Origin of the sequence: Roseateles noduli (assembly GCF_050626985.1) — a bacterium.
Lineage (GTDB): Bacteria > Pseudomonadota > Gammaproteobacteria > Burkholderiales > Burkholderiaceae_C > Roseateles > Roseateles noduli_A.
In genome coordinates this window covers 5480889-5938030 of sequence record NZ_CP192463.1, presented here as the reverse complement: position 1 = coordinate 5938030, position 457142 = coordinate 5480889, and the positions used below count along the sequence as shown (strand labels likewise).

At 67.9% G+C, this 457142-nt stretch carries 397 protein-coding genes, 6 tRNA genes, 2 pseudogenes and 1 riboswitch (2 of these 406 cut by a window edge); of the genes and pseudogenes, 153 read left to right on the top strand and 252 right to left on the bottom strand.

Annotated elements, in window-relative coordinates:
• On the bottom strand, window positions 1-1038 hold the start of the coding sequence (locus ACQ4L4_RS25905) for an FdhF/YdeP family oxidoreductase (protein ID WP_431101654.1). 1320 nt of this gene lie to the left of the window's left edge; 1038 of the gene's 2358 nt are visible here — the first part of the coding sequence; its start codon is at window positions 1036-1038; its stop codon lies off the left edge, out of view.
• A 179-nt stretch (window positions 1039-1217) separates the two neighbouring features.
• Window positions 1218-2888 carry an OFA family MFS transporter gene (locus ACQ4L4_RS25900; RefSeq protein ID WP_431101653.1) on the bottom strand — a complete coding sequence of 557 codons (1671 nt, stop codon included), beginning with the start codon at window positions 2886-2888 and terminating at the stop codon, window positions 1218-1220.
• Window positions 2889-3620: 732 nt separating this feature from the next.
• Here ACQ4L4_RS25900 and ACQ4L4_RS25895 point away from each other — a divergent pair.
• The 3 genes from ACQ4L4_RS25895 to ACQ4L4_RS25885 are packed head-to-tail and all read left to right on the top strand — an operon-like array spanning window position 3621 to window position 7918.
• Window positions 3621-3983: a hypothetical protein gene (locus tag ACQ4L4_RS25895; protein WP_431101652.1), complete on the top strand. Its 363-nt coding sequence runs from the start codon at window positions 3621-3623 to the stop codon at window positions 3981-3983.
• Between the two features lie 55 nt (window positions 3984-4038).
• Window positions 4039-4896, top strand: a complete 858-nt coding sequence (locus ACQ4L4_RS25890; RefSeq protein WP_431101651.1) for a hypothetical protein — start codon at window positions 4039-4041, stop codon at window positions 4894-4896.
• A 10-nt stretch (window positions 4897-4906) separates the two neighbouring features.
• On the top strand, window positions 4907-7918 hold the full coding sequence (locus ACQ4L4_RS25885; RefSeq protein ID WP_431101650.1) for a TonB-dependent receptor: 3012 nt from the start codon (window positions 4907-4909) through the stop codon (window positions 7916-7918).
• A 106-nt stretch (window positions 7919-8024) separates the two neighbouring features.
• Here ACQ4L4_RS25885 and ACQ4L4_RS25880 read toward each other — a convergent pair whose 3' ends face one another.
• Window positions 8025-9350, bottom strand: coding sequence for an epoxide hydrolase family protein (locus ACQ4L4_RS25880; protein WP_431101649.1), 1326 nt, complete (start codon window positions 9348-9350; stop codon window positions 8025-8027).
• A gap of 264 nt (window positions 9351-9614) precedes the next feature.
• Between ACQ4L4_RS25880 and ACQ4L4_RS25875 the strand changes: the two genes are divergently transcribed.
• Window positions 9615-10160, top strand: coding sequence for a cysteine hydrolase family protein (locus ACQ4L4_RS25875; protein WP_431101648.1), 546 nt, complete (start codon window positions 9615-9617; stop codon window positions 10158-10160).
• A gap of 15 nt (window positions 10161-10175) precedes the next feature.
• Here ACQ4L4_RS25875 and ACQ4L4_RS25870 read toward each other — a convergent pair whose 3' ends face one another.
• The 8 genes from ACQ4L4_RS25870 to dmeF all read right to left on the bottom strand — a co-directional run bounded on the left by ACQ4L4_RS25870 (window position 10176) and on the right by dmeF (window position 15106).
• Window positions 10176-10946 (bottom strand): Crp/Fnr family transcriptional regulator, encoded by a 771-nt coding sequence (locus ACQ4L4_RS25870; protein ID WP_431101647.1) that lies wholly within the window; start codon window positions 10944-10946, stop codon window positions 10176-10178.
• 178 nt (window positions 10947-11124) lie between these two features.
• A complete protein-coding gene (locus ACQ4L4_RS25865; RefSeq protein WP_431101646.1) occupies window positions 11125-11898 on the bottom strand; it encodes a flagellar basal body L-ring protein FlgH in 774 nt (257 codons plus the stop codon).
• 14 nt (window positions 11899-11912) lie between these two features.
• Window positions 11913-12488 (bottom strand): cell division protein FtsI, encoded by a 576-nt coding sequence (locus ACQ4L4_RS25860; RefSeq protein WP_431101645.1) that lies wholly within the window; start codon window positions 12486-12488, stop codon window positions 11913-11915.
• 10 nt (window positions 12489-12498) lie between these two features.
• Entirely contained in the window at window positions 12499-12846 is a 348-nt protein-coding gene (locus ACQ4L4_RS25855; RefSeq protein WP_431101644.1) for a hypothetical protein, read from the bottom strand.
• A 19-nt stretch (window positions 12847-12865) separates the two neighbouring features.
• A complete protein-coding gene (locus ACQ4L4_RS25850; protein WP_431101643.1) occupies window positions 12866-13114 on the bottom strand; it encodes a hypothetical protein in 249 nt (82 codons plus the stop codon).
• Between the two features lie 338 nt (window positions 13115-13452).
• Complete coding sequence (locus ACQ4L4_RS25845) at window positions 13453-13677, bottom strand: hypothetical protein (protein ID WP_377157715.1); 225 nt, start codon at window positions 13675-13677, stop codon at window positions 13453-13455.
• 234 nt (window positions 13678-13911) lie between these two features.
• Entirely contained in the window at window positions 13912-14052 is a 141-nt protein-coding gene (locus ACQ4L4_RS25840; RefSeq protein WP_157522617.1) for a hypothetical protein, read from the bottom strand.
• A 55-nt stretch (window positions 14053-14107) separates the two neighbouring features.
• Window positions 14108-15106: a CDF family Co(II)/Ni(II) efflux transporter DmeF gene (dmeF, locus tag ACQ4L4_RS25835; RefSeq protein ID WP_431101642.1), complete on the bottom strand. Its 999-nt coding sequence runs from the start codon at window positions 15104-15106 to the stop codon at window positions 14108-14110.
• Window positions 15107-15272: 166 nt separating this feature from the next.
• Here dmeF and ACQ4L4_RS25830 point away from each other — a divergent pair, with 166 nt between their 5' ends.
• Entirely contained in the window at window positions 15273-18980 is a 3708-nt protein-coding gene (locus ACQ4L4_RS25830; protein ID WP_431101641.1) for a CheR family methyltransferase, read from the top strand.
• A gap of 30 nt (window positions 18981-19010) precedes the next feature.
• Here ACQ4L4_RS25830 and ACQ4L4_RS25825 read toward each other — a convergent pair whose 3' ends face one another.
• Complete coding sequence (locus tag ACQ4L4_RS25825; RefSeq protein WP_377161582.1) at window positions 19011-20087, bottom strand: GGDEF domain-containing protein; 1077 nt, start codon at window positions 20085-20087, stop codon at window positions 19011-19013.
• 193 nt (window positions 20088-20280) lie between these two features.
• Here ACQ4L4_RS25825 and ACQ4L4_RS25820 point away from each other — a divergent pair, with 193 nt between their 5' ends.
• Window positions 20281-20715 carry a hypothetical protein gene (locus tag ACQ4L4_RS25820; RefSeq protein WP_431101640.1) on the top strand — a complete coding sequence of 145 codons (435 nt, stop codon included), beginning with the start codon at window positions 20281-20283 and terminating at the stop codon, window positions 20713-20715.
• Between the two features lie 145 nt (window positions 20716-20860).
• Here the strand turns inward: ACQ4L4_RS25820 and ACQ4L4_RS25815 are convergent, their stop codons facing one another.
• The 5 genes from ACQ4L4_RS25815 to rtcR form a co-directional block, all read right to left on the bottom strand.
• Window positions 20861-23602, bottom strand: coding sequence for a thiamine pyrophosphate-dependent enzyme (locus tag ACQ4L4_RS25815; RefSeq protein ID WP_431101639.1), 2742 nt, complete (start codon window positions 23600-23602; stop codon window positions 20861-20863).
• Window positions 23603-23725: 123 nt separating this feature from the next.
• A complete protein-coding gene (locus tag ACQ4L4_RS25810; protein WP_431101638.1) occupies window positions 23726-25270 on the bottom strand; it encodes a methyl-accepting chemotaxis protein in 1545 nt (514 codons plus the stop codon).
• Window positions 25271-25475: 205 nt separating this feature from the next.
• Entirely contained in the window at window positions 25476-25712 is a 237-nt protein-coding gene (locus tag ACQ4L4_RS25805; RefSeq protein WP_431101637.1) for a hypothetical protein, read from the bottom strand.
• Window positions 25713-25954: 242 nt separating this feature from the next.
• The gene (locus tag ACQ4L4_RS25800; RefSeq protein ID WP_431101636.1) at window positions 25955-28852 is read right to left on the bottom strand and encodes a ligand-binding sensor domain-containing diguanylate cyclase; all 2898 of its coding nucleotides are present in this window, start codon (window positions 28850-28852) and stop codon (window positions 25955-25957) included.
• Window positions 28853-29209: 357 nt separating this feature from the next.
• Window positions 29210-30838: an RNA repair transcriptional activator RtcR gene (rtcR, locus tag ACQ4L4_RS25795; RefSeq protein ID WP_431101635.1), complete on the bottom strand. Its 1629-nt coding sequence runs from the start codon at window positions 30836-30838 to the stop codon at window positions 29210-29212.
• 267 nt (window positions 30839-31105) lie between these two features.
• Here rtcR and ACQ4L4_RS25790 point away from each other — a divergent pair, with 267 nt between their 5' ends.
• The 4 genes from ACQ4L4_RS25790 (at window position 31106) to ACQ4L4_RS25775 (ending at window position 36578) form a co-directional block, all read left to right on the top strand.
• Window positions 31106-32692 (top strand): vWA domain-containing protein, encoded by a 1587-nt coding sequence (locus ACQ4L4_RS25790; protein ID WP_431101634.1) that lies wholly within the window; start codon window positions 31106-31108, stop codon window positions 32690-32692.
• A 368-nt stretch (window positions 32693-33060) separates the two neighbouring features.
• A complete protein-coding gene (locus tag ACQ4L4_RS25785; protein WP_431101633.1) occupies window positions 33061-34275 on the top strand; it encodes an RtcB family protein in 1215 nt (404 codons plus the stop codon).
• A 101-nt stretch (window positions 34276-34376) separates the two neighbouring features.
• Window positions 34377-35450: an RNA 3'-terminal phosphate cyclase gene (gene rtcA / locus ACQ4L4_RS25780; protein WP_431101632.1), complete on the top strand. Its 1074-nt coding sequence runs from the start codon at window positions 34377-34379 to the stop codon at window positions 35448-35450.
• A 150-nt stretch (window positions 35451-35600) separates the two neighbouring features.
• Window positions 35601-36578, top strand: a complete 978-nt coding sequence (locus ACQ4L4_RS25775) for an aldo/keto reductase (RefSeq protein WP_431101631.1) — start codon at window positions 35601-35603, stop codon at window positions 36576-36578.
• A gap of 285 nt (window positions 36579-36863) precedes the next feature.
• Here the strand turns inward: ACQ4L4_RS25775 and ACQ4L4_RS25770 are convergent, their stop codons facing one another.
• Together ACQ4L4_RS25770 and ACQ4L4_RS25765 are read right to left on the bottom strand one after the other, a co-directional pair.
• Complete coding sequence (locus ACQ4L4_RS25770; protein WP_431101630.1) at window positions 36864-37919, bottom strand: NAD(P)H-dependent flavin oxidoreductase; 1056 nt, start codon at window positions 37917-37919, stop codon at window positions 36864-36866.
• Between the two features lie 142 nt (window positions 37920-38061).
• Window positions 38062-38277, bottom strand: a complete 216-nt coding sequence (locus ACQ4L4_RS25765; RefSeq protein WP_431101629.1) for a hypothetical protein — start codon at window positions 38275-38277, stop codon at window positions 38062-38064.
• A gap of 285 nt (window positions 38278-38562) precedes the next feature.
• Here ACQ4L4_RS25765 and ACQ4L4_RS25760 point away from each other — a divergent pair, with 285 nt between their 5' ends.
• From ACQ4L4_RS25760 to gloA2, 3 genes are all read left to right on the top strand, one after another.
• Window positions 38563-39015: a hypothetical protein gene (locus ACQ4L4_RS25760; protein ID WP_431101628.1), complete on the top strand. Its 453-nt coding sequence runs from the start codon at window positions 38563-38565 to the stop codon at window positions 39013-39015.
• A gap of 67 nt (window positions 39016-39082) precedes the next feature.
• Window positions 39083-41620: an ATP-binding protein gene (locus tag ACQ4L4_RS25755; RefSeq protein WP_431101627.1), complete on the top strand. Its 2538-nt coding sequence runs from the start codon at window positions 39083-39085 to the stop codon at window positions 41618-41620.
• 29 nt (window positions 41621-41649) lie between these two features.
• On the top strand, window positions 41650-42033 hold the full coding sequence (gene gloA2 / locus ACQ4L4_RS25750; protein WP_431101626.1) for an SMU1112c/YaeR family gloxylase I-like metalloprotein: 384 nt from the start codon (window positions 41650-41652) through the stop codon (window positions 42031-42033).
• Between the two features lie 111 nt (window positions 42034-42144).
• On the opposite strand, the gene ACQ4L4_RS25745 is transcribed toward gloA2, so the two are convergent.
• Window positions 42145-43173: a SphA family protein gene (locus tag ACQ4L4_RS25745; RefSeq protein WP_431101625.1), complete on the bottom strand. Its 1029-nt coding sequence runs from the start codon at window positions 43171-43173 to the stop codon at window positions 42145-42147.
• A gap of 297 nt (window positions 43174-43470) precedes the next feature.
• On the opposite strand from ACQ4L4_RS25745, the gene ACQ4L4_RS25740 reads away from it, so the two are divergent.
• A complete protein-coding gene (locus tag ACQ4L4_RS25740) occupies window positions 43471-44091 on the top strand; it encodes a chalcone isomerase family protein (RefSeq protein WP_431101624.1) in 621 nt (206 codons plus the stop codon).
• Between the two features lie 127 nt (window positions 44092-44218).
• Here the strand turns inward: ACQ4L4_RS25740 and ACQ4L4_RS25735 are convergent, their stop codons facing one another.
• A complete protein-coding gene (locus ACQ4L4_RS25735) occupies window positions 44219-44461 on the bottom strand; it encodes a glutaredoxin family protein (RefSeq protein WP_377157746.1) in 243 nt (80 codons plus the stop codon).
• Window positions 44462-44574: 113 nt separating this feature from the next.
• On the opposite strand from ACQ4L4_RS25735, the gene ACQ4L4_RS25730 reads away from it, so the two are divergent.
• On the top strand, window positions 44575-45852 hold the full coding sequence (locus ACQ4L4_RS25730) for a helix-turn-helix domain-containing protein (RefSeq protein WP_431101623.1): 1278 nt from the start codon (window positions 44575-44577) through the stop codon (window positions 45850-45852).
• Window positions 45853-45953: 101 nt separating this feature from the next.
• Window positions 45954-46616, top strand: coding sequence for a hypothetical protein (locus tag ACQ4L4_RS25725; protein ID WP_431105016.1), 663 nt, complete (start codon window positions 45954-45956; stop codon window positions 46614-46616).
• 13 nt (window positions 46617-46629) lie between these two features.
• On the opposite strand, the gene ACQ4L4_RS25720 is transcribed toward ACQ4L4_RS25725, so the two are convergent.
• The gene (locus ACQ4L4_RS25720; protein WP_431101622.1) at window positions 46630-47577 is read right to left on the bottom strand and encodes a GlxA family transcriptional regulator; all 948 of its coding nucleotides are present in this window, start codon (window positions 47575-47577) and stop codon (window positions 46630-46632) included.
• A 106-nt stretch (window positions 47578-47683) separates the two neighbouring features.
• On the opposite strand from ACQ4L4_RS25720, the gene ACQ4L4_RS25715 reads away from it, so the two are divergent.
• Entirely contained in the window at window positions 47684-48520 is an 837-nt protein-coding gene (locus ACQ4L4_RS25715) for an SDR family NAD(P)-dependent oxidoreductase (RefSeq protein ID WP_431105015.1), read from the top strand.
• 127 nt (window positions 48521-48647) lie between these two features.
• On the opposite strand, the gene ACQ4L4_RS25710 is transcribed toward ACQ4L4_RS25715, so the two are convergent.
• Window positions 48648-49292: a CAP domain-containing protein gene (locus ACQ4L4_RS25710; RefSeq protein WP_431101621.1), complete on the bottom strand. Its 645-nt coding sequence runs from the start codon at window positions 49290-49292 to the stop codon at window positions 48648-48650.
• Window positions 49293-49473: 181 nt separating this feature from the next.
• Window positions 49474-51669, bottom strand: a complete 2196-nt coding sequence (gene katG, locus ACQ4L4_RS25705) for a catalase/peroxidase HPI (RefSeq protein ID WP_431101620.1) — start codon at window positions 51667-51669, stop codon at window positions 49474-49476.
• A gap of 411 nt (window positions 51670-52080) precedes the next feature.
• Here katG and ACQ4L4_RS25700 point away from each other — a divergent pair, with 411 nt between their 5' ends.
• From ACQ4L4_RS25700 to ACQ4L4_RS25685, 4 genes are all read left to right on the top strand, one after another.
• Complete coding sequence (locus ACQ4L4_RS25700; protein WP_431101619.1) at window positions 52081-52752, top strand: hypothetical protein; 672 nt, start codon at window positions 52081-52083, stop codon at window positions 52750-52752.
• A gap of 193 nt (window positions 52753-52945) precedes the next feature.
• Entirely contained in the window at window positions 52946-53605 is a 660-nt protein-coding gene (locus ACQ4L4_RS25695; RefSeq protein ID WP_431101618.1) for a peroxiredoxin, read from the top strand.
• A 162-nt stretch (window positions 53606-53767) separates the two neighbouring features.
• Entirely contained in the window at window positions 53768-54649 is an 882-nt protein-coding gene (locus ACQ4L4_RS25690; RefSeq protein WP_431101617.1) for a hypothetical protein, read from the top strand.
• A 45-nt stretch (window positions 54650-54694) separates the two neighbouring features.
• Window positions 54695-55213 carry a hypothetical protein gene (locus ACQ4L4_RS25685; protein ID WP_431101616.1) on the top strand — a complete coding sequence of 173 codons (519 nt, stop codon included), beginning with the start codon at window positions 54695-54697 and terminating at the stop codon, window positions 55211-55213.
• A gap of 40 nt (window positions 55214-55253) precedes the next feature.
• On the opposite strand, the gene ACQ4L4_RS25680 is transcribed toward ACQ4L4_RS25685, so the two are convergent.
• Window positions 55254-56159, bottom strand: coding sequence for an SDR family oxidoreductase (locus ACQ4L4_RS25680; protein WP_431101615.1), 906 nt, complete (start codon window positions 56157-56159; stop codon window positions 55254-55256).
• Window positions 56160-56363: 204 nt separating this feature from the next.
• Between ACQ4L4_RS25680 and ACQ4L4_RS25675 the strand changes: the two genes are divergently transcribed.
• Window positions 56364-57203: a helix-turn-helix transcriptional regulator gene (locus ACQ4L4_RS25675; RefSeq protein WP_431101614.1), complete on the top strand. Its 840-nt coding sequence runs from the start codon at window positions 56364-56366 to the stop codon at window positions 57201-57203.
• A 48-nt stretch (window positions 57204-57251) separates the two neighbouring features.
• Here ACQ4L4_RS25675 and ACQ4L4_RS25670 read toward each other — a convergent pair whose 3' ends face one another.
• A complete protein-coding gene (locus ACQ4L4_RS25670) occupies window positions 57252-58166 on the bottom strand; it encodes a LysR family transcriptional regulator (protein WP_431101613.1) in 915 nt (304 codons plus the stop codon).
• Window positions 58167-58299: 133 nt separating this feature from the next.
• Here ACQ4L4_RS25670 and ACQ4L4_RS25665 point away from each other — a divergent pair, with 133 nt between their 5' ends.
• Window positions 58300-59025, top strand: a complete 726-nt coding sequence (locus tag ACQ4L4_RS25665) for an SDR family NAD(P)-dependent oxidoreductase (RefSeq protein ID WP_431101612.1) — start codon at window positions 58300-58302, stop codon at window positions 59023-59025.
• A gap of 63 nt (window positions 59026-59088) precedes the next feature.
• A complete protein-coding gene (locus ACQ4L4_RS25660) occupies window positions 59089-59325 on the top strand; it encodes a tautomerase family protein (protein WP_431101611.1) in 237 nt (78 codons plus the stop codon).
• 46 nt (window positions 59326-59371) lie between these two features.
• On the opposite strand, the gene ACQ4L4_RS25655 is transcribed toward ACQ4L4_RS25660, so the two are convergent.
• Complete coding sequence (locus ACQ4L4_RS25655; RefSeq protein WP_431101610.1) at window positions 59372-59911, bottom strand: hypothetical protein; 540 nt, start codon at window positions 59909-59911, stop codon at window positions 59372-59374.
• A gap of 168 nt (window positions 59912-60079) precedes the next feature.
• On the opposite strand from ACQ4L4_RS25655, the gene ACQ4L4_RS25650 reads away from it, so the two are divergent.
• From ACQ4L4_RS25650 to ACQ4L4_RS25640, 3 genes are all read left to right on the top strand, one after another.
• Complete coding sequence (locus tag ACQ4L4_RS25650) at window positions 60080-63430, top strand: hypothetical protein (protein WP_431101609.1); 3351 nt, start codon at window positions 60080-60082, stop codon at window positions 63428-63430.
• Between the two features lie 5 nt (window positions 63431-63435).
• Window positions 63436-65184: an SWIM zinc finger family protein gene (locus tag ACQ4L4_RS25645; RefSeq protein ID WP_431101608.1), complete on the top strand. Its 1749-nt coding sequence runs from the start codon at window positions 63436-63438 to the stop codon at window positions 65182-65184.
• A gap of 316 nt (window positions 65185-65500) precedes the next feature.
• Window positions 65501-67441 (top strand): reverse transcriptase domain-containing protein, encoded by a 1941-nt coding sequence (locus tag ACQ4L4_RS25640; RefSeq protein ID WP_431101607.1) that lies wholly within the window; start codon window positions 65501-65503, stop codon window positions 67439-67441.
• Here ACQ4L4_RS25640 and ACQ4L4_RS25635 read toward each other — a convergent pair.
• The 3 genes from ACQ4L4_RS25635 to ACQ4L4_RS25625 all read right to left on the bottom strand — a co-directional run bounded on the left by ACQ4L4_RS25635 (window position 67426) and on the right by ACQ4L4_RS25625 (window position 70419).
• Window positions 67426-68091 carry a YitT family protein gene (locus ACQ4L4_RS25635; protein WP_431101606.1) on the bottom strand — a complete coding sequence of 222 codons (666 nt, stop codon included), beginning with the start codon at window positions 68089-68091 and terminating at the stop codon, window positions 67426-67428. The two genes, ACQ4L4_RS25640 and ACQ4L4_RS25635, sit on opposite strands and share 16 nt — an antisense overlap.
• Before the next feature lie 101 nt (window positions 68092-68192).
• Window positions 68193-69221 carry an amidohydrolase family protein gene (locus tag ACQ4L4_RS25630; RefSeq protein ID WP_431101605.1) on the bottom strand — a complete coding sequence of 343 codons (1029 nt, stop codon included), beginning with the start codon at window positions 69219-69221 and terminating at the stop codon, window positions 68193-68195.
• Window positions 69222-69513: 292 nt separating this feature from the next.
• Complete coding sequence (locus tag ACQ4L4_RS25625; RefSeq protein ID WP_431101604.1) at window positions 69514-70419, bottom strand: LysR family transcriptional regulator; 906 nt, start codon at window positions 70417-70419, stop codon at window positions 69514-69516.
• Window positions 70420-70626: 207 nt separating this feature from the next.
• On the opposite strand from ACQ4L4_RS25625, the gene ACQ4L4_RS25620 reads away from it, so the two are divergent.
• From ACQ4L4_RS25620 to ACQ4L4_RS25595, 6 genes are all read left to right on the top strand, one after another.
• Window positions 70627-72327, top strand: coding sequence for a tannase/feruloyl esterase family alpha/beta hydrolase (locus ACQ4L4_RS25620; protein ID WP_431101603.1), 1701 nt, complete (start codon window positions 70627-70629; stop codon window positions 72325-72327).
• A gap of 38 nt (window positions 72328-72365) precedes the next feature.
• Window positions 72366-73697: a gallate dioxygenase gene (locus tag ACQ4L4_RS25615; protein ID WP_431101602.1), complete on the top strand. Its 1332-nt coding sequence runs from the start codon at window positions 72366-72368 to the stop codon at window positions 73695-73697.
• Window positions 73698-73729: 32 nt separating this feature from the next.
• A complete protein-coding gene (locus ACQ4L4_RS25610; RefSeq protein WP_431105014.1) occupies window positions 73730-74836 on the top strand; it encodes a porin in 1107 nt (368 codons plus the stop codon).
• Window positions 74837-74855: 19 nt separating this feature from the next.
• The gene (locus ACQ4L4_RS25605; protein ID WP_431101601.1) at window positions 74856-76175 is read left to right on the top strand and encodes an MFS transporter; all 1320 of its coding nucleotides are present in this window, start codon (window positions 74856-74858) and stop codon (window positions 76173-76175) included.
• An 86-nt stretch (window positions 76176-76261) separates the two neighbouring features.
• Entirely contained in the window at window positions 76262-76702 is a 441-nt protein-coding gene (locus ACQ4L4_RS25600; RefSeq protein WP_431101600.1) for a DUF4085 family protein, read from the top strand.
• Window positions 76699-77097, top strand: coding sequence for a hypothetical protein (locus ACQ4L4_RS25595; RefSeq protein WP_431101599.1), 399 nt, complete (start codon window positions 76699-76701; stop codon window positions 77095-77097). Before ACQ4L4_RS25600 ends, ACQ4L4_RS25595 begins: the two co-directional genes overlap by 4 nt.
• Window positions 77098-77110: 13 nt before the next feature.
• On the opposite strand, the gene ACQ4L4_RS25590 is transcribed toward ACQ4L4_RS25595, so the two are convergent.
• The gene (locus tag ACQ4L4_RS25590; RefSeq protein ID WP_431101598.1) at window positions 77111-78505 is read right to left on the bottom strand and encodes an RtcB family protein; all 1395 of its coding nucleotides are present in this window, start codon (window positions 78503-78505) and stop codon (window positions 77111-77113) included.
• A gap of 267 nt (window positions 78506-78772) precedes the next feature.
• On the opposite strand from ACQ4L4_RS25590, the gene ACQ4L4_RS25585 reads away from it, so the two are divergent.
• The gene (locus tag ACQ4L4_RS25585) at window positions 78773-79951 is read left to right on the top strand and encodes an NAD(P)/FAD-dependent oxidoreductase (RefSeq protein WP_431101597.1); all 1179 of its coding nucleotides are present in this window, start codon (window positions 78773-78775) and stop codon (window positions 79949-79951) included.
• On the opposite strand, the gene ACQ4L4_RS25580 is transcribed toward ACQ4L4_RS25585, so the two are convergent.
• On the bottom strand, window positions 79899-80930 hold the full coding sequence (locus tag ACQ4L4_RS25580; protein WP_431101596.1) for a WD40 repeat domain-containing protein: 1032 nt from the start codon (window positions 80928-80930) through the stop codon (window positions 79899-79901). The genes ACQ4L4_RS25585 and ACQ4L4_RS25580 overlap by 53 nt on opposite strands.
• Before the next feature lie 200 nt (window positions 80931-81130).
• Here ACQ4L4_RS25580 and ACQ4L4_RS25575 point away from each other — a divergent pair, with 200 nt between their 5' ends.
• From ACQ4L4_RS25575 to ACQ4L4_RS25565, 3 genes are all read left to right on the top strand, one after another.
• Window positions 81131-81772 (top strand): hypothetical protein, encoded by a 642-nt coding sequence (locus ACQ4L4_RS25575; protein WP_431101595.1) that lies wholly within the window; start codon window positions 81131-81133, stop codon window positions 81770-81772.
• A 280-nt stretch (window positions 81773-82052) separates the two neighbouring features.
• Window positions 82053-82481 (top strand): hypothetical protein, encoded by a 429-nt coding sequence (locus ACQ4L4_RS25570; protein WP_431101594.1) that lies wholly within the window; start codon window positions 82053-82055, stop codon window positions 82479-82481.
• A gap of 85 nt (window positions 82482-82566) precedes the next feature.
• On the top strand, window positions 82567-84435 hold the full coding sequence (locus ACQ4L4_RS25565) for a DUF885 domain-containing protein (protein WP_431101593.1): 1869 nt from the start codon (window positions 82567-82569) through the stop codon (window positions 84433-84435).
• Between the two features lie 4 nt (window positions 84436-84439).
• Here ACQ4L4_RS25565 and ACQ4L4_RS25560 read toward each other — a convergent pair whose 3' ends face one another.
• Complete coding sequence (locus tag ACQ4L4_RS25560; RefSeq protein WP_431101592.1) at window positions 84440-85363, bottom strand: LysR substrate-binding domain-containing protein; 924 nt, start codon at window positions 85361-85363, stop codon at window positions 84440-84442.
• Between the two features lie 84 nt (window positions 85364-85447).
• Here ACQ4L4_RS25560 and ACQ4L4_RS25555 point away from each other — a divergent pair, with 84 nt between their 5' ends.
• The 7 genes from ACQ4L4_RS25555 to ACQ4L4_RS25525 all read left to right on the top strand — a co-directional run bounded on the left by ACQ4L4_RS25555 (window position 85448) and on the right by ACQ4L4_RS25525 (window position 90808).
• Window positions 85448-85600 carry a hypothetical protein gene (locus ACQ4L4_RS25555; RefSeq protein WP_431101591.1) on the top strand — a complete coding sequence of 51 codons (153 nt, stop codon included), beginning with the start codon at window positions 85448-85450 and terminating at the stop codon, window positions 85598-85600.
• 135 nt (window positions 85601-85735) lie between these two features.
• Window positions 85736-86242, top strand: coding sequence for a DUF6265 family protein (locus ACQ4L4_RS25550; protein WP_431101590.1), 507 nt, complete (start codon window positions 85736-85738; stop codon window positions 86240-86242).
• Between the two features lie 19 nt (window positions 86243-86261).
• Window positions 86262-86657, top strand: coding sequence for a GFA family protein (locus tag ACQ4L4_RS25545; RefSeq protein ID WP_431101589.1), 396 nt, complete (start codon window positions 86262-86264; stop codon window positions 86655-86657).
• Between the two features lie 160 nt (window positions 86658-86817).
• The gene (locus tag ACQ4L4_RS25540) at window positions 86818-87030 is read left to right on the top strand and encodes a peptidoglycan-binding domain-containing protein (RefSeq protein ID WP_431101588.1); all 213 of its coding nucleotides are present in this window, start codon (window positions 86818-86820) and stop codon (window positions 87028-87030) included.
• A 183-nt stretch (window positions 87031-87213) separates the two neighbouring features.
• A complete protein-coding gene (locus tag ACQ4L4_RS25535; RefSeq protein ID WP_431101587.1) occupies window positions 87214-88131 on the top strand; it encodes an extracellular catalytic domain type 1 short-chain-length polyhydroxyalkanoate depolymerase in 918 nt (305 codons plus the stop codon).
• Window positions 88128-89564, top strand: coding sequence for an ATP-dependent RNA helicase DbpA (dbpA, locus tag ACQ4L4_RS25530; protein WP_431101586.1), 1437 nt, complete (start codon window positions 88128-88130; stop codon window positions 89562-89564). The genes ACQ4L4_RS25535 and dbpA overlap by 4 nt, the downstream gene beginning before the upstream one ends.
• A complete protein-coding gene (locus ACQ4L4_RS25525; protein ID WP_431101585.1) occupies window positions 89561-90808 on the top strand; it encodes a DEAD/DEAH box helicase in 1248 nt (415 codons plus the stop codon). The genes dbpA and ACQ4L4_RS25525 overlap by 4 nt, the downstream gene beginning before the upstream one ends.
• A gap of 28 nt (window positions 90809-90836) precedes the next feature.
• Here the strand turns inward: ACQ4L4_RS25525 and ACQ4L4_RS25520 are convergent, their stop codons facing one another.
• Complete coding sequence (locus ACQ4L4_RS25520) at window positions 90837-91190, bottom strand: DUF1428 domain-containing protein (protein ID WP_431101584.1); 354 nt, start codon at window positions 91188-91190, stop codon at window positions 90837-90839.
• A 306-nt stretch (window positions 91191-91496) separates the two neighbouring features.
• Here ACQ4L4_RS25520 and ACQ4L4_RS25515 point away from each other — a divergent pair, with 306 nt between their 5' ends.
• Window positions 91497-93086 carry a chitinase gene (locus ACQ4L4_RS25515; protein WP_431101583.1) on the top strand — a complete coding sequence of 530 codons (1590 nt, stop codon included), beginning with the start codon at window positions 91497-91499 and terminating at the stop codon, window positions 93084-93086.
• Between the two features lie 54 nt (window positions 93087-93140).
• Here the strand turns inward: ACQ4L4_RS25515 and ACQ4L4_RS25510 are convergent, their stop codons facing one another.
• Window positions 93141-93740: a flavin reductase family protein gene (locus ACQ4L4_RS25510; RefSeq protein WP_431101582.1), complete on the bottom strand. Its 600-nt coding sequence runs from the start codon at window positions 93738-93740 to the stop codon at window positions 93141-93143.
• Between the two features lie 197 nt (window positions 93741-93937).
• On the opposite strand from ACQ4L4_RS25510, the gene ACQ4L4_RS25505 reads away from it, so the two are divergent.
• From ACQ4L4_RS25505 to ACQ4L4_RS25495, 3 genes are all read left to right on the top strand, one after another.
• Entirely contained in the window at window positions 93938-94378 is a 441-nt protein-coding gene (locus ACQ4L4_RS25505; RefSeq protein WP_431101581.1) for a hypothetical protein, read from the top strand.
• A 95-nt stretch (window positions 94379-94473) separates the two neighbouring features.
• Complete coding sequence (locus ACQ4L4_RS25500; RefSeq protein WP_431101580.1) at window positions 94474-94770, top strand: hypothetical protein; 297 nt, start codon at window positions 94474-94476, stop codon at window positions 94768-94770.
• 110 nt (window positions 94771-94880) lie between these two features.
• Window positions 94881-95363, top strand: a complete 483-nt coding sequence (locus tag ACQ4L4_RS25495; protein WP_431101579.1) for a hypothetical protein — start codon at window positions 94881-94883, stop codon at window positions 95361-95363.
• Here the strand turns inward: ACQ4L4_RS25495 and ACQ4L4_RS25490 are convergent.
• From ACQ4L4_RS25490 to ACQ4L4_RS25470, 5 genes are all read right to left on the bottom strand, one after another.
• Complete coding sequence (locus tag ACQ4L4_RS25490; RefSeq protein WP_377157822.1) at window positions 95360-95971, bottom strand: DUF2939 domain-containing protein; 612 nt, start codon at window positions 95969-95971, stop codon at window positions 95360-95362. The two genes, ACQ4L4_RS25495 and ACQ4L4_RS25490, sit on opposite strands and share 4 nt — an antisense overlap.
• A 131-nt stretch (window positions 95972-96102) precedes the next feature.
• Window positions 96103-98856 carry a TonB-dependent receptor gene (locus tag ACQ4L4_RS25485; RefSeq protein ID WP_431101578.1) on the bottom strand — a complete coding sequence of 918 codons (2754 nt, stop codon included), beginning with the start codon at window positions 98854-98856 and terminating at the stop codon, window positions 96103-96105.
• A 99-nt stretch (window positions 98857-98955) separates the two neighbouring features.
• Window positions 98956-100185 (bottom strand): MFS transporter, encoded by a 1230-nt coding sequence (locus ACQ4L4_RS25480; RefSeq protein ID WP_431101577.1) that lies wholly within the window; start codon window positions 100183-100185, stop codon window positions 98956-98958.
• A 9-nt stretch (window positions 100186-100194) separates the two neighbouring features.
• A complete protein-coding gene (locus tag ACQ4L4_RS25475; protein WP_431101576.1) occupies window positions 100195-101169 on the bottom strand; it encodes a carbohydrate kinase family protein in 975 nt (324 codons plus the stop codon).
• Between the two features lie 161 nt (window positions 101170-101330).
• Window positions 101331-102581, bottom strand: coding sequence for an ROK family transcriptional regulator (locus ACQ4L4_RS25470; RefSeq protein ID WP_377157826.1), 1251 nt, complete (start codon window positions 102579-102581; stop codon window positions 101331-101333).
• A 272-nt stretch (window positions 102582-102853) separates the two neighbouring features.
• Here ACQ4L4_RS25470 and ACQ4L4_RS25465 point away from each other — a divergent pair, with 272 nt between their 5' ends.
• The 3 genes from ACQ4L4_RS25465 to ACQ4L4_RS25455 all read left to right on the top strand — a co-directional run bounded on the left by ACQ4L4_RS25465 (window position 102854) and on the right by ACQ4L4_RS25455 (window position 108464).
• Window positions 102854-104005 (top strand): hypothetical protein, encoded by a 1152-nt coding sequence (locus ACQ4L4_RS25465; protein WP_431101575.1) that lies wholly within the window; start codon window positions 102854-102856, stop codon window positions 104003-104005.
• 90 nt (window positions 104006-104095) lie between these two features.
• The gene (locus ACQ4L4_RS25460; RefSeq protein WP_431101574.1) at window positions 104096-105964 is read left to right on the top strand and encodes a glycoside hydrolase family 9 protein; all 1869 of its coding nucleotides are present in this window, start codon (window positions 104096-104098) and stop codon (window positions 105962-105964) included.
• A 211-nt stretch (window positions 105965-106175) separates the two neighbouring features.
• Window positions 106176-108464 carry a GAF domain-containing protein gene (locus tag ACQ4L4_RS25455; RefSeq protein WP_431101573.1) on the top strand — a complete coding sequence of 763 codons (2289 nt, stop codon included), beginning with the start codon at window positions 106176-106178 and terminating at the stop codon, window positions 108462-108464.
• Here ACQ4L4_RS25455 and ACQ4L4_RS25450 read toward each other — a convergent pair.
• Window positions 108451-109374: a LysR substrate-binding domain-containing protein gene (locus tag ACQ4L4_RS25450; protein ID WP_431101572.1), complete on the bottom strand. Its 924-nt coding sequence runs from the start codon at window positions 109372-109374 to the stop codon at window positions 108451-108453. The two genes, ACQ4L4_RS25455 and ACQ4L4_RS25450, sit on opposite strands and share 14 nt — an antisense overlap.
• Window positions 109375-109521: 147 nt before the next feature.
• Here ACQ4L4_RS25450 and ACQ4L4_RS25445 point away from each other — a divergent pair, with 147 nt between their 5' ends.
• Complete coding sequence (locus ACQ4L4_RS25445; RefSeq protein ID WP_431101571.1) at window positions 109522-110568, top strand: hypothetical protein; 1047 nt, start codon at window positions 109522-109524, stop codon at window positions 110566-110568.
• Here the strand turns inward: ACQ4L4_RS25445 and mmsB are convergent.
• Genes mmsB through ACQ4L4_RS25420 form a run of 5 tightly spaced genes read right to left on the bottom strand, consistent with a single transcriptional unit; the run spans window position 110501 to window position 116182 of the window.
• The gene (mmsB, locus tag ACQ4L4_RS25440) at window positions 110501-111406 is read right to left on the bottom strand and encodes a 3-hydroxyisobutyrate dehydrogenase (RefSeq protein WP_431101570.1); all 906 of its coding nucleotides are present in this window, start codon (window positions 111404-111406) and stop codon (window positions 110501-110503) included. The two genes, ACQ4L4_RS25445 and mmsB, sit on opposite strands and share 68 nt — an antisense overlap.
• Before the next feature lie 36 nt (window positions 111407-111442).
• Window positions 111443-112651: an enoyl-CoA hydratase/isomerase family protein gene (locus tag ACQ4L4_RS25435; RefSeq protein ID WP_431101569.1), complete on the bottom strand. Its 1209-nt coding sequence runs from the start codon at window positions 112649-112651 to the stop codon at window positions 111443-111445.
• Between the two features lie 9 nt (window positions 112652-112660).
• Window positions 112661-113464: an enoyl-CoA hydratase gene (locus ACQ4L4_RS25430; protein WP_431101568.1), complete on the bottom strand. Its 804-nt coding sequence runs from the start codon at window positions 113462-113464 to the stop codon at window positions 112661-112663.
• A 33-nt stretch (window positions 113465-113497) separates the two neighbouring features.
• Window positions 113498-114658: an acyl-CoA dehydrogenase family protein gene (locus tag ACQ4L4_RS25425; protein WP_431101567.1), complete on the bottom strand. Its 1161-nt coding sequence runs from the start codon at window positions 114656-114658 to the stop codon at window positions 113498-113500.
• Window positions 114659-114673: 15 nt separating this feature from the next.
• Window positions 114674-116182 (bottom strand): CoA-acylating methylmalonate-semialdehyde dehydrogenase, encoded by a 1509-nt coding sequence (locus ACQ4L4_RS25420; protein ID WP_431101566.1) that lies wholly within the window; start codon window positions 116180-116182, stop codon window positions 114674-114676.
• Window positions 116183-116367: 185 nt separating this feature from the next.
• Between ACQ4L4_RS25420 and ACQ4L4_RS25415 the strand changes: the two genes are divergently transcribed.
• The 6 genes from ACQ4L4_RS25415 (at window position 116368) to ACQ4L4_RS25390 (ending at window position 123291) form a co-directional block, all read left to right on the top strand.
• Window positions 116368-117873, top strand: coding sequence for a helix-turn-helix domain-containing protein (locus tag ACQ4L4_RS25415; RefSeq protein ID WP_431101565.1), 1506 nt, complete (start codon window positions 116368-116370; stop codon window positions 117871-117873).
• 124 nt (window positions 117874-117997) lie between these two features.
• Entirely contained in the window at window positions 117998-118516 is a 519-nt protein-coding gene (locus ACQ4L4_RS25410) for a hypothetical protein (RefSeq protein ID WP_431101564.1), read from the top strand.
• Window positions 118517-118959: 443 nt separating this feature from the next.
• A complete protein-coding gene (locus ACQ4L4_RS25405; RefSeq protein WP_377157847.1) occupies window positions 118960-119262 on the top strand; it encodes a CrpP-related protein in 303 nt (100 codons plus the stop codon).
• A 173-nt stretch (window positions 119263-119435) separates the two neighbouring features.
• Window positions 119436-119858 carry a hypothetical protein gene (locus tag ACQ4L4_RS25400; RefSeq protein WP_431101563.1) on the top strand — a complete coding sequence of 141 codons (423 nt, stop codon included), beginning with the start codon at window positions 119436-119438 and terminating at the stop codon, window positions 119856-119858.
• Between the two features lie 153 nt (window positions 119859-120011).
• A complete protein-coding gene (locus ACQ4L4_RS25395; protein WP_431101562.1) occupies window positions 120012-122450 on the top strand; it encodes a mechanosensitive ion channel family protein in 2439 nt (812 codons plus the stop codon).
• 133 nt (window positions 122451-122583) lie between these two features.
• Window positions 122584-123291, top strand: a complete 708-nt coding sequence (locus ACQ4L4_RS25390; RefSeq protein ID WP_431101561.1) for a GNAT family N-acetyltransferase — start codon at window positions 122584-122586, stop codon at window positions 123289-123291.
• Here ACQ4L4_RS25390 and ACQ4L4_RS25385 read toward each other — a convergent pair.
• A complete protein-coding gene (locus ACQ4L4_RS25385) occupies window positions 123251-123514 on the bottom strand; it encodes a VF530 family DNA-binding protein (RefSeq protein ID WP_067278335.1) in 264 nt (87 codons plus the stop codon). The genes ACQ4L4_RS25390 and ACQ4L4_RS25385 overlap by 41 nt on opposite strands.
• Before the next feature lie 108 nt (window positions 123515-123622).
• Here ACQ4L4_RS25385 and ACQ4L4_RS25380 point away from each other — a divergent pair, with 108 nt between their 5' ends.
• The gene (locus tag ACQ4L4_RS25380) at window positions 123623-124108 is read left to right on the top strand and encodes a hypothetical protein (protein ID WP_377157865.1); all 486 of its coding nucleotides are present in this window, start codon (window positions 123623-123625) and stop codon (window positions 124106-124108) included.
• Between the two features lie 68 nt (window positions 124109-124176).
• On the opposite strand, the gene metE is transcribed toward ACQ4L4_RS25380, so the two are convergent.
• From metE to ACQ4L4_RS25345, 7 genes and pseudogenes are all read right to left on the bottom strand, one after another.
• Entirely contained in the window at window positions 124177-126468 is a 2292-nt protein-coding gene (gene metE, locus ACQ4L4_RS25375; protein WP_431101560.1) for a 5-methyltetrahydropteroyltriglutamate--homocysteine S-methyltransferase, read from the bottom strand.
• 247 nt (window positions 126469-126715) lie between these two features.
• Window positions 126716-127579 (bottom strand): isocitrate lyase/PEP mutase family protein, encoded by an 864-nt coding sequence (locus ACQ4L4_RS25370; RefSeq protein ID WP_431101559.1) that lies wholly within the window; start codon window positions 127577-127579, stop codon window positions 126716-126718.
• A 108-nt stretch (window positions 127580-127687) separates the two neighbouring features.
• A complete protein-coding gene (gene prpF, locus ACQ4L4_RS25365; RefSeq protein ID WP_431101558.1) occupies window positions 127688-128908 on the bottom strand; it encodes a 2-methylaconitate cis-trans isomerase PrpF in 1221 nt (406 codons plus the stop codon).
• A 36-nt stretch (window positions 128909-128944) separates the two neighbouring features.
• Entirely contained in the window at window positions 128945-131593 is a 2649-nt protein-coding gene (gene acnD, locus ACQ4L4_RS25360) for a Fe/S-dependent 2-methylisocitrate dehydratase AcnD (RefSeq protein WP_377157873.1), read from the bottom strand.
• A gap of 60 nt (window positions 131594-131653) precedes the next feature.
• Entirely contained in the window at window positions 131654-132826 is a 1173-nt protein-coding gene (gene prpC / locus ACQ4L4_RS25355) for a bifunctional 2-methylcitrate synthase/citrate synthase (protein WP_431101557.1), read from the bottom strand.
• A 49-nt stretch (window positions 132827-132875) separates the two neighbouring features.
• Window positions 132876-133310 (bottom strand): acyl-CoA thioesterase, encoded by a 435-nt coding sequence (locus ACQ4L4_RS25350; protein ID WP_431101556.1) that lies wholly within the window; start codon window positions 133308-133310, stop codon window positions 132876-132878.
• 994 nt (window positions 133311-134304) lie between these two features.
• A pseudogene (locus ACQ4L4_RS25345) lies at window positions 134305-134883 on the bottom strand (TRAP transporter large permease subunit); the annotation flags it as partial.
• Here ACQ4L4_RS25345 and ACQ4L4_RS25340 point away from each other — a divergent pair.
• On the top strand, window positions 134842-135513 hold the full coding sequence (locus ACQ4L4_RS25340; RefSeq protein ID WP_431101555.1) for a cupredoxin domain-containing protein: 672 nt from the start codon (window positions 134842-134844) through the stop codon (window positions 135511-135513). The pseudogene ACQ4L4_RS25345 and the gene ACQ4L4_RS25340 sit on opposite strands and share 42 nt — an antisense overlap.
• 11 nt (window positions 135514-135524) lie before the next feature.
• Here ACQ4L4_RS25340 and ACQ4L4_RS25335 read toward each other — a convergent pair whose 3' ends face one another.
• The 8 genes from ACQ4L4_RS25335 to ACQ4L4_RS25300 all read right to left on the bottom strand — a co-directional run bounded on the left by ACQ4L4_RS25335 (window position 135525) and on the right by ACQ4L4_RS25300 (window position 144482).
• Entirely contained in the window at window positions 135525-136334 is an 810-nt protein-coding gene (locus ACQ4L4_RS25335; protein ID WP_431101554.1) for a DNA-binding domain-containing protein, read from the bottom strand.
• Complete coding sequence (gene bufB, locus ACQ4L4_RS25330) at window positions 136331-137200, bottom strand: MNIO family bufferin maturase (RefSeq protein ID WP_431101553.1); 870 nt, start codon at window positions 137198-137200, stop codon at window positions 136331-136333. Before bufB ends, ACQ4L4_RS25335 begins: the two co-directional genes overlap by 4 nt.
• 4 nt (window positions 137201-137204) lie before the next feature.
• On the bottom strand, window positions 137205-137489 hold the full coding sequence (gene bufA2, locus ACQ4L4_RS25325; RefSeq protein WP_431101552.1) for a BufA2 family periplasmic bufferin-type metallophore: 285 nt from the start codon (window positions 137487-137489) through the stop codon (window positions 137205-137207).
• Between the two features lie 278 nt (window positions 137490-137767).
• Window positions 137768-139549, bottom strand: coding sequence for a glycoside hydrolase family 16 protein (locus tag ACQ4L4_RS25320; protein ID WP_431101551.1), 1782 nt, complete (start codon window positions 139547-139549; stop codon window positions 137768-137770).
• 290 nt (window positions 139550-139839) lie between these two features.
• On the bottom strand, window positions 139840-141471 hold the full coding sequence (locus tag ACQ4L4_RS25315) for a GMC family oxidoreductase (RefSeq protein ID WP_431101550.1): 1632 nt from the start codon (window positions 141469-141471) through the stop codon (window positions 139840-139842).
• Entirely contained in the window at window positions 141468-142058 is a 591-nt protein-coding gene (locus ACQ4L4_RS25310; protein WP_431101549.1) for a sugar dehydrogenase complex small subunit, read from the bottom strand. Before ACQ4L4_RS25310 ends, ACQ4L4_RS25315 begins: the two co-directional genes overlap by 4 nt.
• Window positions 142059-142070: 12 nt before the next feature.
• Window positions 142071-143522 (bottom strand): c-type cytochrome, encoded by a 1452-nt coding sequence (locus tag ACQ4L4_RS25305; RefSeq protein WP_431101548.1) that lies wholly within the window; start codon window positions 143520-143522, stop codon window positions 142071-142073.
• A gap of 279 nt (window positions 143523-143801) precedes the next feature.
• Window positions 143802-144482: a helix-turn-helix domain-containing protein gene (locus tag ACQ4L4_RS25300; protein ID WP_431101547.1), complete on the bottom strand. Its 681-nt coding sequence runs from the start codon at window positions 144480-144482 to the stop codon at window positions 143802-143804.
• 271 nt (window positions 144483-144753) lie between these two features.
• On the opposite strand from ACQ4L4_RS25300, the gene ACQ4L4_RS25295 reads away from it, so the two are divergent.
• A complete protein-coding gene (locus ACQ4L4_RS25295) occupies window positions 144754-145641 on the top strand; it encodes a LysR family transcriptional regulator (RefSeq protein WP_431101546.1) in 888 nt (295 codons plus the stop codon).
• 210 nt (window positions 145642-145851) lie between these two features.
• Here the strand turns inward: ACQ4L4_RS25295 and ACQ4L4_RS25290 are convergent, their stop codons facing one another.
• From ACQ4L4_RS25290 to ACQ4L4_RS25280, 3 genes are all read right to left on the bottom strand, one after another.
• Complete coding sequence (locus tag ACQ4L4_RS25290) at window positions 145852-146517, bottom strand: hydrolase (protein ID WP_431101545.1); 666 nt, start codon at window positions 146515-146517, stop codon at window positions 145852-145854.
• Window positions 146518-146543: 26 nt separating this feature from the next.
• Complete coding sequence (locus ACQ4L4_RS25285) at window positions 146544-146867, bottom strand: hypothetical protein (RefSeq protein WP_431101544.1); 324 nt, start codon at window positions 146865-146867, stop codon at window positions 146544-146546.
• Between the two features lie 74 nt (window positions 146868-146941).
• Window positions 146942-148756: an amidohydrolase gene (locus ACQ4L4_RS25280; protein ID WP_431101543.1), complete on the bottom strand. Its 1815-nt coding sequence runs from the start codon at window positions 148754-148756 to the stop codon at window positions 146942-146944.
• 346 nt (window positions 148757-149102) lie between these two features.
• On the opposite strand from ACQ4L4_RS25280, the gene ACQ4L4_RS25275 reads away from it, so the two are divergent.
• Entirely contained in the window at window positions 149103-150473 is a 1371-nt protein-coding gene (locus tag ACQ4L4_RS25275; protein WP_431101542.1) for a cyanophycinase, read from the top strand.
• Between the two features lie 92 nt (window positions 150474-150565).
• On the opposite strand, the gene ACQ4L4_RS25270 is transcribed toward ACQ4L4_RS25275, so the two are convergent.
• From ACQ4L4_RS25270 to ACQ4L4_RS25245, 6 genes are all read right to left on the bottom strand, one after another.
• Window positions 150566-151318: an arginine N-succinyltransferase gene (locus ACQ4L4_RS25270; protein WP_431101541.1), complete on the bottom strand. Its 753-nt coding sequence runs from the start codon at window positions 151316-151318 to the stop codon at window positions 150566-150568.
• Window positions 151308-152429 (bottom strand): arginine N-succinyltransferase, encoded by a 1122-nt coding sequence (locus tag ACQ4L4_RS25265; RefSeq protein WP_431101540.1) that lies wholly within the window; start codon window positions 152427-152429, stop codon window positions 151308-151310. The genes ACQ4L4_RS25270 and ACQ4L4_RS25265 overlap by 11 nt, the downstream gene beginning before the upstream one ends.
• Window positions 152426-153703, bottom strand: a complete 1278-nt coding sequence (locus ACQ4L4_RS25260) for a GlxA family transcriptional regulator (protein WP_431101539.1) — start codon at window positions 153701-153703, stop codon at window positions 152426-152428. The genes ACQ4L4_RS25265 and ACQ4L4_RS25260 overlap by 4 nt, the downstream gene beginning before the upstream one ends.
• Window positions 153704-153775: 72 nt before the next feature.
• Complete coding sequence (locus ACQ4L4_RS25255) at window positions 153776-155176, bottom strand: YfcC family protein (protein ID WP_431101538.1); 1401 nt, start codon at window positions 155174-155176, stop codon at window positions 153776-153778.
• Window positions 155177-155184: 8 nt separating this feature from the next.
• Window positions 155185-156303, bottom strand: coding sequence for a succinylglutamate desuccinylase/aspartoacylase family protein (locus ACQ4L4_RS25250; RefSeq protein ID WP_431101537.1), 1119 nt, complete (start codon window positions 156301-156303; stop codon window positions 155185-155187).
• Window positions 156304-156305: 2 nt separating this feature from the next.
• On the bottom strand, window positions 156306-157715 hold the full coding sequence (locus ACQ4L4_RS25245) for a cyanophycinase (protein WP_431101536.1): 1410 nt from the start codon (window positions 157713-157715) through the stop codon (window positions 156306-156308).
• 274 nt (window positions 157716-157989) lie between these two features.
• On the opposite strand from ACQ4L4_RS25245, the gene ACQ4L4_RS25240 reads away from it, so the two are divergent.
• The 5 genes from ACQ4L4_RS25240 (at window position 157990) to ACQ4L4_RS25220 (ending at window position 166594) form a co-directional block, all read left to right on the top strand.
• Window positions 157990-160689 carry a TonB-dependent receptor gene (locus ACQ4L4_RS25240; RefSeq protein ID WP_431101535.1) on the top strand — a complete coding sequence of 900 codons (2700 nt, stop codon included), beginning with the start codon at window positions 157990-157992 and terminating at the stop codon, window positions 160687-160689.
• Between the two features lie 326 nt (window positions 160690-161015).
• The gene (locus tag ACQ4L4_RS25235) at window positions 161016-162587 is read left to right on the top strand and encodes a cryptochrome/photolyase family protein (protein ID WP_431101534.1); all 1572 of its coding nucleotides are present in this window, start codon (window positions 161016-161018) and stop codon (window positions 162585-162587) included.
• A complete protein-coding gene (locus tag ACQ4L4_RS25230) occupies window positions 162584-163159 on the top strand; it encodes a DUF2878 domain-containing protein (protein WP_431101533.1) in 576 nt (191 codons plus the stop codon). Before ACQ4L4_RS25235 ends, ACQ4L4_RS25230 begins: the two co-directional genes overlap by 4 nt.
• Window positions 163160-163297: 138 nt before the next feature.
• Window positions 163298-164428, top strand: a complete 1131-nt coding sequence (locus ACQ4L4_RS25225) for a sensor histidine kinase (protein WP_431101532.1) — start codon at window positions 163298-163300, stop codon at window positions 164426-164428.
• 192 nt (window positions 164429-164620) lie between these two features.
• A complete protein-coding gene (locus ACQ4L4_RS25220) occupies window positions 164621-166594 on the top strand; it encodes an ATP-binding protein (protein WP_431101531.1) in 1974 nt (657 codons plus the stop codon).
• 213 nt (window positions 166595-166807) lie between these two features.
• Here ACQ4L4_RS25220 and ACQ4L4_RS25215 read toward each other — a convergent pair.
• Window positions 166808-166957 (bottom strand): annotated as a pseudogene (locus tag ACQ4L4_RS25215) (IS5/IS1182 family transposase); the annotation flags it as partial.
• Window positions 166958-167210: 253 nt separating this feature from the next.
• On the opposite strand from ACQ4L4_RS25215, the gene ACQ4L4_RS25210 reads away from it, so the two are divergent.
• From ACQ4L4_RS25210 to ACQ4L4_RS25195, 4 genes are all read left to right on the top strand, one after another.
• Window positions 167211-167594, top strand: coding sequence for a helix-turn-helix domain-containing protein (locus ACQ4L4_RS25210; RefSeq protein WP_431101530.1), 384 nt, complete (start codon window positions 167211-167213; stop codon window positions 167592-167594).
• A gap of 42 nt (window positions 167595-167636) precedes the next feature.
• The gene (locus ACQ4L4_RS25205) at window positions 167637-169562 is read left to right on the top strand and encodes a type I restriction-modification system subunit M (protein WP_431101529.1); all 1926 of its coding nucleotides are present in this window, start codon (window positions 167637-167639) and stop codon (window positions 169560-169562) included.
• On the top strand, window positions 169484-171583 hold the full coding sequence (locus ACQ4L4_RS25200; protein ID WP_431105013.1) for a P-loop NTPase fold protein: 2100 nt from the start codon (window positions 169484-169486) through the stop codon (window positions 171581-171583). The genes ACQ4L4_RS25205 and ACQ4L4_RS25200 overlap by 79 nt, the downstream gene beginning before the upstream one ends.
• Window positions 171584-172536: 953 nt before the next feature.
• Window positions 172537-173295 carry a hypothetical protein gene (locus ACQ4L4_RS25195; protein ID WP_431101528.1) on the top strand — a complete coding sequence of 253 codons (759 nt, stop codon included), beginning with the start codon at window positions 172537-172539 and terminating at the stop codon, window positions 173293-173295.
• Window positions 173296-173438: 143 nt separating this feature from the next.
• Here ACQ4L4_RS25195 and ACQ4L4_RS25190 read toward each other — a convergent pair whose 3' ends face one another.
• The 7 genes from ACQ4L4_RS25190 to ACQ4L4_RS25160 all read right to left on the bottom strand — a co-directional run bounded on the left by ACQ4L4_RS25190 (window position 173439) and on the right by ACQ4L4_RS25160 (window position 185876).
• Entirely contained in the window at window positions 173439-176117 is a 2679-nt protein-coding gene (locus ACQ4L4_RS25190) for a hypothetical protein (protein WP_431101527.1), read from the bottom strand.
• Between the two features lie 5 nt (window positions 176118-176122).
• Window positions 176123-176935: a hypothetical protein gene (locus ACQ4L4_RS25185; protein ID WP_431101526.1), complete on the bottom strand. Its 813-nt coding sequence runs from the start codon at window positions 176933-176935 to the stop codon at window positions 176123-176125.
• Complete coding sequence (locus tag ACQ4L4_RS25180) at window positions 176932-178638, bottom strand: TniQ family protein (RefSeq protein WP_431101525.1); 1707 nt, start codon at window positions 178636-178638, stop codon at window positions 176932-176934. Before ACQ4L4_RS25180 ends, ACQ4L4_RS25185 begins: the two co-directional genes overlap by 4 nt.
• Window positions 178628-179845 (bottom strand): TnsD family Tn7-like transposition protein, encoded by a 1218-nt coding sequence (locus ACQ4L4_RS25175; protein ID WP_431101524.1) that lies wholly within the window; start codon window positions 179843-179845, stop codon window positions 178628-178630. Before ACQ4L4_RS25175 ends, ACQ4L4_RS25180 begins: the two co-directional genes overlap by 11 nt.
• Window positions 179846-180416: 571 nt before the next feature.
• The gene (locus tag ACQ4L4_RS25170; RefSeq protein WP_431101523.1) at window positions 180417-182072 is read right to left on the bottom strand and encodes an AAA family ATPase; all 1656 of its coding nucleotides are present in this window, start codon (window positions 182070-182072) and stop codon (window positions 180417-180419) included.
• 682 nt (window positions 182073-182754) lie between these two features.
• Window positions 182755-184380, bottom strand: coding sequence for a TniQ family protein (locus tag ACQ4L4_RS25165; RefSeq protein ID WP_431101522.1), 1626 nt, complete (start codon window positions 184378-184380; stop codon window positions 182755-182757).
• Window positions 184381-185651: 1271 nt separating this feature from the next.
• The gene (locus tag ACQ4L4_RS25160; RefSeq protein WP_431101521.1) at window positions 185652-185876 is read right to left on the bottom strand and encodes a hypothetical protein; all 225 of its coding nucleotides are present in this window, start codon (window positions 185874-185876) and stop codon (window positions 185652-185654) included.
• Between the two features lie 229 nt (window positions 185877-186105).
• On the opposite strand from ACQ4L4_RS25160, the gene ACQ4L4_RS25155 reads away from it, so the two are divergent.
• The 3 genes from ACQ4L4_RS25155 (at window position 186106) to ACQ4L4_RS25145 (ending at window position 187917) form a co-directional block, all read left to right on the top strand.
• Complete coding sequence (locus ACQ4L4_RS25155; protein WP_431101520.1) at window positions 186106-186651, top strand: HAD domain-containing protein; 546 nt, start codon at window positions 186106-186108, stop codon at window positions 186649-186651.
• Complete coding sequence (locus ACQ4L4_RS25150; protein ID WP_431101519.1) at window positions 186651-187235, top strand: HAD domain-containing protein; 585 nt, start codon at window positions 186651-186653, stop codon at window positions 187233-187235. The genes ACQ4L4_RS25155 and ACQ4L4_RS25150 overlap by 1 nt, the downstream gene beginning before the upstream one ends.
• A gap of 157 nt (window positions 187236-187392) precedes the next feature.
• Window positions 187393-187917 carry an H-NS family nucleoid-associated regulatory protein gene (locus ACQ4L4_RS25145; protein WP_431101518.1) on the top strand — a complete coding sequence of 175 codons (525 nt, stop codon included), beginning with the start codon at window positions 187393-187395 and terminating at the stop codon, window positions 187915-187917.
• A 36-nt stretch (window positions 187918-187953) separates the two neighbouring features.
• Here ACQ4L4_RS25145 and ACQ4L4_RS25140 read toward each other — a convergent pair whose 3' ends face one another.
• From ACQ4L4_RS25140 to ACQ4L4_RS25130, 3 genes are all read right to left on the bottom strand, one after another.
• Window positions 187954-188184 carry a hypothetical protein gene (locus ACQ4L4_RS25140; RefSeq protein WP_431101517.1) on the bottom strand — a complete coding sequence of 77 codons (231 nt, stop codon included), beginning with the start codon at window positions 188182-188184 and terminating at the stop codon, window positions 187954-187956.
• A gap of 76 nt (window positions 188185-188260) precedes the next feature.
• Entirely contained in the window at window positions 188261-188692 is a 432-nt protein-coding gene (locus ACQ4L4_RS25135; RefSeq protein WP_431101516.1) for a hypothetical protein, read from the bottom strand.
• A gap of 1 nt (window position 188693) precedes the next feature.
• Complete coding sequence (locus ACQ4L4_RS25130; protein WP_431101515.1) at window positions 188694-188963, bottom strand: hypothetical protein; 270 nt, start codon at window positions 188961-188963, stop codon at window positions 188694-188696.
• Between the two features lie 557 nt (window positions 188964-189520).
• Here ACQ4L4_RS25130 and ACQ4L4_RS25125 point away from each other — a divergent pair.
• Window positions 189521-190480 (top strand): toll/interleukin-1 receptor domain-containing protein, encoded by a 960-nt coding sequence (locus ACQ4L4_RS25125; protein ID WP_431101514.1) that lies wholly within the window; start codon window positions 189521-189523, stop codon window positions 190478-190480.
• Between the two features lie 58 nt (window positions 190481-190538).
• Here ACQ4L4_RS25125 and ACQ4L4_RS25120 read toward each other — a convergent pair whose 3' ends face one another.
• The 5 genes from ACQ4L4_RS25120 to ACQ4L4_RS25100 form a co-directional block, all read right to left on the bottom strand.
• Window positions 190539-191117: a hypothetical protein gene (locus ACQ4L4_RS25120; RefSeq protein ID WP_431101513.1), complete on the bottom strand. Its 579-nt coding sequence runs from the start codon at window positions 191115-191117 to the stop codon at window positions 190539-190541.
• A gap of 17 nt (window positions 191118-191134) precedes the next feature.
• Window positions 191135-191395, bottom strand: a complete 261-nt coding sequence (locus ACQ4L4_RS25115) for a hypothetical protein (RefSeq protein ID WP_431101512.1) — start codon at window positions 191393-191395, stop codon at window positions 191135-191137.
• Between the two features lie 78 nt (window positions 191396-191473).
• Window positions 191474-193516 carry an ATP-binding protein gene (locus ACQ4L4_RS25110; protein ID WP_431101511.1) on the bottom strand — a complete coding sequence of 681 codons (2043 nt, stop codon included), beginning with the start codon at window positions 193514-193516 and terminating at the stop codon, window positions 191474-191476.
• A 259-nt stretch (window positions 193517-193775) separates the two neighbouring features.
• Window positions 193776-194501 carry a hypothetical protein gene (locus ACQ4L4_RS25105; RefSeq protein WP_431101510.1) on the bottom strand — a complete coding sequence of 242 codons (726 nt, stop codon included), beginning with the start codon at window positions 194499-194501 and terminating at the stop codon, window positions 193776-193778.
• Window positions 194491-196185, bottom strand: a complete 1695-nt coding sequence (locus tag ACQ4L4_RS25100; protein WP_431101509.1) for an RNA-directed DNA polymerase — start codon at window positions 196183-196185, stop codon at window positions 194491-194493. The genes ACQ4L4_RS25105 and ACQ4L4_RS25100 overlap by 11 nt, the downstream gene beginning before the upstream one ends.
• 226 nt (window positions 196186-196411) lie before the next feature.
• On the opposite strand from ACQ4L4_RS25100, the gene ACQ4L4_RS25095 reads away from it, so the two are divergent.
• Complete coding sequence (locus tag ACQ4L4_RS25095) at window positions 196412-196600, top strand: hypothetical protein (RefSeq protein WP_431101508.1); 189 nt, start codon at window positions 196412-196414, stop codon at window positions 196598-196600.
• Window positions 196601-196653: 53 nt separating this feature from the next.
• Here ACQ4L4_RS25095 and ACQ4L4_RS25090 read toward each other — a convergent pair whose 3' ends face one another.
• Together ACQ4L4_RS25090 and ACQ4L4_RS25085 are read right to left on the bottom strand one after the other, a co-directional pair.
• A complete protein-coding gene (locus ACQ4L4_RS25090) occupies window positions 196654-197313 on the bottom strand; it encodes a hypothetical protein (RefSeq protein WP_431101507.1) in 660 nt (219 codons plus the stop codon).
• 262 nt (window positions 197314-197575) lie between these two features.
• Window positions 197576-198289 carry a hypothetical protein gene (locus ACQ4L4_RS25085; protein WP_431101506.1) on the bottom strand — a complete coding sequence of 238 codons (714 nt, stop codon included), beginning with the start codon at window positions 198287-198289 and terminating at the stop codon, window positions 197576-197578.
• A gap of 206 nt (window positions 198290-198495) precedes the next feature.
• Between ACQ4L4_RS25085 and ACQ4L4_RS25080 the strand changes: the two genes are divergently transcribed.
• The 5 genes from ACQ4L4_RS25080 to ACQ4L4_RS25060 all read left to right on the top strand — a co-directional run bounded on the left by ACQ4L4_RS25080 (window position 198496) and on the right by ACQ4L4_RS25060 (window position 206683).
• Window positions 198496-198882, top strand: coding sequence for a hypothetical protein (locus tag ACQ4L4_RS25080; protein ID WP_431101505.1), 387 nt, complete (start codon window positions 198496-198498; stop codon window positions 198880-198882).
• A gap of 666 nt (window positions 198883-199548) precedes the next feature.
• Window positions 199549-200775, top strand: coding sequence for an SIR2 family anti-phage-associated protein (locus ACQ4L4_RS25075; protein ID WP_431101504.1), 1227 nt, complete (start codon window positions 199549-199551; stop codon window positions 200773-200775).
• Window positions 200772-202508 carry an anti-phage-associated helicase HerA gene (gene herA / locus ACQ4L4_RS25070; protein ID WP_431101503.1) on the top strand — a complete coding sequence of 579 codons (1737 nt, stop codon included), beginning with the start codon at window positions 200772-200774 and terminating at the stop codon, window positions 202506-202508. The genes ACQ4L4_RS25075 and herA overlap by 4 nt, the downstream gene beginning before the upstream one ends.
• Window positions 202509-202985: 477 nt before the next feature.
• Entirely contained in the window at window positions 202986-204050 is a 1065-nt protein-coding gene (locus ACQ4L4_RS25065; RefSeq protein WP_431101502.1) for a HamA C-terminal domain-containing protein, read from the top strand.
• Window positions 204047-206683: a DEAD/DEAH box helicase gene (locus tag ACQ4L4_RS25060; RefSeq protein WP_431101501.1), complete on the top strand. Its 2637-nt coding sequence runs from the start codon at window positions 204047-204049 to the stop codon at window positions 206681-206683. The genes ACQ4L4_RS25065 and ACQ4L4_RS25060 overlap by 4 nt, the downstream gene beginning before the upstream one ends.
• Window positions 206684-206956: 273 nt before the next feature.
• Here ACQ4L4_RS25060 and ACQ4L4_RS25055 read toward each other — a convergent pair whose 3' ends face one another.
• The 3 genes from ACQ4L4_RS25055 to glmS all read right to left on the bottom strand — a co-directional run bounded on the left by ACQ4L4_RS25055 (window position 206957) and on the right by glmS (window position 211219).
• Window positions 206957-208414, bottom strand: coding sequence for a hypothetical protein (locus ACQ4L4_RS25055; protein ID WP_431101500.1), 1458 nt, complete (start codon window positions 208412-208414; stop codon window positions 206957-206959).
• Between the two features lie 226 nt (window positions 208415-208640).
• A complete protein-coding gene (locus ACQ4L4_RS25050; protein WP_431101499.1) occupies window positions 208641-208892 on the bottom strand; it encodes a hypothetical protein in 252 nt (83 codons plus the stop codon).
• 452 nt (window positions 208893-209344) lie between these two features.
• Window positions 209345-211219 (bottom strand): glutamine--fructose-6-phosphate transaminase (isomerizing), encoded by a 1875-nt coding sequence (gene glmS, locus ACQ4L4_RS25045; protein ID WP_431101498.1) that lies wholly within the window; start codon window positions 211217-211219, stop codon window positions 209345-209347.
• 149 nt (window positions 211220-211368) lie between these two features.
• Between glmS and ACQ4L4_RS25040 the strand changes: the two genes are divergently transcribed.
• Window positions 211369-211854, top strand: a complete 486-nt coding sequence (locus ACQ4L4_RS25040) for an Lrp/AsnC family transcriptional regulator (protein ID WP_431101497.1) — start codon at window positions 211369-211371, stop codon at window positions 211852-211854.
• On the opposite strand, the gene ACQ4L4_RS25035 is transcribed toward ACQ4L4_RS25040, so the two are convergent.
• From ACQ4L4_RS25035 to ACQ4L4_RS25010, 6 genes are all read right to left on the bottom strand, one after another.
• On the bottom strand, window positions 211855-213036 hold the full coding sequence (locus ACQ4L4_RS25035; protein WP_431101496.1) for a class I SAM-dependent rRNA methyltransferase: 1182 nt from the start codon (window positions 213034-213036) through the stop codon (window positions 211855-211857).
• Between the two features lie 135 nt (window positions 213037-213171).
• Window positions 213172-214767 carry a hypothetical protein gene (locus ACQ4L4_RS25030; RefSeq protein ID WP_431101495.1) on the bottom strand — a complete coding sequence of 532 codons (1596 nt, stop codon included), beginning with the start codon at window positions 214765-214767 and terminating at the stop codon, window positions 213172-213174.
• 13 nt (window positions 214768-214780) lie between these two features.
• Complete coding sequence (locus tag ACQ4L4_RS25025; protein ID WP_431101494.1) at window positions 214781-215710, bottom strand: tyrosine recombinase XerC; 930 nt, start codon at window positions 215708-215710, stop codon at window positions 214781-214783.
• Window positions 215688-216410 carry a DUF484 family protein gene (locus ACQ4L4_RS25020; RefSeq protein ID WP_377157947.1) on the bottom strand — a complete coding sequence of 241 codons (723 nt, stop codon included), beginning with the start codon at window positions 216408-216410 and terminating at the stop codon, window positions 215688-215690. Before ACQ4L4_RS25020 ends, ACQ4L4_RS25025 begins: the two co-directional genes overlap by 23 nt.
• Window positions 216407-217282 (bottom strand): diaminopimelate epimerase, encoded by an 876-nt coding sequence (dapF, locus tag ACQ4L4_RS25015; RefSeq protein ID WP_377157948.1) that lies wholly within the window; start codon window positions 217280-217282, stop codon window positions 216407-216409. The genes ACQ4L4_RS25020 and dapF overlap by 4 nt, the downstream gene beginning before the upstream one ends.
• A 9-nt stretch (window positions 217283-217291) precedes the next feature.
• The gene (locus ACQ4L4_RS25010; protein WP_377157949.1) at window positions 217292-218182 is read right to left on the bottom strand and encodes a lipid A biosynthesis acyltransferase; all 891 of its coding nucleotides are present in this window, start codon (window positions 218180-218182) and stop codon (window positions 217292-217294) included.
• Between the two features lie 178 nt (window positions 218183-218360).
• Here ACQ4L4_RS25010 and metK point away from each other — a divergent pair, with 178 nt between their 5' ends.
• The 4 genes from metK (at window position 218361) to ACQ4L4_RS24990 (ending at window position 223118) form a co-directional block, all read left to right on the top strand.
• Entirely contained in the window at window positions 218361-219539 is a 1179-nt protein-coding gene (metK, locus tag ACQ4L4_RS25005) for a methionine adenosyltransferase (RefSeq protein ID WP_431101493.1), read from the top strand.
• Window positions 219540-219735: 196 nt separating this feature from the next.
• Window positions 219736-220791, top strand: coding sequence for a GGDEF domain-containing response regulator (locus ACQ4L4_RS25000; RefSeq protein ID WP_377157953.1), 1056 nt, complete (start codon window positions 219736-219738; stop codon window positions 220789-220791).
• An 86-nt stretch (window positions 220792-220877) separates the two neighbouring features.
• Window positions 220878-221894 carry a GGDEF domain-containing response regulator gene (locus tag ACQ4L4_RS24995; RefSeq protein ID WP_431101492.1) on the top strand — a complete coding sequence of 339 codons (1017 nt, stop codon included), beginning with the start codon at window positions 220878-220880 and terminating at the stop codon, window positions 221892-221894.
• Between the two features lie 126 nt (window positions 221895-222020).
• Window positions 222021-223118, top strand: a complete 1098-nt coding sequence (locus ACQ4L4_RS24990; RefSeq protein ID WP_431101491.1) for a DNA glycosylase AlkZ-like family protein — start codon at window positions 222021-222023, stop codon at window positions 223116-223118.
• Between the two features lie 6 nt (window positions 223119-223124).
• Here ACQ4L4_RS24990 and ACQ4L4_RS24985 read toward each other — a convergent pair whose 3' ends face one another.
• Window positions 223125-224153: an aldo/keto reductase gene (locus tag ACQ4L4_RS24985; RefSeq protein ID WP_431101490.1), complete on the bottom strand. Its 1029-nt coding sequence runs from the start codon at window positions 224151-224153 to the stop codon at window positions 223125-223127.
• 189 nt (window positions 224154-224342) lie between these two features.
• Here ACQ4L4_RS24985 and ACQ4L4_RS24980 point away from each other — a divergent pair, with 189 nt between their 5' ends.
• Both ACQ4L4_RS24980 and ACQ4L4_RS24975 read left to right on the top strand, forming a co-directional pair.
• A complete protein-coding gene (locus ACQ4L4_RS24980) occupies window positions 224343-225284 on the top strand; it encodes an AraC family transcriptional regulator (RefSeq protein WP_297531928.1) in 942 nt (313 codons plus the stop codon).
• Between the two features lie 8 nt (window positions 225285-225292).
• The gene (locus ACQ4L4_RS24975; protein WP_431101489.1) at window positions 225293-226258 is read left to right on the top strand and encodes an AraC family transcriptional regulator N-terminal domain-containing protein; all 966 of its coding nucleotides are present in this window, start codon (window positions 225293-225295) and stop codon (window positions 226256-226258) included.
• Between the two features lie 59 nt (window positions 226259-226317).
• Here ACQ4L4_RS24975 and ACQ4L4_RS24970 read toward each other — a convergent pair whose 3' ends face one another.
• Both ACQ4L4_RS24970 and ACQ4L4_RS24965 read right to left on the bottom strand, forming a co-directional pair.
• A complete protein-coding gene (locus ACQ4L4_RS24970; protein WP_431101488.1) occupies window positions 226318-226995 on the bottom strand; it encodes a hypothetical protein in 678 nt (225 codons plus the stop codon).
• A 108-nt stretch (window positions 226996-227103) separates the two neighbouring features.
• Window positions 227104-227943: an SDR family NAD(P)-dependent oxidoreductase gene (locus ACQ4L4_RS24965; protein WP_431101487.1), complete on the bottom strand. Its 840-nt coding sequence runs from the start codon at window positions 227941-227943 to the stop codon at window positions 227104-227106.
• Between the two features lie 489 nt (window positions 227944-228432).
• Here ACQ4L4_RS24965 and ACQ4L4_RS24960 point away from each other — a divergent pair, with 489 nt between their 5' ends.
• The 4 genes from ACQ4L4_RS24960 to ACQ4L4_RS24945 all read left to right on the top strand — a co-directional run bounded on the left by ACQ4L4_RS24960 (window position 228433) and on the right by ACQ4L4_RS24945 (window position 229957).
• Window positions 228433-228648, top strand: coding sequence for a hypothetical protein (locus ACQ4L4_RS24960; protein WP_431101486.1), 216 nt, complete (start codon window positions 228433-228435; stop codon window positions 228646-228648).
• 85 nt (window positions 228649-228733) lie between these two features.
• A complete protein-coding gene (infA, locus tag ACQ4L4_RS24955) occupies window positions 228734-228991 on the top strand; it encodes a translation initiation factor IF-1 (protein ID WP_067278543.1) in 258 nt (85 codons plus the stop codon).
• A 50-nt stretch (window positions 228992-229041) separates the two neighbouring features.
• Window positions 229042-229251 (top strand): oxidoreductase-like domain-containing protein, encoded by a 210-nt coding sequence (locus tag ACQ4L4_RS24950; RefSeq protein ID WP_431101485.1) that lies wholly within the window; start codon window positions 229042-229044, stop codon window positions 229249-229251.
• A gap of 223 nt (window positions 229252-229474) precedes the next feature.
• Window positions 229475-229957 (top strand): hypothetical protein, encoded by a 483-nt coding sequence (locus ACQ4L4_RS24945; protein ID WP_377157966.1) that lies wholly within the window; start codon window positions 229475-229477, stop codon window positions 229955-229957.
• On the opposite strand, the gene ACQ4L4_RS24940 is transcribed toward ACQ4L4_RS24945, so the two are convergent.
• Window positions 229885-230676, bottom strand: coding sequence for an HAD family hydrolase (locus ACQ4L4_RS24940; RefSeq protein WP_431101484.1), 792 nt, complete (start codon window positions 230674-230676; stop codon window positions 229885-229887). The genes ACQ4L4_RS24945 and ACQ4L4_RS24940 overlap by 73 nt on opposite strands.
• 71 nt (window positions 230677-230747) lie before the next feature.
• Window positions 230748-230846: riboswitch (S-adenosyl-L-homocysteine riboswitch) on the top strand.
• A gap of 102 nt (window positions 230847-230948) precedes the next feature.
• On the opposite strand from ACQ4L4_RS24940, the gene ahcY reads away from it, so the two are divergent.
• The 4 genes from ahcY (at window position 230949) to ACQ4L4_RS24920 (ending at window position 234752) form a co-directional block, all read left to right on the top strand.
• Window positions 230949-232382 (top strand): adenosylhomocysteinase, encoded by a 1434-nt coding sequence (ahcY, locus tag ACQ4L4_RS24935; protein WP_377157968.1) that lies wholly within the window; start codon window positions 230949-230951, stop codon window positions 232380-232382.
• Between the two features lie 34 nt (window positions 232383-232416).
• Complete coding sequence (locus tag ACQ4L4_RS24930) at window positions 232417-233148, top strand: TlyA family RNA methyltransferase (RefSeq protein WP_377157970.1); 732 nt, start codon at window positions 232417-232419, stop codon at window positions 233146-233148.
• Entirely contained in the window at window positions 233145-233984 is an 840-nt protein-coding gene (gene metF / locus ACQ4L4_RS24925) for a methylenetetrahydrofolate reductase [NAD(P)H] (RefSeq protein ID WP_431101483.1), read from the top strand. Before ACQ4L4_RS24930 ends, metF begins: the two co-directional genes overlap by 4 nt.
• A 129-nt stretch (window positions 233985-234113) precedes the next feature.
• Window positions 234114-234752: an OmpW/AlkL family protein gene (locus tag ACQ4L4_RS24920; RefSeq protein ID WP_431101482.1), complete on the top strand. Its 639-nt coding sequence runs from the start codon at window positions 234114-234116 to the stop codon at window positions 234750-234752.
• 232 nt (window positions 234753-234984) lie between these two features.
• On the opposite strand, the gene ACQ4L4_RS24915 is transcribed toward ACQ4L4_RS24920, so the two are convergent.
• The 3 genes from ACQ4L4_RS24915 to ACQ4L4_RS24905 all read right to left on the bottom strand — a co-directional run bounded on the left by ACQ4L4_RS24915 (window position 234985) and on the right by ACQ4L4_RS24905 (window position 237700).
• Complete coding sequence (locus ACQ4L4_RS24915) at window positions 234985-235524, bottom strand: hypothetical protein (protein ID WP_431101481.1); 540 nt, start codon at window positions 235522-235524, stop codon at window positions 234985-234987.
• A gap of 215 nt (window positions 235525-235739) precedes the next feature.
• Window positions 235740-237074, bottom strand: coding sequence for a Xaa-Pro dipeptidase (gene pepQ / locus ACQ4L4_RS24910; RefSeq protein ID WP_431101480.1), 1335 nt, complete (start codon window positions 237072-237074; stop codon window positions 235740-235742).
• A gap of 32 nt (window positions 237075-237106) precedes the next feature.
• Window positions 237107-237700, bottom strand: coding sequence for a 5-formyltetrahydrofolate cyclo-ligase (locus tag ACQ4L4_RS24905; protein ID WP_431101479.1), 594 nt, complete (start codon window positions 237698-237700; stop codon window positions 237107-237109).
• Between the two features lie 100 nt (window positions 237701-237800).
• Between ACQ4L4_RS24905 and ACQ4L4_RS24900 the strand changes: the two genes are divergently transcribed.
• Window positions 237801-238358: a TfoX/Sxy family protein gene (locus ACQ4L4_RS24900; protein WP_431101478.1), complete on the top strand. Its 558-nt coding sequence runs from the start codon at window positions 237801-237803 to the stop codon at window positions 238356-238358.
• Here ACQ4L4_RS24900 and ACQ4L4_RS24895 read toward each other — a convergent pair.
• A complete protein-coding gene (locus ACQ4L4_RS24895) occupies window positions 238303-238665 on the bottom strand; it encodes a DUF2917 domain-containing protein (RefSeq protein ID WP_431101477.1) in 363 nt (120 codons plus the stop codon). The two genes, ACQ4L4_RS24900 and ACQ4L4_RS24895, sit on opposite strands and share 56 nt — an antisense overlap.
• 126 nt (window positions 238666-238791) lie before the next feature.
• Between ACQ4L4_RS24895 and ACQ4L4_RS24890 the strand changes: the two genes are divergently transcribed.
• Complete coding sequence (locus tag ACQ4L4_RS24890; protein ID WP_377157978.1) at window positions 238792-239775, top strand: LysR family transcriptional regulator; 984 nt, start codon at window positions 238792-238794, stop codon at window positions 239773-239775.
• A gap of 168 nt (window positions 239776-239943) precedes the next feature.
• Here the strand turns inward: ACQ4L4_RS24890 and ACQ4L4_RS24885 are convergent, their stop codons facing one another.
• Window positions 239944-240561: a 5-formyltetrahydrofolate cyclo-ligase gene (locus ACQ4L4_RS24885; RefSeq protein ID WP_377157979.1), complete on the bottom strand. Its 618-nt coding sequence runs from the start codon at window positions 240559-240561 to the stop codon at window positions 239944-239946.
• Window positions 240562-240572: 11 nt separating this feature from the next.
• On the opposite strand from ACQ4L4_RS24885, the gene ACQ4L4_RS24880 reads away from it, so the two are divergent.
• Window positions 240573-242672, top strand: a complete 2100-nt coding sequence (locus ACQ4L4_RS24880) for a transglycosylase SLT domain-containing protein (RefSeq protein ID WP_431101476.1) — start codon at window positions 240573-240575, stop codon at window positions 242670-242672.
• Window positions 242673-242722: 50 nt separating this feature from the next.
• Window positions 242723-243424: a glutathione S-transferase family protein gene (locus ACQ4L4_RS24875; RefSeq protein ID WP_431101475.1), complete on the top strand. Its 702-nt coding sequence runs from the start codon at window positions 242723-242725 to the stop codon at window positions 243422-243424.
• Window positions 243425-243556: 132 nt separating this feature from the next.
• Here the strand turns inward: ACQ4L4_RS24875 and ACQ4L4_RS24870 are convergent, their stop codons facing one another.
• On the bottom strand, window positions 243557-243832 hold the full coding sequence (locus ACQ4L4_RS24870; RefSeq protein WP_377157982.1) for a hypothetical protein: 276 nt from the start codon (window positions 243830-243832) through the stop codon (window positions 243557-243559).
• Between the two features lie 172 nt (window positions 243833-244004).
• Between ACQ4L4_RS24870 and ACQ4L4_RS24865 the strand changes: the two genes are divergently transcribed.
• The gene (locus tag ACQ4L4_RS24865; RefSeq protein ID WP_431101474.1) at window positions 244005-245234 is read left to right on the top strand and encodes a multifunctional CCA addition/repair protein; all 1230 of its coding nucleotides are present in this window, start codon (window positions 244005-244007) and stop codon (window positions 245232-245234) included.
• Here ACQ4L4_RS24865 and ACQ4L4_RS24860 read toward each other — a convergent pair.
• The 11 genes from ACQ4L4_RS24860 to purE all read right to left on the bottom strand — a co-directional run bounded on the left by ACQ4L4_RS24860 (window position 245203) and on the right by purE (window position 257053).
• The gene (locus ACQ4L4_RS24860) at window positions 245203-246312 is read right to left on the bottom strand and encodes a class I SAM-dependent methyltransferase (RefSeq protein WP_431105012.1); all 1110 of its coding nucleotides are present in this window, start codon (window positions 246310-246312) and stop codon (window positions 245203-245205) included. The two genes, ACQ4L4_RS24865 and ACQ4L4_RS24860, sit on opposite strands and share 32 nt — an antisense overlap.
• Window positions 246313-246449: 137 nt before the next feature.
• The gene (locus tag ACQ4L4_RS24855) at window positions 246450-248555 is read right to left on the bottom strand and encodes a putative bifunctional diguanylate cyclase/phosphodiesterase (protein ID WP_431101473.1); all 2106 of its coding nucleotides are present in this window, start codon (window positions 248553-248555) and stop codon (window positions 246450-246452) included.
• The gene (locus tag ACQ4L4_RS24850; protein ID WP_431101472.1) at window positions 248556-249572 is read right to left on the bottom strand and encodes a uracil-DNA glycosylase; all 1017 of its coding nucleotides are present in this window, start codon (window positions 249570-249572) and stop codon (window positions 248556-248558) included.
• A complete protein-coding gene (gene rimI / locus ACQ4L4_RS24845) occupies window positions 249569-250066 on the bottom strand; it encodes a ribosomal protein S18-alanine N-acetyltransferase (RefSeq protein ID WP_431101471.1) in 498 nt (165 codons plus the stop codon). The genes ACQ4L4_RS24850 and rimI overlap by 4 nt, the downstream gene beginning before the upstream one ends.
• Window positions 250063-250914, bottom strand: coding sequence for a tRNA (adenosine(37)-N6)-threonylcarbamoyltransferase complex dimerization subunit type 1 TsaB (tsaB, locus tag ACQ4L4_RS24840; RefSeq protein WP_431101470.1), 852 nt, complete (start codon window positions 250912-250914; stop codon window positions 250063-250065). The genes rimI and tsaB overlap by 4 nt, the downstream gene beginning before the upstream one ends.
• Before the next feature lie 94 nt (window positions 250915-251008).
• A complete protein-coding gene (locus ACQ4L4_RS24835; protein WP_431101469.1) occupies window positions 251009-251707 on the bottom strand; it encodes an OmpW/AlkL family protein in 699 nt (232 codons plus the stop codon).
• 30 nt (window positions 251708-251737) lie between these two features.
• Window positions 251738-253135, bottom strand: coding sequence for an alpha/beta hydrolase family protein (locus ACQ4L4_RS24830; protein ID WP_431101468.1), 1398 nt, complete (start codon window positions 253133-253135; stop codon window positions 251738-251740).
• 255 nt (window positions 253136-253390) lie between these two features.
• Window positions 253391-254329, bottom strand: a complete 939-nt coding sequence (locus tag ACQ4L4_RS24825) for an SGNH/GDSL hydrolase family protein (protein ID WP_431101467.1) — start codon at window positions 254327-254329, stop codon at window positions 253391-253393.
• A gap of 22 nt (window positions 254330-254351) precedes the next feature.
• Window positions 254352-255356, bottom strand: a complete 1005-nt coding sequence (locus ACQ4L4_RS24820; protein WP_431101466.1) for an L-threonylcarbamoyladenylate synthase — start codon at window positions 255354-255356, stop codon at window positions 254352-254354.
• A 72-nt stretch (window positions 255357-255428) separates the two neighbouring features.
• On the bottom strand, window positions 255429-256589 hold the full coding sequence (locus tag ACQ4L4_RS24815) for a 5-(carboxyamino)imidazole ribonucleotide synthase (protein ID WP_431101465.1): 1161 nt from the start codon (window positions 256587-256589) through the stop codon (window positions 255429-255431).
• A complete protein-coding gene (purE, locus tag ACQ4L4_RS24810; protein WP_431053118.1) occupies window positions 256589-257053 on the bottom strand; it encodes a 5-(carboxyamino)imidazole ribonucleotide mutase in 465 nt (154 codons plus the stop codon). The genes ACQ4L4_RS24815 and purE overlap by 1 nt, the downstream gene beginning before the upstream one ends.
• A 170-nt stretch (window positions 257054-257223) precedes the next feature.
• On the opposite strand from purE, the gene ACQ4L4_RS24805 reads away from it, so the two are divergent.
• Complete coding sequence (locus ACQ4L4_RS24805) at window positions 257224-258183, top strand: tetratricopeptide repeat protein (protein ID WP_431101464.1); 960 nt, start codon at window positions 257224-257226, stop codon at window positions 258181-258183.
• 161 nt (window positions 258184-258344) lie between these two features.
• Here the strand turns inward: ACQ4L4_RS24805 and ACQ4L4_RS24800 are convergent, their stop codons facing one another.
• A complete protein-coding gene (locus ACQ4L4_RS24800; RefSeq protein WP_431101463.1) occupies window positions 258345-259103 on the bottom strand; it encodes a DeoR/GlpR family DNA-binding transcription regulator in 759 nt (252 codons plus the stop codon).
• Between the two features lie 286 nt (window positions 259104-259389).
• Here ACQ4L4_RS24800 and ACQ4L4_RS24795 point away from each other — a divergent pair, with 286 nt between their 5' ends.
• The 7 genes from ACQ4L4_RS24795 (at window position 259390) to ACQ4L4_RS24765 (ending at window position 267781) form a co-directional block, all read left to right on the top strand.
• Window positions 259390-261654, top strand: coding sequence for a TonB-dependent receptor (locus ACQ4L4_RS24795; protein ID WP_431101462.1), 2265 nt, complete (start codon window positions 259390-259392; stop codon window positions 261652-261654).
• Window positions 261655-261658: 4 nt separating this feature from the next.
• Window positions 261659-262879, top strand: a complete 1221-nt coding sequence (locus ACQ4L4_RS24790) for an alkaline phosphatase D family protein (protein WP_431101461.1) — start codon at window positions 261659-261661, stop codon at window positions 262877-262879.
• Window positions 262876-264006 carry an ABC transporter substrate-binding protein gene (locus ACQ4L4_RS24785; protein WP_431101460.1) on the top strand — a complete coding sequence of 377 codons (1131 nt, stop codon included), beginning with the start codon at window positions 262876-262878 and terminating at the stop codon, window positions 264004-264006. Before ACQ4L4_RS24790 ends, ACQ4L4_RS24785 begins: the two co-directional genes overlap by 4 nt.
• Window positions 264003-264995 carry an alkaline phosphatase family protein gene (locus ACQ4L4_RS24780; RefSeq protein WP_431101459.1) on the top strand — a complete coding sequence of 331 codons (993 nt, stop codon included), beginning with the start codon at window positions 264003-264005 and terminating at the stop codon, window positions 264993-264995. The genes ACQ4L4_RS24785 and ACQ4L4_RS24780 overlap by 4 nt, the downstream gene beginning before the upstream one ends.
• On the top strand, window positions 264992-265825 hold the full coding sequence (locus ACQ4L4_RS24775) for a hypothetical protein (protein WP_431101458.1): 834 nt from the start codon (window positions 264992-264994) through the stop codon (window positions 265823-265825). The genes ACQ4L4_RS24780 and ACQ4L4_RS24775 overlap by 4 nt, the downstream gene beginning before the upstream one ends.
• Complete coding sequence (locus ACQ4L4_RS24770) at window positions 265822-266658, top strand: ABC transporter permease subunit (RefSeq protein ID WP_431101457.1); 837 nt, start codon at window positions 265822-265824, stop codon at window positions 266656-266658. Before ACQ4L4_RS24775 ends, ACQ4L4_RS24770 begins: the two co-directional genes overlap by 4 nt.
• Before the next feature lie 64 nt (window positions 266659-266722).
• Window positions 266723-267781 carry an ABC transporter ATP-binding protein gene (locus tag ACQ4L4_RS24765; RefSeq protein WP_431101456.1) on the top strand — a complete coding sequence of 353 codons (1059 nt, stop codon included), beginning with the start codon at window positions 266723-266725 and terminating at the stop codon, window positions 267779-267781.
• 68 nt (window positions 267782-267849) lie between these two features.
• Here ACQ4L4_RS24765 and ACQ4L4_RS24760 read toward each other — a convergent pair whose 3' ends face one another.
• Window positions 267850-268533 (bottom strand): glutathione S-transferase family protein, encoded by a 684-nt coding sequence (locus ACQ4L4_RS24760; protein WP_431101455.1) that lies wholly within the window; start codon window positions 268531-268533, stop codon window positions 267850-267852.
• A 248-nt stretch (window positions 268534-268781) separates the two neighbouring features.
• Between ACQ4L4_RS24760 and ACQ4L4_RS24755 the strand changes: the two genes are divergently transcribed.
• The 3 genes from ACQ4L4_RS24755 (at window position 268782) to ACQ4L4_RS24745 (ending at window position 271759) form a co-directional block, all read left to right on the top strand.
• On the top strand, window positions 268782-269228 hold the full coding sequence (locus tag ACQ4L4_RS24755) for an Ohr family peroxiredoxin (RefSeq protein ID WP_431101454.1): 447 nt from the start codon (window positions 268782-268784) through the stop codon (window positions 269226-269228).
• Between the two features lie 128 nt (window positions 269229-269356).
• Window positions 269357-269827: a MarR family winged helix-turn-helix transcriptional regulator gene (locus ACQ4L4_RS24750; RefSeq protein WP_431101453.1), complete on the top strand. Its 471-nt coding sequence runs from the start codon at window positions 269357-269359 to the stop codon at window positions 269825-269827.
• 138 nt (window positions 269828-269965) lie between these two features.
• Window positions 269966-271759, top strand: a complete 1794-nt coding sequence (locus ACQ4L4_RS24745) for a glycoside hydrolase family 15 protein (RefSeq protein ID WP_431101452.1) — start codon at window positions 269966-269968, stop codon at window positions 271757-271759.
• A 72-nt stretch (window positions 271760-271831) separates the two neighbouring features.
• On the opposite strand, the gene ACQ4L4_RS24740 is transcribed toward ACQ4L4_RS24745, so the two are convergent.
• Window positions 271832-272596 carry an SDR family NAD(P)-dependent oxidoreductase gene (locus ACQ4L4_RS24740; protein WP_431101451.1) on the bottom strand — a complete coding sequence of 255 codons (765 nt, stop codon included), beginning with the start codon at window positions 272594-272596 and terminating at the stop codon, window positions 271832-271834.
• 171 nt (window positions 272597-272767) lie between these two features.
• Here ACQ4L4_RS24740 and ACQ4L4_RS24735 point away from each other — a divergent pair, with 171 nt between their 5' ends.
• Window positions 272768-273712 carry a LysR substrate-binding domain-containing protein gene (locus tag ACQ4L4_RS24735; protein WP_431101450.1) on the top strand — a complete coding sequence of 315 codons (945 nt, stop codon included), beginning with the start codon at window positions 272768-272770 and terminating at the stop codon, window positions 273710-273712.
• A 30-nt stretch (window positions 273713-273742) separates the two neighbouring features.
• On the opposite strand, the gene tehA is transcribed toward ACQ4L4_RS24735, so the two are convergent.
• The 3 genes from tehA to ACQ4L4_RS24720 all read right to left on the bottom strand — a co-directional run bounded on the left by tehA (window position 273743) and on the right by ACQ4L4_RS24720 (window position 277298).
• Entirely contained in the window at window positions 273743-274729 is a 987-nt protein-coding gene (gene tehA / locus ACQ4L4_RS24730) for a dicarboxylate transporter/tellurite-resistance protein TehA (RefSeq protein WP_431101449.1), read from the bottom strand.
• 232 nt (window positions 274730-274961) lie between these two features.
• Window positions 274962-276638 carry a 2Fe-2S iron-sulfur cluster-binding protein gene (locus ACQ4L4_RS24725; RefSeq protein ID WP_431101448.1) on the bottom strand — a complete coding sequence of 559 codons (1677 nt, stop codon included), beginning with the start codon at window positions 276636-276638 and terminating at the stop codon, window positions 274962-274964.
• 108 nt (window positions 276639-276746) lie between these two features.
• On the bottom strand, window positions 276747-277298 hold the full coding sequence (locus tag ACQ4L4_RS24720; RefSeq protein ID WP_431101447.1) for a carboxymuconolactone decarboxylase family protein: 552 nt from the start codon (window positions 277296-277298) through the stop codon (window positions 276747-276749).
• A gap of 102 nt (window positions 277299-277400) precedes the next feature.
• Here ACQ4L4_RS24720 and ACQ4L4_RS24715 point away from each other — a divergent pair, with 102 nt between their 5' ends.
• The gene (locus ACQ4L4_RS24715) at window positions 277401-278297 is read left to right on the top strand and encodes a LysR family transcriptional regulator (protein ID WP_431101446.1); all 897 of its coding nucleotides are present in this window, start codon (window positions 277401-277403) and stop codon (window positions 278295-278297) included.
• A gap of 142 nt (window positions 278298-278439) precedes the next feature.
• Here the strand turns inward: ACQ4L4_RS24715 and ACQ4L4_RS24710 are convergent, their stop codons facing one another.
• A complete protein-coding gene (locus ACQ4L4_RS24710; protein WP_431101445.1) occupies window positions 278440-279267 on the bottom strand; it encodes a ferritin-like domain-containing protein in 828 nt (275 codons plus the stop codon).
• Window positions 279268-279428: 161 nt separating this feature from the next.
• On the opposite strand from ACQ4L4_RS24710, the gene ACQ4L4_RS24705 reads away from it, so the two are divergent.
• The gene (locus ACQ4L4_RS24705) at window positions 279429-280442 is read left to right on the top strand and encodes an extracellular catalytic domain type 1 short-chain-length polyhydroxyalkanoate depolymerase (RefSeq protein ID WP_431101444.1); all 1014 of its coding nucleotides are present in this window, start codon (window positions 279429-279431) and stop codon (window positions 280440-280442) included.
• Window positions 280443-280461: 19 nt separating this feature from the next.
• Here ACQ4L4_RS24705 and ACQ4L4_RS24700 read toward each other — a convergent pair whose 3' ends face one another.
• The 4 genes from ACQ4L4_RS24700 to fba form a co-directional block, all read right to left on the bottom strand.
• Entirely contained in the window at window positions 280462-281607 is a 1146-nt protein-coding gene (locus ACQ4L4_RS24700; protein ID WP_431101443.1) for a hypothetical protein, read from the bottom strand.
• Between the two features lie 7 nt (window positions 281608-281614).
• Window positions 281615-282511: a phosphoribosylaminoimidazolesuccinocarboxamide synthase gene (locus ACQ4L4_RS24695; RefSeq protein WP_431101442.1), complete on the bottom strand. Its 897-nt coding sequence runs from the start codon at window positions 282509-282511 to the stop codon at window positions 281615-281617.
• Between the two features lie 98 nt (window positions 282512-282609).
• Complete coding sequence (locus ACQ4L4_RS24690; RefSeq protein ID WP_431101441.1) at window positions 282610-283035, bottom strand: gamma-glutamylcyclotransferase family protein; 426 nt, start codon at window positions 283033-283035, stop codon at window positions 282610-282612.
• A gap of 89 nt (window positions 283036-283124) precedes the next feature.
• The gene (fba, locus tag ACQ4L4_RS24685; protein WP_377158039.1) at window positions 283125-284189 is read right to left on the bottom strand and encodes a class II fructose-bisphosphate aldolase; all 1065 of its coding nucleotides are present in this window, start codon (window positions 284187-284189) and stop codon (window positions 283125-283127) included.
• Between the two features lie 374 nt (window positions 284190-284563).
• On the opposite strand from fba, the gene ACQ4L4_RS24680 reads away from it, so the two are divergent.
• Entirely contained in the window at window positions 284564-285583 is a 1020-nt protein-coding gene (locus ACQ4L4_RS24680) for an STAS-like domain-containing protein (RefSeq protein ID WP_431101440.1), read from the top strand.
• Window positions 285584-285692: 109 nt separating this feature from the next.
• Here the strand turns inward: ACQ4L4_RS24680 and ACQ4L4_RS24675 are convergent, their stop codons facing one another.
• From ACQ4L4_RS24675 to ACQ4L4_RS24665, 3 genes are all read right to left on the bottom strand, one after another.
• Window positions 285693-286487: a substrate-binding periplasmic protein gene (locus ACQ4L4_RS24675; protein ID WP_431101439.1), complete on the bottom strand. Its 795-nt coding sequence runs from the start codon at window positions 286485-286487 to the stop codon at window positions 285693-285695.
• A gap of 28 nt (window positions 286488-286515) precedes the next feature.
• Window positions 286516-287946 carry a pyruvate kinase gene (gene pyk / locus ACQ4L4_RS24670; RefSeq protein ID WP_431101438.1) on the bottom strand — a complete coding sequence of 477 codons (1431 nt, stop codon included), beginning with the start codon at window positions 287944-287946 and terminating at the stop codon, window positions 286516-286518.
• Between the two features lie 342 nt (window positions 287947-288288).
• Entirely contained in the window at window positions 288289-290607 is a 2319-nt protein-coding gene (locus ACQ4L4_RS24665) for an NADP-dependent malic enzyme (RefSeq protein WP_431101437.1), read from the bottom strand.
• Between the two features lie 402 nt (window positions 290608-291009).
• Between ACQ4L4_RS24665 and pstS the strand changes: the two genes are divergently transcribed.
• Window positions 291010-292062: a phosphate ABC transporter substrate-binding protein PstS gene (gene pstS / locus ACQ4L4_RS24660; RefSeq protein WP_431101436.1), complete on the top strand. Its 1053-nt coding sequence runs from the start codon at window positions 291010-291012 to the stop codon at window positions 292060-292062.
• A 4-nt stretch (window positions 292063-292066) separates the two neighbouring features.
• Here pstS and ACQ4L4_RS24655 read toward each other — a convergent pair whose 3' ends face one another.
• The 9 genes from ACQ4L4_RS24655 to def all read right to left on the bottom strand — a co-directional run bounded on the left by ACQ4L4_RS24655 (window position 292067) and on the right by def (window position 300350).
• Entirely contained in the window at window positions 292067-293629 is a 1563-nt protein-coding gene (locus tag ACQ4L4_RS24655; RefSeq protein ID WP_431101435.1) for a M48 family metallopeptidase, read from the bottom strand.
• Between the two features lie 93 nt (window positions 293630-293722).
• Complete coding sequence (locus ACQ4L4_RS24650) at window positions 293723-294916, bottom strand: phosphoglycerate kinase (RefSeq protein ID WP_431101434.1); 1194 nt, start codon at window positions 294914-294916, stop codon at window positions 293723-293725.
• Between the two features lie 201 nt (window positions 294917-295117).
• Window positions 295118-295447 carry an AzlD domain-containing protein gene (locus tag ACQ4L4_RS24645; protein WP_431101433.1) on the bottom strand — a complete coding sequence of 110 codons (330 nt, stop codon included), beginning with the start codon at window positions 295445-295447 and terminating at the stop codon, window positions 295118-295120.
• Entirely contained in the window at window positions 295444-296229 is a 786-nt protein-coding gene (locus tag ACQ4L4_RS24640; RefSeq protein ID WP_431101432.1) for an AzlC family ABC transporter permease, read from the bottom strand. The genes ACQ4L4_RS24645 and ACQ4L4_RS24640 overlap by 4 nt, the downstream gene beginning before the upstream one ends.
• Window positions 296230-296331: 102 nt before the next feature.
• The gene (locus ACQ4L4_RS24635; RefSeq protein WP_431101431.1) at window positions 296332-297111 is read right to left on the bottom strand and encodes a head GIN domain-containing protein; all 780 of its coding nucleotides are present in this window, start codon (window positions 297109-297111) and stop codon (window positions 296332-296334) included.
• 135 nt (window positions 297112-297246) lie between these two features.
• On the bottom strand, window positions 297247-297699 hold the full coding sequence (locus ACQ4L4_RS24630; protein WP_431101430.1) for a hypothetical protein: 453 nt from the start codon (window positions 297697-297699) through the stop codon (window positions 297247-297249).
• Between the two features lie 182 nt (window positions 297700-297881).
• Window positions 297882-298727: a zinc metalloprotease HtpX gene (gene htpX, locus ACQ4L4_RS24625; protein ID WP_377158055.1), complete on the bottom strand. Its 846-nt coding sequence runs from the start codon at window positions 298725-298727 to the stop codon at window positions 297882-297884.
• Window positions 298728-298869: 142 nt separating this feature from the next.
• The gene (fmt, locus tag ACQ4L4_RS24620; RefSeq protein WP_431105011.1) at window positions 298870-299826 is read right to left on the bottom strand and encodes a methionyl-tRNA formyltransferase; all 957 of its coding nucleotides are present in this window, start codon (window positions 299824-299826) and stop codon (window positions 298870-298872) included.
• An 11-nt stretch (window positions 299827-299837) separates the two neighbouring features.
• On the bottom strand, window positions 299838-300350 hold the full coding sequence (def, locus tag ACQ4L4_RS24615; RefSeq protein ID WP_431101429.1) for a peptide deformylase: 513 nt from the start codon (window positions 300348-300350) through the stop codon (window positions 299838-299840).
• A gap of 227 nt (window positions 300351-300577) precedes the next feature.
• Between def and ACQ4L4_RS24610 the strand changes: the two genes are divergently transcribed.
• The 3 genes from ACQ4L4_RS24610 (at window position 300578) to ACQ4L4_RS24600 (ending at window position 303476) form a co-directional block, all read left to right on the top strand.
• Complete coding sequence (locus ACQ4L4_RS24610) at window positions 300578-301738, top strand: LysM peptidoglycan-binding domain-containing protein (RefSeq protein WP_431101428.1); 1161 nt, start codon at window positions 300578-300580, stop codon at window positions 301736-301738.
• A 55-nt stretch (window positions 301739-301793) separates the two neighbouring features.
• A complete protein-coding gene (gene dprA, locus ACQ4L4_RS24605; RefSeq protein ID WP_431101427.1) occupies window positions 301794-302912 on the top strand; it encodes a DNA-processing protein DprA in 1119 nt (372 codons plus the stop codon).
• 111 nt (window positions 302913-303023) lie between these two features.
• Window positions 303024-303476, top strand: coding sequence for a DUF494 family protein (locus ACQ4L4_RS24600; RefSeq protein ID WP_067278738.1), 453 nt, complete (start codon window positions 303024-303026; stop codon window positions 303474-303476).
• Window positions 303477-303565: 89 nt separating this feature from the next.
• Here ACQ4L4_RS24600 and ACQ4L4_RS24595 read toward each other — a convergent pair whose 3' ends face one another.
• From ACQ4L4_RS24595 to yajC, 4 genes are all read right to left on the bottom strand, one after another.
• Window positions 303566-305968: a DUF1631 family protein gene (locus ACQ4L4_RS24595; RefSeq protein WP_431101426.1), complete on the bottom strand. Its 2403-nt coding sequence runs from the start codon at window positions 305966-305968 to the stop codon at window positions 303566-303568.
• A 33-nt stretch (window positions 305969-306001) separates the two neighbouring features.
• A complete protein-coding gene (gene secF, locus ACQ4L4_RS24590) occupies window positions 306002-307036 on the bottom strand; it encodes a protein translocase subunit SecF (RefSeq protein ID WP_431101425.1) in 1035 nt (344 codons plus the stop codon).
• 36 nt (window positions 307037-307072) lie between these two features.
• A complete protein-coding gene (gene secD, locus ACQ4L4_RS24585) occupies window positions 307073-308980 on the bottom strand; it encodes a protein translocase subunit SecD (RefSeq protein ID WP_431101424.1) in 1908 nt (635 codons plus the stop codon).
• A 155-nt stretch (window positions 308981-309135) separates the two neighbouring features.
• The gene (yajC, locus tag ACQ4L4_RS24580; protein WP_431101423.1) at window positions 309136-309465 is read right to left on the bottom strand and encodes a preprotein translocase subunit YajC; all 330 of its coding nucleotides are present in this window, start codon (window positions 309463-309465) and stop codon (window positions 309136-309138) included.
• 218 nt (window positions 309466-309683) lie between these two features.
• On the opposite strand from yajC, the gene ACQ4L4_RS24575 reads away from it, so the two are divergent.
• Window positions 309684-310349 (top strand): GntR family transcriptional regulator, encoded by a 666-nt coding sequence (locus tag ACQ4L4_RS24575; protein WP_431101422.1) that lies wholly within the window; start codon window positions 309684-309686, stop codon window positions 310347-310349.
• 176 nt (window positions 310350-310525) lie between these two features.
• Here ACQ4L4_RS24575 and ACQ4L4_RS24570 read toward each other — a convergent pair whose 3' ends face one another.
• Window positions 310526-311113 (bottom strand): hypothetical protein, encoded by a 588-nt coding sequence (locus ACQ4L4_RS24570; protein ID WP_431101421.1) that lies wholly within the window; start codon window positions 311111-311113, stop codon window positions 310526-310528.
• Between the two features lie 122 nt (window positions 311114-311235).
• A complete protein-coding gene (locus tag ACQ4L4_RS24565; RefSeq protein ID WP_431101420.1) occupies window positions 311236-312195 on the bottom strand; it encodes a DMT family transporter in 960 nt (319 codons plus the stop codon).
• A gap of 99 nt (window positions 312196-312294) precedes the next feature.
• Between ACQ4L4_RS24565 and ACQ4L4_RS24560 the strand changes: the two genes are divergently transcribed.
• Together ACQ4L4_RS24560 and ACQ4L4_RS24555 are read left to right on the top strand one after the other, a co-directional pair.
• Complete coding sequence (locus ACQ4L4_RS24560) at window positions 312295-313191, top strand: LysR family transcriptional regulator (RefSeq protein ID WP_431101419.1); 897 nt, start codon at window positions 312295-312297, stop codon at window positions 313189-313191.
• Window positions 313188-314804: a glycine betaine ABC transporter substrate-binding protein gene (locus ACQ4L4_RS24555; protein WP_431101418.1), complete on the top strand. Its 1617-nt coding sequence runs from the start codon at window positions 313188-313190 to the stop codon at window positions 314802-314804. Before ACQ4L4_RS24560 ends, ACQ4L4_RS24555 begins: the two co-directional genes overlap by 4 nt.
• 34 nt (window positions 314805-314838) lie before the next feature.
• Here the strand turns inward: ACQ4L4_RS24555 and ACQ4L4_RS24550 are convergent, their stop codons facing one another.
• From ACQ4L4_RS24550 to ACQ4L4_RS24530, 5 genes are all read right to left on the bottom strand, one after another.
• The gene (locus ACQ4L4_RS24550; protein ID WP_431101417.1) at window positions 314839-315957 is read right to left on the bottom strand and encodes an HDOD domain-containing protein; all 1119 of its coding nucleotides are present in this window, start codon (window positions 315955-315957) and stop codon (window positions 314839-314841) included.
• 123 nt (window positions 315958-316080) lie between these two features.
• A complete protein-coding gene (locus ACQ4L4_RS24545; protein ID WP_431101416.1) occupies window positions 316081-316812 on the bottom strand; it encodes an ABC transporter ATP-binding protein in 732 nt (243 codons plus the stop codon).
• Window position 316813: 1 nt separating this feature from the next.
• Window positions 316814-318640, bottom strand: a complete 1827-nt coding sequence (locus ACQ4L4_RS24540) for an ABC transporter permease subunit (RefSeq protein ID WP_431105010.1) — start codon at window positions 318638-318640, stop codon at window positions 316814-316816.
• A 25-nt stretch (window positions 318641-318665) separates the two neighbouring features.
• The gene (locus ACQ4L4_RS24535; protein WP_431101415.1) at window positions 318666-319700 is read right to left on the bottom strand and encodes a branched-chain amino acid ABC transporter permease; all 1035 of its coding nucleotides are present in this window, start codon (window positions 319698-319700) and stop codon (window positions 318666-318668) included.
• Window positions 319701-319946: 246 nt separating this feature from the next.
• Complete coding sequence (locus ACQ4L4_RS24530; RefSeq protein WP_431101414.1) at window positions 319947-320504, bottom strand: GAF domain-containing protein; 558 nt, start codon at window positions 320502-320504, stop codon at window positions 319947-319949.
• A 314-nt stretch (window positions 320505-320818) separates the two neighbouring features.
• Between ACQ4L4_RS24530 and ACQ4L4_RS24525 the strand changes: the two genes are divergently transcribed.
• Window positions 320819-321055, top strand: coding sequence for a hypothetical protein (locus ACQ4L4_RS24525; protein ID WP_067278790.1), 237 nt, complete (start codon window positions 320819-320821; stop codon window positions 321053-321055).
• A 21-nt stretch (window positions 321056-321076) separates the two neighbouring features.
• On the opposite strand, the gene ACQ4L4_RS24520 is transcribed toward ACQ4L4_RS24525, so the two are convergent.
• Complete coding sequence (locus tag ACQ4L4_RS24520; RefSeq protein ID WP_431101413.1) at window positions 321077-321637, bottom strand: thymidine kinase; 561 nt, start codon at window positions 321635-321637, stop codon at window positions 321077-321079.
• A 534-nt stretch (window positions 321638-322171) separates the two neighbouring features.
• On the opposite strand from ACQ4L4_RS24520, the gene ACQ4L4_RS24515 reads away from it, so the two are divergent.
• Genes ACQ4L4_RS24515 through selD form a run of 3 tightly spaced genes read left to right on the top strand, consistent with a single transcriptional unit; the run spans window position 322172 to window position 324791 of the window.
• Window positions 322172-323056, top strand: coding sequence for a ProQ/FINO family protein (locus ACQ4L4_RS24515; RefSeq protein WP_431101412.1), 885 nt, complete (start codon window positions 322172-322174; stop codon window positions 323054-323056).
• 8 nt (window positions 323057-323064) lie between these two features.
• Window positions 323065-323688 carry a tRNA-uridine aminocarboxypropyltransferase gene (locus ACQ4L4_RS24510; protein ID WP_431101411.1) on the top strand — a complete coding sequence of 208 codons (624 nt, stop codon included), beginning with the start codon at window positions 323065-323067 and terminating at the stop codon, window positions 323686-323688.
• A 26-nt stretch (window positions 323689-323714) separates the two neighbouring features.
• Window positions 323715-324791 (top strand): selenide, water dikinase SelD, encoded by a 1077-nt coding sequence (gene selD / locus ACQ4L4_RS24505; protein WP_431101410.1) that lies wholly within the window; start codon window positions 323715-323717, stop codon window positions 324789-324791.
• An 86-nt stretch (window positions 324792-324877) separates the two neighbouring features.
• On the opposite strand, the gene ACQ4L4_RS24500 is transcribed toward selD, so the two are convergent.
• The 37 genes from ACQ4L4_RS24500 to rpsL all read right to left on the bottom strand — a co-directional run bounded on the left by ACQ4L4_RS24500 (window position 324878) and on the right by rpsL (window position 347536).
• A tRNA-Met gene (locus ACQ4L4_RS24500) sits at window positions 324878-324954 on the bottom strand.
• A gap of 119 nt (window positions 324955-325073) precedes the next feature.
• A tRNA-Met gene (locus ACQ4L4_RS24495) sits at window positions 325074-325150 on the bottom strand.
• A 67-nt stretch (window positions 325151-325217) separates the two neighbouring features.
• On the bottom strand, window positions 325218-327095 hold the full coding sequence (gene dsbD / locus ACQ4L4_RS24490; RefSeq protein ID WP_431101409.1) for a protein-disulfide reductase DsbD: 1878 nt from the start codon (window positions 327093-327095) through the stop codon (window positions 325218-325220).
• Between the two features lie 211 nt (window positions 327096-327306).
• Entirely contained in the window at window positions 327307-327696 is a 390-nt protein-coding gene (gene rplQ, locus ACQ4L4_RS24485) for a 50S ribosomal protein L17 (protein WP_377158088.1), read from the bottom strand.
• A gap of 92 nt (window positions 327697-327788) precedes the next feature.
• A complete protein-coding gene (locus ACQ4L4_RS24480; RefSeq protein WP_067278809.1) occupies window positions 327789-328781 on the bottom strand; it encodes a DNA-directed RNA polymerase subunit alpha in 993 nt (330 codons plus the stop codon).
• A 141-nt stretch (window positions 328782-328922) separates the two neighbouring features.
• Window positions 328923-329546, bottom strand: coding sequence for a 30S ribosomal protein S4 (rpsD, locus tag ACQ4L4_RS24475; protein WP_377158090.1), 624 nt, complete (start codon window positions 329544-329546; stop codon window positions 328923-328925).
• Between the two features lie 260 nt (window positions 329547-329806).
• A complete protein-coding gene (rpsK, locus tag ACQ4L4_RS24470) occupies window positions 329807-330211 on the bottom strand; it encodes a 30S ribosomal protein S11 (RefSeq protein ID WP_056194196.1) in 405 nt (134 codons plus the stop codon).
• A 26-nt stretch (window positions 330212-330237) separates the two neighbouring features.
• Entirely contained in the window at window positions 330238-330603 is a 366-nt protein-coding gene (gene rpsM / locus ACQ4L4_RS24465; protein WP_088404620.1) for a 30S ribosomal protein S13, read from the bottom strand.
• Between the two features lie 36 nt (window positions 330604-330639).
• A complete protein-coding gene (rpmJ, locus tag ACQ4L4_RS24460) occupies window positions 330640-330753 on the bottom strand; it encodes a 50S ribosomal protein L36 (RefSeq protein ID WP_058933616.1) in 114 nt (37 codons plus the stop codon).
• A gap of 62 nt (window positions 330754-330815) precedes the next feature.
• A complete protein-coding gene (infA, locus tag ACQ4L4_RS24455) occupies window positions 330816-331034 on the bottom strand; it encodes a translation initiation factor IF-1 (protein ID WP_088404619.1) in 219 nt (72 codons plus the stop codon).
• 51 nt (window positions 331035-331085) lie between these two features.
• Entirely contained in the window at window positions 331086-332396 is a 1311-nt protein-coding gene (gene secY, locus ACQ4L4_RS24450) for a preprotein translocase subunit SecY (RefSeq protein ID WP_088404618.1), read from the bottom strand.
• A 26-nt stretch (window positions 332397-332422) separates the two neighbouring features.
• Window positions 332423-332854, bottom strand: coding sequence for a 50S ribosomal protein L15 (gene rplO / locus ACQ4L4_RS24445; protein ID WP_297524281.1), 432 nt, complete (start codon window positions 332852-332854; stop codon window positions 332423-332425).
• 25 nt (window positions 332855-332879) lie between these two features.
• Window positions 332880-333062 carry a 50S ribosomal protein L30 gene (gene rpmD, locus ACQ4L4_RS24440; RefSeq protein WP_088385516.1) on the bottom strand — a complete coding sequence of 61 codons (183 nt, stop codon included), beginning with the start codon at window positions 333060-333062 and terminating at the stop codon, window positions 332880-332882.
• Between the two features lie 16 nt (window positions 333063-333078).
• A complete protein-coding gene (rpsE, locus tag ACQ4L4_RS24435; protein WP_067278825.1) occupies window positions 333079-333597 on the bottom strand; it encodes a 30S ribosomal protein S5 in 519 nt (172 codons plus the stop codon).
• An 18-nt stretch (window positions 333598-333615) separates the two neighbouring features.
• Entirely contained in the window at window positions 333616-333975 is a 360-nt protein-coding gene (gene rplR, locus ACQ4L4_RS24430; protein ID WP_377158095.1) for a 50S ribosomal protein L18, read from the bottom strand.
• 11 nt (window positions 333976-333986) lie between these two features.
• Window positions 333987-334520, bottom strand: coding sequence for a 50S ribosomal protein L6 (rplF, locus tag ACQ4L4_RS24425; protein ID WP_431101408.1), 534 nt, complete (start codon window positions 334518-334520; stop codon window positions 333987-333989).
• Window positions 334521-334538: 18 nt separating this feature from the next.
• Window positions 334539-334934 carry a 30S ribosomal protein S8 gene (gene rpsH, locus ACQ4L4_RS24420; RefSeq protein ID WP_058933609.1) on the bottom strand — a complete coding sequence of 132 codons (396 nt, stop codon included), beginning with the start codon at window positions 334932-334934 and terminating at the stop codon, window positions 334539-334541.
• Window positions 334935-334957: 23 nt separating this feature from the next.
• On the bottom strand, window positions 334958-335263 hold the full coding sequence (gene rpsN, locus ACQ4L4_RS24415) for a 30S ribosomal protein S14 (RefSeq protein ID WP_067065192.1): 306 nt from the start codon (window positions 335261-335263) through the stop codon (window positions 334958-334960).
• Between the two features lie 8 nt (window positions 335264-335271).
• Window positions 335272-335811, bottom strand: coding sequence for a 50S ribosomal protein L5 (gene rplE / locus ACQ4L4_RS24410; RefSeq protein ID WP_067278833.1), 540 nt, complete (start codon window positions 335809-335811; stop codon window positions 335272-335274).
• Between the two features lie 10 nt (window positions 335812-335821).
• Entirely contained in the window at window positions 335822-336139 is a 318-nt protein-coding gene (gene rplX, locus ACQ4L4_RS24405) for a 50S ribosomal protein L24 (RefSeq protein WP_067278835.1), read from the bottom strand.
• 25 nt (window positions 336140-336164) lie between these two features.
• Window positions 336165-336533 (bottom strand): 50S ribosomal protein L14, encoded by a 369-nt coding sequence (gene rplN, locus ACQ4L4_RS24400; protein WP_058933605.1) that lies wholly within the window; start codon window positions 336531-336533, stop codon window positions 336165-336167.
• A gap of 258 nt (window positions 336534-336791) precedes the next feature.
• The gene (locus ACQ4L4_RS24395; protein ID WP_431101407.1) at window positions 336792-337301 is read right to left on the bottom strand and encodes a peroxiredoxin; all 510 of its coding nucleotides are present in this window, start codon (window positions 337299-337301) and stop codon (window positions 336792-336794) included.
• Between the two features lie 161 nt (window positions 337302-337462).
• On the bottom strand, window positions 337463-337732 hold the full coding sequence (gene rpsQ, locus ACQ4L4_RS24390) for a 30S ribosomal protein S17 (RefSeq protein ID WP_067278841.1): 270 nt from the start codon (window positions 337730-337732) through the stop codon (window positions 337463-337465).
• Window positions 337729-337926 (bottom strand): 50S ribosomal protein L29, encoded by a 198-nt coding sequence (gene rpmC / locus ACQ4L4_RS24385; protein ID WP_088404614.1) that lies wholly within the window; start codon window positions 337924-337926, stop codon window positions 337729-337731. Before rpmC ends, rpsQ begins: the two co-directional genes overlap by 4 nt.
• Window positions 337927-337940: 14 nt before the next feature.
• A complete protein-coding gene (gene rplP / locus ACQ4L4_RS24380) occupies window positions 337941-338357 on the bottom strand; it encodes a 50S ribosomal protein L16 (protein WP_297524278.1) in 417 nt (138 codons plus the stop codon).
• 12 nt (window positions 338358-338369) lie between these two features.
• Entirely contained in the window at window positions 338370-339179 is an 810-nt protein-coding gene (gene rpsC / locus ACQ4L4_RS24375; RefSeq protein WP_377158101.1) for a 30S ribosomal protein S3, read from the bottom strand.
• Between the two features lie 15 nt (window positions 339180-339194).
• Window positions 339195-339524: a 50S ribosomal protein L22 gene (gene rplV / locus ACQ4L4_RS24370; RefSeq protein ID WP_067283213.1), complete on the bottom strand. Its 330-nt coding sequence runs from the start codon at window positions 339522-339524 to the stop codon at window positions 339195-339197.
• Between the two features lie 11 nt (window positions 339525-339535).
• Window positions 339536-339814, bottom strand: a complete 279-nt coding sequence (rpsS, locus tag ACQ4L4_RS24365) for a 30S ribosomal protein S19 (protein ID WP_058933599.1) — start codon at window positions 339812-339814, stop codon at window positions 339536-339538.
• 13 nt (window positions 339815-339827) lie between these two features.
• Window positions 339828-340652, bottom strand: a complete 825-nt coding sequence (rplB, locus tag ACQ4L4_RS24360; RefSeq protein WP_377158102.1) for a 50S ribosomal protein L2 — start codon at window positions 340650-340652, stop codon at window positions 339828-339830.
• Window positions 340652-340966, bottom strand: a complete 315-nt coding sequence (gene rplW / locus ACQ4L4_RS24355) for a 50S ribosomal protein L23 (RefSeq protein ID WP_377158104.1) — start codon at window positions 340964-340966, stop codon at window positions 340652-340654. The genes rplB and rplW overlap by 1 nt, the downstream gene beginning before the upstream one ends.
• The gene (rplD, locus tag ACQ4L4_RS24350) at window positions 340963-341583 is read right to left on the bottom strand and encodes a 50S ribosomal protein L4 (RefSeq protein ID WP_431101406.1); all 621 of its coding nucleotides are present in this window, start codon (window positions 341581-341583) and stop codon (window positions 340963-340965) included. The genes rplW and rplD overlap by 4 nt, the downstream gene beginning before the upstream one ends.
• On the bottom strand, window positions 341583-342254 hold the full coding sequence (rplC, locus tag ACQ4L4_RS24345) for a 50S ribosomal protein L3 (protein ID WP_377158107.1): 672 nt from the start codon (window positions 342252-342254) through the stop codon (window positions 341583-341585). Before rplC ends, rplD begins: the two co-directional genes overlap by 1 nt.
• Before the next feature lie 306 nt (window positions 342255-342560).
• Window positions 342561-342875 (bottom strand): 30S ribosomal protein S10, encoded by a 315-nt coding sequence (rpsJ, locus tag ACQ4L4_RS24340; RefSeq protein WP_067278868.1) that lies wholly within the window; start codon window positions 342873-342875, stop codon window positions 342561-342563.
• Window positions 342876-343009: 134 nt separating this feature from the next.
• On the bottom strand, window positions 343010-344200 hold the full coding sequence (gene tuf / locus ACQ4L4_RS24335; protein WP_377158110.1) for an elongation factor Tu: 1191 nt from the start codon (window positions 344198-344200) through the stop codon (window positions 343010-343012).
• 158 nt (window positions 344201-344358) lie between these two features.
• Window positions 344359-346461, bottom strand: coding sequence for an elongation factor G (fusA, locus tag ACQ4L4_RS24330; protein WP_431101405.1), 2103 nt, complete (start codon window positions 346459-346461; stop codon window positions 344359-344361).
• Window positions 346462-346530: 69 nt separating this feature from the next.
• Window positions 346531-347001 (bottom strand): 30S ribosomal protein S7, encoded by a 471-nt coding sequence (gene rpsG / locus ACQ4L4_RS24325; protein WP_067070490.1) that lies wholly within the window; start codon window positions 346999-347001, stop codon window positions 346531-346533.
• Window positions 347002-347161: 160 nt separating this feature from the next.
• Window positions 347162-347536, bottom strand: coding sequence for a 30S ribosomal protein S12 (gene rpsL, locus ACQ4L4_RS24320; RefSeq protein ID WP_067278874.1), 375 nt, complete (start codon window positions 347534-347536; stop codon window positions 347162-347164).
• Window positions 347537-347769: 233 nt separating this feature from the next.
• On the opposite strand from rpsL, the gene ACQ4L4_RS24315 reads away from it, so the two are divergent.
• The gene (locus tag ACQ4L4_RS24315) at window positions 347770-348273 is read left to right on the top strand and encodes a PIN domain-containing protein (RefSeq protein ID WP_431101404.1); all 504 of its coding nucleotides are present in this window, start codon (window positions 347770-347772) and stop codon (window positions 348271-348273) included.
• Window positions 348274-348361: 88 nt separating this feature from the next.
• On the opposite strand, the gene rpoC is transcribed toward ACQ4L4_RS24315, so the two are convergent.
• From rpoC to ACQ4L4_RS24250, 13 genes are all read right to left on the bottom strand, one after another.
• On the bottom strand, window positions 348362-352579 hold the full coding sequence (gene rpoC, locus ACQ4L4_RS24310) for a DNA-directed RNA polymerase subunit beta' (RefSeq protein ID WP_431101403.1): 4218 nt from the start codon (window positions 352577-352579) through the stop codon (window positions 348362-348364).
• An 18-nt stretch (window positions 352580-352597) separates the two neighbouring features.
• Complete coding sequence (rpoB, locus tag ACQ4L4_RS24305) at window positions 352598-356719, bottom strand: DNA-directed RNA polymerase subunit beta (RefSeq protein ID WP_431101402.1); 4122 nt, start codon at window positions 356717-356719, stop codon at window positions 352598-352600.
• A 380-nt stretch (window positions 356720-357099) separates the two neighbouring features.
• On the bottom strand, window positions 357100-357480 hold the full coding sequence (gene rplL / locus ACQ4L4_RS24300; protein ID WP_067278882.1) for a 50S ribosomal protein L7/L12: 381 nt from the start codon (window positions 357478-357480) through the stop codon (window positions 357100-357102).
• A gap of 49 nt (window positions 357481-357529) precedes the next feature.
• On the bottom strand, window positions 357530-358057 hold the full coding sequence (gene rplJ, locus ACQ4L4_RS24295; protein ID WP_377158119.1) for a 50S ribosomal protein L10: 528 nt from the start codon (window positions 358055-358057) through the stop codon (window positions 357530-357532).
• Window positions 358058-358345: 288 nt separating this feature from the next.
• Window positions 358346-359053 carry a 50S ribosomal protein L1 gene (gene rplA, locus ACQ4L4_RS24290; RefSeq protein WP_377158121.1) on the bottom strand — a complete coding sequence of 236 codons (708 nt, stop codon included), beginning with the start codon at window positions 359051-359053 and terminating at the stop codon, window positions 358346-358348.
• 1 nt (window position 359054) lies between these two features.
• The gene (rplK, locus tag ACQ4L4_RS24285) at window positions 359055-359486 is read right to left on the bottom strand and encodes a 50S ribosomal protein L11 (RefSeq protein WP_067278896.1); all 432 of its coding nucleotides are present in this window, start codon (window positions 359484-359486) and stop codon (window positions 359055-359057) included.
• A gap of 212 nt (window positions 359487-359698) precedes the next feature.
• Complete coding sequence (gene nusG / locus ACQ4L4_RS24280) at window positions 359699-360283, bottom strand: transcription termination/antitermination protein NusG (protein ID WP_377158123.1); 585 nt, start codon at window positions 360281-360283, stop codon at window positions 359699-359701.
• Window positions 360284-360305: 22 nt separating this feature from the next.
• Window positions 360306-360689 carry a preprotein translocase subunit SecE gene (secE, locus tag ACQ4L4_RS24275; RefSeq protein WP_431101401.1) on the bottom strand — a complete coding sequence of 128 codons (384 nt, stop codon included), beginning with the start codon at window positions 360687-360689 and terminating at the stop codon, window positions 360306-360308.
• A gap of 146 nt (window positions 360690-360835) precedes the next feature.
• Window positions 360836-360911 (bottom strand) — tRNA-Trp (locus ACQ4L4_RS24270).
• Between the two features lie 17 nt (window positions 360912-360928).
• Window positions 360929-362119, bottom strand: coding sequence for an elongation factor Tu (gene tuf, locus ACQ4L4_RS24265; RefSeq protein WP_377158110.1), 1191 nt, complete (start codon window positions 362117-362119; stop codon window positions 360929-360931).
• 49 nt (window positions 362120-362168) lie between these two features.
• Window positions 362169-362243: transfer RNA gene (locus tag ACQ4L4_RS24260), tRNA-Thr, on the bottom strand.
• A gap of 71 nt (window positions 362244-362314) precedes the next feature.
• Window positions 362315-362388, bottom strand: a tRNA-Gly gene (locus ACQ4L4_RS24255).
• Between the two features lie 82 nt (window positions 362389-362470).
• Window positions 362471-362556 (bottom strand) — tRNA-Tyr (locus tag ACQ4L4_RS24250).
• A 486-nt stretch (window positions 362557-363042) separates the two neighbouring features.
• Here ACQ4L4_RS24250 and ACQ4L4_RS24245 point away from each other — a divergent pair.
• Complete coding sequence (locus tag ACQ4L4_RS24245) at window positions 363043-365688, top strand: TonB-dependent receptor (protein ID WP_431101400.1); 2646 nt, start codon at window positions 363043-363045, stop codon at window positions 365686-365688.
• Window positions 365689-365759: 71 nt separating this feature from the next.
• On the opposite strand, the gene ACQ4L4_RS24240 is transcribed toward ACQ4L4_RS24245, so the two are convergent.
• From ACQ4L4_RS24240 to trpE, 15 genes are all read right to left on the bottom strand, one after another.
• Window positions 365760-366461, bottom strand: coding sequence for a DUF6445 family protein (locus tag ACQ4L4_RS24240; protein WP_431101399.1), 702 nt, complete (start codon window positions 366459-366461; stop codon window positions 365760-365762).
• Window positions 366462-366502: 41 nt separating this feature from the next.
• Complete coding sequence (locus tag ACQ4L4_RS24235) at window positions 366503-367576, bottom strand: acyltransferase family protein (protein WP_431101398.1); 1074 nt, start codon at window positions 367574-367576, stop codon at window positions 366503-366505.
• Between the two features lie 19 nt (window positions 367577-367595).
• Window positions 367596-368390, bottom strand: coding sequence for a glycoside hydrolase family 16 protein (locus ACQ4L4_RS24230; RefSeq protein WP_431101397.1), 795 nt, complete (start codon window positions 368388-368390; stop codon window positions 367596-367598).
• A 224-nt stretch (window positions 368391-368614) separates the two neighbouring features.
• Window positions 368615-369952: an MFS transporter gene (locus ACQ4L4_RS24225; RefSeq protein ID WP_431101396.1), complete on the bottom strand. Its 1338-nt coding sequence runs from the start codon at window positions 369950-369952 to the stop codon at window positions 368615-368617.
• A 52-nt stretch (window positions 369953-370004) separates the two neighbouring features.
• Window positions 370005-371486, bottom strand: coding sequence for a beta-N-acetylhexosaminidase (nagZ, locus tag ACQ4L4_RS24220; RefSeq protein ID WP_431101395.1), 1482 nt, complete (start codon window positions 371484-371486; stop codon window positions 370005-370007).
• A gap of 94 nt (window positions 371487-371580) precedes the next feature.
• Window positions 371581-372591 (bottom strand): SIS domain-containing protein, encoded by a 1011-nt coding sequence (locus tag ACQ4L4_RS24215; protein ID WP_431105009.1) that lies wholly within the window; start codon window positions 372589-372591, stop codon window positions 371581-371583.
• Window positions 372581-373801, bottom strand: coding sequence for an N-acetylglucosamine-6-phosphate deacetylase (nagA, locus tag ACQ4L4_RS24210; RefSeq protein WP_431101394.1), 1221 nt, complete (start codon window positions 373799-373801; stop codon window positions 372581-372583). Before nagA ends, ACQ4L4_RS24215 begins: the two co-directional genes overlap by 11 nt.
• Window positions 373798-374541, bottom strand: a complete 744-nt coding sequence (locus ACQ4L4_RS24205) for a GntR family transcriptional regulator (RefSeq protein WP_431101393.1) — start codon at window positions 374539-374541, stop codon at window positions 373798-373800. The genes nagA and ACQ4L4_RS24205 overlap by 4 nt, the downstream gene beginning before the upstream one ends.
• A gap of 14 nt (window positions 374542-374555) precedes the next feature.
• Window positions 374556-375500 (bottom strand): BadF/BadG/BcrA/BcrD ATPase family protein, encoded by a 945-nt coding sequence (locus ACQ4L4_RS24200; protein ID WP_431101392.1) that lies wholly within the window; start codon window positions 375498-375500, stop codon window positions 374556-374558.
• 216 nt (window positions 375501-375716) lie between these two features.
• Window positions 375717-376418, bottom strand: a complete 702-nt coding sequence (locus ACQ4L4_RS24195; protein WP_431101391.1) for a uracil-DNA glycosylase — start codon at window positions 376416-376418, stop codon at window positions 375717-375719.
• A 40-nt stretch (window positions 376419-376458) separates the two neighbouring features.
• Complete coding sequence (gene trpC, locus ACQ4L4_RS24190; protein ID WP_431101390.1) at window positions 376459-377250, bottom strand: indole-3-glycerol phosphate synthase TrpC; 792 nt, start codon at window positions 377248-377250, stop codon at window positions 376459-376461.
• 79 nt (window positions 377251-377329) lie between these two features.
• Complete coding sequence (gene trpD / locus ACQ4L4_RS24185; protein ID WP_431101389.1) at window positions 377330-378370, bottom strand: anthranilate phosphoribosyltransferase; 1041 nt, start codon at window positions 378368-378370, stop codon at window positions 377330-377332.
• A 13-nt stretch (window positions 378371-378383) separates the two neighbouring features.
• A complete protein-coding gene (ltaE, locus tag ACQ4L4_RS24180) occupies window positions 378384-379457 on the bottom strand; it encodes a low-specificity L-threonine aldolase (RefSeq protein WP_431101388.1) in 1074 nt (357 codons plus the stop codon).
• On the bottom strand, window positions 379454-380038 hold the full coding sequence (locus ACQ4L4_RS24175) for an anthranilate synthase component II (protein WP_431101387.1): 585 nt from the start codon (window positions 380036-380038) through the stop codon (window positions 379454-379456). Before ACQ4L4_RS24175 ends, ltaE begins: the two co-directional genes overlap by 4 nt.
• Before the next feature lie 27 nt (window positions 380039-380065).
• A complete protein-coding gene (trpE, locus tag ACQ4L4_RS24170) occupies window positions 380066-381550 on the bottom strand; it encodes an anthranilate synthase component I (RefSeq protein WP_431101386.1) in 1485 nt (494 codons plus the stop codon).
• Between the two features lie 391 nt (window positions 381551-381941).
• On the opposite strand from trpE, the gene ACQ4L4_RS24165 reads away from it, so the two are divergent.
• Window positions 381942-382625: a chalcone isomerase family protein gene (locus ACQ4L4_RS24165; protein ID WP_431101385.1), complete on the top strand. Its 684-nt coding sequence runs from the start codon at window positions 381942-381944 to the stop codon at window positions 382623-382625.
• A gap of 36 nt (window positions 382626-382661) precedes the next feature.
• On the opposite strand, the gene ACQ4L4_RS24160 is transcribed toward ACQ4L4_RS24165, so the two are convergent.
• From ACQ4L4_RS24160 to ACQ4L4_RS24145, 4 genes are read right to left on the bottom strand one after another with little or no spacing between them, the layout of a single operon-like run.
• Window positions 382662-383183 carry a hypothetical protein gene (locus tag ACQ4L4_RS24160; protein WP_431101384.1) on the bottom strand — a complete coding sequence of 174 codons (522 nt, stop codon included), beginning with the start codon at window positions 383181-383183 and terminating at the stop codon, window positions 382662-382664.
• Window positions 383180-384907, bottom strand: coding sequence for a hypothetical protein (locus ACQ4L4_RS24155; protein WP_431101383.1), 1728 nt, complete (start codon window positions 384905-384907; stop codon window positions 383180-383182). Before ACQ4L4_RS24155 ends, ACQ4L4_RS24160 begins: the two co-directional genes overlap by 4 nt.
• Window positions 384908-384922: 15 nt before the next feature.
• Window positions 384923-385957 carry a hypothetical protein gene (locus ACQ4L4_RS24150; protein WP_431101382.1) on the bottom strand — a complete coding sequence of 345 codons (1035 nt, stop codon included), beginning with the start codon at window positions 385955-385957 and terminating at the stop codon, window positions 384923-384925.
• 27 nt (window positions 385958-385984) lie between these two features.
• The gene (locus ACQ4L4_RS24145) at window positions 385985-386716 is read right to left on the bottom strand and encodes a matrixin family metalloprotease (protein WP_431101381.1); all 732 of its coding nucleotides are present in this window, start codon (window positions 386714-386716) and stop codon (window positions 385985-385987) included.
• Window positions 386717-386875: 159 nt separating this feature from the next.
• Here ACQ4L4_RS24145 and ACQ4L4_RS24140 point away from each other — a divergent pair, with 159 nt between their 5' ends.
• A complete protein-coding gene (locus ACQ4L4_RS24140; RefSeq protein WP_431101380.1) occupies window positions 386876-388111 on the top strand; it encodes a hypothetical protein in 1236 nt (411 codons plus the stop codon).
• A 62-nt stretch (window positions 388112-388173) separates the two neighbouring features.
• Here ACQ4L4_RS24140 and gph read toward each other — a convergent pair whose 3' ends face one another.
• Window positions 388174-388833, bottom strand: a complete 660-nt coding sequence (gph, locus tag ACQ4L4_RS24135; protein WP_431101379.1) for a phosphoglycolate phosphatase — start codon at window positions 388831-388833, stop codon at window positions 388174-388176.
• Window positions 388834-388853: 20 nt separating this feature from the next.
• Window positions 388854-389786: a LysR family transcriptional regulator gene (locus ACQ4L4_RS24130; protein WP_431101378.1), complete on the bottom strand. Its 933-nt coding sequence runs from the start codon at window positions 389784-389786 to the stop codon at window positions 388854-388856.
• A 156-nt stretch (window positions 389787-389942) separates the two neighbouring features.
• Here ACQ4L4_RS24130 and ACQ4L4_RS24125 point away from each other — a divergent pair, with 156 nt between their 5' ends.
• A complete protein-coding gene (locus ACQ4L4_RS24125) occupies window positions 389943-391052 on the top strand; it encodes an alkene reductase (RefSeq protein ID WP_431101377.1) in 1110 nt (369 codons plus the stop codon).
• A 166-nt stretch (window positions 391053-391218) separates the two neighbouring features.
• Here ACQ4L4_RS24125 and ACQ4L4_RS24120 read toward each other — a convergent pair whose 3' ends face one another.
• From ACQ4L4_RS24120 to ACQ4L4_RS24105, 4 genes are all read right to left on the bottom strand, one after another.
• Window positions 391219-392736 (bottom strand): methyl-accepting chemotaxis protein, encoded by a 1518-nt coding sequence (locus tag ACQ4L4_RS24120; protein WP_431101376.1) that lies wholly within the window; start codon window positions 392734-392736, stop codon window positions 391219-391221.
• Between the two features lie 105 nt (window positions 392737-392841).
• Window positions 392842-394299 carry a heavy metal sensor histidine kinase gene (locus ACQ4L4_RS24115; RefSeq protein ID WP_431101375.1) on the bottom strand — a complete coding sequence of 486 codons (1458 nt, stop codon included), beginning with the start codon at window positions 394297-394299 and terminating at the stop codon, window positions 392842-392844.
• 76 nt (window positions 394300-394375) lie between these two features.
• Window positions 394376-395077, bottom strand: coding sequence for a heavy metal response regulator transcription factor (locus ACQ4L4_RS24110; RefSeq protein WP_377158160.1), 702 nt, complete (start codon window positions 395075-395077; stop codon window positions 394376-394378).
• A gap of 70 nt (window positions 395078-395147) precedes the next feature.
• On the bottom strand, window positions 395148-395966 hold the full coding sequence (locus ACQ4L4_RS24105; RefSeq protein WP_431101374.1) for an alpha/beta fold hydrolase: 819 nt from the start codon (window positions 395964-395966) through the stop codon (window positions 395148-395150).
• 328 nt (window positions 395967-396294) lie between these two features.
• On the opposite strand from ACQ4L4_RS24105, the gene ACQ4L4_RS24100 reads away from it, so the two are divergent.
• Together ACQ4L4_RS24100 and ACQ4L4_RS24095 are read left to right on the top strand one after the other, a co-directional pair.
• Window positions 396295-397422, top strand: a complete 1128-nt coding sequence (locus tag ACQ4L4_RS24100; RefSeq protein WP_431101373.1) for a patatin-like phospholipase family protein — start codon at window positions 396295-396297, stop codon at window positions 397420-397422.
• 23 nt (window positions 397423-397445) lie between these two features.
• Window positions 397446-398615: a hypothetical protein gene (locus ACQ4L4_RS24095; RefSeq protein WP_431101372.1), complete on the top strand. Its 1170-nt coding sequence runs from the start codon at window positions 397446-397448 to the stop codon at window positions 398613-398615.
• Here ACQ4L4_RS24095 and ACQ4L4_RS24090 read toward each other — a convergent pair.
• The gene (locus ACQ4L4_RS24090; RefSeq protein WP_431101371.1) at window positions 398593-400188 is read right to left on the bottom strand and encodes a CHAT domain-containing protein; all 1596 of its coding nucleotides are present in this window, start codon (window positions 400186-400188) and stop codon (window positions 398593-398595) included. The two genes, ACQ4L4_RS24095 and ACQ4L4_RS24090, sit on opposite strands and share 23 nt — an antisense overlap.
• Window positions 400181-402679, bottom strand: a complete 2499-nt coding sequence (locus ACQ4L4_RS24085) for a GAF domain-containing protein (RefSeq protein WP_431101370.1) — start codon at window positions 402677-402679, stop codon at window positions 400181-400183. The genes ACQ4L4_RS24090 and ACQ4L4_RS24085 overlap by 8 nt, the downstream gene beginning before the upstream one ends.
• Window positions 402680-403011: 332 nt before the next feature.
• Here ACQ4L4_RS24085 and ACQ4L4_RS24080 point away from each other — a divergent pair, with 332 nt between their 5' ends.
• Window positions 403012-405375, top strand: coding sequence for an FdhF/YdeP family oxidoreductase (locus ACQ4L4_RS24080; RefSeq protein ID WP_431105008.1), 2364 nt, complete (start codon window positions 403012-403014; stop codon window positions 405373-405375).
• Window positions 405376-405406: 31 nt separating this feature from the next.
• Here ACQ4L4_RS24080 and ACQ4L4_RS24075 read toward each other — a convergent pair whose 3' ends face one another.
• Window positions 405407-406834, bottom strand: a complete 1428-nt coding sequence (locus ACQ4L4_RS24075; protein WP_431101369.1) for a PLP-dependent aminotransferase family protein — start codon at window positions 406832-406834, stop codon at window positions 405407-405409.
• A gap of 301 nt (window positions 406835-407135) precedes the next feature.
• Between ACQ4L4_RS24075 and ACQ4L4_RS24070 the strand changes: the two genes are divergently transcribed.
• Both ACQ4L4_RS24070 and ACQ4L4_RS24065 read left to right on the top strand, forming a co-directional pair.
• On the top strand, window positions 407136-407996 hold the full coding sequence (locus ACQ4L4_RS24070) for an endonuclease/exonuclease/phosphatase family protein (RefSeq protein ID WP_431101368.1): 861 nt from the start codon (window positions 407136-407138) through the stop codon (window positions 407994-407996).
• A complete protein-coding gene (locus tag ACQ4L4_RS24065; RefSeq protein ID WP_431101367.1) occupies window positions 407993-408403 on the top strand; it encodes a hypothetical protein in 411 nt (136 codons plus the stop codon). Before ACQ4L4_RS24070 ends, ACQ4L4_RS24065 begins: the two co-directional genes overlap by 4 nt.
• Before the next feature lie 232 nt (window positions 408404-408635).
• On the opposite strand, the gene ACQ4L4_RS24060 is transcribed toward ACQ4L4_RS24065, so the two are convergent.
• Complete coding sequence (locus ACQ4L4_RS24060; RefSeq protein WP_431101366.1) at window positions 408636-410747, bottom strand: sigma-54-dependent Fis family transcriptional regulator; 2112 nt, start codon at window positions 410745-410747, stop codon at window positions 408636-408638.
• A 271-nt stretch (window positions 410748-411018) separates the two neighbouring features.
• On the opposite strand from ACQ4L4_RS24060, the gene adh reads away from it, so the two are divergent.
• Complete coding sequence (gene adh / locus ACQ4L4_RS24055) at window positions 411019-412539, top strand: aldehyde dehydrogenase (RefSeq protein WP_431101365.1); 1521 nt, start codon at window positions 411019-411021, stop codon at window positions 412537-412539.
• Between the two features lie 129 nt (window positions 412540-412668).
• Here the strand turns inward: adh and ACQ4L4_RS24050 are convergent, their stop codons facing one another.
• Entirely contained in the window at window positions 412669-414219 is a 1551-nt protein-coding gene (locus tag ACQ4L4_RS24050) for a methyl-accepting chemotaxis protein (protein WP_431101364.1), read from the bottom strand.
• Between the two features lie 188 nt (window positions 414220-414407).
• Between ACQ4L4_RS24050 and ACQ4L4_RS24045 the strand changes: the two genes are divergently transcribed.
• The 5 genes from ACQ4L4_RS24045 (at window position 414408) to ACQ4L4_RS24025 (ending at window position 422072) form a co-directional block, all read left to right on the top strand.
• Entirely contained in the window at window positions 414408-415508 is a 1101-nt protein-coding gene (locus ACQ4L4_RS24045) for a carbohydrate kinase (protein WP_431101363.1), read from the top strand.
• Between the two features lie 89 nt (window positions 415509-415597).
• Complete coding sequence (locus ACQ4L4_RS24040) at window positions 415598-416527, top strand: pseudouridine-5'-phosphate glycosidase (protein ID WP_431101362.1); 930 nt, start codon at window positions 415598-415600, stop codon at window positions 416525-416527.
• 244 nt (window positions 416528-416771) lie between these two features.
• Window positions 416772-418082 (top strand): efflux RND transporter periplasmic adaptor subunit, encoded by a 1311-nt coding sequence (locus ACQ4L4_RS24035; RefSeq protein WP_431101361.1) that lies wholly within the window; start codon window positions 416772-416774, stop codon window positions 418080-418082.
• Window positions 418083-418160: 78 nt separating this feature from the next.
• The gene (locus tag ACQ4L4_RS24030) at window positions 418161-421301 is read left to right on the top strand and encodes an efflux RND transporter permease subunit (RefSeq protein WP_431101360.1); all 3141 of its coding nucleotides are present in this window, start codon (window positions 418161-418163) and stop codon (window positions 421299-421301) included.
• Window positions 421302-421364: 63 nt separating this feature from the next.
• The gene (locus ACQ4L4_RS24025; RefSeq protein ID WP_431101359.1) at window positions 421365-422072 is read left to right on the top strand and encodes a hypothetical protein; all 708 of its coding nucleotides are present in this window, start codon (window positions 421365-421367) and stop codon (window positions 422070-422072) included.
• Between the two features lie 26 nt (window positions 422073-422098).
• Here the strand turns inward: ACQ4L4_RS24025 and ACQ4L4_RS24020 are convergent, their stop codons facing one another.
• A complete protein-coding gene (locus tag ACQ4L4_RS24020; protein ID WP_431101358.1) occupies window positions 422099-422707 on the bottom strand; it encodes a DNA-3-methyladenine glycosylase I in 609 nt (202 codons plus the stop codon).
• Window positions 422708-422812: 105 nt separating this feature from the next.
• Between ACQ4L4_RS24020 and ACQ4L4_RS24015 the strand changes: the two genes are divergently transcribed.
• Together ACQ4L4_RS24015 and ACQ4L4_RS24010 are read left to right on the top strand one after the other, a co-directional pair.
• Window positions 422813-425074 carry a hypothetical protein gene (locus tag ACQ4L4_RS24015; protein WP_431101357.1) on the top strand — a complete coding sequence of 754 codons (2262 nt, stop codon included), beginning with the start codon at window positions 422813-422815 and terminating at the stop codon, window positions 425072-425074.
• A 112-nt stretch (window positions 425075-425186) separates the two neighbouring features.
• The gene (locus ACQ4L4_RS24010) at window positions 425187-427958 is read left to right on the top strand and encodes a hypothetical protein (protein WP_431101356.1); all 2772 of its coding nucleotides are present in this window, start codon (window positions 425187-425189) and stop codon (window positions 427956-427958) included.
• On the opposite strand, the gene ACQ4L4_RS24005 is transcribed toward ACQ4L4_RS24010, so the two are convergent.
• From ACQ4L4_RS24005 to ACQ4L4_RS23995, 3 genes are all read right to left on the bottom strand, one after another.
• Window positions 427955-428431, bottom strand: coding sequence for a low molecular weight protein-tyrosine-phosphatase (locus ACQ4L4_RS24005; RefSeq protein ID WP_431101355.1), 477 nt, complete (start codon window positions 428429-428431; stop codon window positions 427955-427957). The genes ACQ4L4_RS24010 and ACQ4L4_RS24005 overlap by 4 nt on opposite strands.
• Before the next feature lie 19 nt (window positions 428432-428450).
• Window positions 428451-429137, bottom strand: a complete 687-nt coding sequence (gene rpe, locus ACQ4L4_RS24000) for a ribulose-phosphate 3-epimerase (protein WP_431101354.1) — start codon at window positions 429135-429137, stop codon at window positions 428451-428453.
• A gap of 113 nt (window positions 429138-429250) precedes the next feature.
• Window positions 429251-430072 carry a substrate-binding periplasmic protein gene (locus ACQ4L4_RS23995; RefSeq protein ID WP_431101353.1) on the bottom strand — a complete coding sequence of 274 codons (822 nt, stop codon included), beginning with the start codon at window positions 430070-430072 and terminating at the stop codon, window positions 429251-429253.
• Between the two features lie 168 nt (window positions 430073-430240).
• Here ACQ4L4_RS23995 and apaG point away from each other — a divergent pair, with 168 nt between their 5' ends.
• The 3 genes from apaG (at window position 430241) to mltA (ending at window position 434136) form a co-directional block, all read left to right on the top strand.
• Window positions 430241-430615 carry a Co2+/Mg2+ efflux protein ApaG gene (gene apaG, locus ACQ4L4_RS23990; protein ID WP_431101352.1) on the top strand — a complete coding sequence of 125 codons (375 nt, stop codon included), beginning with the start codon at window positions 430241-430243 and terminating at the stop codon, window positions 430613-430615.
• A complete protein-coding gene (locus ACQ4L4_RS23985) occupies window positions 430615-432699 on the top strand; it encodes a site-specific recombinase (protein ID WP_431101351.1) in 2085 nt (694 codons plus the stop codon). Before apaG ends, ACQ4L4_RS23985 begins: the two co-directional genes overlap by 1 nt.
• Before the next feature lie 165 nt (window positions 432700-432864).
• Window positions 432865-434136 (top strand): murein transglycosylase A, encoded by a 1272-nt coding sequence (gene mltA / locus ACQ4L4_RS23980; protein ID WP_431101350.1) that lies wholly within the window; start codon window positions 432865-432867, stop codon window positions 434134-434136.
• On the opposite strand, the gene ACQ4L4_RS23975 is transcribed toward mltA, so the two are convergent.
• Window positions 434126-434407: a DUF427 domain-containing protein gene (locus tag ACQ4L4_RS23975; protein ID WP_067279015.1), complete on the bottom strand. Its 282-nt coding sequence runs from the start codon at window positions 434405-434407 to the stop codon at window positions 434126-434128. The two genes, mltA and ACQ4L4_RS23975, sit on opposite strands and share 11 nt — an antisense overlap.
• Window positions 434408-434418: 11 nt before the next feature.
• Here ACQ4L4_RS23975 and ACQ4L4_RS23970 point away from each other — a divergent pair, with 11 nt between their 5' ends.
• Both ACQ4L4_RS23970 and ACQ4L4_RS23965 read left to right on the top strand, forming a co-directional pair.
• A complete protein-coding gene (locus tag ACQ4L4_RS23970) occupies window positions 434419-434688 on the top strand; it encodes a hypothetical protein (protein ID WP_431101349.1) in 270 nt (89 codons plus the stop codon).
• A gap of 118 nt (window positions 434689-434806) precedes the next feature.
• Window positions 434807-435946, top strand: a complete 1140-nt coding sequence (locus tag ACQ4L4_RS23965; RefSeq protein ID WP_431101348.1) for a Fic family protein — start codon at window positions 434807-434809, stop codon at window positions 435944-435946.
• Window positions 435947-435949: 3 nt separating this feature from the next.
• Here the strand turns inward: ACQ4L4_RS23965 and ACQ4L4_RS23960 are convergent, their stop codons facing one another.
• Window positions 435950-437611 (bottom strand): GDYXXLXY domain-containing protein, encoded by a 1662-nt coding sequence (locus tag ACQ4L4_RS23960; protein WP_431101347.1) that lies wholly within the window; start codon window positions 437609-437611, stop codon window positions 435950-435952.
• Window positions 437608-438558 (bottom strand): DUF2157 domain-containing protein, encoded by a 951-nt coding sequence (locus ACQ4L4_RS23955; protein WP_431101346.1) that lies wholly within the window; start codon window positions 438556-438558, stop codon window positions 437608-437610. The genes ACQ4L4_RS23960 and ACQ4L4_RS23955 overlap by 4 nt, the downstream gene beginning before the upstream one ends.
• A 112-nt stretch (window positions 438559-438670) precedes the next feature.
• Here ACQ4L4_RS23955 and ACQ4L4_RS23950 point away from each other — a divergent pair, with 112 nt between their 5' ends.
• On the top strand, window positions 438671-439342 hold the full coding sequence (locus ACQ4L4_RS23950) for a dienelactone hydrolase family protein (RefSeq protein WP_431101345.1): 672 nt from the start codon (window positions 438671-438673) through the stop codon (window positions 439340-439342).
• 12 nt (window positions 439343-439354) lie between these two features.
• Complete coding sequence (locus ACQ4L4_RS23945; protein ID WP_431101344.1) at window positions 439355-440848, top strand: M28 family metallopeptidase; 1494 nt, start codon at window positions 439355-439357, stop codon at window positions 440846-440848.
• Window positions 440849-440979: 131 nt separating this feature from the next.
• On the opposite strand, the gene ACQ4L4_RS23940 is transcribed toward ACQ4L4_RS23945, so the two are convergent.
• The 7 genes from ACQ4L4_RS23940 to ACQ4L4_RS23910 all read right to left on the bottom strand — a co-directional run bounded on the left by ACQ4L4_RS23940 (window position 440980) and on the right by ACQ4L4_RS23910 (window position 446906).
• Complete coding sequence (locus tag ACQ4L4_RS23940; protein ID WP_431101343.1) at window positions 440980-441666, bottom strand: YciI family protein; 687 nt, start codon at window positions 441664-441666, stop codon at window positions 440980-440982.
• 60 nt (window positions 441667-441726) lie between these two features.
• Window positions 441727-442170: a methylglyoxal synthase gene (locus ACQ4L4_RS23935; protein ID WP_377158226.1), complete on the bottom strand. Its 444-nt coding sequence runs from the start codon at window positions 442168-442170 to the stop codon at window positions 441727-441729.
• Window positions 442171-442206: 36 nt separating this feature from the next.
• Complete coding sequence (locus ACQ4L4_RS23930) at window positions 442207-443565, bottom strand: glycoside hydrolase family 18 protein (RefSeq protein ID WP_431101342.1); 1359 nt, start codon at window positions 443563-443565, stop codon at window positions 442207-442209.
• 98 nt (window positions 443566-443663) lie between these two features.
• Complete coding sequence (locus ACQ4L4_RS23925) at window positions 443664-444416, bottom strand: hypothetical protein (protein ID WP_431101341.1); 753 nt, start codon at window positions 444414-444416, stop codon at window positions 443664-443666.
• 28 nt (window positions 444417-444444) lie between these two features.
• Window positions 444445-445212 (bottom strand): hypothetical protein, encoded by a 768-nt coding sequence (locus ACQ4L4_RS23920; RefSeq protein ID WP_431101340.1) that lies wholly within the window; start codon window positions 445210-445212, stop codon window positions 444445-444447.
• Window positions 445209-446099: an EamA family transporter gene (locus tag ACQ4L4_RS23915; RefSeq protein ID WP_431101339.1), complete on the bottom strand. Its 891-nt coding sequence runs from the start codon at window positions 446097-446099 to the stop codon at window positions 445209-445211. The genes ACQ4L4_RS23920 and ACQ4L4_RS23915 overlap by 4 nt, the downstream gene beginning before the upstream one ends.
• Before the next feature lie 219 nt (window positions 446100-446318).
• Window positions 446319-446906, bottom strand: coding sequence for an Lrp/AsnC family transcriptional regulator (locus ACQ4L4_RS23910; protein ID WP_431101338.1), 588 nt, complete (start codon window positions 446904-446906; stop codon window positions 446319-446321).
• A gap of 240 nt (window positions 446907-447146) precedes the next feature.
• Here ACQ4L4_RS23910 and ACQ4L4_RS23905 point away from each other — a divergent pair, with 240 nt between their 5' ends.
• A complete protein-coding gene (locus ACQ4L4_RS23905) occupies window positions 447147-450707 on the top strand; it encodes an indolepyruvate ferredoxin oxidoreductase family protein (protein WP_431101337.1) in 3561 nt (1186 codons plus the stop codon).
• Between the two features lie 171 nt (window positions 450708-450878).
• Here ACQ4L4_RS23905 and ACQ4L4_RS23900 read toward each other — a convergent pair whose 3' ends face one another.
• From ACQ4L4_RS23900 to ACQ4L4_RS23885, 4 genes are all read right to left on the bottom strand, one after another.
• A complete protein-coding gene (locus ACQ4L4_RS23900; RefSeq protein ID WP_431101336.1) occupies window positions 450879-451394 on the bottom strand; it encodes a hypothetical protein in 516 nt (171 codons plus the stop codon).
• Between the two features lie 97 nt (window positions 451395-451491).
• On the bottom strand, window positions 451492-453108 hold the full coding sequence (locus tag ACQ4L4_RS23895; RefSeq protein WP_431101335.1) for an inorganic triphosphatase: 1617 nt from the start codon (window positions 453106-453108) through the stop codon (window positions 451492-451494).
• Entirely contained in the window at window positions 453108-454844 is a 1737-nt protein-coding gene (locus ACQ4L4_RS23890; RefSeq protein WP_431101334.1) for an alkaline phosphatase D family protein, read from the bottom strand. Before ACQ4L4_RS23890 ends, ACQ4L4_RS23895 begins: the two co-directional genes overlap by 1 nt.
• A protein-coding gene (locus ACQ4L4_RS23885; protein WP_431101333.1) for an alpha/beta fold hydrolase crosses the window boundary here: on the bottom strand, window positions 454841-457142 show its 3' portion. Its footprint extends 1868 nt past the window's final position; only the last 2302 of its 4170 coding nucleotides appear in the window; its start codon lies off the right edge, out of view; it ends in the stop codon at window positions 454841-454843. The genes ACQ4L4_RS23890 and ACQ4L4_RS23885 overlap by 4 nt, the downstream gene beginning before the upstream one ends.

Here is a 457142-nt window from a genome sequence, read left to right as displayed (position 1 = left end):
CTGCGACAGGCCGGATTCGGCCTCCAGCGCTTCCCAGCTTTCGGCCCGGATGCTGGCCTCGAATTCCTCGATGCCGTTGGTGTGCTCGGCGATGAAGCCCAGGTCCAGCACGCGTTCGCCGCCGGCGGCGACCGCCGCGTCGTCGAGCTCGAAGACGCGCTTGCACAGCGCCTTCATGACGGCCATGTCGCCGCCGATGCGCAGCTGGAAATAGTTGGTCGAGATCGGCGTGCTGCCCAGCGTCGCCATCTCCATCTTGTCCTGCGGATCGGCGAAGCGCTCCAGGCCGCGCTCGCGCAGCGGGTTGAAGCTGACGATCTTGCAGCCGCGCTTGGACGCCTCGCGCAGCTCGCCCAGCATGCGCGGGTGGTTCGTGCCGGGGTTCTGGCCGAAGATGAAGATCGCGTCCGCCTGCTCGAAGTCGTGCAGCGTCACCGTGCCCTTGCCGATGCCGATCGTCGGCTTCAGGCCCTGGCCGCTGGGCTCGTGGCACATGTTCGAGCAGTCGGGGAAGTTGTTGGTGCCGAACTCGCGCACGAACAGCTGGTAGAGGAACGCGGCCTCGTTGCTGGCGCGGCCCGAGGTATAGAACATCGCCTCGTTGGGGCTCTGCAGCGCGTTCAGGCGCGCGGCGATCAGCTCGAAGGCGTCGTCCCAGGCGATCGGCGTGTAGCGGTCCGTGGCGCGGTCGTAGACCAGCGGTTCGGTGATGCGGCCGAGGTTCTCGAGGTCGTAGTCGGACCACTCGGCCAGCTCGCTGACGGTGTGTCCGCCCAGCACGGTGGCCGTGGCGCGATGCGCGGTCGCCTCGGCGGCGATGGCCTTGGCCCCGTTCTCGCAGAACTCGAAGGTCGAGCGGTGATCCCGGTCGGGCCACGCGCAGCCGGGGCAGTCGAAGCCGTCCGGCTGGTTGGCCGACAGCAGCGTCTTGGCGCCCTTCATCGCGACGCCCTGCTGTTGCAGGTGCTTGGCGACGCTGCGCAACGCGCCCCAACCGCCGGCCGGTCCCTTGTAGAAATGGATCTTCTGGTCGCTCATGTGTACCCCCGGTTTGATCGGGCCACGGCCCGTTCAAACCACCCCCCGTGGGGGTGGCGGGCCGGCTCGGGGCGGCCCGGCGCTCGGCCCGCCCCTCGCTAAAAAGGAGGAATGGCAGACCGAGGTCTGCCATCGTGTTCACAGTATCGGCGCTGGCAGTCAGCGCCGTGCAGTGAGGGTCAAGAGAAGAACTTCGCGGCGCTCAGCAGCGTGCGATAGATGCCCCAGGCCAGCGGGATGCCCACGGCCAGCCAGGCCAGCGCGACCAGCGCGGTCGGCGTGGCGCGGCCGGCGCCCGGGCCGCTGCCCACTTCGGCGGCGGCGGCCTTCTCGTGCGCCAGCTTCTTCTCGACGGCCAGTTCGGCGTCGGTCATGAAGTGCTTGTCGGCGACCGGACGGATGGCCAGGTTGGCCAGCAGGCCGATGACCAGCATGCCCACCAGGATGTACATCGTCTGGTTGTAGACCTGCTCGCGCGGGATGCCCAGGCCCAGCTGGTAGTCGCGCATGTAGTTCACGACGATCGGGCCGAGGATGCCGGCGGTGGCCCACGCGGTCAGCAGGCGGCCGTGGATCGCGCCCACCATCTGCGTGCCGAACAGGTCACCCAGGTAGGCCGGCACGGTGGCGAAGCCGCCGCCGTACATCGACAGGATGATGCAGACCGCGCCGACGAAGGCCAGCTTGTGACCCGCGGCCGCGCTGCTCGGCAGGCTGGCGTACAGCAGGCCGCCCAGCACGAAGAACACGGTGTAGGTGAGCTTGCGGCCCAGCTTGTCCGACAGCGAGGCCCACACGAAGCGGCCGCCGATGTTGAACAGGCTCAGCAGGGCGGTGAAGCCGCCGGCGATCGCGGCGATCGCGGCCAGCTGCGTCTTGTCGAGCTCGGCGAACTTGGCTTCCACGCCGATCAGCGCGCCGCCGAAGATCTCCTGCAGCATCGGGCTGGCCATGCCGATCACGCCGATGCCGGCGGACACGTTCATGCACAACACGATCCAGACCAGCCAGAACTGCGGGATGCCCCACACCTTCTTCACGTGCACGTGGCGCTGCGTGATCATGGTGTTGGCGGCCTGCGCCGCCGGCGGGGTCCAGCCCGCGGGCTTCCAGCCGGTGGGCGGCACGCGGTAACCCAGCGCGCCGGCGACCATGAACAGGAAGTACACGACGGCCATGACGACGAAGGTCTGCATCACGCCCGCGTCGGTCGGGGTGGCGAAATGCTTCATCAGCTCGACGGCCAGCGGCGAACCGATCATCGCGCCGCCGCCGAAGCCCATGATGGCCATGCCGGTCGCCATGCCGCGGCGGTCCGGGAACCACTTGATCAGCGTCGACACGGGCGAGATGTAGCCCAGGCCCAGGCCGATGCCGCCGATCACGCCGGAGCCCAGGATCATCATCCAGAACTGGTGGGTGTGGATGCCGATCGCGGAGATCAGCATGCCGCCGCACCAGCACACGGCCGAGACCAGGCCGGCCTTGCGGGGACCGGCGCGTTCGAGCCAGCCGCCCCAGATCGCGGCGGCGCAACCCAGGAACACGAAGAACAGCGTGTACATCCAGCCCAGGGTGGCGACGCTCCAGTCGCACTCGGTGGTGAACAGCTGGGCGAAGAAGCCCACATCCTTGCCGCACGCGGCGCCGGTGCCGGCGGTCTGCAGCATCTTGGAGAGCGGCAGCCAGAACACCGAGAAGCCGTAGGCCATCCCGATGCACAGGTGGATGGCGAGCGCGCTCGGCGGCACCAGCCAGCGGTTGAAACCAGGAGCGGCGATGGTGCGCTCCTTGTCCAGCCAGCTCGAGCCGGCGGATCCGCCGCCCTGATCGGTCAGCACAGTAGACATGGGTCCTCCTCAAACAATGAAAGGCGGCCGCGACGCGGCCCGCTGAACACGAACGGCGCCGAACCCTCAAACGGCGCCGATCGACCGCGTCCCGTGTTCCGGCGTCCCCGTCCCTTTCGGCATCAAGAAACCGTTAGGGCAACGGTATCTGGTGACACGCTGAAAAAGTTGGGGCAGAACGCTCGCGGCGGTCGCGATCTTGACGCATGTCAGTGACATCCCTTGACAACCACACATAGCGAGCGGACATCTATCGCACGAAACCGACAGCCGGCGTCTATGAAACGCCCGGCGGTAACCGAATGTGCTTTGGTGAATTTGGGCGATCAACGCACACCACCCCCTGGAGCGGGTGTCCACCCCAGGTGGCTCGGGGGACGTCCAGGCACCAGGGCGATTGTTGAGGTCCCCACAACGGTGCGTTGCGCTATGGATCATTTATGCGATCGGGGTGAATGCCTATTGTTCATAGGTTTCCCGTCTCCGAAGGCGTCCATCAGCGCCTTCTTCACCGGACCGCCCTTCACGGGCCGTCCGGTTTTTCTTTGGGCGTCCGGCGGCGCGGGGATCGCCGCTTGCCCCGATGAACACGCGGATGTATCGGGGTGCAACTTGCCGTTTGTCCTACAAATCCTCGCGCCATCAGACGACGTCGGACGCCCCGACCACCGTCCAAAGTAGGTCCTAACCGATCTCCACCGATCGGCCCCTCAAGCCCAAAGGAGAGACCACATGAACGCGACCAAATCCCTCGTCACCGGTGCCGTTGCCCTGACCGCCTTTGCCAGCGTGCTGGGCCTGGCCTATGCGCAGGTCGAGAACTCGACCGAGTCGACCCCGACGCAAGCGACGCAGGAACAGTACCCCGCGACCCAGACCGAGCAGCAGGCGCCTGCCGACCAGAGCATGACGCCGGCCGACCAATCGAACGCCGCGACCACGCAGCAGAACCAGACCACGCCTGAAGCGCAGTCGCAGCAGACCCAGCCCTCGTCCACGGACCAATGGCAGAACCAGCAGCCGGCCACGCAAGACCCGCTGCCGGCCGATCCGACCAGCGCCGGCACGCCGGCTCCCCGCGCCGACCGCAACTGATCGGTGGGTTCGCACCGCCGCCACGCCCGGACCTGACCTTTCCTGAAAGCCCCCCATGCTGCGCGCCTCCAGCGGGTACTTCTTCAGCGATCCGCCGCCACCGAAGCCCCTCCGGCCGGTTGCGGGCTGGATCCCGGAGCACCTGCGGGAACGCGCGGGATGGGCGGCACAGGGACTGGCGCTGGGCCTGGCCGGCGCGCTGCTGGCCTGGCCGGCGGCCACCTTCCTGATGAAGCAGCTGCGACCGGTTCCGCCCGTCGTGGCCCGTCACACCACCCCCACACCGGTCCAGCCGGTCGTCCACGCCCCCGCGCCAGTGTTGCGGACCGGCAAGGCCGACTTCGGCAAGACCAAGGTTTCCAAACAGGCCCGCCAGCTCGCCCAATGGGTGATGGCAGGCTGGGATCACAACGGACGACCGTTCGCGATCCTCGACAAGCGCCAGGCCCAGGTGCTGGTGTTCAACCCCGACGGCAAGCTCCAGGCGACCACGCCGGTGCTGCTGGGTTACGCCGCCGGCGACGACAGCGTCGCGGGCATCGGCCTGCGGCCCATCGCCGAGGTGCGCCCCAGCGAACGCACCACGCCGGCCGGACGCTTCGTCGCGCAGCCCGGCAAGAACGCCGGGCACGAGGACGTGCTCTGGGTCGACTACGAGGCCGCCGTGTCCATGCACCGCGTGCGCCCGATCAATCCCGCGGAGCGTCGCCTGGAACGTCTGGCCTCGCCCACGCCCAAGGACAACCGCATCAGCTTCGGCTGCATCAACATGCCGGTGAAATTCTTCGAGCAGACGCTGTGGCCGACGTTCGGCAAGCGAGGGGGCATCGTGTACGTGCTGCCCGAGAAGAAGGCGATGGAACAGGTCTTCGCCGAGCAGATGCGCCGCGCCAAGGCCGGACCGTCCACGTGACGCGCGGTCGATGACCGCCCCGCGTCCGCGGCTCGACACCGCGCCTCATCTCCCGCTCTCCCCGTTCTCGACCCGGTCCGCGCTTGCGCTGGCAATCGCCATCGCGCTCGCCGCCGGCCTCGCGGCGCCCACGCAGGCCCAGGTGAGCCGCGCGACCGTGCGCGGCCTCGTGACCGCGCCGGCCGGCGTTCCGCCCGGCGGGCTGTCGATCATCGCCACCAACAGCGCCAACGGCGCCCGCTACCGGACCAGCACGCGGGCCGACGGGCGTTATGCACTGATCGGGCTGGCGCCGGGCGAGTACGTCGTCAGCGTCGCCGCCGCCGACGGCGCGCCGATCAGGACCGAACGCATCACGCTGTCCGTCGGCGAGAGCGCGTCGCTCGACCTCGGCGCCGCGCCCGCGCCGAACACGCCGGACGCGATCCAGCTCGGCACGGTGACCGTCGAGGGCAACGCCAGCCGGCAGGGCGTCAAGGACTCGCAGCTCGGCACGGTCGTGTCGCAGCGCATGATCGAGGCGCTGCCGCAGAACACGCGCAACTTCCTCAGCGCGGCGGACCTCGCGCCGGGCGTCGCGTTCTCGACCGACTCCAGCGGCCTGAGCCGCGTGCAATCGGGCGCGCAGGACTTCGACCACCTGAACGTCTTCATCGACGGCGTGGGCCAGAAGAACAACATCCTGCGCGGCGGCGTCAGCGGCCAGTCGGACACGCGCGGCAATCCGTTCCCGCAATCGGCGATCGCCGAATACAAGGTGCTGACGCAGAACTACAAGGCCGAGTTCGACCAGGTCAGCAGCGCGGCGATCACGGCGGTGACGAAGTCCGGCACCAATGAATTCCACGGCGAGATCTACAGCGACCGCACCGGCACCAACTGGCGGGCGAAGAACTCGCTGGAGAAGGAGCGCGAGGCCCAGGGCATCGCGCGCCCGTCGTCCGAGAAGTACGAATACGGCGGCAGCGTCGGCGGTCCGATCGTCAAGGACAAGCTGCATTTCTTCGTCGCCTACGACGCGAAGCGGATCGAGGACTCGCGCCAGATCGCCGGCCAGAACTTCGAGAAGCTGCCCAACGCCGGCATCGTGCCGGAGCTGCTGGCGCGACGCGGCAGCCAGGTCGACCCGTTCCACGAGGACCTGTTCTTCGGCAAGCTCGACGCGCAGCTCGACGACGAGCATCGCCTGACCCTCAGCGCGCGGCTGCGGCGCGAGACCGACCGCATCGCCGAGGACCGCAACCTCTCGCTGCCCGGCAACGACAAGGAGCGCCGCAACGACGAGACGCGCATCGACCTGAAGCACGAGTGGTCGCGCGACGACTGGCTCAGCGAGGCCCGCATCGGTTACGAGGACTACCTCTGGAATCCGAAGTCGGCATCCGAGACGGCGCTGGTCCGCTACAAGGTGTCGACGGCGTCGCCGCAGGTGCTGACGGCCTCGCAGGACGTGATCCTGGACGGCGGCTCGCCGGACGCGCAGCGGCGCAAGCAGCGCGGCACCTTCGTCTCCGAGGAGTTGACCTACACCGGCATCGACGGCCACGTGATCAAGGGCGGCGTGAAGCTCAAGGACATGCGCTACGACCTCAGCGGCACGGCCAACTCGGTCGACGGCGTCGACGTGCTGATCGACAACGTCACCGGCCTGCCCTACTGGGACGGCACGAACTGCACCGGCACCAACGTCTCCAACAACGGCAGCACCAGCGACCAGTGCAACATCCGGCGCGCGGCGGCGCCGTCGGTGGCCAGCTTCAAGAACAAGCAGTGGGGGCTTTACCTGCAGGACGACTGGAGCCTCACACCCAAGCTCGAGCTCAACCTCGGCGTCCGCTGGGACTACGAGGACAACATGCTCAACAACGCGTATGCGACGCCGGCCGACCGCATCGCGGCGCTGATGGCGCCGGACGTGACGCGTTACGGCATCGTCCCGACGACGGGCCAGACCTATGCGCAGTCGCTGGCCAAGGGCGGCATCGACGTGTCGCAGTACATCAGCAGCGGCAACTCCCGCAAGGCGTTCAAGAACGCGATCGCGCCGCGCGTGGGGTTCTCCTACGACGTCTTCGGCAACCGGGACACGGTGGTCTTCGGCGGCTACGGCCGCAGCTACGACCGCACGATGGCCAATCACGCGCTCGACGAACTGCAGAAGAACCAGTCGCCCGGCGGCGAGATCTGGCTGATCCGCAACGATCTGAAGATGCCTTACGCGGACCAGTTCAGCATCGGGCTGCGACAGGCGCTCACCAAGACCTGGAACGGCGAGATCGCGCTCAGCCGCGTCGAGGCGAAGAACCAGTTCGTCTGGTTCAGCGGCAACCGCGACGCCACCGGCGGCTTCGCGCAGCAGTCGGCGATCGATCCGCTGTGGGGCGGGCCGGACGGCTACGGGCAGGTGGTGCTGGGCGACTCGATCGGCCGCACGCGCACCGACGCCGTGTTCGTGAAGGCGGAGAAGCCGTACTCGGAATCCTCCGGCTGGACGGCGACGCTGGCCTACACCTACAGCGACGCGAAGACGACCAACCTCCAGTGGAGCAACGATACCTTCGACTGGACCTACGGCCGCGCGGGTCGCGGCTGGAATCCCAGCACGCTGGTCGACAGGCACCGCCTGGTCGGCGCGTTCATGACGGACAAGCTGCTGCCGTGGGGACTGACCTTCTCCGCCAAGGGCACGTATGCGAGCGGCTTCCCGCGCCGCATGACGAATTGCATCGGCGGCACGCCGCAGTGCTTCCTCGTCGAAGGCGAGTCGCCGAGCTTCCGTCAGGTCGACATCAGCATCGGCAAGGCCTTCAAGTACGGCATCCACCAGGTCGCGCTGCGGCTGGACGTGCTGAACGTGCTCGGCGCCGACAACTACGGCGGCTTCGACGACTGGATCGGCAGTGCGCCGCAGCCGGGGGCGACGCCCAACCGGCTCGGCGGCGACAACCTCAACCTCGACAAGCCCAACAACATCCGCGGAGACAACCGCGCGATGCGGGTGGTGCTGAACTACAAGTTCTGAGGGCTTCGCTTCGGTCGTCCGCCACCGCGTTTCATCGGCGGCGGACGAGTTGCATGACGCCGCGTGGCATCGCGCCGCGCCGCCCTCGTGGCGCGTCGGCTCGTGATCAGCGCAGCGGCCGGAAGGCCGCGCGCAGTTCCTCGGCGAAAAGCTGCGGCTCTTCCCACGCCGCGAAGTGGCCGCCCTTCTTCACCTCGTTGAAGTAGCTCAGCGTCGGATACGCCTTCTGCGCCCAGGACTTCGGCGCCTGGTAGATCTCGCCGGGGAACACGGTCACCGCGACGGGCACCTTGATCTCCCGCGTGCGCTGCTCGACGACGTTGAAGTTGTTGTTGTTGTTTTCCCAGTACAGCTGCGAGCCCGAGGTCCCGGTGTTGGTCAGCCAGTACAGCGTGATGTCGTCGAGCATCTCGTCCCTCGACAGCGAACGCTCCGGCACGCCGCCGCTGAAGGTCCAGTCGGCGAACTTGTCGTAGATCCACGCGGCCTGGCCGGACGGCGAGTCCGACAGGCTGTAGCCCAGCGTCTGCGGCCGCGTGACCATCATCCCGGCGTAGCCGCCGCCGCGCGTGTACAGGCGGTTCATCGATTCGTAGGCGGCCTTCTCCTTCGCGGAGAGGCTGGCCGGCGCGGGCTTGCCGCTCTTGATCGAGGCGGCGATGTCCGCGGGCACGGTGGCCGGCATGTTCACGTGGATGCCGAGCAGCCCTTGCGGCGCCAGACGGCCCTGCGCCTGCGCGACGACCGAGCCCCAGTCACCGCCCTGCGACACGTACTGCGTGTAGCCGAGGCGCTTCATCAGCACGTCCCACGCACGCGCCATGCGCTCGGGGCCCCAGCCGGTGCCGGTCGGCTTGCCGGAGAAGCCGTAGCCCGGCATCGACGGGATGACGATGTCGAAGGCGTCCGAGGCCTGGCCGCCGTGCGCGGTCGGGTCGGTCAGCGGATCGATGATCTTCAGCTGCTCGAAGACCGAGCCCGGCCAACCATGCGTGACGATGAGCGGCAAGGCGCCGGGATGCTTCGAGCGCACGTGGATGAAGTGGATGTCCAGCCCGTCGATGCGGGTCACGAATTGCGGATAGGCATTCAGCCTGGCTTCGGCCTTGCGCCAGTCGTAGTCCGTGCCCCAGTAACGCACGAGGTCCTGGAAGCCCGCGAGCTGCACGCCTTGCGAGCGGTCGTCGACCGTCTCGCGATCGGGGAAACGCGTCGCCGCGATGCGCTGGCGCAGGTCGACCAGCGCGGCCTCGGGAATGGCGGTCTGGAAGGGGCGGATCGTGGTGTCTTCGGCGGCATCGCGCGGCGCGGAGACGGCGGTCGGCGCCTGGGTCTGCGCGCTGCTGGCGACGGGGAACAGGGCGAGGCTGAAGGCGCCCGCGATGGCGGCAGCGGTCGCGGTGACAGCCAGGAGGTGGTGCTTGGCGTTCATGGGACTCCGTGGAGAAGATTCGGCGTGCCGGGATTCGGCACGGGACGAATTTCAGCGGTCGCTGGTATCTCCGACGTGTCCTCGAGCAGGCCTTTTCGTCAGGCCGCGTATGCGGGTCGTTCGCAGATACAAGCGCATACGATTCACTCGCATGCGATCAATATGAAGACTGCCGAAATGACGTTCCGATCGGGGCATGGCGAATGGATGACGCTCGTCGCGCGGCGTATGCTGGGCCGCATCGCAACTCCGTGGTCCGGTGCCATGACGACTGCCCTGCTCATCATCGATCTGCAACGCGCGCTCTGCGTCGGCGAATACGCCTGCCACGACGTCGAGGCCGTGATCGGTCGCATCAACGGCCTGATCGCACAGGCGCGTGACAGCGGCACGCCCGTGGTCTTCGTCCAGCACGAGGAAGAGGGTTACGAGCCGCTGCGTCACGGCAGCGAGGGTTGGCAGATCGACGATCGTCTGCACGTGCGACCGGACGACCGACGCGTGTTCAAGACCTCGCCGGACTCGTTCCACAAGACCGATCTGGACGCAGTGCTGAAGGGCTTGGGCGTGACGCACCTGGTCGTCTGCGGCGCGCAGAGCGACTTCTGCGTCGACACCTCGACGCGCCGCGCGCTGAGCTCGGGCTACGACGTCACGCTGGTCGAGGACGGCCACACGACGATCGCCTACGGCGACCTCACGGCGCCGCAGATCATCGACCACCACACGCTGATCCTGCGCAATCTCAACAGCTTCGGGCCGACGATGGAGGCGAAGAAGGCTGCGGAGATCAGGTTCGAAGCGGCCTGACGCGCGACCCTCGGATCACTTGAGCATCGTTCGGGAGCTGGCAAGCTGCGACAAGGTCATGTCGCACTGATCCACCGTCCCGATGCAGTCGAGCCCGCGGGACTCGACTTCGTTCATCAGGCTCAGCCATGCGTTCAGGCCTTCGAGCGTGACCTTCGTGCGCGAGGTCCGGCTCCAGCCGCGCTCGGCCAGTTGGCCCAGGTAGATCCACGTCTGCCGGCGCGACAGCCCCGACAGCTGCCCGATGCACGCCTGCGACACCGGCAACGCCAGGCTGTTGCCCGCCGTGCCCGCCCGCTGCGAACTGCTCAGCGCCGCCGCCAGGGTCGCCAGCACGCTGATCAGCCGCTGGAAGCCGTTGCCGGCCAGCCGCATCGTGATCTGGTCCTGCAACCGCGACGCGGTCGCCGCGTACAGCTCGCCCGTCGCCGCGTCGCGCTCCGGCGCGTTCGCGTCCTTCATGCGCGGCATCGGGATGTGGATCGTCGTCACGTCGACCAGCGCCGTCACGTCGTAACGCGCCGCCAGCTTGCCCAGCGGCGAGTCCGCCCCGATCACGTCGCCCAGCCACAGCGCCGCCACGGCCACGCGCGTGTCCGCCGCGACCTTCGCCGCCAGGAACGCCGCCCCGCCGCTGATCGCGATCCACTCGGCCAGCGGCGTGCCGGCCTCGATGATCTTCTGGCCGCGCCGATACGTCCGGATCTGGCCGTCGGCCAGCCAGTCGTCGCTCGTCGTGTCCGGTGCGCCGTCGTGCGGCGGCGTCCGCGTCCCTCTCGTGCTCATGATGTGTTCTGCATAAGGTCCGCCGGACAAGGCTCCGCCCTCCGCTGCTCATGCGGAACTTTCGCGAAAGCCATTGCGGCGAATCGTGGGTTATAGAAGCGGACCGCGGACACCGATCGGTGGATAAGCCCCGTGGCGCCGGCCCGGTTTGCGGGTTGACCGCGCGGCGGTCGGCGGATCACCAGATGGACAGACTCCTTGCCAGCACGCGCTGGAGCCAGCTGCGCGACGAGGACTCCGACACGTCGCCCTGCGCGACGCTCTCGAGACTCGCGTTCACCACGTCGCGCGACGACACGAGGTTGCCCGGGCGGATGTCGCGCGGATTCACGATCCCCGAGAAACGCAGCGTGTTCACGCCCTGGTTCAGGCCCACGTTGCGTTCGCCCGCGACCAGCAGGTTGCCGTTGGGCAGCACGTTGATGACGCTCACCGCCACCGTCGTGACGAAGCTGTTGTCCGTCTCCGTCGTGCCCGAGCCCTTGAACGAATCGCTGCCCGCGGCCGTCGCGTCGATGTTGAGCAGCCGCTCCACCACGCCGATCTTGCTCTGGCCGCCCGGCCCGCGCACCGCCAGCTTGTTGTCGCGGTTGGTGTCGGTCGTCTGCTTCTGGCTGGCCTTCAGCGTCTCCTGGATGTCCACCTTCATCGTGTCGCCGATCGCGCTCGGGCGCTTGTCGCCCGAGAACAGCGAGGTCGGCGACATGCCCGGCTGGTAGATCGCGCCGTTGTTGGGCCGCTCGATGTACATCGGCGCCTGTGGCGGCGTGACCATCATCGGACCGGCCACCGTCGGCGACGTGCCGGCACACCCGCCCAGCGCGCCGAAGGCGGCGAACGCGAGGATCGCCAGCGCCGGCGCGATGGCGGGAGCAACCGCCGGAGCAACCGCCGGAGCAACCGCCGGAACAATCGCCGGCGCGGTCGCGCGGCGGGATTCATTCGTCGACATCACATCCCTCTCCCTCAGCTCTGGAAGCCGGTGATCAGCGCCTTCACGACGGGCGCGATCTTGTTGCGCGTCCCGGCCCAACGGGCCAGGCCGAAGTTCTCCTCGGCGACGTAGCTGCTGCTCGACAGCAAGGTCCCGTCCGCCCGGTGCAGGCTCAGCGACGCGGCGCTGAGATTGGCGCGATAGCCGCTGGCCATCGGCGGCACGCCCCATTCGATCGTCGCGACGTAGCGCAGCCACACGCCGCATTGCTGCAGGCCGGTGCCGGGCTCGTACACGCGGCTGTCCACGCCCTGCCCCTTCAGTTCCGCCTGCATCGCCGGGACCAGGTCCTCCAGCGGCGCGTTGCGGTTGAACTCGATGCACAGCGTGCGCACCGGCGCATCGCCGTGATGGACGGTATTGCTGGCCTTGGCCGGCGCGGCGGTCGCGAGGGCCGTCGAGGTCGCGGTGCCGGCGCCCTTGAGCAGTTCCCAGGCGGGCACCGGACTCAGCGCGCTGCAACCCCCGAGGCCCGTCAGCGCAATGAGCGCCAGGCCGGCAACGGGTCGGACGAAGCGGCGCGACGACGGTTCCGGTCGAATGGGCATGACCCGACCCTCACACCAGTTCATCGAGCACGGCGCCGCCGCCGAGCGCGGCCATCACGCCGTAGCCGACGACATTGCCGAGCACGTTGCCGACGCCGCCGGCGACATCGCCGACCGTGTCGGTGACGACATCGGCGACCGTCTCGACGGCATCCACCGCGTCGTTCGCCAGCGCCTGCAGGCCCTTGGCGCTGATGGTCGCCGTCACGCCGAGCACGGGCCCGAGCGTCACGCTGGGGCCGCCGCCTCGCGACGATCCCGACGACCCGCCGGACGCGGCGGCGCGGCCGCTCTCGTGCGAGCCGTCGGAGGACGTTGCCAGGGCGACCAGGCTGGACAGGAGGGGCACGCTGCTCAAGAGAGGCTCCCGGCGACGATCAGCCGCGCGCGGCCAGCGAGGCCGTGTCCAGCGACAGCGTGGCGGGAGCGGCGGTCGACGTGGCGGCAGTAGCCGGTGCGACCGCCATCGGTGCTGTCGCCGCGGAAGCCGGCGCACCCGCCTTCGCGTCATTCAGCATCTTGGTGAAATCGGGCGCGCCGGACTTGGCGCCCTTGGCCGGGCCTGCGGACGCCGGGGCGCCGACGTGGGCTGCGGGCGACGGGGAAGCGTTGGGCTTGACGTGCATGGCGAAGCGCTCTCGTTCGTTGGGGTGAACGGATTCTTCGCCGCGACCACCTCCCGGCATGCCGCAATGAGCGCGACGAACTCAGCGGTCGTCGCGGACTCGGTGAACTGCGTCACCGAGGGATATCAACTGGGAGGTGTCTTCGCCGTTTTGCCGGCTCAAGTCCGCGCGAAAGCGGCACCGGCCTGGGCGATCAACGCGCGGGATGGGCGAAAAGCCCGATGCGACGCCGATGCGACGCCGATGAGATGGGCGATGGAACGGGCGATGGAACGGGCGATGAGGACGTCAACGCGGTCGACGCGGAGACGGCGGCACGGACCGCCGGGAGGGTCAGGTCACGCGCCGCGGCTTTGATGCGCCATCGCCTCGGTCCATTCGTCCCAGGTGGACTCGGTGACCTCCAGGCCTTCCAGCGCGGGCGGTTCCTCGATGGGCCAGCCGGACGGGCTGAAGGGGATGCGCCGCTGCAGCAGCACCTCGGTCTGCCGCAGGATGCGCTGCATGGCCGAGGTGAAGGGATGGCCGGGTTCTCCGGCGGGTGGCGCGAAGCGTTGTCGCATGGTCCTCTCCTGACGAGTTCCCACTATCAGCGGGGGTCGGCCCAAGTGCCATCCCACCATAGGGTGGACTCGGGGGGATGCCGGAGGGGGTGTGACGAAAGGCAGCGGGGGACGGCCAGGCGGTCGGCCGGCCCGAGGAGCCCATCAACGGCGCGTGAAGCGGCTTCGCTACCTCATCAGATCGATCATTTCGATCTGATGGAACTGATCGGAATTGATCGTCAGCGCGGGCCGTCAGATCACCTGCCGGAGCAGCGCATACAGCGCGATCGCGCCGGAGACCACCGCGCAGGCGGTCTTCATCGAACGGTTGGCCACGAAGGCGCCAATCAGGCTGCTGACCAGGATGGCGGCGAGGAGGTAGTTGGTTTTCATGGGCCGCGATTGTGGCGGCGCGCCGGCGGGTGTCCGGCGAGCGCCGCGGCGCGGATCAGACAGTCGCCCGATCGGGGCGGTTGATCTCGACGGTGACGTGAACAAGTTCCTCGTGGACGGACAGCAGCCGGCGCACCTCGTCCGGCCGCGCCTCGGGGCTGTCGGTGACCAGCGAGACGATGCAGGCGTACTGCGCGCGACCGACGCGCCAGACATGCAGGTCGGCGATGGCCGCCGGCCACGGCGCGGCGGCGATGACCTGGCGGATCTCGTCGACGACCGGCGCGTCCATCTCGGCGTCCAGCAGCACGCGGCCGGTGTCGCGCAGCAGCCCGCGCGCCCAGACCGCCACCAGCACCGCGCCCGCGATGCCCATCACCGGATCGAGCCAGTCCGCGCCCCACAGCCGGCCGCCCAGCAGGGCCACGATCGCCAGCACCGAGGTCGCCGCGTCGGCCAGCACATGCATGTAGGCGGCGCGGAGGTTGAGGTCGTCGTGGCCCTGCCCCGGCGCGTGGTCGTGCGGTTCGCCGTGCCCATGGCCGTGCCCGTGTCCGTGCGCATGACCATGACCGTGGTCATGCCCGTGGTCGTGCCCGTGATGGTGGTGCTCGCCGCGCAGCAGCCAGGCGCAGGCAAGGTTCACCACCAGGCCGACCGCCGCGACCGCGATCGCCTCGTCGTAGTGGATGGGCGTCGGCGCGATCAGCCGCTCGACCGATTGCCACAGCATCAGCCCCGCGACGCCGACCAGCAGCAGCGCGCTGCTGTAGCCGCCGAGGATCTCGATCTTCCAGGTGCCGAAGGCGAAGCGCCCGTCCCTGGCCCAGCGCCGCGCGGCGCCGTAGGCCAGCAGCGACACGCCCAGCGCCACCGCGTGCGAGCTCATGTGCCAGCCGTCGGCCAGCAGCGCCATCGAGTTGAAGACGTAGCCGCCGGCGATCTCCGCGACCATCATCAGGACCGTCAGCAGCACCGCCCAGCGCGTGTTGCGGGCGGCAAGCGGATTGCCCTCGTCGAAGACATGCGTGTGTTGCCAGGGCGTGGTGGACATCGACGGAGACATGGCGGCGGCGGCGAAGTGGACGGCGGGTGGAGGCGCAAGCGCCGCAGTATCCCCTTCACACCGCGCCCCCGGCGCCAGAGTCCCCGCGCCGGGACGGTCATCGGGCGGGGGTAGACTGCGGCGCAGCTTTTCAATCACGACAACGGGACCCTGGGTGGACACAGAGGAGCGACAACCCTTGCGGGTGGTGGTGCTCGGCGGATCGGCGGGCAGCATCGATGCGCTCGGCACCGTGCTCGGTGCGCTACCGAACGAACCGGGCTTCGCGGTGCTGGTCATCACGCACCTGGACCCCAACGAGGAGACCCGGCTGCCCGAGGTCCTGCGCGACCGCAGCACGCTCCCGGTGGAGCGCCTCGAGCACTTCACCAAGGTCGAGCACGGCCGCGTCTACGTGATGCCGGAGAACGTCGGCGTCATGGCGCTGGACGGCCACTTCCGCCTCACCCGCCGCACGCCCGGGCTGCACCTGCCGATCGACGCCTTCCTGGCCTCGCTGGCGCAGGACCCGGACCTGGACGGCGCGGTCGTCATCCTGTCGGGCACCGGCCAGGACGGCGCGGCCGGCATCGTCGACCTGAAGGCCACCGGCGGCTTCGTGGTCGCGCAGGCGCCCAACACCGCGGCACACGAGGGCATGCCGGTCGCCGCGATCGACACCGGGCTGGTGGACGAGGTCCTGCCCCCGGAGGACATCCCCGCCGCGCTGATGCGCCGCTTCGGCCAGCCGCACCACGAGAGCGACCTGCCCGGCTCCGCCGGCGTCGCGCAGGACGTCGACGCGCTGGAGACCGCGCTGGCGATCGTCCAGCAGAAGGCCGGCGTCAACCTCGGCTACGTCAAGGACGTCAACCTGCGCCGCCGTTTCCTGCGGCGCGTGCTGCTGCAGAAAGACCGCGACGTCGGCGCCTACCTGCAGTTCCTGCGCACCGACCCCTACGAGGCCGCCGCGCTGCGCGACGACGTGCTGATCGGCGTGACCGCGTTCTTCCGCGACGCGGAGTTCGTCAACGTGCTGCGCCAGGTCGTGCTGCCCAAGCTGCTGGCGCTGCGCCACGACCCGATCCGCATCTGGGTGCCCGCCTGCTCGACCGGCGAGGAGGTCTACACGATCGCCATGCTGCTCAAGGAGGCGATGATCTCCGAGGGCATCCACCGCCGCGTGCAGATCTTCGGCACCGACCTGAACGAGGCCTCGATCGAGACCGCCCGCGGCGGCCGCTACACCGCCGCCGCGCTGGAGAACGTGCCGCAGCCCTTCCGCGACACCGCCTTCGTGCCGACCTCCGGCGGTTACCTCGTGGCCAAGGACCTGCGCGAGATGTGCGTCTTCGCGCGGCACAACCTGCTCACGCATGCGCCGTTCTCCGGCATGGGCCTGATCAGCTGCCGCAACATGCTGATCTACCTGCGCAAGGAAGCGCAGCAGCATGTCTTCGAGGTGCTGCACTACGCCTGCCGCAACGACGGCTTCATGCTGCTGGGCCGGGCCGAGGCGGCCTCGGTCGCCGACGGCTTCGAGCACGCCGGCGCGCCGCACCTGTACCGCAAGCTGCCGAACTCGCGCCGCCACCGGCCGCTGTTCCCGATCGATGCGTTGCGCCCCTGGGCCAGCGACGGCAACGCGCCGCGCGTGCCGCAGGCGCCGCCGCCGGACCTGGTCAGCGAGGCCGCCAACCGTGTCGCCCTCGCGCGCTACGTGCCGCCGGGCTTCGTCGTCAGCCAGGGCGGCGACGTGGTGCAGTTCCGCGGCGACGTCTCCGCCTTCATCGCGCCCGCGAGCGGCGAGGCCACGCTCGCGCTGCCGCGCCTGCTGGACGCTTCGCTCAACGTGCCCGTGCGCACGGCGCTGGTCGAGGCCAAGCGCACCGGGCAGCCGGTCCGGCGCGAGCGTGTCGCCTTCAACGATCGCCGCTACGTGCTCGAGGTCCTGCCGCTCGAAGCGGGAGAGGCCTCGCAGCATTTCCTGGTCACCTTGGCGCCCCAGCCGGACGAACCCGTCGCCGACACCACGTCGGCGCTGTCCACGCCGCCGTTCTCGCCCAGCGGCGCCCGCGCGCGCGTCGACGAGCTCGAGCGCACCGTGACGACGCTGTCCGACGAACTCGAGGCGACCCAGGCGCAGCTGCGCACGCTGGTCGTCGAATTCGAATCGGCCAACGAGGAGCTGCGCACCGCCAACGAGGAGATGCTCAGCACCAACGAGGAACTGCAGAGCGCCAACGAGGAGCTGCAGAGCGCGAAGCAGGAACTCGAATCGGCCAACCAGGAGCTGCTCTCGCTGAACGAGGAACTCAAGTCGCGCAACGACGAGCTGGATCTCGCCAACGACGACCTGAGCAACCTCGTCGAGGGCATCCCGCTGCCGGTCGTGGTGCTGGACCGGCAGTTGCGGTTGCGGCACGCCTCGCCGCAGGTGGCGCAGCTGTTCGGGCTCGATCCCGCGGCGCTGGGCCAGTCGATCGGGCAGCCGGTCGTCAACGTCACCTCGCGCTTCGCCGTCGGCCAGTTGGAGCAGCTGGTGCAGGCCGCCGTGCAAGGCCTGGCACCGGTCGAACACGAACACCAGGACACCGAGGGCCGCTGGTGGCTGATCAACGTGCGGGCCTACCGCACCGCCGACGAGCGCATCGACGGCGCGGTGATCGCCTTCCAGGACATCCACGAACTGCGCTGCGCGCTGGAATCGGCGCAGCATGCGCGCGACGACGCGGAGCGCGCCAACACCGCCAAGGACGACTTCCTCGGCATGGTCTCGCACGAACTGCGCGCGCCGCTGAACGTGATCTCCGGCTGGGCCTCGGTGCTGAAGCAGTCGCAGGAACGCGGCACGCTCGGCGAGGCGACCGCGACACGCGCGATCGCCACCATCCTCAAGCATTGCCAGGCGCAGGCGCAGCTGATCGACGACCTGCTCGACGTGTCGCGCATCGCGTCCGGCCACCTGACGCTGGAGATGCGCCCGCTCGACCTCTCGGCCTGCGTGCGCGCGGTCGTCGACGGGCTGCAGCCGGCGGCCGAGGTCAAGGGCCTGACGCTGAGCGGCACCGGCCTGCAGCAGCCGCATCGCATCCAGGGCGACCAGCGCCGGATGCAGCAGATCGTGGCCAACCTCGTCGGCAACGCGTTGAAATTCACGCCGCGCGACGGACGGATCACCGTGTCGCTGAGCCGCATCGGGCCGACGATTGAGCTGGCCGTCGTCGACACGGGCATCGGCGTCGCGGTCGAATTGCTGCCACGGCTGTTCGACCGCTTCACGCAGGCCGACATCAGCCGCACGCGCGAGTACGGCGGCCTCGGCCTGGGACTGTCCATCGTGCGCCACCTGGTGCTGGCGCACGGCGGCACGGTGACGGCGCACAGCGACGGCGAAGGCCGCGGCACGCGCCTGACGGTGCGCTTCCCGGCGGTGGAGCTGGTCTCGGACACGCCCGAGACGACGCCGCGCGAGAGCGTCGACGCCGACCTCGGCGGCCTGCGCGTGCTGCTGGTCGACGACGATCCGCATGCGCTGGACGCGCTGCGGCATCTGCTGGAGCTGGCCGGCGCCGAAGTGCGCGCGGCGGGCTCGGTCGAGCAGGGATGGGAGCAGGTCGCGGCGGCGTCCGAGCATCCGCCGCACGTGCTGATCAGCGACGTGGCCATGCCCGGCGCGGACGGCTATTCGCTGGTGCGCCGGCTGCGGGCGCGGGAGCGTGCGCTCGGCACCGCGTCGCCGCTGTTTGCCGTGGCGCTGACGGGACTGGCCACGCTGCAGGATCGCGACGCGGCCATCGCCGCGGGCTTCGACGACCACCTGGCCAAGCCGGTGGACGTGGACCTGCTCATCGAGAAGGTGCTGCTCGCGCGCCCGCGCTGATCGCGGCCGTCGCGAAGGCACCGCGGCGGATCAGTCCGCCGCCTGCATGACCGCCGGCAGGTCGATGGTCCGGCGGCGCGCGCGCTTGACGTCGTACATGCGCTGGTCGGCCAGGTGCAGCGCCTGCTCGACGCTGAGCCCCGCCGGATCGAGCGCCACGACGCCGACGCTGGCGCCCGCGTACTGCAGCGCGTGGCCGTCGAGGTCGAAGCGGCCCACGCTCGCGAGCGCGGCGCGCTGCTCCAGCGTGCGCGCGGCCTGCGCCGGCTCGCCGCGATCCACGAGCGGTCCTTGCGAACGCGGCAGGCCGCCCAGGCTCACGCCGGGACCGACGACGATGAATTCGTCCCCGCCCACCCGCGCCAGCATGTCGGAGCCGCGCAGCTCCAGCGACAGGCGCTGGGCGATCTCGCGCAGGAACAGGTCGCCGCGATGGTGGCCGAGCTGGTCGTTGACCGACTTGAAGCCGTCCAGGTCGATGCAACCCAGCAGCACGCAGGTACCGTCGCGGGTGGCGCGCTGCAGCTCGCGCTGCAGTTCGTCGAACAGCGCGCGGCGGTTGGGCAGTCCGGTCAGCACATCGGTCAGGGCGTAGGTCGCCAGCTGCTCGTTGGCCGCGCGCAGGTCGGCCACCAGCCGCTCACGCTGCAGGAACTGGCTCACCAGCGACGAGAACAGCCGCAGCAGCGACTGCGCCTCGGGACCGATGGTGCGACGGTCCGCGCTGGCCGCGCACAGCGTGCCGAGCAGCTCGCCGCCGTCGTCGCGGATCGGCGCGCTCACGTAAGTCTGGATGCCGAGCTGGCGCGCGGCGTCGGAGTCGCCCCAGCACGCCGCCACGTCGCTCGTGGCCATGCGGCCGGCGTCGAGGGCGCGCTTGCACAAGGTGTCCGACCAGGGGACGGTCAGTCCCTCCGGGATGGTCATCGTGCCGGCGTTGCGGGCCAGCAGCACGTGCTGCTCCCCGGCACGCAGGTCGATCGTGGTGAGGTAGGTCGACTCCAGGCCGGTGACCGTGCCCAGCATGTCCAGCAGCGGGCGGGTCAGCTGTTCCAGGTTGCGGGCGACGGGGACGGTCGACGTCAGGCGGGCGAGCAGGGCATCCAAGATCGGCGGTCGAAATCAGGACTGAAGTCGTGGATGTTGTCACAACTGCGGAGCGCCGCCGGACGCCGTCCGTCATGACACGGGTGCCGTCCGCCGGATCGCGGACGCGTCCTTCATGACCGCGACATAGTGCCGCTCCGCCGGGCGTGGGAATTGCCGCTTTCGCAACATCGCAGACCAGGGGAGAACCCGCATGCAGCGCGACGGACAGTACCGCGGCGTCACTTACCGCGTCGAATCGACACCCGCCCCCGGCGGGGCCTTCGTCGGCCACTACCAACTGCTGAATACCGGGCGGCGTCGGAGCGACGCGCCCGAGCCCGGCCTGGCGGATCGAGGCCCGCCCGATCCCGGCCCGCCAGATCAAGGCCTGCCCGATACCGCGGCGGCCAACGACGCCTTCGGAGACAGACTCGAGGCCCGGGACGATCAAACGACGTCCGCCGCCGGCGTGGACGACGTCGTCCATCCGGCGACCGACTCCGCCTGGGCGACCGAGAACGAGGCGCTCAACTACGCCACCGAGGCGGCCTGCCATGCGATCGAGATCATCCAGCTCGGGCGGCCGCAGGCTCAAGGACGAGGAAGCTCGTCGAGCCGGAGGCGGACGGACTCGCTGGGGCAGTAAGGGAGACCGCCCGACGCCGTCAGGCCTGGCGCGGGCACTCCACGACGCAGGGGGCATCCCTCCGGGAACCCCCAGCGTCATTCCGGCCCCACCCGCACTCGCTGACCATGGGCCTTGGGACTTTCTGACTGCGGGAGACGACCGGTCAGGCTTCGCCGAGCGCGCGCGCGATCAGCTCCACCTGCTCCAGCTGGTGGATCGTGTGGGAAGAGGTGGCGCCGGAGCCGTTCGCACGGCGCGCCACGCAGCGCAGCTGCACATGCTGCGGCAAGACCGCATCCATCTGCTCGCGGATGAAGCTCCACGCGCCCTGCTGGCGATGCTCCTCCTGTACCCAGGTGATCTCGACGAGTGCGGGATAACGCGCGAAGAGCGCCGTCAGCTCATCCGCCGGGAACGGATAGAACTGTTCGATGCGGGCCAGCGCCAGGTCCGCGCGCGCCACCGACCGACGGCCACGATCCAGGTCGTAATGCACCTTGCCGCTGCACAGCAGCAGGCGCTCGACCTGCTCGGCGCGCTCGACCGTCGCATCGTCGATGACCGGCTGGAAGCTGCCGCCCGTCAGGTCCGCGATCTCCGCGTGCGACGCCTTCTCGTGATACAGCGTGCCCTTGGGCGACATCACGATCAGCGGCTTGCGCAGCGTGTCGAACGCCTGCCGGCGCAGCAGGTGGAACCATTGCGCGGCCGTCGACGGGCAGGCCACGCGCAGGTTGTCCTCGCCGCAGAGCTGGAGGAAGCGGCTCAGGTAGCCGCTCGAGTGATCGGGGCCGATGCCCTCGTTGCCGTGCGGCAGCAGGATGGCCAGCGAGGAGGTCTCGCCCCACTTCTCCTCGCCCGAGCTGATGTACTGGTCGACAAAGACCTGCGCGCCGTTGACGAAGTCGCCGAACTGCGCCTCCCACACGGTCAGCGTGCGTGTCGCCCCGACGCTGTAGCCGTACTCGAAACCGAGCACCGCCTCCTCGGACAGCGGTGAGTTGAAGATGTCGAAGCGCCCCCGCGACGGGTCGCCCGGACCCGCGCCGGGCCGTTCGCCATGCCGCGCGTCGTGTGCGTCGCCATGACCGTTGCCGTGACCGTCGTCGTGACCGTTGTCGTGACCGTTGCCGGCACTGATCTGTCTCAGCGGCACGAACTCCGTCGGAACGTCCTCGCCCGTCGAACCCGTCTGCACGGTCGTCTGCGAGGTCCACACCGCCTGTCGATGCAGGAAGGTGCCGCGCCGCACGTCCATGCCGGAGATGCGCACGTTGAGGCCGCCTTGCAGGATCGTCGCGTAGGCGAGGTTCTCGGCGAAGCACCAGTCCGCGCGCAGCGGCGGCTCGGTGAGCCCCGCCATCCGGCGCCAGTGGTCCGTCAGCGTGCGCACCATCGCGTGCGGCTCGAAGCCGTCGGGCAGCCGCGTCATCGGATCGACCAGCGCCTGCAGCCCGGCCAGGTCCAATCGGGGCACCTCGCCCGGGCGGCGCAGCGGGGACGGCGATTCGTCCTGCGCCGGGATCACCGGATCGGAGAACGCCTGGTGCGCGCGCACGCGGCTGTGCGTGACGTGCGAGGCCATGTCGGTGTCCGGCGGCAGGACGCAGTCGGCACGCAGCGCGGCGGCGTAGCGCTCGACGATCGTCGGATGCGTCTGCGTCAGCGCGTGGATGCGCGGCCGCGTCAGCGACGGGACGTCGCTCTCCGAGTGGCCGAGGCGGCGGTAGCCGATCAGGTCGATGACGATGTCGGAGCCGAAACGCGCCCGCCAGGCCAGCGCGATCGCCGCGGCACGCAGGGCCTGCTCGGGCTCGTCGGCGTTCACGCGCAGGACCGGCGCGTCGACCATGCGCGTGACGTCGGTGCAGTACTGCGCCGGCCAGGCGCTCATCGGGTTGGGCTCGGTGAAGCCGACCTGGTTGTTGATGATCACGTGCACCGTGCCGCCGACGGTGTAGCCCGGCTTGCCGCCCAGCATCAGCGTCTCCATCACGACGCCCTGCCCCGCGAAGGCCGCGTCGCCGTGCAGCATCAGCGGCAGCACGAGCCGGCGGCCGTCCCGGTCCGCGCGCTCGCGGCCGAGCGCGTCCTGGCACGCGCGGGCCAGGCCCGTGAGCACCGGATGCACGCTCTGCAGATGCGACGGGTTGTGCGCCAGCGTGAGCGTCAGCCGGCCCTGCGGCGTGTCGAGCTCGCGTTCGCCGCCGAGGTGGTAGATGAGATCGGTGTGCAGCTCGGGATGCGGCGACTTCGGGTCGAAGAAGTCCAGCACGCGCGCCGGCGGGAAGCCCATCAGGTTGACCAGCACGTTGACGCGGCCCCGATGCGGCATGCCGAGGAAGATGCGCCGCACGCCGTGGCCCGCGGCCTGCTCGCAGAGCGCGTCCAGCAACGGGATCAGCGTCTCGTTGCCTTCCAGCGAGAAGCGCTTCGCGTGCGGGAAGGCCTGCGCGACGTGCTCTTCCCAGCCCTGCGCGCGGATCAGCCGGTCCAGCAGTGCCAGGCGCTCCGCGGCGCCGCCCGCCCCCGGGGGCGCGGACTCCATCGCGTGATGGAGCCAGTCGCGCCGCGACGCGTCGCGCACCGCGCTGGCATCGAGCGCCAGTCCGCCGCAGTAGATCGCCTTCAGCGCGCGGTCGAGATCGCCGACGGTGCGGGCGCTCCACAGCGGCGTGCCGGCCGGCGACAGCCAGTCGCCGGGCTGCAGCCCGAAACGCTGCGGGTCGAGCAGCGTCGGATCGGCGGGACGCGAAACGCCCAGCGGATCCAGTCGCGCGCTGCGATGACCGTCGCAACGATGCGCGTCGATGAAGGCGAGCACCTCGGGCCGCCAGCGCGCGCTGGAGGGGTCGGGCGAAGCGGACGTCGGCGCTGCCGCGCCCGGCTGGATCCTGTCGTTCATGAGTCGCTCCCTGGTGATGCGACGGATACAAACGCGGCGATGACAGTGCCGCGGACGAAAACGGCGATGTGGGCGATGACGGCGTCGCAGGCGGTTCTCCGCCGCCTGTCGACCTGGGCCGCGCTACAACACGAAAGCCCGCACCGCGTTGTTCAGATGCGTGGCCTCGTCCTGCAGCGCCTTGGCGGAGGCGGTGCTCTGCTCGACCATCGCGGCGTTCTTCTGCGTCGTGTCGTCCATCTGCATGATGGCCGCATTGACCTGCTCGATGCCCATGCTCTGCTCGCGACTGGAGGCGCTGATCTCGGCCACGACGCCGCTGACCTGCCGGATGCCCGAGACGACCTGGGTCATCGTTTCGCCGGCCTGTTCGACCAGCCGGCCGCCGGCCCCGACCTGCTCGGTCGATTCGACGATCAGCGACTTGATCTCCTTGGCCGCGCTGGCCGAGCGCTGCGCCAGCGCCCGCACCTCCGAGGCCACCACGGCGAAACCGCGGCCGTGCTCGCCGGCACGCGCCGCCTCGACGGCCGCGTTCAGCGCCAGGATGTTGGTCTGGAAGGCGATGCCGTCGATCGTGCCGATGATCTCGCCGATGCGATGCGAGGACGCGGAGATGGCGCTCATCGTCGCGACCACCTCGCCGACCGCCTTGCCGCCGGCACTGGCGACCTCCGACGCCGTCGCGGCGCGGGCGTTGGCCTGGTCGGCGTTGTCGGCGCTCATGCGGATCGCCGCGGTCAGCTGTTCCATCGCGGAGGCGGTCTGCTGCAGCGCGCTGGCCTGCGCCTCGGTGCGCGCCGACAGATCGGCGTTGCCCTGCGCGACCTCCTTCGCCGCGGCGGAGATGGTGTCGGCGCCCTGCCGGACCTCCGAGACGATGCGATGCAGGCTGCGCACCATGTGCTGCAGCGCGCCGATGAGCCGGCCGATCTCGTCCGTGCTCTGCGGCATCGGACGCAGCGTGAGGTCGCCCTTGGCGACGTCCTCGGCCAGCTGGATGGCGCCGTGGATGCGATGCGTGATCGAACGCGTGATGCTGATCGCGGTCAGCACGCCCAGCACCACCGCGACCGCGGCGACCAGCGTCATCCACAGCTTGGAACGGCGCGCGTCCTCCTTGGCCTTGACCACGTCGTCGGCCATGGCCTTGGTCTGGTAGTCGACCATCTTGTCGATCAGCGCGTAGTAGCGCACCTGCGACTGCGCCATGTCGCCCTGGTAGATGGCCATGGCCTGGTCGCGCTCGCCGGCGGCGATCAGGTCGAAGAGCTTGCGTACCGCGGCACCGTAGACCTTCCGGGCCTCCGACTGCTCGGCGAAGATGGCCTTCGCCTCGTCGGTGTTGAGCATCTTCTCGAACTTCGCGAAGTTCTCGGTGTTGGCCGCGCGCACGGCGGCGTAATCGTCCATGTAGCGCTTGGCCTGGGCGGGATCGGTGGCCATCAGCAGGCGCCCGATCACGATCACGCCCTGGTCGCCGACATTCTTGATGTCGTCGCTCAGGGCGATCTGCCCATAGCGGTCCTCGACCACCCGGTCCATCGTCCCGCTGGTGCGGTTGAGCACCGAGACGGCGACGGCCAGCACCAAAAGCAGCAAGGCGATGACAACGGCAAATGCGGCGGCCAGCCGCGTGCCGATATTGAAGTTGGACAACGTTGGCATGTTTTTTCTCCCTGAAAGCCGACGGTCGAACCAAATCGGGGCAAAACACAGTCCGCCCCCGATGGACGCGGTGCGCGCCCCGCGTCAGGCATGACTCCCCGTGGCCCCGATTTGGGATGCACCGCTAGGCGCAAACCGCAGCCATAGCCCAGCTATGGCGAGGATTTGCAACGACGCGGTGCGCCCAAAGCGGGGCCACGGGGAGTCATGCCTGCTGGGCGAAAGTGGCGATGTATTGGCAGGCGACGCGATCAGCGTGCGCGACGGCCTCGTCGGCGGACGGGAATTCGTCGTCCAGCTCGTGCCAGGCGGTGACGCCGGGGCGGCCGTCCTCCTCGCCCTTGACGACGAATCGCCCTCGCCAGGGACCGGAGCCCGGCCCGTGGGTATCGAGGACGTAGGTACGGCCCTTGTGCTGGCGGACGGTCTGTGAGGTCGTCATGGTCGGCAACGGTCGGACGGACGCTGGAGTGCCGCGTCGACGGGCGCGAAGGGGGGCGCGCTCGGACGCGGGTATCGCGGAGCCCGTGTTGTACACCTCCGCCCGCTTCACGGGAATGAAATCCTTGCGAGCGTCCCTGCTCGTGCCGGAGCCGGGCATGCCGGCCCCCCCGGGAGCGAATTCCGAGCGGCGAGGAGGAGATTGAGCGGACGGGGGGGCCGGCATGCCCGGCGACCGCTCGGTCAACGCACCTGATTGCGTCCTTCGCGCTTGGCGACGTAAAGCGCCTCGTCGGCCTGCGAGATGAGGCTTTCCAACGTGCACTCGTCGCTGGGGATGCACGCGGCCACGCCCAGGCTGATGGTCACCACAGGACCGACCGGCGAGTTCGGATGCGGCATCGCGAGCGACTCGATGCCGGAACGGACGGACTCCGCCACCTTGAGCGCGGCGTCGCGGTCGGCGCCGGGCAGCAGCACGACGAATTCCTCGCCGCCGTAGCGGGCCGCCAGATCGCCGGCGCGCCCGATCGACGCGCCCAGCACCGCGCCCACGGCGCCCAGGCACTCGTCGCCCTTCAGGTGGCCCATCTGGTCGTTGTAGCGCTTGAACGCGTCGACGTCGGCGATCACCAACGCCAGCGAGCTGCCGGTGCGACGCGCGCGGCGCCATTCCTCGTCCGCCGCCTCGTTGAAGCGCCGGCGGTTGGGCAGGCCCGTCACCGCGTCGAGGAAGGAGAGCTGCTTCAGATGCTCGTTGGCCTGCCGGAGTTCCTCCGTGCGCTGGGCCACCAGACGTTCCATCTCGATGTGGCGGGCGCGCAGCTGGCGCATCCGGAACATCACGGCGCCGGCGAAGAAGCCGATCGCCCCCACCGCGACGAGCAGGTGGAACCAGCCGGTCTCATGGAAGCGCGGCCGCACGGTGACCGGCAGCGGCATGTCCGATTCGCGCCAGCGCTGACCGTCGCCGGACACCGCCAGGCGCAGCTTGTACTGACCGTGGGACAGCGCGGGGAAGGTCAGCTCGCGGTCGTTGCCGACGTCGGTCCAGCCGCGCGACAGCCCCTCCATCCAGAAGCGGAAGCGCACGCGATCGGCTTCGCGCAGCGTCGACGCGGCCAGGCTGACCGACAGCGCCACCGGCCCCGGCGGGAGCACCAGCGGCTGGCCGTCGAGCGCGAGCGTTTCGCCGTCGACCTTGATCTGCTCGATGCGCACCGTCGGCGGCTCGCCGCCGCCGGGCAGCCGCTCGGGATCGACCACCACAAGCCCCGCCGACGACGGCAGCCAGACGCGGCCGCGGGCGTCGACGGCACCGGCCGCCTGCAGGTTGCCGGCGAAGCTGGTGGCGCGCAGCGTGTCGCCCGGCCCGAAGCCGACCGAGCGCACCTGCTTGAGCCGGCCCTCGAGGAAGGCGTCGAGGTCGTCGCGAGCGACGCGGTAGAAGCCGCGGTTGCAGGTGATCCAGAAATGCCCCGCGCGGTCTTCGAGGAAGACCTGCGACAGCCCGTCCCACAGCCCGTCCGCCGGCTTGATCGCGCCGATGCGGCCATCCTTCAGGCGGTTGATGCCTTCGCCGTTCGTGCCGATCCAGAGTTCGCCGCGCGCGTCCTCCTTGAGCGCCATGATCCAGTCGGACAGCAGGCCGTCGGCCGTCGTGAACTGGCGCGCCTGGCCGTCGAGCCAGCGCACCAGCCCCTGGCCGGTGGTGCCGAACCAGAGCGTGCCCGCGCGGTCCTGCAGGATCGCCGCGACGCCTTCCTTGGGCAGGCCGGGCGCGGTGACGACGTCGAAGCCGTGGCCGTTGAAACGCGCCAGCGCCGAGCGCGTGCCGACCCACAGCGTGCCGGCGCGATCCTCGAAGATCGAGCGCACCTCGATGCCGGGCAGGCCGCTGTCGGCGCCGAAGGTGTCGATGCGGCCGTCAGGCCGACGGCGCGCGATGCCCGCGGTGTAGGTGCCGATCCAGAGGGTGCCGTCGCGCGCCTCGTGCAGCGTCGAGACCTCGTCGGTCGGCAGGCCGTCGGCCTGGCGCACCGTGGTGATGCGCCCGTCCTTCATCCGGTTGAGTCCGCCGCCGGAGGTCGCGGCCCAGACCGCGCCGTCGCGGGCGGCGAGCACCGACCGGACGTTGTCATGGCTGAGGCCCTCGGGCGTGCCGAGCACGGTGAAGGCGCGGTTGCGCAACCGGTTCAGGCCGTCGACCCAGGTGCCCACCCAGATGCTGCCTTCGCGGTCGGCCATCAGCGACCAGATCTGGCCGCCGGCCAGGCCGCTGCCCGGACCGCTGCCGCTGGAGATCGTGCTGAAGCGCCCCTCGCGGAAACGGCTGACGCCCGCGCCCCAGCTGCCGACCCACAGGTCGCCGCGGGCGTCGCGGGCCAGCGCGGTCAGGTGATCGCTGGGCAGGCCGTCGGCGGTCGTGTAGACGCGCATCGCCGACGGGTCGAGACCCGGCATGCGCACGAGTCCGCCGCCCGCCGTCGCCGCCCAGATGCCGCCGGCCGGATCGGCGATCACGAAGCGCACCTGCGCATGCGGGAAACCGCCCGCCGGATCGAAGACCTTGAACTTGCCGTCCGGTGTCATCGCGAACAGGCCGGCACCGGTGGTGCCGATCCAGAGCGTGCCGGCCGTGTCGAACACGGCGCTGCGCAGCCGCGCGGCGGGCAGTCCGTCCGCGGCGCCGAAGACCTTGACCGCGCCGTCCTGCCAGCGGACCAGTCCGCCGTCGCCGGCCGCCCAGATCGCGCCGGTCTTGTCCTCGACCAGCGACCAGATCCGGCGGCCGCCCGCCTGCGCCTTGGTGACGGCCGGCGAGAAGCGGCCGTGCTCATAGACGGTCACGCCGTTGGGATGGCCGATCCACAGCCGGCCGCGCCGGTCCTCCAGCAGCGCGAACACCGGCTGCGAGGCGACGTCGGGCGCCCGCGCGGCGTCGAAGCTCACGAACCGCTTGCCGTCGAAACGCGCCAGCCCGCCGCCGGTGCCGATCCACAGGCCGCCGTCGCGGGACTGGAGCAGCGCCTGGACGGTGTTGAGCGGCAGCCCTTGTTCGGTCTGCCAGAGATCGATCTTGTACTGGCTGACGGCGCGGACCGGATCGGACAGGTCGCCGATGGCGCTGAGGTCGGGCACCGGCGCGGACGCTGCCGGTCTTGCCGCTGCTGATGCCGGTGCCGGTGCCGGTGCGGCAGTGGATGCGACCTGTGCGGCCGTCGCCGCCTTCGTCACCACGGGACCTGACGCGGGTGCCGACGCCGTAGTCGCCGCCACGCTCCCCGGTGCCGCCAACGCCACACAGAACGCGGCGAGCAGCCACGCCACCCCGCGACGGCACATCGGCATCGCGGGCAAGGGATCGTCGGAGGAGAGGGAGGGCGACCGGTCGAAAGTCATAGGCGAGGACGGCGATTGTGACCGGTCCTGAAGAAGCATCCGGGCTGCCGTACGGGAGACGGCGGCGGATCGCGTGGAGGCGCGTCGGGTCATCGATCACCGCGCCGCGGCGATGCGGTCCCAGGACAGGCCGAACTTCAGCAGATATTTCCGCAGCCGGTCCGCATCGTTGACGACGCTGCGCGCCTGCCGGCTGGCATGGAAGAGCTGCCGTCCCGCCTCCGACAGCGACGACGCCGCCGCGCACACGCGCAGCACGGCCGCGAGCTGGAGGCGATCGAAGAGGTCTATCGCCTCCAGGGCCGGCGCGTCGAGGAGCGCCGCGAGCAGCGCCTCGCCCGCCCCCTCGCCGGCGCCCGCGTTGCCCGGGCCGGCTGTGTCGCGTTCCCACAGCCACTCGAGCCGCGCGATCTCGGCCTCCACGAGCGGCAGGCCGATGCGACCGCCTTCCGCCAGCGTCACCAGCCGCATCACCGAGGCCGACAGGTCGCGGAAGTTGCCGCTCCACGGCGCCCGCGGCGATTGCGCGAAGCCGAGGTAACGCGCCTTCGCCTCGGCGTTGAAGCGCACCGCGCGGCCGCTTTCGCGCCCGACCTGCTGCACCAGGTGATCGACGTTGGGCTCGATGTCCTCGGGCCGGTCGCGCAGCCCGGGCAGGCTGTAGGTCCAGAGGTTGATCCGCGCGAACAGGTCGTCGCGGAAGCGCCCCGCGGCGACCTCGGCGCGCAGGTCGCGGTTGGTGCCGACGATCAGCTGGAAGTCGCTGGCGACCTCGCGGTCCGCGCCCACGGGCAGGAAGCGCTTCTCCTCGATCGCCTTCAGCAGCATGGCCTGCTCGTCCAGGCCCAGTTCGCCGATCTCGTCCAGGAACAGCAGGCCGCCGTCGGCGGTGCGCAGCAGCCCGGCCCGATCGGCCATCGCCCCGGTGAACGAGCCCTTCTTGTGCCCGAACAGCGTCGACGCCGCGCCGTCGCCGCGCAGCGTCGCGCAGTTGACCTCGACGAAGGCGCCGGCCAGTTGGTGGCGCGTCTGCTTCAGCTCGTACATGCGGCGCGCGAGGAAGGACTTGCCCGCGCCGGTCGGCCCGGCCAGCAGGATGGGCGCGCGGGAGTGCACGGCCACGCGCTCGATCTCCTCGATCAGCGCGTTGAAGCGGCGGTTGCGCGTGGCGATGCCGCTCTTCAGGAAGGCGACCGCGTCGTGCTGCTCGGCCCGGAAGCGCTGCGCGATGCCGTCGTAGCGCGACAGGTCCAGGTCGATCAGCGTCATCGAGCCCGGGTCACCCGCGCGCTGCTTGCGCGGCGGCGATGTCTGCAGCAGCACGCCTGGGATGAAGCGCGCCTCCACCATCAGGAACATGCAGATCTGCGCGACGTGCGTGCCGGTGGTGATGTGGGCCCAGTACTGCTCGTGCGCGGGATCGAAGCGGTAGCCGCGCACCCAGTCGTAGAGCGTCGCGTAGACCTCGCCGAAGTCCCACGGATCCTCGTGCGGCATCGGGACGAGGTGGACCTCGGTCTCCGGCGAGACCGTGGCGATGTCGGTCCGCAGCAGCTGCGCGAGGGTCAGGTGTTGCGGCGCATGGAACAGCTCCAGCCGATGCACGACCACGTCCGGCTGCGACACCAGCGAGATGGTCGGCCGCCACTTCTCCCAGCGGCCGGCGCCCAGGCCGCCGTCCAGCTGCGACCCCAGATAGCCGATCACCACGTTCTTCTTCGACATGGGGCCGCAGTTTATCCGCAGCGCCCGGGCCATCTATCTTTTTCGCTAGTTATCTAGCCAATCATCCAGTTCCGGCAATGGCTGCGGATGAATGGCGGAGGCTCATCTTTCAGTTCATCAAGAATTTTTCCCTTGTGGATCAATGGGTTGATCGATTTCAGCCCCGGCTAGGCAAGACCTGGCACGGGCGTTGCAATGAAGAAGGCAAGACAACACGGCGAAGCAGCAGAACGGCAACGCCGAACAACATCCGACAGGGAGGACCACATGGTCAACACGCAACTCTTCAAGACGACGCCCGGCAAGCTGGCGCCCGCCGCGGACGCGGTGAACCAGTCCGGCGCCCGTGCCTACGGCTACAAGACCCGGCACCACCTGGCGCAACTGGCGGCCACCGGCTGCATGACGTCGACCTTCCACGCCGACGCGTCATCCCAGCTGGAGGACGCATTGGCGCTGGCACAGGACGTCGACACCGCCTTCCTGGCCAAGACTGCGGTCTACGCCCGCCAGGCCGGCCACATGAAGGACATGCCGGCGCTGCTGGCGGCCGTGCTGGCGCAACGCGACATCGCGCTGCTGCAGCCCGTGTTCGGCCGCGTGATCGACAACGGCAAGATGCTGCGCAACTTCGTTCAGATCCTGCGATCGGGTCAGACCGGCCGCAAGTCGCTGGGATCGCGTCCGAAGAAGCTGGTCCAGCAATGGCTGGTGACCGCGAGCGAACAGCGCCTGCTGCAGGCGTCCATCGGGAACGAGCCGACGCTGGCCGACGTGGTCCGCATGGTCCACCCGAAGCCGGCGGAAGCCTGGCGCGCGGCGTGGTTCGCGTGGCTGATCGGCCGTCCGTACGATGAAGCGGCGCTGCCGCCCGCGACCTTGGCTTACGAGCGCTTCAAGCGCGCGCTGCTGTCCGGCACGACGGAAGGCGCGACGGCGGACGATCTACCGCCGGTGCCCTTCCAGATGCTGACGGCCCTGCCGCTGAACGACTCGCACTGGGCGCGCATCGCGGCGCAGGGCTCCTGGCAGATGGTGCGCCAGAACCTGAACGCGTTCGCGCGTCATGGCGTGTTCGACCAGCCCGGCATGACTGAGCAACTGGCGGCGCTGCTGCGCGATCCGCAGGCCGTCGCCTCGGCTCGCGTGCTGCCATACCAGCTGATGACGGCGTTCAACGCGGCGTCGGACGTGCCGGCGGCGATCCGTGACGCGCTGCAGGACGCGATGGACGCCGCGCTGGTCAACGTGCCGGCGATCGAGGGCCGCGTCGTGGTCTGCCCGGACGTGTCGGGGTCGATGTCCTCGTCGGTGACCGGCTGGCGCGGTTCGGCGACCTCGGCGGTGCGATGCATCGACGTGGCCGCCCTGGTGGCTGCGGCGCTGGTCCGCAAGAACCCGCGTTGCCGCGTGATGCCGTTCGAGCAGCGCGTCGTGCCGGTCAAGCTGAATCCCCGCGATTCGGTGATGACCAACGCGGCGAAGCTGGCGGCGGTCGGCGGTGGCGGGACCTCGGTCAGCGCGCCGCTGCGTCTGCTCAATGAGGAACGCGCAAAGGTGGATCTGGTCGTGATCGTGTCCGACAACGAGTCATGGATCGACGCGCGCCGTCACGGCGCGACCGAGACCATGACACAGTGGGAGGCGATCAAGGTCCGATGCCCGACGGCGAAGCTGGTGTGCATCGACATCCAGCCCGGCGCCTCGACGCAGGCGGTGGAGCGCAAGGACGTGATGAACGTCGGCGGCTTCTCGGATGCGGTGTTCCGCATGGTCGGCGACTTCGCCGCCGGCGCGACCGAGGTCGGCCACTGGGTCCGCGAGATCGAGCGCGTGGCGCTCGATCCGCAGTGAATGATTGAATGAAGGCTGTCGACGGCACCGGATGCGGTTGCCGCGGCGAGCGATGAATGCCGGTGGAACTACAGCATTGTCACTGCCCAGGTCGCGGGTTCGAATCCCGCCGGTCTCCCCCGGGAGGCCGTAGCTCAGCGGTAGAGCAGGAACACGTTTCACCACCCCTTGTCATCGCTCACCGCGGCAACTGCCCGGTCGAGTCCCAGCACCGTGTTTTTGCGATGAATGCTGGCAGGACTACAGGTAGAGCACCCGTCCCCTCGGGGACGCGGACGTCGCGGGTCCGAATCCCGCCCGGCGCAAGCCGGTAGCTCAGGAAACGTCTTGCCGATCCCTTGTCATCGCGCTTTTGAATGGAACGAGTCATGAAGCACTACAACGAGATGGAAGTCGCCGGCGGCGTGCCGGTGAAGATGTGGACGCAGGGCGTGCCCGTCGAGGACGAAGCCCGCAAGCAGCTGATGAATGCGGCGAAGCTGCCGGTCGTGTTCAAGCACATCGCGGCGATGCCCGACGTTCATCTGGGCATCGGCGCGACGGTAGGCTCGGTGATCCCGACGCTGAAGGCGATCATCCCGGCCGCGGTCGGCGTCGACATCGGCTGCGGGATGATGGCCTGCAAGACCACGCTGCGCGCCGAGGACCTGCCCGACAACCTGGGCCCGCTGCGTTCCGCGATCGAGGCCGCCGTGCCGCACGGCCGCACGCCCAAGGGCCGCGACGTGGGCGCGTGGGAGAACCCGCCCGAGATGGTCGACGCGGCCTGGGCGGAACTCCAGCCCGACTTCGCCGAGATCTGCCGCGACTACCCGAAGCTGAAGAACACCAACAACCACAAGCACCTGGGCACGCTCGGGACGGGCAACCACTTCATCGAGGTCTGCCTGGATGAAGTGGGTTTCGTGTGGTTCATGCTGCACTCGGGTTCGCGCGGCGTGGGCAACGCGATCGGCACCATGTTCATCGAACTGGCGAAGAAGGACGCGATGCAGCACCAGGCCAACCTGCCTGACACGAACCTCGCCTACTTCGAGGAAGGCGCGAAGTACTTCGGCGACTACGTCCGCGCGGTGGGCTGGGCGCAGAAGTTCGCGGAGACCAACCGCGAGGTGATGATGCGCCGCGTGATCAGCGCGGCGAGGAAGGTCATCGGCAAGAAGTTCGAGAGCCACATCGAGGCGGTCAACTGCCACCACAACTACGTGCAGAAGGAGACCCATTTCGGCCAGGACGTGTTCGTGACCCGCAAGGGCGCGGTGAGCGCGAAGAAGGGCCAGATGGGGATCATCCCCGGCAGCATGGGCGCGCGCAGCTACATCGTGCGCGGCAAGGGCAACCCGGAGAGCTTCGAGAGCTGCTCGCACGGGGCAGGACGCACGATGAGCCGCACGGAAGCCAAGCGCCGCTTCACGCTGATGGACCAGCGCGCCGCGACCGAAGGCGTCGAGTGCCGCAAGGACAAGGACGTCATCGACGAGATCCCGATGGCCTACAAGGACATCGACGCGGTCATGGCGGCCCAGCAGGACCTGGTGGAAGTGGTGCACACGCTCAAGCAGGTGGTGTGCGTGAAGGGATGAGGCACGGCCGGATCCCGCATGACGACGACAAGAACGAGAAAGCGGCGACCGACGCCGCGCGGAAGAGGAAACCGCGCGGCGGACGATCGCGGGAGGGAACCATGGACAACAACAACAAGCTCATTGAGCTCGACGGCTCGCACGGCGAAGGCGGCGGGCAGATCCTGCGCACGGCGCTGGCGCTGGCCATGTGCACGGGCACGCCGCTGCGCATCGAGCGCATCCGCGCGAAGCGCCCCAAGCCGGGCCTGATGCGCCAGCACCTGACCTGCGTGCTCGCCGCGCAGGAGGTGTGCGGTGCGACGGTGGTGGGTGCGGAACTCGGCGCGCAGACGCTGGAGTTCCGTCCCGGCCGGGTGCATGCCGGTGACTACCGATTCGCGGTAGGCACCGCCGGCAGCTGCACGCTGGTGCTGCAGACCGTGCTGCCGCCGCTGATGCTGGCGGACGCGCCCAGCCGCCTGCACCTGTCCGGCGGCACGCACAACCCGATGGCGCCGCCCTTCCATTTCCTGCAGCGCAGCTTCGCGCCGCTGATGCGTCGCGCAGGGGCGAAGCTGGACCTGACGCTGCGTCGTCACGGCTTCTACCCCGCCGGCGGCGGCGAGATCGAGGCCGTGATCACGCCGGCCGACGGCGGCCTGCGCCCGTTCGACCTGCTCGAGCGCGGCGAGCCTGTGGAGGCCTTCGCGGAAGCGGTGGCGCCGGCACTGCCGCGCGGCGTGGCCGAGCGCGAACTCGAGGCCCTCGAACGCCTGACCGGTTGGGACAAGCATCAACTGCGCATCGGCACGGCACGTCAGAACGAAGGCCCCGGGAACGCGTTGATGACGACGCTCGCGTACGAGCACCTGTCCGAGGTGTTCATCGCCTTCGGCGAGCGCGGGCTGTCGGCGGAGGAAGTCGCACGGAAGGTCTTCACGGAGATGCGCGCCTATGAGATCTCCGCCGGCGCGGCGGGCCCGCACCTGGCGGATCAGCTGGCGCTGCCGCTCGCACTGGCGGTGGCGGGTTCCGGCCGGCCGGCCGCGTACACATGCACCGAGTTGACGGAACACAGCCGCACCAACTTCGGCGTCATCGAGCGCTTCCTGGACGTGCGCTTCGACTCGCACCTGGAGGTCTCGCGGGCGGGCAACGCCTGGCGCGTGGACATCCTGCCCGGCGCGGCGTGACCGCTGGGCAGCCGGGATGATCGCGCGATGAGATGACGATGACACCGCGATGAAACCACGCTGAAACGCGGCGCCCGCGCGCCGCGTCACAATCCCGCACCGCGCGCCCTTCGGGGCGCGTTCCCCATTCCAGAACGCGCACGCCCCGCCATGAGCCACGCCCTTCCGCTGCAGCAACACCTCCCGACCGTCAGCCCGCTCGCCTATGGCTGCATGGGCCTGGGCGGCCACTGGGACGACTCCCCGTGGACCGACGCCCATGTCGACCATGCGCAGGCGGCCGTCGAGGCCGCGCTCGACATCGGCGTGACGCTGTTCGACCATGCCGACATCTACACCCGCGGCAAAGCCGAGTCGGTCTTCGGCGAACTGTTCCGCCGCCAGCCCTCGCTGCGCGACCGCATCGTGCTGCAGAGCAAGTGCGGCATCCGCTTCGCCGACGACCAGGGCCCGGGCCGCTACGACCTGTCCGGCGGCTACATCGTCGCGGCGGTCGAGGCCAGCCTGAAGCGCCTCGGCACCGAGCGCCTGGACATCCTGCTGCTGCATCGCCCGGATCCGCTGATGCAACCCGAGGAGATCGCCGAGGCCTTCCAGCGCCTGCGCGCGGCGGGCAAGGTGGGCCACTTCGGCGTGTCCAACATGAACGTGGGCCAGATGGCCTGGCTCGGCCACGCGCTGGATCAGCCGCTGGCCGTGAACCAGCTGGAACTCGGCCTCGGCCATCTGGAGCCGTTGGACGCCGGCACCTGCTTCAACGACCGCCAGGCCGCGATCCGTCCCGGAGCGTTGGCCTGGACCGGCACGCTGGAACACTGCCAGCAGCACGGCATCCAGCTCCAGGCCTGGGCCGCGCTGGCCCGCGGCCGCTTCAGCGGCGAGACCGCGCAGGACCCCGCCGATGAGGCCGCGCGCGCGCTCGTTCACCAGCTGGCGCAGCAGCACGGCGTCAGCACGGAAGGCATCCTGCTCGCGTGGCTGATGAAGCACCCGGCACGCATCCAGCCCGTCATCGGCTCTGCCAACCCGGATCGCATCCGCGCCTGCGGCGATGCGCTCCGTGTTCAGCTCAGTCGCAATGAGTGGTACGCGCTGTACGTGGCAGCGCGGGGTGCGCCGCTGCCTTGAATTCGCCCGTGGCCGTGGCCGTGGCCGTTGGGCGTGGGCGTGGCGAAGCCCTCTTACTCCCTCTCCCGCTTGCGGGAGAGGGTAGGGGTGAGGGCCAGCGGCGGTGGCAGTGCCGAAGCCCTTTGGGGCCCCTCTCCTGCTCAGGCTGCGGCGTTGGCCGCGAGGTCGCAGGGCCTTGGCGGCAAGCGCCAAAACCCTGCGACCTCCCGTCCCCAACCAGTACCGTCCTTCAACGGTTTTGCTACCGAGGACTTCGAGGGAGCGGCGACTGAGCGTCGCTGAGCGTCAGAACGCAGCGCTGAGCTCTGCAACGAGCGCGGCCGCGCCGATCTCACGCACCGCCGCGAAATTCTGACCCGACCACAGCGGCGAGAAGTCGCCGCTGCCCTGCGCTTCGGCCTTCGCCCGCAGCAGCGCAATGCTGGAAGTCGCCAGCGGGAATTGCGGGGCCGCGTCGTTCAGCGGACCGACCTCGCGCATGTAGCGGTTCACGATGCCGCGCGCCGGACGACCAGTGAAGAGATTCGTCACCGCCGTGTGGTGATTCGCCGGATCGCGCAGCGCCGCCCGATGCGGCGCGCTCGTCGTCGCTTCCTCGCACAGCAGGAACGCCGTGCCCAGTTGCACCGCCGACGCGCCCAGCGCCAGCGCCGCTCGGATGCCGCGCACATCCGCAATGCCACCGGCCGCGATGACCGGCACCTTCACCGCACGCACGATCTGCGGCAGCAGTGCCATCGTGCCTGGCTGGCGCGTCAGGTCGTCGCTGAGGAAGTGACCGCGATGCCCGCCCGCTTCCCAGCCCTGGGCGATCACACCGTCGGCGCCGTGTTCGTCCAGCCAGCGGGCCTCGTCGACCGTGGTCGCACTGCCCAGCACCAGGCTGCCCCACCCCTTCACGCGGGCGATGAGTTCCGGCGACGGCAGTCCGAAATGGAAGCTCACGACCGGCGGCTTGAACGGCTCGACGACGTCGGCGATCTCCGCGGTGAAGGGGGCGCGTCCGGGGCCGGCCTTGATCTGCGCCGGATCGATGCCGAACTCGGCGTAGTACGGGCCGAGGCGGTCGCGCCAGCGGGCCTCGCGGACCTCGTCGGGCGTCGGCGGCGTGTGGGCGAAGAAGTTGACGTTGAACGGCTTGTCCGTGCCGTCGCGCAGCGCCTGCAGCTCCTTCTGGAGCAGCTCCGGCGTCAGCATCGCCGCGGGCAGCGAGCCCAGCCCGCCCGCGTTGCTCACCGCGATCGCGAGCCGCGCATCCTGCACGCCGGCCATCGGCGCCTGGATCAGCGGCAGCCGGGTGCCGAGGAAGAACGGAGCGAAAGGCGCGCTGGAGGTAGGCATGGCGACAGATCCTGGACTCGACAAGACGAACCGTGATGATCGCCCAAGGCCAAAGGCCCTGTCATGACCGGTCCATCTCGAAGGGCCGAATGCGACGGCCGTCGTCCTGCGCCGTGGCGCCCGCCAGCGATCCCGCGGCGGACTACTTGCAGCTGAAGCTCTTGGCGTTGACTTCCTTGACGTTGCCGGCGCCACAGGTAGTGGTGGCCTGCTCGCTCATCTTGCGGACGTCTTCCATGCGCTGGGTGGTGGCCTCGGCGGTGTTGGGCGCGATCACGCAGCCGGTGGACAGGACGGCGGCGGCACCGCCGAGCAGCAGCGCCTTCAGACGGGCGGCGGGGATGGAGCGGATGGTCATGATGAAGTTCCCTCGAAGGTTGAAATCGAGGGGAGTCTAGGCAGCCGCGCCTGCGCCGGATGCCTCTCCGACAGACCGCGCGCTTGCCGGGACGAGCTGCACGACGGCGCGACACGCCGGGGAACCGCTGCGGCCAGCGGACGACCCAGCGTCATGAGGCCGATGTCCCCAGGATCAGTGGCGGTGCGCATCGCGCCCGGATATCCCCATTCACACGCGCTTGACGAAGCCCGGCTACGCTTCATGCCTCGTCCTGCGGTCCAGCGGGACGATCCAGGAGTTGCCGTGACTGACCTTCGATCGATCCAGCGCCCTGCGACCGCGGTCCGCGCCGCGATCGCGGCGGTCCTGTGCGCCCTGCTGGGCGCCTGCGGGTCGGATTCGGCCGGCCGCAAGCCGGAAATGACTGCTTACGAAACCACCCAGCACGACCGCTGCGTCGCCCTGTTGCGCCCGATGCTGCACGGCCAGCCGGTGCGCTCGACGGCGGTCGAACGTGGCGCCCAAGGCCTGGACTACGTCTGGGTGAACGCCGAGGTCCATGACGACGAGGACGACCTGGACCGCCGCCTGGCCAAGGGCACGAGCTTCGGCGGCCATTGCCAGTTCGAGGCCGGCGGACAGGGCGTGCACCTGCATGTCTATGCGCTGGACGACGACGCCTCGCCGATGCCGGCGGGCGATTACCGCTTCGTCGCCGGCCCGCGCGACGTGGTCGTGAGCGCCGGCAGGCACTGACGGCCCCACGCGGCCGGCATCGCGGTTCGGCGGATACTTCCCCCTCCCTCGACTCGCGGGAGCGTTCTTGGCTGCCCCCTCCGACCCGCCCGTTTCCGCCGATCTCCCCGCGTTGCCGCCCTTCCTGTCCGGTGGCGGCGCAGTCGCGCCCTTGATCGCCGCCTTCGATTGGGGCACGACCGCACTGGGGCCGCTGGACGCCTGGCCCGATCACGTCCGCCACGCGACGGCGCTGATGCTGCGCTCGCGCACGCCGATCGTGATGCTCTGGGGCGAACCCGGCGTGATGATCTACAACGATGCCTACGGCGTGTTCGCCGGCGCGCGGCATCCCCAATTGCTCGGCAGCAACGTGCGCGAGGGCTGGCCCGAGGTGGCCGATTTCAACGACCACGTCATGCGCGTCGGCCTGGCCGGCGGCACGCTGAACTACGAGGACCAGGAACTCGTCCTGCATCGCCACGGTCGCGCGGAAAGCGCCTGGATGAACCTCGACTACTCGCCGCTGCTGGACGACAAGGGGCGGCCGGCCGGGGTGATGGCGATCGTCGTCGAGACCACGGCCAAGGTGATGGCCGAGCGCCGCGTCCACGGCGAGCGCCAGCGGCTGGCCCAGCTCTTCGAACAGGCGCCGAGCTTCATGGCCGTGCTGGCCGGTCCCGAGCATCGGTTCGAGAGCATCAACCCCGCCTACCAGCGGCTGATCGGCGACCGCGACGTGATCGGCCGCAGCGTCGCCGAGGCGCTCCCCGACGCGGCCGCGCAGGGCTACGTGACGCTGCTGGACGCGGTCTACGAGACCGGGCGCGCCTACACGGCGCAGAGCGCGCTGTTCACCGCCGATACGCCCGACGGTCAGACGCGCGAGCACTTCCTGGACTTCGTCTACCAGCCGATCCGCGATGAGCGCGGCGCGGTCACGCACATCTTCGTCGAGGGGGTCGACGTCACCGCCCGCCTGCGCAGCGAGCAGCGCGGCGCGGCGCTCGCCGGCCTGAGCGAACGGCTGCGCGAGGTCGGATCGCCGGCCGACATCGGCTTCGCCTCGGCGCAGATGCTGGGGATGATGCTGACCGCGTCGCGGGCCGGGTACTGCACCGTCGATCACGAGACGGAGACCGTCCGCATCGAACGCGACTGGCGGCGGGGCGGCTTCGACAGCCTGGCCGGCCTGCGCCGTTTCCGCGACTACGGCAGCTTCGTGGAGCAGCTCAAGCGCGACGAGGTCGTCGAGATCGCCGACGTCCTCGACGATCCGCGCACGCGCGACCATCGCGCGTCGTTCGACGCCATGCGGGTGCGATCCATCGTGAACGTCCCGGTGCTGGAACAGGGCCGGCTCGTGGCGCTGCTCTTCGTGCACGACGAGGCGCCGCGCGCCTGGAGCGCCGACGACGTGTCGCTGATCCGCGAGGTGGCCAACCGCACGCGCGTCGCGGTGGAGCGCGCGCGCAACCAGGCGATCGCGCAGGACCGCGAAGAGCGGCTGCTGCGCTCGGACCGGCGCAAGGACGAGTTCCTCGCGACGCTGGCGCATGAGCTGCGCAACCCGCTCGCGCCGATCCGCAACGCGGTGCACCTGCTCGAGGCGGCCGACCGCGAGGGCCGCTTCACCGGCATCCGCGAGCTGCTCGAACGCCAGGTCAATCACATGGTGCGGCTGGTCGACGATCTGCTGGAGGTCTCGCGCATCAGTCGCGGGCTGATCACGCTGCGGCACGAGCCGGTGAGCCTGGGCGCCGTGATCGACGCGGCGGTCGAGAGCAGCCGCCCGCTGATCGACCGCGAGGGTCATCGCCTGACCCTGCGCTTCGACGGTCCGCCGCCGTGGGTGCAAGGCGATCTGGTGCGGCTCACGCAGCTGCTGGTGAACCTGCTGAACAACGCGGCGCGCTACACCGATCCCGGCGGTCGCATCGACGTGCATGTCGCGCGCGACGGCGCCGACGCCGTCCTGACCGTCACGGACAACGGCATCGGCATCGCGCCGGAACAACTGCCGCAGCTGTTCGAGCTGTTCTCGCAGCTGGATCGCTCGCACAGCCGATCGCAGGGCGGGCTCGGCATCGGGCTGAGCCTGTCGCAGACGCTCGCGCGGCTGCACGGCGGCCAGTTGACGGCGACGAGCGACGGCCCGGGACAGGGCAGCAGTTTCCAGCTGCGGCTGCCGGAGATCCCCGCCGCGGCGGCGGGCGCTCCGGCGGCGTCGGACAACGATGCGCCGCTGACCGCCAGGCTGCTCCTGGTCGACGACAACCGCGACGCCGCCGACACCACCGCGGAACTGCTGCGGCTGATGGGCGCGGAGGTGGCGGTCGCGTACGACGGCGCGTCGGCGCTGAAGGCCGTCCGCGCGCTGCGACCCGACGCGGTCCTGCTGGACATCGGCATGCCCGACATGGACGGTCACGAGGTCGCGCGCCGGCTGCGCGCGATGGGGGAGGATATCGGCCATCCGCGTCTGATCGCGTTGACCGGCTGGGGCCAGGAACAGGACCGCGAGAAGACACGCGAGGCCGGCTTCGACGACCACATGGTCAAGCCGGTCGACGTCGACGTGCTGAAGGCGGCCCTGAGGGCCGCGCAGCGGCCGACGATGAACTGAATGGATTGAATCGACGGGACGGACCGACCATGCTGCTGCGCATCCACCACGCCGCGATCATCTGCGCCGACTACGAGCGCTCGCGCCATTTCTACACCGAGGTCCTGGGCCTGCGCGTGATCGCGGAGACCTACCGCGAAGCGCGGCGCTCTTACAAGCTGGACCTGGCGCTGCCGGACGGCGCGCAGATCGAGCTCTTCAGCTTTCCCGACGCACCGCCGCGGCCCTCGTACCCGGAGGCGCAGGGACTGCGCCACCTGGCCTTCGAGGTCGACGACGTCGAGCAAGGCAAGCGCGAGCTCGAGGCCAAGGGCGTCGCCGTCGAGCCGGTGCGCGCCGACGAACTCACCGGCCGGCGCTTCACCTTCTTCGCCGATCCCGACGGGCTGCCGCTGGAGCTTTACGAGCGCTGATCGTCGCGGAAGCCGCGGAGCCCGCAGAAGCAACAGAGGCCCCAGAAGCGGCAAGGGCGCGCCCAAGCTGGTCGCGCCCTCGCGTGCGGTGTCGACGGGTCGCCGCGGCGATCAGTTCAAGCGATAGTTCAGACGCAGCCAGGTGATCGTGCCCTCGGGGCGGTTGCGCACCGAGAACTCCTTCATCACCTTGAAGTCGACGCCCCACTCGCCGCTCTCCGCCAGATAGGCGATCAGCGGGCCGGCCGACAGCGCCTGCACCTTGTTGGCGCCGGCATCGCCGCCGCGATCGGCGGTGAACTGCTTGAGCACGTAGCCCTGCACGCCGACCTTCCACTGGTCGTTCAGCTGGTAGGTGCCGGACCAGTCCGCATGCAGGTACTGGCCGGAGCGCACGCCGGTGTCGTCGTTGCGCGTGTTGAAGGAGTAGGTCGCGCGCAGGCCGACGGCCAAGCCGTTCTCCCACACGCGCGAGGCCACCAGCAGCGGCTTGAAGGTCCAGTACTTGCCGGCGCCCGGATTGACCGGACGGTCCGCGTCGTACGAGCCCATCGGCGGATTGAACGCGACGCCCAGCGCGACGCGCGATTCGTCCTGCTGCCAGTCGATGTAGGCGGCCAGTTCCGGATCGGCCAGACCGCTGCGCGTGCCCGACAGCGCGCCGCCGGCGGCAGCCAGCTGCTGGTTGATCTGCGCCACCGCGGTCGGCGGCAGGCCGGCGGGGAGCACGGTGCTCAGCGTGAAGTCGTTGGTCTGCTTGACCAGCGGGAACGCGGCGGAGAAGCCCAGGCGGCCGTCCATCACGATCTTCTCGGTGACCCAGGTGATGCGCGGGACGAAGACATCCGCCTTGATCGAACCGTTCACCGTCAGCGGCAGCGTGCCGACACCGGGGATGGTCAGCGAGCGCGTCGGCGTGTTGCCGTCGGCGTCGCGCAGCTTGTCGGCCTCGTAGTGCTGGTACCAGGTCTGCAGGTAGACGCCAGGGAACTGCGGCGTCGAGATCTCATAGGACGGCGCGCCGAGCAGGGCGCGCACCTGGCTGTTCTCGGTGGCGTGCGCGGTGCCGGTGACGGCGACCAGCGAAACGAAGGCGGCGGCGAGCGCGGACGGGCGCGCGCGGAGAAGGTCGATGGACACGGGGATCCCTCCGGGGAGTTCTGGATTTTCGAATCGGGGCGCATCGTGCCAGCGGAACAGGCCGGGGCTTGTGCCATTCGTCACATCGGGCATCGGATTAGAGGCACGGCCCCAGTTTCCGGGGCTGACGCGCCACACCCCGCCGCGCTTTAATCCGGTCCGCAACGCGCCCGCGATCGCCGTCACCATCGGCCCGAACTCGCGACGCCCCGAGCCACGACCACACTCGCCACCGCATCCGGTCGGCTCGCGGTTCCCTCTCACAACATGACGCGTCACGCCTCGAGGAGACAATCCATGCACCGTTCCGCCCCTGCCCGTTCCAGCCTGGTCCGTTCCTTCCGGAACACCCTGTTCATCGGCCTGGCCGCGATGTCCTCGTTCGCCTTCGCGGCGGAGGTGGAAGTCGAGGGCTTCAAGTTCCAGGACACCGCGCTGCTGCACAACCAGACGCTGCAGCTGAACGGCGCCGCGACATCGAGCATCCTGTCGACGCGCTCGACGGCGGTGGCCTTCTACCTGCCGAAGAAGCAGACGACGATGGAAACGGCCGTCGCCGAGAAGGGCGCGAAGCGCATCACCTTCTACATGATGCGCGACGTGTCCTCGCGCGACCTGGCCAACGCGATGCTGGACCGAATCCGCCAGAACGCGGCCGAGGAGTTCTCGAAGAACATCATCCAGACCTCGCAGCTGGGCGTGGTCTTCGGCAACCGCGCGAAGCTGCTCAAGGGCGACCTGGTCACGATCGACTACGACCCCGCGAAGCAGACGACGGAGTTCAGCGTCAACGGCCAGAAGGTCGGCGACACGATCCAGGGCGAGAGCTTCTTCCCGATGATGATGAAGGTCTGGATCGGCCCCAAGGTCCGCGGCAGCACGCGCGACGGCCTGCTGGGGGTCGCGCCGGCGAAGTGATCGCCGGTCGCCGACACACGCCGTGATGGGGCGCCGGGATGGCGCACGGGCTCAGCGCTCGATCGGCATGGCGTGGCGTGGCGTCTCAGGCCACGCCCGCGCATGACGTCGCGAGATGGGTTCGCGCTCAGCGGCCCAGTTGCTTCAACGCGGCCTGCAGGCCGGTGACACCACCGACGCGCTGGTCGTTGATAAAGACCTGCGGCATCTGGCGCACGGACGGACCGCACTTCTCGTAGAAGGCCAGGCGCTCGGCCTCGTCGTCGATCAGGATCTCCTGATACTCGATCCCGCGGGACTTGAGCAGACTCTTCGCCGTGTCGCATTGCGGGCAGGCGGACTTCGAATAGACGACGATCTTCAGTTCCATGGGGCACGAGTGTATTCGTGGCCCCTGGCACCTGCCGACGAGGGGTCTCCCTGACCCCGGACCCTGGGGGACGCGACGGAGGCCGCTATTGCCGGCGCTTAAGCTCCGTCCCCATGGACGCCCTGATCACCGCCGCCGCCCGCTTCCTCGCCGCCGGGGATGCGTTGAGCGCGCTGCAACGGGTGGCCCTGCGCGACGATGCGCCGGCGCTCGCGCTGCGCGGCATCGCGATGGCGCAGCTCGGCGAGCATCCACGCGCCCGCGAGCTGTTGCGCCAGGCCGCCAAGGCCTTCGGCCCGAAGGAGGCCGTCGCCCGCGCGCGCTGTGTCGTGGCGGAGGCCGAGGTCGCGCTGGCGATGCGCGATCTCGGGGATCCGACGCGCCCGCTGCTGCAGGCCGCCGCGACGCTCGACGCGCACGACGACCGCGCCAACGCGCTGCAGGCCCGCCTGATCGCCGCGCGCCGCCTGCTGCTGCTCGGCCGGCTCGACGACGCCACCCAGGCGCTGCCGGCCGCGGATCTGAGCGGCCTTCCCCCGATGCTGACGGCCATGGCGGCGCTCGCGGCGGCGGAACTCGCGATGCGCTCGTTGCGCAGCCGGGACGCGCTGCAGGCGGTCGAACGCGCCCTCGCGGCCGCTCGACGGTCCGGCGTCCCGGCGCTGATCACGGAGGCCGTCGAGCTGCGCGCCGCGCTCGACCAGCCGGTCGCCCGCCGCATCGATGCGGGCGAGGGTCGGGCGTTGACACTCGACGAGGTCGAAGACCTGCTCCGATCGCCGGCCCTGGTGGTCGATGCCTGCCGCCGCGCGATCCGCGGCGCGGGCCTGGCCATCGACCTTGCCCGGCGGCCGATGCTGTTCACGCTCGCTCGCGCGCTGGCCGAAGCCTGGCCCGGGGACGTCGGGCGGGAGACGCTGATCCTGCGGGCCTTCCGGACGAAGTATCCGGACGAGACGCATCGTGCGCGACTGCGCGTCGAGCTCGGCCGGCTGCGCGCGCTGGTGGCCTCGGTCGCACGCATCGAGGCGACGCCGGCGGGCTTCGCGCTTCGCCTGGACGGCGCCAGGGGCGTCGCGGTCGAGGTCGAGGTCGGCGGCGTCGCGGACAAGCGTTCGGAAAATCGCTCCGCCGTGGTCCTCGTCCCCCCGATCGAAGGCGAGCTCGCGTCCTTGCAGGCCCTGCTGGCCGATGGCGCGCCGTGGTCGACCTCGGCGCTAGCCTTGGCGCTTGGCGCGAGCCAGCGGACCGTGCAGCGCGCGCTGGCGGAACTCGAAGCCGCGGGGCGCGTGCGCGCGCTTGGTCAGGCCCGCGCGAAGCGATGGCTGGCGCCGCCGATGACGGGAATCGCGACGATCTTGTTACTCCCCGCTCTGCCGCCCGCTGGATAGATTGAGGTCCATGCGGCGACGGTTTCGCCGTACAGGAGAACACCATGACTTCCACGACTGCCTCCACTGCCACCGCCTGCGATCCTCATGCGGAGGCTTGCATGGCGTCCAACGCGCACTTGCCCGCGGCCAGGGCGGCCGAGATCGTCCGCGAGTTCGGCCCCTACCCCGGCGCGCCCGCCGTGCATGGCGTGAGCCACGACGGCGATCGCGTCTGGGCCGCCACGGCGCTCGGTCTGCTGGCGATCGATCCGGCCAGCGGCGAGGTCCAGCGCACGCTGCCCTGCGCGGCCGATGCGGGCACGGCCTTCGACGGCAGACACCTCTATCAGATCGCCGATGCCCAGATCCAGAAGATCGATCCGGCAAGCGGGCGTGTCGTCGGGACCATCCCGGCGCCGTCGGGTCAAGGCAGCGATTCGGGGCTGACCTGGGCGGAAGGCAGCCTGTGGGTCGGCCAGTACCGGGATCGCAAGATCGTGCAGATCGACCCGGACACCGGCGCCGTGCGCCGCACCATCGACTCCAACCGTTTCGTCACCGGCGTCACGTGGGTGGACGGCGAGCTCTGGCACGGCACCTGGGAAGGCGACGAGAGCGAACTGCGCCGCGTGAATCCGGCGGACGGCGCCGTGATCGAGCGTCTGGTGATGCCGGCCAACGTCGGCGTCAGCGGATTGGAGTCGGACGGCGCCGGGCTGTTCTATTGCGGCGGCGGGAACAGCGGCAAGCTGCGCGCCGTGCGGCGACCGGCGCGCAGCTGAGACACGCGCGGCTTCAGTCGGTCGCTCGAGCGCTCCGTCGCACCGCCTGCGGCGGCACGCCGAAGTGCCGGACGTAGACCTCGCGGAGGTGGCGTCGATCGCGGAAGCCGGACTCGCGCGCGACGACGTCGAGCGAATGCCGGCTCTGCTCGATCATCAGTCGCGCCGCCTCGAGCCGCAGCCCTTCGACGGCCTTGGCTGGCGGCATCCCGGTCTCCGCCGTGAACACGCGGCTGAACTGGCGCGGGCTGAGGGCGGCCACCTCGGCCAGTTCCTCGACCGACAGCGTCTTCGCCAGATTGGAGCGCGCATAGCTGAGTGCGTGCTGGATGCGGTCCGACTTGGGCGCGAGGTCCAGCATCTCCGAATGCTGGGACTGCCCGCCGCTGCGGCGCTGCTGCATCACCAGCTTGTGCGCGACGGAGCGCGCGAGCTCGTCGCCGAGGTCCTTCTCGACCATCGCCAGCGCCAGGTCCAGTCCCGCCGTCATGCCGGCCGAGGTCCACACCGGGCCGTCGACGATGAAGATGCGGTCGCTGTCGACGTCGATGTCGGGATGGCGCTCCTGCATGGCCCGCGCGAAATGCCAGTGCGTCGTGGCGCGCCGGCCGTCGAGCAACCCGGCCTCCGCGAGCACGAAGGCCCCCGTGCAGACCGCGGCGATGCGGCGCGCGTGACGATCCGCGCGCTGGAGGAAGCGCAGCACCTCCTCGGGCGGCCCCACTTCGATGGGATCCGACACGCCGGCCACGATCCAGGTGTCCGCGCGCGTCGCCGAGGTCAACGGCCGCGTCGACACGGTCACGCCCATCGATGAGCGCACCTCGCCACCGCCTGGCGAATAGCAGGCCATCTCGTAGAACGGGGGGCCGGCCACGAGGTTGGCGTACTCGAACACGGCCTGCGTGCCCAGCGCCAACAGCTGGAAGCCTTCGTTGAGGATATAACCGATGCGATGCATGGCACGAATCATACCCTTCTACGTCATTTACGCCATGCGACCTGATTCCTACCATGGACGTACTTTCAGCCAATCACGGCATCCATCGAAGGAGTTCCTCATGACCATGTCCACCCCCTCGTCCTCGTCCTCTTCGGCGTCCTCTTCCACCGCCACGCCGCTGGGCACCGCGCTCATCACCGGCGCCTCGACCGGCATCGGCGCCGTCTACGCCGACCGCCTCGCGCAGCGCGGCTACGACCTGATCCTCGTCGCCCGCCAGCGTGACCGCCTGAGCGCGCTCGCCGACACGCTCGCGACGAAGCATGGCCGCGTCGTCGAGGTGCTCGATGCCGACCTCGGAGATCCGGCGCAGCGCCGCCGCGTCGAGGACCGGCTGCGCGAGGACGCGCGCATCACGCTGCTCGTCAACAACGCCGGGATCGGCACGCACACGCCGCTGCTGGAGAGCGACGTCGAGCGCATGACGCAGATGGTGGAGCTCAACGTCACGGCGCTGACGCGGCTCACGTACGCGGCGGTTCCTGGTTTCGTGGCGCGCGGCCGTGGCGCGGTGATCAACATCGCCAGCATCGCGGCGATCGCGCCGGAGATCCTCAACGGCGTCTACGGCGGCAGCAAGGCTTTCGTCGTGGCATTCAGCCAATCGCTGCAGCATGAGCTCGGCGCCAAGGGCCTGCGCGTGCAGGCGGTGCTCCCGGGCGCGACGGCGACGGACTTCTGGGCCATCGGCGGCCGGCCGGTGGAGCACCTGCCGCAGGAGATCGTGATGAGCGCCGAGGACATGGTGGATGCGTCGCTGGTCGGCTTCGACCGCGGCGAGCTGATCACGATCCCGGCGCTGCACGACGCGTCGCAATGGCAGGCTTACGAGGGCGCACGCCAGGCGATGTTCGGCGGCCTGTCGACCAGCGTGCCGGCGCCGCGTTACGCGAAGGCCTGAACCTGTCTTGCTCCCTTTCCCGCTCGCGGGAGAGGGTGAGGGCCAGCGGCGGTAGAAGTAATGAAGCCTTCCAACGCCCTCCCCCGCTTATGGGAGCGGTGGTGCTGCGCGTACTGCGAGGCGACGATTACCGAGGTTTGCCCAGGTCCATGACCCAGTACTTGCTGTACGTGTTGGCCGACGAAGCCGCCGGCCGGCAGGCGACACCGACGTCGACGAAGTTCGCCGACATCAGGTTGGCGCAATGGCCCGCGCTGTTGCGCCACGAGTTCATGACCGACTCGACGGTCTGCTGTCCGGCGGCGATGTTCTCGCCGGCGGCGGCCCAGGTGTAGCCCGCGTTGGTGATGCGGGTGGAGAAGCTGCGTCCGTCCTGGCTGTCGTGGCTGAAGTAGTTCTTCGTCGCCATGTCCAGCGCGTGGGCGTCCGCGGCCGCGGTCAGCTTGTCGTTCCAGACCACCGGCGCCACGGCGGGGAAGTTCCCCGAGGTTCCGCAGCTCGCGCCCGACGCGCGCAGCGCGTTGATGCGGGTGAGCAGGTCCTGCTTGAAATTGGGCAGGTCGCAGGTACCGGCGACGAGGGGCGGATCCGTCGGCCCCGGGCCGGTCGGGTTCGTGGGATTGGTCGGGCTGGTGGGCGTCGTGACGGGGTCGGGGGCCGGCGCATCGCTGCCGCCACCGCCGCACGCACCCAGACCCAACGCCAGGAGGGCGGCAACGATCATCGAAGTGGGGAACTGCCGGTGGCCCGGCTTGTTGGAAGGGACGTCCATCCCACCATCTTAGGAAACGATTGGAAAGAATTCTGGAACCAAACGTTCCAAAGGGTCAGCGGGCGAGGCCGCCGAGCCCGAGGTGTAGCCAATTTGCCTACACCGTAGCCAGATTGCCTACAGCCGCCCACCCGGGAAGCTGGGGCCGCCGACCCTCCCGGGTGGGCGGCCCCGCGTCCGCTCAGATCAGGTCGTAGCGGTCCAGGTTCATCACCCGGGTCCAGGCCTTGACGAAGTCATTGACCAGCACCTTCTCGCCGTCCTTGGACGCGTAGACCTCGGCCAGCGCGCGCAGCTGCGAGTTCGAACCGAACACCAGATCCGCCGTCGTGGCGGTCCACTTCGCGGCGCCGGACGTGCGGTCCCGGCCCTCAAGCACGCCGTCGTCGCTCGTCGACTTCTGCCACCGCGTCCGCATGTCCAGCAGGTTGACGAAGAAGTCGTTGCTCAGGGTCCCGGGCCGCGTCGTGAGGACGCCGTGCTTCGTGTGGCCGACGTTGGTGTCCAGCACCCGCATGCCGCCGACCAGCGCGGTCAGTTCCGGCGCGCTCAGCGACAGCAGCTGGGCCTTGTCGATCAGCAGCTCCGCCGTGTGCTTGACCAGGTCCTTGCGCACGTAGTTCCGGAAACCGTCGGCCGCGGGCTCCAGGTAGGCCATGGATTCGACGTCGGTCTGGTCCTGCGACGCATCGGTGCGGCCCGCCGTGAACGGCACGACGACGTCATGCCCGCCCTGCTTCGCCGCCGCCTCGATGCCGGCGGAGCCGCCCAGCACGATCAGGTCGGCCAGCGAGATCTTCTTGCCGCCGGCCGCGGACGCGTTGAACTCCTTGCGCACCGTTTCCAGCTTGCTCAAGACCTTCTCGAGCTCGCTGGGCTGGTTCACCAGCCATTCCTTCTGCGGGGCCAGGCGGATCCGCGCGCCGTTGGCACCGCCGCGCTTGTCACCGCTGCGGAAGGTCGCGGCCGAGGCCCACGCCGTCGACACCAGCTGCTGCACGGTCAGGCCGCTCGCCAGCAGCTTGGCCTTCAGGGCGGTGACGTCCTGGTCGTCGACCAGCGGGTGATCGACCTTCGGTACCGGGTCTTGCCAGATCAGCTCTTCCTTGGGCACCAGCTTGCCGAGGTAGCGCGACAGCGGGCCCATGTCGCGGTGCGTCAGCTTGTACCAGGCGCGCGCGAACGCATCGGCCAGCTCGGCCGGGTTGTCCTTGTAGCGGCGGGAGACCTTCTCGTAGGCCGGGTCGACGCGCAGCGCGAGGTCGGCCGTCGTCATCATCGGCGCGTGCTTGCGGTTCTTGTCGTGCGCGTCGGGCACCGTGCCCGCTCCCGCGCCGCCCTTGGGCGTCCACTGGTGCGCGCCGGCGGGGCTCTTGGTCAGTTCCCACTCGAAGCCGAACAGCGTCTCGAAGAAGCTGTTGTCCCACTTCGTCGGCGTCGGCGTCCAGGCGCCCTCGATGCCGCTGGTGATCGTGTAGACGCCCATGCCTTCGCCGAGCTTGTTCTTCCAGCCCAGGCCCTGGTCCTCGATGTCCCCGCCCTCGGGCATCGCGCCGACGTGGTGGACCTCGCCCGCCCCGTGCGCCTTGCCGAAGGTGTGACCGCCGGCGACCAGCGCGACGGTCTCCTCGTCGTTCATCGCCATGCGCTTGAAGGTCTCGCGGATGTCGCGCGCCGACGCGGCCGGATCGGGATTGCCGTTCGGGCCTTCCGGGTTCACGTAGATGAGGCCCATCTGCACGGCCGCCAGCGGGTTCGCGAGGTCGCGATCGCCCGCATAGCGTTCATCGCCGAGCCACGTGGTCTCCGGGCCCCAGAAGACGTCGGTCTCGGGTTCCCAGACGTCGGTGCGCCCGCCGGCGAAGCCGAAGGTCTTGAAGCCCATCGACTCCAGCGCGACGTTGCCCGCCAGGATCATCAGGTCGGCCCACGACAGCTTGCGGCCGTACTTCTGCTTGATCGGCCAGAGCAGGCGGCGGGCCTTGTCGAGGTTGCCGTTGTCGGGCCAGCTGTTGAGCGGCGCGAAGCGCTGGGCGCCGGTGCCGGCGCCGCCGCGGCCGTCCTGCACGCGGTAGGTGCCGGCGGAGTGCCAGGCCATGCGGATGAAGAACGGCCCGTAGTGGCCGTAGTCGGCGGGCCACCAGTCCTGGGAGTCCGTCATCAGCGCGGTCAGGTCCTTGACGACGGCGTCGAGGTCGAGGGTCTGGAACTCATGCGCGTACTTGAAGTCCTCGCCCATCGGATTCGTCTTGGACGAGTGCAGCGAGAGGATGGAGAGGTTGAGCTGTTCGGGCCACCAGTCCCGGTTGCCTTTGGTGCCTGCCACCGCATGGTGGTGGGTTCCGCCCGAGAACGGGCACTTCGATTCGCCTGACATGTCTTCCTCCTGAGTTGAACCTTGGGGATCAGTCCGCTAGTCCGCCTGCAGCGTGCGAGCGCGGTCGAGTCTAGAACTCGCTCAGTGGGAGCGGCAACAGTCCGGGTCAATCGGAGCGATAGTTTTTTTGACCGGTGCCACAATCCAGTCTTTTCATCCCTTGGAGCCCCTCGTGGACAGTGCCCCCAGTCCCATCGCGACGCGAGCCGGAACGGCCGCCGCACGACTGACGCGCTGACCCGGCTCCGGTGGCGCGCAGCGTCGCGCCGACCTTCTTCTCCTGTCGCATCGATCGCCTTTCCGAGGCAACCGTCGCCAATGCGCGACGACTCACCCGATCCGATCCATCTTGAACCGCGCCGTCATCACACCTCAACGGGTGTGACGGACAGTGCGCGCAGGAGTCTTTCCATGCCCTTCTTCCTGCTGGCCCTGCTGGCCGGCCTGCTGCTGCCTGCCCCCACCTTCGCCGCCGGCGGACACCACGCCGTCGACGACGCCGCGATCGTCGAATCCGGCCAGTGCAATCTCGAACTCTGGGCCGAGCGCTCAAACCTCGACCGCCGCCAGCTTCAACACGGCGGCCTCGGCTGCAACCTGTTCGGCGCGGAAGCCGAACTCAACGTCGACCGCGAGACCGCCCGGTCGGCCTCGTCGCTCCACCTGCATGGCGTACAGCTCAAGTGGGCGACCGGGCTGACGCCCCAACTGGCGATCGGCCTGGTCACGGCGCTGGGGTGGCAAGACCAGACCCCGCGCTCGCAACAATCCTTGCTGGTGCCGCTGACCTGGACGCCGCGCGAGGACCTGGCCTTCCATGTGAACGTGGGACGCACCCTGCGCAAGGGCGCGGACGATCTCACCCAACGCGGCATCGCCGCCGAGTGGCAGGTGACGCCGGACTGGCAGGCGCTGGCCGAGCACTTCCACGACGGCCAGCGCCCGCTGACGCGACTCGGCCTGCGCCGCACGCTGAGCGACCGGCTGACGCTGGACCTGAGCTTCGCGCGGACCACCGCCACGGCGCACGCGCCGAAGGAAGGCTGGTGGACGGTCGGCGCGAACTGGACCTTCGGCCAGTGAGCAGTCGTTCCGCGCATGAGTAAAGTCGCTGGTCGAGTAAGGCCATTGGGCAGACTCTGCCCGTCGTCAATCTGGAGGACAAGAATGTCGCTCCCCCCTGCCGGACGCCCCCGACAGTTGGATTGACGACGAGAATCGCCCGGCCTGTCCGATCGCCGCGAGGGCGACGGCACCTTCAACCTTGGAGCCCACCATGTCTCTGCGCATCAACGACATCGCCCCGAACTTCACCGCCAAGACCACGCAGGGGGAGATCGACTTCCACAACTGGATCGGCGACAGCTGGGCCGTCCTGTTCTCGCATCCGAAGGACTTCACGCCGGTGTGCACGACCGAGCTGGGCTACATGGCCAAGATCGAGCCCGAGTTCACCAAGCGCAACGCCAAGCTGATCGGCCTGTCGATCGACCCGGTCGAGAACCACGCGAAGTGGGCCGCGGACATCGAGGAGACGCAGGGCGCCGCGGTGAACTACCCGATGATCGGCGACACCGACCTGGCGGTGGCCAAGCTCTACAACATGCTGCCGGCCGAGGAGCCGGGCACGTCGGAAGGCCGCACGGCGGCGACGAACGCGACGGTGCGTTCGGTGTTCATCGTCGGTCCGGACAAGAAGATCAAGCTGACGCTGACCTATCCGATGACCACGGGCCGCAACTTCGACGAGATCCTGCGCGTGCTGGACTCCATCCAGCTGACCGCCAAGCACCGCGTCGCCACGCCGGTGAACTGGAAACAGGGCGACGACGTGATCATCGCGGGCTCGGTGTCCGACGACGAAGCCAAGACGATCTACCCGGAAGGCTGGAAGGCGCCGAAGCCTTACCTGCGGATCGTCAAGCAGCCGAAGTGATGGGGAGCGTCCTGCGCGTGTTCCTGCGCGCATGACCCGACCCCCGATGCACCGCAAGGCCAACGTTCCCTCCGATGGGGGGCGTCGGCCTTTCTGCTTCCTGCGTCGATAACATCCACGGCGTCAATGCGGCGGACGACCGCATCGCAGGGAGTCAGGAAGATGAATCACCCACGCCGCTGGATCGTGGCAAGCGGGCTGCTGCTGACCGGCGCAGCGATTGCCGTGCAGCTCTGGCCTGAATCGCCGAAGGACGAGCACCTCGCGACGGCGGCCACGCCGGCCTTCGTTCAGCCCCCGGCCTTCGTTCAGCCCCCGGCCTCCGTACCCCAGCGCGCCTTCGAGCCTGACGCCGCGAAGCCCGCGCAACAGGCCTCCTCCAGCGCCCTTCCGAGGTCTGGCATCGGCGCCTCTGCCGCCATGCAGGACTACGGTCAGATCGTGCTGGCCGCCCTCCACGGCGGGACGCCGAAACAAGCGGGGGAAGCCGCCAAACTCATCGCCGATTGCCAGTTCGCGGCCCATGGCCGCGACTTCGTAGAACGACTGAAATCTCGTGGGGACGTCACCGGTGAAACCGCCGTCTCAATGACTGCGCGCGCCGAGCAGCGCCTTCGGCGCTGCCAATCAATCACACCAGACATGACCGCCCGGATCGCGGAACTTGCTCAACGCGGCATCCTCAGCGGGATGAAGGGGCTCGGAGACATCTACGGTCGCGCCGTCGACTATGCACCGCCCCCGGCCATGCGACAGCCGCTGATCAATGCCTTGAGGGCCGACTTCCTGGACGGCCGCTCGTTCCCTGCGTACATGCTGGGAACCCATGGAGAGTCCTTCGGACTGTCAAGGATCGAGGCGCGAGCCTACGCGTTGGCGGCGCGGATGGTGGAAGAGCAATGGCACAGGTCGATCGGTGTTCCGGTTCCATCGCAGTGGCGGGAGTTCGACAACACGCTGTCCGCCGAGGATCTCCAACGGGCCGAAGCCTTGGCTACGGAATGGTTCAAGAGCGTGAAGGTGTCTCCCGACCGTGTCGGCTGAGCCAAAATCCCGCCCTCAACCAAAACACCGATCCAGGGAGGATCCATGACCGACAAGAGAGCCATCCGCCGGCAGATGGACGCGATGCTCGCCGAGGGCACGGGCAAGACCGAGGTATTCCGGCAGCTGTCCGGACAGGGGGTCAAGGACCGTCATCTCGCCGCCTGGCTGGCCAGCAAGCCGGACATGCAGGCCTTCGCCGAGATGAAACTGCACGTCAACATCCTTACGGCGTTCATGGTCCTGCAGGCGCTGATCATCCTCGCGATCACGGCCGCCGTCTCCGTCTTCCTCGGACTGGCGCTGATGCTCATCCCGCTGCTGTTCGCCTGGGGCTTCCGCCAGCCGCGGGCCGGCGCCTACGCCGGCTACCTGTTCCTCTCGATCGTCACGCTGGGCCGCAACTTCGCCGGCATGTTCCCGCTGACGGCCGGCAGCATCGCCGGCTTCGCGATCTCGGTCAGCTTGATCGGGTACGTGTTCTGGGTCCAGCGCCGCATCTATCCCGACATGAGCTTCATCGGCCCCAACCGCAAGGGCCGGCAATTCGTGTTCACGACCTGAAGCCGTGGCGCCCACCGCAAAGGCGCGCGCCACCTGACCATCAGGCCTTCACGTCGAAGTAGCCCGCCTCGTCGAGATCCTGCGCCAGCGTCGGATGCTTCGGCGCCCAGCCGAGCGCCTCGCGCGTGACGGTGCTGGTCGCCGCGAGGTTCAGCCCGGCGAACTTCGTGAACCAACCGAAGTGCGCCTGGGCCTCGTCCTGCGAAAGGCTCACGACCGGCAAGCCCAGACGCTCGCCGATGGCGGTCGCGATGTCCTTGAACGCGAGCCGCTCCTCCGCGATCGCATGCCAGCGCGCACCTGCGCGGGGCGCTTCGATCGCGCGCCGGAACACCACCGCCGCGTCGCGTCGATGCACGGCGCTCCACGCGTTCTGGCCATCGCCGATGTAGGCCGACCGGCCCGTGCGCCGCGCGAGGTCGATGAGGATCGGCACGAAGCCGTGATCGCCCGCGCCGTGCACCGTCGGCGAGAGACGCACCGTGGCGGCGTTGACGCCGCGCGCCGCGAGCGCCAACGCAGTCGGTTCGGACGCACGCGGGTAGCCGTCGGACACGGGCAGGCACGGATCCCCTTCGTGACCCAGTCGCCCCGACACCGCCATCGCCATCGCCAGCCCCGACGTCACCAGCAGCGGGCGCTGCGATCCGACCAGTGCCTCGCCGAGCGCCTCGATGGCGACGCTGTCGCGCCGGCAGCTCTCGGCGAAGCGGGAGAAGTCGTGGTCGAACGCGGTGTGGATGACCGCATCGGTCGACGCCGCGCCCGAGCGCAGGCTGTCCAGATCGTCGATCGTGCCGCGATGCACGTCGGCGCCGGCTCGGACCAGCGCCTCCGCGGACGCCTCCGATCGCGCCAGCCCGAGCACCTGATGGCCGGCCTCGATCAATTCTTCGACCACCGCCGACCCGACGAAGCCCGTGGCTCCAGTGACGAAAACGCGCATGAGAGAAACCCTCGACAGTTGATGCCACGCATCGTCAACGCAGAATCCATCCCGGTGTAGTAGTGACCTTATCCAGGTATGGCGGCTAACAGGATGAACAGCGTCTTTCCCCTTCCCTCCGTGTTTCGTCCCGAGTCCCCCGAGCTGTCCGAGCCTCGCGCGGACACGCCCTCGGCGTTGCCCGCGGCTGCCGCGCAGACCCACATGCACGCGCCGAAGGACAACCCGCTCGGCGCCTACCTGCGCGATCGCCGCGAGCGACTCGACCCCGCCGCGCTCGGCCTGCCGATGACGCGTCGGCGCACGCCGGGCCTGCGCCGCGAGGAGGTGGCCCAACGCGCCCACGTGAGCCCGACCTGGTACACGTGGTTGGAGCAGGGACGTGGCGGTGCGCCGTCGGAGGTCGTGCTCGAGCGCATCGCCACCGCGCTGCTGCTGACGGACGTCGAGCGCGAGCATCTCTTCCTGCTCGCCTTCGGACGCGCGCCCGAGATCCGCGCGCCGGAAGCCGTCGGCGTCACGCCGCGGCTGCAGCGCGTGCTGGACGCGCTCACGCTGAGCCCGGCGATCGTGAAGACGCCGCTGTGGGACGTCGTCGGTTGGAATCGCGCGGCAAGCGCCGTGCTCACCGACTACAGCACGCTGCCGCCGGAGCAGCGCAACATCGTGAAGCTGATCTTCTGCAACCCGAGCGTGCGGGCGGCACAGGACGATTGGGAAAGCGTCGCGCGTTTCGTGGTGGCGGCGTTCCGCGCGGACTCCGCGCGAGTCGGCGACACGGCCAGGGTCGAGGCACTGGTGCGCGAAGTCAGCGCGCGCAGCCCCGAGTTCGAGAAGTTCTGGCGCGAGCACGACGTGAAGGCCTTCGGCGAGGGCGTGAAGCGGCTGCGGCATCCGACCGTCGGGCTGATCGCCTTCGAGTACTCGGCGTTCTCCGTCGATCAGCGGCCCGACCTCGGCATGGTGGTCTACCAGCCGGCGACGCGCGAGGACGAAGACAGCGTGCGCCGGCTGTTGAATCTCCAGGAACTCGCGTCGACCTGAGGATCCGCGAATCGCGGCGGTTCACCGCATCACGGGATCACCAAGGCATCACGGCAGAAACAGCGCCTTCTCTTCTTCGAACACCTGTTGCAGGTGATCTGCCACCGTGCGGATCGCCCGGTCCTTCCGGTCCTGCCCGCGGATCAGCAGCCACATCTCGCGCGGATCGCGCACCGGTTCCAGCGCGCAAGCACGCAGCCCCGGCACCTGCCGCCCGATGTAATGCGGCAGCACGGCGAGCCCCGCGCCGGTCCTTGCCGCGATCGCCTGCGACATGTGGTTGTTGGCGCGGAACGCGACCCTGGCGCGCGGGAAGCGCTGCGCCAGCCACGTCGCGTCGGGCATGTCGGCGTTCTCTTCGTCGAAGCCGACGAACACCGGCGCCGCACCGGCCTCCACCGCCTCGCAGACCGACGGCGTGCCGTAGAAACCGAAGCCCATCGTGCCCAGCGGTTTCGCGATGAAGTCACCGTCGCGCGGCCGCGTGAGGCGCACCGCGATGTCCGCCTGGTGCCGGTCGAGGCTCACCGCCCGCAGGTCCGTCGCGAGATTGATATCCAGCCCCGGATGCAGCACCGCGAGCCGCGCCAGCCGGTCGATCAGGAATCCCTGCGACAGCGCCGGCGGCGCGTTCACCCGCACCAGTCCACGCACCGCGTCGTCGCCTCCGTTTCCGCCACCGCCTTCGCGCGCGAGCGACTGGGCCGCGGACTCCATGTCGCTGGCCGCCGCCAGCGCGCGCCGTCCCGCCGCCGTCAGCACGTAGCCGTCGGGTCGGCGATCGACGAGCTTTTCGCCGAGGCTGTCCTCCAGCGCCTGGATGCGCCGCGAGATCGTCGCGTGATTGACCGTCAGCGCCCGCGCCGCCGCCGACAGGCTGCCGTGCCGCCCCAGCGCGAGGAACACGCGCAGGTCCTCCCAGTCGACGCCCCCACGGAACCCTGTGCGTTTTTGATCAGCCATTGAGACAGGATAGCGGCTACCGCCCGGAAGGCCCGGCTCCTAACCTTCTGTCCAACGCCGAACGATCTCCCGACCGCCACGGCGTCCCGACCCACCCGGATCCTCCGTATCCCGCATGAACAGGAGCCTTTCCATGTCCACCGCTTCCAGCACCACCGCTCAGAAGGTCGCCATCGTCACCGGCGCCTCGCAAGGCATCGGCGCCGCGCTCGTCGCCGCCTATCGCGCACAGGGCTACGCCGTCGTCGCCAACTCGCGCCACATCCAGCAGGGCGACGACGCCGGCGTGATCGCCGTGCCCGGCCACATCGGCGACCGCCTCGTCGCGCAGCGCGTCGTGCAGACCGCGCTCGACCGCTTCGGCCGCATCGACACGCTGATCAACAACGCCGGCGTCTTCATCGCCAAGCCGTTCGTCGAGTACACGCCGCAGGACTTCCAGGACGCGATCGCCGTCAACGTCGCGGGCTTCTTCCACGTCACGCAGCTGGCGCTGCCGCAGATGCTGCAGCAGAAGAGCGGCCACGTCGTGACGATCACGACCACGCTGGTCGACCAGCCCATCGCCGCGGTGCCTACCGGTCTGGCCGGCCTGACCAAGGGCGGCCTGGATGCGGTGACGCGTTCGCTGGCGATCGAGTACGCCAAGACCGGCGTGCGCGTGAACGCGGTGCGTCCCGGCGTGATCAAGACGCCGATGCATGCGCCGGAGACGCACGACTTCCTCGCCGCCCTGCACCCGATGGGCCGCATGGGCGAGATCAGCGACATCGTCGACGCGGTGCTGTATCTGGAGCGCGCCGGCTTCGTCACCGGCGAGCTGCTCAACGTCGACGGCGGCCAGCACGCCGGCCGCTGAGCCTCTCCCGTCCCCGAGCAATCCCCACGAGCCGACCCCCCGTCGGCAGACCAAGGAGCCACCATGCCCTACGTCAACATCAAGGTGACCCGCGAAGGCACCGCCCCCGGCGCCAGCGCCACCACGCCCGAGCAGAAGGCAGCCCTGATCCAGGGTGTCAGCGATCTGCTGTTCGAGGTGATGGGCAAGCCCCATCACATGACCTTCGTCGTCATCGACGAGGTCGAGCTCGAGAACTGGGGCGTCGGCGGCCTGCCGACAGCGGAGTTCCGCCGCCGGCAGGCCGGGACGCCGGGCTAGGGAGGCCCTGGAGACCGGTTCCCTTCACGGTGCGTGTCGAGCGGCGTCATCCGCCCTTGATCCTCACCGTGAACGTGAGCTTGTAGGTGCCGCCGTCGCCGCTGAAGTTCAGCGGCGTGAGCGGCGTTTCCGTCGTCACCGTCGGCACGACGAAGCTGTGCCAGCCGAGGTACTCATCGTTGGACAAGGAGCTGGACACGATGCTCGACAGCTTGGGGCCGACGACCGACCGCAACTGGGCCGGCGTCAGGTTGCTCCAGCCGCTCTGTCCGTAGACGTTCCAGATGCTCTGCATCATCACCTGCAGGATCCCGCCGCCGCCCAGGTCCGCATCCCAGTCCTCCTCGAGCATGAACACGAAGACGAAGGCACCGCCGGCTTCCGATTCGTCGATGATGCGCCGCGTGTTGTCGACCGAGCCGACATTGAATTCCTCGTCCCAATCGGAATCGCGCAGCCGGTGCAGCTTGCCGCCAGGCACGTTGCGATGCGCCATGAAGACCAGCACATAGGGCGAGTCGTCGCCGCCCTCGCTCGTGTCGTCGACGCACTTGAGCTGGGTGAGCATCAGCTGACGTGTGGGCATGGGGCGTCTCCTGCAATGAACGCTTCGTTGTCACGCCCGGGGTCGGGCTGTGAAGAAGCCGTGAGCCAGACTAGGCAGTCCCCGGGAAGGGGCACATCCCTAGGTCCACCACCTCCCCCTAGGTCCGCACCACCCCCCTAGAATCGCCCGTCCCAGGGGGAGAAGAGCTTGAGGAAGATCGCATCCGCGACGCTGTCACGCGTTCATCCGCGCGAGCGCCGCTGCACGGTGGAGCTGGTCGAACTGGACGTGCCCGCGGGCCGCGACGGCGGCGCGCGCTACGTCGTCACCGTCCGCCAGGAAAGCGGCGAATCGTCGCTGACCGCCACGCCCTGCCCGCTCGCCGACGCCGAGCGCCGCGCGCTGGACTTCATCCGCCGCCGCCTCGCGGCCGGCGAGACGCTGGTCCGCCGGCAAGGCTTCGACGCACTGGCCGAGCACGACGCCGCGGGCGGCTCCTCGGCCAACGCCAACGGGGCGGTGGGCACCACGCGATCGGCATCGTCGGGCTCTTCAACCTCGTCGACCACGTCGGCGTCCGCCGGACCCGTGCCGCCGCGCATCGCCGCGCTGGTCGCGCGTTTCGAACCCGCGCGCTGGAAGCTCGAATCCGCCGACCGTCAGACCCGCTCCGCCTGGCGCGTCGCCGAATGCAGCGATCGCACCGAGGCCGATCCCGCCGCGCAACGCGCGCTGCGTGGCTTGGTGCCTCGCCTCGTCGACCTGCTGGGGAGCGGCAGCGACCTGCTGGACCTGTGCCTCGCCGCCGCGATCGGTCGTCTCGGCGATCCGGGGGCGGCCGAGGCGATGCGGATCCTGGCCGAGCGCGGCCGCAGTCCCGCGACGAAGCGATTCGCCCACCAGGCGCGGCTGATGCTGCTGTCGCCGGAGGACCTGGCCGCGCACGCCGAGCTGCTGGCGAGCCAATGGTCGGCGGAGCTCGCGCTGGAACTCGACGGCCCCGAGCTGGTCGTCGCGCTGCTGGAGCCGCTCGACGCGCACCGCCTCGACTGGCCCGAGCTGATGCAGGACTGGTACGACATCGCGCTCGCCCGCCCCGCCGTGCGCGAGCGGGTGCTGTCGCTGCTGCGCGCGCTGCCGGTGCAGGTCGAAGCCTTCCAGGCGATGCGCTACGTCTACAAGGCCGCCGAACTGCGCCGCGATGCGCAGGTCGTCGCCGTGCTGCATGCGCGTTTCGAAAACACACGCCAGCGTCACGGCGCGCAGACGCTGCGCAACTACGTGAACCCGATGACCGGCGAGACCATCGTCCGGGTCAACGGCAGCAAACGCAAGCCGGCCCGCGCCTATGGGCGCCTGAGCCGCGAGTACCTCCGGCTGCGCGGGTTGCGGAACGTGCGCCGGCTCGCCACGATCGGGCATCCGCATGCGCCCGGACTCGCCGTCGAGCTGCTGCTCGGCCTGCGTGACGACGAAATCCCCGCTGCCGCCGTCGAGCACCGTTCCGAGTACGTCGACCGTCGCTGGGCGACGGTCATGCGTCACTACCCGGCCGGCGCGAACTGGTTGCTGGTCACGCGACTGCTGCTGGCACAAGCGCCGAACCGGGGCGACCGGGACGACGGCCGCAACAACATCCATGCCGCCGGCGGCGGCAATCGCGGACGGGCGAAGCGGGTCTGGACCCGCGAGCCCATCGACGTCACGCGCGCGCTGCCCGAGCGCGCCGAAGGCCTGCGCGAGATGTGGGACGCCCATCCCGAGGCGCTGCTGCGCCTGGCGATGGAAAGCCGCAGCGCGCTGGTCCACGCCGTGGTCGCTCGCGCGCTGCAGGACCACGCCGACTTCCTGGGTCGACAGACGCCCGCGGTGCTGGAACGGCTGCTGCGCAGCCCGTATGCGCCGACGGCCGAGACCGGTTTCGCCGTCGCCCGCGCCCACGTGGACCGCGGCACGCCGGCCGAGCAGATCCAGTGGCTCAAGCTGATGGCTTCGAGCGCCCATCCCCCCGCGCGGGACTTCGCGCTGCTGCACATCGCCGGCGACCCGGGCGCCTTTGCGGGCTTCCCGGACCTGATCGTGGCGCTGCTGCTCAGCGGCCAGGAACGCGCGCGCAAGCAGGGCCACGGCCTCGCGCTGCTGGCGACGCCGCAGGCGCTGCTCGACGAGCTCCGGCCCGCGCTGCTGGCCGCCGACGCGGCCGATCCAGGTCTTGCCGAGGGCGTCGCGCTGATCGAGCAACTGCTGACCGGTCCGCTCGCCGCGCCGGCCGGGGAGGCCGTGCTGCGCCAGCTCGGCGCGCTGCTGCCGCTGCTGCACCATCCGGCGGTGCCGGTCGTGCAGGTCGGCGTCACCTGGCTGCTGCTGCATCCGACCGGCGTCACGCTGCTGCCGCCGGCGTTGATGAAGCACCTGATCGGCGCCGACGATCCCGACCGCCGCGCCTGCGGCGTGCGTCTGCTCGCCGCGCTGCCCGACGAGGTGCTGCGCGGCCAGGTCGAATTGATCGGCGATCTCGCCACCCACGCGCACGCAGGCATCCGCAGTGCCGTCGGTCCGGCGCTGCTGCGCGTCGCGCGCGGCGATGCCGAATTCACTCGCCTGATCGCCGACCGCCTGCACCGCTCGCTGTTCCAAACGGAGTCTGGCGATGGCGCCCACACCGATGCGCTGCGCTGGCTGACGCAAGACCTGGCCCCCGCAGCGCCCGCGCGCGATGCGTCCGGGGCCTGGCGCGCGCTGCAGGCGCGCAGCGCTGGCGCCCAGCGTTACGGCGCGTGGGCGCTGATGTCGCTGACGCCGGCGGACTTCTCGCTGCGGCAGCTCGCCACGCTCGCACGCCATCCCGACACGAGCGTTCGCCACTGGTCGATGCGGGCGCTCGACCTCTCGCTGCCCGCGCCGCCGTCAGTGCCGACGCCCGACCAGGCCGAGCAGCTGCTTCCGCTCGCCGAGGCCGACTTCGACGACGCCGTCGACTACACCCGCACGCTCTTCGGCGAGCGGCTGCCGGACGAGTCGCTCGCCGTCGAGCTGCTCATCGCCTGGGTCGATCATCCGAAGGCCTGGGTGCAAGCGCTGGGCCGCGCCCGCCTCGTGCGTCGCATGAGCGCGGCCGACGCCTCGCTCTGCCTCACGCGACTGAGCCAGCACCCGGGCACGCAGGTGCAGCTCTTCGTCACGCAATGGCTGCTGGAGCTGCCGACCGACGACAAGCCTCAGCTCGCGCAGCGGCTGCGCGCGCTCACGCCCTACTTCCTGACAGTGTTGAGCCAGGTCCATCGCGGCCGCGCCGCCAAGTCGCGCATCACCGCCTTCCTGCGCGCGCAGACAGACGACGCCGGCACGGCGGCGGTCGTCGCCGAGATCTTCGCCCGCCAGGTCGTCACCGCCAGCCTGACCGACAAGCCGCAGTACATCGCCGGTCTGCGCGACATCGCCGCCAGGCACCCCGGCATCGCGCTGCCCTTCCTGAACTGGAAGCAGCCCGCTGTGCCTGCTGCTTCGGCTTCATCGGGTTCCTCGACCTCCTCGACCTCTTCGGCCTCCCCCGCCTGACGACGATGCAGTTCCGCTACAAGTACTACGGCAGCACCACCGTCGACGACACCGCGGCGTCGCAGGCCTTCAACTTCGCGCCCGACACGCTGCGTCCGCCGGTCGCCTTCGAAGGCCTGCTGCGGCGCGACTCGCATGCGCACCTCGCCTTCCGCGAGGCGCTGTCCGCGCTGCACTCGGTCGTCGTCAGCGACCTCCGCTACCGCGGCCGCGACAAGTCCGCCTACCGCGCCTGGCTGGCCGAGAACGAACAATCGATGCTCGCGCGCTTCATGGCGCAGGCGGTCGACCTGAAGCAGCGCTCGGACGGGATCTACACCGAACTGCGCTCGCTGCGCCAGCGCAAGATCAAGCTGCTGGAGCCTTTCTACAAGGCGCAGAACGCCTACTTCAAGTGGCTGTTCTGGAACAACCGCGACGCCTGGTACGTGCTCGACCCGGTGATCACGGTGCATCCGGAGCGGTTGCTGTTCGAGGCCTTCAGCCAGGACGAGTCGACCTACTGCGCCGTCAGCGTGCGGCACGACGTCTTCGACCGCACCGGCGACATGGCCTGCGGCACGACCAACATCGACTACTCGGCCAGCCTGTACGACGAGTTCCAGAAGATCCGCGACTACAAGGCCACGCGGCTGCAGGTCGATCCGGCCGGCTTCACCGTCGCCACCGGCGACGACCCCGCCTTCCGCGAGGAGAAGATCGACCTGCCCGACAGCTGGGTGCGCGGCTTCCTGCAGGTGTCCAGCGCGATGACGCTGCCGGCCACCGTGGTCGAGCTGCATCCGATGGACCTGCACAACCTCTGCGCCGTGCTGCGCCAGCACAAGGAACGCGCTGGTCCGCGGTCGTTGCGCTTCGAGTTGGCGCCCGGCGGTCCGGCGCGGATGGTGCTGGAGCCGTGGAACATCGAACTCACCGCGCGCCGCAGCGCGATCGTCGGCGCGCCGTTGACTGAACCGCGCACGATCCGCGTCTGGGGCCGACGTCGCCTGCTGACGCTGGAGCGGCTGATCGCGCTCGCGACGCGGGTGCGCGTCCACCTGCTGGGCAGCGGCATGCCGAGCTTCTGGGTCGTGGACATCGGCGACATCACCGTCACGCTCGGTCTCTCCGGCTGGACCGCCAACGACTGGTCCGACGCCGGCCGCTTCGACCTGCTGCAGCCGCGCCACGAGGTCAGCGACGCGACCAAGCTCTCCGTCGCCGGCGCGCTGCAGCGCGACTGGATCGCCTCGTCCGCCGATCTGGCCACGCGCACAGGCCTGCCGAAAGCGGATGTCGACGCGGCGCTCAGCCTCTGGGTGCAGGCCGGTCGGGCGGTCTTCGATCTGCCAACGAACCGCTACGCCTGGCGCGAGCTCGCCCGCGAGCCGCTGCCGATGGAGACACTGCGCTTCGCCAGTCCCGAGGAGGCGGGCGCGCTCTCGCTGATCCACGAGAAACGCGCGAAGCTGGGCGACATCATGTCGCACGGCGCGCGCATCGTCGTCGACGGCGAGGTCAGGCTCAAGGAGCAGGTCCTCACGCCCCGCCTGATCCTCAATGCGGATCAGCAGCTCGTCGACTGCAGCTGCCAGTGCAATTTCTTCCGCCAGAACCGGCTGCGCCGCGGCCCCTGCGCCCACATGCTGGCCCTGCGCCAGCTGGCGCAGCCGCGGCTGGCCGAGTTGCCGCCGCCGGTCGCGTCGCCTTCGACGGCCACCTCGGCGACGGCAGCAGCCGCAACGCCTGGCACCGACACGGAGGCCGCATGACGACCGCCGCGGTTAAACTGTTCTCGAGTGCAGCGCGCAGGCTCTTGCAACCCGGGCGGTGTTTCGCCGTCCTTGCCACCTGCCGTTCCATGCGTCACGGGCGCCGTCTTCACTGTGCCGCGCAGCCTACCCGTCGCAGATTCCGATTTGGCTTCCCTGAAGCGAATCGTGCGACGGGTAGGCGCGCGGCGTCGAGTGGACAGCGCCCGTCCCTCAAGCCTTCCAGGCTCTTCGACGAGAAGCGCGCTGCACTCCTTCTCTTCTCCCCTGCCCCGCTGACGCGATCCGCCTCGGCGCTCCTCGACGGAGGCGCCGCATGAGCGACCGTGTCCTGACCCGCGCCGAGATCATCGAGCGCATCCGCGCGTCGTCCAAGGACGCCGTCGTGCTCGAAGAGATGCAGCGCCTGGGCTTCTGGCCCGCCGGCGACGGGAAACCCAGCATTGAAGCCGCGCTCATCGAGCGCGAAGTCGAGCTGATGCGGGCGCTCGACGAGGTGCAGGCCACCCTGCGCACCCACAGCGATCCCGAAGCCGCGATGAAGGCCATGCGCGAGCAGCGCATGGCGGAGTCGCGCGCACGCCGCGAGGCGACCGCGCAAGCCCGCGAGCAGCGCCGCCATGAGCGCGCACTGCGCTGGCACGCGGCGCGCAAGACGGATGCCGGCTATCTCGGCGCCGGCGTATCCGGCGGCCTGCAGGCGCCAGCAACCGATGCGGGCGGGCCCCCCCGCGTGTCGGCACGTCCGCTGCTCGACGGCCTGCCCGCGCTCGCGACGCCGCTGGACCTCGCCGGCGCGATGGGCCTGACGCTGCCCGAACTCAAGTTCCTCTGCTTCCACCGCGAGGTCGCCCGCACCACCCACTACCGCCGCTTCCTGCTGCCGAAGAAGACCGGCGGCCAGCGCACCATCTCCGCCCCGATGCCGCGGCTCAAGCGCGCGCAGTACTGGGTGCTGGACCAGCTGCTCGCGAAGGTGCCCTGCCATGCGGCGGCGCACGGTTTCCTGCCGGGGCGCGGCATCGTCTCCAACGCCGCGCCGCACACCGGCCGCGCGGTGGTGATCAACCTCGACATCAAGGACTTCTTCCCGACCGTCACCTTCCCGCGGATCAAGGGCGTGTTCCGCGGGCTGGGCTACGACGAGCGCGTCGCGACGATGCTCGCGCTGCTCTGCAGCGAGAACCCGTGCGACGAGCTGGAGGTCGACGGCGAACGATTCTTCGTCGGCGGCAAGGGCCGCGATCGCGTGCTGCCGCAGGGCGCGCCGACCAGTCCGATGCTGACCAACGTGCTGTGCCGCAAGATGGACCGGCGGCTGCAGGGACTGGCCGACAAGCTGGGCTTCACCTACACGCGCTACGCGGACGACCTGACCTTCTCCGCCTCCGGCGAAGGGGCGGCCAAGGTCGGCACGCTGCTGCGCCAGGCGCGTCATGTCCTCCTCGATGAAGGCTTCACGCCGCATCCGGACAAGCAGCGCGTGATGCGCGCGGGCTCGCGCCAGGAGGTCACGGGCGTCGTCGTCAACGAGAAGCCGTCCGTGTCCCGCGAGGAGCGCCGCAAGCTGCGCGCTGCGCTGCACAAGGCGACGCGCGACGGCCTCGAGGCGGCGACCTGGCACGGCTATCCGGCGACGCGCGAGGTGCTGGTCGGTTATGGCCGCTTCGTCGCGATGGTCGACCGGCAGCAAGGCGCGCCGCTGCTGAAGCAGGCGCTGGCGCTGCCGGGCGGCTCTGCGAAGAAGCGCTCGGCATTCGGCGCACTGTTCCGCAGGAAGGCGGCGGAGGGCGAAGCACCGACGCTCGCACGCGGCGCCTGGTGGAAGCCGGCGGACCGGCCCGAGCCGGTACTGCAGCAGACCGCCGGCCAGATCAAGGCCGCGCGTCAGGAGCGGATCAACGCGGCCCGCGCCGAACGGCGCGGCGGCGCGGCGTCCAAGCCGGACCAGTACCAGCAGCGACGTCAGGAGCAGTCGAATCGCGCCGCCGAGAACGCGGCACGGTGGTCCGCGGCCACGTCGGTGCGTCCGTCGACGCCCGCCGCCGCCCCGCTCAACTGGGGGCTCTACGCCCGGCAGTTCGGCGTCATGGCGCTGGCCGCGACCCTGATCGCCTCATGGCTTGTGTTCTTCGGCGGCCTCGCCCACCTGGCCCTGCGCATCAAGACACGCAGCACGGGCTGGGGCGAGTTCTGGATCGGCCTGATCCTGCTGATCGCCGTGGCGGTGAAGTTCTTCCCTCACAGCACCGCGTAGCGTCCCGGCTTGTGGTTGACGGCGATGAAGAGATTCATCACCACCGCGGCGAGCACCGAGTACGCGACCCGCTCCGGATCCACGACCGTGAGCGCGAGCAGCACGATCGCGCAGTCCATCGCCATCTGCACCTTGCCGGCGCGCCAGCCCTTGGCCTTCTGCAGGTAGAGCGACACGATGGTGGCGCCGCCGAGGCTGGCGCGATGCCGCGCCAGGAACAGGCAGCCCGAGCCCAGCAGCGCTCCGCCGAGGATCGCGGCGTAGGCCGGATGGATGCGGTCGATGGCGAAGAGCTTGGGCGAGAACTCGGTCAGCACCGACAGCAAGGCGATCGAGATGAAGGTCTTCACCGTGAATTCGCGTCCCATGCGCGTCCACGCGAACCAGTAGAACGGCAGGTTGATCAGGAAGAACAGCTTGCCCAGGCTGACGCCGGTCGCGTAGTGCAGCACGAAGGCCGCGCCCGCGGTGCCGCCGGTCAACAGCCCGACCTGTGCGAACAGGATCAGCGCCAGCGACACGAACAGCGTCCCGGTGAAGATCGCCTGCGCGTCCTCGAAGGCCGTGTGGGAGCGGATCGCCAGGTCGGCGAGCGGCTCGGCGATCGAGGGGGAAGGCGGCGGTGTGGTGTCGTCAGGTGTGGCGCTCATCCCGGGCACGAAGCAGAAAGCGTGCCCAGGAGTGTCGCAGCACCGGCGTGCGGCGTCAGCGCGAATCCTTGTGCACTTCGCGCCGCCGCATGCCTCGACGCTCAGCGGCCCTGCGCCTTCAACCGTGCGTCCAGCCGCGAGAACACGCGCCGCGCGTTGCCCTCGTAGACCAGGTGGCGCTCCTCGTCGTTGAGGTGCGGCGTGGCGGCGATGTAGCGCTTGGTGTCGTCGAAGTAGTGGCCGGTCTCCGGATCGATGCCGCGCACCGCGCCGATCATCTCGGACGCGAACAGCACGTTCTTCACCGGGATCACGGTCGTCAGCAGGTCGATGCCCGGCTGGTGATAGACGCAGGTGTCGAAGAAGATGTTGTTCAGCAGATGCTCGTCCAGCAAAGGCTTCTTGAGCTCCTGCGCCAGCCCGCGGAAGCGGCCCCAGTGGTACGGCACCGCGCCGCCGCCGTGCGGGATCAGGAACTTCAGCGTCGGGAAGTCCTTGAACAGGTCGCCGGTCAGGCACTGCATGAAGGCCGTCGTGTCCGCGTTCAGGTAATGCGCGCCGGTGGTGTGGAAACACGCGTTGCAGCTGGTGCTGACGTGGATCATCGCGGGGATGTCCAGCTCGACCATCTTCTCGTAGAGCGGGTACCAGTGGCGGTCGGTCAGCGGCGGGCTCGTCCAATGGCCGCCGGACGGATCGGGGTTCAGGTTGATGCCGACGAAGCCGTAGTCCTTGACGCACTTCTCGAGCTCCGGGATGCAGCTCGCGGGATCGACGCCGGGGCTCTGCGGGAGCATGGCCGCGCCGACGAAGTGCTCGGGGAAGAGCTCGGCGACGCGCGCGCAGAGCTCGTTGCAGATCGCCGCCCAGGTGGCGGAGGTCTGGAAGTCGCCGATGTGATGCGCCATGAAGCTGGCGCGCGGGCTGAAGATCGTCAGGTCGGAGCCGCGCTCCTTCATCTTCTTCAGCTGGTTGGTCTCGATCGACTCGCGCAGCTCGTCGTCGGAGATCTTCAGGTCGCTGGCCTTCGGCGCCCGCGACGGGTCCTTCAGGCCGGCGATCTGCAGGTCGCGCCAGGCGCCGAGCGCGGCGGGAGCGGTGGTGTAGTGACCGTGGACGTCGATGATCATGGGGCTCTCTGGTTCGCTGGGAACGACCGCGGCATGGCGTTGCCCTGCCGGGCCGACTGCGGTGCATTGTGGAGAGCCGCGCCACGTCGTCCAAGTTATGGCCTGGACTAGCTGCTATTCAGTTCCGGCATGGCGATAGTGCCTCACTGCCACGACCGCGACCCTCACCCCTGCCCTCTCCCGCAAGCGGGAGAGGGGGAAAGAGGAACCGTCGCTGCGAGTGGCGCCGGTCGGACTCCCTCTCCCGCTTGCGGGAGAGGGTGGGGGTGAGGGCCAGCGGCGGTGGAAGTACTCAAGCGCGACCGTGTGTGATGACGTAGGCCGCGCGGTGCAGGTGCGCCATGAAGTGCCGCACCGCCGGCTTCACGGCCGCGTCGTTGCGCGCCATCGCGCCGAGCGTCAGGCGCAGCGGCGCTTCCTTCACGGGCACCACCTGCAGGAACTGCGCGGCGAACGGATGCGCCGCGATCTGCCGCGGCAGCAGGCCGACGCAGTTGCCGCTCGCGATCACGGACAGCAGCCCCAGCGTCGAATTGACCACCGCCCCGGCGGGCGGCGGCGGCAGGCCGTGGGTCTCGAAGAGCGTGCGCGCCAGCCCCGTCGCTTCGGTCGCACCGGTGTAAACCCAGCGCGCCTCGGCCAGGTCGGCGAGCTGCTTCGATCGCGCCAGCGCATTGCCCTTGCGCACGACGACCACCATGTCGATCGGCATCAGCGATTCGACCGTGCATTCGCCGCGCGGCAGCTGATCGGGCAAGGGGCCGAGCGCGATGTCCACCTCGCCCTTGCGCACGCGCGTGAGCTGCGCGATGTAGAGCTCCTCCACGATGCGCAGCTGGATGTCGGGGAACTCGGCGCCGAAGGTGCGCAGCGCCTCGGGCACCAGCAGCATCACCGCCAGCGGCACCGCGCCGATGGTCAGCGAACCCGTCATGCGGCCGCTCAGCTGCTGGATCTGATCGCGGGCATGGGAGAGCTCGCGGTCCGCGGCCAGCGCGCGCTCGTACAGGACCATGCCCTGCGCCGTCGCCAGCACGCCGGTCGTCGAGCGCAGCAGCAGCGTCGTCTCCAGCTCGCGTTCGAGCTCCCGGACCATCTTCGTCAGCGCCGGCTGCGACACCCCGACGCGACGCGCCGCCGATCGCAGGCTGCCTTCCTCCACCGCGGCGACGAGCGCCCTCAAGTTCGTGAGCTTCATGCGCCGGGATGATAACGATGGGTTATCGCGCCACGCTTCGCGGCATCTGCCAGATGCCGGCACCGATTCCTAGACTCCGCCCCGCATCGACTTGATCCGGATCAAGACCGATGGCCGAGAACACCGATGAAGCCGCGACAAAGCGGCGATGCGCGCGCTGAGACAGGGAACCAATCCCCTTCCCCACAGCAACGACAGGAGACAAGCGTGACACAACCTAGGGTTATCACCAGGGCGCTCGGGCTGATGCTCGCCGCGGCCCTTGGCGGGCTGGGCGGCTGCAACGGCAGCGAGGCCTCGCCCGCGGACACGACCACGCCGCCGGCGTCGGTCGAGCTGGCCGTCGTCAAGCCGACCGCCACCTGCGCCAGCCTGAGTTCGACCAACCTGGTCGACATCGGCGGCGTCGGCAGCACCATCACCTCCGCGACGGAAGGCAGCGTCGCGATCAACGGCAAGGACACGAAGTTCTGCACCGTCGAGGGCACGCTCGCGCCGGCCGTCGGCTTCCGCGTGCGGCTGCCGTTGGAGACCTGGACGCAGCGCACGCTGGACATCGGCTCCGGCGGCCTCTGCGGCTCGATCAGCGCGGCGGTCGATCCCGGCCAGGCCTACGGCTGCCCGCTGGTGCAGTCGGGCGGCTTCGTGCTCGCCTCGACCAACATGGGCCACACGAACGCCGAAACCACCTGGTCGCTGGATGCGCAGCGCCGCGTGGACTTCGCCTACCGCGCCGTCCACATCACCAATCTCGCCGCGAAGAAGCTGACCCTGGCCTTCTACGGCCAGGCGCCGAAGTACGCCTACTTCGTGGGCTGCTCCGACGGCGGGCGCGAAGGGCTGATGGCCGCGCAACGTTATCCGACGGACTACAACGGCATCGTCGTCGGCGCGCCGGCCTTCCTGTTCCAGACGCAGAACTCGCTGCTGCACGGCTGGGGATCTCGGGCCAACCGCGACAGCGGCCTGACCACCGGCAACATCGTGATGTACCCGGCCAAGGCGGCGGTGCTGCACAAGGCGGTCGTCGCCGCCTGCGACGCGCAGGACGGGCAGACCGACGGCCTGCTGAGCGATCCGCGCCTGTGCAGCTACGACCCGGCGACCCTCCAGTGCGCGGACGGCGCGACCGACACCAGCGCCTGCCTGACCGCGACCGAAGTGGCGTCGGCCCGCAAGTTCTACGCCGGACCGCGCGACGCCTCGACCAACCGGCGCGTGCTGGTGGGAACCTCGCAATACGGTTCGGAGCTGAACTGGTCCGGCGTCTTCGTGCCGGCCAACGACACGCCGACGACGCGCCTCGGGAGCGACAACTTTGTCAACGGCGCCCGCTCCGTGATCTTCACCGACGCGACGCCGCCGACGATCGACGAGCTCGACTTCAGCGAGGCCTTCTACGCCAAGCTGCGGCCCCGGCATCCGCTCAACGACGCGACCAACCCGGACCTCACCGCGTTCAAGGCCGCTGGCGGCAAGCTGATCCTGTGGCACGGCTGGGCGGATCAGCACATCTCGCCCCTCGGCACGATCGCGTACTACGAGGCGATGCAGAAGGTGCTCGGCCAGTCGACGATGGACGCGTTCATGCGCATGTACCTGGTGCCAGGTGTTGCGCACTGCGGCAACGGCGAGGGCCACGACAAGATGGACCTGGTCACCGCCGCGGTGAACTGGGTCGAGAAGGGCACCGCCCCCGACGGCATCACGACGAACCGCACCGACGCCGCCGGCGCCGCGACCGCGTCGCGCCCCGTGTACCCGTACCCCGCGCTGGCCAAGCTCAACAGCGGCGCCGACGCGACGCAGGCCGGGAACTACACCAAGGGTCCGGCGCTCTACACCTCGCAGGTCCCCGACTGGGCCGGCAGCGAGTTCTTCAATCCCTACGCGGCCGCGCCCCTCTGACCGTCCGGTCGCGCGCCACGCCCCCTCTCGGAAGTTCCATGGCCCGGATCATCGGCGGCATCGCCGCCTCGCACACCCCGACGATCGGTTTCGCGTTCGACCGCGACAAGCGCTCCGACCCGGCCTGGGCGCCGATCTTCGACGCCTTCGCGCCGGTCCAGGACTGGCTCGCGGCGCGCAAACCCGACGTGCTGCTGATGGTCTACAACGACCATGTCACCTCGTTCTTTTTCGACCATTACTCGGCGTTCTCGCTGGGGGTCGGAGAGCGCTGGACCGTGGCCGACGAGGGCGGCGGCGCGCGCGACCTGCCGCCGGTGGACGGGCATCCCGGACTGGCGGCGCACATCGGCCAGTCGCTGATGGCGGACGAGTTCGACATGTCCTTCTTCCAGGACAAGGCGCTCGACCACGGCTGCTTCTCTCCGCTGTCGGTGATGTGCCCGCACGAGCCGGCGTGGCCGGTGAAGCTGGTGCCGCTGCAGATGGGCGTGCTGCAATTTCCGATTCCGAGCGCGCGACGCTGCTACCGGCTCGGCCAGGCGTTGCGCCGCGCGATCGAGAGCTACCCCGAGGACTTGCGCGTCGCGATCGTCGCGACCGGCGGCCTGTCGCACCAGGTGCACGGCGAGCGCGCGGGCTTCAACAACCCCGCGTGGGACGCCCGGTTCCTGGACCTGCTCGAACAGGACCCCGAGGCGCTCGCAGATATGACCCACGCCGAGTACGCGACGCTGGGCGGCTTCGAAGGCTCGGAAGTGATCATGTGGCTGGTGATGCGCGGCGCGCTGGCGGCGCAGGTGACCTGCCTGCACCGCGCATACACGCTGCCGTCGATGACCGGCATCGCGACGGCGATCTTCGAGCCGGCGCAACAGGCCCGGCAGGCGCTGCCCGAGGGGATGCTCGATCGGCATCGCGCGCACATGGCGCGTCAGCTCGACGGCGTCGCCGCCCTGCCCGGCACCTATCCGTTCACCCTCGAACGCAGCGTCACCGCCTACCGGCTCAACCGTTTCCTGCATGCGCTGGTCGATCCCGCCGTGCGCCGCGACTTCCTCGCCGACGAGGAGACGTCGTTCGAACGCGCCGCGCTCAGCGACGAGGAACGCGACCTCGTGCGCCACCGCGACTGGATCGGGCTGATCCGGTACGGCGTCATCTTTTTCCTGCTCGAGAAGCTGGGCGCCGTGATCGGCGTCTCCAACCTGCACATCTACGCCGCGATGCGCGGCGAGACGCTCGACGCGTTCCAGGCGACCCGCAACGCACGGGTCCTCTATTCGGTCGCATCGGTGGCCTCCGCATCCGATGCCGCCGCTCCGCACCCATCCCCTTCCCCCAACCCAAGAGACGAGGAGACATCGTGAAGACAACAAGAAGACTTTCCGCGACGACGCTGATGGCCGCCGGCGCGCTGTGCGGCCTGGCGCACGCGCCGGTCCAGGCGCAGTCGCAGAGCTCGACCAACGTGCAGATCTACGGACTGCTCGACGTGCCGGTCGAGTACTTGAACAAGGTCGGCGCCAGTGGCGCCAGCCTCACGCGCATGCCGGGCCTGAGCGGCGGCTATGCACCGTCCCGACTGGGATTCCGCGGCACCGAGGATCTTGGCGACGGGCTCAAGGCCGTGTTCACGCTGGAGATGGGCATCGGCGCCGACAGCGGCACGCTCAACCAGGGCGGGCGCGCATGGGGCCGTCAGGCCTACGTCGGCTTGCAAGGCGGCTGGGGAACGATCAGCCTCGGGCGCCAGTACTCGATGCTGTTCTGGTCGCAGACCGATGCGGACATCCTCGGCCCGGCGATGTTCGGCTCCGGCTCGCTGGACAGCTACCTGCCGAATGCGCGCGTGGACAACGCGATCGCCTATCGCGGCCAGTTCAGCGGCTTCACCGTCGGCGCGACCTGGAGCCCCGGCCGCGACGCGGTCAACGCAGGTCCGAGCCCGTCGGGCACCAACTGCGCCGGCGAGAACGCCGCCGACAAGAACGCCTGCCGACAGTGGTCGGCCATGGTCAAGTACGACACGCCCGTGTGGGGCGCCTCAGCCGCGATCGACGAGATCCGCGGCGGCGCAGGCGCCTTCGCGGGTCTGACGAGCAGCGCGATGAAGGACCGCCGCAGCACGGTGGCGGGCTGGTTCAAGACCGGCGACTGGAAGCTCGCGGCGGGGCTGATCGCCCGCCGCAACGACGCCAGCGCCACGACGCCGAAGAGCAACCTCTGGTACGCCGGCGCGACCTGGTCACTGACCCCGAGTTGGGGACTCGACGCGCAGGTGTTCAAGCTGGACTACAAGAACAGCGCCAACGAGGCGACCTTGTGGGCCCTGCGCGGCACCTACTTCCTGTCCAAGCGCACGTCGGTCTACGCGACGGCGGGCCGCATCGACAACGACGGCACGCTCGCGCTGGGGGTGAGCAACGCCGCCGCGGCGGCGGGCAGCACGCCGGTGGCGGGCGGCTCGCAGACGGGGCTGGGCGTGGGCATCCGCCACGCCTTCTGAGGTCGATGGGAGACACGTGGTGAATACGACTTCGGTAGTGGACGTTCGCGCGTTCATCGACGGACGCGGGATGTCCTCGCGTCAATGGCTGACGCTGGCCCTGTGCTTCCTGGTGGTGGCGGCGGACGGCATGGACATGGCGATCATGGGCTTCCTAGCGCCCTCCATCCTGCAGGAGTGGGGCATCTCGAAGGCCGCCTTCGGCATGGTGATGAGCGCCGCGCCGATCGGCCTGGTGTTGGGCGCGATCTTCGCCGGGCCGACCTCCGATCGGATCGGCCGCAAGAAGGTGCTGGTGATCTCGGTGCTGGTCTTCGCGATCTTCACGCTGCTGGCGTCCCGGGCGCAGGGGCTGACGGAGCTGGTCGTGCTGCGCTTCCTCACCGGCATCGGCCTGGGCGCGGCGATGCCCAACACGACGACGCTGCTGTCGGAGTACGTGCCGGAGCGTTCCCGCTCGTTGATGGTGACGTTGATGTTCACCGGCTTCAACCTGGGCTCGGCGCTGGTCGGCTTCGTGGCGGCCGGGATGATCCCGCACTGGGGATGGCGCTCGGTGCTGGCCGTCGGCGGCGCGCTGCCGCTCGTGCTGGTGCCGCTGCTGATGGCGTGGCTGCCGGAGTCGTGCCGATTCATGGCGGTGCGCGGCGTCGCGGGCGCGCGCATCGCGGCGACGCTCGGCCGCGTCTGCGGCGAGCGCTTCGCGGCGCACACGCAGTTCGTCTCCAAGGAGCCCGAGGTGGCGGCCCGTACGCCGGTGCGGCTGCTGTTCTCGGCGGGCTACGGACGTCAGACGCTGGCGCTGTGGACCACCTACTTCATGGGCCTGCTCGTGATCTACCTGCTGACCGGCTGGCTGCCGACGCTGTTCAAGGAACAGGGGTTGAGCATCTCCCAGGCGGCGATGGTGACGGCGATGTTCCAGATCGGCGGCACAGCGGGCGGTGTCGTGGTCGGCTGGCTGATGGACCGGATGGGACCGACGCGGGTGATCAGCATCGCCTATGCGGGCGGCGCGCTGAGCGTGCTGCTGCTGGCGGCGATGGGGGCCGGCGTGAACGGCCTGGGGCTGCTGTCCGCGCTGGTGGGCTTCTGCATGAGCGGCGCGCAGACAGGGCTCAACGCCTACGCGCCCTCGTGCTATCCGACGATGGCGCGCGCGACCGGCGTGAGCTGGATGCTCGGCGTGGGTCGCTTCGGCAGCATCCTGGGATCGATGGTCGGCGGCGTGCTGCTGGGACTGGGGTGGAGCTTCGCAGGGATCCTCGCGCTGCTGGCGGTGCCGGCAGTGCTGGCCGCGGTGGCGGTGCGGGGCAGTGTGCTGCGCGAAACGGCGTGAGCATCGCGGATTGACGTCACGCCATCGCCGGCGTCATGCGAAGGGCCGTAGGATGCTGCATCCAAGATCCCTGGGCCCTTCAACCGATGAAGTTCTTCACCCCAGCGTGGCGGGATGCCGCCGGCGATCCCGACCTCGCTGTTTTCCGCCAGTACGAGAGCTACCTCGCGTCCGTCCGTCATCGGCTTCCCGCCGACCTCCTGCGCTTGTGGGACGACTACACACTGCACGACGCTCGAGTCGTGGCGGTCGACACGGACGTCCCAGGACAAAGGCTCTCGCTCGTGCTGAACGGTTGGGATCAACCGTTGCAACATCCGATGCGCTACGCGATGACGTTCATCGGCATCACTGCGGGCGGCACCCTGCCTGAAGGCGTCTCCATCGAAGAGCTGGAAGATCTCGGCTACGTCGAGATGGAGGCTCTCGATGTCGGCGTCGAGTTCCGCATGCTCTTCGTGTCGGGCATCGAATGGACCATTCGGTGCCAGGATGTCGCTGTCGAAACGATGACGCGTACGCGATGAATTCCTCCGCGCTCTCACCTCCGCGCCTTACCCTGGTGATGCTGATTGCTGCGCATCCGATCGCGGCTCACGCGCATGGCGATGCCCAGCTGTTGACGTTCGTCGTGGCCGCGGGGATGGTCGCCGGCATGCTGTCCGGGTGCTTGGCGGCTCTGGTGCGCCGGATCTCACGCGTGCCATGGCCGCTGTGGTTCCTGGTATATCTGGCGATCGGCGCATTGGCTGCTGCCCTCGCTGTCCAGGACATCGGCGGCGCGACGTTGTTCTTGGCCTTTGGAGGTCTTGGCGGTGTGCTGCCGTTCGTGGCCGCCTTCTACCTCGTGAAGGCGGTGTGCGACGCCACACGCAGACGGCTGAAGGCGCGCTCGCGAGCGCGCCGCGACTCGCGCGCATGAAGGCCAGATTCGCTCACGCCTTGAACGTCACCCACGGCCTGAGCTTCGCGACGCCTTCGATGAGCCCCGCGCTCGTCTGCGCATCGATGACGGGCCCGATCGGCTTGTAGGCCTCGGGCGCTTCCTCGATGCGGCGTTCCTCGCGCAGGGTCACGCATTGCCAGTCCGCATCACTGCGGTCGACGGCCTGCAGGCGTCGCGTCTCCTGGCGACGCATCCGCCGACCCGCGCCGTGGCTGCAGGACCAGAGCCAGTCTGGATGACCAAGCCCGCGCGCGACGTACGAACCGTCGCCCATCGAACCCGGAATCAGTGCGAGCTGCCCCTCGTGCGCCGGCGTCGATCCCTTGCGATGGATGTTCAGGCCGTGCTCGGCGAGCACGACGTTGTGGGGCACGTCCACGACCAGCCGCGAGCTGTCCGCACCGAACAGATCGGCCAGCTCCCGCCGCACCATCTCCGCCAGCACGACCCGGTTGGCCCACGCGTACCGGGCGGCGACGCCCATGGCCTCGAGGTACTCGCCGGCCAGCGGGCCCTCGAGGGCGTAGAGCTTGCTCTCCGGATGACGGACGCCGACGGGCCACGCGTCGCGAGCGCGATCCATCCAACGGGCGCCGACGTGGAAGCCCATGTCGCGCGAGCCGCTGTGGATCATGACGACGACGTCGCCCGCGCGCAGACCGTGCTCATACGCCGCGTGCCGATCGAGGATGCGATCGACGACCTGGAGCTCGACGAAGTGGTTGCCGCCGCCTGGCGTGCCGAGACAGGGATCCCGGAAGCGATCGCGCCCATCGACGAACGCATGGGGCGCGTGGCGCGAGTGCCCGCCGAGCCGGTCGAGTCCGACGCAGCGATCGACCTCCGCCACGAGCCGGTCGCGGTCGACGCCGGCCCACAGGCCTTCCGGCGCGATGCGGTCGAGGAAGGCCAGCGGCCCGTCATCGAACAGCGCCTTGAAGGCCTGCGTCGGCGTCGGGACGTTGCGGGCGTTCTCGAGCAGCACGGCCTTCAGCCGCGCGATGAGCGCGGACTGGCGAGGCGCCGCCTGCGCGAGCGAGAGCCCGGTCGTCACCAGCCGCATGCCGCAGTTGATGTCGGTGCCGATGGCGGCGGGGATGACGACGTCTTCCGGCGTCGCGACCACGGCGCCGACCGGCGCGATCGAACCGGGGTGGAAGTCGGGCGTCGCGCACGCGGCGCAGACGGCGGCATCGCCGCCGGGCGTCTTCACCGAGGCGAAGGCGAGCAGCTGCTTGACGGCCTTTTCCTCGAGCGGCAACGCGGCCGGCAGCAGGATGGTGGCTTGTGCGCTGTCGTTGCGGACGGTGTAGATGCCGTCCTCGAAGCGCAGGTCGATGTGCGAGCGCGCGAAGGCTCGCTGGAGTCGAAGGGAGTGAGACATGGTGCTGTGCTCTCCGGGGGCCGGAAGGCGCCCGAGGCCTGGAAGCCCAGGCGAAAAGGGACAACCGCCGGCGAGAAGCCGCGGCTGAGGACCTTTTCTGCAGCAGCAGTCAGGAAAGAGGGCGCGAGTCTAGCCGTCGACAGCGAGGCCCGCAAGGCCCGCGCGAGCGTTTGCGTTAAAGTCCCGCGCCCGTCGCCCGCAGCGTTCCGCTGGGCGCGAAGCGGGTTCAAGCAGGTTGTTCAGGGTCGAAGGGAAGCAGTTGTGGACGTGCAGGACACCGATGTCGTGATCATTGGCGCGGGCGCCGCGGGGCTGATGTGCGCCGCGCTGGCGGGCCAGCGCGGCCGCCGCGTGCTGCTGGTGGACCATGCCAACAAGGCCGGCAAGAAGATCCTCATGTCCGGCGGAGGCAACTGCAACTTCACCAACCTGTACACCGAGCCGGCCAACTTCCTCTCGGAGAACAAGCACTTCTGCAAGTCGGCGCTGGCGCGCTACACGCAGTGGGACTTCATCGCGCTGGTCAACAAGCATCAGATCCCGCACCACGAGAAGAAGCTCGGCCAGCTGTTCTGCGACAACAAGTCCATCGACATCCTGCGCATGCTGCTCGCCGAATGCGCCGAGGTCGGCGTCACGCCGATGCTCGACACCACCGTCGAGACGATCGAGAAGACCGAGTCGGGTTATGCGCTCACCACCACCGCAGGGCCGATGCGCTGCCAGTCGCTGGTGATCGCCACCGGCGGACTGTCGATTCCGACGATGGGCGCGACCGGCTTCGGCTACCAGGTCGCGAAGCAGTTCGGCCACACGCTGCTGCCGACGCGCGCCGGGCTGGTGCCGTTCACGATCACGGACCAGCTCAAGGACCTGTGCAACGAACTCAGCGGGACCTCGGTCGATTGCCTGGTCAGCTGCAACGGCAAGAGCTTCCGCGAGAACATCCTGTTCACGCACCGCGGCCTCAGCGGGCCGGCGATCCTGCAGATCTCGTCGTACTGGCTGCCGGGTCAGGCGGTGGAGATCAACCTGCTGCCCGACCTCGACGTGCCCGGCTGGCTCGCGCAGCAGCGCAACGATCGGCCCAATGCGGAGCTCAAGACGCTGCTGGCGGAGCTGTTCACGAAGAAGATGGCCACGCTGATCGGCGAGCAGTGGTTCGTGTCCAAGCCGATCAAGCAGTACACGCACGCGGAGCTGGAGCAAATCGCCCAGCGCCTGTCCGCATGGCAGGTCGTGCCTGCGGGCACCGAGGGCTACCGCACGGCGGAGGTCACGCTGGGCGGCATCGACACCAAGGAGGTGTCGTCCAAGACGATGGAATCGCTGAAGTCGCCGGGGCTGTACTTCATCGGCGAGGTGCTCGACGTCACCGGTCACCTGGGAGGCTTCAACTTCCAGTGGGCGTGGGCGTCGGCGAATGCGGCGGCGCAGTTCGTGTGAGGCTTGTGCGGTCCATCGCAATGACCTCTTGAGGTATTGCTTCGATCTGGTCGGTTCCCAAGATCGTCCCCTTCTCCCATGAACCTATGGCGATTTTTCCGCCGTCGGAAGAGAACTCCACTGAGCAGGGGTATGGGTCAATGTATCGGCCCACCAGCCTCAGGGACGAGCTATCAAAGACGGACAGCTGGCCTCGTTCGACACAGCAGAGGCGAGTGCCGTCGGGCGACCACCCGAGCGACCACGCGGTTCCACCGAACAGGATCGATCGCCGGCCGCAGCACCTGCCAGTGGATAGGTCGACGACTTGAAGCGACATTTCCGATGCGGTGTTCATCTGAATGACCGCCAGGCGACTTCCGTCGGGACTTGGCGTCGCCGCATTCACGTAGCCTGCGCCGACAGGCAGTTCAAGCTCCGAGTGGTCTTCGAACGGCCATCTGCGCAACATGATCTGGCTGAAGGGCAACGCGCTGTCGCGGTCCTTGCACTTGCGCTGTTTGACATAGGAATACAAGCTGCGCCGCGCATCACAAGCAAGAGCGTTGATCATCACGCCGGCGGACAGCTCCTGATGGACGACTTCCCCCGTCTCACCGTCGAGAACTCGAAGAGCCCCATCCCCCGAACCGTCGACGATGCGCGTTCCGCAAGGGGAGAACAAGGGCTGACAGCCCTCGCTCGTCTGGTCTGCTGGAAAGAGCGCGATGAGCTCGAGGTGAGCAGCGGACAGAATGGCTAGCCGACCGGCCGTGTTCTTGACAACAACCCGGTCGCCGCAAGGCGAGATGTCCAAATACGCTGGGTGCGCGAACGGGCGGATCGACCCAACGCGCTGTCTCTCCCGAAGGCTCCACACGACGATGTCGCGACCCACCGCAATGACGTGATCCCCGTCTGCCGTGAAGCGGAGCTGGAAGCTTTTGCCGACGCGAATGAGTCTCGATGGTGGTGTTGAGTCAGACATGGCGGCAAGCATATCCGCCCGCATGACAACGACTGCGAACCTCCATACAGATTCCAGTTGTCGCCACTCGCAAACCTACACGTATGGGGTCGCAGGCTCGCCACGAATCACTCACGTTTTGCTTGATCAACGTCGCCCTTGATTGATCGCAAGAACCGCATCGAACTTCCCAAGAAACATGTCCGCCCTGCTGCTCCAAGGGCCGACCCATCATGCTCAGTTCGACTGCGGAGGAAGAACCGCGTTCCTCCTGCGACGCCATCGACTTCACTCAGGTGCCCATCACCGAACACCTCGAAGTCGTTCGCCCCCACCATCAGTTCAAAGGCGTATCCTGCCGCGGTCGCCCTTGGGACCTCTCACATCTCGATCCCTTCGCATTCCGCGTCGATCCGGGCCTCGGTTTCGAGGTCACCGTCGTCGTGGTCTTCTCGTCCCATTGCTTCACACACTCGCTCTCGCGTGACGGCCGCGCGCGACACGAGATTCCATTGGACGAACTGTTCGACGATGGCCGCGAGGTGCGCGTGCTTTGCGAAGAACGCTTCGAGCTTTCGCAACGCCGTCTTCCCGCATTGATCCGGGAACTTCGAAGCCGTGCCATCCAGATCGCACGAGAAGACCCTCAGAACTTCACGACGTCAGAGGAGCTCGAAGCTGCTGGCAACCAGCCGCGCCACTACGTCGTTTTCTTCGAGGTCTTCCGGGACAAGAAGCGCAAGCGGCGCCTGCTTCTCCACGTTCAGTCGGCGTACGCGAAGGAACTATTCGACCATCGCCGGCGTGAACGACGCAGGGTCTCCATTCTCACAATCCTGAAGGCGACTGGATTGGGTCGAAAGGTCAAAGCCTGACGCTGGCAACAAGGGCCAGAAAGACAGACGGCCCCCGAAGGGGCCGCCGCGCTGCGGGGTTCTCTATCGCGGAGACCGCGAACTCCCATTCCAGCTGGGACCCGATGACTCGGGCGGCACTACCTTTTTCACCCCACCACAATGTAGATCTTGAGCTCCGAAGTTTATCGGCACCGACACTCACTCGCAAGATTTCCACACGACAACCGTCAAGGTGCCACGTGTTGCCTTGTCACACGGCCCGGCGAAGATCTCCGGCTTTCACGCATCGAGGCTCGCCATGCGAACGACCGCCCTGCTGCTCGCCATCTGCGCGTTCTGCGCGACGTCCGCCCACGCGCAAACGCCCGCCCACGCAACACCCGGCACCTCGCTCAAGGCGGCCGCCTGCGTCGAAACCGACCGCATGATGGACTGGCGCGAGATCACCTGCACCCTCCCCGCCGGCGCGGCGCCCAAGCGCTTCAGCTTCCGCGCGATGTTCACCGGCGGGCATGACGACACCTCGGCCAGCATCGCGCCGGAGCTCGACGGTCAGCCGTTCGCGTGCGGCGAGGGCAGCAAGCTCAGCCTGTTCGGCGAAGACGGCAACGTCAGCCTGTTCTGCCAGTTCGACCGATCCGCCCTCCCCGCCGCCGCCGCGCGGCTCAAGGTGCTGATCAAGTGGAGCCACGCCGAGTTCGCCGACTACGAGTTCAGCGGCGAGTGACCCCGTCCCGCTCGCCCGGGAGTGACGAATAGCCGGGTACCCTGCCTCCCGTTCCAATCGACGCATCGTCGACCAGGGAGAGTTCATGACGAAGACGACCCGATTTACCGGCGCGCTGCCCCTCCGGCGCCGGACCTTGATCTCTGCCGGCGTGGCCGGCTGGATGACCACCGCGCCGGTCCTCAATGTCGCCGTTGCAGCGACCGCGACCGCGACAGCCTCTTTCGGCGCCGCCGATTTCGACGCCTGGGCCGAGCGCATCGCCGCCGCCCGCATGAAGCGCCTGCCCGAACATGCCACCCGCATGCAGTACTTCGAGGGCCCGACGCAGGACCGGCTCGACGGCCAGTGGAACGACCTCTCGCGCGCCTCCGAGCTGGCCGACGTCGCCCGCGACCGGCAGGCGCTGGCGGAGCTCGCCCGCTTCCCGCGCGAGGCGTTGACGCCGACGCAGCGCACCTCCGCCGCGCTCATGGCGTGGACGATGCAGCAGGACGTGGCCGGCGCGGCCTTCCTCGATCATCACTACGTCTTCGAGCACATGGACGGCGTGCACGTCGGCCCGATCACCTTCCTCGTGCAGGAGCACCCGATGCGCCACGCGCGGGACGTGCGCAGCTACCTGACACGGATGGCAGGCCTGGCCGCGCTGATGGACCAGGGCATCGCCCGCGCCCGCGCGTCGCAGGCCAAGGGCGTGCTGATGCCGCGCTTCATCACGGCGACGACGATCGGCCAGATCGAGCAGTTCGTGGCCGCGCCCCCCGCGGCCAATCCGCTGGTGATCTCGCTGACCGAGCGCATGGCCGGCCTGGCCGACATGAGCGACGACGCCCGCAAGCGCGCTCGCGCGCAGGCCGAGGCCATCATCGCGAAGTCGGTCGTCCCGGCGTGGAAGCGCGGCCTGGCGCTGATGCGCGCGCAACTGCCGCTGACCACCGACGATGCCGGCGTCTGGCGCCTGCCCGACGGCGACAAGTTCTATGCCGCCCGCCTGCGCGAGAACACGACGACCGCACTCACGCCGGCCGAGATCCACGCGATCGGCCTGAAGCAGGTCGCCCGCATCGAGGGCGAGATGGACGGCCTGCTGCGGCAGCTCGGCTACGCGGACGGCTCGATCGAGCAGCGCTATCGCAAGATGGACGCCGACCGCCAGCCCAAGGACGCCGCGCCGCAGGGCCAGCTGCTGGACCGCTACACCACCTACCTGCGCGACGCCGAGGCGCGCGCCCGCCTGATCTTCGACGTGATGCCGAAGGCGCCCGTCGAGGTCCGCCGCGAGCCCGCGCTGACCGAGCCCACCGCCGCCGCGCACTACACGACGCCGGCGCCGGACGGCTCGCAGCCGGGCGTGTTCTGGGCGCCGCTCGCAGGGCCGACCTACGAGATCGCCGACATGCGGACGCTGGTCCACCACGAAGCGATCCCGGGACACCACTTCCAGCTCGCGATCCAGATGGAGGCGAAGGACCTGCCCTACTTCCGTCGCCGCGCCGCATTCACGGCGGGCTCGGCCTACGTGGAGGGCTGGGCGCTCTACTCGGAGCAGCTGGCCGTCGAGAACGGCTGGTACGAGGGCGACCCGGTCGGACACCTCGGCCAGCTCTACGGCGCGCTGTTCCGCGCGCGGCGCCTGGTCGTCGACACCGGCCTGCATGCGATGAAGTGGACCCGCCAGCAGGCGATCGACTACGGCATCACGCCGCAGGAGGTCGACCGCTACGTCACGTGGCCAGGGCAGGCCTGCGCGTACATGCTGGGCCGTCTGCGCATCGAGGCGCTGCGCGAGAAGGCCCGCCAGCAGTTGGGCGACCGCTTCGAGATCAAGCAGTTCCACAACGTCGTGCTGCTGACCGGCGACGTGCCGTTGACGGTGCTGGAACAGGTGGTCGACGCATGGGTCGACAGCCGCCGCAGCGCGGGCTCGGGGTCGGCCAACGCGGCGCCCTGAGCGATCACGCCCGCCCCGTCGCCAGGGGTGCGTGGCGGGCCATCAAGGTCTCGATCCAGTCCATGAACACGCGCAGCTTCGCGCTGACGTGGCGGTTGGGGGGATAGGCAAGGTACATCGGCATCGGGTCCATCGCCCAGTCGGTGAGCAGCGGCACGAGCTCGCCGCGCGCCGCGTGCGGATCGGCCATGTAGCGCGGCAACCAGAGCACGCCCATGCCGGCGAGCCCCGCCGCCAGGTAGGCGTTGCCGTCGTCGGCGGCCACCACGTAGCGACCGCGCACCTCGACGACCTCGTCGCCGCGCCGCATCTCCATCGATCCCACCGTGCCCTTGCTGGCCCGCAGGAACCCGACGATGCGGTGGTGGGGTTCCTCGATCTCGCGCGGATGCGCGGGCGTCCCCGCGACCGCCAGGTAGCCGGGCGATGCGAAGACGCCCAGCTGCAGATCGCCGACCCGTCGCGCGATCAACGACGGCACGGTGACCTCGCCGCCGCGCAGCACGGCATCGACGTTGTCGCCGATCACATCGACGATGCGGTCGCTGACGCCCATGTCGAGCTGGATCTCCGGATGGCGCGCGTGGAAGTCCGGCAGCGCCGGCATCAGCACCATGCGCGCGAACGGGGTCGGCACGTCGACGCGCAGCCGGCCGCGCGGCGAGCTGGTCGCATCGGACAAGGCCGTGTCCGCGTCATCGAGCTCGGCCAGCACGCGCACCACGCGCTCGTAGTACGCGGCGCCGTCGGGCGTCACGCGGACCTGCCGCGTCGTGCGATGCAGCAGCTTCACGCGCAGCCGCGCTTCCAGCTGCTGCACCAGCTGCGTCACGGTGGTCTTGCTCATGTGCAGCGTCTGGGCCGCCTTGGTGAAGCTGCCCGCCTCCACCACGCGGGCGAAGGCCTGCAGCGCGTCGAATCGGTCCATGTCGCCGGAGGGTCTGGTGTTGTCGAGCGGTCATTGTGCGGCTTGCCTGCACGAAGGCCGGCGCTTCCAGCGCTCCACAACGCGATGCGCATCACACCGTCGGGCGACGGCTGCGCGGTCGCCTTCGTCCTGCTGCGCATGCCGGGTGTGACCGACGAGGCCTTCGAGAACGACGCGGCGCATGTGGCGCGCGATCTGGGGACGCTCAAGGCGTTGGTGGAGAAACGGAAGACTTGATGGCCCCCGTGATCGACTGTTCCAAGGTCGGGCCTCGCGCCAGGCGTCGCGTGAGCCGCATCCGGCACCGGCCCGGATGGCGGCGACGGGCCGCCGGCGTTAGATTCATGCATCCAGTGCCCGGAGACCACCGCCATGCGTCCATCCCTCGCTGCCGCCATCGGCGCGCTGATCGTCGTCTCGCTGTCGCCGCTCGGATCCTTGCCGGCGCGCGCCGAGGACGCCCAGCTGGAACGTCTGAACTGGCTCGCCGGCTGCTGGGCCGCGGAGAAGGGCGAGCCCGGCTCCGTCGAGCACTGGCTGCCGCTGGCCGGCGGCACGATGCTGGGCATCGGCCGCACGGTGAAGAACGGCCGCACCGTCGAGCACGAGTTCCTGCAGATCCGGCTGAACGCCGACGGCAAGGTCGTCTACGTCGCGCTGCCGTCGCGGCAGAAGGAAGCCACCTTCGTCGCGACGTCGATCGGCGATCGCGCGGTCACCTTCGAGAACCCCGAGCACGACTTCCCGCAGCGCATCCTCTACAAGGCCGTCGGCGAGACGGGCCTCGCCGCGCGCATCGAAGGGCAGCGCAACGGCGCCACGCGGGGCATCGACTTCCCGATGAAGCGCGTGGCCTGCGACGCAGCGAAGTCGCCGTGAGGCGGAAGGAGCCCCCGTCATGGACCAATTCACCGGCGGCTGTCTCTGCGGCGATGTCCGCCTCGTCGCGACCGGCCGTCCCTACCGGGTCGGCCTGTGCCACTGCCTCGACTGCCGCAAGCATCACGGGGCGCTCTTCGGCGCCTCCGCGATCTTTGCGCAGGACGCCGTCACGGTCACCGGCGAGACCCGCGATTTCCGTGGCCGGCACTTCTGCCCCCGCTGCGGATCGTCGGTGTACTCCCGGACCGGCGACGAGGTCGAAGTGCATCTCGGCGCGCTCGACGCGCCGGACCAGCTGACGCCGACCTACGAGCTCTGGACCGTCCGGCGCGAGGCCTGGCTGCCGCCCTTCCCGTTCATCCGTCACTACGAGCGCGACCGCGAATCGGAGAGCCGTTCCGAGGACCCGTGAACAGGCCTCACGCGGCCGGGGCATCCTCCCGCATGGAGGATTCAACCCACCATCGATCGCCCAGATACCCCATCCAGCGGGCGCCGCGCCCGCACCGGGGACGGGAGGGCGTCGTGAACATCCAAACACAGCCGCGCCCACGGCTCGTGGGATCGTCTGCGTGGCGGCCACCTCGCCGCTGACGCGCGGGCTGGACGTGCGCCTGCTGCAGCTGGCGCTCTCCGACGCCGGCGAGCCGGTGAAGGCCGACGGCGTGTTCGGGGACCAGTCCGCGAAGTCGCTGGCACGGGTCCAGTCGGCCCGTGGGAAACCGGCCAGCGGTGCCGCCGATCCGGCGCTGGTCGTGGAACTGGTGCAGCCGGTCTTCGGCTGAAGGCAACGCAAGTGCCGGAGGCGCTGGAGACAACGCCAATGGCGCCGATGGCGTCGGAACTCCCCGTTCCGAACGTCCGGCCGGCTGCCTGCCCGGGCGGACATCGCAAACACTCATGAAGCCGATCCGGGATCCGTGCTTCAATCGGGCACTGCCACACGCGCCCCCAGCCCTCGAATGCTCATGGACCTGCCGCTCGAATCGAAGAGCGGAACGCTCGCCGACCAGTTCCTCCGCAGCACTTTCGTGCAAGGCCGCGCTTCCATCGACTATCAGCTCTACGTCCCACCGGGTGACAGCGCCGAACCACGCCCGTTGCTGGTGATGCTGCACGGGTGCGGACAGGACCCGGACGACTTCGCCGTCGGCACGCGCATGAACGAGATGGCGCGTCGCAACGGCTGGCTGGTGCTGTACCCGGCGCAGTCGGCGCAGGCCAATCCGCAAGGCTGCTGGAACTGGTTCAAGTCCAATCACCAGGAGCGCGGACGCGGTGAGCCCGCCCTGATCGCCGCCCTGACGCAGGAGGTCATGGCCAGCCACAGCGTCGACGCGAAGCGCGTCTACATCGCGGGCCTCTCGGCCGGCGGCGCGATGGCCGTCATCCTCGGGCGCGCCTATCCCGAACTCTTCGCCGCCGTCGGCGTGCATTCCGGCCTGCCGCATGGCGCCGTCGACGACGCCAGCGGCGCGATGGCGATGATGCGCAGCGGACAGCCCACGCGCCTGCCCGCGGACGGCGTGACGGCCGAGGCGACGGGCAACGCCGATCGCCCCACGCCGACCATCGTCTTCCACGGCACGCGCGACATGACCGTCCACCCGCTCAACGGCGAGCAGGTCTACGCCGACGCCACGTCCGGCGTGGCCGGCGTCCAGCGCGTCGAGAACGGCCGTGAAGGCACGCGGGCCTACACCCGCCGCACGCATGTGACGCCACAGGGGCGCGTGCACGCCGAACTCTGGTTGATCGAGGGCGGCGGACACGGCTGGTCCGGCGGCGACCAGAGCGGCTCCTACACCGACTGGCTGGGCCCCGACGCGAGCGACCAGATGCTGTGTTTCTTCATGGCACACCCGCTGGGCGACAATCGTGCATGACCCGCACCGATCCCACCGGCGCTGCTGCACCCGCGCAGCCGCCGGCGGCGCCTAGCGCCACTTCCTTCGACAGCCTGCCCCTGCCGCCCGCGATGCGGGCGAACCTGCAGCAGCTCGGCTACCTCTCGATGACGCCCATCCAGGCCGCCAGCCTGCCGCTCGCGCTGGCCGGCAAGGACCTGATCGCGCAGGCGAAGACGGGCAGCGGCAAGACCGCCGCGTTCTCGCTGCCGCTGCTGGCCAACCTGAATCCGCGCCGCTTCGCCGTGCAGGCGCTGGTGCTGTGCCCGACGCGCGAGCTCGCCGAACAGGTGACGCAGGAGATCCGCCGCCTGGCGCGCGCCGAGGACAACATCAAGATCCTGACGCTGTGCGGCGGCGCGCCGATCCGCAACCAGCTCGCGAGCCTGTCGCACGGCGCGCACATCGTCGTCGGCACGCCGGGCCGCATCCTGGACCACCTGCAGCGCGAGACGCTCACGCTGGAGGCGCTGAACACGCTGGTGCTGGACGAGGCCGATCGCATGCTCGACATGGGCTTCGCCGAGGACATCGCGCAGGTGATCGCGAACTGCCCGAAGACGCGCCAGACGCTGCTGTTCTCCGCCACCTATCCGGACGGCGTGAAGTCCATCGCGACGCGCTTCATGCGCACGCCGCAGGAAGTGACGCTCACCGAGAAGCACGCCGCCGGCAAGATCCGCCAGCGCTTCTACGAGGTGAAGGAGAACGAGCGCCTGCATGCCGTCGGCCTGCTGCTCAACCACTTCCGCCCGGCCAGCACGCTGGCCTTCTGCAACACCAAGCAGCAGTGCCGCGACCTCGTCGCCGTGCTGCAGGCCGAGGGCATCGTCGCGCTGGAGCTGCACGGCGACCTCGACCAGCGCGACCGCGACCAGGTGCTGGTGCAATTCGCCAACCGCAGCTGCAGCGTGCTCGTGGCGACCGACGTGGCGGCGCGCGGACTGGACATCGCGCAGCTGGAAGCGGTCATCAACGTCGACATCACACCTGACCCTGAAGTGCACGTGCATCGCGTCGGTCGCACCGGCCGCGCGGACGAGGCGGGCTGGGCGTTCAGCCTCGCCAGCCTCGACGAGATGGGTCGCGTCGGCCGCATCGACCAGATGCAGGGCAGCGTCACGCCGTGGCATCCGCTGACCGAGCTCACCACCGAGCCCGGCGCCGAGCCGCTGCATCCGCCGATGGTCACGCTGCAGATCCTGGGCGGCCGCAAGGAGAAGATCCGTCCGGGCGACGTGCTGGGCGCGCTGACCAAGGACCTCGGATTCGACGGCGCGCAGATCGGCAAGATCAACGTCAACGAGTTCTCGACCTACGTCGCCGTCGAGCGCGGCATCGCCGACCAGGCGCTGCGCAAGCTCAACGCCGGCAAGGTGAAGGGCAAGTCGGTGAAGGTGCGCCTGCTGTGAGCACGGAGAACACCTTCGCCGCGCTGGGCCTGGCGCCGCGCCTCGTGCGCGCCGCCGACGAGCTCGGCTTCGAAGTGCCGACCCCGATCCAGGTGGCCGCGATGCCGCCGATCATCGAAGGCCGCGACCTGCTGGGCTCGGCGGCGACGGGCTCCGGCAAGACGGCGGCCTTCGTCTTCCCGATGCTGCATCGCATCGATGCCCGCGTCCGGCCCGCGCTGCGTCGCACGCAGGCGCTGGTGCTGGTGCCCACGCGCGAACTCGCTGCCCAGGTCGGCGAGACGGTGATCCAGGTCGGACGTTTCCTCGACGAGCCGCTGAAGGTCTCGGTGCTGTACGGCGGCGTGTCGATCAATCCGCAGATGATGGCGCTGCGTGGCGGCGCGGACATCGTCGTCGCGACGCCGGGTCGGCTGCTGGACATCGTCGAGAAGAATGCGCTCAAGCTCTCCGACGTGGAGTGCCTGGTGCTGGACGAGGCCGATCGGCTGCTCGACGCCGGCTTCGCCGACGAGCTGGCGCGGGTGCTGGCGCTGCTGCCGAAGCGTCGACAGAACCTGCTGTTCTCCGCCACCTTCCCGGCGGCGGTGCAGACGCTGGCGGACCAGCTGCTGCACGACCCGGTGCGCATCGAGGTCAGCGGCGAGCCGGCCACCGAAGGCCAGATCGAGGAACACGCGGTCGAGGTCGACGCCGCAAAGCGCACGCCGCTGCTGCGTCACATGATCGAGCAGGGCGAGTGGTCGCGCGTGCTCGTCTTCGTCGCGACGCGCTACGCCTGCGATCACGTGGCCGACAAGCTGCGCCGGAACGGCCTGGAGGCCGCGGCCTTCCACGGCGATGCGAGCCAAGGGGCGCGCACGCGCACGCTGGCGGACTTCAAGGCCGGTCGGATCCGGGTGCTCGTCGCCACCGACCTCGGCGCGCGCGGCATCGACATCGCGCGGCTGCCGGTGGTGGTGAACTACGACCTGCCGCGCTCCGCGGACGACTACACGCACCGCATCGGCCGCACCGCGCGCGCCGGCGCGAGCGGACTCGCGGTGAGCTTCATCAGCGCGGCCACGGAAGCGCACTTCCGCCTGATCGAGAAGCGCCAGGGCCGCCGCGTCGAGCGCGAGCGGATCGCTGGCTTCGAGCCGACCGAGATCGCCACGCCCGAGGCCGCCACCGGCGGCGTCAAGGGCAGGCGGCCGAGCAAGAAGGACAAGCTGCGCGCAGCGGCTGCCGCAGCGGGCAAGTGACGGTCGAGCCTCCTGGACGGAGGCTCGCTCAAGCTTCGACGATGACCTCGAAGCCCCCGAAGATCATGCGCTGGCCGTCGAAGGGCATGTCCTTCGGATCATGGTTCATGCGCGGGTCTTCCATCGCCTTCTTCATCCCTTCATCGCGCACCTGGCGCGACGGCCAGACGATCCACGAGAACACCACCGTCTCGTCCGGCTTGCGCTGCACGGCCATCGGGAACGAGGTCACCTTGCCCTCGGGGACGTCGTCGCCCCAGCACTCGATGACGCTGAGCGCGCCGTGGTCCTTGAACACCGCCGAGGCGTCCTGCGCCAGCTGGCGATAGGCCTCGCGCTTGGCGGTCGGCACGGCGAGCACGAATCCATCCACGTAGTCCATTGCGGTTCTCCGGTTGTTGACGCGGCCCAATGCCGCCCCCTTGCACGACGAATGGCGACGAGCGGGATCGACAGGATAGGGGGATCTGGCTACACGCCTTGTCACCATGATCCGGGTTTTCCCGCTGCGCCAGATCGTCCAGATTTCGGAAAGTGGTATCCAAGCGGTGGCAATAAAACTGGATTCTTCTAATACCAGTGAAGAGCCACCGACGACGCAATCCGCCGACTGGCCCCAACGCTGAGGCCTCCGGCGGCTTTGGTGCGGGCTCGGGACCCGCTTCGGTCTTACCTTGGAACCACTGCCATGACCGTCTCCGTCCGACGCCCCTCCTCCGCCACGTCCGCCCCGCTGCGGCTGATCGTCGCCCTCGGCGCCGCCGCACTCACCTTGCAGGCGGTCGCGCAGACCGCCGCGGCTTGGAAGCCCGACACCTACTACACCGCCGGCACCGTCGTCAGCTACAACGGCCAGCTCTACCGGGCCACGGTCAACCAGACCGACTACGCCAGCACCGGCTGGAACCCGACCAACGCATCGCTGTGGACCTTGGTCGGCCCCGCGAGCGGCCCGGCACCTTCGCCCGCTCCGTCGCCGGCGCCCACGCCGAGCCCGTCGCCCAGTCCCGCGCCCGCTCCCACGCCAGCCCCGTCCCCCGCCCCTGCGCCGCAGGGTGCATGGAATGCGGCAACGGCCTATTCGGGCGGCGCGATCGTCAGCTACCAGGGCGTGATCTACCGCGCCAACTGGTGGACGCAGGGCGACAACCCCGCGACGCGCAACGGCCCGGTCGGCACGGGCCAGCCGTGGACGATCTACAGCGGCACCACGCCGCCCGCCCCGTCACCGGCGCCGACGCCCGCGCCCTCTCCTGCACCGACGCCGGCACCCGGTCCCGCGCCCACGCCGGCCCCGTCGCCCGGCCCGGCGCCCGCGCCCGGCAAGCACCAGCTGATCGGCTACTGGCACAACTTCACCAACCCGGCCGGGCCGACCTTCCCGATCAGCGAGGTCTCCGCCGACTACGACGTGATCGTCGTCGCCTTCGCGGACGATGCGGGCAACGGCAGCATCGCCTTCAACCTCGACCCGAGCGCCGGCGGTGAGGCGCGCTTCATCGCGGACGTGGCGGCCGCGCGGTCCAAGGGCAAGAAGGTCGTGTTGTCATTCGGCGGCCAGAACGGCACGGTGACGCTCAACAACGCGGCGCAGGTGACCAACTTCGTCAACAGCGTCGAGGCCATCATGCGGCGCTACGGCTTCGACGGCATCGACATCGACCTGGAGAGCGGCGCCGGCGTCACCTCGGGCGCGCCGGTGCAGGCCAACCTGGTCAGCGCGGTCAAGCAATTGAAGGCGCGCATCGGCAGCGGCTTCTACCTGTCGATGGCGCCGGAGCATCCGTACGTCCAGGGAGGCTACGTCGCCTACAGCGGCATCTGGGGCGCCTACCTGCCGATCATCGACGGCCTGCGCGACGAGCTGAACGTGCTCCACGTCCAGTACTACAACAACGGCGCCGTCTACACGCCGTACGCGACGCAGGGCCTGGCCGAGGGCAGCGCCGACATGCTGGTGGCCACCAGCCGGATGCTGATCGAGGGATTCACGACCAACAACGGCACCGGGCCGTTCGTGTTCCGCGGGCTGCGGCCGGACCAGGTCGCGTTCGGGTTGCCGTCGGGTCCGTCGTCGGCCAACAGCGGCCAGGCGAGCGTCGCGACGATCACGGCGGCGCTCAACTGCCTGACGAAGCTGTCGCAATGCGGCGCGATCAAGCCGCCTCAGGCGTATCCGACGCTGCGCGGCGTGATGACGTGGTCGATCAACTGGGACCGCCACGACGGGCTGGGCTTCTCGCGCGGCGTGAGGTCGTCGCTCAACGCGCTGCCCTGAGCGCGGTCGACAGGAACGGGGCCGACCGGGAGGTCGGCCCTTCCGCCGCGTCGCTCAGTCCGGCCTCGCCATGAAGAACTTGTCGCCCAGTTCGAAGTAGTCGCCCGGCCCGCCGCCTCGCAGGATCAGCCCCGCGGCGGCGGTGTCGAACACCCCGTCCTTCAACAGGGCCGGCGAGATGTGCATCAGCAAGACCTGACCCAGGATCATCCAGGTGTCCACGGGCTCAGCGTCCATGGAGCTCAGCTGGATGATCTGCGACACCTTGCATTCGAAGGCGACGGGGCTCTCTCCGACACGTGGCGGCCCCACCTTCACGGACGCGACCTCGGTCAGTTTCCCCAGCTCGAATTCATTGACGCCGCGAGGGACCCGCGCACACGTCGCGTTCATGGCCTCGGCCAACTCGCGCGTGGCGAGATTCCAGACGAACTCGCCGGTCTCCTCGATGTTGCGCAACGAGTCCTTCCGGCCAATGCTGGAGAAGCCAATGATCGGCGGCGTGTAGTTCAACGCCGTGAAGAAGCTGTAGGGCGCCAGGTTCACGACACCAGCCTTGCTCTTCGTGGACATCCACCCGATGGGTCGAGGTCCGACGATGGCGTTGAACGGGTTGTGGGGAAGGTTCGGCGCGGTGGGGTCGTAGGTGTGCATGCGGTGAATGGACGGCGTTCGGACGGATGTCCATGCTCCATTCTGGCAAGGGCGATGTCGCGGGTCTGTGAAGGCGACCACCGCGACCCAAGCCTTTCACGATGACGCACCGGACCCCAAGGCAGAATCCAGACATACGGGGCGAGGCCGGCGTCAGGCCTGCCGGGAAGCCCATCTTGAGGAATGGAGCAGCATCAATGGCACTGACGAAGAAGGGCGAGTTCTGGTACGGGACCACGTCCGGCGACACCCAAGCCGAACTGCGCAGCTACAGCGTTGCGAATCGCCATGAGGCCGTCAGGTTTGCCTCGTCCAAATGCGATTGCGGATGCCGGACCTTCGCGCTGCAGACTGATGAAGAGGCCGGTGTGGCAATCCGCACCTGCACCGACTGCGGACAGGAACACCTGATGGGCGACAGTGAGGACTACGTTGAAGAAGCCTCGCCTGAGGCGCACGAGTGCGTGTGCGAGAACGAGGTGTTCGAGTTGGTGTCCGGCGTCTCCGTGTACGAAGGCACACATGACGTGCGCTGGTACTACATTGCTTGCCGCTGCGTGGAATGCAACCTGGTCGGTGTCTTCGCAGACTGGAAGTGCGAAGCAGGTGACGCAGCGGCATTCCTCGCCAAGGTCTGAGATGACGTCATCGATGGACTTGACTGCATCAATGCCCCCATGTCGCCTTCAACGTCGGAGCCGGTGGTGTCCAACATTGACCGGGGTACGACGACATGGGAAGTTTCCAACAAGCACGCATCGACGAGTCCGACAAGCCGCTGCGCTCGCGCCACCCGCTCGCGGGCTGCGATCAGCAGACGCTGATCCACCTGCAACACGACTGGGGCATGACCGAGCCGCAGATCTTCGGACCGCGACTCGGCTCCGATGCGATCTGCCTGCGCGCGGATCTGACGATGGGCTCGGCGCTGGCCAATCTGCGCGCACTGCTGGTGAGCGGCGCGTCGATGCTGTCCATGCTCGCCGACAACTGCGCGGAGGGCGATCCGGCCACCTGTGCTGCAAGTTGATGAGTAATGAACGCGGGGGGCAACTGCGACGGAATGCTGGCCTTCAAGGCAGCCCTCCCGATGAGGGTGACTTTGTTGACGCTGGCCACGGTAGAAAAACGTGTGAGTGCATGCGCCAATCGTACGACCATGAGCGCGATCTACCTGTGGATAAGGCAGTGGAGATTCGTTGGATAGCTGTGTATATGTCTTGCGCTTCAATCCTGTTTCTTAGATATCAATTGCTGTGGATAACTTGGCGTACGGGCGAGCATGGTGCCGTTGCCGGCTTAGTTTCCGATGTAGATCAGCCTTCGCCCAAGTCCATGCGCCACTGGCTGCTTTCCGGCCGCTCGATCGAACGCCCCGACGGCGGCACTCGACTTCCAGTTCAGGCGGAAAGGAAGCGGTCGCTGAACGCCGACCCGGAGCTGAGAGCGCTACGGCTGCAGCACCTCATTGAGCAGCCCTTCGAGTTGACGCTTGGCGTCCGGCCTCAATGGCTGCTTGACGGCGGACAGTGTGAGTACAGCGGGCGGAATCGATGGTCAGCAATCGCTGCAATGCCGCCGCAGCTTCAAACTGAAACGATGCCATCGTCGAACATGCGCTAGGACAACGCCGGCAACCGGATCTCCGTCAGCACCCACGACGCGAATCCCCGTCGCTGGAAGACCAGCCCGGTCCGGCGGTCCTCGGCCTGTCCCGCGCGGCGGGCGTAGAGGATGAAGGTATCGACGCCGGGGCGTTCCGTCGTCCAGATGGGTTCGCGCTTCGAGGGCGCCTTGCTGCCGTCGGGCTCACCCTCCTCGTCGACGGGCGTGTCGCCAGGCGTCTTCGCGCGCGACTCGCGCCGGGGCATCAGCTTGCCCTCCTGCATGATCCGCATGACGGCTTCCGGGCGCACGAACGCCTCCACCATGCGGTCGACCATCGCCGTCGCGAACAGCGAGCCCAGCGCCGCGCCGGCCTTGGCGATGTCGCTGCCAGATTCGGACCGCTCGGTCGCGCGAGCGCCGATAGCCGCCGACAACTGGCCCTTCAGGTTCTCACGCAGCAGCGGATAGTCGACGCGTTCGTTGAACGCCGTCGCATCGCCGGCCTTCGCGGCATTCCGCATCTGGTGGATGGCCAGCCACGGCGACCAGTACCAGTAGGCGGCGAGCGCCAGGACCGCCGCGATCAGCGCGGCCTTCGAAAACTTCCGAGCGGTGGGGGTCATCCCTTGCCTTGCGTTTGATGCACCGGAGCGGAGTGTAGAAAACTCGCGCCGGTGGCCGCGATTCTCGCGGCCACCTCGGCATCACGGCGTGGCAATGCCATCGCAGCAAGAGCCCCGTCACGATCTCCCGATCAGTAATCGATCCCCACCCGGATCCCGAAGGTCCGCGGATCGTTCCAGTAGCCGCGCACGAAACCGCCGCCGTCCTGCGCGGCGTTCTTCGTCATCTTGTTGGTCGCGTTCAGCACGTAGACCTCCGCATGCCAGTCCTTGGGCGCCTGCAGCCGCAGGCTCGCATCGACCTTGGCGAAGGCCTTCTGCCCGTCGGAGATGTGCGCGTTGTCCAGGTTGCGCAGCGTGAAGTACATCTTGTCCTGCCACTTCACGTTGACCCACGGCGTCAGCTCCCAACCCTCGCCGAAACGGAAGCTCTGCGAGAAGTTGATGCCGAAGCTGTACTTCGGCGACAACGGCAGGTGGTTGCCGGTGATGTCGTAGATCTGCCGGCCGGCGTTCTCGCGGATCGGACCGGTGTAGGGGTCAGGACATGCCGGCGCGCCCATCTCGACGCGCGTGCCGCAGTTCCAGCTGTCGCTGAAGGACGGGTAGTCCTTCATCCTGCTGTTGATGTAGCTGAAGAAGGCGCCGAGTCGCGCACCCGCCCACGGCTTGTAGTCGACCTCCAGCTCCAGCCCGGGGATGTCGACGACGCCGACGTTCACCGTCTGCCATTTGGTGACGATGTCGCAGGTCGGGTTCTCGTCGGGGCACGGCCCCACCTGCTTGACCCTCGAGGCGAAGAAGTCGCCCGTGACCTGCATGTCCTTGTAGCGGCTGTAGAAGAAGGTCGCCGACAGGCTCAGCCGCTTGTCCAGCATCAGGCCCTTGTAGCCGAGCTCGAAGTTGGTGACGGTCTCCGGCCTGTACGGGAAGAAGGTGTACTGCGGACCCGCCGGTCCGTCGATGCACTCCTTGCCGCCGCACTTGTCGTCCTTGTCGCCGAAGCCGCCCGCCTTGTAGCCCGACGACAGCGAGGTGTAGACCATGTCCAGCGGCGTCAGCTGCTTGCGCAGGCCGAGGCGGTAGGTGAATTTCTTCCAGCTCTCGCTGTGGTCGTTGCCCGCGGGCTCGCCCCACAGGCCGTAGGCGCCGGGACCGGCGAAGGGGCCCATCTGCTCGGTCAGGTCGCGGCCGTTGTGCGGGCGGAAGCCCGGCGTGCCGGGCGTGCCCGGATCGAAGAGGCCGTTGTAGTACGCCGGCGTCGAGCCGTCCCAGCCGCCGTAGACGCGGCCGCCCTTGTCGGTCTTCTTGTCGAAGCTGATGCGGCCGCCCACCGTCGCCGTCCAGGTCGGCATGAAGGTCCAGTCGGCCTGCGCGAACAGCGCCTTCGCGTCGATCTGGCGATCGGGCTGCTGGTAGTACTGGCTGGTCGGGAAGCCGTACGGCGCGGTGATCAGCTGCTCCTGCGCATAGTCGATCGCGTTCTTCTCATGCATCCAGAACAGGCCGGTGACCAGCTGCACGTTGTCGGTGTGATGCTTGAACTGCAGCTCGTGCACCTGCGACTTGTACGTGGAGCCCAGCGTCAGCGAGGTGTCGTCACGCAGCGGCCAGGTGCCCCAGTCACCGTCCGGTCCGACCGGCCAGGTCGCCGTGACCTGCCGCGACAGCGGGTAGTAGCCGCCGTCGTCGTCCGACTGCTGCGAGCGCTTCTGCGTCGCGTAGGCGAAGCCGTACTCGATGCTCGACTGGTCGTTGAGCCGCCAGTTCAGGTTGGAGCGCACGGTGTCGATGGACATGTCCGTCTTGCCGGGCACGTTGACCTTCACGTCCCACTTGCCGCCGGGGCAGGCGAAGTCGGTGCCCGCGGCCATGTCGCAGTCCTTCATCGCGATCTCGCCGGCGCCCTTGTTCTGGAACTTCTCGTAGGCCACCAGCCATTCGAGGTCGCTGGAGAGCTTCACGCGGCCGGCGATGCGGGCCGCCCACTCGTCGCGGTTGTAGTAGTACTTGCTGCGCGGCACCTTGACGTTGCGGCGCTGGTCGACGTCGGGGATGCCGTCGGCGACGAAGCCGTGCTCGGGCATGTCGATGTCGGTGAAATCCTGCTGCTGGTTGATCCAGCCGTCGCGCTTGATCTTGCTGACGGTGGCGCGCAGCGCGATCGTGTCGTTGACGGCGATGTTCTGCACCAGGTTGAGCTGGCGCTTGCGGTAGTTGCCGAGGTCCAGCTCCGCCGTGCCGTAGGTCGCGCCGAACTCGGGCTTGGCCGGGATGATGTTGATGCTGCCGCCGGTGGAGTTGCGACCGAACAGCGTGCCCTGCGGGCCGCGCAGCACTTCCACCTGTTCCAGGTCGAACATCAGCGCCAGCGCGCCCTGCGGCCGCGGCGAGTACAGGCCGCCCACGTGCAGGCCCACGGCCGGGTCGCCGACCTCGGTGAAGTTGGTCGAGCCCACGCCGCGGATGTTGATCTGCACGCCCGAATCGGCGCCCTGCGAGATCTGCAGGTTCGGCACCTTGCCGGAGAGGCCGCGCACGTCGTGGATGCCTTCGCGGGTCAGCGCGTCCTGGGAGAGCGCCGTCACCGCCACGGGCGTCTGCAGCAGGCTGGATTTCACGCGCGTGGCGTTGACGGTGATCACCGGCAGCTCGTTCCTCTCCTTGTCCTTGATCTCGCGGCTGTCCGCCTTGCTCTCGGCCTTGCTGTCGGCCGTCGGCTCGGCGGACGGGGACGTCTGCGCCTGCGCGAAGGCCGTGGCGGCCAGCAGGCTCACGGCGGCGGCCGTGGCGGTGGTGGGGAATGCCGCGCGGACTGCGGCTCGGAGTGCGGGGCGGAAGGCGGGGCGGAAGGCGGGACGGAAGGCGGCTCGATCGGGTCTCATCACTGGGATCTCCATGGGTCTGGCAGGCAGCCGTCGCCCCGGCGACGGGGCCGTGACGCGGGCTGGATGGGGGGCAGAGGGAGGAAGCGGCAGTCGGCGTCAGCGTTCGGGGCTGGGCTTGAACCGGGACAGCAGGCGGGACAGCGGAACGACGTCGTTGGTCACGAGCGGCCGCGCCCAGGCGCTCACCCCCAGGATGTAGAGGAGCGTGAGGAAAACGGTGGACATCGCGGCGCGCAGGCCGATGGCGTCGCCGAGCCCGCCGACCAGCAGCGGCACGACCGCGCCGCCGAGGATGCCGGTGCAGAGCACGCCGGAGAACGCGCCATGGTGGTGGGGCACCGAGTTCAGGCCCAGCGAGAACACCACCGAGAACATCACGGACAGGAAGAAGCCCGAGGCCGGGAAGGCGATCTGCGCGACGTGGGCGGAACCGAAGAGCGCAAGCGCCACGCTGCCGATGGCCAGCATCGTGAAGCCGGCCAGTACGACGCGGGAGTCGAGCAGCTTCAACAGGCCGAGGCCCAGCAGGCAACCCAGCGACATCAGCCCCCAGAAGCCAGCGACCGCGTCGGCGCCGTCGGTGGTGGCGGACACGCCGTGATAGGTCGAGAGGAACTGCGACATCCAGTTGGCCAGCGTCTGCTCGGTGCCGACGTAGGCCATGATGCCCAGGAAGAAGAGGCGGACATCGCGCCGCGCGAGCAGCTCGCGATAGGCGGCCCAGCCGCCGGCGCGTTCGTCGTCCTTGAGCTGGACCTCGGGCAGCGGCAGCGTCTGGTTCGCGACGATCAGCGCGATGAAGCCGACGACGAAGATCCAGTAGAACGGCACCCACGCGAGGCCCTTGGCGGCATCGGGACGCTCCATCAGCAGCTGGAAAGCCATCGGGCTCAGGAACGAGGCCAGGCCGAAGACGAGTTGCCCCATCACCGAGAAGAAGGCGAAGTGGGACTCGCCGCCGGCCGTGCGCATCAGCGGATTGATCACGACCTGCAGCAGCGCCATGCCGAGGCCGATCACGAAGAGCCCGCCGATCGCGGTCGCATAGCTCGGCCACAGCGCGATCGCCAGCGATCCGCCCGCGTTCAGCACGAAGGCCGCGAGGAGGGTGAAGCGCGAGCCGCGGCGCTCCACCAGCAGACCGCCCGGGATCGACACCAGGCCGTAGGCGAGGAAGAACGAGAACGGCAGGAAGCCCGCCAGGCCCAGGCTCAGGTGGAAGTCCTGGATGATGATCGGCATCAAGGGCCCGATCAGGTTGGTGACGAAGGAGATCACGAACCAGATGACCAGGATGTAGCCGACGATCAGCGCGCGGTGCTTCATGGCGGGTCCTCAGGCGAGAACTTGGGAGGGAACGCAGCCGGCGAACTCGCCGGCGCGGATGGTCGTGCGCGGGAAGCGCGACAGGATGGCCCCGGCGGTGCGGCAGCCCGCGGCCAGGCCCTCGGCGACGTCGCCGCCCCGCAGGCGCGCGGCCAGGTAGCCGGCGTTGAACGCATCGCCGGCGCCGATGGTGTCGAAGATGTCGGCGGGCTCGGTGATGCGCTGGACGCGCTGGCCGCCCTCGACGCCCAGCGCGCCGCGGGCGCCGACCTTGACGATCAGGCTCGCGCCGGGCTTCAGCGCGCGGCCGATCAAGGTCAGCGCCTCATCGAGGTCCGCGGTTCCGGCGATGCTCTGCGCCTCGAGCTCGTTGATGAGCAGGTGATCGCAGTGCGGCAGCCAGGTCATCACCTCGTCCCGGTCCCAGCCTTCGGGCGGCCAGCCGGTGTCCAGCGCGACGCGGTAGCCGCGGCGTGCGGCCTCGGCCATCAGGCCGGCGTAGCGGGGCCGCAGGCCGGTGAGCAGGAAGGGCGCGGTGAACAGCGCGATCGCCGGCGCCGTCTCCGGCATCTCCGGCGTCTCCGTCGGCTGCAGGTGCCCGAGCACATGCTCGGCCGACAGGCGCTGCAGGTGACCGTGGGTGGTGAAGAAGTTGCGCTCGCCGCAGGTGTGCATCAGGCCGACCGAGACGGTGGTCCCGATGTCGCAGATCTCCAGGCTGGTCTCGATGCCGGCGAGCTGCTCCGCCAGCCATTGACCGAAGTGGTCGTTGCCGACGGCGGAAATCAGGTGCGCGCGCTGTCCGATGTGACGCGCGGCCAGCGCGGCATTGGCGCCGGAGCCGCCGGGGCGCAGCTCGCTGCGCGGCATCAGGAGTTCGGTCCCGACTTGCGGCCACCCGGTCAGGCTGCCCAGCACCAGGTCGACGCCGACGTCGCCGACGATGCTGAGCGGGGGATGCGAAAGAGGTCGTGCCGTGTCCATGGGCGCCGACTGTAGGAGCACTCAGAACACAGCGTCAATAATTAAATCCATTGGATTTAAGTAATCAAGGGAATCCCCCAACGGGCTTTACCCTGTCCCTGCACCGCGCGTCCTGCTCCGCGCGTCACCCCCATCGGTGCCCTGATCTCCCCCCGCGCGTCCTACCCACGCTTGGGCATCGGTGCCCGGTGCCCCAGCAGTTCGGCCACGTCGGCCTCGCCGCGGCGGTCCTGCTGCAAGGTCTCCAGGCGCGGCGACAGCATCTCGTAGATCGGCAGCACGGCGGCGCCGAGGATGGAACTGTCGTCCTGCCGGTCCGACAGCAGCAGGCGGTTCTCCGGCGTCGCGACGCCGCCGCGCACCGAGCGGTGCCAGGGCTGCGCCAGGCCGACCAGATGCTCCACCAGCACCTTGGGCGCCGAGCCGCCGATGACGATCGAGTGCGGGTCCAGCATGTTCTCGATCATGCAGACCGCGTCGCGCAGCCGGTCCGCGGCCTGGCGGCACCACTGGTGCAGCGCCTTGTCCTTCGGATCCTTCAGCCGCTTGGCCAGATCGAGCGTCCAGACGTCGTGGTCGGACACCTTCAGCGCCTCCGCCAGCGAGTGCATGGAGACGTATCGCTCCAGGCAGCCGCGGTTGCCGCAATAGCACGGCGTGCCGCCGGGCACGATGGGCACGTGGCCGATCTCGGTGGCGTTGCCGTTCGAACCGGGATACGCGGCGCGGCCGATCACCAGTGCGCCGCCCAGGCCCAAGCCCAGGTGCAGATAGAAGAAGTTGTCCAGGTTGCGGGCGACGCCGAAGAGCGTCTCGCCCAGCGCGCCGGCCACGCTGTCGATCCGGTAGAAGACGGAGAGGCCGGTGACCTCGCCGAGTTCGTCCAGCACGGACAGGTCGTTCCACCCCTCCAGCGCCGTCGGACCGACGAAGCTGATGTCGGTGTGGCCCAGCGGCCCCGGCAGCGCGACGCCGATGCCCCAGAGCGGCTCGGTCGATTCGCGCCGCAGCTGCGCGACCAGCTGCAGCATCGCGGCCAGCATCTGGCGGCGATCGCTGGTGTCCATGTCCACCTCGCAGCGGCTGCGGATGTCGCCGACCAGGTTCACCAGCGCGGCCGAGGCGCGGCCCGGCTCCAGGCTGATCCCGATCGCGTTGCCCGCCTGCGGGTTCAGCTCGAACGCGATCGGCGGCTGGCCGCGCGACTTGTCGACCTTCTGCCGCCTCGAGACGATCAGGCCGATGGCCTCCAGGTCGTTGGTGATGTTGGCCACCGTCTGGGGGCTCAGCGACACCATGTCGGCGATGTCCTTGCGCGACGCCGCGCCGTGCTGCCGGATGAAGTCCAGCACGACACGGCGGTTGTAGGGCGCGCTCGACTGTTGGGTGGCACCTCGACTGGTGGTTCTCATGCTGGCGGGTGGTCCTTCGGGTATCCCCCATTCTGACCCAGCTTCACGACGGCGGCAGGCGCCTGGTCGACAAATGAATTTACACATCCAGTGGTTTTATTTATTGCGCACAAGAAATGTTCCGCCTACATTCGCCGCCCATGGGCTGCAGCGACCCACGCCCCCGAGCGCAGGACCGGCTTGGCGAGAGTGGTGGGCAGCAGTCCTCGGGATCCCTTGTCCCGTGGCGCAGGCCACGCCCCCCTACCCCCGTGTTTTCGGAGGCAACCACCATGCAATCTCGTTCCCCCAGCGTCCGCCGCATCGGCGTGCAAGCGGTGCTCACCGTCCTGGCTCTCGTCTGCGGCGCCTCGGCGGCCGTCGCAGCCGGCAAGCCCAAGGCAGCGGCCCAGACGAACGGCCAACCCAGCGTCTACGTGCAGGACGGCTGGGTCTACACCAACACCTTCACGGCCACCGGCCAGCCGCTGGTGACGGCCACCAAGGCCGCGGCGGCGGCGGGCGTCATCCCCGTCGGCGATTCGCGCGTCTACGGCAAGGTCTTCGACAAGGGCCGCAAGCTGACGGTCAACCAGTGGCAGGCCGTGCTCAGCATGGACGCCTATCCGGAGAACGGCACCACCAACTATCAAGACCCGGAACCCTGGCGCTACTGCGAGGTCGACTACGAGGCCTCCGAAGGCATCTCCGACTACCGCGGCGACACGCTCGGCCCGGTGGGCGTGACGACGGTCGGCGACTTCCCGGACTACTTCAAGAACGCCTACGCGCCCTATGTGCTGGGCAAGACCGGCGCGACCAACACGGACATGAAGAACTGGGGCGTCCAGGTCACCGGCATCGCGGCCGCGGACATGAAGGCGGACGACTCGCGCCTGGATCCGTATCCGAACCTGGCCCGCTCCAACTCGAAGAAGCGGGCGGCGCTGACCAAGATCTGCCAGGCGCTGCAGTCGGACTTCGACAACCGCCAGGACAAGTACGTGATGAGCCATTACGCCCACATCGACAGCGACAAGCTGCTGCCGGTGCTGGACGCGCTGAAGAAGCTGGGCTTCACCAGCTTCGGCCAGTACAACCTGGTCGGCCTGGCCTTCCAGGTGCAGGTGAACACGGGATCCATCGGCAGCATCTCGGCGTTCTCCTCGGTGAAGTCGGCCGGCAACTGCGGCAGCATGTCCAACGAGACCTGCTTCGCCACCTACCTGACGGACCAGTACATCCGCTGGCTGAAGTCCTCGAGCCTGGGCGACGATGCGGGCAACTGCTGGCGCGCCAGCATGGCGCTGGACATCTACAAGCAGGACCCGACGATGGGCAACGTCAACGTGGTGACCAGCATCATCAACAGCAAGTACCCGAACAACTCGGGCAAGTGCCCGACCTCGGGCGTGAAGTGGTCCAAGAACATGGCCTGGAACTGATCTTCCGCGCTTGAGTCGAAGCGGCGGCGCGTCCCGGTGGCGCGCCGTCGCTGTCGCCACCCCCTCCCCTCTCTCTCGACCATCGACCTCATGAAGACAGTCACCACTGGCCGCAGGATCTCCTCGACCCGACGTTCCGCCCTCGCGCTGGGCGCGGCCCTCGCGACCCTGTCGGTCGTGCCGGCCGTCCTTCATGCGCAGCCGGAGGAACGCAAGACCACCGTCTCGGTCACGCTGCCGGCCGATCCGCTGCTGGTGCAGCTGAACCAGGTCGCGCTGGAACGGACCGGCCCCAAGCGCGGGGTCGTCGAGTCGACCGGCGCGGCGCAGACGGGCCGCTACCGCGTGCTCTCCGGCGGCAAGACCGTCGCCGAGGGCGAGCTCAAGCCGCTGCCGGATTTCTCCGCCTGGGGCGCGGGCAGGCGCTACTTCGAGGCGGACTTCTCCGCCGTGCAGACGCCAGGCGTCTACCGCATCGAGGCGACGCTCGACGGCAAGCGCGTGACGTCCGCGCCGGTGCGGGTGCGCGATCAGGCGCTGTTCTCGATCACCGCGGACAAGCTGCTCGACTACTTCCACCGCAGCCGTCACACCGGCAAGGGCGACCGACGCATCCGCATCTTCGAGACCGATCGCTTCGTCGACGTCCGCGGCGGATGGAAGGATGCCGGCGGCGATACCGGCAAGTACCTGTCGCACCTCGGCTACGCGAATTTCTTCAACCCGCAGCAGACGTCGATGGCGGCCTGGGCGCTGGCCTACACGGCGGATTCGTCGGCGGACCTGTACCGCCGCGCGGGGCTGCTCAAACGCGCGCAGGACGAAGCCTTCTGGGGCGCGGACTACCTGCACCGCATCCTCGATGCCGAGGGCTATTTCTACACGACGGTCTTCGACAAATGGGGCGCGGCAGGCGCCGAGCGCATGGTCGTCGGCTACGAAGGCGATGACGGGCGCTACACCAAGCTCTACCGCTCGGCCTACCGCGCCGGCGGCGGCATGGCGATCGCCGCGCTGGCGCGGGCCTCGCTGCTGGCGACGCGGTCGGGCCGCCACGGCAGCTTCGACGGGAAGACCTACCTCGCCGACGCGGTGAAGGCCTTCGACCACCTGCAGCAGTTCAACGCGCAGTACACCGCCAACGGCGTCGAGAACATCATCGACGACTACACCGCGTTGATGGCCGCGGTGGAGTTGTTCAACGCGACGAAGGAAGCGCGCTTCCTCGACGCGGCACGCACGCGCGCCGACAGCCTGATGCGACGCCAGGCGGTCGACGGCAGTTTCATCAGCGATGGCGGCACGCGGCCCTACTACCACGCGGTCGAAGCCGGCCTGCCGGCGCTGAGCCTGGGCCACTACCTCGACATCGAGACCGACGACGCCCGACGCACCCGCGCCACCACGACGATCAAGTCAGCGCTGCAGCACGAGGTCGACATCACGCGGCGCGTGTCCAATCCCTTCGGCTATGCGCGGCAGTCGTTCCAGCTCGCGAAGGACGGCAAGGCGGAAGGCCCGGTGCTGGAAGGCTTCTTCATCCCGCACAGGAACGAGACCGGCTACTGGTGGCAGGGCGAGAGCGCGCGACTGCTGTCGTTGAGCACCGCGATGGCGGTGGCGGGTCGCAAGGTCTCCCCGGCCCTGCCCGCCGACTGGGCCGCCTTCGCGCAGGACCAGGTCGACTGGACGCTGGGCCGCAACCCCTACGGCATCTCGATGCTCTACGGCTTCGGCAAGCGCAACCCGCCGACGGTGGCGTCGAGCGCGGGCGACATGTTCGCCGGCGGCATCTCCAATGGCATCACCGGCGCGGTCGGCAGCGACACCGGCGAAGGCATCGCCTTCGGCCCCGGTCCCGACGACGAGCAATGGCGCTGGGTGGAGCAGTGGATTCCGCATACGACGTGGATGCTGCTGGCGGCGACATCGATGGCGCGCCAACCTGGGTCGCCCTAGGTCCCCAGGTCCGTCCTGGCCCTCCGCACTCCGCACTCCGCACTCCGCACTCCGCACTCCGCACTCCGCGCTCCGTAGCCCGCGCTTCGCAGCTCGTGCGCCTCAAACCGCGATGGCCGACGCGCGGCGAGCCGTCGCCATCGGCCCTCTCCGTGCTAACCCCTGCGGCCCTGCTCGCGAGCGAATCAGGCGACGGCGCTAACATCCGCCGATGGGCACGGAACAGCAGTACATCGACGCGATCGGCCGCATGGCCGTCGTGCCGACCATCCTCGACGCCATGGCGCGTCTCACCGGGATGCGTTTCACCGCCGTCGCCCGCGTGACCGACACCACCTGGACGGCGTGCGCCGTACGCGACGAGATCGCCTTCGGGCTCAAGCCCGGGGACGAGCTCCAGCTCGTCACGACGATCTGCAACGAGATCCGCCAGCACGGACGCCCCGTCGTCTTCGGCAGCGCCAGCACGGACGATCGCTTCCGCGAGCACCCGACGCCCCGGATGTACGGCTTCGAGAGCTACGTCTCGATCCCGATCTTCCGCGCCGACGATTCGTTCTTCGGCACGCTCTGCGCCATCGACCCGCAGCCGGCCAAGCTCGACGATCCCGCGCTGCATCAGACGCTGGAGCTGTTCGCCAAGCTCATCGGCACGCAGCTCGACGCGCAGGACCTGGACGAGCAGCGCCGGACAGCCCTCGCCGCCGCCGCCGATGCGCGCGAACTGCTCGAATGGGAGAACCAGCGCATCACCGCGCTGTTGAATGAACGCGACCAGGTGGAACGCGTCATCACGCGCGAGCTGAACGACACGCGGCGGCTCCGGGACGTCGCCGCGCGCCTGATCGGCACCGACGGCGGCTCGGCCCTGTATGGCGAGATCCTCGAAGCGGCCATCGAGATCCTCGATGGCGATGCCGGCACCATCCAGCTGCTGGACGAGCGCTCCCAGACCCTGAGCTTCCTGGCCACCCGCGGCTTTCCGCCGACGATGGTGGCGCACTTCGCCGAGGTCGATGCGTCGTCGGGCTCGCCGTGCGGCATCGCGCTCGCGACCGGCGCGCGGTCGTTCGTGCGCTTCGACGATCCGGCCTTGCCGGACCCGGATGGCTCCAACCGGCTGCATCTGTCGGCCGGCGTGCGAAGCGCGCAATCCACGCCGCTCGTCAGCCGGTCGGGTCGTCCGATCGGCATGTTCTCCACGCACTGGAGCGAGCCGCGCGAGCTCACCGAACGCGAGCTCCGTTTCCTCGACCTGCTGGGCCGTCAGGCCGCCGACCTGATCGAGCGCAACCAGGTGCAGGAAGCCCTGCTGGCAAGCGAGCGGGAGCTGCGCGAGGAAGCCCGCCGCAAGGACGAGTTCATCGCGGTGCTGGCGCACGAACTGCGCAATCCGCTGGCGCCGATCCGCAGCGGCATCGAGGTGCTCAAGCGCGCCAACGGCGACGCCCGGCTGATCGATCGCGTCCGGCCGATGATGGAGCGGCAGATCGTCCAGGTGGTCCACCTCATCGACGACCTGCTGGACGTCTCGCGGATCCGGTCCGGCAAGGTGCAGCTCAAGCGCGAATGGGTGAGCCTGCGATCGCTGGTGGAGAGCGCGCTCGAGGCGCATCGCGGCCAGATCACGGCAGGCGGCATCGAGCTGTTGGTGGACCTGGATGATCCGGAACGCCAGCTCGACGTCGATCCGACGCGGCTGTCGCAGGTCATCTCGAACGTGCTCCACAACGCGGTGAAGTTCACCGCCGCGGGCGGCCGGATCGCGATCCGCGCCAGCTTGCAGCCGGCCGCGTCCGGACCCGGCATGGAGCAGGTGCTCCGCATCCAGGACTCCGGGGTCGGCATCGCCGCGGAGATGCTGCCCAACATCTTCGACCTGTTCACGCAGGCGCGTTCCGACAGCTCGCGACATGGCGGGATGGGCATCGGGCTCGCGCTGTCGCGCAGCCTGATGGAACTGCACGGCGGTGCCATCGAGGCCAGCAGCACGGGCGCCGGCCACGGCAGCGAATTCGTCATCCGCCTGCCCGTGAGTACGCCCGCCGCGCCGCCGCCGGCTCCGGGACGCGAGGACGAGGACCTCGACCTGGCCGGCCTCCGCGTGCTGGTGGTCGACGACAACCAGGATGCCGCCGACGGTGTCGCGATGCTGCTGACGATGAGCGGCGGCGAGGTCCGCGTGGCCTACGACGCCACCCGCATCGTGGACGACGTGCGGGCGTTCGATCCGGGGCTGGTGCTGCTGGACATCGGCCTGCCGGGCGTCGACGGCTATCAGGCCTGCCGGCACGTCCGCGAGAAGATCGGCCCCGCCGTGCACATCGTGGCCCTGACCGGGTGGGGGCAGGAAGAGGACCAGCGCCGCGCGAAGGCCGCGGGCTTCGATGCGCACCTCACCAAACCCGTGGACCTGGCGAGCCTGGCGCTGATTGCCTCCAGGGCCTCGAAGGCGTCGAGCGCTTCGAGGGCCTCGACCACGGCGCTCAGAGCAGACTGACCCCCGGCAGCGTCAGCAGCGAGGTCTCGCGCATGATGCTCACGAAGTCGCCCAGGTAGGGCTTGCTGGCCAGCGAGGTGGTGCTCACCGCATAGAGCCGGCCGGTCAGGCCCGCCTCGCCGATGCGCTGCTGCACGACGTAGCCGCGGGCGAGGTAGCTCTCGACGGCCCACAGCGGCAGCGCGGCCAGCCCGCGGCCGCTGGCCACCAGTTGCAGCATCGCGACCGTCAGCTCGCTGGTGCGACGCGGCGGCGTCACGCCGGCGGGCTTCAGCACGCGGCGCACGAGGTCCAGCATCTCGTCCGGCACCGGGTAGGTGATCAGCGTGTGGTCGGCGAAGTCCGCCGCCTCCAGCCACGGCTTGCCGAGCAAGACATGACCCTTGGGCAGCAGGGCGACGATCTCGAACTCGAAGAGCGGGTGCACGACCACCGCCGCCTCGTCCGCATCCACCTCCGACACGATGGCCACTTCCGCGCGGTCCTGATGCAGCAGCCCCACGGGGTCCGCGTGGAAGCCGGACACGATGTCCAGTTCCACCTCCGGCCAGCGGCTGCGGAAGGCGTCCATCGCCGGCATCAGCCAGTCGAAGCAGGTGTGGCACTCCACCGCGATCCGCAGCTGGCCCGCGGCACCGGCGGCCAGGCGGCGCAGGTCGCGGTCGGCCTCCTCCACCTGCGGCAGCACCAGCTCGGCCAGGCGCAGCAGGCGTTGGCCCGCCACGCTGAACTGCACGGGCTGGCTCTTGCGCTCGAACAGCACTGCCTCGTAGTGGTCCTCCAGCCCCTTGAGCTGATGCGACAGCGCCGACTGCGTGAGGTTGAGCAACTGCGCAGCGCGCGACACGTTCCCGGCCTCCCGCACCGCCAGCAGCGTGCGGAGGTGTCTCAGTTCCAAGGGCAGGTTCATGAATGAAATTGTTGATCGACTGAAAAACGTTTCGTTTGAATCATAACGAGCGAGCCGGGATCATCTGCAGCGAGATTCAACCCAGTGACGCTTCAGATGATCAGGATTCATGACCCCGTGCGGTGGCCTCGTCAGGCGACACAGGCCGTGCCCACCACCGCGGCCGCAGCCCTACCCACCATCGCAGCCGCAGCCGTCGAGCAGGCTCCCCCAGCGCCTGCGTCGCGCGCTGCCGTGTGGCGGGCGCAGCAGGCCAAGGGCCGGGACTTCGTGACGGTGGGCGCGCGGCCTGGCGTCGATGCGGTGACGCAGATGCTGTCGCTGGTCGGCGCCCCCTCTGCGGAGTTCGACGGCGGCACGACTTTCCAACTGGACGCCAGCGCGCTGCTGGCCGAGATCGACGAAGCCATCGCACTCCCCGCGAGCCCCTGCGTGGCGCTGCTCGGGCCGGTGAGCCTGCTGTTCCTCGGGACGAACGGGGAAGACGGATTCGACCGCCTCGGCCTCCTGGACCGACTGCTCCCTGTCTATGAAGCGCTGCTGACGAAGCTCGCGGCGCGCGGCGTGACCTGGGTGCAGATCGACGAGCCGATGCTCGCTGAAGCGCTTCAACCGGCGTGGCAGGACGCGCTGCGGCGCGCCTACGCGCGGCTGCTCGGCGTCGATCAGCATCTGATGCTCACGACGGGCGCCGCGCTGCTGCCGGGCAACCTGGCGCTTGCCTGCGAACTGCCGGTGGCCGGTTTGCACATCAACGCACCGATCGATTCCGATGAGTTGAAGGAAGCAGCGCAGCGACTGCCGCGCGAGCGGGAGCTGTCCGTGAGCATCGCCCGCTCGGGCCGGGCGAGCGTGGTCGCGAGCGCGGACAAGAACGCGACCGCTGGCAAGGGCGCGGACGCGCTCGCCAGCAGAAGTGCCGATGCCGATGCCGATGCCGACGCCAATGCTGATGCCGACGTCAGCGCGCGCACGCTCGCCTCATTGCGCGCCTTGCGTCAGCTGCGCGGCGGCCGGGTCTGGCTGGCCGGCGAGCTGGAGTGGAACGCCCGCGAGGGCGCTGGCGCCCCCGATGAACTGGTCGCCCTGCAGCGCGCGCTGTGGCGCGACGATGCGGCGCTGGCGCTCACGGCGCCGTCAGCAGCTGCTGCACGCTCGAGAAGTCCAGGCCTCCCCGCCCAGCGCGGCTGTTGAGCGCATAGAGATTGCGCGCGAGCTCGCCGAGCGGCACGGCCGCGCCGACCTGCAGCGCGGCCTCGACCGCCAGGCCGAGGTCCTTGAGCATCAGGTCGCTGCCGAAGCCGCCGCTGTAGCCGCGCGACGCGGGCGCATCGGGCTTCACGCCGGGCCAGGGGTTGCAGACCTCGGTGGCCCAGCTGCGTCCGGTGCTGACGGCCATCATCGCGGACAGCGCCTGCGGATCCAGTCCGTGGGACACGCCGAGCGCCAGCGCCTCGCCGGTCACCGCCATGATCACGCCGAGCGCCATGTTGTTGCACAGCTTGGCCACCTGGCCGGCGCCCGAGGCGCCCATGTGAAAGATGTTCCGCCCCATCGCGGCGAGCACCGGTCGAGCGCGTTCCAGCGCGGCCGCCTCGCCGCCGACGATGAAGGTCAGCGTGCCCGCCGCCGCGCCCGCGGTCCCGCCGGACACCGGCGCATCGATCATGGCCAGGCCACGCGCCCGCGCGGCTTCGGCGACGCGCTGCGCGCTCGCCGGGGCGATGGTGCTGCAGTCGATCACCAAGGCGCCGGTGGCGATGCGGGCGATCAGGCCGTCGTCGCCGAGGAACAGCGACTCGACGTGCCTGCTGGCCGGCAGCATCGAGATCACCACCGACGCGCCCTCCACGGCCGCGGCCGCCGAAGGGGCGACGGCGACACCCGCTGCGCGCGCGGCGGTCAGGGCGACTTCGCTCAGATCGAAAGCCGCGACCGGGTAGCCGTTCTTCACGAGGTTCGCCGCCATCGGTCCGCCCATGTGGCCGAGGCCGATGAAGGCGATGCGTTCAGCGGTCGTCGCGTTGCTCATGGTCTTGTCTCCTTTGTCGTTGAATGACCGGATCGTTCAGCGCAGATCGGCGAGCGGGTGGGGGCCGGTGAAGCGCGGCGCGAGCAACGCGTCCAGATGCGCCTCGCCACCGTCGTCCTGCGAGCTACCTTGCCAACGCGGCGTCTTGTCCTTGTCGATCAGCAGCGCGCGCACGCCTTCGGCGAAGTCGGGGAATACGCAGCAACCGACCGAGGCCTGGTACTCCAGCCGGAACACTTCCGCCAACGACGCTTGCCGCAGGCGGCGCTGCAAGGCGATGGCCAGCGCGGCGGATGTCGGAGATCCTTTCTGGAACGTCGCCCCGGCGGTCGCCAGCCACGCGTCGCCATCACAGGCGAGCGAGCGCAGTCGCGGCGCGATCGTCGCCAGCGTGTCGTGCGGACCGATCAACGCATCGATGCGATCGCGATGCGGCGCCAGCTGGCTCGGCGCCAGCTCAGCGGCAGGCAGCGCGCGCAGCAGGTCGTCGAGCCGCTCGTCATCAGCTGCGCGTTCACCGTCCCAGCGCGCATGCGCGATGGATTCGAGCAACGCGCCATGGTCCTCCACGCGCGCGGCACGATCGGCCAGGCCGGCCCACAACGCGTCCGCCGCATTGAGCGGCGCCCCGGTGAGCGCGAGGAACAGGCCCGTGCGCCCCGGCAGCCGCGACAGGAACCAACTTCCGCCCACATCCGGATAGAGGCCCAGCGTGATCTCCGGCATGGCCAGCCTGCTGCGCGGCGTCACCACGCGATGCGAGGTGCCCGCCATCAGACCGATGCCGCCGCCCATGACGATGCCGTGTCCCCAGACGAGCAGCGGCTTCGGATAGCGATGGATCGTATGGTCGAGGCGGTACTCGCGCTCGAAGAACTCGGCGGCATCGCGCGGCACCTTGCCGGGTCCGGCCGCGCGCATCGCGCGGTAGAGACTGACCACGTCGCCGCCGGCGCAGAAGGCCTTCTCGCTGTTGCCGTCGAGGATCACGCCGGCCACCTGCGGGTCGTCGGCCCACGCGCTCAGCTGCGCTTGGAGCAGGTCGACCATCGGCAAGGTCAGCGCGTTGAGGCTGCCCGGTGCGTTCAGCGTCGCGTGGCCGAAACGATGGCCCGACGCAGTCACCACCGCGCGGAACAGCACCGGCGCCTCGCTGTGTTCGCCCGGACGCTGGCGCGGGTCCTGGATGGCGTCCTGGTGTCGGTCCCGGCCGGCGTTCTTGACAGTGTTCTCGGAGACGGTCATCGGGCCTCCTCAGGCATTGCGCCACTGAGGGCTGCGCTTGCCCAGGAAAGCCTGCACGCCTTCGCGCTGGTCGTCGGTCTCGAAGAGGCCGATGAAGGCCTCGCGCTCGGCCGCGAGTTGCGATTGCGGCGGCGCGGTGCGCGCGCCCTGGATCAGTCGCTTGCACGCGGTCACGCTGGTGGGGCTCTGCGCCTGCACGCGTTCGGCCCACTGGAGCGCCTTCGCCAGCGCCCCGCCCTTCGGCGCGAGCTCGTCCGCCAGGCCGATGCGCAACGCGGTCTCCGCGTCGACACGCTCGCCCAGCAGCACCATGCGCTTGGCCCAGCTTTCGCCGATGGTCCAGCTCAGCCATTGGGTGCCGCCGGCGCAGGGCAGCAGGCCGACGGTCGCCTCGGGCAGCGCCATCACCGCATGCGACTCGACGATGCGCAGGTCGCAGGCCAACGCGCACTCCAGGCCGCCGCCCATCGCGTAGCCGTTGATCGCCGCGATGCTGACGCCGCGGAATCCGGACAACGCTTCGAAGGCCTCGCCGAAGCGGCGCGCCATCGTCGCGGCGACGGCCTTGTCGCCGTCGGCGAACAGCTTCAGGTCGGCGCCGGCGCTGAAGAACTTCTCGCCGTCGCCGGTGATGACCAGCGCGTAGATCTCGCGGTCGCGGTTGAGCTCGCCGACCAGCCGCGTCAGCGCGGCGAGGCTGTCCGCCGTCCACGTGTGGGCGGGCGGATTCGTCAGCGTGACGATGGCCGTGTGGCCGCGGCGCTCCAGGCGCAGGCCGGCGTAGGCGGCGTTGATGTCGAGGGATTCAGTCATCGTGGTCTCCGGTTTCGGGTTGTCTGTTCTGCTTCAGCGGATCGCTTCCGGCGCCTGGTCCTGTAACATCCGGCGCGCGACGATGACGCGCATGATTTCGTTGGTGCCTTCGAGGATCTGATGCACGCGCGCATCGCGCAGGTAGCGCTCCAGCGGGTACTCGCGGATGTAGCCGTAGCCGCCGTGGATCTGCAGCGCCTCGTTGCAGACGCTGAAGCCGATATCCGTCGCCAGCCGCTTGGCCATCGCGCAGTACACCTGCGCATCGGGCGATTTCGCATCGAGCTTGGATGCAGCGAGCCGCACCATCTGCCGCGCGGACACGAGCTCCGTCGCCATGTCGGCGAGCTTGAACTGCAGCACCTGCATGTCCGCGAGCGCGCGGCCGAACTGGTGTCGCTCGTGCATGTAGCGCTGCGCCGCGGCCAGTGCGCCCTGCGCCGCGCCGACCGAGCAGGTCGCGATGTTGATGCGCCCGCCGTCCAGCCCCTGCATCGCGATGCGGAAGCCTTGCCCTTCCTCGCCCAGCAGATGCTCCGCCGGCACGCGCACGCCGTCGAACGCGATGGCGCGGGTGGGCTGGCTGTTCCAGCCCATCTTCTCTTCCTTGCGGCCGTACTGGATCCCGGGCGAATCGCCTTCCACCAGGAACGCGGAGATGCCATCCGCACCCGCACCACCGGTGCGCGCCATCACCACCAGCACGTCGGTCGCGCCGGCGCCGGAGATGAAGGCCTTGTTGCCGTCGATCACGTAGGCATCGCCATCGCGGCGCGCGGTCGTGCGCAGCGACGCCGCGTCGGAGCCCGATCCCGGTTCGGTCAGGCAGTACGACGCGAGCTTCACGCCGCTGCACAACGCGGGACCGAATCGACGCACGATCGCTTCCGCCGCATAAGTGCTCACCATCCACGCCGCCATGTTGTGGATGCTGAGGAAGGCCGTCGTCGATGGGCAGGCGGCGGCCAGCTCTTCCAGCACGATCGTCGCGTCCAGCCGCGGCAGCCCGAGTCCGCCGCTCGCCACCGGCGCATACAACCCGCAGAAGCCGAGTTCGCCCGCATGGCGCAGCGTGTCGCGCGGGAAGAACGACTGCGCGTCCCAGCCGGCCGCATGCGGCGCCATCTCGTCGCGGGCGAAGTCGCGCGCCGCCTGCTGGAAGGCGCGTTGCTGCTCGTCGAGCTCGAAGTCCATCAGGCGCTCACCGGCTCACTGGAGGCTGATCGTCGTGTTGACGCCGCCGGTGGAGGCGTCGTCGAACCAGCGCGCGGTGACGGTCTTCGTCTGCGTGTAGAAGAGGACGACCTGCTTGCCATAAGGCCCGAGGTCGCCGAGCTTGGACGCGCGCGATCCGGTGAACGAGAACAGCGGCACCGGCACGGGGATGGGCACGTTGATGCCGACCTGGCCGATGTCGATCTCGTCCTCGAAGCGGCGCGCCGCCGCGCCCGACTGCGTGAACAGCGCGGTGCCGTTGCCGTTGGGATTCGCGTTGATCATCGCGATCGCGTCGTCGAGCGTCGCGGCTTCGGCGACGCACAGCACCGGGCCGAAGACCTCCTGCTCGTAGATCGTCATGCCGGGCTTCACGCCGCTGAAGATCGTCGGGCCGACGAAGTTGCCTTCCTTCAACTGGCCGCTGAGCGGCGGCAGGCGGCCGTCGAGCGCCAGCGTCGCGCCGTCCTCGATGCCGCGGGCGATGAGGCTTTCCACCCGATCACGCGCCGCGCAGGAGATCAGCGGCCCGACATCGGTCGTCGCCGAATCACCGGCGCCGACACTCAGCCCCTGGGCCTTGGCGATGAGGTCCGGCAGCCACTCGCGCGCGGCGCCGACCAGCACCGCGACCGACACGGCCATGCACCGCTGCCCCGCCGCGCCGAAGGCGGCGCCCACCAGTGCGTTGAGCGTCTGCTCCTTGTGCGCATCGGGCAGCACGACGGCGTGGTTCTTCGCGCCCATCATGCATTGCACGCGCTTGCCGGCCTTCGTCGCGCGGTCGTGGACCAGCGTGCCGACGCGCGTCGACCCGACGAAGGAGATGGCGCGGATGTCGGCGTGATCGCACAGCGCGTTGACGACGTCCTCGCCGCCATGCACGACGTTGAGCACGCCCTTGGGGATGCCGGCCTCGAGCGCCAGTTCCACGAGCCGCATCGTGACCATCGGGTCCTGCTCGGACGGCTTCAGCACGAAGGTGTTGCCGCAGGCGATCGCCATCGGGAACATCCACAGCGGGATCATCGCGGGGAAGTTGAACGGCGTGATGCCGGCGCACACGCCCAGCGGCTGCAGCAGGGTGTAGGTGTCGACGCCGCCGGCGACGTTGTGGGCGCGCTCGCCCATCTGCAGCGAGCCGATGTTGGCCGCGTGCTCGACGACCTCCAGCCCGCGGAACACGTCGCCTTCGGCATCGGCGAGGGTCTTGCCCTGCTCGGCGGTCAGCGTCGCGGCCAGCGACTTGATGTTGTCGCGGATCAGTTGCTGGTACTTCAGGAAGATGCGTGCGCGCTGCCCGATGGGCACCTTGCGCCAGGTCTTGAAGGCGTCCTGCGCGGCGGCGATGGCGGCCTCGACTTCATCGGGTGTGGCCATCGGCACGCGGGCCAGGCGTTGCTGCGTCGCGGGGTTGATCACGTCGCGCCACTCGGTGCTGCGCGACTGGACGAATTCGCCGTTGATCAACAACGGAATACGGGGCAAGTCTTCGCGGCTCATGCACGGTTTCCAAGCGTTCGATGCCATCGTGGCGACCCGTTCTGCGGCGCACTCGACGGTGGGTTGAATTTCACAGAGAATCTATCCACACACTTTGCAAGACGCCAGTTCTTCCTCTTGTGATGCGGTGACCAGGCAAAACACTCCACACAAATTCTGTGAAATCAGCGAATGCTGTGAAACGCATGGCCAGCCCCACCGGTACCCCGTCGAGTTCGTCCCGCAAGCTGTTCATCGGGCCGCGGATCCGCCGCCTGCGCGAGCAGCTGCAGTGGAACCAGGCCGAGCTGGCGAGCCGCCTGGCGCTGTCGCTCAGCTACGTGTCGCAGATCGAGACCAACCAGCGGCCGGTCACGGCGAGTGTGCTGATCAAGCTCGCGGAGGTCTTCGGCGGTGGCATCGGGCAGTTCTCGGAGGAGCAGGACCAGCAGCTGCTCGCGGACCTGGACGCGGCGCTGCGCGACCGCTCGTTGACCACGACGGCGATGGCGCCGGCACAGGTCGCGCGGCTGGTGGAACAGGCCCCGGAACTGGCGGAGTCCTACGTCGCGCTGCATCAGCGCTACCTGCGGCTGCAGGACGAGCACTCGCAGATGATCGATCGCTTCTACGGCGAGCAGGGTCGCGAGGCGGCGGGCGCGCCGCCCTCGTTCCGCGGCGAGCCGCTGCCGCACGAGGCCGTCCGCGATCACCTGAATCGCCGCAACAACCATCTCGACGACCTGGACCTGCGCGGCGAGCAGCTGGCGCAATCGCTCGGCCTGGTCCCTGGCCATCGCGCGCAGCCGCTGCGCGAGCTGCTGCTGCAACGCCACGGGATCAAGACCGAAGTGGCCGACGACCCGCAGACGCGGGAAGAGATGTCAGACGCCTTCCTGCGTCACTACGACGCGCGTCGACGGCTGCTGCGCATGCCGCGTTTCCTCAGCGATGCGCAGCAGGCGTTCCAGCTCGCCACGCAGTACGCATTGATCGCCGAGGCCGATGCCATCGAGGCGGAACTCGGCGCCGGCGCCTTCGTCGACGAAGCGACGCGCGCGCTGGCGCGGCAGGGCTTCGCCCACTACTTCGCCGGCGCCACGCTGCTGCCGTATGGCGAGTTCCTCACCGCGGCGCGCAACGCGCGCTACGACGTCGAGCTGCTGCAACAGCGATTCCAGGTCAGCGTGGAGACGATCTGCCATCGCCTCTCGACGCTGCAGCGCAACGGCAACCGCGGCGTGCCGTTCTACTTCGTGCGCGTGGACCAGGCGGGCAACATCTCGAAGCGGCAGAGCGCGACGAGCTTCCACTTCGCGCGGCACGGCGGCGCCTGCCCGCTGTGGCATGTGCACGAGGCCTTCGCGCAGCCGGGTCGCTTCCTCACGCAGATCGCGGAGATGCCCGACGGCAGCCGCTTCTTCGGCATCGCGCGGACCATCGAGCGACACGGCGGCGGCGGCTACCTGGCGCGGCGCAAGCTGTTCGCGATCGGGCTCGGCTGCGACATCTCGCATGCGCGGGAGCTGGTCTACGCCGAGGGCTTGAACTTCGACGAGAGCACGGTGTCCAAGCAGGCCATCCCCATCGGCCCCGGCTGCCGCGTGTGCCCGCGCGAGCACTGCGTCCAGCGCGCGTTCCCGCCCGCGGGCAAGGCGCTGGTGGCGGACAGCGACAGTGAGTCGCTGGTGTCGTATCGGTTCACGGGTTGAAGGATGCTTCGGTCGACCACTTCACGCTGACCACACCATCGGCCTCTACGCTGCGCGGATGTCTCCTCCAGCGCAGCCAATGAGTCTTGTTGAAAACGCCCGCAGGTGCCTCTCGTTCGCCCCAGTGGCGATCTTCATCGTCGGCGTTTTCGCCCTGTCGTTCTACGAGCTCGAGATCAATCCGTTTCTCGGCATGCCCCTCACGCTGATGGTCTTCATCAGCGGGCTCGTGGCGCTCCTCAGCACCGCCATCGGAGCTTGGCGAGGCGAGCATCGCGTGCGCTGCCTCCGAGCATGCGTTGTCACCCTCGTGGTGTGGGCGGCCTGGATGTCCGGCGGCGTGAACGTCGTCGCCAAGCAGGCTTGGTTCTGGACCGAACGCGCCTACTTCGAGCAAGCGGTCCGCGAAGCCGCGCACGGAGAGGTGCCGTCATGTGTGGCTACGAAACGGTGTATCCATGAGCCAGGGCGCGACGCGGATCTGGCCTTTCCCATGGGCGGAATGCTGGACAACTGGTACGGCGTGATCCACGCGCCTGCCTGGCAGGATCCTTCGGTCGATCGCGATCGGACCAGCTTCGACGGCGACCTGGTGGGATGCGAGCACCTGACCGGGCCGTATTTCATCTGCAGCTTCACCTAGCGTCGATCTAACATCCCCACATGCCCTCCTACGCTTGGTCCTGCCTGTCCTGCGGCCGCTCGAACGCGCCCGCATGCGAGCGCTGCAGCGAATGCGCTTGCCCGGCAACGCCGCGGTCGAGCGAAATCGAAGAAGCTCGACGCCAGTACACGCAGCGCGGCGGCACGCTCGAGAACGACGCCAGAGTGGCGGCGATGCAGGACCTTGACACCTTCGATGTGCTGATCAGACTGCCACTCCTGGTCTTGCTGGGTCATCGGTCTCGGCGATGAGAACACTCGTCGGCTGACGCCTGTCGCTGACACGCGGACACGGCGCTGGTGGCGGACAGCGACAGCGAGTCGCTGGTGTCGTATCGCTTCACGGGTTGAAGAATTCCACATCGCCCCCTGCGCTTCGCGACAAGCGCCTAATGGGGCTCACGATCAAGGCTGGAGAGGACGATGAAGCGCAGTACCAAACCCCACCCGGACAAGCGACCACGACCCGGCGCCGAACGCGGCCTGCCCACCGCGGAGCGGGCGGAGCTGCAGCGGCAAGGCGCCAAGGCCGCGGCACGCGGCGACGGGTCTTCCGGGAATCCGATGGACGAGACGTCCAACCTGCCCACCAGCACCGGGGAATGCTCCGACCTGTGGAAGGAACGCAAGGACGCGTGGCAGAGCGGCCACGAGGCCCAGTCGAGGACCGACGACAAGGCCGCCACCGAGCGCGGCGACACCTACCGCACGAAGGACGATCACTGAACGGCCCCGCACCAGGCCCGGCCTCCAGGCCCGCATGTTCTCTCCGCGTTTCCTCGTTATCGGCCCGGATTACCGGGCGGCCTCGTCGCGCGGGTCCGGACTCATCGCCGCGGGACGACACCGCTGGCGCATGACGCCAAGCGACGCCGTCTTTACGTCGGGGCGAACAGGTCATGGCCTCGAACTTGCCTCCAGTCGTTGAGCCGGTCTCTCGGCACAACGAAGGTCTCATCATGAACAGCAGTACCTCGCCTGGCGGCACGCAAGCCCCGAAAACGTCGCGTCCCGAGAACGAAGACGACGACCCGGTCGGGGACAACCGCCCCGTGGGTGAGTCGACCGGCGCCGATGTCCCTGAAGACGAGGAAGAGGACGCGTCGAACTCCGGCGCCGTTCGCACCGGCAACGACAAGGCGGAACCGGCCCGGCAGTCGTCCGATGTTGCAGGTGCCGCGCCGCCCGAAGAATTGCCCGAGGGCAGCGATGTGCCACCCAGCGATCGCCTCAACGACCATCACCCGGAGGAATTCCCGTCGCGCCGCTCCGGGCGCCAGCCCTCCCCCGACAGCAAGCTGCCGCAGTCCAGCCGCGGCTGAAGGCAGGCCGGCTGTTCATGAACGGCGGCGCGCGGGCCGACGCGCCATGAGGATGTCGGCGGGGACACGGGGCGCGCATGCACAATCCCTTGCCAAATGCGCGGATTGCCCACCCCCTTCCTTCGACGCGTCCAACGGCTCCTGGTCGCAGGATTGCTGGCCCCACTGCTGACGCTCGCGACGGCCAGTCCGGAGCCGCCTCCCGCCACCGCGTCGGGGACCGTCACGGTCAGCCCCGTCGCCACGCCCGACATCCTGACGCGCGCCGACGAGGACCTGCAACGCGTCGATCGGGTCAAACGGCTGCTTCAGGCGCCGGACCCGTCCGAACGTCTCGCCCGGGAGCTCGACGACATCGCGCGCCCGGTCAACGCCAAGCTCAATGCCGCGGCGGGCAGCGCCTTGCGCACGCTGACGGTCATGCGCCTCGAAAGCCTGGCGCGACATTGGGACTTCGACGAACGCCGCTTCGCTCGATGGGAAGAGCGCTCCACCCGGGCGCTGGCGCCGTACGCGGACACCGCGGTCCAGCTGGCCCAGCGTCGCGCCGCGTGGTCGGCCACGCGCGCCGCGGGCCTGCTCGACGGACTTCCCCCGGCGCTCTCGGCACGCGTGGACACGATGCTCGCGCAGTTCGATGCGTCCGAAGCGTCCCTGAGCCTCGTGCTGGCCAAGCAGTTCGACCTGACGCAGCGCGCCAGCGAGTTGAAGGCCCGCATCGACGCCGGTCACGACGAGGTCGACGCGGCCATCGATGAGATCGACCGCCAGCTGTTGCGGACGGACGTGCCGCCGCTGTGGAGCGAGTTCTGGCCCAGCACCGGCACGGCGGGAGCGCTCGCCGCGATGGAACGCGGCTTCGAGATCGAGCGCCAGTTCGCGGTGGACTATCACGCCGCGGACGGCGGGAACCAGCAGGCGCTGCGCATGATCCAGATCCTGCTGCTGCCGCTCATCCTGTGGCTGGCCGTGCGCAGCCGACGCGCGCCCGATGACAGCGAGCCGAGCCACGTGACGCGCGCCCTGCGTCGCCCCGTCTCGTCGTGGTTGCTGCTGGCGATGCTGGGCGTGCTGGTGCTGGAGCCTGACGCTCCCCTGCTCGTCCAGGAACTCGCCCTGGTGCTGGCGCTCATCCCCGTGCTGCGCCTGTTGCCGTCCGGCACGGTGCGCGCGCTGGGCGTCTGGCCCTACGTCGCGGTGGCGCTCTACATCGTCGACCGCCTGGGCGTGGCGGTGCCGGCCGACGTCGGCCTGTACCGGCTCTACACGCTGGGCGTGAGCCTCCTGGCCATGGGACTCACCGTGTGGCTGCTCCGCCGCGCGCCTGCCGACCGCGCCACCGGCGAGAGCCGTCTCCGGACGGTGGTCCGCCGGATCAGCTGGGCCGTGCTGGCCGTGCTCACGGTCTCCGTCGCGTCCAACATCGGCGGGAACATCTCCCTGGCGGAAACCTTGACCAGCGGCGTGATCGACAGCGGCTACATGGCCCTGCTGCTCTACGCGGGCGTGGCGGCTGTGCGCGGCATCCTGCACGCGCTCGGACGGCAGCCCGAGCTGGCGCAGCGCAAGCTCGTCCGGCAGCACGGACCGACGCTGGAGGTGATGGCCACCCGGCTGCTGGTGCTCGCCGCGTGGCTGGGCTGGCTCCTCTACAGCATGGACCGGTTCCGCGTGCTCCGGCCCCTGCGCGCCGTCGGCGCCGACGTGCTCGATCTCGGCGTCGACGTGGGAGAGGTCTCGATCCACCTGGGCGACGTCCTGGTGTTCTTCCTGTCCACCTGGCTCGCCCTGTGGGTGGCCCGCGCGGTCCGTCGACTGCTGCGCGACGAGCTGCCCCACCATGCGGCCTTGCCGCGGGGTGTCGGCAACAGCATCGCCTCGTTGAGCTATTACGGCGTCCTGCTGCTCGGCCTGCTGGTGGCGTTGTCCGCCGCGGGCTTCAAGGTCAGCCAGCTCGCCCTGGTGTTCGGAGCGCTGGGCGTGGGCATCGGATTCGGACTGCAAGGCGTCGTCAACAACTTCGTCTCCGGCCTGGTGCTGATGTTCGAGCGTCCGATCCAGCCGGGGGACATGGTCGACGCCGCGGGCACGTCGGGCACCGTGCGTGAGATCGGTCTGCGCGCCACCATCCTGCGCACCTTCGACGGCGCCGACGTGGTGGTGCCCAACGGCCTGCTGCTGAGCGGGAACCTGACGAACTGGACCATGTTCGACCGCAGCCGCCGCATCGAGATCGCGGTGAATGTCGCTTACGGGTCGGACCCGGCGCAGGTGCTGGCGGTGCTGGGCGCGGCGGCGCGCGAGACGCCCGGCGTGTCCGTCACTCCGCCGCCCGTGGTGCTGATGACCAGCTACGCGGACAGCTCGCTCAACTTCGTGGTCCGCGTCTGGACGCAGGACATCGGCGGATGGATGGCCCTTCGCGGCGACCTGCTGGCCCGCGTGCTCGCGGCGCTCCGCCAGGCCGGCATCGACATTCCGTATCCGCAGATGGACGTGCACCTGCGGAGCATGCCGGAGGACGTCGAGGGCGCCGCCAGGAGCATTGCTCGCGGCGACATGGACCGTCCAGAAGACAAGCCTCGCGCCTGACCTTCAGCGCTCGATCATGGCGGGATATGACCTTCCGCGCTCCGGCGGCGCACGGAAGAAGATGGCGCTCGCGCCGCGGCGTTCCCGGACACGCGAGGCGTCACGGCCTGTCTCTTCGCCACTCCAGCCACGCATGAACTCAGCCACCTCGAATTCAATGGGCCAGCCCGAATCCGGCGCGCTCGATCCATCGATCGCCGCCAGCGCCTGGGCGCGTGGCTGGGCGATTTCCCGCAGCACGCCGGCGCCGGTCGAACGCACCGGCTACTTCCAGATCCTTGTCGGCAAGCCCGAGCAGCTCACCCGCTACGTCTTTCCTCGCTTCGATCCCGACGTCCTTCGACAGCTCGTCGCCACCGAAGGCGGGCCCGGCATCTGGCTGAAGGTCTGCGCGCCGTCTCAGGACGTGTCGCCCCTGCTCTCCGACGACTGGACCGTTCACGCCCCTGAGTTCCTGATGAGCGTCCCGCTGACCGCGAGCGCGGGCCCGGTCATCGCGGGCTACCGCGTCGAGACCGAACGGGTGGGCGCCCTGGTGCTGGCGAAGATCGTTGCCGATTCGGGAGAACTGGCCGCGAGCGGTCAGGCCGCCATCGACGGCGCGTTTGCGACCTTCGATCAGATCGTCACGTCAGAGGCCCACAGGAGGAAGGGCCTCGGGCGGTGCGTCATGGCCGCGCTGTCGATGGCCTGCATCGATCTCGGCGCCACGCACGGCGTGCTGGTGGCGACCGAGGCCGGCGCCGCGTTGTATCAGGCGCTCGGATGGGCCATGGTCTCGCCGGTCACGGCCGCGTCGGTCACGGTCGCGTCGTGTTCCGCCGCCGCTCCCGCAGCATGAACAGGTAGAGCCCTTCGACCTTCTCGCGCGCCCACGGCGTCTTGCGCAGGAACTTCAGGCTGGACTTGACGCTCGGCTCGAAGGCGAAGCAGCGCAGCGGGATGCGCTCATCGAGGCCGTCCCAGCCGTACTCGGCGGCCAGCTCGGTCACGATGGTTTCCAGCGTCAGGCCGTGCAACGGGTTGCGCGGTTGCTCTTGCGGCGGCGGGGCGGACTCGGTCATGAATGGATTGTCGCCGGTCGCGCCGGGCCATGGCCGCGCCGCGACGGTCGACGCGAAGCGCGCCCCGGCACGCTTCGGCGCTCCCGCCCGCGTGGTACCTTCATCGGCATGAGCACGAATTCCCCCGACGAAGAACGCCCCATCATTCAAGAGCCGCGCACGTGGCAGGACGAGCGCTGGACCGCGCAGGTCATCAAGAACGAGGACGACGAAGGCTGGGCTGTCGCCATGACCCTGATCGGCGAGTCCGAGCCTGCGCTGGTCGGCCCCTGGACCATGGGCCGCGACAAGAAGAACCCGAAGCCGCTCGATGCGGCTGCCTTCCACACGCTGGTGAAGACGGCGTCGGAGGTGCTGCGCCGTCACGAGCAGCAGCTGCACGCCCGGTTGCACAAGAGCGTCAAGCTGGACACGGACAACGGCCGCATCCAGGTGCTGCTCGACATCGTTCCCGACGAGGACAACCCGTACGCGACGCTGACCGCACTGAACGACGACGGCGAGCAGCTCGCGCAGGTGCGCGTGGCGGCCGGCTTCAAGTTCAACGAGGCGAGCGCCGCGGCCTGGGTCGAGAACGACTTCCTGAAGCCCTGACGTCAGTTCGTGCGTGAGGCTGCTGGCCCTCACCCCTGCCCTCTCCCGCAAGCGGGAGAGGGAGAAGCTCAGACCGACTGCCGCAGCGTCCTCGCCGCCGCGACCATGTTGGTCAGCGCCGGGATCACCTCCGCCCACTGACGGGTCTTGAGCCCGCAGTCCGGGTTCACCCAGAGACGCTCGGCGGGGATGCGCTCCGCCGCCTTCTTCATCAGCTGCACGATGTGCTCCTGCGTCGGGATGTTGGGCGAGTGGATGTCGTAGACGCCCGGACCGATCTCGTTCGGGTACTTGAAGTCGTCGAACGCATCGAGCAGCTCCATGTCCGAGCGCGAGGTCTCGATCGTGATCACGTCCGCGTCCATGTCGGCGATGGACGCGATGATGTCGTTGAACTCCGAGTAGCACATGTGCGTGTGGATCTGCGTCTCGTCCGCCACGCCGTTGGCGGTGATGCGGAAGGACTCGACGGCCCAGTCCAGGTACTCGCCCCACTGCGACTTGCGCAGCGGCAGGCCTTCGCGCAGCGCGGCCTCGTCGATCTGGATCACGCGCACGCCGGCCCGCTCCAGGTCTAGCACCTCCTGCCGGATCGCCAGCGCGAGCTGCTTGCACGACACCGAACGCGGCTGGTCGTCCCGCACGAAGGACCAGTTCAGGATGGTCACCGGACCGGTCAGCATGCCCTTCATCGGCTTGTCGGTCAGCGATTGCGCGTAGCGGGTCCACGCGACCGTCATCGCCTTCGGGCGGCTGATGTCGCCGAACAGCACCGGCGGCTTCACGCAGCGCGAGCCGTAGCTCTGCACCCAGCCGAACTGCGTGAACGCGTAGCCCTCGAGCTGCTCGCCGAAGTACTCGACCATGTCGTTGCGCTCGGCCTCGCCGTGCACGAAGACGTCAAGCCCCAGCGCTTCCTGCTCGTTGACGCTGCGCTCGATCTCGGCGCGCATCGCCGCCTGGTAGCCGGCCTCGTCGAGGCGGCCGGCCTTGTACTCGCTGCGCGCGTGGCGGATCTCGCCGGTTTGCGGGAACGAGCCGATGGTCGTCGTCGGGAAGGCCGGCAGCTTCAGCAGCGCGGCCTGCTTCGCGGCACGTTGCGCGTAGGCGGCCTGGCGTTGACCGAGCCTGGCATCGATCGCGGCGACCGCGGCTTTCACGGCGGGGTTGTTGACGCGCGGCGAGCGGCGGCGCGCTTCGACGGCGTTGCGGTTGGCGTCGAGCTCGGCCTGCACCGAAGCGCGGCCGCCCTTGAGCGCGCGGCCGAGCAGGTCCAGCTCCGCCAGCTTCTGCAGCGCGAAGGCGAGCCAGGACTTCACCTCGGCATCGAGCTTCTGCTCGCTCGCGAGGTCGACCGGCACGTGCAGCAGCGAGCACGACGGCGCGATCCACAGGCGCTCGCCGAGCGTCGCGGCCACCGGCTCCAGCCAGTCGAGCACGGCATGGAGATCGCTCTTCCAGATGTTGCGGCCGTTGATCACGCCCAGCGACACCACGCGGTCCGCGGGCAGCGCCGCCGTCAGCGCGGAGACTTCGTCGCGCGCATTGACGGCGTCCAGGTGGATGCCCTGCACCGGCAGGCCGGCGGTCAGCGCCAGGTTGTCCTTGAGCTGGCCGAAGTAGGTGGCGAGCAGCAGCTTCACACCTGACCCCGCCAGCGCCGCGTAGGCGGTCTTGAACGCCTGCGCCCAACCGGCTTCGAGGTCGGTGACGAGGATCGGTTCGTCGATCTGCACCCAGGCCACGCCTTGCGCGGCGAGCGTCTTCAGCAGCTCCGCGTAGACCGGCAGCAGCTTGGGCAGCAGCGCGAGGCGGTCGGAGTCGTCCTTCGCCTTGCCCAGCGCCAGATAGGTCATCGGCCCGACGATCACCGGCTTGGCCTTCACGCCTTTCACCCTCGCCTCGAACAGCTGCGCCAGCAGGCGCGAGGCGTCGAGCTTGAAGGTCGTGGACGCATCGAACTCCGGCACGATGAAGTGGTAGTTGGTGTCGAACCACTTGGTCATCTCGCCGGCGGCGACACCGCCGCAGCAGCGCGCATGCGCCTCGGCGCTGTCGGCGGAGCGGCCGCGGGCGACGCGGAAGTAGTTGTCCAGCGTGTCGCCGTGGAAGTCGCGCACGCGCTGCGGCAGGTTGCCGAGCGTGAAGCTCATGTCCAGCACCTGGTCGTAGAACGAGAAGTCGCCGACAGGCACCAGGTCCATCGCCTGCTGGTCGGCCCAGTGCTTCGCACGCAGTTGGGCGCCCAGGGCGAGGAGTTCATCGCGCGTGGACTGGCCCTTCCAGTAGGCCTCCTGGCCGAACTTCAGTTCGCGCCTGGCGCCGATGCGGGGAAAGCCGAGGTTGTGGATCGTGGTCATGGCGAGGCTCCCTCCCGGGAGATCAACTGCTGAAAGGTCCCGAAGCGTAGGGACCGTTCTCCATGACGTAAAACGATATTAATTCAAGAGAACTTGAATGGCATTCATTGCGGTGTGAGCGAGAAGGCCTGAGCACTTCCACCGCCGCTGGCCCTCACCCCTGCCCTCCGGCCAGCGGGGTGCATTCTCACTCCCTCTCCCGCTTGCGGGAGAGGGTGGGGGTGAGGGCTGAGGGCCGTCGAAGTACTCAGGTGTACTTCTTCTCCAGCGCATCCCACTCCGGCTTTCCCACCAGGCGTTGGCGCTCGGCGAAGGGCACGACCAGGTTGGGATCCTCATCGATGCGGCGCTGCGTCTTGAGCACGCCCAGCGCCTTCTGCATCCCGGCCACCGCGCCCTGCAGCGCGGCATTGGCGTACAGCACGACGCCGTAGCCCATCTGCTGCAGCTCGCTCGCATCGGTGATCGGGGTCTTGCCGCCGATGACCATGTTCATCAGCTGCGGCGTCGACAGGCGCTGCGGCAGCGCGCGGATCTCCTCCGCCTTCGTGACCGCCTCGACGAAGAGGATGTCGGCGCCCGCCTCGGCGAAGCGCTGGGCGCGCTCGATCGCGGCCTCGAAGCCCTGCGTCGCGCAGGCGTCGGTGCGAGCCATGATCAGGAAGTCCGGGTCACGGCGCGCATCCACCGCCGCCTTGATCTTGCTCACCGCCTCCTCGGTCGAGATGACCTCCTTGCCGGTGAAGTGGCCGCAGCGCTTGGGCGCCACCTGGTCCTCGAGCTGGATGCAGTCCGCGCCGGCGCGTTCGAGCACGCGCACGGTGTGGCGCACGTTCAGCGCGTTGCCGAAACCGGTGTCGGCGTCGACGATCAGCGGCAGGTTCACCGCATCGCGGATGCGCGCGGTGTGGTCGGCGATCTCGGACAGGCCCATGAAGCCCTGGTCCGGCAGGCCGAACCACATGTTGGTCACGCCGGCGCCGGTCACGTAGATCGCCTCGAAGCCGAGGTCCTCGATCACCTTGGCCGACAGCGCGTTGAAGGCGCCCGGCACCAGCACGCCACGGCGTTCGTTCACCAGCGCGCGCAGCGTCTTGCGGGTCGATGTCATGTCAGTTCTCTTCGTTTGTCTGAATTCATTGGAGGCCGTTGATCCACGTCGATCGGCGTCGCTCAAGGTCGGGACGGCGGACGTCGTGCGTCGATCCACGGGAGGCGGTCACAGCGCCTCGGCGGGCACGCGCACGGTGCCTTCCATCAGGATGCGCGCGCTGCGGCTCATCACCGCCTGCGTCACGCGCCATGGGCCGCCCGGGCCGCCTTCCTGGACCGCTTCCGCGCCGACGCGCAGCTTGCCCGACGGATGGCCGAAGCGCACCGCCGGCAGCGCCTTGCCGCCCGCGGCCTCGCACACCAGCGTGCCGGGGATCGCGGCCGCGGTGCCGATGGCCACCGCCGCCGTGCCCATCATCGCGTGGTGCAGCTTGCCCATCGACATCGCGCGCACCAGCACGTCGATGCTGCCGGCCTCGACGGTCTTGCCGCTCGACGAGCGGTAGGTCGACGGCGGCGCGACGAAGGCCAGCTTCGGCGTGTGCTGACGGGTCTTCGCTTCGTCCAGCGTCTTGATCAGGCCCATGTGCAGCGCGGCGTGCGCGCGGATCGCCTCGAGCCGCTTCAGCGCCGCGGCATCGCCGTTGATCGCATCCTGCAGCTCGGTGCCCGAGTAGCCCAGATCCTTCGCATCGACGAAGACCGTCGGGATGCCCGCGTTGATCAGCGTCGCGCGCAGCTGGCCGCCGGGGACGAGATCCTCGGGCATCGTCAGCACGTCGACGACGTTCCCGGTCGGGAACAATGCGCCGCCGGCATCGTCGCCATCGGCGTCGTCATTGCCCGGATCGAGGAAGGCCAGTTCCACCTCCGCAGCCGGGAAGGTCACGCCGTCGAGCTCGAAGTCGCCGCTCTCCTGCACCTGCCCGTCGCGCATCGGCACCTTGGCGACGATGGTCTTGCCGATGTTGGCCTGCCAGATGCGCACGGTGGCGATGCCGTCGCGCGGCAGCGTCGAGGCATCGATGAAGCCCGCCTGGATCGCGAACGGACCGACCGCCGCGGACAGGTTGCCGCAGTTGCCGGACCAGTCGACCAGCGCGGTGTCGATCGCCACCTGTCCGAACAGGTAGTCGACGTCGTGACCGGGCCGCGTGCTGCGCGAGATGATCACCGTCTTGCTGGTGCTCGACGTGGCGCCGCCCATGCCGTCGATCTGCTTGCCGTAGGGATCGGGACTGCCGATGACGCGCATCAGCAGCCGGTCGCGCGCGGCGCCGGGCACGCGCGCGGCCTCGGGCAGGTCGTCCAGGCGGAAGAACACGCCCTTGCTGGTACCGCCCCGCAGGTAGGTCGCGGGGATCTTCACTTGAGGGAGAAAGCTCATTGCTGTGTCCGTCGTTGTTGCAGGCCTGAGCGGCGCTCAGGCCGCTTCGGCCGCCGCCAGGAAGTCCTGCGCGAAACGCTGGAGCACGCCGCCGGCCTGGTAGACCTCGACCTCCTCGGCGGTGTCGAGGCGGCAGCGCACCGGCACTTCGATGCGCTCGCCGTTGCGGCGATGGACGATGACCGTCAGCGTCGCGCGCGGCGACAGCGCGCCCGACACGTCGTAGGTCTCCGAGCCGTCCAGGCCGAGCGTCAACCGCGTCGTTCCGGCGAGGAACTCCAGCGGCAGCACGCCCATGCCGATCAGGTTGGTGCGGTGGATGCGCTCGAAGCCTTCGGCCACGATCGCTTCCACACCGGCCAGGCGCACGCCCTTGGCCGCCCAGTCACGCGACGAGCCCTGCCCGTAGTCCGCGCCGGCGATGATGATCAGCGGCTGGCGGCGGTCCATGTAGGTCTCGATGGCTTCCCACATGCGCACGACCTGACCCTCCGGCTCGATCCGCGCGAGCGAGCCGGCGATCACGTTGCCATCGGCATCGCGGACCATCTCGTTCTTCAGCGTCGGATTGGCGAAGGTGGCGCGCTGCGCAGTCAGATGGTCGCCGCGGTGGGTGGCGTAGGAGTTGAAGTCCTCCTCCGGCAGGCCCATCTTGGCGAGGTACTCGCCGGCGGCCGAGTCCAGCATGATCGCGTTGGACGGCGACAGGTGGTCGGTGGTGATGTTGTCCGGCAGCACGGCCAGCGCGCGCATGCCGCGCAGCGTGCGTTCACCGGCCAGCGCGCCTTCCCAGTAGGGCGGGCGGCGGATGTAGGTCGACTGCGCGCGCCAGTCATACAGCGGCTCGGTCTTCGTCGTCGACGCCGCGGTGATCGCGAACATCGGCTCGTAGACTTTGCGGAACTGCTCCGGCTTCACGCTGGAGCGCACCAGCGCGTCGATCTCGTCGTCCTCGGGCCAGAGGTCCTTCAGACGGATCTCGCGGCCCTCGACGACGCCGAGCACGTCGCGTTCGATGTCGAAGCGGATCGTGCCCGCGATCGCGTAGGCGACCACCAGCGGCGGCGAGGCCAGGAAGGCCTGCTTGGCGCGCGGGTGGATGCGGCCGTCGAAGTTGCGGTTGCCCGAGAGCACGGCGGTGGCGTAGAGGTCGCGCTCGACGATCTCGCGATCGATGGCGGGATCCAGCGCGCCGGACATGCCGTTGCACGAGGTGCAGGCATAGGCGACGACGCCGAAGCCCAGCGCCTCCAGGTCGCCGAGCAGGCCGGCTTCCTCAAGGTACAGCGTGACCGCGCGCGAGCCGGGCGCGAGCGAGGTCTTCACCCACGGCTTGCGCGTCAGGCCCAGGCGACGCGCATTGCGCGCGAGCAGCGCCGCGGCGATGACGTTGCGCGGGTTGCTCGTGTTCGTGCAGCTGGTGATGGCCGCGATGATCACGGCGCCGTCGGGCATGCGGCCCGGCTCTTCGGTCCACGGGCCGGCGATGCCGCGCTCCGTCAGCGCGGAGGTCGGCAGGCGGCGGTGCGGATTCGACGGACCGGCCATGTTGCGCACGACGCTGGCCAGGTCGAACTTCAGCACGCGCGGGTAGACGACGCCGGACAGCGTGTTGCCCTCGCCCGACCACAGGCCGGCGGCCTTCGCGTAGGTCTCGACGAGCTGGACCTGCGACTCCTCGCGCCCGGTCAGGCGCAGGTAGGTGAGCGTCTGCTCGTCGATCGCGAACAGCGCGGCGGTGGCGCCGTATTCGGGCGCCATGTTGGAGATCGTGGCGCGGTCGCCGAGCGTGAGGCTGGAGACGCCTTCGCCGTAGAACTCCAGGTAGGCGCCGACGACCTTCTCCTTGCGCAGGAACTCGGTCAGCGCGAGCACCAGATCGGTCGCGGTGATGCCGGGCTGGCGATGGCCGCTGAGCTCGACGCCGACGATGTCGGGCAGCCGCATCCACGAGGCGCGGCCGAGCATCACGTTCTCCGCTTCCAGCCCGCCGACGCCGACGGCGATCACGCCGAGCGCGTCGACGTGGGGCGTGTGGCTGTCGGTGCCGACGCAGGTATCGGGATAGGCCACGCCGCGATCGACGTGCACGACCGGCGACATCCGCTCCAGATTGATCTGATGCATGATCCCGTTCCCCGGCGGGATCACGTCGACGTTGCGGAACGCCGTGCGGCACCACTCGATGAAGTGGAAGCGGTCCTCGTTGCGGCGGTCCTCGATCGCGCGGTTCTTCTCGAACGCCTGCGGGTCATAACCGCCGCACTCGACGGCCAGCGAGTGGTCGACGATCAGCTGCACCGGCACGACCGGGTTCACCTTGGCGGGATCGCCGCCCTGATCGGCGATCGCGTCGCGCAGGCCGGCCAGGTCCACGAGCGCGGTCTGGCCCAGGATGTCGTGGCAGACCACGCGCGCCGGGTACCAGGGGAAGTCGCGATCGGCCTTGCCGTCGGCGAGCTGCAGCAGGCTCTCGTCCAGCGTGGCGGGATCGCAGCGGCGCACCAGGTTCTCGGCGTGGACGCGGGCGGTGTAGGACATCCGTTCCCACGCGCCGGGGCGCAGCGCCTCGACGGCGGCGCGCGCGTCGAACCAGTCGAGCGCGGTGCCGGCCAGCGGCTTGCGCCAGGTCTCGTTGAGCGGGATTGCGGAGGCGATGGTGGATGCGGGCGTCGTGGCTGGCATTTCTGAAACTTCTCTCATGCGGTCATCGCTGTCGTGGCGTCGACTGGGCGGCTCGTGTCCTCAGGGACGCTGCGCGATCGGGACGAAGACCTGATCTTCCGGGCCGGTGTAGACGGCGCTGGGGCGGATGATCTTGTTGTCCTGGCGTTGCTCGATCACGTGGGCGGACCAGCCGCTGGTGCGGGCGATGACGAACAGCGGGGTGAACATGGCGGTGGGCACGCCCATCATGTGATAGCTGACGGCGCTGAACCAGTCCAGGTTGGGGAACATCTTCTTGGCGTCCCACATGGTCTTCTCGAGGCGTTCGGCGATGTCGTACATCTTGGTCGAGCCGGCGTCCTTGGACAGCTGGTGGGCGACCTTCTTGATGACCTCGTTGCGGGGGTCGCTGACGGTGTAGACGGGGTGGCCGAAGCCGATGACGACTTCCTTGGCCTCGACGCGGCGGCGGATGTCGGCCTCGGCCTCGTCGGGGGTGTCGTAGCGCTTCTGGATCTCGAAGGCGACCTCGTTCGCGCCGCCATGCTTCGGACCGCGCAGGGCGCCGATGGCGCCGGCGATGGCCGAGTGCATGTCGGAGCCGGTGCCGGCGATGACGCGGGCGGTGAAGGTGGAGGCGTTGAACTCGTGCTCCGCGTAGAGGATCAGCGAGGTGTGCATCGCGCGTTCCCAGCCCTTGGACGGCGGCATGCCGTGGAGCAGGTGCAGGAAGTGGGCGCCGATGGAGTCGTCGTCGGTTTCGACCTCGATGGAGCGGCCGTTGTGGCTGTAGTGGTACCAGTACAGCAGCATGGAGCCGAAGGAGGCCATCAGCTTGTCAGCGATGTCGCGGGCGCCGGGCAGGTTGTGGTCGTCCTTCTCGGGGAGCGAGCAGCCGAGGGCGGAGACGCCGGTGCGCATCACGTCCATGGGATGGGCGTTGGCCGGGAGGGTCTCGAGCGCGTCCATGACGGCGGCGGGCAGGCCGCGGAGGGACTTCAGCTTGGCCTTGTAGCCGCGCAGCTCGGCGGCATTGGGGAGCTTGCCGTGGACGAGCAGATGGGCGATCTCTTCGAACTCGCAGCGTTCGGCGAGCTCGAGGATGTCGTAGCCGCGGTAGTGCAGGTCGTTGCCGGTGCGGCCGACGGTGCACAGGGCGGTGGTGCCGGCGGCGACGCCGGACAGGGCGACGGACTTCTTGGGCTTGAAGGCGGGGGCGGCTGCCGCGTTCGCGGTCGTGGTGTCGCTCATGGGGATGTCTCCTGGAAGTGGAATCTGGGGAAAAGCTGGACGGGCAGGCTCAGGCCTGGCCCGATGGGATCGAGGGTAGCGGCTGCCCGGCGGGGGCGGTGCGAGGGGTGATTCGGCAGGGCTTGCCGCCGTCGACGGCGACCATCTCGAAGGTGGCGCGGAGGACGTCGGAAGGGGCCGCATTGTCGATGCGGGCGTGGACCTCGACGGTCATCGACGTGCCGCCGACGCGGGAGACGCGGGAATGGATGTGGAGGACCGAGCCTACCGGGACCGGGGCGAGGAATTGCACGTCCTTCACGGCCACCATGACGATGTCCTGGTGGCAGAAGCGCGCGGCAACCATGTGGGCGTTCTGGCCGAGCCAGGACAAGGCCTCAGGGCCGAACAAGGTTCCGTAGTGGTTCGCGTGACGCGGCAGCACCAGCTCGCTGCGAAGCATCTCCGTCGAAGAAGCGCTCGACAGCGCAGTAGGCCAGTCCATTGCAGGTTGTGAAATTGGGAAGTTCACAATGTTCGCAGCGGATGGGCCAAGGGGCAACGATGAAGTTGCGATGGGTTGCGAAGGGATGTGGTGGCGTTTGCGAAGGTTGTGAAGTTCGAGACGGTAGCCAGTTCAGAGGACCTACGCGGGCGGTTGGCGGCCCACTAGGGTTGGCTACGATTTTTTCTGGCACGGAACCACGCGGAGGCTAGAGGAAAACGTCCATCTTGCCCCCCTGGTACGGGCGAGAGCCATGTCGTACGCTCAGGGACAATACGCAAAGACACTCCAGTTCGCCTTGCTGACTGGGCACTGAGCCGATCGCATTGGCCTCAGAGACTACGCTGTCTTGTGGTATGCGTTGACCCACAGCCACTGGGCAGCTGTAGCCGAGCGCTGGAATTACATAGTCCACCTTATAGCCACCGTCGTGGTGCGCTGATGCGCAGAAGGCGGCGCATGGCGTGCGTGCTAGCTTGATCAGCCGAATAAGGCAGGCTTCGACGGAGACGTCGTATTCCTTGCGAATGTCCATTACCTTCTGAATGGACAGGCGTTGGTCTGCGAGCTGCGTGAAGCTACCAGATGGCATTAGCAGTTCAGATGATCGCAAAGGCGGCGCGACAGCGCGGCCAGTTCCAGTAGCGGCGCCTCACTCAGCCACCGCCGCCTCGCCTCAGTTGCCCTCCCGGGCGTATCACGCTTGCTTGAATGTCCATCCAAGAAGTTCTTGGACCTCATTCTTTCTCGGTCTTTTCAACGGATAGCTCTGCGGCCGCGAGCGCTGCCACGCGGGGGCGGGTCTTGTGGTGAGTGGTGTGAGACTTCCACTCCAGGCGATGGATCGCAAGCGGAGACAGCAGGGTCAGCAATCAGCGACAAAGGCGGCACCATCGCCGTCCTCCTCCATTTACCATTCCCTAAGTGTCGAGCCATCTCTGTGGGAGCGAGAGGCAACTTAAGTTCCGGTGTCGACACGTTCATCAAAGACTGCTCAGTGCGGCGCCACCACCTTCCCCATCACCAAATCCGGCAACCCCGTCGCGATGCTCGGGAAGATGCAAATCAACAGCACCGCCAGCAGCATCAACACGACGAACGGCAGCACTCCCCAAATAATGATGTCCCTCAGGTCGATATCCGGCGCGATGTTCTTGATCACGAAGATGTTCAGCCCCACCGGCGGGTGAATCAGCCCCGTCTCCATCACGATCGTCATCAGGATCCCGAACCAGATCAGATCGAACTCCGCCGCCTTCAACGGCGGCAGGATGATGGGCGCCGTCATCAGGATGATGCTCACTGGCGGCAGGAAGAAGCCCAGCAGGATGACCATCAGCAGCACTGCCGCCAGCAGCACCCACTTGGACAGGTGCATGCCGACGATCCACTCCGCCACCGCCTGGCTGATGTGCAGGTAGTTCATCACGTAGGAGAACAGCAGCGACATGCCGATGCTGAACATCAGCATGGTCGACTCCTTCAAGGTCGATGTGAGGATGGGCGCCACGTCCCGCGGCCGCCACACGCCATGGATCGCCGCGATCAGGCCCGGCGCCACCATGACGGAAATCAACAGCAGCACGGAGCGGCTCGAGCGCACGTCTCGCTTGACCTTGCCACAGTGGCAAGGTTCAGCATCCTCGCAAGCTCGCTCACGGCCATCTCGGTGCCGGCGACGAGCTTCCTGTCGGATGAAAAGGAGAACCCCTTGAAGCCATCACCTCTGTTGACGCTGGCCGCGTTGATCGCCGCCACCCCCGTCGCTTTCGCCCACGGCAACGAAGACCACGCCACGCCGCGCAAGTTCGATCCCGCTCAGTTGGAGGTCACCGACTTCGGCCAGGAGGGCAATCCGCAGCGGGTCACGCGCACCATCCAGGTCGACATGGCCGACACCATGCGCTTCACGCCGGAGAGTCTCACCGTCAAGCGCGGCGAGACCGTCCGGTTCGTGGTCCGCAACAGGGGTCAGGTGTTGCACGAGATGGTCCTCGGCACCCGGCAGGCCCTGGCCGAGCACGCTGCGCTGATGCGCAGGTTCCCGGGCATGGAGCACGCCGACGCCAACATGGCTCACGTCAAACCCGGCACGGCCGGCGAGATCGTCTGGCAGTTCACCCAGGCCGGCGAGTTCCAGTTCGCGTGCCTCCTGCCGGGTCACTTCGAAGCGGGCATGGTCGGCCAGTTGGTCGTGAAATGAGCCGACACGGCTCAGCGGACGAGGAACTCCTCGTCCACCCAGCGACGGAGCAGCGTGCCCAGCTCGGCCACGACGTTCAGTTCAGGTTGGGCCTCGGCCAGGTCCGCACACGTTTCGGCGAAGGTGCGACCCGAGGCTAGCGCGTCCAGCGCCTGAGCCTCGAGCGGCCCCAGGCTTCTGAAGTGCGGTGAATGGCCGCGCCGCCAGATCAGCAGGTCCAGCGGCGCCGTCAGCGGCTGCGCGGCCGGCGGCGTCTCGTCGCCGTCGAGCGCCTGCCACAGCGCCAGCGTGTTGAAGGACTGCTTCAGGCGCGCGTAGCTGGACGGCAGCTGAAGTCGCAGGTCCGCCCAGTCCTCGGGCGCCAGCGCTGCCAGATCGGCCATCGTGAGCGTCGGCGCATCGGCGGCATCGAAGGCGCTGCGCAGCGACCAGTCCAACGCGGCCAGTTCGGCGATCTCTCCGTCATCCGGCCATCGTTGCCGGAGCCAGTCGGCGAAGTCCGCGCCATACCAGCGCAGACTGAAGTGCTGCGAGCCGTGGACCTCGACGAAGGCCAGCGCCTCGCGCTCGAACCAGTCGTCGCCGAGGTATCGCAGCGTATGCCCGTGGCTGTCCGCCAGCGTGTCGTGCAGCCGCGCGCGATAGGCATGGTGGTAGATGGACAGGCGTCGCTCCGCGGCGATGCCGGGACCACGACGCAGCTGGTTGTCGATCTGGCTGGGTTGCCCGATCAGGTAGGCCTGCAGCGACTGCTGCAGGTCCAGGAGCTGAAGGGGATGAAGCGGTTGAAGCGGCTGAAGCGACGGCTCGATGGTGTTCATGCGGCCTTCCTTGCGGCGTCGCCGGGCCAGGTGGTCGCGGTGATCACGCGGGCCTGATCGAGTTCCTCCAGCAGTTCCGACAGCGGCGGAATGTGCTCGTCCCGTTCGATCATCGTCGCCACCGGGCCGAAGCGTCGGAGCGCCTCGGCGTACAGCTGCCAGACCGGCTCGGCCACCGGCTGGTCGTGCGTGTCGATCAGATGATCGCCGTGGTCGCTGTGGCCGGCGACGTGGATCTGCTGCACGCGCTCCGCGGGCAACGCATCGAGGTAGGCGAGCGCATCGAATCCGTGGTTCACGGCGCTCACATGGATGTTGTTCACATCGACCAGCAGCAGGCAGTCGGCCCGTCGCGCGACCTCGGCCACGAACTGCGCTTCGCTCAGGCTGGAGTCCGCGTAGTCCAGATAGCTGGAGACGTTCTCGACCACCAGCCGGCGGCCCAGCGCGTCCTGCGCCTGACCGATGTTGCGCACCACCACCCGCAGCGCCTCGTCCGTGTAGGGCAATGGCAGCAGGTCGTGCAGATGGCGACCGTGAACGCCGGTCCAGCACAGGTGATCGGAGACCCAGAGCGGCTCCACGCGACGGGCCAGCGACGCCAGCTGCCGCAGGTAGTCCGCGTCCAGACCCGCCACGGCGCCCAGGTTCATCGAGACCCCATGCATCACCATCGGATACTTCGCGCGGATGCCGTCCAGCATGGCCAGGGGCTTGCCGCCGGGCACGAGGTAGTTTTCCGAGATCACCTCCAGCCAGTCGACCGGCTGGGGCCGCTCGAGGAACTCTCGATAGTGCGTGCTGCGCAGCCCCAGGCCGAAGCCCGGGCTCGGCTGCGCGACGCGCGATGCGGGGCCGGGCCTCATGGGCTTACTTCGCGGCCAGATCGCCGATCGTGCCGCCTGCGCTCAGGCACGACGCCGCGCTCATGCCCTTGAAGCTGTGCCCCTTGCAGGCGTTCTGGCCCTTGCAGGCGTTCTCCGTGGTCTTGCAGTCCGCGTTGCCCTTGCACTCGTGCACGCCGTAGCAATGCACCTTGTCGCTGGCGGCCACGGCCAGGCCGCTGCTGCCCTTGGGGGCAGGTGCCGCCTGGACGGACAGCGCGAACAGGGCGGCGGCAGCGGCCAGGGCGGCGGATTGGGTCTTGCTGATCATGGGATGCACTCCGTAAGAAGGTTCAGGTTGAAGAAGCGGAGCGCTCCTGCACGTTCCGCACCCTTCTATTCGGAGTAGCCGCCGCGGAGGTTACAGCGCCCGGAAAATTTTCTTCGCCGCGCCGTTCCCACGACCGATCGCCGTCGACCGTGGCCGCTGAAGCAGGTCGACATCCAGGCGTCGCAGGCCCAATGACAAAGCCGCCCGAAGGCGGCTTTGCGACAGACCTCTGTTGAAGGGAACGCCCCGGAGAGTTCCGAGGCGCCCCGTTCAAACGTTCACTTCAGCGTGTAGCTCTGCTGCGCCGTGTCATACGCGCCGTTGCGCGCCGGGTCCCAGTACGTGAAGTTGAAGCGCACGATGTCGCCCTTCTTCAGACCGGACACCGTGTACGCATTGCCGCTGCCTTCCTTGAGCATCCGCACGTTCAACTGGCCACCGCCGTTGACCGTGTAATGCACGTCGGCCCAGGTGCCCGTCGCCTGCGAGAACTTCACCGTGGTCGCCGTCGGCTGCGTGATGCCATCGGGCGTCGTGGGCGTGGTGGGCGTCGTCGGATCCGTCGGCGTCGTCGTTCCCGTATCCCAATACACGTCGTCGATCGCGAACTGGAACGCCTGCGTCGGCAGCTTGGTGTTGTCGCCCGAGAACATGAAGATGTCCGCGATCGACTGCAGCGCGACCTTCGGTCCGATCAGCGTCGAGATCGGCACCGTCGCCGTCGCCCATTCCCCATTGCGCACCAGGCCGAAGGCCGTCGTGTTCGCCGGGAAGTTCACCCAGTTCTGGTTGGTGTAGGTATCGCCGATGCCGATGTTGAACGACACGTTCGCCGGGATCTTGATGCGGAACTTCAGGTTCCCGTTGCGGTAGTTCGTCAGGTCACGCAGCTGGCGCGCCTGGATGCCGCCGCCGAACCACTGCCCCGGCGTGTTGTAGCTCCACGCGATGACGTTGACGCCCTCGGCCGGCTGGATGTTGCCTGCGCCGGTCGACGCGCCGTTCCACAGGAAGATGTCGGACGTGCTGCCCGCCTCCAGCTTGTTGGTGATCGTCGTGTTGTCCGTGAACACGCCGAACTTGCCCGCCGCCTCCGGCACGGTCTGGTTGCCCAGCTTCACCTCGCCCTTGCCGTCGAGCTCGTACACGCGGACGTAGTCCACGTACATCGTGCCCGGCAGCGGCGCCGTCACCTGCGAGGGATTCGCCGCGTCGGTGAAGTTGCCGCCCACCGCCAGGTTCAGCAGGAAGTAGTACGGCGCGCGCAAGGCCTCGGTGTTCACCGGCAGCGGCTGGTCGTACATGTCGTGCTCGCCGTCGTTGTCGACGACGGTGAACCGCATCTGGCTTTCCGTCCAATAGAAGCGGTACTTGACGAAGCGGTTCGCGAACGAGACCGTCGGCTTGTACCAGTTCTTGGTCTGCCACGCCGTCGACGCCGCGCACGATTCATTGCCCGGCACGCAGGCCGCCTGCGCCCAGGTGATCACGTTGGCGCCGACGAAGTAGTCCGGCCCCGGCGCACCCGCGGCGGCCCAGGCCGAGGACTTGTGGCCCAGCTCGGCGATGTCGATCTCGCCCTTGCGCGGCCAGACCTGCGGGCTGGTGCCCAGCAGCCACGCCGCCGGCCACAGACCCGTCTGCAGCTGCGGCGTCGCCATGCGGATCTCGATCATCCCGTACTTGACCTGCACCTTGTTGAAGGAATCGATCTTCCCCGAGGTGAACTCGTTGCTGCCGACGGTCTGCCGCAGCGCCCGGATCGCCAGCGCCCGCGTGCCGGCTTCAAACGGCACGTCGGCGATGGAGAGGTTGTTCGGGCTGTAGTACTCGAGCTCCGCATTGCCGTAGCCGCAGAGATTGATCTGGCAGCCGTTGCCGTCGTACGCCGTCCAGAGCCCGGTGTTCAACGAGGCGCCGTTGAACTCCTCGGACCACAACAGGCGACCGATGGTCGGGTTGGTGACGCTGGCGTCGGCCTGCGCGGCGGCAGTGACCAACAAGCCCAAGGCGGTAGCGCGCAGGATCCCCTGCGCGTCGAAGCGGTTCTGCAATCCCATTCATGTCTCCAAGAGGTGTCGATGGTGTGCGGGAGGGCACCGATCGGCACGGCCCGGCCAGCGCTCTGCGACGCTGGTCCGGGTCCGCGACTTCTCTCCTGCGCCAACCATCCTAGGCAAGAAACCCGGATTCTGAAAGCGCTTTCATGATTGTGGGGTTTTGGATTGCAACGGCTTGAAAGCGCCGGTCGAGCGCCGCGCCCCGCATCCCGCCTCTGCCAGAGGCCCGAAATGATCAGGGGCGCACGCTCACCGGCTGCCTCGGTCGTCGACGGACGTCACGCCGCCGATCAGATCTCCTTCAGCAGCGTGTCCGCGATGCGCAGGCTCAAGGCCGCACCGGTCAGCGTCGGGTTCATGCACGAGGCCGACGGCATCACGCCCGTCCCCGCGATGAAGAAGTTGGGATGGTCGTGCGTGCGGCAATCGCGGTCCACCACCGAATCCTTCGGATCGTCGCCCATCAGCGTCGTGCCCATGATGTGCTGGCGGTCCTGATGCTTGGTGTCCATCTTCAGGACGTCCGCCTCCATCAGCTTGGCCATCCGCTCCAGGTCCTTGACCGCGAAGTCGCGGCCCGCGTTCCAGTAGTCGTTGACGCTGTAGTAGATCTCCGGCACCGGGATGCCGATCGCATCGGTGTGCGTCTTGCTCGGCACGATGCGGTTCTGCGGCTGCGCCTCGGTCTCGAAGTCCACCGCCACGTTCAGCGAGCGCGCCGAGCGCTTGCGGATCTCCTCGTCCAGCTTGGCGCCCATCACGCCCTTGGCCAGCAGCTCCGACGCGATCTGCTGCGTCGTGACCGTGTTGCGGAACTTGGTCTTGTAGCTGGGGATGTCCTTGCGGAACGGTCCGTCACGGTAGTTCAGATAGACCAGCAACTCCGTCGGGCCCTGCCCCGGCCACACGTCCTCGTTCATCATGATGTTCATGCTGATGCCGGTGTGGCCCATCAGGTTGCGGCCCACCTGGTCGGAGGAATTGGCGATGCCGTTCGGGTACTTCTCCGAGGTCGACATCAGCAGCAGCTTCGGCCCTTCGATCGCGTAGGCGGCCAGCACGAAGTGACGCGCCGTCAGTGCGTGCGAGCTGCCGTCCGGCTTCTTGTAATGGACGCGCGTGATCTTGCCGTCGGGGCCTGCCTCGATGCGATAGGCCACCGCGTTGTCGAGCAGCTTCGCGCCCGCGCGTTCCGCGACGTCGATGTGCATCGAGCCGTCGTACTTCGCGCCGATCGGGCAGACCGGGTTGCAATTGTTGTTCCCCGCGCAGACCGGCCGGTTGCCGTAGGGACGCGACGCGCGGCCGTGAGGCTCGATCACCGGGTGGTAGCCGCCGGGCTTGAGCATCTCCGCCACCCGCTTCATGAAGTAGGGCTCGTTGAGCGGCTTCATCGGGAAGGGCTGCGAGCGCGGCGGGCTGGCCTCCCCGCCGTGGCCGCTCTCGTCCTGGCCGTCGACGCCGGACACGCCCAGCTCCGCTTCCGCCTGGCAGTAGTAGGGCTCGAGCTCGTCGTAGCCGATGGGCCAGTCGCGGCCGCGGCCGTAGAGCGTCTTGAGCTTGAAGTCGTTCGGGATCATCCGCCACAGCGCGGAGCCGAAGTGCCAGGTCGTGCCCCCGACCACGCGCAGGTACTTGGTCGGATAGGAGACCGGCCCGGTCTGGCGCAGGTAGTCGCCATAGGTCGACGGGATGTGCGGCGGATTCGGGAACGGGGACCCCGCGCCCTGCAGCTTCATGTTGGCCAGCGAGAGCTTCACCGGCGAGTTGCGGAAGGTCTCCACGATGTCGGCACGGCGCACGCGCGGACCGGCTTCGAGAATGATGACGGACTTGCCCGCCTTGGCGACGCGGCTGGCGATCAGCCCGCCCATCACTCCGGACCCGATGACGATCAGGTCGGCGTCGTACTGTGTGCTCATGCGGTCTTGCGTTCGTTGGTGGCGGCCGGGGTCACAGGCGAGGTCACGCCCGGCTTGTCGCCCCAGGAGTCGGGGCCGGCGCCGTAGGTCGGTACCACGAGGACGTCCTGGGTCGGGCGGTACATCAGCGCCTCGGCGTAGCTGATCAGCTCGGCGTCGGCGTCCTGGCCGACGATGCCCAGGTACCAGGCGGAGACGATGCGCGTGGTCAGCGCGCGCAGCGTGTCCTTGAGCTCCGGCGCGTCGAGCAGTTGCTCGACGCTCGCGGCCTGGCTCGTCGACATCACCGCGAGGAGCGCCCGGGCGCTGTCGTCGAACTGCGGATCGCGCCTGGCCAGCGCCGCCTGGTAGCGGCCGGCCAGCGTCGCGTCGAGCGGCTTTCCGCCGGTCAGGAAGACGGAGAGCCGCAGGAAGTCGGGGGCCGGCAGCGCGGCGGGCGCCGCGCCGGCGGCGAGGCCTTCCTGCGCGGCCAGCAGGCCCGCGCCGCCCAGGGCCAGCGCGGTGCCGGCCAGCGAGGCCATTTCCAGCAGGCTGCGCCGCGAGAGTGACCGGTTCAGCGCCTGCGAGGGATCGTGGTCATGGGTCATGGAGGACTCCGTTCAAAAGGCGCCGCGCAGTCGCCGGGCGCGTTGCACACGGCGTCGGCGACGCAGCACGAGGGCGATCAGCACCAGCAGCACCAGCACGCCGCCCGGCACCATGAAGGGCTGCGCCTTCGCGAGGAAAGGCTTGGGGCCGCCGGCGCGGGCGACACGGACGTCCTCGACGCCGACCTTCACCGCGGCATTGCCGTAGCGGCTCAGCACGTAGTTGGCGAGGTCGGCGATCTCCTGATCGCCGAGCCGATCGGTGAAGGACGCGGCATCGCCGAAGGCCGGCATGAAATGCGGCTTGCCGGCGACGGTGCGGTCCACGCCGTGCAGGATGGTGGCGATGAGGTTGTCGGCGCGATCGCCGCCCGTGGCGCTGTTGTGGAACAGCGAGGGGTACTCCCCGTTCGCGGTCCCCGTCCCGTTCTCCTGATGACAGTGCGCGCAGCTGGCGCTGAAGACCCGCCAGCCGGGATCGACCTGCTGGAGACCGCGCAGCGCGACTTCATCGCGGGACGCCTCGCCGAACGCGTGGCGCGCCTTGCCGCCCGCCTGCGCGGCGGCGCCGGCCACTGCCGGCGTCTGCTTCAGATAGGCCACGATGGCGCGCAGGTCCGATTCGGACAGGTGCTGCAGGCTGTGCTCGATCGCCTCGGCCATCGGGCCGGCCGCTTGCGCCTTGCCGTGGACCTGACCGGTCCGCAGGTACTGCACCAGCTCGTCCTCGCTCCATCCGCCGATGCCGTGCACCGGGTCCGAGGTGATGTTCGGCGCGAACCAGGGGCCGACGTTGGCGCCGGACAGGAAGGGCTTGCCCAGCTCCTCGGCCATCAGCGTGTTGCGCGGCGTGTGACAGGTGCTGCAGTGCGCGAGCGCGTTGGCCAGATAGGCGCCACGATTCACCGGCTCCGACTTCGCGGGGTCAGGCGTGAAGCGCTCGTCCTTCAGGAACAGCGCGTTCCACACCGCCATCGAGGCCCGCACGCTGAACGGGAACGGCAGCTCTGTCTCGGCCACCGGCTGGTCCACCGGCTTCACCTCGTGCATGAAGTACGCGTAGAGCGCGGCGGTGTCGGCATCGGACAGCTGCGTGTACGCGGTGTAGGGCATCGCCGGGTAGAGATGGCCGCCGTCGCGACGCACGCCCTGGCGCAGCGCGCGCTGGAACTCGAGCAGCGTGTACCCGCCGATGCCGTGCGTCGTCGACGGCGTGATGTTGGTCGCCACGATGGCGCCCATCGGCGACTCGATCCGATAGCCGCCGGCGAAGGGCGCGCCGCCCTTGGGCGTGGTGTGGCAGGCCGCGCAATCGGCCGCGATGGCCAGCTGCCTGCCGCGCGCAATGAGCGCCGCGTCGACCGCCGGCTGCGCCGCCAGCGCCAACCCCGGGCAGGCGCACAAGGCCAGCATCGAGAGCGAGAGCGCCGCTGCGCCACGCGGTATCCACCTCGTGAAAATCATCCGTCCGACCCCTGTCCGTTGTTCGTGCGGGGGCGAGCGATGCCTCATCGATGCCCCATGTCCACAGGATTGGTACCGGTACCAATCCGGATCGACGGATTTTGCATACGAATGAGTTCACCCAAGCGAAGAGCACGAGCGGCAGTCGCACCGGCGAGTCGGCACGAGCCTCTGCTCGCACGGATTTTCCATTTCGGGGCGCGTCGTTCCGGGCCCGTGCCAGCACGGTGCCAGGTCGTGCCTCGCGGGAGCATCGTGTCGACGACGACGCCCGCCAGGCTAGGTCAGCCGATCCAGGCGCCAGGCCGCCGGTGTCGATCCGGTCACCTTGCGGAACACCCGACCGAAGTGCACGGCATCGGCAAAGCCCGTGGCCTCGGCCACGTGGTCCAGCGACCGGGAGGTGTTCATCAACAGATCCTTCGCCCGCTCGATCCGTGCGCGCAACTGCCATTGGTAGGGGGCCACGCCCGTCGACGCCTTGAAGGCGCGGCTGTAGTGCGACTGGGACAGGTCCGCCAACGCCGACAGGGTCGCCAGATCCACTCGCGCCGGGAGTTGCGCATCCAGGAACATGATCGCGTCCCTCAGCTGCCTCGGAGACAGGCCCGCCGCCGGCTTGTCGGCGGTCTTGGGCGGCTCCAGCAGCCGAGCCGCGATCGCCGCGATCAGCGAGTCCCCGTACAGCTGCGTGCCAGGATCGGGATCCTGCACCGCCTCGGCCAGCAGCTTCGCCAGCGACCACACCCGGTCATCGGTGAATCGCAGTCTCGGGACGTCGAGCAGACCTGTGCCTGACGGGATCTGCAGACGCTCGCACAAGGTCGGCATGTCGAAGCTGAGGCTGACATCCTTGACGAAACGCGCATCCGCCGTGTACCCCCAGAGCTCGATGTCCGCCGGCGCGAAGTGCATGTGACGCGGCCTGTAGTCGACCGGACATGGGGTGTTCGCGCTCAAGCGAGGCTCGCAACGGCCGCGGCCGACTTCCTCCAGGATCACGCCCAGCCGGGTCTCGGGTCCGTGCCGCATCTGATGCAAGACCCGACCCCCGCAGGTGAACTCCGTCACCTCCACCAGGACCCCGTTCCAGCGGCGGCCTGAGGTCTCCCGTTTCAACAGATTTTCGGGAAGCTCAGGAGGGCTCGTCATGAAACCATGTTCGCATTCCCCTACGTGGTACGGTAGTCCCGCTGCGCGTGCAGCTGTGTTGCCAGAACAGGAACGCGACGTGGATATCGACGAGCTGAAGACCTTCGTTGAAGTGGCGGACGCGGGAGGCATCTCCCCCGCCGCGCTCCGGCTGGGGGTCGCCAAATCCATCGTGAGCCGGCGTCTCGCGCGGCTGGAAGCCGACCTCGGCGTGCAGCTGCTGGCGCGCACGACGCGGGGCGCGGCGCTCACGGAAGCCGGGATGACCTTCCGGGACTACGCCGCCCGGATCTGCGCGGAGCTCGACATCGCGCGGGAGACGGTCCTGCCGGCGGGCGACCTGCGTGGGCGCCTGCGCGTCGCCGCGCCGCTGTCCTTCGGTCCGACGCACTTCGCCCCCGTGCTGGCGGAGATGGCGCGCCGTCACCCGCAACTGCACCTCCAGACCTGCTACAGCGACCACTTCGTCGATCTCGTCACGCAAGGTTTCGACTGCGCGATCCGGGTCGGCTACCTGCCCGATTCGAACCTCGTCGCCGCGCGCGTCGGCGAGATCCACGCGAAGCTGGTGGCCAGCCCCGCCTACATCGCGACCCAGGGCGCGCCCGAGACCCCCGCGGAGCTCCTGGCGCATGAGGCGCTGATGCAGGGCACCGAGAGCTGGCAGCTGATGGATGGCGACGAGGTCATCACGGTGCGTCCGCAGGGGCGCTTCAAGGCGGACAACGGGTCGGCGCTGGTGGCCGCGGCCGTCGCGGGGTTGGGCATCGGCTATCTGCCCGACGGCCTCACCCACAGCCATGTGGCGTCCGGCGCCCTGGTGCCCGTCATGACCCGCCATCCCGTCCGGACGGCGGGCGCCTATGTCGTGCGTCCACCCGGCCCGCACCCCTCACGGAAGATCCGTGTGCTGATCGAGTTGCTGCGCGAGTACTTCGACCAGACACCGAATCTCGTGGCGGCTTAGGGATCGCCTGCCCGGCGGTCACCTACTCGCCGCTCGCCTTGCCGCTGAACACCGGGATCGATCCAAGGATGACATGCGCGGGGCCGGTCGTCGGCACGCATCCATTCAAAGCCGCCGAAGCCGATGTGCCCGGTGCCATCCGCCGGATCATCGAAGCGCAGATCGCCGTCCACGCTTCATGGGGTTCTCCTCCGCGGCATGACCTGACCCTCAGCCGGCGATCTTGGGGATGTTGGACCCCTTGGTCGCCGACTCCAGCAGCTGGACTTCCCAGGCGTAGGCGATGCCGCTGGCGCCGCCATGATCGCGGACGACTTCCGTCAGCGCAACGGCAGTCTCCACGCGCGCCCAGTCGCGCTGCCATTCGGAGATCACCGCCATCCAGGTGATGGGCACGGCGCCCGCCTGCACCAGCCGGCGCACGGCCATGTCGTGGGACTCCGCCGACACGCCGCCGGAGGCATCGGTGACGACGAACACGTCGTAGCCTTCGCCCAACGCCTGGATGGCCGGCATCGCCAGGCAGATCTCCGTCCACAGCGCCGCGAGGATCAGCTGCTTGCGGCCGCTCTTCTTCACGATGTCGGTGACCGCCGGATCCTCCCAGGTGTTGATGAAGGTGCGGTTGATCGGCTTCTGGTCGGGGAACACGTCCTGCAATCCCTTGATCAGGTAGCCGCCGCGCTCCTCGATCACCGTGGTCAGGATGGTCGGCACGTCGAAGACCTTCGCGCCCTTCGCGAGCCCGATGACGTTGTTCGTGATCATCGTCGGCTCGTGGCTGTGGAGGTTCGCGAACTGGTAGGGCTGATGGTCGATCAGGACAAGGATGCTGTCTTCGGGACGAAGCAATGCGGGAAGACCGGTCTTGGGCATGGATAAGTCCTTGAATGATCTGGCGCTCACGCGCCGTCGGTGGGATTGAGCAGGCTCCGCCGCGGCGATGCGCGGCGGGGGGTCGCCTGCGGGTGAGAAGGGATGTTGCCGACGCCGCCGCGAGAGGTCACTGTCCGATCTTGCGCACGACAGTCGGAATCGATCGCCGACGAGTACCGCCCCTCGTCGACCAGATCGCGGCGCATGGCTTGGATGACGGCCTGCACGAGCAGGCGCGGACCGACCGGCCCCGTCCGGAGGGGCACGGTGGCGCCGCCGACGTCGCAGGCCGGCAGGGTCGGAGAGAGGGCCGCAGCGATGCCGGCCCGCATGAGCGGATGGCGATGCACGACGACGACATCCGCGAACCTCACCCCGCCTGACCGCCACCACCGCCCCCGCGCATTGACGGGTGCGGCGCCCCTCATCGAGCTTGGTAATAGCCGCCGAAGTACTTGATCGGTGACCAGGCGGGCAAGATCTCGGGCAGCACCGGCGACAGCGATTGGTAGTCCTGCGCGCCGTACACCACCCGGCCATCCATGACGGTCAGGACCGAGCCGACGGACTTGATCTGGGACTCCGCGACGGTGAAGTAGTCCTTGTCCAGCAGCACGAAGTCGGCGAGGTAGCCCGGGGCGATCATGCCCACCTCCGCGTCGGCATGCATGAACCACGCGGCATTGCGGGTAAACAGCCTCAGCGCTTCGACGCGCGACAGCCGGTTGTCCTTGGCGAGCACCTCGGTGCCGGCGACCGACTTGCCCGACACCATCCAGCTGATGCCGACCCACGGATTGAACGAGGCCGCGCGGAAGGCGTCGGTGGTCATGGCCAGGGGGATGCCACTGTCCACGAGCTGGCGCAGGCGGGGGGTCTGCAGCGCCTTCTCGAGGCCATGCGTCTTGATGAAGCCGTCGCCGTGCAGCGCCATCTTGGTGTCAAGTGCGATGCCGCCGCCCAGCGCCTTCACGCGGGCGATGTTGGCGGGGCTGATGGTCTCGGCGTGTTCGAGGCTCCACCGCAGGCCGTCGATCGGCGTCTTCTGGTTCAGCGTCTCGAGCGCATCGAGGAAGGGCGTGATGTTCTCGTCGTAGCTGATGTGCTCGCGGAAAGGGATGCGACGCTGGATCAGCTTGGCGATGTCGCGCTCCACCAGGTCACGCCACTTCTCCGGCGGGATGACGATCGCGGGACGGTCGAAGTTCTCGTGGTCGTGCACCTCCGCCGACAGCAGCTCGCCGGCGCCGCGGTAGACGTGGCCGTGCGCCAGTTGCGGGTGCAGGTTCTGCCCGGGACTGATGGGCGCGGTCTTCGTGATCGCCTGGATCTGCGCGTCCACCATGTTGAAGTCGGCCCCCTCGCCGAACTGGATGTCCACGAAAGGCATGCGGAGGTTGAGCCGGTTCTCGCGGGCGAGGACGTCCACGGTGCGCTGCGCCTTGGGATAGCCGCGGAAGCCCGTGCCGGCGTCGACGATGGACGTGATCCCGACGCGGTTGAGGCTGTGGACCGTCTGGATCAGCGAGCTCAGTTCCTCCTCCGCGCTGAGCTGGGGAACCATGGCCTCGATGGCGATGAACATGAAGGTGTTGCCATGGACCACGCCGGTGTACCGGCCCTGCTCGTCCTTCTCCAGCACGGTATCCGGCAGCTGGGGGAACTTGTCGGTGCCCACGCCGAGGGCGTCCATCGCCTGCTGGTTCAGGTAGGCGCGGTTGTAGGCGTACTGCACGATGAGCGGGCGGTTGGGGACGGCCTGCCGGATCTCCTCGATGGTGGGGAAGCGCTTCTCCTCGAACTGGTAGGGCGACCAGCCGCCGACCACCTTCACCCACTGCCCCTCCGGGGTCCGCCCGGCCTGCTCGCGCAGCATCGCCAGGGCGCGACGCAGCGTCGGCACGCCGTCCCAACGCAGGGTGTAGTTGTAGCCGCCCTCGTTGAGCACGTGGGTGTGCGCGTCGATGAGGCCCGGGATGAGCCGGCGGCCGCGGGAGTCGATGACCCGGGTGTTGGCGCTCTTCAAGGCCAGCACCTCGGCTTCGGAGCCGACCGCGTAGATGCGCCCGCTCTTGACGGCCAGGGCGGAGGCGGCGGGTTGCGCGGCATTGCCAGTGAAGATTCTGGCGTTGTGAACGATCAGGTCCGCGCCTGTCGCCTCCTGCTTGACCTGTGCATGGACGTGGGTCAAGCCGATCATCACCAGACCTGCGATCAGTCGCTTCAGCTTCACTGTCATTTCCCTCTCGATGGAGATGAAAGAACGCCGCGCTGTTCCGATCTCGTTCCACGAGCCGGACACCGCATGCGTCGAATGACGGAAATGGTGCCGAGGCGGTACCGCGCCGTCACTGATCGTTCCTGCTGCCGGCAGCACGATCCGCTCATGGGGACTGGCGTTCCGCCGGAGGGCCCCGTTGATCCGGGCGAGTGCGGATAGGACATTCCCGGACGCGGCACGGCGACGCAAGCACAGGTCGCAATCGTGCAAGCGCGGCTATGGCCGGCGAGCACCTCGCTGACTACCGTTGCCGCGGGGTGTGAGGCGCGACCCCTTCGCGTCGCCCCGAGCGAAAGAGCAACTCATGCGACATCTCTCCGACAAGGCCGATCGGCTCGCCTTGGTCCTGGGCATCCTCGCCGTGCTGTCCACGCCGGCGCAGGCCGGCAAGCTCCTGCTGTCCGGCGGCGCGTACGACGACGCCAACACCGATCTCTTCGTCAACGGCCTTCGGAAGGCCACGGGTCGCGATCCCAACTTCACGCCCAACATCAACAGCACCAGCAACTGCGGCACCGACTGGACCACGACGGTCTGTCCCCGCATCGCCGTCATCACGGCCGCCAAGGACAGCTACGCGACCGGGCTGGACGCGTTCCAGAACGACATCCCGGCGTCCGGGTCCTCGCCGCTCAAGCGCGGCTACTACAACCTGTTCCAGACCCACGGCTTCTCGCCGAAGTTCATCACCGCGCACGTCGACAACTACGGCGTGCACAGCAGCGCCGCGACACCGCAGGGGCAGGCCAACATCGCGCTGATCCAGCAGGCGGACGCCGTGTGGTTCGCCGGCGGGGACCAGGCCAAGATCATCCGCAGCTTCCTGACCGACACCGGGGCCGACTCGGGCCTGGCCGCCGCGTTGCGCTCGCGGTGGAGCAACGGCAACGGCAACATCGTCATCGCCGGGGACTCGGCGGGCAACCACGCGCTCAACGCCACCATGCACGCGTCCGGCGTCAGCTACGGCTACCTCTACTTCGGCGCCGACCTGCAGGACAAGCCGGTGACGCAGTGGCAAAGCCTCATGGACACGCGCGACGGCGCGACCGCGTTGCGCGCGCTGGAGAACGGCGCCACGATGAAGGCGCTCGGCTTCCTGCCCTCCAGCCTCCTGAGCGACACCCACTTCGATTCGCGCTCCGGGCGACTCGGACGCCTGGCCGCCGCGCTGCGCGATCTGAGCGTGCAGCAAGGATTCGGCGTGGACGAGAACACCGGCGTGCTCGTCGACACGGCCGCGCAGACCGCGACGGTCTATGGCGCCAGTTCGCTCATCGTGATCGACACCGCCGCCGCCAGCGTGCAGGCGGGCACGTACTACAAGGTCAACGGCCTGCGCGTCAGCCTGCTCACCGCCGGTGACCGCTACAACTACGCCAGCAAGAGCGTGACCAGCACCAAGGCGGCCATCGGCAGTCCGTACTACTCGAGCTACTTCGACGCCACCGACGTCTTCGCGGCGCTGCAGACCTCCAAGTCGCTGACGCGGCTCGTGGACCAGTCGCCGACGACCAACATCGGCACGGCGCCCGTGCCCTCGTACAGCTCCGGACCGAATTACCCGTCGGGATCCCCCGCCATCAAGCTGCGCTTCACGCGTGACGCCTCGACCAAGGGCTATTACGGCAGCGGCCGCTACACGGTGGACAAGGCCAAGGTCGACATCTACTGAAGCGCCGCCGGCGCGCGCAGAGGCCTTGGACCAGGCCCCTGCGTGCGCAGGTCGTCAGCGCGGGTCGCCAGCGCAGGTCGCGCGGCCGACGCTCAGCGCTGCCAGGTCGGTCCGGCGTCGTCGATCTTGACGTGCGCACCGGGCTGGAAGCCGGCCGCCTGCAGCGCTTCCTGGGCGACGCGCGCGGCGGGGCCGATCTGGCCGATGCACGCGCGCGACGCGTCGTCCATCAGCGAGGCGTACAGCGGCAACGCCGGCAGCAGGTCCGCGAAGTCCCTTCGCCATTGGGGACCGACGCCCGGGGTGTCGCCCTGCTCCGGCAGGAAACGGGCCCCCAGGCCTTGCCAGAACGGCGACAGCCCCCGCGCGTCACGATGGCCCTGCAGATCCACGGACAGGCGGCCCTGCCCCTCGCGGGCCTGCACGATGCTCTTGAGCAGGAGGGCGAGCTTGAGCGCGCCCTCCTGCGCCCCCGGGTCGACGGCCAGATCGGTGATCTCGGCGGCGTCGCACAGGTCATTGCCCAACAGCAGGATCTGCTGCGGATTGAAGAGGTCCAGTTCCTCGCTCAGATGCACGAGCCTGCCCACGCGGAAATGGAATCGCAGCGCCTTGCTGGCCCCCACCGTGTCAGCGGGAGCGCCGGCATCGGCGGATAGGGCGGACAGGGCGGGCACCAGCCGGGCGCAGGCCTGCACGCGGTCGTCCTGCATCAGCAGGAACAGCGACTGTCCGGTCGCCAACGACGTCGGGACCGGCTCGCCGAGTTGATTCACCCACCCCGCCATCGTGTCGCGCCATGCGGCCGCCAGCACGCCCGGAGCATCGACGCGTTCAACCCTCATGGCGGCTCTCCTGCGCGGCGTCGGCGAGTTGCAGCGGCGCGATGTCGACCTGATCGCCTGCCGCGAGTCCCAGGCGGTGCATCGCGTCCGCCCCCAGGTTCGCCCCGGCGCCCTCGCCGTCTAACTGGCCCAGCGTCGCGCGGAAGGCCTGCCGGTCGCCGGCGGCCATCAGGTACCAGGCCCCCGACAACGAAGAGGAAGAGGAAGAAGACGAGGAAGAAGACACGGCGCCATGGACCGCACGCGACGCGCGTGCGTTCAGCGCCGGCGCGGTCAAGGTCCGCGCGGAACGCACCGTCTGCAGCTGGTCCAGGTGGGCCGAGACCGTCGGTCCCGCGTCGAACACATCGACGTAGGTGTCGGTCTCGAAGCCCTCGCGGAACAGGATCTGGAACGGCAGCTCGCCCACGGGATGCAACTGGCCGATGCTCATCTGCGCCACCGGCGGCAGCAGGCCGACGTAGACGGGCGTGCGCGGCATGAGGTCGGCGATGAGGGATTTGCTGCGGCCTTCGCTCACGCGTTCCGCCTCGGGATAACTCATCTTGAAGAAGCGCTCGCCGACCGCCGACCAGAACGGCGAGTGCCCGTGTTCATCGGACACGCCGGGCATCTCCGCGGCGATGCGCGAGCCCGCGAAGCGATCGGCGAAGCGGCGGATGAACAGCAGCCGCGCGCGCGACAGCAGCTCGGGCGCGACCGTGGTCTCGAACTCGGGCTCGATGTAGAACGAGGTGAGCAGCGTCGAGCCGGTGAGGTCATGGCACAGGTGCAGCGTGTGCATGCGCCGGGTCACGCGCAGACCGCGGGACGCATGAACCATGAACTCGTTGCGGTAGCTGTAGAAGCGCTCGTGGAAACCGGCGCTGGCGGCGATGCCGCTGCAGCCGATGACGCGCCCCTGGTGCTCCAGCAGGAAGAGATAGGACTCCTCGCCGCTGGCGACGTCCTCGGACTGGAAGGACTGCTCGGCGTGTTCGAGGCGACGGCGCAGCTTGACGGGGTCCTGGGGCAGCGAGCCGATGCCGTGGACGCTGGACGCGGCGATGCGCTCCAGCGCCGGCAGGTCGGCGCACGAGGCCGGACGCAGCAGGAGATCGTGTGGGTTCAAGCGCCCGCTCCTCGATCGTGGGGGCAAGAGGGATTCTCACCGGGTGAAGAAACGGAGTCCGTCGGCAGCGGGTCGTCGACGGCCGGGGGGGCGGTGGCCGCGGTGACCGCGGTGGGTGCGATGGCTGCGGCGGATGCGATGGCTGCGGCGGGTGCGGCGAGTGCGGTGGGTGCGGCGGGTGCGATGGCCAAGGTGGCGCCCGGCGCGCGTTCGTCGCGAGGCGTGCGGCCGAATCGGGCCTTGTAGGCGTTCGAGAAGTGCGGCCCCGACGAGAAGCCGCAGCTCAGTCCCACCTGCAGGATGGATTGCCCGCTCTGCAGCAGCAGGCGCCGCGCGCGCTGCAACCGGAGCTCCAGGTAATGCCTGGACGGCAGCGTGTCGAGGTGGCGCTTGAAGAGCCGCTCGAGCTGACGGCGGGACACGCCGCACAGACGGGCGACGTCTTCGGTCGGCAGCGGTTCGCCCAGGTTGGCCTCCATCAGCGCGAGCGCGTCGCGCAGCTTGGGGCTGGCCGTCTGGCTCAGGCGTCCCGGCTTGGGTTGCGGCTCCGCCGCGGCCCGGCCGCGTTCCAGTCCGAGCAGCGGCGCGAGGTCCGGCAACAGGTGCTCACCATGTCGCGCGCCCAGCCACGCGACCAACGCATCCACGAGCGCGGCGCCGCTCGTGGCGGTGAGGATGCCGCCCGCCCGTTCCGCTGACGGGCCTGTTGACGGGGCTGTTGACGGACCTGCGGACAGCCCCGCTGACGACCCCGCCCATGGTCCCGCCGTCAGGCCGCCCGCGGCGCTCGCCCAGAGCTGCGTGGTCCACAACACGGCGGGGAACTCGGCCTGCAGCGCATCGGCGCTGCTCCACGGGCACGCCGCGCGCCGCCCGTCGAGCAGCCCGGCCTGCGCCATCAGGCTGATCGCGCTGCCGCTCGCGCAGAGCGCGCAGCCGGTGCTAGCCAGCTCGCGCAAGGCGAGCACGAGACGCTGGGTCTCGCCCTGGTCCAGGTCGGCCCCATCGAAGCCGATGTCGACATGCGCGTCCTGCCCCACGACCACGACCAGGCCCCAGGGCTGGTGCGTGCGCAGCGGCTCCGAGCCCGCGCGCAGCCCGGCGCTGCCCGCCACCAGACCGCCCGTCAACGACAGCACGCGCGGGCCGAGCAGATACGGCTGGTCGAGCAGATCGGCCGCGGCCTGCAAGGTCGACAGCGCGGCGCCCAGCGCCAGCGCCGAGAACCCGGGCAGCACCAGGGCGGCGGTCGGCGCGTAGCGGGAGTCACTCATGGGCGCGCGGGAGCATGACGCCACTGTAGCGTCGGCGCGCGCCGGCCGTCCGGGCGCGCTCGGCTGCGGACATCACCACCCCACCCACTGCGGCGCCAGGCTCGGAATCGCCAGCATCGTCAACGCGAGCGCGACGAAGATCAGCTGCAAGGGCAGCATCCATCGGACCCATCGCCCGAAGGGGATGCGCGCAAGGCTCAGCACCCCGACGGTGATGCCGGAGGTCGGAATGATGGGCGTCGTGAGCTCGCCGAACTGGAACGCCAGGATCGCGCTCTGTCGGCTGACCTGCACCAGGTCGCTCAGGGGCGCCATGACGGGCATCGTCAGCGCGGCCTGTCCCGTGCCGCTGTGGATGAAGAAGTTGATGACCGTCTGGATGCCGAACATCTTGTGCAGCGAGAAGACCGCGTGCTCCGAGGCGACCCAGGGCGCGAGGCCGTGCAGCATCGCGTCGATGATCTGCGCGTCGCGCATGAGCACCACCGTGCCCTTGGCCAGCGCGATGACCAGCGCGGTCCCCGCCAGGTCCTTCGCGCCGGTCAGGAAGTGGCGCACCCATTCGTCCTGCCCTATGCGGGCGATGAGACCCACGACGATGGCCATGGCCAGGAACACGGCGGCGATCTCCTCGATGTACCAGCCGAAGCGCACGACGCCCACGATCATCGCGACCAGCGTGGCCGCGAAGCTCAGCAGCACCAGGCGCTGCGCCGGCTGGATGCCCGGGAAGGACGCGATCGCCTGCAGGTCCAGCGCGGCGCGCTTGTCCTGGTCGTCGGCGAAGCAGGGACTCGTCTCAGGCCGCTGGCGGATCCTGCGCGCGTACAGCATCAGGAAAGCGATGGTCACGCCGGTGAACACCACCCAGCACACGAAGCGGTAGCCCAGCCCCGAGAACAGCGGGACGCCCGCCAGACCTTGCGCGACGCCCACGTTGAACGGATTGAGGAAGGCCGTCGCGAAGCCCACCTGCGAGCCCACGAACGGGATCGCCACGCCGATGAAGGTGTCGTAGCGCAGCGCCAGCGCCAGCGGCACGAAGATCAGCACGAAGGGGATTGCCTCCTCGGCCATGCCGAAGGTCGCGCCGCCCAGCGAGAACATCGTGACGAACCCGGGGATGAGCATCGCCCGCACGAAGGCGGAGTCCTGATGCGCCCGGGCCACCGCCTTGATGAGCGCGTCGATCGCCTGCGTGGCCTGCAGCACCGAGAAGGCGCCGCCGACGATGAGCACGAAACCGATGATCAGGCCGGCTTCGACGAAGCCCTTGATCGGCGCCATCAGCACGGCGGCCACGCCTTGCGGCTGGCTGGCCACCGCCTGATAACTCGTCGGGTCGATGACCGGCTTGCCGTCCACCAGCACCGTCGCGTACTTGCCGCCGGGGACGAACCAGGTGGCCGCCGCGATCAGGACCAGCAGCGCGAAGATCAGGACGAAGGTGTTGGGCAGCTTGCGGAACGTCATGGGTGGGCTCAGAGGGAGAGCAGCTTGCCGCTGCGGTACGGCGTGGGACCGGCGATCTTGGCCAGGCGCATGCCCCGCGTGACCCAGCGCCGCGAGAGGCGCGCGAACAGCGTGCCGCCGACTTCCGCGATCACCGGCACGCGGGCGCTGGACGCGGGATCGACGATGTCGGCGACGCAGTCGCCGACATTCACGCGGTCCCCGATGGCGCGGTGGAACACCAGGATCCCGCTGTCCGGCGCGACCATCGGCTGCACGCCTTCGAGCGGCGTCGCCTCGCAACGCGCCGCGGGCATCGCGGGGGGTTGGCCCAGCACGTGGCCGGTGTCCTGCAGGAACTCCACCAGCGCGCTGGCGTCCTGGATCGCCAGCGCGTCGTCCACGTCGGTCTCGCCGCGGAGTTCGACCGTGGCGGCGAAGCAGCCCGGCGGGATGGGATGCGCGGCGCCGAAGCGCTCCGCCAGTTCCCACCAGTGGCGCGACAGCGACTCGTCGAACGGATCGTCGCCCGAGCAGGCGCAGAGCAGCAGCGCCTCGGCGCGCAATCGCCGGGCCAGCAGGCCGGCGGTGTCCGCCTGCGACGAGCCCGCGTAGACATGCATCGCGGCCTGGTGGTCGCAGTGCAGGTCCAGCACGATGTCGGCGTCGATCGCCAGGGTCTGGAGCAGCAGCTTCAGCGACTCCGCTTCCGACTGCGCCTGGTGCTCGTCGAGCGCCTGCCGGGCGGACTCGCGGATGAGGCTGAGATTGGTGGCGGCGTCGCCGGTCAACAGCCCCTCGACGCGCGCCGCGATGCGCTCGGTCAGATGCTGGAACTGCCGGTTGAAGTTGACGCCCGAGGCCATGTCGAACCGGCCGTGATGCGCGCCTTGCAGCGACTGCGACAGGCCGATCGGATTGGCCATGGGCACGAGCACGATCTCGCCCAGGAGGGCGCCCGCGTCGTCCAGTTCCTCCAGCAGCGTGCGCAGGTGATGGGCCACCAGCATCGCGGGCACTTCGTCCGCATGCAGCGAGGCTTGCAGGTAGACCTTGCGGCCGGTGAGGCGCCGCCCGAAGTGCAGGCTGCACAGGGCGCGGCGCGTGCCTTGCGAGGCGCCAGGCAATTCGTGTTGACGGACCTCCATGCTCAAGGCCTCGTCGTGGCGCCGACGGCAGGCGCGCCGTGCGTCGTCGGGGCCGGCAACGCCCGATACAGCGGCAACGCGACCCGCACCGGACGCACGTCCAGATGCACGTTCACGACGGTGTAGTCCTCGCCGCCGAACGCGCCGGTGAACCAGCCCACCGTGTCCGGCCCCTTGTACAGGCGGAACTCGAAGCCGAGCGGCTCGCCGCGGTCGGCCTTCGCGCCCGCACCCGCGCCCGCGCCCGCGCCCGCGCCCGCGCCCGCACCCGTGCTCGTGCTCGTGCTCGTGCTCGTGCTCGTGCTCGTGCTCGTGCTCGTGCTCGTGCTCGTGCTCGCGTCGAGTCGGGCGGCCAGGCCTCGCAACTCCTTGGCCGGGCTGTCCAGCAACTGCGCCATGGCCTGCACGATCGTGTTGTCGCCCAGGATGTCGGGATAGAAGGGCTCGGTCTTGAAGTACGGCTTGAAGTCGGACGCCGCCGGATCCAGGACGCTGCTGCCGCGCTTCTGGGCCGACGCGGTGACCGCGCCCGTCTTGAGATCGATCCGGTCGCCACGTTCCAGGTAGGTGAGGCGCGCGTTCTCGACGTTGAACGCGGGCAGGCGGGCGTCCGTCTTCGCGTCCCGCAGATCGACGAAGAGTGCGCCGCGCGCGCCGATCACCTCGGCCTGGTGGGCGGTGATGACGGCGGCGCTGTTCTCCTCGACGCCCAGGCCCGAGCGATATCCCTTGGCCAGCATCAGCGGCAGCATGCGTCCGATGCGACCGCGCTTGAGGAAGTGCTGGTCGATGAAGAGGTCCTCGCCGACGAAGCCCAGGCCCCGGTCAATCTCGACGCCGTCGCGCAGCTGCCCGTGCATCACCTGCAGCACGTCCTGCGCGTCGCGGAACATCACCCGGCTCATGATCGCCGCGCCGGCGCTGGTGCCGGCGATCACGCCGCCGTGGCGGTAGACATCCCAGATGGCATCGAGCATCGGCGTGGGGCGGCCCTGCGGCTGCAGGGTGTCGACGATCAGTTCCTGCGCGCCGCCGGAGAAGAAGACGCCGCGGGCGCCACGCACCTTCGCCAGCAGCGCCGGATCACGCAGGGCCGATTGCAGCGCGTCGGGCGACAGCTTGGGCGTGACGGGAATGGCCTGCGCGTCGGCGCCGCGTTGGCGCAGCGCATCCACGATCTGCGCGGCGGAGCGCTCCGGGTTGGCGGCCGCGGTGGCGAAGACGACGAACCGGGCCTGGCGCCCGCCGGCCTCGTCGACGATGCGTTGCCACACGGCGTCGTTGTCGAACTTGAGCGCACCGCCGATGACGATCGCGGTCTGCGCCTGCGCGGCGATGGCCGACACGACCAGCGACGCGCCGACGGCGGCGCGCCGGCCGAGGCGGACGAGGCGGGATGAACTGCGGGACATGTGCATGCCGCCATGGTGCGGGCCGGTCTCGCCGATCGCGACAGGGTTGCACCTCAGAGGTGCCCTGCATGCAAGCCGGTGTCGCAATGCTGCAAGGTGTTGGGGCCTGCGAGGCGCGGCCTCGTGGCACGGCTTGCGGCGAAGCGACGCGGTCTTGCATCGGCGCGACCGCCCCGCCAAAACCCCATGTCGACCGGTGGACACCGACTTCTAGAGTGCGCCGCAAGGACGGCCTGGCGCCGACCTGAGCTCCCCCAACTCTTCGAGGCCCCCCATGGTCACCACACAGGTTTCGCGCCCGCACGCCATCGCCCACGCCGCCGCCCTGCTGCTCCTCATCACCACTGCCGCCGCCCACGCGCAGGAGGCCGGCAGCCAGACCCTGGAGCGCGTGGAGATCACCGGCTCCAGCATCAAGCGCCTGGCGGGCGAGACCGCCCTGCCCGTGCAGACGATCAAGCGCGAGGACATCGCCAAGACCGGCGCCACCACCGCCGCCGAGCTGATGCGCAACATCAGCGGCAACGCCGCGGGCCTGACCGACGGCGCCAGCATCAGCGACAACAACGGCGGCCAGCGCGGCTTCAACGGCGCGAACCTGCGCGGCATCGGCGTGTCCAGCACGCTGGTGCTGCTCAACGGCCGGCGCCTGGCCAACTTCGCCTCGCCCGGCGACAGCGCCGGCGTGGACCTGAACAACATCCCTGCCGGTGCCATCGAGCGCGTGGAGATCCTCAAGGACGGCGCCTCCGCCATCTACGGCACCGATGCGATCGGTGGCGTCATCAACTTCATCACCCGCAAGGACTACCGCGGCGTGGACCTCAACGCCTATGCGTCGGGCACGCAGGAGGGCGGCGCGGGCAAGCGCGCGGCCTCGGTGGCCGCCGGCTACGGCGACCTGGGCGAGCAGGGCTTCAACGTCTTCGGCGTGCTGGACGTGCAGAAGCTCGACGCCCTGCGTTCCACGCAGCGGGACTTCCTCAAGGAGCGGCCGCTGTCCGAGCTGCTGCCGTACTACATGTCCAGCCGCCCGTATCCGGCCAACCTGCGCCTGTCGGGCTCCGCATCGACGCGCGCCGCGCAACTCGCCGCCATCAACGCCGCCGGCTACACGATCGGCGGCCAGCCCTTCACCGATCGCACGGTCAACCTCTTCGCGCCGGACTGCCAACCTCCCGCGAGTGTCTTCACGCCCGGCACCCAGACCTGCGGCTACGACTACATGGCCGACACCGAGATCTATCCCGACGCGAGCAAGACCAGCTTCCTCGGCCGCGGCGTGCTCAAGATCAACGATCGCAGCCAAGCCTTCCTGGAGATACTCCGCAGCCGCGCCGAGACGACCTACGTGCTGTCGCCCAACCCGACCAACTTCACCGGCGTGAGCGTGGCCGCGCTCAACAGGAACCTGCCGCGCCCGATCAACTACAGCGGCACGGTGGAGGTGCGGATGCGGGCCACCGAACTGGGCAACCGCTCCAACGAAGTCACCAGCGACGCAGAGCGCTATGTGGCCGGCCTCACCGGCAGCTTCGGCAACGACTGGGACTACTCGCTCGCCGCGAGCTATGCGAAGAACAAGTCGCAGGACAAGTACGTCAACGGCTACTTCCTCTTCGACCAGCTCGATGCCGGCGTGAAGTCGGGCGACATCAATCCCTTCGGGCCGTCGTCGGCCGCGGGCAAGGCGCTGATCGAGTCGATCCGCGTCAACGACGTCGCGCGCAGGTCCAGCGGCACGACGCAGGGCGTGGACGCCAAGCTGACGGGCTCGCTGATGGAGCTGGCCGGCGGCTCGCTCGGCATCGCGGTGGGCGCCGAGCTGCGCCGCGAAGGCCAGAAGTTCACGCCGTCCGCGCTGCTCGTGTCCAACAACATCGGCGGCGACCGCGACGGCTCGCTGGACCCGGGCGTGCCGGACACCTCGCTCAAGGCCACGAGCAACAGCCGCAACATCGCGTCGGCGTACACGGAGCTCAGCGCGCCGTTGCTCAAGGAACTCGAGGTCCAGGCCGCCGTGCGCTTCGACCACTACCAGGGCGTGGGCAGCACCACCAATCCCAAGCTCGGCCTGCGTTACCAGCCCAGCCGCCAGCTGCTGCTGCGCGCCTCGGCCGGGACCGGTTTCCGCGCGCCGTCGTTCAGCGAGCTCTACCGGCCCACGAGCTACGGCTCCAGCCCGGCCTTCATCTACGACAAGGTGCTCGACAGCTTCGACCAATGGGCCACCCGCAAGGAAGCCAACCCCAACCTGAAGCCGGAGCGCTCGCAGCAGTTCTCGGCCGGCATCGTCGTCGAGCCGGCACGCGATGTGAGCGTGAGCCTGGACTACTGGCTGATCAAGAAGCGCGACGTCATCAGCGACCTGTACGAGAAGACGATCCTCGAGAACCCCGATCGCTACGCGCAATACATCGAACGCAACGAATTCGACGAGCCCACCATCGTGCTGCGCAAGGAGAACCAGGGCCGGCTCAAGACCTCCGGCCTGGACCTGGAGGCCACCCTGCGCAGCAGCCCGAGCGCCTGGGGTCGCTTCGGCCTGAACCTCAGCGGCACCTACATCCTGGCGTACAAGCGCCAGTTCGGCCCGCTGGAGCCGTATGTCAGCAACGTCGGCCGCTTCCTCAACGACCAGGTCATCCAGCGCTGGCGCCATCGCGCCTCGGTGGACTGGGAGTTCGGCGACTTCAACGTGACGCTGGGCAACACGTTCTACTCGAGCTACCAGGACGACAGCTACCTGCCGGACACGGCGCCGCGCCGCGTCAAGGCGTACTCGCTGTGGGATGTGTCGGGCGCCTGGAAGGTCAACAAGATGCTGCGCGTGCGCGCCGGCATCCAGAACCTGGCCGACACGGCGCCGCCGTTCTCCAACCAGAGCTACTACTTCCTGTCGACCTACGACCCGACCTACACGGATCCGCGCGGGCGCACCTTCTACGCGAGCGTGAACCTGTCGTTCAAGTAGAGCGACGGCCGGGTGAAGTCCGGGCGAGGACCTGGTGAGGTCCGGGCGAGGACCTGGTGAGGTCCGGGCGAGTTCCCGGTGAGGTCCCTGTGATCTGAAACGGCGCGGCGCACGTACAGACGATCCATCCACAGGGCTTCACCGGCGTGAGCGGTCAACCACCGTGCACGCCCGTCGCGTATGTCGTCGCTTCCCTCCCCGACCGCCGGACCTCTCTCCCTCGGCTGGCGTCACCGCGTGCGACGGCTGGCCGTGACCGCCTGCCTGGCCCCCGCGATGGTGCTGCTGCCGCGGGGTCCGGCGCCGGGCCGGCCGGGATGAGCACGATGAGGAGCGCCGTGCGTTCCCTCGTCGTCGTGCTCGGCGACCAACTCGATGCGCAGTCCTCCGCGTTCGACGACTTCGATCCGCGCGTCGACAAGGTGTGGATGGCGGAAGTCCGCGAAGAGTCGACGCACGTGTGGTCCAGCCGGATCCGCATTGCGCTGTTTCTCGCGGCCATGCGTCATCACGCCGATGTCCTGCGCCGCCTGGGTCGGGACGTCGACTACGTGAGGCTGGACGACGCCGGAAACACCGGGACGCTCGGCACCGAGTTGTCGCGCGCGCTGCAGCGCTGGCAGCCGCTGCGCGTGCTGATGACCGCGCCGGGCGACTGGCGTGTGCTGAAGGCGCTCCGCGGCGCTGCCGCGCAGTCGGGTGGGACGATCGAGCTGCGGGACGACCGCCACTTCTTCTGCACCGTGCGGGAGTTCTCGGCCTTCGCCGGCGATCGGCGGAGCCTGCGGATGGAGACCTTCTACCGGCACATGCGGCGCCGGCACGGCGTCCTGATGGTCGGCGACGAACCCGCCGGCGATCGCTGGAACTTCGACGCGGAGAACCAGCAGCCCTTCCCGCGCGGCGGACCGGGCTTCGTGCCGGAGCGAGTGGGCTTCGCGCCCGACGCCGTGACGCGGGAGGTGATCGCGCTTGTGGCGCGGGAGTTCCCCGATCACCCCGGATCGCTGGAGAACTTCGACTGGGCCGTGACGCGGGAGCAGGCGCTGCAGACGCTGGACCGCTTCATCGCGGAGCGTCTGCCGGAGTTCGGCCGTTGGCAGGATGCCCTGTGGCCGGACACGCCCTGGCTGTGGCATGCGCAGCTGTCGGCCGCCATGAACCTGAAACTGATCGGCCCGCGGGAGGTGGTGTCGCGCGTCGAACAGGCCTGGCGCGCGGGCCAGGTGCCGCTGGCCAGCGCGGAGGGCTTCATCCGACAGGTGCTGGGCTGGCGGGAGTACGTGCGTGGTCTCTACTGGACCCGCATGCCGGCGCTGGCGCAGGCCAATGCGCTGGACGCCGACGAGCCGCTGCCGCGCTTCTTCTGGACCGGGGAGACGGACCTGGTCTGCCTGGCGGATGCGCTGCGGCAGACGCTGACGCTGGGCTACGCCCATCACATCCAGCGGCTGATGGTCACCGGGCTGTTCGCGCTGCTGCTGGGCGTGCAGCCGGATCGGGTGCACGAGTGGTACCTCGCCGTCTATGTGGATGCGGTGGAGTGGGTCGAGCTGCCCAACACGCTGGGCATGAGCCAGTTCGCCGATGGCGGCTTGATGACCAGCAAGCCCTACATCGCCAGCGGCAAGTACATCGAGCGCATGAGCAGCGGTCAGTATTGCGCGCGCTGCCCCTATCGACCGGAACTCAAGGTCGGTCCTCGGGCCTGCCCGTTCACCACGCTCTACTGGGATTTCATGCGCCAGCACCGGGCGCGATTCGCTCGCCATCCACGACTCGGTGCTCAGATTCGACAGCTCGATCGCCTCTCTGAAGCGGACATGCACGCGATCAGCGCGCAGGCGCGACAGCTGCGCGAGCGCTTCGCGGCTGACATGACCCAGGAAGAAAAATGAAGATTCCCACCCGACCTGTCTTGAAGCGACTCCTGATCGGCATCGTCCAGTTCTGCCTCTTTCAGGGCGCGTGGTTCGCGTGCGTGTACGGCGCGGCGCAGGCGCAGGCCGGGTGGGGCGTCCTGGCCGTGGCCGCCGTGGTGCTCGTCAGCTGGCGCATGAGCGACCGGCCCGTTGCGGACATCACCCTGGCAGCGCAGGCGGTCCTGATGGGGCTGGCCTGGGATACCTGGATGCTCAGAGGCGACTGGGTGCATTACGCGTCGCCGGGACCGCTTGAAGGCTGGGCGCCGGTCTGGATCCTCGCGCTGTGGGCGCTGTTCGCGACGCTGCTTCGCGGGCCGCTGTCCTGGCTGCATGGACGGCCGCTCCTTGCCGCCGCACTGGGCGCCGTGGGCGGCCCGCTGTCCTATCTCGCGGCGGTGCGGCTGGGCGCCGGGAGCTTTCCGGCGCCCGGGCCGGCGCTGGCCGTTCTGGCCGCGGGATGGGGCGTCATGACGCCGGTGCTGACCGAATCCGCGAGATGGTTCTCCAGGGCGCCCGGGAACTTGCAGGCGCCATCGCCCAGGTAACCACGTCGCGATCGGTGCAAGTTCGGGGGTGACGCCTGTCCGATGGCGCATACTCCTCAAAGATCAAGGCGAAGCGAGTCATTTCCGCCACCACCCGCTGCGACCGGCGCGACGCCGCAGCCCGCCAGGGCCATCGACATGCGTGGTTTCCTCCTGAACAACCGCGACGAGCTCATCCAACGATGCAAGGACAAGGTCGCCCTGCGGCCATCGCGCGGCGCCACGCGCGAGCAACTTGTACACGGCGTGCCGCTCTTCCTCGACCAACTGACGCGCACGCTCGAAGCGGAAGGTGACGGTGACGTTGCCGGCGGGCTGCGAATCTCCGGCCCGGCAGGCGGCGATGCCACCGCGTTGTCCGAGATGGGCGTCTCGGCGACTGTCCACGGCGGCGAGTTGCTCGGACTCGGCTACACGGTCGACCAGGTCGTCCATGACTATGGGGATCTCTGCCAGGCGATCACCGACCTTGCCGTCGAGCGCGACGCCCCGTTTTCCGTCGACGAGTTCCGGACCCTGAACCGCTGCCTGGACAACGCCATCGCCGACGCCGTGACCGAGTTCGCCACCCAGCGCGAGCTTGAACTGGCCCGGCGGCAGTCCGCGGAAGAGAACGAGCGCCTCGGCTTCCTCACGCATGAGCTGCGGAACCATCTTCACATCGCCAAGCTCGCGTTCGCGGCCTTGGACTCCGGAAGGCTTCCGGTCGGCGGCTCGACCGGCGCGGTGCTCAAACGCAGTCTCGGCTCGCTGGAGAGCTTGATCGACCGCTCACTCGCCACCATCCGCGATGCGGCGGCGGCCTCCTCGCAGCCGCGAGTCTTCTCCCTCGCGAAATTCCTGGCCGACGCCGGGCGCGTGGCGGAGCTCTACGCGGCAGACACCGGCTGCACACTCCGGATCGCCGACGTCGACCCGCATCTGGCGATCAGAGGCAATCGCGAACTTCTCTCCGCGGCGCTCGGAAACCTGTTGCAGAACGCCTTCAAGTTCACCCATCCGTGCAGCGAAGTCTCGCTGCAGGCCCGCACCTCCGACGCCTGGATCCTGGTGGACGTCGAGGACCGTTGCGGTGGCCTTCCGGTCGGTGGCGCGGAGACGATGTTCGAGCCGTTCAAGCAGGGCTTCGACGACCAGCGAGGGCTCGGGCTGGGGTTGTCGATCGCCAGGCGCAGCGTCGAGGCGGACGGCGGACGATTGACGGTCCAGGACATGCCGGGAAAGGGCTGCGTCTTCACCCTTGCAGTACCGCTGCACCGGCTGGAATAACGCGGCACGGCGAACTGGCCTCACGAAGGCGGAGACGGACAAGACCGCCTTCGGTCGCGTGAGGCGCCACGGTGCGCAGGCTTCTCCAGTCTCACTTGCCGGAACGCGCGGACGCGAAACGAGTCGACGGCCCAGGGGATGACGCGCGCGAGGGACAATCGCCCGCCGTCAAGACAAGGCCGGAGCACTGTGATGCCGTTCAGGGAGGTCGTTCAGGAAATCGCGAGCACCGCGCAGCGCCGTGCCGCGCTGACGCTTTCCGTGGCGCTTCTGGTGGGCATCGCGTCGGTCCTTCCCTACGCCTCCGAGCCGCTCGTCCCGCTGCCCCACATCAGCGGCATGTATGGCGCGGCGGCGGCGATGATCAACCTGGCCACGTTCTGGCTCCTCATCTCCGCGCCCAGCCAGCCTCGATCGCATTCGGTCATCGCTGCCGCGTACCTCTACGCGGGCCTGATGGCGGTGCTGCATGTACTGACCTTCCCCGGGGCCGTGCTTCCCGACAGGCCCCTGCTCGGTTCACCGCACGCGGTCAGCTGGCTGTTCATCACGTGGCGCGCGGGGTTTGCGTGCTTCATCATCTGGGCGGCGCTCTCCGCGATGCAACCGAGCAAGGAGCCCCGGACCTTCACCTACTGGCCGCCCCTGGTCGCCACGGCGGCGGCGGTCATGGCCGGCTTTGCCTCCCAGTGGACCGATGCCGCGGCCACGCTCGACCAAGGGGGGCGGCAGTTCTTCAGCCTTTTCAGCGTCTACGGCTCCTACAGCGCGGCGGTCCTGGCAGTCCTGGCCATCGTCCTCATCGGGCTCCGCGGGCTCCATCGGCGCTCCATCTTCATCTGGCTGGTCGTCGTGCTCACCGCGGAGGCTGGCGGCGTATGGCTGAGCACCTACAGCGGTTCGCGATACACCTTGGCGTGGTACTCGGTCCGCGTCGAAGGCCTGATCGCGAGTTCGATCGTCCTGGTCCTGCTGGCCCATCATTTCCGCCGCGTCCAGCGCGGCCTCGCGGACACGGTGGCGAAACTGCTCCGACGCACCGAGGAACTTCAAGCCGCCGTGCATCAACGGGAGCGCGCGGAGCAGAAGCTCGCCCAGGCCGAGAAGCTGAGGATGGTCGGTCAACTGGGCGCGGGTCTCGCCCACGACCTCAACAACATCCTGCAGGTGGTCACAGGCCGCCTGAGCATCCTCCAACGGCGTGTCGGCGCAGCCGCCGATGCCGATGTGGCGGTGATCAGGCGCAGCGTCACCAAGGCGGAGGCGCTCACGCGCCAGCTCTCCTTGTTGTCGGCCCGTCGGGCGCTGGTGGCTCGCCCTCTGGACACCAGGATCGAACTCGAGCGCATCGCGGACAACGTTCAGCAACTGCTCGACGCCCGGCACACGGTTGAACTGCGCGCCGCGCCGAATCTGGGGCGGGTCGCCGTGGACGGCCTGGAACTGGAAATCGCGTTGACCAACCTGGTGACCAATGCGAGAGATGCGATGCCCGCGGGCGGCGTGATCCGGATGTCGGCGGAGGCGGGGGAGGACCAGCGGCTCGGCGCTGTCTGCGTCCTGCGCGTGGCCGACGACGGCGAGGGCATGACCGCTGAGGTCATCGAAAGAATCTTCGAGCCCTTCTTCACGACGAAACCGCAGGGCAAGGGCAGCGGGCTGGGCATGCCGCAGGTCGCGGCCTTCATCGAAGCCTCGGGCGGCGCGATCCGCGTGGACAGCGTCCCCGGTGCGGGCACCACCATCTGCCTGATGATTCCCTCGCGGCCAGTGGAAGACGCCGCGGAAGCGAATGCGCCCGAGGGGGACACGGTCGTCACGGCCGGCCGGGTGATCCTGCTGGTCGACGACAACCACGACGTCAGGGAAGCCACACAGCAGCTGCTGGAGTCCAGCGGATTCGTGGTGAAGGCGGTGGACAGCGGGGAGGAGGCTTTGCAGCTGCTCAGCCGCGGATTCGATCCCGACATCCTAGTGAGCGACATCGTGATGCCCCAAGGCATGAACGGGGTCAAGCTGGTCCGCGAGGTGCGTCGCGTGCGCCCCAGGATCAGGCCGGTGCTGGTGACGGGGCACAGCGACGTCGCACAGGTGGCGACGGATGAGGGGTTTCCGGTGATTGCGAAGCCGTATGACTTGCCGACGCTGCTGCAGGCGTTGTGTTGAGTTGAGGCGGTGGGGCGTGCTGCTTCAGGATGGGTCTCCGATGATCACGTTTCTAGGGACAGTCTGTAAAACCCGCTTCGCCGGACAGGTTGACACCAAGTGTTTGGCCAAGCCTGGTGCGCTGTCTGCGCAAGTGCTGGTCGGGTGAGATTCAGGCGAGTCTTGACGCGATTCTGCCCGCCGCAGCGCTCGTCTTGCGCGTGGCAGACGCATTCATCCCCGCGCTTCCAACAACCGTCGGCGCGCCATCCATAGATTGCCCAACGCGCAAAGCATCGTCAGTCGCGCCGTGTTTCTGGCGAGGCCCCGATAGCGCACCTCGGCATAGCCGAACTGATGCTTGATCAGCCGGAACGGATGCTCTCCTCCATGCGGACTCAGTACCAGATTCCTAGGTGACCACGCGCAACTTCGATACCCACTTGGATCGGGCATCAGGGCATCTCATCATCAAGTGAAGCCTTCTTGATTTCCTGCGACACCCTCGTCGTAGAACTTTTTCTTGGTAGCTTCCAGAGTCTCTGGTGAGAGCGACATTGCCTTCACTTTGATCAAATTTGAGTGAACTTAAGTATTGACGGTAAATAGTCAATATTTCTATACTTCCTTGCAAAATATGAGAAACGCCGAAGTCCGTCAAGAAATCGGAGGTCGCCTGCTGGAAGAGCGCGCCCGGCTGGGACTCACCCAGCAAGGAATGGCGGACTCCATCGGTGGCTCGCGGCTGAGCGTCATCCAATACGAAAGCGGGCGCAGCTCACCCTCGGCGGAAACCCTGGCAGCCATGGAAGCTGTCGGCGTGGACATCCGCTACGTCCTGACCGGCATGCATCAGGCGCCGTCTGGCATCGACAGGGAGCGGTTTCGCCAAGCGTTCTCGGAGGTTCAGCGTCAGGCGAAAGTGAAGCGCGAGAAGCTGACCACGGACGCGTCGCTAGACCTGGCTTGGCGCATCTACGACGCCCTCGGAGCGCTCCGACCAAATACTCGACGGGCATGAGCTTGACCACGTCGATAAAGCAAGACAGAACGAAAACAACACATGGCCGTCAAGAAGTCTGACCTCTATTCAAAACTCTGGGCATCCTGCGACGAGTTGCGCGGCGGCATGGACGCCAGCCAGTACAAGGACTACGTGCTAGTGCTGCTGTTCATCAAATACATCAGCGACAAGTACGCCGGCCAGCCATTCGCGCCCATCCAGATTCCTGAGGGCGCCAGCTTCGCCGACATGGTGGCGCTCAAGGGCATGAGCGACATCGGCGACCAGATTAATAAGAAGATCGTCCGCCCGCTGGAAGAGGCCAACCGCCTGCGCATCAAGGCCGATTTCAACGACGACGCGCTGCTGGGCCAGGGCAAGGAGAAGGTCGACAAGCTGACCAACCTGATCGGCATCTTCGAGTCCAAGGACCTGGACTTTTCGAAGCACCGTGCCGATGGCGACGACATCCTGGGCGACGCCTACGAGTACCTGATGCGGCACTTCGCCACCGAGAGTGGCAAGAGCAAGGGCCAGTTCTACACGCCGGCCGAGGTCAGCCGCGTGATGGCCCAGGTTCTGGGCATCGCCAAGGCCAAGACCAGCCCCGACACCACCGTGTACGACCCGACCTGCGGTTCGGGATCCCTGCTGCTGAAGGTGGCCGAGGCTGCAACGACCGAGGTCACCGTCTATGGCCAGGAGAAGGAAGAAGCCACCAGCGGCCTGGCCCGCATGAACATGATCCTGCACCACAACCCCGGTGCGGTGATCGAGCAGGGCAACACGCTGGCCGACCCCAAGTTCCTGGACGGCGACCAGCTCAAGACCTTCGACTACGTGGTGGCCAACCCGCCGTTCTCCGACAAGCGCTGGAGCAACGGCCTGGTGGGCGACGCCTACGGTCGCTTCGACGGCTTCGGCACCCCGCCCGACAAGCAGGGCGACTACGCCTACCTGCTGCACATCATCCGCTCGCTCAAGAGCGCCGGCCGGGCGGCCTGCATCCTGCCGCACGGCGTGCTGTTCCGCGGCAATGCCGAGGCTGAGATTCGCAAGAGCCTGGTTCGGCGCGGCCTCATCCAGGCCATCATCGGCCTGCCGGCCAACCTGTTCTACGGCACCGGCATCCCGGCCTGCATCCTGGTCATCGACAAGGCCGGCGCGGCGGCCCGCAAGGGCATCTTCTTGATCGACGCCGCCCAGGGCTTCATGAAGGACGGCCCCAAGAACCGGCTGCGCGAGCGCGACATCCACCGCATCGTCGACACCTTCAACACTCTGGACGGCAGCGACCCGCGCTACGCCCGCATGGTGGGGCTGGACGAGATCGAGAAGAACGACTTCAACCTCAACCTACCGCGCTACATCGACAGCAGCACGCCCGAAGACCAGCAGGACATCGATGCCCACCTGAACGGCGGCATCCCCGAGGCCGACATGGAGGCGCTTAGCCGTTACTGGGCGGTGTGCCCGCAGCTGCGTGCCGCGCTGTTCAAGCCCCGGCGGCCTAGGTATCTGGACCTGGCCGTGGCGCCCACCGCCATCAAGCCGACCATCCACCAGCACCCGGAGTTCCAGGCCTTCATCGTGGCCATGAACGCGCACTTCGACCAATGGCGCTCGGCGGCGGTGAAGCGCCTCAAGGCGCTGGACAAGGGCGGCTTCCACCCCAAAGACCTGATCCGCGGTGCCGAAGGCCTGCTGTCGCACTACGAACACCAGCCCACCACCGAGAAGCTGATCGACCCCTACGCCGTCTATCAGCACCTGATGGACTACTGGGCCGAGACTCTGCAGGACGACGCCTACCTCATTGCCGAAGACGGCTGGAAGGCTACGCCCTACCGCGTGCTGGAGACCAAGAAGAACACGGACGGCTCACCCGGCAAGACGGTGGACAAAGGCTGGAGCCCTCGAATGAGACTGTCGATGAATTACTCGAGGACATTGAGGCCGTCCTTCGACGTGTGGGCCGCAGGCTGATCGTGATCAGCGAGGATCTTGACCGACTGGACGCCAAGCTTGTCAACAATGTCCTGTTCACGGTCAGACGAACATTCAACCTGACCCAGGCGACATACATCCTTTGCTATGACACAGAAATGCTCGTAGCGGGGAAGGACGAAGGCACTCGTGCCCGCGAGTTCCTTGAGAAGTTCATCACTGTCAAATTCAGCCTGTTCCTGGAAGGAAAGTCGATTGCAAAGTTCCTGAGGTTGGAGTGGGGTCCGAAGTCTGCAGGCTCTCAGCTTGTTCCGTCTGGGTCGAAGCACTTCTTGTCTTTGATGCTGGAAGAGGTCGCGAAGATCTTGGAAGGCCCAGAGACGAAGCACTACATGCCGCTATTGGGCGACATGCGAAAGATCAAGCGTTTCGTCAACGCCATGGTCATGATGCGCCTGCCTGACCTAGATATCGAGCGAAGCGACTTTCACTACCGCGACCTCATCAATCTGGTTCTGATTCACCTGTTCTACCCCGGCTTGTTCAGGAGAATCTATGCGGAGGAAAGCGAGGGGCACGTTGGTATCTTCTCGCTGCAGCGAGGGGGCGATGAAAACACCGCGAATCTGGCGAACTCGGACGAATTTGGGGAGATCCTAAAGGGGCTTGAAGCGCACGCAGCCTACCTATTGCGGCAGCTCTTCGATGTCAAGACGCTAGGTTTCACCAGCTATCAGCGTCCGACCACAGGCGACTTCCGGACTCGTGCGTGCTTCAACACTGGAACCAAGAACCTCGAGAACTACCTCGCCCTGATCGTGCGGCTGGTCGTGCCGGCACCGGAGGCCACTTATCGCCTATACATCGACGCCGTGCAGGCGATCATCCGCGGCGACAAGCAGGTTGATGCGGTTCTGCAGGACGGTGAGTTTTCCTTGAGCCGGGGCGACAAGACCCATGCGCAGTTCTGGGAGGTCCTTCTGAACGAGGCACATCAGCTCAGCAGGAGTGCTGCGGGTCAAGTCATCTCGACGCTGGTGGCCTACTTGCCGCGCTACTCCAGTCATGACAAAGCAGACTACAGCCTTCGGCAGCAGTCGGTGTCATCGCTTGCTCGACTACTGGACCGCGCGGGTTTTAGCGAACCTCGTAATGGGCGGCCTCGCGATCCGGCGGAGGCGGGGGAGATTGGTCAACGAATCTTTGGACATGTGAGCGCCCATCCGAAGGCGATCATCGATCAGTTGGTAGCCGGTGATCGCGGCCCGTTAGGTTGGAATGACTTGATGCTATTGCGCCTACGCTGCAGCATCGACCGCGGCGGAAATCTCCACAGCCTCTATTCGGGGCTGCTGCGGTACGAAGATGCGAACGCGGTTGTCACTGGCCTAGTGAGTGTGCTCGCGACCAACTCCATGCGACGGCTTTCGCAGGAGATATTCAAGCGCTTCCGGGCAGCCTTCATTGACGGAAAGCTAAGCTTCTTTGCCGCGGTAAACGAAGTTTCCGACCAGGCGATTTTTGGAGATGCCGGTCCACCGGATGGCATGGACACTGAACAGCTCGCAGAGTCTGCCGCCGTTGCTCGATCGATCGTCAAAGACTTTGTAATCTACCAGCTGACCAATTCGAACGCATCGAATCAGACTGGGATCGGTTGTGGCTTCTACGATGAGGCAGGGAGCGGTGACGGCGCTGGCATTGGAAAGCTGATGAAGAGGTACCTGCTGTACTTCTGCTTCAATCCCTTGGTCCACGATTCAAACGCATTGGAGTTCGGAGATTTCTGCCTCCGGAACATGCGGCAGTCTCTGTTCGAAAGCATGGGTGAACGAACGGCTGACGTTGCGGAGGCCGCATTGACAAAGTTCTGGACGCCCGACGAACTGGCGAAGTACTGGTCGACATTTGGCCCAACTATGAAAAAGAAGTTGGGAAATCTCGACCGGAGCGTGATCTCGTCGAACTACAAGACCACATATTCGGAGTCCATGCCGTTCTTCTTTGCTGCACTGGATCGACTGGTGACGGCGGCAGCCGCCATCGACACGAAGGACTGAAGCCCAGAGCCGGCGACGAGACTCCCTGATGTATCTTCATTGGGCGCTTCTCAAAGGAGGGGGGAGGAACGCAGCGCTTTTCTCGAAGGCTGACCGTCTTTGTTTATACGGTCAACACTGCGGGGGTGGATTAGAAGTGGAAATTCCACATCGAACGGTTGCCGCAGAACACGGCTAAGCGCCTGATTTAACAGCACTTTCCGCCAGACCTCGCCGCAGGCCAGCCGGCGACACCCCCTCCCCCTCAAGACGAAATTTTGCACGCGTTTCCTGCCAAATGGCGGTACAGGACTAGGCCCGCGATACCAAACGTGCTTGATTCCAAACCGGTTCCGACGAAACATCCAATACTCGCGATTCCAGGCCGCGTTCGAGATTTATCCGTTTCGCTTCGAGCAAGCTAATACTCGACCGCCGCGTGGTGCAACCGGGGTTGAAACAAGAGAGGGCTCGGTAGCTCGTCAAACCGCTCTGCCGGGGATGCTCCAAGCGCGTGGGTGCTGCGCCCCGCTTAACGCTTTGACCAGAGCCGCATCGGCCCGCCCGAAAGCCTGTGTCCCGGACCTCGCCGCCTCATCAAGACGTCTAGAGAGACATGCTGCTGCGTCGCGCTGCTACGACCCGCACACATCAAGAAGCATTGCAGGCGCAAAACAGTATGCGTGCACTCACATCCTGAGTTCACATGGAGAGTTAGGACTGCGCTCAATAATTATTGAACCGTTCTATAACTTTTCCTAAGTTCCCGCAGACCTCGTTTCCGCATTGGCCACAACTGTCCGGAACGCCTGCCCGTCCTGACCGCCAGCGGGCCTTGAACCGGAAGGCAGCTCCGCAACGAAAGCGGACCTCTTGCATGGCAGACTTTCAGCCTTCTCTAACGCGAAGAACGCTGGCGAGATGTCGCGCGCAAGCTGCCGCTCGAGCGCGGTGAAGCCTGCATCTCCCCTTTGATGACCTACGACCTAAAGCTGCCGAAGCCGGAGGAAAACCGAGCGACGCTCGCCCTGTTTTGGGAGACGGCTCAGCCGTTGAAGCATGTTGTCGCGGAGTTACCCGACATCTCGAACGGGCACAAGATGAACATCAAGCCAGTCTTTCCCCGTTCGGCGCTAGTTCCCGGAGCCTCGCCGGTCGACTTGCTGAATGCGTCGGTCAGTTCAGAGCTGGAGCTTGTGTTTCCCAACCTCCCAGAGCCTCTCTTCGAAAGACTCGCGCTTCGGTTCCGGCCGTTCTACGCCAACGACGAAGAGGTCAATTTCCTGAAGCTACTGAACTTTGTCTCCCAGCTGAACTCGGACCTCCATCCATGGAAGAAGGAGCGGAAGGCCTCTTGGGACCGCGCTGTGTTCTGGGGCGCCATGGGCATGCCCGAACAAAAGCCGGCAGTCAAAGCGGAGGACGTCATCAAGGCCGGCCTGTATTCCCGGTACTTCCATGTGAACAAGGTTCATCGCGAGAAGGCGCTTGCCTATGAGAAGTCACTGGGTGTGGGGATGTACCGCATCGCACTGGTCTCATCGGTATGGCAGCGGTCCAACGTCGTGCTGCAGGTCGCGAACGAAATGGAACAGCTGCTGGTGAACCTGGGCATCGTGACAGCGGAAGCTGTGGAGGCGGCCAAAACGCCAGCAGTGCAACCAGAAGAGGTTTCGTTCAAGATAAAAGGCGGGCCTGGTGCCTTCCAAGCCGAAGTGATAGAGAAGCCGTAGACCAGTTGGCCTGATTTGGCCCACGGGCCGCTCGAACAATCAGTGAACGACGTTCATTCTTGACTTCGACCCGTACTCAGCGCGCGCACCCTTTTTGCCTCCAAGCTGCGGACCGCAAGCCGCATCACGCCCGTTCCGGTGCTTCAAGGCTTCTTCTTGCTATCAGCGAACCGCTGGAGGAAGCGCTCCGCCGCGCTCATAGGTTTGGACATCCCAGGCGCTGGTGCTGGCGCTGACGGCGGCGAATTCGCAGGTCCTGGTCCGGCCGCTGCTGCTGGCGAAGGTGCAGTCTTGCCGACCGGCCCTCTCCCTGCTGCGGCAGGAGCAGCGCTCCCAACGCGGGCCTCCGCGTGCTGCGCCGCCAGGAGGTCAGCAAACATCTGCGCCTCTTCGGCCGGCGTTTTTGCCGCGGGCGTCACCTCCGCAACATCCGGGGAGCCGGCGGCCTCTCGCCCCAACGCCACACCCTGCACACCCGGCACACCCTCCCGGACCGCAGCGACCGGCAGCACCGTAGCGGCCGGCGCACTTGTAGCCGCAGCCGGCGCATTGGCCGGCGGAGCGGCAGCAACATCAGGCGCAGCGGCCACCGGAGCGACAGCCGAAGCAGCGCGCTGAGCCTCCTCTGCAGCTTCCGCCCGCGCCTTCCTCTGCGCCTCCTTCCGGTTCTTCATCAGAAGCGCAATCGGGTCCTGGTCCATCGGCCTCTTCGACTTGGCAATGGCATTGGCGACCTGGCGGAACCCCTTGATGTTGGCCGTCGGCTTCTTCCTTCGGACTCCGTTTACCCGATGCAAGCGCGCAGTCATGAGTTCGAACATCGCCTGCGACACCGCTCCCGTCTTCCTCGCCTTCTCGTCGGCAATCTTGGCCCTGGCTCGAGTCACCTGCGACTCAAATCTCAGTTCCTCAAAGGTCATGCGACCGTTGCGTTTCCTACTGGTCTTGTTCGGCAGCAGCGCGTCCATCTGACCGTCATCAGTGACCCAATAGGCCACCTCCGGCCTGCTCGGGGTGTAGTAGATTTTTGTCGCGAAAGAGTCACCGAGTCGTCTGCGCTTCCGACTCATTGCCTCCGAGTTGTACACATTGCGCTCGATGGTGACTCCATCCACAGTGACAGTGCGCGTCTCATGGCTCAAGAGCTCAGTGAAGATTTCAACATCGGTTCGAACCCGATGGCGCACACCTCCCATCTTCTGAAGTGACCAGCTAAAGATGGCGTTCGAGCTGGGCTCCACGCGGTGCTTCGCGCTCTTCATCTCTGCGGTGAGCAGGTGCTCTCTGTTTCGCGCAGCATTTTTCCGAATGATGAACCGCACCAGCTTCTGCTCCAGCTGATACACGTCTTCGGATGCAAGAAGCTTCGCGAGTCGCCTCTTCTGACGCTCGTGCGTTTGATTGGTGCGCTGGTAGCCACCAGGGTCACCCGCCTGGTCCTTCTGAGCTTGGCCGATGCCCCCCTCGACGTCGCCCTTGCCTTCAGGCACCGCCGGACCTGGCATCACAAAGTCAATGTGCAGGCGGTCGTAGGAAGCTCGTGCCGCCTCAGCGGAGGCCGGCCCACCGTCGGAGTAAATCGCACGACAGATGATGTTCTCATCGTCTGGAAAGGCGTCCGGCTCGTCGATTTCGAGGTACTTCAGATGCTCGGTCTTCGACGTGAATGCGCAGTAGAGCGCGAGTCGATATCCCTCGGCCCAGTTCTCGGGTTCAAGATTGACGTGCCAACCAACAATCTTCTTGCTTCTTCGGTCGATGACAAGAATGACGGTCGCCTTCCCTACGTTGACTTTGACACCCTTCGCACCGAGAGAATCGATGAGTTCCTTATTGAACTCCGTCGCGTCCGTGTCGTACATGTCGCCCGCCTCTGGGGCTAGGTCCCAGCTCACGCCTCTCGACTCAAACACCCCCTCCTTGTCGGAATGGTGAGTTCTCAACTTCTCGAGTTCTAGCGAAATGATGAGCTTGCGTGCGTGATAGCGAAACTGCTCGTAGCTTGGCACCTTCTTCGGTCGGTTCTGGAAGAGGCCGTACTGGTTCTCCGTGTAGTACAGGACTTGCAAGTCCTCGTAGCACTCCGTCAGGTTGCGCCACTTCTTGACGTAGGACGCTCGAAGCACCAACTCGACGCGCTTGATGTCTTCCCCGTTGACGGGGCGTGTCGCGTAGTGGTCCCCGAGCAGCTTCTGCGCATCGCTCTTCGCGCCCCGCGTTCTGCCAGACAAGCGCGTTCCGCCCGTTGCGCCTTTGGATGGACGAAGCTCAAGAAGAGCGTTCCTGTCCAATCCGAACCAGGCGAACTTGTGAAGGATGCGCCTCAGGGACTGCAGATTCACTCCGACCAGAACGCAGTGCTCAAGCAGAACCTCACGGGAGGCTACCGGCGAGTAGGTGGCGGCGATGGCATCGGCTGTGACCAAGCCGGCAATCAGCTCGTACAGGTTGTCTCTCTCGGCGAGCCATACCGCTGCACTTTCGTCCGCAGCGCGCTTCTGCTCGTCCTCTGAGTTCCCGTTGACCTGCCGCGCCACAGAGCGCTCTTTCAACTCCCGGTCACTGAGGTTCATGAAGGCAGGTCTGATGGTGTCAGGGACCTGCCGAATGGCCCCGGTGCGCAAAAGCGAAAGCCCGTTGTCAAGGTCCATCTCCTCGGCTTCTCGAACGTCCCTTCGCCACTTCTTAGCGACGACCTTGAAGAGCAACTTCTTGCGCTTCACGTCCTCGCAGATGAGCCGCATGAGCTTGCTTTCACGGCCCGAGGTCTCGTAGACGGCGCCCACAAGGAAGTTGAGCTTCTCGAGGCTTTCGTCAACCATGGCTGCTAGCCCGGACGCTTCCAGCGCGGCGACGGCGCGAGCGACAAGGGCAGATATGGGTCAAGGGGCTTTCTATGGTCAAGACCCAGGTACCCCAAGTAGTAGGCCGCTGCGAAGACGAAGCCCTGGTCGTTCTCGGAGATTCCGAGCCGCCTGCCGACCATCGCGAGAAGCCGCTTGAGCGGCTTGGTGCTTGACGTGCAGTACAGCTGCGTCGCCAGTTCGCGAGCGTCGTCGTTCGCGTCGTCGATGGTCCAAGACACGGGGATGACCCATCGCCGAAGGGTGCGATGGTTCTCTACCGCCTGTTCCGGCGGTGGGTCCAGCCGGCGCCAGCCCCAGCCGCGCGGTGCGCAGTACGCCTGCTCTCTGTCGTGCTTCAGAACGACCGCCGGCTTATCCCACTGCGATATGGGCTTAGACGAGAGTGCCTCATATCTAAGGCGACGGTCGGGCGGCGTCGGTGCCCTGGTAGTCACGAAGTCCAACGTCGCCACGTTGACCCTGTTTGGCCGTTCGCCCGCCAGTACCGTCTCCTCCGCCCCTCGGTTGGAGTACCAGTAGCCCTCTCTGACGCTCAGGATGTTCCAATCGCCCTCCATCACCCAGAACGCATGCTCCTCCTCTCCAGAGGCTAGCGACAGCTTCCGACCGCACCAGACGGACTGCGATTCCTCGCGAGTGTTCAGCTTCGCCCGCAGCTCCTTGATAGTCAGAATGGTGCGGTACTCCGGACCGTCTATCTCACCATTAATGTCAGGCGGCAGCTCCGCGATTCCATGGGCCAGGAGGCGCAGTCTCGATGCAGGATGGCTCACCTTCTGCCTCTCCGCTGGTTTCGCCGGCCGCCGTTGTCACGCTTGGCACCAGCGTTAGGACCGTCGTTGGGGCCGTCGTTGGAGCCTTCGCCGGTTCCTTCCAGACTCTTCCTCCCGGCCGCGTCCACCTCTTCGGCGAGCACCTTTGCGTTGAGCTGGTTTACGTGTGTCCTCCTTAGTCCGGTACGAACCTGCGCTCGGCCCAGCGTGTGCGGGTCGCCTCTGCTCAACCGGAGGATGGATAGGGCGAACCGCTCCTTGTACTGCGCAGTGGTCTCCTCCGCCTCTTCGATGGCGGCGCGAGTCTTGGGCAATGATTTGAGGAGCTCCTCCGAGATTTCGTTGCCTCGTACCGCACGCTTCAGAAGTGCTGTCTTGGTAATCATCTTGGGGTCACGCCCGCGGTCGGATAGCAGGTCAGCAAGCCGCTTCTTCACGTGCGCCGCAGTCCGCTTGTCGAGCATCTGCAAATAAGACGCGCGCTCCTCCTCCGTGCTTGCCGCCCGACCTGCCGCCTTGGGACGACAGACGGTCTGATACCACTCCGGGTCTTGGTTTCTGACGCGCGTCACCACGCGACCAAGGTTGCGAAGGAGCTCCGAGCGACCCGCCAACGGATGGGCGTTGATGTATTCCAGGATGAGCCGCTTGTCGGAAGGCTGCATCGGCGCCTCCTTCTGCCCGCGGGGTTCACCCTTCTTGGCTGGGCGCCAGACCGCCATGTAGTCGCTGCTCGGCTGGAGCTGCTCCGGCCCCGGGAGCTTGCCCGCGCCAAAGAAGTCCAGCAGCAGGAGGTTGCGCCCTAGGACTGGCGACGTTCCGTTCATTCCGAAGACGAGCGGAAGCCAGTTCCTATTGAGCGTCAGGTCTGCGTTGAGCCGCTGCAGGACCGCCGGCGAATAGCGGCGTCTCAACTCATCGACCAAGGCTACCGTTTTGAAGCGTCCGCCGAAGGCATATCCGAACTCCTTCGCCTTCAGGTGGTAGTAGCCCGTCACTTCCCGAGCGGACCAATCTTTCATGGCACCGTTCAGCAACTGGTAGCCGAGCTGCGCCATCCGCGTCAGCACCTTTCCATCGTCTTCCGATACGGCCGGATGGCTCAGGGCTCGCTTCTGGCCGCATTTGCAACGCAGATGCGGCAGCTGCATCTGCCGACTACCTCGCTGCGAAAAGTGACAGTTACCGCAACCGACCAGGAGCGGGCAGCCGTGATGCGGACAGTATCCAAGACCGGCGAGCTGGTGCTCCCTCCGCCAGGCGCCCGCTCCTTCCTTCTGGTCCTCCTTCAGGCATTCAGGGCAGAGCGCGAACTCCGGTTTGCTCTCGATGCCTCGCCCGCCGAGCCCCAGAAGGCTGGCTACGCCCATCTGTTTTTCGCCGTCCAGCACATGACTCAGGACAATCTCTTTCGATTCAAGGGACACGAACGGCAGGTGCGCGGGAAGGCAGGTGTGCTCTTCGAGAATCTGTTCAGCCGAAGCGAACACGGGCTCGAGCTTCTCGCAGATGCCGCGCAAGTTCGTGGGCACCGTCCAGGGTGGCTGGATGACCTGCCTATCGACAAGGTCGGTCGCGAGGTCCTTCATCCGCACCCAGCCGCTCAGGTGAGTGCACTCGAAGATGTACCCAAGGAGAGAGTCGGTCTTCCTCACTGGGCGGAGTTGGGGCAGCCGCATGGAGATGGGTGAATCAAGCTTCATGGAGCAGCTCCTGCATCCTGAGAACCTCGGCCCGCGCGACGACCTCGGACACCTGAACGCCCGCAGCGTCGATGATTTCTGCGCGGAGCCTGGACTCCTTCTTCACCTGCCAGTCAGGTGCCCAGCGGCCCTCATGCCGCAGACGGCGGACCGTCCAAAGCAAGCGGCGGAACACATAGGTGCGAAGTGACTCGGTGGCCGCAGAGAGTGCGGCGGCTGTCTTTGGCATTCCGCCCGTTGGCACGTGAGCGAAGGTACGGCCAGCGTTGTGCATCACAGCGGTCACGGTTTGCTTCGGCGCTGGCGCGTACTTGGTTTGAGCCGAGGCACGCGACACCTTCTCGGCCAGAGCATCGTCCGCCCCCTGCGGCGCCCGAGAGCGCGGGGGCTTGCTCTTTCCCCGCGCAATCGGTGCGGGCATCAGCTCCTTCAGCCAGTCTCGGTCCACGCGGTAGAGGTATGCGTAGTCGGCCGGCGCCAAACCTCTCAGGTCCTTCGCCCCCATCTCCGGATGCCCTTGCACCAAGGCCGCAAAGCGTTCACGACGGAAGGTGAGCTCATCGCCGAAACGCTGAGACAGTCGCGACGTCCACGCCACTTTGAGCTCAGTAGAGGCGGAGAGGATGCGATAGACCGTCGACTGCGAGAGGCCTGTCGAACGGGCTACGGCGCCAACCGCCAGTCCGGCCCTGAGCTGCGATTTGACCTGTTTGGTGAGTTCTGACGTCAGCACCTTGGGTCGCCGGCCGACGGGGATTCCAAGCTCCATCGCGCGTTGGATGGCCGATTGGACTGAGATGCCGAACGAGCCCGCGGCCTGAGTGGGTCGCTGACCGTTGGCCAGAGCGGCGTCGAGCTCGGGGGAGCGGATGTCTCGCCTAGGCTCCCAAAGAGACGGCTGAGACGTGGGCTCGAGCGCTTCCAGTGCGCTGATGAGGATTGCTGCGACCGATGGGTGAAGCGTCCCGCGCCCGTTCCACAGCGGTGCAAGCAGCGCCTCTGCCTTCGCATGAGTGCTGAGGAGGTTATCCAGCTCAGGATGCTCAAAGCGGCCCTGGCTGAACTGCACCAGGTGTGTGACCAGCGCCTTCCTGCGGATGCTGCCCTTCGACGTCACCAGCCCGCGAGACTGAAGGAGCGCGCCTAACTCGTTGAGCAAGTTCCGTCCACCGAACAGCAGACTCTCGGCGGAAGCGGTGAGCTGCAAGCTCCCCTCTTGTCGGCATGGTATCAGCGGTCTGTTCACCAGATTCCGAGCGCTTACTGGGGTCCAGTGACCGCACCTCTGGAGCGGCTCCCCATGGTCGGAGCAGCGTGTTGCGAACGGAAGCAACCAGTGGCGCAACACCACCGAATGACCGAGCGTCCGCTGGAAATGAGCCTCACACTCTGCGCAGATGAGCGGAGGGGCGGCCAGCCACTCGTCGACTGCGACCGGCAACAGTGGCCGCCGCGGTCCGCAGTTCGCTTCCAGCAAGCGGTCCCGGAAGGCAGAGCGCCGCTCCATCGTGAGCGTCGACGCAAAGTAGGGAGCCAACGTGTGAGAGGTGAGCCAGTACGCAGGGTCGCCGCGGCCCAGAGGCTCGCCGAATCTGACTGAGAAGGCGCCAAGTCCGGTCGGCAGCGTCCAGTCCACACTCGACCATCTCGCCTTCCCCAGGCCGAGTTCGGACGCTCCGCGTGCGGTGATTCCGTTGACTCGCTGCAGCCGGAGCGAGTAGCTCGGCAAAGCCTCCTGCGGTACGACGGGAAGGTGGTTCATCGCCGTCGCACCTTGTTCAATCGAGAGCGCCGGCTACGTCCGGCGCCGGCGTCGGGTCGTCGAACTTAGTCGTGGCCTTGACGACCCGGTCCATGTTGTTCTGCGCCTTCTTGTCCCGCTTGACCTGGTTCTTCTTGCCGTACTCGTAGGACGTCATCGGCTTCTTCGCTGCGGCCCTCGTACGCTTGGCTTGCGCCTCGTCTTTGTCTGCGAAACGGAGGCCATCGGCGGAGAGCCGCGCCTTATAAATCAGGTACTCCTCGGCGGTAAGCATCCCTTCGTCGTCAAGGTGTTCCTGAAGCCACTCAAGATGGGCAGCCTCCTCGGCCGGAGTCGGCTTGGGCCTGTCCGCCGTCCAATAGAAGTGTTCGTACGCATCTTGGTCGGCCAATGGCACCTCAAAACCTAGGTCGGCCTTGCGAAGGAGGGACAGCGCCAACTGCCATGAGGCCATCTCCTTCGCTGCGATGGCCTCTAGGAGGGATTTGTCGGCAATGACTCTCTCGTCCTTCGCGTGGCGCTTGAGAACTGCCTTCATGGTTATCCTCATGAAGCGTCGAACACCCATGGTGTGAGCCATGAACCAGTAGTTGAAGTCATCGGAGTAGACGACCGGCGTCTTGGACACAGCGAACTCTTTGAACATCTGCATCAGCACCTCGGTGTCCTTGTCGTCGAGGTTCATCAGCGGCATGTCAAATCGTCCGGCGCCGGCGAACTTGCTCATCTCCATGGCGTGGCGCTCGAAGAGAGCTCCGACAGCCACTGTTCCGACAACCACGACCGGAATACCGCCGTACTCCATAATCTCAAGGAGGCCGGCCATAATTGTTTCGGCCGCCGCCTTCGTCAGCCGGCCTAAGCACTGAAATTCATCGAGGATGAGGATTGGAGCGAACTGGCCGCAGAGGGCCAGCTTGACCGCGAGAAGAAGTTTGGCTGTGCTCGTGTTGTTGTTGAAGCCGCGCATCACGCCTCGGCCAGTCTGACGGTCAATCTCCGCAAGTATCTCGAGTAGCGTCCCCTTCCATGTCTCTTGGACCTTCACGACAACTGCAGTCAGCTGCATCCATCTGCAGGGCTTACCGTTCACAGACAGGTGGACATGGGGTTCATAGCCAAAGAGCTCTTTGACTCGCTCGATGAGCGATGACTTCCCTATCCCGCTACTTCCGATGAGAACAATCCCCAAGCCACCACCACCGCCGGTCCTGGTGGTTCGCTTGACAATCAACTCTTTCCCGTCAGCTGCGGCCAAAATCACCTTCATCACTTCAGGGTTCTTTGGGTGCCGTCCGCGCATACCCTCTCGAGCCAAAGCCACAATCTCAAGGACGACGTCGATGTCGAAGTCGCGCGGCACGTAGAACTTGTCCATCGTCTGCAGGTACCCAATGCGCAACCCACGAGAACGCTCGAAGAAGTCAGGCGCACGCTCTACCGGGAATACGGACAGGATTGATTCGACGTCGTCATCGTCCTCCAGCATCGGCAGCACCAAGGCCATCTCGTTGTCCGCCAGCTCCGGTTCCACCTCTTCCCGATATTGCCGCCAGACCCTGAACCCGTCGATGAGGTCGTACTGGCCCTTCTTGCGCAGGACCTTCTGCGTCGACGGGTAATCGTCGGCAGACGACTCCACGCCCGCTTCGGTTTTAGGGGTGTCGCTCATGATTGGACCCTCTGCACGCTCATCGACCCATGGTCCATGCGGCCCGTGGGCCCCGGGTGTGTCAAAACCCCGAAGCATCGGATGCACCTCGTCACCGGTAGCGGTTTGAGCCCCCCGCCGCGCACGGCCCCCGACGCGTCCGCGAAGAGGTCAATGCCTCGACTCGTTACGACAAGACTCTCGATAGCGTTCTTCACAACAGTCACGAGCACTCTCCTTAATGTCTTTGTCACTACCAAATGATTAGCAGGCGCAAAGTCAATTAACTCGAAGCGGGCGGATGATAGGCATGCACGAATGCGAGATGGCAAGCGCGCTCGGCACTTGATTCAACGTCGCGACTCATTCGCCAGAGGAAGACGCATTGAGTGACGCCCCCAACATCAGTGACACGATTGAGCGCGGAGTTTGAGGGGATTCTCGCGGGGTCATCCGGCAAAACTGAATCAGCTCTGGGAGTTCACATGCTTAGCCGCGACGCGAAGGTCTTGTATCCACAAGACTCACTGAAGCTTGGGGCAATCGAGCTACACCGACTGTTCATCCCGAACAGCGAGACAAGACTAGTTTCTTGTTGATTGGTTCAGTACTTCGCCGTACAGCCGTCGGCATCTCGATTGGGCCAAGACACGCAGACAGGTTGCGGCCATTCATCAAGGCCCTGCGACTTCGTCGCAGCGGGCTATGTGGGCTTCCGGCTACGCGTGCGCCTCCGGGCCAGCAGGCCGAGCTCCCTCCCAATCTCGTCGAGCACGTCGGGCCCCAACTTGGCTCGGCGGTAGGCGCTTGAGTAGCGCTGGCGCGCGTCACCTTCTCCGTACTTAAGGATGCACGTCGCAAGGCGCCTCCTGAACACTGCGCGCGTTTCCGTACATTCTTCGAGCGCCAACCTGGTTAACGGAAGCTCCGTCAGCGCTGCGGTCGTGATGTTCTGCGCCACCGGAACACCTCTCAATAACACCTGCTTGGTCATCTGCTTCGGTGCATCACCTTCATAGGCCAAGAGCTCAACATGCCGCTTCCTGATGTGTGCGGCCGTTCGGGTATCACGCGCGGCGAGGGCCTCAGACTGCTGTTCCTCGCTGCGCGGCTGGATGATGTGCCGGCGACTGGGAGAAACTTGCTCGAGCCAGTCAGCGTCGCGCGAGCGAGCCCGTGCCACTGTTCGATGCAGAACGCTGTTGAGTTCGCTACGGCTGGCGCCAGGGTTCCGCTCCAGATGCTCTTCAATTGCCGCCCGGTCTTCTTCGATGGAGTGCTTCCCGAACCCAGCCGTGTAGGACCGAGTGCCCGCACGTCCGGTGGCGGAGGTCTCCCTGGCCATCCGTAGGTCCTCATCGTCCGGCAGACTCCCACCGAAGATGTCGAACATCAGCAGGTTTCGGCCAACGACGCAGGGGGCCACCCCCCGCGCGAGTGTCTGGTGCATCCACTTTGGGCCGCGGTCTCCTCCCGCTGAGTTCAACCTGCTCAGAACCTGGTCGGAATAGGGAACGAGCGCATCCATCGCTAGGTCTCTGCTGCGAAGGTAGACGCCTGCGTCGTAGCCGAGCTCGCGAGCCTTCATTTGATAGTAGATGCCGACGCTGTTCGCATCCCACCCCTCCAGGGCACCTTCAAGAACGCTCTTCGCATTGACGGCCAACCGCGTGAGAACCTCACCATCCTCCTCCGACATCTGGTTTACCGTGAACTCGTGAGGCTGCCCGCACCAGCAACGCAACTGAGGAAGGCGCAGCCTGGTTGCGGTCGGCTGTGAGTAGTGGCACCCCCCACATCCAGAGACAAGCGGACAGCCGTGGGTCGCGCAGTAGCCCAGTCCTATGCACTGATGCTCGCGATGCCAGTACGAAAATCCCAGGCGTTCGACGTCCTCCTCAACGCATTGCGTGCACAGGCTCAGGCGGAACTTCGCCGTCAGCCCCCTTTGGCTCAATCCGAGGGATGAGTGCAATGCACGGGCGGTCCCGCCCTGGAGAGCAAAGTCAAGGACGGCTGGAACGTTCTCGACGGTGGCGAACGGAAGATGAAGCGGCAGCATCGTGTGCCCCGCCAGAATCTCGTAGCCGCTGCCGAACACGGGACTGAGCCACTCCGCCATCGCATCCAACCTCGTTAGAAGCACGCCGGAGCTGAGGAGGACGGGATGCCCAGGGACCAACCACGGCGCACCCTCTTGATGGATATCGATGCCCAGCAGGTAGCATCGTGCAAGGTATCCCAGAACGGTTTCCCCTGGCTGAACAGGCGGGGCCGAAGCCATGTTCAACTTTGCATTCGGCACCGTGCACGCCTCCTTGCTGAGCAAGTGATACCTGCGTCACCGATGGCCCAAACTGCGTCTCGCGTGTACATCACCGCGGAGCCCCTCCGACGACCGTCTTTCGCCGAGAAGGGGCCAGCTCTGAGGCGCCGACTCGCACCGAGGCAGCTCCCTCCGTGGCTCTGTCCTCGCCACCTCCGAACGATTTCACGTCGAGCGCCTCTTAGGGGGCCGGGACGTCTGCTGCGCAAGGCAGGAGCGCTTGTTCTCGGATGAGCGGCCAGTCTCTCGTCATCATCCTTGTAGGCCGGGTGGGCGGGCGGTGCGTGTTCTATCGAGATGCCGCGGCGAGTCAATGCTTGGTCGGCCCGACGGGTATTCGATAGCGCCCTATCTCTGACCACGACGTTCGGCTTGCCGGTGGGCTTGAGATTTTTATCCTTCATTGCCGACCTCCACCTCAGTAATTTTCACAAGACTCCAAGACCTTCTCATTCAGACAAGACTTTTCATTTCAAATCTCCAGTCATATTGAGAGTCAACACGATTCCGAGATTGAATTCCAACGGAGCGGATGATAGGAACCGGACTCGCGTTTCTCAACCAAGCCCAAGAACTTCCCGTTCGACTTCACCTCTCGTCACTAGAGACGCATTCGATTCATGAACCACACAGTTGGTACAAAGGCATCGACGCCGAGTGGATGGTTTATTGAGGCAATGGGGTCGTTCTCAGTGCAGTCGGCGACTGCTATCACTCGCGCCACATCGTTCCGCCTGGTTGGCCTGCATCTATAGAGTCTTGGATTTATTCGGCCCGGCACAGGCGGGTGAACTGCACAGCTACAGCAACTGTTCACGTTGGAGTTGGATTGCGACGACCTCTCTGGTGTCCTTCTGTCAGTTCCTTGATGTGGGAGGACGCTCAGATAAATCTTGGGGCTACACCCCTGACCATCGGAGGAGGGGGCTAGATACACCGCGGCCGATGGAAGCATGCGCAAGCGGGATGTGGGGCGCGACACCGGTGAACAGTACTGCGGAGCACAGGGGCGAGTGAACTTCGCCATGTCAGTACATCTTTGGTCCAATCACGGAGCCAAAGCCCAGAGTCTTGACTCCGGAAAGTCACGCTCGGCAGCGACTGTTCGCGGTCTTAGGGGTGACTTTGCCCAGAGTTCTCCATGGATGGAGTTCTTAAAAAACTCCTACCTAAGGCAAAGCTCTATGTACTACTACCAGCGCGCGCGCGGAGAAGGAAGGGGTGAGCTGGTCGCAGGGAGTGCGCCGTAACAGAAGTTCGCCCATGGCCGTCGGCTACCTACCCAGCAGCCAGGCCTTCACGCGTTGGATGAGCGACCGCTCCGGCGCTCTGGCTTGAGGTTGGTTCACCTGGCCGGCTGCTTCGACGGCCGCCTCAGCCTGCATGCGACGCACCAGTTCGTCCGGAACTGGACGGCCAAAGGCAGCATTCAGACGCGCCCGTTCCTGCGCTTCACGGATGAGCTTCTGCTGCGCGTCAGAAGGGACAAAGTCGGGCATGCGTACACCTTAGCCTTCACGTCGCGCCGCAGCAAGACCACCCGGCTTCGTCGCGTCTTCTGCGTTGGCGAGGCCCACCAAGGTAGGCACATGAACAGTTGCTGCATACAGGCGTTCCTGTGTGTACACACGTGGCTTGGCCCCACACAGAGCCGATGTGCACGACACTTATGCAGTCCGCAGCCGCTGCTCCTATCAGCATCGCTGGACGTCACACCGAGGGTTGAACATGAAGCCACTCAGCATCGACGAAGCAGCGCCGGCTCCAACGCCAGGGGCCGCGCCTCTTCCGCCCACGTGCTTCTTGAACGCCGACGGCGTCGTCCATCCGGTAGGCACGAGCTACTTCCATGGCGACCTCGCCGGCCCGGCTAGGCCACCGTTCTGCTGGGTCGCGGGCCTTGAGGACCTGGCGCGCCGCTGGGACCTGAGGTTCGTGCTTTGGACGTCCGCCACAGCCGCTCTTGGTTTCGAACGAGTCCGAGCGCTCGCCCCACCGTGGCTGCAGGCCCGCATCGATGGCGAGACCCCACCAAAGCTTCGGTTCATCAGCTTGTCGGAGGTACGCAAGTTGCGCAGCAGCTTCGCATCGCTGTCCTACCACCTGACCCTGCACCCCTCGAGCAACTGGGTTGCCGTATCGGACGACCTGGACGGATGGCCCGCGGAGACAGAGCTTCGGAAGCGGCTAGTGGTTTGTGATGGCAGCCAAGGCTTGTCCGACCCGGCCGTGGTCGAACGGATGGAGGCTGTTCTACGGATGGGACCCGGCTGATGCCCAGTCGACGCCACGAGAAACAGCAGGGCTCGGAGCACGCGCCTCTGCTGTTTCTCGACATCGATGACGTCCTGTGCGTCAGCCACCATCACGGGGGCCGGGAGGCCGCGCGGGCGCTCGGCGCCCGCCGGGAAGCAGGCGCCGAACCATTCCCGTGGGAAACGATGTTCGAGGAAGAAGCGCGGCTCACGTTGGACCTGCTGATGCAACGGGCGAGACCGCGCATCATCGTGACGTCCACGTGGCTTGGGCTGTTCAACCGGGCGGCCATGGCTGAGGTGTTTAGGCTCACCGGCCTGGCGAGCGTTGCCGATGCCATGCACGAGCAATGGGACGCTCCCCAGAACCGCTTTGAAACACGCCTGGCGGCCATCGAGCGTTGGCTCTCGACCAACCACTGCGGCGAATCGTTCGCCGTTCTCGATGACTTCGTGAGTGGAACCGGCCTCACCGGCTCGTCCTTGGAGCGAGAAGGTCGCGTAGTTCTGTGCGAAGTCGGCCGAGGTCTTCACCTCTGGCTCCTACCTGCCCTGGAGGCGGCCTTGAAGCTGCCTGTTAAGGGCAGAAACCTCGGGCTCTGAGCTGCCGGCATCCGGTGAAATCCATCGAACTCACTTTCGATGGACTTGGCGAATTCATCTCTCGTTGAACTTCCGAAGCGCTGAAAGGCGGCTGCTTCCTGCTTTAATGCGCACCACGGTGCACTCCTCCGCGCCGTCTAACCAATCGGAGTCCGAGATGCCCAAATCGCTGCAACAGGTCCTGAGCCAAATCGACAAGCTTCAGAAGGAAGCAAGCTCAATTCGCGCCAAGGAAGTTGCCGGTGTGATTGGCCGAATCAAGGAAGCTATTCAGCACTACAACCTGACGCCAGAAGACCTGTTCGGCTCAGCCACGAAGAAGCCTTCTGCAGCTCCAAAGGGCAAGCGCGGCGGCTTTGCCAAGTACCAATCTGCTGATGGCCAAACGTGGTCCGGTGTGGGCAAGCGCCCCCGCTGGTTTGTGGCCGCTATTGAATCTGGGAAGACGCCTGAGGACCTTCTAGTCTCGGGCGGCGCGAGCAAGTCCGCTGGCGAATCCAAGGCTACGCGTGCCGCGGCCACGAAGCGCAAACCCGCGGCCAAGGTGAAGCGTGTCGGCGTGCCGAAGTATCACAACGGGGAAGGCAAGACCTGGACTGGCAAGGGGGCACGTCCGGGATGGTTCGTTGCGGCCCTGGCCGCCGGAAGAGCTGCCGAGGACATGCCCATCAGCAAAACCTGAGCTTCGCTGAAACTGAAGCTTGGCTGCCGGGGTCCGTCAGTTGGCAAACCCTTGCGGACGCCTCCCGCCCGTCGCTCTCGCTCGCACCATACCTGCAAGCATCTCCAGCGCATCGGCGAGCTTGAGTCGGTAGTCGGGGGTGTCGTTCATCGGGTGGACTGCGAACGAGCAGCCTGAGCCTCGGAGGCTACTCACCACGATAACTGCGGCGGCCTCTGCGCCTGAGACGCGCATCAGGTCCTCGGCTTCCGCGTTGAACTTGTTCATCTGACTATCTTCAGTTGCACCAGTTGTCACTGTGAGCCTCGTACTTGGAAACCTCGACCTCGAGCAGCGATGCAACTCAGCAGGTCGTTGTGGGAGTGTCGGGGGCCGGGATAATCTTCACCAGGCGCGCGGACGGGAAAGCCTTCTTCACCGCATCGGTGGCACTCACCAGCGCTTGCTCAGCTGAGGCAGCCTCCCGCACAAACTGCAGTTCCAACTGCCCCTTGATGTCTGCGCCCAGCAGGGTGTCAGCGCAGCCTGCGCGCTCTAGCCGACATATGGCCAAGTCGAGAAGCGCGTCGTGCTCATCGAGTTCATACCGCAGACTGAACTCGAACTGCAGTGTTCGAGGCCCTGCCTGGCCTAGCCAGAATCGCTTCTGCGAAGCTTCGCCGAGCTCACTGAGCTCCGACCCACCATTCCCCAATCCGAAGGCCTCAGTGGCGGTCAACGGACGCTTGGCGGCGCCACCGGAGCTCTGACGCGGGCCTCCAAATGCCTCGTTCATCTCAGTGCTCCGTCCGCTCGGCCGCCAACTCGTCGTGGGAAGGAACCACGTCGTCCGTGGAGAGCAGCTGCTCAACTACGGGGTCCCGCTGAGCTAGTTGCAGCAAGGCCCGTTTCTCCGGGTCGGCATTGATGAGACGACGAGCATCCGCGATGGCCGCGCGGTGCTCCGGCCGCCGACGAGCCCAATCGGAGAGAAGCGCGCCATGCCTGGACGGGTAGACCGCCCAACATTGCACGATGCTCAGAGAGTCGTTCAGGTCCAGAAGCATGGCCGTTCCTTCCTAGGTGTCGGTCGAACTATACTGTATGCCCATACAGTATTTCAATGCCATGCTTGTCCGCGCCCTGCTCCTTCGCCACCGCGGCGCTCGGGTGGCTACTGAGCAGCTACGTTGTCGTGAGCCCATGACAGGGCGGCTGCAGCTGCGCATGAGCCACTATGAAGGGCGTGATGGCCGCGGCCGGCAAGTTTGCTTGCTCATGCCGCCAAACGTCAGCTCTTGCCAGCCTATCGTGGAGCTGTTTAGCGCTCGACTCTTGCGCATAGAGGACAGAGGAATTCTCATCGGCGGACTGGAGAAGTTTTGGGACCGCAAGCGCAAGACTGAGTACCCGCAGGTGCTATGGGCCTGCCCGATTCCACCTGAGGCGGAGGGGCGGCCTCGGATGGAATCCCGCAGCCCGGATGTTGTACGGCTGTTGGAAGCGATTGAAGCGATTTCCTAGCTGGAACGCAGAGAAGCTTGCGTGAACGTCCTCCTCGGCGTTGTGAGCCGAAGTCATTCATCTACGCGAGAATCAAGCGACTCACACTTGAAGGCAAGAAATGGCCAGCGTCTTCTTCTCGTACAGCCACAAGGATGAAGCCCTGCGGGACCAGCTTGAGACCCATCTGGCCCTGCTGAAGAACCAGGGGCTAATAGACGCCTGGCACGACCGCCGCATCCTTGCGGGAAGTGAGGTCGACGACTCCATCTTCGACAAGCTCAATTCAGCCGACGTCATTCTGCTTCTCGTGAGCGCAGACTTTCTGAGTTCCTCGTACTGCTACTCGCGAGAGATGCAGAGAGCGATGGAGCGCCACGCAGCGCGCGAGGCCCGGGTCATCCCGGTCATCTTGCGCCACTGCGACTGGCACGGCGCTCCCTTCGGCAAGCTCATGGCTGCTCCACAGGACGGCAAACCTATCACGTCCTGGCCCGACCGCGATGAAGCGATGGCCGACGTCGCAAAGCAGATTCGAAAGGCGGTCGAGGCAGCAGGCGCCAGCAGCTCAGCCTCCAGGCCTATCGCGACTCCGGCGGCCATCGAGCGTGCACCATCGTCGGGGCCTCTTGGCTCCCTGCCTCGCTCGAGCAATCTGCGCTTGAAGAAGGAGTTCAGCGAGCAAGACCAGGACGAGTTTCTCCGCTCGACCTTTGAGTTCGTCTGCAAGTTTTTTGACGGCTCGCTTCAGGCAGTTGGAGAGCGCAACCCAGATGTCACCGGGCGATTTGAGCGTATCGACTCACGCCACATGGCAGCGTTGCTTTACCGCGGTGGCAAGAAGATTGCTGAATGCTCCGTTCGCCTGGATGGCTTTGGCCGCGACAACGGCATCGCGTTCTCGCACGACGCTTCGTCTCGGCAAGGCTCTTTCAACGAGCTCCTGAACGCGCGAGCGGATGACCAGTCGCAGTTCCTGACGACGATGGGGATGTCGTTTGGTGGCGGTCGCGAGAAGCGGCTCTCAGAAGAGGGAGCGGCCGAGCTTCTCTGGGAACTCTTTATCAAGAACGCTCGATAAGCGCTATAGGCGGCCCGTTGAGAATCGACAGCGCGCAGCACCGACATTGTTTTGGGGCTCATCGCTGCAGTACCTGCACGATGAAGCTCTCGTAGTCGGCAAGGCTTTGAACGTTGCGATTCAAGCGAGCGCTCAAGTTCGGGTCTTCGGCCTTGCAGAAGGAGCTGCGGCCGAATCCGCTGTAGCCAATCTCCGATTCGGCCGCTTCGCTCAGCAGCTCACTCCATCGACGAAGGTCCGCAACGAAGGCAAACAACTCCGTACGGCTCAAGGCCCCCACCGTGAGCTGCCCATGGAAGAGCTTGTTGCGATGCCCCGAAGCTTCGTCCAATCGAGCCTTCAGAGAACTGAATTCAGCGCCAACGAGTTGCTCAAGTGGTCGCGGGTACAGAGTATCGAATCCGACCAGGAAGCCTTTGAAGTAGACCCTGCTGTTTTCGGCAAGCAGCTTGCGAAGTGCCGGCACGTCGTGCCGGCCAAAGCACGGGTACTGGAAGACCAAGTACGTCACTAGTCGGCGCGCCTGGCGTTCAACCTTGAGCAGAGACAGGGCGAAGGCATCGACGCCGGCAGTGGCTACGCCGGAATCAAGGACCGCATCTACGCTGCGAAACTCCTCAACATGGGCCGGGTGCATTCATGCCTCCCTAGGAGTCACTTCCTCAGGTTGCTGCGCACTTCTCGTTGGAACCCGCTTGGTCCTGGGACCGGATTGAACCCCGGCTGGGTGAGCCCGTTGGCATCGACTTGGGTGCTCTCGACCTCTACTCCATCGCTGATTCGGCGCGCATTAAAGCTATCGATGAACCGCAGGGTGGCCCAACGCTGGGACTCAACAAATCGGTCCGAACCGATGTCGTACATGGCGAAGCGGAACACCCGCACCTTGTCACCGTCTGTCGCGAGAACTGGCATAGCGTTGCTCCCAATGATTCACATGTTGGTTGTTGAAGCCCTCGGACCGCCTACAGACGGCTGACACGGTTGCTTCCTTCAGTCGGTCGCCGCTCCGTCCGCCACATCGCCGGCCGCGAAACTCTCGGGCAAGTACTGGGCGTACTTCCGATGAAGCAGGGCAACCCCCTGGTCCTTCGTGGCGGTGTAGTCAAGTTTGGTTCGGAACAGTTCAAGGCGAGCGCGAGACGCATTGAGTACTTCGGCCCATGTAGCTAGACCAACTCGGATGTTCCTCTCATGGTGGAAGAAGCCCACTGGCTTGCCCTCCTGTCGAATGGTGCGCTGCGCATCGGGAGTCATCTCGTTCGACACCGCAAGGAACGTCCAGTAGGTGTTCTCAGCATCGAAGCGTTCGTCGCCGGCCACCGCCATGGCATAGCCCAAGATTTGCCGCTGGACGTCCAAGTCGATTTTCTGAGATGGCCGCTTGAGCTCCACAACCAGAAACTCTCGACGCGTCTTCGCATACGCGGGGACCTCCCGCGCCAACATCAGGTCGATGATGCCTTCCGTACCATCATCTCTCAGCACTGCCTTCTGCTTGCCCTTCTTCTTCGCCAACTCTGGACGCAGCGTGGCAAGGTGCTTGCGAAGCACTGTGTTCAGGTTCTCGTCACTGCTGGTGAGCAGGTACTCTTCTCCAAAAATCCAAGTCTCGTTCTCAAGCATTCGATGCAACTGAGTCCGCTCACGCAGGTCACGCTTCGACTCAGCGCGGAACAGGAGTTCTTGGAGTCCGGCCAAGAACTGGAGTCGGTCCGCCACCAGCTTCCCAGCCTCGATGATTGAAGATAGCGTCGTGTACTGCAGCAGGTCTGCGAGTTCGTTCTGCTTCTCTTTTGGCAACCCTAGAACCTCAGAGAGGATGCGCTTCAACGCCTCGGGGTTCTCATCCAACGCAGTCTTCAACATCCGCAACGTGAACTGTCGGTCTTTGACCTGTCCCTCACGGAATGAATCCAAATACTGATGCACGCTGAGCGCGCAGATGTCGAACACCTCTCGGCGCGCTGCCTCAAGCGGGCCAGTCGCGTCTCCGGCGAACGGGTAGACCCCCTCGTCCTTCCACTGCTTTACCAGCTCCGATGCAGACTCGGCCTTTCGGCGCCGGAAGTGTCCGCGCAGCGCCGCCCGCGCGTCGTCCACTATGCGCCGCAGCCCGGGCTCCAGTCCGTCCATGGATAGGACATTTTCTTGATGCAGCTTCGCGACGTACTCGGACCGCAGATAGGCCGTGAAGTTGAACTCGCTGCCAGGACGAATGCCTGCCTCTACCTCATGAAGAACGAACCCATCAGCGTCGCACAAGCAGATTCGACGCTCCTTCTTGGAGAACGACCACTCCACGACATCGAGCTGCGCTAGGACTTTCACGCCCTCATCGGTCACGAAAGCAGGAAGCTGATGCGTTTCGTGGGCGAGTTGAACCATCTTGGGGTCGATGCGTTCTCCACGGAAGATGATGTCCGTTGCCGGGTAGGTACGCAGATACAGCGCGAACTCCTCTGCTAGCTGCCGGGCGGCCGAACCGTCGCGAGAGAGGACCCCCAACGGTTCTTGAATTCCGGAGATTCGAACATTGGTGCCGCGACCACGCCCAGACGGGGCCGGCGAAAGGGCGCCTATCTCGAACTCTTGTAGGCGGCTCCCATTGCCTCTGATGATGAAGTTCTGCGGCTGGTCTTCATCGTTGAGGAATACCGTGTCCCACTCGGCCTGATGTCCGAGGGCGAAGGCTTTGAACCGACCCTTTCCGTTGCGGCCGTGCATCTTCTTCTGCGACCGCTTTGTGACGCGCTGTTCCCTCTTCCATGAACCACCAAGATTTCCGAACGCGCGTTCCGCCTCGCCAAGGCTGATGCCATTCCCGTTGTCGGAAATCTCAATGACCGCCGGGTTTCCGATTTCGTTGTCCGTAATTCCAATCCTGATTCGGTCAGCATCGGCATCAAGTGCGTTCCACACCAGCTCGGCAAGCGAGCTAATTGGCTTGCCTCGCGCCAGCGACTCAAGATGGTCCGGTTGCGCTTCAACGTGGATAACCCGAGCGGTATGCTCGGTGGCAGCCTGTACGGTCATCGTTCCCCCCAAGAAATTCTCTCGTTCTACCCTGAGTATCCGGTGCTCCGCTACTCCTTTCAACAGTGCGTGAAGTTAGCTGCAGGTTGAGGTGCCAAGCTCTGCCCCGCAGACGCCTGCTTCAACGCCGCATGAGGCTCGATGCAAGCCCTCACGTTACTCAGTCGACTTCATGAGTTAAGCGCACACTTATCGCGGCGGGACTTCCGCTCAGCCTATAGGTCTCACCGCACCAAGTCTGGGGCCTGCGGGGTCATTCTCAACGAGTTAGGCGAGACCCGACCAGCGAGAGAAAAAGCTGCAAGATGTCCACTTTCGTTCGGCCGCTGCTGATGATGGACAGGAACGAGTCGAACGTCATCGAGACCACCTCGCCGCTGCGCGGATTCAGTAGCGCGAACTTGCGCCACTCCTCTCCGTTGTGCTCAATGGCAGCTGAAAAGCTAAGCAGCCAATAGATGGCGACTTGTCGGTAGTCAGCCGATGAGAAGCGTTTTACGGTGCACTTCACCTCAACGAGTGTGTCGCCCAGCGAAAAATCCCCGTAGCCGCTGGAAATCCACTCGAGGCCGGGAATCCGCGGGCGATGGACGATTGGCTGAGAGGTCGATGCGCTTAGTGACCTCATGGTCGCATTAAGGTTTCGCCCTACAGTCTCTGCGAGATTCTGGTCAACCGCTGTTAGCTGGTCGGGAAGTCTCGCGTCGAAGAAGGCTCGCTGTCTACGCAACGTCTCTGCGAAGCATGTTGGCCAGTCAATCTCGTCATAGCCTTCAAGCAGGCGCTCTCCCACCGTGTACCCCAGCTCAAAGAGCATCGCCCGCTGCAACTGTGAGCGCAGAAGATAGTCCGAGCGCAGTGGCTCGACCGGCAAAGTCCTTGCCGTCGCATTGAGGTGGGCAACGATTCCTGGCGTCAGCTGAGGGAACACCTCATCGAAGATTCCCGGAATCTCGCGAGCGACCGTACGTGGGTCAAACTGCATCGCCTGCCCCCTTCGCCCAATTTTGGAACACGTTGGCGAACCTTGGCTCTGCGCCGCGAGGATGCTTCGCCAGCTTCGACTTGTCCCGCTCCTCATCTAGGTCGACTTCAACCCCTAGCTGCCAGTACTGCGCCACCGCTCGCCTCGCTTGAAGGCGCGCCATGTTTCCTTCGTCCCCAAAGCGGTGCGAACTCAACCAGTACAGACGCTGACATTCTGGACTTAGCTGTTGCCACCGGTTCCTCAGATGATTGAACGCGACGGCATCGTTCCAACCGCGCCAGCAGTCCAGACACGCTCGCCGAACGGCGTCGACTTGAACCTTGTCGAAGAGCTCGCTCACAAAAGTGGCTCGCGCGGGGGTCTTCTTAAGCCGCAGGCAGCGCAGGTAATGCAGGAGGCTGGTCTCAGCCTTCAGGAGGTGCGCGGAGTGGTTGGGCAACGCGTCGAGCAGCCGGTCCACGGCGTCGTGGATGGCTGCAAACCGCTCATCCCCTCGCAGATTTGCGATGCCGCGCATGATGGTTGAGAACGACGAGCGGAAGGCATGAAGGTTTTGCTGCTTCAACAGCGTGGCGGCAATCTCAAGCGCCACAGCCGGCTCGTGAAGCCGGATTGTTCGCCCAATCTGGGTTACGAGGAAGGTATCCGGAAGGGCCTTCTCGAGCTCGCGATTGAGTAGTTTTCGCACCTCTAGCGTCTCGACCGTCTCTACGAGCGAGTCGTAGTCCTGTTCAGGACTATCCGAGTAGGGGTCAAACTTTAGGTCAATCTTTCGTAGCTTCGCGGCCTCTGCATCATCTCCGCCTAGCTGCGACGCCACATAGTCGCAGTAGTGCTTAGCCGAGAGGAGAACAGTCTTCGATTTGTTAAGACTCAGCCCGTAATCCATCAGGCACTGAGCGAGTACGCCGAGCTTCTGGTAGGCATCAGCCGTGTTGTCAGCAATCAAGACGTAGTCATCGACATAGCGGCAACCGTGGAAGCCCTTCGCTCGGAGCGCCATGTCGACTTGATGAAGGAATAGCTCCGCAAGAATTCGCGCACCCTGACCGCCGACGGGAAGACCGAACGAGCGTCCCGCGAAAAGCTTGCTCAGCAACGCGTTGACCTGCTTCGAGACGACCGGCCCGTCGCCATCCAGGCCGTTGATGATGTTCTCGATGTAGTGATGTGAAACGTGCTCGTAGAAGCTAGAGATGTCGGTCTGTACCACGACAGCGTGCTCGGGGAGCGGCGCAGCCTGCTTCGCAGTCTCCTCCTTGAAGGCGCGCCAGGTGAACGCGCTATCGAAAAGGTCCTTGTCACCACCGAGAAGAAATCGATACGAGCGCGCAGCGTTGGAACGTTCGGGCTCAAGCGTTTCCGCGATGGCGATAGCCAAGCCGTTTAGATAGATGTTCCAGAACAGGTGCATCTTGGTGATGACCCGAAAGCCGCTAGGCCCAGACGGTGCCAGAAGCCGTTCGCTGTATACGTGAAGCGCCGCGATGCGTTCGTGGTTCTCCTTCACCGACTTGCTGTCGCGAAGCTCCGAGTAAAACCCGTACGCGATTTGAGCGAGCGCCGCCCCTTCGTCCCTACAGAACCGGGTGTCGACGTCAAACGGCAGCGTGTCGTTGTCGCCGTGCTCTGCAATCTCGAGCGCGGAGCGCTCGAAGTGGCGCAGTTCTGGTTTCAGCAAAGTTACCCTCCTTGCGGCGCTGGCCCGTGCCTGCGGCCGGGCGTCACCGTTGTGATGTGTTGCTCTTCTTGCTACGGCCTAAGGGAGGCCACCGCCCCACCGTACCTAGCCAATTTACACCGCCGCCCCCGAGAACCTTGCCCTCCGTGCGCCCACCGCTCTGGACTTGCGCGGCGCTGCAGCCGAGACTGCGGGGAGCCTCACCTACCTGCAGAGATACCGGGAGATGGCAATGATGGAAATTCGGGTCGCGTGGCTTTTCGGCCTTCACGAGACCGACGGTGGGGAAGCAACGAGCGGCGGCAACTGGTTTCCGGACAACGAGTCGAACCGCCGCGAGCTGGAAATCATCGTAGAGGCTGGCAACGACGCGTGCGGGCCAGGCACGCATTGGCTCGAAGAGCGCCAAGCCTAAGCGAGCGCCCCAGGATGCCCCTCAACCGGACGGTGGAAGGCGTAAAGAGCCGCCTAAGAACCCCAATGATTGAAGATGCTCAGACGGTCCAGGCTCTCCTGCGACGGGACAGACCCGACTTTCTGCCACGGCCGCGGCAGAGCGACAGTTGGGGAATCGGGGAGGAGCGTCGGGGGCGCGTCGCCGCCGAAAGCCAGCCGCATGAAGAGAAGGAGCACCAGGTGCGCGATGGGTTGCTCTGCGCCTGAAATCACGCGGAGCTCTTCAAGCCGAAGGTGCTCTCTGAACGACCATGCCTCGCACACCCAAGTGCGGCGGTCTCGCTTCGCTGTGAACTTCGCCACCGCCTCCTCGCCGTAGCGCACCTCCACCTGGGCGTAATGGATGGGTCGCTCGCACGGCACTCCATCTTTGCTCTTCCCCCACAAGGCCTCGGCGCCACGTGCAGCCAAACAAATGATTGGCTCTTGGCTGATGCTGCGGAGCGATAGGCTCCCGCGCCCGACTCGCTGAAAGTCCGGGTTGAACTCAATGACCTCCCAGTCGAGCGTCCTCTCCACATGACTTCGAGTCGCACTCATCCTGTACTGAGGTCCCCACTTGAGCTCGCCATCCGCTGCGGCATAGGCACAGGCCACCACCAACTCGAGTTCGTCCTCATGCGGCTCGCTGTCCTGACCAACGTCGCGAAGCATCGATAGATGAGGCGTCATGTCCAATTCCAGTTGAGCAAGCGGGCGTAGGAGGTTGATGCGAAGGTTGCTCAGCCCCGCAGCCACGGGACCACGGCGAGGGGGTAGCCGAGCTCTCCGTCCTTCAAGTCGGGTTCGTCCGCCAAGGCTACGAAGTGCGAGCTAGGCGACTCGCACAGCTTGCAGTGGGTCCTGGCGTAGACCCACTCTTCGGACAAGCCATCCAGAGCGGGCGACGGAGCGGCTTCATGCACGGTGCCGCATACCGGGCAAGCGCACACCTTCATGACGCACCTCCGTCGACCTCGCCTTGGCGCAGCATGCGCTCGGCACGCAGGATGACGCCGAACTTCAGGACGACCAGGCAGTTGAAGCATTGCCCCTCCTCCACCACCTGGAAGCCATTCCAGACGGATGTCCGCCGATTGAACGCAAGAATCCGCCCGTCGCTCGCGCGGAGATGTACGTGGTCAGGGTCGCGCAGGACCTCGAACACCTCGGCCTCAATCCAAACGGCGCTCATGGTTGCCGTCGCCGTGACCGCTGGCGCTGGAGAGAGGGAACCTAGGCTTTCCTCAACTTCTCGCTCGGACAGCACACCATCGACAGCCAGTTCGTCGAGCACGGCAATCAGATTCCCCGACAGCGAACGCACATCGACCATCTCTGCCGCCGGAAAGACAGCACGTACGTCCCGAGCAACCTTCAACGTCGCGTCGAGCGACGAGCCGGCACTGGTCAGGCACTCGACAGCCAGGAAGAACGGACGACGCCAGTACATCTTCGCGTTGGTGAACTCCGGGCCGAGACGCTTGAGCAGGACGTCCCGCGGCAGGCACTCGTCGACCACGGCCCCGAGGCTGACGAAGAACTCCATCGGCTCTTCCAGCGACGAACCCTCGCCGAGCTCTGCGGACGCCGCAGCGAGGTTGGCTGGTTTCATGCCTCCGCCGCGGTCGGCGGGCACATCAGGCTTAGGTCGGGCGTGCTTGGTCATGCCCGTTTTTAACGCTGCCGACCTGCACGAGCAATCCCAACATCTGCATCGTATGGCGGTGTACGCGAGCTATAGCAGGTGTATCTGCTGCCAACTCGTGCATCTCCGCCCCTATGCCCACAGGGGTAGCTCAACCCATGAGCCACTGCCATCGCAAGCTCTTCCCATGGACACGGATGCACCGTGCCGCATCAAAGGAGTTCGCCATGACGCTAGAACCCATGCCCGTTGAGGGTGACGAGGTCGCATTGATTCAGCTGCAGCTCTGGGGAGCGTTTTTGCTCGCCATCCCATCACTTGGCGGCCCAACCGTCCATCTGTCGGGTTGGAACCCAGCGACCGGCCGTGCCCGCGTGTCTAGCCCGGTGAAGGAGGTGATGGTGCGAGAGCGCCGGGTCATCACCGCATCCGGTCGCATCTACCTGGTGACCGGCAAACCCGGTCGGGCCGCGTTCGGGCTACTAGCGCTTCAGGGGTGGGCACCAGCATTGAAGAGCGTCGTGGTTGCGAACGTGACCCGCCAGCTGTTCGAAGGGCCTCGCCTGGTGCTGGCGGCCAAGTTCGCTCCGGTCGAGACGGCATATCTCCACTGAGTGCAACCGCTGCGTTCGCCGCCAGGCCGAAGACGAGGTCTATCAGGTCTTCGCCTTCTCCGGGCCAGCCAACCGGCGCAGCTCGGACAGCTCATCGCGGGCGGCTAGCTGCATGTCTTGCCGTGTCCGCGCAGCCTCAATGTCATCAGACATCGATGCGTCCAGAGCGGCTGACCGTGTATCCAACGTCTCTACGGCATAGTCCAGCCAGCGTTCGTACCCTGCCGGGGGAGGAAGTCCTGCGACGACAGCACTTTCGGCGCCTCCCCGGTCGTGAGCAGTACCTGGGAAACCGTCACCACCAACTGCAGTTGCCGCTTTGCCAGATTCGTTTCCTGGACGCGCACGGGTGTCTTTATGTAGAACGGAATCCCCTTTTCGACAGTGGCCGCGCCGTCCTGTTACACATTCACACTTGAACAGCCTCCCAGCGCAAGTGCAGCGACAGTCAACGTGAGTTGGGTTTTCATCTGTCCTCTCCCAGGTAGAAGCCGGGTATGTTCAAGGGCGGCGCATCCAACGTCATCATCTCCCAGTACAAGGTCAACGAGGTCGCATCACGACCAATCAAGCGGAGACTCGAAGCCGCCCTCGGGAAAATCAGTACTCGTGCATGTCGGGATTTGGGACGATTTTTCGTTAGTCGTTTGAGGAGGAGATTCACGAATGGCTCTGCTTGCGAATCGGGGAGGACTGGTTCTTGACGAGAGCGACCTAAAGGCCCACCTAGCCAGGTTGCTCCAGCTAGAAAACGTTGCGGTGCTTCTTGGCGCAGGCGCCTCGGTGGCCGCAGGCGGAATGACAGTTCGAGACCTTTGGGGGGATTTCGTTCAGCGCCACCCAGACAGCGCGGAGCTTCTGCTCGAGCATGAGTTTGTGGAGGCCTCTCACATCGACGCCGCACGAGAAACGCGCCAGTTTCCGAACATTGAGCGGCTGGGCGACAGCCTCCAGATTGCTCTAATCGACGGGCGGAGACATGACCTGTGGCCAGCCGATACGAGGGGCCTCGAAAGGGCAATCAGCGACATCAAGCGTTCAGTGGTGCGCGCCTCGCTGCTACAAGCCGACTGGTGGCAAAACTCCGAGTCCACGCGATTAGCGGAACGGTTATCACAGCACCGCGAGCTATTGCAGAAGCTGACTTCCGCTCGGCAACCTGGTCAATCCGCTCCATGGGTCTTCACGACCAACTATGACTTAGCCATCGAATGGGCGGCGGAGTCCATCGACCTACAAGTCCTCAACGGATTCTTGGGTCTTCATCATCGGCGCTTCTCGCCGCAGAGCTTCGACCTTGGCTTACGGAACACGATGGCTCGTGGAGAGGCGCGCTTCGGGGTCTACAACGTCTACTTGGCCAAATTGCACGGCTCGCTGACATGGACTGAGCGGGCCGGCGAGGTTTATGAGCGTGCTGCCGCCGCAAGTTTCGCGGAGCTCGACTCGTTCCTTCAAGGTGGCCCTGCCCTGGCGCAGACCATGGTCTTTCCTCGAGCAGCTAAGTACATGGAGACCATCGGCTTCGTGCTCGGGGAGCTGCTTCGCCGCTTCTCCGAGTACCTGGTTCGTCCCCAGACCTCCCTCCTCATTTCTGGCTATGGGTTCGGGGACGAGCACCTGAATCGGATTCTGCTGAGTGCCCTTCAGAACCCAACGCTACAGATAGTCGTGTATCTCCCTGAATGGAATTCAGAAGCGCCCGGGGCGAATTCCAGAACGGTACAGACGCTCATGAGTCTTCGCTCGCCTCGGGTGACGCTTGTAGGCGGAATGCCGGAGGCATTCTTCAATTCATTCGTCAGTCACTTGCCAGACCCTATCGTCTACGACGAGCAAGCAGCTCGACTGCGAGACCTCCTTCGTTCATCAGCTGCCGGAGAAGCGCAATGAACTCGCGGGACCCAGTCGGCTATGTCGTGGAAATCGACGACGGCGAAGTGACACTCAACCTACTTGACCGCCACCGAGGGCAGCTAGCCTCTCACTCCCAAGGTGTCTCGCCTGTTACCGAGGTGGGTAGTCTGCTCGGCATTGATGCTGGCTCCAGGCTTCTCGTCATGCGCGTTAGAGGTATGAGCTTCGCCGAGCCTCGCGAGGTTCACCGACGCACACGAGGCGGTTCCGCGGACGACCAGGAGCCACTTCGGCACCTGAAGGGTTTCGTTGTCGGGTATCTGGCGCGCTCGGGCCAAGTTACTCACTTCTCAAACGACTCTCTCGCGACGCCCTCTCTAGGGGCCGAGGTCTTCCCGTTGACCAGCGACGAGCAAGGTGCCATTGCCGGAGACACCTCCGAGTTTGTAGTTCCCGTACAGCTAGGTCGCGACATTCGTGCGGACCGAATGGTCACCGTTGGACTCTCATCGCTTATCGCGAAGCATGTTGCAGTGCTCGGAGCTTCTGGCCACGGAAAGAGCTCCTTCAACGCAGCAGTTCTACAGCAACTTGTGGGCCTGCCAAACGCCCACGTTGTCATCTTCGATATGAACGGCGAGTACGCGCAGGCACTGGCCCCGCACGTTCCGGAAGGTCGGCTACGCAGCACCACGTTTGGTGGCCCAGATGGCTACCAGATTCCATACTTCGCCCTGGGACGCCAGGGCCTCCAGCGACTCCTGCTGCCAAGCGAGAAGACTCAGAAGCCCGCGTTGACCTTTGCAGTCGAAGTTCTGAATCGAGTCGTAGAGTTCCCTGGGCAGCAAGGCGTCGGTCTAGTCGGCGACCGGGCTCCGCGCCTTTTCGATGACTGCCGCGCGGGGAATGCCGCCGCCGCAGAACAAGCGATTGAGCAGCTGCGCAGCCGACAGGCCCCGATTTCCACCGTTTGGCCCGGCATGTCTGCGCTCGCATCCTTGGTTGCGGACTGCTACTCCATCAGCCCCAGCCGTGACGGCCCAAAGCGTGATGCGTTCTCCTATGGCAACGTTGCACCGCTGATATCGAGGATTCGCCGGCTAGTTGAGGACGAGCGGTTCCGCGAGGTCGTGAATGTAGAGAGCGCGAGGTCTACGCTGCCCGGCCCATTGGATTGGGCACGGGAGTCCCGTGCACTGGTCGAGGACATCTTCGGCACACGCCAGAGTCCGTGGACAGTCCATATCATCAACCTGCGGCTTGTAGCCCAAGACCTGATGCCACTCGTCCTTGGGTCGTTGTTGGAGCTCTACGCTTCGGAGCTCTTCCGGAGGGGACAGGGAGCAAGCCCGGAAACGCTCCTGGTGCTGGAAGAGGCTCACCACTATCTCCGCTCGGTCGGTACTGGCGACGATGCGAAAGAGAACGCTCTGGCGTACGAAAGGCTGGCCAAAGAGGGGAGAAAGTTCGGCCTGGCACTCTGGGTCAGCACGCAGCGCCCCTCGGAGGTATCGCCTACTGTCCTATCTCAGTGTGGCACGTGGGCGTGCTTTCGCCTGACTACCGAGCAGGACCTGAACGCCGTCGCCAACGCAACCGAATGGGCGGACCGGAGGGATGTTCGACGAATCGCCGGGCTGGCCAAGAGGCATGCCATTCTGTTCGGAAGCGGCATAACGATGCCAACGCTCCTGCACACGCGAACGGCCTCTCCGCCGCCAAGGTCCGAGGACCCTGTATTCGAAGAGTGGGCCCGTCTGGAAGGCTGAGTCAGCCCTTGTCAACTTCTGCAACCCGCAGGACCGCGTACATCTCCAAATGAGGCGTACTCTCCGAAGGGAGTAGTCGGTGGAGGCCAATTGCCATTTCCGAAAGAACAAGGCAGCTGGCCAGTAGCGCCATCCAGTTGCCGGGAGCCCAAGCCCGCCCCCGCCGCACCACCTCACTCGGCGCCGGGGCTTCCGCCTCGTGTCGAGCCTATTAGACAGAGCTTGGTTCTAGGCGACGCATCTTTGCTCCCGGCGATGTACTTTCTTCAGCTTCGCAGTGGCCATACGGCAGGTGACGCACGGCTACTACGCGTCTTTGCGCGAAGCGGCAAACAACGTCTGAACCCGACACGCCAACCCCCTCACTCTCGGGATGCAACCTGTAAGAATCCGGTGGCTAGATTCGCATTAACGCGATGTTCACTGCAGGCGTAGCTGCAACAATTGGCGGCATCTAGACCACAAGGTGAGTCGCGAATGGTGGACCCCGACCAGGCACTCATGCAACTTCAGTCGAGCTTGCAGAGCCTGCTTGACCCTGTTGAACTTTCGAGACATGTCTCGGTCGCCGCGGCATCCCCGGATGGAGAGGCGCCAACTACCACAGTGATGTACGTCAAGCTGAAGGAGGACGTCGCGAACGTCCTTAGCCTGGCGGAGTTCCTTTGGCACAAGGCACCCAATTACGCGCTCTCGCGCAAACGTCGCGAGGAGCTGCAAGCGCAGATATCGAGCGCGCCTAAGGGCGACTTGTCTGTGACTAGCATCGTGTCTTCTGCGGTGCGTGACTCCTTCCTCGACTTCCGGGAGAAATTCCCTGGGCGCGCAAGCGAGGTGGGCGAGTTGCTGGCCTATTGCGTCGCAGTCGAACAGCTTGGAGCGACGCAGTTGGCCGCAAAGATGGCCTTGAAGACGAATAGCAACATGCCGGTACACGGTCTCGACGGAATCCACGCAAAGGTCGAGAACGGCTGCCTCTACGTCTTCTTCCTCGAATCCAAACTGAGTGCAAGCGCGGGCAAAGGCGCTACCGAGTTCGCGGAGTCAGTCGCTGATTTTGTCGCCAGCGCGAAACAGTACGGGCGCGAGTACAACATCGTTCGAGACTTCGGCAACCTGGATGCTCTTCAAGGCGCAGAACGCGAGAACGCTCTGAGGTACTTCGATGTCCTTGCGCAGGAAACTGTCGTGGACTTGCGTGAACGCCACGTTGGCGTAGTCCTCTACAGCGATAGCAAGGTCTTCGGCTCAATGCCGGCGAAGTCCGACAGCCATCCAGCCGGCTTCTACGATGCGCACGCTGCCACCAGCTTTAAAGCGGTGCTCCCCGCTCATCAGAAGGCTGCGCACCATCAGTTGACGAAGCAGAAGGTCGACCCGAAGGGCTGCCGCGTCTATTACGTCGCGGTTCCCAGCACGGCCGAGGTCCGCAAGCTTTTCTATGAGTTTATGGGGTACACGCCACCAAAGCCAAAGGCTACCCCGAAGAAGAAAGGCCAGCCAACGCAACCACAAGCAGGCAAGAATGGAGCGTCGAAGTGAGCACCTTCGCAACTGAGCTGTCCGGTCGATTTTTAGCAAGCGACAAGTACTGGACCCTCCTCGAGACGTTGCAAGCTGCCGGCGTCAACGAGACGCTGGGGCAACGAATTCTTGTTGAGGCACCGACTGAGGAAGAGCTCGCCAAGCTCTTGTATTGCGCCGAGGTCTTCGTGCAGACGACGGATGAAGACAAGCTACGACATGCCCAAGAAATTGCCATCCAAACGCTTCTAGTCACAGAAGGCGCAGCCGAGCGTGAGCGCGCGATGAGGCTGCTGACTGAGCTTGGAAATTTCCCCAGCTTGCGCTACGCAGAGCTTCGCTACACGGGCGCAGCTGAATCCTTGTTCGGCATGGTGAACCGGAGAGTCTCCGAACGGCTGAACACAGTGAAAGTTGGCGATGAGTCTCTTCCGCTTACCGACTACCAGCGCAGCGTCTGGGCGGCTCTCCCAAAGACTGCTCGGGCGGCGGTCACCGCGCCCACCTCGGCCGGAAAATCGTTCTTAGTCCTTGAGCACCTTTGCCGAAAGGCAGAGAGCTCACACACTTTCACCGCTGTGTATGTCACGCCAACGCGTGCACTCCTCGCAGAGGTGCTGCAGAAGGTTCAGGTTCGACTTAAGGGACACACGAGCATTCGAGTTTCCGCGGTTCCGGCGCTCAGCGCGTTTGCTCCAGCGAGGCAGATTTTCGTACTGACGCAGGAGCGCCTGAATGTACTGCTTGCTGCTGACGATGTCCGATTCAAGCTAGACATGCTTGTGGTGGATGAAGCGCAGAACTTGGCCGAGGACGCGCGCGGCATGATTCTGCAGGACTGCCTTGAGCGCATTGCTTCGCGCCATCCAAGCGCGCAAGTCATCCTGCTCGCACCAGGGGCCACGGGCATGCCGGATGTTGCACGCACTTTTGGCATCTCCGACCTGGTGCCGCTCGCCACTCAACTTTCGCCGGTCCTTCAGAATCGGATTGTCCTGACGAAGAACGGCGGACGCGGAAAAACCCATGAGCTGAGCATCTCGCTGATGGGACGCGAGGGTGCTCGACGCCACCTGGGCTCAATTCGCACGAGACTGTCTTTGGCGAGAAAGACTCACCGACTGGCTACAGTGGCGCTAGAGCTGTCCGGCGACGGTAAATCTCTCCTCTACGAGACCGGGGCCCGAGAGGCAGAGAAGACTGCGGCGCTATTAGTCGGAATGCTCGAGGCTCGAAATGTCCGACCCAGGTCAGCGTCTCTCGGGGAGCTTGCCAAGTTCATCCGAGAGCACATCCATCCTGAGTATCAGCTCGCAGGCATGGTTCAGTGCGGCGTCGCGTATCACTACGGGAAGATGCCCAACCTCCTCCGGGAGGCGTTAGAGCAGTCGTTTAAGCAAGACGAAGGCGGCCTACAGTTCCTGGTCTGCACGACCACTCTCGCGCAGGGCGTCAACCTGCCAGCGCGCAACGTATTCATAGACACGCCCAAACGTGGGCAAGGGAAGCCGCTTCCCCCCGCCCTTCTCTGGAATTTTGCCGGCCGCGCAGGCCGACTCAATCACGACATCGTTGGGAACATCTTTCTGCTGAACTACGAAGAGTGGGACAGCAAGCCCATGGATAAGTTCGTGCCGTTCGATGTGAAGCCCGCAATCACCGAAACACTCCGGCACGAACGTCTGAGAATCGTAGAGGCATTGCGCGATGGTGCACTCCCGCCTCAGACACCAGGGAACGAAGATGTGGCCCGAGTCCGAGCCTGTGCAGGGCTGCTCATGTCACATGTGGCGCGTAGGGATGTCTACTCGTTCCTTGGAAGGGTCATGGACCGCCCGAACCCTGGCGAGCTGAATGAGCTGGCTCACGCCGCAGAACTTGCCTATGGCCAGCTCGGGCTACCTGACTACATCGTCGCGCAGAACTGGACGGTGGACCCATTTGGTCTTCGTCGCCTGTATGAGTTCATTCTCGCCAAGATTGAGCAAGAGGAAATCGACGAACTCATTCCCATGAACCCGCACGTCGAGCCTTCCGGCCACTACAAACGTTTGTTTGGCTTCCTCGTCGAGCGAGTGCATGGCAAGTCCAGAAACTTTGGAGCCCTTGCCGGGGGATTGGCGGTTCAATGGATGAAAGGTCACCCCTATCCAGTCATGTTGAAAGGTTGGCTCCGTGGTCGGCGCATGAGGGAGAGCGCTGAGCGAAGAGCCGCAGGCTTCGCCGGTACAACCCCACCGAAAGAACGAACGCTGGACGCGCACATTCTCGATGCGTTCCGGCTCATTGAGGACGTGGTTCGTTTCGAGTTCGTGCAACTCGCTAAGGCTTACCGCGACCTGTTGCTGCATGCGCTGCGCGAGACCGGAAACGACCATCGCATTCCGGACGTAGAGGACTTTGCCCTCTATCTGGAGCTTGGAGTTTCGACAGTGGTCGGAACGGCCTATGTGGAGCTAGGCCTGTCTCGAATCGCGGCATCTGTGCTTGGGGGCTTGGACGGTGGCGCCGATGTGCGCACAGCTGAAGACGCTCGGCGCTTCCTCTCCAAGCTCGACCTCAGCTCAGTCAAGGTCAGCCCAATCATTAAGGACGAGCTAACTAGGTTGGGACTGACTCCAGCGCAGCCCTCCGGAGAGGAAATGGCCTGACGGTCGGAAGCATGACGCGCTGTCGTTCCACGCACCTTGTGCCGTAGGCCAACGACAGCAAGTGAAATTTCGCTTGGCCGAGATTTCCGCATCCAGATGCTTCCTTTGGGTCAACGGCTACAAGGACGGACGCTTGGACACATCAACATCAAGCATTCTGAGTAGCACCCGGAACTTCAATCGTAGTGGGCGGTTTGCCGTCGGAGAATCCGCGCCTACGTTCCCAAAGCACCACGTCAGAGCGCCCTATCCCTGTCGCTCGGCCGCACTCGCTTAGCGTCGCTTGGCCGCTCGTGTCTGCTTGCGGCGCTTTGCGGCTGACCTGCAATCTCCGCGGCGCTTCCTCGACTGAGTCGCCCCTGCCATGCAGGCGACGACCTTGACCGGGGGATAGGTGATTTCGAATTTCACCGGGAAGTCGTGGCGCGGCCGACCGTCCAACACAACTGGCGTATCCGGTCGAAGGATGCCCCGACTCAGCGCCAACTCCGCGAACGCTTCAATCTCTCCTGCGGAAAGAGTGTCTCCAAGGCGAACGTACAGCATGTCCTGAGTGCCCGGTTGACCGCCAGGTTCGCTGACGATGCACACGACCTCTCGTAGCAGAGGCAACCTTGCGGCGAAACCAAGGACGTATGCCCGCGCATGTCTTGCCCTTTCCGCGCGGTACTCCTGATAGGTAGCGCCAGTTTCCGGCGTAGCGGCCATGAACACATAGCCTCGCTGCTTGTCGATAGACACGAGCCTAGTCCGTGCCTGCCCCGGAGCGACATCCTGGACGAGGACGGCCATCAGTTGCTCAACCAAGAGTCGCCTGGCCAGGCGGCTCTCCGACGCCATCGCTCTAAGCACCAACTCATGGTCCGAGCTGAAGTCAGATTCCCCGATGACTTGCTCGGCCGTCGCAGCGACACCAAGCTGCACGTGCGAGCTATGCCATTCGATAATCTCGTCCCAGAGATAGCTCTCGGCGTTGGCGAAGCGGCGGCCGACCTGCTCGGGTCCATTGCGGTAGCCGAACCAATCGCCCTCTTCCAGGACCATCACGTCCTCTTCGCCCCCGTGGTCGAGAGCTAGACCTCTTCGACCAGCTGTCTCACTCATCATGTACCGTGCGAGAAGGTCTTCCTCGCCAGCAAGATTCACCCAGGGCCGCGCGGTGATGTACGCCTCTTTGGCGCTTAGATAGTCGACAAGGTCCTTGGCTGTATCAAGCTCCCCCAAGAGTACGTCGACAGCCATCTCGTCGAGCACGTGCACGAACCTTTTGCTTGGCAACGGGTAGCCAATGTGGAAGGGCACGGCGTAGTGGTCGTTGCCGACTAGCGTCGTACAAAGGATTGGCGTTCCCGAGCTACCCATGCCGAAGAACCTTTCACCAGCCTTGTGACCACCTCGAGTTACGGCAACAAGGTGGAAGATGGCTCGTTCCGGTTGTGGCAGCGAGATGGGGAATGGAACCGTGCAGAGTGGGTCGAGATAGAGCCTCCGCGGGTGGTGCTTGACGAACTTCTCCGCTCCTTCAAGTTGCCTGCAAGACTTTTCAATCGCGGACGAGTACCAGCGACGCCATGCGACACCAACGTCGATGCTCTCGTTGAACTGGCAATGCTTATCCGAGAACATGACGATGTGGTCGCCGAAGACCACCAAGAGGTCGCAGAGTTCCGTTCCTGCCCCTCGCCCGTTCTTCTGGCCGGCATCTCGGAAGACGTTGACGTAGCTCCACATCGAGAGAAATGTCCTCTTCGCTAGGCGGCTGAGGATTCGCTCTGAGTCCGTAGTACCGAGTGCAACCGCAGCAGCGGCCCAAGCTTCGCTCCCTTGCATGCGCCCCCTCATCTGTTTGGAGGGAATCTACCTCGTTCCAGGCCATTGACTCTGATTGCCTCTTGCGGTCTTGAAAGGGGGGAGCGGGCATCGAGTACGGAGGCAGCCTGCTCCGTGAGCCGGCCGCTCAGAGCTTCAGGGCGATGGCTTTTGCAGCGTTTTCAACGGCGAGGCGGCCTGCTGGGGAGTCGAGTTCGAAGCCAGCTCGCGCCAGGCAGCAGAGGAGCTCTTCGAAGGCGATGCGTGCGGACTCAGCTTTGCTGCCCAGGTCGTTGGTGGGCACGTAGAACTCCCGTTCTAGACGGCTGTAAGTAGCCACAGCGCCGTGCGGCGCCAATCCGAGGCTGATGCCGAAGGGCAGAGAGAGGGTTTTGCACATGGAAGGCTCCTGTCCCATGTGTAGCGGCGGCGTTTATCGCTGGTCCGGCACGTCAGGCTTGTGCCCTATCCAGGCCTTGGTCGGCTTTGCTCGGCCTTGGCATGAATCGAGCGTCGGCGGCTCGTTGTAGCTAAGGGTTGGGGCGCGTTGTTCCAATCCTTGGCCCCGGGCTGCGGTGTAACCACAAAGGGAGCGGAGCGGGCCGGGGCTCAGAAAGTCCACTTCTAATCCCTGCCCCTCCGGCCAATTCCACTTCTAATCCCCTATTCGATAAACTTTCGTAACACTTTTCGGCGGGATGAGGGGAGGGGGTACCTCCCCTTCGTCGCGCGCAGCGTAGCCGCAGAAAGTGCTTCAGCCACAGTCACTTAGCGCAGCTTTCTCAGGTGTTCGGAGATGTGGAATTTCCACTTCTAATACACCCCCGCAACACCCCTCACCGTCTCACGAGCTCACTCCACCGTCACGCTCTTCGCCAGATTCCGCGGCTTATCAACGTCCGTGCCGCGTGCGCAGGCCGTGTGATAAGCGAGGAGTTGCAGCGGCACCGTGTGCAGGATCGGGCTGAGCGCACCGTAGTGCTCCGGCATGCGGATGACGTGGAGCCCCGGCTCGCTGTCGATCTTCGTATCGCCGTCGGCGAACACGAACAGCTCGCCGCCGCGCGCCCGCACTTCCTGCATGTTGCTCTTGAGCTTCTCCAGCAGCGTGTCGTTCGGCGCCACGGTCACGACGGGCATCTGCGCCGTCACCAGCGCCAGCGGGCCGTGCTTCAGCTCACCCGCCGGATACGCCTCCGCGTGGATGTAGCTGATCTCCTTCAGCTTCAACGCGCCTTCGAGGGCGATCGGATAGTGCAGCCCGCGGCCGAGGAACAGTGCGTTCTCCTTGCGCGCGAATTCCTCGCTCCATGCGATCACCTGCGGCTCCAGCGCGAGCACCGCCTGCACCGCCACCGGCAGGTGACGCAGCGCCTTCAGGTGCTCCTGCTCCTGCTCTTCCGTGAGGTGTCCGCGCGTCTGCGCCAGCGCCAGCGTCAGCAGGAACAAGCCCACCAGCTGCGTCGTGAACGCCTTCGTCGACGCCACGCCGATCTCCGCGCCCGCGCGCGTGATGTAGGCCAGCGAGCACTCCCGCACCATCGCGCTCGTCGACACGTTGCACACCGTCAGCGTGTGCACCATCCCCAGCGAGCGCGCATGCTTCAGCGCCGCCAGCGTGTCCGCCGTCTCGCCGCTCTGGCTGATCGTCACCACCAGGGTCCGCGGGTTCGGCACGCTGTCGCGATACCGGTACTCGCTCGCGATCTCCACGCTGGTCGGGATCTTCGCGATGCTCTCCAGCCAGTACTTCGCCGTCGAGCCCGCGTAGTAGCTGGTCCCGCACGCCAGGATCAGCACCGAGTCGATCTCCTTGAACACCCGGAACGCGCCGTCGCCGAACAGCTCCGGGCTGATGCCCGTCACCGCGTCCAGCGTGTTGGCGATCGCCACCGGCTGCTCGAAGATCTCCTTCTGCATGTAGTGCCGGTACGGGCCCAGCTCCGCCGCGCCGCTGTGCGCCTGCACGGTCTTCACCTCGCGCTCGACGTTGACGAAGCGCCCCGTCGTCGCGTCCTTGTTGCTGATCCAGTAGCGGCCCAGCTGCAGGTCGACCACGTCGCCCTCTTCCAGGTAGACGATCTGGTCCGTCACGCCCGCCAGCGCCATCGCGTCCGAGGCCAGGAAATTCGCCCCCGCGTATTCGTCCTTGCCCACGCCCAGCACCAGCGGCGAGCCCTCGCGCGCACCGATCACGCGGTGCGGCTCGTCCTTGTGGAACACCGCGATCGCGAACGCGCCGCGCAGCTGCGCCACCGCCGTCTGCACCGCTTCCAGCAGGTCGCCGTGGTAATGGAAATCGACCAGGTGCGCGATGACCTCGGTGTCGGTCTGGCTGTGGAAGACGTAGCCGCGCGACTTCAGCTCGGCGCGCAGTTCATCGTGGTTCTCGATGATGCCGTTGTGCACCAGCGCCACGCGGCCCGGCTGCAGGTGCGCCTCGGCGCCCGGGCCGTGCGAGAAGTGCGGATGCGCGTTGTGCATCGCCGGCGCGCCGTGCGTCGCCCAGCGCGTGTGCGCAATGCCGGTGCCGGCCGCCACGCCGTCGTGCGCCGCCACCTCCTGCAGCTCCGCCACCCGCGAGGTGCTGCGCGCGCGGCGCAGTTGACCGTCCTGGTGGACCGCCACCCCGCACGAGTCGTACCCGCGGTACTCGAGCCGCTTCAGGCCCTCGATCAGGATGGGAACGATGTCCTTCTGGCTAACCGCGCCGACGATGCCGCACATGATGTGTCTCCCCGGATGTCCGGATGAATTTGCGAATGGCGGAATGCTAGGCATCACGGCGAGGTGGATGCTTTCAACATTCAACGATTGATGAAAGAATCTATCGCCTTGCCCACTGTTTGGCGAATTCTTTCATTCGCAAACCAATGATGGAATCTTCTCTCACACTCGACGCCATCGACTTGCGGGTGCTGGACCTGCTCCAGCAGGACGCCTCGCTGTCCAACCAGGCGTTGGCCGAGCGCGCCCATGTGTCGCCCGCGACCTGCCTGCGCCGCGTAAGGCGGCTGGTCGAGTCCGGCGTCATCGAGAAGCAGGTGGCCATCCTGTCGCCGGACAAGCTCGGCGCGGGTCTGTCGGCGCTGGTCGAGATCACGCTCGACCGGCAGGGCGCCGAGCACCTCGACGCCTTCGAGGCCATCGCCGTCGCGGCGCCCGAGGTCCAGCAATGCTGGCGCGTCGCGCCAGGGCCGGACTTCGTGCTGGTGCTGCAGGTGCCGGACATGCCGGCGTATCACGCGCTGGTGCAAAGGCTGTTCACGCAGCAGGCCAACGTCCGCAACGTGAAGGCCTTCTTCAGCGTCAAGCGCGCGAAGTTCGAGCCGCGCCTGGCCCTCCCGGCGGCGCGGCCCTGATCAGCGCTTGAGGATCAGCAGGCCCTTGAGGTACTCGCCTTCGGGGAAGTAGATCGTCTGCGGATGGTCCGGCGTCGCGCCGACGCGATCGAGGATCAGGCCGTCCGCGCCCGCATCGATGCCGGCTCCGGCGACGATCTTGTGGAACAGCTCCGGTCCCACGCCGCCCGAGCACGAGAACGTGAACAGCAGGCCGCCCGGCTTCAGCAGCATCAGGCCGAGGCGGTTGATGTCCTTGTAGGCCCGCGCGGCGCGCTCCGCATGCGCGGCGGTCGGCGCGAACTTCGGCGGGTCCAGCACGATCGCGTCGAAGCTGCGGCCCTGCTTGAGCATGTCGCGCAGCGTGTGGTTGACGTCGGCGTCCAGCGCCGTGTGATGCGCCGGGTCGAAGCCGTTGAGCGCGACGTGCGCCGTGGCGCGCGCCAGCGCCGGGCCGGACGAGTCGACGCTGATGACATCCGTCGCGCCGCCTGCCAGCGCGGCGACCGAGAAGCCGCCGGTGTAACTGAAGCAGTTCAGCACCGACCGGCAGCCGTAGTGCTTCACGGCCTCGCCGAACTTCCGCCGGTTGTCGCGCTGGTCGAGGTAGTAGCCGGTCTTGTGGCCCTCGGCCACGTCGAGGCTCAGCTTCCAGCGGTTCTCCGAGATGACGAGCTCGGTCGCGCCCTCGCCGCGCAGCCAGCCGGTGACGGGCTCCATGCCTTCGAGCGTGCGCACGTTCGCGTCGGAGCGCTCGTACAGGCGCGTGAGGCCCGTCTGCGCGAGCAGCAGGTCGGCGATCGTCTGCTTCCAGCGCTCCGTGCCGGCGGAGAGGAACTGCGCGCTGAGCGTGTCACCGTAGCGGTCCACGATCAGGCCGGGCAGGCCGTCGGCCTCGCCGTGGATGAGGCGCACCGCATCCGAGTCGATCGGCATGCGCGCCCGCAGCGCGAGCGCCGCGGCGATCCGCCGCTCGAAGAAGGTCGCGTCGATGCGCTCCTTCTCATCGAAGCTCCAGGCCCGCACGCGGATCAGCGACTCCGGGCTGAACGAGGCCCAGCAGAGGAAGCTGCCGTCGGCGGCCTCCACGCGCACGGTCTCGCCGGCGTCGGCCTTGCCCCTCGCGATCGAGCCCTCGAAGACCCAGGGATGGCGGCGAAGGAGCGAGCGGTCCTTGCCCTCGCGGAGACGGATGGATTTCATGAGACGACTCTCTTCGATCGCGTACAGCCCCGATGAACACGGGGCAAACCCCGTTTTATCGGGTCTTTATCGCGAAGGCGATAATTTATCGGTCTGGCCGATAAAACTTGATAATTCGATTGCGCCCGACAACGATCAGCGCTGCGCCGCCGGCCCCAGCGTCCCGAACGCCCAGCCCACGTTCAGGCTGACCATCGGGGTGCTCTGCTTCTCGCCGCCGAGCGCCTTCCACTGGCCCACGCCGACCTTCACGCGCAGGCGGTCGCGCCCGGTGCCTTCCCACTGCGCCCACATCTCGCCTTGCGACACCGCGCCGCCGCCGACCGCCACGCCGCCGCCGCCGGCCGCGCCGACCAGCGCCTCCGCGCCGACGCGCACGCCGTTCCACTTGGGCGACTGCGCGCCCAGACCGAACATGCCGTACGAGAACGCGCCCGCCTTGCCCAGCGCCGCGCTGCCCGCGTGCGCCACGCCGTACCACGGCCCGCCGAAGTCGCGCGTCATGCCGATGCCCAGGCCGGTCACGTTGTCCTTCGAGCCGTCCTTGAACTTGAACTCCTTGAAGTACGGCATGCTCAGGTACAGCGCCTGCGCGCGCACCGTGCCCGACTCCAGCGGCGGCGTGTTCAGGATGCGCGAGACCTTCTCCAGCGGCAGCGCCAGCGAGCCGCGCACCTGGAGGGACTCGTAGTTCCCCCACGGCGCCTTCATGTAGCCCGCGTCGAGTCGCAGCGTCGGACCCCACGGCGTGATCCAGCGCAACGTCGGACCGACGCGCACCAGCCAGCCGTTGCCCGTGTCCATGTCGCCGCCGCCGCCCAGGCCGAACGAGAACTGGCCGCCGATGCGCAGCCGCTCGCTGCCGATACCCCAGTCCTGGCCGGCGTTCGCGAGGATCTCCATGTAGCCGTCGTGTCCGCCGGACGCGGCACCCGAGGCCTCCAGGCCCCACCACGACGAGCCGTCGCCGAAGTACTGCCGCAGGTCGCCGCCGGCCTTGCCCTTGCGGCCCGTCAGCGGCACGCCGCCGCGCGTGCGGCTGCCGGTGCGCGGCTTCTCGACGCCGGCGCTCAGCGCGATCTCGTCGAAGCCCATGCCGGTGCGATCGCCCGCGCGACCCGGCGATCCCGAGTCGCTCGGATTGAAGCTCAGGAACCGATCCATCCGCCCGATGGTGAACGCGACGCCGGTGTCCTTGATGTTGCCGTTGCCGTTCGGGAAGGTGATGTGCGACACACCCACGCCGGCATACCAGTTGCCGAACTCGCCGCGCAGCGACAGCTCCGGCCGCAGCATCAGCCCGCCGCCGGCACGCACCTTGTCCGAGCTCACGCCGCCGCCCGCGCCCGCGTACAGGCTCGCCGCGAGGTGCACCTCCGGCGTGATGCGGAAGCGCCGCTGCACGTTGAAGCCGACCGTGAACAGGCCGCCGAATTCGCCCTTCGCCGCGCCGTACGCGGCCGGGCCGAGGCCCCAGTCCTCGTTGACCGCCACCATGTAATGCGCGCCCAGGAAGGCCGTCTTCTGCCCCGTGGGCATCTTGACCGGCGACCAGTTCAGCTCGAAGGCGGCGGGTCGGCTGTCGGTGGCCGTGATGACCGGCGATGGCGCCGGACCCTGTGCCTGCGCTTGCGCCTGGGCCTGCACATGGGCCGCGAGCAGCGCCGAGCACAGCAGCAGCGGACGGGACGGGAACGGGGCGTTCGAAGCGTTCAGGACGGAGCGGAGCATCGTTGTCGATCGGTTATTTCTTGCGGGCGCGCGGGTGCGCCGCGTCGTAGACCTTGGCCAGGTGCTGGAAGTCCAGCCGGGTGTAGATCTGCGTGGTGCTGATGTTGGCGTGGCCCAGCAGTTCCTGGACCCCGCGCAGGTCGCCGCTGCTCTGCAGCAGGTGCGACGCGAACGAGTGGCGCAGCATGTGCGGATGGACGTGCGTGGGCATGCCCGCCGCGAGCGCGCGCTGCTTGAGCCGCTTGCGGATCTGGTCGGCGCTGAGCCGGCCGCCGCGCGGACCGACCAGCAGCGCCGGCTCGTCCGCCGCGGCCCATTGGCCGCGCAGCGCGATCCAGGCCTTCAGCGCCGTCACCGACGGACCGCCCAGCGGCACGGCGCGGCGCTTCGAGCCCTTGCCGAGCACCTGCGCCTCGGCATCCTCGAGCACGATCCAGCCGGCCGAGGACGCCTGGTGGCGCAGGTCCAGGCCCACCAGTTCGGACACGCGCAGACCGCTGCCGTAGAGCAGCTCGACAAGGCAGCGTTCCAGCGCCTCGGCGACCGGATCGGCCGCGTCCTGATGGTGTTCCGAGAGCCGCACCGCGTCGTCGACGCCGAGCGCCTTCGGCAGCGGCCGGCCCTGCTTTGGCGCGTGCAGGTCGGCGATGGGGTTCGCGTCGACCAGACCGTTCTGACCCAGCCAGCGGTACCAGCCGCGCCACGCGGACAGGATCAGCGCCAGCGTGCGCGGCTTGAGCTTCTGCGTGTGCAGCTTGGCGAGGAAACGCCGCGCCTGATGCGCGGACAGGCGCAGCAGGTTCAGGTCCTCGACCGAGGCGAGCCCGGTCAGCCGCTGCAACGCGTCCGTGTAGAGCGTCAGCGTGCGCTCCGCCAGGCGGCGCTGCACGCGCAGGTGTTCCAGGTAGCGCCGTTGCTCGTCAGTCAGGCTGAGCGGCGACATGAGGAGCCACAGGGGATGCGACGTGCGGGTCGGCGTCCAGCAGGCGGGAGAGCGCGGCACTCGCGATCTCGCCGACGCGGGCCAGGAACTCGGTGCCCATCTCGGCCGTGTAGCGCGTCGGATCCGGCGAGCCCAGCACCAGCAGCCCGAACGGCTGCGCCGGAGCGCCCGTCGTCAGCGGCACCAGCGCCAGCGAGGCCACGTCGTCCTCAAGCCAGCGCGCCGCCTCGAAGCCCGAATTGATGCCGCAGTACGGCTGGTTCAGGCTGCCCACGAAGGTCTTCACGTCCGGGTTGACCTCGGCCGCGAACGGCGCCAGCGCATGGCCGGCGTCGACGTTCCACAGCCGCAGGCCCGCCTGCGGAATCAGGAACTGGTGGCGCAGCTCGCGCAGCAGCACTTCCGGCAGTTGCCGGTCGTCGCGCGTCAGCATCAGCGCCAGCGTCCAGCGGTGCAGCCGGTCGGCGATGGCGACGTTCTCCTGCCCGTTGCGGATCATCTCGATGATCTTGTTTTCCAGGCCGCGGATCTTGTCGCGCAGCAGCTCCGCCTGGCGCTCCTGCAGCGAGACCGCGCGCTGGCCGTGCGGATGCGAGATCCGGACGTTGGCCAGCAGTTCGGCGTGACGTTCGAAGAACGCCGGGTCATTCGCCAGGTAGTCGGCGATGTCTTGTTCGGTGATGCCTTCGATGCCGCTCACAGTTCGATTTCTCCTTCAAAGACCGTCTGTGCCGGCCCTGTCATGTAGACCGGGGCGGACAGCCCCGGGCCGCCCGGCGTCATGCCGGCCCATTCGATGCGCAGGTCGCCGCCGCGCGTGTGCACCTCGACCGCGGCGTCCAGCCAGCCCAGCCGGATGCCCGCCACCACCGCCGCGCACGCGCCGGTGCCGCAGGCCAGCGTCTCGCCGGCGCCGCGCTCGAACACGCGCAGCTTCACTTCGCCGCGGCTGACGATCTGCAGGAACCCGGCGTTGACACGGCGCGGGAACGATTCATGGTGCTCGACCAGCGGACCGACGATCCCCACCGGCGCGTGATCGACGTCGTCGACCCGCTGCACCGCGTGCGGATTGCCCATCGACAGCACGGCGACATCCGCCGTGATGCCGTCACCCAGGTCGAGCGGCCAGCGCTCGAAGCCGTTCTCGTGGCGCGGCGCCGATTCCTTCGGGTCGAACGGGATCCGCGGCAGGTCGAAGACCGGCGCGCCCATGTCGACCGTGACACGGCCGTCGTCCTGCAGGCGCAGCTCGAGCAGCGCGTTGATCGTCTGCACGCGGATGGTCCGCTTGTCCGTCAGGCCCTTGTCGACGACGTAGCGCACGAAGCAGCGCGCGCCGTTGCCGCACTGCTCCACCTCGGAACCGTCCGAGTTGAAGATGCGGTAGCCGAAGTCCACGTCCGGCGACTTGGACGCCTCGATCACCAGGATCTGGTCGCAGCCCACGCCGAAGCGGCGATCGCCGACACGCCGCAGCTGTTCGCTCGTCAGCGGCATCGGATGGCGCGTGGCGTCCAGCACGACGAAGTCGTTGCCGGCGCCCTGCATCTTGGTGAAGCGCAGTTTCATGGAAGCGGATTATCGGGAATACAGCGACGGCTCGCCGGGCGGTCTCGTCTTGAATCGCTTGTGGACCCAGAAATACTGGGCCGGGTGCTCGCGGATCCGGTCCTCGAGCCAGCGGTGGAAGTGGTTCGCGTCGGCCTCCATGTCGCCGCTGGGATAGCCCGCCAGCGGTTCATGCGCATGGATGACGATGCCCTCGCCCTTGGGCAGCATCGTGACGATCACCGGCTGCACCACCATCTTCATCGTCTGCGCGATCTTGGCCGGCGCCAGCAGCGTGTTGGCCGGCACGCCGAAGAACGGGATGAAGGCCGAGTCCTTCGGGCCGAAGTCCATGTCGGGCAGGTTCAGGAAGGAGTAGCCGTCGCGGATCGCCCGCAGCACGCTGCGCACGCCCTCGTGGCGGTCGACCAGCTTGGTCGTGCCGAAGCGCGAACGTGCCCGGCGCAACGCCTCGTCGAACAGCGCGTTGCTCTGGCGCTGGTAGATGCTGGCGCCAGGTCTTGCCTGGTTGAGCATCAGCGCCGGACCGATCCAGTCCAGGCCCACGAAGTGCGGCATCAGCCACATCACCGGGCGGTCGACCTGCTCGGAGAGCTTGATGTTGCCCTCGATGCGCATCAGCCGCAGCAGGCGCCGGTCCGAGGCGTACCAGAGCAGCCCCCGCTCCAGCAGGCTGCGGCCCAGCCAGCCGAAATGCTCGCGCACGAGGGCTTCGCGTTCGGCCAGGGGCTTGTCCGGAAAGCACAGCTCGACGTTGCGCAGCGCGACGCGCCGGCGCGACCCGGCCACGCGATGCAGGACCCCGCCCAGCCCCCATCCGAGGGCCGCCAACCAGCGCAGCGGCAGCCAGTGCAGCAGCCACAGGAGCGCGATCAGCGCATATGTACCCAGTTTTCCCATCCACCCATCCGTGGGCCCTGCCGGGCCTTGGTCTTTCATATAATCTCGCCCCAGTCGCCGAGTTAATCTGGACAACTTGCGGGGCGACTCATAAATCCCGCTAAAGCGTTCGCCGCCTGACTCCCGTCTCGGCAACGCCAGAAGGCTGTGCCCGAAGACTGAATCACAGGAGTTTAAATTGGCGAGCGATTTCCTCTTCACCTCGGAATCCGTGTCCGAAGGCCACCCCGACAAGGTGGCGGACCAGATCTCCGACGCGATCCTCGACGCGATCCTGGCGCAGGACCCGCGATCGCGCGTGGCGGCCGAGACCCTCTGCAACACCGGCCTGGTGGTGCTGGCCGGCGAGATCACGACCAACGCCCACGTCGACTACATCCAGGTCGCCCGCGACACGATCAAGCGCATCGGCTACGACAACACCGAGTACGGCATCGACTACAAGGGTTGCGCCGTGCTCGTCGCCTACGACAAGCAGAGCAACGACATCGCCCAGGGCGTCGACCAGGCCTCCGACGACCACCTGAACACCGGCGCCGGCGACCAGGGCCTGATGTTCGGCTACGCCTGCGATGAGACGCCGGAGCTGATGCCCGCGCCGATCTACTACGCGCACCGCCTGGTCGAGCGCCAGGCGCAGCTGCGCAAGGACGGCCGCCTGCCCTTCCTGCGTCCGGACGCGAAGAGCCAGGTGACGATGCGCTACGTCGACGGCAAGCCGCACAGCATCGACACCGTCGTGCTGTCCACGCAGCATGCGCCGGAGATGTCGCTCGGCGACAAGATGAAGCCTGAGTTCTACGAGGCCGTCATCGAGGAGATCATCAAGCCGGTGCTGCCCAAGGAATGGCTGCAGGACACGAAGTACCTGGTCAACCCGACCGGCCGCTTCGTCATCGGCGGCCCGCAGGGCGACTGCGGTCTGACCGGCCGCAAGATCATCGTCGACACCTACGGCGGCGCGTGCCCGCACGGCGGTGGCGCGTTCTCGGGCAAGGATCCGACCAAGGTGGACCGCTCGGCGGCCTACGCGGCCCGCTACGTGGCGAAGAACATCGTCGCCGCCGGCCTGGCCAAGCAGTGCCAGATCCAGGTCGCGTACGCGATCGGCGTCGCGCGTCCGATGAACGTCACGGTCTACACCGAAGGCACCGGTGTCCTTCCCGACGAGCAGATCGCCGCGCTGGTCAACGAGCACTTCGACCTGCGTCCCAAGGGCATCATCCAGATGCTGGATCTGCTGCGTCCGATCTATGGCAAGACGGCGGCGTACGGTCACTTCGGGCGTGAAGAGCCGGAGTTCAGTTGGGAGAGGACGGACAAAGCGAAGGCGCTGCTAGCAGCGGCCGGGCTGTAAGCCCGGAACTTGCGCAGCAAGTTCTTCGCTTTGGGGCGACGCTCATATCCGCGGAGCGGATGTGAGCGTCGACCACAAACCCCCTCCTCCGAACCGGTCATTTGCCGCACACGCGGAAACTTGATCCCCCGACTCAGGGCTGCCTTGCGCGGCCCTTGTCGTTTCATGAAGTCGGGCATCGCGGCAGAATGACCGCATGCACGCCATGCCGACCTCGCCGTCCCCGCTGACCATCCTGATCGTCGACGACCAGAGTGCCACCCGCGTGGCGCTGACCGCGGAACTGGACCGCGCCGGTCACCGCGTGCTGGAGGCCGACAGCGCCGAGTGGGCGCTGGAGCTGTTCCGCCGCTACCGCCCCGACCTGGTGCTGCTGGACGTCGAGATGCCCGGCCACGACGGCTACTGGACCTGCCGCGAGATGCGCGCCGCCGAGCCTGGCGGCTGGACGCCGATCATCTTCCTCAGCCAGTTCAACCAGGACGAGGACGTCTGGAAGGGCATCGAATCCGGCGGCGACGACTACCTGGTGAAGCCCGCCTCCGCGATGATCCTGCACGCCAAGCTGCGCGCGATGCAGCGCCTGGCGCAGATGCGCGCGCGGCTGGTGCAGATGTCCGAGGAACTGCGCGCGGCCAACGCGCAGCTGGAGGAGCTCTCCAGCGTCGACGCCATGACCGGCCTGATGAACCGGCGCGCACTGGACGCGCGGCTGCAACAGGAACTCGACCTCGCCCGCCGCGACGGCAAACCGCTGACGCTGATGCTCTGCGACGTCGACCACTTCAAGCGCTACAACGACGCGGCCGGCCACGTCGCCGGCGACGCCTGCCTGCGCCGCATCGGCCAGTTGCTGAAGGAGACCTGCCGCCGCCCGAGCGACTGCGCCGGACGCTACGGCGGCGAGGAGTTCGCGCTGGTCCTGCCCAACACGCCGCGTTCCGGCGCGATGACCTACGCCCGCGCGCTGATGCGCACGGTGGAACTGGCTGCGATCCCGCATCCGGATTCGCCGACCGGCGCGACGATCACGCTCTCCGGCGGGATCACCACCTGCCTGCCCGACGACAGCACCAGCGCCGAGGGCCTGATCATCCGCGCCGACGACGCCCTCTACAACGCCAAGTCCACCGGCCGGAACCGCTTCTTCAGCTACGAGATGCAGATGGACACGGCGGAACAGCGCCGCCAGGCCGCGCCGGCGACCGCCGCGCCGACCGCGCCCGGCGTGCCGCCGTCGTCCCCGACTTGAGGCATACCCGAACTGCCTTCGACGGGACCGGCCCCGCATAATCGGCTCCGGCACATCTTGTTGCCGCCTGACGACGATGCCCGGCCATGGACGCTCCCCTGCCGCCTGCCTCGCTCCCTCCGCTACGCATCCTGGTCGTGGATGACCAGGCCAGCACGCGTGGTTTCCTCTGCAGCCAGCTGCAGGCGATCGGACATCACACGCTGGAGGCGGACGGCGGCGACAGCGCCCTGGCCCGCTTCGACGGCGACCACCCGGACCTGGTGCTGCTCGACGTCGAGATGCCCGACCACGACGGCTACTGGGTCGCCAGCCAGATGCGCGCGCACGAGAACGGCGGCTGGACGCCGATCATCTTCCTCTCCAGCCGCGACCGCGACCAGGACCTCTGGCAGGGCATCGAGTCGGGCGGCGACGACTACCTGGTCAAGCCCGTCTCCAACACCGTGCTGCAGGCCAAGCTGCGCGCGATGCAGCGGCTGCGGCGCATGCAGACGCGGTTGCAGCAGGTGTCGGACGATCTCCGGCATAGCAATGAAAGGCTGGAGAAGCTTTCCGGTGAAGACCCGCTGACGCGGCTGATGAACCGCCGCGCCTTCGACGCGCGGCTGGCCCAGGAGATCGCCTGCGCGCGGCGCGACCAGCAGCCGCTGACGCTGGTGCTGTGCGACATCGACCACTTCAAGCGCTACAACGACAGCTACGGCCACCTGGCCGGCGACGCCTGCCTGCAGCGCGTCGCGCGGCTGCTGCAGGAGACCTGCCGCCGTCCCCGCGACTGCGCGGCCCGCTATGGCGGCGAGGAGTTCGCGCTGATCCTGCCGGGCACGCCGCGCTCCGGCGCGATGACCTTCGCGCGGGCGGTGATGCGCACGCTGCGCAACTGCAACATGCGCCACCCGGATTCGGTCGAACCCTACGTCACGCTGTCCGGCGGCATCACCACCTGCGTGCCGGACGCGGACACCTCCGTCGAAGGCCTGCTGCGGCGTTCCGACGACGCGCTCTACACGGCGAAGTCGCGCGGCCGCAACCGCTTCTTCAGCTTCGAGATGCAGATGGACACCGTCGAGCAGGCGCCGAGCGGCTTCGCGCCGCTGTGAGGCGCATGAGGGCTTCAGTACTTCCGCCGCCGCTGGCCCTCACCCCGGCACTCGACGACTCCCTGCTGACACATCCGGTGTCGCGCCGAGGGTACCGTCACGGCTTTCGATGACCCCTGCTTCCGAATGCCCGTGATCGACCATGACGCGCTGCGGCGTCACGCCATCGCCCGCACCTTCTTCAAGCCGACGACGCTGCTGCGCGCGATCCAGCGCCTGGGCTTCGTGCAGGCCGACCCGATCCGCGCCCCGGCGCGCGCGCAGGACCTGATCCTGATGCACCGGGTCAAGGACTACCGCGCGGGCCAGTTGGAAGCGCGCTACGCGAAGCTGGCCGTCGAGGAGGACGCCCTCGTCAACTACGGCTTCCTGCCGCGCGAGATCCTGTCGCTGCTCCATCCGCGCACCCCGAAGCGCGCGTGGGACGAGGCAATGACCGCCCGCGCCGCCGAGGTCCTCGAGTTCATCCGCGCGCGCGGCCGCACGCATCCGCAGCATGTGCAGCAGGCGTTCAGCCATGGGCGCGTCGAGGGCTACTGGGGCGGCGAGCTCAACGCCAGCACGCACCTGCTCGACGGCATGCACTACCGCGGCCTGCTGCGCGTGGCGCGGCGCGACTCCGGCACGCGGGTCTACGAGGTGATCGAGCACCAGCCCCAGGACGACAGCCCCGAGGCCCGCCACACGCGGGCGGCGCGACTGCTCGACATGATCGTGGCGCTCTATGCGCCGCTGCCCTCGCCCAGCCTCGGCTACCTGACCTCGCTGCTGGGCTACGGCGCACCGCACCTGAACGTCGAGGCGCGCAAGGTGCTGAAGGAAGCGAAGACGCGCTGGGGCCACGCGAAGATCGACGGCGAGGTCTGGTACTGGCCCGCCGACGAGCATCCGGCGTCACGCGCGCACAAGGTCGAGCCGGACCGGCTCCGTTTCCTCGCGCCGTTCGACCCGCTGGTGTGGGACCGCCGCCGCTTCGAGCGGCTGTGGGGCTGGGCCTACCGCTTCGAGGCCTACACGCCGCCGGCCAAGCGCACGATGGGCCACTACGCGCTGCCGATGCTCTGGGGCGACCGGATGATCGGCTGGGCCAACCTGAAGGTCGAGGCCGGGACGCTGGTCCCGGACCTCGGCTTCATCGACAAGCGGCCGCGTGATGCGGCCTTCCGCGCCGCGCTGGACGAGGCGTACTACGAGATGGCCGTGTTCCTCGGACTCGAGGAATGACAGCGATCACGCATTGACCAGCGCCATCGACACCTCGGGGTACCGCTCGCCGGCGACCGGGAACTTGTCGAGCAGGTCGCGCAGGTCCTCGCGCAGCACGTCGTTGAGCCGCAGGCGCGCGGCCATCGCGTTTTCCTCCAGCCGCGCGGTCGAGCGGGTGCCGGGGATCGGCACGATGTCCGGACCGCGGTCCAGCAGCCAGGCCAGCGCCAATTGCGCCGGTGCCAGGCCGTGGTCGCGGGCCAGCGCGACGATCGCATCGGCCAGCGCGAGGTTCTGCGCCAGGTGGCCGTCCTGGAAGCGCGGATTGACCCGCCGCCAGTCGTTGGCCGCCAGTTGATCGGCGCTGCGGATCGCGCCGGTCAGGAAGCCCCGACCCAGCGGGCTGTATGGCACGAGCGCGATGCCGAGCTCGCGGCAGGTGGGCAGCACCTCGGCCTCGACATCGCGGGTCCACAGCGAGTACTCGGACTGCACCGCCGCGATCGGATGCACCCGGTGGGCGCGGCGGATCGTCTCCGCGGAGGCTTCCGACAGCCCGATGTGGCGCACCTTGCCCGCGCGCACCAGCTCGGCCATCGCGCCGACGGTCTCCTCGATCGGCACGGACTTGTCGACGCGGTGCAGGTAGTACAGGTCGATGTGGTTCACGCCGAGCCGGCGCAGGCTCGCATCGCAGGACGCGTGGACATGGGCCGGCTTGCCGTTGACGCCGGCCGAGAGCCCGTCGGCGTTGCGGACGATGCCGAACTTGGTGGCCAACACCACTTCACGGCGGCGGTTGGCGAGCAGCCCCGACAGCAGACGCTCGTTGGCGCCGTTGCCGTAGATGTCGGAGGTGTCGAGGAAGTTCATCCCGAGGTCCAGCGCGCGATGCAGGACGGCCATCGACGTGGCCTCGTCGGCGGGGCCGTAGAAATCGGACATCCCCATGCAGCCGAGCCCGAGCGCGGAGACCTCCGGCCCGTGCGCGCCGAGCCGGCGGCGCGGCAGCTGGGGCAGGTTGTTGAGCGGTTCCCTGGACATGATGGTCATGGCGGCACTCCTTCGAAAGCAAGGTGACAGCGGCGATCGGACGACCGCCGCGATGACCGAGAGCTTAGGAATCCGCCCCCCTCCGGAACCAGCGCAATGCTCGCCCGTCCTTGCCCAATCCTCCGGAACCCCGTCCGGCGCCCTCGCGGGCGCTGGCGGCGCGCGCGACGGACTTGCACAATCCGATGCATGGTCGCACCCACTCCGATTCCCCTCGCCGACGGCTTCCCCGACGCGCTGCAGGCCCTGCGCGCGCAGATGGTGGATCTGACGCTCCGGCACATCGACGGCGAAGGCTCCCGCCCGACCGCCATTCCCTGCCTGCACCTGATCAAGGCCAGCTGCAGCATGCCCAAGACCGCGCCGGCCTTCTACGAGCCCGGCCTGGCCATCGTGCTGCAGGGGCGCAAGAAGGTGGAGCTCGGCACCGAGACGCTGTACTACGACCCGCTGCACTTCCTGCTGGTGTCCATGCCGATGCTGCCCAAGGGCGGCGTCATCGAGGCGACGCCGGACAAGCCCTACCTGTGCGTGCGCATCGACTGCTCGACCGCGACGCTGGCCGAGCTGATGCTCGAGGTCGGCCCGGCAAGCACCGATGCATCGCCGTCGGCGCAGTCGGGGCTGAACGTCGCGCCGGTGTCGGAATCGCTGCTGAGCGCCGCCCTGCGGCTGATGCAGCTGCTCGACAACCCGTCGGACCAGCGCGTCATGGCGCCGCTGCTGCAGCGGGAGATCTTCTATCGCGTGCTGACCGGCCCGCTCGGTCCACGGCTGCGCGCGCTGGCCCAGCAGGACAGCGCGACGCGCCGCCTGTCGCGCGCGATCGACGAGCTGAACCGCCGCTTCAGCGAAGCCATCAGCATCGACGAGCTGGCCGCGGTGGCGCACATGAGCGCCTCGACCTTGCATCAGCGCTTCAAGCAGCTGACGAGCATGTCGCCGATGCAGTACCAGAAGCAGCTGCGGCTGCAGCATGCGCGCCGGCTGATGCTCGGCGAAGGGCTGGACGCGGCGGCGGCGGCGCATCAGGTCGGCTACGAGAGCGCCTCGCAGTTCAGCCGCGAATACCGTCGCCTCTTCGGCACGCCGCCGCGCGCCGACATCGAGCAGCTGCTGCGCGCAGGATGAGCCCGCTCATGCAGGACACCGAGGCGCTGAGCGCGATGCTGTCGCGCCATGCGCCGCGTGAGGGCGTCTGGCCGACGGCCCTGCCCCGGCTGTGGATCATCCGGCTCGACGCGCCGGGCGGCGAACTCGCGCACGCGGTTCAGCCGGCCTCGCTGTGCGTGATCTCGCAGGGCGCGAAGGAGGTGCGGCTCGGCGAGGAGCGCTACGTCTACGATGCCGCGCGCTTCATGGTGTTCACGACCGACCTGCCGGTCAGCGGCCGCGTGACCGAGGCGACCCCGGAGCGCCCCTACCTCTGCCTGCGCCTGGACTTCGATCCGGAGGAGGTGGCGGAGCTGGTCGCGCGGAGCGGTCCGCCTCGCGCGCCCGCCGCGCCACAGATACCGGTGGCATCAGCGGCGCCGGTCGCATCGACGGGCAACGCCGAGGGCGACGACCTCGGCCGCGGCCTCTTCGTCAGCGCGGTCACGGCGGAGATGCTCGACGCATCGGCGCGCCTGATGCGGCTGCTCGATCATCCGGAGGACCAGGCCGCGCTCGCGGCCATGGCCATGCGCGAGCTGGTCTACCGCGTGCTGCGCAGCGAGCAGGGCGAGCGTCTGGCGCAGGTCGCGCGCGCCGACAGCCAGACGCAGCGCGTGCACCGCGCGATCCGCTGGCTGAAGGCGCATTACGCGCAACCGCTGCGCATCGAATCGCTGGCCAAGGAGGCGCACATGAGCGCGTCGTCGCTGCACCACCATTTCCGCGCGCTGACGTCGATGAGTCCCTTGCAGTACCAGAAGCAGCTGCGACTGCAGGAGGCCCGCCGGCTGCTGATCGCCGAGGGCCTGGAAGTCGCGCGAGCCGGCCATGCGGTCGGGTACGAGAGCCCGTCGCAGTTCAGCCGCGAGTACAGCCGCCTTTACGGTGCACCGCCATCGCGGGACGCGGCGAAGCGGCGCGACACGCCGGCCTCGCGGTTCACGGCCTGAGCGCCGCCGCGATCCGGTTGCGCCACCGTCGGGTGTCCACGCGCGGCGGCCAGGCCCCCTCACTTGCCGAAGCAGTTCCCCACCATCGCCGGCGCGTCCTTGAGACGATCGTCCGTCGGGTTGATGGCGGCGACGCGGTTCTCGTAGACCCGCGTGCACTTGCTGCCCTGGCGGATCACCTTGGAGCCCGAGCCGCTCGTCGACACGCTCGACACGATGGGCAGGGTGCCGGCGGCGTCCGCGATCGCGGACTCGACGGTGCGCGGCGCGCTGTGGGAGCGATCGTCGTTGCGGATCTGATCGGCCATGCGCACGCGCGCATCGGAGGCGGGACCGGCCTTCGGCAGTGCGAGGTTGAGCGTCGTGCGCCCGTTGCCGAGCGGCGCGGACGCCCCCGAGGCCGGCAGTGCCGGGGCCGCCACCGTCTGGATCGACGTCGACGGCGGCGCGGCGGTGATCGTCACCTCGGGCGGCGCCACGAGGATCGGCGCCTGCACCCGCGGAAGCTCGAGCCGACGTCGTTCACGCTCTGGTCGGGCCGCGGGCGGTGTCTCGCGGCTCGTCGGGAGCGGCAGCAGCCGCACCTCGGTCAGCCGGGGGCCTTCGGATGTCCCGCGCCCTCGCCAGCCGTGGTCCATCCACAGCATCGACAGGAAGGCGGCCTGCACCAGCAGCGCCGCAGCCAGCCCGATCCCTCGCCGCCTGCCTGCGGGACGCTGCCAATGCGACGCCGTCATGCGGGCGCGCCTCCTCGATCCATCGCGCCCTCCCCGGCCGACCTGTCCTGGGGCGCGATGGTAGCCGCGCCCCGTGACCGTTGCCGGAGGCCCGCCCGAGACGGTCGGTCAGACGCCGTCGCGATCCAGCGAGGCCGACAGCCCCGCGTGGGCCTCGACCTCCGCCATCCGCTGGCCGAAGGTCTCGCGCGCCATGCCGAGCGCGTCCGAGCCCGCCACGAAATGCAGCGGCGGCGTCGGCATCGCGGCCAGTTCGACGAAGGCCCGTCCCAGCTTTGCCGGATCACCGGGTTGCTGGTGGTTGTAGGCCTCATAAGTCGACAGCGGCGGCGTGGGCAGCGTCGCGTAATCCGCGATGGACTGCGACCCGTAGCGGACCGAGCTGGCATCCAGGAAATCGGTGCGGAAGAAGCCCGGCTCGACGACCGTCACGCGGATGTTGAAGCCGGCGAGCTCGGGCGCCAGCGACGCGGTGAAGCCGTCGACGGCGAACTTCGTCGCGCAATACACCGCCGCGCCGTCGAAGCCGCGGAAGCCGCCGACCGACGCGATGTTCAGGATGTGCCCGTCGCGTTGACGACGCATCACCGGCAACACCGCGCGGGTGACATGCATCAGGCCGAAGACGTTGGTGGCGAACTGGCGCTCGATGTCGGCGGCGCTGATTTCCTCGAACAGGCCGAGCTGCCCGTAGCCGGCGTTGTTGACCAGCACGTCGATGCGGCCGAAGCGGGCAACGGCCTGCTCGACCGCGTGGACAGCATCGGCCTCGCGGCTGACGTCCAGCGGGAGGCACAGCACGGCCTCGCCGTGGTCGGCATATGCCGTCTTCAGCGCGTCGACGTTGCGGCCGGTGGCGACGACACGGTCGCCGGCGGCCAGCGCCGCCAGGGCGATCTCGCGGCCGAAACCGCGGTTGGCGCCGGTGATGAACCAGATCTTGCTCATGGAGTTCCGTCCTTCAGGGGGTTCGGGGCCGGCGGCATGAAGTGCCGGGGCCGGTGTTGGGGGACGGATGAATCGTAGGAACGGGGCGGCGATCGCCCATGCCGATTCCGGCGCACCGCTTGCACGATCCGCCAAAGTACCGTTCCGGCGCCGACGCAACACCCGGGGATGCGCGCCAACGGCCCTTGTGTTATATTCCCCGACTTGACTCGCACAAGACCACCCTCTTCAGGTCTTCTTCTGCAGCCCCTCCGGTCCCTCCCAAGGACCCTTCTGCGAGCGGCTCGCACCAGCATCACCCCCCGGTTCGTGCGCTTGAGCGTTTCTGGCTTCGGTCTGCCTGTTCGCCATTCGGCTGATTGGCATCAGAAGCCACTTTCCGTGCCTCTTCTGTTCGTATCATCGAATCGGAGTGACACACCTTCCCACACCGCGCCAAGACGGTTGCTTATTGCGATTGCCTGTCAAGGCGCACACCTCAAAATAACGATGCAGAACAAACGCATTGAGGTGGGGCGATTCCTTGTCTCACCGATGACCAAACCCCATGCCGACGGCGGATTCGCCGCGGCCGTCTCGATCCAGTCGGGACGCGGCATGGCCAGCATTGATCGTGTCATGCGATTCGTGCCGACCTTCGAGACCCGCCGCGCCGCGTTGCGCTATGCGGAGACCGAAGGCACCGCCTGGGCGCGCAACCACTGAGTCGCGCGCCGCTGATATCCAAGGCGAGGGCCTGCGGCAGACCGCGGCTGGCGCCGTTTTCATCTTCAAGAATGGAGCAAGCCGTATGGCCAAGGAAGAACTGATCGAGATGCAGGGTGTCGTCAACGAAATCCTGCCGGACTCGCGCTTTCGCGTGACGCTGGAAAACGGCCATCAGGTCATCGCCTACACGGGCGGCAAGATGCGCAAGCATCACATCCGCATCCTGGCCGGCGATGCCGTCTCGCTGGAAATGTCGCCTTACGACCTGACCAAGGGCCGGATCACCTTCCGTCACCTGCAGCGCTCGAACCACTCGGGTCCGCCGCCGGTCCGTCGCTGACGCGCCTTGCCGCGGGAGGCCCCAGGCCCCCTGCGCGAGAATCGCCGGCCATGACCGACGTCCAGTCCGACTCCGCCGCTGTTCCGGCCTCGCTCGAGGCCGGCGACGATCCGATGCCCGTGCCGCCGCCGCAGCCGGACATCGATGCGTGCTGCGGCAACGGCTGCGACCCGTGCATCTTCGACCTGCACGATCTGGCGATGGACGCGTACCGACAGGCCCTGCGTGCCTGGAAGTCGCGCCATCCCGAGGCGTCCTGAACGTTGAAGTCCTGACAATTCTCCGGACCCCACCCGAAGGGCCGCCTCGCGCGGCCCTTTCCTTTTGGCGGGCCCGTCGCCCCCCTCCCTCCACCGGGTGCTTTCCTTTCGTGACGTTTTCGGGGACATCCCCCGGTTCAGAACCGAGGCTCGATGGCCGACATCAAGGACAGGCGCCGCACTTGCCACAGCGGCGCGGTGCTCCCGCCCTCCGGAGGTCCAGATGTTCATGACCGGCCAGAACCGCTTCCATGTCGCGCATTCCGACGCGCAGGCCAATCTGCGCTTCGCGCTGGCGCGGTTGAGCACCGATTGGCGGGGCCTCGATCCCTTCGGACTGGAGATCCTGCTGCGCCACCTGCTGATGGCGGAGCACCGCTGCATGCCGCATCCGAGCGTGCTTCGGGAGCGTCCGACCAATCGCTGGCTGCTGCCGCGGCTGCGCCGTCGGCGGATCGAGGTGGCGGAGCGTCTGGTCGCCCTCGGGGGCCGGGTCAGCCATGCGGCGCTGGCCCGCGTGCTGCCGCGCGGGCATGACTGGCCCGGCGTCTCGGCGCTGGTCGGCCGTCATGCCTGGGACCCGGTCGAGGGCCGCCAGCCGCGCCCCCACCGCCCGGTCGCCGACGAGCCGGCCTACCCGCGCGTCGACAGCAGCGCCCGGGCCACTTCGGCGAAGCCGTCGCCGCGCTCGGTCGCGGTGACATAAGCGGGCGGGTGGTCCAGCATCGGCAGGAAACGCGCGATGTTGGCGACGCCCACCGACAGCGGCATGCGTTCGAACATCAATTGATCGTTCGTCGAGTCGCCCACATACACCCACTCGGCGGGATCGAAGTCCAGGCCCGTCAGCCGCTTCACCGCCCACTGCGCCGCGGTCCACTTGCTGTGATCGCCGATCCAGCCGTTGACGTGGATCGAACTGACCGTCGCCACCAGCCCATGCGCGCGCATCCGGTCGCAGACGGCGGCGATCGCGTCGTCGTCGAGCGTCGTGAACTCGCTGTGATCGACGGCGATGTCGGTCAGCCGGCCGGCGCTGTCGCGCGCGAGCACGGCGCCGGGCACGGTCGCCACGATCTCCCGCGCGCACGCCTGCAGTCGCGCGAAGTTCGCCAATCGCGTCGCGTCGTCCTGGGCAAATTCGGTCGCGAGCGCCGCCCCTTCGCGATGCAGCAGCACCCCACCGTTCTCCGCGACGATCCCGCGCAGCGGCCAGGCCATCGCGAACGGTTCGCTCCAGCCGGCCGGGCGCCCCGTGATCGCAATGACCGGCACGCCGGCCGCGTGCAGCCGGTGCAGCGCATCCAGTGCCGCCGGCGCGATGGCGCCATCCGCCGTCAGGGTGTCGTCGATGTCCGTCAGCACCCCGCGCAGGGGGAGCCAGGCCGCGCGGGGGCAGTCGCTGAGCGGGGGGATCGTTCGCATGGGGGGCGATTGTGGCCCCGAGCGCAACGCTGTCATCGAGCCGCGGCCGGAACTTGACTACAATCGCGCCCTGTTCCGAGGAGCGTTGCGACCTCCCATCCCATCGAGGCCAGGCTCGGAACCGCCGCGCGGCGACACGTCCGCGGCAATGGCAACCGCGCTCACCCGTCGACCCTTCGTTGGCCGGGTGAGGACCGAGCGGCAAATGCCCTCTCCGCATCTCCCCGCGTCCCGATCGTTGGTGTCGACGGCCCTTCTTCGCAGGAGTCCGCATGAACGCCCAACTGAAGCCGCTGGCCCAAGACCAGTACCTGATCAAAGACCTGTCGCTGGCCGCGTGGGGCCGCAAGGAGATCAAGATCGCCGAGAGCGAGATGCCCGCGCTGATGGCCATCCGCGAGGAATACGCCGCCGCGCAGCCGCTCAAGGGTGCACGCATCACCGGCTCGCTGCACATGACGATCCAGACCGCCGTGCTGGTCGAGACGCTGCAGGCGCTGGGCGCGGAAGTCCGCTGGGCCTCGTGCAACATCTTCTCGACGCAGGACCACGCCGCCGCCGCGCTGGTCGCCGTCGGCACCCCCGTCTTCGCCTACAAGGGCGAGACGCTGGAGGACTACTGGGACTACACCCACCGCATCTTCGACTTCGGCGCCAAGGGCACGCCGGGCGAAGGCCCGAACATGATCCTGGACGACGGCGGCGACGCGACGCTGCTGATGCACCTGGGCCAGAAGGCCGAGAAGGACCTGTCCGTGCTGGCCAACCCGGGCAGCGAGGAAGAGCGCATCCTGTTCGCCGCGATCAAGAAGAAGGTCGCCGAGGACGCCACCTGGTACACCCGCAAGAGCGCCGAGATCATCGGCGTCACGGAAGAGACGACCACGGGCGTGCACCGCCTGAAGGAAATGTCGGCCAAGGGCACGCTGCTGTTCCGCGCGATCAACGTCAACGACTCGGTCACCAAGAGCAAGTTCGACAACCTGTACGGCTGCCGCGAATCGCTGGTGGACGGCATCAAGCGCGCCACCGACGTGATGATCGCCGGCAAGATCGCCGTGATCGCCGGTTATGGCGACGTGGGCAAGGGCTCGGCCCAGGCGATGCGCGCGCTGTCGGCGCAGGTGTGGGTCACCGAGATCGACCCGATCTGCGCGCTGCAGGCCGCGATGGAGGGCTTCCGCGTCGTGACGATGGAATACGCCGCCGACAAGGCCGACATCTTCGTCACCACGACCGGCAACAAGGGCGTGATCCGCCATGAGCACATGGCCGCGATGAAGCACAACGCCATCGTCTGCAACATCGGCCACTTCGACAACGAGATCGACATCGCCTCGATCGAGAAGTACGAGTGGGAAGAGATCAAGCCGCAGGTCGACCATGTGATCTTCCCCGACGGCAAGCGGATCATCCTGCTGGCCAAGGGCCGTCTGGTGAACCTGGGCTGCGGCACCGGCCACCCGAGCTACGTGATGTCCTCCAGCTTCGCCAACCAGACGATCGCCCAGATCGAGCTGTTCGCGCACAAGGACGCCTACGCCGTCGGCCAGGTCTACGTGCTGCCCAAGCATCTGGACGAGCACGTCGCGCGCCTGCAGCTGAAGACGCTGAACGCGCAGCTGAGCGAGCTGACGGACGAGCAGGCCGCCTACATCGGCGTGTCGAAGTCGGGCCCGTACAAGCCCGATACCTATCGCTATTGATCCACTGACCCTAGCCTGACCCGAGACCCGACCCATGCGTGCTGACCAGCTGCTTCTCTCCCTTGGCCTGGCGCCCACGCGCTCGGCCGCCCAGCGGCTGATCGACGCGCGTGCGGTCGAGTGGGAAGGCCCCAAGGGCTGGACCGTCGTGCGCAAGTGCGGCGAGGACCTGCCCGAGACCACCCCCCTGCGCGTGACGGACGACGCCGAGCTGCGTTACGTCTCGCGCGGCGGGCTCAAGCTCGAAGGCGCGCTGGCCAAGGTCGGTGTGTCGGTGGCAGGCCTCTCGGCGCTGGACATGGGCCAGAGCGCGGGCGGTTTCACCGACGTGCTGCTCAAGGCCGGCGCGGCGCACGTGACCGGCATCGATGTCGGCCACAGCCAGCTGCATGAGACCTTGAAGGCGGACCCGCGCGTGACCGCCCATGAAGGCATGCACGTGAAGGACTACGTCCCCGAGGCGCCCTTCGATCTCGTCGTGGGCGACCTGAGCTTCATCTCGATGATCGGCACGCTCAAGCACGTGGTCGGTTGGCTCAAGCCGCAAGGCCAGGCGCTGCTGCTGATCAAGCCGCAGTACGAGCTGGGTCCGAAGGCCTTGAACAAGAACGGCATCGTCAAGGACAAGGCGCAATACGTCGTGCTCAAGGAGCAGGCCGTGGCGGCTGCCGAGAAGCGCGACCTCGTCGTCAGGGGCTGGTTCGAAAGCCCCGTCACCGGCGGCGACGGCAATACCGAATTTTTCATCTGGGTTCAGAAACCATGACGACGCCTGTCAGCATCGAATTCTTCCCGCCCAACACGCCCGTCGGCACCGAGAAGCTGAAGACCGTCGTGCAGGAGCTGCGCGCGGTGAATCCCCAGTACTTCAGCGTCACCTACGGCGCGGGCGGATCGACGCGCGAGAAGACGCTGTCGACCGTCGCGGACATCGCCTCGTCCGGCTTCGAGGCGGCGCCGCACCTGTCCTGCGTGGGCTCGACGCGCGAGAACATCGCGGAGATCCTGGCGACCTACCGCGCACAGAACATCCGGCGCGTCGTCGCGCTGCGCGGCGACCTGCCCAGCGGCACGGCGACGGCGGGCGAGTTCCGCTACGCGGCCGAGCTGGTGCGCTTCATCCGCGAGACGCAAGGCGCGGACTGGGACATCGAGGTCGCCGCCTATCCCGAGTACCACCCGCAGCAGCGCTACGCGGCGCGCGACCTGCAGTTCTTCGCGGACAAGGTACGCGCCGGCGCCAGCGGCGCCATCACGCAGTTCTTCTACAACCCCGATGCCTACTTCCATTTCGTCGACGCGACGCGGGCGATCGGCGTGGAGGTGCCGATCGTGCCGGGCATCATGCCGATCAACAACTTCGCGCGGATCGCGCAGTTCGCGCAACGCGACGGCATCGAGATCCCGCGCTGGGTCGCGCTGAAGATGGAGGGCTACATGGACGACGCCGCCTCGGTGCGCGCCTTCGGCCTGGACGTCGTCACGCGGCTCTGCGAACGGCTGATCGCCGGCGGCGTGCCGGGGCTGCATTTCTATTCGCTCAACCAGAGCGCGCTCACGCTGGCGTTGTGCGAACGCCTCGGTCTCGCCGCGAAAGCTTGATAAGGCGCAAACGCTCCGCGCCATCGCAGGGAACCGCTCCGGTTCGCCGCCGTTCCTTGTGAATGGTCAAGGTGCTCACGGAGCGGTCCGCGTTCAATCCCGGTCATCCCATTGATCAGGAGTGACCGCATGTCCCGCACCACCCCCCTCGCCTCTTTCCGCCCCGCCATCGTCGCGGCCGTCGCGCTCGCGGCGCTCTCCGCCTTGGCCCCGTCGGCCCACGCGCAGAGCAGCCCGTGGGTGTACCGCGCCCGCGCGGTGAACATCGACCCGGCGGACAAGGACAAGACCGGCCTGGGTCTGTCGCTGAGCCGCAAGACGATCCCCGAGCTCGACTTCAGCTACTTCCTGGCGCCGAACTGGGCCGCCGAGCTGATCCTGACCGTGCCGCAGCGTCACAAGCTCTACAGCAACGGCACGCGCATCGGCACGGTGAAGCACCTGCCGCCGACACTGACGCTGCAGTACCACTTCAACCCGGAAGGGACCTTCCGCCCCTATGTCGGCGCTGGCCTCAACTACACGAGCTTCTCCGGCGTCCACTTCGAGCCCGCCGTGCAGACGGCGCTGCAACCGACCATCAAGAAGCACAGCGTCGGCCTGGCCGCGCAGGCCGGCTTCGACGTGATGCTCGACAAGCAGTGGTCGATCAACGTCGACGTGAAGAAGATCCAGATGGACACCGAGGTCCGCTCCCAGGGCGTGAACGTCGGGAAGTTCAAGATCGATCCGCTGCTGGTGGGCGTGGGTGTCGGTTATCGGTTCTGATCGCTGCGGCCATCGCCCGAAATTGACAGCTCGACGCCGTTCACGCTAACCTACTCCTCGTGTTCTGCCCGCTTGCCACCACGGTGGCTGGACTTGGCGTTCACCGGGCTTACGCCCGAAGCAACGGCACAGCGACGTAACCAGCCGTTCTCCGCCGCTCATGCGGTCCCGCAGGGTTAAAGCGAACGTCGCGCCTTCTTCGAAGGGGCCTACGCGGGCCCCTTCTCCTTTTTCACCAGCACTCCCCCAGCGCAGCGCCAAAGGTCCGGGCCCCCATGCCTCGTGGCGGCGGTACGCCGGCTCGCGCCGGATACGCAGATTCGACCCAGACCAGCAATGAGCGCGGTCGATTGGGTGGCGTCAGACGCCGGGCCCTGAAGAACACGAAGTACTGCAGGTGCAGATCCGGCATCGATGCGATCGGCGTGAGCTCAACGCGATAGAAGTTCTCGTGGCGCGTGCGACTCACACGGCCATTCGAGCGGATGAGTTCATCGATCACGCGCACCAGCCGCTTCGAGAGTTCGTACCGCTCGGCGTCAAACACGCGAGGCCGCGGCTGATGAGAAGAACCATCCGGGACGGCGTGCCCATCCGGCGCGACCTCCCCCGCTTCCAACCCCCTCGAAAAGCAATGACAGGAAAAGCGGAACTCCACGGGGACGACCTTCTTGACGCCTCCTCGCAATTCGAGGCTCACCTTGCGCACGATCGGCGCGAGGTGTTCAAGGCTCACCTCGACGCCATCGATCTTCATCGAGGAGTACGACATCGCATCCATCCACGTAGCGAGGCAACGCTGTTCCAGGCCTCGAAACGACGAAGCCCAGTCGATTGACTGGGCCTCCGAGGGACTCGACAGTCGACGCTTCCTCTCAGGACCTCAAGGCTTGGAAGCGAAGAACCTCATGGGCAACCGTGGATGATTCTCTTCGGCGCAAGACCTGGCACGCGCCTTTCCGACTCACGATCTGAAAGTTGTTTGCGTTAGATCAATGCCGCGAACGCATCCCGCGTCAGGTTCTCCGGCGCGCCCGTTTCGCGGCAGGCGACATCGTCCTCGATGCGGACACCGCCGAACGCGCTCAGGTGCTTCACCAGCGCCCAATCCACGTTCGCCGCCGCGGGCGTCGCGCGCAGCTTGTCCAGCAGCATCGGGATGAAGTACAGGCCCGGCTCGATCGTCACCACCATGCCCGGCTGCAGCACGCGCGTCAGGCGCAGGTAGGGATGGCCTTCCGGCTTGGCGATCGTGCCGCCATCCTCGCCGGCCATGAAGCCGCCGATGTCATGGACCTGCAAGCCCAGCAGGTGGCCGATGCCGTGCGGCAGGAACGTCGACGTCACGCCTTGCGCGACCATCGCGTCCTCGTCCATCTTCACGATGCCGAGCTGGCGCAGCACCCCGGCGATCTCGCGGTGGGAGTCCAGGTGGATGTCGCGATAGTCCACGCCCGCGCGCACGCGGTCGACCAGTCGCAGCTGGGAGGCCTCCATCGCATCGATCAGCGCCTGGAACGACGCGTCGCCGTTGCCGGTCGTGCGGGTGATGTCCGACGCGTAGCCGCAGCTGTGCGCGCCCGCGTCCACCAGCAGCGACAGCGATTGCGACGGCGCGCGCTGGTCCTGGTACTGGTAATGCAGCACCGCCGCGTGCTCGTTGAGCGCGACGATGTTGCCGTAGGGCAGGTCGCGCTCCGCGAAGCCGCAGGCGTCCAGATAGGCGTTGTGGATGGCCGCCTCGGACCGCCCGTCGCGGAAGGCGCGCTGCGACGCCAGATGCGCCTTGGCGCCCAGCGCCGACGCCTCGCGCAGGCGCAGCAGCTCGTAGCCGGTCTTCGCGGCGCGCGCGTAGTGCAGCGGGTTCAGCACGTCGGGCGGATTGTTCGGGACGATGTCTCCCAATGCCGCGTCCGCTTCGCCGACGATCGCCAGCGTGCCCGGCACCTGCAGATAGGGCAGCGCCTCCTCCGGCTTGCGCACGACGATCAGCTCGAAGTGGTCCACCCAGAAGCCGCTCGGTGCCTCGGGCGGCACGTGCCAGTAATCCTCGGGCTGTACGTAGACGAGACGCGGCCTGTGCCCCGGCCGGATCACCAGCCAACTGTCCGGATGGCGGATCAGCGGCACCCACAGCTTGAAGTGGGGATTCGGCTGGAAGACGTAAGGCCGGTCGTCGAGGAAGGCGAACTTCTCGATGCCCGAGGCGATCAGCAGCGCGTCGAATCCGCCGCGCTGCAGCGCGTGTTCGGTGCGGCGCTGCTGCTCCGCGAGGTGAACCGTGTAGAGGGCGTTCAGGGCGTGGGGATCAACGGAACTCATGGCAGGGCTCACGGCAGAACTCGAGGCGGGATTCATGCGCGGGAATTCTCCCAGACGACCCCCATCTCGGTCAGCATCGCATCGAGCCGAACGTCGTTCGGCTGGGCGGTCAGCGTCGGTTGGAAGCCGTGGCTGAAGCCCACGCCGACGACCACCGGCTGCGGCTGGATCTGCCCGATCGTGCGCAGCATGAAGCCGCCGCCGTAACCCATGCGGATCCCGCCCGGGCCGTAGCCCACGCAGGGCAGCAGCAGCAACTGCGGATCGAAGGCCTCGGTGTCCTTGGGTTTGGTGATGCCGGTGGCGTCCTCTTCCATCGGGCAGCCCGGGTACCAGACGTGGAAGCGCAGCCGGCCTTCCTCGCGATCGACGACGGGCAGGCCGATGCGACGGTCGCCGTCGACCTCGCTCCAGCGGTACAGCGCCGGCAGCGGATCGAATTCCCCCTTGATCGGCCAGTAGGCGGCGATGCGCTTTTCCTTGCGTCCGATCAGCCAGACGCGCAGCACGCTCTGCACGACGTCGGCGAGTTCAAGGCGGCCCGGCAGGTCCAGGCGTTCGCGGATCAGGCGCTCGCGCAGCGCCTGGCGGTCTTCGGAGATCGGCAGCTTGTCGTTCGGATCCATCCAGCCCATTCGCCTTCCCTTGAGGACCCGGCGGGCCCTGGAGCGGACCATTGTGGCCGCCTCGCGGACAGGGCGCCAGCGCTGATCTAGAGTCGGCGCCATGGCACGCACCACCACCACGGGAACCGTCCGGCACCTCACCGGCGCCGGCGCGGACTTCGCGAATCACTGCATGGAGTTGCTGGCCCCGCTCGGGCCGGTGCTGGCGCGGCGGATGTTCGGCGGCTTCGGGCTGTATGTGGACGGCCTGTTCCTGGCCATCATCAGTCGCGACGAGCTCTACCTGAAGGCCGACGCCGTCAGCCAGGCGCGGTATGTGGCCGCCGGCTGCGAGCCGTTCCGGTACTCGAAGACCGGCAAGGACGGGCGGGAGGAGGTCGCCAGCCTGAATTACTTCCGGCCGCCGGAGGAGACGCTGGAGTCGCCCGCGCTGATGCTGCCCTGGGGGCGGCTGGCGATGGAGTCGGCCTTGCGCTCCGCCAATGCGAAGCCGAAGGCCAGGACGCCGAAGAAGAGCGCCGGCACTAGCGCCGAGCCCAGGACCGTCAGGACGGAGAAACCGGTCAAGGCGCTGAAGGGTGTCACGACGACGGCTCCTGCGGTCAAGCGTTCGCCAGGCGCTGGCCGAACAGTTGCCCGAAAGAAGGCAGGCGGCTGACGACGCTGCGCACCGGCTTGTTGGCGCAGGCCTGCGGCGGCACCATCAGCTGGAAGCGGGCGGTCGGCCAGGCTTCGACGACGAGTTCGGTGCCGCTGGCGACCTCCAGCGTTTCACCGGCCGACAGCCAGAAGTCCTGCGCCGGCAGGTTCAGGTCGCCGCGCTGCGTGACCCAGACGCGACCGACGAGCACATGCAGTTCACGGCGGCCCGGGCCGATCGGCAGGCTCATGGCCTCGCCCTGCGACAACGTCCACGCGGCGTCGTCGCGGCTGACCTGGATTGATGACTTTTGCATGACATTCATGATCTGCTCCTTGTCCGCCGGGCGGTCCGCGCACCGGCGGCCTTCCTCGTGAACATGGTGCAATACTAGGGTTGACCCGCACAGCGGTCCAATGAGTCTTGTCGCGTCGATTGATACCATCCACGCATGAATCCGCCCCGTCATCGCCCGCTCGCCGTCGGTTCGCTGCGCGCCTTCGAGGCGGTCGCCCGGCGATTGAGCTTCAGCGCCGCCGCCGAGGAGCTCTACCTCACCCAGTCCGCCATCAGCCGCCAGATCCGGTCGCTGGAGGAGGAACTGGGCGCCACGCTCTTCCTGCGCGGCACGCGCCACGTCGAGCTGGCGCCGGACGGCAAGCTGCTGCTGTCGGCCGTGGAGCCGATGCTGGAGCGGCTGGACAGCACGGTGCGCCAGATCCGCTCGACGCGGGGCCGGCGCGTCGTCAACGTGACGACCTTCGCCTCCTTTGCGTCGCTGTGGCTGATTCCCCGGCTGGAGGCCTTCCAGCGCGAGCATCCGGACATGGACATCCGCGTCTCGGCGCTGGATCAGCTCGTCGAGATCGACGACAGCGAATTCGACGTCGCGCTGCGCTACGCCGCGCCGAACCGGGTGGCGCCCTCGGCGCAGCGGATGTTCGGCGAGATGCTGACGCCGGTCGTGAATCCCTGGGTCGCCAAGCAGGCGCAGGAGGGACAGGGACCGCCGCTGAGCCAGGCGGCCGACCTGCGCCAGTACACGCTGGCCGAGGAGGACGACCAGCGTCCCAGCGGCCTGTTCCTGAGCTGGCGGCGTTGGCTGGCGCTGCACGGCGCGCCGGACCTGCAGCCGCGGCGCTGGATGTACCTGAACTTCACCTACCAGCAGATCCAGGCGGCGGTGTCCGGCCAGGCGGTCGCGCTGGCCCGGTTGCCGCTGATCTACGAAGCGCTGGAGCGCGGCGAGCTGGTCGAGCCCTTCGGCGAGGCGGGCCGCACCGACTGCCCGACGGTGTACTGGCTCATGATGTCGGAGCACGGGCGGGCGCGGCCCGAGGTCGTCGAATTCGCGCGCTGGATCGGCGAACACGCCGCGCTCACGCGCCGCGCGATCGGCGAGCCCGATCCGCCGGTGGATGAGAACTCGGGCTGAGCAAGAAGGCTTGCGCACTGCCACCGCCGCTGGCCCTCACCCCGCCCTCTCCCGCAAGCGGGAGAGGGGGCAAGAGGAGCCGGTGCTGCGAGTGGAACTGGTCGCACACCCTCTCCCGCTTGCGGGAGAGGGTGGGGGTGAGGGCCAGCGGCGCTCCGGTCCGCTCAGTCAGGGCGCGATGAGTTCGCGCTCGGTCAGCACCACGGTCAGTGCCTGGTCATGCGGCTGGACTTCGAAGGCGGCTTCACAGCAGCTCCATCCAAGACCGATCGTCGTCACGCCGGGGTGCGCCTCGATCCAGCGGTCGAAGTAGCCGCCGCCGTAGCCCAGTCTGAAACCTTCCCTCGTGTAGCCCAGGCACGGCACCAGCAGCACCTCCGGCACCAGCACCGGCCCGGTCGAACTGGGGATGCCGCACTCGTCCTTCACCGTCGGTTCCTGGCCGTCCCAGCGCCGGAACGTCATCGACGCCGGCCCGTGGTCGCCGGCTTTACGCGCGAAGGGCAGGGCCAATTGCATTTCTCCCCCGAGCTTGTGGGTCGAGGCCCAGGCCGCTGCGTTAAATTCCCCCTCCAGGGGCCAATAGAGGCCGAGGGTCAGCGGCTCGAGCTGGCGCAGCAGCGGAAGCAGCTGCTCGCCCAGCTTGTCGGCGGCGAGACGTGCCTCGGCACCGGCCCACCATTCGCGGCGGCGCGCCAGCAAGGCGCGACGCAATTCGCTTCGCTCATGGGGCCAGGTCTTGCCGGTTGTGCCGGCGGCTTCGGGAGCCGTGGGGGAGTCACTCATCGCAGGTCGGCATGAAGTTCGCTCGGATCACTGTAACCGCCCTCGCCTCCGCCACCGTGACCGTCTCGGCCACCGTCGGCGCCCTGGGGGCCGTGGGCGCCCTCTGCGTGGCCGCCGCGGTCACGGCCCCGCCTGCGCTCGCGCAATCGACCACGACCTTCAACGTCGTGCCCAACCCCCTGCCGCCGCTGCCGGACCTGGTCACCGACGCCCGCGAGGCCTGGCGCGTCCGGGACCGCTCGCGACTGGCCGCGATGCGGCAGGTCGCCTTCGACCAGCAGCATCCGCTCGCGCCCTGGTTCGACTACTGGGAGCTGAACGCCCGCCTGTCCGAGGCGCAGCAGCCGGAGCTCAACGCGTTCTACGCGCGCTGGCCGGGCGCCTACGTCGAGGACCGGCTGCGCAACGACTGGCTGCTGGAACTGGGCCATCGTCGCGACTGGATCAACTTCCGCCGCGACCACGCCGCCTACAAGATGCAGGACGACCGCGAGGTCGCCTGCTACGCGCTGCTCGCGGATCCGCCGGGGCGCGACCTGCGAGACGCCGCCCGCGCCGCCTGGTTCGCGCAACGCGACGCGGACGAGGGCTGCAACATGCTCGCGGCCACGCTGCACGAGAACGGCCAGTTCAAGGATTCGGACGTCTGGCGCAAGCTGCGCTTCATCGTCGAGACCAACAAGCCCCGCGCGGTGAAGCAGGCCGGGGCGCTGCTGTCCAAGCCCGACCAGGAGGCGCTGGCCGAGCTGATGGACAAGCCGGACCGTTACCTGAAGCGCAAGGCCGCGGCCTCCCCGCGCGCCAAGGCCGAGCTGACGATGCTGGCGCTGATGCGCCTGCTGGCGACCGACTACGACAAGGCGGACGACGACGTGCGCCGCTGGGCGGCCAAGCTGCCGAACGACCTGTCCGCGTGGCTCTGGGCCCAGTACGGCAGACAGGCGGCGCTGCGGCTGAAGGACGAGGCCAACGAGCATTTCGATCGCGCGATCAAGCTGCAGGCCAAGCTCGGTCCGATCGAATGGAGCGACGACACGATCAGCTGGATGGCGCGCGCCGCGCTGCGCGGTGACGCGGGCGCGAGCCGGCCGGAGCAATTGATCGCGGCCATCGCGCTGATGAAGCCCTCGGACCAGAAGGACATCACCTGGCAGTACTGGCGCGCGAAGGCGCAGCAGCAGCTGGCGCCGACCGGGCCGTCCGGTGACGCCCAGCGCCGCGAAGCCCAGGAGACGCTGCGCGCGATCGCCTCTCCGCTCAGCTTCTACGGCAAGCTCGCCGCCGACGAATTGAAGCTGCGCCTGCCGCTGCCGCCGACGCCCGCGGATCTGACGGCGCCGGAGCGCGCGCAGGGGCTGGCGAATCCGGGCATCCAGCGCGCGCTGATGCTGCTCGCCGTGGGCCTGCGCAGCGAAGGCCAGCGCGAATGGAACTTCAGCCTGCGCGGCCTGTCGGATCGCGAGCTGCTGTCGATCGCGCAGGCCGCTTGCGAACGCGAGCTCTGGGAGCGCTGCATCCAGACCAGCGAGCGGACGAAGACCGAGATCGACCTCGCCCAGCGCTTTCCGATGCCCTACCGCTCGGACGTGTTGAAGCAATCGACGGCGGTGGGCCTGGACCCGGCCTACGTCTACGGCCTGATCCGGCAGGAGTCGCGCTTCATGATGGACGCGCGCTCGCATGTCGGCGCCGGCGGCCTGATGCAGGTGATGCCGGCCACCGCCAAGTGGACGGCCAGGAAGCTGGGCGTCGACTTCAAGCCCGACATGCTGCATGACCGCGACACCAACCTGCGTCTGGGCACCGGCTACCTGAAGCTGGTGATGGACAGCTTCGAGGGCTCGCAGGCGATGGCCGCGGCGGCCTACAACGCCGGCCCGAACCGGCCGCGCCGCTGGCGCGACGGTCCGCAGCTGGACGCCGCGATCTGGACCGAGAACATCCCCATCTGGGAGACCCGCGACTACGTGCGCAAGGTGCTGTCCAACGCGACGATCTACGCGCAGCTGATGGGCCGCGAGCGCGGCATCGTGCTGCGCGAACGGCTCGGCAGCGTCATCGGCCCGGCCGCCGCGTCGGCGCCGGACATCCCGGCCAACGGCACGAACTGACCCCGGCGCGCCGGCGACGGCGCCCTTCCCCTTTGCAGAGAGCTTTCCGCATGCAGCTGATCATCGGCAACAAGAACTACTCGTCCTGGTCGATGCGCCCATGGGTGCTGATGAAGGCACTGGGCATCGATTTCCAGGAGCGGATCGTCCGTTTCGACTTCGCGCCCGACTCGACCTTCTATCGCGAGATCGGCGCGGTCACGCCGACCGGCAAGGTGCCGGTGCTGGTGGACGACGGCCTCGCGGTCTGGGATTCGCTGGCGATCGTCGAGTACTTGGCCGAGCGTTTCCCCAACAAGGCCGTCTGGCCGCGCGACGCCCGCCAGCGCGCGCGGGCGCGTTGCCTCTGCGCCGAGATGCACAGCGGCTTCGGCCAACTGCGCAGCCATTGCATGATGAACATCGACGCCGACCTGACGACCGTCGGTGCACGGCTGCTGCAGACCGAGGCCGGCCTGCGCAAGGACCTCGCCCGCGTCGTGGAACTGTGGACCGACGCGCTGACGCAGAGCGGCGGCCCCTTCCTGTTCGGCGAGTTCGGCGCGGCGGACGCGTTCTTCGCGCCGGTGGTGATGCGGGTGACGCGCTACGGACTGCCGTTGCCCGCGCCGTTGACGGCCTACACGGACGCCGTGCAGGCGGCGCCGGGCGTGCGCGAGTGGATCGCCGACGCGATGGCGGAGAAGGACTTCCTCGACTTCGAAGAGCCCTACCGCGACGTCAGCGGACCGGTACCGGTGCTGAAGGCTTGAGGGTGGATGACGCGGCTACCGCGACGGCTGACGCGGGTTCGGGTTGGGATGCTCCGCTAGGCGCAAACCGGAGCCATAGCGGCGCTATGGCGAGGATTTGCAACGACGCGGCGCGCCCAACCCGGAGCTGCGTCAGTGGTCGCGGCGGCGGCGGACCATGAAACCTGCGGCGAGAAGGCCGCCGAGCATCATGGCCTGGTTCGTGGGCTCAGAGACGAAGGACGGCACGACGGTGTCCGCGCCCTCTTGTTCGTTGACATCTGCCAGCTGCGCGGGGGCGGGCTGGCTCTGCCGGGTGAAACTGGTGTCAGCGGCGACGTGCACGGAGTTCGTGTCCGGCGCTTGCTGCTCCTGCGCCTGGGCGGCGAGACCAATTCCGCCCAGCAGGAGGAGAAGAACAGACTTCATTCAAGATACTCCCTACTGCTATGCCGGCCTGCCTGACTACAACGTCTCTCTCGGTAGTTGGTCTGTTTGAACAGACACTGGTGTGCAGGTGGCATTGGTGAATATACGGATAGAGAGACTACTTTAGCTATCCCCTTCATCGGGGATGCTGCGCCGCAACATGAGTGTTCAGATGTATCTCGTTGGGGGGGCTGTCCGGGACGCCCTGCTGGGACTGCCCGTGCAGGACCGCGATTGGGTCGTGGTCGGCGCAACGCCCAAGTCGTTGATCGACAAGGGTTTTCTTCCTGTCGGCAAGGATTTCCCGGTCTTCCTGGATCCCGTGACCCATGAAGAGGTGGCATTGGCCCGTACCGAGCGCAAGACGTCTGCCGGGTACCACGGTTTCCAGTTCCACACGGCCCCCGATGTGACGCTTGAACAGGACCTGGCACGCCGGGACCTGACGATCAACGCCATGGCCCAGGCGGAAGACGGGACGCTCATCGACCCCTATGGCGGTCGGCGCGACCTGGAGGCGCGGGTGTTGCGGCACGTCTCGGACGCCTTCGCGGAGGATCCGGTGCGGATCCTGCGGCTGGCGCGTTTCGCGGCCCGTTTCGGCGACTTCACGGTGGCGCCGGAGACGATGGCGTTGATGCGCGCCATGGTCGCCGCCGGCGAAGCCGACGCGCTGGTCGCCGAGCGCGTCTGGCAGGAGGTCGCCCGCGGCCTGATGGAAGGCCACCCGGCGCGGATGATCGAGATCCTGCGCGACAGCGGCGCGCTGGCGCGCATCGCGCCGGAGCTGGAGCGGCTGTTCGGCGTGCCGCAGCCCGAGGCGCACCACCCGGAGATCGACACCGGTGTCCACCTGCTGCTAGTGCTGGAGGAATGCGCGCGCGTCGAGGCGCCGCTGCCGGTGCGCTACGCCTCGCTGTGCCACGACCTCGGCAAGGGCACGACGCCCGAGGCGGAATGGCCGCGCCACCTGAAGCACGAATCACGCGGCGTCGAACTGGCGGCGGCGCTGTCGCAGCGCTGGCGGGTTCCGTCGGACTGCAAGGAGCTCGCCGAGCTGGTCGCGCGCGAACACACGCACGTGCACCAGAGCCTCGACTTCAGCGCCGAGGCGCGCCTGCGCCTGATCGAGCGCAGCGATGCGCTGCGCCGGCCGGAGCGCTTCGCCCAGCTGCTGCTGGCCTGCGAGTGCGACGCCCGCGGTCGCGCGGGCTTGCGCGACCGCCCCTACCCGCAGCGCGCGGCGCTGCTGCACGACCTGCGCGCGGTGCAATCGGTCGATCAGGCGGCGATCTCTTCGGCCGCGCTGGCGGCCGGCAAGAAGGGCCCGGCCATCGGCCAGGCGATCCACGAGGCCCGCAAGGCGGCGCTCAAAGCGTGTGAGAGCGATCGCCCGCGCTGAACCCCAGCGCATCGAACCCCTCCCCCGGCGCGAAGCCGATGACCTTGAACAGCTCGCCCATCTCGTGCTCGGCGATCAGCCGGTGGGCCATGCCGCGCTGCGCAAGGTCGGCGCCGCTCATCAGGTCGACCAGGCCGCAGTTGATCAGGAAATTGGCCTGGCTCGTGTAGCCCAGCACCATCAGCCCCGCGTCCTGTCCCGCCAGCGCGATGCCGGTGAAGTTCACGTGCGCCGTGATGTCCTTCTGCCCCGGCAGCGCCAAGGCATCAGGATCGGCCATGTGCAGGTGGTGGCACATCAAGGTGCCGCCGGTGCGCTGCGGGTGGTAGTACTCCGACTCCGGAAAACCGTAGTCGATGAAGAACGCCGCGCCGCGCTTCAGGCGCTCGGCCAGTGTGCGGATGAAACCCTCGGCCTGCGGATGCACCTCGGTGACCGTGCCGGGCACGAAGCCGATGTCGTGCTCCGGCGGCGTCGGCGGGCGCGCGTCGCCGGGCCGGTCGTCGAAGGACAGCGCGCCCTGATCGTCCATCGTCACGCCGCGCCGCAGCCAGTGCTGACCGTCCCAGCGCAGCAGCTCGACGGGGATCGCGTCCAGCAACTCGTTGGCGACCAGCACGCCGTGGATCTCGTCGGGCCAGCGGTCCAGCCATTCGACCCGCGGCGCGAAGCGCGCCAGCCGTTCGGCCTGGCGCTCGCGCAAGGTGCCGGACAGATCGACGATGAAGTACTTCGACACCGGCGTTCCCGCCGCGTCCAGGGTCTCCAGCAGCTGCGCCGCGAGCGCGCCGCTGCCGGCGCCGAACTCGATCACCGTGTCGGTGCCGCTGACCGTCAGCGCCTGCGCGACCTGCCGGGCCAGCGCGCGCCCGAACAGCGGCGACAGCTCCGGCGCCGTCACGAAGTCCGAGCCCTGCTGCGGCATCGTGCCGAACTTGCGTCGCGCGTTGGCGTAGTACCCCACGCCCGGCGCGTACAGCGCCAGGCTCATGTAGCGGTCGAACGGCAGCCACCCGCCGGCGGCGGCGATCTCGTCGCGCAGCAGCGCGGCCATGGCGGGGTCCGTCGCGTGCTGCATCGCGGCAGCCGACGCGCCCCGCGACGACGCGGTCGAAGCCCCCTGCGAGGAACGGGAAGCGCCCTGCACGGGACTGGCAGCGCCATGCGGCGCGGACGCCGCGCCGTTCAGGCGGGCGGAATCAGGCAACTTGGAAGTCATGTGTCGATCCTGGGAAGCGTCGGCTGACCGCGTTCGGCCAGCCAGGCTTCGAATTCCTCGGCGGACATCGCCGGCGCGATCACTTCGCCCTGCAGCTCGTCGCAGCCCCACTCGGCCAGCAGGTGCCATTGCCGCGCGTTGCGCACGCCTTCGGCGCCGACGCGCAGGCCCAGGCCCTTGGCCATCTGCACCATGGCGCGCGTGATCGCGGCCGCGCCGCGATCGTCCGGCAGCACCGCCACGAAGCTCTGGTCGATCTTGAGCTTGTCCAGCGGCAGCCGGGTCAACTGGTTCAGCGCCGTGTAGCCGGTGCCGAAGTCGTCGATCGAGATCGCCAGCCCCTGCGAACGCAGCGTCTGCAGCAGCTCGGGCAGGCGGTCGATCTCCTCGGTGAGCATGCGTTCGGTCAGCTCGAGTTCCAACCACTCGCCGGGCACGCCGGCGGTCTTCAGCACGTGGGCCACCGACTTCGAGAAACTCGCCAGCCGGAACTGCATGCTCGACAGGTTCACCGCGATCGGCACCGACGCGACGCCGCGCTCATGCCAGGCGCGCGTCTGCCGCGCGGCCTCGTACATCACCCACTCGCCCAGCGGCAGCATCAGGCGATGGCGCTCGGCCACGACGATGAAGGCATCCGGCGTCAGCAGCCCGCGCTCGGGGTGCCGCCAGCGCAACAGCGCCTCGGCGCCGACCAGCTCGCCGGTGCGCGCGTCGACCTGCGGCTGATAGAAGAGCACGAACTGGTCGGCCGTCAGCGCCTGCGCCAGCTCGGTCTCGAGCACCAGGTCCGCGTAGGCGTTCTCGGCCATCGCGTGCTCGAAGAAGCGGTAGGTCGCGCGGCCCGCGGTCTTGGCCAGGTACATCGCGGTGTCGGCGTGCTGCAGCAACTCCTCGGGCGACTCGCCATGCTCCGGGTACATCGCCACGCCGATCGACGGCGTCACCGACAGGTCGCGGCCGTCGGCCTGCACCGGCACCTCGACGACGCTCAGCAGCGCGTTGAGCACCGTCTGCACATCCTTGCGCTGATGCACGTCCTCGAGCAGCACGACGAACTCGTCGCCGCCGAAGCGCGCCACCAGGTCGCTGCCGCGCAGGCCGCCGCGCAGGCGTTCCGAGACGGTCCGCAGCACGCGGTCGCCTTCCAGGTGACCGAGCGAATCGTTGACCCGCTTGAAGTTGTCGAGGTCGATGAACAGCAGCGCCGCGCGGCGCGCATGGCCTTGCGAGAGCCGCTCGCGCAGCCGCTCCATGAAGGTCGCGCGGTTCAGCAGGCCGGTGAGCGGATCATGCTGCGCGAGGTGCTGGATGCGCGCCAGCGCCTCCAGGTGCGGACGCAGGTCGCGGACGATCGTCATGCGCAGGCGCTCGCCGTTGCGCCACAGGGTCCGCACGATGAATTCGACGTCGATGCGCTCGCCGCTGCGATGCAGGATCGCCGTCGGGTAGCGGGTCTCCGTGCCGCTCATCATCACGTCGCGCACCGTGTCGACCTGATCCGGCGCGATCATCGACAGGGCCGACCGTCCCACCAGTTCCTCGAGCGTGTAGCCCACCAGCTCGCACAGCGGCGGGTTGACGTCGGTCATCACGCCGTCGCGGTGGAAGACGATGCCCTCCATCGACGCCTGCATGAACTTGCCCATCCGCTCCTCGGAGTCGCGCACGGCCAGCTCGGCCTCGCGGAAGCGGGTGATGTCGGAGATCAGCACGAAGCTGGACTGCACCTCGTCCGCGCCCGGCGGCATGTAGGGGATCAGGTTGACCTCGATCCAGCGCGGGCTGCCGTCCCGGCGCTCCAGTCGCCGCTCGTAGCTGACGCTGACGCGCTCGCGCAGCACGCGCTGCACGTGGGGCTCGATCTCCAGCGAGGCGTCCTCGCCGATGATCTGCGCGAAGGTGCGGCCCAGGACGCTGGCCTCGTCCAGGCCGAAGCTGCGCGCGTACTGGCGGTTGGCGAAGCGGCAGGTGCGCGTGGCCGCGTCGAAGACCGCGATCAGCACCGGCACGTTGTCCGCGAGCAGCCGGAACTGCGCGGCCTGGTCTTCGGCCGAGGGCGCCGGGCAGGCCGGCGGCAGGGGCGGCACCGGCGCGTTCATTCAGTCCGTCCCGACTGTCGAGGACATGGCGGACGGTGCGCTCGCAGCGGCATCGTCCGCGCGCGGCGGCTGCTCGTCCAGCGTCTTCAGCGCGAGGCAGAGGTCCTCCCACGCCCGCGCCTTGTCCGGCAGGTTGCGCAGCAGGTAGGCCGGGTGGTACGTGACCACCAGCGGCACGCCCTGGTAGCGGTGGACGCGCCCCCGCAGCCGGCCGATCGGCTCCTGGCTGCGCAGCAGCTGCTGCACCGCGAAGCGGCCCATCGCCAGGATGATGCGCGGCTGGATCAGTTCGATCTGGCGCTGCAGGAAGGGCTCGCACTGCGCGAGCTCCGACGGATCCGGATTGCGGTTGCGCGGCGGCCGGCACTTCAGCGTGTTGGCGATGTAGACCTGCCGTTCCGGCGTTCCCTCGCCGCGGCTCAAGCCGACCGCACGCAGCATGCTGTCCAGCAGCTTGCCGGCGGCGCCGACGAAGGGCTCGCCCTGCAGGTCCTCCTGCTCGCCCGGCGCCTCGCCGACGACCATCCAGTGCGCGCGCTCGTTGCCCACGCCGAACACGGTGTTCTTGCGCGACTCGCAGAGCCCGCAGGCGCGGCAGGACGCGACCTCGTCGCGCAGGCCGGGCCAGTCGAGGCGGGCGATGGCCTCGCGCGCCAGGCCACGGGCCTGGGCGAGCGCGACATCGGCCGCGGCGGCCGCGGTCACCGGTGCCGCAACGGGGGCGACCACGGTAGGCACAGTCGGCGCGGCGGGCGGGGTCCTCGTCGGTGCTTCCGGCGCGCGGCGCGGCGCGGGCGGCTCCGCCAGGGCGACCTCGGCGTCGACCATCGGCGCGCGGGCCGCGGGCGCCGCGTGGGCGTCAGTCGATCGCGCGGGCGCCACGGCACGTTGCGCGACGAGCGCTGCGGGCGCGACAGGCGCAGGCGCCTCGGTCGACGGCGCCGCGCCGGAAGCGGGCGTCCACAGCTTGAGGCCCATCGCCTCCAGCATCGCGCGTTGACGATCGTTCCAGCTCATGGGGCGGGCTCCATCAGGCGCAGCGTCATCAGGAGGGCATCCTCGCGGCCGTCCGCGCCCGGGTAGTAGCCGCGACGCAGGCCGCTCTGCACGAAGCCGTAGCGCTCGTACAGCCGGCGCGCGCGGACGTTGCTCTCGCGCACCTCCAGCCACACCTGGTGGCAGCCGCGGGCCCGCGCCAGCAGACCCAGCGCGTCGAGCATGCGCCGCGCCAGCCCCTGCCCTTGACGCTCCTGGGTCACGGTGATGTTGAGCAGGTGCATCTCGTCGATCACCTGCATCGCGAGGAAGTAGCCGCAGAGCCGCGCCTGCTCGTCGCGCATGACGAAGCCGGCGTAGCCCGCGGCCATCGAATCGATGAAATTGCCGCGCGTCCACGGATGGCTGTAGGAGACGGCCTCGATGGCCATCACCTCGTCGAGGTCCAGCGCGCGCAGCGGCTGCAGGGATTGCAGCGACGGCGGCCAGGCCAGATCGCGGGGTTGGGCGCTCATCTCGTGTGCGCTCCCTTGGCGTCGACCGCATCGGCCGGGGCGGCCAGGGCGGCGCCTGTAGCGCCTGCCCCCGTGGCGGCTTTGGCGGCCTCGCGCTCGGCGGTGGTCAGGGCCACCTTGTCGCGCACGTACAGCGGCAGCGCGTTGGCGGCGTCCTCCGCAAGGCCCGCATCGAAGGCCTGGCGCGCGAGCGCCCCCAACGCGCGGGCGCGCGAGGCGGTGGTCGGGAAACGCCGGGCCGCGCCGGTCTCCAGCGCGAAGGCGCCCAGCGCCGAGCCGGCGACGATCGTCGGCGGTTCGTCCTGCCACAGCGCGCGCAGCGGGTCGACATCGGTCAGCACCGGCTCGAGGGTCGTCGACCACCGCGCGCCGTTCCAGCGGTAGCGGCCGAGGTAGATCTGGTTCATGCGGGCGTCCATCGCGACCCACACGTCGAGCGGCGCCACCACGGGGAGAGTCGCGGGGTCGGTCGCGGGATCGATCGTGCGACCGGCCGCGGACCCGCCCGCATCGTCGCCCGCGGCGATCAGCTGCTGTCGCGTGTCCTCCGCGACCAGCATCAGGCTGTCCAGGGCGAGCACCGGCTTGCCCGCGCCGAACGCGAGGCCCTGCGCCACCGAACACGCGGTGCGCAGCCCCGTGAACGCGCCCGGCCCGCGGCCGAAACCGACCGCATCCACGGCGGCCAGCGGCAGGCCGGCCTGCTTCAGCAGCGCCATCACGTCGGGGACCAGCCGCTGGGAGGCCTGGGCCCCGCCATCGGCGTCCACAAAAGCATCATGGCCCTGGCCAACGAGGGCCAGAGCCATGTGTTCGGTCGAGCTATCCAGGGCCAGCAACACGCTCATGGCTGAAGTGTAGTGGCCCGGGACGTCGCGGGGCCGGGAGATCCCCCGGCTCCGCGGGGCGCGATGTCGATCAGGAATCGGCCTGGAAGGCCGATCAGAACGAGTAACCCAGCGACAGCGTGTACACCACCGGACGGAAGTTGATGTCCGTGTGCAGCTCTTCCACGCCGTCCTTGGTCGTCGTGAACGAGCGCATCTTGCTGCGCACGTCCGCGTAGGCGACCGTCGCGTTCAGCGACCACTGCTTCGTGTACGCCACGGTGAAGCCCGCGTGGGCCGCCAGGCCCCACGAGTTCTCCAGCGTGATGCGGGTCGGGCCGCCGCTGATCGCGTCGCCGGTGGGCGTGCTGCGCTTCTTCTCGAAGTAGGTGTAGTTCACGCCCGCGCCGACGAAGGGATGGACCTTCGGGATCCATTCGCCGAGGTGGTAGTTCACGAACACCGTCGGCGGCATCTGGCGCACGACCGCGATCTGGCCGGCGTTGGCGAGCACGCCGTTGCCGTAGATCTTGTGCGACGGCGGGATGCCCAGCGCGATCTCGCCGCTCCAGCGCGGCGCGAAGCGGTAGGTGTAGCCGAAGCCCGTGGTGGTCGCGTCACCGACGCGGATCTGCGCGCCCGGCGCCGGGAACTGCTTGCTGCCGCCTTCCAGCGGCGCGGCCTTGCTGTTCACGTCGATGTGGGCCAGGCCCAGGTAGACCGTGTGCGTGCCGACCGCCGGCTCTTCGGCGCGGGCGGCGCCCGCCAGTGCCATCAGCGAAGCGGCCAGGATGAGGGTGATGTTCTTCTTCATGAATGATGTCTCCGTGCTGGTCGTCGGCGATTACGGCTGAGCAGCCAGGACCGATTGGAAGAAGCCGCGCGCCAGCGCATTGCAGAACGGCGGAACCAGCGTGCCGTGATAGGCGCCCTGCACCGCTGCCGCACCGGCCGCGCCACCGCCCGCCGCGGCGGACGTGGCCGCCTTGGCTTGTGCGAAGCCGCCCGCGATCGTCGCCGCCGTCACCTGGCCGGCCCAGGCCATCGAGGCCGAGCTTTCCAGGTTGGACGCCGGGTACAGCTTGCCGCGCGAGGCGAAGTCGGCCTGCGCCTGGGCGGTGTTGGTGAAGAACACGGTCGGGTCGCCCGAGCCGCCGCACAACGCGACCGGCGCCTTCGGCGTCCAGCCCAGCAGCGTGTTGGTCTGCAGCGCGGTGCGGAAGTTCGAGGTCGGGTACGCGGTCTTGAACGCGGGGTTCAGCAGGCCACCGGTGCCGAACAGGTTGGTGAAGGTCGGGTCGTTCGGCAGCTTGCCTTCCTGGATCAGCGTGGTGATCGACTTCTTCGACGGGAACAGCGTCTCCGCGGTCGCGGCGAACTGCGCGGCGTACACGTCGGTCGGCGCCGAGTAGATGTTGCCGTAGGCCTTCTGGTAGCTGGTCAGCATCAGCGGCAGGAACAGCGTCGCGCCGGCGTTGACCGGGCCGGTGTTGACGATCTGGTCGCTGAAGCCGACCAGGTTGTACGGGCCGGACATCGGCGCGGCGGCGGTGACGGGGAATTCGGTCGCGTAGTCGCGCTCCATCACCTTCTGCGTCGCCATCGCCACGTGGCCGCCTTGCGAGTAGCCGGCCAGCAGCAGCTTGGCCGACGGCTTCACGGCGCTCTCGGCGGCCAGGTGGGTCCGGGCGGCGCGCATCGCGTCGATCATCTCGATCGCGGATTGCTCGGCGTTCAGGTAGGTCGTGTACTGCAGGCCCGAACGGTCGTAGCCGAGGTAGTTCGGCGCCACGACGATGAAGCCCTGGGCGGCGTAGAACGCCGCGACCAGCGAGCCTTCGGCGTTGTTCTGGATGTCGGCGATGTTGTAGGCCTGGTCCGTCGTCGTGCCGTGGGCATAGAGCACCACCGGGCGGTTGCCCGTGCAGGCGGCGCCGGTGCCGGCCGGCACCAGCACGGCGGCGGAGGCGGTGGCCGGCAGGCCCTGGGGATCACGCGTCCAGTAGTAGACGTAGCGCACGTCCACGTCGCAGGCGGCCTTGCCGCTGATCGCCTGCACGCCCTTCGCCGCGGTGCCCACGTCGATCTGGGCGGCGGTCGCCGCGCCGGCCTTCAGGCCCAGTTCCAGCGTGCCGCGCGCCGGCGGCGGATCGTCGCTCGAAGGATTGCTGCCGCCGCCGCAGGCGCTCAACATGGCCACGGCGGCCAGCGTCAGGCTGGCCAGTTTGAATTGGCTGTTCATTCGGACTTCTCCAGGGGTTGTCTCCGTCGTCTGCACCGTCCCGGCGATCGCGGTCGGCACTAAATCGAACGGTCGTTCGTTTTTCTCAGGGGTCACTTTAAGCGCACGTCAGCCGGCGCTTACAAAAGGAAAACCCTGACAAGCCACAGCATGCCAGGGTCGTTGGAACGACGGACGCACAACCTGACCCCATCGAGGCGCGGTTGCAACACTTCCGTCATCAGACTGCGCGCGATGCGCGCGTCAGGATCGGCCTCAGAACGGGTTGTTCGTCGCCCGGTTGATGGCCTGCGAGGCCATGTTGTTGTGCATCACCGGACCGACCAGGCGGTCGCTGGCCCACATGTGCGTGGCCGAGGTGGCGTTGGCCACCAGCGTCTTGTCGGTGCAGATCGGCGGCAGCGAGCTCGCCAGGCAGGCGGCGTCCGTCGAGTTGGACGCGGAGTACAGCGTCGGGAACCGGCTCATCGTGCCCATCAACTCATCGGTGAGGATGAGGCCGATGTAGTGGCCGTCGTTGCGGATCTTCAGCCGCATGCCGGCGTTGAAGCGGCTCGACAGCTCGGTCAGCAGCGCGGCGCGGTCGGTATCGGCGTGGACCGCCTTCTCACGGATCGCGAACGGCGACAGGCCCATGTCCTGCATGGTCGACAGGATGATGCGGCCGTCGGCGTCGACGATGCGGTTGACCTGCGCGGCCAGGGCCTCGCCGCGCGCCTGCGCCGCGTTGCCCAGCGTGCCGGCGTCCTGCGCCGGGTACTGCGCGTACAGCTCGAGCACGTCGTTGGCGCCGGCCAGGATGGTGACCAGGTCCTTCGAGTTGAAGCCGTCGAGCGCGAACTGGCGGTCGATCTGCGCCGCGACGTCGGCGACCTTGGCGCCGGCCGCGGCGTACATGCGCGCGGTCGGCGTGGCCAGCTTGTCCGGATTGCATTCGGCGAACACCAGGCCGAAACGCGCCGCGACCTGCTGCGTCCACACCTGGTTCAAGGTGCAGGTCACGGCCGCGGTGGTCGCGTCGGTCCCGTTGATCGAGTACTTCGTGCCGTCGGTGCGGATGGTGCTCGTCTCGTCACCGAAGGCGATGACGCGCGTCGCGCGGAAGGGGTCGATCTGCTCGCCGCCGCCGCCGCAGGCGGCCAGCATCGCGGTCGCACCCAGCAGCACGGCCAGGTGGCGCTTCACACTCTTCATGAACTCTCCAAATCTCGAAAACTCAGCGGGGCGCGAAGGCCGCCGCCGCGCGGGACAAGCGGTCCCGCACCCCATCCCAGGCGGCCTCTTGCGGAGGCGCCTCGATCCAGATCTCCGTCGCGCCCGCCGCGTCCAGCTCGCGCAGGACCGCAAACAGCTGACGCGCCGCCGCGCGCGCCTGGGCCGGCATGGCCCGGTGCAGCGCCGGCGCGCCGGTCCCGGCGAAGGACGAGCGGGAATATACCGCCAGCCCCGCCGGACGGTCGCCCGCCAGCGCGGCGCGTAACGCTTCCGAGCCCATCAGCCGGACCGTCGCCCGCGGCGCGTAGTGCGCAGCGAGTGTGCCCGACGCGCGCGGCGCCTGTGCGTCGGGCGCGTGTAAAGCGAGGCCCGCGGCGGCTTCCAGCTGCGCCGGCGTCAGCACGCCGGGCCGCAGCAGCACCAGGCCGCCGCGGCTGACGTCGACGATCGTCGATTCGATGCCGACCTCGCACGGACCGCCGTCCAGCACGGTCAGGCCGGGGTCGAACTCGTCGGCGACGTGCGCGGCGGTGGTCGGGCTGACGCGGCCGAAGCGGTTCGCGCTCGGCGCGGCCAGGCCCTCGACGCCGAGGGCCCGGCACTCCGCCATCAGCGCGCGGAAGACCGGATGCGACGGGCAGCGCAGGCCCACCGTGTCCTGCCCGCCGGCGGCCGCCGCGGCGATGCCGGGCACGCGGCGGACGATCAGCGTCAGCGGGCCGGGCCAGAAGGCCTCGATCAATCGGTGGGCGACCGGCGGCAGGTCCTGCCCGAAGACCCGGGCGCCCTGCTCGTCGAGCACGTGCACGATCAGCGGGTGGTCGCTGGGGCGGCCCTTGGCGGCGAAGATCTTGGCGACCGCGTCGTCCTGGTCGGCCCGCGCCGCCAGGCCGTAGACGGTCTCGGTCGGCACGCCCGCCAGTTCCCCCGCGGCGAGCACGCGCGCGGTGGCCCGCACCGCCTCGGGCGATTGGCCGTCGAGCACCTGGAAGCCGGACTCCGTCATCACGCCTTCACCACGTCGTTACCCGCGTCGCTACCCGCTTCGTTCTCTGCATCATCGCCCACGCCCTCGGCCTCACCACGCCTCGGGCAGGCCGAGGAGCGCGCAGGCGCGCCGGGCGCTTGCGCGGGCGTCCTCGGCGGTCGCGCCGATCACGTTCAGGTGGCCCATCTTGCGGCCATGGCGCGCCTGCGCCTTGCCGTACAGATGCAGTTCGGCGCCGGGCAGTGCCAGCACGCCGGCCCAGTCGGGCGTCCGTTCCCGGCCTTCCGCGTCGAACCACAGATCGCCCAGCAGATTCAGCATCACCACCGGCGAATGCAGGCGCGGCTCGCGCAGCGGCAGGCCGGCCATCGCGCGGACCTGCATCTCGAACTGCGAGACGTCGCAGGCGTTCATCGTGTAGTGGCCCGAGTTGTGCGGGCGCGGCGCCATCTCATTGACGACCAGGCGGCCGTCCTTCAGCACGAAGAACTCGACGCACAACACCCCGACGTAGCCCATGCCGGTCGCGATCGCGGCGGCCGAGCGGCGCGCCTGCGCCTGCAGCGCGTCGTCCACGTCGGGCGCGGGCACCTCGGTCACGGCGAGGATGCCGTCGCGGTGCAGGTTCTGCTGGACCGGGAAGGTCACGACCTCGCCGTCGGAGCCGCGCACGACCAGCACGCTCAGCTCCAGCGCGAGCGGCAGCATCTGTTCGAGCACGCAGTCCACGCGGCCAAGTTCATCGAAGGCGGCGGCGAGCTGCGCCCGGTCGGCGACGCGGCGCTGCCCCTTGCCGTCGTAACCGAGGCGGGCGGTCTTGAGGATGCCGGGCAGCAGCGTGTCCGGCACCGCGGCCAGATCAGCGGCGGTGTGCAGCACCGCGTACGGCGCGCAGGGCACGCCGCTGGCGTCGAAGTGGGCCTTCTCGCGGGCGCGGTCCTGGCAGACCGCCACGGCGGACGCGCCGGGCGCGACGACGCGCACCCGGGCCAGATGCTCCAGCGCGCGGGCGGGCACGTTCTCGAATTCGGTGGTGACCGCGTCGCAGCGGCGGGCCAGGTCGTCGAGTGCCGCCGGATCCAGGTAATCGGCCTTCAGGTGGTCCTGGGCGACGGCCCCGGCGGGGCTGGACGCATCCGGGTCCAGCACCACGCAGCGGTAGCCCAGCGCCTGGGCGGCGTGGACGAACATGCGGCCGAGCTGGCCGCCTCCCAGCACGCCCAGCGTCGCGTCACCCGGCAGCAGCGGCATCAGCGCAGCTCCTCGGTCATCGCGGTCGCGGCGGCGGTCTGGCGCTGGCGGAAGGCGTCCAGCTTCGCGCGCAGGTCCGGGTTGTCGCGGGCCAGCACGGCCACGGCGAACAGCGCCGCGTTGCCCGCGCCGGCGTTGCCGATGGCGAAGGTCGCGACGGGGATGCCCTTGGGCATCTGCACGATCGAGTGCAGCGAATCCACGCCCTGCAGGTGGCGGCTGGCGACCGGCACGCCGAGCACCGGCACGAGGGTCTTGGCGGCCAGCATGCCCGGCAGGTGGGCGGCGCCGCCGGCGCCGGCGATGATCGCCCGCAGCCCGCGGCCTTCCGCCTGCTCGGCGTAGGCGAACATCTCGTCGGGCATGCGGTGGGCCGAAACGACCCGTGCCTCGAACGGCACGCCGAACTCGGTGAGAATGTCGGCGGCGTGCTTCATGGTCTCCCAGTCACTGCTGGAGCCCATCACCACGCCGATGACGGGGGAGATGTCGGGAGTGGTGGCGCTGCTCACGGGTCGGTCCTCGATTGTCAAATCGTGAAACCTTGAATTGTAGGCGGGGAGCCTCAGGTGCCGTTCTTGCCGTTCCTGTTCCGACTGGATCGCGTCGCCGCCCGCTCCCGCCCTGCCCCACCATGACCGACATCACCCTCCAAAACTTCGAAGCCGACCTCCTGCAGGCCTCCATGCAGCAGCCGGTGCTGCTCGACATCTGGGCGCCGTGGTGCGGCCCCTGCCGCACGCTGGGGCCGATGCTGGAGAAGCTGGAAGTGGCCTACGCGGGCCGCTGGAAGCTGACCAAGCTCAACAGCGACGACCAGCCGGAGATCGCCACGCAGCTGAGCCAGGCCTTCGGCGTGCGCTCGATCCCGTTCTGCGTGATGTTCGTCGGCGGCCAGCCGGTGGACGGATTCGTCGGCGCGATCCCGGAGGCGCAGATCCGCGAGTTCCTCGACCGCCACGTGCCGACCGGCGAGGCGCTCGAGGCCGAGGAGGACCTGGCCGAGGCGCAGGCGCTGCTCGAGGAAGGCGACGCCGACGGCGCGCTGGAGAAGCTGCAGGCCGCGGTCATGGCCGATCCGAACAACGAGGTCGCGCGCTTCGACCTGATCCGCGCGCTGCTGGAAGACGACCAGCTCGAACACGCCAAGGCGGCCTTCGCGCCGGTGGCGCACCAGGCGGCGGACACGATCACGCCGCACGCGAGATTCAAGGCGCTTGCCGCCTGGATCGCTGCCGCCGAGCGTGCCGAGCAAGGCCTGGACCCGGCCGCGCTGCAATCGGCGATCGCCAACAACAAGCGCGACTTCGACGCGCGCTTCGCGCTCGCGCAGGGCCTCTTCGCCGGCCGCGACTTCACCGGCGCGATGGAAGAGCTGCTCGAGATCATCATGCGTGACAAGACCTGGAACGACCAGCTGGCGCGCAAGACCTATGTCGCGATCCTCGAGATCATGACCAAGCCGGTGCAGGCGGCGCACGGCGCTGCCGCGCCGCAGGCCGGCGGCCTGCAGCTGTCGGGCCACAGCACCGTGACCCCGGCCGACCCGCTGGTCGACCAGTACCGCCGCAAGCTGAGCATGGCGCTGTTCTGACCTGACCCCACAGCCCTCCCGAGCCCTCCCCCGCAGTCCCCGGTAGCAAAACCGGGGAAGTACGTCGATGGTGGGGGACGGCAGGTCGTGAGGTTTCCGCGCTTGCCGCGGAGGCCTCATGACCTGGCGGCCAACGCCCCGGCCTCAGCAGGACGGCAGCATCAGAGCATCACCTGCGCCACCCCGGCGCGCGCCAGCCGATCCAGCTCCTGGGGATCTGCCTCGTTGTCGGTGACCAGCACGTCGATATCGGCGCAATCGCAGACCTGCATCCGGCTGCCTTGCCCGAGCTTGCTGGAGTCAGCAAGCAGCACACGCTGTCGCGCACGGGCCAGCATCGCCTGCGCCACCGCCACCTCCGCCCACAGATAGCTTGACGCGCCTTGCCGCGCGTCGAGTGCCGTCGGCGAGATCAGCGCGATGTCCACGCGATGCCGCGCGATCTCCGCGACGGTGAATTCGCCGAAGGTCCCCGACGTCTCCGGCACATACGCCCCGCCGAGCATCAGCAGCTCGTGCCCCTGGCGCCCCGCCATCGCGTCGCACACCGCGACCGAGTTCGTGATCACGCGCAGCTCCTGCGCCTGGGCGAGCGCCTGCGCCAGCGCATGCGTCGTCGATCCCGCATCGATGAACAGGCTCATCCCCGGCTTCACCAGCGAAAGCGCCTGCCGCGCGATCGCCTGCTTCTGCCGCCGGCGCGACTGCGCGCGCTCCGCGTAGCTGGCTTCGGCCGGCACCTCCGACTGCACTGCGCCGCCGTGCACACGGGCGAGCTTGCCGCCCTGCTCCAGCTCGATCAGGTCGCGACGCACCGTCTCGCGCGACACGCCGAGCTCGCGCGCCGCTTCGTCCGTCGTGAGGCGGTGGCGCTCCCGCAGCAGCAAGAGGATTTTGTCGTGTCGTTCCTGGGACCACATGGATCGCTTGTTCTCCCTGCCGGAGCCTCGGCCGCCGCATCCCTGTCGATGGGTTCAGCCGTCACCGGACGTCGCATTCACCCAAATCCACGCAGCGCCTTCATGACAGTTTGAGGATTTATTTGTGATGTTGTGGATATCCAGCAGTCATCGCGAGAAGCGCTGTGGTTTTCCGTGTTTGTCGTTGTCTTGTCGTGGACGGTTGTGACAGTGCGGGTCGTTCGTTGGTCAAACCGACCGCATTGACGACCTCTCCTCCGACACCTCAACGCACCGAGTCCCCACCATGAAGCACCCGATGCCCACCGCGCTGGTCCTGGCCCTGAGCCTGGCCTATGTCTTCCCCGCCGCCGCCCAATCGACCGACGCCGCGAAGTCCGCCGACACGACCGCCGCCGCGTCGTCCGAGCGCTCCGAGCTGGAGCGCGTCACCGTCTCCGTCGGCCGCGGCCAGCTGCGCTCCGTGCAGAGCCTGAGCCAGACCGAGTTCGACAACGCCCTGGCCGGCAGCAGCCCGCTGGCAACCGTCGCCCGCCTGCCCGGCGTGAACTTCCAGTCCGCCGACGGCCTGGGCAACTACGAGTGGTCGACCCGCTTCACCGTGCGCGGCTTCTCGCAGAACCAGATCGGCTTCACGCTCGACGACGTGCCGCTGGGCGACATGTCCTACGGCAACTTCAACGGCCTGCACATCAGCCGCGCGATCTCGAGCGAGAACGTCGGGCGCGCCTCGCTGTCGCAGGGCGCCGGCGCGCTGGAAGCGGCCTCGTCCAGCAACCTGGGCGGCACGCTGCAGTTCTATTCGAGCGACCCGCTGGAGAAGTTCGGCTTCCGCGCCTCGCAGACCATCGGCAGCGATTCCGCCGCCCGCACCTTCCTGCGCGTGGACAGCGGCCGCACGGTGGTCGGCGACTTCTACGTCAGCTACACCAACCAGGACGCCGACAAGTGGAAGGGCGACGGCAAGCAGAAGCAGGAGCAGTGGAACCTGAAGTGGACCAAGGCGATCGGCGACAGCCGCCTGTCCGCCTTCATCAACACCTCGCGCCGCAAGGAAGTGGACTACCAGGATCTGTCGCTGGACCTGATCAAGCGCAAGGGCGACACGCTGGACAATTTCTACCCGAACTTCGCCGCCGCGGTGAACGCCTCCAATACGCTGTGCGGCAACAACGGCAGCACCTACGTGGCCGCCTGCGACGACCAGTATTACGCCGGCGCCGGCCTGCGCAACGATGAGCTGTACGGCGCCACCGCCGACCTGCGCCTGGCGCAGAACATCACCTGGAAGACGACGGCCTACTACCACCACAACAAGGGCATGGGCCTGTGGTTCACGCCGTACCAGGCCTCGCCGGACGGCACGCCGATCTCGGTGCGCACGACCGAGTACGGTATCAAGCGCGGCGGCGTGGTCTCCAACGCCGAGTTCGACCTGGGCGACCACCTGATCAAGGCCGGCGTCTGGTTCGAGGACAACGACTTCGACCAGGCCCGCCGCTTCTACGCCGCCTCGGCCAACACCAGCGTCTACCAGTTCCCGAGCAACCCGTTCCTGACGCAGTGGCAGTACGCGTTCAATACGAAGACCTCGCAGTTCTCGCTGTCCGACACCTGGTCGGTGGCCAAGGACCTGACCGTCGGCGCCGGCTTCAAGGCGCTGAAGGTCAAGATCGACGGCCAGCTGGAAGCGGGCACCGGCATGCCGTCGGGCTCGATCAGCGCGGAGAAGGGCTTCCTGCCGCAGCTGGGCATCAACTACCGCCTGTCGGCCAACAACGAGCTCTACGGCACGCTGGCCCGCAACATGCGCGCCTACCAGGGCGCGGCGACCGGCACCTCGCCGTTCGCGACGACCACCGCCGGCTTCAACGCCATCAAGGGCAGCCTGAAGCCCGAGACCTCCGACACCGTGGAAGCCGGCTGGCGGACCAGCGGCCGCGGCTATGAAGGCTCGGTCAGCGCCTACCTGGTCAACTTCAAGGACCGCCTGCTGAGCGTGCAGCAAGGCTCCGGCATCCAGGGCAACCCGGTCGTGCTGTCCAACGTCGGCGACGTGCGCGCCACCGGCGTGGAAGCGGCCCTGTCCTTCCGCCTGGCCTCGGCGCTCACCTGGTACAACAGCGTGAGCCTGTCCAAGTCGACCTACCGCGACGACGTCGTCAGCGGCACCACGACGATCGCGATCCGCGGCAAGCGCGTGGCCGACGCGCCGGACACGATGATCAAGTCGCAGCTGGGCTACGACGACGGCGCGCTGTTCGGCAACATCGGCGTGGACTACATGTCCAAGCGCTACTACTCGTACACCAACGACGCCTCGGTCCCGGACCGCACGCTGGTGAACCTGAGCGCCGGCTACAAGCTGAAGAACGTGTCGATGCTGCGCGAGCTGAGCCTGCAAGGCAGCGTGACCAACGTGTTCGACAAGCACTACATCTCGACGATCGGCTCCAACGGCTTCACGAACAGCGACCCGACGGGCACCTACGCAACGCTGCTGCCGGGCGCACCCCGTCAGTTCTTCGTGACGCTGACCGGGAAGTTCTGAGGCCATGGCCGGGGACGTCGATGACGTGAAGGGCGCTCCCGATGCGGGCGCCCGGCTGACACGCCGTCAGCTGCTGGCGGGTTCGCTGGCGGCGCCTATCGCGGTGCCGCTGGCAGGCTGCGCCGCGACGGACTCGGCGGACCCGGCGACTCCGGTCGCCGAACCGACCGCGAAGATCGATGCGGAGGCGCCCCGGCGCTTCCGCGTCGCCTTCGGGTCCTGCGCGAAGCAGTCCAAGCCGCAGCCGATCTGGCGCGCGATCGGGGCGGCGAAGCCGGACCTGTTCGTCTTCCTCGGCGACAACCTGTACGCCGATGCCCGCGACGAAGCCACGCTGCGACAGCGTTACGCCGAGTTCATGGCGGTGGAGCCGCTGCAGGCATTCCGGCGCTCGACGCGCCACGTCGCGATCTGGGACGACCACGACTTCGGCGACGACGACGAAGGCGCGGACTATCCGCTCAAGCAGCTCTCGCAGCAGCTGTTCTGCGATGCGTGGAACGAGCCGGCCGACTCGCCGCGCCGGCGCGCGGACGGCATCTACCAGAGCTATGTCTTCGAAGCGTTCGGCCGGCGCATCCAGATGATCCTGCCGGACCTGCGCTTCAACCGCACGATGCTGACGGCGGACCCGTCGCTGAAGTCGAGCTACGCGGCGATGGTGCTGCGCGCCAAGCTCAGCGGACAGCCGATGACCGGCTGGTACGTGCCGGACGCGCGGCCCGAGGCGACGCTGCTCGGCGAGGCGCAGTGGACCTGGCTCGAAGCCCAGCTGCGCGTGCCGGCGGACGTGCGGCTGATCGGCTCCAGCGTGCAGTTCGCGGCCGATGGCAGCGGCTGGGAAGGCTGGGCCAACTTTCCGCGGGAGCGCGCCCGGCTGGTCGAGCTGATCCGCACGACGCGCGCCGAAGGCGTCGTCTTCCTCAGCGGCGACATGCATTACGCGGAGCTCTCCAGCATCGATGTCGACGGAGGCTACCCGCTGTGGGACGCGACCTCCAGCGGCCTGACCGAGGTCTGGGACATCCCCACGCCCAACCGCAACCGGCGCTCGGCGGTGATGGCGGAACTCAACTTCGGCGTGCTCGACATCGAGCCTGTCACCGAAGGAGAGGATGATCTTCGCCTGCGCTTCGCGCTGTGCGACGTGAATGGAAAGGCCAAGGTGACGAAGGCCCTGACGTTGTCGGGCCTGCGCTTCCCGGCCAAGGAGAAGACCGCATGACCCTGTCCCGACGCAGCCTGCTGCGGACCCTGCCCGCTTCGCTGCCGGCCCTCGTGCCCGCGGCACTGCCCGCCCTCCTGCCCGTGTCATTCGGGCTTTTTGCGTTTGACGCCGCGGCGCAAGGCGGCCAGCCGGCCTCGATCGCGCTGGACGCGCTGATGACCGCCGCCCGCAAGGAGGGCCGCGTGAACAGCCTGGGCATGCCCGACGACTGGGCCAACTGGCGCGCGACCTGGGCCGACCTGCAGCGGCTCTACGGCCTGGCGCATGTCGACACCGACATGAGCAGCGCCGAGGAGATCGCCAAGATCGAGGCCGAGAAATCCAACGCGAGCGCGGACATCGGCGACGTGGGTTTCGAGTTCGGCGCGATCGCGAAGGCGCGCGGCATCACGCAGCCCTACAAGCCGACGACCTGGGCGCAGGTGCCGGACTGGGCCAAGGATGCCGACGGCCATTGGGCGCTCGCCTACACCGGCACGATCGCGTTCGCGGTCAACCGCAAGCGGCTGAAGGACGTGCCGCGCAGCTGGCAGGCGCTGTTCGCGTCCAAGGCACGCGTGATGATCGGCGAGGTCGGCCGCGCGGCGCAGTCCAACGCGGCGGTGCTGGCGGCGGCGGTCGCGCTGGGCGGCGACGAGACCAAGCTGCAGCCGGCGCTGGCCGCCTTCGCGCAGATCGCGAAGGACAAGCGCCTGATCGGCACCAACGCGACGCCCGCGCTGCTGGAGCGGGCCGAGGCCGACGTCTTCCTGCTGTGGGACTTCAACGCCCTGTCCTACCGCGCGAAGCTGCCCAACGCGGCGGACTACGAGGTGCTGATCCCGTCGGACGGCTCGATCACCAGCGGCTACACGACGATCCTCAACCGCTGGGCGCCGCATCCGAACGCCGCGATGCTGGCGCGCGAATACATCTTCAGCGATGCCGGCCAGATGAACCTCGCGCGCGGTCACGCCCGGCCGATCCGCATCGCGCAGCTGCCGCTGCCGCCGGACCTGAAGGCGCTGCTGGTGCCCGAGGCGCAGTACGCGAAAGCCCGTGCGCTGAAGCCCGCCGTGTGGACCGAAGAGGTCAAGAAGCTCCCACGCGCGTGGCAGCGCGAGGTGCTGGGAGCGGCGCGATGACCACGAGCACCGGCCCTCTTCCTCCTCCCTTCCCGGGCGCCTCGACGAGCGCCGGAGCGCCTTCGCCCACGGCCGCGGCCGCAACCATCTCCACTGCCCCGCCAGCCTCGCTGCCGACCTCCTCGTCCTCGATCGACGCCGCGGCGGAAGCGGCCGCTGCGATCGCCCAGGCGGCGGATCCGGCGCGCAAGCTGGTCGTGCTGCTGGCCGACGGTCTGCGCGCCGACACCGCGCGCGACTACATGGGCTACCTGCAGGCGCTCAACGAGGCGGGCCGCGCGCAATGGCGCTCGCTGCGCTGCGAGCTGCCGAGCCTGTCGCGCCCGCTGTACGCGACGGTGATCAACGGCGAGCCGCCGTTGACGCACGGGATCCTCGGGAACGGTCAGGCGGGGCAGCGGCTCGCGCATCACCTGTTCCAGCGGCTGGACGCGCAGGGCGTGCCCGCGGCGGTCGCCGCGTATCACTGGTTCTACGAGCTGCTGGCGGGCGAGGTCTTTGATCCGCTGCGCCATCGCGACGCGGTGCCGACCGGTTGCGGCATCCAGGCGGCGCGCTGGTACTGGGAGGACGACTATCCCGACAGCCACCTGCTCGCCGATGCCGAAGCACTGCGCCGCGCGCACCTGCCGGTGCAAGGCCCGTCGCTGCTGTTCATCCATCCGATGGGGCCGGACCTCGCGGGTCATGTGCACGGCGGTGAATCGACGCAGTACGCGATGAGCGCGCGCAAGCTCGACATGCTGCTCGCGCAGCTGCTGCCGCGCTGGCACGCCGACGGCTTCGACCTGCTGCTGACCAGCGACCACGGCATGAACGCCGATCGCATGCACGGCGGCCCGCTGCCGGTCGAGCGCGAGGTTCCGCTCGTCTGGGTGCCGCACGACGGCGCGGTGGGCTTGGAATTGCCCGAGCGTCAGACCGGCATCGCGGACTGGATCCTTGCGCGGCTGGGCATCAAGGACGCCATGGGCGGCGCGCTCGCATGAGCCTGAACGCGCGGACCGCCACGCGCCTCGCCGGGCCGCTGCTCCTGCTGACGGCAGCCGCCCTGCTGCTGCCCTTCGGCTGGCGCGCCATCTCGCTCCTGGTCGACTGCATCGGCCAGGGCAACGGCTGCGCCATCGGCGAGCTGACCGCCGACGGCTACTACCTCGAAGCCGCCTGGAACACGCTGTGGCTGGGCATGCTGTCGGCGCTGATCGGCCTGGCCATCGGTCTCGGCGCGGCGATCGCGCTGCTGCGCGTGCCGCGGCTGGAGTCCTCGGTGACCCTGCTCGCGAGCCTCGGCGCCAACTTCTCCGGCGTGCCGCTCGCGGTGGCGCTGCTGCTGCTCTTCGGCGCGCAAGGCGTCGTGACGGCGACGATGCAGGCCGCCGGGCTCGCGCCATGGGTGGACCTGCAGGGGTTGGACGGACTGCTGCTCGCCTATGTCTGCTTCCAGGCACCGCTCGCGACGCTGCTGCTCATCGCGCCAGTCAAGATGCTGGACGGCTCGCTGCAGGACGCCGCAGCCACGCTCGGCGCGGGGCCGGTGCTGTACTGGCAGCGCGTCGGTCTGCCGTTGATGCTGCCGAGTCTGGTGGAAGTTTTCGGTCTTCTCTTCGCCAACGCAGCGGCGGCCTTCGCCACGCCGTTCGCGCTGAGCGGCACGGCGGCGCATGTGCTCGCGGTGCGCATCGCCTCGCTGGTGAGCGGCGACATCTTTGCGCAGCCCGAGCTGTCGGCGCTGCTGGCGCTGGTGCTGTTCGCAATGCTCGCGGTGGTGATCGGCCTGACGCGCTGGACGGCAGCGCGACTGCGGAGGGGCCACGCATGAGCGCCACCTCGACCTCCACCACGAACCGTCCCGTGATCTCGACGCTCGCGCTGTCGGCGTTGCTGATCGTGGTGCTCGTGCCGATGGCGGCCTTGCTGGTCTACGGCCTCACCGGGCGATGGGACCGCCACTGGTGGCCGGAGGATCCGACGCTGCGCTGGATCGTCGATGCCGTCGCCGATCCGCGCGTGCAGGGCGCGGTGGTGCGCACGACGCTGCTCGCCTTGGCGAGCGCGACCTTGGCGCTGCTCTGCGGCGCGTTGGCGACGATTCCCGCGGCCCTCGCGGTGCAGCTCGACGACGGCCCGGCCGCACGTCGACTGCAGCGCAGCTTGGACCTCGTGGCGCTGCTGCCCTTCGCGATCGCGCCGGTGGTGATCGCGATCAGCGCGCTGGAGCTCTTCGTCGGCCGCTGGGGCGGCTGGCTGCCGCTCCCGCTCGTCTACGTCGCGGTGGTCGCGCCGACGCTCTTTCCGCTGATCCACAAGACGCTGCAATCGGCGCTCGCGCAGTTGAACGCGGCCTCGCTGATCGAGGCGGGCCGCACGCTGGGCGCGAGCGACGGCCACACGGTGCGACGCGTGCTGCTGCCGATGCTGGCGCCGGCGCTGCTCGCGGCGTTCCTGCTCGCGTGGGTCACGGCGGCGATGGAATTCGCGATCGCCAACCTGCTGCTCGGCGGGCAGCTGGAGCTGCTGCAACCGCTGATGAACAGCCTGCGCAACGCCAACGGCCACCAGGCGGCGGCGCTGATGGTGCTGGCCTTCGCCGGTGTCGGCGCGGTCGTCGCGGCGGTCGCCGCGCTCACCCGCCGCTGGACGTCAGCCGCGTAGCGCCGATGAGCGCCCGCCTCGCCACGACCTTGCGTTCCCGCTTCACTTCAACGACCTCCGTGCGATGACCTCGACCGCTCCTTCGACTTCCCACGATGCCGACGTGCCGGCGCAACTCGCGGTCCGCGGCGCCGAGCTCGCGCTGGGCGGGCGACCGGTGCTGCGCGGCATCGACCTGACGCTGGCGCGCGGCGAAGTCGTCGCGCTGCTGGGCGCCTCGGGCTGCGGCAAGACGACGCTGCTGCGCTCGATCGCGGGGCTGCAGCGGCTGGACCGCGGGTCCATCGCGATGGCGGGACAGTACGTGGAGTCGTTGCGACCGCAGCAGCGCGACATCGGCATGGTGTTCCAGCACTACGCGCTGTTCCCGAATCTCTCGGTGAGGGAGAACATCCGCTTCGGCCCGCTGGCGCGCGGCGAGGAGGATGCGCTCGCAGACTCGCGGGCGGACGAGCTGCTCGATCTCATCGACCTGCGCGCGCTGGCGGACAGGCTGCCGCAGGCGCTGTCGGGCGGACAGCGTCAACGCGTGGCGCTCGCACGGGCGCTGGCGACGCGGCCGATGCTGCTGCTGATGGACGAGCCGTTCTCCGCGCTCGACGAGCACTTCCGGCTGCCGCTGCGGCGGCAGTTCCGGCAGCTGCAGCGCGAGCTCGGCCAGAGCTGCGTGATCGTCACGCACGACCGCGAGGAAGCATTCGAAATCGCCGACCGCGTGGCGGTCATGTTCGACGGCGTCATCGCGCAATGCGCGTCGCCGCGCGAGCTGCGGCGCGCACCGGCGAACCGGCGGGTGGCGGACTTCCTCGGGATCTTCAATCGGTTGGACGCACGAACCTTGGACAGCGCGTGGCGACGCGACCGCGGCCACTGGATCGCGCCCGTGGAGGCGCTGGTGCTCGAGGATGGCCAGGGTGCCGGCGACGCATCGCGGGAAGCGCTGCGATTCACGGCCACGCTGCGGGCGAGTTATCCCGGGCAGCAGCGCGTGGCGTGTGAGCTGGAGGGGCCGGGGGGACAGACGCTGACGCTGTGGCGCAGTCATGAAGAGGCCGAGCTCGCTCCCGGCAGCGTGGTGCAGGTGGCGATCGCCGAACCGGCGTTGCGGTGGATCGAGGGATAGCCGCCGGTGCGGCATGGCGACGATCCCGGTTGCGGCTCATGCCGCAGGGCAAGGGCGGTTGAGGCCGGTCAGTCGATCTTCGGGCGATACGCCACTGGCAACGCCTCCCGATACGGATAGAACTTGAAGTACGGCCTCGCCTCCTCGAGCGTGCGCACGACCGACGGGCGTTGCATCAAACGCTCGAAGTACGCCTCGAGCCGCTGCTGCGAGGGCGCGAACGGCACCAGCGTCGCCGCATAGAACAGCGACGGCGCCGCCGCGCAGTCCGCCATGCTGAAGTGCTCGCCCGCGGCCCACGCGCGATCGGCAATCCGCTCATCCAGCATCCCGTACGCCATCGCCAGCGTGTCGCGCGCCTTCTTCACGGCGATCGGATCGCGGTCCGCTTCCGCGCGCAACCGGTCCCCGACGATCGCCTGCATCGGCAGCATCACGTAGAGATCGAGCAGCCGATCCATCAACCTCACCTCCAGCGCCGCGTCCTCATCCGTCGGCACCAGCTGCTGATCCGGCCGCCCGTATCGCTTGGCGAGGTACTCGATGATCACGCTGGTCTCCGGCACCACGCGATCGCCGTCGACCAGCAGCGGCATCTTCCCCGTCGGCCAACGCGCGAGGAACGCCGTCCGCTGCGCCGGATCGCCGAGGTCCAGGAAACGCCGCTCGACGTCGATGTCCAGCTCGTTCAACGCGATCAGCGCCTTGTGGCAGAACGATGAGAGCGGATGGAAGTGCAGGCTCAGCGCCATGTCATTCACCTTGATGGGGTTGCCTTGCGAGACAGGTTAACTCGCCCTCACGGGACCAAGTTAGGGGCAGCGCTTTCGATCCCCGTCGCCTAAGTTTCAGGACCGCGCCACGGCGCGGCAAGACGGGCGGCCTCTCGGCGCTTGACGTTTCCACTCCCCTCCACTACATTAAATCCATCGCATGCGATTGAAGCGCATCCGATCAAGAGCCTCCCCCCTCAATCTCCCCAGACTCCCAGGAATCCATCATGACCAAGATCGACAAAGTCCTCCTGACCGGCAAGACCCACACGCAAGTGGCGGGCGGCGGCTCCAAGGCCAGCCGTCACGACTACAAGGTGAACATGACCCTGACCGCCCCCGGCGCGCCGACGCACCAGTTCGACGCCATCGTGCCCCACCCGACCGCGGAACAACTCTTCGCCGGCGCCTGGTCGGCCTGCTACACCGGCGCGATCGGCCTGGCCGCCAGCGCCCGCAAGCTGACGTTGCCCGACGACATGGCCGTCGACATCGAGGTGGACCTCGGCATGACCGGCAATGCCTACTTCCTGCAGGCCCGCCTGAACGTGCGGCTGCCCGGCCTCAACCAGGAAGTCGCCGAGGCGCTGGCCCGCGAAGCGGACCGGACCTGCCCCTACTCCAAGGCGGTGCACGGCAACATCGACGTGGCGTTGACGGTGACGACGGCCTGAGCCGACTTCCCTGCCCACATATGTCGCATGCGATCAATACGCATGCGTCATTCATGGACATCGAAGGCACGATAAAGTCGCATGCGATGGACGCGCCGCGTCCACGCATCCGACCACGAGGGATTTCGATGTCCGCAGCCAAGAAGCCGCCTGTCGAGGCGTTCCCGCTCGCCGAGTACCTGTGCTTCGCCGTGTACTCGGCCAACCTGGCTTTCGGCCGGGCGTACAAGCCGATGCTGGACCAGCTCGGACTCACCTACACGCAGTACATCGCCGTGGTCGCCCTCGCCGAGGAGGACGACCAGACCGTCGGCAGCCTCGGGGCCAAGCTGTTCCTCGAGTCCAACACCCTGACGCCGATGCTCAAGAAGCTCGAGGCGATGGGTTACGTCGAGCGGCAGCGCGACTCGGCGGACGAGCGCATCGTCCGCGTGCGCCTGACCCGCAGCGGCCGCAAGCTGCGCGACAAGGCGGTGGAACTCAATTCCCCGCTGCTGGCCGCCACCGGTCTGTCGCCCGACGAGTTCGCCCGCGTGCAGAAGAGCATCGCGGCATTGCGCGACAGCCTGATCGCCTCCACCGGAGAGGCCGACGCCTGATTCCAGGCCGCCCACATTCTGTTTCCATCGCCTACCGCCCTCGTGGTGGCCGCCTCCCCCTTCACGGGAACGGTCTTTGCCTCCTGCCCGGTTCCCGTCCGTGCAACATCGCAAGAACGACGAACAAAAGGAGGACCGATGGAAGCCGCCTCTCTGAAACTGGGCCTCGTCGGCAACTGCGCCGTCAGCGCATTGATCGACGACCGCGCCCGCGTCGTCTGGTGCTGCGCCCCGCGCTTCGACGGCGATCCCGTCTTCCACGCGCTCATCGACTCCCCGGACGGCATCGGTCCTGACGGCACCTTCCAGATCGAGCTGGAAGATTTTTCCCGCAGCGAGCAGTCCTACGACCACGGCACCGCCGTGCTGCGCACCCGCCTCTACGACACGCACGGCAACGGCATCGAGATCACCGATTTCATGCCGCGCTTCTTCCTCAACGACCGGCCCTACCGGCCCATGATGCTGGTGCGGCGCATGCGCCCGATCCAGGGCCATCCGCGCATCCGCGTCATCCTGCGGCCCGTCATCCAGTGGGGCTCCGCCCACCCGGCCCGCACACGCGGCAGCAACCACCTGCGCTTCGTCGGCCCGGAAGGCACCATCCGCCTGACCACCAACGCGCCGCTCACCTACGTGCAGGAAGAGACGCCCTTCGCGCTCGACATGCCGATGAGCTTCATCTTCGGCCCCGACGAGACGCTGGACCGCGCGGTCGAGGACACCGCCCGGCTGCTCGAGGAGAAGACCATCAGCTACTGGCGCGACTGGACACGCCGCCTGGCCATCCCGCTCGAATGGCAGGAGGCCGTGATCCGCGCCGCGATCACGCTGAAGATGTGCCTCTTCGAGGAGACGGGTGCCATCGTCGCCGCGATGACCACCAGCGTGCCCGAGGCCCCGCACACGCAGCGCAACTGGGACTACCGCTATTGCTGGCTGCGCGACGCGTTCTTCGTCGTGCGCGCGCTCAACAGCCTGTCCGAGACAGGCACGATGGAGGACTACCTGCGCTGGATGCGCAACATCATCGGCCAGTCCAAGGACGGTCACGTGCAGCCGCTCTACGGCATCGGGCTCGAGGCCAAGCTGACCGAGTACATGGTCCCGCACCTGCGCGGCTACCGCGGCATGGGCCCGGTGCGCGCCGGCAACCAGGCCTACGAGCATTTCCAGCACGACGTCTACGGCAACATCGTGCTGGGCTCGGCGCAGTCCTTCTTCGACCACCGCCTGCACCAGCGCGCGGGCATCGACGAGTTCGCGCTGCTGGAACGCGCCGGGGAGCAGGCCTTCGCCATCCACGACAAGCCCGACGCCAGCATGTGGGAGCTGCGCACGCGGGCCCGCGTCCACACCTCGTCGGTGCTGATGAACTGGGCCGCCTGCGACCGCCTGGCCAAGATCGCCAACGTGCTCGACCTGCCGGAGCGCGCCGCGCTCTGGACGGAACGCGCCGCGCTGATCAAGCAGAAGATCCTCGACAACGCCTGGAGCGAACAGCGCCAGGCCTTCGTCGAGAGCTTCGGCGGCAAGGACCTCGACGCCAGCGTGCTGCTGATGACCGAGGTCGGCTTCATCGATCCGATGGATCCGCGCTTCATCAAGACCGTCGATGCCTTGGAGGCCTCGCTCTGCGACGGCCCCTACATGCGCCGCTACGAGGCGCCGGACGACTTCGGCAAGCCCGAGACCTCGTTCAACATCTGCGCGTTCTGGCGCATCGACGCGCTCGCGCGCATCGGACGCGTCGAGCAGGCGCGGGAGCTGTTCGAGGCGCTGCTCGCCTCGCGCAACCACCTCGGCCTGCTGTCCGAGGACACCCACCCCGTCACCGGCGAGCTCTGGGGCAACTTCCCGCAGACCTACTCGATGGTGGGCATCATCAACGGGGCGGTGCGGCTGTCACGACCGTGGGAATCCAAGATCTGACGCGCCACGCCACACCGGCGTGAGCGCCGCGGACCGGTCGCGGCGCGGCCGCGCGGCCCGCCCCGTCGAGGCTCAGGCCTGCACCATCCCGCCGTCGACGAACAGCTCGATGCCGGTGACGAAGGACGAGGCGTCCGAGGCCAGGTAGACCGCCGCCTTCGCGATGTCCTCCGGCTGGCCGATGCGGCCGATCGGCAGCTGCGAGGTCAGGTAGTCCAGCAGGCCCTGCTGGTTGGCCGGATCGGGGCCGGCCAGCTCCACCAGACCCGGCGTGTGGATCGGGCCCGGGGACAGCGTGTTGATGCGGATCGCACGGCCCTTCAGGTCCAGGATCCAGCTGCGCGCCAGGTTGCGCACCGCCGCCTTCGTCGCGCTGTAGATGCTGAAGTTGGCCGTGCCCATCGAGCTCGTCGTCGATCCGGCCAGGATCACCGACGCGCCGTGGCTCGCCTTGTCGAGCAGCGGCAGCGCCTTCTGCACGGTGAAGATCACGCCCTTGACGTTGCGCTCGAAGGTCTCGTCGACGTGCTGCTCGGTCAGCTCGCCCAGCGGGGCCATCGTGCCGCCGCCGGCATTGGCGTAGAGCACGTCCAGACGGCCATGGCGCTCGCCGACCTCGGCGTACAGCCGGTCGAGATCGGCCAGCTTCGTCGAGTCCGCCTGCACGCCGATCGCATTCGTGCCGATCGCCGCCACCGCGGCGTCGAGCTCCGGCTTGCGACGACCGGTGATGTAGACGACCGCGCCTTCCGACGCGAAGGCCTTCGCCGCCGCCAGGCCGATGCCGGTGGTGCCGCCGGTCACGACCGCGACCTTGCCTTCAAGTTGCTTGCTCATGTTTCGCTCCATTCAGGAAGTGGTGAAGAGGTGAGCGAAGCTTAAGAATTCGTCCTCTTCGAATAAAGTCGTCGATCACGACTTCTTTTTTCCAGATCCTGAATAATCGAGCCATTCAAGCGTCGACGTCCGCGCGCATCGACGCGCCAACACGAACAAGAGAGCCCTTCGATGGACCAGTTGCTTGCCTTGCGCGTCTTCGTGCGCATCGCTGAATCGGGCGCGTTCTCGAAGGCCGCGGACGCGATGAACATCCCGCGTCCGACCGTGACGAAGCTGGTGCAGGACCTGGAGCGCCACCTCGGCACGCGGCTGCTGCAGCGCACGACGCGGCGCGTCAGCGTGACGCCCGAAGGCGCCGCGTACTACGAGCGCGCCCGGCGCCTGATCGACGACCTCGCGGAGATGGATGAGCTGGCCGCCCGATCACGCGCGCAGGCGCGGGGCCGGCTGCGCGTGGACGTCGGCTCGGTGCTGGCCAACATGATCCTGATCCCCGCCCTGCCCGACTTCCGCGCGCGCCATCCCGAGCTGCACGTGGACCTGGGCGTCAGCGACCGGCCCGTCGACCTCATCGGCGAAGGCGTCGACTGCGTGATCCGCGGCGGCGAGCTGGCGGACAACACGCTGGTGGCGCGCCGCATCGCCGACCTCGACTGGGTCACCTGCGCGAGCCCGGTCTACCTGAAGGCGCGCGGCGTGCCCAAGCATCCATCCGAGTTGATCGCGCGGGCCCATGGCCCCGAGGATCGCGCCCGCGTGCCCGGACATGCGATCGCGGGCTACTTCTCGTCGCTGACGGGCCGGGCGTTTCCGCTGGAGTTCCACCGCGGCGACGAACACCTGCTGATCGCCGGCGAGGCGGTGATGGCCGTCAACGAGAGCACCGCGCATCTCAGCACGCTGCTGTCGGGTGCGGGGCTGGGACAGACCTTCCGCTTCGCGGCGGCGCCGCATCTGGAGACCGGCTCGCTGCGCACGGTCCTCGACGACTGGACCCGGCCGCGCCATCCGCTGCACGTGGTCTACCCGGCGTCGCGGCACCTGAGCGCGAAGCTGCGGCTGTTCGTCGACTGGGTCGCGGAGGTGTTCGCGCCTTTCGACGACCGGCGCTGAATCAGGCGGCCGGCGCGGCGACCCCGTGGCTCAGCGCGTCGGCGTGCCGCCGGACGGCGTGGCCGTCGCCGGCGATGGGGCCGGTTTCGCGCGCAGCGCCCACAGCACCGACGCGATCGACAGCCCGACGATGACGACGTTGCTCATCGCGAAGAGCACCGGCGCGAGCGTCGTGAAGATCGGATCGTCGCCGCGCTCGGCGAAGCGCATGGTGCCGGTGGAGATCGCCGTCGCGCCGAAGGTGAAGGCCCAGTACGACAGCGTGAATGGCTGCCGGATCCACGGCATCAGCCGCAGCACCATCAGGGCCTGCACGATCGCGTAGCCCAGCAGCATGCGGGCGAACACGTCCGGCGGACCGACGGTGACCGCGGCGTAGGCCAGCAGCGAGACCGCCGGCGGCGCCATCTGGATGCCGACCGTCGGCCGCAGCGCCAGGGGCATCGCCTCGACGGTCAGCAGGCGGCCCAGGATGATGGACTCCTGGACGATCCAGGCCAGCACGCCGGCGCCGAAGAAGAGCTGGCCCCAGGTCGGCCAGCCGAGCGCCGACATCCCGATCGCGGACACCAGGTTGGCGCCGACCGTCGGCAGGTAGAGCACCGGCGTCGTGGCCTTGTCGTCGCGCCCGCCGCGCCATTGCCCGCCGTGGCGCCACAGCCCGAAGAGCAGCGACGCCACCGCGCCCGCGAGGATCAGCACCGTCCCCGCGCCGTGCGCATGCGGCAGCACGCCGATGCCGGCGAGCATCGTCGCCACCGGCACCAGGGCGATGAAGCAGCACTGGATCGGATGCGCGGCCTCGGCCTTCGCCGCCTCGCGGACCGCGATCCACTTGATCGCGAATCGGATCAGCAGCACCGCCCACACCGCCACGGCGATCGCCATCACGGACTCGCCGATCCAGGCGGGGAAGCCCCACAGGCGCGCCGCCACGCGCCAGCCGTTGCCCAGGCCCGTCAGGCCCAGCACCATGCTGAAGTAGGAGGCGGGGACCGCCCATCGGGAAAGATTCATCGGGGTGCTCCTGCGCGCGCGACGACCGGGGGAGCGGTCGGACGTGCGGACTGTAGGAGCGGACCCTCGGGGGATCAACAGGACGCTGTTGGCAGCGCCCTCCAAAGGCGGCGGGGAACGGGCCCGACGTGCGATCTGCGGAGTCGGAGATTCGCGACAGGCCGAGGAGGCCGAGGAGACCGAGGAGGCCGGGGAGGCCGGGGAGACCGATGAGACCGATGAATCGGCGGAGTCAAAGGTCGAGCGTCAGCGCCTCGCCGGCGGTCCGCGACACGCAGACACACATCAGCTGCTGCTCCGTCTTCTGCGCGTCGGTGAGCACCTCGTCGCGATGCTCGGGCGTGCCGGCGACGACACGCGTCGCGCAGGTGCCGCAGTTCCCGATGCGGCACGACGCCGGCACCCGCACGCCCTGCGCCTCCGCGGCCTCGAGGATGGACCGGTTGGCGGGGACGACGATGTCCCTGCCGCTGCGGACGAGGTGGACGACGAACGCGCGGTCGTCGGGCCTGGCGGTGTCGACGCTGAATTTCTCGAAGTGAACGCGTCCGGTGGGGACGCCGGCGGATGCGGCGGCCGCCGAGACGGCGTCGATCAGGCGAGATGGGCCGCAGACATAGACATGATCGGACTCGCCGAGGGCGAGCATCAGCGCCGCGACATCGAGGCGATCGCCCGCGTCCTTCGCATGCACCTTGACGCGATCGCCGAATGCCTCGATCAGCTGACCGAGGAAAGGTGCCTCCGCGCGGGATCGGACCGCGTAATGCAGCTCGAAGGCCTCGCCCCGCGCGGCGAGCGCATGGGCCATCGCCTTGATCGGCGTGATGCCGATGCCGCCAGCGATCAGCGCCGATTTTTGCGGTGTCTGGTGGGGTGTCTCGTGGTGCGTCCCATGCGGCGTTCCCAGCGGTGCTTCGACCAGCGCGAACGCGTTGCTCGGCAGCCCGCAGTTCAGGCGGACACCGAGGGCGAAGTCCTGATGCACGGCCGCCGACCCGCCCTTGCCCTCGGGCTCGTGCAGCACGGCGATCTCGTAGGCATCGGTGCGATGCGGGCTCGATGCGATCGAGTAGCTGCGCGTCGACGGCGTGCCATCAGCCAGCCGCACCGGCACATCGAGGTGGGCGCCCGCGACGACCGCCGGCAGCGAAGAGCCGTCGGCGGATCGCAGCTCATACGCGCGGACCGACGGCGTCAGCTGACGCACGCCGCTGATCGTCAGCGCGAGCGGGCCGTCGCCGAGCGCGAGCGGCTCAACCGGCCTGGCGGGCTCGGCACTCGCGGCGACGGCCGCCTTGGCTTCGCTCAACTGCGTCTTCAGCTTCTGCACCTGCGCGCGCATCGGCGCCATCAGCGTCGCGACCTCGGCCTCCGTGAAGCGCGGCGTGATGTGCTGCGGGCAGTTCCAGTCCCAGCCCTCGATGCGGATGAGGAAGGCGCGCTCGACCGTCGCGCCGTAGGCGGGGTCGCTTACGGCGGCGATCGCCGCGTCGCCCTGCGCGCTGTCGCCCGCCTCGACCAGCTCCACGCGACCGAGCAGCTTCAGCCGGCGCCGATTCGGATAGTCGACGACGATCATCGAGATCCGATCGTCCTTCCGCAGATTGCCCACGCTCAGATACTGCACGTTGCCGCGGAAATCCGCGAAGCCGATCGTCTTCGCGTCCAGCACCTTGAGGAAGCCCTTCGGACCGCCGCGATGCTGCACGTAAGGCCAGCCGGTCTCGCTGACGGTGGCCTGGAAGAAGTGATCGGCGTCGGCGAGGAACTGCGACTCGCGCGGCGTCAGCACATCGCCGCGGTCGCTCATCGTGTCGAGGAACGCGTACTGCTCGCGACTCCCCCTTTCCGACTGGACCTCGCGGACCGTCGGCGTGAACGTGATGTCGGAGTAGGCGCGTCCCATGATGAACTCCCGATGAGGATGACGACGGATGTCGCGATGGCGATGGCGATGGCGATGACGGCGGCAACGGCGCCGGCCGTGGCCGACGTTCCGCGCGAGCGGCGCCGCTTACGCCGCCGCCGGCAGTTCGAGCTTCACGCTCGGGAAGTCGATCTCGACCAGGCTGGCCTTGCCCAGGATGTTGGTCAGGAAGTTCATGCCGACGTGCGTGATGATCTCGACGATCTGCGCCTCGTCGACACCGGCGGCGCGGACCTGGGTCAGCTCCAGCGCGGAGATCTCTCCGCGCTTCTCCATCAGGCTCTGCGCAAACTTCAGGATCGCGGCCGAGGTGTCATCCTCGCTGGTGCCGGCGCGGGCCGCGGCGATCTCTTCGGCGGACAGTCCCGTCTTGCGGCCGATCGCCGTGTGCGCCGAGACGCAATACTGGCAACCGTTCTGCTGCGCCAGCGCCAGCGCGATGCGCTCACGATCCAGCGGATCGAGGCTGCCGCCGTTGGCGACGCCGTACAGGCCGAGGAAGGCCTGCAGCGCCGTGGTCGAATTGGCGAAGACCTTGAGAAAGTTGGGGACCATGCCAAGCTGGCCCTGGATCGCGTCCAGCAGCGCCTTCTGCTCGGGGGTGGCGGTGGACGACTCGACGACGTGAATGCGGCTCATGGAAGTTCTCCGGTGGGTTGAAGGTGAACGGATGGTGGCCTTCATGCCCTGCGGAGAGAATCGGCGCGCCGGGGAAATGACTCTTTCAAAATCAGAAAAGATATGGACAAGCTCGATGCCATGGCGATCTTCGTGGCCGTCGTCCAGGACGGCGGCTTCTCCGCGGCGGCGCGGCGGCTCGGCGTGTCCGCGCCGGTCGTCACGCGCGCGGTGAGCGAGCTCGAGGCCGCGATGAACGTGCGGCTGCTGGTACGCACGACGCGCGTCGTCAAGGTCACCGAGGTCGGCCAGCGCTATGCGCAGGACTGCCGCCGGGTGCTCGGCGAGCTGCAGGACATCGAGCAGGCGGCCAGCGGATCGCACGGCGCGGTGCGCGGGAAGCTCGTCGTCAGCGCGTCGGTGATGTATGGGCGGCTCAAGCTCAACGAGGTCGTGCTCGACTACCTGAAGCGTTATCCGGAGACCGAGGTCGAGTGCCGCTTCCTCGATCGCAACGTCAACCTGCTCAACGAGGACGTCGATGTCGCGATCCGCATCGGCGACCTGCCCGATGCGTCCTTCCATGCGACCCCGCTCGCGACGGTGCGGCGCGTGGTGTGCGCGTCGCCGGGGTATCTCAAGCGGAACGGGACACCGAAACAGCCGAAGGATCTCGCGAAGCACACGGTGATCTCGGCGCTCGGCGTGGAGCCGGGAACGGAATGGAAATTCCGCGAGGGGTCAGGTGTTGACGCGCCGAGCATCGCAGTGCCCGTGCGGGCGCGGCTGGCCACCAACAGCAACGACCACGCGATCGTGGCCGCGACTGAAGGACTCGGGATCACGCGCGTGCTGTCTTACATGGTCGACAAGCAACTCGCGTCAGGCGAACTCGTGGAGGTGCTCGCGAAGTACGCGCCGCCGGCCGTGCCCGTGCAGGCGCTGCAGCATCAAGGGCTGCGGGCGTCGCGCAAGGTGCGGGCGTTCATCGATCTGGCGGTGGAACACTTGCGGCGCTGATCACGGGAACGACTGCGCAACGCCAAGCGCGGGCTCTCCACGGGGCATGGGGGATCCCTCCAGGACCCCCAAGCCCCATTCCGGCCCCAGTGAGGCCCAGGCATGCGGGCCTTGGCATCTGCATCTGCCGCGGGGTGCGGGATCAGGTCAGCAAAACACGGCGGCCGAGCGCGGCGAGGGGACGCTCGACGACGCGCTGCACGCCCGGGCGCAGCAGCAGCGGCTTCAGCGTCATGCGCACGGCCAGACCCATCGGCAGATTCGAACTGACGAGTTGGATGGCGTCCTTCGTCAATTGCTCGGCATTGGCGATGGGCGCGGGCCCGCCGTCCACGCCGCCGGTGCGCAGGCGCCCGTTGACCGCGTGCCTCAACGCGATCGAAGCGTCTTCCTTACGCAGTTCCAACGCGCGACGCACAAGCGCGGCCAGCACCTGTCCGCGGTGAAGGCCCTCGATCTCGCGGTACTTGCGGAAGAAGGCGAAGAAGTTCTTGTAATGCTGCACCTCGTCGCAGCGGATGCGCCAGAACAGGTCACGCAGCACCGGCTCGTCCGTGGCCTCGTGCAAGGCCTGGTAGTAGGTCGTCGTGCCCATCTCGACGATGCAGCGCGCCACCATCTCCTGGCCGCGCGTGGGCTCGAGTTCGTCCATGGTGCACAGCCGCGCGTACTCCTCGAAGAAGCCGGCATAGGCCGATTCCCAGTCGAACCCCGGCCACACGTGCCGCACATAGGCCTTCAGCGCGGCGCCGTGCTGCAGTTCCTCGGGCTCCCAGTGGTCGCGCAGCCACGCGCCGACCTCGGCATCGTCGGCGAAATGCTCGATCAGGTTGCGCGTGTACATGTCGCTGCCGCTCTCGATGAACGAGGCGCTGCAGACCAGCAGGAAGAGCGCATCGTGCTCGCGCACGCGCGCAGGCTCGATGCGGGAGAGGTCCAGGTCTTGCAGGGACCAGCGGGTCGGTGACATGGGGGCGATCATGGCGCGAGCTGCGGCAATCGGTGTGCGTGCAATTCGAGAACACCCAGGATCCATGGGGCATTGCAGCCCCTCATCGTTGTTTCAAGGGGTATGAGGCAGAACGCCGACACGGTCAGGCCTCAGAATATGTCGGTCCACCCTCCCCCTCGATGCCCAAACGCTCGTCCACCGCCGCCCTGCGCAAGGCCTGGAACAAGGGCCTGCGCGCCGTGACGGACCAGGTCATGCGCGCAGCGACCAAGGCCGCCCGCAGCGCCGCGCCTGATGTGGTGCCCGGCCTGAAGAAGACGCCGCCGCATCCGTCGCCCGGTCTCGGGGACTGGCTGTCCGGGCTGGCGACCGCGCGGGCGGGCATGCGGCGCTTCAAGCTGTTCCGGCCCACGGGCCTCACGCCGGGCGAACGTCCGCCGCTGATCGTGATGCTGCACGGCTGCGGCCAGGACCCGGCCGGCTTCGCGCGCAGCACGCGGATGAACCGGCTCGCGGCGCGGGAGCGCTTGCTGGTGCTTTATCCGGAGCAGAGCCGGCTCGCCAATCCGCAGCGCTGCTGGAACTGGTTCGACACCGAGTCCGGTCGCGCGCAGGGCGAGGCCGCGCTGATCCTCGCCGCCATCGATCAGGTCTGTGCACTCCACGGCGCCGATCGCGAGCGCGTGGCGCTGGTGGGACTCTCCGCCGGCGCGGGCATGGCCGCCTTGCTGGCGACACTGCATCCGGAAAGATTCCAGGCGGTCGCGATGCATTCGGGCGTGCCGCCGGGGCTGGCAAGTTCAGCGACGACGGCGCTGCGTGCCATGCGCGGCCACGCCGAGGCGGCCGCGGTCGACGGCGGTGCGACCTGGCCGCCGCTGCTCGTCATCCAAGGCAACCAGGACCGCATCGTGGCGACGCCGAATGCGTTCGAGGCCGCGCGCCAGTGGGCGCTGGCCGCCGGCGCGGCGACGGTGCAGGACCGTCGGGTGCAACGCGGCAAGCGGCTGCCGATGACGATCGTCGACTTCAAGCGTGGAAGCGCCGTCGCGGCGACGCTCGTCGAGATCGACGGCCTGGCGCATGCCTGGAGCGGCGGGCCCGCGAAGGAGCCGTTCAGCGATCCCAACGGTCCGGACGCGACGGCGATGATCTGGCGCTTCATCGCGAAGCGCTTCGCGTCCAGGCGCTGAGTGCGCGGGGATGGCCCGCTCAGGCCTGAAGCGCGCTTGCCGCGATCAGCTCACGCCATTGCTGCTGCTGTTCGGCGAACTGTCGCCACGCCTCGTCCGCCAGCGCCTGGTGGCGGTCCGCGTCCGCCGTTTCGCCCAGCAGCCGGAAGGTCTGCGCCAGCCGGCTGTGCGTGATCGCGCGGTCATCGAGCTCGCAATCGGGATCGAGCTCGATCTCGGCCTCGCGCGCCTGATGCAGCGCGTGCTCGTGCTGTCCGAGGTTGGCCCGGCACCAGGCCAGGTCCGACAGCAGGCTGCTGCCCAGGCGCTCCAGCCCCAGCGACATCGCCTGCGGCAGATGCTCCTCGTAGAGGCGTCTGGCCTCGTCGAAGCCGCCCTGCATCGTCAGCACCTGCGCGCGCAGCACCGGCGTGAGCTCCGCCATCATCTGCGCACCGACCGCCTCGTCGAAGTGGTGCATCGAGTCCACCGTCAGCAGCAGCTCGGGACCGCGCGGCGCCAGGCCCGACAGGCTCTCGCGCCGCAGCTGCGACGCACGCATGCCGGCCATGTTGAACATCAGCGCGGACAGCGACGCGTCGTCCCCCTCGACCGACGCGTGACGCCGCGCGCGGATGTACCAGCGCTGCGCGGCTTCGATGTCGCCGGCGTAATGCCAGCCCACGCCCATCGCCATGGCCACGCGCGCCAGCGCCACGTTGTGCTCGGGCAGCGCCTCGTCGAGACAGCGCTTCGCATGCTCGACCAGCGCCGCGGGGTCGTGGCGGATGAAGGCCAGCTGCGCCAGCCAGGCCGACGCCAGCACGCGCACCTCGACCAGCGCGGGCGAGGTGCCGGCGATCGTGTGCGCCCGCTGGATGCGGTCCCAGGCCTGCTGCGCGACGAAGCCGTTGTAGTAGCTCATCAGGCCTTCGGCCATGTGCAGCCAGGCCCCGATCTCCGGATGCGGGTGCTGGAAGGAGAGCTGATGCAGCGCCGTCAGCGCCTCGCGCGCCTCGGCCACGGCGCCGTGCCGCGCCAGCAGCATCGCGCGCTTGGCCCGCGCGGCCGCCGAGGCCATCGGCGAGGTCGCGGCCGCGATGTCCTTCTCCAGCTGCTTCAGCAGCCGGGACTTGATCACCTGAGGGGCGGCGGCGGTGGAAGGCGGGGCTGAAGCGTCGTGCATGCCGGCCTCAGCGTGTCAGCCGTTCGAGCGCTTCCTGGTACTTCGCGGACGTGTTGACGATCACGTCCTCGGGCAGCGCCGGCGGCGGCGCGACCTTGCCCCAGGGCTGGCCGTCCACCGTCGCCTGCTCCAGCCAGTCGCGCAGGAACTGCTTGTCGTAGCTCGGCGGGTTGCTGCCGACCGCGTAGCTTTCCGCCGGCCAGTAGCGCGAGGAATCGGGCGTCAGCACCTCGTCCATCAGCGTCAGGGTGCCGTCGGCGTCGAGGCCGAACTCGAACTTGGTGTCCGCGATGATGATGCCCTTGGTCAGCGCGATGTCCGCGGCGCGCTGGTACAGCTGGATCGCGATGTCGCGCACGCGCTCGGCCATCTCGCGGCCGATGATCTGCGCGCAGCGCTCGAAATCGATGTTCTCGTCGTGGTCGCCCATCTCCGCCTTGGTCGCGGGCGTGAAGATCGGCTGCGGCAGCTTGCTCGCGTTCTGCAGGCCGGCGGGCAGCTCGACGCCGCAGACCTTGCCGCTGGCCTTGTATTCGGACCAGCCGCTGCCGGCCAGATACCCGCGCACCACCGCCTCGATCGGCAGCGGCTTCAAGCGCTTGACCAGCATCGCGCGGTCGCGGACCTGCGCCTTCTCAGCCTCCGTCACCACCGACAGCGGATCGTCGCCGGTCAGGTGGTTGGGAACGATGCCGTCCAGCTTGTCGAACCAGAACAGCGCCATCTTCGTCAGCAGCGCGCCCTTGCCCGGGATGGGCTCGCTCATGATGACGTCGAAGGCCGAGATGCGGTCCGACGCGATCATCAGGATGCGGTCCTCGCCGACCGCGTAGTTCTCGCGCACCTTGCCGCGTGCGATGAGAGGAAGGGAGGTGATCGACGAGGTGTGCAGGGCGGCGGTCATGGGTGTGCAGTCGGTCGGAACAGCAAAGCGGGGATTCTAGAGGCGGCGTGGGAACCCCACCCGCCCCAGGGCGCGGCCGTCATCCGCTTTCATGCGCTTCAGATCGACGTGAATCCGACGTAGCGCGACACGAAGCGCGCTTTGCCTTCGCGCTCGAAGCGCGCCTCGTCCCAATCGCCGTCGTCCAGCGACGCGACGAGCGCCGGCTTGAACAGGTAGGTCCAGGCCCGCTGCCAACTGCCGTCGGCCAGCGTCACCAGCACCTCGTGGCGCTCGTAGTCGTCGCCCTCGAAACGATCCAGCCGCTCCCACGCGGCGTCGGGCACGTCGAGGTAGAGCCGGCCGACGACATGGTGGCCGGTCGCCGGGATCATCGAGGGGTAGTCGTGACCACGGACCGGATGGCGCGCGTGGTCCGCCAGCGTGGCCGATACGGGCGTCGCGGCCGGCTCGGCGTCGGGACCGCAGACGCGGGCCATGATGTCCGGCCACATCAGCGTGCCGTAGGTGAAAGCGTGCGCCATGGCCGGGCTCCGAAAGACGAGGGCGGGGCGGATGTGAAAGGACCGGCGCGAGGCCGGTCCGGTGGGTGCTGCTTAGCGGCGTTGGAAGCTTACTGGACGACTTGCGCCAGCTCGCCGCGCTCGTAGGCGGCGGCCACGTCGACCAGGCTGCGCGGCTTGATCTTCGGAGCCTGGCCTTCGCAGCCGAACTCCAGGTAACGCGCCTTGCAGACCAGCTTGGCGGCCTCGCGGGCCGGCTTCAGCCATTCGCGGGCGTCGAACTTGTCCGGGTTCTCGAACAGGAACTTGCGCACCGCGCCGGTCATCGCGAGACGGATGTCGGTGTCGATGTTGATCTTGCGCACGCCGTGCTTGATCGCTTCCTGGATCTCCTCGACGGGCACGCCGAAGGTCTCCTTCATCTGGCCGCCGTACTGGTTGATGATCGCCAGCAGTTCCTGCGGCACGCTCGACGAGCCGTGCATCACCAGGTGGGTGTTGGGGATGCGCTTGTGGATCTCCTTGACCCGCGAGATCGCCAGGATGTCGCCGGTGGGCTTGCGCGAGAACTTGTAGGCGCCATGGCTGGTGCCGATGGCGATGGCCAGCGCGTCCAGCTGCGTCGCCTTGACGAAGACCGCGGCCTCTTCCGGGTCGGTCAGCATCTGGCTGTGGTCCAGCTTGACGTCGGCGCCGATGCCGTCTTCCTCGCCCGCGTCGCCGGTTTCCAGGTTGCCCAGGCAGCCCAGTTCGCCTTCGACGGTGACGCCGACCTTGTGCGCCATCTCGACGACGCGGCGGGTCACGTCCACGTTGTAGTCGAAGCTGGCGGGCGTCTTGCCGTCGTCCATCAGCGAGCCGTCCATCATCACCGAGCCGAAGCCCAGGTTGATCGCGCCTTCGCAGATCTTCGGGCTGGTGCCGTGGTCCTGGTGCATCACCAGCGGGATGTGCGGATAGGCCTCGACCGCGGCCTGGATCAGGTGCTTGATGAAGGCTTCACCGGCGTACTTCCGGGCGCCGGCGCTGGCCTGCAGGATCACCGGGGCGCCGACCTCGTCGGCGGCGGCCATCACGGCCTGCACCTGCTCCAGGTTGTTGACGTTGAACGCTGGAATGCCGTAGCCCTGTTCGGCTGCGTGATCCAGCAGCTGGCGCATCGAGACGAGTGCCATGAGAGTTCTCCGAGATAGTGAAAAATCCTGGGCCGCGGGCCAGCGCCGAACCTCGCCGTAACCCCGCCGTAACTGGTCGGGATTCTAGCCAGCCCCCATGACCAGCTCTGTAACGAACCTGGGGCTCCCCCTGAACTGGTGCCATACCAGCACCCGTCAGGGCCGCCGGCGCCGCCGTCCGGGGGACCGTCGCGGGCGCAGACCGCATCCGCGCAAGCGCACTCCCCCCGGACAGGGGTCTGTGCGCTTGCGCGGCGGCGGAAGCGGCCGGTAGGCTGTCGCCCGGGCGTCCCGCCCCGTCGGAGCAAGCGCCGTGCCTTGCCCCGCCGCCGGCGGCGAGGACCGCCCGCGCGACCGCCGCTTCCAGGAACTTCATGACCCGCCTCGCGATCGATCAGCTGACGCTCTGGATCACCGCCGCCGCCAACGAGCATTCGCTCGACCTCCCCGCCTTCGTCGAGGAACGCACCGGGGCCAGCCACCGCGCCACCTTGGCCGCGCTGCGCCGGCTGGTCGACGCCCATTGGCTGACGCGCTCCGGCACCGCCCGCCGGCCGGTGTTCGGACCGGGCGCGCTGCGGCAGGTGGCGCGCAGCTACACGCTGCACGGCCTGATGGAGGATGTGGTCTGGCAGCGCGACTACGCGCCCCACTTCGCGCTGCCGCGCCACGTCGCGCGGATGATCCAGCACGGCTTCACCGAGCTGGTGAACAACGCCATCGACCACAGCGGCGGCACCAGCGTGACCGTGTCGCTGCGCCAGACGCCGACGCACGCGCAGCTGCTGGTGTCGGACGACGGCTGCGGCGTCTTCGACAAGATCCGCGACACCTACGAGCTGACCGATGCGCGCCACGCGATGCTGGAGCTCAGCAAGGGCCGGCTGACGACGCAGCCGCAGGCGCACACCGGGCGCGGGCTGTTCTTCAGCTCGCAGCTGGCGGACGTCTTCGACATCCACGCCAACGGCAAGGCGTTCCAGCGCCGCGCCTGGGAAGGCAACGCGTGGAAGGACGGCAAGGGCCTGCCGCGCCAGGGCAGCTCGATCTACATGGCGATGTCGCTGGACAGCACGCGCACGCTGGAGCAGGTGCTCGAGCAATGGAGCGTCGACGGCACGGGCATCGCCTTCGACCAGACGCGGGTGATGCTGAACCTGGTGGTCGTCGCGGGGCAGATGCTGGACTCGCGCGCCCAGGCCAGGCGCGTGGCGGCGCGGCTGCCGCAGTTCAAGCGGGCGGAGGTGGACTTCGACGGGGTCACCGATGTGGGCCACGCCTTCGCGGACGAGCTGTTCCGCGTCTTCGCGCGCGCGCACCAGGAAGTGGAACTCGTGCCCCTGAACATGACGCCGCGCATCGCCGCACTGGTGCAGGCCGCGCGCAACGCCTGAAGCTGGCCGCACGCCGGGCGCGCCGGTTCGTTGCCGCCGGTGCGTTGGCCGGTGCGTTGCCGCCGCTTCATCGCGCCGCGGGGTCGAGTCCACCGCCCAGGAACCGCGGTCAGAGATCGCTGTCGACCAAGGCCTGGATCGCGGCGCGGCTGCGGGCGATCGCCTCGTCCAGACGCGGCAGCAGTGCGGCGGGTTCGCTGCCCTTGGCGACGCCGAACAGGATGCCCTCTTCCACCACGGGCTTGGGCAGGACCTGGAACTGCGTCCCGCTGCGCAGCGCGCGCAGTCGCCGCTCCAGCGCGGCGGCGCTGCCGCGGTGGGTCGCGAGCATCGCATCGCAGCGCCCCGCCGCCAGCATGCGCGCACGGCCCCCGAGATCGTTGCCGCCGCCCTCGACGCGGAACAGCTGCTTCTGGCGCGCCTCCTCGAACGCGGCACCGTAGGTCGAGCCGCGCGGCACGCACAGCGCGCGGCCGCGCAGGTCCTCGAGCTTGTCGAACCGGATCGGTGTCGCCTTCGGCACGACCAGCCAGCCGCGGCTCACGAAGGCCGGCTGGCTGTACGCGAACAGCCTGTCCCGCGCGGGGCTGCGCGACAGCCCGAAGACCAGGTGCTGGCCGAGTTGCGCGCCCAGCAGCGCGCGCGGCCAGGGCAGCAGCAGCAATTCCCATTGCAGGTCGGCCGCCTCGGCGATGTGCTTGAGCAGCGGCAGGACGAAAGGCTTGTGCGTCTGCTCGCTGATCGCGAGCCGGACCGGCTCCCGGCCGTCCACGACGACCCCTGGCGCGGCATCGGCGCCAGCACCGCCGACGCCGCCCGCGCCAGCCTGCGCCAGCACGGTCCCGACGGTGATCGTCGCACCGGCGCCGCCGATCAGGAGATCACGGCGGCGCAGCGGGGTCACGGCGCGGCTCCGGTTGTCCGCCGCCGCGTCAACCGACGCGGCAGACCTTCAGCATGTTGGTGCCGCCCGGGTAGCCCATCGGCTCGCCGCAGGTGATCGCATAGGTGTCGCCGGGCATCAGCACGCCGCGTTCGATCAGCAGGTCCTCGGCGGCCTTGAGCGCCTCGTCGCGGTCGTTGAAGTTCGGCATCAGCAGCGGCGTCACGTTGCGGTACAGCGCCATCTTGCGCAGCGTCAGCACCTGCGAGGTCAACGCGTAGATCGGCACGTGGATGCGGTGGCGGCTCATCCACAGCGCGGTGGAGCCGGACTCCGTCAGCGCCACGATCGCCTTGCAGCCCAGGTGGTGCGCGGTGAACAGCGCGCCCATCGCGATCGACTGGTCGATGCGGCCGAACTGGCGGTTGGCGAAGTCGGTGTCCAGCGTCACGAACTCGGCGTTCTCCGCCTCGAGCGCGATCGCGGCCATCTGCTGGATGGTCTCGACGGGGAAACGGCCGGCGGCGGTCTCGGCGCTCAGCATCACCGCGTCGGTGCCGTCGAGCACGGCGTTGGCGACGTCGGAGACCTCGGCGCGGGTCGGCACCGGGTTCACGATCATCGACTCCATCATCTGCGTCGCGGTGATGCAGACCTTGTCGAGCTCCAGCGCCATCTTGATCATGCGCTTCTGCAGCGCGGGCACGGCGGCGTTGCCGACTTCCACGGCCAGGTCGCCGCGGGCGACCATGATGCCGTCGGAGGCCTTGAGGATCGCTTCCAGGTGCGGGATCGCCTCGTAGCGCTCGATCTTGGCGATCATTCCCGGCTTGTGGCGGAAGGGCTCGCCGGCGACGTTGGCCAGTTGGCGGGCCATTTCCATGTCGGTGGCGTTCTTGGGGAAGCTCACCGCCAGGTACTCGCACTGGAAGGACATCGCGGTCTTGATGTCCTCCATGTCCTTGCCGGTCAGCGCAGGCGCCGTCAGGCCGCCGCCCTGCTTGTTGATACCCTTGTTGTTGGACAGCTCGCCGCCCTGCTTGACGACGGTGTGCACCTGCGAGCCGCGCACCGCCTCGACCGTCAGCACCAGCAGACCGTCGTTGAGCAGCAGCGTGTCGCCGGGCTTCACGTCGCGCGGCAGTTCCTTGTAGTCCAGGCCCACGACCATCTCGTTGCCAGGCTCGGTACGGTCGGCGTCAAGCACGAAGGGCGTGCCGTTCACCAGCTCGATCTTGCCGTTCTCGAACTTGCCGACACGGATCTTCGGACCCTGCAGGTCGGCCATGATCGCGACCTGCCGGCCAGCGCGCGCCGCCACCTCGCGCACCATGCGGGCACGGTCGATGTGATCCTGCGCCTTGCCGTGCGAGAAGTTCAGCCGCACCACGTCGACGCCGGCCTGGATCATTTTTTCCAGGACCTCGGGAGACGACGAAGCAGGACCGAGGGTGGCGACAATCTTGGTGGCACGGGACATGTCTTGTCTCTGTCTGAAATTTAGTTACAGCGGTCGATTATGAGCCGCAAGAACGACGTCGGAACAGTTTCCACGAGTTACGACACAGTTTCCAACGGCATCGGTCGCTGGGACCGAGCCTCGGTCGCTGAGACCGAGCCTCGGTCGCTGAGACCGAGCCTCGGTGGCATGACCACCCCCGGCGACTCGGCACTCGCGAGGGGGCGCCCAACTCGGTCCGCTCACCTTCGGCTCGCTGCCCTCAGACAGTCTGCGCCCAGTCAGTCATGGAAGCGCGCTCCGCGCGCCCTCGCTCAGCCTCCTCGCCGGGGGTGGCCATGCCACCTCCATGCAAGGATCAGATCAGGCCTTCGCGGCCTTGACGTCGGCCACCGCCAGCGCCGTCATGTTGACGATGCGGCGCACCGTCGCCGATGGGGTCAGGATGTGCACCGGACGCTTGGCGCCCAGCAGGATCGGACCCACCGTGACGCCTTGGCCGCCGACGACCTTCAGCACGTTGAACAGGATGTTCGCGGCGTCGAGCGTCGGCAGCACCAGCAGGTTGGCAGAGCCGGAGAGCGTCGACTCGGGCAGGAAGTTGTTGCGCACGTCCTCGGACAGCGCCGCGTCGCCGTGCATCTCGCCGTCGCATTCGATGGTCGGGTAGGCGGCGGCGAACAGGTCGCGGGCGCGACGCATCTTGACCGCCGACGCGCGCTTGCTGCTGCCGAACATCGAGTGCGACAGGAACGCCACCTTCGGCGGCAGGCCGAAGCGCTGCAGTTCCTCGGCGGCCTGCCAGGCGATGTCGGCAAGCTGCTCGGCGGTCGGATCCTCGTTGACGAAGGTGTCGGCGATGAAGAGCGTGCGCTGCTCCAGCATCAGCGCGTTCATCGTCGCGAAGTTGGAAACATCCGGCTTCAGGCCGATCAGGTTCTGGATGTGCTCCAGGTGCGAGTCGAAGCGACCCACCGTGCCGCAGATCATGGCGTCGGCATCGCCGAGCTGGATCGCGAGTGCGCCGATCGTCGTGTTGGAGCGGCGCACCGCCGACTTGGCCATCTCCGGCGTGAAGCCGTTGCGGCCCATGACCTGGTGGTAGGCCTCCCAGTACTGGCGGAAGCGGTGGTCGTTCTCAGGGTCGATCACCAGGGCATCCTCGCCCAGCTTGATCCGCAGGCCGGCGCGCTTCAGGCGCATCGCGATGACTTCGGGGCGGCCGATCAGCGTGGGCTTGGCCAGGCCTTCGTCGAGCGCCACCTGCACGGCGCGCAGCACGCGTTCATCCTCGCCCTCGGCGTAGATGACGCGGGCCGGATGGGCCTTCGCCTCGGCGAAGACCGGGCGCATGAACATGCCGGTCTGGTAGACGAAGCGCGAGAGCTGCTCGCGGTACGCGGCCATGTCCTTGATCGGACGCGTGGCGACGCCGGATTCCTCGGCCGCCTTGGCCACCGCCGGCGCGATGCGCAGGATCAGCCGGCTGTCGAAGGGCTTGGGGATGATGTAGTCGGGACCGAAGGCCAGGTCTTGCCCCGCGTAGGCGGCGGCGACTTCCGGCGGCGTCTCGGCCTTGGCCAGCTCGGCGATCTCGCGCACGCAGGCGAGCTTCATCGCCTCGGTGATCTTGGTCGCGCCGCAGTCCAGCGCGCCGCGGAAGATGTACGGGAAGCACAGGACGTTGTTGACCTGGTTCGGATAGTCCGAGCGGCCGGTCGCGACGATGCAATCGGGGCGCGCTTCCTTCGCGAGCTCGGGACGGATCTCCGGCTCGGGGTTGGCCAGCGCCAGGATGATGGGCTGGCGCGCCATCGTCTTGACCATCTCGGCGGTCAGCACGCCGGCGGCCGAGCAGCCCAGGAACACGTCCGCGTCCTTGACGACGTCGGCCAGCGTGCGCGCCGAGGTGATCTGGCAGTAGCGGCGCTTGGACTCGTCGAGCTTGCCGGCGTCGGCGCGCTCGCTCTGGACCACGCCCTTGGAGTCGACGACGAAGACGTTCTCGCGCTTCACGCCCAGGCCGACCATCACGTCCAGGCAGGCGATGGCCGCGGCGCCGGCGCCCGACACCGCCACCTTCACCGCGCCGATGTCCTTGCCGACAAGCTCCAGGCCGTTCAGCAGCGCCGCGCTCGAGATGATCGCCGTGCCGTGCTGGTCGTCGTGGAAGACGGGGATGTTCATGCGCGCGCTCAGCTGCTTCTCGATGTAGAAGCACTCGGGCGCCTTGATGTCCTCGAGGTTGATGCCGCCCAGCGTGGGCTCCATCGCCGCGATGATCTCGACCAGCTTGTCCGGATCACGCTCGGCGAGCTCGATGTCGAAGACGTCGATGCCGGCGAACTTCTTGAACAGGCAGCCCTTGCCTTCCATCACCGGCTTGGCGGCCAGCGGGCCGATGTCGCCCAGGCCCAGCACCGCGGTGCCGTTGGTGATGACGCCCACCAGGTTGCCGCGCGAGGTGAAGTCCGCGGCCAGCGAGGGGTCGCGCTCGATGTCGAGGCAGGGATAGGCGACGCCCGGCGAGTAGGCCAGCGACAGGTCGCGCTGGTTGGCGAGCGGCTTGGTCGGCGTGACGGCGATCTTGCCGCGCGTCGGGAAGCGGTGGTAGTCCCGCGCCGCCTCGCGCAGTGCGGCCTCGGCCGGGCTCAGGTCGAGGTCGTCGTTCTTGTCGGTCATGCAAATCTCCGTCGCGATGAATGAGGCCCGGCGCCCTGCCGTCGTCGGTCTTCGCGGCGCGACATCGCGCCTTCGTAACCGCCCGGTAATGGGGCCTGGGGGGCGCAAAGCTTAATCCTCCGGCTCCGGCGGTGCGATGAATTCAGCTTTAACTCCCATGCAAAGATGGCAATCGCCGATGCGCGCGGTGGAGTCGACATCGGGATTTGCCCGCAAGTGGGAACAACCTCCCTGGTTCCGCCCGCAAGTGCCGCCACCGGGCATCGATCACGGCGTGCGAAGAACGCGCTCACTAGAATGCGCCCCGCTGTCGACTACCTCTTCCGAGCTTCCGCCGTGCCTGCCTCCCGTCCCGCCTCTCCTCGTCCCGCTTGTTCTCGTCCCGCTTTTCCGCGTCGTGCCTTGCTGCGACTCACCGCCGCCCTCCCCGTCACCCTCGCCTTCGGCGCACCGCGGGTCCTGTTCGCGCAGACCGTTGCGCTGGCGGGGGCCGGGGCCTCGTTCCCCTCGCTGGTCTACGGCCGTTGGGCCTCGGCCTACGAGAAGGCCAAGGGTCAGGCCGTGAGCTACAAGCCGACCGGCTCGGGCGACGGCGTCAAGCAGATCACCGCGCGCGGCGTGGCCTTCGGCGGTAGCGACTCGCCACTGGCCGCGGAGGAACTGGCCAAGCGCAAGCTCGTGCAGATCCCGATGCTGGTCGGCGGCATCGTGCCGGTGGTCAACCTGCCGGGCGTGCCGGAGGGCCGCCTGCAACTCACCGGCGACCTGCTCGCCGAGCTGATGATGGGCCGCATCGCGAAGTGGAACGACGGCCGCATCGCCGCGCTGAATCCCGGCGTCGCGTTGCCGGCGCTGCCGGTCAAGCGCATCGTGCGGGCCGACAAGTCCGGCACGACCGAGGGCTACACGCGCTACCTGGCCGCCGTGTCGCCGGCCTTCGCGAAAGACATCGGCGTGAACGCACAGCCGAAGTGGCCCGGCGACGTCGAAGCCGCCGAAGGCAACGACGGCATGGCCAAGGCGCTGAAGGCAGCACCCGGCACGATCGCGTACGTCAGCTACGACCGCGTGCAGCGCGACAAGCTCAACGGCGTGCGCCTGCGCAATGCCGCCGGCCAGTGGGTGGCGGCGGGCGAGAGCGGCTTCAAGTCGGCGATCGCCAACAGCGACCTCTCGCGCAAGGGCGACGACCTGGCTTCGCTGATGGACCGCGACGGCGCGGAGAGCTGGCCCATCACGATGACCAGCTTCATCCTGATCGACGCGACCCCCGCGACCAGCGCCGGCGCAGCGCCGGTGATGAGCTTCCTGTACTGGTGCTTCATGCACGGCGACGACCTGACGCGCGGTACCGGCTTCGCGCCGCTGCCAGTGGCACTGCAGTCCAAGCTGGCCGCGCGCTTCGCGGCCGTCAAGCCGGCCGACGGGAAGCTGCCGGCCTACCTGGGGATCTGAAGCCTCAACCCTTCAGGCGCGGCGTCGCATCGACACGCGCCTGCAATTCGGGCGGCAGTCCCTCGGTCATGTAGCTGAAGCGCGGCATCCAGTCGCGTCCTGCGGGCAGCACGAATCCCATCGTCAATGCCAAGGTCGTCGCGACCTGCTCGAGAGTGAGCTTCATCGCGATCATCCGCTCCGGATCGACGCGCAACACGACGGCCACGGTCGGCGGCTCGACCGGCACGTCGAAGAGCCATGCCTGCACGATGGCCGGGTTGACCGACACCGCCCGACGGAGCGCCTCGATCTGCGACGGCGCGAGATCGCAAGGCTGAACCTGTCCGTGCTCGATCGCCGCCTGGGCCGCGGCTTGCCGGCGATGGAGACGACGCCAGGCTGCGTCGTCCGACGGCTCCGGCAACTCCGGCAGTTGCGGCAGCACGGGCCGGCTGTCCGCGTCGAGCCCGACCAGCGCCTCGTGCGCCATCGCCCAGCTCAAGCGCTCGCCGACGCCCGCCCACGGCCCTCGAGCCCGGCAGAGTTCCGGCCAGACGCCGTCCAGCCATTGGGCGGCGGCGCTCTCTTCCCAGGCGGGAGGCCGCAATTCGATCGACTCTCCGACCACGCCGAGCGCCTCCATCCGTTGGCGGTGCGGCGGATGGCTTCCCTGCGGCTGGCGATGGCGCAGCGCTTCGGCGATTTCATCTGGCGTCGGCGGATGCGCCAGCAGCTCCTGCGCTGCGTGGTCCGCCCACTGCGCGGGTGGCTCTGCGCTTGCGCGCAGCGCATCCACGTCCAGCGAGGTGGACGCCTCGCCCTGGCGCATCACGGCAACCTCGATCAACAGCAGCGCACGCGCCAACGCCTCCGGCGACGCCCACTGCGCCGCGAGCGCGTCGGCTTCGAATTCGCAGCGTCGTGAATGCGCCTCGGAGGCGCGACTGAACCACGGAAGGAAGAGCTCCGCGAAGTTCGCGCCGGCGCGATCCCACGGGCTGCTGTCGTCCTCGTCCTCGCGAACGCTCGCGGCCCAGGCGGTCCAGGCCGCACGCGTGCGATAGAGCCAGTGTCCGAGCCGCCCATGCCGGCGCGAGAAGTGCCCCAGCTCATGCGCAATGACCGCCTCCGCCGCAGCGGTGTCCAGCAGGCGCAGCAGCGGCAGGCCGAGGATCAGCACGCGCCGGGTCGGCCGCAGCGAAACGCCGCGATGTTCCTCCAGCGCGCCCGCGTTGATGCTGTTGTCGATCGCGATGGCATGGAGACGCGGAGTCCCGATGGCATCGGTCATCTCGTCGACGCGGGCGTAGAGCCGCGGCGCCTGCTCGCGCGTCAGGCGGTGCGGCGACCCGTGCCAGCTCGGCTGCGCCAGCCAGGCCATCAGCACGAATGCCAGGACGCCCGCGCCCCAGAAGAGCCAGTTGTCGAACACGGCGGCCGGCGCCAGGGTCACCAGCGCCGCCGGCACCAGCAGCATCAGCTGGTGGACGAACGAGGCCGCCAGCGCGATCAGCGCCAGCCAGACCGGCGCGATGCCGGTCTCCGCACCGCGCGCCGCAGGCGTCGTGCCGTCGATGTCGCTCATGTTCCTCCTCCCTCTGCGCCCGTGTCCTGCGTGGGACCGGGTCGAAGAAAAGGGCGCTCGACGGCGCCCTCGATGTTCAGCCGCCGCGCGGCTTCAGCCCTGCGCGCGCTTGGCCAGGATCTCGAACGCGGGCAGCGTCTTGCCTTCCAGCACTTCGAGGAAGGCGCCGCCGCCGGTGGAGATGTAGCCCACCTGGTCTTCGATGCCGTACTTGGCGATCGCCGCGAGCGTGTCGCCGCCGCCGGCGATGGAGAACGCATCCGACGCCGCGATGGCGCGTGCGATGGTCTCGGTGCCGTGGGCGAAGGCGTCGAACTCGAACACGCCGACCGGGCCGTTCCACACGATCGTGCCGGCCGCCTTCAGCTGCTCGGCCAGCAGGGCCGCCGTCTTCGGGCCGATGTCCAGGATCAGGTCGTCGTCGGCGACGTCGGTCGCGGCCTTCACCGTGGCCGGCGCATCGGCGGCGAAGGTCTTGGCCGTCACCACGTCCACCGGGATCGGCACCGCGGCGCCGCGTGCCTTCATCGACTCGATCACGGCCTTGGCTTCGCCGACCAGGTCGGGCTCGGCCAGCGACTTGCCGATCTTCAGGCCGGCGGCCAGCAGGAAGGTGTTGGCAATGCCGCCGCCGACGATCAGGCCGTCGACGTTCTTCGACAGCGACTGCAGGATGGTCAGCTTGGTCGACACCTTGGAACCCGCCACGATCGCCACCAGCGGACGCTTCGGATTGGCCAGCGCCTTGCTGATCGCGTCGATCTCGGCCGCCAGCAACGGGCCGGCGCAGGCGATCTTTGCGAACTGCGCGATGCCGTAGGTCGAGGCCTCCGCGCGATGCGCGGTGCCGAAGGCGTCGTGCACGAAGATGTCGCACAGCGCAGCCATCTTCTTGGCCAGCTCTTCGCTGTTCTTCTTCTCGCCCTTGTTGACGCGGCAGTTCTCGAGCAGCACGACCTGCCCCGGCTTCACGTCGACGCCGTCGACCCAGTTCGCGACCAGCGGCACCTCACGGCCGAGCAGTTCGCCCATCCGCTTGGCGACCGGCGCCAGCGAATCCTCGGGCTTGAATTCGCCCTCGGTCGGGCGGCCCAGGTGCGAGGTGACCATCACCGCCGCGCCGGCCTTCAGCGCCATCTCGATCGCGGGGATCGACGCGCGGACGCGGGTGTCTTCGGTGATCTGGCCCGCATCGTTGAGCGGCACGTTCAGGTCGGCGCGGATGAACACGCGCTGGTCGGCCACCTTGCCGGCGGCGATCAGATCGGCGAAACGGAGGACGTTCATGGGATGAGCTTGGCGTAGTTGGAAAGCGGTGCGCCAGGGCGCTCGCGCGTCACGCAGACGCGGTGCGCAAAGCCCGGCAAATCGGGCCGCAGCTTAACAGCCGCGTGACGGCGCCCCCCGTCCGAGCGGGTGACGGAACGCCGCTGAAACCGGCGACCGGGGGTCTCGACAGTCCGCATCCCGGGCCGGGCGCGGCTTTGTTCACCAGCCCAGGCCGATCCTCAGCGTCAGCATCACCGCGGTGCCACTGACGATGGTCCCGAGGATGCCGCGCTTCCAGAAGAAGTAGGCCGTGCCGACCGCCGCCGCATAGAGCCGCGCGTCCTTCCAGGTGTGGATCAGCTCGCCTTGCGTCATGACGATCTCCGGCACGATGACCGCCGCGAGCGCCGCCAGCGGCGCGTATCGCAGGCCGTCGCGGACCCACTGCGGCAGCGGGATCTCGCGGTCGGGGATCATGAAGAAACTGCGCGTGACCATCGTGATCACCGCCATGCCGAGGATGCCCAGCACCGCCTCCCACACGCTCATGCGGACCTCCCGGAAGACGAGCCGGAAGCGCTGGCCGGCCCCGCCGCGTCGGAGGGCCCGGACGTCGGTGATGCCGGCGGCAGCCACTTCTCCAACAGCAGCCCGACGGCGACCGCCGCAGCGATCGCCACGAGGATGTTGAGCCGCAGCGGCAACGCATACGCCGCCACCGCCGCGCAGCCGGCGACCACGCCCGAGATCCAGGTGTTGCGGTCCTTCAGCAGCGAGTAGCTCAAGCCCAGCAGCGCCAGCACGCCCGCGAAGCCCAGGCCCCAGTTCGTCGGGATGCGGTCGGCGAGCAGGATGCCGGCGATGGCCGGGATCTGCCACGCGAACCAGTTGGTCGCGACGCCGCCCCAGAAGTACGGGAGCTGGTTGTCCGGATCGGGTTTCAGGTCAGGGAAGCGCTTGAGGAAGGCGACGTAGTTGAGGTCGGCGGCGAAGTAGCCGATGACCAGCCGCTGCGTGCGCGGCAGCGGCCCGAAGTACAGGCGCCACTGGGCGCTGAAGATGACGAAACGCAGGTTGACGCAGAAGGCCGTGGCCCACAGCACCCACAGCGGGGCGCCGCTGGCGAGCAGCGGCAGCGCGGCCAGCTGCGAGCTGCCGGCGAAGACCGTCAGGCTCATCAGCAGCGACAGGCCCACGCCCAGGCCGCTCTTGACCATGGCCACGCCGGTCACCAGCCCCCAGGCCGAGATGCCCAGCGTGATGCCGAGCATCTCCTTCGCGCCGCGCTTGAATTCCGGGTGGCGCGCCAGCGCCGAGAGTCCTTCCGCCATGGGCGCGATTGTCGTCTGCGCGGCGCTCAAACGAATCGCCCCTCGCCCGCTGTCGCGTCGAGGGGCGTCCACACAGCGCCCGGGGGGCGCCGCCTCAGGCGCTCACTTCAGCTTGCGCACCGAACCCGAACCCGCGTTGGACATGCTGATCTCCGGGCTGCCGACGTAACCGACGTCGCCCGAACCGGCGATGCGCACATCCAGCTTGCGCGTGGGCGCCACGGTGACGTCGCCGCTGCCGGAGATGCTGACCTTGGCCTCGTCCACGACCAGTTCGCGGGTCTTGACGTCGCCGCTGCCAGCCACCGTCACCGACAGCGCGTTGGCCTTGCCGTTGAAGAGCATGTCGCCACTGCCGGCGACGCGCAGCGTCACGTGGTCGGCCTCCAGGCCCTGCACGCGCAGATCGCCGCTGCCGGCGATGCTGGCGTCCAGGTTGCCGGTCTTCATCGGCTCGACGCGGATGTCGCCCGAGCCCGAGATCGACAGGCCGCGCAGCTGGCGCATGTCCAGCGTGATGGTCGGCGTGCCCCGGGCGTTCAGGCTGAAGCCGCGCTTGGGCGAGATCTCCAGCGTGCGGCCCTTGCTGCCGTCGACGATCTTGGTCTCGATGTAGCTGAACAGGTTGCGGTCGGTCTTGATCTCGACCTTGTCGGCCGAGCCCTGGCGCACGAAGACCTTGAAGTCGCCCGACAGCGCCACCGCGTCGAACGCGCCGACGTCGCGGGCCTCGGCGGCGACGTCGCCGTTGCCCTCGATGCGCTGCGAGCTGCCGAAGCTCAGCGACCAGGCCTGCGCGGTGCCGACGGCGCCCACGGACGCCAGGCTCAGTGCGGTGATGGCGAACAGACGGCGGGTGGCGCGGAAGGGCGTGGTGGTCATGGACGATCTCCTGATCTTTCGGATGATCGTATCTTCGCCGCCTCGCCCACGCCCGGCGACCGGGCGATGACGAACTGCACCATCCAAGGGATCAACTGCACGGCGGGGCGATGTGCCGAATGCAGCGGGCGGGGCTCAACGACCGCCCTTGCCCTTGTCCGAGGTCTTGTCTGACGTCTTGTCCGCCGTCTTGTCGGCGGGCTTGTCCGGGGCGTTCTCGCCGACCTGCCCTTTGGCAGAGCGCGGCGATTCCTCCTCGTCATCCGACTCGGCGGCGCCGGGCCGGCTGGCCTGCGGGTTCGCGACCAGCGGACGCGTGCCCTCGAGCTTGTTCTCGCGCATGTACTCGTCCATCTCCCGCCAGCCGTCGTAGACGGCCGCCTTCTGGGCCTTGGGGTTCAGGGCGTAGCAGTCCTCGATGGCGCGCAGCGCGTTGCGGCAGGCGCCGCCGATGGCCTTGCCCTCGGCCTGCTTGGCGGCCGCGACCTTGGCGGGATCCTCGATGCCGAGCTGATCGCAGCCGGCCAGCAGCGCGGCGGCGCCGAGCAGCGCCGCCAAGGCGGTCAGGGAACGGGAAGAGGCCTTCATGCTGTCCTTTTCGGCCGCCGGGGACAGGCGCTTGAAACAGGCGCACCAGCGGTATCGGGCCATTGTGCCGTCGACCCCGTCACCCCCGATCCAATGAAAAACACCGCCCGGAGGCGGTGTTTCGAGGTTCCGGCACCGGGGGTCGCCAGCGCGCGCCCCGGCATCGCCCGGGTCGGTGACGCTCAGCGGCGGGCCATCGCCATCAGGCGCTCGATGCGCTCCTCGGTCGACGGGTGGGTGCTGAACAGCCCCCGGATGCCACCGCCGGACAACGGATTCATGATCATCATCTGCGCCGTTTCCGGATGGCGCTCGGTGGTCTCCAGCGGGATACCCTGCGCGTAGCGGTGGATCTTGTCCAGCGCGGTCGCCAGCGCCTGCGGGTCGCCGGAGATCTCGGCACCGCCGCGGTCCGCCTCGAACTCGCGGGCACGACTGATCGCCATCTGGATCAGCGAGGCCGCGATCGGCGCCAGGATCGCCACCAGCAGGCCGACGATCGGGTTGGCCGGGCGGCCTTCGCTGTCGCGCGGGCTGAAGAACATCGCGAAGTTCGCCAGCATCGAGATCGCGCCGGCCATGGTCGCGCTGATCGTCGAGATCAGGATGTCGCGGTGCTTCACGTGGGCCAGCTCGTGCGCCATCACGCCGCGCAGTTCGCGCTCGGACAGCACGCGCAGGATGCCGGTGGTCGCGGCGACCGCGGCATGCTCCGGATTGCGGCCGGTGGCGAACGCGTTCGGGGCGTTCTCCTCGATCAGGTAGACCTTGGGCATCGGCAGTTGGGCGCGCGCGGCCAGCTCCTTGACCATGTTGTAGAACTGCGGCGCGCTGCGCTCATCGACTTCCTGGGCGTTGTACATCTTCAGCACCAGCTTGTCGGAGAACCAGTAGCTGAAGAAGTTCATCCCCACCGCGACGACCAGTGCGATCAGCATGCCCGTCTGGCCACCCAGCAGGGAGCCGATCGCCATGAACAGCGCGGTGATGGCGGCCATCAGGATGGCGGTCTTCATCAGGTTGAACATTGCAATCACTCCTCGAAAACAGCGGCCGGAGCCGCGAAGGGAAACTCACCCGGACAGTACACCGTCCCGATGACCCATGTGACGGCAAGGCGGCCCGGTTCAAGCCGGGGCCGGCCCGGTTTGACCGACGATTCAGCCAGGGTTAAGCGAAGCGGATACCGACCTGCAGCGGCCGCGCCTGCAGGAAGGCGGCGGCAGGCAGGCGCTTGCCACCGGCACGCTGGAGTTCGGTCAGCCGGACGCTGCCAGCGCCGCAGGCGACGACCGGGCCGTCCGGCGAGACCGCCAGCACCTGGCCCGGCTCGCCGTGCGCGCCTTGCGCCTCGACGACCTCGGCACGCCAGATCTTCACCGCCTCGCCGTCGAGCTGCGCGACGCCGCCCGGGAAAGGATCGAACGCCCGCAGCCGGCGCGCGATCTGCGCGGCGTCGTCGGTCCAGCGGATCTGGCTCTCGGCCTTCTCGATCTTGTGGGCGTAGGTGACGCCCGCCTCGGGCTGCTTCACCGGATGGAAACCGCCGCAGGCGGCGAGTTCCAGCGCCTCGACGATCAGCCGGCCGCCGAGCGTCGCCAGCTTGTCGTGCAACGTCGCGGTCGTGTCCGCCGCGGCGATCGGCAGCCGCTCGAGCAGCAGCATGTCGCCGGTGTCCAGGCCCTCGTCCATCTGCATGATGGTGATGCCGGTCTCGGCGTCGCCGGCCTCGATGGCGCGGTGGATCGGCGCGGCGCCGCGCCAGCGCGGCAGGATCGAGCCGTGGATGTTCAGGCAACCCAGTCGCGGCAGTTCCAGCACCCACTTCGGCAGGATCAGGCCGTAGGCGGCAACGATCAGCACGTCCGGGCGGGCGTCGGCCAGCGCCTGCCGGCCGGCCTCGGCCTCGTCGGGGAACTTGCCGTCGAGCCGCAGGCTGCGCGGCTGGGCCACGGCGATGCCGCGCGACACGGCCAGCTGCTTCACCGGTGAGGCCTGCAGCTTCATGCCCCGGCCGGCGGGGCGGTCGGGCTGGCTCAGCACCAGCGGGACCTCGAAGCCGGCGTCCAGCAGCGCCTGCAGCGCCACGGCGGCGAATTCGGGAGTGCCCGCGAAGGCGACGCGCAGAGCCGAGGCCATCAGTGCTTCGCGTCCTCGCGGGCCTTCTTCACCAGCTTGGTCTTGATGCGCTCGCGCTTCAGCGGGCTCAGGTACTCGACGAACACCTTGCCGGCGAGGTGGTCCATCTCATGCTGCACGCAGACGGCCAGCAGACCTTCGGCATCGAACTGGAAGGTGTGGCCGTCGCGGTCCAGCGCCTGGACGGTGACCTTCTTGTGGCGCATGACCTTGTCGTAGATGGTCGGCACGGAGAGGCAGCCCTCCTCGCCTTCCATCATCTCCTCGCTGCGCGCGACGAGCTCCGGGTTGATCAGCACCAGCGGCTGGTTGCGCTCCTCGGAGACATCCATCACCAGCAGGCGCTCGTGCACGTCCACCTGCGTGGCGGCCAGGCCGACGCCGTCGGCGTCGTACATCGTCTCCAGCATGTCGTCGGCCAGCTTGCGCAGGCGGTCGTCGACCGCGGCGATGGGCTTGGCCACCGTGTGCAGGCGTGGATCGGGGTATCGAAGAATGGAAAGTTTCGCCATGGTGAGGACGCGAGGCGCGGTGAGCCGCTGTGGACAGCGCACAACGCCGGTTTGTAAGGGCTTGCAAGGGAGGGCGGGCCGGTTCATTGCCGGGCCCCCTGAACCGGGGCAGAATCGCCGCCAGCGAGACGGTTGATTTTCGCCGATTTGGCGGTCAGTCTGGCCCTCGTCACAAAAGCGCCATTGGCCACGAGGGGCCTTCGATCTCGGCGCGCGGAGAACAAGTAATGACGCAAAGGCGGCCGCTGGGCTTGACGATGATTTCTGCAGCCCTGCTGGCGGGCACCTTTGCCGCCGCGCCGTCGTTCGCGGCGGGGGACTTCCCCATCACCCAGGGACAGCGCCAGACGGCGCAGCAGGTCGCCCAGGCCGGCGTGCCCCTGTCGGAGCTGGCGCCCAACGCCCCCGACACGTACACGGTCAAGGCAGGCGACACGCTGTGGGCCATCTCGGGCATCTTCCTGAAGAGCCCGTGGCGCTGGCCCGAGCTCTGGGGCATGAACAACGACCAGATCCGCAACCCCCACCTGATCTACCCCGGCCAGGTGCTGATGCTGATCAAGGCCGACGGCCGCGCCCGCCTCCAGCTGGGCCGCGACGTGGGCGCCGGCGGCCCCGGCGGCACGGTGAAGCTGTCGCCCCGCGTCCGCTCCGAGTCGCTGTACGACGGCTCCATCGCCGCGATCCCGCAACACCTGATCGAGCCCTTCCTCAACGAGGCGGTGGTGCTCAACGGCAATGACCTGGACACCGCGCCGCGGATCGTCTCGGCGCAGGAAAACCGCGTCTGGATGAGCAAGGGCGACCTGGCCTACGCCCGCGGCAACCTGCCGCCTGATGCGAATGCCTTCCGCATCTTCCGCGAGCCGCGCCCGCTGCGCGATCCGGTGACCAAGGAAGTGCTGGGTTATGAAGCCGTCTACGTCGGCACCGCCGACCTGACCCGCCCGGGCAGCGGCGGCGGCACGAAGAACGAAGTCCCCGCGACGTTGACGATGACGCTGAACCGCATCGAGGCACAGCCGGGCGACCGCCTGGCCCCGGTGCCGGAGCGCGGCTACACGAGCTACGTGCCCCATGCGCCACAAGGCCCCATCAACGGCTCCATCATCTCGGTCTACGGCGATGCGATCACCGCCGGCCAGAACCAGATCGTGGCGCTGAACAAGGGCAAGCGCGACGGTCTCGAGCGCGGTCACGTGCTGGCGCTGTGGCACGCGGGTCGCGTCGTGCGCGATCCCACCACCGCGCGCCGCGAAGAGATCCGGCTGCCCGACGAGCGTCACGGCCAGCTGTTCGTCTTCCAGGTCTTCGACCGCGTGTCGTACGCGCTGATCCTGTCGGTCCAGGAACCGGTCGTCCCGGGCGACCGGTTCACGCAGCCGTAATCACGGCGGTCAGCGCGGCGGCTCTCCGGATCAGGTCGTCCCGAGGACCGCACGGATGAGCCACGACGAACTGCGCGACTGGCTTCATCTGCTGTCCTGCGTCTCGCGCGGCGCCGCCCGGCGGCTGCTCGCGCGCCACGGCGCACCGGGCGCCGTCCTCAGGGCCGGCCGCGCCGGCTGGGGCGCCGCACTTGCTCCGGAGGAAGCCACGCTGCTGGCGAAAGGCCCGGACCAGCTTGACCGGCTGGTCCGACGCACCGAAGACTGGCTGTCGAGCGGCGAGCGCCGCTCGATCCTGCTGCTGGGCGCACCGGACTACCCCCTGCCTCTGCTGCACACGGCCGATCCGCCGCTGATGCTCTATCTGGACGGCCGGCGCGAGCTGCTCAGCGAACGCTGCGTCGCCGTCGTCGGCAGCCGGCGTCCCAGCCCGCAAGGCGACGAGAACGCGCGGTACTTCGCCGCCGGCCTCGGCGAAGCGGGGTTCTGCGTCGTTTCCGGACTGGCCCAAGGCATCGACGGCGCCGCGCATGAGGCCGCGCTGAACACACGAGGCAGCACGATCGCGGTCCTCGGCACCGGGCCGGACCAGGTGTACCCGCTGGATCATGCGGATCTCTCCCGCCACGTCGCGCGACGCGGGCTGCTGGTGAGCGAGTACTTCGTCGGCACGCCCCCGATGGCGCCGAATTTTCCGCAACGCAATCGCATCATCGCGGGACTGTCGGAGGGCTGCCTGGTGGTCGAGGCCGCCCTGAAGTCGGGATCGCTCATCACCGCGCGGCAGGCGTCCGAGGCGGGTCGGGAAGTTTTTGCGGTGCCAGGCCCCATCCATGCGCCGCAATCCAAGGGTTGCCACTACCTGCTCAAGCAGGGCGCCTGCCTGGTCCAGGAGTTGGACGACCTACTCAACGAACTCCCCACCGGCGGGCTGCCCCGTACGGCGCCGCTCGACCTGGAACCCGAGAGCGCGCCGGCGCCCGAGGCCGTGGAAGCGGACGTCGATCACCCCCTCCTGCGCGCGATCGGGCGGGACACGGTGTCCCTGGAGCAGCTCTCGCAGCGCAGCGGTTGGCCGCAGGACGAGCTCAACGCGACGCTGCTGGACCTGGAGCTGGACGGTCGCGTCGCCCGGCTGCCCGGCGCGCTTTTCCAACGCCGCCGCACGACGTGAATCCCGATCCCGTCAAGAACGCGTTCCAGCGTTCTGGAAGGAGGAATTCCATGCGCCGGACCGTTCATTTCGGGAGGAAGGGCTTTCGGGGCGTCGGTTATCATCCCCGCCATGTTTGACGTCCTCGTCTACCTGTACGAAACCTATTGGCGGCCCGACGCCTGCCCGGATCACGCACAGCTGACCCGGAAACTGTCGGCGGTCGGGTTCGAAGACGACGAGATCCGCGACGCCCTGTCGTGGCTGGACGGCTTGGCCGGCGCTGCCGAATCCCATCACGGCGAGCCCGGCGAACGCAGCATGCGCGTCTACACGCGCGATGAGCAGGAACACCTGGGTGAGAGCTCGATGGGGTTCATCAGCTTCCTGGCCTCGGCCGGCGTGCTGCCGACCGCCATGCGAGAGATGGTGATCGATCGCGCGATGGCCATCCCCGGCGGCCCGCTCGACCTCGAAGACCTGAAGATCATCGTGCTGATGGTGTTCTGGAGCCTGGGCGAAGAGCCCGATGCGCTGATCCTCGACGAGTTGTTCGTCGCGCCGGAAGAGCGCCTGATCCACTGATCCGCGGGCTTCCAGCTGGCGCAGAAAGCAGAACCGGCCCCGCATCGCGGCGCCGGTTTTTTCATGGGCGTGTGGAACGCCGGCCTGACTCAGGCCAGCAGGCGGCTCGGGTCGACTTCGAGCTTCGCGAGCGCGTTGCGCGTCGCCTTCACGGTGAGCGATTCGTCCTGCGCCGGCAGCATCAGCCCGGCCTGCAGGAACGCGGCCAGCCGGCTCAGTTGGAACAGCACGCCCCGCCCTTGCGGCGAGACGAACAGGATCAGGTGATGGCGCAGCCCGCGCCAGACAAGCTGGACCGGCTCGACCCGGCCGCGGTAGTCGAGCATGTACCAACTGCCGACCTGCAACTCGCGCGCCCACGCCAACATCGCCGATGTCGGCGCCGCGCCGCCCTCGGCGACCACTTCCAGCCCGTCGCATTCGTGGCTGGACAGGTCGCGCACCAGCGTCTCGTTGATCTCGCCGGACTCGGGCGACGGGAGCATCGCCTCCAGCGTCTCGAGCTGGCTCATCAGGTCGTCCAGCCGCTCGCGCGGGATCGCCGCGGTCTTGGCGGTGAACGCGGCGGCCAGTGCGTTGTTCAGCGACCGGATGTGTTCGTCCTGGCGCTCATGGCTGAGGCCCGCGTGACCCATGCCGTCGCGCAGCGTCTTCAGCAGCGGCGGCAGGCGACGGATCACCTCGGCCCGGTCCTCGCGGGAGACCTTCGCGCTCGCGGACCAGATCAGGTCGGCCGCGGCACGCTTCATCGCCTTGGTCTGCTCGGCCTGGGGACCGTAACGCACGCCCGTCACCGCCAGCACATCGGCCCAGACCTGGAACAGGAAGTCGCGCACGCCATCCTGCACCGGGACCTCGGACAGCATCTTGCGCAGTTCGATCGTGTACTGGATCGCCAGCGTCTCGCGCTGCTCGACCTGCTGCGCGAGCGACACGCCCTTCTTCGAGACCTCGTTCTCCTGCTCGAAGTAGTGATCGAGGAATTTCTCGAACTCGGTCAGCACCGTCTGGAAGACACGTCTGCCGGTGTCGGGGTAGGCCTCGACGACCTGCACCACGCGCTTGATCTCGCGCTCCAGCGCATCGCCGATCTCGGCGGTGGAGGTGCTGAAGCCCATGACGCATGAGCCCATCCGGTCGATCAGGCGGCGCGCGGGATGGTCGTCCGTGGCGAAGAAGTCGGGCTCGCCGACGGCCACGCGCAACACCGGCATCTGCAGCCGCGCGAACCAGACGCGGATCGCCGGCGGAATGCGTTCTTCCTGCAGGATAGCCTGGAACAGCAGCGCGACCAGTTCGATCGTGGCGCGCTCGGCCGGTGTGTCGGCGGCGTTCTTCAGGACCTGCTTCAGCGCCTGGTTGCGGTGGCGGATCTCGTCGAGTGCCTGCGGCGCCGTCAGCTGCTGATCGACCGTCGCGACCTTGTCCGCGCGGCGCTGCACCGCTTCCTGCGCGTGATTGATCGCGGCGGTCAGCCGTGGCGAACCGGTACGCGTCGCCGGACCGCCCGCATGCCCGGCCGAGTGCCCGCCCGGATGGCCGGACATCGTTGCCGGACCGGCCGGTGCGGCGGGCAATCCGCTGCGCGTCGCCGGTCCCGCCCCCGGCATGCCGGAACGCGACGGCGCCTGGGCCTGCGGCTGCGCCAGTTCCGGCACATGCCGCGCGAGCACGCGCTGCAATTGCGCCATCACCTGCTGGGCCGACTGGCTGGCCGGCGTCCCCGCCGGACCCGCCGGAACGGCCACCTGCGCCGCCTGCGGCGCGATGCCGCCATGCGCCTGTCCCGGCCCCTGGGCCGGCCCCAGCGGCGCGGCCTGCGTCATGACCCCTGCCGGCGCGTTGCGACGGATGAAGGGGCGCAGGTCCACCTCGGGCATCACGCCCTGCTGGATCAGCCAGTGGTTGGCCTCGTGATAGGCCTCGTTCAGGAGCTGGGAGAACTCATGGTGCAACCAACGCTGCAGCATCTGCCAGACGGAGCTGCTCAGACCGGCCTCGAACCAGGCATCGAGCACCAGTCGCGCCAGCACCTGCGCGCGCAGCAGATCCTGCTGCTGGAGGTCCTCGACGCGCTCCAGCGACTGCATCCGGTTGCGCAGGTCGCTGAATTCCCAGCTGGCCTTGTCCATCATCGCCAGCGCCAGGCGGGAGGCAATGATCTCGCGCTCGATCGTGTCGTCGCTGACGAGGGTCAGGTTCTGCGGGCGCGACGACAACGAGGCCGATCGCGAATCGCCCGCACCGTGGTGGTACGCGTGCCGCAGCGACTTGCCCAGCCGCGCGTGCCAGGGGGTCGAGGCGCGCTGCCACGCCTCGAAGGCGTCTCGGCGGGCCATCTGCAACGCGTGCTCGGCCGGCTGCGCGAGCTGGTCCTGCACCGCCGTGGTCAGGACCGCCACCATGGCGGGCAGCCCTCGCAGCAGCACCTCCGTGTGGACGCGCCGCGCTTGCGAAGCCAGGGCCTGGGATCTTGCGTCGGCGGCGGTCATCGAGCTCGAGTTTGAGGAGTGCGGATGACTCTACTACACCACCGCGCCCGCGTTGGGGTCATCCGGGTCGCCTTGCTTGGCGGGGCCGGTCTTGACCAGGTCCTCGCGCTTGACGCCCAGCCACATCGCGATCGCCGCGGCCACGAAGACCGACGAGTAGATGCCGAACAGGATGCCGATCGTCAGCGCCACCGCGAAGTAGTGCAGCGTCGGGCCGCCGAACAGCAGCATCGACAGCACCATCATCTGCGTCGAGCCGTGCGTGATGATCGTGCGGCTGATCGTGGACGTGATCGCGTGGTCGATGACCTCGTGGGTGTTGAGCTTGCGGTATTTCCGGAAGGCCTCGCGGATCCGGTCGAAGATGACCACCGACTCGTTCACCGAGTAGCCCAGCACCGCCAGGATCGCCGCCAGCACCGCCAGCGAGAACTCCCACTGGAAGTAGGCGAAGAAGCCCAGGATGATGACCACGTCGTGCAGGTTGGCGATGATGCCGGCCACGGCGAACTTCCACTCGAAGCGGAAGGCCAGGTACAGCATGATGCCGATGACGGTGAAGCACAGCGCGTAGGCGGCGTCGTGCGCCAGCTCGGCGCCGACCGACGGGCCGACCACCTCGCTGCGGGTCAGCTTCAGCGGTTCGGCGGTGCCGACCGCGCAGGCCTGGCGGGTCACCGCCTCGCCCTGCGGCGTGACTTCCTGGTGCTCGACGACATTGCCGTTCTCGGACTTGCACAGCTCGGTGAACACGCGGCTGACCAGCACGTCCTGCTTGACGTCGGGCTTGACCGGCAGCCGGATCATGACGTCGCGCGAGGTACCGAAGTTGGTCACCTGGATCTCGCCGAAGCCCATCTGCTCGACGGTGTGACGCGTCTTGTTGATGTCGGCGGCCTGCGCGTACTGGACCTCGACCACCGTGCCGCCGGTGAACTCGATCGAGAAGTGCAGGCCCTTCGTGACCAGGAAGAACACCGCGGCGACGAAGGTGAGGAAGGACACGGCGTTGAGGATCAACGCGTGTTTCATGAACGGGATGTCCCGTTTGATTCGGAAGAATTCCATGGCGTTGTGCGCTCGCTAAGGGGGCCGCAGCCGTTGTTACTTGGCCTCGACGGCTTCGGCCGCCGATTCAGCCGGGACCGCGGTCGTGCCGGGTTTCCAGACGGTGCCGATGGACACGGACTTCAGCCGCTTGCGGCCGCCGTACCAGAGGTTGACCAGCGCGCGCGAGAACATCACCGACGAGATCATCGAGGTGATGATGCCCAGGCAGTGCACCACCGCGAAGCCCTTGATCGGACCCGAGCCGAAGGCCAGCAGCGCCAGGCCCGCGATCAGCGTGGTCACGTTGGAGTCCAGGATGGTCGCCCAGGCGCGTTCATAGCCGGCATGGATCGCCTGCTGCGGCGCGAGGCCGGCGCGCAGTTCCTCGCGCACCCGCTCGTTGATCAGCACGTTGGCGTCGATGGCCATGCCCAGCACCAGCGCGATCGCCGCGATGCCCGGCAGGCTCAGCGTGGCCTGCAGCATCGACAGCACCGCCAGCAGCAGCAGCAGGTTGAAGCCCAGGGCCACCGCGGAGAACACGCCGAACATCATGTAGTACAGGCACATGAAGACGGCCACCGCGATGAAGCCCCAGGTCACCGACGCGATGCCCTTGTCGATGTTGTCCTTGCCCAGCGACGGGCCGATGGTGCGTTCCTCGATGATCTCCATCGGCGCGGCCAGCGAGCCGGCGCGCAGCAGCAGCGCGGTGTCGCTGGCTTCCTGCGTGGACATGGCGCCGCCGGTGATCGAGAAGCTGTTGCCCAGCTCCCCGCGGATGACCGGCGCGGTCACGACCTGACCCTTGCCCTTCTCGAACAGCAGGATCGCCAGGCGCTTGCCGATGCTCTCGCGCGAGACGTCCTTGATGATGCGGGCGCCCTTGGCGTCCATCTTCAGCGTCACGGAGGGCTGGTGGTTCTCGTCGAAGCTCGGCTGCGCGTCGTTCAGGTTGTCGCCGGTGACGACGACCTGGCGCTTGACGATGATCGGCGTGACGCCGTCCTTCTCGGTGAAGCGCTCGGTGCCGAACGGCACGGGACCGGTGCCCGCCAGCGCGGCCTGGGCCTCGGCGCTGTCGTCGACCATGCGCATCTCCAGCGTCGCGGTGCGGCCGATGATGTCCTTGGCCTTGGCCGTGTCCTGCACGCCCGGCAACTGGACGACGACGCGGTCGCGGCCCTGCTGCAGGATCACCGGCTCGGCGACGCCCAGCTCGTTGACGCGGTTGTGCAGCGTGGTGATGTTCTGCTTGATCGCGGCGTCCTGGACGGCGATCACCGCCTGCGGCGTCAGCGAGCCGGTCAGGCGCAGCTCGGTGCCGGCGCCGGACGGCACCCACGCGAAGTCGGGCACCTGGTCGCGCAGCAGGTTCTGCGCCTGCGTGCGGGTGGCCTCGTCGCGGAAGTTGATGGCGACGTCGTTGCCCTCGCGGGTGACGCCGGCATGGCGGATGGTCTTGTCGCGCAGCATCGTGCGGACGTCGGAGGCCATCGACTCGGCCTTCTTCGTCAGCGCCGACTTCATGTCGACCTGCATCAGGAAGTGCACGCCGCCGCGCAGGTCCAGGCCCAGGTACATCGGGAACGCGTGCAGCGCGGTCAGCCAGGCCGGCGAGCGCGACACCAGGTTCAGCGCGACGATGTAGGTGGGGTCGGACGTCTCGTTGCCGTTCAGGGCCTTCGCGATCGCGTCCTTGGCCTTGATCTGGGCGTCGGTGTCATGGAAGCGGGCGCGGATCGAGCTGCCTTCCAGATGCACGAAGTCGGGCGTGACGCCGGCCTGCGTGATCGCCTGCTCGACGCGCTGACGGACGGTGTCGTCGATCTTGACGACGACCTTGGCGCTGGACACCTGCACCGCCGGCGCTTCGCCGAACAGGTTGGGCAGCGTGTAGATCAGGCCGACCAGCAACGCCACGACGAGCAGCGCGTACTTCCACAGCGGATAACGGTTCATGAGGAGATCCTCTGCAAACCAGGCAACGCGTCGGCCGATGCGGGGCATCGGGTCGGCGGGCGCCTCTGAAAACCGACCCGGCGCGTGCGTCGCACGGGCCGGGTCGTCAGGGAGCGGTCACGCCGAACGCGGCCGCCCCGGGTCGGGGTTTCGAATTATTTCGAGACGGTGCCTTTGGGCAGGACCTGCACAACGGACGTGCGCTGGACCTGGATCTCGACGCCGGAGGCGATCTCGACGGTCAGGTACTGCTCGCCGATCTTGACGACCTTGCCGAGCATGCCGCCGCCGGTGATGACCTCGTCGCCCTTGGCCAGGGCTTCGACCATCGTCTTGTGCTCCTTCTGGCGCTTCATCTGGGGACGGATCATCACGAAGTACATGACGACGAAGACAGCCACCAGGGGCAGCATCTGCAGGAAGCCGCCGGTCGGGTCGGACGAGGCGGCACCCGCGGTCTGGGCAAAAGCGTTGGAAATAAACACGTCGATATCCCTCAGGAATTGCGTTGGCGCCGACCCGGGGGCCGGAGCGCCGCCGGACACGAGGTCCTGGCGTACGGAAGAACCGGTGATTGTATGCGGCCCATCCGGCCGGCCCGGCACCTGCCGGACGCGGATTTAACTGGGGTTGACCTGCGCAAACTCAATCCGGTCCGGCCCCAGGGATTGCCCGCATGCCGGACCTGCGATGATCCGCGCCCATGACTTCGGACACCCTTGAGCTGCAGGACGTCGACAAACGCCGGCAGGCGGATCAGGCCTACGACGCGATCGAGACGCTGATCGCCACCTTGCAGCTGCGCCCGGGCGCGCCGGTGGTGGAGACCGAACTGATCGCCAGGATCGGCCTGGGCAGGACACCGACGCGCGAGGCGCTGATGCGGCTGGTCGCCAGCGGCCTGATCGCCCAGCAGCCGCGGCGCGGCCTGCTGGTCAGCGACATGCCGCTGGCGGAACATCTGGACCTGCTGGAAGCACGCCGGCCGCTGGAGCGGCTGATCGCGTGCTGCTCGGCCCGGCGGGCGTCGCCGGCGCAGCGCGCGGAACTGCTGGCCTGCGCGGCCCTGATGGCCGAGGCCGCCGAACGCCACAACCTTGAGGCCTACATGCGGGTGGACCAGGCGCTGGACCGGGTCAACCACGCGGCCTGCCGCAACCGCTACGCGGTGGCGGCGGTGCTGCCGATGATCATCCAGTGCCGGCGCTTCTGGTACGCGTACCGGCACCTGGGCGACGTGGCCATCGGGGCGCGCGCGCATCAGCGCCTGGCCGAGGCGATCGCGGGCGGGGACGGCGAGGCGGCCGCGCTGGCCTCGGACGTCCTGATGGATCATCTGCGCGCCTTCACGCAGCAGGTGATCGCCTGAAGGGCCTGGCCGTCACGACCCGCTGGAACGACGCGCGGGCGGCGCGCTGAGAGGCGGCCTGCCGGAATCCTCGTCGCCAGCCGCCGCGGCGGGTGGCGGCGAGGGCGCCGGCCGGGGCTTGGCCCGCTTGCGAAGCAGGCCCGGGCCGCGCCTCACGGCGGTCCTGCCGGGGCTGCTCACCGGAAGCGGACGCGGGCGACGCTGATCTGCGTCGTGCCGTCCGGCAGCGGCTTCACCGACACCACGCGGAAGTTCTTCGGCAGTCCGACCTTGTAGAGCTGCCCACCCGCATCGGGCTTGTCGTCGTCGCAGGTCAGCGGCCCGCCGTCCTTCGGCTTGCCGCGCGGGGCATCGGCGGCGCCGCAATCCAAGGGCGTGCCGTAGCGCGACAACGCGCGGCGATAGAACCTGCCGACGCGGTCGACCTCGTCCTTGCTCTGGAACTTGCCGGCCGCCAACTGCAGGCCGAACAGCCCTCCCCAAAGGCTCATCTGCACGCTGGACTTGTCCTCGTCGCGATCCTTGTAGGGCACGGCGCCGGGATAGAGCGGCGTGTCGAGGTCGACGCCGTCGGCCTTGGCGTCCACGGTGACGCCGGCGCTGAAGCCCTCCTGAGCGGGCGGCGGCGCGGACTGGGCACAGGCACCCAGCGCCAGCGTGACGGCACCGACCAGCAGTGCCGCGCGCGACATCCGCGCGCACGGGCGATGGGCGAAGGACAAGTTCGGCGGGGAAGGCAACGAGGAGATCGAAGGCTGGATCACGGGACGCTCCCTGGTTCGAAGTGCGATGCACTGTACGAACCGGTGCATCGCGCAGCGCCCGCGCGGCGACCAACTGCATCCCTGGAGGGACAGACCGCATCCATCGCGGAGCGGGCGCTTCCTCAGGCGCGGCGCCGCAAGGTCCACAGCGCAGCACCGATCAGGCCCACGCCGACCATCTGCGTGAGACTCAGCGCCCGGCCGTAGACCGCCCAGTCGACCAGCACGGCCGTCCCGGGATAGACGAACTGCAACACCGCGATGCGCCCGGTGCCGAGCCGCGCCATGCCGGCGTACAGCACGACATATGCCAGCCCGGTGTGCAGCACGCCGAGTCCCGCCAACCAGCTCCAGGCGGCGCCGAACGCCGGCAGCCCGTGCATCAGCGGCCACGGCAGCAGCACGACGGCGCCCACGACGCACTGTCCCGCCGACAGCGCGAACGATCCCGCGCGTTCAGCCTCGAGCTTGGCGAGGAAGCTCGCCGCCGCGTAAGTCACCGACCCGAGCAGGCACATCCCCACCCCGAGGGCATAACCCGGCAACCGCATGGCTCCGCCGGCGACGCCGCCGGGCACGAACATCTCGTCGGCGATGCCGGTGGCCAACGCGAGGCCACACAACGCAATCGCGGTTGCCAGCCACTGCGCGCGCGTCACGTGTTCGCGCAGCCAGAAGGCGCCCATCGCCATCAGCCAGAAAGGTTGCACATGAAAGACGACCGTCGACACAGCGATCGAGCAGCGCGGGATCGCCGCGAAGAACAGTCCCCAGTTCAAGACCGTGAGCAACCCCACGACGAGCACCGCGCCCAGCGCACGACCGCGCAGCCGGACCAGCTCGCCGAGCTGGCCGCGCGCGGCGCCCCAGACGAGCAGCGCCGCGAGCCCGAACACGCAACGGAACCACACCGTCGTGGCGGGGTCCTGGGCGGCTTCCTCGACGAACACGCCGATCGTGCCGAGCAACAGTCCGCCGCCCACCATGAGCCCCTGACCTTCCCGCAGGCGCCGGGCCGCGCCGGCTGCGGTCGCCGAAGACGGGGAACAAGATTCTGGCGAGGAGGCGAGCGACGTGGACATGGGACGAGTCTGGGCCGCCGCCCGCATTCGGCAAAGCGAATCCTCTTCACACTTAGCATCACGGAATCGAATGGATGCCCCCGAGGGGCGGAGGACCTGATGCCCTCGACCGACCTTCAACTGGACTGGCTGCGCGCCTTCGTGGCGGCGGTGGACGGCGGCTCGCTGACGGCGGCGGGTGCCTTGGTGCATCGCTCGCAGTCGGCCTTGAGCATGCAGATCGCCAAGCTGGAACGGGCTGTGGGACAGCCCGTGCTGGTGCGCACGCCGCGGCGCCTGGATCTGACGCCGGCCGGACGCGAGTTGCTCGGACACGCGCGCCGCCTGATCGCCCAGCACGACGAAGCGGTCCAGGCACTCAAGCGCGAGACGCTGCACGGCCGCCTCACCATCGGCGTGCCGGAGGACTACGCGCTGCCCTACCTCACCCCGGTACTGCGCGACTTCGCGGGCCGGCACTCGGCGGTGGAGCTGACCCTGGTCTGCCAGCAGTCGACGGTGCTCATCCCCCGGGTGTCGCGCGGCGAAGTCGACGTGGCGGTCGTGACGCGCGATCGCGCCGGTCGCGGGCAGCCGCTGTTCGACGAACCGCTGGCCTGGTTCGGCGCGCCGCGCTTCGAGGCGTGGCGGCAGACGCCCTTGCCCGTCGCGGTCTACGAATCGGGCAGTCTCGCGCGCAAGGCAGCACTGTCGGCGCTGGCGGCATTGAAGCGGCCCCACCGCATCGTCTGCGACAGCGCCAGCCCGGCCGGCATGCTGGCGGCCGTCGAGAGCGGCCTGGCGATCGCGCTGTTCACACGCTGCAGCGTGCCCGAGGGCATGGAGCTGCTCGACGAGCGTCACGGCATGCCGCCGGCGACCTCGCTGCCGGCGATGTCGGTGGTGCTGATGCGCAGCAAGGCCTCGGCAGGCTCCGCGGCGGCCGACGCCTTCGCGGGCCAGGTCTTGCGCACGCTGGCGCGCAGCCGGACGGGCTCGACTATGCTGCGCCGATGATGCTGCTCCGCCGGCTGCGGCCGCTCCTTTTCCTGCTGGTCTGCGCGGCGCTCACGGGCGCGCCGCACGCCCAGGCCGCCGAGCCGCTGCGCATCGGCTCCAAGCGGTTCACGGAGAGCTACATCCTCGCCGAGGTGCTCGCGCAGACCGTGCGCGCCGACGATCCGTCCGCCGAGGTGGCGGTCCGCCAGGGCTTGGGCAACACCGCCATCGTCCACGCAGCGCTGAAGGCCGGCAGCATCGACGTCTACCCCGAGTACCTGGGCACGATCGAGCGCGAGATCCTCGGCCACGCGACCACCGGCGCGCCGCTCGATCAACTGCAGGCGGAACTGCGCCCGCTCGGTCTGGCGATCGGCGTGCCGCTCGGCTTCAACAACGGCTACGCGCTGGCGATGCGATCGGCGCAGGCGCGCGAACTCGGTCTCCATGCGCTGTCGCAGCTGAAGGGGCAGCCGGCGCTGAAGCTCGGCCTCAGCAACGAATTCCTGGGCCGCGCGGACGGCTGGCCCGGCTTGTCGAAGCGCTATGCGCTGCCGCAAACCCCGACGGGGCTCGATCACGGGCTCGCCTACCGCGCGCTTGCCGATGCCCAGATCGATGTCACCGACGTGTACACGACCGACGCGCAGATCGCGGCGCTCGATCTCACGGTACTCGCCGACGACGGGCACTTCTTCCCGCGTTATGACGCGGTGTTGCTGTATCGCGTCGATCTGCCGCAGCGGCATCCGCGCGCCTGGGCGGCGCTGCAGGCGTTGCGCGGCCGGATCGACGAGACCGCGATGATCGCGATGAATGCGCGTGCCGAGGTGCAGCGGCAACCGTTCGACGCGATCGCTCGAGCATTCGTGGCGACCCATGGTCCCGCCGCCCCGGCCGCTTCTTCCTCCGCTTCCACCTCCGCTTCCTCCTCCGCCCTTTCCACCGGCTCCCCCACCTCGGCCGCCGCGTCTTCCCCCGGTCCGGCCGAACCAGCCGGGTCGGACTTCTGGTCGAGATTGGCCGGTCCGGATCTCGGTCGACTCACGGTGCAGCACCTGGCGCTGGTCCTGGGATCCGTCGCGCTGGCCACGCTGATCGGCGTGCCGCTGGCGGTCGCGCTGCACCCGTGGCCGCGCTGGCGCGAGGCGCTGCTGGCCGTCTGCGCGCTGCTGCAGACCGTGCCCTCGCTGGCGATGCTGGCGCTCCTGATCTGGGCGACGAACCGGATCGGGCCGGTGCCGGCGCTGGTCGCGCTCACGCTCTATGCGTTGTTGCCGGTGCTGCGCAACTGCACGGTCGGTCTCAGCGAAGTGTCCGAGGGCCTGACCACCGCCGCGAAGGCGCTGGGCCTCACGCGGGGCCAGGTGTTGCGTTCAGTGCAACTGCCGCTGGCCTTGCCGGTCATGCTCGCGGGTCTGCGCACGGCCACCAGCCTGTCCGTCGGGACCGCCACCATGGCGGCCTTCATCGGCGCCGGAGGCTATGGGGAACGCATCGTCACCGGGCTGGCGTTGAACGATCAGACCTTGTTGCTCGCGGGCGCCTTGCCGGCCGCGGCGCTGGCCTTGCTCTTCGAAGGCGTGTTCGGACTGATGGCGTGGAGACTGGCCAGAAGCCGCGGGGCCTGAAGTCTCGCGGAGATCGCCCGCGACGTCGGGCAGCTCAAGGCTCGCCGGCGGCGAACTCGTGTTCCAGGTCGGCGTAGCAGCGCTGCTGCGCGGGAGACCAGTCCCCCAGCTGCGCGGACTGCAGCCCCGGCTGCATGAGCTGTCGCAGCGCGACCGCCTGCGCCTGCCGCACCAGGTGCGCGAGCACGACGGACTCCGCGCCCCGGCCCGGGCGGGGTGCCAGCGCTTCGGCGACCTGGGGCGGGAAGCCCCAGTGCTCGACGATCTGCGCCGACCAGGCGGCCGTCAACGGCAGCAATTGGCGATGCAGTCCTTCGCGGTCCAGCGGCGGCACCGAGGGCGCGGACATCCCGTCCAGCGCGCGCAGCAGCGCCATCAGGCCGAGTTGTGAACTGAGGCCGGCCAGATAGGCGGAGAACTCGTCGTCGCCCGCATTGGCCAGGCGCGCCGTGGCGAACGCGGTGCGCTCGCTGAGGTCCCACAGCAAGGTGCCGGAGCGGCTGCCGTAGCGCCCCTTGCCGTGACGGAAGATGGGGCGCATCGCGACGCTCATCACCAGCTGGTCCAGGCCCTGCTGGCCAAGCACCATCACCGCGCCGGCGAGATCGGTGATCTCGCGCTCGGTGCGATAACGCGGCGAGTTGGCCAACCGCATCAGCTCACCGACCAGGCTGGGATCGCGCGACATCAGCTGCACCAGCTCCGTCGAGGACACGTTGCTGCGTCGCACGAGTCGCATCAACTGCGGCAGCACGGCGGGCAGGCGAGGCAGCAGGTCGGCCCATTGCGAGCCACGCTGCGCCTGCAGGCGCTGCATCAGTCCCTGCTCGCCGGCCGACGGCGGCACGTCCTTCAGGCGTGACAACCCGAACAGCCGGGTGCTGAAGTGCAGCCACTCCGGCGAGGCATCGAGCGTGGGAAAGACGATGTCGCCGCCGCTGTAGACCGCGGTCTGGGTCGAGACCATGCCGGGGCCCTGCGAGTGCGAGGACGCCGACGACAGCACGGGCGGGATCGGGATGTCGACGGCTCGGACCGGCGACGGCGCGGGCAGCGCTCCCTTCGATGCTCCGCCCGTGGCGGCAGCTCCGCCAGCCGACCTGGTGTCGGCGGAGCCGGTGAGCAGTTTGCGGAGGGAGGACAGGAGAGCCATGGCGCGAGTTCGACGAATTATGGTCGGCCGATCCCGGGCGGGTGTTTCGTGGGCGTCACGCTTCTCCCCCCGATTCGGGGTGTGAAAGGCGGCTTGCGGCGTTTCATCACGCCGCGGCGGGCCTCACTGCGGCTGACGACTCGCGCCGAGGTAGGTCTCGATCACGCGGGGGTCCTTCGCCAGATCGGCCGCCTGGCCTTCGAGCGCGATCTCGCCGGTCTCCAGCACGTAACCGTAGTCGGCGACTTCGAGCGCGGCGCGGGCGTTCTGCTCGATCAGCAGGATGGAGACGCCCGCCTCGCGCAACTGCGAGACGATGCGGAACACCTCTTTCACGATCAGCGGCGCCAAGCCGAGGCTGGGCTCGTCGAGCATCAGCAGCTTGGGCCGCGCCATCAGCGCGCGGCCGACCGCAAGCATCTGGCGCTCGCCGCCGGACAGCGTCCCGGCGAGCTGCGCGCGGCGCTCCTTCAAGCGCGGGAACAGCGTGTAGACGCGCTCCAACTCGTCGCGCCAGCCCTTCACGCCCAGGCGCATCGGGCGGAAGCCGCCGAGCACCAGGTTGTCCTCGACGGACATCGTCGTGAACAGCTCCCGCTTCTCGGGCACCAGCGCCAGGCCCTTCATCACGCGGTCCTCGAGGCTGAGGCCCTGGATGTCCTCGCCGTCGAAGACGATCTGCCCGCGCGCCGGCAGCACGCCCATCAGCGCGTTCAGCGTCGTGCTCTTGCCGGCCCCGTTCGGACCGATGACGGTGACCACCTCGCCTTCCCGCAGCCGCAGGTCCAGGCCCGTCAGCACCTCGGCGCGGCCGTAGCCCGCATGCAATCCGCTGACCTTCAGCAACTCGCTCATGTCAGTGTTCCGTTCCCAGGTAGGCCGCGCGCACCTCGGGGCTGGCCTGCACCTCGGCGGGCGTGCCCTCGATCAGCTTGGTGCCGAACTCCATCACGACGATCCGGTCCGTCAGCCCCATGACGAAGTCCATGTCGTGCTCGACCAGCAGGATGCTCATGCCTTCGGCGCGCAACTGACGCAGCACGGCGGCCAAGGCCTGCTTCTCCTTGTGGCGCAGGCCCGCGGCCGGCTCGTCGAGCAGCAGCAGCGACGGGTCGCTGCACAGCGCCCGCGCGATCTCCATCAGACGCTGCGGTCCGAGCGCCAGATTGCCGGCGAGCTCCTGCAGGTGGTCCTGCATGCCGATGCGGCGCAACTGGTTCTCGGCCTCGGCGAAGAGGCGCTTTTCTTCCGCGCGGTCGAGGCGCAGCATCGCCTGCGCCGTGCCGCTGTGCGAGCGCAGATAGCCGCCGAGCGCGACGTTCTCCAGCACCGTCATGTCCGCGATCATCTTCACGTGCTGGAAGGTCCGCGACATGCCGCGACGCGCGATCTGCCGGGCCGGCAGGCCGGTGATGGGCTCGCCGGCGAAGCGCAGTTCGCCGCTGGTCGCGGACAGCACGCCGGAAACCAGGTTGAAGGTCGTCGACTTGCCGGCGCCGTTCGGACCGATCAGGCCCATGATCTCGCCCGCGCGCAACTCGAAGCTGACGTCGTTCACCGCGACCAGTCCGCCGAACTGCTTGCGCAGCTTCTCGACCTTGAGCAGCACCGAGCCGGCCTGCGGCTTCGCGCGCGATTCGAGCGCGGGCGCGCCCTCCCAGTTCCGCTCGCGTGGCCGCGCCGGCCACCAGCGCGACAGCGCCTTCTGCAGCGACGGCCACAGTCCCTTGGGCGCGTACTTCAGCATCAGCACCAGCACGATGCCGAGCACGATGATCTCGAAGTTGCCGTTGCTGCCCAGCAGCGCCGGCAGCAGCTCCTTGAGCTGGTCCTCGATGATCTTGAACACCCCCGCGCCGACGAACGCGCCCCACACGCTCGACACGCCGCCGACGACGGCCATGAACAGGTATTCGATGCCCATCTTCAGGCCGAAGGGGCTCGGGTTCACGGTACGCTGGACATGCGCGAACAGCCAGCCCGAGATCGACGCGAGCACCGCCGCGATCAGGAAGACAACGACCTTGTAGCGGAAGGTCGAGACGCCCATCGACTCGGCCATCACCGTCGCACCGCCGAGCGCCCGGATCGCGCGGCCGGGGCGTGAGTCCAGCAGATTGCTCACGGCGATCGCGCCCAGGAGCGCGAACAGCCAGATCAGGTAGTAGATCGCGCGGCCGTCCGCCAGGCTGACGCCGAACAGCTCGATCGCCGGCACGCCGAGCAGTCCGTCGTACTTGCCGAGCGACTCCATGTTGGCGATCGTGAAGTTCAGGCTGAGCGCCCAGGCGATCGTCGCCAGCGGCAGGTAATGGCCCGACATCCGCAGCGTGATCAAGGCCAGCACCAGCGCGATGACCAGTGTGATCGCGATGCCGGCGGCGAGTCCGATCCACGGCGACAGTCCGTAGCGCGCGCTCAGCAACGCGGTCGTGTACGCACCGACACCGACGAAGGCGGCCTGTCCGAACGACGTCAGCCCGCCGACGCCGGTCAGCAGCACCAGCCCCAACGCGACAAGCGCGAACATGCCGATGTAGTTCAGTTGGGTGATCCAGAACTCGGGCACCGGCAGCAGCGGCAGCAGCGCGAGGGCGGCGAACAGCAGCGCGGGCACGATGCGGCGCTTCCACGGCCTGGACTCGGCGGTCGAGTCCGCGGCGGGAGCGGCGGCGGCCTTCATGGCAGCGGATCGATCGGAGGTCACGTCAATGCTCCTCATGGTGCGGATCGCGCCAGCTGCGCCACAGCAGCACCGGCAGGATGGAAGTGAAGACGATGACCTCCTTGAAGGCGCTGGCCCAGAAGGAGCTGAACGACTCGATCAGGCCGACCAGCAGCGCGCCCAGCGCGGCGCCCGGATAGCTCGACAGACCTGCGAAGACGGCGGCGACGAAGCCCTTCAGGCCGATGAGGAAGCCGCTGTCGTAGAAGATCGTGGTGGTGGGGCTGATCAGGATGCCCGACAGCGCGCCGATGAAGGCGGCCAGCGTGAACGACAGCCGGCCCGCGGACGTGCTGGAGATCCCCATCAACCGGGCGCCGAGCCGGTTCACCGCGGTCGCGCGCAGCGCCTTCCCGTAGAGGCTCTTCTCGAAAAGCAGCCACAACGCGACGATGAGCGCCGCCGAGGCCATCACGATGATGAGCGTCTGTCCCGAGAACATGAGCGGCCCGGCCGAGTAGCTCGCCTCCCAGAAGCTCGGGTTGCGCGAGCCCTCGGCGCCGAAGAACACCAGGCCCAGCCCCGTCAGCGCGAAGTGCACGCCGACCGAGACGATCAGCAGCACCAGCACCGACGCGTCCGCCAGCGACTGGTACGCAAGCCGGTAGAGCAACCCGCCCATCGGCGTCACGATCGCCAGCGTCAGCAGCGCCTGCGCCACCAGCGGCAATTTCATCGGCGCGAGCCACAACGCGCAGAGCCCGATCGCAACGCCTGGCAGCGCCCGCAGCGCGATCGACAACCATTCCGCCCCGAGGCGTCCCGCGCGCGCGGCCGCAATCAGGTCCAGCACCGCCGTCAGCAGTGCCATCGCGATCAGGAAGTGGATCGTCAGCGGCGTGTGACCGAGTTGCAGTCCCGCAAGGGTCAACGCGCCGAAGGCGACGAATTCCCCCTGAGGAATGAAGATCACCCGCGTGACCGCGAAGACCAGGACGAGGGCCAGTGCCAGCAGCGCGTAGATCGCGCCGTTGGTCACCCCGTCCAGCACCAAGATGCTTGCAATCGCCCCGTCCACCTTGTCTCCTGTCGTGGTGCCGGGCAAGGCCGTTGACCGCGCGTCGCCGATGCGTGCCGGCGCCGTCGCGACCGCTCCGAAGGCCATCGCCCGGGGGTTGGTCGTCCATGGGACGTGTGGCGACCGACTCTAGCGGGAAGCCTTCAGCCGTCCGTCAGTGGATGCCGCATTGACATTTCGCAAGATATTAATCCGACCGGTCGGTCGAAGTTGAATCACGCGCTGCCCAGACCTTGCGGCCGGCAGTCAGACCGTCTCGAGTTCGTTCCGCAGCGCGTGCAGGTGGAGGCACGCTTTCGCGGTGGCGCGGCGCAGGTCCAGCTCTTCGCGCTTCGTCCAGACACGGGCGGTGTCGCGCTGGCCGAGTGCGATCACGCCAAAGGTCTTGCCGTTGATCTGCCCGGATACGTCCAGCATCGCGCGCCACGTCGGCGGCGGCTGCAGCGTGCTCAGCCGCGGATCGGTCTGGGCGTCTGCGCAGTTGAAGACACCCTCGGACAGCAGGGCGCCGAAATAGCCGGGATAGGCACGTTGCTCGCAGAGCGTGCGCTGACGGCTCACGCCGTCGATCGCATGCGCGCCGAGGCAGCGCAGGCGGTAATCCCCAGGCTCGCCATCCAGCAGCCAGAGGCTGGCGTGCGAACTCCGGAAGTGGCCGCACAGGGCCTCGCTGACGGCCTGCGCGTATCGCTCGGCCAGCTCGCCGGCCGTTTCCAGGCCGCTGTCGCGGGCCTCGGTCGCCGGCCATTCCATTTCCTGACTGGCCGCCCGCATGGCGGCAAACAGCCCTTCGATCCTTTCCATCGCCACGCTCGCTCCCTGTGTGTCCTTGTTGTTGACGCCACGGTGAAACGGCGCGACGGCATTCTAGGTGTTTTCCCTAAAACGCACCAAGCGCCTTCGGACGAGCGTCCGCTAGAGAGGGAACGCAACCGGCGCCTGCAGCAACGAATGTCTCTTGGAACCGATTCGGGCGACCTTCGCGCGAGGTCATTAGCGATGCCCCGGTACGGGGAAGGCCCGGCTTATAGGAAAATACGGGTTTCGCCGTCTGTCCCTGGGGGGAACTTGGGACCGACGGCGCGGCATTTCAAACTCTTATCAGGATCAGGAACAGCGTGGCCAAGGATACGACCAAGACGACCATCGAAGCCGATGGTCTGCGCTATCGCTCTAAAGCTCCAGGTTCGCCGTTCGCGGCGACCTCCTCGTTTGGCGCGGCAACCATGTCGTGCTTCCTCTGCGGCAAGCATCGCCCTCGTGCGCTGCTGAAGTCCCGCAAGCTGCTGGGCAAGTCCCAGCCAGTCTGCGCTCCTTCCTGCAAGGAACTGGAAGAGCAGCTGACGAAGAAGTAAGCCCAGGCTTACCGGGCATCTTCAGGATGCCCTGAAGCAGCGTCCACAGACCGCGCGGTAACGGGAGTTGCCGCCGATCTCGACCTGCGCGCCTTCGGTCTGTTTGCGACCGGTGGCGTCGACACGCATGTTCATCGTGGCCTTGCGGCCACAGTCGCAGATGGTCTTCATCTCGTCCATCTCGTCGGCGAGCGCCAGCAGGGCTGCCGAGCCGGTGAACAGCTCGCCGCGGAAGTCCGTCCGCAGGCCGTAGCAGATGACGGGCACATGGCGCATGTGCGCGATCTCATGCAGCGACCAGACCTGTTCTTTCGTCAGGAACTGGGCCTCGTCGACGAGGATGCAGGCGATGCCCGGCGACTGCGTGATCAGCGCGCGGAAATCCGTCTCGCCGTTGAACACTTCCGCCACCCGCTGCGGCCCCAGCCGCGACGTGACCATTCCCTTGCCGTAGCGGTCGTCGACCCCGGCGGTGAACAGGCGCACCGCGTGGCCGCGCTCCTCGTAGTTGTGTGCCACCTGCAGCAGGGCGGTGGACTTGCCGGCATTCATCGCCGCGTAGCGGAAAAACAGTTTGGCCATGGTTCTCGAACACCCGGGCTGCCGGGCAAGCGGGCGATTGTCGGCGTAAAAGCCGCCGTTCGTCGGACAGCGCTTTCACCCCCGGGCAAGCGATGTAGCGGGGCGTCACACGCCCCACCTACTATGGATCTCGAGGGAATCGATGCGCCGACGGGACACGAACCCGCCGGCGCGAACAAGAGCGCCAAGCGAAGCGAGACCATGAGCAAAGACACCTGCACCGCCGTTCGGGATGACGGCCTGCGCTATGCCTCCAAGCTGGGGGGGTCGCCGTTCCAGGGTAGCGGTCAAACCCGCTCCTGCTTCAAATGCGGGCGTCATCGCCCCCCGAGCAGCCTCCAGTCCAAGCGGATCCTGGGTCGGACCGAACTGGTCTGCAAGCCCGCCTGCGAACCGAAGACCTGATTTCTCCCACGGAAGGCGTCCCCAAGGCAGGACGGGCGCCCTCCGTCGATCGGCGCGAATTGCCACGCCCGCGCGGCTATGGGCACAATCCCCCTTTTTCCCGAAGGCCGGCCCCGCGCCGCTTGACGCATGTCCTCCAGCACCACGCCGCAAGGCGACGTGACCTCCCCCGAGTTCCCCGATCAGAAGGCCCCCGCCACCGAGACGACTGAGGCCGTGCTGACGGCACCAGTGTCGGAGGCTGCAGAGCCCGTGCCGGAAGCAGACGAATCCTCCAGCGAGGCCACCGCAGACGCCGAGACGGGCGATGCCGTCCCCACGGAGGCGACGCCCGGCCAGGCCAAGGCTGCCGAGGGCGGTCGCGTCGATGTCCAGGCCGTCGCCGCCAAGCTCAAGGAGCTCTTCCCGGCCTTGTTCGCCGGCGGTGCCAAGCCGTTGAAGCTGCGCGTGCAGTCCGACATCCAGCAACGCGCGCCGGGCCAGTTCACCAAGGCACAGCTGTCCGCATTCCTGCGACGCTACACGGGCGGCACCGGCTACCTGATCGCGCTGACCCGCGCGAAGACGCGGTTCGATCTCGACGGTCAACCCGCTGGGGAACTCAGCGACGAACACAGAGTCGCCGCCCAGGAAGAGTTGACGCGTCGCCGCGGCATCACCGAGGCGCGTCGCGTCGAGGAAGATCGCGGCCGCCTGGAGCGTGCGCAGTTGCTGCGGGACTTCTCGCGCACGACGCTGACGCCGTCGAACTTCTGCGCGCTCAAGGGCCTGACGCAGGAACAGCTGGACGCCCAGCTGAAGCTGGCACGCGAGGAAGAGGCGCAACAGCCGCCGCGCCCGGAGCGCAACGACCGCCCGCCCCGCGGCGGCGAGCATCGCCGTGGTGGTCCACGGGGAGAGGGCCATCCCGGCGGTCCGGGCCAAGGCCCGCGCGGTGATCGAGGCGACCGCCCTCGCCGTGACGGCCAGGCTCGTCCGAACGACGCTCGCAAGCCCCCGCGCCCACCGCGCTGATCCTTCCCGTGTCCGCCGCCGATGGTGGCCTGAGCGGCCGACGCCCCCTCTGCGAGGGATGCGGACGGCCGCTCGTCGCTTGTTGGTGCGCATGCGTGCATCACGTCGACAACCGCTCCGCACTGCTCATCCTTCAGGACCCCGGCGAGGTGGGGCAAGCGAAAGGCACCGCCGCACTGCTGGCGCGGTGCCTGTCACGTGTCGAGCTGCGTGTCGGCGAGCGCTTCGAGCCGCCCCGATCCATTGACGGCCTCGTCCTGCTGTATCCACCGACACACGGTCACGAGCCGCCGGGCTCGCCGATGCAACGCACAGCGTCGATGGCCAAGGACGTCGCTACAACAACGCTCGTCGCGCTGGACGGCACCTGGCGCCGCAGTCGAAGACTGCTGGCCCTGAACCCTTGGCTGCAGACGCTACCGCGACTCGCTCTTGAGGCGCCTCCACCGTCGCGCTACAAGATCCGCCGTGCTCATGCGGATTCGCAGCGCAGCACGCTGGAGGCTTGCGCATCGGCACTGGCGGCGCTCGACAATGACGAGGCTCGCTATGCGCCGCTATGGCAGGCCATGGATGCCTTTGTCGCGCTGCAGTGGCGCTTGGCAGGCAACGCCCCTCCTCCACAGATCTGAGGCGCTGCGCGGTAAGCTGCGACGCCATGAACCCCATCACCGCCGCCCCTACTCCGGCCTCAGAGCCGCGATTGACCTCGCTGTCGCACGGAGGCGGCTGCGGCTGCAAGATTGCGCCAGGCGTGCTGTCGGAGATCCTCAAGGGTACGGGCGCGTTTCCCGTGCCCAAGGAGTTGCTCGTCGGCATTGAGACCTCGGACGACGCGGCGGTCTATCGCCTCAACGACGAGCAGGCCCTCGTGGCCACGACCGACTTCTTCATGCCGATCGTCGACGACCCCCATGACTTCGGCCGTATCGCCGCCACCAATGCGATCAGTGACGTCTACGCGATGGGCGCCCGGCCCATCATGGCGTTGGCACTCGTCGGGATGCCGGTCGCGGTGCTGAGCGCAGCGACGATCGGGCGCATCCTCGAAGGCGGCGCCTCGGTCTGTCGCCAGGCGGGTATTCCGATCGCCGGCGGACACACGATCGACTCCGTCGAGCCGATCTACGGGCTGGTCGCGTTGGGGCTGGTTCATCCTTCCCGCGTGAAGCGCAATGCGGACGCCAAGGTCGGTGACGTGCTCGTGCTGGGCAAGGCACTCGGCGTGGGCGTGATGTCGGCGGCGCTGAAGAAAGGCCGACTCGATGACGCGTCATACAGGCGGATGCTGGACACGACCACCTTGTTGAACACGCCGGGGCCGGAACTCGCGGCGCTCCCCGGCGTCCACGCGTTGACTGACGTGACAGGGTTCGGACTTGCCGGACATGCGCTCGAAATCGCACGTGGGTCGCGCTGCGCGATCGAGATCGATTGGGCCGCAGTGCCGCTGCTCGAGGGCGTCTGCTCGCTGGCCGCCGAAGGCCTGATCACAGGAGCATCGGGGCGGAATTGGGCGGCCTATGGTGCCGAGATCGCGCTGGGCGCCTCGCTGCCGGCGGAGACTCAGGCGCTGTTGAGCGATCCCCAGACCAGTGGCGGCTTGCTGGTGTCGTGTTCACCCGCAGCCGTCGACCAGGTGTTGGCGGTCTTCGCTCGGCACGGCTTCGGCGCCGCCAGCGTCGTTGGACGCGTCGTCGCTGAGGGCGATGGCTCACGTCTACGCGTCGCTTGATGGGATCCGAGATCCTCTGAAGTTCCGGGCGCCCCACGCCTTCGCCAAAAAAACAAAGGGCCCTCGCATGAGGGCCCTTGTTCGATTGGTTGCGGGGGCAGGATTTGAACCTACGACCTTTGGGTTATGAGCCCAACGAGCTACCAGACTGCTCCACCCCGCGGCTGTACCGCTTGGCGATCAGCACCGACGCTGATCTGCCGTTTCGTCAATCGGATCGAATCAGCCCTGACGGCTGCCGTTCCGATCAACAACGCTGTCCTGCGACAGCGTTCAATGTTCTGGTTGCGGGGGCAGGATTTGAACCTACGACCTTTGGGTTATGAGCCCAACGAGCTACCAGACTGCTCCACCCCGCGACTGAAGAATGAGAGTGTAGCACGGAAAGGACCCCCACTTCAACTTTCGGCGACAGTCTTTCCAGAGTCACAGCCCAGCGGCCTGGAGCGATTGCAGGAAGCGATCGGCGTCCTGGAATCCGATCACACGCACTCCGGTCAGTTCCCCGCCCTTGGAATCGAAGAAGATCGTGCCCGGCGGGCCGAAAAGCTTGAAACGCTTCAGCAACTCGCGATCTCCGGCGTTGTTCGCAGTGACGTCCGCCTTCAACAGCAGCGCGCCGGCGAGCTTGGCCTGCACGCGTGCATCCGTGAACGTGAAGCGCTCCATCTCCTTGCATGACACGCACCAGTCCGCGTAGAAGTCGAGCATCACGGGCTTGCCGGCACTGCGCAGCGCTTCGTCGAGCTCGGCGACTGTCGCGACCTTGCGGAAGCTGACCGTCGACGACTCCGCGGCTGCCGTGCCGCCCGCAGTCCTGCTCACACCGTTGATGCCGGCAAGCGGTTTCAACGTATCGGTCCCGCCTGCGGCAACGCCGACGAACTGCGCGACGCCAAACACCATCGCTGCCACGGCCACACTCTTTCGCAGCCACACGCGAGGCGTATTGGCCTCGCTACGGTGGAAGAGTCCCAGCAGGGCCGCAACGGCAACCAGCAAGGCGCCCCACAGGAGCTGTGCGATCACTGGCGACAGCACTGGCTGCACGATCCACAGCGCCACGGAAAGCAGGAGCAAGCCGAAGAAGTACTTGACCGTCTCCATCCATGCACCGGCGCGGGGGAGTAGCGTGCCGGCCGAAAGACCCAGCAGCAGCAGCGGGACACTCATGCCCCAGGCAAGCGCAAACAGGGCGAGTCCCCCGATCGCGACGTTGCCGGTCTGGCTGATGTAGAGCAGCGCGCCAGCCAACGGTGCGGCTACGCAGGGACTGACGATCAGCGCGGACAGCCCGCCCATGACGAACACGCTGACAAACTTGCCGGCCGGCAAGCGCTGCGTGGCGTCGGACACGCCTCCGGTGAAGCGGCTGGGCAGCTGAATCTCGTAGACACCGAACATCGACAGCGAAAAGCCGACCAGCAGCAACGCAAACAGCGCGAGCACCCACGGCTTCTGCAGATACGCGGCCAATCCACCACCGGCCAGGCCAGCCGCGACCCCGAGTGCCGTGTAGAGCAGCGCCATGCCCAACGAGTAGCTGAACGCGAGGAAGAAGCCGCGCGCGCGCGATGGCGTTTCACCCTGGCCGACGATGATCGACGACAGGATCGGCAGCATCGGCAGGACACAGGGCGTGAGCGACAGCAGGACACCGGCGGCGAAGAACGCGCCGACGATCAACCACAGGCGGCCGGACGCGAGCGCATCGTCGAGCGGCGATCCCGCCGACTTGTCGGAGGATGTCTGCTGCCCTTCTGACACCTTCGCCGGAGACGCGTCGGCAGGAGTGGACGCCACCGCGCTCGAAACGCCGAAGCCACTCAGCGCATCCGGGGCCGCACCGATCTTCACCGCGCCGTCGCCACCGAAGCCTTTCAGCCCCAAGGTCAACTGGCTCTTCATCGGCGGGTAGCACAAGCCTTTGTCCGCGCAGCCCTGACCCGTCAGCACGAGCTTCAACGGGCCTTGCGACAGCGCCTCCACCGGCACCTTGATGCTCAGGCGATCGCGATAGGTCTCGACCTCCTTCTGGAAGGTCTCATCGAACTTGCGCTTCGGCGCCGGCCACGCGATGTCGCCGAACTTCGCGTCGGCGGCGTCCAGCTTGAACTGGTCGCGGTACATGTAATAACCGGGCGCGATCGTGAAGTTGACCTGGAACTCGCGGTCCCCGGTCAATTGCACATCGATCTTGAAGGCCTGCTCGGGGTCGAGGAAATCATCGGCGCGCGCCGGGCTGGCGAGCAAGGCCGAGGCCAGCGTCACCAACAGGAACAGCGCCGGCAACAGGCGTCGCATCAGGGCAATGGGAGTCATGAACGCGGGGCGTACGCGAACGGGTCGGGCCCGCGTCGCCAGTGAGGTCGGAAAGGCGCGAAGCTTAGCGCCAAGCGGGGCTGCATGACGTTGGACAGGCGCCATGCCCTGTCCACGTTGCGCGTATCGCGGACACAAAAGAAAAAAGGCCAGCATTCCTGCTGGCCTTTGGCGCACGGTAGCGAGTCGCTGCTTATTCGGCAGAGCCTTCGCCTTCGGCGGCATCAGGACGATCCACGAGTTCGACGTACGCCATCGGAGCGTTGTCGCCGACGCGGAAGCCCATCTTCAGGATACGGGTGTAGCCGCCCGGACGGGTGGCGAAACGCGGGCCCAGCTCGTTGAACAGCTTCACGACGATGTCACGGTCACGCAGACGGTCGAACGCCAGGCGGCGGTTCGCGACAGTCGCTTCCTTGGCCAGGGTGATCAGCGGCTCGACGATGCGGCGCAGTTCCTTCGCCTTGGGCAGCGTGGTCTTGATCGCTTCGTGTTGCAGCAGCGAGACCGCCATGTTGCGGAACATCGCGGCACGGTGTTCGCTGGTGCGGTTCAGTTTACGGAGGCCGTTACGGTGGCGCATGGTGCTTTCCTTCCTTCAGTTATTGCCAGCAGCCGGATCAGGTACTGCCGGGGGCACCGGACGGATCGATGGACCCGTCCTCTTTCAAAAAATCAACGCTTGTCGAGACCTTGGGGCGGCCAGTTCTCGAGACGCGAACCCAGGGTCAGGCCGCGCGAGGCGAGCACTTCCTTGATTTCGTTCAGCGACTTGCGACCCAGGTTCGGGGTCTTCAGCAGCTCGGTCTCGGTACGCTGGATCAGGTCACCGATGTAGTAGATGTTCTCGGCCTTCAGGCAGTTGGCCGAGCGCACGGTCAGCTCCAGCTCGTCGACCGGACGCAGCAGGATCGGATCGAAGCTGCTGGAACGGGCGGCCGGCGCCTGGTCGAACACGTCGACCAGATCGGTGCCCTGCAGCTGGGCGAAGACGGCCATCTGCTCGACCAGGATCTTGGCCGACGCACGGATCGCTTCCTCGGGCGAGATGGCGCCGTTGGTTTCGATTTCCATGACCAGCTTGTCCAGGTCGGTACGCTGCTCGACGCGGGCGTTCTCGACGGCGTAGCTGACGCGCTTCACCGGGCTGAACGATGCGTCCAGCACGATGCGGCCGATGGCCTTGGTCGGCTCGTCGCCGTAGCGGCGCATGTTGCCGGGGACATAGCCACGGCCCTTCTCGACCTTGATCTGCATGTCCAGCTTGCCGCCTTGCGACAGGTGGGCGATGACGTGATCAGGGTTGATGATCTCGACGTCGTGCGGGGTCTGGATGTCGGCGGCCGTGACGGGGCCTTCGCCTTCCTTGCGCAGGACCAGCGTCACTTCCTCACGGTTGTGCAGACGGAACACCACGCCCTTCAGGTTCAGCATGATGTGGACCACATCTTCCTGCACGCCGTCGATGGCGGAGTACTCATGCAGCACACCCGCGATCGTCACTTCCGTCGGCGCATAACCCACCATCGAGGACAGCAGCACGCGACGCAGGGCGTTGCCCAGCGTGTGGCCATAGCCGCGTTCGAACGGCTCCAGGATCACCTTGGCGCGATGACCGCCCAGGGGTTCCACAGTGATGGATTTGGGTTTGAGCAAATTCGTTTGCATGAGGTCTTTCTATCAATACCCTCGGTTCGTTACACCGATAAGGCTGAGGGACCAACCAGGTCCGCCCACAACAACTGGCGATACCCGGACGAGGAAAAGCCGAGCAGGCCCTTGCAGGGCCGCTCGGCAGGCACGAAAGAATTAACGCGAGTACAACTCAACGATCAGCGACTCGTTGATCTCAGCGCCAAACTCGTCGCGGTCCGGCGTCTTCTTGAAAATGCCTTCCAGCTTCGTGGCATCGACCGCCACCCAGGCCGGCAGGCCGATCGACTCGGCCAGCTTCAGGCTGTCGATGATGCGGAGCTGCTTCTTGGCCTTTTCACGCACGGCGACAACGTCACCGGCCTTCACCAGGTAGGACGCGATGTTCACGACTTCGCCGTTCACCGTGATGCCCTTGTGCGAGACCAACTGGCGGGCTTCCGCGCGGGTCGAGCCGAAGCCCATGCGATAGACGACGTTGTCCAGGCGCGATTCCAGCAGCACCAGCAGGTTGACACCGGTCGAACCCTTGCGGCGCTCGGCTTCAGCGAAGTAGCGGCGGAACTGACGCTCCAGCACGCCATACATGCGCTTGACCTTCTGCTTCTCGCGCAGCTGCAGACCGAAGTCGGACGTGCGCTGACCCGAGGTGCGGCCATGCTGGCCAGGCTTGGTGTCGAACTTGGCCTTGTCGCTGATGGCGCGGCGGGCGCTCTTCAGGAACAGGTCGGTGCCTTCACGGCGGGAAAGTTTGGCCTTCGGGCCGAGGTAACGTGCCACTTTGCGTGTCCTTCATCAATCTGACGCGAGCTCGGAGACATTCCGGGCAGCGCGCGAGTCCGGCCAGTGTTTTTGTAGGCTCGGACGGTGGGCTTCAAGAAGTCAGTGACTTCTACCGGGCCGACGTTGCCGCCGACACCTGCTGAGTAGGCGTTTCAGCCCACCTCAGCAAAACGGCCGGCTGGCACTCGCGCGCCAGCCGGCATGTTCTGAACGAACCGGAGATTATCTCACTAATCGCGACCGTTCAGCACCACCGCTTAGATGCGGCGACGCTTCTGCGGACGGCAACCGTTGTGCGGCACCGGCGTCACGTCAGAGATCGAGTTGATGCGGATGCCGAGCGCAGCCAAGGCGCGCACCGACGATTCGCGACCCGGGCCCGGGCCCTTGATCTTGACGTCCAGGTTCTTGATGCCTTGCTCTTGAGCAGCGCGGCCAGCCACTTCGGCAGCCACCTGGGCCGCGAAGGGGGTCGACTTGCGCGAGCCCTTGAAGCCCTGGCCACCCGACGATGCCCAAGACAGCGCACCACCTTGGCGATCGGTGATCGTGATGATGGTGTTGTTGAACGAAGCGTGGACGTGGGCGATACCGTCGGCAACGTTCTTGCGAACCTTCTTGCGAACGCGCTGGGCAGCCGAGTTATTGGGTGCTTTTGCCATGGTTAGCTTTCTTCAGTTGCCGCGGATTACTTCTTGCCGGTCGCCGCCGACTTGCGCGGACCCTTGCGGGTACGGGCATTCGTGCGGGTACGCTGGCCGCGCACCGGCAGGCCGCGGCGATGGCGGAAGCCACGATAGCAACCCAGGTCCATCAGGCGCTTGATGTTGATGGACATCTCGCGACGCAGGTCGCCCTCGATGGTCAGACGGCCGACTTCCTCGCGGATCTTTTCCAGATCGGAGTCGTTCAGGTCCTTGACCTTCTTGTCCAGCGGAATGCCGCAGCTGTTGCAGATCTTCTGCGCGGTCGTACGGCCAATGCCGTAGATCGAGGTCAGACCGATCTCGGTGTGCTTGTGCGGCGGAATGTTGATACCAGCAATACGTGCCATGTGCGTCCTCTAATTCGCTTGCAGTCGTTAGGCCAATCAGCCTTGGCGCTGCTTGTGCCGCGGATCGGTACAGATCACACGCACCACGCCATTACGACGGATGATCTTGCAATTGCGGCACATCTTCTTGACAGATGCCGAAACTTTCATGGTCTGCTCCTTGACCTACTCTGTTCGCTCAATCAGCGTTGATCCGGGGGTTGCTAAAAAGCTCACTTCGCCCGGAACACGATGCGAGCACGACTCAAATCGTACGGCGTCAATTCAACGGTCACCTTGTCGCCAGGAAGGATGCGGATGTAGTGCATCCGCATTTTTCCGGAGATATGACCGAGAACGACGTGACTGTTTTCCAGCTTGACTCGGAAGGTTGCGTTGGGAAGGTTCTCCAGAATCTCCCCTTGCATTTGAATGACGTCATCTTTCGCCATACCTTCGCACTTGCCAAATTGGATCCAATATTCTGTTTGCCTGGTGCGCCTTCAGTTGGCCTTGAAACTGGCCTTCTTCAGCAGCGACTCGTACTGCTGGCTCATCACGTAGGACTGGACCTGGGCCCAGAAGTCCATCGTGACGACCACGATGATCAACAGCGACGTGCCACCGAAGTAGAACGGGACGTTGTACTTCAGCGTCAGGAACTCAGGCAGCAGACACACCCCGGTGATGTACACCGCACCCGCCAGCGTCAGCCGGGACAGGATCTTGTCGATGTGGCGAGCCGTCTGGTCACCGGGACGAATCCCGGGGATGAATGCACCGCTCTTCTTCAGGTTGTCTGCTGTCTCACGGCTGTTGAACACCAGCGCCGTATAGAAGAAGCAGAAGAACACGATCGCGGCCGAATAAAGCAGCACATAGATCGGTTGTCCCGGACGCAGTGCATCCGAGATGTCCTTCAACCAGCGCATGCTGTCACCGGTCGCGAACCAGCTCACCAGGGTGGTCGGCAGCAGGATGATCGACGACGCGAAGATCGGCGGAATCACGCCCGACATGTTCAGCTTCAGCGGCAGATGCGAGCTCTGGCCGCCGTAGACCTTGTTGCCAACCTGCCGCTTGGCATAGTTGACCAAGATCTTGCGCTGACCACGCTCAACGAACACGACCAGGTAGGTCACGCCGATGACGATCGCGATCACGAGCAGGCAAGAGATCACGCTCATTGCACCGGTGCGAACCAGCTCGAGCAGACCACCAATGGCGCCCGGCAGACCCGCAGCGATGCCACCGAAGATCAGGATCGAGATGCCATTGCCCAGGCCACGCTCAGTGATCTGTTCACCCAGCCACATCAGGAACATGGTGCCAGCCACCAGGCTCGTCACCGCAGTGATGCGGAAGCCGAAGCCAGGGCTCAACACCAGACCAGGCGAGCTCTCCAGCGCGAAAGCAATGCTCAAGCTCTGGAAGATTGCCAGGCCCAGCGTGCCGTAGCGGGTGTATTGCGTGATCTTGCGACGACCAGCCTCGCCTTCCTTCTTCAGCGCTTCCAGACTCGGCACCACGTACGTCATCAACTGCATGACGATCGAGGCCGAGATGTAGGGCATGATGCCCAGCGCGAAGACGGTGAAGCGCGACAGCGCACCGCCCGAGAACATGTTGAACAGGCTCAGGATCCCGCCCTGCTGACCCTTGAACAGCTGCTGGAGCTGCGTCGGATCGATGCCGGGCACGGGGATATGAGCCCCGACGCGGTAGACGACCAGCGCGAGCACCAGGAACACAAGACGGCGACGCAGGTCGCCGAACTTGCCGCTCTTGGCCAACTGTGATGCGTTGCTTGCCACTGCTGCCTAGTCCTGTGCTTGGCTGATCAAGCGACCGAGCCGCCGGCGGCTTCGATCGCCGCCTTCGCGCCCGCCGTCACGCCCAGACCCTTGATGCTCACCTTGCGGGTGATTTCGCCGGACTTGATGACCTTGACAGACTTGGCCAGCTCGGACACCAGGCCGACAGCCTTCAGCGTCAGCAGATCGATCTCTTCGCTGGTCAGCAGGTTCAGTTCCGACAGCGTCACTTCCGCATTGAACGGACGAGCCAGCGACTTGAAACCACGCTTGGGCAGGCGACGTTGCAGCGGCATTTGACCGCCTTCGAAGCCGACCTTGTGGAAGCCACCGGCACGCGACTTCTGCCCCTTGTGGCCACGGCCAGCGGTCTTACCCAGACCGGAGCCGATGCCACGGCCCACGCGACGCTTGGCGTGCTTGGCACCAGCGGCGGGCTTGATGGTATTGAGTTGCATCTTGTGTTCCTCGTCGATGCCGTGCTTACAGCACCTGCACCAGGTAGGCGATCTTGTTGATCATGCCGCGGACCGCCGGCGTGTCTTCCAGCGTCTTCGTGCTGTTCAGCTTGCGAAGACCCAGGCCGACCACCGTCGCGCGGTGATCCGCGCGGCAGCCGATCGGGCTGCGGACCAGCTTGACCGTGAGCGTTTTCTTTTCAGACATCTCGATCTCCTGGCGCTCAGTTGAAGATTTCTTCAACCGTCTTGCCGCGCTTGGCCGCCACTTGGGCAGGCGTGGAGCAGCGCTTGAGCGCGTCCAGCGTGGCACGAACCATGTTGTAGGGGTTGGTCGAACCGTGGCTCTTGGTCACGATGTCGGTCACACCCATCACTTCGAAGACAGCGCGCATCGGGCCGCCGGCAATGACGCCGGTACCAGCCGGAGCCGGAGCCATGATCACGTGCGCTGCACCGTGCTCACCCACCACGTTGTGTTGGATGGTGCCGTTGCGCAGCTGGACCTTGACCATGTTGCGGCGGGCCGATTCCATCGCCTTTTGCACGGCGACCGGAACTTCCTTGGCCTTGCCCTTGCCCATGCCGATGCGGCCATCGCCGTCACCGACCACGGTCAGCGCAGCGAAGGACAGCGTGCGGCCGCCCTTCACAACCTTCGTGACGCGGTTGACCGCAATCATCTTTTCCTTCAGGCCGTCGTCGTTGCCTTCGGTCTGAGCGCGGGGTTGAAACTTTGCCATTTCCTAATCCTTTGAGCGTCAGAACTGCAGGCCGGCTTCGCGAGCGGCTTCAGCCAGGGCCTTGACACGGCCGTGGTAAGCGAAGCCCGAACGGTCGAAAGCCACCTTCTCGACGCCAGCAGCCTTCGCCTTCTCGGCGATGCGCTTGCCGATCAGGCTTGCGGCGGCCACGTTGCCACCCTTGCCGGACAGCTGCGTGCGCACTTCCTTCTCGGCGGTCGAAGCGGCAGCCAGCACGCGCTGGCCGTCTTCGGAAATCACCGAGGCGTAGATATGCAGGTTCGAGCGGAAGACCGTCAGACGGGCCACGCGCTGCAGGGCGATGCGAGCACGCGTTTGACGCGAACGACGCAGGCGTTGTTCCTTCTTGTTCAGCATGGCGCGGCTCCTTACTTCTTCTTGGTCTCTTTGAGGGAGACCTTTTCGTCGGCGTAGCGGATGCCCTTGCCCTTGTAGGGCTCCGGCGGACGGATCGCGCGCACTTCAGCGGCGATCTGACCGACGACCTGGCGATCGGCACCCTTGATCAGGATCTCCGTCTGGGTCGGGCATTCGACCTTGATGCCAGCCGGCATGTCCTTGACGACCGGGTGAGAGAACCCGATCTGCAGGTTCAGCTTCTGGCCCTGGGCTTGAGCGCGGAAACCCACGCCGACCAGGTTCAGCTTCTTTTCGAAGCCCTTGCTGACGCCGTTGACCATGTTGGCCAGCAAGGCGCGCATCGTGCCGCTCATCGCATCGGCTTCCGCCGAATCGTTGACGGGGACGAACGTCAGCTTGCCGCCGTCGAGCTTGACCGTAACCAGAGGGTTCACGGCCACGAACAGGGTGCCTTGGGTTCCCTTGACGCTGATCTTCTCAGCGCTGATCGTCACTTCCACGCCTTGCGGGAGGACGACCGGCATTTTTCCAACGCGGGACATTGTCTGTCTCTCCTTGGCTTATGCGACGTAGCAGAGCACTTCGCCGCCGACACCGGCTTGACGTGCTTTGCGGTCGGTCATCACGCCCTTCGGGGTGGTGACGATCGCCACACCCAGGCCATTCATGACCTGGGGAATATCGTGGCGGCCCTTGTAGATGCGCAGGCCGGGACGGCTCACGCGCTCGATGCGCTCGATCACCGGACGGCCGGCGTAATACTTCAGCGCGATCTCGAGCTCGGGACGGGCAGCGTCGCCGCGCACCGCGAAATCGTCGATATAGCCTTCATCCTTCAGGACCTTGGCGATCGCGACCTTCAGCTTCGAAGAAGGCATCACGACGCTGGCCTTCTCAACGCTCTGGGCGTTGCGAATGCGGGTCAGCATATCGGCGATAGGATCACTCATGCTCATACGAAATCTCCTAAACCTGCCGATTACCAGCTGGCCTTGACGACACCGGGGATGTCGCCCTTGAAGGCCAGCTCACGAATCTTGTTACGTGCCAGGCCGAACTTGCGGAACGTGCCACGGGGGCGGCCGGTCAGCTCGCAGCGGTTACGCTGGCGGGTCGGGTTGGCGTTGCGGGGCAGCTTCTGCAGCTCCAGACGGGCCAGATAGCGCTCTTCGTCCGACTTCTTGCTGTCGTCGATGATGGCCTTCAGTTCCGCGTACTTCTTCGCGTACTTGGCGACCAGTTGGGCGCGCTTCAGCTCACGTTGCTTGATCGAGAGTTTTGCCACGGGTCACCTCAGTTCTTGAACGGGAACTTGAACGCAGCCAGGAGTGCCTTGGCTTCGTCGTCCGTCTTGGCCGTCGTCGTGATGCTGATGTTCAGACCACGCAGAGCATCCACCTTGTCGTATTCGATTTCGGGGAAGATGATCTGTTCCTTGACGCCGATGTTGTAGTTGCCGCGACCGTCGAACGAGCGACCCGAGATACCGCGGAAGTCACGCACGCGCGGCAAGGCCACGGTCACGAAACGATCCAGGAATTCGTACATCGTGGCGCCACGCAGGGTCACCATGCAGCCGATAGGCACGCCGTCACGAATCTTGAAGCCGGCGATCGCCTTCTTCGACTTCGTCACCACGGGCTTCTGTCCAGCGATCTTGGTCAGGTCGCCCACGGCGTGGTCCATGACCTTCTTGTCAGCGACCGCCTCGCTCACGCCCATGTTCAGCGTGATCTTGGTGATGCGCGGCACTTCCATCACGGACTTGTAGCCGAACTTCTCGGTCAGACCGGGGACGACCTTCTCGCGATAGAACTCTTGCAAACGAGCCATGTCTTACCCCTTAGGCCTTGATCTCTTCGCCGGTCGACTTGAACACGCGCACCCGCTTGCCGTCGGCGCCGAGCTTGATGCCCACGCGATCGGCCTTGCCGGAAGCGGCGTTGAAGATCGCCACGTTGGATTGATGGATGGGCATGGACTTGTCGACGATGCCGCCAGTCGTGCCCTTCAGCGGGTTCGGCTTGACGTGCTTCTTGACGACGTTGATGCCGTCGATCACGACGTGGTCAGCGTCCACGCGCAGCGTCACGGTGCCGCGCTTACCCTTGTCGCGGCCGGTCAGGACGATGATCTCGTCGCCTGTGCGAATCTTGTTCATGGCAATACCTTTGTCTGAGCGGGGCTTAGAGCACCTCAGGCGCCAGCGACACGATCTTCATGAAGCGCTCGGTACGCAGTTCACGCGTGACCGGGCCGAAGATGCGGGTGCCGATGGGCTCCAGCTTGGCGTTCAGCAGCACGGCGGCATTGCCGTCGAACTTGACCAGGGAGCCGTCCTGGCGGCGCACACCCTTGGCAGTGCGCACGACCACCGCGTTGTAAACCTCGCCCTTTTTGACGCGGCCACGCGGCGCAGCTTCCTTGATGCTGACCTTGATGATGTCGCCAATATGGGCATAACGACGCTTGGAACCACCAAGCACCTTGATGCACATGACGGACTTGGCGCCAGTGTTGTCCGCGACGTCGAGTCGCGATTGCATTTGGATCATGTCTGTCCCCAACTTTTCCCGCTCAGGCAACTGCGACCATCGCAGCCATCCAGAGAGCGGTCAGTCTTGGGCCCGTAAGCCAATCACCTGTCACCTTGCGGCGACCCGCGTCTGGCCTAAATGGGCAAGAAACCTAGAACCGAAGGCGGCTGCCCTGTGAGCTGGTCACAGAACCCATCGAGCGACGGAGCCACCATTCGGCGAAGCTACGGATTATGCGGCAAGCACAATCCGCCTGTCAACTGTTGTTGATGCGTGTCAGAGCGACTGCGCCTGCTTGAGCAGCGTTCCGGCGTCGCTGACCTCGAACTTGCCAGGAGCCTCGATGTTCAGGCTCTTGACCACGCCATCTCTGACCAGCATCGAGTAGCGCTGCGAGCGCAGACCCATGCCTCGAGCGGTCAGGTCCAGCGTCAAACCAGTGGCCTGAGTGAACATGGCACTGCCGTCGGCCATCATGCGCACCTTGCCGGAGGTCTTCTGCTCACGACCCCAGGCGCCCATCACGAACGCGTCGTTGACAGACACACACCAGATCTCATCCACGCCGGCCGCCCTGAGCGCCTCAGCCTGAGCGACGTAGCCCGGGACGTGCTGCGCGGAACAGGTCGGCGTGAACGCGCCAGGCAGCGCGAAGATCGCTACGGTCTTTCCTGCAGTCAGCTTCTCGATGTCGAAGCTGTTCGGGCCGAGCGAGCAACCTTCACCCTCGACCTCAATGAATTCCTGCAGATTGCCACTTGGCAGTCGATCGCCTACTTTCAGCATGTCGCGCTCCTGATTCTGTTGTCGGTTGATGAAAGCGGCAGAGTGTGCCGCGAAAAATGAAAAATGGCTGGACACCGGGATACCGATGTACCAGCCATTTGCGAGCACGGAGCGGTCACCCGCTCCAGGCACACGTCGCGCGCAGCGCGCGACATCGGCGATCAGACCAACTGAGCCTTCTGGACCAGGCGGGTCACAACCCAGCTCTTGGTCTTCGACAGCGGACGGCCTTCGGCGATCTCGACCACGTCACCCATCTTGTACTCGCCATTTTCGTCATGGGCGTGGTACTTGCGGGAACGGGCCACGATCTTGCCGTAGAGCTCGTGCTTGGCACGGCGCTCAACCAGCACGGTGATCGTCTTGGCGCGCTTGTCGCTGACGACGCGACCGATCAGGGTGCGGGTGTTCTTCTCTTGAGCTTGCGTCATTTCGCGGCTCCCTTCTTCTCGGCCAGGATGGTCTTGGCGCGGGCGATGTCACGACGCGTGTTGCCCAGCACCGAAGTGTTGGTCAGTTGTTGCGTCGCCTTTTGCATGCGCAGACCAAAGTGGGCCTTCAGCAGATCAGTGACTTCCTTCTTCAGGGCAGCCACGTCTTTCGCGCGCAGTTCAGATGCTTTCATGGGGTGTTCTCCAATCAGGCGCCGAGCTGGCGGGCCACGAAGGTGCAGCGCAAGGGCAGCTTGGCAGCGGCCAGCGTGAACGCCTCGCGCGCCAGAGCCTCAGGCACGCCGTTGATCTCGTAGAGCACCTTGCCGGGCTGGATCTCAGCCACGTAGTACTCCGGGTTGCCCTTGCCGTTACCCATACGGACTTCGGCAGGCTTTTGCGAGATCGGCTTGTCCGGGAAGATGCGGATGAAAATCCGGCCACCGCGCTTGATGTGACGCGAGATGGCGCGGCGAGCCGCTTCGATCTGACGAGCCGTGATACGGCCGCGCTCGGTGGCCTTCAGGCCGAAGTCACCGAAAGCGACGGTCGCGCCGCGGGTAGCAACACCAGTGTTGCGGCCCTTTTGCTCCTTGCGGTATTTGCGACGAGCGGGTTGCAGCATGTTGAGTTCTCCTTACGCCTGGCCGCCGTCAGCGGCGGGCTTGCGCACCACACGCTTCGCAGCAGGCTTGTCGCCGCCTTCGGCAGGCTTGTCGCCACGACCACGGCCACCCGGCGCGCCCGGACGGGCATTGCGACGGGGACGACGATCATCTTCGGCACCCGGGGGGGTGTTGATCACGGGAGCCTCGCCATTGGCCAGGCGGTCACCGCGGTACACCCACACCTTGACGCCAATCACGCCGTAGGTGGTCTTGGCTTCGGAGAAGCCGTAATCGATGTCAGCCTTCAGGGTGTGCAGAGGCACACGACCTTCGCGATACCACTCGGTACGAGCGATTTCGATGCCGTTCAGACGGCCAGCGGACATGATCTTGATGCCCTGAGCGCCCAGACGCATCGCGTTCTGCATCGCGCGCTTCATGGCGCGACGGAACATGATGCGCTTTTCCAGCTGCTGGGTGATCGAGTCGGCGATCAGTTGGGCATCGATTTCGGGCTTGCGCACTTCCTCGATGTTGACCGCGACAGGCACGCCCAGACGCTTGGTCAGTTCGGCCTTCAGGTTCTCGATGTCCTCGCCCTTCTTGCCGATCACCACGCCCGGACGGGCCGAGAAGATCGTGATGCGGGCGTTCTTCGCAGGACGCTCGATCAGGATGCGCGAAACGGCGGCGTTCTTCAGCTTGGCCTTCAGGAACTCGCGGACTTGCAGATCCTCGGCCAGCATGCTGGCGAAGTTCTGGTTGTTCGCGTACCAGCGCGACGCCCAGTTACGGGTGACGGGCAGGCGGAAGCCAGTCGGATGAATTTTCTGTCCCATAGTCTTCCTTCAGGCTCAGTGGCCGACGGTCACGTAGATATGGCAGGTCGGCTTGCTGATGCGATTGCCGCGGCCCTTGGCGCGCGCGGAGAACCGCTTCAGCGTGGTGCCCTGCTCCACGTAGATCGAAGTGACCTTCAGCTCGTCAATGTCGGCACCGTCGTTGTGCTCGGCATTGGCGATCGCCGATTCCAGCGCCTTCTTGATGATCAGCGCGGCCTTCTTCTGGGTGAACTCGAGGATGTTCAGCGCTTGATCCACCTTCTTGCCGCGGATCAGGTCCGCCACCAGGCGACCCTTATCAAACGACAGGCGGACGCCACGAACGATTGCTTTGGTTTCCATCGTCGTCATCCTTACTTCTTGCCGGCCTTCTTGTCGGCCGGGTGGCCTTTGAAGGTGCGGGTCAGAGCGAACTCACCCAGCTTGTGACCGACCATCTGGTCCGACACATAGACCGGCACGTGCTGCTTGCCGTTGTGCACGGCGATCGTCAGACCGATGAACTCGGGCAGGATCGTCGAACGACGCGACCAGGTCTTGATGGGCTTCTTGTCCTTGATGGCAACGGCCTTGTCGACCTTGGCCATCAGGTGATGGTCCACGAAGGGACCCTTCTTGAGGGAACGAGCCATGTTGGTCTACCCCTTACTTCTTGCGACGCGAGACGATGAAAGTCTGCGTGCGCTTGTTGTTGCGAGTGCGGTAGCCCTTCGTCAGGGTGTTCCACGGCGACACAGGGGCCTGACCTTCACCCGTACGACCCTCACCACCACCGTGCGGGTGGTCGACCGGGTTCATGGCGGTACCACGCACGGTCGGGCGGATGCCCTTCCAGCGGATGGCGCCGGCCTTGCCGTACTGACGCAGGCTGTGCTCTTCGTTGCTCACCTCACCGATGGTGGCACGGCAGTCGATGTGCACGCGGCGGACTTCGCCGGAGCGCAGACGGATCTGAGCGTACGAACCATCACGCGCCATCAGCACCACGGAGGTACCGGCGGAGCGGGCGATCTGGGCACCCTTGCTCGGCAGCAGTTCCACGCAATGGATCGTCGAACCCACGGGGATGTTGCGGATCGGCAGGGTGTTGCCGACCTTGATCGGAGCTTCGGCTCCGCTCAGGATCGTCGAACCGACTTCCAGATTGCGCGGCGCAATGATGTAGCGACGCTCACCATCGGCATAGCACACCAGGGCGATATGAGCCGTGCGGTTCGGGTCGTACTCGATGCGCTCGACCTTCGCCGGGATGCCATCCTTGTTGCGACGGAAGTCGACCACGCGGTAGTGGTGCTTGTGACCACCGCCCTTGTGGCGCACCGTGATGTGACCGTTGTTGTTACGGCCAGAGTTCTGCTTCTGGGGCTCGAGCAGCGAAGCCTCGGGAGCGCCCTTGTGCAGGTGCTTGTGCACCACCTTCACCACGCCACGACGGCCAGGCGAAGTCGGCTTGACTTTAACGACGGCCATTACGCAGCCTCCCCGGAGAAGTTGAGCTCCTGGCCAGCCTTCAGCGACACATACGCCTTCTTGACGTGGTCGCGACGGCCTTGACGACCGCCGAAGCGCTTGGTCTTGCCCTTGACGTTGACGACGTTCACCGCATCGACCTCGACCTTGAACATCAGTTCAACAGCGGCCTTGATCTCGAGCTTCGTCGCGTCGCGCAAGACCTTGAACAGGACTTGGTTGTGCTTTTCACCAGCCATCGTGGCCTTCTCGGACACGATCGGAGCGAGCAGCACCTTGGCCAGACGGCCATCAGCAAACTTGGGCGCGCTCATGCCAGCATCTCCTTCAGTTGCTCGATCGCAGCCTTCGTCACGAGGACCTTCTTGTAGAAGACCAGCGACAGCGGATCGACGTAACGCGGCTCAACGACCAGCACGTTCGGCAGATTGCGCGAAGCGAGCAGCAGGTTGTCGTCCACCTGGTCGGAGATCACCATGACGTGATTCAGACCCATGCCCTTGAGCTTGGCGGCCAGCAGCTTGGTCTTCGGGGCTTCGATCGAGATCGAGTCCACCACAGCCAGACGACCTTCGCGAGCCAGTTGCGACAGGATCGCAACCATGCCAGCGCGGTACATCTTCTTGTTCAGCTTGTGCGAGAAGTTCTCGTCGGGCTTGTTCGGGAAGATGCGACCGCCCCCACGCCACAGCGGCGAGGAGGTCATACCAGCACGCGCGTTGCCGGTGCCCTTTTGACGGAACGGCTTCTTCGTCGAGTGACGGACTTCAGCGCGGGTCAGCTGGGCGCGAGTGCCTTGGCGGGCGTTGGCCTGATAGGCCACGACCACCTGGTGCACCAGGGCTTCGTTGTAATCACGAGCGAAAAGGGTGTCGGGAGCGTCGACCTTCGACGTCGCCTGACCCTGCTCATTCAGGAGCTCGAGTTGCATCAGTTGGCTCCCTTCTTGGCCTTGACCTTGACGGCCGGGTGGATCACGACGAATCCTTCCTTCGCGCCAGGAACCGCACCACGGACCAGAACCAGCTGGCGGGCTTCGTCGATACGGACCACGTCCAGATTCTGGACGGTCACGGTGACGTCGCCGAGGTGGCCCGACATCTTCTTGCCCGGGAACACCCGGCCCGGATCCTGCGCCATCGAGATGGAGCCAGGAACATTGTGCGAGCGGCTGTTACCGTGCGAAGCGCGCTGCGAACCGAAGTTGTGGCGCTTGATGGTGCCCGCGAAGCCCTTACCGATCGACGTGCCCTGCACATCGACCAGTTGGCCGGCGGCGAACAGCGTCACGGGGACTTGTGCGCCAGCCTTGTATTCGGCGGCGACCGCAGCATCCACGCGGAATTCTTTGATGATTTCACCGGCTTCAACACCAGCCTTGGCGAGGTGACCCGCTTGCGGCTTCGTGACACGGGACGCCTTGCGCGCGCCGTAGGTCACTTGGATGGCGCTGTAGCCGTCGGTTTCTTCGGTCTTGATCTGGGTCACGCGGTTGTTGGACACGTCCAGCACGGTCACGGGGACGGTATCACCGTCGACCGTGAACACACGCATCATGCCCACCTTGCGGCCCAGCAATCCGAGACGATTGCTAAGACTCATGGTTTTCTCCTGACCCCGAACGCACCGACGGAGACACCGCCGTGCACCTGAAGTCATTTCACACACCCGACATCGATTGGCCGGGCCGACAAGCATCGCTCCTTCGATGAGGCCAGGGGTAAAGGCCCCAAACCCTTCGACGGCGATGCGACGAAACCGCACCAGGAAATCCCGGCGCGGAAAAGCTGCGGAGTATAGCGCCAACCCTGACTGCACCGCAAGCAGAGCGCCAGCTGCGCCAAAGAAAAAGGCGACCCGAAGGTCGCCTTCCAGAGAGCGGCTGGATCACTCCAGCGCCCAGCCGCATCACTGCAGCTTGATCTCGACGTCCACGCCGGCCGGCAGGTCCAGCTTCATCAGCGCGTCGACCGTCTTGTCGGTCGGATCGACGATGTCCATCAGACGCTGGTGGGTGCGGATTTCAAACTGGTCGCGCGACGTCTTGTTGACGTGCGGCGAACGCAGGATGTCGAAACGTTCCTTGCGGGTCGGCAGGGGCACGGGACCCTTGACGATCGCGCCGGTGCGCTTGGCTGTTTCCACGATTTCCAGAGCCGATTGGTCGATCAGCTTGTAATCGAAGGCCTTCAGCCGGATGCGGATCTTTTGCTTGGTAGACATGACTTTTCCTTCAAAGAGCGACGCGATGCGCGAAGCATCGCGGAGGCAGCGATGGCGCCGCCGAGTTCGGGACTCGCCGCTCGCCGAAACGAGTGGCGCGCCTTACCGGTACCCGGCGGGTACCAGCAAAAGATTTACTCGATGATGGTGGCCACGACGCCCGAGCCGACGGTACGACCGCCTTCACGGATGGCGAAGCGCAGACCCTGCTCCATGGCGATCGGAGCGATCAGCTTCACGGTGATGCTGACGTTGTCGCCAGGCATGACCATTTCCTTGTCCTTCGGCAGCTCCACGGCGCCAGTCACGTCCGTCGTGCGGAAGTAGAACTGGGGACGGTAGTTGTTGAAGAACGGGGTGTGACGGCCGCCCTCTTCCTTGCTCAGAACGTAGATCTCAGCGGTGAAGTGGGTGTGCGGCTTGATCGAGCCGGGCTTGGCCAGCACCTGGCCGCGCTCGACGTCTTCACGCTTGGTGCCGCGCAGCAGGATACCGACGTTGTCGCCGGCTTGACCCTGGTCCAGCAGCTTGCGGAACATTTCCACGCCGGTCACGGTCGTCTTCTGCACTTCGCGGATACCGACGATCTCGATTTCCTCGCCGACCTTGATGATGCCGCGCTCGACACGACCCGTCACCACGGTGCCGCGGCCCGAGATCGAGAACACGTCTTCCACCGGCAGCAGGAACGCGCCGTCAACGGCACGGTCCGGCTGGGGGATGTACGTGTCCAGCGCGTCAGCCAGGCGCATGATGGCCTGCTCGCCCAGATCGCCCGTGTCGCCTTCCAGCGCCAGCTTGGCCGAACCCTTGATGATCGGCGTGTCGTCGCCCGGGAAGTCGTACTTGCTCAGCAGCTCGCGGACTTCCATCTCCACCAGCTCCAGCAGCTCGGCGTCGTCCACCATGTCGCACTTGTTCAGGAAGACGATGATGAACTTCACACCCACCTGACGCGCCAGCAGGATGTGCTCGCGGGTCTGGGGCATCGGGCCGTCAGCGGCCGAGCACACCAGGATCGCGCCGTCCATCTGAGCCGCGCCCGTGATCATGTTCTTCACATAGTCAGCGTGGCCCGGGCAGTCAACGTGCGCGTAGTGGCGGTTGGCCGTCTCGTACTCGACGTGCGCGGTGTTGATCGTGATGCCACGCGCCTTCTCTTCCGGCGCCGCGTCGATCTGGTCGTACGCCTTGGCTTCGCCGCCGAACTTCTTCGACAGCACGGTCGCGATCGCGGCCGTCAGCGTCGTCTTGCCATGGTCAACGTGACCAATCGTGCCCACGTTCACGTGCGGCTTGGTACGTTCAAACTTGCCTTTTGCCATTTCAATTCTCCAAAAAGAGCATTTGCCCGGTCTGTTGGTTTAGCGTTTCCGCAGCGTCCTGTATCCCCGGCGACCGGCAACCGGGAGGAGTCACTGCGAAGACGATTCGACGATCGAGAACGAAACGAGCCGGCACTCCAGAGCACCGGCTCAGGTCATCACTTTGCGCGAGCAGTGATGATCGCGTCAGCAACGTTCTTCGGAGCTTCGCTGTAGTGCTTGAACTCCATCGTGTACGTCGCACGGCCTTGCGTGGCCGAACGCAGCGAGGTCGAGTAGCCGAACATCTCGGACAGAGGAACCTCCGCCTTGATGATCTTGCCGCCACCGATCATGTCGTCCATGCCTTGCACCATGCCACGACGGCTGGACAGATCGCCCATCACCGTACCAGCATAGTCTTCCGGCGTTTCGACTTCCACGGCCATCATCGGCTCGAGAATGACCGGGCTGGCGCGACGGCAGGCTTCCTTGAAGCCCATCGAGGCGGCCATCTTGAACGCGTTTTCGTTCGAGTCCACGTCATGGTACGAACCGAAGGTCAGCGTGACCTTCACGTCCACGACCGGGTAGCCGGCCAGCACGCCGTTCGGCAGGCTGTCGATGACACCCTTCTCGACCGCGGGGATGAACTCGCGGGGCACCACGCCGCCCTTGATGGCGTCAACGAACTCGAAGCCCTTGCCGGCCTCTTGCGGTTCCAGCGAGAACACGACGTGACCGTACTGGCCCTTGCCGCCCGACTGGCGCACGAACTTGCCTTCAACGTCGGTCACCGACTTGCGGACCGTTTCGCGGTAGGCGACTTGCGGCTTGCCCACGTTGGCTTCCACGCCGAATTCGCGCTTCATGCGGTCGACGATGATTTCCAGGTGAAGCTCGCCCATGCCGGAAATGATGGTCTGGCCGGACTCTTCGTCGGTGCGCAGGCGGAAGGACGGATCTTCGGCCGCCAGACGACCCAGCGCGATGCCCATCTTTTCCTGGTCAGCCTTGGTCTTCGGCTCGACGGCCTGCGAGATCACCGGCTCCGGGAAGACCATGCGCTCCAGCGTGATGATGCTGTCGGGGTCGCACAGGGTTTCGCCCGTGGTGACGTCCTTCAGGCCCACGCAGGCAGCAATGTCGCCCGCCAGAATTTCCTTGATTTCTTCACGCTGGTTGGCGTGCATCTGCAGGATCCGGCCGATACGCTCCTTCTTGCCGCGGACCGGGTTGTAGACGGTCGCACCCGACTGCAGCACGCCCGAATAGACGCGCACGAAGGTCAGTTGGCCGACGTACGGGTCGGTCATCAGCTTGAAGGCCAGCGCCGAGAACTTTTCTTCGTCGGTACGCTGACGCGAGATCGGCTGCTCATCTTCGTCCGTGCCCGAGACCGGCGGGATGTCCAGCGGCGACGGCAGGAAGTCGATGACGGCATCCAGCATGCGCTGCACGCCCTTGTTCTTGAACGCGGTGCCGCACAGCATCGGCTGGATCTCGGTCGCGATGGTGCGCTTGCGGATCGCCAGCTTGATCTCTTCCTCGGTCAGGTCGCCCGTCTCGAGGTACTTGTTCATCAGCTCTTCGGTGGCTTCCGCAGCGGCTTCGACCATCTTCTCGCGCCATTCGTTGGCGGTGTCGACGAGGTTGGCCGGGATGTCCTGATACTCGAACTTCATGCCCTGGGACGCTTCGTCCCAGATGATGGCCTTCATCTTGAGCAGGTCCACCACGCCGGTGAAGTTCTCTTCGGCGCCGATGGGGATCACGATGGGCACCGGGTTCGCCTTCAGGCGGGTCTTCATCTGGTCGACGACCTTGAAGAAGTTGGCACCGGTACGGTCCATCTTGTTCACGAACGCCAGACGCGGCACGCGGTACTTGTTGGCCTGGCGCCAGACGGTTTCCGACTGGGGCTGCACGCCACCGACGGCGCAGTACACCATGCAGGCGCCGTCCAGCACGCGCATCGAACGTTCGACTTCAATCGTGAAGTCCACGTGTCCGGGCGTGTCGATGATGTTGAAGCGATGCTCGGGGTAGGACATGTCCATGCCCTTCCAGAAGCAGGTCGTCGCGGCCGACGTGATCGTGATGCCGCGCTCTTGTTCCTGCTCCATCCAGTCCATCGTGGCAGCGCCGTCGTGCACTTCACCGATCTTGTGGTTCACACCGGTGTAATACAGGATGCGTTCCGTCGTGGTGGTCTTGCCGGCATCGATGTGCGCCGAGATACCGATGTTGCGGTAGCGCTCGATGGGGGTCTTGCGGGACATGGTGTCACTCCAAATGCATGGAGCCGCCATCGGGTCAGTAGTAACCCGTGGCGGCCAGAGAGGTCTTGATTAGAAGCGGAAGTGCGAGAACGCCTTGTTGGCGTCTGCCATGCGGTGGACTTCGTCGCGCTTCTTCATCGCGCCACCACGGCCTTCGGAGGCCTCCAGCAGTTCGTTGGCCAGACGTTGGGCCATCGACTTCTCACCACGCTTGCGCGCGGATTCCTTCAACCAGCGCATGGCGAGGGCCAGACGGCGGACGGGGCGAACTTCCACGGGAACTTGGTAGTTCGCACCGCCAACGCGACGGGACTTCACTTCGACCATGGGCTTCACGTTGTTGATCGCGATCATGAAGATCTCAAGCGGGTCCTTGCCGGACTTCTGCTCGACTTGCTCCAGCGCGCCATAAATGATGCGCTCGGCAACGGCCTTCTTGCCCGATTCCATGATGACGTTCATGAACTTGGACAGATCAACGCTTCCGAACTTCGGGTCCGGCAGGATCTCGCGCTTGGGTACTTCGCGACGACGTGGCATGGGATTCTTCCTTCAATGCTTCAGTTGGTCAGGGCTCTCGCCCCGCCGCGGATCTCCACCGACATCTGGGGGGATCCACTTACTCGGCTGCCGGTGCACAGGCACTCGGGCCGCAAATATTCGATGACCTCTCGGCCACCAAGACCTTGGCTGTAGAGCCTTACTTCTTCGGGCGCTTCGCGCCGTACTTGGAACGCGATTGCTTGCGATCCTTGACGCCTTGCAGGTCGAGCGAACCGCGCACGATGTGGTAACGCACACCCGGCAAGTCCTTGACCCGGCCGCCGCGCACGAGCACGACGCTGTGCTCTTGCAGGTTGTGGCCTTCACCGCCGATGTACGAGATGACCTCGAAACCGTTGGTCAGGCGAACCTTGGCAACCTTACGAAGCGCCGAGTTCGGCTTCTTCGGGGTGGTGGTGTACACGCGGGTGCAGACGCCACGACGTTGCGGGCACGACTGCATCGCCGGCGACTTGGATTTCGTCACCTCGGTCTCACGACCGTGGCGAACGAGCTGATTGATGGTTGGCATAAGTAACTTGTTCCCGTTTGAAGTCACAACCCCAGCCGGTCTCGGCCTTCAGGAAGCCCACGAATTCGCGGCATCCCACAAGCGACAAAAGCGCAGCGCCTTGCGGCACCACGCTCGAATCAACCCGGGGCCCGTTCGAAACCTGGACCCGAGACGCATCAAGACATGCTGGAGAGCCGGCGATTGTAGGCGAGTTCAGGCAGAACACACAAGGCGCTATGCTCCCGGACCCTATGAGCAACGCCGTCTCCACCGCTTTTCCGCTGCATCCGGGCAACGCCGACGACTCGGCGCCCTGGGTCATCCTCGATACGCAGGTCGTCATGGACTGGTTGGTCTTCAACGAGCCCAGTCTCGCACCATTGATAGCTGCGGTAGTAAGCCAGCGCTTGCATTGGACGGCCACGGCAGCCATGAAGGCGGAGCTTCTGCATGTGATCGGACGGGGTGTGGCCGCGCGCTACGCACCGAACCTGGCGCGGGTGCATGAAGCGTTCGACCAGCACTGCTGCTTTGTCGACGAGCCCATACTCGGCATTGCGCGCCCGCGCTGCAGCGATACCGATGACCAGAAGTTCATCGATCTCGGCCTTGCATTGGCGACGACCCATTCGACAAGCTTGATCTCCCGAGACAGGGCCGTGCTCAAGGTGGCCAAACGTGCCGCGAAGCTCGGGCTTCCCATCCTTTCGCCCACCGCCTGGCTGAAGCTGAACGCGGCGAGCTCCACGCCCTGATTTCGTCGCGCCAATGAAAAAGGCTGCCGCCCTTGCGGGACGGCAGCCTTCGGATCGAGCCGCAAGCGGCTCGATGCAGTTGGTGCGTTTACTCGCCGGTGCTGGCGTCGCTGGCCGCGTCGAGCGCGGACAGCTGCACTGCCGCCATTTCCTCGGCTTCCTGGATGGCGATGGAACGGCGCTCGGCGTCGTCCATTTCTTCCTTGGCGCGACGCGCCTGGTGGAAGGCCATGCCGGTACCGGCAGGAATCAGGCGACCCACGATGACGTTCTCCTTCAGACCACGGAGTTCGTCGCGCTTGCCCATGATCGCGGCTTCGGTCAGCACACGGGTCGTTTCCTGGAACGACGCCGCGGAGATGAACGAGTCCGTGGACAGCGAGGCCTTCGTGATACCGAGCAGCACGTCGGCGTGCGTCACGGTCAGCTTGCCCTCGCTGCGCAGGCGGTCGTTGGTGTCCAGCAGCTCCGAACGCTCGACCTGCTCGCCGGCGATGTAGGCCGAGTCGCCCGGGTTGACGATCTGCACGCGACGCAGCATCTGGCGAACGATCACCTCGATGTGCTTGTCGTTGATCTTCACGCCCTGCAGACGGTACACGTCCTGCACTTCGTCGACGATGTAGCGCGCCAGTTCCTCGATGCCCAGCAGACGCAGGATGTCCTGCGGATCGGCCGGGCCGTCGACCACCAGTTCGCCGCGGTTCACCACCTGGCCTTCGTGCACCAGGATGTTCTTTTCCTTGGGCACCAGCAGCTCGTGCTTGCGACCTTCCGGATCGGTGATCTCGAGGCGGACCTTGCCCTTGGTCTCCTTGCCGAACGAGACCGTGCCGGTCTGCTCCGCCAGGAAGCCGGCGTCCTTCGGCGAGCGGGCTTCGAAGAGCTCGGCGACACGCGGCAGACCGCCGGTAATGTCGCGGGTCTTCTGACCTTCCACCGGGATGCGGGCCAGGACTTCGCCAGGAGCAAGTTCCTGACCGTCGCGGATCTGGACCAGCGAGCCGACCTGGAAGCCGATCGTCACCGAGTGATCGGTGCCGGGGATCTTCACTTCCTGGCCATTGGCGTCGAGCAGCTTGACCTGCGGGCGGATGACCTTGGCAGCGCCGCGGCGCTTCGGGTCGATCACGACCAGCGTGGACAGGCCCGTCACTTCGTCGACCTGCTTGGCCACGGTGACGCCTTCCTCGACGTTCTCGAACTTCGCCTGACCGGCGAATTCCGTGATGATCGGGCGGGTCAGCGGGTCCCAGGTCGCCAGGATGGTGCCGGCCTTGATGGTCTGGTCAGCCTTGATGTTCAGCAGGGCGCCGTAAGGCACCTTGTGACGCTCGCGCTCACGGCCGTGCGGATCGGAGATGACGATTTCGCCGGAACGCGAGATCACCACCAGTTCGCCCTTGCCGTTCGTGACGTAGCGCATCGTGGCGTTGAAGCCGATGATGCCGTCCGACTTCGCTTCCACGCTCGAGGCCACCGCCGCGCGCGACGCCGCACCGCCGATGTGGAACGTCCGCATCGTCAGCTGGGTGCCGGGTTCACCGATCGACTGGGCGGCGATGACGCCGACCGCTTCGCCGGTGTTCACCATGCCGCCACGGCCCAGGTCACGGCCATAGCACTTCGCGCACAGACCGAAACGGGTGCCGCAGGTCAGCGGGGTGCGGACCTTGACCTCGTCCACGCCGGCAGCTTCCAGCATGTCCAGGATGTCCTCATCCAGCATGTTGCCAGCGGTGAGCAGGACACCTTGCGTTTCCGGATGCACGACGTCGATCGCGGCCACGCGACCCAGGATCCGGTCACGCAGGGACTCGATCACCTCACCGCCTTCCACCAGGGCGCGCATGTTGATGCCGTTGTCCGTGCCGCAATCGGATTCGGTCACGACCAGATCCTGCGTCACGTCGACCAGGCGGCGGGTCAGGTAACCCGAGTTCGCGGTCTTCAGCGCCGTGTCCGCCAGGCCCTTACGAGCACCGTGGGTGGAGATGAAGTACTGCAGAACGTTCAGGCCTTCGCGGAAGTTCGCCGTGATCGGCGTCTCGATGATCGAGCCGTCCGGCTTCGCCATCAGGCCGCGCATGCCGGCCAGCTGACGGATCTGCGCCGCGGAACCCCGCGCGCCCGAGTCGGCCATCATGTAGATCGAGTTGAACGACTCCTGCTCGACTTCCTTGCCGTGGCGGTCCAGGATCTTCTCCTTGGACAGCTGCGACATCATGACCTTGCCGACTTCGTCACCGGTCTTGCCCCAGATGTCGACGACCTTGTTGTAGCGCTCGCCGGCGGTCACGAGACCCGAGACGTACTGCTGCTCGATCTCCTTGACTTCCTTCTCGGCCCGGTCGATCAGCTCGACCTTCTGCTTGGGCACGAGCATGTCGTCGATGGCGATCGAGATGCCCGCGCGCGTGGCCAGCTTGAAACCGGCCTGCAGCAGCTTGTCTGCCAGCACCACGGTTTCCTTCAGGCCGCACTTGCGGAAGGACGTGTTGATCAGCTTGGAGATTTCCTTCTTCTTCAACGCCTTGTTGATGTTGGAGAAGGGAAGTCCCTTGGGCAGGATCTCGGACAGCAGCGCACGGCCGACGGTCGTGTCCGTCAGCTTGGTCTGGGCGACCCATTCCTCGCCGTCCTTGACGTACTCGGTCAGGCGCACGCTGATCTTGGCGGTGATCTCCACCGCGCCGTTCTCCAGCGCGCGGATCATCTCGGGGATGTCCGAGAAGACCATGCCCTCGCCCTTGCCGTTGGTGCGCTCGCGGGTCGCGTAGTACAGACCCAGCACCACGTCTTGCGACGGCACGATCGACGGCTCGCCCGAGGCCGGGAACAGCACGTTGTTCGAAGCCAGCATCAGCACGCGGGCTTCCATCTGCGCTTCGATCGACAGCGGCACGTGGACGGCCATCTGGTCACCGTCGAAGTCGGCGTTGAACGCCGCGCAGACCAGCGGATGCAGCTGGATCGCCTTGCCTTCGATCAGCACCGGCTCGAACGCCTGGATGCCCAGGCGGTGCAGCGTCGGCGCGCGGTTCAGCAGGACCGGGTGCTCCTTGATGACCTCTTCCAGGATGTCCCAGACGACGGGGGTGCCGCTCTCGACTTCCTTCTTCGCGGCCTTGATCGTGGTCGCGATGCCCATCGCTTCCAGGCGCGAGAAGATGAAGGGCTTGAACAGCTCCAGCGCCATCAGCTTCGGCAGGCCGCACTGGTGCAGCTTGAGCGTCGGGCCCACGGTGATGACCGAACGGCCCGAGTAGTCGACGCGCTTGCCCAGCAGGTTCTGACGGAAGCGACCGCTCTTGCCCTTGATCATGTCCGCCAGGGACTTGAGCGCGCGCTTGTTCGCGCCGGTCATCGCCTTGCCGCGGCGGCCGTTGTCCAGCAGCGAGTCGACGGCTTCCTGCAGCATGCGCTTTTCGTTGCGCACGATGATCTCAGGGGCCTTCAGCTCGAGCAGACGTGCCAGGCGGTTGTTGCGGTTGATGACGCGGCGGTACAGGTCGTTCAGGTCCGACGTCGCGAAGCGGCCGCCATCCAGCGGCACCAGCGGACGCAGGTCCGGCGGCAGCACCGGCAGCACTTCCAGCACCATCCAGTTCGGCTTGATGCCCGAGCGCTTGAAGGCCTCCATCACCTTGAGGCGCTTGGAGTTCTTCTTGATCTTCAGCTCGGAGCCGGTCATGTCGTTGCGCAGGCGGTCGATCTCGACGTCGAGATCCATTTCCGCCAGCAGCTTCTGGATGCCTTCGGCGCCCATCAGCGCGATGAACTCGTCACCGAACTCGATGCGCTTCGCGTCGTAGTCGTCCTCGGACATGATGCTGAACTTCTTCAGCGGGGTCATGCCCGGATCCACCACGACGTACGCTTCGAAGTACAGCACGCGCTCGATGTCGCGCAGCGTCATGTCGAGCACCAGGCCCAGACGCGACGGCAGCGACTTCAGGAACCAGATGTGCGCGCACGGAGCGGCCAGCTCGATGTGGCCCATGCGCTCACGGCGCACCTTGGTCTGGGTGACTTCGACGCCGCACTTCTCGCAGATCACGCCACGGTGCTTCAGGCGCTTGTACTTGCCGCACAGGCACTCGTAGTCCTTGATCGGGCCGAAGATCTTGGCGCAGAACAGGCCATCACGTTCCGGCTTGAACGTCCGGTAGTTGATGGTCTCGGGCTTCTTCACTTCACCGAACGACCACGAGCGGATCTTCTCGGGCGAGGCCAGCCCGATCTTGATCGCGTCGAAATGTTCGTCCGGCGTGAATTGCTTGAACAGGTCCAACAAACCCTTCATACGATTCTCCTGTTCTCTTTAGTTGCGCTCGAGCTCGATGTCGATGCCCAGCGAACGAATTTCCTTCACCAGCACATTGAACGACTCGGGCATGCCGGCTTCGATCGAGTGCTCGCCCTTGACGATGGACTCGTACACCTTCGTACGGCCGTTCACGTCGTCGGACTTCACCGTCAGCATTTCCTGCAGGATGTACGAAGCGCCGTAGGCTTCCAGCGCCCACACTTCCATCTCGCCGAAACGCTGTCCGCCGAACTGCGCCTTGCCGCCCAGCGGCTGCTGCGTGACCAGCGAGTACGGACCGGTGGAACGGGCATGCATCTTGTCGTCGACCAGGTGATGCAGCTTCAGCACGTGCATGTAGCCGATCGTCGTGGGACGCTCGAACTGCTCGCCGGTGCGGCCGTCATACAGGAAGGCCTGCGTGCGCGTGGGCGTGAGGCCCTTCTTCGCCGCGATGTCGTCCGGATAGGCCAGCTTCAGCATCGCGCGGATTTCGCTCTCCTTCGCGCCGTCGAAGACGGGGGTCGCGAAGGTGGCGCCGTGCTGCAGGTTCTGGGCCATGCCGAGGATCTCGTCATCGCTCAGCTGCGCGAGCTCTTCGGACTTGCCGCCGTTCTGGTTGAACAGCTGGTCCATGAAGTCGCGCAGCTCGGCCACACGGGCCTCGCGCTGCAGCATGTCGCCGATGCGCTGGCCAATGCCCTTGCCTGCCCAGCCCAGATGGACTTCCAGCACCTGGCCCACGTTCATCCGCGACGGGACGCCCAGCGGGTTCAGCACGATGTCGGCAGGCGTGCCGTCGGCCATGTAGGGCATGTCTTCGATCGGCGTGATCTTGGACACGACACCCTTGTTGCCGTGACGGCCGGCCATCTTGTCGCCAGGCTGCAGGCGGCGCTTGACGGCGAGGTAGACCTTGACCATCTTCAGCACGCCGGCCGGCAGCTCGTCGCCTTGCGTCAGCTTCTTGCGCTTCTCGTCATAGGCGAGATCGAAGCTGTGACGGGTCTGCTCCAGCGAGTTCTTGATCGATTCCAGCTGGTTGGCGATGTCGTCCTCGGCGGGACGGACGTCGAACCAGTGGAACTTCTCGACCTCGGCCAAGTAGTCCTTCGAGATGACGGTGCCCTTGGTGATCTTCTTCGGACCGCCGTTGGCGACCTTGTTCACCAGGAGCTTCTCGACGCGGTCGAACGCGTCGGCCTCCACGATGCGCAGTTGGTCGTTCAGGTCCAGGCGGAAGCGCTTCAGCTCGTCGTCGATGATCTGCTGGGCGCGCTTGTCGCGCTGGATGCCTTCGCGGGTGAACACCTGCACGTCGATGACCGTGCCGTTGGTGCCCTGGTCCACGCGCAGCGACGTGTCCTTCACGTCCGAAGCCTTCTCGCCGAAGATCGCGCGCAGCAGCTTCTCTTCCGGCGTCAGCGTGGTCTCGCCCTTCGGCGTGACCTTGCCGACCAGCACGTCGCCCGGGTTCACCTCGGCACCGATGTACACGATGCCGGACTCGTCCAGACGAGCCAGTTGCTGCTCGCTCAGGTTCGGGATGTCGCGGGTGATTTCCTCGCTGCCCAGCTTCGTGTCACGCGCCATGACCACCAGTTCCTCGATGTGGATCGAGGTGTAGCGGTCTTCGGCCACCACGCGTTCGGAGATCAGGATCGAGTCTTCGAAGTTGTAGCCGTTCCACGGCATGAACGCGACCAGCATGTTCTGGCCCAGCGCCAGTTCACCCAGGTCGGTCGAGGCGCCGTCGGCGATGATGTCTTCGGCAGCGACCTTGTCACCGCGCTTGACGATCGGACGCTGATGGATGTTGGTGTTCTGGTTGCTACGCTGATACTTGATCAGGTTGTAGATGTCGACACCGACTTCACCGGCCACGGTCTCGTCGTCGTTCACGCGGATCACGATGCGGTTCGTGTCCACGTAGTCGACCACGCCGCCGCGGCGAGCCGCGACCACCGTGCCCGAGTCCTTCGCGGCCACGCGCTCGACGCCCGTGCCGACGAACGCCTTTTCAGGGCGCAGGGTCGGAACGGCCTGACGCTGCATGTTCGCGCCCATCAGCGCGCGGTTCGCATCGTCGTGCTCCAGGAACGGCACCAGCGACGCCGCCACCGACACGATCTGGGTCGGCGCCACGTCCATGTACTGGATGCGTTCCGGCGAGGTCAGCACCGATTCACCGTTCTCACGCGCGGAAACCAGTTCGTCGACCAGTTGACCTTGATCGTTCAGCGACGCGTTCGCCTGGGCGATCACGTACTTGCCTTCCTCGATCGCGGACAGGTAGTCGATCTGGTTGGTGACCTTCGAGTCCACCACGCGGCGGTACGGGGTCTCCAGGAAGCCGTACTCGTTCAGGCGCGCATACAGCGCCAGCGAGTTGATCAGACCGATGTTCGGGCCTTCCGGCGTTTCGATCGGGCAGACGCGGCCATAGTGGGTCGGGTGCACGTCGCGGACTTCGAAGCCGGCGCGCTCGCGGGTCAGACCACCCGGGCCCAGGGCCGAGACGCGACGCTTGTGCGTGATCTCGGACAGCGGGTTGGTCTGGTCCATGAACTGCGACAGCTGCGACGCACCGAAGAACTCCTTCAGCGCCGCGGAGATCGGCTTGGAGTTGATCAGGTCGTGCGGCATCAGGGCTTCGGTCTCGGCCTGGCCCAGACGTTCCTTGACGGCCTTCTCGATACGGGCCAGACCCGAGCGGTACTGGTTCTCGGCCAGTTCGCCGACGCAACGGACGCGACGGTTGCCCAGGTGGTCGATGTCATCGACCTCGCCGCGGCCATTGCGCAGCTCGACCAGGATCTTGACGACGTCGAGGATGTCCTCGTTCGACAGCGTCATCGCACCGGTCGGGATGTCGCGGCCCACGCGGGCGTTGAACTTCATGCGGCCGACGCGCGACAGGTCGTACGTGTCTTCGCTGTAGAACAGGCGGTTGAACAGCGCTTCGACCGCGTCTTCCGTCGGCGGCTCGCCGGGGCGCATCATGCGATAGATCGCGACGCGGGCCGCCAGCTGATCGGCGGTCTCGTCAGAGGCCAGCGTCTGGCTGATGTACGCGCCTTCGTCCAGCTCGTTGGTGAACAACGCCTGGATGTCCTTGATGCCGGCGCCGCGCAGCTTCTTCAGCAGCGAGTCGGTCAGCTCATCGTTGGCCTTCGCGATGATCTCGCCGGTGTCCGGGTCGACCATGTTCTTGGCCAGCACACGGCCGAGCAGGAAGTCTTCCGGCACGGTCACGTGCTGCGTGCCGGACTGCTCCAGCTGACGCACGTGACGGGCGGTGATGCGCTTGTCCTTCTCGACCAGCACGTTGCCGCTCTTGTCGGTGATGTCGAAGCGCGCGACTTCTCCCTTCAGGCGTTCGGCCACGAACTCCATCTGGGCGCCCGAGTCCATCAGGCGGAAATTGTCGAAGACGAAGAAGTGCGCCAGGATCTGCTCGGGATTCAGGCCGATGGCCTTGAGCAGGATCGTGACCGGCATCTTGCGGCGGCGGTCGACGCGGAAGTACAGGATGTCCTTCGGGTCGAACTCGAAGTCGAGCCACGAGCCGCGATACGGAATGATGCGGGCCGAGAACAGCAGCTTGCCGGACGAGTGGGTCTTGCCCTTGTCATGCTCGAAGAACACGCCGGGCGAACGGTGCAGCTGCGAGACGATGACGCGCTCGGTGCCGTTGATGATGAACGAGCCGTAGTCGGTCATGAGCGGCACTTCGCCCATGTAGACCTCTTGCTCCTTGATCTCCTTGACCGTCTTCGGCTGCGGGCTTTCCCGGTCGTAGATGATCATCTGCAGCTTCGCACGCACGGCGGCGGCGAAGGTCAGACCACGCTGCTGGCATTCGCGGACGTCGAACGGCGGCTTGGCGATGTTGAATTCGAGGAACTTCATTTCCACGAACCCGTTGTGCGACGTGATCGGGAACGTGGAGAGGAACGCCGCTTGCAGGCCTTCCGGTTTGCGCTTCAGGGGAGCGACATCCTTTTGCAGGAAGTCGACATACGACTCCTTCTGCATCGTCAGCAGGTACGGAACGTTGAGCACGCTCACGCGCTTGCCGAAGCTCTTGCGGATGCGCTTGCGCTCGGTGTAGCTGTAGGGGGTTGCTTGCGCCATAAAGACTCCGTGTCGAGCGCGCCCCTGGCCTGGAGGCGTGCTGCGTCGGCGACTGGCTGTTCGGGCGTTGCACCACGAAGCTTGGTGGTTGGCCACTACCAACCGCTGGCGGACAACCCCGATCACCGGGCGGCACGGAGGGCGTTGCACCCCACGCGTGACGCACGGCTTGACCGCGGCCCGACCAAACCGTTCTCTGCAGTCGGATCAGAGAACACTCGAAAGAACCGTGCATGATACAGCACGATGCTTTCGATTGCTCTTTGTCAACCGAAACCATCCCAGGACAAACCCTGAAACGAGGAAAGGGGAGGCCCCATGGGACCACCCCTCTCGCGGTGCGGAACCCGGTGAACGCGCCACCGGATCCCCACAAGGTCTTACTTGAGTTCGACCTTGGCGCCGGCTTCTTCCAGCTTCTTCTTGGCGGCTTCGGCGTCGGCCTTGGCGATGCCTTCCTTGACGGGCTTCGGAGCGCCGTCGACCAGGTCCTTGGCTTCCTTCAGGCCCAGGCCGGTGATTTCGCGAACGGCCTTGATGACCGAGACCTTCTGAGCGCCGGCGTCGGTCAGGACGACGGTGAACTCGGTCTTTTCTTCAGCGGCGGCAGCGCCACCGGCGGCAGCGCCACCAGCAGCCGGAGCGGCCATCGAAGCGGCGGACACGCCGAACTTCTCTTCAATCGCCTTGACCAGGTCGTTCAGTTCCAGAACGGTCATGCTGTCCAGGGCAGCCAGGAAAGCGTCTTTGTCGAATGCCATGATAGGTTCCTAAATACAGAGAGATTTGAATGCGCGAATGCAGCGTCGATCAGGCCGCGGCGGGAGCTTCTTCGGCAACGGCTTCGGCGCCGCCACCCTTCTGCTGAGCCAGGGCAGCCAGCACGGCCGCGGTGCGTTGCACCGGCGACTTGAGCAGGCCGGCGATCTGCGACAGCAGGACTTCCTTGCTCGGGACAGACGCGAGCGCTTTCACGCCGTTGACGTCCAGAGCCTTGCCGCCGTAGGCACCACCCTTGATGACGAGCTTGTCGTTGGTCTTGGCAAAGTCAGCGATGACTTTGGCAGCCGCGACAGCGTCTTCCGAAAAGCCGTAGATCAGCGGGCCGACCATGGCATCCGTTGCAGCCTCGAACGAGGTGCCGGCGACAGCACGACGCGCCAGGGTGTTCTTCAGGACATGAAGGTACACGCCTTGGGCACGCGCGGTGACGCGCAGCTTGTTCAGGGCTTCAACGGTGAGGCCACGATACTCAGCCAACGCCAGCGTCTGGGACTTGGCGGCTTGCGCTGCCACGTCGGACACGACGGCTGCTTTCTCGTTGCGATTGAGACTCAAGGTCTACTCCTCACATTTCGCCCTCGATGCGATGTTTCACCATCGCGTCTCGGGCACCGGAATCAGCGACCTCCTGTCAGGAACCCATCGCGACGAACGCGATTCGAATCCTTTCAGCGGGACCGCCATCTGCGCTGGCTGGGGGCCGGAGCCTCCGATTAAGCGATCTCCCCGGAATTGCGGGATCTCTCGCCAGCGGTCTTGGATGACCTGGCCGGATTGCTCCGGCCAGCCCACCAATTCATCAGCGTCACGCCAGACTCGCGCGACGCCTCGATTGAATGCAGCTTAGGCAGCGGCCGCGGCGTTGATCGTGCCGACGTCCACGCGGGCGCCAACGCCCATCGTCGACGAGACAGCGACCTTGCGCAGGTAGATGCCCTTGCTCGAGGCCGGCTTGGCCTTGTTCAGGGCTTCGACCAGCGCGCGCAGGTTGCCTTCCAGCTTGTCGGTGTCGAACGAGCGACGGCCGATCGTGCCGTGGATGATGCCGGCCTTGTCGACGCGGAACTGGACTTGACCAGCCTTGGCGTTCTTGACGGCGGTGGCGACGTCCGGGGTCACGGTGCCGACCTTCGGGTTCGGCATCAGGCCGCGCGGGCCCAGGATCTGACCCAGGGTACCGACGATACGCATCGTGTCCGGCGAGGCGATCACGACGTCGAAGGGCATGTCGCCCGCCTTGACGCGCTCGGCCAGGTCTTCCATGCCGACGACGTCGGCGCCGGCGGCCTTGGCTTCTTCAGCCTTGGCGCCTTGGGCGAACACGGCGACGCGCTTGGTCTTGCCGATGCCGTTGGGCATCACGACGGCGCCACGGACCACCTGGTCCGACTTCTTCGCATCGACACCCAGCTGGATCGACACGTCGATGGCTTCATCGAACTTGGCGGTGGCGCATTCCTTGACCAGGTTGATCGCGTCGGACAACGCGTACAGCTTGGTCGATTCCACCTTGCCCTGCAGGGCTTGTTGACGCTTGGTCAGCTTGGCCATGTCAGACACCCTCCACGATGATGCCCATCGAACGGGCGGAGCCGGCGATGGTACGGACTGCGGCATCCATGTCGGCGGCCGTCAGGTCCTTCTGCTTGGTCTTGGCGATCTCTTCCAGCTGGGCGCGGGTCAGCTTGCCGACCTTGTCCAGATGGGGGCGCTGCGAGCCCTTCTCGATCTTGGCAGCCTTCTTGATCAGCACGGTCGCCGGGGGCGACTTGATGATGAACGTGAAGCTCTTGTCCGCGAAGGCGGTGATCACGACGGGCAGCTTGAGGCCCGGCTCATAGCTCTGCGTCTGGGCGTTGAACGCCTTGCAGAATTCCATGATGTTCAGACCACGCTGACCCAGCGCGGGACCGACCGGAGGCGACGGGTTCGCCTTGCCAGCCGGGATTTGCAGCTTGATGTAGCCGACAATCTTCTTGGCCATGTTTTCTCCTGATGGCAACGCGACGGCCTCGCCGCATCGCCTGAGTGCTAACGCAAGGGGCTGGTCAGAGACTTACCCTTGCTCCTCTTGTCCGCCTCTCGTTGCGGACTGGTCACGGAAGGTCGTGCCGGCCTGCGCCGTCGAGCACCTTCAAGCTCATGTTCCTGAAACGACCGATGGCGGCCAGTGCCGCCATGCCGTCTCTCGCGCGATCAGACCTTCTCGACCTGGGCGAAATCCAGTTCGACGGGCGTCGCACGGCCGAAGATCGTGACCGAGACGCGCAGCTTCGACTTGTCGTAGTTGACTTCCTCGATGCTGCCGTTGAAGTCGGTGAACGGACCTTCCTTGACGCGGACGATCTCGCCGACGATCCATTCCACCTTCGGACGCGGCTTGTCCACGCCCTCTTGCATCTGGTTGACGATCTTCATGACCTCGGCTTCCGAGATCGGCGCCGGGCGGTTCTTCGCGCCACCGACGAAGCCGGTGACCTTCGACGTGTGCTTGACCAGATGCCAGCTGTCGTCGTCCATGAACATCTCGACCAGCACGTAGCCCGGGAAGAAGCGGCGCTCGGTCACGGCCTTCTTGCCGTTCTTCAGCTCGACGACTTCTTCGGTCGGCACCAGGATGCGGCCGAACTTGTCCTGCATGCCGGCACGGTCGATGCGCTCACGCAGGTTGCGCTCGACCGCCTTTTCCATGCCGGAATAGGCGTGAACGACATACCAGCGCTTGGCCGGGCCAGCGGGCGCGGTCGACTCGGTCGCAACGACGTTTTGATCTTCGCTCATCTTGGTCCCTATCCGTTCCCGCTCAGCGCTTCCAACCCAGGATCAGGTCGTAGAACACCCATTCCAGCGTCTTGTCGGTGAGCCACAGGAACAGCGCCATCACCACGACGAACGCGAACACGTACAGCGTCATCTGGCGGGCCTCCTTGTGGGTCGGCCAGACCACCTTGCCCACTTCCTTGATCGAATCCTGACCGTAGGCGATCAGCGACTTGCCGGATTCCGACGTGAAGAACGCAGCCACGGCCGCGGCCAGCAGCGCCAGCAGGGCGCCCCATTGCACCCACGGACCCTGCTTGCTCAGCACATAGAACGCCACGATCGCCGCGATCAGCAGCACCACGGCGCCGGCCAGCTTGACCTTGTCGGCGCCCGTCGTGACGGTTTCGACTTGAGGATTGGACATTGAACTCACTTCCGTGCCGCGACACGATGTCGCGGCCTTTGTCCGCCCAAACATTTGGACGAACCCACCAGCAGCAAAGCCCGCCGAGATAACTCCCGCGGGCTTGCCTTGACCACTAGGACCAACGTTCGCTTATCGCTGATCGTTGGCAGGGGCAGAGGGTCTCGAACCCCCAACCTTCGGTTTTGGAGACCGACGCTCTGCCAATTGAGCTATGCCCCTGTGGCCTCAAACTTGAATTACTCGATGATCGTCGCCACGACGCCCGAGCCGACGGTACGACCGCCTTCACGGATGGCGAAGCGCAGACCCTGCTCCATGGCGATCGGAGCGATCAGCTTCACGGTGATGCTGACGTTGTCGCCAGGCATGACCATTTCCTTGTCCTTCGGCAGCTCCACGGCGCCAGTCACGTCCGTCGTGCGGAAGTAGAACTGGGGACGGTAGTTGTTGAAGAACGGGGTGTGACGGCCGCCCTCTTCCTTGCTCAGAACGTAGATCTCAGCGGTGAAGTGGGTGTGCGGCTTGATCGAGCCGGGCTTGGCCAGCACCTGGCCGCGCTCGACGTCTTCACGCTTGGTGCCGCGCAGCAGGATACCGACGTTGTCGCCAGCTTGACCCTGGTCCAGCAGCTTGCGGAACATTTCCACGCCGGTCACGGTCGTCTTCTGGACTTCGCGGATACCGACGATCTCGATTTCCTCGCCGACCTTGATGATGCCGCGCTCGACACGACCCGTCACCACGGTGCCGCGGCCCGAGATCGAGAACACGTCTTCCACCGGCAGCAGGAACGCGCCGTCAACGGCACGGTCCGGCTGGGGGATGTACGTGTCCAGCGCGTCAGCCAGGCGCATGATGGCCTGCTCGCCCAGATCGCCCGTGTCGCCTTCCAGCGCCAGCTTGGCCGAACCCTTGATGATCGGCGTGTCGTCGCCCGGGAAGTCGTACTTGCTCAGCAGCTCGCGGACTTCCATCTCCACCAGCTCCAGCAGCTCGGCGTCGTCCACCATGTCGCACTTGTTCAGGAAGACGATGATGAACTTCACACCGACCTGACGCGCCAGCAGGATGTGCTCGCGGGTCTGGGGCATCGGGCCGTCAGCGGCCGAGCACACCAGGATCGCGCCGTCCATCTGCGCCGCGCCCGTGATCATGTTCTTCACATAGTCAGCGTGGCCCGGGCAGTCAACGTGCGCGTAGTGGCGGTTGGCCGTCTCGTACTCGACGTGCGCGGTGTTGATCGTGATGCCACGCGCCTTCTCTTCCGGCGCCGCGTCGATCTGGTCGTACGCCTTGGCTTCGCCGCCGAACTTCTTCGACAGCACGGTCGCGATCGCGGCCGTCAGCGTCGTCTTGCCATGGTCAACGTGACCAATCGTGCCCACGTTCACGTGCGGCTTGGTACGTTCAAACTTGCCTTTTGCCATCATGCGCTCCTGGCGATCAGATCAATCAAGAAACGGGATAGAAGAGAGGTGGTGCCCATGGCGCGGATCGAACGCGCGACCTCTCCCTTACCAAGGGAGTGCTCTACCACTGAGCCACATGGGCATCGACACAGGATTGATGACCTTATCAGCAAACCTGTGTCGATATCTCGACACAACACCTTTAACTTCCGATGGAGCGGGAAACGGGAATCGAACCCGTGTCATTAGCTTGGAAGGCTAAGGTTCTACCATTGAACTACTCCCGCCCGGGAGTTTTCCAATTCCAGCTGCCTGAACCGCGAAGCGGGTGTCGATCACCCGCTTCGTTGCTCGTGCATCTGTTCGCCTTGGTGGAGGAGGCTGGATTCGAACCAGCGTACGCGTTAGCGGGCAGATTTACAGTCTGCTGCCTTTAACCACTCGGCCACCCCTCCGAGGCGAGCCCACGACTATAGCACCGTTATTTTTTGGCGCAAACAAAAAATCCGCCAGGAACTGCACGCGTGCGATTGGCGCTCCCTGGCCGCGCCCCAGCGACCGACGCCACTGCGGCGCGCCGTCCCTTGGTAAATGCGGCCCAACGCACACAACCGGGCGCGACGACACGGACCACTCTTAATACCAATTTGCGACCAAGTGGTCTCATCGACACCCCTCGCCCTCAGGGGGTCGAGGTCCGGCGAACGGGCGCCTGGACACCGCTGTCCATGCGGGTCGCGGCGATGCCACAGCAGGGAAAACACCGGCCTGAAACTGGTAGCAAAGTGGCTTTACCGCTCGTTATAGTGGCATGGCATTGGTTGCATTGAGGTGTATCGGGGGCGCCAGCTGCATGCCACTCCGCCGAAGGGTGTCGTGATTTCAGGTGCCAAGTCTTCATCACGGCCACAACTCCCTGGCCACTCGAGGAGCAGTTCATCATGAAGGTCAACAAGACCCCAATCGCGGCGGCGGTGACGCTGACGCTGCTGAGCGCGGCGTTCGCCGTGCAGGCGCAGGAACAGAAGAAAGAAGAAAACACGCAGCTGGACCAGGTGGTGATCACCGGCATCCGCGCATCGCTGCAGACGGCCGCCAACATCAAGAAGAACGCCAACGCGGTGGTCGACGCCGTGTCGGCCGAAGACGTGGGCAAGCTGCCCGACTCCGACGTCGGCCAGGCGCTGGGTCGCATTCCCGGCATCTCGGTCGGACGCGATTTCGGCGTGGGCGCCTCGGTGTCGATCCGCGGCACCGACCCGCAGATGACCCTGACCACCCTGAACGGCCACAGCGTGGCATCGACCGGCTGGTACGACCAGAAGGCGATCGACCGCTCGTTCAACTATTCGCTGCTGCCGCCCGAGCTGATCGGCGGCATGGAGGTCTACAAGTCCTCCCAGGCCGACCTGACCGAAGGCGGCATCGGCGGCACCGTGATCGTCAAGACCCGCAAGCCGCTGGACCTGGATCCGAACGCGGTCTTCGTCAGCGTCAAGGGCGGCAAGGGCACGGTCAGCAAAGACTGGACGAAGGAAGTGTCCGGCCTGTACAGCTGGCGTGACAGCGGCAAGATGTTCGGCGTGCTGGTGTCGGGCGCCTTCGAGCGCGGCGACTACATGCGCCGCGGCATCGAGGCCGACGGCCGCTGGTCCGGCGACGTGACGCCGGGCACCTTCGTGCAGGAGCGCGAGCGCAAGGCGTTCAACGTCAGCCTGCAGGCGCGCCCGACCAAGAGCATCGACCTGGGCCTGAACTACACCCGCCTGGAGTACGACGCCGACGCGTCCAACACCACGCACTACCTGTACACGCTGCAGGATCCGGGCAAGGGCTACGCCGACACCGGAGCCTGCGTGCAGCCGAGCCCCGATCCGGCGCTGCTGTGCCAGAAGACCAACATCACGCAGGCCAACGCGACCAGCACCTTCCTGCAGACCTGGGCGCGCGCCGCCAAGATGACCTCGGACACCGTGGTCGCGGAAGGCTCGTTCAAGGGCGACGGCTTCAAGGTCGAAGGTTCGGCCGGCACGACCAAGGCGGACGGCGGCACCTCGCTGACGACCAACTACAGCTATCTCGGCTGGGGCAACGCGCCCGGCCTGCCGAAGTGGTGGGGTTCGACCGACGCGACCGGCAAGAAGATCTCGATCTCCCCGGGCCAGGACATGAGCGTGCCGCTGAGCGCCCTGGGCGCGACCTCGACGCCTGAATCCTGGGCGACCGCGCGCGGTCCCAACAAGGACAAGGAAGACTTCGCCCAGGCCGACGTGACGATCGATCTGGACTACAGCATCCTGACCGCGTTCAAGGCCGGCGTCCGCGCGACCAAGCACACCTTCACCAAGGACGAATACCGTCCGACGATGGTGACCACGCCGGTCAGCGCCAGCACCGACTCGCTGTTCAGCGGCACCATCCCGATGGGCACCCCAGGCTGGAGCGTGCCCAAGCCGAACCTGGGCGCGATGTTCGCGCTGGCCAACGCCAACGTGGCGAGCTGGACGCAGTCGCGCGGCGGCTACGGCGAGATCGAGGAGAAGAACACCGCCCTGTACGGCATGTTCAACTTCGAGAAGGATGCGCTGCACGGCAACTTCGGCCTGCGCTACATCCGCACGAAGGCGAGCAACGACGCCTACGTGTTCGACGGCACGCCGCTGGCGGCCGGCGACGTCGCGCAGAACATCGGCTGGAGCACCACCAAGGCGCAGCAGAGCGCGACGTACCACGACTGGCTGCCCAGCCTGAACGTCGTGTACGACCTGAACCGCAACACGCTGCTGCGCTTTGCCGCATCGAAGGCGATCACGCGTCCGAACTACGACAACATGTTCGCCGGCGCCACGCTGGGCTGGAACGACCAGGTCCAGAACAACGAGACGGTGAACTACGGCACCCCGGCGCTGAAGCCGCAGTCGTCCAAGCAGGTCGACCTCGGCATCGAGTACTACTACGGCCGTGGCAACCTGATGTCGGCGGCGATCTTCCACAAGAAGATCGACAACTTCATCACCACGACGACGCAGATCAACCAGTCCATCGGTCTGGTGAGCCCGGACACCGGTCTGGACAACTGGACGATCAACCGCTACATCAACGCGGGCGGCGGCAAGATCAACGGCATCGAGACGCAGATCAACCACTCGTTCGACAACGGCTTCGGCGTGGTCGCGAACTACACGTTCACGGATGCGAAGGCGCCCAAGACGAGCTACCAGGACGAGCTGAACATGTTCACGCTGTCCTCGCGTCACAACGTGAACCTGGTGGGCTTCTACGAAACCGACGTGTACAGCGCGCGCCTGGCCTACAACTGGCGCTCGAAGTACATGGTTCGCGAGACCGGCTATTACGGCAACCGCATGCACGACGACTACGGCACGCTGGACCTGAGCCTGGGCTGGAACATCACGAAGAACCTGCGTCTGAGCTTCGAGGCGATCAACCTGACCAAGGAAGACGACGTGCAGTACGGCGCCGCCGGCTCGAGCACCACGCTGCGCCAGTCGCTCAAGGGCGGCTACCCGGCCTGGTCCTTCATGGGCGAGACGACCTACCGCATCGGCCTGAACGCCAAGTTCTGATTCCAGGACATCTCCGAGGGTCCCCGGACCCTCTTCAAGCCCGGCTCATGCCGGGCTTTTTTGTTTCCGGGTCAGAAGTCCACGAAGGTGTTGACCGTGAGTCGCCCGCGACGCGGGTCGTCGCTGATGCTGAGCGCGGGATTCACGCAGGCCGTGTGGATGAGCCCACCGGAGTAGACGACCAACCGGTTGAACTTCGCCGGCAGCATGCCAAGGAAATCGAAGTGCGCGTCACCGGCGTCGAAGTAGCGCTGCGGCGGTGGCTGATGCTCGAGCTCCGCGCGGACTGAAGCGCCATAACGCTCGGTGTCCGCCACCGTGATCTGCTGGAGGCCGGTGGCCTTGTGCCGATAGAAGCCGGTGCCGCCGTGGCGGCCGTCGCAGAGGTACAGCAGCGCCGCCATGTAGTGCGGCGCGCTGGAGTCGAAATGAGGGACCCGTTGCAGAGGCCCGAGCTGACCCGGCGGCAAGGTCGTCAGCGAGAACATGCACGGCGTCTTGCGCAGCGGCAGGCTCTCGTCGATACCGAAGTTGATCTTGATGAGCGGATCCAGCAGCGACACCAGCTCCTGCGAATAGGCGCCCGGCGCAGTGGCCCGCATGCCGGGATAACCCTTGCCCTCGAGCGCGCCGGGGCAGAGTTCGAACGCGCTGTCGCAGGCGGCCTGCACCAGCGCCTGCGGATCCTCGAGGAAGTCGTCGATCAGCAGCACCTGATGGCCGCCCAGGGTCAGCGACTGCACGTCGGGTGGCATGCGGATGGAAAAGCTCATCCCCGGATTCTCCGTCCGCGCGCCGGACGGCGCGTCGGGGTTCACACCTTGATGTAGATGCGCCGTGCGTCGAGCACGCGCACGATCGCCCACCAGACGGCCACGAACACCAGCGCGAAGGCCAGCGAGCGACCATGCGGCCCGACGAGCGGCTCCAGCCAGCCGAAGCCGTGCGCATAGACCGGATCCATCCAGCCGAAGCCCACGAGCGCGACGGTGCAGCACCACGCGCCGGCGTAGGCCGCGATCGCGTTGACGCCGAAGCTGCGGAACAACGGCGGCCAGCCGAGGCGATCGATCAGCCCGTGCGCGCCGAGCAGCGCCAGCGCGGCGAGACCGCCGGTGAAGAGGACGAACGAGGGCGTCCACAGGTTCTTGTTGATCGGCATCAGCCCGATCGCGTCGAGCGCGAAGCCCGCCGCGGCGGCCGTGAGGCCGATGGTCGCGAGCTGCTTCAACGCGCCGGTGCGCAGCGCCTCGCCGCAACGCCAGCCGAGCAGCGTGGTCGCGAGCGCGCCCAGCGTGGCGACGATCCCCTCGGGGTCATGGCCGAGGCCGGTGGCCGCGTCCCATTCATAGCCATGAGGCCCCAGCAACCACGCGTCGATGCGACTCGCGATGTTGCCCGCCTTGTCGAGCGGACCGCCCCACAGCAGCAGCGCGCCATAGCCGAAGAGCAGCGCCGCGATCCAGAGGCGCTGCCCGGTCGCACGCCATTGGATCGCGATCAATCCGGTGAACGCGAAGCACAGGCCGATGCGCTGCAGCACGCCGGGAATGCGCAAGGCCGGCTTGCCCATCACGAGCCAGGCCAGCACGTGCAACGCCAGACCGAGCACCAGGATGCGCAGCGCGCGCTTGACCACGGTGACCCGCAGCGCATCGCCGCCGCCCGCCTCGATCCGCGCGCCCATCGCGAGCGACAGCGACACGCCCACGATGAACAGGAAGAACGGGAAGACGAGGTCGGTCGGCGTCCAGCCGTTCCAGGCCGCGTGCTCCAGCGGCGCGTAGACGTAGCCCCAGTCGCCGGGGTTGTTGACCAGCAGCATCGCGGCAACGGCCAGACCGCGCAGCGCGTCGACGGACGCGATGCGTTTCGAGGGAGCGTTCATGGGAATGAGGTCGGAAGGATCAGAAGTCGCAGCGGCTCTCGAGCGCCGGCTCGGCGGCAGGAACCTGGTCGAGTCGCGCAACACCGCCGGCACGCCAGCGCTTCACTTGCGCCTCCACCTGGGCCGGGCTCAGCGCCGTGTCCTTCGCGTGGAAGACCCAGTCGACGTCCTCTTCGTACACGCGCGGCGGTCCGCCTGCGGGCCCCTGCGGAAGAGGCCCCTCCGGCGAGAACCACAGGTTGAAGTTGATCGACATCGGCACCACCGGGTAGTTCCGCCCGCCGTGCTGGTCGATCTTGCGGCCGTCGATGAACCAGTGCGTGCGGCCATCGGCGACCTGCATGACCAGCGTGTGCCAGTCCTTGCCGGGCGCCCCCAGCGCGCCGAATTCCTCATGCTGCTGGTTGAAGGCGAGCCAAGGGTCCAGCCGCACCGTCTGCCAGGTGATGCCATAGATCCGTGTCTTCTCGCTGCCCCAGCCGCCGTTGGGCAGATACTCCCAGTCGAGCTCGCTGAACTCGGGATCGAAGTCGTGCTTCAGCGGGCTCACCACATAGAAGGTCTGGATCACCGGATCGCCGTCGGCACCACTCACCGGCTGATCGCTGAAGCGCACGCGTGCAGCATAGGTGCCGGCCAGGTACTTGCGCTGGTGGCAGACCTGCACCTGCGTCGTGCCCGCGCCAGTGCCGTCGGTCGTGCCGCGCAAACGCAGCTTGCCGTCGAAGACGCTCAACGCCTCCGGCGACCAGCGCGCGCCCGGCAACCCCGGATGACCGGCCGCGTGGCGCGCCGTCCATCCCTGCTTGAACATCGCCGCCGTATCGGCGTAGCTGAAGTCGTCGAAGAAGAACTGCGGGGGGGCAGCTTGAGCGCCCGTTGTCGCAATGAGCGTCGCGGCGACCGCCCACCTGAGAAGGCCTGAGCATTGGCCGCCAGTGCATGGGGCCTTGGCGGCAAGCGCCAAAACCCCAAGCACAGCCGTCCCCGACGACTGCCGTCCTGCAACGGATTTGCTACCGAGGACTTCGTGGGCGTTCATGTCGCGCTTTCGATCGGGGTCGGCGCATGGCCGTTGCTCTTGTCCTTCTCCTTCTTGCCGGGCATGCGGACGAAGAGCAGCAGGATCAGCGCCGGCACTCCGCAACCAATCGTCCACAGGAAGAAGTGCTCGTAACCCATCGCGATCTGGATGTCGCCGCTGATCGTCTTCGACAGGATGAAACCCAGCTGCATCACGCCGGAACCCAGCGCGTAATGCGCCGTCTGGTACTTGCCCGGCGCCACCGCTTGCATGATGAACAGGATCATCCCGACGAAACCGAAGCCGTAACCCAGCATCTCGATCGCCACGGCGGCACCGACATGCCACAGGTCCGCCGGCATCGTGACCGCCAGGTAGTAGAAGGTCGCGTTCGGCACCGCCATCGCCACGATGAGGAACGGCATCGCGCGACGCAGGCTCAGCCAGCTCGTGAAGTAACCGCCGACGATGCTCCCGACCAGGAACGCCGCCGTGCCCACGGTGCCGTAGATGCCGCCGACCTGCTCCGTCGTCAGACCCAGGCCACCCTTCTCGCGCGGTTCGATCAGGAACAAGGGGCCGATCGTCTGCACCTGACCCTCGGCGAAACGGAACATCACGATGAACAGGATCATCAACCAGATGCCCGGCTTCTCCAGGAAATCGGCGATCACCTCGCGCAGGGTCTGCCAGACGCCCTCGACGGTGAGATCGGCGTGATCGGTGTTGAGCGTGCCGGGCAAGGCATAGGCGTTGTAGCTGGCCAGCACGAACAGCAGCACCGCCAGCATCGCGAAGATCACCGACCAGGCGTTCATCACGCCGATGCCGCGCTCCAGATGCCCCGCCAGCACGAGCAGTCCGCCAAGCGTCAGAAACTTCGAGGCATTGAAGAACGCACCCTGCCACCCGGCGTAGGCCGCCTGCTGCCGGTCGTCGAGCGAGGCCATGTAGAGCCCGTCGCAGGCGATGTCATGCGTCGCCGACGCATAGGCCAGCAGGAACAGCACCGCGATGCTGGCCGCGAACCACATCGGCAGCTGCAGCGCCACCGCCATCAGGCCCAGTCCCACCGCGCCGGTGTACTGCCCGGCAACGACGATCAGCTTCTTGCTGCGCGCCAACTCCAGGAACGGGCTCCACAACGGCTTGAACGCCCAGGCCAGGCCGAGCAGGCCGGTCCATCGCGCGATCTGGTCGTTGGCGACGCCCATGTTCTTGAACATCAGGCCGGCGATCAGCATGACGACGAAGAACTGCATGCCCTGCACGAAGTACAGGCTGGACACCCAGCGGATGGGGCTGCGGTCGCTGCGCGCTGCGGCGGCGGGGGGAATCTTCGAAGAGCTCATGGGGGAGGACCTCGGTGCGATGCGGTGCTGTGCGGGGCGGCGGATGCCGGCGTCAATCCAGCGTGACCGGCGACTGCCCGCCGGCCTCGCCGCGACCTTGCAGCCAGGCACCGAGCGCGCCCAGCGCGCCGTCGGCATAGCCCCAGCTGATCACCGTGGGGGCCGAGACATCCAGCGCCTGGAACGGATTCCACAGCACCAGGTGCAGGTCAGGCCGCCATGCGGCGGCGTTGGCGCCGTAGCGCGCGCGGTGCGTGGAGGCCACGATCGTGAAGCGGCCGTCGTCCGGCACGATGGACCAGTCGAGCGTCGCGATGTCGCCGAGGGAGACGAACTCGACATCGCCGTAGCCTTCGAACAGCGCGCGCACCTGCGCGCCGGTCGGGCCGGCCTCGGACACGCCGTCGGTCGGCACCTCGTCCTGCACCAGCACCCGGATCGGCCGTTCGACCGCCGGCGGCTTCGCGCCGCGCAGCGCGCTCAGACCCGCGGCCCAGGCGCGGCGCATCAGCACGTCGTCGGCCTCGCGCTGCGCGCCCCGGTAGTCATCGACGCGGATGGGGTAATCACGCGCCAGCTTGTCCAGCCGCGCCTCGGCCTGACGGCCGCGCTCGACGCTCAAGGTCCCGCGCGTCAGCGCGTCCTGCAGCGCGTGGATCGCCTGCGCCTGCTCGTCCAGCGAGCCCTGCGCCAGGATCATGTCGGCGCCGGCGTTGATCGCCAGCACCGCGGCCTTCGCAAAGCCGTAGCGCTCGGCGATGGCCTTCATCATCAGCGCGTCGGTGATGACGACGCCGTCGTAGCCGTACTCGTCGCGCAGGATGCCGCCCAGGATCGTCTTCGACAAGGTGGCGGGATATTGCGGGTCGATCTGCGGATAGACGATGTGTGCCGTCATGATCGACGGCGCCACGTCGCGCAGCGCCTGGAAGGGCTTGAGTTCGAGCGCGTCCAGCTCGGCGCGGGACTTCTCGACCGTCGGCAGGTCCAGGTGCGAGTCGACGTGCGTGTCGCCGTGCCCCGGGAAGTGCTTGATGCAGCAGGCCACGCCCGCCGCCATCGAGCCCTTCATCCACGCGCCGGCCAGGCGCGTGACGGTGTCCGCGGTCTCGCCGAAGCTGCGCTCGGCGATCACCGGGTTGGCCGGGTTGTTGTTGATGTCGGTGACCGGCGCGAAGTTCCAGTTGATGCCGATGCCGCGCAGCCCGCGCGCCACCGCCGCGCCGACCTGCTCGGCCAGGCCCTCGTCGCCCGCCGCGCCCAGTGCCATCGCCGACGGCGGCTGCGGCAGGAAGGTCGCCCGCACGACGGAGCCGCCCTCCTGGTCGAGCCCGATCAGCGCATCCGCGCCCATCGCGTCGCGCAGGTCCTGCGTGAGCTGGCGGACCTCCGCCTCGGTGCCCAGGTTCTTGCGGAACAGGCACACCGCGCGGATCCGGTTGTCCCGCAGAAATGCCGCGGTCGCCGCATCCAGCGTCTTGCCCGGGATGTCCACCATCACCAGCCGGCCCGGATGGAATGCTGTCTCGCTCATGTCGCTCTCTTCTGCCTGGCCCGCGGGTCGACGGCTGGGTAATTCGGATGGATCGCGGAAGTCCGCGGAGGCCCGGCGGCGCCGGGCCCGTCCCTCAATGCGTCTTGGTGACCTTGGCCAGATGCCGCGGCTGGTCGGGGTTCAGACCCCGCGCCTGCGCCAGCGCCTCGACCATCGGATAGAAGCTCTGCACCGCCGCGATCGGATCGAGGTCCTCGTTGCCCGTGCAGGTCAGCGGCAGCTCGGCGCCCGGCGTGCCCTCCGGCGCCGCCAGCAGCACGCGCGCGCCACGGCCCCGCATCTCCTCGGCCAGCGCCAGCAGACCGGCCTGCGCGGGACCGCGCGGCGCGAACACCAGCAGCGGATAGCCCTCGTCCACCAAGGCCATGGGACCGTGCTTCACTTCCGCGCCGGAGAAGGCCTCGGCCTGGATGCCGCAGGTCTCCTTGAACTTCAGCGCCGCCTCCAGCGCGATCGGCAGCGAGGTGCCGCGGCCGATGACGAACAGCTTGTCCGCGCCCTTGAGCACGTCGACCGCCACGTCCCAGCGCTGCTTCGCGGCCTGCTCCATCGCCTGCGGCAGGGTCTGCAGCGCGGCGGACAGATCCTCGTCGCCCTGCCACGCGGCCACGACGCGCGCGCCCGCCACCAGCTGCGCGATGTAGCTCTTGGTCGCGGCGACGCTCTGCTCGACGCCGGCATGCAGGCGGAACACGTACTCGGCGGCGGCCTCCAGCGGCGAGCCGTCGGCGTTCACGAACGCCACCGTGCGCGCGCCGTTGGCGCGGAAGTACTGCGTCGGCGAGACCAGGTCCGGGCTCTGGCCCGATTGCGAGAACGCGAAGGACACCAGCCCCTGGCTCTCGATCTTGCTCTGGTAGAGCGTGATCAGCGACATCGGCAGCGAGGTCACCAGCCGGCCCAGCCGCGCCATCACGAGGTAGGCGAGGTAGTGGGACGCGTGGTCCGAACTGCCGCGCGCGATCGTCAGCAGCGAGGTCGGCGGCTGCTCGCGCAGTGCGTCGCCCAGCGAGGCATAGGCGTTCTGATCGGCGGCCAGTTGACGGGCCACCACCTGCGGCGCGCTCAGCGCCTCATCCAGCATTCGCGAGGTCAATTGCTTCTCCTTCAACGACCACGCACTGCAACTGCAAGCCACGGTCCATCACCACGAAATCCGCCCAGGCGCCCGGCGCCAGACGGCCCCGATCGTCCAGACCCAAATAATCCGCCGCGTTCGTCGAGACGCGCTTCGACGCGTCCTCGATCGGCAGGCCCAGTTTCAGCACCAGGTTGCGCAGCGCCTGGTCCATCGTCAGCGTCGATCCGGCCAGCGTGCCGTCGGGCAGGCGCACGCCGCCGAGGCACTTGGTGACGCGGTGGCGGCCCAGGCGGTATTCGCCATCGGGCATGCCGGCGGCCGCCGTCGAATCGGTGACGCAGAACAGGTGCGGGATGCTGCGCAGCGCGACGCGGATCGCGCCGGGGTGCACATGCAGCAGGTCCGGGATGATCTCGGCGTACTGCGCGTGCGCCAAAGCGGCGCCGACCATGCCGGGCTCGCGGTGGTGCAGGCCCGTCATCGCATTGAACAGGTGGGTGAAGCCGCCGGCGCCGCGGCCGAGCGCGGCCACGCCGTCCTCGTAGGTGCCCAGCGAATGGCCGATCTGGACCTGGAAGCCGGCCTCGCGCAGCTGCGTGACGAGGTCGAGGTGCGCCGGCAGTTCCGGCGCCAGCGTGATCAGGCGGATCGGCGCGATCGCGTGCAGCTCGCGGATCTCGGCGATCGACGCGACCTTGGCGAAGTCCGGCTGCGCGCCGAGCTTGCCGGGATTGATGTACGGCCCTTCGAGGTGCACGCCCAGCACGCGCGCGCCGCCCTGGGGGCGCAAGACGCAGAGCTCGGCCAGCCCGCGCATCGCCTGCCGGATCTCGTCCAGCGGCGCGGTCATCGTCGTCGCGAGCAGCGAGGTGGTGCCGTGTGTCGCATGCAGCTTCGCGAGCTGCGCGGCGGCGTCGCCGCCTTCCATCGTGTCGCGGCCGGCGCCGCCGTGGACGTGGGTGTCGATGAAGCCGGGCAGGACGATCGGCAGGTCCTGCGCGCCGTGTCGAACCTCGTGCTCGGACACGGCGGTGCCGTCGATGCGGACGATGCGACCGGCCCGGGGAAGCGCCGGGCCGCCCCAGGCGCCCGGGACCCCCTCGGGGGACGGGCTGGCCGCAGACCCGCCCTGGGGGCCGTTGTCAAATTCCAGCACACCGCGGATGAACCCGTCAGGTGTCAGTATGAATCCGTCGATGTGCTGGGTCGTCATCCGTCTCGCCTCATCTCCGCGACGAAGTCGTAGTAGTCGCTGCGGCAGTAGGAATGGGTGAGCTCCACGGCCTGACCCTGGTCGAGGTAGCCCACGCGGGTGATGAACAGCACCGCCTGCCCCACCGGCACCTGCAGCAGGCCGGCCAGACGCGAGTCCGCATTGATGGCGCGGATGTGCTGCAGCGCGCGCACCGGCGCGCCGCCGTGCTGGGCGAGGTGCTCGTACAGCGAGGACTCGACCTGCTGCGGATCGGGCAGCACGGCCTCGGGCAGGACCGAGAGCTCATAGGCCATGACCACGGCGTCCGCCAGGCGCAGGCGCTCCAGGCGCGCGACGCGTTGGCCGGTCGTCAGGCCGAGCGAGAGCTGCTCGTCCGGCGCCGCCATGGCGAAGCCGCGCGTCAGCCAGCGGCTGCTGGGCTTGAAGCCGCGCTGGTGGAGTTCCTCGGAGAAGCTGGTCAGGCGCGACAGCGGCTGCTCCAGCTTGGGCGCGATGTAGTTGCCGGAGCCGCGCTTGCGCACGATCAGGCCCTGTTCGACGAGACGGTCGATCGCCTTGCGGGCGGTGACGCGCGAGAGGTCGAGCGACTCCGAGAGCACGCGCTCCGACGGCAGGGCCTCGTCGGCCTGGTACTGGCCTTCGCGGATCGCTTGCGCCAGCTTGTGGGCCAGCTGCATGTACAGCGGCGACGCGGCGGCGGGGTCAGGCTTGAACTGGAAGGGCAGCTTGGTGCTCATCGGGCTTCTCGTCTTCAACGGGGGTCGGAGAGAGCGCCGCGGACCAGCCGCAGCGCGCCGTCGGCCGAGTCGCCCTGGGGCGACACGCAACGGGCCCGAATGTTGCCTGAGAAAAGCGCGGCGAGCCGCTGCGCCACGCTGCCCGCGAGCGACAGCGGCAGTTGCCGCGCCGGGTCGAGCGCGAGCGCGAGCTGCTCCAGTTCCGCGACCGCCTGCGCGACCAGCGCCGCGGCGGCCGGATCGGATTCCGCCTGTTCGAACACGAGCGGCGCCAGCTGCGCGTACGCGTGCTGGCCGGCCCGGGCGACCCAGGCGTTGATCGCATCGCGGTCCTGGTCGTGGCCGCACCCGGCGGCGGCCCACACGGCGCGGGCCAGCGGGCCGGCGTCGACGCGGCCGTCCATCGCCTTCTGCGCCAGCCGCATCGCCTGGATACCGAGCCACGCGCCGCTGCCTTCGTCACCGCCGATCCAGCCCCAGCCGCTGACGCAGACCAGCGAGCCGTCGGCGCGCAGCGCCTCGCCCACCGTGCCGGTGCCGGCCGCGATCACGCCGCCGGGCCGGCCCGCATGGGCGCCGATGACGGACGTGGTGCCGTCGTTCACGAGTTCGATGTGGGCGTAGCCGGGCTGCTGCGCGATGAAGGCCTGCGCCTGCGCGGCGACGCCGGCGCCCGAGAGACCCAGGCCGATCGCCGTTTCGCCGAGCGGCAGACGCTCGATCCCTGCCTTGGCGGCCGCTTCCTGGACAGCCGTCTGGATGTGGCGCCAGGCCTGGGCGATGCCCTGCCCCAGGGCCGACGGCCCCGCCCATCCCTGTCCGAGCAGCTGTCCGTGGACATCGCTCAGCCGGACCCGCGTGCCGGTGCCCCCGCCATCCACTCCCACCAGGAAGCGGACGCCCGCGAAGCGCGGCTGCAGAGGTGCGGACCAGGCGTCCGCCAGGGGGTGGCTTGTCATGATTAATACCAGTTTAGTACCAAAAAACGCGAAGCGTCAATTGGTAGCGCACTGGACTTAACCCTGATGTCCGAGCCCCGTTCGGAGGGGCGTCGTGGTTATAACCACCAACGTACCAGTTATGGCTCCGCGAAAAAAAGCGCGGAGGCCTGTTTTACTCCCTCTCCCGCTTGCGGGAGAGGGCAGGGGTGAGGGCCAGCGGCCGCCGCAGTACGGTCAATCCAAGGACCAGCCGAGCTCGACGCCCTGCCCCTTGAGCCAGTCGCTCGCCGCCGAGAAGTGGCCGCAGCCGATGAAAGGTGCGGGACCGCGCGTGGCGGAGAGCGGCGACGGATGGTTGGCCTGCAACACCAGATGCCGATGGCCCGCAGCCTCGATCAGCGGCGCCTTCGCCTGCGCATGAGCCCCCCAGAGGAGGTAGACCTTGGGGGCCGGGTCTTGCGCGGTCGCGGCGATGAGCGCGTCGGTCAGCGATTCCCAGCCCTTCTTCGCATGCGAGGCGGCGGCGCCGTCCTCGACGGTCAGGCTGGTGTTGAGCAGCAGCACGCCGCGCCGCGCCCACTCGCCGAGATGGCCCGACATCGCCGGTTGCTGCCCGAGATCGCGCTGCAGTTCCTTGAAGATGTTGCGCAGCGAGGGCGGCAGCTTCTCGCCCACCGGCACGGAGAACGAGAGCCCCTCCGCCTGCCCCGGCCCGTGGTACGGGTCCTGGCCGACGATGACGACCTTGACGTTCGTCAGCGGCGTGAGGCGCAGCGCGCGCAGCGGATCGGGCGGATAGATCACCGCGCCCTCGGCGATGCGGGCCTTCAGCAAGGCCTCGATACGCTGGCCGTCGGCGCTGTCGCGCCAGGCGTCGATGAGGGGCTGCCAGCCGTCACCGGCCGACCAGTCGAGGGTCTTGAGCGTCACAGTCATCGGCAATGGGCGTTCTTCAGCGGGACCGGGCGGCGATCCATCAGCGGAACAGCGCCGACAGCGCCGCGCCCGGATCGGGCGCGCGCATGAAGGCCTCGCCGACGAGGAAGGCATGGACCTGCGCGTCGCGCATGCGCTGCACGTCGGCGGGGCCGAGGATGCCGGACTCCGTCACCAGCAGACGATCCGCTGGCACGTGCTTCAGCAGTCCGAGCGTCGTGTCCAGCGTGACCTCGAAGGTCTTCAGGTTGCGGTTGTTGATGCCGACCATCGGGGTCTTCAGGCGCAACGCACGCTCGAGTTCCGCCCCGTCATGGACCTCGACCAGCACATCCAGGCCGAGGCCCAGCGCGCAGTCCTCGAGCTCGGCCATCAGGCCGTCGTCCAGGCTCGCCGCGATCAGCAGGATGCAGTCGGCGCCCATCGCGCGGGCTTCGTAGACCTGGTACGGATCGATCATGAAGTCCTTGCGCAGCACCGGCAACGCGCACGCCGCGCGGGCCTGCTTCAGGAACTCGACCGAGCCCTGGAAGTGCGGCGCATCGGTCAGCACGCTCAGGCAGGCCGCACCGTGCTGCTCGTAGCTGCGGGCGATGTCGGCGGGACGGAAGTCCTCGCGCAGCACGCCCTTGCTCGGGCTGGCCTTCTTCACCTCGGCGATGACGCCGCTGCGACCGTCGGCGATCTTGGCGCGCAGCGCCTTCACGAATCCGCGCGTCGGCTCGGCGCGCGATTCGGCTTCAGCGCGCAGCGCGGCCAGCGGCACGCGCGCCTGCGCCGCGGCGACTTCCTCGCGCTTGACGGCGTTGATGCGATCCAGGATGTCAGACATACGACTCTCACTTCATGCCGGCGCGAGGGCCGGGCGCTACCGCGGCGAGGCCGATCGGCCCTGCCGCGTCTCAGATGTCTCAGGCTTGCGCGGCAGCCTGCCGCTGCGTCTCGGCCACGAACTGCTCCAGCTTCGCGCGCGCGGCGCCGGACTCGATCGCGACTCGCGCCTTGGCGATGCCGTCGGCGATCGACTCGACGACGTTGGCGGCGTACAGCGTCGCGCCCGCGTTCAGCAGCACGATGTCACGCGCCGCGCCGGGCTCGTTGCCGAGCACGCCCAGCAGCACCTGGCGGCTCTCTTCCGGCCCGCTGACGCGCAGGTTGCGGCTCGCGACCATGGGCATGCCGAAGTCCTCGGGATGGATCTCGTACTCGCGGATCTCGCCGTTCCTCAGCTCGCCGACCAGCGTCGCCGCGCCCAGAGAGATCTCGTCCATGTTGTCCTTGCCGTAGACGACGACGGCGTGCTGCGCGCCCAGGCGCTGCATCACGCGGACCTGGATGCCGACGAGGTCCGGATGGAACACGCCCATCAGGATGTTGGGCGCGTCGGCCGGGTTGGTCAGCGGTCCCAGGATGTTGAAGATCGTGCGCACGCCGAGTTCCTTGCGGACAGGCGCGATGTTCTTCATCGCCGGATGATGGTTGGGCGCGAACATGAAACCGATGCCGGTCTTGCGCACGCACTCGGCCACCGCCTGCGGCGGCAGCGACAACGTCACGCCGAGGGCCTCCAGCACGTCCGCGCTGCCGGTCTTGGACGACACGCTGCGGTTGCCGTGCTTGGCGACCTGCGCGCCGGCCGCGGCCGCGACGAACATCGAGCAGGTCGAGATGTTGAAGGTGTGCGCGCCATCGCCGCCGGTGCCGACGACGTCGACCAGATGCGGGCCCGCCTCGATCGGCACCTTGACGGAGAACTCGCGCATGACCTGCGCGGCGGCGGTGATCTCGCCGATGGTTTCCTTCTTGACCCGCAGGCCGATCAGGATCGCCGCGGCGGTCACCGGCGAGATGTCGCCGCTCATGATGCGGCGCATCAGCGCCAGCATCTCGTCGTGGAAGATCTCGCGGTGCTCGATGACGCGGGTCAGCGCCTCGTTGTCGGTGATGGGCATGGCGATCTCCCGCTCAGGCGTTGAAGAACCGGCGCGTCGCCGCGACCGCGCGATCGACGCCCGCGGCGTCCACGTCGAGGTGGGTCACGAAACGCAGCTTGTACAGGCCGGTCGTGAGCACGCCTTCCGACTTCAGATGCTCGACCAGCTTCGCCGCGATGCCCTTGTCGACGTCGCAGAACACGATGTTGGTCTGCGGCGCTTCGACCGTCAGGCCCGGCAGTCCCTGCAGGCCTTCGGCGAGCCGCGCGGCCAGCGCATGGTCCTCGACCAGGCGCTTCACCTGGTGATCGAGCGCGTAGTGCGCCGCCGCCGCGAGCAGCCCGGCCTGGCGCATGCCGCCGCCGAGCATCTTGCGCCAGCGGTGCGCGCTCTTGATGAGCTCGCGCGAGCCGCACAGTACCGAGCCGACCGGCGCGCCCAGGCCCTTGGAGAAGCAGACCGACACGCTGTCGAAGTGCGAGCAGATGCGCCTGACCGCGTCGTACGGATCGCTCCCGTCGCGCGCGGCGACCGCGACCGCCGCGTTGAACAGGCGCGCGCCGTCGAGGTGGCGCGACAGGCCATGGCGCTTCGCCAGCTCGGACGCCGCGGCAAGGTAGTCCATCGGCAGCACCTTGCCGCCGATCGTGTTCTCGAGCGCCAGCAGCCGGGTGCGCGCGAAGTGGGCGTCGTCGGGCTTGATGTTGGCCTCGATGTCGGCCAGCGGCAGCGAGCCGTCCGGCGCGTGGTTCAGCGGCTGCGGCTGGATCGAGCCCAGCACCGCGGCGCCGCCGCCCTCCCAGCGGTAGGTGTGGGCGAACTGGCCCACGATGTATTCGTCGCCGCGCTGGCAGTGCGCCATCAACGCGCAGAGGTTGCTCTGCGTGCCGGTGGGCATGAACAGCGCCGCCTCGAAGCCGAGCCGCTCCGCCAGCGCCGCCTGCAGCGCGTTGACGCTCGGATCGTCGCCGAAGACGTCGTCGCCCAGCGCCGCGGCCGCCATCGCCGCGCGCATGCCGGCGGTCGGCTGCGTGACGGTGTCGCTGCGCAGATCGACGAGGCCTGCGCGGTGGTTCGAGGCCGTGCTCGTGCTCGTGGTGTTCATCGTGCCAACTCCAGGAAGTTCTTGAGCATCGCGTGGCCGTGCTCCGAGAGGATGGATTCGGGATGGAACTGGACGCCTTCCAGCGGCGTCGCGGTGCCGGCCAGCGCGCGGTGGCGCACGCCCATGATCTCGCCGTCCTCGCTGCGGGCGCTGATCTCCAGCTCCGCGGGCATCGTCGACTCCTCGATCGCCAGCGAGTGGTAGCGGATCACGTCGAAGCGCTCGGGCAGTCCGCTGAAGACGCCCTGCGTGTCGGTCGTGATCGTCGAGGACTTGCCGTGCATCTGCACCTTGGCGCGGATGATGTTGCCGCCCAGCGCGGCGCCGATGCTCTGGTGGCCCAGGCACACGCCCAGGATCGGCAGCTGGCCGATGAAGCGCTGGATCGCCGGCACGCAGACGCCCGCTTCCTTGGGCGTGCACGGGCCGGGCGAGAGCACCAGATGCGTCGGATTCAGCGCGGCGATCCCGTCGAGCGTGATCTGGTCGTTGCGGACCGTCTTCACCTCGGCGCCGAGCTCGGCGAAGTACTGCACCAGGTTGAAGGTGAAGCTGTCGTAGTTGTCGATCATCAGCAGCATGTCGTTGCTCCTTCGTTCACTTCAGCTTCAGAAGCCTTCTTCGACCAGTTCCGCGGCGCGCAGCAGCGCGCGCGCCTTGGCCTCGGTCTCCTTCCATTCGAGCTCGGGCACCGAGTCCGCCACGATGCCCGCCGCCGCCTGCACGTACAGCACCTGGTCCATGACGATGCCGGTGCGGATCGCGATGGCCAGGTCCATGTCGCCGCCGAAGCTCAGGTAGCCGCAGGCGCCGCCGTAGATGCCGCGCTTGACGGGTTCGAGCTCGTCGATGATCTCCATCGCGCGGATCTTGGGCGCGCCCGACAAGGTGCCTGCGGGGAAGCTGGCGCGGAACACGTCCATGTTGCCGATGCCAGGTTTCAGGATGCCTTCGACGTTGCTGACGATGTGCATCACGTGCGAGTAGCGTTCGACCGCGAAGGCGTCCGTCACCTTCACGCTGCCGGTCTGCGCGATGCGGCCGATGTCGTTGCGGGCCAGGTCGATCAGCATCAGGTGCTCGGCGCGTTCCTTCGGATCGGCCTTGAGCTCGACCTCGAGCGCCTGGTCCTGCTCCGGCGTGCCGCCGCGCGGACGCGTGCCGGCCAGCGGACGGATCGTGACCTTGCGGCCGTCGGGTGTCTGCTCCTGGCGCACCAGGATCTCGGGCGAGGCGCCGACGATCTGGAAATCCCCCATGTCGTAGAAGTACATGTAGGGGCTGGGGTTCAGCGAGCGCAGCGCGCGGTAGAGGCTCAGCGGCGACTCGGTGTAGCGCTTCTTCAGCCGCTGGCCGAAGACGATCTGCATGCAGTCGCCGGCGGCGATGTAGGCCTTGGCCTTGTCGACGGAGGCGAGGAAGTCGGCCTTGGCGAACTCGCGCTCCACCGGATGCGCCTGCGCCCGCGCGACGCGCGGCGCGGCGACCGAGTAGCCCAGCTTGTCCTTCAGCTCGGTGAGGCGCTTCTTCGCCTTGAAGTAGGCCTCGGACTGGCCGGGGTCGGCGTAGACGATCAGGTAGAGCTTGCCCGACAGGTTGTCGATGACGGCCAGCTCCTCGCACTGCAGCAGCATCACGTCGGGCGTCGGCAGGCCGCCGTCGGGCGTGGAGTCGGCCAGGCGCGGTTCGATGTAGCGGACGGCGTCGTAGCCGAAGTAGCCGGCCAGGCCGCCGCAGAAGCGCGGCATGCCGGGCCGGAGCGCGACCTTGAAGCGCTGCTGGTAGGCCTCGATGAAGGCGAGCGGGTCGCCCTCGTGGGTCTCGATCACGGCGCCGTCGCGGATCACGCGGGTGACCGGCCCTTCGCTCTTCAGCACGGTGCGCGCGGGCAGGCCGATGAAGGAGTAGCGGCCGAAGCGCTCGCCCCCGACCACCGATTCCAGCAGGAAGCTGTGGCGGCCCGGGCCGTTGCCGGCGCAGAGCTTCAGGTAGAGCGAGAGCGGGGTCTCGAGATCCGCGAAGGCCTCGCTGATCAGCGGGATGCGGTTGTAGCCGTCGGCGGCCAGGCTTTGGAATTCCAGTTCGGTGATCACGTCGTCAAACCTCTCGTCGGTTGCGGCGTGTCGTCAGTGACGCAGGGCATCACGACGCGCGCGCAAGCGGTAACTCAGGTCGCCTGTTGGACCTGCCCCGTACGGTAGGGTGCAGAGGATGTGTGACGGTTCCCGCGTCCGGGGGATAGGGGTGGACGGCGGGTGGCAAGCATCAGGCGGCTTCAGGTGAAGTCGTGCCAGGATCGCCAGGGCCAGGCTCCCCGGTCGTTCGACCCCTTGATGTGCTTGCGCGTGATAAACATGGTGCGGATCAGTGTAGCAGGCGACGTGGGCAGGAGGATTCCCGGAGGGCCTGCTTCGCATGCCTGGCGGATACTTCGCTTCAGAGTCGACCGTGGAGTCGGCCGACCCCTGGAGGGAAAGAGACAACATGTCCAAGCGCAAAGTCCTGATGACCGCGGGCGTGCTCGCGGCCGCGATGCTGAGCTCGTCCGTGGCGTCGGCCCAGTCGACGCCGCCGGCCGCATCGGCCGCGGCGGCGGCCGCCACCGCACCGATCGAACTGGCCGGCGTCAAGTACGACGGCACGGTCGAGGTGGCCGGGCAGAAGCTCCAGCTCAACGGCGCGGGGATCCGCTACAAGGCGATCTTCAAGGTCTACACCGCCGGCCTGTACATGAACGCCAAGGCGACGACGCCGGAAGCCGTGCTGGCCAACACCGGTCCGAAGCGCATGCACATCCAGATGCTGCGCGACATCGACGGCGAGGAGCTGGGCAAGCTCTTCACCAAGGGCATGGAGCAGAACGCGTCGCGCGAGGAGTTCGGGCGTTCGATCACCGGCGTGCTGCGCATGTCGGAGATCTTCGTGCAGAAGAAGAAGCTCAAGACGGGCGAGAGCTTCGGCGTGGACTACATCCCGGGGACGGGCACGGTGGTCTTCGTCAACGGCCAGTTGATGCCCGGCGACCCGATCAAGGGCGAGGACTTCTTCAACGTGCTGCTGAAGATCTGGCTGGGCAAGTCGCCCGCGGACAGCGACCTGAAGGTCGCGCTGCTCGGCGGCGCGAAGGCGGTGGCGAGCAACCGCAACGCGGCGGGCAGCGGGCGCTGAGCGGGTACGGCCGGCGCCCTCCTCCTCGCCCCGGCGTCACGCTCCGGGAGGCTTCACGATCCTGGAATAACGCGCCACGGGCTCCGGCTCCGGCGCCGCCGTCAGGTCTTCCCCGCCGACAACGCGGACCCAGGTGGCGGGCGTCATCACGTAGAGCGCGAAGCGCCCGCGGGTGGCGCCGTCCGTCGCGCTCAGCGACAGGACATGAGGCGCCGGGAGGCCATCCGACGACGTCGGGTCCGACGCTTCGGGACTGATCGGCGAGGGGTTCGCCCGAGCATCCGGGAGCCAGCCCAACTGCCATTCCGGCGGACATTGCAGGCGACGCAAGACCCGCCCCCCCGCGTCGCTGACCGTCACGGCGCCGGACTCGGCCGGCGGGGTGATGCCCAGCCACAGCACTTCACCGCCGGCGCAGGCGACCGCGATGCCGTCGCGGAATCGATGCCACGGCGCCTCCGCCCAGCTCCGCAGGACCTGGTCCCGCGACCAGCCGGACCGGCCCAGCCGGTGACAGGTGAAGCCGAACCCCGCGGCGGTCCAGCCCCCGGCGGTCATGGCCCGGGCTTGTCGCGCCGGCGCCCGAGCCGGTCCACCCACGCGTCGAGCTTCTCCGAGGACTGTTCGAAGCGTTGGAGCGTCTCTTCCACCAGACCATGGAGGCGGCGGGTCGTGTCGGGCGTGAGCCGCAATTGCGAGGCGTTGCGGCGCAGCAGCGTCGCGACCTCCTCCGGGTTGCCCATCGACCCGAGCAGATCGCCCAGCCGCCGCTTCAGATCGGCGATGCGGGCCGGCTCTCCGGTGTTCTCGGTGAGGAAGGGTGCCGCGAAGCGGGCGACGACATCGACGGCGGACTCCCGCCGGGCCTCGGCCGGCAGCGCGTGAAGGTCGTCCCACACCTTCTTGATCTGATGCGCCGAGGTCTGCATCGACATCGTGCTGCGGATCGCGCGGTCCACGTGCTCGCGCAACTGCAGCGTGAAGTCCAGGTCGCGCCGCCATTGCACGAACGCGAACGCATCGGACACCTGCAGCCAGGGCGCCCACAGGCGCTCGTCGACCGCGAGGCGACCCGACCCGCCGTCGTCCGACGGTCCGCCCATCAGGCAGTCGACCGAACGCAGCAGCAGGGGGGGCGCATGCAGCGCCGGCAGATCCGCCTCGGACTGAAGGCCGAAGATGACGCGCAGCGCCCAGAGGTCCGCATCGTCCGGCGCGTCGCGCGAGGACGTCTGCCGCAGCCAGTCCTGGAAAGCGCGCTCCAGGACCGCGTCGTCGATCCCGTCAGCCGACGCGTCGAGCGCCTCGTCCGCGCCGTTCAATCCGTCGTGCGGCAGCCGGTGCCGGGGTTGGCGCCGCCCGAGCCGCAGCGACACCAGATGCGCAGCCGCCATGGCCAGCAGCGGGTCGCCGTCCGCGTCCAGCAGCAGCTTCACCACCTCGTCCGACAGCGGCAGTCCGGTGCGCGACGCGAGTGCGGTGAAGACCTGGTCGGACAGGCCCTGCGTGCGGGCGTCGGGCGCTTCGCCCCGGCGCGTCGCGCGCAGGCGCACGTAGTAGGGATGAGGCAGTTCCGTGCCGGGCTGGGCGGCCGACGCATGCGCGGGATAGACCGCCCAGACGATCCGGCCCTTCCATTCGGGAATCGGATGACTCACCCGGCGGGAAGCGGGCCGCCCGGCCTCGTCGACATCGTCGACATCGTCGACATCGTCGGGATCGGTCTCCCGGTCCGCCTCGCCCCGCGCGGCTTCCTCGATCACGCGGGTCACGCTGAGCACGCCGGCGCCCGGCGCGGACCGGCCATCCCTCAGGTTGAACAGTTGCCAGGTCCAGAGGCCGCCCTGGGCATCCGTCAGACGGCCCTGGGCGGCGGACGGGAAGTCCATGCCGTCGCGGTCGACGGTCACCGCGCCGTCCCCGCCGTCGGCGCCGTCCGCGGCTTCCGGTTGCCACGGCCCTCTCAGCGCGATGAACTGCCCGCCCTTGCGGAACTGCCACGTGTCGCCGAGCGAGGCCAGCACCTGCGCGCCCAGGCCGAAGGCGCGGCCGCCGAAGCTCTGGTGCTCGTCGGGGACGTCCCAGTGCCAGGGACGATCGAGGATGACCTCGCGCGACAGGACCGACGGCCCCAGTTCGGCGGTCACCGTGTAGAGCCCCTGCGGCAGCGTCGCCGTCACGCGATGCATGCCGGTGGCGACACACTGGCTCGCGCCGTCCGTGACCCGGAACACCGCGCCGGTGGGGCCGGCAAGCGTCAATTCATGCGACACGGAGCTCATGGCCGTCTGCCTCGATCAGGGTCTTGCCGTCGCGACGGCGGACACGGATCCGTCGTCCAGGACCACGCTCTTGACGACGATCGTCCGGCTCCAGACGCCGGCGCCTTCGCGCAGCATGTACTTGCCCGGCAGCACCGGCGGCAGGAAGGCTTCGCCGGCAGGACCGGCCGACAGCGGACCGAGCGGCTGGAGCGCGGCGTCCATCACCTCGACGTCGGCGGCGGCCTGCCCGGCCAGGAGCGCGGCCACGTCGATCGGTCCGACGACCTGACGCTGGAACAGGACGAAGTCTTCCAGACGCGCGTGGGAGTAGGGATCGCACCATTCGACCGGGTTCTGCACATGACCCGGCTTCAACTGCGCGGCGCGGAGCGGGACGTTCTCCTTCAGGTACGCGAGCACGTCGGCGGCGGTCACGTCCGTCTTGCCGGGCTGGCCGGCGGAGCCGCTCATGGCCTCCAGCAGCACGTCGGTGAAGACGCCTCCGGTGGGCGTGTCCAGCGCCTGCTGGTTGGGCATGCAGGCCGCCACGACGAACACCGACGGCCGGTCCGTCCGCGGCGGCAGGTTCAGCAGGTTGTAGGGCGGGAAGGTGCCGGGTTGCCAGTCATTGCAGCAATCGAAGAAGCAGAGGTACTCGCGATAGACCTCGACCGCCGTCATCTGCGGCACCCAGCCGCTGGACATGAACACGTCCGGCAGGAGATTCCCATGCGTGGCGCAGAAGATGCCCGGCATGGCCGGTGCGCTCGGCGCGGACCGGCCGTGCGCGGAGGCGTACAGGAAGAGACGGTCGCGTGGGCTGGCCATGCCGGTCGCCAGCAGGTGATGCAGGGACGCCTCGACGGACCGGTAGTTCCACGAGGGCACGTTGTTGGCCGGTGGCGGCGCGGAGGGCCAGACGAACTCCTGGACGCCCATCGGCTGGGGCTGGCTGCGCAGCCAGTTGCCCACGCGGCTGCTGTCCCGCGCGGCGCCCGGGAGCGCGCGCAGCAGATGCCCGCTGATCGGGTAGTTGGCAACGCTGACGAGCAAGGCGTCTGAGGGCATGGCGGCGGTGGTGCCTTGACCGCGCGGTCAGGGATAGATCGTCTGGATGAAGGCGCGGTCGCCGGCCGACAGCCGGTCCGACGGCTTGATGGCCGGCTGGCCGTCGAGCCAGCGCGCGGGGATCGTGTAGATCATGATCGACACGAGGTCCGGCTTGCTGATCAAGACACGCGACAGGGGGTATTGCTCGAAGACGTTGTAGTCCACATCGGCCTTGGACCAATCGTTCGGCGGCGCCCCGAGATCGGCATAGACGACATCCTTCTTCCACTTCAGCTTGAGTTCGGGATGGTTGTGCTCGTGCAGCAGACCGAGGGCATGGCCGAACTCGTGCAGCACGACGCTGTCGAACTCCGACGCCGGCGTCTTCTCCGTCGCCCATCCCAGGTTCATGGTCGGGTCCGTCGAGGGCACGAGCTTGGCGTCGGTCCCGATCACGGACCAGGAGCCGCCAGCGGGGTCGAAGGCGATGCGGATATCGGCCTGGGTGGCATCGCTCACGCGCTCGAACTTCAGGTTCGCGGTGCCGCCGCCTTCGCCGGTCCATCGGCTGGCCGCCTCGACGACACGAGCCCTCAGCTTGTCGGACCCGGACAGAAATCCGATGCTGAGCGTGCGGCCTGTCTTCCAGAGGCGCTCCCTGTCCGCCATGCCCTTCGTCTGGATCGACGTCCCCTGCGCCCACCCGGGCGGCGGCATCATGTCCTTCGTGCTGCAGAACCAGTCCTCCATGAGGGACTCGATGGCGGGATCGGGCATGGCTGCTCCTCGTTGGCGACGGCGGTGAAAGAGAGACGCTGGCGGGAACGATGACAGGTCGTCCGCCCGCGCACACCCGCAATCTTGAGGATGACGATCCCGGGGGCAGCCGATACGGTCGGTGCCCGATCGACCCGTACGTCGGCAGGAGAAGCCTCGATGGCCACCTCGAAGAAGCAACCCGCAGCGAAGCCGCGCCGCGCCGCCGCCAAGAGCACCTCGGCAGTCAAGGCACCGGCGAAGCCAGCGGCGGCCAAGGCGGCAAGAACGGCCAAAGCGATCAAGGCGGCCAAGGCCGCGCCAGTGCGGAAGGCGACGCCAAAGACCGTCCCGGGTCAGCTTGCCGCCGGCGGGCCGGTGACCTTGCAGGAAGCGCGTGCGTTGGCCGCCGCGGCCAAGCCCGCGACGGCCGGCAAGGCCATGGCGATGAAGGCGATCGCCGTGCCGCAGGTGGAAGAGCGCATCCAGCTCGCCGAAGAGCGCAAGGACCGCCGCGACCGCCGGCAAGAGGACATCCAGCGCCGCGTCGACGAGTACAAGGCGACCATGCAGATCATGAAGCTGCGCACGGCGCGGGCGCCGGCCCCGGCGGGCGCGCCAAAGGCGATGAAGGCGCCGGCGAAGGCCGCCGCCGCCCCGCAGTCGGGCTTCGCGCCGCTGCAGATCCTGGCCGAAGGCGACTCCTGGTTCGACTATCCGCCGTTCTTCCTCAAGGGAGGTCTGGTGAATCGACTGGAGAAGCGGCTGGGTGTCCCGATCCTGAATCTCGCCAAGGCCGGCGACGAGGTCCGCTTCATGCTGGGCGTCGAGCAGTACCAGCTGCTTCGCAGACACCTGAAGCAGGGCTGTCCGGCGGGCGGCCCCTGGGACGCGGTGCTCTTCTCCGGCGGCGGCAACGACATCGTCGGCCTGCCGATGTCCCTCTGGATCAAGGACTGGGCCAACGGGTCCACGCCGGCGTCACGGCTGATCGCCAACCGCTTCGATGCGGCGCTGGAGCTCGTGCGCGCGGGTTATGAAGAACTGATCGCGATGCGGGACCAGCTCAGCAAAGGCACGCTGCTGGTCTTCCACGCCTACGACTTTGCGATCCCCAACGGCAAGGGCATCTGCGGCTTCGGTCCCTGGCTCAAGCCGGCGCTCGACCTGCGCAACTTCCCCACTCTCGCCACCGGCACGGAACTCGTGAAGACCATGCTGCTGCGCTTCGCCGCGATGCTGACGAGCTTGCAGCAGCAGCACGCCGACGTGTGTTTCATCAACGCGCAAGGCACCTTGCCTCCGGCGCTCAGCGCCTGGCACAACGAGCTTCACCCGTCCAGCGAAGGGTTCGACCTCCACGCCGGCCGCTTCTACTCGGAGTTGAAGCAGCGGTTTCCCAATCGCGTCGCGTGAGGATCCTTCGGGTGATGGGCCGTTGCCTGAGAGCCGCCGCGCGGCCCGTCGCCGATCGGCGTTCAGCCGAGCAGTTCGTCGAGCCGGTCGATGTAGCGCTCCGCGGGCACCTCGCGGATCGGCTGCCCGTGGTTGTAGCCGTAGCTGACGAGCGCGATCGGGCAGCCGGCCGCATGCGCGGCGCGGGCGTCGTTGCTGGAGTCGCCGATCATCCAGGTCGTCGCGGGCGCTGACCCGAGCGCCTCGCAGGTCTTGAGCAGCGGCATCGGATCGGGCTTCTTGCGCTCGAAGTCGTCGCCGCCGAAGACGCGGTCGAAGTAACCGTCGAGGTCCTTGCGCTTGAGCAGCTCCCGCGCGAACGCGGCCGGCTTGTTGGTCAGGCAGGCCATCGGCAGGCCGAGCGCCTTCAGCGCTTCCAGCCCTTCGATCACGCCGGGGAACACTTCGGCGTGCTCGCCGTTGAGCACCTCGTAGTGGCGCTGGTAGAGCGCCCAGGCCTGCTCGTAGTGCGACTGCGGCGCGCCGACCTCGGCCAGCACGCTGCGGATCAGATGCTCGCTGCCCTGCCCGATCGTGTGCTCCACGAAGTCGCGCTGGACGGCGGGCAAGGCCATGTCGGCCATCACGCGGTTCAGCACCGCGACGAAATCGCCCAGGGTGTCGACGAGCGTGCCGTCGAGGTCGAGCATGAAGGCGGTGGGAGTCGGATCGAGAACAGGCATGCCGGCATCCTAGCCGCGCCTCACGCCTTCTTCGGCGAAGCCACCTCGCCCAACGCCGCCACCTCGGCCGCGACCTCCGCCACCAGCGCCCTCAACCACCGATGCGCCGGATCGTCGCGGTATCTGACGTGCCACGCGATCTCCACCGGGAAGGTGCCGAGGTCCACCGGCGACGGCAGCACCTTCAGCCGTTTGTCCGACGCCAGCTTGCGGCAGATCTGCGCCGGCAGCGTCGCGCAGTAGTCCGTCACCGCGACGACCTCCGGCACCGCCAGGAAGTGCGTCACCGACACGGCGACTTCGCGCTTCAGGCCCTGCTTCTCCAGCGCCTGGAACAGCCCCACGCGCAGCCGGCCCGGCGGCAGCACGTTCACGTGCTTGAGCTGCTCGTACTGCTTGCGCGTCAGCTTGCGATCCACGACCGGATGTCCGCGCCGCACGATGCACGCCAGCCCGTCCTCCATCACCTTCTGCACCACGAGGTTGTCCGGCGGCTCGACCACCCGGCCCAGCACCATCGCCGTCGAACCCGAGATCACGCCCGTCTCCGCCAGGTCCGTGCCGAACGGCGTCAGCCGCACCGCCATGTTGGGCGCCCGCTGCCGCAGCCGCGCGACGATCGCCGGCACCAGCACCAGTTCGACATAGCTGTTCGGCGCGAGCGTCACCAGCTGCGTCGACTTCCCCGGATCAAAGTCCTGCTGGCCAAGGATCGCCGCATCCAGGCTGGCCAGCGCGGCGGCAATGATGGGCGCGAGTTCCTCCGCCTTCTGCGTCGGCTGCATGCCGTAGCGCTCCCGGATGAAGAGCGGATCCATCAGCATCGCCCGCAACCGCGTCAGCGCGTTGGACAGCGCCGGCTGCGTGATGCCCAGCCGCTGCGCCGCCCGGGTCACGCTGCGCTCCTCCATCACCGCCAGGAACACCGGCAGCAGGTTCAGGTCGTATCGCATCCAGCCATGTTGCCCGACGCATATCTGTTGTTCAACGGATAAATTGGATGAATGTGGCGCCGATGCCCAGACTTCGTCCTGTCATCGAGCCGCCGACACGAATCTTCCGACATCAGACGGCTCACCAAGCTCCGACTCAACGTGAAAGGAACCGTTATGTCCACCCCCACCGCCGCCTCCGATCAGAAGCTCTTCACCCCCGGCCGCATCGGCGCGATCGAGGTCCGCAACCGCGTCGCGATGGCGCCGCTGACCCGCTCCCGCGCCAGCGCGGACGGCGTGCCGTCGCCGCTGGCCGTCGAGTACTACCGCCAGCGCGCCTCCGCCGGGCTGATCGTGGCGGAGGCGACCAACATCTCCCGCCAAGGCCGCGGATATGCGTGGACGCCGGGCATCTACACGCCCGAGCAGGTCGAGGCGTGGAAGCGCGTCACCGATGCCGTGCATGCCGAGGGCGGAAAGATCGTGCTGCAGCTCTGGCACGTGGGCCGCATGTCGCATGTGAGCCTGCAGGAGGACGGCGCCGCGCCGGTCGCGCCGTCCGCCCTCCAGGCGGGCACGGTCGTCTTCACCGAGGCCGGCTTCGAGCCGCCGTCGGCGCCGCGCGCGCTGTCGCTGTCCGAGCTCCCCGGCCTGGTCGAGGACTACCGGCGGGCCGCGGTCAACGCGAAGCTCGCGGGCTTCGACGGCGTGGAGATCCACGCGGCCAACGGCTATCTGCTGGAGCAGTTCCTGCGCGACAGCACCAACCGCCGCACCGACCAATACGGGGGATCGATCGAGAACCGTGCGCGCTTCGTGCTCGAAGTCGTGGATGCCGTGACCGAAGTGTGGGGCGCGGACCGCGTCGGCCTGCGCCTGTCGCCGCTGTCGACGGCGATCGGCGACACGCCGATCGACAGCACGCCGGCCGAGACGCACGGCTACCTGGCCCGCAAGCTCGGCGAGCGGGGGCTGGCCTATCTTCACGTCGTGGAAGGTCAGCTGCATGCCGGCAACGGTGCCGATGCCTTCGACGTCGAAGCGCTGCGCTACGCCTTCGGCGGCGCCTACATCGCCAACAACGGCTACGACCGCCAGCGCGCGTTGAATGCCACGTCCTCAGGTCACGCGGACATGGTCGCCTTCGGCAAGCCCTTCATCGGGAACCCGGATCTGGTCGAGCGTCTGAAGGGCAATCTGCCGCTGTTCGACGCGCCGCAGTCGGCGTACTTCGGCGGCGGCGCGGAGGGCTACACGCAGTTCAGCGAACAAGCTGCCGCGTAAGTCTCCGTCAGTTCATGCGTGAGGCTGCTGGCCCTCACCCCTGCCCTCTCCCGCAAGCGGGAGAGGGAGTCCGGCCGGTTCGACTCGTGGCGCTGGCTCCTCTTGCTCCCTCTCCCGCTTGCGGGAGAGGGTGGGGGTGAGGGCCAGCGGCCGCGGCCGTCAGCAATCAAGAAAAGACGCCGACGGCAGTGACCAGCACCTGCGACTGCTGCTCCAGCGATTCCGCCGCTGCGGACGCCTGCTCGACCAGCGCCGCGTTCTGCTGCGTCGCCTGGTCCATCTGCGCGATGGCCTGGTTGATCTGCTCGATGCCCGCGGTCTGTTCCTGGCTGGCGCTGGAGATCTCGCCGACGATGTCGGTGACCCGCTTCACGCTGCCGACGATCTGCGACATCGTCGCGCCCGCCTGGCCGACCAGCGCGCCGCCGGCCTCGACCTTCTGCACCGAGTCGCCGATCAGCGTCTTGATCTCCTTGGCCGCCGTCGCGCTGCGCTGCGCCAGCGTGCGCACCTCCGACGCCACGACCGCGAAGCCGCGCCCCTGCTCACCGGCCCGCGCCGCTTCCACCGCCGCATTCAGCGCCAGGATGTTGGTCTGGAACGCGATCCCGTCAATCGTGCCGATGATGTCGACGATCTTGTTGGACGAGCTGCTGATCGACGCCATCGTCGCCACCACCTCGTCGACCACCTTGCCACCCTGCACCGCGATCTCGGACGCGGACATCGCCAGTTGGTTGGCCTGGCGCGCGTTGTCGGCGCTCTGCTTGACCGTGGCGGTCAGCTCTTCCATCGACGCCGCCGTCTCTTCCAGCGCGCTCGCCTGCGATTCGGTGCGCGAGGACAGGTCGCGATTGCCGGCGGCGATCTCGCCGGCGGCCGTCGCGATCGTGTCGGTGGAACCGCGGATCTGGCCGACGGTCGTCGACAGGCTGCGCTGCATGCGGTCCATCGCGGACAGCAGGCTGTCGGCGTGCGCGCCGCGCAGGTCGACCGCCACGTTCAGGTCGCCCGCGCCGATGCGGTGGACGATGTCCGCGGCATACGCCGGTTCGCCGCCCAGCTGCCGATAGATGCTGCCGGCCAGGCGCCAGCCCAGCACGCCGACCACCGCCATCAGCGCCAGGCCGATGGACAGCAGCACCACGGCGCTGCGCCAGAAGGCGTTGTCGATGTCGTCGATGTAATCACCGAAACCGATGATCCAGTCCCAGGGCTCGAAGCGGACCACCGCGTAGAGCTTCTCGACCTCGTCCTTCGTGTTGGGCCGCGTGCCCAGCGCGATCACGGTGCCGACCTTCTTGCCCTCCAGCGCGGTGCGGTAGCGCACGCCGGCTTCCTTGCCGCCCTTGGCGTCAACGATGCCGACGCGCTTCGGGTTCGGGTGGACGAGGTTGACGTCATCGCTGTAGCCGCGGACGAAGAAGTAGAGCTCGTCCTTGCGGAAGCTGCCGATGATCAGCTTCCCCTGCTTCTGCGCCTCTTCGCGGGTGATCTTGCCCGCGGTCTCCTGCTCATGCAGCTTCTCCAGCGCCGACTGCGCCAGCACGACCAGCGTGGACAACTGCGCGGTGCGCTCTTTCATCATCGTCTGGCGCAGCGTCGTCAGGGACACCGCGGCCAGGACCACCATGCCGATCAGCGCGGCAAGACACAGGAAGAGGATTCGGGTTCGGAGTTTCATGAGGACGTGTGGAAGGCTGGCGGCCGCGCGCGGCGGACGGGATGGCCCGAACGGGCCATCCGGGTTTATCGACCAGTTCCCGCGCCTGCCGAGCCCAGGCCCCGGCTAACGCACGGTGTTATCCGTCACAACCGCACGGATCGGCGTCCACAGCGTGAAACCGATTTCGGTCTTCCCGTCGGCCGACGCCGCGAAGGTCTCGCCGCCATGCATGCGGGCGACCGCGCGCACGATGGCCAGCCCAAGGCCGAAGCGGTCCCCCGCCTTCGAGCGCGAGGACTCGCCGCGCCAGAAGCGGTCGAACATGCGCCGACGGATGTCGTCGGGAATCGGATCGCCCGGGTTGATCACGACGATCTTCGCGCCGCCGGCGTCACCCGTCATGCCCTCAGCGCTGCTCACATCGCGCAAGCCCTGACCCTCCGCGGCGCGCTCGATCCGCACCGTCAGCGTCGCGCCTTCCGGTGCGTGCCGCGACGCATTGGTCAGAAGATTGACGAGCGCCCGGCGCAGCAGCGCGCGGTTGACCGGCATCCGATGATCGCCTTCGACCGCCAGCCGCTGGTGCTTCTCGTCGAGCAGGATCTCGACGAACTCGCCCACGCCCAGCGCCTCGTCGCGCAGCGACAGCTCGACCAGATCCGCCGCCGCGTCGCCCTGGTCGGCGCGCGCGAGGAACAGCATGTCGTTGATCATCGACGCCATGCCACGCAGCTCCTCGAGATGGGACTCCAGCACATCGCGCATCTCGGCCTCCGGCCGGTCCCGCGACAACACCACCTCGGCGCCGTTGATCATGATCGCCAGCGGCGTGCGCAGCTCGTGGGCGACGTTCGCGTTGAAGCCCTCGAGCTGGTGCCAGGCCTCCTCCATCCGCGACAGCACCTCGTTGAAGCGCTGCGCCAGCGGCATCAGCTCGGCGCTGTCCTCGGGCAGCGTGAGCCGGCGCGACAGCGCGCCGGGCTGGATCACGGCGGCCTCGCGCGACAGCGCCGACAACGCGCGCAGTCCGCGCCGCGTCGCCAGCCACGCCAGCGCGATCGTGCACTGCACGCCGGCCACGCCGACCATCAGGCCCGCGTCGTCGTAGGTCGACAGCATCTGCTGGCGCGGCCTCGGGTCCATCCCGATCAGCACCTGCGCATCGGGGAACACCGCGTGATCGGGCAGACGGAAATGCGCGCCGCGCAGCTCGACGCCATCCTGCCGACGCAGCCAGACCTTGTCGCCGTCGCGCTGCACCGACGGCGGCATGGGTTCCGCGCCGTACAGCAGCGCGCCGTCGCGCCCGACCAGCCACACGTTCCAGCGGAAGCGCCCGCCGACGCTCGTCGCCGCCAGGTGGCGGCGCAGCATCGGCAGATCGTCCATCGATCGCGCCTCGCCGATGAAGTGCTTCACGACCTCCGTCTTGCCGAGCAGGTCGGCGCGCTCGTCGGCGATCAGCACCTGCTCCAGCGCCTTGTGCAGCAGGAAGCCGGCCGCGGAGAACACCACCACCGCCACCAGCGCCAGCATCAGCACCAGCCGCGCGGAGATCGAGCCGAGCCGGCCCGCGCTCATCGGGACGCCTTCACGCGCACGATCGGCCGCATCAACCGCATCAACCGCATCGGCAGGAACGGCGGCACCGGGCGCCTCATGTCGAGGGCACCTCCAGCACATACCCCATGCCGCGCACGGTGCGCAGCATCTTGGTCTCGAACGGGTCGTCGACCTTGGCGCGCAGACGCCGCACCGCGACATCGACGACGTTGGTGTCGCTGTCGAAGTTCATGTCCCAGACCTGCTCCGCGAGCACGGTGCGCGACAGCACCTCGCCGCGACGCCGCATCAGCAGCGCGAGCAGCTGGAACTCCTTGTTGGTGAGTACTATGGACTGACCGCCGCGGAAGGCCTTGCGTCGCGCGAGATCCAGCTGGAGATCGCCGAGCGTGAGCATCGTTTCCGACATGCCGCCCGCGCCGGCACCCGATCCCGAGCGGACGCCGCGGCGGCGCAGCGCGGTCAGTCGCGCGAGCAGCTCCGAGAACGCGAAGGGCTTGACGAGGTAATCGTCGGCGCCCTCCTGCAGACCGTGCACGCGGTCCTCGACGCCGTCCCGCGCGGTCAGCATCAGCACGGCAACGTCCTTCTCCGCCTTGATCGCCTTCAGCACGCTGAAGCCGTCGATGCCCGGCAGCATCACATCGAGCACGATCAGGTCGTACTCGCCGTTCAGCGCCAGGTGACGACCGTCGATGCCGTCAGCCGCCACGTCGACGACGTAGCCGTTCTCCGTCAGGCCCTTGCGGAGGTAACCGGCGAGCTTCGGTTCATCTTCGACGACGAGGACACGCATGTCTGCTCCTTGATCGCCGCCGCCGGGCTCCCTGCCCGGCGGCGGCGCGTGGCGGATTATCGGCAGCAAGTCAGCGCTGGCCCTGTGCGGCCTTGACGATCAGGTCGGCCACCGCCTGCGGCTGCGACAGCAGCGAGACGTGGCTGGCGTTCAGCTCGATCGTCGCGGCGCCCATGCGCTGCGCCATGAAGCGCTGCAGCTCGGGGTTGATGGTCCGGTCCTGCGTCGACACGGCGTACCAGCTCGGCTTCACGCGCCACGCGGCGACCGTCGTCTTGCCGCTCGCCACGGCGCGGGCGAAGGGCTGCTGCACGGCGAAGTAGCTGAGCGCCTCGGCGGACGGCAGGTCCCCCGCGAAGTCCTTCAGGAAGGCGTCCTGCGACAGGCTGCCCCAGTCGCCGCTCCACTTCAGGCCGGCGGCCGCGGGGGCCGTCGGGAACTTGCGGGTCAGCGCGGGGTAGTCCTCGCCGGTGTCCGGCGCGCGCGCCGCGATGTAGACCAGGCCGCTGACCTTGGGATCGGCGCCGGCCTCGGTGATCACCATGCCGGCGTACGAGTGGCCGACCAGCAGCGTCGGGCCGTCCTGCTGCGCCAGCGCGCGCTTCACGGCGTCCGCGTCGTCCTGCAGGCTGGTCAGCGGGTTCTGCACCGAGGTCACGTGCAGGCCCTTGGCCTGCAGCAGCGGGATCACCTTGCCCCAGCTGGAGCCGTCGGCGTACAGGCCGTGCACCAGCACGACGTTGTGGACGGCGATCGGCGCGGACTTGGCCGTGACGGGCGCGGACTGCGGGGAAGGCGCGGCATCGGCCTCGGCATGCGCGGCGCCGAGGGACACGGTGGCGACGAAGGCGGTGGCCATCAACTGGCCGAGGAAGGTCTTGCGGTTCATGAGGCTCTTTCGCGTGGATCGGACGCCGCCATCGGCGTCCTGGTGATGGGGAAGATTCAGGGGAGATTCAGGGGAGATTCGGGGGGGGAGAGAGTCGCAGCGGCCCGGTGCCGACTGCTTGGAATGAACTGTAGAAACCGGGCTCCCACGCCAGACGCACAGCCACATGACAAGTTTGAAATCTTCGCGGGGAGTTGACGGCCGCCAGCCCGTGCGCCGTCGCGCGTCCCGTCTCCCTGCGGCATCCGGGCCGCCACCCCCAACTTGACAGATTGCGGACCGCCCGTGCGGGGCCTAGGCTCAACGATCCACACAGCGGGAGACCGCCATGCCCTTCGACCAAGACGCGCGCACCAGCGGCATCGCGCTGGCACTCTCGGGCGGGGGCTTCCGCGCCGTGCTGTTCCACGTCGGCGTGCTGTGGCGGCTCAATGAGCTCGGCGTGCTGGGCAGGCTGGCGCGGATCTCCAGCGTGTCCGGCGGCTCCATCGCCTCGGGGTTGCTGGCCGTGCGCTGGCCTCGGCTCGCGTTCGGCGAGGACGGCCGCTCCGCGCTCTTCGAGGCCGAGGTCGCCGCGCCGCTGCGCGAGTTCTGCGCGCGCAACATCGACGTCGCCTCGGTGCTGTCCGGCGCGTTCAATCCATTCCGCTCGGCCGGAGAAGCCGTCGCCGACGAGTACCGCAAGCGCCTGGGCCTCGACGCCTCGCTGCAGTCGCTGCCGGACGAACCGCGCTTCGTCTTCAACGCCACCAACTACGCGACCGGGGTCAGCTTCCGCTTCTCCAAGCCCTATGCGGGGGACTACCGCATCGGCCTGATCCCGAAGCCGCGCTTCGACGTGGCGACGGCGGTCGCCTGCTCCAGCGCGTTCCCGCCGGTGCTGGCGCCCATCGAGCTGGACGTGCGCCCCGAGGACTTCACGAAGGTCGACGGCGCCGATCTCTACGACCAGATCGACTACCGGCGCCGGCTGATGCTGGCCGACGGCGGCGTCTACGACAACCTGGGGCTGGAGACGGTCTGGGGCCGCTACGAGACGGTGCTGGTCAGCGACGCCGGCAAGCCCTTCGACATCGATGCGGGCATCGGCACGATGGCGCCGCGCCAGCTCATGCGCACGATGGACATCGGCCTGAACCAGGCGCTGGCGCTGCGCAAGCGCATGCTGATCGCGGCCTACGCCCGCGGCGACGCGAAGGGCGCGTTCTGGGCCATCGACACCGACATCGCCGGCTACCCGGCCACCGAAGAGGCCAAGCTGACCGTCGATCCCGCGCGTGTCGCCGACCTCGCCGCGATCCGGACCCGGCTCGACCGCTTCAAGGAGCAGGAACAGTGCGAGCTGATCAACTGGGGCTATGCGGTCAGCGACGCCGCGGTGAGATCGCGCGCACCGCATGTGGCGCTGCGGCACCAGTCGCCGGCGTGGCCGTATCCGAAGCACGCGCTGGACTGAGGGGGCCCGACTGACGCCGCGCCATGGCCGACATCTTCCGCATCGAGCTGCTGCCGGCGCGCCACGGCGACTGCCTGCTGCTCGAGTACGGCGACGCCGCGCGACCGCATCGCGTGCTGATCGACGGCGGTCCGATCGGCGCGTACGGCGCGCTGTCACAACGTCTGGCCGCGCTGCCCGACGACGAGCGCGAGCTGGAACTGCTCGTGATCACGCACGTCGACGGCGATCACATCGAGGGCTGCCTCAAGCTGTTGAACCACCGCGAGCTGGCCACCTTCCGCGACATCTGGTTCAACGGCTGGCCGCACATCGCGCAGCCGCTGAAGGAGCCGCCGCCGCCCCGGCCCGGCGCGACGGGCGGCCACGGCGCCGCGGACGTGAACGCCCAGCGCAGCCCGCTGCAGGGCTCGATGATCAGCGTGCGCATCGAGGACCGGCAGTGGAACGCGGCCTTCCAGGGCGCGCCGATCTTCGTGCCGGCGATCGGCCCGCTGCCCGTGCGCGAGTTGCCCGGCGGCCTGCGTCTGACGCTGCTGTCGCCGACGCTGGAGAAGCTCGAGAAGCTGCGCGTCGCGTGGGACCGCGCGCTGGAGCGCGCCGAGCTGGACGCCACCGATGAAGCGGCACTCAGCGCGCGCCTCGAAGGCCGCGCCGCGTTCCGTTCCGGCGGACTGCGCCGGCGTCCGAAGCCCGAGGAGATGCTGTCCTCGACGGCGCTGGCGCTCGGTCCCATCGACAACGCCGCGGCCAACGGCTCCAGCATCGCCGTGATCGCCGAGTACCAGGGCCGCCGCATCGCGCTGCTCGGTGACGCGCACGCGCCGACGCTGACGGCCGCGTTGCGACGCCTCGCCGGCGCGGCGGGCGAACCGCGCCTGCGACTCGATGCAGTGAAGATGGCCCATCACGGCTCCGCCGCCAACCTGAGCGAGGACTTCCTCAGCCGGATCGAGTGCAGCACCTGGCTGATCTCCACCGACGGCAGCATCTTCAACCACCCCGACGACGAGGCGATCCACACCGTCGTGCGGAACGTGCCGGGCGCGCGGCTGCTCTTCAACTACCGCTCCGCGCGCACGGCGCCGTGGGACGAGCCGGCCATGCGCGCCGCGCACGGCCACGAGGCCTTCTACCCGGCGGACGCCGCGGCGGGCCTCTCGCTCGACCTCATGACGGGACGCCCGACGTGACCAGCATCGCCGAGGCCCAGGCGTTGTCCTGGCCTTCGTAGCGGCGGTAGAGCCGCCGCCGCGCGTGCCCGAAGGCGGCATCCAGCGAGCGGCTGCGCTGCAGCATCCGGTAGAAGAGCAGCGCCTGCACGGCCGCCGTGCGGTCGTTGACCCGGCAGCGATAACCGAGCACGGCGTGGATGCCGGCCTCGGCGGCCAGCGTCGCGAAGCCCGAGTTGCCGCTCTCGCAGCTGCTCAGGTAGACGAAGCGCGTGTCGCGCAGGTAGCTGAGGATGTCGCCGAAGTCGACGCATTGCGGCTCTTCCTTCGGTCCGACGAACAGGAAGCCGGTCCCGCCCAGCTGCCGCGCACCGGCCGGCTGGAAGCAGGTGTGGCCGGCGAAGTGGATCAGGTCCCAGCCGCCGTCGCCCAGCGCCGCCACGAGGCTGTCGCGGCTCAGCGGGCCGTCGAGGCCGATCACGCTGACGTTGCGCTCGTGGAAGAGCGGCTGGCCGCTGCGCGGATCGGGCCGCGTCAGCAGCTTCTTCACCCGCGAGCACTCGCGCCGGACCGCCGTCAGCGGCGCGAGCTGCAGCGCGCCGCCCTTGAGCTGGTCGTCGTAGGCCGTGCCATGCGTGTCCGCGCAGATCAGCAGCGCGCGACGGGCCGCCACCGGGCCGGCGAACAGGCTGCTCTGGCTCTCCTTCGAGGCCGCGAGCCGCCGCGACATCGACGCCGCCCTGGCCAGCCAGGGCACCTCCTGCGAGGGCTCGAACATCGCCTCGAGCAGCAGCGGATAGCAGTCCTCCGACACCTCGAAGGTGATGCGGTCCGTCACGTCCTTGCCGGCCTCGCCGAGCTGCTGGAAGGCCTTGAGCCGCGCGTTCTCGCGCTGCAGGCGGAAGCTCTCCTGGTCCTCGCACAGGGCGATGCGGATGCTCTTGCCGATGCGGGAGAACTCCTTGTACCAGTCCGGTTCGTGCATGTACTGGGCCTGCCAGTCGAGCCGCGCCGACTTGCTGACCGTCAACGGCCCCGCGCCCTGGAACTGGAAGTCGATGCCGTGCATCTCGAAGCGCCAGTTGTCCGCGATCGCGGAGACCCGGATGTCGAGGCAGGGATTCAGCGCGGCGACGCGCGCCCGGCCGCCGCGACCCGCGAGCGCGCCGCCCCCCGCATCGCCACCCGCGCCGGCACCCTCCGCATCGGGCGACTCCAGACCCAGCAGCTCCAGCGCGAAGCTGCCCGCCGACGCCGGATCCGCATGCAGCGTCACCCGCAGCCGGATGCAGGCCATGTTCAGCTCGGTGGTCATCGCCGGCGCCAGCAGCATCATCGGCGTGTTGCCGAGCACGCGGACCTCGCGGCAGAAGGCCAGGCCGCCGTCCTCCGCGACGACCGCGCCCGCGTCGTCGGCCAGCTGGCTGCCGACGATGATGTAGTCGAAGGGCTGACCGGTCAGCAGCTCCAGCCCGGTCTCGCGGTTGGTCTCTTCCTGGATGGTGTGACGGCCGAGCTGCCGCAGCTGCTTCTTGATCTGCGGGCCGAGGCTGCCCTGCTGCTGCGGGCTGAGCACGAGGAGGATGTCAGCCATGGACCCTCCTGCGCAGGAAGCTCAGCACGAACTCGGTGTCGCCGTCCGGCAGCACGCTGGCCTTGAGCGCGCCGCCCTGGTTCTTCATCAGCTTGCCGAGCAGCGGATTGGCCAGGCGCAGGTCCGCCTGCGCCGCCTCGGGCGCGGAGAAGCGCTCCCCATGGCGCCGCGCCGGCGGCAAGCGGCCACGCAGCCGCAGGAAGACCAGGTCGTCGTCCGGCACCAGCGTCAGCCGCACCATCGCCGTCTCCGGCGCCGCGCGCAGCAGCACCGAGAGCAGGCTCTCCACGACGATGTGCAGCTGCATGTGGTCGGCCTCCACCTCCACCTTGCGCGCCGCGGTCTCGAACACGACCTTGCGCCGCTCCGATGCGGCCAGGCTGGCCAGCAGCGCGTCGATCTCGCAGTCCAGCCGGATGGTGCTCGCGACGCGCGAGGCGACCCGCGCCTCGCGGTTGTACATGGCCAGGCGCGTGAAGGCGTGCTTCACGCGCCCCAGTTGCCGGAGCACGGTCTGCAGCTCCCGGCCGCGCGCCTGCTCGCGGGCCGCGTCCGAGCCGAACGCCGCCTCGAGCTGATCCTCCAGGCACGACATCGCCATGCCCAGCGGCGCCTGCGTCTCGACGGCCAGTTCGTAGGCGGTCTCCTCGAGGAACTCCAGTTGCACCGAGCGCCGGATCGGCCGCAGGTCGCGCGCGATGAAGACATGCCCGCCGAGCTTGCCCGGGAAGTCGCGCCGCGTGATGAAGACCGGCAGGCCGCCCGCCTCCGACGCGGTATCGGGCACGGCGGCGATCGCGGCCCCGGGGGCCTCGTCGACGGCGGCGCCCCTGCGGCAGACGCGCAGTTCGCCGATGCGGTCGCCCGCCTCGGTGCCGTCCAGCAGCGCCGCCAGCGGCTCCGGGTTCTGGAACAGCTCCAGCAGGCTGCGCCCTTCCAGCGTCTTCGGCGCCGCGCCGAACAGCGCCTCCGCTGCCGGATTGACGCGGCGGATGCGCAGCTTGGCGTCGGTCGCGATGATCGGGTCGGAGACGTTGTTGACGCACTCCGTCATCAGCGTCAGGTCGCTGATGCGCTCCATCGCGCCGGCCACCTCGTGCGCGATGTCGGTCAGCTGCCGGACGTGTTCCCGGGAGAACGCGTTCACCCGCGGATCGTCGACGTTGACGATGAAGCGCACCCGCTCGCCTTCCGAGAACATGATCGGCACGGCCAGTTCCGAACGGATCGGTTCGCCGTCGGGGGTCCGGAGGTACTCGGCATCGCGCGTGACGTCGGGGATCTTCTGCGGCTGCATCGTCCGCACGACCCGGCCGAGGATGCCCTGGCCGATGCCCTGCGTGTAGTCGCCCCAGGACACGCCGGTGTCCACGGCGAACCCGTCGTCGCCGAGCCGGGCCGAGGCCACGCGCACGATCGCCTCGCGCGCGCTGTCGATCCGGAACAGCGACACGTGCCGCCAGTCGAAGATCTCGACCAGCGCATCGGACAGGCACCGGCACGCGCCCTGGATGTCGACGCAGCGGTTGAGCGCGCGGAACATCTGCAGCTGGCGGCGGTCGCGCTCGCGATCCGCGTGGTCCAGGCTGCACAGCACCGCCTCGATCAGCGGGAGCTGGTTGAACAGCGCGAGGTGCTGCTCGTCGTAGGCGCCGCGCTCGCGGCTGAGCAGCGTCATGATCGCGACGGTCCGCTCGTCCTCGCCTTCGCCGCGCGTAATGCGGCGCCACATGCTGGACTTCAGGTCCATGGCGTGCATCTGCCGGCACATCGGCTCGTCGGCCATGTCGGCCCACGGGGGTTCGCTCATCACCGTCTCGAAGTCGTGGACGCCGCCGTCGTTGTCTTCCATGAACGCGCGTTGCGCGGCGTTCAGCTCATACCAGGCCGTCGGCACGTCCTGCCGGAACGGCGGGTGGTTGAAGACGATCTCCGATTCCCAGGCACTGTCGTCCTCCACGACGCGCGACACCAGCATCAGGTCGAAGGGCAGTTCCCGGCGCAGCGCCTCGGCCACCAGCGGCAGCAGGTCCGGGCGGCCGGCATGGCTCAGCGTCAGCGCGCGCACCTGGTCGGTCAGCACCTGGTGCTGCAGGCTGCGGAAGAAGCCCAGCGAGCCCACGACCGTGCCGCGCTCGTCCATCAGCGGCAGGCCCGTCACCTCGACGGCCACCTGCCGCTCCGGATCGTCCTGGCAGGTCAGCGTGACGCGGTAGGCGCCGAGCTCCCGGTTGCGGCGCCCGCGCGTCTCCTCGTCGAGCACGCGACCCGCTTCGCCGGCAAAGAGCCGGTCCAGGCGCAACTGATCGACATGCTCGACCCCGCTCATCGCCAGCGCGGCCGCGTTGGCATAGAGCACGTTGTTGTCGAGGTCGCGCTGGATCACGGCGATCCGCGAGCCGTCGAAGACCGCCCGCTTCATCTGTCCCAGCATCGCGGCGGCTGCCGCCGAGGTGGGTCGCTGTGCGGAGTCTTGTGCGGAGTCATCCATGAGGCCGCCTCCTGGCCATCCCTGGCCCTCGTTCCCTTGCCGACATCCCTGGCCGGCATCCCTGCCGACCGCCTGAAGGCTACGCCGATTGATCGGCCGACGCGCCTGACAACATAGGGGTCCGAGGCCCGGGAGGCCCCATTTCATCGGTATTCCCCCGATGTCCGCCGACATCCGGCCGGCATTCCGTGGCCGCGGCGCCACGCGATGCTGACGAACTGTGCTCCTTTGCGGCGGTCCGAACTGCATGCCCCACGGGGCGGCGCCGCTCTCCACCATGGAGTCCGGAGTGCGCCACCCCCCTGGAAGCCCTGGAGTCCCCGATGAGCAAGATGCCCCCCCGCCCCCGCCGCGAAGTCCCCGGCATCCGTCGCTACGACGGCCCCGCCGGCGGCTGGGGCGCGCTGCGCGCCACCGCGCAGGCGGTGCGCCAGCAGATGGAGATCGTCGAGGCGCCCATCGTCCTGATGCGCACCAACCAGCCCGCCGGCTTCGACTGCCCCGGCTGCGCCTGGCCGGACAAGGAGCACAAGTCCACCTTCCAGTTCTGCGAGAACGGCGCCAAGGCCGTCACCTGGGAAGCGACCAGCAAGCGCGTGACGCCGGACTTCTTCGCGCGGCACACGGTGTCGTCGCTGCTGGCACTGTCCGATCACGAGCTCGAGAACTTCGGCCGCCTGACGCATCCGATGGCCTACGACGCGGCCACCGACACCTTCCGCGCCGTCGAGTGGGACACGGCGTTCGCCCGCATCGGCGAGGTGCTGCGCGGCATGGCGTCGCCGGACCGCGTCGAGTTCTACACCTCGGGCCGCGCGTCCAACGAGGCCGCCTACCTGTTCCAGCTCTTCGCCCGCGAGTACGGCACCAACAACTTCCCCGACTGCTCCAACCTGTGCCACGAGGCCACCAGCGTCGGCCTGCCGCGGTCCATCGGCATCGGCAAGGGCACGGTGTCGCTGGTCGACTTCGAGTCGACGGAGCTGATCCTGTCCATCGGCCACAACCCCGGCACCAACCACCCGCGGATGATGGGCACGCTGCACGAGTGCGCCCGCCGCGGCGTGCCCATCATCGTGCTGAACCCGCTGCGGGAGCGCGCGCTGGAGCGCTTCGCGGATCCGCAGGACGTCGTCGAGATGGCCACCAACCGCTCGACCGACATCGCGTCGACCTACCTGCAGGTGAAGGCCGGCGGCGACGCGGCCGCGCTGAAGGGCATCATGAAGGCGCTGCTGGCGCTGGACGCCTGGGCCGGCAAGGGTGCCGGCATCCTGGACCGGGACTTCATCGCCGAGCACACCAGCGGCTTCGACGCGCTGGTGGAGGACCTGTACGCCACCTCCTGGGCCGAGATCGAGGACGAGTCCGGCCTGCGCCGCGCCGACCTGGAGACCGTCGCGCAGGCCTATGCCAGGTCCAGGGCGACGATCGTCACCTACGGCATGGGCGTGACGCAGCACAACACCGGCACCGCCAACGTGCGGCTGATCGCGGACCTGCTGCTGATGCGCGGCAACATCGGCAAGCCCGGCGCCGGCATCTGCCCGTTGCGCGGGCATTCCAACGTGCAGGGCAACCGCACCGTCGGCATCACCGAGCAGCCGCCCCAGGACTTCCTCGACCGGCTCGAGGACGTCTTCGGCTTCACGCCGCCGAAGGCGCACGGCCACGACGCGGTGAAGGCGATGCGGGCCATGGAGACCGGCGAGGCGAAGGCCCTGATCTGCCTGGGCGGCAACTTCGCCGTTGCGTTGCCCGATCCCGAACGCTGCTTCCCGGCGATGAAGTCTCTGGCGCTGAGCGTGCACCTGGGCACCAAGCTGAACCGCTCGCACCTGCTGGTCGGCAAGGAGACCTTCCTGCTGCCGGTGATCGGCCGCACCGAGCTCGACCTGCAGGCGAGCGGGCCGCAGTCGATCACGGTGGAGGACTCGATGTCGATGGTGCACGCCTCGGCGGGGCGGCTGCGGCCGGCGTCGCCGCAGCTGCGCTCGGAGCCGGCGATCGTCGCGGGCATGGCGCGCGCGACGCTGCCGCACAGCAAGGTCGCCTGGCACGCGCTGGTGGAAGACTACGACCGCATCCGCGACCTGATCGAGCGGACCATCCCCGGCTTCGACGACTACAACGTCCGCATCCGCACGCCCGGCGGCTTCCGGATGCCGCTGCCGCCGACGGAGCGCCGCTGGCCGACGCCGACCGGCAAGGCGATGTTCTCGGTCTTCCGCGGCGTGCGAGAGCGCTACGAGCCCTGGTCCGCCGACGCGCTGCGCCTGGTCACGATCCGCAGCCACGACCAGTACAACACGACGGTCTACGGCCTGGACGACCGCTACCGCGGCGTCTTCGGCCGGCGCGACGTGCTGTTCATGCATCCGGAGGATCTCGCCGCGCAAGGCCTGGAGCACGGCGACGTCGTCGACATCGAGACCGTCGCCGAGGGCCGGTCGCTGCGGCTGCCCGGCATCACGGTGATCGAGTACGACATCGCGCGCGGCTCCGTCGCCGCCTACTACCCCGAGGCCAACGTGCTGGCGCCGCTGGACTACATCGACCAGGACAGCGGCACGCCGTCGTACAAGTCGATCCCGGTGCGGCTGGTGCGGACGGCCACCGCCCTGGCCGCCGCCACGCCCGCGATGGCAGCAGCGCCGGAGGGGGCCACGCCGGCCGAGACCTTCCCGCCGACCTGAGCGTCCGGCCCGCCGAGGACGACCGGCTCGGTCAGCAGGCCTGTCGCGCGCAGGTGGCGGCCAGCTTGCCGACGGTGATCACAGCCTGCTCGATGTCCTGGGACCAGGGCGTGCTGTAGTTCAGTCGGATGAAGTGCCGGTAGCTGTTGCTCACCGAGAACATGTAGCCGGGGCCGATGGTGATGCCGCGCTCCAGCGCGAGCTCGTAGAGCCGCAGTCCATCGATGGCCGGCGGCATCTCCACCCAGAGCACGTAGCCGCCGACGGGCGTCGAGACGCGCGTGCCTTCGGGGAAGAAGCGCAGCACGATCGCGCGCATCAGGCTGGCCTGCTGCGCGAAGGCCTTGCGCAGCCGACGCAGGTGGGCCTCGTAGCCGTCGCGTTCGAGGAAGCGCGCGATGGCGACCTGCGGCAGCGGCGGCGTGGTCAGCGTGTTGAGGAACTTCAGCTTCTCGACCTCGTCGCGATAGCGGCCCGGCAGCGCCCAGCCGATGCGGAAGGTCGACGTCAGCGTCTTCGAGAACGTGCCGCAGTGCAGGACCAGGCCGCGTGTGTCGTAGGCCTTGAGGGTGCTGGGCGGGGCGGCGCCGTAGTAGAGCTCGTTGTAGACGCCGTTCTCGATCAGCGGCATGTCGAGCCGCGTCGCGAGCGCGACGAGCGCGCGCTTGCGATCGTCCGGCATCTGGAAGCCGAGCGGGTTCTGGAAGTTCGGCATCACCATGCAGGCGGCGATCGGCTGCGTCGCGGCGATGGCGGCCAGCACGTCGACGTCGAGTCCCCGCACCGGATCGGTCGGGATCTCCAGCGCGCGCATGCCCAGGCGCTCGATGGCGTGGAGCATCGCGTAAAAGGTCGGCGTCTCGACGGCGATCACGTCGCCGGGTCTGGCCACGGCCTGCAGGCAGAGGTTGAGCGCCTCGGTCGCGCCCATCGTGACGAGGACCTCGGCCGGATCGACGGCCTGGCCCTTGTCGAGGTAGCGCCGCGCGATCTGGCGGATCAGCAGCGGATGGCCGGGCGGCAGCGCGTCCTTGAGCGTGCGCAGCGCCGGGTCGTGGCCGGCGGCGAAGGCGTAGCGGTTGAGTTTCTCGAAGGGGAAGCTGCCGGTGTCCGGATACGGCGATCCCAGCGGCACCGCGTCATGCGCGGCGATCGAGCGCAGCGTGGACAGCACGAGCCGGCTGACGTCGACCGAGGACGAGACGGCGATCGGCCGCGGCGTGGCGGGCGCCTCGACCTCGGCGGCGCCGGGCTTGAGCTGGACGTAGTAGCCGGACTGCGGTTTGCTGACGATGAGTCCCCGGCTCTCGAGCAGCACGTAGGCGCGCAGGACGGTGGTGACGCTGAGCTGCCGCTGCTTGCTGGTCTCGCGCACGGACTGCAGCCGGTCGCCGTGGCGGAAGACGCCGCCGCGGATCTGGCGTTCGATGTCGTCGGCGAGCGTCTCGTAGAGCTTCATGGCGCGCGGTTGAGATCATCCATCGCAGGTATCGGTGGGTGCGCTAGTTTATGAGCGGTATCGAGGCTCGAAAGTCCACCAATTCGAGAGCGCTCCGACGCTGGCGCGCCGAATTCCGCCCCCTTAGAGTGACTGCCCTCCCCGCGAAATTCCGCAGTGGAGCAGGCGCCGGCAGCCAGGGCTCGGCGATGTGGAACACGACTCTGCCAAGGACATGCTTCGGCCCATGACTCCCGATCCCATTCCGCCCGAGACGGGCCTGCGCATCGCATGGTGGAACACCAAACTCTCGCCGGCGCACGTGGCCGCCACGATCAGCGACACCGTCGCGCTGGCCGCGGCCGATGTACTGATGCGGCTGATGAACGTTGTTCTGGCCGACATCATCATCCTGGGCGAGATGTCCGACAGCGCCATCGCCGCCCTGCGGGACAAGTGCCCGGATGCGGTCGCGCGCTATACCTGGCTGCCGGCCTGCCACCCTGCGGGGAAGAGCCGCTTCTCCATGTGCGTCTTGAGTCGCAAGGACTACGTGCAGGTCCAGTTCCAGGATCCGATCCTGCTCGAAGACGGGAAGTCGGTGACGAAGGTGGGCCTGCGTTTCGCGGTCCGCCTGTGGGACGACAGCCAGTGGATCCATCTCATCGTCTCGCACTGGCCCAGCCGTCTGCACCTGGATCGCCATGACAGCGGACGAACCCACATCGCGGCGTTCCTCCGCCACTGGATCGAGGACAAGATCTTCCGCGGCAGTTCCCATCCGAACATCGTGCTCGTGGGCGACTTCAATGACGAGCCCTTCGATGAAGGATTGGAGCGTTATCTGCCTGCCAGCCGGGACCACGACAAGATCAAACGCAATCCGAAGCTCTTCTACAACCCGTTCTGGCGACACCTGAGCTCGTTCGAGCATCGACTGATCAAACACCATGCCGCTGATCCGGGCACCTACTTCCATCGTGGTGGCCGGGACACCTGGTGGCGGACCTTTGATCAGTTGATCGTCTCTTCCGCAGTGCTCTTCGGCACGTCCGGCTGGCGCCTGGACGAGGCGTCCACGCGCGTCGTCCCCGAAGCCCAGGCCGGCATCGAGATCCGCTCGACGCGACGGATCTTCGATCACCTTCCCATCGTCGGACACATTGAAAGGCAATACCCATGATCGACTTCGACAGCCACATCCGCGCCGGCATCGACAACGCCACCACAGCCGATGGAGAGCTCGCCGAGATCGAGCGCATCCTCGGCAAGCTGGACGAAGCCATCCGTCGCAGCACGTCCGGCAAGGGCAAGCTGTTCGTCGGCAAGTTCCACAACGCCGAAGAAGATGAGGCGATGCGACTCGCAAGCGTGCCCCTGCGGCTCGTCATCCAGAGCACGGAGGACGACCGTGACGGACGAGTCATCGCGGGTTGGGAGACCGGCTCGAACGGTGGATACGCCACACACCTGGTCTACGAGTTCCAAAGCCTTTACTGCGGCGATGGCGACGAGTTGCTGGAGGAGCTGGGCAACCTTCTCGAAACGGCCCGCGTGGGTCGCGCGATCCAGTACTTCGCCAACCGGTGAGCCCAAAAGACGAAGGCGGACATCCTTTCGAATGTCCGCCTTACCCATTGACGTCCGGCTTGCGCCTCTGCGGATCCACCACCAGAACCCGGACCGCATGAACGGAAGAATACGCAGCGGCCGTCGATCCCGGAAGGCGGGTTCACCCCATCGCGGGTTCGGCGGATGGCTGATGCGCGCGTGAGGCGATGCCCCACGCCGCCCTGCGCCGCCCTGCGCCGCCTACGCCGCCCTATGCTTCGGGCTCCTTCAGCAGCCGGTACAGCGTGTTGCGCCCGATGCCCAGCCGCCGCGCGGCTTCCGAATGGTTGCCGTCGCAGTCGTCGAGGACACGGCGGGCGTGGGCCCGGGACTGGTCTCGCAGCATCGCGGGCGCGGCGTCCGTCGCGGCGGCCCTCTGCGGCGACGCACCCGATGGCCCCGCCGCCGAGGTCGACGTCCGCGCCGCGACCGGGACGAGCACCGGGATGACCAGGCGCTCGTCCTGGTCGAGGTCCTCGACGAGATCGTCCGGCAGATGCCCGCGCCGGATCACCGACTCGCCGGGTTCCATCAGCGCGCAGGCGATGCGCAGCGCCTGCTCCAGCTGGCGCACGTTGCCGGGCCAGCGGTAGGCCGCCAGCTCGCGCGCCAACGGCGGATCGAGCACCACCCGCCGCGTCGGCTCCAGCGCGGACAGCAGGCGCTCCACCAGCAGCGGCAGGTCCTGCCGCTCCCGCAGCGGCGGCAGGCACAGCGTGAGCCCGTTGAGCCGGTAGTAGAGGTCCTCGCGGAACAGCCCCTGCGCGACCAGCGGTCGCAGCGGGCGGTGGCTCGCGCCGATCAGCTGGAAGTCCACCTGCACCGACGGCCCGCCGCCCAGCGGCTGCACATGCCGATCCTGCAGCACGCGCAGCAGCCGCGCCTGCAGCGGCAAGGGCATGTCGCCGATCTCGTCGAGGAACAGCGTGCCGCCGTGCGCCTCGCGCAGACGCCCTGGCGCGCCCTCGCGCGACGCCCCGGTGAACGCGCCGGGCCGGTAGCCGAAGAGCTCCGCCTCGATCAGCGACTCCGGCAGCGCGGCGCAGTTCACCGCCACGTAGGGCCGACCGCGGCGAGGACCGCTGTCGTGCACCGCGCGGGCGAACAGGTCCTTGCCGACGCCCGATTCGCCCTGCAGCAGCAGCGGGATCGGCTTGTCGAGCACCCGTCGCGCCCGGACGACCGCCTGATGCATCGCCGCGTCGCCGAGGTCCAGCGCCTGCAAGGCGTCTTCCACCGACAAGGCTCGAAACGCGGACTCGACGCCCGGATGCGCCGCGACGTCCGTGCCCCGCGACACGTCCGTCGAGGAACGGGCGAGGACGTCGGCATCGACCACCGCCGGGCGCGCGCTGGCAGCATTCGATGCCGGCGGCGCGGGATGTCGCCATCCGCGCGGCGCCAACAGCCGCATCCACAGCGGCGGAGCGTCCTCGCGATGCAGCAGCCGCGCGCCCTCCCCGTCCTGTCGCGCCCAATCCATCAACGCGGCCCATCGCAGCGGCAGCACCGACTCCAGCGGGCTGGGCCGCGCCGCGTCCGTCCCGAGCCAGGCCTGCGCCGCCGCGTTGCAGCCCAGGATCCAGCCGTCCTCGCTCAGCGCGAGCAGCCCCTCCGTCGGCGTGCCCAGTCCCTCCGGCTGGATGTGGATCTGCAGGCGCAGTCCATCCGCGTGCCGCGTCTGGAACAGGCGGTGTTCCACCATCCGCGCCGCCGAGCGCACCAGCGCCAGCGTGTGCCGCTGGAAGCCGTGCTGCTCGCCGGAGAGGTCCAGCACGCCGAGCACGCGCCCTTGCGGATCGCGGATCGGCGCCGCCGTGCAGCTGAGGAAGGCATTGCGCTCCAGGAAGTGCTCGCCGCCGAGCACCGACACCGGCCGCTGCTCCACCAGCGCGGTCCCGATCGCGTTCGTGCCCCGCCAGCGCTCGTCCCAGATCGCACCGGGCCGCAGCGCGACCCGCTGCGCGCGATCGACGAAGCGGCCGTCCCCCAGCGCCCCGAGCAGCAGCCCCTGCGCGTCGGCCAGGATCACGAGGCCGTCACCGTCGCGGGTCTGCTCGAAGAGGTCCTCCATCACCGGCCGCGCGTGGGCGACCAGTTCATGCTGGCGCTCCAACGCCCGTCGCAACTGCGCGCCCGATGCGTGCGGCGCGCCCGGCGGCCGTCCGACCGGGCTCAGGCCGAAATCGCGGCTGCGCAGCCAGCTGCGGCTCAGCCCTTCGTCGAGCGTCGCGACGCTGAGCCGGCCCGTGTCCAGCAGCTCGCGCCGCGCCGCGCGCAGCAGTCGCGGCGCCATGGCGGCGTCGCTCGGGGTTTTCACCATGCCGTTGTCTCCTTGGGCGCTGGGTGCGCGCTCATCGGGTCGTGACCGCCGGTTTGAACCGGTCTCGGCACCCCGGGTGTTCCATTCCGGAACACCTGTGCCGCCGATGACGTGCCTGCGCCATGTCGGACCGATCCTGACCAAAGCCAGCCGGAATGGGAAGAGGCATTCCGCCCATCACGCAGGGTCTTCGGCGCGAAGGCGGCGTTGGCACGGCCCATGCAAGACGACCCCGGGCGTCCTTCGCCTCAACAACCACGGAGACAACACCATGATCTACGCCAAGCCCAACGCGGCCGGCGCGCCGCTGCAGTTCAAGAAGCGCTACGACAACTTCATCGGCGGCCAATGGACCGCGCCGCGCGACGGCCAGTACTTCGACGTGATCACGCCCATCACCGGGCAGGTCTACACGCAGGCGGCGCGATCGACCGCCGCCGACATCGAGCTCGCGCTGGACGCCGCGCACGCCGCCGCCGAGAAGTGGGGCGCCACGCCCGCGGCCGAGCGCGCCAACGTGCTGCTGCGCATCGCCGACCGCATCGAGCAGAACCTGGAGCTGCTCGCCTACGCGGAGACCGTCGACAACGGCAAACCCATGCGCGAGACGCTGAACGCCGACCTGCCGCTGGCGGTCGACCACTTCCGCTACTTCGCCGGCTGCCTGCGGGCGCAGGAGGGCGCGCTCAGCGAGATCGACGCCAACACCATCGCGTACCACTTCCATGAGCCGCTGGGCGTCGTCGGCCAGATCATCCCGTGGAACTTCCCCCTCCTGATGGCGGCCTGGAAGCTGGCGCCGGCGCTGGGCGCGGGCAACGCGGTCGTGCTCAAGCCGGCCGAGTCGACGCCGATCGGCATCCTGCTGCTGGCCGAGCTTGTCGCCGACCTGCTGCCGCCGGGCGTGCTCAACATCGTCAACGGCTACGGCAAGGAAGCCGGCATGCCGCTGGCGCAGAGCAAGCGCATCGCCAAGATCGCTTTCACGGGCTCGACCGCGACGGGCCGCGTCATCGCGCAGGCCGCGGCGACCAACCTGATCCCGGCCACGCTGGAGCTGGGCGGCAAGAGCCCGAACGTCTTCTTCCCCGACATCGCCGCGCAGGACGACGACCTGTTCGACAAGGCGATCGAGGGGCTGGTGCTCTTCGCCTTCAACCAGGGCGAGGTCTGCACCTGCCCGTCACGCGCGCTGATCCACGAATCGATCTACGACAAGTTCATCGCCCGCGCGATCGACCGCGTGAAGGCCATCAAGCAGGGCAACCCGCTGGACACCGACACGATGATGGGTGCGCAGGCCTCGTCGATGCAGCTGGACAAGATCCTGTCCTACCTCGAGATCGGCAAGCAGGAGGGGGCGCAGTGCCTCATCGGCGGCGGACGCGCGCAGCTGGGCGGTGATCTGGCCGGCGGCTACTACATCGAGCCCACGCTCTTCAAGGGCACCAACGACATGCGGATCTTCCGCGAGGAGATCTTCGGACCCGTGCTGGCGGTGACGACCTTCAAGACCGAGGAGGAGGCGCTGCGCATCGCCAACGACACGCCGTACGGGCTAGGCGCGGGCGTGTGGTCGCGCGACATCAACACGGCCTTCCGCATGGGCAAGGGCATCAAGGCCGGCCGCGTGTGGACCAATTGTTATCACGCCTACCCGGCGCACGCGACCTTCGGCGGCTACAAGGAATCCGGCATCGGTCGCGAGACCCACAAGATGATGCTGGACCACTATCAGCAGACGAAGAACCTGCTGGTGAGCTACTCGCAGAAGAAGCTCGGGTTCTTCTGACGGCGTCCTAAGTCCAAAGGCCCGCGGGCAGCGAGCGCGCGTGGGGCCGGAATGTCGCTGGGGGTTCCCGGAGGGACGCCCCCTGCGACGTGGAGTGCCCGCGCTTGTCCGCCCGCAGTCGGTCTTCGCTCAGCTCATCCGAAACACGGCCACGGCTTGAACCAGCTGCGTGGCCTGTTTCTCGAGGGAATCGCTCGCCCCGGCGGACCGCTGCACCAGCGCCGCGTTCTGCTGGGTCGTGCGGTCGAGCTCGCTGACCGCCTGACTGACCTGGGCGATGCCGGTCGCCTGTTCGCGCGTCGCGTTGCCGATCGTCGAGATGAGCGCCGAGACGCGCTTCACCTGCTCGACGATCTCGTGCATCGCCTTGCTGGCCTCGTCGACCTGACGGCCGCCGGCCTCGACGCGCTCGACGCTCTCCCCGATCAGCTGCTTGATCTCCTTGGCCGCCGCCGCGCTGCGTTGCGCCAGCGAGCGCACCTCGCTCGCGACCACCGCGAACCCGCGGCCCTGCTCGCCGGCGCGTGCCGCCTCGACCGCCGCGTTCAGCGCCAGGATATTGGTCTGGAAGGCGATCCCGTCGATGACGCCGATGATGTCGGCGATCCGCTTGCTGGACGTCGTGATGCCGGCCATGGTCTCGTTGACGTGGCGCACCACCTCGCCGCCCTGCGCCGCCGCGACGCTCGCGCCCTGCGCGAGATCTTCGGCCTGGCGCGCGGCGTCGGCGTTGCTGCGCACGGTGGCGCTCATCTCCTCCATCGACGCGGCCGTCTGCTGCAGGCTCGCCGAGGCCTGCTCGGTGCGCGAGCTGATCTCGTTGTTGCCGTTGAGGATGTCCCCGCTGGACGACCGCACCGTCACCACCTGCGCCGCCACGTCGTCGATGACCCAGCGGAACATCAGGCCCAGCTGGTTGAGCGAGCGCAGCGCCATGCCGACCTCGTCGACGCGGTCCATCTGCAGCGGCTCGCGCGTGTCGCCGCTGGCGACGCGCTTGGCATGCCGCGCCAGCGATTCCATCGGCGCCACGATCTGCGCCTGCAGGAACCACATCGCGAGCAGCGAGACGACCACGAAGGCGCCGATCCACATCGCCGCGGCGGCCAGCGTGGCCGCGCTCATCCACGCGGACACGATCGCCGCGATCGTCAGCGCGAGCACCGGCAGCCGCACGCGCCAGCGCACCGGCATCGTCTTCATCATCGAGGTCCACGCCATCGCGCCCTGGCGCACCACGACGCCCTTGTGGATGCGCAGGTGCTTCGCGCGGCCTTCGCGCATGTCGGCGTAGAGGCGCTCCGCGCCGGCGATCTCCTCGGCCGACGGCCGCGTGCGCACCGACATGTAGGCCACCGGCTGGCCGTTGCGCATCACCGGTGTCGCGTTCGCGCGGACCCAGTAATGGTCGCCGTTCTTGCGGCGGTTCTTCACCAGCCCGGTCCAGGATTCGCCGCCCTGCAGCGTCTGCCACATGTCGCCGAAGGCCTCGGGCGGCATGTCGGGATGCCGGACGATGTTGTGGGGCTGGCCGAGCAGCTCCTCCGTCGTGAAGCCGCTGGCCTCGACGAAAGCCTCGTTGGCGTAGGTGACCCGACTCTTCGTGTCCGTCGTGGACATCAGCGTCGCGTCGGCGGGGAAGTCGTACTGGCGCTGGGTGACGGGCAAGTTCTTCCGCATGGCGTCCTCCTTGTCTGTTCGCTGCGGCGGCGCTCCCTGCCGGTTCCGGTCTGTGGGAGCTCGTGCAGCGTATGCAAAGTTCGCTTGTTGCGCGAGTCCTTCACAACCCCTTCACCGTCAACAGACAAATGTCTATTCAAAAGACATTTGTTTGCATCCAGGGGAGGATCTCCCTAGAATCCGTCGCCATGACACCCCCCAAGGAACTCTCCTCGAAGGAGCAACTGCTGTCGCTGGTCGAGGCGAACCCCTTCATCGGCCAGCAGGAACTGGCGGACCGGCTGGGGCTGTCGCGCTCCGCCGTCGCCGGCCATCTGGGGCAACTGACCCGCGAGGGACGCATCCTCGGCCGCGCCTACGTGCTGCCGCAGCGCCAACCCATCGTCTGCATCGGCGGCACGAACCTGGACCGCAAGCTGCGCGCCGTCGGCCCGCTGCGCATGGGCAGCTCGAACCCGGCGCGGCAGCATGAATCGGCTGGCGGTGTCGCCCGCAACATCGCTGAAAACCTGGCGAGGCTCGGCCTGCCGGTCCACCTGCTGACCGCCGTCGGACGCGATGCCGCGGGGCAGACCTTGCTGGCGCAGCTGCAGGGGCTGGGCGTCGATTGCGCGGGTTGCCTGCAGGCCGCCGACGCGGCGACGGGCAGCTACACGGCGGTGCTCGATCCCGACGGCGAGCTGGTGCTGGCGCTCGCGCACATGGCGTTGACCGACCGGCTCGATCCCGCCTTCCTGCGCCAGACCGCGCCGCAGCGCGCGCCGGCGCGCTGGCTGGTCGCGGACCTGAACCTGCCCCGCGAGACGCTCGACGAGTTGCGCGCCGAAGCACGGCTGCGCGGCCAGCACCTGCTGCTGGTGGCCGTGTCGGAACCGAAGATGGCGCGGCTGGGCGCCGATCTGCGCGGCGTCGAATTGCTGGTGCTCAACCGCGGCGAGTTGCAGGCGCTGTCGGGCCGGGCCCTGCCAGACGACGACGCCTTGCACGCCGCGTGGCGATCGCTGCGGAAAGCCGGCCTGCAACGGCTCGTGATCAGCGACGGCGCGGACGGCGTCCGTTTCTCCGACGGTGACGCGCTCGTCCTGCTCCCCGCGCCGCCGCTGGATCCGGCTTCGATCCGCGAGGTCACCGGCGCCGGCGACGCGATGACCGCCGGCATCGCCGCCTCGCTGCACCGCGACCCCGACGACCTGCGCGGCGCCTGCGCGCTCGGCCTGCGGCTGGCGGCGCTGACGCTGCAGAGCGACGCCACCGTCAGCGAGGCGCTGAGCCCGGCACTGCTCGTCTGAGCCGGAGCGTCGCGCGCACGAATCCCAATCCCGATCCCAATCCGAGCCCGAGTCGGAGCCCCCTCAAGCTCGAATCCAAGAGAGAACCCATGAGCACGCAAGACCTGATCGACCAGAACCTCATCGACTTCTCGCCCGAGGTGGCGGCCGCGCGGGCGGAAGGCCGTCCGCTGGTGGCGCTGGAGTCCACGATCATTTCCCACGGCATGCCCTACCCGCAGAACGTGCAGACGGCGCGCGAGGTCGAGGCCATCGTGCGCGAACACGGCGCGGTGCCCGCGACGATCGCGGTGCTGGACGGGAAGATCCGCGTCGGCCTCCACGACGCGCAGCTCGAGCTGCTCGGCCAGTCCCCCGACGCGATGAAGCTGAGCCGCCGCGACCTGCCCTTCGCGCTCGCGACCGGCCGCGTCGGTGCCACGACGGTGGCCGCGACGATGATCTGCGCACGCCTGGCCGGCATCGAGGTGTTCGTCACCGGCGGCATCGGCGGCGTGCACCGCGGCGCGGAGACGTCCTTCGACATCTCCGCCGACCTGCAGGAACTGGCCCGCACGCCGGTGGCCGTGGTCTGCGCGGGCGCCAAGAGCATCCTCGACCTGGCGCTGACGCTGGAGTACCTGGAGACGCACGGCGTGCCGGTGCTGTCGGTGGGGCAGGAGAACTTCGCCGCGTTCTACACGCGCGACAGCGGCCTGAAGGCGGACTTCCGCATCGACGCGCCGGCCGACCAGGCGCGTTTCCTGCGGACGAAATGGGCGCTCGGGCTGAGCGGCGGCGCGGTGATCAGCAACCCGGTTCCGGCGGCGCATGAGATGCCGCACGCCGTCATCGACGGCTTCGTGGCGCAGGCGCTCGCGGAAGCCTCCGCGCAGGGCATCAGCGGCAAGGCCGTCACGCCCTACCTGCTCGCCCGCATCAAGGACCTGAGCGGCGGCGCCAGCCTCGTCACCAACATCGCGCTGGTGAAGCACAACGCCGTCGTCGGCGCGGCGCTCGCCAAGGCACTCGCACTCTGACGGCCGCTGGCCCTCACCCCCACCCTCTCCCGCAAGCGGGCGAGGGAGTCCGGCCGGCGCACTGACCCCTCTTCTTCTCTCTCCCGGAAACGCTCGTTCACGCTCCAATCGCACAGGTTTTCCTCCCGCTCGCGCAGGATTAACCTGAACGAAACAATCATCGAAAGAGCCGGACTTAACCTTCCGCGCCCTCAGGGAGCTTTGCAAAGCGCGCCCTGGATGACTGTCGTTGGAGAACGTGTTCATGCGCCGCAAGCCCCTTGTCCTGTCATTGATCGTCGTCCTGCTCATCGCGGGCGGAGGCTGGTGGTGGAAGTCCCGGGCGGCCTCGCGCGAAGGCGGCGAGGCAGGACCCGCCGCGGCCGCGCGCGGCGCGACCGGAGCGTCGGGCCCCGCCGGCACGCAGACCGTCGGCGTGGTCACCGCGCAGCGCCGCGACGTCCCGGTCACCGTCGAGGCCTCCGGCACCGTCACGCCGATCAACCAGGTCGACCTCCGCGCCCAGACGACCTCGACGATCCGCGACGTGCTGGTCCACGACGGCCAGACGGTCACCAAGGGTCAGGTCTTGTTCCGCTTCGACGAGCGCGCGGACCGCGCCAACCTCGACAAGGCCCGGGCGCAGCTGGCCCGCGACAAGGCCAGCCTCGGCGACCTGCAGCGCCAGTACGAACGCGCCAAGGACCTGCTGGCACAGAACTTCGTCGCGCAGAGCGCCCTGGACACCGCGCTGGCCAGCCTGCAAGGCGGCCGCAGCCTGGTCGACGCGGACGCCGCCGCGGTGGAATCCGCCGCCGTCGCCCTCAGCTACAACGAGATCCGCGCCCCCTTCTCGGGCCGCGCCGGCGCCGTGAACGTCTGGCCCGGCAGCCTGGTCCAGGCCAGCGCCACCGGCACGCCGCTGGTCAACATCGTCCAGATCGATCCGATCGCCATCAGCTTCAACCTGCCCGAGACCGAGCTCGCCCCCGTGCTCGACGCGATGCGTCCCGGCGCCACGGGCGCTCTGGTCACGCCGCCCGAGGTGCAGGTCGTCCTGCCGACGATCGAGGGCGGCCCCTCCCGGAAGGACAGCAAGGGTGGCAAGGCCGTCGAATCGGTCGCCCACGGCAAGCTCACCTTCGTCGACAACCTCGTCGACGCGACCACCGGCACGATCAAGCTGAAGGCCGAGTTCACGAACGACGCGCAGAAGCTCTGGCCCGGCCAGTACCTGCGCGTGCGCATGACGCTGCGCAGCATGAAGGACGCGGTCGTGATCCCGCAGGCCGCCATCATCCTGCGCGGCAACGACCGGCAGGTCTACGTCGTCGGCCCCGACAAGACCGCCCAGCTCAAGCCGGTGAAGCTGCGCTACGCCTTCGGCGAGATGGCCGTCGTCGACGGCGTCGACGCGGGCGCGACCGTGGTGCTCGACGGCAAGCAGAACCTGCGGCCCGGCACGCCGCTGCGCACGCAGCCCGCCGCCGTCGATCCGGCCGCCGCCGCGCGCCTGGCCGCGGCCTCGGCCGCCGCGGGCGGTGGCGCCTCCGGCAACGACGTCGCCGCGCCCTGATCCGGCCGTCCGGCCCACGCCTTCGACGCCTTCGACGCCTTCGACGTCCCGACGCCTTCAGCCCCCGCGGAAGCTGCCATGAATCTCACCGAACTCTTCATCCGCCGGCCGGTCATGACCGTGCTGCTGAACGTCGCGCTGGTCGTCGCCGGCATCGCCGCCTGGAGCCGCATCCCGGTCGCCGCGCTGCCCAGCTTCAACACGCCGGTCATCAACGTGCAGGCCACGCTCCCCGGCGCCAGCCCCGAGACGATGGCCTCGTCCGTCGCGCTGCCGCTGGAAAAGCAGTTCTCGACGATCGCTGGCATCACGACGATCTCCTCGACCAACACGTTGGGCAACAGCTCGCTGACGCTGGAGTTCGACTCCGCGCGCGACATCGACGCCGCCGCGGTCGACGTGCAGGCCGCGCTGTTCCGCTCGCTGCGGGCGCTGCCGGTCGAGATGACGACGCCGCCGTCCTACCGCAAGGTCAACCCGGCCGACGCGCCGGTGCTGCTGGTGGCGCTGACCTCGCCGTCGATCAACCTGTCCGAACTCAACGACTACGCCGAGAACCTGATCACCCCCAGCCTGTCGACGATCGACGGCGTGGCGCAGGTGTCCATCTACGGCCAGAAGCGCTTCGCGGTGCGCATCAAGGCGCGCAACGAGCTGCTCCAGCAGCGCAACATCACGCTCGACGAGCTTCAGGCGGCGGTCAAGGGCGCCAACGCCAACACGCCGGTCGGCACGCTGGACGGCGCGCGCCAGACGCTGACCATCCAGGCCAACAAGCAGCTGCGGGACGCCAACGCCTTCGGCGGCATCGTCGTGGCCACGCGCAACGGCGCGCCGGTGTTCCTGCGCGACGTGGCCGACGTCGAGGACAGCTACGAGACCGTCAAGTCCTTCTCCAACTTCAACGGCGAGCGCTCCATCGTGCTGGCCGTGCAGCGCCAGCCCGACGCCAACACGGTGAAGGTGGTCGACGCGGTGAAGGCGATGCTGCCGCGCTTCGCCGCGCAGCTGCCGGCGTCGGTGCAGATGAGCACGCTGAACGACCGCTCGGTGTCGATCCGCGAGGGCCTGCACGACGTCTACTTCACGCTCGCGCTGACGGTGGCGCTGGTCGTGATGGTGATCTTCCTGTTCCTGCGCCGCATGGTCGCGACGCTGATCCCGACGCTGTCGCTGCCGATCTCGCTGATCGGCGCGGTGACGCTGCTGTTCGCGCTGGGCTACAGCCTGGACAACATCTCGCTGCTCGGGATCACGCTGGCCGTGGGCCTGGTGGTCGACGACGCGATCGTGATGCTGGAGAACATCTACCGCCACGTCGAGGACGGCATGGCGCCCTTCGACGCCGCCATCCGCGGCGCGCGCGAGATGGCGTTCACCATCATGTCGATCTCGATCTCGCTGATCGCGGTGCTGATCCCGATCTTCTTCATGCCGGGTGTGATCGGGCTGCTGTTCCACGAGTTCGCGGTCGTCGTGTCGCTGGCGATCGGCGTATCGGCGGGCGTGTCGCTGACGCTGGTGCCCATGCTGTGCAGCCGCTTCCTCAGCAGCCACCACGAGGTCGAGGAGAACGCGCTCGGCCGCACGTTCGAGGCCGGTTTCGGCTGGGTGCTGAACAAGTACACCGCGTCGCTGGACTGGGCGCTGGCGCGCCGCTGGGTCGTGGGCGTGGTGGCGCTGGCCACCTTCATCGCCAGCGCGTGGCTCTGGATCGTCATCCCCAAGGGCTTCTTCCCGGAAGAGGACATCGGCCAGATCCAGGCCAGCACCGAAGCGGCCGAGGACATCTCCTTCGCCGCGATGACGGTGCTGCAGGAACGCGTCGCGCAGATCGTGCAGGACGATCCGTCGGTGTCGTCGGTGTCCGCCGCGGTGGGCGGCGGCGGGGGCGGCGGCAACGTGAACACGGGGCGCCTCTTCATCAACCTGAAATCGCGCGGCGAGCGGCCCCCGATGCCTCAGGTGCTGGAGCAGCTGCGCAAGAAGCTGCGCGGCGTGCCCGGCATCGCGGTCTACCTGCGGCCGGTGCAGAACCTGCAGCTCGGCGGCCGGCAGTCCAAGAGCCGCTACCAGTTCACGCTGCAGTCGGTCAGCACCGGCGAGCTCAACAGCTGGGCCGTGAAGCTGCAGGACAAGCTGCGCAACGACCCGGTGTTCCGCGACGTCACCAGCGACTCGCAGCTGCGCGGGCTGCAGGCCAACCTCGTGATCGACCGCGAGCGCGCCACGCTGCTGGGCGTGCAGATGCAGGACCTGCGCAACGCGCTGTATTCGGCCTTCGGCGAGCGCCAGGTCTCCAGCATCTACGCGGAGAGCAACACCTACCAGGTGATCATGGAGGCGACCGACAGCGACCGCCTCAGCGAGGACGCCTTCGACAAGATCTACCTGCGCGGCAAGAACAACACGATGGTGCCGCTGACGGCCTTCGCGAGCGTGAAGCGCGAGCTTGGCCCGACGGCGGTCAACCACCAGGGCCAGCTGCAGGCGATCACCCTGAGCTTCAACCTCGCGCCGGACGTGCCGCTGGGCACGGCCACGGGCAAGATCGACCAGTTCACCAAGGAGATCGGCCTGCCGCCGTCCATCATCACCAGCTACGGCGGCGACGCGGCGGTGTTCAAGGACTCGCAGGGCGGCCAGCTGCTGCTGATCGTGCTGGCGGTGGCGGTGATCTACGTGCTGCTGGGCGTGCTCTACGAGAGCTACATCCATCCGCTGACCATCCTGGCGGGGCTGCCGTCAGCGGCGGTGGGCGCGCTGCTGACGCTGCAGCTCGCGGGCATGGAGCTGACCATCATCGCGACCATCGGCATCCTGATGCTGGTGGGCATCGTCAAGAAGAACGCGATCATGATGATCGACTTCGCGCTCGATGCGCAGCGCAACGGCGGCATGACGCCGCAGCAGGCGATCCGCGAGGCCTGCATCCTGCGCTTCCGCCCGATCATGATGACGACGCTGGCCGCGCTGATGGGCGCGCTGCCGATCGCGCTGGGCCTGGGCGCCGGCGCGGAGCTGCGCCAGCCGCTGGGCCTGGCGGTGGTCGGCGGACTGGTCCTGTCGCAGGCGGTGACGCTCTACATCACGCCGGTGATCTACCTGGCGCTGGACCGCTTCAGCGGGAAGGGGCCGGATACGCGGGAGGTGGAGGAAACGCGGTTGACCGAGCATCCGGTGCACGCGGCGCAGCCGGTTCCCGGCCACGCGGACTGAGCGCGACGAGGCGCATGAGCAACAAACTTTGAACGTTTGTGGCGCGGCATGAACTCAGTGGTCATGCCCATCGAACACGTCACCTTCAAGCTCTCTTCCCTGCTGCCGCCTCCGTCCCCAAGCGATGTGGATCCGGGCGCATCGTGGCCCATGCAACAGCCCGTCGATGACTTCGATGAATATCTTCTGACTCTGTGTCGCCTCCCCGCCGGAGCGGGCGCCTCTCCGTTCGAAGCTCGCGAGGCGGAACGGCTCTACGATCTCGCTTCGCCCATCAAGCCCTTGCTGGAAGAGTCTCCGTACCGCCACCCCATGGAGCTCAACTTGCGAGACAGGCTGAGGACCATCTCATCAGCCGTCCGCGACGGACATCTCCCTGTAGAACACGCCCGACGGCTGCTGGTACCGAGCGAGCCCTCCTGGCTGACCAGCCTGAACACATTGCGGCGCGTCGAGCTTGCGCATGACACGCTTCAGACCCTCACAAGAGCTTCCGTATTGAGCGACGGGACGGCGACCGCCGCCAGCCAATCGCTGTTACGGGGGCTGCTCGAAACCGAAGGGAACTCGCCGAGCGAAGTGCTACTCAGCATGGACTTGTTCGACAAGGTCGCGTGGCTGCCACCCCTCGACGGCCAGAGGGCTATCCTGGCCAGTCGGATGGTCGACTTCATGTACCAGATGCAATTCACCGAGGCCGAGATCGGCCAGATCAGCACTGTCCCTCGCAAGAAGGCGCCGCCGTTCCCACTGGCTTCGCAACCCGCATGACCTGACCCCTCGACACGCCCGCGAGCTCAGCCCGGCGGGCTGAAGCGCCGGCGCGCCAGCGCCGCCGCATCGCGTCCGATGCATCCCGGCGCATGATCGTTGATCAGCCCCATCGCCTGCATGAACGCATAGACCGTCGTCGGGCCGACGAACTTCCAGCCGCGTTTCTTCAGTTCCTTGGACAGTCGGATCGACGTCTCCGACGTCGCCCGCACATCGCCGCCCTCCTCCGGATCCTCGAAGCGCCAGAAGAACGCGGCCAGCGAGCCGGCGTCCTTCTGGAGCTCGAGCGCGCGGGACGCGTTGTGGATCGCCGCCTCGATCTTGCCGCGGTGGCGCACGATGCCCTCGTCCGCGAGCAGTCGCGCCACGTCGGCCTCGCCGAACTTCGCGACCTTGGCGATCTCGAACTGCCTGAAGGCCTTCCGGAAGTTCTCGCGCTTGGCGAGGATCGTCCGCCACGACAACCCCGACTGGAATCCCTCCAGGCAGAGCTTCTCGAACAGTCGCCGGTCCTCGTGGACCGGGTAGCCCCATTCGTTGTCGTGGTAGTCGCGGTACATGTCGAAGCCGGGCGACTCGCACCACCTGCATCGCCATTGGCCGTCCGGGCCTTGCGCCAATCGTTCCGTCATCACCTCTCCGCACGGCCTCGACGCGGGCCCTGAGCGGCAATTCTGCCGGCAAGCGTGCCCCCGACGCGCAGAACGCTCCCCCCGGCCAGTGCCACTGCACGCGCCATGCATCCACTCACCGCCGCGTTCACGTCCTCATTTCTCCAGGACCCTGCGCTCGACGTCGCGGTGCCGGTGACCAGCACGGCCGAAGGACGCGCGCACGACCCCTGGTGGTACCAGCCCGGATCCGGGCAGTCGCCTGAAGCGTTCGCGCGCGGCAACGGCTTCGATCGATTCGCGTCCAGCCTGTCGGCGCGCATCTCGGCCTTGGCGGCGATCGTCGGCACGGCGTCGGTCGAAGCCGACGCCTTCGCCACATTCCAGGCCCATGTGCTGGGCGTCGACAGCAAAGGCGCCAACCGCCACTTCGGTGACGCCGCCGGCAACGTCTATGGCGAGGGCGCCCAGTACCTGGATCGACTCGTGCACCTGATCGGCGATCCTCGCCTGACGCCGGAGACGCGCATCACCGCATTGCGCGAGCTCGCCCCGCAATTGGTCGAGTGCGGCAACGGTGCCGTGGTCGCCCTTCAGCAGAGCGTCGCGCGCCTGGATCCGGACAGACGGGGCCTGCGAGGGAAATGCCGCACGCTCATAGAACTCACCATCGAACAGGTCGCCGCCGAAACCCTCGACCGGCGTCACGCCAGGGCGTTGCGGGCGGCACCGGGCATGCATCGGCACCATGTGGCGGGCCTGCAGACGCGCCTGTATGGCGCACTGGGCCTGCCCTGGCGTCCGTCCAACGATCCGATGGCCAAGGCCACGTTCCCCGCCCGGACCATCGAGAGTTGCCTCCAGCAACTCGGCAGCGTGTTGACACCATCCGCCCTGGCATTGACGTTGGCGGAGGACTATCTCGCGAGATGCGCGCAGGCCCTGCGCGACGCCGGCGCGCGCCGCCCGGACGCGCCGCTCACGATCGGCGAGATCGACGCGGGGACGCTGACGCTGCTCCACGAGTTCAATGTGACGCCGAGGCACGAGGCATTGGTGCGCCTGGACGAAGCCGCCGGCAGTTGCGTGCTCCAGGACGATCCGATCCTGATGGGTCTCCAGTTCCTGGAAGAGCTGTCGAAGGCCGACGTGGTCCATGCGGCGTGCCACGAGCCGGTCGCTTCATGGATCGACGGCAGCGGTGAGCCGGTGCAGTGCTTCGTCAACGGGGCACTGGCGTGGGCCGTCCAGGACGGTCGGCCACGGCCGCTGAACGCGTCGGACCTCCCCGGGCTGGCGACCTTGACCGCCGCGCCGCTGGGGGCGGCGGCCAGGCGGTCGCTCAGGCTGGGCAGCAGGCCATCGGCCTTGGCCGCGCACGTCGATCCGCGCCTGCTGCGGGACGCCGACACCTGCACCTGGTTGTGCGACCAGTTCGATGACGCCGATCTGGCGCCGCTGTTGAGCGATTGGCAGGCCAGGCAAGCCTGGACCCCGGAGCAGTTCGCCTGGATTGCGCACGCGCTCGCTGCCCAGGGCCGCATCGATCTGTTCACGGGCCTGCCCTTCGACTGGCCCGCCAACGCCCGTCTCGCGGTCATCGTCCGCGCACTGGACGCCCAGCCGCCGAAGCTGGAGCCCGGCAACTTGAGGCAGGTCCTCGCCATGACGGTCCAGGATCGTCAGTCGCTGCTGGAATGCATCCTCCTGAAGGCGGACCTGCCCCTGTGCTGCCGCTTCCTGGATGCGCTGACGACGAGGGCCCGCACGGGGGAACTGGAGATCGGCACCTGGGAGGTTTTCACCGATGCCGCCATGGAGAAGTCGGGCATCGCCGCGCGCCTCTACCGGTCCACGGGGACCTACTGTTCGCTGACCCGGCTGTTCCAGCATCGCAATCTGCAAGGCCTGCAGATGAAGGGCACCAGCTCGCCCAGACAAATGGCCACGGACCTGCTCCCTCCCGTGAAGGGGATATTTCCACGGGTCATCGATACGAACGATGAGGGTCACGTCCTCGCCGCGTTGCTGGCCGTCGAGGTCATCGGAAAGTTTGCCTGGGGAGGCGACAAGGCGCGCGGCCGCGAGACCTTGCGTGCCCTGCTCGAGGGCCCCGGCCAATGCGTCTCCGCGGCCCTGCAGCGTCTGCACGGGCCGCGCACCGAGGACCTCTTCATCGCGCTGCTGGCGGAGACCCTCCGGGCGATGCGGCGCTTGTCCTTCAGCCGGGAGGAAGCGAGGGCCCTGCTTCGCATCCGGCCCTCCTCGGCCTCCGCGAAAGTGGCCGAGATCCTGGACGAAGTCGCCTGGCAGATCGACAACGCGACGGACGACGAACAGCTCCCGGAGTCGCTCGACGACTTGCTGACCTACACCCTCGCCCGATGACGCCGGGGCGATCGGGCAGCCTGTCACGCCGCCGTCGCGAATCGACGAATCGACGAATCGACGAATCGACGAATCGACGAATCGATCATGTTTGTTCGCACACTCACCGCGCATGCCTGTCATCCACGATCTGTACTCCCCCACCTTCCTCGCCGAGGCGCCGATCGTCGACGCCGAGCCGGCATCGCCCGCACGCGCCGACGCGGCGTCGGACGGTGACTGGACCTACAACCCCCAACGCCATGGCGCCTTCGAGGCGTTCTTTCGACACGCGGACTTCCCGCCGTTCCGCGCACGCGTCGAACGCAACATCGACGATCTGATCGCCGTCGCCCGCGCCGGCGACCTGCGCGGCGCCGTCCCGCACCTCGAGGCCCTGCGCAACAAGCTGTTCGACATCGGCCTCGACGGGCATCCCCTGAGCGTCAAGCCGTACGAGGTCATCAAGTCCTACGGCCCCCTGGTCGAGTCCCTGGACCGGCTGGTGCCGCTGTTCCACGACGAGACGATGCGCCTCGAGAGCCGGCGCACGGAACTGCAGCGGCTGGCGCCGGAGCTGCCGGTCTGTGCCAACGGCGCGCTCAACGCGGTGCAGTCCGCGCTGATCCAGCTCGAGCTGAAACGCTCCGGTCTGGGCGGGAAGTTCCGCGCCACGGTCGAGCACATCGTCGAACAGGCGGCCACCGATGCCGTCGAGATCAAGTACCAGCGCGACTTTCACCTGGCTCACCTGGAGCAGCGGCACTACGTCGCCGGATTGAAATCGAAGCTGTATCAGGAACTCGGACTGCGCTGGGAGCTGCCCGCGGACGACTCCGCCTACCGCCGGCACTCCGAGAACTTCGTCCGGCGCGTGGCCGGGTCCCTGACCGAGGCCATCGCGCCCGGGGCGGTGGCCCGTGTGATGGCGGAGGACTACCTCGCGCGTTTCACCGACAGCATGAACGAGACGCTCAGGCCGCGCGGCGCGGGGGCCTGGCCCACCGACGGGGATGTCGAGGACTGCACCGCCCTGCTGTCGTTGGAGTTCGGTCCGCCGCCGCCGCGCCATGGCCTGCTGCGACAGCACCCGGACGGCATCGGTTGGGAATGCCTCAGCGACCCCACGCTCGTCGCGGCGCACCTGCTGGACAGCCTGCACGACGCCGGCATGCTGCAGCAACGCCGCGCGCCCAGCACCGTCGCCCGCTGGACGACCGTCGACCTGCCGCCGGCGCGCTGTGAGCTCCAGTCGGTCGATGGGCTGACCTGGGTGGAAGAGAACGGCCATCGGCGCCCTTTGGAGGCCGAGGATCTGAAGCAGCTGACCGACCGCGCCACCCTGAGCGCGCCGATGGTCCTGGCGGCCATCGCGAACAGTCCGCCCGACACCGTCGCCACCCTGGCGGAGCCCGATTGGCTGCTGGACCGCGAGGTGGGCGACCGCCTGCTGGGTCGCGTCGGGCTGGGCGGGGTCGCAGCGCTGGTCGAGGCACGACGTGCCGCCGGCACCTGGACCGACGAGCTCGACGCCTGGTGGACCGGCGTCCAGGAGGCACACGGCCCGAACCCGCCCCCCACGGGTCGCATCAGCTGGTCGGACGCTCAGGGACAGCACCAGCTCGCGCCCGTCCAGATCAGCGATCTGCTGGGCGCCCGGATCGGGGATCTGCTGGACCAGCGCGAGCCCGGCCCGTTGTCCACGGAGACGCTCAGCCACCTGAGCGACCTGCTGAGCTTGACCTTGACCGAGCCGGCGCCGAGGGCCCCGCGCGCCGTCGACGCCTCCGACCTCACCAACGCCGCCCGCGCGGCCCGGGAGGCCCGGAACGCCTTCAAGCGTGCGATGGCGATCGAAGAACCCATCCGGACGTGGTGGGCCACGGTCGGCGAGGCCCTGCGCGCCGACCCGCCGCGGATGACCGGCGACGCCTTGGCGGACGTGCTGACGACGGCAGGCAGCGAGTCGACCATCCCGTTCGTCCGCGCCCTCACCGTGGCGGACGACAACGTGCGGCAGGTCTTCATGGACGGCCTGACGGAGCTGCAACGCGATGGTCTTCTGGCCACGGATCGCCTGGTCGCGCGGCTGACGCAGCCGCACGCGGCCCCCGACGGGCTGACGGCACGGCTGACCTCGCCGGAATTCGACCTGGAGACCCTGCTGGCGTTCACCACGAGGGCGGTGGCCGACGGCCATCTCGAACGCGAACGTGGCCTGGAACTCTTCTTCGGATCCGCACCGATCGCCTCCTCGTCGACGCCCCTGCCGCTCGTCCTGTTCGAGCGCGCCGCCGCGCGCGCCGACAAGCGCCTGCGAGCCTATTTCTCCGCGCTGAGGGAGGCAGCGTCGCGCGGTGTGGTCACGCGGGACGAGCTCCTGCGATTGACCGGCCACGGACGCAGCACTCATCCCGTGGCCGATGCCTGGCAAGCCACGCCCTCGATGACGAAACGTCCCCCCGCGTCGGCCTGGTTCCTGGGCATCGCTCAACTGTGTGCGGAAGGCCACCTGTCGGTCGAGGAGGCGGAAACACTGCTGGTCCCGCCACCAGCAGGCAACGCGTCGGCCTGGGGGGATCTCGCGGACAACCAGCAACAGCAGCAGGTCCTGAACATCCTGTGGTCCGTGCCGCGCCCCAGCTTCGCAGGGCTTCGCGAGCCGTTGCCCCCCGAGCCGACGGAGGTCACGCAGCGGCGACGTCAGCTGTTGAGCGCCGTGACCGGTGCGGGTTCCGGAACGCCCTGCCGCTTGATCAGGGCGCTGCACGACGCCGTCCCGGACCCGGACGCGGGGTTGAGGTCCTTCATCGAGCAGCAGTTGGCGTTGACGATGAAGACGCTGGGCTTCGGCGCCGAGGAGATCGCCGCCGCCGTCGGCAACCCCGTCGACGCGGTCGCCTAACCCGGGTCGCGGTGAAACCGCGCGCGGTCGCTCGGCCAGGTGTGGGCGCGCGCCTCGATCAGGTCGAGCACCTGCACGAAACCGCTGGCGGCGCCGTAATAGGGGTCCGGCACCTCGTCCAGGCCCAGCCCCGTCATGCCGGCCAGGAACAGCCCGAGCTGCGCCTGCGCCGCCGGCGGCCGCATCGCCTGCAGGCCGCGCAGCACCTGGCGGTCCATCGCCAGGATCAGGTCGTAGCGGTCGAAGTCCTCGGGCTTCACCTTGCGCGAGCGCCAGCGCCGGTCCATGCCGTAGCCGCGCTGCTCCAGCACCGCCAGTGCGCGCTTGTCGACGGCGTGCGCGCGCGACGACGCGAAGACGCCGGCCGAGTGCACCTCCGTGAGGCCGAGCTCGGCGGCGCGCAGCCGCAGCACCGCCTCGGCCATCGGCGAGCGGCACAGGTTGGCCGCGCAGACCAGCAGCAGTCGGGTCACCGTGTCGACGCTTCCGGGGTCAGAGCGCCAGCTCGGCGCGCATCGCGTCGATGACGCCCTTGTAGTCGGGCTTGCCGAAGATCGCCGAGCCCGCCACGAAGGTGTCCGCGCCCGCGGCGGCGATCTCGCGGATGTTGTCGACCTTCACGCCGCCGTCGATCTCCAGGCGGATGTCGCGGCCGCTGGCCAGGATCATGGCCTTGGCCTGCTGCAGCTTCTTCAGCGCGCTGGGGATGAAGCTCTGCCCGCCGAAGCCGGGGTTGACGCTCATGATCAGCACCAGGTCGACCTTGTCGAGGACCCACTCCAGCACGTCCAGCGGCGTCGCCGGGTTGAACACCAGGCCCGCCTGCGCGCCTTCGGCCTTGATCAGCTGGATCGTGCGGTCGACGTGCGCGCTGGCCTCGGGGTGGAAGCTCACCAGGTTCGCGCCCGCGCGGCAGAAGGCCTGCGCCAGGCTGTCCACCGGCTGCACCATCAGGTGGACGTCGATCGGCGCCGGCGTGCCGTCGGGCTTCACAGCGTGTTTCTTCAGCGCCTCGCAGACCATCGGGCCGAAGGTCAGGTTGGGCACGTAATGGTTGTCCATCACGTCGAAGTGGATCCAGTCCGCGCCGGCGGCCAGCACGTTGCGGACTTCCTCGCCGAGATTGGCGAAATCGGCGGACAGGATGCTGGGGGCGATGCGATAGGTGGGCGGGTTCATGGCGGGGCGGGCGCGGAGCCGCTGGCGGGGAAAGTCGACGATTGTAGAAAGGCCGGCGCGCGAGCGGGCGCCGCCCGGCCATGACATCCGTCGATGGTGTTCGGCGATGGCGCTCAGCGGTAGCGTTCGGTCAGCCGCGCGATCTCCCCGGACGCGCTGATCTGGCGCAGGCGGTCGGTCAGGCGCTCCACCACCGCCTCGGGCAGCTGGCGCGAGACCACGACGTACTGGGTCTCCTCCTCGAAGACGTGGGGCCCGATGCGCACGCGCGACCCCAGGCCCTCGCCGCGCGCCGCCTGGCGCAGGTTGAAGTCCTGGCCGTAGACGCCGCCGGCGCGGCCGCGCACCAGCATCTGCAGCGCTTCCTTGTCGCTGCGCGCGGATTCGATGAACGACACGTCGGCCTCCTGCAAGGTGGCGGCCAGCTTGGTCCCCTGGGCCAGCAGCAGCGGCTGGCGCCGCGAGAAGGCGCGCAACTCGTCCCAGCTGCCCGGCGCGCGTTCGTCGCCGGCGCGCATCGCCAGCACATGCGAGATGCGGTACAGCGGCACCGGCAGGTAGCGCATCAGCGCATGGCGGTGCTCGGACTTGAGCAGGCAGAAGAACACGTCCAGGTCGCCGTTGCTCAGCATCAGCTCGAGGCGGCGCAGCGGCACCTGCTGGGTCAGGCCTTCGATGCGCAGGTCCGGATCGGTCCGCATCACGGCCGCGGCGATCTCGCCGCACAGACCGGGGCGCTGCGGGTCGCCCGACGCGTACTTGGCCGGCGCGCCGGCCTGCGCGGCGCTGCGCAGCATCAGCGGTCCCGTGGCGCCGGCACCCGGCACCGCGGATGCCGCGGGCCCGGACGGCGCCGCCATCGCCGAGTTCGCGGCCACCAGGCCGAACCTGACGCCCGCGGCCACGCCGCCGACAAGCGCACAGCCGCGCGCCATGGCCTGGCGTCGATTGGGCCGGGGCAATCCCGGCGGGTGTGCTGCCCTTGTCTCCATGACGGATGGCGTCCGGTGCGTGCCGGCCGCGTGGGGTGGTCCGTTCGAGCAGGTTCTGCTTGTGCTCTGTGCGATAGCCAGCATAGCCGAGGCGGCGCCTAGAATCCGCCGATGGCACATCCGCATTTCCACTGCAGCGTGGCCGTCGAGCCGCTCGCCGATCAGACCTTCCCGGACCGCAACGAGTTCGCGTACGGCTATACCGTGACGATCGAGAACCGGGGCGACGTCACCGCCCAGCTCATCGGCCGCCACTGGACCATCGTCGACGGCAACGGCAAGGAACAGGAAGTGCACGGGCTGGCCGTCGTCGGCCACCAGCCGCTGCTGCAGCCGGGCGAACGCTTCCAGTACAGCTCCTGGGCGCAGATCGCGACCCGCCACGGCACGATGAGCGGCCGTTTCCTCTGCGTCACTGACAAGGCCGAGGTCTTCCACGCCGAGGTGCCCGAGTTCCTGCTGGCCGACTCCGGCTCCCTGCATTGATGTTCCGTCGCCAGGGCTGGGACCTCACCGCGCTGCTCAACGCGGCGCATCCGCAGGCACCGCTGGCCGAGCGCAACCTCTGGCTGGTGCGACTGATCGAATGGCTGCGGCACGCGCCGCTCAAGGACGACCGGGCGCCGGCCACCGCCACCACCGCGGCCGCGGCCACGGCCACGGCAACCCCGTCGACCCTCGGGGACGAGCCGGCAGCCGCGGCGCCTGCCGTCGTGCTTGCCACCGCGCCGTCAGCCCCGCTGCCGATCCGCCGCCTCAAGTACCTGCTCCGCATGCTGGAGCGCCATCCCGATCATGCGAAAGCCTTCGCCGAGGTCATCGCCAGCGTCTGGGCCGACGTCGACGCGATCAGCCTGTTCGCCGAGGTCGGCTTCGCGCCGCGCATGGCGCTGTGGAACGAGTTCCTCGGCCGCCTGCGCCGGCGCCTGCTGCCGCTGAGCGCGGACACCCGGGACCTGTCCGAACTCTTCGAGCTGCTGTTCCCGCACGAAGCCGACGAGCAGTGGATCAACGCCGTCGACGACGAACTGCTGGAGCGCCTGGGCCTGCTCTTCGCCGGCGCGCCCGAAGGCGACTGGCGCGAGGAGATGCGCGCCGCGATCACGGTGCTGGTGAGCTCGGTGCGCTCGGCCGGCCTGTCCGGCGCGCTGCGCGTGCGCATGGATCCGCAGCGGCTGGCCAGGCGCCCGTTCCGCAACCTCGCGACGGCCTGGGAGCAGGTCGAGCACGCGCTGGTCGAGCACGACAGCGCCACGTTGCCCGGCAAGCTGCAGTACCTGCGCGGGCTGCTCGATGAATGCCGGGCGGCGGTGCGTTCCGTGCCGGATCACCTGGAGGAGCACGGCGTCTCGGTGGACCTGATGTTCGGCGTCGAGCAGATGCAGGCGCGGCTGCGCCGCGTCGAGGACCTGCTCGCGGTGCTGCTGGCGGATCACCCCGAGCGCGAGCTGCTGCGGCTGGTGGCGAGCCTGGTGGCCGTCGTGCACGATCGGCGCAGCATCCGGACGCTGTTCGCGCGGCACTACTCGCTGCTGGCGCGCAAGGTCGCCGAACGCAGCGCCGAGACCGGCGAGCACTACATCACCCGCAACGGCGAGGAGTACGGCGACATGCTGCGCCGCGCCGGCGGCGGCGGGCTGGTGATCGCGGGCACGACCTTCATGAAGTTCGCGATCATGGCGGTGGGCCTGTCCGCGTTCTGGGGCGGGTTCTGGGCGGGCGTGAACTACGCGGCCAGCTTCGTGCTCATCCTGCTGCTGCACTGGACCGTCGCGACCAAGCAGCCGGCGATGACGGCGCCGGCGCTGGCCGACAAGCTCCGCCACATCGACAGCGACACGGGCCTGCAGGCCTTCGTCGACGAGGTCGTGCACCTGTTCCGCTCGCAGACGGCGGGGATCATCGGCAACCTCGCGCTGGCGGCGCCGATGGTGCTCGTCGTGCAACTGGCGGCCTGGCTGAGCTTCGGCAAGCCGCTGGTGGGCGTGAAGGAGGCCGAGCACGTGCTGCATTCGCTCAACGTGCTGGGGCCGTCGCTGTTCTTCGCGGCCTTCACCGGCGTGCTGCTGTTCGCGTCCAGCCTGATCGCGGGCTGGGTCGAGAACTGGTTCGTCTTCCACCGGCTGGACAGCGCGATCGCCTGGAACCCGCGCATCGTCGCGCGGCTGGGCGCGAACCGGGCGGGACGCTGGTCGCGCTGGTGGCGCGACAACATCTCGGGGCTGACGGCCAACATCAGCCTGGGCCTGATGCTCGGGCTGGTGCCGGCGCTGCTGGGCTTCTTCGGGCTGCCGATCGAGGTCCGCCACGTGACGCTGTCGACCGGCCAACTGGCGGCCGCGGCCGGCGCGCTGGGGCTGGACGTGCTCAAGCACTGGCCGTTCTGGCTCTGCGTGATCAGCATCCTGGGCACCGGCGTGCTGAACGTGGGCGTCAGCTTCTACCTGGCGTTCAAGGTGGCGTTGCGCTCGCGCGGGATCCGGCTCGCGGACCAGAAGCGCGTGCGCGCGGCGATCTGGACGCGCATGCGCCACCAGCCGCTGAGCTTCCTCGTGCCGCCGAAGGGCTGAGGCTCACACGCCGACGCTCGAGGGCTGGCGCCTGAACGCCGAGCCGCTCAGGCGGCGTCGCGGTCGTCGGGCCGTTCGCCGCCCTTGCGGCCGGAGAACATCGTCCACCAGACGATGAAGACGAGCAGCGCGAGGGCGCCGAGCGCCTCCAGCAAAATCACGCCCATGATTCGTGGTCCGATCCGTAGCAGAACTCGCCGCTGGAGCGCGGCGCTGGCGATTCTAGGCGCGCTGGGCGCGGCCTCCGCCGCCGTTGTCACCGCCCTTGTCACCACCCTCTTCATCGGCTTCCTGGCGCCCATGGCGTCCGCGGCGGGCTTGCCGATCGATCCCGAGAAGCTGCTCAACGGCGAGGACGACACCGCCGGCCGCCACGTGCTGCAACGCGAGCGCGCCCGCTGGGTCGCCGCGGCGTGGAACGAGCTGCCCGGCTGGGGCCAGGACCGAGCGCTGGAATGGTGGCCCGCGATGCTGCGCGGCTGCGAGAAGCCGATGCCGGGCTGGGCCGCGATCTGCGCGCAGGCCCGCGGCTTCAAGCCGGGCGACGACTGGGACGCGATGGTCTGGCTGATGAAGCGGCTGCAGCCGTATCGCGTCGAGTCGCCCGAGGGCCAGCGCGAAGGCGTGGCGACCGGTTACTACGAACCGGAACTCGCGGCGCGGCGCCAGTCGCAGGGTGAGTTCCGCGTGCCGCTGCTGGCACCGCCGCAAGACCTGGCACGGCGCAAGCCTTACGACACCCGTCAGCAGATCGAGAGCAACGCGTCGCTGTCGCGGCTCAGTCTGGCCTGGGTGCAGGACCCGCTGGACGCGCTGGTGATGCAGATCCAGGGCAGCGGCCGGCTGCGCGTGACCGAGCGCGACGGCACCAGCCGTTGGGTGCGGCTGTCCTTCGCGGCGCACAACGAGCAGCCGTACCGCTCGATGGGCCAGTGGCTGATCGCCCAGGGTGAGCTGCGAACCACGGAAGCCTCGTGGCCGGGCATCAAGGACTGGGGACGGCGCAATCCGCAGCGGCTCAAGGAGGCGATGTGGGCGAACCCGCGTTATGTCTTCTTCCGCGAGGAACCATTGCCCGACCTGGCCGTCGGGCCGCGCGGGGGTCAGGGTGTGCCCTTGACGCCGGGGCGCTCGATCGCGGTGGACAAGGCCAGCATCCCCTACGGCACGCCGGTGTGGCTGGACACGACCGAACCGCTGTCGACGACGCCGATGCGGCGGCTGGTGATGGCGCAGGACACCGGCGCGGCGATCGTCGGCGCGGTGCGGGCGGACTACTTCTGGGGCTGGGGCGAAGCCGCCGAGGCGCAGGCCGGCCGCATGAAGCAGCCGTTGCGGCTGTGGGTGCTGTGGCCGAAGGCACCGGGACCGGCCGGCCCCTCCAGATCAGCCGGACCGGCGATGGGCCGGGCCGACGGCGGCACGCTCACTCGGTGACCTGGACGCCCTTCCAGAAGGCGACGCGGTCCTTGATCTCGGCGGCGGCCTCGGAGGGCTCCGGGTAATACCAGACGGCGTCCGGGTTCATGTCGCCGTGGACCATCAGGCTAAAGTAGTGCGCCTGGCCCTTCCACGGGCAGGACGTGCGGTGATTGCTGAACGTGGTGAACTCGCGCTTCAGCGAGGCGACGGGGAAGTAATGATTTCCCTCGACCACCACGGTGTCGTCGCTCTCGGCGATGACTTCGCCGTTCCAGATTGCCTTCATTCCAACTCCTCGTGCTCAAACGCTATTTCGCCCATCGGGGCAAGGACATCTTCGTCACCGCCGGGTCTGCGAGAGACCTGACACCCGGCAGCTTCGGGATCTGCGCGATCGGGGGCGGCGCGGAAGGCTGGTCCGTCGTCCACGTCGGCCCGGATGGCGACGCCGCCGACCTCGGCGGGGAGTACTACTTTGCCACCTCCGAGGAAGCCCTGGCGTTCCTGAAGGAACTGATCGACCTGATGGTGGATGGCGGGGAGCCGGAGGGGCTACACGCGGACTGAGCCTGCCGTGAGGCGATTAGGCGATCCAATCGCCTTGCCAGATGAGTCGATTGATGGTCGTGAGGCGATTTTGGCCCATAATCGACTCAACTTCTGAGTCGATTGCAGCGTTCACGCCATGGCTGACGACCTCCCGCTGATCTGGAAAGACCCTGCATGGCCGCACCTGCGGTTCGATATCGACGCGGTCGAGCCCGCGCTGATCGCTGCCCGTCGCAGCCTGGGCCTGCTTGCGGGAAAGCTCGCAGCCATCCCGAACGATCACCTCGCAGGACTGGAGGCGGAAGGCTGGAGCCAGGACGCCCTTGCGACCGCCGCGATTGAAGGCGAACGCTACGACCCCGTGTCGGTGGGCTCGTCGGTGGCGAGGCGTCTGGGGCTCGTCGAGGGCCGCGGCCCCCATGTCCCGCGTGACATCGAAGGGCTGCTCGACGTCCTGGAAGATGCCGTCAATCGTTGCTCGGAGCCGCTGACGCATGAGCGCTTGTGGGCTTGGCAGGCGTCGATGTTCCCTGACGGCTATTCGGGCATGCGACGCGTAGACGTGGGTGCCTATCGCAGCCATGCGGAACCGATGCAGATCGTGAGCGTCGGCCCGCAGGGAAAGGAGAAGGTGCACTACGAAGCGCCCCCGTCCCGCGACGTGCCGGCGGACATGGAGCTGTTCATCCAGTGGTTCAACGGAACGCTCGGCAGGGATCCCCTGGTCGTGGCTGCACTGGCGCATGTCTGGTTCGAAAGCATCCACCCATTCGAGGATGGAAATGGACGCGTGGGTCGCGCGCTGATCGACTTGGTGCTGGCACGCGAGATGGGTCGGTCGAGCCGTGTGATCCGGATGGCGCAGCAACTGCTGAAGGTGCGCGAGGCGTATTACGAGCAGCTTCAAGAAGCCCGCTCCGTAGACGTGACGCGATGGATCGTCTGGTTCCTGCAGCAAGTGCAGGCGTCGTGTGAGGATGCAGGTCGCATCGTCGATCAGACCTTGCAGAAAACCCGATTCTGGTCGGATCACCGCAACGTCGACCTGTCCCCGCGTCAACGCAAGGTCATGAACCTGCTGCTCGACGCAGGGCCCGATGGATTCGAAGGCGGCATGAGCACGCGCAAGTACGGAAGCATCGGCGCCACATCGCGTGCGACCGCCTCTCGCGAACTGCTCGAGTTGGAGAACCTGGGCTTGCTGCGCCGCGTCGGCGACGGTCGTTCGACGCGCTACTACGTGGCGCTCGATGGCTGGGGCCCGGCTGCGAACTGACGCTCACAACGGCTTCAGATCCTCCCCCACCACCCGCACCAGCAGGCCTTTGCCTTCGGGGGTCACGCGGAACTCGCCGTACTTCGCCGGTTGCCAGCGCTCGGCCTCGCCTTCCTTGAAGAACCAGGCGTCGGACACGAAGGTCCATCGACCGTCCTTGGGCGTGAGCTCCAGCAGTTGCGCTCCGGCTGGAGAGGCCTCGCCTGGTTCGAGCACCCGCGCGGACTGCACGATGCCGCGAGCATCGACCGTCGCCGCGATATTCAGACGACGCCCCCACAGCGGATCCTTCTCCCGCGATAGCCGGGTCAATGTGACATTCCCCAACGTGCGGCTCCAGCTCACCCCGGGCAGGTCGTAGCTCAACTGCATGTAGTCTCCCTGCATCAGCGAACGCGGATCGACCGGCGCCAGCTTCACGAAGACCGGGCGGCCATTGGCGATGAGCTGCTCCCGACTGGCGATCAGGACGTTCACCAGCACGAGCGACAGCACGCCCGCGCCGAGCAGCACCGCTGCCGCGCCACGCAGCGCGAGCGCCGGTCGCGCCTCGCCATCGGACGAAGGCGCCGGATGCCACGCCAGCCAGCGGACCCACGCGGCGAGCGCCGCGCCGGCCGCCACCAGCGCCAGCGACTTGTGCGCGAGCGGCAGTTGCCACTCGTAGTACAGCGCACCGATCGCCCACACCGCGGCCGCGCCGGCGAGCGCGGCCAGGCGCCAGCGTCGCGTCGACGCCATCAACGCCAGCACCAGCAGGATCCCGCCGAGCGCCGGCATCAACGCGGAGAGCGCCGCCAGCACCAGCACCGGCGGAGCCAAGCGCGCCGCGCCCGCGGGACGCCACCGACGCCACAGCCAGGCGGCCGCGACGAGCGTCAGCAATGCCGAGGCGGTCCTCGACATCCAGATCAAGGTCACATCCGATGACGCCAGTCCCGGAGTCGCCCCCCTGAAGACGCCGCCGAGCGCGCCGCCCGCCGCGAACGACCAGCCCGCCGCCATGGCGAAGGCGGTCAGCACGGCCACCCACCAGCCGGTCAGCACCGGCTCGAGCATCGCCGCCTGACGGGCGGAAGGCGCTCGTCGCCCCGCCCCGTGCTGCGCCGCCATCAGCGCCAGGCCCACGAGCAGCAGCAAGGTCGCCAACGCCCACCCGATACCGCCATGGCGTTCGTACCAGGTGAGCGAGAACACCTCCTTGAAGGCCAGATGGCCGAGATGCGCCACCGGCACGGCCATCGCCGCGCCGAGCAGTACGCGCATCCACGAGGCGTTCAGCAGCAGGACCAACCCGGTACCGACGACCAGCGCGACGATGTCGACACCCGCCGGCGGCAAGTCCTTCGCCAGCGCGACGAACAGCAGCACGAGTCCGGTGATCAGCAACGGCACGGCCGCCTGTTCCAGGAACAACGCGATGCCGCGCGATCGCAGCATCAACACCGACAGGGCGATCAACGAGACGCCGAAGAAGTAGCCGACGCCTCCTCGCTCGATGGCCGAGCCGAAGAGCGCGAAGAACGTGGCCAGGAACGGCACCGCAGCCAGCCAGGCCCCGAGCGCCGTCAGCAGCACGACGGGCCAGGGCCGCGGCACCTCGGGTGGGTCCGCGGGCGCGAGCCCCTCCGCACGGGCTTGTTCGATCCAGTCGCTGCCGCTCATGCCCGCGCCTCCGCGACGCGCAGGCGTCGCATGATCAGGCTGACACTGGCGGCCAGCAGCGCGCACGCCACCAGTGCGATCAGGAAGTAGCCGCCGACGTCCCACTTCCCATCGGCGATCCAGCGCGCGAATCCCGCCACCAGCAAGGTATCGACCGCCAGCGCCAGCGCGCTCATCGCGTAGACCTCGCCGCGCCGCCAGGCCAGCACGAGCCCCACACCCATCACGCCGAGGCCCAGCAAGTACTGCGGCGCCACGTCCCTCGCGAACAGCCCGCCCAGCGCCGTTCCCGAGATCGCGATCACCGACGCCAGCACCGCCAGGCGCCATGCCCAGGGCTGCGCGAGCGCATCCGGTCGCAGCGCGAGCCCGGCGCACAGCACGCCGTACGCGACGAAGCCGATGGCGTGCACCGGCACCGTGGACGCGTCGAAGCGCCACGCGTGTCCGCCGAAGGTTTCCATCCACAAGCCGATGCCGGTCGCGACCACGAGCGCCCATGGCGTCCACGTCAGGTCCGAGCGCGACGCCCACGCGATCGGCAACCCGAGCGCAGCCCACAGCGCGAAGAGCTGCCAGGGATCGGCGCCGGTCTGGTAGGTCTGTCCGAAGAACGCCAGCAGGCCGCCCAGCGTCAGGAAGGCCACCATCGCCAGCGGCGCGCGCCACGGTCGCAGCGTCGCCGCCGCGATCAGGCAAACGGCGAGCACCGCCTGCAGCAGCCCGAAGCGCATGACGCGCCCGAAGTCGTCCCAGTTTGCCGCGACCCACAGGATCAACCCGAACCCGATCAACCCTGCCGCCAGCGCGCCCGCGCCGCGCCGCAGCGGCGTCCACGGATCGCCCGGCGGATCATCGACGCCGCTGAGCACCCGCAAGCGCCGTGCGCTGCTCGCATCCAGGCCCTGGCGGGCCGTCCATTGGTACAACTGCTCGTGCAGACTCACGGGTTCCTCCCTCAGGATGCGACCGCCCGCAGGGGTCGCCGGTGATGTTCTTCGAGGGAGCCGATTCTTCCTCATCCTTCGCTTCTTCCTCTTTCGGCACTGGGAGTTCCACATGGGACAGATGATCGACTTCGAACGCCCCGACGGCGGCACCACCGCCGGCTACCTCGCCAGCGCCGGCGACGGCGCGCCGGGCATGATCCTCATCCAGGAATGGTGGGGGCTCAAACCCCACATCAAGGACATCGCCGAGCGCCTGGCCTCCGCCGGCATCACGACGCTGGCGCCCGACCTCTACCGCGGCCGCATCGCCGCCGACGCGGACGAGGCCAGCCACATGATGGACGGCCTGGACTTCGTCGACGCCACCACGCAGGACCTGCAGGGCGCGCTGACGCACCTGCGCGAGCACCTCGGCTGCGGCCAGGTCGGCGTCATGGGCTACTGCATGGGCGGCGCGCTGACCATCCTCGCCGGCGTGAACCTCAAGGACCTGCAGGCGGCGGTCTGCTACTACGGCATTCCGCCGGCCGAGTTCGCCGACCCGGCCAAGATCGAACCGCCCTTCCTCGGCCACTTCGCCACGCGCGACGACTGGTGCACGCCCGAGAAGGTCGACGCCCTGGAGGCCCGGATGACGTCGGCCGGCAAGCAGCCGGTCATCCACCGCTACGTCGCGGACCACGCGTTCTCCAACAAGACCCGCCCCGAGGTCTACGACGAGGCCGCCGCCGAGCTGGCCTGGTCGCGCACCCTGGACTTCCTCAAGCAACACCTCGCCTGATCGACTGAGCCCATGACCCTCCATCGCCGCCGCCTGATCCCCACCGCCGCCGCTGTCTGGGCGCTGATCGCTGCTTCCGCCATCGCACAGACCACGCCGGCCTCGGGTCCGGCGTCGGCAACGGCGCGCGCCGCCTCGGAGACCGCGGCGCCGCCGCTGGATCCGCGCGTGGCGCCGCTGCTCGCGGACATCTCCGCCGAGCGCATCGAGCAGACCATCCGCAAGCTGGCCGCCTTCGGCACGCGCCACACGGCGTCGGACACGAAGAGCGACACGCGCGGCATCGGCGCCGCGCGGCGCTGGATCGAGCGCCAGCTGAAGGACTGCAGCGCCAAGACGGGCGGCCGGCTGCAGGTCACGATGGACGCGTTCATCGAGCCGGCGGGCAACCGGCTCTCGGCGCCGACGGAGCTGGTGAACGTCGTGGCCACGCTGCCCGGCGCGTCGGCGGGCACGCCGCGCGAGCGCATCCTCGTGGTGAGCGGGCATTACGACTCGCGCAACAGCGACGTGATGGACGCGCAGGGCGAGGCGCCCGGCGCCAACGACGATGCCTCCGGCACGGCGGCCGTCATGGAGATGGCCTGCGCGGCGGCCAAGCAGCGCTTCGACGCGACGCTCGTGTTCATGGCCGTTCCGGGCGAGGAGCAGGGCCTGCTCGGCGCCCGGCATTGGGCCCGTCGTGCGCGTGCGCAAGGGCTGAACGTCGAAGGCATGATCACCAACGACATCGTCGGCAGCTCGCGCGGCGACAAAGGCGAGCACGATCCCAAGCGGCTGCGCCTGTTCGCCGACGGCTTCGATCCGCTGCTGCGCCTGCTGGTCAACGCGAACGCCAACAGCCCGGCCAACGAGGACGAGGTCAAGACCAACGCGGCGATCCGCGCGCAGCTGCAACCGCTGGCGGTGGCGGGCGGCGGCGAGGAACTGCCGACGCAGCAGTTCGGCCGCCACCTGAAGGCTGAAGGCGAGCGCTACCTGCCGGGCTTCCGCATCGACCTGATCCAGCGCCGCGACCGCTACCTGCGCGGCGGCGATCACCTGCCCTTCCTGGAACGCGGCTACGCGGCGGTGCGATTCTCCGAGCCCTTCGAGGACTTCCGTCACCAGCACCAGAACCTGCGCACGGAGAACGGCGTCGTCTACGGCGACCTGCCGGAGTTCGTCGACTTCGGCTACGTGGCCGACGTGGCGCGGGTCAACCTCGCGGGACTGGCGACGCTGGCCTGGGCGCCGTCGCCGGTGAAGGGCGCGCGCATCGATGCACGCGAGCTGACCAACGACACGACCTTGCTGTGGACCGCGAGCGCGGATCCGGAACTGGCGGGCTACCGCGTCGTCTGGCGCCGCAGCGAATCGCAGACGTGGGAAGGGGCGAAGGATGTCGGCAAGGTCACGACGGTCACGCTGCCGCTGTCCAAGGACAACCTGATCTTCGGCGTGCAGGCGGTGTCGACGTCAGGCCATGCGAGCCTGGCGAGTTATCCGTTGCCGCTGGGGCGCTGACAAGGGCCCGAACGCCTCGGTGTCCTGGTCGGCGGGAGCCGGGGTGCCCCCGGGCGATTTAGCGGAGCCTGCGAGCGTATGAGCCCGGGGGTACCCCGGCTCCCGCCGACCTGCTCGGTCCAACGCAGGACCTATCGCAGCACGCCCTTCCCCAGCCACTGCCCCCAGATCTTCATCGTCACGCGCTGATCCGAGAGTCCGGGGTATTCGGCCATGGTCTTGCGCAGCGCCGTCTCGTCGGTGCCGCGCGAGAACACGACCTCGCCGATGGGCCCGTCCTCCAGCGAGTACCAGGCGCCGATGACGCCCTGGTCGAGCGCCCGCTGCAGGAAGATCGGGACCGCGTCCTTGTCCTGCTCCTGCGCGCGGCTGAACAGCACGATGCGGTGCTCCTCGATGCCGTTGGGATCGATGCCGGTGTGGTTCAGCGCCCGGTGCACTGTGGCGGGCTGGGCGTTGACGACCATGTAGCCCTCGCGGACGTACTGGTCGGGTTCGAAGTAGCTCAGCAGGATCTGCCGGTTGGGCGCCTTGACCACGACGATGCCGCGCTTCTGCTTCAAGGGGTCGCGCATCGGTCCGGCCGCGAAGAGCTTCTCGTCGGCGAAGAGCCGCTTGAAGTTCTCCAGGTGCCCGGCCTGCATCGCAGCAACGGCCGCCTTGTCGTCGGGGACCGGCTTGCCGGTCTCCAGGAAGATGAAAAAGTACTGCTCGGCTGCGATCATTGGCGGACGGGTCTGTGCGTGGGCCGGCAGCGCCGCAAATGCGGATAACGCGGGGAGAGCCGCCGCCGTGGCGATCAGGGAACGTCGTTGCATCGGAGTCTCCTTCTGTCGTTGACCGGGGCCAGCGTCGGACTCCGGCGTCGACAGATGACTCTACTCCCGGCCGCCGCCCGTGCCGAGCACCTGCAGCGAGCGCAGCATCAGCCGCCCGCTGGTGACGTTGGTGGCGCAGGCGACGTTGTGGACGTCGCAGGCGCGGACCAGCGCGTTGATGTCCGGTTCATGCGGCTGCGGCGTCATCGGGTCGCGCAGGAACACGACCGCGTCGACCAGCCCGACCGCCAGCCGCGCGCCGATCTGCAGGTCGCCGCCGTGCGGCCCGGACAGCATCCGCTCGACCGTCAGGCCGACCTCGGCCGTCAGGCGCGAGCCGGTCGTGCCGGTCGCCACCAGATCGCAGCCGCCGAGGAAGCCGGCGAACTCGGTGGCGAGCATCACCATCTCGTCCTTCTTGCCGTCGTGGGCGATCAGGGCGATGCGCAGGCGCGCGGGCGCGGCGGTCGTCGTCGCGGAATCAGGAGCGGTGGAGGCAGTCATGGCCGCGATCGTAGGCCCGGAGGAACGGCGCGCGAGTTACCGGCGCGGTTCTTTCTGCGTGTCCAGCGGCACGTTGCCGACGCCCCGGTTCATCGCGTTGAGCAGGTCGCCGTTGTCCTGGCTCAGTTCCCAGGCGAAGACGCCCGCCAGGCCCTGGTCGCGCACGAAGCGCCCCTTGGCAAGCACGGCACGCGGATCGTCGTAGCCCATCCAGAGCTTCTGCGTCGGATTGAACAGCGACCACGACTGCGTCACCGGGTCCCAGACGGACTGGTAACCCGCGCGGCCCTTGCCCTTCGCATCGAGGATGCGGCCGGCGATCTCGCGATAGCCCTGCGCGCCCTCGCCGCCCGGGTACGCGCCGGTCTTAGCGGCGCCAGCCTTGGTCTCGCTCACGCCGGTGAAGCCGCGGCCGTACATCGCGACGCCGGCCACCAGCTTCGAGCGCGGCACGCCGGCCTTCTCCAGGTTGGCCACCGCGCGCTCCAGACTGTCGTCCGCCTGCGGCGACGACGAGCGCAGCGTCGTGTGATGCCCCGCCACCGGCGACCACATGCCGTAGAAGTCGTAAGTCATCATGAAGACGAGATCGAGCGGCTTGGACGCGTCCTTGAAGTTGATCTTGCCGACGATCGAGTCCATCGGATTCACGGCCGTGGTCAGCAGGTAGGGACGGCCCGTCTCCGCAGTCAGCGCATCCAGCGCCTTGCGCAGGTCGGTCATCAGTTCCGCGTAGGACTGGCCGTCCTGCGGACTGCCGAGCTGCACGCCGTTGGCCGCGCCGTTGTTGCCGGGATGCTCCCAGTCGATGTCGATGCCGTCGAAGGCCGGGTGGTCACGCAGGAACTGCTGCGCCGAGGCCGCGAACACCGCGCGCTTCGCCGGATCGCCGACGAGGTGGAAGATCGGATCCGACCCGCCCCAGCCCCCCACCGACGCGACGATCTTCAGATGCGGCGCGCGCTGCTTGTAGCGCTGGAACGCGGTGTTGAAACGCGTGTCGATCGGGCCGGTGCCGATCTCGAAATCCTTCTTGCCGACGCACTTGGCGGCGTCCTTCTCCAACTGGCCGGGACCGCACAGGCGCAGGAAGGCGTAGAGCACGTGGGTCAGGTTTTGCGGCGGCACGCGCTCGATCAGCTCGACCGGCTCCCAGTTGGGCACGTAGATGCCGACGATCTTCCCGCCGGTGCGCTCGAACTCGACCGGCTTGGCGCCGAAGAGCGCGTATCCCGGGGCCTGCGCAGGGGCCTCCGACTTCGCCGCGGCCTTGGCGCCGGGCTTGACCTCGGCCGCCGGTGTTGCGGCCATCGCGGCCGAGGCGGCGATCGCACCCAGTGCGGCGATCGCGGCGGTCAACGGGGTCGGAATGCAGGACAGGACTCGAGCAGACATGCGGGGCCTCCAATGGACGCCGCAGCTTAGCGGATCGAGCCAAAAATTAACACCAGTCAAATACCAATTTGACCGATCCACCGAGTTCGGAGAAACCTTTATGGAGCCACTTCAACTCGAAGCTGCAGTTCGCGGAGCTTCTGCACCTCCGCGTCCCGCGTGCTGTACGTGTTGCGGCTGGCACTCGACGTCACGCTGCCGGTGCGCGCGATCGTGACCCAGATGCCGAGCGGGGCCTGGACGGTGCTGAGGACGTCGGTACTCGGCCGCTGCTGGCCATCGGGCAGCGAGGTGCCGTAAGCGCCCCCCTGCGGCATCTGCGCCTGGTCGGAGGCCCGGACCTCGACATCCACCGGGCTGCGACCGCCCGGCCACTTCGGTCGGACGACGATGCCCCGCACCCGCTCGGCCATGCCCTGGCGCGGCACGACGACCACGCGGTCCCGCTCGCCCTGCTGGCGGTCGAGCGCGACATCGACCCATTGGATCGGCGTCGATTCGGTCATCGTGAACGAGGCCTGCGAGCCGTTGAGCACCAGCAGGCGCGGGAACAGCTGCTGGCGTTGCTCGCGGTTCTCGGTGGAGAGCGTCACGCCGCCGCGCGCCGACACGCTGCCGCCGGTGCTGACCACCGTGCCGCCGTCGCGGATGCCGGCGACCGTCGAGCCGCTGAGCTCGGACTCGACCCAGCGCAGCTCGACCTGCAGGTTCTGCTTCGGGCCCTGCGCGTGGACCGGCGTCATCACGGAAGCACCGACGCCGAGCGCGGCGGCGGCAAGAACGGCGAGGCGGCGATGCAGATTCATCACGCCAGCATACGCCGCGAGGACGTGCATCACGACCTCAGTCACGCGGCCCATCCCGATGCCGCTCAGGACCTCACTGGTTCAGCGCTCTGCAACGGTCGATGTCGCAGGCGGTGGGCAGCATCGAGCGGTACTCGACGACGCTGCCCCAGCTCTTCGGATCGCGCAGCGCGCAGCGCTCGCCCTTGCCGTTGTCGTAGTAGGACATCGTGTCGACGCAGCGCTTCGAATGCGCCATCAGGCCGAAGAAGTGGCCCATCTCGTGCGAGAGCACCATCTGCAGCGTCTGGTCCGCCGGGTGCCTGGGATTGCGCTCGCGCAGCAGTGCGAAGAGGCCGGGCCCGATCGACAGGCTGCGCGCCGTCACGTTGGCCAGCGCGAACTGGCCGCGGCTGCCGACATCGCTCCAGAGGATCTGGATGGCGTCCTCCGGCGGCACCTGGCCGCGCGGCACGGCGATGACGGCGAGCTTCAACCCGCAGGCGGACCAGGCCTCGGCGGAGCGTTTCACCAGCGCCATCACCTGCGGCTCGCTGAACCACGGCGGCGCGTTGTCGTGGCGATAGGCGAAGCGCAACGAGCGCGACGCGATCGCGCGATCGCGGCCGTCGCCCCAGGTCTGCACCTCGCCGGGCAGGCATTGGGCGATCTCCTGGTCGCGCACGGAGGGAATCGTCGTGGGCGCCTTGCCCTTCTCGGGCGGGACGAATTGAGCGTTCGCGCCATGCGGCGTGAGCGCACCGAGCAACGCCAGGGCCAGGGCGGCCAATGCGCCGGCAAGCCGGCGATGCGCGCGCACACCGAGGCGCATGTCCATGCGCATGCCGGCGCCCATGCTCATGCCTTCGCGGTCCGCAGCGCGCCGCGCACATGCGGCCACAGCAGATTGATCGCGAGCCCGCTGATGACCAGCGCCGCAGCGATCAGCTTCCACGCCGGCAGGCCTTCGCCCAGCAGCAGCGCGGAGCAGCTCATGCCGAACACCGGCACCAGCAAGGCCATCGGCACGATGGTCGCGGCGGGGTGGCGCGACAGCAGCCAGCTCCACGCGCCGTAGCCGAAGAGCGTGTTGCCGATCGACTGCCAGAGCACGGCGCCCCACGCGCCGACGCTGGCGTTCTGGATCGCCTCACCCATCTGCGCGGGACCTTCGAAGATGAAGGAAAGTACGAACAACGCGGGCGCGGCGAAGGCGCTGCTCCAGACGACGTAGGCCAGCATGTTCACGGCGCCGGCGCGCTTGCCGACGATGTTGCCGCTGGACCAGCAGAGCGCGGCGAGCAGCACCATCGCCAGACCCAGCACCGTCGTCGTGCCGTCGGTGTGCGAGGCGATGACGCCGATGCCGGCCGCGGCCATGACCAGGGCGAGCCACTGGAAGCCCTGGACGCGCTCGCCGCTCATCTTCATGGCGAGCAGCAGCGTGAAGAAGACCTGCGTCTGGATGACGAGCGACGCGAGCCCCGGCGAGATCTGCGAGCGCATCGCCAGGTAGAGCAGCGCGAACTGCCCGACACCGACGAAGGCGCCGTAGGCGGCGAGGTTGCGCCAGCCGACCTTCGGGCGCGGCAGCAGCAGCATGGCGGGCAGCGCGGCGAAGGTGAACCGCAGCGCAGCGAACAGCAGCGGCGGGAACGCGTTCAGGCCCCAGCGGATCACGACGAAGTTGCTTCCCCAGATGGCGACCACGGACAGCGCGAGCAGGAAATGGCGGAGCGGTAGCGTCATGGCGGCCAGGGAACGAGGGGGGATCGTCGACTATGCCAGCGGGGCTCTCCGCCGAGCCGGTACAGGGGATTGCGAGTGCGACCGGTACAGGACCCGCGTACTGCGTCGCCCGCTGGCCCTCACCCCCCGCCCTCTCCCGCAAGCGGGCGAGGGAGCCCGACCCGTGCCAGCACATGGATGACAGGTGGGCCAGGACATGGGTGACACCGGTACAGCTGTTCAACCCTTCGGCTTCAGATGCCCCAGCGGCAACGCGCCTCCCGCTTTGACCTCGCCGAGCGAGAAGCTCGTGTGGATGTCCTTCACGTTCGGCAGGTTCAGCAACGTGTCGATCGAGAACCGGCTGAACGCATCCAGGTCGGTGGCCATCACCTCCAGCTCGAAGGTCCCGGCGCCGCTGATGTAGTGGCAGGCGATCACCTCCGGCAGTTGCCGGATCGCCTCCTCCAGTTGCTTGGTCGCCGCGCCGTTGTTGCGGTCCGCGTCCACGCGCACGAACGCCAGCACCCCCAGGCCGAGGCGGCGACGGTCGATCTCGGCGCGGTAGCCGGTGATGAAGCCCTGCTCCTCCAGCCATCGCACGCGGCGCCAGGTGGGCGCCGGCGACAGGCCGATCCGCGTCGCCAGCTCGGCGTTGGACAAGCGCGCCTCGCGCTGCAGCTCGCCCAGGATGGCCACGTGATAGCGGTCGAGTTCGCCGCTTGCCGGAGCACCGGATCCGCCCGCGTCCTCGCTCCTCTCGACGCCTCGTTCGGCGCCTCTGTCGACCCCGTCGTCGACGCCCGCGGAACCCGCCGCCGCCCTCATGGTTTTCCCTGAGGCGCCATTTTTCGATGCCATTTGAATCCCTTTCTCCATTCCGGGAAAGATTCTTGCTCAAACGACCGCTGCCGGCGCGGAACTAGCAAACACTCGCCGGGCATTGTTTCCTACACTGTTCTCTGCGTTTTCCGCGCGTCGCCATACTCGGCGCGACGGCAGCCAAGGCACACGGCCTCGCCACAAGCGGGGACCGGAGGTCAGCCACCCATCAGGAGACTCCCCCGCATGAACGCCCCCTTGCCCGAACACATCCTGCGCGCCCTCGAGAAGGTCACGCTGGATGACAAGTACGCACTCGACGAGGGCCGCGCCTTCATGAGCGGCGTCCAGGCGCTGGTCCGCCTGCCGATGCTGCAGCGCACCCGCGACGCCATCGCCGGCCTCAACACCGCCGGCTTCATCTCGGGCTACCGCGGTTCCCCGCTGGGCGGCTACGACCAGGCCCTGATGGCCGCGAAGAAGCACCTCGCCAAGCAGCACATCGTCTTCCAGCCCGGCGTCAACGAGGAACTCGGCGCCACCGCCGTCTGGGGCACGCAGCAGCTCGCGCTGTTCCCGGAGAAGGCGAAGTTCGACGGCGTCTTCGGCATGTGGTACGGCAAGGGCCCCGGCGTGGACCGCTCCATCGACGTGTTCAAGCACGCCAACATGGCCGGCACGTCCAAGCACGGCGGCGTGATCGCCATCGCCGCGGACGACCACATCGCCAAGAGCTCCACCGCCGCCCACCAGAGCGACCACGTCTTCAAGGCCGTCGGCTTCCCGGTGTTCTTCCCGAGCAGCGTCCAGGAGATCCTGGACATGGGCCTGCACGCGTTCGCGATGAGCCGCTTCTCCGGCCTGTGGTCGGGCATGAAGACGATCCAGGAGATCGTCGAATCGTCCAGCAGCGTCAGCGTCGATCCCGACCGCGTCGAGATCCTGATGCCCGAGGACTTCCAGATGCCCCCGGGCGGCCTGCACATCCGCTGGCCCGATCCGCCGCTCGATCAAGAGGCGCGGATGATGGACCACAAGTGGTACGCCGCCCTCGCCTACGTCCGCGCCAACAAGCTCAACCACAACGTCATCGCCACGCCGCATGACCGCATCGGCCTGATCGCCTCCGGCAAGGCCTGGAACGACACCCGCCAGGCGCTGCACGACCTGGGCCTGGACGACGACAGCTGCCGCCGCCTGGGCATCCGGCTGCACAAGGTCAACGTCGTGTGGCCGCTGGAAGCGACCATCACCCGCGACTTCGCCACCGGGCTGCAGGAGATCCTCGTCATCGAGGAAAAGCGCCAGATGATCGAGTACCAGCTCAAGGAAGAGCTGTACAACTGGCGTCCGGACGTCCGCCCGAACGTGCTCGGCAAGTTCGACGAGACCGACGGCGACCGCAGCGGCGGCGAGTGGAGCCACCCGAACCCGAGCAGCAACTGGCTGCTGCGCCCGCAGGCCGACCTGACGCCGGCCATCATCGCCCGCGCCATCGCCAAGCGGCTGAAGAAGCTGGGGGTCGACGCCGACACCGCCGCGCGGCTGGACGCCCGCATGGCGCTGATCGACGCCAAGGAGCAGTCGCTCAAGAGCGAAGAGAAGACCGCCGGCGGCGCCGACCGCACGCCGTGGTTCTGCTCCGGCTGCCCGCACAACACGAGCACGCGCGTGCCGGACGGCTCGCGCGCCGTGGGCGGCATCGGCTGCCACTACATGGTCACCTGGATGCCGGGCCGCAACACCGCGACCTTCACCCAGATGGGCGGCGAAGGCGTGCCCTGGGTCGGCCAGGCGCCGTTCACCGACGAGAAGCACATTTTCAGCAACCTCGGCGACGGCACCTACTTCCACAGCGGCATCCTGGCGATCCGCCAGTCCATCGCCGCCGGCGTGAACATCACCTACAAGGTGCTCTACAACGACGCCGTCGCGATGACCGGCGGCCAGCAGGTCGGCGAGCGCCCCGAGGGCCACAGCGTCACGCAGATCATGAACAGCCTGGTCAGCGAAGGCGTGGCCAAGCTGATCATCGTCACCGACGAGCCGGAGAAGTACGACGGCAAGCCGCTGGCGCCCGGCGTGACGGTGCATCACCGCGACGAGCTGGACGCGCTGCAGCGCCAGTTCCGCGAGATCCCCGGCACCACGGTCATCATCTACGACCAGACCTGCGCGACCGAGAAGCGCCGCCGCCGCAAGCGCGGCAAGCTGGTCGATCCGGCCAAGCGCACCGTCATCAACGAGCTGGTCTGCGAAGGCTGCGGCGACTGCTCGGTGCAGTCGAACTGCCTGTCGGTCGAACCGCTGGAGACCGAGTTCGGCCGCAAGCGCCAGATCAACCAGAACACCTGCAACAAGGACTTCAGCTGCGTGAAGGGCTTCTGCCCGAGCTTCGTCACCATCGAAGGCGGCGAGCTCAAGAAGCCCAAGAAGGACAAGCGCGTCAGCCCGTTCGACGCGTCGCTGCCGGTCATCCCGCAGCCGACGATCCCGAACGCGGTCGAGGCCTGGGGCATCGTCGTGGCCGGCGTCGGCGGCACCGGTGTGATCACGATCGGCCAGTTGCTCGGCATGGCCGCGCATCTGGAAGGCAAGGGCGTCATCACGCAGGACGCGGCCGGCCTCGCCCAGAAGGGCGGCGCCACCTGGAGCCACATCCAGATCGCCAACACGCCGGACGCGATCCACTGCACCAAGGTCGGCACCGCGGAGGCCGACCTGGTCATCGCCTGCGATTCCATCGTCGCCGCCAACAAGACGACGCTGGCCGTGATGCGCGAGGGCCGCAGCTTCGTCGCGCTGAACACGCACGGCTCGCCGACCGCGACGCTGGTCAACGACGCCAACTGGTCCTTCCCCGGCGCCGCCTGCGAGGCCGCCGTGCAGAAGGCGGTCGGCGCCTCGCACCTGGGCATGTTCGACGCGGAAGAGGTCGCGGTGAAGCTGCTGGGCGATTCGCTCTACACCAACCCGCTGATGCTTGGCTTCGCGTGGCAGAAGGGCCGCGTGCCGCTGAGCCTCGCCGCGCTGATGCGCGCCATCGAGCTCAACGGCGTGCAGGTCGACAACAACAAGGCCGCCTTCGAATGGGGCCGTCGCTGCGCGCATGACCTGGCCGCGGTGCAGTCGCTGTTCGCCGCGCAGCAGGTCATCAACTTCGTCAAGCGCCAGGGCGTGGACGAGTTGATCGCCAAGCGCGTCGAGTTCCTGACCGACTACCAGAACGCCGCCTACGCCGAGCAGTACCGCGCCTTCGTCGAGAAGGTCCGCCAGGCCGAGGCGCCGGTGGGCGGCACGCGCCTGACGGAGGCCGTCGCGCGTTATCTGTTCAAGCTGATGGCCTACAAGGACGAATACGAGGTCGCCCGCCTGCACACCGACACGAAGTTCCTCGACAAGATCAAGGGCCAGTTCGAAGGCGACTTCAAGGTCGTGCATCACCTGGCACCGCCGATGCTCGCCAAGAAGGACGACCACGGTCATCTGCAGAAGCGCCCCTTCGGCCCCTGGGTGCGTCCGGCGATGGGCGTGCTGGCCAGGCTGAAGGGCCTGCGCGGCACCGCCTTCGATCCGTTCGGCTACACCGAGGAACGCAAGACGGAACGCCAGCTGATCGCCGACTACCGCGCGACCATCGAGTCGATCCTGGCGAAGGGCCTCAGCACCGAGCGCCTGTCGACGGCGGTCGAGTTGGCCCGCATCCCGGAAGACATCCGCGGCTACGGCCACGTCAAGGAGCGCCATCTGAAGGCGGCGCGCCTGAAGTGGGACCAGTTGGCCAAGCAGTGGAACGACGTGGCGTGAGCTTCCACCGCCACGGTTGACGGACGGCCAGGCGCGGGCTCTCCGCGACGCATGGTGCCCACCAGGGACCCCATGCATCGCTCCGGCCCCACATCCGCTCGCTGCCTTCGGGCGCCCTGCGCTCGGACGGCGACGTCCGACCCCGCCGATCCCGCCGACCCGGCGCAGCGTTCAGTCCGGCCCGCCGGGCGCCCGGTAGAACATCGCGGTCGGCGTCTTGCCGCCCTGCCCGCTCGCCCAACGGAAGTGCGGGTAGGTCGCCTGGTTGTCGACGACGATCATCTCGTCCTGGTTGACGCATCGGACCACCAGGAAGACGTGGTCCTCGCCGTGGTGCTTCTCCTCGCGGCAGGTGCTGCCGATGTCCCCGCCGCGCTGGCTGCCGGGAGGCACCTCGATCCAGCCGCGCGCGAGCAGCGTCGCCGGCACGTCGATCGCCCAGCAGAGCTCGGGCACATCGAATCCCGCCACCCGCATCAGCACGGACAGCGTCATCGCGCATCCGTCGGCGGGATAGATGCCGCCCTCGGGATCCAGCAATCTGCGCGCGGCGAGCGCCTGCGCGGCGCTGAGCCGGTCGGGTTCGACCGCCAGCGCCAGCAGCCCGGGAATCCGGGCGCGATCCGGGACATCCTCGGCGGGACGGGGAGGAAGTTCGGTGAACGGCAGAGGATGGAACAACGGCATGGGGGCCTCGCAGTGACTGGAATGAGGGGGTGCGTCCCGTCGCCTCGGCATGAGGCTGCGGGCGCCCTCTTCAGTGAAGTCAGTCGGCCAAAATGCTTCAGTCCTGCTTGCGGCGCTGCGACGGCTTGGCGGTCTTGGCGGTCTTGGCGCGCTTCGAGGCGTCGCCCACGCCCTTGAGCTTCACGGCCTTCACGGCCTTGGCCGCCTTCTCCAGCGCCTGCCGCTGGCGCGGCCTCAGCCATCCCAGGGAGAAGCCGGCCGCCGCCGCCGCCGGCACGTCGCTTCGTGCCATCGCCAGCGCGAGTTGCTCACGCGCCTGGGACAGGCCGACCTCGAGATCGTTCAGCGCACCGAGCCGCTGCGCCGCCTCGTGGACACGGGCGAGCTCCCGGGCCCGGCGTTCGATGTCCTTCTTGGTCAACTTGCCGCCGTCGGCACCGGCCGGGACCGCGAACGTCAGCTCCATCGCCAGGCGCAGGCGTCTCAAGCGGCGCCGCAGGTGATGCCGTCCCTCGACATCGAGACGATCGAAGCGTCTGACCTGCTTGTCCGTCGCGGCGCGCCACTGCGCGAGGTGGGCATGGACGGGGGCCAGGCCTTGCTCTTCCTCGGGCGCGCGGTCCGGCGCGGGGCGCGCGAGCCAGCCGATGACCGCGAGCAGCCAGCCCTGGACCTCCGGCGTGAGCAGCGGGCCGGCGACATCGATGGGCGCTGCGGGCGAGACCTCGGAGGCCGCGGACGGACGCTCGGCACGCCAGGCGGCAAGCATCGTCGCGCGCCAGCCGGCTTCGGCCTGCGCATCCGCGTCGCGCGCGGCGGTGAGCCGTCGCGACAACTGCCCGGCGCCCTCGGCGAGCGCGAGCAGCGCGACGTCGTCTTCCGCCGCCAGCAGCCGCAGGCCGGCGCGCAGGCGGCGCAGACCGACGCGCATCTGATGCAGGTGCTCGGGCCGATGCCGGCCGCTCGCGATCTGCGAGGCATTGCCGACGACCGGCTCCAGGCACTCGCGCAGCAGCACGTGGAGCGCATCGTCGCAGCTCATGTCCCCGGTCCAGTGGATCGCATGGGAATCGGCGACCGGCGCGCAGTCGAGCTGGCGCGCGAGCAGGTCGCCCCGCAGCGCTTTCGTACGCAGCTCCAGCGATAGCCCGAAACGCTCGATGGCCCATTGCCGCGCGGTTTCGAGCACGGCGCGGGCTTCACCGCTCTTCAGCTCGATCTCGAGCTCGGCGACCGGCGTGCTGCGCAGCGAGTCGCCCTCGCCCGCGAGCAGCGCGCCGTGATCGAGCGCCAGTTCGACCGTGCCATGCGGCGTGCGCAGCGGCCGCGTCAGGCGGGTGATGTCGGTGCGGAACAGCGCCTGCAGCGCGCCTTCGGGCAGCGTGGCCAGCAGCGCCTGCAACGCCTGCCCGGCGGGATGGTCGGCGTGCCGGGCGACGTCGAGCCGGGGAATGTCCGCGCCGAGCGGCACGTTGTGTTCGAGGCGGGTCATGCCGTCGGGCGCGGCGCCCTTGAGCGTCTGCACCCAGACCTCGCCCTCGCGCCGCAGGCGCAACGCGAAGCCGGCGCGCGCGAGGTCCCGCTCGGGCGTATCGAAGTACGAGGCCTGCAGGCGCTCCTGCGCCGCGACGGACTTGCCCGTCCCCGCGACCCAGCGGCGCACGGCGGGCCATTGCGATTCGGGGATCTGGAAACGCAGTTCGATTTCGGTCATCAGGCAGTGTCGCATGGGCCAAATGACAGCACGGCATCCGGTTCGGCACGCACCGCACCAGCTCGGTCAAACCAGAGTTCGACATCCTCACCTCGCACGCGGAGCACCGCGAAGCCATCGCCCGGATGGTCGGCCCATGCGCTGACGACGCATCGCAGCCGCTGGCCATCCGGGCCGTCGAACTCGAACACGTCGGGCGCGGCCAGTTCCTCGGCCGCCGTGATCGCGAACGGCCAGGGCGCGTAGAGCGCGGAGCTGTGGACCGAGTGGATGCGCACCGACCCGCGGTCGTCACCGTCGATGGCGGAGATCTCCGCGCTCACCCAGCCGGATCGGTGTTCATCGCCCGACAGGAAGACCAGTCCCGAGGCACGATGCCGCCACACCAAGCCCAACAGTTCATGCAGGCTGTGCGGATAGCCGTCCCATCCATCCGAACGCAGGCAACTGGCCGCGTGCTCCACGCTCGTCCGGCGTCGCGGCAGCGGCAGCGAGCCGCTCAGCACGAACTTCGGCCGAGACGCGCCGCGCGACAACCATTCGTTGAATGCATCGCGTTGCGTGGTCGACCACAGGCGCGCGCTCGACCAGTTTGCGACGCGTCGTGCCTCGCGCTCGCAGCGCGCGTCGGCGATGAAGAAGGCCGCGCCGCGCCAGTCGAACTCGTGCCACAGCAGTTCCGGACCGCCGACGCGTGGGCCGGCTTCCCACCGGTGATGCCAGGCGGCCTGGCGCGCGACATCGAACCAGGGGCCGTGGCCGCCGTGGCTGGCGCCAGGACCCGGTTCCCAGTTGTCGACGATCTCGTGGTCGTCGATCGCCTGCACGACGCGCGCCACCGTCGGTGGCAGCAGCCGCATCGGACCGGCCTTGAACTCGCCGTAGCCGCGCGCGTACCGCTCGATCCCGCTGCGCGAGTCGGCCAGTCCGCCGCTCGCATCCGCATAGATCTGGTCGCCGGCGAACAGCACCAGCGAGCAGTCCCGTCCTCGCGCCGTGGACCGCGTGAATTGATGCAGGCGCGCCAGCGACGCAAGACCTGGCCCCGCCTGCGACGCATCGAGTTCCCAACCCGGACTCACATCCAGCAGGCCCGGCGGGTACTGGCACGCGGCAAGCGCAAAGCAAAGGCCTCCGTCGTCGACGGCGACCTCCGACCCGCCCGGCGAGGGCACGAAGCCATGCGCCCAGCGATGCGGCGGCAGATCGAAGAACTGATCCAGCGCGCCTTCGACCTGCGCGTGCAACTCCTCGTCGCCGAGCTCGTGCATCACGCCGCGATGCGCGCCTTCCATGGCCAGCGCGCGCGGCTCCAGGTACAGCGCCACCAGCAGCAGGCCGTGGATGTCGATCTCACGCTCGTCGCCGTCGGCATCCGCGGCGGCGTCGTCCTTCGAGTGGGCCGCTGCATCGGACATCGCGCGCGGCGGCACGGGGAACGCCTCCACGGCCTGCGAGGTCCGCCAGGGCGCGCCCGGCTGCCCCACGCCCGGCGGCACGAAGGACTCGATCCGCCAGGGCTGCGGCAACTGCTCGTAGGTCCAGCCGCCGCGCCACCGCATCGGCACCCACAGCAGCCAATGCGGCCAGCCACGCTCCGGTCGCAGCGCCGTGAGCAGCGGCACGCGGCCGGTCTCCGGCGGCGCCCGCTCGATGCGATGACCCGGCGCCTCGGCGCCGATCAGCAGCGCGTGGGTCGGCGTGCCCCGGCGCGCACGGTGCAGGACCCCGCTCATGACTGCGGCTCCTCGGCCAGGAAGGCCAGCACGTGCGGGAACACCTGCGTCGCGACATGGCGTCCGATCAGGCAGTCCTGATGCCCGTGGCCCGCGATCACCCGGTAGCGATAACGGCCCGGCGCGGCCTGGTCGTAGTAGTCCTTCAACAGCTCGGCGCTGTCGGCGCTGCACAGCCCGTTGTCCTCGCCGTGCAGCGACAGGACCGGGAAGGCCTTGAGCAGCGCCAGGCTCTTCGCCAGACTGTCGAGATAGACGCTCGCGCCCTGCCAGTCGGTGATCTCGTGGCAGCGCGCGAAGTGGATCGCCTGCGCGACCGTGTCCATGTTCAGCGGCCCGAAGTGGTCGTCGATGAATGCCAGCACCGCCTGATCGACGTTGCCGATCGCGAAGTCGCGCCCGTACAGCAGGTCCATGCGGTGCCGCGTGGCGGTCCAGGGCGTGCGCCGCATCCGCCACGGCGGCCAGGGCGGCGGGTTCTCCAGATCGAACTCGGCCTCCGGATACGGCAGGCTGGCCAGCAGCCGGTCGAGCAGGTGATCGAGCAGCGTCGGCGTGCCCTCGGGCCGGAACGCGTACCCGCCCAGCGGCAGGTAGGGCCGCAGGTACTGCATCAGCACGCCGCGCAGGCTGTTCGTCGGCGACATCACCATCAGCGGCGTGACCTGCGAGATCACCAGCTTCGAGATCCGGTCCTTCAGCGCCGCGCGCAATGCGAAGCAGCGTTCCCACGGCTGCTCGCGCGGCTCCAGCAGCGCCATGTGCAGCATCACCGATCCCATGCAGTGCGCGAGGACGTTGAGCCGCTCCCGACCGGTCTCGCGCAGCACACGATCGACGGCCAGCGGGATGTCGTTGAACGCGGATTCCTCGAAGGTCCACGGCAGCGTGGCCGTCGGCAATCCCGCGCTGGTGCGCAGGTCCAGCAGCCAGACGTCGTGGCCCGCGTCCCACAGCAGCTTGGCCGGACCGGGACGCACCGAGTGGTGCGCGAAGGTCGTGCCGCTGGCGCTGTAGCCATGGATCATCAGCACGGGTTCGCCGCCCGGCCGGCCGTAACGCGTGAGGCGGATCAGCACCGGCCGGTCGTCGTCCTCGCGCGTCGGGCGGTCCAGGTCCTGGCGCTGCGCGCCCGCGTCGCCCCAGCGGCCGGCGGCCATCTCGATCACCACGGGATCCGGCAGTCCCGGCACCGTGCCCGGCAGGCGGGAGATGCGCCGCGGTGGCGCCTCGTCGGGCTTGCGGAAGGTCCAGGCATGCAGCCCGATCGTCATCCGCGCGATGTAGGCCATCAACGCGCCGACGTCGCGCGCCGCCGACGGGATGTCGCGCGCCTGCCGGATGCGCAGCAGCGGCAGCCGCTCGCGGGCGAGGTGGTGCATGTCCAGCGTCAGGACGATGTCCCGAGCGCCCGGTGGCGGCGCCATGCCGGCGGCCGGCGTCATCGTCATGCGGCTCAGCTGCGCCCAGGGATTGCCCCGCCGCGTGTAGCTGATCCGCTTGCATCCGCGCAACGGCTGCCCGCGCAGCCCGGCAGCCCAAGCGGGCAGGTCCGCGGCCGGGTCGATGAGCACCTGGTAACGCATCACCCGCGCCTCGCCCGCATGGCCCGCGAGGTGCCAGGCGTTGACGGCCCGCGCGCGCAGGCCTGCCCGTGCCGCGCCCGGCGTCCTGGGCGGCGATCGGTGTCCCGCCCAATCGATCAGACCCTGCCAGGCGTCGCGCACGCCGCGGTTGATCGCCCAGGCCCACAGCCCGCGCGCATGCCGCCGCAACGATCCCGAGTCCTCGCGCTGGAACAGCGTCAGCACGCCTTCCGCCAGCGGCGCGGTGAACAGGGCGTGCTCGTCGCCGCGTTCCTCATGCGCCCAGAGGCGGCCGTCGCCCGGCTTCGGGCCGACGATCTCGAAGCATCCGGGCCGTCGCTCGCGAGCCTCGAAGACGCGAAGCCGGCTGCCCGGCGCCACGATCAGTCGCCGCTCGGGGCCAGGTCTCAACAGCTCCACCAAGGCCTTCGGACGGAAGACGACGCAGAGCTCCACGTACTTCACCGGCGAGCCCGGCGCTCCGGACCAGCGCACGAAGCCGCCAAGGCGCTCGCGCACCTCGATCACCGTGGCATCGGGGGCGCTGGCGGCGCTGCCCTTGCTCGCGCCGCCGTCATGGCCGGAGAGGTTGGCGGCGGGCGGCGGCCCGCCCCGTCCAGGCCCGGCAGGCAGGCGGAACACGGGACGCTCCGGCTCCCGGCGCCGGGCCACCGGCGATGGCGCGCCCAGTCGCCAGAGGACGGCGAGCCGG

Bases quoted from the DNA above. Each gene is read 5' to 3' on its own strand.
- rplP (WP_297524278.1), bottom strand. From the start codon at position 338,357: ATGCTGCAACCCGCTCGTCGCAAATACCGCAAGGAGCAAAAGGGCCGC.
- rplK (WP_067278896.1), bottom strand. From the start codon at position 359,486: ATGGCCAAGAAGATTGTCGGCTACATCAAGCTGCAAATCCCGGCTGGC.
- ACQ4L4_RS24655 (WP_431101435.1), bottom strand. From the start codon at position 293,629: ATGAGCGACATCGACGGCACGACGCCTGCGGCGCGCGGTGCGGAGACC.
- ACQ4L4_RS24890 (WP_377157978.1), top strand. From the start codon at position 238,792: ATGAATCCGCCCCGTCATCGCCCGCTCGCCGTCGGTTCGCTGCGCGCC.
- ACQ4L4_RS25490 (WP_377157822.1), bottom strand. From the start codon at position 95,971: ATGACCCCCACCGCTCGGAAGTTTTCGAAGGCCGCGCTGATCGCGGCG.
- ACQ4L4_RS24900 (WP_431101478.1), top strand. From the start codon at position 237,801: ATGGCACGCACCACCACCACGGGAACCGTCCGGCACCTCACCGGCGCC.
- ACQ4L4_RS24030 (WP_431101360.1), top strand. From the start codon at position 418,161: ATGAATCTCACCGAACTCTTCATCCGCCGGCCGGTCATGACCGTGCTG.
- ACQ4L4_RS25340 (WP_431101555.1), top strand. From the start codon at position 134,842: ATGGATCGCCGCGATCAGGCCCGGCGCCACCATGACGGAAATCAACAG.
- ACQ4L4_RS23950 (WP_431101345.1), top strand. From the start codon at position 438,671: ATGGGACAGATGATCGACTTCGAACGCCCCGACGGCGGCACCACCGCC.
- ACQ4L4_RS25895 (WP_431101652.1), top strand. From the start codon at position 3,621: ATGAACGCGACCAAATCCCTCGTCACCGGTGCCGTTGCCCTGACCGCC.
- ACQ4L4_RS25190 (WP_431101527.1), bottom strand. From the start codon at position 176,117: ATGGTTGACGAAAGCCTCGAGAAGCTCAACTTCCTTGTGGGCGCCGTC.
- ACQ4L4_RS24880 (WP_431101476.1), top strand. From the start codon at position 240,573: ATGAAGTTCGCTCGGATCACTGTAACCGCCCTCGCCTCCGCCACCGTG.
- ACQ4L4_RS24545 (WP_431101416.1), bottom strand. From the start codon at position 316,812: ATGAGCGAGTTGCTGAAGGTCAGCGGATTGCATGCGGGCTACGGCCGC.
- ACQ4L4_RS24825 (WP_431101467.1), bottom strand. From the start codon at position 254,329: ATGAAGAGTGTGAAGCGCCACCTGGCCGTGCTGCTGGGTGCGACCGCG.
- ACQ4L4_RS24800 (WP_431101463.1), bottom strand. From the start codon at position 259,103: ATGTGGTCCCAGGAACGACACGACAAAATCCTCTTGCTGCTGCGGGAG.
- ACQ4L4_RS24040 (WP_431101362.1), top strand. From the start codon at position 415,598: ATGAGCACGCAAGACCTGATCGACCAGAACCTCATCGACTTCTCGCCC.
- ACQ4L4_RS24595 (WP_431101426.1), bottom strand. From the start codon at position 305,968: ATGACCGCCGCCGACGCAAGATCCCAGGCCCTGGCTTCGCAAGCGCGG.
- ACQ4L4_RS24940 (WP_431101484.1), bottom strand. From the start codon at position 230,676: ATGCGAACGATCCCCCCGCTCAGCGACTGCCCCCGCGCGGCCTGGCTC.
- ACQ4L4_RS25230 (WP_431101533.1), top strand. From the start codon at position 162,584: ATGAAGATTCCCACCCGACCTGTCTTGAAGCGACTCCTGATCGGCATC.
- ACQ4L4_RS25560 (WP_431101592.1), bottom strand. From the start codon at position 85,363: ATGGACCGATTCGACGCGCTGCAGGCCTTCGCCCGCGTGGTGGAGGCG.
- rtcA (WP_431101632.1), top strand. From the start codon at position 34,377: ATGGACAACAACAACAAGCTCATTGAGCTCGACGGCTCGCACGGCGAA.
- ACQ4L4_RS24100 (WP_431101373.1), top strand. From the start codon at position 396,295: ATGCCCTTCGACCAAGACGCGCGCACCAGCGGCATCGCGCTGGCACTC.
- ACQ4L4_RS25640 (WP_431101607.1), top strand. From the start codon at position 65,501: ATGAGCGACCGTGTCCTGACCCGCGCCGAGATCATCGAGCGCATCCGC.
- ACQ4L4_RS24035 (WP_431101361.1), top strand. From the start codon at position 416,772: ATGCGCCGCAAGCCCCTTGTCCTGTCATTGATCGTCGTCCTGCTCATC.
- ACQ4L4_RS24765 (WP_431101456.1), top strand. From the start codon at position 266,723: ATGACCTCGACCGCTCCTTCGACTTCCCACGATGCCGACGTGCCGGCG.
- ACQ4L4_RS24110 (WP_377158160.1), bottom strand. From the start codon at position 395,077: ATGCGTGTCCTCGTCGTCGAAGATGAACCGAAGCTCGCCGGTTACCTC.
- ACQ4L4_RS24555 (WP_431101418.1), top strand. From the start codon at position 313,188: ATGATGCTGCTCCGCCGGCTGCGGCCGCTCCTTTTCCTGCTGGTCTGC.
- ACQ4L4_RS25180 (WP_431101525.1), bottom strand. From the start codon at position 178,638: ATGAAGCTTGATTCACCCATCTCCATGCGGCTGCCCCAACTCCGCCCA.
- gph (WP_431101379.1), bottom strand. From the start codon at position 388,833: ATGCCTGTTCTCGATCCGACTCCCACCGCCTTCATGCTCGACCTCGAC.
- ACQ4L4_RS24150 (WP_431101382.1), bottom strand. From the start codon at position 385,957: ATGCCCTCAGACGCCTTGCTCGTCAGCGTTGCCAACTACCCGATCAGC.
- ACQ4L4_RS25465 (WP_431101575.1), top strand. From the start codon at position 102,854: ATGCAATCTCGTTCCCCCAGCGTCCGCCGCATCGGCGTGCAAGCGGTG.
- ACQ4L4_RS24085 (WP_431101370.1), bottom strand. From the start codon at position 402,679: ATGGATGACTCCGCACAAGACTCCGCACAGCGACCCACCTCGGCGGCA.
- ACQ4L4_RS24960 (WP_431101486.1), top strand. From the start codon at position 228,433: ATGCAGAACAAACGCATTGAGGTGGGGCGATTCCTTGTCTCACCGATG.
- nagA (WP_431101394.1), bottom strand. From the start codon at position 373,801: ATGACGACCCAGCACATCGACGGATTCATACTGACACCTGACGGGTTC.
- ACQ4L4_RS24065 (WP_431101367.1), top strand. From the start codon at position 407,993: ATGATCGACTTCGACAGCCACATCCGCGCCGGCATCGACAACGCCACC.
- rpmC (WP_088404614.1), bottom strand. From the start codon at position 337,926: ATGAAAGCATCTGAACTGCGCGCGAAAGACGTGGCTGCCCTGAAGAAG.
- ACQ4L4_RS25430 (WP_431101568.1), bottom strand. From the start codon at position 113,464: ATGACTGAATCCCTCGACATCAACGCCGCCTACGCCGGCCTGCGCCTG.
- ACQ4L4_RS25035 (WP_431101496.1), bottom strand. From the start codon at position 213,036: ATGAAATCCATCCGTCTCCGCGAGGGCAAGGACCGCTCGCTCCTTCGC.
- ACQ4L4_RS24080 (WP_431105008.1), top strand. From the start codon at position 403,012: ATGCCCCCCCGCCCCCGCCGCGAAGTCCCCGGCATCCGTCGCTACGAC.
- ACQ4L4_RS24805 (WP_431101464.1), top strand. From the start codon at position 257,224: ATGACCGACATCACCCTCCAAAACTTCGAAGCCGACCTCCTGCAGGCC.
- ACQ4L4_RS24175 (WP_431101387.1), bottom strand. From the start codon at position 380,038: ATGCTGCTGATGATCGACAACTACGACAGCTTCACCTTCAACCTGGTG.
- ACQ4L4_RS25770 (WP_431101630.1), bottom strand. From the start codon at position 37,919: ATGCCTACCTCCAGCGCGCCTTTCGCTCCGTTCTTCCTCGGCACCCGG.
- ACQ4L4_RS24780 (WP_431101459.1), top strand. From the start codon at position 264,003: ATGACCACGAGCACCGGCCCTCTTCCTCCTCCCTTCCCGGGCGCCTCG.
- ACQ4L4_RS23935 (WP_377158226.1), bottom strand. From the start codon at position 442,170: ATGACTGCCTCCACCGCTCCTGATTCCGCGACGACGACCGCCGCGCCC.
- ACQ4L4_RS24140 (WP_431101380.1), top strand. From the start codon at position 386,876: ATGGCCACCTCGAAGAAGCAACCCGCAGCGAAGCCGCGCCGCGCCGCC.
- pyk (WP_431101438.1), bottom strand. From the start codon at position 287,946: ATGTCCCGTGCCACCAAGATTGTCGCCACCCTCGGTCCTGCTTCGTCG.
- rplA (WP_377158121.1), bottom strand. From the start codon at position 359,053: ATGGCCAAGCTGACCAAGCGTCAACAAGCCCTGCAGGGCAAGGTGGAA.
- ACQ4L4_RS24725 (WP_431101448.1), bottom strand. From the start codon at position 276,638: ATGGGACGCGCCTACTCCGACATCACGTTCACGCCGACGGTCCGCGAG.
- ACQ4L4_RS24755 (WP_431101454.1), top strand. From the start codon at position 268,782: ATGACCAAGATCGACAAAGTCCTCCTGACCGGCAAGACCCACACGCAA.
- ACQ4L4_RS24740 (WP_431101451.1), bottom strand. From the start codon at position 272,596: ATGAGCAAGCAACTTGAAGGCAAGGTCGCGGTCGTGACCGGCGGCACC.
- ACQ4L4_RS25290 (WP_431101545.1), bottom strand. From the start codon at position 146,517: ATGCCCAAGACCGGTCTTCCCGCATTGCTTCGTCCCGAAGACAGCATC.
- ACQ4L4_RS24160 (WP_431101384.1), bottom strand. From the start codon at position 383,183: ATGACCGCCGGGGGCTGGACCGCCGCGGGGTTCGGCTTCACCTGTCAC.
- ACQ4L4_RS24090 (WP_431101371.1), bottom strand. From the start codon at position 400,188: ATGGCTGACATCCTCCTCGTGCTCAGCCCGCAGCAGCAGGGCAGCCTC.
- ACQ4L4_RS25495 (WP_431101579.1), top strand. From the start codon at position 94,881: ATGCGCCAATCGTACGACCATGAGCGCGATCTACCTGTGGATAAGGCA.
- ACQ4L4_RS25815 (WP_431101639.1), bottom strand. From the start codon at position 23,602: ATGAACGACAGGATCCAGCCGGGCGCGGCAGCGCCGACGTCCGCTTCG.
- ACQ4L4_RS24650 (WP_431101434.1), bottom strand. From the start codon at position 294,916: ATGAACGTCCTCCGTTTCGCCGATCTGATCGCCGCCGGCAAGGTGGCC.
- rpsH (WP_058933609.1), bottom strand. From the start codon at position 334,934: ATGAGCATGAGTGATCCTATCGCCGATATGCTGACCCGCATTCGCAAC.
- ACQ4L4_RS25220 (WP_431101531.1), top strand. From the start codon at position 164,621: ATGCCGTTCAGGGAGGTCGTTCAGGAAATCGCGAGCACCGCGCAGCGC.
- ACQ4L4_RS25570 (WP_431101594.1), top strand. From the start codon at position 82,053: ATGCGAACGACCGCCCTGCTGCTCGCCATCTGCGCGTTCTGCGCGACG.
- ACQ4L4_RS25075 (WP_431101504.1), top strand. From the start codon at position 199,549: ATGGCTCTGCTTGCGAATCGGGGAGGACTGGTTCTTGACGAGAGCGAC.
- ACQ4L4_RS25735 (WP_377157746.1), bottom strand. From the start codon at position 44,461: ATGGAACTGAAGATCGTCGTCTATTCGAAGTCCGCCTGCCCGCAATGC.
- ACQ4L4_RS25545 (WP_431101589.1), top strand. From the start codon at position 86,262: ATGGACCAATTCACCGGCGGCTGTCTCTGCGGCGATGTCCGCCTCGTC.
- ACQ4L4_RS23920 (WP_431101340.1), bottom strand. From the start codon at position 445,212: ATGAGCATGGGCGCCGGCATGCGCATGGACATGCGCCTCGGTGTGCGC.
- secE (WP_431101401.1), bottom strand. From the start codon at position 360,689: ATGTCCAATCCTCAAGTCGAAACCGTCACGACGGGCGCCGACAAGGTC.
- ACQ4L4_RS25210 (WP_431101530.1), top strand. From the start codon at position 167,211: ATGAGAAACGCCGAAGTCCGTCAAGAAATCGGAGGTCGCCTGCTGGAA.
- ACQ4L4_RS25160 (WP_431101521.1), bottom strand. From the start codon at position 185,876: ATGCCCGACTTTGTCCCTTCTGACGCGCAGCAGAAGCTCATCCGTGAA.
- ACQ4L4_RS24550 (WP_431101417.1), bottom strand. From the start codon at position 315,957: ATGGCTCTCCTGTCCTCCCTCCGCAAACTGCTCACCGGCTCCGCCGAC.
- ACQ4L4_RS25105 (WP_431101510.1), bottom strand. From the start codon at position 194,501: ATGCAGTTTGACCCACGTACGGTCGCTCGCGAGATTCCGGGAATCTTC.
- ACQ4L4_RS25715 (WP_431105015.1), top strand. From the start codon at position 47,684: ATGTCCACCCCCTCGTCCTCGTCCTCTTCGGCGTCCTCTTCCACCGCC.
- ACQ4L4_RS25765 (WP_431101629.1), bottom strand. From the start codon at position 38,277: ATGACCATCCGCTCCATCCCCGCCGCCCGTCTGAAGGCGCTGCTGCTC.
- ACQ4L4_RS25425 (WP_431101567.1), bottom strand. From the start codon at position 114,658: ATGGACTTCGAGCTCGACGAGCAGCAACGCGCCTTCCAGCAGGCGGCG.
- ltaE (WP_431101388.1), bottom strand. From the start codon at position 379,457: ATGAACACCACGAGCACGAGCACGGCCTCGAACCACCGCGCAGGCCTC.
- ACQ4L4_RS24530 (WP_431101414.1), bottom strand. From the start codon at position 320,504: ATGGAAAGGATCGAAGGGCTGTTTGCCGCCATGCGGGCGGCCAGTCAG.
- gloA2 (WP_431101626.1), top strand. From the start codon at position 41,650: ATGCTGCTGCGCATCCACCACGCCGCGATCATCTGCGCCGACTACGAG.
- ACQ4L4_RS25550 (WP_431101590.1), top strand. From the start codon at position 85,736: ATGCGTCCATCCCTCGCTGCCGCCATCGGCGCGCTGATCGTCGTCTCG.
- dbpA (WP_431101586.1), top strand. From the start codon at position 88,128: ATGACCCGCACCGATCCCACCGGCGCTGCTGCACCCGCGCAGCCGCCG.
- ACQ4L4_RS23890 (WP_431101334.1), bottom strand. From the start codon at position 454,844: ATGAGCGGGGTCCTGCACCGTGCGCGCCGGGGCACGCCGACCCACGCG.
- ACQ4L4_RS25155 (WP_431101520.1), top strand. From the start codon at position 186,106: ATGAAGCCACTCAGCATCGACGAAGCAGCGCCGGCTCCAACGCCAGGG.
- ACQ4L4_RS24205 (WP_431101393.1), bottom strand. From the start codon at position 374,541: ATGAGCACCAAGCTGCCCTTCCAGTTCAAGCCTGACCCCGCCGCCGCG.
- ACQ4L4_RS25775 (WP_431101631.1), top strand. From the start codon at position 35,601: ATGAGCCACGCCCTTCCGCTGCAGCAACACCTCCCGACCGTCAGCCCG.
- ACQ4L4_RS25240 (WP_431101535.1), top strand. From the start codon at position 157,990: ATGGTCACCACACAGGTTTCGCGCCCGCACGCCATCGCCCACGCCGCC.
- ACQ4L4_RS24245 (WP_431101400.1), top strand. From the start codon at position 363,043: ATGAAGGTCAACAAGACCCCAATCGCGGCGGCGGTGACGCTGACGCTG.
- adh (WP_431101365.1), top strand. From the start codon at position 411,019: ATGATCTACGCCAAGCCCAACGCGGCCGGCGCGCCGCTGCAGTTCAAG.
- ACQ4L4_RS25090 (WP_431101507.1), bottom strand. From the start codon at position 197,313: ATGACGCCTCATCTATCGATGCTTCGCGACGTTGGTCAGGACAGCGAG.
- ACQ4L4_RS25385 (WP_067278335.1), bottom strand. From the start codon at position 123,514: ATGACCGAGTCCGCCCCGCCGCCGCAAGAGCAACCGCGCAACCCGTTG.
- ACQ4L4_RS25225 (WP_431101532.1), top strand. From the start codon at position 163,298: ATGCGTGGTTTCCTCCTGAACAACCGCGACGAGCTCATCCAACGATGC.
- rpsC (WP_377158101.1), bottom strand. From the start codon at position 339,179: ATGGGACAGAAAATTCATCCGACTGGCTTCCGCCTGCCCGTCACCCGT.
- ACQ4L4_RS24815 (WP_431101465.1), bottom strand. From the start codon at position 256,589: ATGCCGCTGCTGCCGGGTGACGCGACGCTGGGCGTGCTGGGAGGCGGC.
- ACQ4L4_RS25505 (WP_431101581.1), top strand. From the start codon at position 93,938: ATGGCACTGACGAAGAAGGGCGAGTTCTGGTACGGGACCACGTCCGGC.
- ACQ4L4_RS24640 (WP_431101432.1), bottom strand. From the start codon at position 296,229: ATGGCGGAAGGACTCTCGGCGCTGGCGCGCCACCCGGAATTCAAGCGC.
- rplC (WP_377158107.1), bottom strand. From the start codon at position 342,254: ATGAGTCTTAGCAATCGTCTCGGATTGCTGGGCCGCAAGGTGGGCATG.
- ACQ4L4_RS25475 (WP_431101576.1), bottom strand. From the start codon at position 101,169: ATGGACACGGCACGACCTCTTTCGCATCCCCCGCTCAGCATCGTCGGC.
- ACQ4L4_RS25275 (WP_431101542.1), top strand. From the start codon at position 149,103: ATGCGACATCTCTCCGACAAGGCCGATCGGCTCGCCTTGGTCCTGGGC.
- ACQ4L4_RS25655 (WP_431101610.1), bottom strand. From the start codon at position 59,911: ATGCCCACACGTCAGCTGATGCTCACCCAGCTCAAGTGCGTCGACGAC.
- ACQ4L4_RS25600 (WP_431101600.1), top strand. From the start codon at position 76,262: ATGAAGTTCTTCACCCCAGCGTGGCGGGATGCCGCCGGCGATCCCGAC.
- infA (WP_067278543.1), top strand. From the start codon at position 228,734: ATGGCCAAGGAAGAACTGATCGAGATGCAGGGTGTCGTCAACGAAATC.
- ACQ4L4_RS24860 (WP_431105012.1), bottom strand. From the start codon at position 246,312: ATGCAGCACGCGACGGACCCCGCCATGGCCGCGCTGCTGCGCGACGAG.
- herA (WP_431101503.1), top strand. From the start codon at position 200,772: ATGAACTCGCGGGACCCAGTCGGCTATGTCGTGGAAATCGACGACGGC.
- ACQ4L4_RS24665 (WP_431101437.1), bottom strand. From the start codon at position 290,607: ATGACCGACAAGAACGACGACCTCGACCTGAGCCCGGCCGAGGCCGCA.
- dmeF (WP_431101642.1), bottom strand. From the start codon at position 15,106: ATGTCCACCACGCCCTGGCAACACACGCATGTCTTCGACGAGGGCAAT.
- ACQ4L4_RS23975 (WP_067279015.1), bottom strand. From the start codon at position 434,407: ATGAAGGCAATCTGGAACGGCGAAGTCATCGCCGAGAGCGACGACACC.
- ACQ4L4_RS24540 (WP_431105010.1), bottom strand. From the start codon at position 318,640: ATGAAGGCCGCCGCCGCTCCCGCCGCGGACTCGACCGCCGAGTCCAGG.
- ACQ4L4_RS25555 (WP_431101591.1), top strand. From the start codon at position 85,448: ATGCGCATCACACCGTCGGGCGACGGCTGCGCGGTCGCCTTCGTCCTG.
- ACQ4L4_RS25255 (WP_431101538.1), bottom strand. From the start codon at position 155,176: ATGACGTTCCGCAAGCTGCCCAACACCTTCGTCCTGATCTTCGCGCTG.
- dprA (WP_431101427.1), top strand. From the start codon at position 301,794: ATGAGCCACGACGAACTGCGCGACTGGCTTCATCTGCTGTCCTGCGTC.
- ACQ4L4_RS25310 (WP_431101549.1), bottom strand. From the start codon at position 142,058: ATGACCCATGACCACGATCCCTCGCAGGCGCTGAACCGGTCACTCTCG.
- fusA (WP_431101405.1), bottom strand. From the start codon at position 346,461: ATGTCCCGCAAGACCCCCATCGAGCGCTACCGCAACATCGGTATCTCG.
- rpsJ (WP_067278868.1), bottom strand. From the start codon at position 342,875: ATGTCTACCAAGCAAAAGATCCGCATCCGGCTGAAGGCCTTCGATTAC.
- ACQ4L4_RS25280 (WP_431101543.1), bottom strand. From the start codon at position 148,756: ATGACAGTGAAGCTGAAGCGACTGATCGCAGGTCTGGTGATGATCGGC.
- ACQ4L4_RS25515 (WP_431101583.1), top strand. From the start codon at position 91,497: ATGACCGTCTCCGTCCGACGCCCCTCCTCCGCCACGTCCGCCCCGCTG.
- ACQ4L4_RS25400 (WP_431101563.1), top strand. From the start codon at position 119,436: ATGGCCTCGAACTTGCCTCCAGTCGTTGAGCCGGTCTCTCGGCACAAC.
- trpC (WP_431101390.1), bottom strand. From the start codon at position 377,250: ATGTCTGACATCCTGGATCGCATCAACGCCGTCAAGCGCGAGGAAGTC.
- rplL (WP_067278882.1), bottom strand. From the start codon at position 357,480: ATGGCATTCGACAAAGACGCTTTCCTGGCTGCCCTGGACAGCATGACC.
- ACQ4L4_RS25625 (WP_431101604.1), bottom strand. From the start codon at position 70,419: ATGAAGCTCACGAACTTGAGGGCGCTCGTCGCCGCGGTGGAGGAAGGC.
- htpX (WP_377158055.1), bottom strand. From the start codon at position 298,727: ATGTTCAACCTGATGAAGACCGCCATCCTGATGGCCGCCATCACCGCG.
- ACQ4L4_RS23985 (WP_431101351.1), top strand. From the start codon at position 430,615: ATGTTCCGTCGCCAGGGCTGGGACCTCACCGCGCTGCTCAACGCGGCG.
- ACQ4L4_RS24830 (WP_431101468.1), bottom strand. From the start codon at position 253,135: ATGAACAGCCAATTCAAACTGGCCAGCCTGACGCTGGCCGCCGTGGCC.
- ACQ4L4_RS24745 (WP_431101452.1), top strand. From the start codon at position 269,966: ATGGAAGCCGCCTCTCTGAAACTGGGCCTCGTCGGCAACTGCGCCGTC.
- ACQ4L4_RS25635 (WP_431101606.1), bottom strand. From the start codon at position 68,091: ATGAGCGCCACACCTGACGACACCACACCGCCGCCTTCCCCCTCGATC.
- ACQ4L4_RS23945 (WP_431101344.1), top strand. From the start codon at position 439,355: ATGACCCTCCATCGCCGCCGCCTGATCCCCACCGCCGCCGCTGTCTGG.
- nusG (WP_377158123.1), bottom strand. From the start codon at position 360,283: ATGAGCGAAGATCAAAACGTCGTTGCGACCGAGTCGACCGCGCCCGCT.
- ACQ4L4_RS25535 (WP_431101587.1), top strand. From the start codon at position 87,214: ATGGACCTGCCGCTCGAATCGAAGAGCGGAACGCTCGCCGACCAGTTC.
- ACQ4L4_RS25875 (WP_431101648.1), top strand. From the start codon at position 9,615: ATGACGACTGCCCTGCTCATCATCGATCTGCAACGCGCGCTCTGCGTC.
- infA (WP_088404619.1), bottom strand. From the start codon at position 331,034: ATGGCGAAAGATGACGTCATTCAAATGCAAGGGGAGATTCTGGAGAAC.
- selD (WP_431101410.1), top strand. From the start codon at position 323,715: ATGAACCCCATCACCGCCGCCCCTACTCCGGCCTCAGAGCCGCGATTG.
- ACQ4L4_RS24930 (WP_377157970.1), top strand. From the start codon at position 232,417: ATGCGTGCTGACCAGCTGCTTCTCTCCCTTGGCCTGGCGCCCACGCGC.
- ACQ4L4_RS25010 (WP_377157949.1), bottom strand. From the start codon at position 218,182: ATGGGAAAACTGGGTACATATGCGCTGATCGCGCTCCTGTGGCTGCTG.
- ACQ4L4_RS24240 (WP_431101399.1), bottom strand. From the start codon at position 366,461: ATGAGCTTTTCCATCCGCATGCCACCCGACGTGCAGTCGCTGACCCTG.
- rpsL (WP_067278874.1), bottom strand. From the start codon at position 347,536: ATGCCAACCATCAATCAGCTCGTTCGCCACGGTCGTGAGACCGAGGTG.
- ACQ4L4_RS25235 (WP_431101534.1), top strand. From the start codon at position 161,016: ATGAGGAGCGCCGTGCGTTCCCTCGTCGTCGTGCTCGGCGACCAACTC.
- rpsQ (WP_067278841.1), bottom strand. From the start codon at position 337,732: ATGACGCAAGCTCAAGAGAAGAACACCCGCACCCTGATCGGTCGCGTC.
- ACQ4L4_RS25305 (WP_431101548.1), bottom strand. From the start codon at position 143,522: ATGATTTTCACGAGGTGGATACCGCGTGGCGCAGCGGCGCTCTCGCTC.
- ACQ4L4_RS25380 (WP_377157865.1), top strand. From the start codon at position 123,623: ATGAGCACGAATTCCCCCGACGAAGAACGCCCCATCATTCAAGAGCCG.
- def (WP_431101429.1), bottom strand. From the start codon at position 300,350: ATGGCGAAACTTTCCATTCTTCGATACCCCGATCCACGCCTGCACACG.
- ACQ4L4_RS25050 (WP_431101499.1), bottom strand. From the start codon at position 208,892: ATGTGCAAAACCCTCTCTCTGCCCTTCGGCATCAGCCTCGGATTGGCG.
- ACQ4L4_RS25510 (WP_431101582.1), bottom strand. From the start codon at position 93,740: ATGCACACCTACGACCCCACCGCGCCGAACCTTCCCCACAACCCGTTC.
- ACQ4L4_RS24520 (WP_431101413.1), bottom strand. From the start codon at position 321,637: ATGGCCAAACTGTTTTTCCGCTACGCGGCGATGAATGCCGGCAAGTCC.
- ACQ4L4_RS24635 (WP_431101431.1), bottom strand. From the start codon at position 297,111: ATGACCACCACGCCCTTCCGCGCCACCCGCCGTCTGTTCGCCATCACC.
- secF (WP_431101425.1), bottom strand. From the start codon at position 307,036: ATGGAATTCTTCCGAATCAAACGGGACATCCCGTTCATGAAACACGCG.
- ACQ4L4_RS24225 (WP_431101396.1), bottom strand. From the start codon at position 369,952: ATGAGCTCTTCGAAGATTCCCCCCGCCGCCGCAGCGCGCAGCGACCGC.
- ACQ4L4_RS25695 (WP_431101618.1), top strand. From the start codon at position 52,946: ATGTCTCTGCGCATCAACGACATCGCCCCGAACTTCACCGCCAAGACC.
- glmS (WP_431101498.1), bottom strand. From the start codon at position 211,219: ATGTGCGGCATCGTCGGCGCGGTTAGCCAGAAGGACATCGTTCCCATC.
- dapF (WP_377157948.1), bottom strand. From the start codon at position 217,282: ATGAAACTGCGCTTCACCAAGATGCAGGGCGCCGGCAACGACTTCGTC.
- ACQ4L4_RS24235 (WP_431101398.1), bottom strand. From the start codon at position 367,576: ATGAACGCTCCCTCGAAACGCATCGCGTCCGTCGACGCGCTGCGCGGT.
- katG (WP_431101620.1), bottom strand. From the start codon at position 51,669: ATGTCAGGCGAATCGAAGTGCCCGTTCTCGGGCGGAACCCACCACCAT.
- ACQ4L4_RS25810 (WP_431101638.1), bottom strand. From the start codon at position 25,270: ATGCCAACGTTGTCCAACTTCAATATCGGCACGCGGCTGGCCGCCGCA.
- ahcY (WP_377157968.1), top strand. From the start codon at position 230,949: ATGAACGCCCAACTGAAGCCGCTGGCCCAAGACCAGTACCTGATCAAA.
- ACQ4L4_RS25315 (WP_431101550.1), bottom strand. From the start codon at position 141,471: ATGAGCACACAGTACGACGCCGACCTGATCGTCATCGGGTCCGGAGTG.
- ACQ4L4_RS25000 (WP_377157953.1), top strand. From the start codon at position 219,736: ATGCACGCCATGCCGACCTCGCCGTCCCCGCTGACCATCCTGATCGTC.
- ACQ4L4_RS23930 (WP_431101342.1), bottom strand. From the start codon at position 443,565: ATGTCTGCTCGAGTCCTGTCCTGCATTCCGACCCCGTTGACCGCCGCG.
- ACQ4L4_RS25245 (WP_431101536.1), bottom strand. From the start codon at position 157,715: ATGTCCCGCAGTTCATCCCGCCTCGTCCGCCTCGGCCGGCGCGCCGCC.
- ACQ4L4_RS25390 (WP_431101561.1), top strand. From the start codon at position 122,584: ATGAACTCAGCCACCTCGAATTCAATGGGCCAGCCCGAATCCGGCGCG.
- ACQ4L4_RS25670 (WP_431101613.1), bottom strand. From the start codon at position 58,166: ATGGCTGATCAAAAACGCACAGGGTTCCGTGGGGGCGTCGACTGGGAG.
- ACQ4L4_RS24130 (WP_431101378.1), bottom strand. From the start codon at position 389,786: ATGCGATACGACCTGAACCTGCTGCCGGTGTTCCTGGCGGTGATGGAG.
- ACQ4L4_RS25645 (WP_431101608.1), top strand. From the start codon at position 63,436: ATGCAGTTCCGCTACAAGTACTACGGCAGCACCACCGTCGACGACACC.
- ACQ4L4_RS24720 (WP_431101447.1), bottom strand. From the start codon at position 277,298: ATGAGCCGCATTCACGTCGTCGAGTCGTCCACCGCCACCCCCGAGCAG.
- secD (WP_431101424.1), bottom strand. From the start codon at position 308,980: ATGAACCGTTATCCGCTGTGGAAGTACGCGCTGCTCGTCGTGGCGTTG.
- ACQ4L4_RS24215 (WP_431105009.1), bottom strand. From the start codon at position 372,591: ATGCTGGATGAGGCGCTGAGCGCGCCGCAGGTGGTGGCCCGTCAACTG.
- rtcR (WP_431101635.1), bottom strand. From the start codon at position 30,838: ATGTCGAAGAAGAACGTGGTGATCGGCTATCTGGGGTCGCAGCTGGAC.
- ACQ4L4_RS25350 (WP_431101556.1), bottom strand. From the start codon at position 133,310: ATGGACTGGCCTACTGCGCTGTCGAGCGCTTCTTCGACGGAGATGCTT.
- ACQ4L4_RS25575 (WP_431101595.1), top strand. From the start codon at position 81,131: ATGCTCAGTTCGACTGCGGAGGAAGAACCGCGTTCCTCCTGCGACGCC.
- ACQ4L4_RS24025 (WP_431101359.1), top strand. From the start codon at position 421,365: ATGCCCATCGAACACGTCACCTTCAAGCTCTCTTCCCTGCTGCCGCCT.
- ACQ4L4_RS25710 (WP_431101621.1), bottom strand. From the start codon at position 49,292: ATGGACGTCCCTTCCAACAAGCCGGGCCACCGGCAGTTCCCCACTTCG.
- ACQ4L4_RS24480 (WP_067278809.1), bottom strand. From the start codon at position 328,781: ATGCAAACGAATTTGCTCAAACCCAAATCCATCACTGTGGAACCCCTG.
- ACQ4L4_RS25055 (WP_431101500.1), bottom strand. From the start codon at position 208,414: ATGTGGAGCTACGTCAACGTCTTCCGAGATGCCGGCCAGAAGAACGGG.
- ACQ4L4_RS25590 (WP_431101598.1), bottom strand. From the start codon at position 78,505: ATGTCTCACTCCCTTCGACTCCAGCGAGCCTTCGCGCGCTCGCACATC.
- ACQ4L4_RS25130 (WP_431101515.1), bottom strand. From the start codon at position 188,963: ATGCTTCTGGACCTGAACGACTCTCTGAGCATCGTGCAATGTTGGGCG.
- ACQ4L4_RS24125 (WP_431101377.1), top strand. From the start codon at position 389,943: ATGTCCACCCCCACCGCCGCCTCCGATCAGAAGCTCTTCACCCCCGGC.
- ACQ4L4_RS24775 (WP_431101458.1), top strand. From the start codon at position 264,992: ATGAGCCTGAACGCGCGGACCGCCACGCGCCTCGCCGGGCCGCTGCTC.
- rplQ (WP_377158088.1), bottom strand. From the start codon at position 327,696: ATGCGCCACCGTAACGGCCTCCGTAAACTGAACCGCACCAGCGAACAC.
- pepQ (WP_431101480.1), bottom strand. From the start codon at position 237,074: ATGAGTTCCGTTGATCCCCACGCCCTGAACGCCCTCTACACGGTTCAC.
- ACQ4L4_RS25145 (WP_431101518.1), top strand. From the start codon at position 187,393: ATGCCCAAATCGCTGCAACAGGTCCTGAGCCAAATCGACAAGCTTCAG.
- fba (WP_377158039.1), bottom strand. From the start codon at position 284,189: ATGGCACTCGTCTCGATGCGCCAGCTGCTGGATCACGCAGCCGAACAG.
- ACQ4L4_RS23915 (WP_431101339.1), bottom strand. From the start codon at position 446,099: ATGACGCTACCGCTCCGCCATTTCCTGCTCGCGCTGTCCGTGGTCGCC.
- ACQ4L4_RS24950 (WP_431101485.1), top strand. From the start codon at position 229,042: ATGACCGACGTCCAGTCCGACTCCGCCGCTGTTCCGGCCTCGCTCGAG.
- ACQ4L4_RS25900 (WP_431101653.1), bottom strand. From the start codon at position 2,888: ATGTCTACTGTGCTGACCGATCAGGGCGGCGGATCCGCCGGCTCGAGC.
- ACQ4L4_RS24750 (WP_431101453.1), top strand. From the start codon at position 269,357: ATGTCCGCAGCCAAGAAGCCGCCTGTCGAGGCGTTCCCGCTCGCCGAG.
- ACQ4L4_RS25720 (WP_431101622.1), bottom strand. From the start codon at position 47,577: ATGCATCGCATCGGTTATATCCTCAACGAAGGCTTCCAGCTGTTGGCG.
- ACQ4L4_RS25025 (WP_431101494.1), bottom strand. From the start codon at position 215,710: ATGTCGCCGCTCAGCCTGACTGACGAGCAACGGCGCTACCTGGAACAC.
- ACQ4L4_RS25615 (WP_431101602.1), top strand. From the start codon at position 72,366: ATGGCCCGGATCATCGGCGGCATCGCCGCCTCGCACACCCCGACGATC.
- ACQ4L4_RS24795 (WP_431101462.1), top strand. From the start codon at position 259,390: ATGAAGCACCCGATGCCCACCGCGCTGGTCCTGGCCCTGAGCCTGGCC.
- ACQ4L4_RS25580 (WP_431101596.1), bottom strand. From the start codon at position 80,930: ATGCTTGCCGCCATGTCTGACTCAACACCACCATCGAGACTCATTCGC.
- mltA (WP_431101350.1), top strand. From the start codon at position 432,865: ATGATTCGTGGTCCGATCCGTAGCAGAACTCGCCGCTGGAGCGCGGCG.
- ACQ4L4_RS24870 (WP_377157982.1), bottom strand. From the start codon at position 243,832: ATGAAGTCTGTTCTTCTCCTCCTGCTGGGCGGAATTGGTCTCGCCGCC.
- ACQ4L4_RS25150 (WP_431101519.1), top strand. From the start codon at position 186,651: ATGCCCAGTCGACGCCACGAGAAACAGCAGGGCTCGGAGCACGCGCCT.
- ACQ4L4_RS23940 (WP_431101343.1), bottom strand. From the start codon at position 441,666: ATGCAACGACGTTCCCTGATCGCCACGGCGGCGGCTCTCCCCGCGTTA.
- ACQ4L4_RS25880 (WP_431101649.1), bottom strand. From the start codon at position 9,350: ATGAACGCCAAGCACCACCTCCTGGCTGTCACCGCGACCGCTGCCGCC.
- ACQ4L4_RS25700 (WP_431101619.1), top strand. From the start codon at position 52,081: ATGCCCTTCTTCCTGCTGGCCCTGCTGGCCGGCCTGCTGCTGCCTGCC.
- ACQ4L4_RS25485 (WP_431101578.1), bottom strand. From the start codon at position 98,856: ATGAGACCCGATCGAGCCGCCTTCCGTCCCGCCTTCCGCCCCGCCTTC.
- ACQ4L4_RS24630 (WP_431101430.1), bottom strand. From the start codon at position 297,699: ATGAAGGCCTCTTCCCGTTCCCTGACCGCCTTGGCGGCGCTGCTCGGC.
- ACQ4L4_RS24885 (WP_377157979.1), bottom strand. From the start codon at position 240,561: ATGAGTGACTCCCCCACGGCTCCCGAAGCCGCCGGCACAACCGGCAAG.
- rimI (WP_431101471.1), bottom strand. From the start codon at position 250,066: ATGAGCGCCCAACCCCGCGATCTGGCCTGGCCGCCGTCGCTGCAATCC.
- apaG (WP_431101352.1), top strand. From the start codon at position 430,241: ATGGCACATCCGCATTTCCACTGCAGCGTGGCCGTCGAGCCGCTCGCC.
- prpF (WP_431101558.1), bottom strand. From the start codon at position 128,908: ATGAGCTTTCTCCCTCAAGTGAAGATCCCCGCGACCTACCTGCGGGGC.
- ACQ4L4_RS25415 (WP_431101565.1), top strand. From the start codon at position 116,368: ATGGCCAGCCCCACCGGTACCCCGTCGAGTTCGTCCCGCAAGCTGTTC.
- ACQ4L4_RS24760 (WP_431101455.1), bottom strand. From the start codon at position 268,533: ATGGCGCTGAGCCTGCACTTCCATCCGCTCTCATCGTTCTGCCACAAG.
- ACQ4L4_RS25565 (WP_431101593.1), top strand. From the start codon at position 82,567: ATGACGAAGACGACCCGATTTACCGGCGCGCTGCCCCTCCGGCGCCGG.
- ACQ4L4_RS25850 (WP_431101643.1), bottom strand. From the start codon at position 13,114: ATGCACGTCAAGCCCAACGCTTCCCCGTCGCCCGCAGCCCACGTCGGC.
- ACQ4L4_RS25065 (WP_431101502.1), top strand. From the start codon at position 202,986: ATGGTGGACCCCGACCAGGCACTCATGCAACTTCAGTCGAGCTTGCAG.
- ACQ4L4_RS24050 (WP_431101364.1), bottom strand. From the start codon at position 414,219: ATGCGGAAGAACTTGCCCGTCACCCAGCGCCAGTACGACTTCCCCGCC.
- ACQ4L4_RS24515 (WP_431101412.1), top strand. From the start codon at position 322,172: ATGTCCTCCAGCACCACGCCGCAAGGCGACGTGACCTCCCCCGAGTTC.
- acnD (WP_377157873.1), bottom strand. From the start codon at position 131,593: ATGCCAGCCACGACGCCCGCATCCACCATCGCCTCCGCAATCCCGCTC.
- ACQ4L4_RS25885 (WP_431101650.1), top strand. From the start codon at position 4,907: ATGACCGCCCCGCGTCCGCGGCTCGACACCGCGCCTCATCTCCCGCTC.
- ACQ4L4_RS24600 (WP_067278738.1), top strand. From the start codon at position 303,024: ATGTTTGACGTCCTCGTCTACCTGTACGAAACCTATTGGCGGCCCGAC.
- ACQ4L4_RS25805 (WP_431101637.1), bottom strand. From the start codon at position 25,712: ATGACGACCTCACAGACCGTCCGCCAGCACAAGGGCCGTACCTACGTC.
- ACQ4L4_RS25080 (WP_431101505.1), top strand. From the start codon at position 198,496: ATGACGCTAGAACCCATGCCCGTTGAGGGTGACGAGGTCGCATTGATT.
- ACQ4L4_RS25725 (WP_431105016.1), top strand. From the start codon at position 45,954: ATGGCGTCCAACGCGCACTTGCCCGCGGCCAGGGCGGCCGAGATCGTC.
- ACQ4L4_RS25195 (WP_431101528.1), top strand. From the start codon at position 172,537: ATGACCTACGACCTAAAGCTGCCGAAGCCGGAGGAAAACCGAGCGACG.
- ACQ4L4_RS24915 (WP_431101481.1), bottom strand. From the start codon at position 235,524: ATGTCGTACTCCTCGATGAAGATCGATGGCGTCGAGGTGAGCCTTGAA.
- ACQ4L4_RS24980 (WP_297531928.1), top strand. From the start codon at position 224,343: ATGGTCGCACCCACTCCGATTCCCCTCGCCGACGGCTTCCCCGACGCG.
- ACQ4L4_RS24735 (WP_431101450.1), top strand. From the start codon at position 272,768: ATGGACCAGTTGCTTGCCTTGCGCGTCTTCGTGCGCATCGCTGAATCG.
- tsaB (WP_431101470.1), bottom strand. From the start codon at position 250,914: ATGAGCGTGTTGCTGGCCCTGGATAGCTCGACCGAACACATGGCTCTG.
- ACQ4L4_RS24690 (WP_431101441.1), bottom strand. From the start codon at position 283,035: ATGGCGCACGCTTTCACCTACGGCACGCTGATGTGGCCGGACATCATG.
- ACQ4L4_RS23995 (WP_431101353.1), bottom strand. From the start codon at position 430,072: ATGGCGCGCGGCTGTGCGCTTGTCGGCGGCGTGGCCGCGGGCGTCAGG.
- prpC (WP_431101557.1), bottom strand. From the start codon at position 132,826: ATGAGCGACACCACGACCGCGAACGCGGCAGCCGCCCCCGCCTTCAAG.
- nagZ (WP_431101395.1), bottom strand. From the start codon at position 371,486: ATGAGCGAGACAGCATTCCATCCGGGCCGGCTGGTGATGGTGGACATC.
- rpsS (WP_058933599.1), bottom strand. From the start codon at position 339,814: ATGGCTCGTTCCCTCAAGAAGGGTCCCTTCGTGGACCATCACCTGATG.
- ACQ4L4_RS25675 (WP_431101614.1), top strand. From the start codon at position 56,364: ATGCACGCGCCGAAGGACAACCCGCTCGGCGCCTACCTGCGCGATCGC.
- ACQ4L4_RS25660 (WP_431101611.1), top strand. From the start codon at position 59,089: ATGCCCTACGTCAACATCAAGGTGACCCGCGAAGGCACCGCCCCCGGC.
- ACQ4L4_RS24610 (WP_431101428.1), top strand. From the start codon at position 300,578: ATGACGCAAAGGCGGCCGCTGGGCTTGACGATGATTTCTGCAGCCCTG.
- ACQ4L4_RS25405 (WP_377157847.1), top strand. From the start codon at position 118,960: ATGAAGCGCAGTACCAAACCCCACCCGGACAAGCGACCACGACCCGGC.
- rplO (WP_297524281.1), bottom strand. From the start codon at position 332,854: ATGCAACTCAATACCATCAAGCCCGCCGCTGGTGCCAAGCACGCCAAG.
- ACQ4L4_RS24115 (WP_431101375.1), bottom strand. From the start codon at position 394,299: ATGAGCGCGGGCCGGCTCGGCTCGATCTCCGCGCGGCTGGTGCTGATG.
- ACQ4L4_RS24920 (WP_431101482.1), top strand. From the start codon at position 234,114: ATGTCCCGCACCACCCCCCTCGCCTCTTTCCGCCCCGCCATCGTCGCG.
- ACQ4L4_RS24165 (WP_431101385.1), top strand. From the start codon at position 381,942: ATGTCCAAGCGCAAAGTCCTGATGACCGCGGGCGTGCTCGCGGCCGCG.
- ACQ4L4_RS25110 (WP_431101511.1), bottom strand. From the start codon at position 193,516: ATGACCGTACAGGCTGCCACCGAGCATACCGCTCGGGTTATCCACGTT.
- ACQ4L4_RS25030 (WP_431101495.1), bottom strand. From the start codon at position 214,767: ATGCTCCGCTCCGTCCTGAACGCTTCGAACGCCCCGTTCCCGTCCCGT.
- ACQ4L4_RS25630 (WP_431101605.1), bottom strand. From the start codon at position 69,221: ATGATCATCGACGTCCACGGTCACTACACCACCGCTCCCGCCGCGCTC.
- ACQ4L4_RS24710 (WP_431101445.1), bottom strand. From the start codon at position 279,267: ATGTCACCGACCCGCTGGTCCCTGCAAGACCTGGACCTCTCCCGCATC.
- ACQ4L4_RS24785 (WP_431101460.1), top strand. From the start codon at position 262,876: ATGACCCTGTCCCGACGCAGCCTGCTGCGGACCCTGCCCGCTTCGCTG.
- rplD (WP_431101406.1), bottom strand. From the start codon at position 341,583: ATGCAACTCGAGCTCCTGAATGAGCAGGGTCAGGCGACGTCGAAGGTC.
- ACQ4L4_RS24315 (WP_431101404.1), top strand. From the start codon at position 347,770: ATGAGCAACGCCGTCTCCACCGCTTTTCCGCTGCATCCGGGCAACGCC.
- ACQ4L4_RS24945 (WP_377157966.1), top strand. From the start codon at position 229,475: ATGTTCATGACCGGCCAGAACCGCTTCCATGTCGCGCATTCCGACGCG.
- ACQ4L4_RS25085 (WP_431101506.1), bottom strand. From the start codon at position 198,289: ATGACCAAGCACGCCCGACCTAAGCCTGATGTGCCCGCCGACCGCGGC.
- rpsM (WP_088404620.1), bottom strand. From the start codon at position 330,603: ATGGCACGTATTGCTGGTATCAACATTCCGCCGCACAAGCACACCGAG.
- ACQ4L4_RS24790 (WP_431101461.1), top strand. From the start codon at position 261,659: ATGGCCGGGGACGTCGATGACGTGAAGGGCGCTCCCGATGCGGGCGCC.
- ACQ4L4_RS24195 (WP_431101391.1), bottom strand. From the start codon at position 376,418: ATGACTGTGACGCTCAAGACCCTCGACTGGTCGGCCGGTGACGGCTGG.
- ACQ4L4_RS25205 (WP_431101529.1), top strand. From the start codon at position 167,637: ATGGCCGTCAAGAAGTCTGACCTCTATTCAAAACTCTGGGCATCCTGC.
- ACQ4L4_RS25120 (WP_431101513.1), bottom strand. From the start codon at position 191,117: ATGCACCCGGCCCATGTTGAGGAGTTTCGCAGCGTAGATGCGGTCCTT.
- ACQ4L4_RS25840 (WP_157522617.1), bottom strand. From the start codon at position 14,052: ATGAAAACCAACTACCTCCTCGCCGCCATCCTGGTCAGCAGCCTGATT.
- ACQ4L4_RS25125 (WP_431101514.1), top strand. From the start codon at position 189,521: ATGGCCAGCGTCTTCTTCTCGTACAGCCACAAGGATGAAGCCCTGCGG.
- ACQ4L4_RS23895 (WP_431101335.1), bottom strand. From the start codon at position 453,108: ATGACCGAAATCGAACTGCGTTTCCAGATCCCCGAATCGCAATGGCCC.
- ACQ4L4_RS24875 (WP_431101475.1), top strand. From the start codon at position 242,723: ATGCAGCTGATCATCGGCAACAAGAACTACTCGTCCTGGTCGATGCGC.
- ACQ4L4_RS25860 (WP_431101645.1), bottom strand. From the start codon at position 12,488: ATGCCCATTCGACCGGAACCGTCGTCGCGCCGCTTCGTCCGACCCGTT.
- rplF (WP_431101408.1), bottom strand. From the start codon at position 334,520: ATGTCCCGCGTTGGAAAAATGCCGGTCGTCCTCCCGCAAGGCGTGGAA.
- ACQ4L4_RS24015 (WP_431101357.1), top strand. From the start codon at position 422,813: ATGCATCCACTCACCGCCGCGTTCACGTCCTCATTTCTCCAGGACCCT.
- ACQ4L4_RS24990 (WP_431101491.1), top strand. From the start codon at position 222,021: ATGCCCGTGATCGACCATGACGCGCTGCGGCGTCACGCCATCGCCCGC.
- ACQ4L4_RS24020 (WP_431101358.1), bottom strand. From the start codon at position 422,707: ATGACGGAACGATTGGCGCAAGGCCCGGACGGCCAATGGCGATGCAGG.
- ACQ4L4_RS24835 (WP_431101469.1), bottom strand. From the start codon at position 251,707: ATGAAGAAGAACATCACCCTCATCCTGGCCGCTTCGCTGATGGCACTG.
- ACQ4L4_RS24865 (WP_431101474.1), top strand. From the start codon at position 244,005: ATGTATCTCGTTGGGGGGGCTGTCCGGGACGCCCTGCTGGGACTGCCC.
- ACQ4L4_RS25470 (WP_377157826.1), bottom strand. From the start codon at position 102,581: ATGAGAACCACCAGTCGAGGTGCCACCCAACAGTCGAGCGCGCCCTAC.
- ACQ4L4_RS23910 (WP_431101338.1), bottom strand. From the start codon at position 446,906: ATGAGGGCGGCGGCGGGTTCCGCGGGCGTCGACGACGGGGTCGACAGA.
- ACQ4L4_RS24060 (WP_431101366.1), bottom strand. From the start codon at position 410,747: ATGGTGAAAACCCCGAGCGACGCCGCCATGGCGCCGCGACTGCTGCGC.
- ACQ4L4_RS24695 (WP_431101442.1), bottom strand. From the start codon at position 282,511: ATGACCGCCGCCCTGCACACCTCGTCGATCACCTCCCTTCCTCTCATC.
- ACQ4L4_RS25450 (WP_431101572.1), bottom strand. From the start codon at position 109,374: ATGAACCTGCCCTTGGAACTGAGACACCTCCGCACGCTGCTGGCGGTG.
- ACQ4L4_RS24855 (WP_431101473.1), bottom strand. From the start codon at position 248,555: ATGAACGCGCCGGTGCCGCCCCTGCCGCCGGCCTGCCCGGCGCCCTCG.
- purE (WP_431053118.1), bottom strand. From the start codon at position 257,053: ATGGGCTCCAGCAGTGACTGGGAGACCATGAAGCACGCCGCCGACATT.
- ACQ4L4_RS24680 (WP_431101440.1), top strand. From the start codon at position 284,564: ATGACCCGCCTCGCGATCGATCAGCTGACGCTCTGGATCACCGCCGCC.
- ACQ4L4_RS24645 (WP_431101433.1), bottom strand. From the start codon at position 295,447: ATGAGCGTGTGGGAGGCGGTGCTGGGCATCCTCGGCATGGCGGTGATC.
- ACQ4L4_RS24995 (WP_431101492.1), top strand. From the start codon at position 220,878: ATGGACGCTCCCCTGCCGCCTGCCTCGCTCCCTCCGCTACGCATCCTG.
- rplN (WP_058933605.1), bottom strand. From the start codon at position 336,533: ATGATCCAAATGCAATCGCGACTCGACGTCGCGGACAACACTGGCGCC.
- ACQ4L4_RS25890 (WP_431101651.1), top strand. From the start codon at position 4,039: ATGCTGCGCGCCTCCAGCGGGTACTTCTTCAGCGATCCGCCGCCACCG.
- ACQ4L4_RS24075 (WP_431101369.1), bottom strand. From the start codon at position 406,834: ATGAAGCTCTACGAGACGCTCGCCGACGACATCGAACGCCAGATCCGC.
- rplW (WP_377158104.1), bottom strand. From the start codon at position 340,966: ATGAGCGCGCCCAAGTTTGCTGATGGCCGTCTGGCCAAGGTGCTGCTC.
- ACQ4L4_RS24985 (WP_431101490.1), bottom strand. From the start codon at position 224,153: ATGACCATCATGTCCAGGGAACCGCTCAACAACCTGCCCCAGCTGCCG.
- tehA (WP_431101449.1), bottom strand. From the start codon at position 274,729: ATGAATCTTTCCCGATGGGCGGTCCCCGCCTCCTACTTCAGCATGGTG.
- ACQ4L4_RS24010 (WP_431101356.1), top strand. From the start codon at position 425,187: ATGCCTGTCATCCACGATCTGTACTCCCCCACCTTCCTCGCCGAGGCG.
- rplE (WP_067278833.1), bottom strand. From the start codon at position 335,811: ATGGCTCGTTTGCAAGAGTTCTATCGCGAGAAGGTCGTCCCCGGTCTG.
- ACQ4L4_RS25420 (WP_431101566.1), bottom strand. From the start codon at position 116,182: ATGAGCCGCGAAGACTTGCCCCGTATTCCGTTGTTGATCAACGGCGAA.
- rpe (WP_431101354.1), bottom strand. From the start codon at position 429,137: ATGAACCCGCCCACCTATCGCATCGCCCCCAGCATCCTGTCCGCCGAT.
- ACQ4L4_RS23905 (WP_431101337.1), top strand. From the start codon at position 447,147: ATGAACGCCCCCTTGCCCGAACACATCCTGCGCGCCCTCGAGAAGGTC.
- mmsB (WP_431101570.1), bottom strand. From the start codon at position 111,406: ATGAGCAACGCGACGACCGCTGAACGCATCGCCTTCATCGGCCTCGGC.
- ACQ4L4_RS24045 (WP_431101363.1), top strand. From the start codon at position 414,408: ATGACACCCCCCAAGGAACTCTCCTCGAAGGAGCAACTGCTGTCGCTG.
- ACQ4L4_RS24970 (WP_431101488.1), bottom strand. From the start codon at position 226,995: ATGACGGCGTCGCATTGGCAGCGTCCCGCAGGCAGGCGGCGAGGGATC.
- rpmJ (WP_058933616.1), bottom strand. From the start codon at position 330,753: ATGAAAGTTTCGGCATCTGTCAAGAAGATGTGCCGCAATTGCAAGATC.
- rpoB (WP_431101402.1), bottom strand. From the start codon at position 356,719: ATGGCGCAAGCAACCCCCTACAGCTACACCGAGCGCAAGCGCATCCGC.
- ACQ4L4_RS24715 (WP_431101446.1), top strand. From the start codon at position 277,401: ATGGACAAGCTCGATGCCATGGCGATCTTCGTGGCCGTCGTCCAGGAC.
- ACQ4L4_RS25870 (WP_431101647.1), bottom strand. From the start codon at position 10,946: ATGAGCACGAGAGGGACGCGGACGCCGCCGCACGACGGCGCACCGGAC.
- ACQ4L4_RS25435 (WP_431101569.1), bottom strand. From the start codon at position 112,651: ATGACCGTCTCCGAGAACACTGTCAAGAACGCCGGCCGGGACCGACAC.
- ACQ4L4_RS24975 (WP_431101489.1), top strand. From the start codon at position 225,293: ATGCAGGACACCGAGGCGCTGAGCGCGATGCTGTCGCGCCATGCGCCG.
- ACQ4L4_RS25260 (WP_431101539.1), bottom strand. From the start codon at position 153,703: ATGAGTGACTCCCGCTACGCGCCGACCGCCGCCCTGGTGCTGCCCGGG.
- bufA2 (WP_431101552.1), bottom strand. From the start codon at position 137,489: ATGATCAGCAAGACCCAATCCGCCGCCCTGGCCGCTGCCGCCGCCCTG.
- bufB (WP_431101553.1), bottom strand. From the start codon at position 137,200: ATGAGGCCCGGCCCCGCATCGCGCGTCGCGCAGCCGAGCCCGGGCTTC.
- ACQ4L4_RS25520 (WP_431101584.1), bottom strand. From the start codon at position 91,190: ATGGACTACGTGGATGGATTCGTGCTCGCCGTGCCGACCGCCAAGCGC.
- ACQ4L4_RS24095 (WP_431101372.1), top strand. From the start codon at position 397,446: ATGGCCGACATCTTCCGCATCGAGCTGCTGCCGGCGCGCCACGGCGAC.
- ACQ4L4_RS25610 (WP_431105014.1), top strand. From the start codon at position 73,730: ATGGCCGCCGGCGCGCTGTGCGGCCTGGCGCACGCGCCGGTCCAGGCG.
- ACQ4L4_RS25335 (WP_431101554.1), bottom strand. From the start codon at position 136,334: ATGAACACCATCGAGCCGTCGCTTCAGCCGCTTCAACCGCTTCATCCC.
- ACQ4L4_RS25730 (WP_431101623.1), top strand. From the start codon at position 44,575: ATGGACGCCCTGATCACCGCCGCCGCCCGCTTCCTCGCCGCCGGGGAT.
- ACQ4L4_RS23900 (WP_431101336.1), bottom strand. From the start codon at position 451,394: ATGCCGTTGTTCCATCCTCTGCCGTTCACCGAACTTCCTCCCCGTCCC.
- rpoC (WP_431101403.1), bottom strand. From the start codon at position 352,579: ATGAAGGGTTTGTTGGACCTGTTCAAGCAATTCACGCCGGACGAACAT.
- ACQ4L4_RS24120 (WP_431101376.1), bottom strand. From the start codon at position 392,736: ATGAAACTCCGAACCCGAATCCTCTTCCTGTGTCTTGCCGCGCTGATC.
- ACQ4L4_RS24565 (WP_431101420.1), bottom strand. From the start codon at position 312,195: ATGTCCACGTCGCTCGCCTCCTCGCCAGAATCTTGTTCCCCGTCTTCG.
- rpsG (WP_067070490.1), bottom strand. From the start codon at position 347,001: ATGCCACGTCGTCGCGAAGTACCCAAGCGCGAGATCCTGCCGGACCCG.
- ACQ4L4_RS25270 (WP_431101541.1), bottom strand. From the start codon at position 151,318: ATGAGGGTTGAACGCGTCGATGCTCCGGGCGTGCTGGCGGCCGCATGG.
- ACQ4L4_RS23965 (WP_431101348.1), top strand. From the start codon at position 434,807: ATGGCTGACGACCTCCCGCTGATCTGGAAAGACCCTGCATGGCCGCAC.
- ACQ4L4_RS25135 (WP_431101516.1), bottom strand. From the start codon at position 188,692: ATGAACGAGGCATTTGGAGGCCCGCGTCAGAGCTCCGGTGGCGCCGCC.
- ACQ4L4_RS25460 (WP_431101574.1), top strand. From the start codon at position 104,096: ATGAAGACAGTCACCACTGGCCGCAGGATCTCCTCGACCCGACGTTCC.
- dsbD (WP_431101409.1), bottom strand. From the start codon at position 327,095: ATGCGACGCCTGTTGCCGGCGCTGTTCCTGTTGGTGACGCTGGCCTCG.
- ACQ4L4_RS25320 (WP_431101551.1), bottom strand. From the start codon at position 139,549: ATGGGATTGCAGAACCGCTTCGACGCGCAGGGGATCCTGCGCGCTACC.
- ACQ4L4_RS25250 (WP_431101537.1), bottom strand. From the start codon at position 156,303: ATGGAGGTCCGTCAACACGAATTGCCTGGCGCCTCGCAAGGCACGCGC.
- ACQ4L4_RS25170 (WP_431101523.1), bottom strand. From the start codon at position 182,072: ATGAGCGACACCCCTAAAACCGAAGCGGGCGTGGAGTCGTCTGCCGAC.
- tuf (WP_377158110.1), bottom strand. From the start codon at position 344,200: ATGGCAAAAGGCAAGTTTGAACGTACCAAGCCGCACGTGAACGTGGGC.
- ACQ4L4_RS24895 (WP_431101477.1), bottom strand. From the start codon at position 238,665: ATGAATGTCATGCAAAAGTCATCAATCCAGGTCAGCCGCGACGACGCC.
- ACQ4L4_RS25480 (WP_431101577.1), bottom strand. From the start codon at position 100,185: ATGAAGCACCGCGCGCTGATCGTCGGCTACATCCTGGTCATCTGGTTC.
- ACQ4L4_RS24700 (WP_431101443.1), bottom strand. From the start codon at position 281,607: ATGCACGACGCTTCAGCCCCGCCTTCCACCGCCGCCGCCCCTCAGGTG.
- ACQ4L4_RS25455 (WP_431101573.1), top strand. From the start codon at position 106,176: ATGGGCACGGAACAGCAGTACATCGACGCGATCGGCCGCATGGCCGTC.
- ACQ4L4_RS25140 (WP_431101517.1), bottom strand. From the start codon at position 188,184: ATGAACAAGTTCAACGCGGAAGCCGAGGACCTGATGCGCGTCTCAGGC.
- ACQ4L4_RS25845 (WP_377157715.1), bottom strand. From the start codon at position 13,677: ATGCGACAACGCTTCGCGCCACCCGCCGGAGAACCCGGCCATCCCTTC.
- ACQ4L4_RS25685 (WP_431101616.1), top strand. From the start codon at position 54,695: ATGACCGACAAGAGAGCCATCCGCCGGCAGATGGACGCGATGCTCGCC.
- rpsE (WP_067278825.1), bottom strand. From the start codon at position 333,597: ATGGCAAAGTTTCAACCCCGCGCTCAGACCGAAGGCAACGACGACGGC.
- ACQ4L4_RS24560 (WP_431101419.1), top strand. From the start codon at position 312,295: ATGCCCTCGACCGACCTTCAACTGGACTGGCTGCGCGCCTTCGTGGCG.
- ACQ4L4_RS24200 (WP_431101392.1), bottom strand. From the start codon at position 375,500: ATGACAAGCCACCCCCTGGCGGACGCCTGGTCCGCACCTCTGCAGCCG.
- ACQ4L4_RS24230 (WP_431101397.1), bottom strand. From the start codon at position 368,390: ATGTTCAAGCAGGGATGGACGGCGCGCCACGCGGCCGGTCATCCGGGG.
- ACQ4L4_RS24820 (WP_431101466.1), bottom strand. From the start codon at position 255,356: ATGACGGAGTCCGGCTTCCAGGTGCTCGACGGCCAATCGCCCGAGGCG.
- ACQ4L4_RS25595 (WP_431101599.1), top strand. From the start codon at position 76,699: ATGAATTCCTCCGCGCTCTCACCTCCGCGCCTTACCCTGGTGATGCTG.
- ACQ4L4_RS24105 (WP_431101374.1), bottom strand. From the start codon at position 395,966: ATGAACCGCAAGACCTTCCTCGGCCAGTTGATGGCCACCGCCTTCGTC.
- rplB (WP_377158102.1), bottom strand. From the start codon at position 340,652: ATGGCCGTCGTTAAAGTCAAGCCGACTTCGCCTGGCCGTCGTGGCGTG.
- tuf (WP_377158110.1), bottom strand. From the start codon at position 362,119: ATGGCAAAAGGCAAGTTTGAACGTACCAAGCCGCACGTGAACGTGGGC.
- ACQ4L4_RS24905 (WP_431101479.1), bottom strand. From the start codon at position 237,700: ATGGATCCGAACGACAAGCTGCCGATCTCCGAAGACCGCCAGGCGCTG.
- trpD (WP_431101389.1), bottom strand. From the start codon at position 378,370: ATGCCCATCACCGACAACGAGGCGCTGACCCGCGTCATCGAGCACCGC.
- ACQ4L4_RS25095 (WP_431101508.1), top strand. From the start codon at position 196,412: ATGGCAATGATGGAAATTCGGGTCGCGTGGCTTTTCGGCCTTCACGAG.
- rplX (WP_067278835.1), bottom strand. From the start codon at position 336,139: ATGAACAAGATTCGCACAGGCGACGAGATCATCGTCCTGACCGGCCGC.
- ACQ4L4_RS25665 (WP_431101612.1), top strand. From the start codon at position 58,300: ATGTCCACCGCTTCCAGCACCACCGCTCAGAAGGTCGCCATCGTCACC.
- metE (WP_431101560.1), bottom strand. From the start codon at position 126,468: ATGACCACGATCCACAACCTCGGCTTTCCCCGCATCGGCGCCAGGCGC.
- ACQ4L4_RS23960 (WP_431101347.1), bottom strand. From the start codon at position 437,611: ATGAGCGGCAGCGACTGGATCGAACAAGCCCGTGCGGAGGGGCTCGCG.
- rpmD (WP_088385516.1), bottom strand. From the start codon at position 333,062: ATGTCTGAAAAGAAAACGCTCACGGTCAAGCTGGTCCGCAGCCCGATC.
- ACQ4L4_RS25785 (WP_431101633.1), top strand. From the start codon at position 33,061: ATGAAGCACTACAACGAGATGGAAGTCGCCGGCGGCGTGCCGGTGAAG.
- ACQ4L4_RS24965 (WP_431101487.1), bottom strand. From the start codon at position 227,943: ATGAGCAAGATCTGGTTCATCACCGGCGCCAACCGCGGTTTCGGCCGC.
- rplR (WP_377158095.1), bottom strand. From the start codon at position 333,975: ATGCTGAACAAGAAGGAACAACGCCTGCGTCGTTCGCGTCAAACGCGT.
- ACQ4L4_RS24850 (WP_431101472.1), bottom strand. From the start codon at position 249,572: ATGAGCTGGAACGATCGTCAACGCGCGATGCTGGAGGCGATGGGCCTC.
- ACQ4L4_RS25500 (WP_431101580.1), top strand. From the start codon at position 94,474: ATGGGAAGTTTCCAACAAGCACGCATCGACGAGTCCGACAAGCCGCTG.
- rplV (WP_067283213.1), bottom strand. From the start codon at position 339,524: ATGGAAACCAAAGCAATCGTTCGTGGCGTCCGCCTGTCGTTTGATAAG.
- ACQ4L4_RS25820 (WP_431101640.1), top strand. From the start codon at position 20,281: ATGCAGCGCGACGGACAGTACCGCGGCGTCACTTACCGCGTCGAATCG.
- ACQ4L4_RS25690 (WP_431101617.1), top strand. From the start codon at position 53,768: ATGAATCACCCACGCCGCTGGATCGTGGCAAGCGGGCTGCTGCTGACC.
- ACQ4L4_RS24575 (WP_431101422.1), top strand. From the start codon at position 309,684: ATGACTTCGGACACCCTTGAGCTGCAGGACGTCGACAAACGCCGGCAG.
- ACQ4L4_RS24705 (WP_431101444.1), top strand. From the start codon at position 279,429: ATGCCCAAACGCTCGTCCACCGCCGCCCTGCGCAAGGCCTGGAACAAG.
- ACQ4L4_RS24155 (WP_431101383.1), bottom strand. From the start codon at position 384,907: ATGAGCTCCGTGTCGCATGAATTGACGCTTGCCGGCCCCACCGGCGCG.
- ACQ4L4_RS25740 (WP_431101624.1), top strand. From the start codon at position 43,471: ATGCACCGTTCCGCCCCTGCCCGTTCCAGCCTGGTCCGTTCCTTCCGG.
- ACQ4L4_RS24145 (WP_431101381.1), bottom strand. From the start codon at position 386,716: ATGCCCGATCCCGCCATCGAGTCCCTCATGGAGGACTGGTTCTGCAGC.
- ACQ4L4_RS25680 (WP_431101615.1), bottom strand. From the start codon at position 56,159: ATGCGCGTTTTCGTCACTGGAGCCACGGGCTTCGTCGGGTCGGCGGTG.
- ACQ4L4_RS24770 (WP_431101457.1), top strand. From the start codon at position 265,822: ATGAGCGCCACCTCGACCTCCACCACGAACCGTCCCGTGATCTCGACG.
- ACQ4L4_RS25865 (WP_431101646.1), bottom strand. From the start codon at position 11,898: ATGTCGACGAATGAATCCCGCCGCGCGACCGCGCCGGCGATTGTTCCG.
- metF (WP_431101483.1), top strand. From the start codon at position 233,145: ATGACGACGCCTGTCAGCATCGAATTCTTCCCGCCCAACACGCCCGTC.
- ACQ4L4_RS25790 (WP_431101634.1), top strand. From the start codon at position 31,106: ATGGTCAACACGCAACTCTTCAAGACGACGCCCGGCAAGCTGGCGCCC.
- ACQ4L4_RS24395 (WP_431101407.1), bottom strand. From the start codon at position 337,301: ATGCTGAAAGTAGGCGATCGACTGCCAAGTGGCAATCTGCAGGAATTC.
- ACQ4L4_RS25040 (WP_431101497.1), top strand. From the start codon at position 211,369: ATGGAATCTTCTCTCACACTCGACGCCATCGACTTGCGGGTGCTGGAC.
- ACQ4L4_RS25370 (WP_431101559.1), bottom strand. From the start codon at position 127,579: ATGACATCGACCCGCAAGACGCTGCGCGCGCTGGTGAACGAACGCCGT.
- ACQ4L4_RS25115 (WP_431101512.1), bottom strand. From the start codon at position 191,395: ATGCCAGTTCTCGCGACAGACGGTGACAAGGTGCGGGTGTTCCGCTTC.
- rpsK (WP_056194196.1), bottom strand. From the start codon at position 330,211: ATGGCAAAAGCACCCAATAACTCGGCTGCCCAGCGCGTTCGCAAGAAG.